The sequence below is a fragment of the Paracoccus liaowanqingii genome (assembly GCF_004683865.2).
Taxonomy (GTDB): Bacteria; Pseudomonadota; Alphaproteobacteria; order Rhodobacterales; family Rhodobacteraceae; genus Paracoccus; species Paracoccus liaowanqingii.
Genome location: NZ_CP038439.1, coordinates 335,010 through 717,500, shown reverse-complemented (window position 1 = coordinate 717,500; position 382,491 = coordinate 335,010). Strand labels below are relative to the sequence as shown.

The following is a 382,491-nucleotide window of genomic DNA, read 5'->3' as shown; positions in this document are numbered from 1 at the left end:
GTTTGCAACTTAGGTATCCAGATACCGCATCGGAAGGCGTGCCGACGTCACGATTTTTGCGGAATCACATAGGTCATCGAGGCGCGCGCGACCGGATCGGGCAGGCCGTCGGACCGGACCAGCGCCTCGGCGACGGCCAGCACGCGGCCCAGTTTCAGCAGGCGGCAGGTAGCGACCAGATCCCGCCCCGCCTCGGGCTTGCGCATGAAGTCGATCGAGGCACTGGTCGTCACCGCCAGCGCCACCGGCCCGAGGCGCGACAGGATCGCGCAATAGATCGCCAGATCGGCCAGGGCGAAGATCGAGGGCCCGCTGACCGTGCCGCCGGGGCGCAGATGCTGCGGCCCGACCGCCAGGCGCGCGACCAGATCGGCTCCATCGACGTGATCGACGGTGAAGCTGTCCGCCACCTGCGGGAATTCCCGCGCGAGGAAGGCGTTCAGCGCATCCTTGTCCATGACGATGGTCATGCGTCCCCCCTGCCCCGCAGCGTTCCCTACGATCCGGCCAGCATCTCGACCAGCCGGACGAAGTCCTCGCCGCGCTTCTCGAAGTTCGGATACTGATCGAAGCTGGCGGCGGCGGGGGCCAGAAGGACCGTGTCGCCGGGTTCGGCCTCGGCTGCGGCGCGGGCCACGGCCCGATCCATCGTCTCGGCGACCTCATAGGGGGTCTGGCCTAGCTCCAGCGCGAAATCGCGGGCGGAATGGCCGATCAGGTAGGCCTTGACCACCCCGCCCAGATGCGGAGCCAGGGCGGCGATGCCCCCCTCCTTGCCCAGGCCCCCGGCGATCCAGCGGATGCGCGGGAAGGCCTGCAGCGCCTTGGCGGCGGCATCGACATTCGTGGCCTTAGAGTCGTTGACATAGCGCACGCCGCCGATCTCGGCCACGGTCTGGCTGCGATGGGGCAGGCCCGCGAAGCTGTGGAAGGCCGCCTCGATCTCTCGGGGGGCGAGGCCCACGGCGCGGCAGGCGGCATAGGCGGCGCAGGCGTTCTGGTGGTTGTGGGCGCCGGGCAGCCCGCGCATCTCGCGCAGGTCGATCGAGGCAGCCTGCCGCCCCTTGCGGTATTCCGACAGGAACCCCTTGCGCGCGAAGACCGACCAGGCGGCACCGTCCAGCTTCTGCCCCGCCGAGATGCGGATCACCCGGTCGTCGGACGGGCCCATCGCCAGCTGCCCGGCCAGATACTGTCCCTCGGGCTCGTCGACGCCGATCACCGCCCGGTCCGGGCCGCCTTCCGCGAACAGCCGCCGCTTGGCCGCGAAATAGCCGCCCAAGCCGCCGTGCCGGTCCAGATGGTCGGGCGAGAGGTTGGTGAAGACCGCCACGTCGGGCGTCAGGGCGCGGGCCAGATCGGTCTGGTAGCTGGACAGTTCCAGCACCGCGACCTCTCCGTCGATGGCGGGCTGCAGGGACAGGACGCCCGTGCCGATATTGCCGCCCATCTGGCTGGGACGCCCGCATTCCTCGATGACGTGGTGAATCAGCGCGGTCGTGGTCGACTTGCCGTTCGAGCCGGTGACGGCGATCACCCGGGGCGCGCGGTCGAAGCCGTCCCAGTCCTCGGTCGCATAGCTGCGAAAGAACAGGCCGATGTCGTTGTCGACCGGAATGCCCAGCTGATAGGCCTTGGCGATGACCGGATGCGCACGGGGATAGAGATGCGGGATGCCGGGGCTGACGATCAGCGCCGAGACGCCCTGCCAGTTGGCGTCGCGCGTCAGGTCAAGGATGCGCAGGCCCTGCGCCTCGGCCGCCGCACGCGTGTCGTTGCCGTCGTCCCATGCGACGACCTGGGCGCCGCCCGCGACCAGGGCGGCGGCGGTGGCGGTACCCGACCGCCCGAGGCCGAGGACGGCGATGGTCTGGGCGTCGACGCCTTGGACGGGGATCATGGGGTGGCCTCCTGTAAGCGAAGGCCGGGGGCTGTCTGCCCCCGGACCCCCGAGGATATTTCTGCCAAGATGAATGTCAGCGCAGTTTCAGCGTGGCAAGGCCGATCAGCGCCAGGATCAGGGCGATGATCCAGAAGCGGATCACGATCTGCGCCTCGCCCCAGCCCTGCTTCTCGAAATGGTGGTGGATGGGGGCCATCAGGAAGACGCGCTTGCCGGTCCGCTTGAAATAGAGGACCTGAATGATGACCGACAGCGCCTCGACCACGAAGAGGCCGCCGACGATGGCCAGCACGATCTCGTGCTTGGTCACCACCGCGATGGCGCCGAGCGCGCCGCCCAGGGCGAGGCTGCCGGTGTCGCCCATGAAGACCGCCGCCGGGGGGGCGTTGTACCACAGGAACCCCAGCCCCCCGCCGATGAGGGCCGAGACGAAGATCAGGATCTCGCCGGTGCCCGGCACATGGTGGACGCCCAGATATTCGGTGAAGTCGACGCGGCCCACGGTATAGGCGATGATGCCGAGCGTGCCCGCCGCGATCATCACCGGCATGATCGCCAGCCCGTCCAGCCCGTCGGTCAGGTTGACCGCATTGGCCGAGCCCACGATGACGATCATCGCGAAGGGAATGAACATGAAGCCCAGATTGACCAGCACGTCCTTGAAGACCGGCAGGGCCAGCTGGTTCGTCAGCGCCTCGGGATGCAGAAGCGAGGCGGCCAGCGCCGCCAGCGCGGCGATCAGCAGGCCCAGCCCCATGCGGATGCGCGAGCTGACGCCCTTGGTGTTCTGCTTGGTCACCTTGGCATAGTCGTCGGCAAAGCCGATCCCGGCGAAGCCCGCCGTCACCAGCAGCACGATCCAGACATAGCCGTTGTCCAGCCTGGCCCAGAGCAGCGTCGAGAAGAGCAGCGCCGACAGGATCAGCAGGCCCCCCATCGTGGGCGTGCCGGCCTTGGACAGGTGGCTTTGCGGGCCGTCGTCGCGGATCGGCTGGCCCTTCTTCTGGACGCGGCGCAGATAGTTGATCAGCGGGCGCCCGAAGATGAAGCCGAAGAACAGCGCCGTGAAGAACGCCGCCCCCGCCCGGAAGGTGATGTAGCGGAAGAGGTTGAAGAGATCCCCCCCTCGGACAGGTTGCTGAGCCAGTAGAGCATGGCATTATCCTTTGTCTTGGGCGGCCCGGGCACGCAGCGCCTCGACCACCATGGAAATCCGCGAGGATTTCGAGCCTTTCACCAGCACGATGTCGCCGGCAGAGATCAGATCGGGAGCGCAGGCGGCCAGATCGCCCGCCGTCGCCGCCCAGAGGCCGCGCCGGTCCTCGGGCAAGGCCTCGTGCAGGTGCCGCATCAGCGGGCCCGCGCAATGGACCAGATCGACCTGCGCCATGGCCGGATCATCGACGATGGCGCGATGCAGGGCGATCTCGTCCGCGCCCAGTTCCAGCATGTCGCCCAGGATCGCCACGCGGCGGCCCTGCGGCAGGCCCGCCAGCATCGCCAGCCCCGCCGCAAGCGAGGCCGGGTTGGCGTTGAAGGCGTCGTCGATCAGCCGGATGTCGCCCAGATCCTCGACGGCGCCGCGCCCGCGCGGGGGCTGCCAGTCCGACAGATGCGCCGCCGCCTGCGCCAGATCGGCGCCTGCCGCCGCCAGCGCCGCCAGCACGCCGACCGCGTTCATCGCGAAATGGCGGCCGGTGGTGGCCAGCGTGAAGGTCACAGTCTCGCCGGTGATGCGGGCGGTGCAGGACAGCGCGCCCCCGTCCAGCGTGACGCGCAGGGGGCGCGCCGCGCCGTGATCGCCAAAGCCCAGGACCACGGCGCCCGCCGCATCGGCGCAGTCGCGCAGGATCTGGGTGACGGGCAGATCCTCGGGCAGGATCGCGTGGCCCACGGGCTGCAGCCCTTGGAAGATGGCGCCCTTTTCGCGGGCGATGCCATCGATGGCGCCGAACGCCTCGAGATGGGCGGCGGCGACGGTGGTGATCATCGCCACATGCGGGCGGGCCATGCGGGCCAGGGGCGCGATCTCTCCAGGATGGTTCATGCCGATCTCGATGATCGCGAAACCGGTGTCCGCAGGCATCCGCGCCAGCGTCAGGGGCACGCCCCAATGGTTGTTGTAGCTGGCCTCGGCCGCGTGGATGCGCCCCTGCCCGGCCAGCGCCGCCCGTGCCATGTCCTTGGTCGAGGTCTTGCCGACCGAGCCGGTGATCGCGATCACCTTGCCGGTCATGCGGGCCCGGCCGGCGCGGCCGAGATCCTCCAGGCCCGCCAGCACGTCGGGAACGATCAGCAGCGGCGCGTCGGGGGCGACGCCCTCGGGGATGCGGCTGACCAGTGCCGCCCCCGCGCCCCGGGACAGGGCCTGGGCCACGAAGTCATGCCCGTCGCGCGCATCCGTCAGCGCCACGAACAGATCGCCCGGCGCGATCGTGCGCGTGTCGATGGAGACGCCCGAGACGGCCCAATCGCCCTGCGCGCGTCCGCCCGTGGCGGCTGCGGCATCCGTCGAGGTCCACAGAATGGGGCCCGGCGTCATATCCGGCCGTCCAGCGCCGCCACGGCGACCGAGGCCTGTTCGGCATCGTCGAAGGGATAGACGTCCTGGCCCACGATCTGGCCCGTCTCGTGGCCCTTGCCGCAGATCAGCAGCGCGTCGCCGGGCTGCAGCGCGTCGACGCCGCGCAGGATCGCCTCGGCGCGGTCGGCCACCTCGGTCGCCTCGGGTCCGGCGCCCTCCATGACGGCAGCGCGGATCAGGGCGGGATCCTCGGTCCGGGGGTTGTCGTCGGTGACGATCACCACGTCGGCCTGCGCGCGGGCCGCCTGCCCCATCAGCGGGCGCTTGCCCCGGTCGCGGTCGCCGCCCGCGCCGATGATGCAGACGATGCGGCCCATCACATGCGGGCGCAGCGACTCCAGCGCCGCGGTCACCGCGCCGGGCTTGTGGGCATAGTCGACGAAGACCGCCGCCCCGTTCTCGCGCTGCGCCGCCAGCTGCATGCGGCCCCGCACGGTGGTCAGATGCGGCAGCACGCGCAGGATGTCCTCGGCCGCGTCGCCGGTGGCCAACGCCAGGCCCATCGCGGCCAGGACGTTCTCGGCCTGGAACCCGCCGATCAGCGCCAGGCGCACCAGATAGGGTTGGCCCATCACCGAGAAGCGCAGGTCCTGCCCGGTCGCGTCATAGCGCTGGCCCAGGATGCGCAGCATCGCCTGCTCGCCGCGCCCGACCGAGGTCAGCGCCAGCCCGCGATCCTTGGCGATGTCGGCCATCTGCCGGCCGCGCGTGCTGTCGATGTTGATGACGGCGCCGGCCCCGTCCTCCAGCACGCGGTTGAACAGCAGCGCCTTGGCGGCGAAATACTCGTCGAAGCCCGCGTGGTAATCCAGGTGATCCTGGCTGAAATTGGTGAAGGCGCCGGCCTCGAGGCGCACCCCGTCCAGGCGGCGCTGGTCCAGCCCGTGGCTGGAGGCCTCCATCGCGGCATGGGTCACGCCCGCGCCCACGGCATCCGCCAGCACGCCGTGCAGGGTCAGGGGATCGGGCGTCGTATGGGCCAGGGGCGCGTGATGGTCGCCCTCGACCCCCATCGTGCCCAGGCTGATCGCCTTGTGGCCAAGCGCCTGCCAGATCTGGCGGGCAAAGCTGGCGACGCTGGTCTTGCCGCTGGTGCCGGTCACCGCCACGACATGGGTCGGCTGGTCGCGGAACCACAGGGCAGCCGCCCCCGCCAGGGCCGCGCGCGGATCCTCGGCCACGACCAGGGCGCCGGGCCAGTCGGCCAGCAAATCGGCGGCGATCTCGGCGCCCTGCCGGTCGGTCAGGATGGCGGCGGCCTGCATGCGCAGCGCGTACTGGATGAATTCGCCGCCATGGACCGCCGATCCGGGCAGCGCCGCGAACAGATGGCCCGGCTTGACCATGCGGCTGTCGAGGGACAGCCCCGTGATCGCGGGATCGCGCCCGCCCGGCGCGCGCAGCCCCAGCCGCGCCAGCGTCACCAGATCCTTGTCCACAGTCCCACCCGTCATTGATTTGCGACGAGCTTTATCTCAGGCGCTTGGACAGGTTCAACACGCGGTTCGAAGCGGGCGGCGATCGTCGGCAGGTTTTCGTCGGTGACGGGCTCCAGCCCCAGCAGGGGGCCGATGCGGCGGATCAGCTCGGCCGTGACCGGGACCACCGTATGGCCCGCGGTGCGCACCTCGGTGCCGTTGATGACGGTCGAGGGCTCGTCCAGCGCCACGATCAGCACGTATTTGGGATCGCTGGCCGGAAAGACCGAGGCGAAGGTCGCGATCACCTTGTTCTTGTAATAGCCGCCCGACGAGCGGGGCTTGTCGGCGGTGCCGGTCTTGCCCGCGACCTCGTATCCCGCCACCTCGGCCTGGCGCGCGGTGCCGCGCGTCACCACCTGGCGCAGCATGTCCACCGACATCGCGGCGGCGCGGGGCGACAGGACCTGCTCGCCCTCGGGACGCTGGCGGCCGTGGATCAGGGTGGGCGTCACCCGCTTGCCGCCATTGGCGATGGTCGCATAGGCCACCGCCAGATGCAGCGGGCTGGCCGCCAGCCCGTGACCGAAGCTGACCGTGGCCGAGGTGACGGCGGGCCAGCGCGAGGGCACCAGCGGCTGGCCGGTCGGCGCCTCGACCATCTCGATGGGGGTCGGGGCGAACAGGCCCAGCTTCTCCAGGAAATCCTTCTGTCGGTCGGGGCCGATCATCTGCGCGATCCGGACCGTCGCCACGTTCGAGGATTTCACGATCACGTCCGTGACGCTCAGCTCCTTGCCGTAGTTGTGGAAGTCGTTGATCAGGAAGCGCCCGATCCGCATGGGGGCCGCCGCGTTGATCCCCGAGGCCGGGTTGACCAGCCCCAGGTCCAGCGCCTGCGCGACCGGGAAGATCTTGAACGTCGATCCCAGCTCGTACTGGCCCTGCACCGCGCGGTTGAACAGCGGGCTGTCCGAGGGCTCGCCGGTCAGCAGGGGGCGCGGGCGGTCGTTGGGGTCGAAATCGGGCAGGCTGGCCATGGCCACGATCTCGCCGGTCTGGACCTCCATCAGGATGCCGGTGGCGCCCTTGGCGTTCATGACGTTCATGCCCGAGGACAGCACCTCCTCCATCGCCTGCTGCAGGGTCAGGTCGATGGACAGGGCCAAGGGCGCGCCCTCGTTGGTGGGATCGCGCAGCCAGGCATCGAAGGCCTTCTCCACGCCCGCGATGCCGATCACCTCGGCGCTGCTCACACCCTCGTTCCCGAAGCCCGATCCGCCCAGGATGTGGCTGGCGATGTCGCCATTGGGATAGATGCGCATCTCGCGCGGGCCGAACAGCAGGCCGGGCTCGCCCAGATCGTGGACGGCCTGCATCTGCTCGGGGCTGATCTTGCGCTTGATCCACATGAACTTGCGGTCGCCGGTGAAATCGCTCGTCAGCCGCTCGACTTCCAGATCGGGGAAGATCTGCGCCAGCCCCTGCGCGGTGCCCACCGGGTCGACCATCTGGTGGGGATGGGCATAGACCGAATGGGTCAGCAGGTTCGTGGCCAGCACATGGCCGCGCCGGTCGGTGATGTCGGCGCGCTGCGAGATGATCTGCGCGGACAGGACCTGCGCCTGCGGCTCGGCCGCCGCGCTGGAGGCCAGCGTGCCCATGCGCGCCGCCACCGTCCCGAAGGCCAGAAGGAAGCAGCCCGCCATCACCACCAGCCGCCCCTCGGCCCGGCGCCGGGCGCGGTCCTGGATCTGCTCGTGGCGCAGGCGGCGGTTCTCGGCCTCGATGTCGTCGGGGTTCTCGCCGCGGTCACGGGCGCGAAGAATGCGGGCCAGGGGGCGCAGGGGGGTGCGGATCATGGCTGTGGTTCCTCGGAGAGTTGGGGTTGGGTGGCGGGATCTGCCAGCGGATCGGTCGGCAGGTCGGGCGGCGGGGGCGGCTTGGGATAGTCGACATGGCCCAGATCCAGGACCTGGCCGGTCTCGACCGGGACAAGCTGCAGGCGCTCGAAGTTCAGGTCGACCAGCTGGCTCAGCCGGTCGGGGCGGTTCAGGAAGGCCCATTCGGCCCGCAGCACGCCCAGCTCCTCGCGCAGGCCCGCGATCTCGCGCTGGACCTGGGACATCTGGCCCATCGAGGCCTGGGTGGCGTAATTCTCGCGATAGGCCCAGAAGGCCAGGCCCATGACCACCAGCACGCAGCCCAGATAGGTCAGCGACCGCATCAGCCGCGCTCCTTGCCGGGCAGGTGCGGCATGGCCAGCGCCTTGGCCTCGACCGTGCCCGCCGGGGCCTCGGTCCGGATGCCCACGCGCAGCAGCGCCGACCGGGCGCGCGGGTTGCCCGACAGCTCGTCGGGATCCGGCCCGATGGCGCGGCGGAACGGCAGGGTGAAGCCGGGCTGCAGCACGTCCTGCACCGGGGCATAGCGGTTGCCGCCCCCGCCCTGGTCCGAGCGCGCCTGCATGAAGCGCTTGACGATCCGGTCCTCCAGCGAATGGAAGCTGACCACGGCCAGCTGCCCGCCGGGCTTCAGCGCCCGTTCCGCCGCCGACAGCCCCGCCACCAGCTGGCCGAACTCGTCATTCACCCAGATGCGGATCGCCTGGAAGCTGCGGGTGGCCGGATGGCTCTGCCCGGGCTTGGGGCGCGGCAGGCAGCCCGACACGATCTCGGCCAGCTGCGCGGTGCGGGTCAGGGGACGGGCCGCGACGATGGCCTTGGCGATGCGGCGCGAGGCGCGCTCCTCGCCGTAATGATACAGCGCGTCCGCGATTACCCCCTCGTCGGCGGTGTTCAGCAGATCGGCGGCCGAGGGCACGTCGCCGCCCATCCGCATGTCCAGGGGCCCGTCGCGCATGAACGAGAACCCGCGATCGGCCTGATCCAGCTGCATCGAGCTGACGCCCAGATCCAGCACCACCCCGTCCAGCATCTGCCCCGCCAGGCGGTCCATCTCGGAAAACGTGCCCTCGACCAGCCGCAGCCGGTCGCCATAGGGCGCGCGCCAGGCGTCCGCCATGGCGACGACGGCGGGGTCGCGGTCCACGCCGATCACCAGATCGGCCCCGGCCTCCAGCAGCCCGCGCGCATAGCCGCCCGCGCCGAAGGTGCCGTCCAGCCAGGTGCCGGTCACGGGCGCGACGGCACGCAGCAGCGGCGCCAGCAGGACGGGGATGTGGGGTGCGGTCATCGGCTCAGGCCCCGTCGGTCTGGTGCAGGAAGGCGCGGGGGTCGAATTCGGGGCCCTTGCTGGCGGCGAAATCCTCCAGCGCCTCGACATCCTTGGGACGCGATGCGGGGTGATAGACCTGCACGTAATCGCCGCGCGATTCGAAGACCGTCTCGGTGCCCTCGGCGAAGCCCAGCTTCTCGCGCAGCTTGGCGGGCAGGACCAGCCGGCCCTCGCGGTCGATTTCAAGATCGGTGGATTGTCCGTTCATCAGCAGCTCCAGCCAGCGGCGTTCCTGGCTGCCGCGGGTCAGGCGGTCGATCTGCTCGTCGATCTGTTCGATGGCCTCGATGGAATACAGCTCGATCCAGTTCCACCAGTCGGGGCCATAGACGGCGACGACTTGGGTGCGTCCGGTATTGGCACCTGCGAAGGACGGGTCACCGGCATCGAAGACGCGGCGCAGGCGGGCCGGGATCGACATGCGCCCCTTGCCATCGACCTTGACGCTTTCGGTGCCTCTGAACTTCCGCGCCACCTGGCACCCGCCCTCACTGTCCTGCCCTTCCGGGATGTCCGAAAGAGAAAGGGCGGATCGGGCCGCTGCCACTGCCCGATCCGCCGCCCTCGTTCCCGTTACCCGGGCCCCTTTGCGGGGTGGTTGCCGACCCTTCACGCGCCACCTGGGGGAGGTGCTGCTCGCACGCGCGGGTCGGCTATGTTGGAAAACGGTTGCCTGTATGAAGTTCTGCTTCGCCTTAGCGGGGTCTTGATCGCCCCATTTGCTGCCCGTTTTCGTGATCTCGTTGTGCCATGGGAATTCATGGGAAGCAACGGTCTTTATGGGGCGTGGGCTGCATTCCGCGCGAGATCCCGCAGGCGGGCGAATCGAGAACGTGGCGATTAAGCCCAATTTGCCTGCCAGAACTGGTGGCGTTGCAGGGAAACAACACCAGATATGGAAGCGCGAAACGAGGGGCGGAATTTTGAATTCTGCGGCGAAATCAGCACAGTTCGGGTCAGGGCAAGTTCAAACTGGCGGCAGATCCCCAAAACTTTGGTGACAAGATCACGTCACATCACGGAAATGAGAGGTCCCCTGACCGCTCGTGCCCATGCAATCCCAGATGTCCCGGAAATTCCCGGATCAGGCGATTCCGCCGTCAATCAGGCGTTTCGCCAGCCGTTCATAGGCCTGCGCGACCGTTCCCTCGCCCAGGGCGGCGGGTCTGCCCGAATCGCCCGCAAGGCGAACCTCCAGCTGCAGCGGCAACTCTCCGAGGAACGGAAGGCCCAGGGTCTCGGCCTCGGCGGCGACGCCGCCATGGCCGAACAGATGCGCCTCGTGCCCGCATTGCGGGCAGATATAGGTGGACATGTTCTCGATCAGCCCCAGAACAGGGGTCTTGAGCTTGTTGAACATGTCGATGGCCCGGCGCGCGTCCAGCAGCGCCACGTCCTGCGGAGTCGACACGATGATGGCGCCGGTGACCGGGGCCTTCTGGCACAGGCTCAGCTGCACGTCGCCGGTGCCGGGCGGCAGGTCGATCAGCAGCACGTCCAGCTCGCCCCAGTTCACCTGCTGCAGCAGCTGCTGAAGCGCGCCCATCAGCATCGGGCCGCGCCAGACCAGCGCCTCGCCCTCCTTCAGCATCAGGCCGATGGACATGACGGTGACGCCATGGGCGTGCATGGGATCGATGCGCTGCCCGTCGGGGCTGGCGGGCCGCCCCGACACCCCCATCATGCGCGGCTGCGAGGGGCCGTAGATGTCGGCGTCCAGCAGCCCCACCTTGCGCCCGGCCCGCGCCAGGGCGACCGCCAGGTTCGAGGTGACGGTGGACTTGCCCACCCCGCCCTTGCCCGACCCGATCGCCACGATATGGCGCACGCCGGGGATCGCCTGCGGTCCGGCCTGCGGCTTGGCATGGCCGCCGATCTTCAGGGACGGCGCCGCCCCCTGCCCCGACACCGCCTTGGGCGGCGCGGCATTGGCCGAGGCGGTCATGACGATCTGCACCTTCGTCACGCCGGGCAGGCGCTCCAGCCGGGCCCGCGCCTCGGCCTCGACCGGCGCAAGGGCCTGCGCGGTGGCCGCATTCTCGACCTCGAGGACGAATCGCACGGTGCCCTCGTCGATGGACAGCGCCCGGATCAGGTCCGCCTGACCCAGCGTCCCCCCCTGGGGAAGACCGATATCCGAGATTGCCGTAAGGACCGTTTCGCGGGAGAGGGACATGTGACCGACCTGTGTCTTGTGTGCCCGGCAGCATGAAGCATAGATCCGCGGGTCTCAACACCCCCTGCGACAATCAGGACCGGAACCCCTCAAAACGCCTTCAAAACAGGGCATTTTCGCGCCTGCGGCGTGATCGCTAACGGTTGTATCGTTTCAATTTTATGACAAGTTATCAGGACCCAAGCCGGCGATAGGTCAGCCTCAGGCATGCAATTGCTGCATGGCAGCATTCCGGAATGATCCGTTGTGCAAAGGCCTTGGCGGGTCCATCTTCAATTCAACGAAACGCCGGGCCAATCCGGGAACGGCGCAGACGAGATGAACCGAAAGGATACCACCATGGCTGTTATCGCCCAAGCACACAGCACCACCGCCGAAGCCGGCCTGCGTGGACGCCTGCTGACCGCGATCCAGCGGATGCAGGAAAACCGCGCCCGCCGCGCCGTGTACCGCCAGACCGTGCGTGAACTCAACGCGCTGACCACCCGCGATCTCGACGATCTGGGCATCAGCCGTTCGATGATCACCCGCCTGGCCCACGAAGCGGCCTGGGGCTCGGCCTCTTAAGAATTCGCATTCCCGGCCCTTACCTCCTCCCGAGGGCCCGGATCTGGCGGCAACCCTTTCTCCTCCTCCCTGAGGGATGCCGCCCCAAACCGCGCCGGAACCGACCTCCTCCCCGGGTCCGTGCGTCAAGGCGGCGACCTCCCTCCTCCTCCCTGGAGGTCGCCGCGCTCTCATAGCCGCCTCGTTCGCGGCACACGGTTGCGCCCGGTTCCCTCCTCCCTGGAACCCGGCGTCGGCGGTCCGGCCTCTCCTCCTCCCTGGCCAGGACCGCACCCCAAACGCGGCCCTCCCTCCTCCCTGGGCCAGCGTTCAGCGGCGACCTCCCTCCTCCTCCCTGGAGGTCGCCGCGCTCTCATAGCCGCCTCGTTCGCGGCACACGGTTGCGCCCGGTTCCCTCCTCCTCCCTGGAACCCGGCGTCGGCGGTCCGGCCCTCCTCCTCCCTGGCCAGGACCGCACCCCAAACGCGGCCCTCCCTCCTCCCTGGGCCAGCGTTCAGCGGCGACCTCCCTCCTCCTCCCTGGAGGTCGCCGCGCTCTCATAGCCGCCTCGTTCGCGGCACACGGTTGCGCCCGGTTCCCTCCTCCTCCCTGGAACCCGGCGTCGGCGGTCCGGCCCTCCTCCTCCCTGGCCAGGACCGCACCCCAAACGCGGCCCTCCCTCCTCCCTGGGCCAGCGTTCAGCGGCGACCTCCCTCCTCCTCCCTGGAGGTCGCCGCACCCTCCCCCTCTTCGGAACCAGCCCGCCCCGCCGCGCATTCGCCCCGACACGAGCCGTCGGAGGGCACATGACATTGCGCAAGGGAACCCAAGTCGAATGGGATTGGTCGGGCAGCACGGCCACGGGCAAGATCACCGAGGTCTTTACCGAGGATGTCGAAAAGACGATCAAGGGCAGCAAGATCACCCGCAAGGCCAGCAAGGACGATCCCGCCTACCTGATCGAACAGGAGGACGGCGATCAGGTGCTGAAGGGCAAGTCCGAACTTCGCCGCGCCGACTGATCAGGTCCCTTCCCCCGCCCGCCACCGCGCGCTAAAGGTGCGGCATGCTCAGCTATCAACATGCCTATCATGCCGGAAACCTGGCCGACCTGCACAAGCACGCGCTGCTGGCGGCGGCGATGGAGTACCTGACGCGCAAGGACAAGCCGCTGTCCTATCTGGAAACCCATGCCGGGCGCGGCCTCTACGACCTGACCGCCCCCGAGGCGCAGAAGACGGGCGAGGCCGAACAGGGGATCGACCGCGCGCTGGCCCAGGGCTGGCTGCCCGAGGATCATCCGCTGATCCGGGCGCTGGCCGCCATCCGCGCCAGCCGGGGGCCGCAGATCTATCCCGGATCGCCGCTGATCGCGGACCATTTCCTGCGCTATGACGACCGCGCCCATCTGGCCGAACTGCATCCCGCCGAATTCGCGGCGCTGCGCCGCGTGGCGGGATTCGCGGCCCTGCACCAGCAGGACGGCTTCCAGATGGCGCAGGCCATCTGCCCGCCCGATCCGCGCCGGGGAATGCTGCTGATCGATCCAAGCTACGAGGTCAAGACCGACTATGCGGCGATCCCGCGCCAGATCGGTCTGATCGCGCGCAAGTGGAACGTGGGCGTCATCGCGCTGTGGTATCCGATCCTGTCCGACCACCGGCATTTCGCCATGACGGCGCAGCTTGTGACCGATTTTCCCGAGGCGCTGATTTCGGAGGTGGCCTTTCCGCCCGCGCGGCCCGGCCATGCGATGATCGGATCGGGGATGTGGATCCTCAACCCGCCCTGGGGTCTGGCCGATCAGGCCCGCGCGCTGGAGCGGATGTTTCGCGACCGCGCCTGACCCCCGACAGGGGGGATTTTCCCGCCCCCCGCGCTGTGGCATGATCTTCGCCGTGACAAGGAACCGCCCATGCCCCAACGCCTGTCCATCGGCGCCACCGTCTTTCTGGTCCTGACCGTCCTTCTGGGACTGTATTTCTCGTATGCGGCGGTCCAGGGCCCCTCGGGCATCCTGCGCCGCATCCAGATCGAGGCCGAGACGGCCGAGCTGGCGGCACAGCGCGACGCCCTGCGCGACCAGGTGGCGCAGATGCAGAACCTGACCCGCCGCCTGTCCGACGACTATCTGGATCTGGACCTTCTGGATGAACGCGCCCGCGAGGTCCTGGGCCTTCTGCGCGCCGACGAGGTGCTGCTGCGCTAGGCCGCGGCAGCCCCGATTCCGGCGGGATTGCACGCCCGGCGGCGATGCGCTACGGATAGTTTAACGCTGAACTATCCGACCACGCTTCCAGGAGGATGTGCCGCATGGCCAAGAAACCAAGCCCCATCTCGGAGGCGCCGTCGAACGTCTCCAAGGACGAGCTGCTTCAATACTACCGCGACATGCTGCTGATCCGCCGATTCGAGGAGAAGGCCGGACAGCTGTACGGCATGGGCCTGATCGGCGGCTTCTGCCACCTCTACATCGGCCAGGAGGCCGTCGTCGTGGGCCTCGAGGCCTGCGCGAAGGAGGGCGACAAGCGCATCACCAGCTATCGCGACCACGGCCACATGCTGGCCTGCGGGATGGAGGCGCGCGGCGTCATGGCCGAGCTGACCGGACGCCAGGACGGCTATTCCAAGGGCAAGGGCGGCAGCATGCACATGTTCAGCCGCGAGAAGCACTTCTACGGCGGCCACGGGATCGTCGCGGCGCAGGTGCCGCTTGGCGCAGGGCTGGCCTTCGCCGACAAGTATCTGGGCAACGACAACGTCACCTTCACCTATTTCGGGGACGGCGCCGCGAACCAGGGCCAGGTCTACGAGACCTACAACATGGCCGAACTGTGGGACCTGCCCGTCATCTTCGTGATCGAGAACAACCAGTATGCCATGGGCATGTCGGTCAGCCGCTCGACCAAGTCCAAGACCTTCTTCGACCGCGGCGAGGCCTTCGGCATCCCCGGCGAGCAGGTCGACGGCATGGACGTTCTGGCCGTCAAGGCCGCGGGCGAGAAGGCCGTGGCCCACTGCCGCGCCGGCAAGGGCCCCTACATCCTGGAAGTCATGACCTATCGCTATCGCGGCCACTCGATGTCGGACCCGGCCAAGTACCGGACCCGCGAGGAGGTGCAGAAGATGCGCGACGAGCGTGACCCGATCGAGAACATCCGCGACCTGCTGCTGACCGGAAGCCACGCGACCGACGAGGAACTCAAGGCTCTGGACAAGGAGATCAAGGAGATCGTCAACGACTCGGCCGAATTCGCCAAGGACAGCCCCGAGCCCGCGCTCGAGGAGCTGTGGACCGACATCTATGCCGAAGAGCTGCCGCAGGGCAGCGCCGAAGAGCACGCCTGAGGGGGCCCCGACACATGGCAATTGAAATCCTGATGCCCGCCCTGTCCCCCACGATGGAGGAGGGCACCTTGGCCAAATGGCTGAAGAAGGAAGGCGACACGGTCAAGTCCGGCGACATCCTGGCCGAGATCGAGACCGACAAGGCCACGATGGAGTTCGAGGCCGTCGATGAGGGAATCATGGGCAAGATCCTGGTGGCCGAGGGCACCCAAGGCATCGCCGTGAACTCTCCGATCTGCGTGCTGGTCGAGGAGGGCGAAAGCGCCGACGCGGCCCCCGCCCCCAAGGCCGAGGCGAAGCCCGCCGACGCCAAGGCGCCCGAGACCGAGGCGCCGAAGAAGGACGAGGGCGCCCAGCCCGGCAAATCGGCCATCGAGGAGGTGAAGACCCCTCAGCCCGCGCCGCGCAGCCCGGACTGGCCCGAGGGCACCAAGATGAAGACCATGACCGTGCGGGAAGCCCTGCGCGAGGCCATGTCCGAAGAGATGGAGCGCGACGAGACCGTGTTCCTGATGGGCGAGGAGGTCGGCGAGTACGAGGGCGCCTACAAGATCAGCCAAGGCCTGCTGGCCAAGTTCGGCCCCCGCCGCGTGGTCGACACGCCGATCAGCGAGATGGGCTTTGCCGGCATCGGCACCGGCGCCGCGCTGGCCGGCCTGCGCCCGATCGTCGAGTTCATGACCTTCAACTTCGCCATGCAGGGCATCGACCACATCATCAACTCGGCGGCCAAGACGCTCTACATGTCGGGGGGCCAGATGGGCTGCCCGATCGTCTTCCGCGGCCCGAACGGCGCCGCCGCCCGCGTGGGCGCGCAGCACAGCCAGGACTATGCCGCATGGTACTCGGCCATTCCCGGCCTCAAGGTCGTGATGCCCTATTCGGCGGCCGACGCGAAGGGCCTGATGAAGCAGGCGATCCGCGACAACAACCCGGTGATCTTCCTGGAAAACGAGATCCTCTACGGGCGCAGCTTCGAGGTTCCGGACCTGCCGGACTTCACCATCCCCTTCGGCAAGGCCAATACCGTGCGGTCGGGCGATGACGTGACGCTGGTCAGCTTCGGCATCGGCGTGGCCCATTCGCTGGAGGCCGCCAAGCTGCTGGCCGAGGACGGGATCGAGGCCGAGGTGATCGACCTGCGCACCCTGCGGCCGCTGGACTATGACGCCATCCTGACCTCGGTCAAGCGGACCAACCGCTGCGTGACCGTCGAGGAGGGCTTCCCCGTGGGCGCCATCGGCAACCACATCTCGGCCTATCTGATGGAGAACGCGTTCGACTATCTGGACGCGCCGGTCATCTGCTGCACCGGCAAGGATGTGCCGATGCCCTATGCCGCCAACCTGGAAAAGCACGCGCTGATCACGCCCGCCGAGATCGCCGAAGCCGTGAAAAAAGTCACCTACAAGTAAGGGAGCTGTGCGATGCCTACGGAAATCCTGATGCCCGCCCTCTCCCCCACGATGGAGGAAGGCACGCTGGCCAAGTGGCTGGTCAAGGAAGGCGATGCGGTCAAGTCGGGCGACATCCTGGCCGAGATCGAGACCGACAAGGCCACGATGGAGTTCGAGGCCGTGGACGAGGGCGTGATGGGCAAGATCCTGATCGCCGAGGGCCAGTCCGGGGTCAAGGTCAACACCCCCATCGCCGTCCTGCTGGAGGATGGCGAGGATGCGTCGGCGGCCGAAGCGCCGGCGGCCAAGCCTGACGCCAAGCCCACCGATACGGGCGCGGAACCCGGCCCGGCCGAAAAGGGCTATGGCGGCCCGATCGGCGCACCCGTGGCGGGCGAAGGCTCGGTCAAGGACGCGGGCGGCAAGGATGTGGGCGGCAAGGCCGCGGCCCCTGCCCCGTCGAAGGACGGCCAGCGCATCTTCGCCTCGCCCCTGGCGCGGCGCATCGCGGCGGACAAGGGGCTGGACCTGTCGGCCATCACCGGCAGCGGCCCGCATGGCCGCATCGTCAAGGCGGATGTCGAGGCCGCCAAGCCCGGCGCCAAGCCTGCCGAGGCCAAGGCCGACGCTCCCGCAGCGGCAGCGGCCCCCGCCGCCCCTGCCCCGGCCGCCGCAGCGGCCCCCAAGGGCCTGTCGACCGAGACCGTGCTTAAGATGTATGCCGACCGCGAGACCGAGGAGGTCCAGCTGGACGGCATGCGCCGCACCATCGCGGCCCGCCTGTCCGAGGCCAAGCAGACCATCCCGCATTTCTACCTGCGCCGCTCGGCCAAGCTGGACGCGCTGATGGCGTTCCGCGGGACGCTGAACAAGCAGCTGGAGGCGCGCGGCGTCAAGCTGTCGGTCAACGACTTCATCATCAAGGCTTGCGCGCTGGCGCTTCAGCAGGTGCCCGATGCCAATGCGGTCTGGGCCGGGGATCGCATCCTCAAGCTGAAGCCCTCGGACGTGGCGGTGGCCGTGGCCATCGAGGGCGGGCTGTTCACGCCCGTCCTGAAGGACGCCCACCAGAAGTCCCTGTCCGCGCTGTCGGCGCAGATGAAGGATCTGGCGGGCCGCGCCAAGACCAAGAAGCTGGCGCCGCATGAATACCAGGGCGGCAGCTTCGCGATCAGCAACCTGGGCATGTTCGGGATCGAGAACTTCGATGCCGTCATCAACCCGCCGCATGGCGCCATCCTGGCCGTGGGCGCGGGGATCCCCACGCCGGTGGTCGAGGGCGGCGAGGTCGTGGTCCGCAACGTCATGTCCATGACCCTGTCGGTCGACCACCGCGTCATCGACGGCGCCCTGGGCGCGCAGCTGCTGGAGGCCATCGTCAGCCATCTGGAAAATCCGATCGGCATGCTGGCCTAAACTGTTCAGAAACAAGCACTTATGGCCATCGGCGGCAAAGCTTTCTAGCTTTGCCGCCGATGGCCGTTTTGCAGTCCGCACTCTGCCGCTGCCGGGCGGGCCATCGTCTCCCCGATCACTCGGAAGCGAAGGTTGCTCCATGTTTTACAAGGTTGCCGTTTTAACTGTCGCGCTTGGGTCCCTGACCGCCTGTACCCAGAGATACGAAACCCCACCCGTCGAGGTCGAGACGCCGGACGGTCCCGTGACCTGCCAGCTCTACGCGCCATGGCTTGTCCTGTGGGACGAGCCCGTGACCTATCCCGAGGCCATGGACAAGGCCGAGGCGGTCTCGGTCTGCCGCCAGGAGGGGATGTTCCGCAAGTTCGGCGAATGACGCCCCCGGCCGGTCCCGTGCCGCAGGCCCGGGACCGGCCAACCCCCCTTCAGAAGCTGACGGCGACCCCGGGCAGGTGCAGCTCGGTGATCAGGTCGCGCAGCTCCTGCCGGGCGGCGATATGGGACATGCTCATCGCCTCGGTCCCGACATCCTTCAGGTCCAGCAGCGTCAGCCCGCGCGGGAACAGCTCGCGGAAGATCACCCGTTCCGAAAAGCCCGGGGCCACGCGGAACCCAATGCGGCGCGACAGCTCGGTCAGTGCCCCGCCGACCTTGCGCTTGTTGTGCATCTGCTGCGTGCCAAGCCGGTTGCGCAGCACCAGCCAGTCGATGGCCCCGCCGCCCGCCTGCGCGCGCATCTGCCGGGCGCCCCAGACCATCTCGGCATAGATCGAGGGGCCCAGCACCTCGCCCTCGGGGGACATGCGGGCCAGCAGGTCGAAATCGACGAAGCTGTCGTTCAGGGGCGTGATCAGCGTGTCGGCGACGGCATGGGCCATCTGGCTCAGCCGCGTATGCGACCCGGGACAGTCCAGCAGGATGAAGTCGCAGTCCCGTTCCAGCTGCTGCAGCGCCGGGGTCAGCGGATCGGGGCCCTCCGCGGGCATCGTCATCAGGGGCATCGGCAAATCGATCCCGGCCTGCGCCCGGAAGGCGGCCCGGTTCTCGACATAGCGCCCGAAGCTGCGCTGGCGCACGTCCAGATCCAAGCCCCCCACCCGGTGGCCCATCCGGGCCAGGGCGGTGGCCACATGCATCGAGGTGGTGGACTTGCCCGAGCCGCCCTTCTCGTTTCCGACCACGATGATATGCGCCACGGGCCCGCCTCTTGTCCTGCCGTCTGCCGAAAACCTAGCGACAGCGCCCCCGGAAGGAAAGCCGCCGCGATCAGGCCCCCGGCTGGCCGCCGCGCAGGGCCGCCAGCACCGCCTGCACCTTGGGGGTGCGGTGCAGGTCGACATGCGTGACCAGCCACAGCTGCGCGTCCCAATCGGGCAGGCTCAGCGCCGGAACCAGCCCCTGCGCCCGGCCTTCGGGCAGCGCGCCGATGGCCAGGCCCGCGCGGATCACCGCCTCGCGGGCGTCGGTCTCGTTGGCGACCAGCAGGATGTTGTCGGGACCGATGCGGTCCTGCAGCCAGCGCATCAGCGGCGCCCCCCGCGCATCCGACCCGGGCAGCGCGAAGCGGTGGTCGCGCGGATCGGTCACCGGCCCGTAACGCTCCAGATAGGCCGCCGAGGCATACAGCTTCTGCGCGCTGCGGGTCATGGCGCTGACGACGTAATCGGCCTCGGTCGGCTTGGGACCGCCCCGGATCGCGACATGCGCCTCGCCCGCATCCAGCCGGAAGAGCCGCGCATCGGTGGCATAGGTCAGCCGCAAAGCGGGGTGTCGGGTCATCAGCGCGATCAGGCGCGGCATCACCAGATCGGTCAGCTCGGGCAGCGAGGTCACGACCAGATCGCCCTCGATCCGCTCGCCCGCCCCGGCGATCTGCGCGGCCATCTGGGAAAACCGCTCGTCCGCCGCCCCGGCCGCCGCCAGAAGGGTCTGCCCCGCCTCGGTCAGCGCATAGCCGCGCGTGTGGCGCTGAAACAGCCGGGCGCGCAGCGCGGTCTCCAGCGCGTCGATGCGCCGGATGACGGTGGCATGATGGACGCCCAGCTCGGTCGCGGCCCCGCTGACCGTTCCGGTCCGGGCCACGGCCAGTGCCACGCGGATATCATCCCAGGAGTCGATATGCATGTGCATCCCCGCACAAAGTCTGCGCGGTTATCACCCTTTCGTTCGCAGGTGCATAGACATAAATACAGGTCAGCCCAGAATTCATGCGATCGGAACACGCCATGCATATCCTCCACCTCGACAGCGCCATCACCGCCGACGCCTCGGTCTCGCGCCAGCTGACCGCCGACATCATGGCCAAGCTGACGGCCCAAGGCACGCCCACCGTCACCTATCGCGACCTGAACGAGGGCGTGCCCGCCATCGACACCACCTGGTTCCAGGCCGTGCGCGTCGGCACAGACAGCCCGACGCCCGAGCAGCAGGACCGCATCGCCACCTCGGACGCGCTGCTGGCCGAGGTGCAGGCCGCCGACGTGATCGTCATCGGCCTCCCGGTCTACAACTTCGCCATCCCCGCGCAGCTGAAGAACTGGCTGGACCAGATCGCCCGCGCCGGCGTCACCTTCCGCTACACCGCGGACGGCCCCGAGGGCCTGCTGACCGGCAAGCGCGCCATCATCGCCTATACCGCCGCCGGCACGCCCATGGGGTCGGATCTGGACTATGCCTCGGGCTATCTGCGCCACATGCTGGGCTTCATGGGGATCACCGACGTGACCTTCGTGCCCGCCGACGGCCTGGCCTTCGACCGCGAGGCCGGCATGGCCCGCGCCCAGGCCGTGCTGGACCAGATCGCGGCCTGATCCCTGCGCCCAAACCGGACGGCCCCATGGGTCGTCCGGTCGGGGCGCAACCCGCGTTGACTCGGCCCCTCGATCCGCGTATATCCCTGCCCAATTCCCGGAAGCATCGCCTTCCGGTCCCCGTCCGACACGGGGATCGCCCCCCGTCAGCGCGTTGCGCCCACGGGGGCATCACCGTTTTGGCGCCAGCAGGAGGCCCGGCCATGTTCGAGAACCTTTCCGACCGTTTGGGCGGCGTCTTCGACCGGCTGACCAAGCAGGGCGCCCTGTCCGAGGATGACGTCACCGCCGCCATGCGCGAGGTCCGCGTGGCCCTGCTGGAGGCCGACGTCTCGCTGCCGGTGGCGCGCAACTTCGTCAAGGCGGTCACCGCCAAGGCCACCGGCGCTTCGGTCACCAAATCCGTCAGCCCCGGCCAGCAGGTCGTCAAGATCGTCCATGACGAACTGATCCGCGTTCTGCAGGGCGACGACGCCCCCGAGGCGCTGCGCATCGACAACCCGCCCTCGGCCATCCTGATGGTCGGCCTGCAGGGCTCGGGCAAGACCACCACCACCGCGAAACTGGCCCTGCGCCTGAAGGACCGCGAGAAGAAACGCGTGCTGATGGCGTCTCTGGACACCAACCGCCCGGCGGCGATGGAGCAGCTGGCCATCCTCGGCCAGCAGATCGGCGTCGACACGCTGCCCATCGTCATGGGCCAGACCGCCCCCCAGATCGCGCAGCGCGCCAAGACCCAGGCCTCCCTTGGCGGCTATGATGTCGTGCTGCTGGACACGGCAGGCCGGCTGCATATCGACGAGGCGCTGATGGCGCAGGTCCAGCAGGTCCGCGACATCGCCGCCCCGCGCGAGACGCTGCTGGTCGTCGACGGCCTGACCGGCCAGGACGCCGTCAACGTCGCCACCGAATTCGACGGCAAGGTCGGCATTTCGGGCGTCGTGCTGACGCGGATGGACGGCGACGGGCGCGGCGGCGCGGCGCTCTCGATGCGCGCGATCACCGGCAAGCCCATCCGCTTCGTGGGCCTGGGCGAAAAGATGGACGCGCTGGAAACCTTCGATGCCGAACGCGTCGCGGGCCGCATCCTCGGCATGGGCGACATCGTGGCCTTGGTCGAGAAGGCGCAGCAGGTGCTGGAGGTCGAACAGGCCGAACGCATGATGAAGCGCTTCCAGAAGGGCCTGTTCAACATGAACGACCTGCGGGGCCAGCTGGAGCAGATGCAGAAGATGGGCGGAATGCAGTCCGTGATGGGCATGATGCCCGGCATGGCCAAGATGGCCAAGCAGGCCGAATCCGCGGGCTATGACGACAAGGTCGTCCGCCACCAGATCGCGCTGATCAACTCGATGACCAAGCGCGAGCGCGCCAATCCCGATCTGCTGCAGGCCAGCCGCAAGAAGCGCATCGCCGCGGGCGCCGGTATGGAGGTCTCGGATCTCAACAAGCTGCTGAAGATGCAGAAGCAGATGGCCGACACGATGAAGAAGCTGGGCAAGATGGGCAAGGGCGGCATGATGAAGCAGGCCATGCGCGCGATGACCGGCAAGGGCGGCGGATTGCCCGACATGGACAATCTCGACCCCGCCAAGATGGCCGAGGCGCAGAAGATGCTCTCGGACCCCAAGGGTCTGGGCGGCCAGCTCGGTCGCGCGGGCCTGCCCGGCGGGCTCGGCGGCCTCTTCGGCAAGAAATGACCCGCCCGACCTCCTCCCTCCTGCCCGCACGGCAGTCCTGTCCTTTCATCTTGGGGAAAATATCCTCGGGGGTGCGGGGGCAGACAGCCCCCGCTCCGGCACAAGCCACAAAGGGATCCCGATGATCCGCCTCGATCCCACCCCGATCCTGACCACCGACCGCCTGACCCTGCGCGCGCCGCAGGGCAGCGACTGGCCGCATTGGCGCAGCTTTCACCATTCCGACCGCGCCCGCTTCATCGGCGGCGGCCCGGCGCAGGTGCAGGGCACCAGCTGGCGCGCCTTCGGGCATATCATCGGCCATTGGGCCATGCGCGGCTTCGGCATGTTCGTCTTCACCCACAAGGGCGACGACACGCCCCTGGGCCTGACCGGCCCGTGGTTCCCCGAGGGCTGGCCCGAGCGCGAACTGGGCTGGACCGTCTGGTCCTCGGCCGCCGAGGGCCGGGGCCTGGTGGCCGAGGCCGCCCGCGCCGCGCGCCGGCACGCCTTCACCACGCTCGGCTGGACCACCGCCGTCAGCTATATCGACCCGGACAATGCCCGCTCGATCGCGCTGGCGGAACGGATCGGCGCCACCCGCGACCGGTTGGCCCCGCAGCCGCAATGGGACAAGCCCTGCCTGGTCTACCGCCACCCCGCTCCGGATGCGGGGGCGGGCGCATGACCGACGCCGCGACCCGCGCCGCCCAGCTTCTGGCCGAACACCGCGCCAGCATCGACCGCCTGGATGCCATCCTGGTCTACACACTGGCCGAACGCTTCCGCCACACCCAGTCCGTCGGCCGCCTCAAGGCCCGGCACGACCTTCCGCCGTCCGATCCCTCGCGCGAAGCGCAGCAGATCGAGCGGCTGGAACGCCTCGCGCGCGAGGCCGATCTCGATCCGGCCTTCGCGCGCAAGTTCCTGACCTTCGTGATCGCCGAAGTCATCCGGCATCACGAGCAATACCAGTCCTGACCGGACCCCAGAAAACCAAGGAGACGACCCCATGTCCATGAAGATCCGCCTTGCCCGTGGTGGCAGCAAGAAACGCCCGCACTATGCCATCGTGGCCTCCGATTCGCGCATGCCGCGCGACGGCCGCTTCATCGAGAAGCTGGGCACCTACAACCCGCTGCTGGCGAAGGACAGCGAAGAGCGCGTCAAGATGGACCTCGAGCGCGTCCAGTACTGGCTGGGCCAGGGCGCACAGCCGACCGACCGCGTCGCCCGCTTCCTGGAAGCCGCCGGCGTCAAGGAAAAGGCCGAGCGCAAGAATATGAAGAAGGCCGAGCCCGGCAAGAAAGCCAAGGCCCGCGCCGACGAGCGCGCCGCCAAGGCCGCAGCGCCCGCCGAAGCCGAGTGATCCCCGCTGGCGGGGGGTCGCCCCCCGCCGGACCCTTTCGCAAAGGTGTGACATGACGGACGACCGCATCTGCGTCGGCGCAATCGCCGGAGCCTTCGGGGTTCATGGCGAGGTGCGGCTGAAAAGCTTCTGCTCGGACCCGGCCGATATTGCGACCTACACGCCGCTGACCTCGGAAGACGGCAGCCGCCAGTTCGAGATCTCGCTGACCCGCGAGGTCTCGGGCGCCTTGGGCGCCCGGATCAAGGGCGTCGCCACCAAGGAGGATGCCGACGCGCTGCGCGGCGTGACCCTCTGGGCACCGCGCGCGGCCCTGCCCTCGCTGCCCGACGATGAATTCTACCACGCCGACCTGATCGGGCTGGATGTCGTCGATACCGGCGGCAAGCCCCTAGGCCGGGTGCGGGCGCTCTATGATCACGGCGCCGGCGACATCATCGAGATCGTGGGCGGCGCCCAGATCCTGATGCTGCCCTTCACCCGCGCCGTCGTGCCGACCGTCGATCTGGCCGCGCGCCGCATCGTGGCGGATCCGCCCGGTTCGGGCGAGGCCGACCCGCTCGAGCCGCGCGAAGAATGACCGATCCGGCCCCCCCGGACGGGCCCCAATCCCCCGCGGCAGGGCCGAAGTCCCATGGCCGCCTGTCCATCCGCCCCTGCCTGAAGCCGCGCGAGCTGATGGCCGAGCCGCAGGTCCTGGGCACTTGGACCGCGCGGATCATCACGCTGTTCCCCGAGGCCTTCCCCGGCATCCTGGGCCTGTCGCTGACCGGCAAGGCGCTGGCGCAGGGCCTGTGGAACCTGCAGACCATCGCCCTGCGCGATTTCGGCATGGGCCGGCACCGCAATGTCGACGACACGCCCGCGGGCGGCGGCGCGGGCATGGTGATCCGGGCCGACGTGATGGACGCGGCCCTGCGCGAGGCCGGGCGCGGCCAGCCCCTGCCCGTCATCTACATGTCGCCGCGCGGCAGGCCCCTGACGCAGGCACGCGCCCGCGAGCTGGCGGCAGGCCCCGGCGTCACGCTGATCTGCGGCCGCTTCGAGGGGATCGACCAGCGCGTGCTGGACGCCCATCAGGTCGAGGAGGTCAGCATCGGCGATTATGTCCTGACCGGAGGAGAGATCGCCGCTCAGGTCTTGATCGACGCGACGGTCCGGCTTATACCGCGCGTGCTGGGCAATCATGATTCCCTGGCCGAGGAATCCTTTTCCATCGGCAACCGGGGTCTTCTGGAAGCGCCGCAGTTCACCAAGCCCGCCCTCTGGGATGGCCGCGAGATCCCGCCCGTGCTGTTGTCGGGCAATCACGCAGCCATCGCGAAATGGCGGTCCGGTGAGGCCGAAGGGCTGACAAAGCAACGCCGCCCCGATCTGTGGCGGGCATATGCGGACACGCATGTGGACCCGGCTAAGGACCGACAGCGCTCGGGCGCATCAGACCAATCGCGGATACACCGCGAGCATGAGAAGGAACCCAAGCGATGAACCTGATCGCACAACTCGAAGCCGAGCAGATCGCAGAGCTCGGCAAGACCATCCCCGATTTCCGGGCCGGCGACACGATCCGCGTCGGCTACAAGGTGACCGAGGGCACCCGCACCCGCGTCCAGAACTACGAGGGCGTCTGCATCTCGCGCAAGGGCGGCAGCGGCATCGCGGCCAGCTTCACGGTGCGCAAGATCAGCTTCGGCGAGGGCGTGGAACGCGTGTTCCCGCTATACGCGACCAACATCGCCGCGATCGAGGTCGTGCGCCGTGGCAAGGTCCGTCGCGCCAAGCTGTACTACCTGCGCGACCGTCGCGGCAAATCCGCCCGCATCGTCGAGAAGACCAACTATCGTCCGCTGTCGGACGCGAAAGCCTGAGCAGAGGTCACGCCATGAAAAAAGAAATTCACCCCGATTATCACATGATCTCGATCAAGATGACGGACGGAACGACCTATTCCACGCGGTCCACCTGGGGCGCCGAGGGCGATTCCATGTCGCTGGACATCGATCCGACCTCGCACCCGGCCTGGACCGGCGGCTCGGGCCGCCTGATGGATGCCGGCGGCCGCGTGTCCAAGTTCAAGTCGAAATACGCCGGCCTGGGCTTCTGATCCCACGCCTGCCGCCCGACCCTGCGAACGCCGCCCCTTCGGGGGCGGCGTTTAGCATTCGGGGGTCAGGTGAAGAAGGCCAGGACCGGCCGGCGCGTGCCGATGCCCAGCCAGGCGGCCAGCCCCAGGCACAGGGCCATCACCGCAAGCGCCTTCACGTCGCCCTCCAGCCCGAAGCGGCTGGCGACGATCATCATCATCACGTGGCTGAAATAGACGAAGGCCGCCATGCTGGCGATCCGCTTGCCGTCCCCCGGCCCCGGAAGCGCCTTGGCCGCCAGGAACAGCGCGGGCGCCGCCAGCAGCAGCGAGGCCATCATGTCCACGCCCCAGCCCCCTCCGGCGATCCGGTACCAGATCAGGCTTTCCCCCAGCACGGCCAGCAGCGAAAGCCCCGCCAGCGGCAGGGCCCGGCGCTCCAGCCAGCGCCCCCGTCCCTGCGCCAGCAGCACGCCCGCCGCGAAGAAGGGAAAGATGGTGAACAGCCCGTTGCGATAGCTGTCCAGAGAGATCTGCGCCTGCCCCGACAGGACCAGGACCTGCATCCCAAGCCCCGTCGCCGCCAACAGCGCCGCCGCCCCGCCGATCCGCCCGGAGCGCCGCAGCAGCCAGACCAGCAGGGCCGAGACCAGCAGTCCCGGCAGGAACCACAGGTGGAAATAGCCGAAGACCAGCGTCCGCGCCGCATGGCCCGCCCCGGTCAGGTCCGGCCCATAGATCGGCAGATAGATCGCCATCCACAGCAGGTACAGCGCTGCGATTCGCCGCAGATAGGCCCCGGCCCGCCCCCCTGCAGCGCGGGCCAGAAATAATAGCCCGAGATGACCGCGAAGACCGGCACCGCCAGCCGATAGAGCCCGTTGAACAGCCCCTGCTTGACCAGCGCGGGCACGGCCTCGGGAAAGCCGCTGTGCAGGGCCACGACGCTGAGCGCCAGGAACAGGCGCAGCGGGTCGATCGCACTGGCGCGGCGGGAGGGATGGGTCATAGGGGCTGCCTTGGTTTGCGCGTCGCCCAAACGGCTTAAGGGCAGCCGGGTTCACCCCGCAACCCCCGCCCCGGTACATCAGGCATGGATCCGCCCGTTCTCAGGCGGCCTCTGCCCCCGGTTCGACCAGCTGCACGATGTCCAGCATGATGGTGTTCAGCTGGAAATCCTTGGGCGTGTAGACACGCGCGACGCCCATCTCGGTCAGGCGACGGGCATCGTCGTCGGGGATGATGCCGCCGACGATCACCGGCACATGGGCCAGCCCCTCGGCCCGCATGCGCGCCATCAGATCCGCAATCAGCGGCATGTGGCTGCCCGACAGGATCGACAGGCCCAGGACATGGGCCTCTTCCTCGCGGGCGCGGCGCACGATGTCCTCGGGGGTCAGGCGGATGCCCTCGTAGGTGATGTCCATGCCGCAGTCGCGGGCGCGGAAGGCGATCTGCTCGGCCCCGTTGGAATGGCCGTCCAGTCCCGGCTTGCCCACCAAGAACTTCAGCCGCCGCCCTAGGCGGACGCTGACCGCATCGACGGCCTCGCGGATCTGTTCCAGCCCCTCGGTCCGGTTCGACGGGCTGGAGGACACGCCCGTCGGGCCGCGATATTCGCCGTGGACCTCGCGCATGACGCCCGCCCATTCGCCGGTCGTGACCCCGGCCCGCGCCGCCGCGATCGAGGCGGGCATGACATTGCCCCCGGTCCGCGCCGCCTCGCGCAGGTCCTCCAGCGCGCGGCGCACGGCCTCGGCGTCCCGGTCCGCGCGCCAGGCCTGCAGGCGGCCGATCTGGTCCTGCTCGACCGCCGGATCGACGGTCATGATCCCGCCGTCGCCTGCGGTCAGGGGCGAGGGTTCGGCCTGCTGCCAGCGGTTCACGCCGACGACGACCGTCTCGTTCGTCTCGATCCGGCCAAGCCGCGCGGCATTCGATTCGACGAGCCGCGCCTTCATGTGGTCGATCGCGGCGATCGCCCCGCCCATCTGGTCCAGCAGCGCCAGCTCGTTCCGGGCGCCCTGCTTCAGATCCTCGACCTTGGCCGCGATCACCGGGTTGCCGTCGAACAGGTCGCCATATTCCAGCAGGTCGGTCTCGTAGGCCAGGATCTGCTGCATGCGCAGCGACCATTGCTGGTCCCAGGGGCGCGGCAGGCCAAGCGCCTCGTTCCAGGCGGGCAATTGCACGGCGCGGGCGCGGGCGCTTTTGGACAGCGTCACCGCCAGCATCTCCAGCAGGATGCGATAGACGTTGTTCTCGGGCTGCTGCTCGGTCAGGCCCAGGCTGTTGACCTGCACGCCATAGCGGAACCGGCGGTACTTCTCGTCGGTGATGCCATAGCGGTCGCGGGTGATCTCGTCCCACAGCTCGGTGAAGGCGCGCATCTTGCACAGCTCGGTCACGAAGCGGATGCCGGCATTCACGAAGAAGCTGATACGCCCGACCATCTCGGGGAAGCTGTCGGCGGGCACCTTGCCCTTCAGGTCGTCCAGCACGGCGATGGCGGTGGCCAGCGCATAGGACAGTTCCTGCTCGGGCGTGGCCCCGGCCTCCTGCAGGTGATAGCTGCAGACATTCATCGGGTTCCAGCGCGGCAGATGCTCGCGCGTGTAGGCGGCGACGTCGGTGATCATCGCCAACGATGGCTTGGGTGGGCAGATATAGGTGCCGCGCGACAGGTATTCCTTGATCAGGTCGTTCTGCACCGTGCCCTGCAGCTGGCCGACATCGGCCCCCTGTTCCTCGGCCACGGCGATATACAGCGACAACAGCCACGGCGCGGTCGCGTTGATCGTCATCGAGGTGTTCATCTGGTCCAGCGGGATATCGCGGAACAGCGTGCGCATGTCGCCCAGATGGCTGATCGGGACGCCGACCTTGCCCACCTCGCCCCGCGCCAGGATGTGGTCGCTGTCATAGCCGGTCTGGGTCGGCAGGTCGAAGGCCACCGACAGGCCGGTCTGCCCCTTGGACAGGTTGGTGCGATACAGCGCATTCGATTTCGCCGCCGTGGAATGGCCCGCATAGGTGCGGAACAGCCAGGGCTTGTCCTTGTCGGCCATCACGGTCCCTCGCAAGAATATGTCCTGAGACACAGGGATACAGACACATAGATGCGTCGTCAATTCGCCGCAGCGCGGCAATGCGGCGTCCCTCGTTGAAATATTGTTTCTTTGTTTCGCCCTGAAGTATTGCATTCTTGCGCGACGATCCGTAGAACCGGGCAAATTGGCGCGGTGATTCCGCACCGCAGCACTGGACAGGAGACGCAGATGGCCCTCGACGCCCCGACCCCGATCGCACCCTATGACGCCCCCGTCAAAGACCTCTACGACATCGGCGAGATGCCCCCCCTGGGCCATGTTCCCGCGCAGATGCACGCCTGGACGATCCGCCGCGAGCGTCAGGGCGAGCCCGATCAGGCCATGCAGCTGGAGGTCGTCGACACCCCCGCCATCGACAGCAACGAGGTGCTGGTCTTGGTGATGGCGGCGGGCGTGAACTACAACGGGATCTGGGCGGGCCTGGGCCAGCCGATCAGCATGTTCGACGTGCACAAGCAGCCCTATCACATCGCGGGCTCGGACGCCTCGGGTATCGTGTGGGCGGTGGGCGACAAGGTCAAGCGCTGGAAGGTCGGCGACGAGGTCGTGATCCACTGCAACCAGGATGACGGCGACGACGAGCATTGCAACGGCGGCGACCCGATGTTCTCGCCCACGCAGCGGATCTGGGGCTACGAGACGCCGGATGGCAGTTTCGCCCAGTTCACCCGCGTGCAGGCCCAGCAGTTGATGCCCCGCCCCACCCACCTGACCTGGGAGGAATCGGCCTGCTACACCCTGACCCTGGCCACCGCCTATCGCATGCTGTTCGGGCACGAGCCGCACGAGCTGAAGCCCGGCATGAACGTGCTGGTCTGGGGCGCCTCGGGGGGCCTGGGGTCCTATGCCATCCAGCTGATCAACGCCGCAGGCGGCAATGCCATCGGCGTCATCAGCGAGGAGGACAAGCGCGACTTCGTCATGGGCCTGGGCGCGAAAGGCGTCATCAACCGCAAGGAATTCCGCTGCTGGGGCCAGCTGCCCACCGTGAACACCCCCGAATACAAGGAGTGGTTCACCGAGGCGCGCAAGTTCGGCGCCGCCATCTGGGCGATCACCGGCAAGGGCAACAATGTCGACATCGTCTTCGAGCATCCCGGCGAGGCGACCTTCCCCGTCTCGACCCTGGTCTGCAAGAAAGGCGGCATGATCGTCATCTGCGCCGGCACCACCGGGTTCAACTGCACCTTCGACGTGCGATACCTGTGGATGCACCAGAAGCGCGTGCAGGGCAGCCACTTCGCCCATCTCAAGCAGGCCAGCGCCGCCAACCAGCTGATGCTGGAGCGTCGCCTGGATCCCTGCATGTCCGAGGTCTTCCCCTGGGCCGACATTCCGGCGGCGCATATGAAGATGTACAAGAACCAGCACAAGCCGGGCAACATGTCCGTTCTGGTCCAGTCGCCCGTCGCGGGCCTGCGCACCTTCGAGGATGCGCTGGACGCCGGGCGCCGCTGAAACCCAACTTGCGACCCGCGCCCGGCCCCTCGGGGACCGGGCGCGCCGGTCAGGCCGACCGTTCGGACGCCCCTGCGGCCTTGCAGCGCCAGCTGACGATGCGTTCCTGGGGGCGGGTCTCGACCCATTTGGCCAACTGGCTCTGGGCGCCCATCATGCAGCCCATCAGGCCGATGTCTTCGGTAAAGATCATGCTGCGGTCGCGGCAGCTGGCGGGTTCGCTGGACAGGCAGACGACGAAGAGCAGTTCGATCATGGGCAACACCATCCGTTTGCCCTCCCCGTCCGTCACCCTCTCATATCCCGCGAGGCTGACCGAATCCTTTTGCGGCCCGCAGGGGCCGCCGCGGGCCGGATGCCCACGGGCCGGGCAGATTGCGTTGTCCTGGCAGGGCGTTGCGGCAGGTCAGGCCTTGCGCTCGTCCTGATCAGCATAGCGGCATTTCCACTCGCGGACCTGCACGGTCGGGTGGGTCTGGCTCCACCGGGCCAGTTCGTTCTGGCCCTGCAGCATGCAGGTGAACAGGCCGTTCTGCTCTTCGAAGAGCAGGCTGTGGTCGGTGCAGGCCTGGGGGTCGGTCAGCAGGCAGGCAACGAAGAACAGTTCGATCATCGCGACATTCCTTCGAGAGCGGCCCGCCGCGCGCGGACATCGGGACACACGCAGGGCGGGCGGGAAAAGTTGCACGGCGCTTTGCCTTGGCGCGCAAGGCAGGCTAAGGGACGATCATGACAAGCCTCGCCCCCGCCCCGACCCTTTCGCCCGATCAGGCCGATGCATGGGACGCGCTGACCGAGACCTTCGGCGCGGCCGGCATCGACATCATCGCAGAAGAACTGCATCCGCCCCAGTCGGGCAAAGGTCGGGTGATGGCGGTGATCGGCAAGGCCGGTTCCGGCAAGACGCTGATGCTGTCGCAGATCACCAAGGCGCTGCTGGCCGCCGGGGTCGAGCTGATCAGCCCCGATTACGAGGGGCGCCGCCGCAAGGACCGGCGCAGCGTCGCGATCCTGGCGCCGACGAACAAGGCGGCCTTCGTGCTGCGCATGCGCGGCGTGCCCGCGACGACGATCCACCGGATCCTGTACACGCCGCTCTATGATCCGGAATACGAGAAGATCGCCGAATGGCTGACCGGCACGGGCGAGCGCCCGGTGACCGACGCGCTGCCCGATGCCGCGCTGGACAAGGCCAAGGCCTTCTACGACATCCATGCCTCGATCCCCGGCGCGCTGGCCACGGCGGGGCTGCGCGGGTCGGATTTCATCAAGGGCTGGGCGCGGCGCGAGGAAGGGCTGGACGTGGGGCTGGTCGACGAGGCCTCGATGCTGGACGAAAAGCAGTTCGAGGATCTGCGCGAGATCTTTCCCGTGCTGGTGCTGTTCGGGGATCCCGCGCAGCTGGCCCCGGTGGGCCTGTCCGGAGAGATGGTCTTCGACAAGCTGGCCGCCCCGCAGCGCCTGATGCTGAGCCGCATCCACCGGCAGGCCGACGACAGCCCGATCCTGGACCTGGCCCATGCGCTGGCCGACGACCAGCTGGGCTTCGACGCGTTCGAGGGGATGATCCGCGAGGCCGCCCGCAAGGATGATCGCGTGGTCTGGGCCGAGCGGGTGGAAAGCGACCTGATGGCCCGCAGCCCGGTCCTGGTCTGGCGCAACGCGACGCGCATCCGGTTGATCCACGCCTTCCGCACCGCCTTCGGCGCGCCGGGCGATGCGCTGCTGCCCGGTGAGCCCTTGGTCTGCGACGGGCTGGAGCTGCCGCTGAAGCACCGCAAGAAGCGCATCGACCTGGAGGCGCGCGGCCTGATCAAGGGCGCGCAGGTCGTCTATCTGGGCCCGGGCCGCAAGCCGGGCTTCTCGCGCCTGCACGTGATCGGCGCCGAGGATCCGCGCCTGTCGGCGGCTTCCATCGTCAAGATCGAGATGCCGGGCGAGGAAGAGCCCTTCATCCCCTTCGCCGCCCGCATGGGCGCGGCCTTCCTGCACGGGGCGGCGGTGACCATCCACAAGGCGCAGGGCAGCCAGTGGCCCGAGGTGCAGGTCTTCGGCCCCGACATCGCCGCCGCCGCCTGGTCCAACCGGTCCGAGGCCGGGGTGCAGCTGTGGAAGCGCCTGACCTATGTGGCCATCACCCGCGCGCAGGAGCGGCTCTACTGGGTGACCAAGGCGCGGCTGGCGCGCCCGGCAGGGCCGCTGACGACCGACGACCTGATCGCGCCTGTGGCCCCCCTGGCGCTGGATGCCGAGGAGGCGTGAGCCTGGCCAAGGCCGGGGCTGTCTGCCCCCGGACCCCCGAGGATATTTCCGCCAAGATGAAGGGGCGCGCCGGGCTCAGGTCCGGGAGGGCGGGGTCTGGCGCTGGATCGACAGGCGCAGGGCCTCGGTCAGGGCCTCGCGCGGCAGGCCAGTTTCCTGCGACAGGCGCATGATGCCGAAATGGACGCGGGCCAGTTCCTGATAGTAGCGGGCGAAGGTGTAGTTGATCGAGGCGCCGACGACCGCGCCCAGCACCGGGGCGGCCTGGGCGGCCATCTTCTGGCCAAGAGAAATTGACAGCCGGGGCGCGACCTTGCTGATCAGCCCCTGCACCGTCTGGCCGGTGACCGACATGCGGGCCGCCAGAAGGCCAAGATCGGTCGCGTCATCTTCGGCCATCGGCCCTGCGGCGGCGAAGATGCGCAGGCATTCCTGCCGGACCTCGTCGCTGTCGGGATCCAAGCCGTGCTCGACCGCGATGTCCAGCATGGCGCGCAGCAGCAGCGTCACGGTGAAGGGCAGCTCGACCAGGGCGCCTGCGAAGCCGCCCACGCCCCCGGCCGCGCCGCTGACGGTCGAGGCCAGCCGGTTGAACAGATCGCCCCGGTCGCGGACCACCCGGCGCGAGCGGCTGGCCGCCCCGAAGGCCCGGGTCAGGGCGGCGCGCGTCACGCCGTCCAGCCGGTTGCGGACGAAGGCGGGCAGGCGCTCGATCAGACCCTCGGCGCTGTTGCCGATGCGGGTCATCAGCTGCATGCCGGTGCCCGCGGCCTCCAGATGGCGGCGGGCCAGACGGTCGATCTGGGCGTGCAGCGCCGGATCGGTGATCGGCGGCAAGATCAGATGGCGGTGATCGGTCATGGGGACGGCTCTTTCGGATGGGCGACCTGGATGCAGGCCGTTCTGTCCGGCGCGGTCGGAACGGGGCGGGGCGGTTCCGGTTCGCGCTGGACCGGTCCAGTCACGTCAACCCAAGCGCCGGGGCGAAGTTCCAGCCCCAGCACGCGATCGGGATTGGTGGGAGGCGGCATCTCGACCCCGTCCAGCCGCTGGAAGCCGAAGCGCGAGTAATAGGGCGCATCGCCCACCAGCAGCACCCGCGCGAACCCCATCGACCGCGCCCGGTTCAGGCTGTCGCGCATCAGCAACCCGCCCAGGCCCTCGCCCTGCGCGGTGGGGTGGACGGCGACAGGGCCCAGCAGCAGGATCCGCCGCCCCGCCACCCGCGCGGGCCAGAAGCGGATCGCCGCCATCAGCACGCCGGACGGGTCGCGCAGCACCAGGCACAGCTCTGCCACGCGCGGCACGCCGTCGCGCAGCCGATAGGAGGACAGCGCCGTCCGACCCGGCGCGAAGCACAGATCATAGAGCGCCTCGACCTCGGGCGTGTCCTGGGGCAGTTCGGGGCAGATCTCGTACATCGCGCCTCCTTGTCGGCGGCGACTTAGCACGGGTTTGCGACAGGCGGAACATTGCGCCGCGCGAAAAGCGGTGGCAGGTTGGCGCCGCAACGCCAAAGGAGGCCGCCCATGTTCTATCGCCCCGAAGCCGGACACGGCCTGCCCCACAATCCCTTCAACGCCATCGTCGCCCCCCGCCCGATCGGCTGGATCTCGACCCGGGGGGCGCAGGGGGACAACCTGGCGCCCTATTCCTTCTTCAACGCGGTCGCCTATGTGCCGCCGCAGGTGATGTTCGCCTCGACCGGGGCCAAGGGCGACCGGCACGGCACCAAGGACAGCGTCGCCCAGATCATCGAGACGGGGGTGTTCTGCGTCAACATCGCCACGGGCGATCTGCGCGACGCGGTCAACACGACCTCGGCGCCCCTGCCTGCGGGGACCAGCGAGTTCGGCGCGGCGGGGATCGAGGCGGCCGACTGCGCCACCATCGATTGCCCGCGCGTGGCCCATGCGGCGGCGGCGCTGGAATGCCGGATAACGCAGATCGTGCCCTTGGCGGGCGAGGCGAACTTTGCGGTCTTCGGCGTGGTGACGGGCATCCACATGCGCGACGACTGCGTGGTCGACGGGCGCTTCGATCCGCGCGCGGCGGGCGGCTGGATCGCGCGCTTGGGCTACAAGGATTATGCCACCGTGACCGAGCTGTTCCAGATGGACCGCCCGGAATGAGCCGCAGCGTCAGGGACTATGTCCGCTCCATCCACGATTTCCCGCATGAGGGGATCATCTTTCGCGACGTGACGACGCTGTTCGCCGATGCGCGCGGCTTCCGCATGGCGGTCGACCAGATCCTGCACGCCTATGCGGGCATGCGGATCGACAAGGTCGTGGGGCTGGAGGCGCGGGGCTTCATCCTGGGGGGCGCCGTGGCCCATCAGCTGTCCACCGGCTTCGTGCCGATCCGCAAGAAGGGCAAGCTGCCCTGCACCGTCATCAGCGAGGCCTATACGCTGGAATATGGCGAGGCGATCATGGAGATCCATGACGACGCCCTGCGCCCGGGCGAAAAGGTGCTGATCGTGGACGATCTGCTGGCCACCGGCGGCACCGCGGCGGCCTCGATCAAGCTGTGCCAAAGGCTGGGGGCCGAGGTGCTGGGCTGCGCCTTCGTTATCGACCTGCCCGATCTGGGCGGGCGCGCGCTGCTGGAGGGCATGGACATGCCCGTCCATGCGCTCTGCGCCTTCGAAGGCGACTAGGCCAGCACCGCGCCGGGGTTCATGATGCCAAGAGGGTCCAGCGCCCCCTTGATGGCGCGCATGGCCGCCAAGCGGGCCGGATCGCCCCACCGGGCCAGATCCGCGACCTTCAGCCGACCCACCCCATGCTCGGCCGAGAACGAGCCGCCCCGGGCCACCACCATCTCGTGGATGCGCAGCGACAGGTCGCGGCGCATGTCGTCGTAATCCTCGCGCACCCGGCCCGGTGCCGGGAACAGATTGTAATGCAGGTTGCCGTCTCCCAGATGGCCGAAGCAGTTCACGCGCATGTCGCCAAGCCCGGCCAGCATCGCGCCCGCATCGTCGATGAAGCCCGCCACCTGCGACAGCGGCAGGCTGATGTCATGGCTGGCGATGGCGCCGACATGGCGGTTGGCCAGCGGGATATGCTCGCGCAAGGCCCACAGATCGGCGGACTGCTGGCCCGATTGCGCGATGACGCCGTCATGGACCAGCCCGGCCTCCAGCCCTTGGGTGAACAGCCCTTCCAGCGCGGCGTCGGCAGGCAGGCCCGCGGGCAGGCCGACCTCGACCAGCACCAGCCAGTCGGGGCGCGCGGCAAAGGGCTGACGCATCTCGGGGAAGGCCGCGTCCAGGAACCGCAGGCTGATGCCCGAGATCAGCTCGAAGGCCGTCACGCCCCCCGACAGGCGCGCCTGCGCCAGGGACAGAAGCCGCAGCGCGGCGGCGGGGCTGTCGACCACCAGCAGCGCCACGCCCTGTTCCGCAGGCACCGGGGCCAGCACCAGCGAGGCGGCGGTGATGATGCCCAACGTCCCCTCGGCCCCGATCAAGAGGTCGCGCAGGTCGTAGCCGGTATTGTCCTTCCGCAGGCGCTTGAGGTCGTGCATCACCTCGCCCGAGGGCAGCACGGCCTCGATCCCCAGGCACAGCGCGCGGGCATTGCCAAAGCGCAGGACGTTGACGCCGCCCGCATTGGTCGACAGCACGCCGCCGATCTGCGCGCTGCCCTGCGAGGCCAGCGATAGCGGGAACTGCCGGTCCACCCCGGCGGCGGCCATGCGCGCGGCCTGCAGCGTCACGCCCGATTCGGCGATCATCACGCCCTCGTCGGGAAAGATGTCGCGGATCGCGGTCATGCGCTCCAGCGACAGGATCAGCGGCGCGGGGCCCTCCGACATGATCTGCCCGCCGACCAGCCCGGTGCCGCCGCCCCGCGGGACCACGGCCACGCGCGCCGCCGCGCAGGCGCGGATGATGGCCGCGCATTCCTGCACGTCGCGGGGGGCGGCCACCAGCCCGGCCTGGCCCTTCAGGCGGCCGCGCGGCTCCTCGGTATAGGCGGGGCCGGGATCGCGCAGCACGCCCTGCGGCAGGCGGGCGGCGAGGGAGGCGTCGGCGGGGGTCAGCATGGCTCAGCGCACCTCGGTCTTGCCGCGCCGGTCATGGCGCAGGTTGGCGTAGAGGACATGGTTGCGCCAGCGCCCGCCGATCTGCAGATAGCTTTGCGCCACGCCCTCGTACTTGAAGCCCGACTTCTCCAGCACCCCGCGCGAGGCGGCGTTCTCGGGCAGGCAGGCGGCCTCGACCCGGCTGAGGTCCAGGCCTGTGAAGGCGTGATGGACCAGCACGCCGATGGCCTCGCGCATGTAGCCCTGTCGCGCGAAGGACTGCCCGATCCAATAGCCGATGGTCCCCGACTGCGCCGGGCCGCGCCGGATGTTGTCCAGCGTGATCGCGCCCAGCAGCGCCCCCTCGCGGTCCAGCACGAACAGCGGGAAGGCCGTCCCCGCCCGGGCCGAGCGCGCCGCCCAGTAGACGCGGTTGGTGAAGCTTTTCCGCGACAGGTGGTCGGGAGACCAGACCGGCTCCCACGGGGTCAGGAAGGCGCGGCTGTCATGGCGCAATCCCGTCCAGGCGTTGAAGTCGGAATGCTGGGGCAGGCGCAGCACGATCCGTTCCGCATCCAGCCGGAAGGGACGGCGCCGCGCCAGGATCACGCGGCCAGCCTTTCGGCCAGGGCCTCGCGCGAGGGCGCGCCGTCGACCGGACCGTACAGCGCCAGTGCGGGCCGGGCCGTGGCCAGCAGCCGCTCGGCATGGGCGCGCACATCGGCGGCGGTCACCGCGGCGATGCGCTCGGCCACCTCGGCGGGATCGGGCACCCTGCCCCAGATCGCCAGGCTGCGCGCCATGCGCTCGGCCTGGCCGGAGGGGCTTTCCAGGCCCATCAGCAGGCCGGCGCGCAGCTGGGCTTTCGCGCGGGCGATCTCGGCCTCGGACATGTCCTCGGTCGCGCGCTTGATCTCGTCGATGGTCAGGGTGGCCAGATCGGCCAGATCCTCGGCCCCGGTGCCCGCATAGATGGTCAGCATGCCGGTGTCGTCATGAAAGCCCGACTGCGCAAAGATCGTGTAGCACAGCCCGCGTTCCTCGCGGATCTTCTGGAACAGCCGCGACGACATGCCGCCCCCAAGCGCCGAGGAGAAGATCTGGGCCGCGTAGAAGTCGGGCGCCAGATAGCCCGGCCCCTCCAGCGCCAGCGCGAAATGCGCCTGCTCGAGCGGCTTGACGGTGCGCGTCTCGAGGCCCTGCCAGCGGGCCTCCTCGCGGGCGCCCTGGGGGCGGGGCGCGATATGGCCCAGCACCTTTTCGGCCAGCCGCACGATGCGGTCGTGATCGACCGCGCCCGCCGCCGCCACGACCATCTGGCCGGGGCCATAGTTTTCCGTCACGAAGCCCGCCAGATCGGCCCGCCCGAAGGCGCTGATGCGTTCGGCGGGGCCCAGGATGGTGCGGCCCATCGGCTGGTCGGGATAGGCGGCCTCCTGCAGCCAGTCGAAGATGATATCGTCGGGCGTGTCCAGCGACTGCCCGATCTCCTGCAGGATCACGCCGCGCTCGACCTCGATCTCGCGCTCCTCGAAGACGGGGTTCAGCACGATGTCGCTGATCACGTCGAAGGCCAGGTCGACGTCATCCTCCAGCACGCGGACGTAGTAGGCGGTGGCTTCGCGCGAGGTGTAGGCGTTGATGTAGCCGCCCACATCCTCGATCGCCTCGGCGATCTGAAGGGCGCTGCGGGTCGCGGTGCCCTTGAAGGCCATGTGTTCCAGGAAATGCGCGATGCCGTTCTGATCGGCGCGTTCGTTGCGGCCACCCGCATTGACCCAGATGCCCAAGGCCGCCGAATGCAGCCCCGGCATCTGGCGGGTCACGATGCGCAGCCCGTTGGGCAGCGTGGTCAGGCGGGGTGTGGGATCTTGGCTCAAATCGTCCTCCGGTCAAGGATCAAGGACTTAAGCGCCTCGGCGTCGTTTTCAATGCGGGTCATGCGCTCGGGCAGGTCGAACAGCTCAGCCATGTGCGGCGGCAGCGGCGGGCGCAGGCCGATGGCGCGCTCGACCGCGTCGGGGAACTTGGCGGGATGCGCGGTGGCCAGGGTCACCATCGGCACGCCCGGCTCCAGATGCCGTTCGGCCACGGCGACGCCCACGGCGCTGTGCGGGCACAGGATCTCTCCGGTGCGCGTGCGAACCGAGCGGATCGTCTCCAGCGTCTCGTCCTCGCTGACGCGGCCCGAGGCATATTCCTCGCGCAGCGTTTCCAGCGCGCCCTGACTGATCGCGAATCCGCCCGCCTTCAGCTCGTCCATCAGCTGCCGGATCGCGCCCGCATCGCCGCCATAGGCCAGATAGAGGGCCCGTTCGAAGTTCGAGCTGACCTGGATGTCCATCGAGGGGCTGATCGAGGGCTCGACCTCTCCGGTGCGGTACTCGCCCTGCGTGAGCGCGCGATGCAGGATGTCGTTCTGGTTGGTGGCCACGATCAGGCGGCGGATCGGCAGGCCCATGCGGCGCGCGATGGAGCCCGCCAGGATGTCGCCGAAATTGCCGGTGGGCACGCAGAAATCCGTGGGCCGCATCCCAAGCGAAGCGCAGGCGGTGAAGTAATAGACGATCTGCGCCACGACGCGGGCCCAGTTGATGCTGTTCACGCCAGCCAGCCCGACCGTGTCGCGGAAGGCATGGTCGTTGAACAGATCCTTGAGCCGCGCCTGGCAGTCGTCGAAATGCCCGGTCACGGCCAGCGCATGGACATTGGCTGCCGGTGGCGTGGTCATCTGGCGGCGCTGCACCTCGCTGACGCGGCCATGCGGATACATGATGAAGACGTCGACATTGTCGATGCCCCGGAACGCCTCGATCGCTGCCGATCCGGTATCGCCCGAGGTGGCACCCACGATGGTCACGCGGTCGCCGGACCGCGTCAGCGCGATCTGGAACAGCTGCGCGATCAGCTGCATCGCGAAATCCTTGAAGGCCAGCGTGGGGCCGTGGAACAGCTCCAGCAGGTGATGGCCGGGGGCCAGCTGGACCAGCGGCGCGCGGGCGTCATGCGCGATGCGCGCATAGGCGCGCTCGATAGCGCCGCGCAGTTCCGCATCGGTAAAGCTGTCGCCGGTGAAGGGGCGGATGACGCGGAAGGCGACCTCCTCGTAGGGAAGGCCGTCAAGGCCGTCCAGGCCTTCGATCACCGGGATCGTCTCGGGCAGATACAGGCCCCCGTCGCGTGCCAGCCCCGACAGCATGGCCTGTTCGAAATCCAGTACCGGGGCCTGGCCCCGTGTCGAGACGTAACGCATCGGAAATCCTTCAGTAGCTGCGCTGCCTGATACGCCAGATCAGCGCCAGTGTCATCACCGCCCAGGTCGCCGCGATCAGGAACCACTGGAAGGCGTAGGACAGGTGATTGTTGGGGATGCCCTCGACGGCGACGGGGATCGGCTCGGCCCCCTGCGCGTCGCCGGTGACGAAGCTGGCGACTACCAGCACGGGAAGCGTGTCCAGCGCCTGCGCCATGGCATCGACGTCGCGGGCGAACCAGATGTTCTCGTCCAGGTTCGGCGCGGGGGTCGAGGAGCTGGCATCCTCCGGCCAGTGCAGGTTGCCCGTCACCTGCAGCCGCACCGGCGGACGTTCCGTCCGGCGCGCGTCCTGAGGCACGAAGCCCCGGTCCAGCAGGATCGCGCGCCCGTCATCGGTGATGAAACGCGAGACGACCTGATAGCCCGCGCCCTGCTCGCGGGTATGGGACAGCACGTCGATCTCGGCCCCCGTCGTGGTGCCGGTGACGGTCACCGGCAGGTATTTCATCGACGGGTCGATCTGGTCCGGCAGCGGCACCGGCTCGGCCTGGATGCCGGCGGTGATCTGGTCCAGCATCCCTTCCTTCCAGTCGCGCCGCTCCAGCTGCCACAGGCCCAGCTGGATCAGTGCGGCGCAGCCGACGATGCCGAGGATCAGGGGAAACAGATAGCGGCGCATGGACAGGCTCCGGACGGCAGGGACAACGAAAAACGCGCGGAGGAGGTCCCCCGCGCGTCCCGATCAGCGAAAGGCGGGATCAACTGCCCCAGACATAGATGACGGCGAACAGCACCAGCCAGATCACGTCGACGAAGTGCCAGTACCAGGCGGCGGCCTCGAACCCCAGATGCTGGTCGCGGGTCATCTGACCCTTCTGGAACCGTAGTAGGCAGACGGCCAGGAAGATCGTGCCGATGATCACGTGCAGGCCGTGGAAGCCCGTCGCGATGTAGAAGGCCGAGGCATAGGCCGTGTCGGCCAGGCCGAAGGCGGCGTGGCTGTATTCATAGGCCTGCATGCCGGTGAAGATGATCCCCAGGATCACCGCGACGGCCAGGCCATTGATGGCGACCTTGCGGTCCCCCTCGTGGACCCAGGCATGGTGCGCCCAGGTGACGGCAACGCCCGACAGCAGCAGGATCAGCGTGTTGATGAAGGGCAGGTGCCAGGGGTCGAACGTCTCGATCCCCTCGGGCGGCCAGACGCCGTCGGTGATGGGGCTGTTCTCGCTCATCGGATACATCGCGTGCTTGATGAAGTTCCAGAACAGCGTAACGAACAGCATCGCCTCGGACATCACGAAGAGGATGAAGCCGTATTGCAGGCCAAGCCGCACGACCGGGGTGTGGTCGCCCGATTCGGCCTCGCGCACCATGTCCGCCCACCAGGCGAAGGCGATGTAGGTGGTCGCCACCAGGCCGATGGCGAACATCCACGGCCCGGTGATCGGGGCGCCCATCACGGTGACCTCTCCGGTCATCCAGGCGGTGGCGCCGAACAGCATGACGAAGACCGCCACGGCGGTGAGGAACGGCCAGACCGAGGCCGGAAGAATATGGTAGTCGTGGTTCTTTGCATGCGCCATGGCGGATCCCCGTCGGCTCCCTCGTATTCGTCTTAGTTGATGGTGTCGGCCGCGCCGGTGTCAAGCGCCGCTCGGCGCGGCTCGGTCAGATGAAAGGTATAGGACAGCGTGATGTCGCGGACATGCCCGGCATCGCGGTCGGTCACCAGCTCGGGATCGACATAGAAGCTGACCGGCATCTCGATGCTTTCGCCGGGCTGCAGCGTCTGCTCGGTGAAGCAGAAGCACTCGACCTTGATGAAGTAGTAGCCCGTCACCTCGGGGGCGACGTTGTAGCTGGCCGTCCCGGTCAGGGGCCGGTCCGAGGTGTTGGTCGCCTCGTAGAAGGCCAGCCCGCTCTCGCCGATCTTCATGTCCATGCGGGTCTGCATGGGCCGGAAGGTCCAGTCCAGGTTCGAATCGGTGTTGGCGTCGAAACGGACGGTCACGACCTCGTCTAGGACCTGGTCGGACAGGCTTTGCGACACCTGCGTGGTGCCGCCGAAGCCGGTGACTTTGCAGAACCAGTTGTAGAAGGGCACCGCGGCCCAAGCCAGCGCGCCCATGGTCACGACGACGCCCACCAGCATGGCAACGGTGCGGCCCTCGGGGCTGAGACGTTTCATTGCGGATCCTCCAGCGGGATGGTGCGGGGCGCAAGCGGCTCGACCGGGGTCAGCGAGACGCGGGGCTGGTGGTCATAGGCCTCCATCAGGCCGCCCTGCTGCACCTTGACGACCGTCAGCGCGAAGACCAGCGCGACAAAGCCGATCAGCACCACGCCCAGTCCCACATTGCGGGACCGGCGACGGCCGTGGATCTCGTGTTCGGTTTTCAGGACCATCACCAGCCTCCCATCCAGCTTTGCAGCAGCAGAGCCAGAAAATGCAGGAACAGGTAGTACAGCGACAGCTTGAACACCTGCTTCTCGACGGCATAGCCGTCCGCCACGGCCTGATCCTCGGACCGGCGGAGGATCCGCCAGCCGCCATGGATGAAGGCCGCGTTCAGCACCACCGCCACCGCCATGTACAGGGGTCCGCCGATCGAGGTCAGCCCCAGCCACAGCGCGAAGGGCGCCAGCACCAGCGTATAGGCGAAGATGTGGCGGCGCGCGACCGGGCGACCATGGGTCACGGTCAGCATCGGCACGCCGGCCTTGTGGTAATCCTCCTTCATGAACAGCGCCAGCGCCCAGAAATGGGGCGGCGTCCAGAAGAAGACCAGCGCGAACATCAGCAGCGATTCAAGGCTGATGCCCCCGGTGGCGCAGGCCCATCCGATCATCGGAGGGAAGGCGCCCGCCGCCCCGCCGATCACGATGTTCTGCGGCGTCCAGCGCTTGAGCCAGACGGTATAGACCACGGCATAGAAGAAGATGGTGAAGGCCAGGAAGGCGGCCGCGAACCAGTTCGCCACCAGCCCCAGCATCATCACCGAGATGACCGACAGGACCAGACCCAGGCCAAGCGCCTCGCCGCCCTCGACCCGACCTGAGGGGATCGGGCGCGATTGCGTGCGGTTCATCACCGCATCGATGTCGCGGTCGTACCACATGTTCAGCGCGCCCGAGGCCCCGCCGCCAAGCGCGATGAACAGGACCGAGCAGAAGGCGATGAAGGGATGCACGTCGATCGGGGCCACGAACAGGCCCACGAAGGCCGTGAACACGACCAGCGACATGACGCGCGGCTTGAGCAGCGCGACATAGTCGCCGAACTGGGCCTCGGGGGCGGTCTCGTATGCGTTGATATCGGTCATCGCGCCTGCAATCGTGGTTCCTTGGTCCGGCCGGCAGGATGCCGGCAGGACCTGGGTCGGGTCCGGATCAGTCGACGCGGGCCAAGTCGACCTGCGCTTCGGCGTCGAGGCTGGCGGTCGGTGCGGGTTCTTCACCCAGGGTGCCGCCCTGCTCGGCGACCCAGGCCGCGTAGACCTCGGGGCTGACGGCCTTCACGACGATGGGCATGTAGGCGTGGTTGATGCCGCACAGCTCGCTGCACTGGCCGAAATACACGCCTTCCTGCTCCACGTTGAACCAGGCCTGGGCGATGCGGCCCGGGACGGCATCCTGCTTCACGGCGAAGGCCGGGATGGTCCAGGAGTGGATCACATCGCTGGCGGTCACCTGCAGCAGCACGGTCTGGCCCACGGGCACGACCACGGCGGTGTCGGTGGCCAGCAGGTACTCGTCGGGGGCATAGCCGAACTCGGCCAGCTCCTCCTCGGGCAGCATCAGCGAATCGAAGGCGATGCCGTTCTCGGGGTATTCATAGGACCAGTACCACTGGTGCCCGGTCGCCTTGACGACCAGATCCGGGCTGTCGGGCATTTCCTGGCTGCGGAACAGGATCGGCAGCGAGAAGGCCCCGATGGCCACCAGGATCAGCACCGGAACCAGCGTCCAGCCGATCTCCAGCGTGGTGTTGTGGGTGAACTTCGCCGGCACCGGGTTCGACCGGCTGTTGAACCGGAAGATGACGTACAGCAGCAGAAGGCAGACCACCGCGGTCACCGCCGCGATGATGATCAGCACGAAATGATCCAGCCATTGCTGGTCTCGCGCCAGCTCGGTCGAGGCGGGCTGGAACCCCATGCCGGCCGCCACCGGCTTGCCGATCGTGGGCAGATCGCCCAGGATATCCTGCGCCATCGCCGTCCCGGCCAGCAGGCTCGCGCTTGCGAACCCCGTTGCTGCCGCGAATGCACGGCCCATCATCGCTCTTGCCATCATTCCATCCCGTTGCAGTGGCCCGGCCTCATGGGCCGCAGGGGCCGCCGGGAGGCTGCCCCTTTTCCTTTCACAGTGTCCGTTCTATGACCATATCTGGCCCGCACGGGCAAGGCTTACCTACACCATTCGCGACCGGGAAGGGAACGCGACCCCCTGCCGCGCCCGCCCGAAGCCCCCGCGCCCGCCACCCATCACCGTCAGGAGACCCGCATGAGCCGTCCGCCCTTCGATCCCTTCTCGGCCGATCTGGACCGCGACCATGCCCTGCAGATCCTGAAGGGCGCCGTCGACGGCGCCGACGACGGAGAGCTGTTCCTGGAACGCAGCCAGCACGAGCAGCTGGTCTTCGACGACGGGCGGCTGCGCAACTCCAGCTTCATGGCCGGGCGCGGCTTCGGCCTGCGCGCGGTGCTGGGCGAGGTGACGGGCTATGCCCATTCGACCGAGATCTCGGAGCCTGCCTTGCGCCGCGCGGCCGAGACCGCGCGCCTGGCCGTGGGTCAGGGCGGCGGCACGGCGGCGCTGGCGCCCTCGATGCAGCCGGTCGCGCTCTATCCCGCGATCGACCCGGCCTCGGACATCCCCACCGCGCGGCGCATCGCGCTGTTGCGCGAGATCGACGCCTATGCCCGCGCGCTGGACCCGCGCGTGGTGCAGGTCACCGTCTCGATGGGCAGCAGCGTCCAGGAGATCGCCATCCTGCGCCCGGAAGGCGGGCTGGCGACCGACATCCGCCCCATGGCGCGGCTGAATGTCGCGGTCATCATGGAGAACAACGACCGCCGCGAAAGCGGCAGCTCCGGCGGCGGCGGGCGTCATGCGCTGGAGCCGCTGATGGCGCCCGGCCATTGGCAGGCCTTGGTCCACGAGGCGGTGCGCATCGCCGAGGTGAACCTGCGCTCGGTCCCCGCGCCCGCCGGGGTGATGGACGTGGTCCTGGGCCCGGGCTGGCCCGGCATCCTGCTGCACGAGGCCGTGGGCCACGGGCTGGAGGGCGATTTCAACCGCAAGAAGGCCTCGGCCTTCGCGGGTCTCTTGGGCCATCGCGTCGCGGCGCCCGGGGTGACGGTCATCGACGACGGCACCATCGCGGGGCGGCGCGGCAGCATCAACATCGACGACGAGGGCACGCCCCCCGCCCGCAACGTGCTGATCGACGACGGCATCCTGACAGGCTACATGCAGGACCGCCAGAACGCCCGGCTGATGGGCGTGGCCCCCACGGGCAACGGGCGGCGCGAGAGCTTCGCCCATGTGCCGATGCCGCGCATGACCAACACCTACATGCCAGGCGGCGATGCCGATCCGGCGGCGATCCTGGCCGACCTGCGCGACGGCATCTATGCGGTGGGCTTCGGCGGCGGGCAGGTGGACATCACCAACGGCAAGTTCGTCTTCTCCTGCACCGAGGCCTACCGGGTCCGGGACGGCGTGGTCGGCGAGCCGATTCGCGGCGCCACCCTGATCGGCGACGGCGCCACCGCCCTGCAGCAGGTCCGCGCCATCGGCAACGACATGGCCTTGGACCCCGGCATCGGCAATTGCGGAAAACAGGGGCAGTGGGTTCCGGTGGGCGTGGGCCAGCCCACGCTGATGATCGGCGGGCTGACGGTCGGCGGTTCGGCCGCCTGACGCCCCTGCCGCCCGCGCCGCTAACGGGTTGTTAACCCACTCCGGGCTATCCGTGACGGCGGATTGCGGACGGAGGCATCATGGACAGCGGACTGACCCCAGCCACCCCCCACGGCCTGCAGGTCGATGCCCGCAGGTCGGGCCCCGGTCCCGGCCCACATTCCGGCGATGACGACCTGACCGTCCTGCGCCTGATCCGCTCGCGCCGGGTGGGGCCCGCGACCTTCCACCGGCTGGTCGCGGAACACGGCTCGGCCCGGGCGGCGCTGGCCGCGCTCCCGGGCATCGCGGCGCAGGCGGGCATCGCCGATTACGGCTGCTGCCCCGAGGGCGTGGCTGCTGCCGAACTCGCCGCCGGGCGCCGGGCGGGGGCGCGGCTGCTGCGCTGCGACGATCCGGCCTATCCCCCGGCCCTGCGCCAGATCGACGGCGCCCCGCCGGTCCTCTGGGTGCGCGGCGATCCCTCCTGGCTGTCGCGCGACGTCATCGCGGTCATCGGCGCGCGCAACGCCTCGTCCCTGGGGCTGCGCATGGCGCGCGGCATGGCGGCGGGCCTGGGCGAGGCGGGGCTGGTCGTCTCGGCCGGGCTGGCGCGGGGGATCGACGCGGCCGCCCATGACGCCGCCCTGCCCACCGGCACCATCGCGGTGATGGCGGGTGGCGTCGACGTGATCTATCCGACCGAGAACGCCGTCCTGGCCGCCCGCATCGCGGAAGGCGGCGTCCTTCTGTCCGAGCAGCCGCCGGGCACCGAACCCGCCGCCCGGCATTTCCCGACCCGCAACCGCATCGTCTCGGGCCTGTCGCAGGCGGTGGTGGTGATCGAGGCGGCGCAGCGCTCGGGCACGCTGATCACGGCGCGCAATGCGCTGGATCAGGGGCGCGAGGTGATGGCCGTGCCCGGCCACCCGATGGATGCCCGGGCCGCAGGCTGCAACGCGCTGATCCGCGAGGGCGCCACCCTGGTGCGCAGCGCCGCCGATGTGGCGGACGCGCTGCAGGGCCTGCGTCCCGCTGCCGCAGCGGGGGCCCCCCTGCCCCGTCCCGCCAGACCCGCCGCCATGCCTCTGCCCCCGCGCAGCGCGCCCCCCCTGTCGCGACGCCCCTCGGCGCCGCTCTCCCGTGACGGCGGCGGCCCGATCCATCTCGAAACACGCATCCTGTCGCGCCTGACCCCCTCGCCCACCGAGGAAAACGATCTCATCCGCGACCTGGGCGTGCCCGCCGCCACCGCCAACGCGGTGATCCTGTCGCTGGAACTGCAGGGCCGCGTCACCCGCCTGGCCGGAGGACGCCTCGCCCTCTCGTGATCCTGCGACGGTCCGCAAATATCCCGGGGGAGTCGCGCCCTGCGCGACGGGGGCAGCGCCCCCTGCCTCGGCCCCGGCCATCACCCCCCGTTGACACGGCGCGCCTCGGCACCCATCTTGCCGCCCCATTGCAGTTGCCCGAGGTTCCCATGCCCGTCGTCGTCGTCGAATCCCCGGCCAAGGCCAAAACGATCGAGAAATATCTCGGCGGCGACTACCGGGTGCTGGCCAGTTTCGGGCATGTCCGCGATCTGCCGCCCAAGGATGGCAGTGTCGACACCGAGAACGATTTCGACATGAAATGGGAGGTTGCGGCAGACAGCCGCAAGCATCTCAAGGCGATCAAGGATGCGCTCAAGGACGACCAGACCCTGATCCTGGCCACCGACCCCGACCGCGAGGGCGAGGCGATCAGCTGGCACCTGCTCGAGGCGCTGCAGACCTCGCTGAAGAAGGGCGCGGCCGTCAGCCGCGTCACCTTCAACGCGATCACCAAGACCGCCGTGACCGAGGCGATGGCCAAGCCCCGCCAGATCGACCAGCCGCTGGTCGATGCCTACTTGGCGCGCCGCGCGCTGGACTATCTGGTGGGCTTCAACCTGTCGCCGGTGCTCTGGCGCAAGCTGCCCGGTGCCAAGTCGGCAGGCCGCGTGCAGTCCGTCTGCCTGCGCCTGATCGTCGACCGAGAGATGGAGATCGAGGCCTTCAAGGCCCGCGAATACTGGTCCGTCCATGCCCGCCTCGCCACCCCCGGGGGCGAGGAATATGACGCCACGCTCGTCTCGCTGGCCGGCAAGCGGCTGGACCGTTTCGATCTGGCCACTGCCGAACAGGCGGCGATGGCGCTCAGCGCGGTTGCCAGCCGCGACCTCAAGGTCGCCTCGGTCGCGGCCAAGCCCGCCAGCCGCAACCCCTGGCCGCCCTTCATGACTTCGACCCTGCAGCAGGAGGCCAGCCGCAAGCTGGGCATGGGTGCCAAGGCCTGCATGTCGGCGGCGCAACGCCTGTATGAGGCCGGGCTGATCACATATATGCGGACCGACGGCATCGACATGGCGCCCGAGGCGGTGATGGCCGCCCGCGACGCGATCAAGGCCAAGTTCGGAGAGAAATACCTACCGAAATCGCCGCGCATGTACAAGAACAAGGCCAAGAACGCGCAGGAAGCGCATGAATGCATCCGGCCCACCGACATGATGGCCTCGCCCGACCGGCTGAAGCTGACTGCCGACGACCAGCGCAAGCTGTACGATCTGATCTGGAAGCGCACCATCGCCAGCCAGATGGAAGCCGCGCGGATGGAACGCACCACGGTCGAGATCGCCAGCGCCGACGATCAGGTCGGCCTGCGCGCCACCGGTCAGGTGATGCTGTTCGACGGCTTCCTGCGCGTCTACGACCAGGGCCGCGACGATGACGAGGGCGAGGACGGCGCCCGCCTGCCCGCCATCACGCAAGGCGAGGCTGCGCGCCTGGTCAGCCACGCCTTCGACGACGAGATGACCAAGGCCCGCGACAAGGGCGGCGATGCGGTCAGCGCGCCTGCCGGTCAGCGCGGCGCGCCGGGACTTCTGATCAATGACGCCGCCTCGTCCGCCGCGCGGCAGCATTTCACCCAGCCCCCGCCCCGCTATACCGAGGCGACCATGGTCAAGCGCATGGAAGAGCTGGGGATCGGTCGCCCCTCGACCTATGCCAGCATCGTGACCACGATCCAGGACCGCGATTATGTCCGCAAGGACAAGAACCGCCTGATCCCCGAGGACAAGGGCCGGCTGGTCACGATCTTTTTGCTGAAATACTTCCCGCGCTATGTCAGCTACGACTTCACCGCCGATCTGGAAACCGAGCTGGACGAGATCAGCGCCGGAGACCGCATGTGGCGCGAGGTCCTGGGCCGGTTCTGGAAGGATTTCTCGAAGGCGCTGGAAGGCACCTCCGAGCTGCGCATCACCGAGGTGCTGGAGGCGATCGACGACGCGCTGGCCCCGCATCTCTATCCGCCGCGTGCGGATGGCGGCGATCCGCGGATCTGCCCGCTCTGCAATGCGGGCCGGCTGAACCTCAAGACCGCGCGCTCGGGCGGGGCTTTCATCGGCTGCACGAATTATCCCGAATGCCGCTATACCCGCCCCCTCTCGGCCCCCGATGGCGAGGAGCCGGTGGGCGACCGCGTGCTGGGCGAGGATGCGGGCGACCAGATCAGCCTCAAGACAGGGCGCTTCGGCCCCTATGTCCAGCGCGGCGAGGCCAGCGAGGAGGTGCCGAAACCCCCTCGCTCGTCGATCCCCAAGGGCTGGGGCGCGGCCAAGCTGGATCTGGACCAGGCCGTGCAGCTGCTGGCCCTGCCCCGCCCCGTCGGCCCGCATCCGGAGGACGGCGTGCTGATCGAGGCCGGGATCGGACGCTTTGGCCCCTATGTGAAGCACGGCTCAAAATACGCCAATATTGCCGATGTCGACGAGGTCTTCACCATCGGCATGAACCGCGCCGTCGAGGTGCTGGCCGCCAAGCAGGTCCGGGGCGGCCGGGGTGCGGCGGCGGCCCCGCTGCGCGAGATGGGAGAGCATCCCGACGGCGGGCCCATCCAGGTGATGGGCGGCAAGTACGGGCCTTACGTCAAATGGGCCAAGGTGAACGCCACCCTGCCCCGCGACGTGACGCCCGAGGACCTGACGGTCGATCAGGCGCTGGAACTGATCGCCGCGAAGGCCGCGAAATCGCCCTCGAAGACCACCAGGAAGCCGGCGGCGAAGAAACCCGCGACAGCGGCGGCGAAGAAGCCCGGGGCCAAGAAGGCGGCACCTAAGAAGGCCGCCGCCAAGAAGCCCGCCGCGAAAAAACCGGCAGCCAAGGCGTCCGACGCCGAGGACACGGGCGGCGACGTGATCGACGAGGGGTGATCGCGCCCCGCTGCGATTGACAGGGCGGGGGACGCAGGCGACAACTTGGGCCGACACAGTGATCCGAGGGACGGGAGGACCGATGAAGAAGGTCTATGGGACGGCGAACGAGGCTCTGGACGGGCTTCTGAAGGACGGGATGTTCATCGCGGCGGGGGGCTTCGGCCTCTGCGGCATTCCCGAGCTGCTGATCGACGCGGTGGTCGAGAGCGGGGTGAAGGATCTGACCATCGCCAGCAACAATTGCGGCGTGGACGGGTTCGGGCTGGGCAAGCTGCTGGATACGCGCCAGATCAGGAAGATGCTGAGCAGCTATGTGGGCGAGAATGCCGAATTCATGCGCCAGTACCTGTCGGGCGAGCTGGAGCTGGAGTTCAACCCCCAGGGCACCCTGGCCGAGCGCATGCGCGCCGGCGGCAGCGGCATCCCCGGCTTCTACACCAAGACCGGCGTCGGCACCGTCATCGCCGAGGGCAAGGAGGTCAAGACTTTCGACGGGCAGGATTACATCCTGGAGCGCGGGATCGTGGCCGACCTGTCCATCGTCAAGGCCTGGAAGGCCGACGACACCGGCAATCTGGTGTTCCGCAAGACGGCGCGCAACTTCAACCCTCCGGCGGCGATGTGCGGCCGGGTCTGCGTGGCCGAGGTCGAGGAGATCGTCCCGCGCGGCAGCCTGGACCCCGACATGATCCACCTGCCCGGCATCTACGTGCACCGGATCATCCAGGGGGCGCAGGAGAAGCGCATCGAGAAAGTCACCACCCGCCCGCGTGAGGAGGCCTGAACCATGCCCTGGGACCGCAACCAGATGGCCGCCCGCGCGGCCGAGGAACTTGAAGACGGCTGGTACGTGAACCTTGGCATCGGCATCCCGACGCTGGTCGCCAACTATGTGGGCGACAAGGACATCACGCTGCAGTCGGAAAACGGCATGCTGGGAATGGGCCCCTTCCCCTTTGAGGGCGACGAGGATCCCGACCTGATCAATGCCGGCAAGCAGACGATCACGGAACTGGACCGCACGTCCTATTTCGACAGCGCGACAAGCTTCGGGATGATCCGGGGCGGCAAGATCGCCGCCGCGATTCTGGGCGCCATGGAGGTGGCCGAGAACGGCGATCTGGCGAACTGGATGATCCCCGGCAAGCTGGTAAAGGGCATGGGCGGCGCAATGGATCTGGTCGCCGGCGTCGGCCGGGTGATCGTGGTCATGGACCACACCAACAAGGCGGGCGAGTCGAAGATCCTGCGCGAATGCACCCTGCCCCTGACGGGCAAGTCGGTCGTCGACCGGATCATCACCAATCTGGGCGTGCTGGACGTGGTTCCGGGGGGCCTGAAGATCGTGGAACTGGCCGAGGGCGTCACCGAGGACGAGCTGCGTGCGGCCACCGAGGCCACGCTGGTCTGAGGATCGCGACAGGCGGCCGGGGTTGACGGGGGGCCTTGCCCCCCGTCGTCGTTCCGACGACTCCCCCCAGGATATTTGGACCAAGATGAGGGGTATGGCGCATGGATGCGGCAGCGATCGAGGCGATGTTCACGAAATCTGACGGCGGCTTTCTTTGCGCCCGGTGGGGGCGGCCGGTGGCGCCGGTGGTCTTCGGGCTGGCGGATGAGAGCCTGGGCATCTTTCGCGGCGCGCTGCGGGCGGGCTATGCCCATGCGCGCCATCCGATGGCCGAGACCGATCCCGAGATGGGGGCCAACCTGATGCTGTTCTTCGTGCGGGACTGGGCCGAGCTGGCGGGCGTGCCGGACCTGGACCGGCTGACCGGTGTGCCGGGCCTGCCCGAGCGGCTGGCGCGCGAGGGGGCGGATCACTATCGGCTGTTCCGCTTCGATCCCGAGGGCGGGATCCGGGCCTGCCTGATGTTTCTGAACATGGGCGGGGCCCTGGGAGGCGCCCATCCCGGCGGGCTGGCCGAGCGGGTGGCGATGCAGTCCATGCTGACCTTCGCGGGCGAGATCGCGCCCTCGGCGGCGCTGGCAGGGGTGATCCGGGCCGCCTATGATCCGGTGCTGCCGGTGGCCACGACCCAGCCCGCGCATGCGCTGCGCCTGGCAGCCCGGCTGGCGGCCTAGGGGGTCAGGCCCTCGGGGTCGGGCAGGCCGTTCACACGGGCGGTGGCGGTCAGGGTGTTGGCCAGAAGGCAGGCGATGGTCATCGGCCCGACGCCGCCCGGCACCGGGGTCAGGGCGCCCGCGACCGGAAGCGCCGAGGCGCGGTCCACGTCGCCGACCAGCCCGTCCGGGGTCCGGTTGATGCCCACGTCGATCACCGTCGCGCCGGGGCGGATCCAGTCGCCGGTCACGAAGTTCGGTCGTCCCACGGCGGCGACCAGGATGTCGGCGCGGTGGCAGAGATCCGGCAGGTCGGCCGTGCGCGAATGGGCGATCGTCACCGTGGCGCTGTCGCGCAGCAGCAGTTGGGCCATCGGCTTGCCGACGATGTTGCTGCGGCCGATCACCACTGCGTTCAGGCCCGCCAGGCTGCCCAGATGGTCGCGCAGCAGCATCAGGCAGCCGAGCGGCGTGCAGGGCACCATCGCCTTCTGCCCCGTCGCCAGGCGGCCCGCATTGAGGATGTGGAAGCCGTCCACGTCCTTCTCGGGCGTGATCGCGTTGATCACCGCCGCTTCGTCCAGGCCCGCCGGCAGGGGCAGCTGCACCAGGATGCCGTTCACCGCCGGGTCGGCGTTCAGCCCCGCGATCAGCGCCAGCAACGCGTCCTGCGGGGTGTCGGCGGGCAGGCGATGCTCGAACGAGGCCATGCCGACCTCGAGGGTCATGCGGCCCTTGGAGCGGACATAGACCTGGCTGGCGGGATGCTCGCCCAGAAGGACCACGGCCAGGCCCGGGGTGATGCCCCGGGCGGCCAGGTCGGTCACATGGGTGGCGATGCGGGCGCGCAGCCGGGCGGCAAAGGCCTTGCCGTCGATGATCTGGGCGGTCATGGGCGATCCTTGTTCAGCTGACGCTCTTCCTGGGCGATGGCGGCCTCGATCAGCAGGCGCCAGATCCGGTCGTAGAGGTCGGGGTCGAGGGCATGATCCATCGCATGGGCGCGGACATTGGCCACCACCTCCTCGACGCGGGCGTCGATCCGGGCGGGCATGCCGTTGCCGGACTTGATCTGGGCCGCGCGGTCGATCAGCGCGTGGCGCCGCGCCATCAGCGCCATCAGCCGGGCGTCCAGCGCGTCGATCTCGACGCGCAGCGCCGCCATGTCGGGTATGTCTTGGATCCGGGTCATCGTTCCCGTCCCATGCACCGGACGACAGAAAATCGCAAGCCCGGGCCTCGTCCCCCGCGCCTAGTCCAGCGAGGTGCTGGTCAGCCGGCGGCGCAATTGCCGCAGCGAATCGTGCAGCTTCTCGGTGTCGCGCGGATTGAGGCCGGTGGCTTGGGTGATGCAGCCCAGAACATGCTCGGACTGGGCTTCTAGCTGCGCGCCCTTTTCGGTCAGCGACACGATCACCCGCCGCTCGTCGCGCACGTCGCGCTTGCGGCTGACGAATTCGGCCGCCTCGAGGCGCTTGATGAGCGGGGTCAGGGTGCTGCTGTCCAGGCCCAGATGCTCGCCGATGGCGCCCACGCTGAGGCCGTCCCAGGTCCACAGGGTCATCATCACCAGGAACTGGGGATAGGTCAGGCCAAGCGGGTCCAGCAGCGGCTTGTAGATGCGGCCGAATGCCAGATTAACCGCATAGACCTCGAAACACAGGATCGCGTCGAGTTTCGAGGTGTCGTCTGAGGCGGGCTGTTGCGTCATGTCGTCGTTCTAAGGTTGGCCGACCTCATAGGATCGTGTCGGCGTTGCAGTGTGTGCAAGCTGCTATCGCACAGGATGAAAGACTGGGGAAGCAAAACCGTATGGTTTAGCTTTCGCAATCACAAATGTCCTATTGCCGCGGCATGAGCGGGCCTGAACACCTGTCTAAAAAAGTGGCATTCGTTGAAATGAAAATTGTCTCTCAGGTACTAGACCAGTGTCCCACGATCCGGAATGGCGCGTCGGAGGTGTTCGATGCGCCCGCACAGGCAGGCGATCTGACGGTAACAATTCGTTCAGATATGGAAGAACCCCGGCCGAGGGCCGGGGTTCCATTCACAAGCCCCTGATTTCGTTCAGGCCGGCGCGGGATCGCCGCCCGGGTTCGGTGCGGCCCCGGTCTTCGGGATCGCCGTGACCGCGGGGATCAGGCTGGGCGGGGTGTCGTCGTCGCCGCCGTCCAGAGCGTCGCCGCGCAGGATCCGGGCGATTTCCTCGCCGGTCAGGGTCTCGTATTCCAAGAGGCCGCGGGCCATCCGCTCGAACTCGACCTCCTTCTCGATCAGGATGCGATAGGCCTCTTGGTAGCCCTCCTCGATCAGGTCGCGGACCTCCTGCTCGATCAGTTCCTTGGTCGCGGCCGAGACCGAGAACCCGCCGGTGCTGCCGTTGTAGCCCTCGTGCGCCTCGGCATAGTCCACGGCGCCGACCTTGTCGGACATGCCCCACCGCATAACCATCGCCCGGGCCAGCGCGCTGGCCTGCTGGATGTCGCCCGCGGGGCCGTTCGACACGCCTTCTTCACCATACTTGATGATCTCGGCGGCCTTGCCGGCCATGGTCATCGTGATCTTCTGCTTGGCCTCGTCCTTGTGGAAGTTCAGGCGGTCCATCTCGGGCAGGCTGACGACCATGCCTAAGGCACCGCCGCGCGGGATGATGGTCGCCTTGTAGACCGGGTCGCATTTGGGCAGCGACAGGCCGACGACGGCGTGACCTGCCTCGTGATAGGCGGTCTTTTCCTTCTGCTCGGGCGTCAGGACCAGCGAACGGCGTTCCACGCCCAGCATCACCTTGTCCTTGGCGCTTTCGAAATCGGCCATGCTGACGAAGCGGCGGCCGATCCGCGCGGCGGTCAGCGCCGCCTCGTTCACCAGGTTCATCAGGTCGGCGCCCGAGAAGCCAGGCGTGCCGCGCGCGATCAGGCGCAGGTCGACATCGGGGCCGACCGGGACCTTGCGGGCATGGACGGACAGGATCTTCTCGCGGCCCTTGATGTCGGGATTGGGCACGTGGATCTGGCGGTCGAAGCGGCCCGGACGCAGCAGCGCGGGGTCCAGCACGTCCTTGCGGTTGGTCGCGGCGACGATGATGATGCCTTCGTTCGCCTCGAAGCCGTCCATCTCGACCAGCAGCTGGTTCAGGGTCTGCTCGCGCTCGTCATTGCCGCCGCCGATGCCCACGCCCCGGGCGCGGCCCACGGCGTCGATCTCGTCGATGAAGAGGATGCAGGGGGCGGATTTCTTGGCCTGCTCGAACATGTCGCGGACGCGGCTGGCGCCGACGCCGACGAACATCTCGACGAAGTCCGAGCCCGAGATGGTGAAGAAGGGCACGCCCGCCTCGCCCGCGATGGCGCGGGCCAGCAGCGTCTTGCCGGTGCCCGGAGGGCCGACCAGCAGCGCGCCCTTCGGGATCTTGCCGCCGAGGCGGCTGAACTTCTGGGGGTTGCGCAGGAACTCGACGATCTCTTCCAGCTCTTCCTTGGCCTCGTCGATGCCCGCCACGTCGTCGAAGGTGACGCGGCCATGCTTTTCGGTCAGCAGCTTGGCGCGCGACTTGCCAAAGCCCATCGCGCCGCCCTTCCCGCCGCCCTGCATGCGGTTCATGAAGAAGATCCACACCCCGATCAGCAGGATGAAGGGCAGCCAGACGCCCAGCATCGACATGAAGCCGCTGCTCTGCTGCTTGACGACCCGCACGTCGACGCCCTGCTGGATCAGCCGGTCGCTGATATCCTCGCCCATCGGGCGGACACTGGCGTACTGCTGGCCGTCGGTGCCGGTGATCGCGACATCCTCGCCATCGATCGTCACGGCGCTGACCTGATCGTTCTGCACGCGCTGGATGAAGTCGGAATAGCTGATCTGGCGGCTGTTCATGGTGTTCGACCCGTCGCTGAACAGGTTGAACAGGGCCAGGATCATCAGGAACAGTACCACCCAGAAGGCGAAGTTGCGTGCATTGCCCAAGAAGGGTCCTCCGGCGGAATATGGTTTGAACAGAAAATAGGGATTATTCCCGCAGGTTCAATGCGCCTTCACCAGCCTGCGGAAATCTGCCGCGCCCCGCAGGGGGCGCAGCGTCCAGGACGCATGATCGCGCAGCAGCGGCGCGGCCACAAGCGCCTCGCCCTGCCAGATCGCGGGGCTGGCCGCGGCCTCGTCGCGCAGCAGCCCCGAATCACGCCAAGGCAGCCGCGCCAGAGCATCGAAGCCGAGCGCCGCGACATGCTGGCCGGGCGCCAGGCCCCCGATCTTCCAGCGGCGGTCCCAGACCGCGCCCGTCGTGGCACCGGCCCGCTGCGCGGCGGCGGCCTCGCGGGTGACCCGCAGCCCGGTCGCGGTCGGAGAGATCATCGCCCCGTCCAGCGTGACGCGGCCCTGCGCCATCACCGCCTCCAGCGCGTGCAGCAGCGTGGCGCGGCGGGGGGGATAGTCGCCCCCGGTCACCCACCGGCAGGCCGCGACCAGGATGCGGCGGCGGATCTCGGGCGGGGCCTCGCGCAGGGCGGCGCGCGACAGGGTCAGGCTGCCCCGCTCGGCCTCGGCCTCCTTCGAGACCAGCGCGGCATAGTCGGACAGCGCGTCGCGGGCATCGCCGATATGGCCGGCGGAGCGCGCCAGCCCCGACACGTCCAGCCCAAGCGAGGCGATGGCCTGCCGGGCGCGGACGCGGTCGTAATCGGCATTGTCATTGGTCGGATCGTCGATCCAGCCGATCCCGCGCGCGCTCAGCCAATCGCGCAGGTCGGCCCGGCCCGCCCCCAGCATCGGCCGCAGCCAGCGCATCCCGAAGGCGTCGCGCCATTCGGCCATCGCCGCCAGCCCGTCGATGCCCGAGCCGCGCGCCAGCCGCATGACCAGCGTCTCGGCCAGATCGTTGGCGGTATGGCCAAGGGCCACGGCGGGCAGGCCGTTGTGCTGCGCCCAGCCCGACAGCAGCCGCAGCCGCGCGTCGCGGGCCTGGGCCATCAGGTTGCCCACCTGCGTGTCGCGGCGCCAGAGCAGGATCGCATGCGGCAGGCCCAGGGCACGGGCGGCGCGGGCGACCTCCTCGGCCTCCTGCGCGCTGTCCTCGCGCAGGCCGTGGTCCACGGTCGCGACCATCAGCCGCCGGCCCCGCGCCCATTCCGCGGCGACATGCATCATCGCGATCGAATCGCCCCCGCCCGAGACCGCCAGCCCAAGCGCCGGCAAATCGCCGGCCAGCCGGTCCAGCGCGGCCAGGATGCGGCCGGCGGGGTCCACCGTCACTGGTGTTCGGCCATGTCGGCCGCCGCCTCGGGGTCCAGCGCGGGATCCAGCAGCGGGTCCAGCGCGCCCAGATCGCTGATGCCGCAGCCGAGGCGCGTCACCTGCTGCTCGGCCTCGAGGGCCTGGGGGCTGCCGGGAAAGCGGGCCGGGATCTCGGCCAGATAGAGGCAGGCGGCGGTCGCCTCGCCCTGCCCCTCGATCACCCGGGCGATGCCCAGCAGGCTGTCGCCCGCCAGCACGCCGTCCGGGTCGGCGGCAAAGCCCTCCAGCCAGGCGGCGGCGGCGTCGCGGGGCTGTCCGGCCATGTCCAGCGCCTGCCCCCGCAGGAACAGCGCCTCGGCGGTCAGGGGGCCGCCGGCATGAGTCTCGGCCACGTCGGCGAACATCTGCGCCGCGCGGGCATGATCGCCGCTGGCCATCACGGCGCTGGCGGCGTCGAAATCGGACCGTTCCGCCGCGGTCGCGGCGGGTGCCCCGCCCCCATCCGCGGCGGGGCGCGAGGGCGCCAGCTCTGGCGTCAGCCCGCCCGGCGCCTGCGGCACGGTCAGCGCGCTCAGATCGCAGGCGGGATCGACCTCGCACAGGCGGAACTCCAGATCGGCCAGCCGCCGCTCGCCATCCCCGGCGATGCGGTTGACGCGGTTCTGCAGCTGTTCGGTCTGGTTTGTCAGGCGCATCAGCTGCGCCTCCATCGCGTTCATGCGGTCGATGGCCCCGGCCCCGCCCGCCGCCTGGAACCCGGCGGCGCCCGAGGCGACCAGTTCGGCTCGCAGACCCTGCAGCTGGCCGCGCAGTTCGGTGACCTGCAGGCGCATGTCGGCCAGCGTCGCGGCATCCGGCGCCGCCTGCGCCAGCGCGCCCGTGGGCAGCGCCAGCGCCAGGATCAGGGCCGCGCGCAGCCGCATCACATGCCGATCCCGGTCGCGCCGCCCGGCAGGACGCCCGGCGCGGTCGCCACGGGGGCTGACACGGCGGGGGGCGTTGCCATGACCATGGCGGCGGGCGGGGCGGCCTCGGTCACGACCGTCACCACGCGGCGGTTCTGGGCATAGCAGCCCTCGTCCGAGCAGGTGGCGGCGGGGCGTTCCTTGCCGAAGGACAGGGTCCGGATGCGGTCGGGGGCCACGCCCTGCGCCACCAGGTATTCCTGCACCGCGCTGGCCCGACGGGCGCCCAGGGCCAGGTTGTATTCGCGGGTGCCGGTTTCCTCGGCATGGCCCTGCACGACGGCGGTGAAGCCCGCATGCTGGGTCAGCCAGCCGGCCTGCCGGGCCAGGATCTCGCGCGCCTCCGCCGTCAGGGTCGTCTGGTCGGCGGGAAAGCGCACGGTGTCGCCGATCGCGCTCTGGAAATACTGCGTGGTCGCCTGCGCGCCCAGGACGCCGCCCGCCAGATCGCCCTGGAACACCGCCCCGCCGCCGGTGCTGGCATAGGGGTCGGTGACCGGGGCCATGACCGGAGGCGCGGGCTGGGCACAGGCCGCCAGGGACAGAAGGGCGGCCAGCAGGGCGGGTGTCTTGGCGGCGGTCATCATGTCATCCTCATGGCATCAGGGGTCCCCAGGACGGGTCCGAGGCGGCAAAGTCCAGGTTCATGGGTCGCATGTTGCGCCCGGTGATGTCCACCGAATGCAGCCGGGGCTGGCCGTTTCCGCCCGGGGTGACGCGCGTGAACATCACCACGCGGCCGTTGGGCGCCCAGGTCGGCCCCTCGTCCAGGAAGGACTCGGTCAGCATGCGCTCGGACGATCCGTCGGTGCGCATCACCCCGATATGGAACCGGTCGCCGATCTGCTTGGTGAAGGCCACCATGTCGCCCTTGGGCGACCAGGCGGGGGTGCCGTACCGCCCCTCGCCAAAGCTGATGCGCACCGGCTCGGCCCCGTCCAGCCCCATGATGTAGAGCTGCGGCGTCCCCGAGCGATCGCTTTCGAAGACCACGCGCTGCCCGTCCGGGCTGAAGCCGGGCGAGGTGTCGATGGCGGGCGAATTGGTCAGCGGCCGCTGTGCGCCGGTCGCCACGTCCATCAGCCAGATGTCGGTATTGCCGCCCTGCTCGCGAGAATAGGCCACCCACCGCCCGTCCGGGCTGAAGGTCGGCGCGAAAGCCATGGTCGAGGCGTCCTGCGTCAGGGGCCGGGCGCTGACGCTGGCCACGTCCATCAGCTGGATCTGCGGAAAGCCGCTGTCATAGCTGGTGTACAGCAGCCGCCGCCCGTCCGGCGAGAACTTGGGCGCCAGCACCAGCGACGAGCTGTCGGTCATCCACAGGATGTTGGCGCCGTCGTAATCCATCACCCCGATGCGCTTGATGCGGGCATTCTTGGGGCCGGTCTCCTGCACGAAGGCCACGCGGCTGTCGAAATAGGGCTTCTCGCCGGTCAGCCGGGCATAGATCTGGTCGGCGATCTTGTGCGCGGCGCGGCGCCAGTCGCTGGCGCGGGCGTCGAACTGCATCCCGTCGCCCTGCGGCTGCCCCGAGACCACGTCGAACAGCCGGAACCGCACGCTGATGTTCTCGCCCATCTGCCGCACCTCGGCCGAGACCAGCGCCTGCGCGTCGATTGCCCGCCAGTCCTCGTAGCTGACGGCCTCGGCAAAGCTGCCGGGCCGCGCGACCTGCGCCTCGGCCGGGATCTCGCGGAAGAGGCCGGTGCCGGTCAGGTCCTGGGCCACCACCTGACGCACGCGGGCGGCGATCTCGGCATCGCCGTGGAAGGCGGGAATGGCGATGGTCATCGGCTCGATCACGCCATCGGTGATCTCGATGCGCAGCGGCGCGTCCTGCGCCAGCAGGGGTCCGGCCGGCAGCAGGGCTGCGGCCAGGGCGAGGGCGGAAGCAAGGATCGAGGGTCGGAACATGGCGGGGTCATTACCTTCTATCGGCGTCGGGCGAAAGGCCGCCCGCCGCGGGCTTATTGGGGGAACTCGATGCCGCCGGGCCGGAAATCGACCACGACATCGCGCCAGCGCCCGTATTTGGATGCGGGCAGATCGAAGCCCGTCTGCCCGCAGATCAGGATGGCGCGGCGGGCGACGTCGAAGGCCTGCTGCGCGGCGGCCTCGCTGCCGCCCCGGTATCCGGCGATGCGCAGGCTGCCCGGGTCGGGGATCCCGGCGGGCGACAGGGTGAAGCCGACCGAGACGCTCATCTGCGAGGCCTCGACCGACAGCGCGCCCATGTTCCAGCAGTTCTGGATGGCAAAGCGCAGCCCGTCGCGTTCCGACAGGGTCAGCGGATCGCCCATCGGCAGCCCCGCCGCCGGATCGGACAGCGGCGTGGCCTCGATCGCGTCGATCGGACCCGGGGCCAGGCGCATCATGTCGGCGGGCGGGCCCGAGGGGTCATTGGCCGGATCGGCCGGAGCGCCCGTTCCCGCCATCGCCGCCGCCATCGCGGCCGCCAGCGGGTCCAGCCCCGCCGAGGCGCCGCTGCCCCCCTCGATCATCTGCGTCTCGCCGCCCGGTGTCTGGCCGGTCGCGGCCGTGTCCTGCCCGCCGCCCGACTGCGCCTCGCGCAGCGCATCCTCCAGCGCCTGCCGGTCGGCCTCGGCCCGCGCGGCCGCCTCGGCGGCAGCCTGGCGTTCGGCATCGGCGGCGGCCTGGCGGTCTGCCTCTGCCTGACGCGCGGCTTCGGCGGCCCCGGCGGCTTGACGCTCTGCTTCAGCCTGACGCTCTGCCTCGGCAGCCGCAGCTTGGCGTTCGGCCTCTGCCTGACGCTCCGCTTCGGCGGCTGCCGCTTGCCGCTCGGCCTCTGCCTGACGCTCCGCTTCGGCGGCTGCCGCTTGCCGCTCGGCTTCAGCCTCGGCTTCCGCGGCAGCCTGGCGTTCGGCTTCGGCGGCGGCCTCGGCTGCCGCCTGACGTTCGGCCTCCGCTTCGGCGACAGCCGCAGCCTGACGCGCAGCCTCGGCTTCGGCAGCCTCAGCCGCTGCCTGGCGCTCTGCCTCGGCTGCTGCCTGGCGCTCTGCCTCTGCCGCCGCCTGACGTTCCTCCTCGGCCGCAGCCTCCGCTGCCGCCTGGCGCGCTACGTCCGCGGCTGCCTGGGCTTCCGCCTCGGCGGCAGCCTGCTGTTCGGCCTCGGCAGCCGCTGCGGCTGCGGCAGCCGCTGCGGACTGGCGCTCGGCTTCGGCCGCAGCGTCCGCTGCCGCCTGGCGGGCCGCGTCGGCCTCTGCCTCAGCGGCGGCGTCTGCGGCGGCCTGGCGCTCGGCTTCGGCCACTGCCTGACGTTCGGCAGCCAGTTCCTGCTCTGCCGCGGCGGCTTCGGCGGCGTCGGCAGCGGCCTGACGTTCGGCCTCGGCGGCGGCATTGGCGGCCTGCTGCCGCGCGGCCTCGGCCTGGGCCACGCGGCGGTTGAAGGCCTCGACCAGACCGGCGGGGCGGTCCTGCGGGCGGGGCGAGGCGTCCAGCGCCAGGACGGAACGCGGCGCCACCGGCACCGCCGGAGCGTCGAGCGTGGGCGCCGAGGGCTGGGCGGGCGGCGCCTCGGCCAGGGGCGCGGCCGGGCTGTCGGGCATCGCGGGCGGCGCCTCGGCCCCGGCGGTCTGGTTGGCGCTTGGCGCGGGCAGGTCGGTCGCCACGTCGACGGGCGTCGCGGGCGCGAAGTCGCCAAGATCGGGCTGCGCCTCGGCGGCGTCGGGGGCCTGCAAGGCGTCCAGCTGGCCGATCTGCGGGGGGGCCGCGTCGACGGGACGGGCCGTGCCGTCCTCGTCGGGGTCCACCGGACCCGCCAGGCTGGCCACCGCCGTCGCCTCGGCGCCGACCGGCCCTGCCCCGCGCGCGGCGGCGGCCAGCGCCTCGAACTCGGCGCCGGTCACGGTCGAGACCTGGGTCGTGCGCACCGGATGGTCGGGCTGCGGCCGGAACAGCGCCCCGCCCAGGATCGCCCACAGGATCAGCGACCCGTGCGCCACCCCCGAGACCCAGTAGCCGATGCGCCCTTCCCGGTCCTCCATGGCCTAGTTGCCCGTCCCGGCCGCGTCCATGCGCGGTCCGCCGGTCTCGGTGACCAGCACGATGTCGGTGATGCCCGCCGCGTTCAGCGCGCCCATGATCTGGACCACGCGGGCATAGGGGATGGTGCCGTCGGCGCGCAGGAACACGCGGGAGGTGCTGCGGTCGGCCAGGGCGGCGCGCAGGGCGGTGACCATCTGGTCGTCGGCCACGGGCTGGTCCATGACCTGCATCGCCCCCTCGGCGGGCACCGCGATGACCAGCGGTTCCTCCTGTTCGGTGGGCACGGCGCTGGCGGCGGTCTCGGGCAGGTTCAGCGGCACGCCCGCCGTCATCAGCGGCGCCGCGACCATGAAGATGATCAGCAGGACCAGCATCACGTCCACGAAGGGCGTGACGTTGATCTCAGACATCGGCATGTTGCGCCGGCGTCCCTTGCGGCTGGTCCGCTTGACGACCGAGGATGCCATGGCTCAGCCCTCGTCCATCTGGCGCGACAGAAGCGTCGAGAATTCGTCCGAGAACGCCTCCCACCCGCCGGTGATGCGCTCGGCGTCGCCCGAGAGCTTGTTGTAGAAGACGACCGCCGGGATGGCCGCGACCAGGCCCAAGGCGGTCGCCAGCAGCGCCTCGGCGATGCCCGGCGCCACGACGGCCAGGCTGGTGTCCTGGGTGAGCGCGATCCCCTCGAAGGCGGTCTTGATCCCCCAGACCGTGCCGAAGAGGCCGATGAACGGCGCGGTGGACCCCACGGTCGCCAGGAAGGACAGGCCCCGGAACAGGCGCTGCTCCTCGCGCTGGATCGCCACGTTCATGGCGCGGTCGATGCGGCTGATGCCGCCGGGGATCAGCCGCCCGTCATCGCGGTGGCTGCGGCGCCATTCGGTCATCCCGGCGCCGAAGATCCGTTCCGAAGCGCCTTTGGGCCGGTCCCCCAGGCGGTCGTACAGATCGTCCAGCGGCTCTCCGGACCAGAAGGCGCGGTCGAACTTGGACGCCTCCTGGCGGGCCTGCGCGAAGGTCAGGAACTTCTGCACGATGATCGCCCAGGACCAGAACGAGGCGACGATCAGCATGACCATCACCACCTGCACCGTCAGCGACGAGCGCCAGAACAGCGCCACGGCAGAAAAGTCGATGGCCTCGGCGGCCTGTATGGGTTCCATCTTCACTGCCTCATCATCAGGGGCCGGGACCGCGATCCCGCAGCCCGGCATTGCCGCCTTTTATCGCGTTCGCGATAGGGGTTTCATCCCCTAAGGCAACACAATGGCGTCACTTTTACGCAATGCGCAGGCGGTGGGACGCAATCGCCTCGTAGGACGGACGCAGCCGCGCCGCAAGCGCGGCCAGCGGTCCCTCCAGCGACGGGGGCGGTCCCTCGGGGCCCGCGAAGCCGGTCGAGCGGTTGACCGCATCGTACCAGACCGCGCCCCAGACCCCGTCGCAGGCCTGCGCGCCGGCGGGCCAGGCCAGCATCGCGGGGGTCCAGGGGATGTCGATGGCCGCGCACAGGGCCTGTAGCGCACGGGCCGGATCCCGGCGGATGTCGGCGCTGTCGATGACCACCGGCGCGGGGCCGTGCGCCGCCATCTCCTGCCACATCCGCCACTGGCGGTCGAAGCCCAGCTCCGCCGGATCGGGCAGGCCGCGCTTGGCCGAGAACGAGGCCGCCACCCGTTCGGGATCGCGGATCAGGAAGACGTTGGTCAGCCCCGCCGTCCAGCCCAGATCCATCCTGGGCAGCATGTGCTGGACCATGTGCTTCTGGTACTGGATGGGCCGGTCCGGCGGCGTCACGGTCAGCGCGGGCAGCACGTCCTGCCAGCGGGCGGGCTGGCTGGCGATGACCGCGTCGCGTATCGGATGGGGCAGCCCGGTCCGCAGCAGGTAATGGGCGTAGAAGGGCTCGTCCACGCAGGCGCAGTCGCCCCGGGCGGCAAAGCTGCGCATCATCGCGGTGGACAGGTTGCGCGGTCCCGACCACATGGCGATGCGCCGCTCAGCCATCGATCGCCGTCCGCAGGATCGAGGGCAGCCGGACGGGCCGCCCCTGCCGGTCGACGCAGGCGATGGTGACGCGCGCCGCGAACAGCAGCTGGTCGTCGCGCCGCACCTGCTGATCGACGATCAGCCGGGCCGGGCTGGCCTGCGCCAGATCGGTGACGACCCGCAGGACGTCGTCGAAGCGGGCGGGCCGCAGATAGTCGGCCTCGACCCGGCGCACGGCGAAGACATGGCCGCTGTCGCGCTGCATGGCCTGCTGGTCGATGCCAAGCGCGCGCACCCATTCCGACCGCGCGCGCTCGATGAATTTCAGGTAGTTGGCATAATAGACGATGCCGGCAAGATCGGTGTCTTCGTAATAGACGCGCAGGGTCAGTTCATGGCTCATGGTGGCACGCTAGGGCGGTTTTGCGCGACGTGCAATCAGCCGTCAAACAGGCTGGCCTGTCCCTGCGGCACCGGCATGTCCAGCCCCAGATGCCGCCAGGCACGCGAGGCCAGCTGCCGCCCGCGCGGGGTGCGCGCGATCAGGCCCTGCTGCAGCAGATAGGGCTCGATCACCTCCTCGATCGCGTCGCGGCTTTCGGACAGGGCGGCGGACAGCGTCTCGACCCCCACCGGCCCGCCTGCGTAATGCTGCGCCATCAGCGTCAGATAGCGGCGGTCGGCCCCGTCCAGCCCCAGATCGTCGACACCGAGCCGGTTCAGCGCGATGTCGGCGATCTCCCGGGTCAGCCGCCCGTTCCCCTCGACCAGCGCAAAGTCGATGACCCGGCGCAGCAGGCGGCCCGCGATGCGGGGGGTGCCCCGGGCGCGGCGGGCGATCTCCATCGTGCCTTCGGGATCGGCGCTGATGCCCATCAGCCGGGCACCGCGCTGCACGATCAGGTCCAGCTCGGGGATCTCGTAGAACTGCAGCCGCGTGGGAATGCCGAAGCGGTCGCGCAGCGGCGTGGTCAGCAGGCCAAGCCGCGTGGTGGCGCCGACCAGGGTGAAGGGCTGCAGCTCGATCCGCACGGTGCGGGCGGCGGGGCCGTCGCCGATCACCAGATCCAGTTCGAAATCCTCCATCGCCGGGTACAGCACCTCCTCGACCGCCGGGTTCATGCGGTGGATCTCGTCGATGAACAGCACATCGCGCGATTCGAGGTTCGTGAGGATCGCCGCCAGATCGCCCGCCCGCGCGATCACCGGGCCCGAGGTCATGCGGAAGTTCACCCCCAGCTCGCGCGCCATGATCTGCGCCAGCGTGGTCTTGCCCAGACCGGGCGGCCCGAAGAACAGCGTGTGGTCCATCGCCTTGCCGCGCATCTTGGCGCTTTCTATGAAGACCTTCAGGTTGGCGCGCGCCTCGGCCTGGCCCACGAATTCGGACAGGTTCTGCGGGCGCAGGGCCCGGTCCTCGGCGTCGCCCTCCAAGGGCGCGGGACGCAGGACGGGGTCCGAGGCGCTCATCCGCGGCCCCAGGGGGCCCGGGGGGCGCGCCCCGCGGCCCGGGCGCCGCTGCGGGGGATGCGGCTGGCGGCGGGTGCGCCGGCCATGGGGGCCGGGCCCGCGCCCCCCTCCATCGCCATCAGGCGGGCGATCCGCTCCTCGGTCGGGGGATGGGTCGAGAACAGCTTGTCGGCGCGCAGCGCGTGCAGCGGGTTGATGATGAACATCGAGGCCGCCGCCGGGTTCTTCTCGGCGGGCACGTTGACCGTGCGCCCGGCCGCCGCGGCGATCCGTTGCAGCGCCTGCGCCAAGGCGCGCGGCTGGCCGCAGATCGCGGCGCCGGTCGCATCGGCCTCGTATTCGCGGGCCCTCGAGATCGCCATCTGCACCATCATCGCGGCCATCGGCGCCACGATCATCGCGATGATGCTGCCGATCATGCCGCCCCGCCCGTCGCGGCCCCCCGCGAACAGCATCATGTTGCCCATCATCGCGATGGCGCCCGCCATGGTGGCGGTGATGGTCATGGTCAGCGTGTCGCGATGCTTGATATGGGCCAGCTCATGCGCGATCACGCCCGCGATCTCGTCCCGGCTCAGCGCGCCGACCAGCCCCTGCGTGACCGCCACGGCGGCGTTTTCGGGATTGCGGCCGGTGGCGAAGGCATTGGGCTGCTCGGTCGGCAGCAGGTACAGCCTGGGCATCGGCAGGTCGGCGCGGCGGGCCAGTTCGGCGGTCATCTCGTACAGCTCGCCCGCCTGCCCCGGCGCCAGTTCCACCGCGCCCTGCTGGCGCAGGACCATCTTGTCGCTGTTCCAGTAGCTGAAGAAGTTCATGCCGCCCGCGATCACCAGCGCGATCATCGCGCCGCCCGCGCCACCCAGCATCCAGCCCAGTGCCATCACCAGCGCCGTCAGCGCCGCCATCAGCATGAAGACCTTGACGTTTCCTGCCATGTTCCGACCTCCGATTCAGTCCTTGGGCGCCAGAAGACGCAGCGCCGCGCGGATCAACGCGGGCATGGGCGCCGCCGGTTCCCGCGCCTGCGCCTCGGCCACTGCCGTCGCCGCCTCGGAGGGACCATAGCCCAGATTGGTCAGCGCCGACAGCGCGTCTGCCATCGCCTGGCCAGGATGCGGGGCGGCGGAGGCCGGCGCGGCCCCGGCACCCGGCACCGGGGCCGCGGAGGGCCCGGGGTCGGTGCCGGGCTCGTCGGCGCCCTGCCCCGCCAGCGCGCCCGCGTCCACGGTCAGCGCGCCGCCGAGCGCCATGACCGAGGGCGCCTTGTCCTTGAGTTCCAGCACGATCCGCTGCGCCAGCTTCGGCCCCACCCCGTTGGCCTTGCGGACCGAGGCCCAGTCCCCGAGCGCGATCGCGCGGCCCAGCCCCTCGGGGCCGAGCGTGCTGAGGATCGCCAGCGACACCTTGGCCCCCACCCCCTGCACCGAGGTCAGCAGCCGGTGCCATTCCTTCTCCAGCATGGTCGGAAAGCCGAACAGCTGCAGCAGGTCCTCGCGCACCAGCAGCTCGGTATAGAGCGCCGCCCCCTGCCCCACCGGAGGCAGGCCCGCCGCCGTGCGCTCGCTGACATGGATGATGTAGCCCACGCCCCGCACGTCGATCAGCACCTGATCGCGCGCCCGGTGCAGGATGACGCCCGCGATGCGCCCGATCATGCCGCGCCCCGCTTGGGGGTGGCGACGCGCAGCGTCCGGCCCTGCAGGTGGCGCGAATGGCAGATGGCGATGGCCAGCGCGTCCGCGGCGTCCGGGCTGTCGAAGATCACGCCCGGCAGCTGGATGCGGACCATGTGCTGCACCTGTTCCTTGGCGGCATGGCCCACGCCCACCACGGTCTTCTTGACCGCGTTCGGGGCGTATTCGCCGACCGAGATCCCGGCCTCGGCCGGGGCCAGCAGGGCCACGCCGCGCGCCTGGCCCAGCTTCAGCGTGCCGGTGGCGTCCTTGTTCACGAAGGTCTGCTCGACCGCCGCCTCGTCGGGGGCATGGGTGGCGATGACCGCGCAGAGGCCGCGGAACAGCACCGACAGCCGGGCGCCCAGATCCTGCGCGCCGTCCGAATGGATGGTACCGTTGGCCACGTGGCGGATGCGGGGACCATCGACCTCGATCACCCCCCAGCCCATGTTCCGCAAACCGGGATCGATGCCCAAGACCTTCATGCTGCCCTCATGTTTTTCCAAGGGTTAGCACGAAGGGCGAACATCTGCCTAGGGGGGATGCCGCGACCGGGGGTTTCACACCCCCGGACCCCCGTGGGATATTTGCGCCAAGATGAAAGGGTTATTCCTCGAGGACCTCGAGGACGCCCGGGACGGCGCGCAGGGCCTGACGGGCGGGGGTGGTCAGGGGGGCGTCACCCGCGACCTCGATCTCGATCAGGTCGTCGCCCTCGCGCAGGCGCAGGCGGATCGGGCCGCGCGAGCGGGGCGGCACGACGATGTCGGTGCGGATGCGGGTCAGCACCTCGACCAGGCGGGGGATGGTGTCGGCACCCTGCATCTCGACGGCCAGACAGCCTGCCCCGGCATCGGCCACCGCATCCTCGAGCGCCGAGACCGAATTGGCCAGCATCTTGATCTGGTCGCCCGAGGGTTCGACCTTGACCTGCAGCACGACGTTCTGCCCCGGCTCCAGCTTGTCGCGGGACGCGGTCAGCAGGTCGGAGAAGACCGTGACCTCGTAGAGACCGGTCGGGTCGGACAGGCTGACGAAGGCATAGGCCGTGCCCTTGGCCGACTTGCGTTCCATCCGCGCGGCCACGGTACCGGCGATCTGGGCCACCAGCGGGCCCTGCAGCGCGTCCTGGCTGATCTCGGCCAGGGTCTGGACCTTCTTGCGGCGCAGCGCCGGCAGGTAGTCGTCCAGCGGATGGCCGGAGAGGTAGAAGCCGATGGCCTTGTGCTCCTCGGCCAGCTTCTCAGTCGGCAGCCAGATGCCCGCCAGCGCCGGGCGGGGCGGTGGCAGATCCTCGCCCCCGCCGAACAGCGAGGTCTGGGTCGAGGCCGCCTGATCCTGCACCGCCGCCGACCACGCGACCAGCGCGTCCAGCGACTTCATCACCCGGGCGCGGTTGTCGTCGAGGATGTCGAAGGCCCCGGCGCGGGCCAGCATCTCGAGCGGGCGCTTGCCCACGCGCTTCATGTCGACGCGGCGGGCGAAGTCGTGGATGTCGCGGAAGGGCTGGTCCCCCTCCCCGCCCGCACGCCGCGCATCATGGATCAGACGCATCGCCTCGAGGCCCACGCCCTTGAGCGCGCCCAGGGCATAGTGGATGCGGCCCGGCCCGGTGGTGAAACCGGGGGCCGAGCGGTTGACGCAGGGCGGCACCATCTCGATCCCCATGCGGTCGCATTCGCGTTTGTAGATGGCCAGCTTGTCGGTCAGGTGGATGTCGCAGTTCATCACGGCGGCCATGAACTCGACCGGGTGGTTGGCCTTGAGCCAGGCGGTCTGGTAGCTGACGACCGCATAGGCGGCGGCGTGGGACTTGTTGAAGCCGTAATTGGCGAACTTTTCCAAAAGATCGAAGACCTCGCCCGCCTTCTTGTCGGGCACCCCGGCGGCCACCGCGCCCTTGACGAACTTGGGGCGTTCCTTGGCCATCTCGGCGGCGATCTTCTTGCCCATGGCGCGGCGCAGCAGGTCGGCGCCGCCGAGCGAATAGCCCGCCATGACCTGCGCGATCTGCATCACCTGTTCCTGATAGACGATGATGCCCTGCGTTTCGGCCAGGATGTGGTCGATGCTGGGATGGATGGATTCCAGGTCGCGCAGGCCGTTCTTGACCTCGCAATAGGTGGGGATGTTCTCCATCGGACCGGGGCGATAGAGGGCGACCAGCGCCACGATATCCTCGATGCAGGTGGGCTTCATGCGCCGCAGCGCATCCATCATGCCCGAGGATTCCACCTGGAAGACCGCCACCGTGCGGGCCGAGGCGAAGAGCTCGTAGCTGGGTGCGTCGTCCAGCGGGATCAGGTTGATCTGGTTTTCGGTGCCCGGGGTGGGGTCGTACAACTGCCGCCCGTCGGCGGCGACATGCAGCGGCCGCCCGGCGCCGTTGATCAGGTCGACGGCGTTCTGGATCACCGTCAGGGTCTTCAGCCCCAGGAAGTCGAACTTGACCAGACCGGCCTGTTCCACCCATTTCATGTTGAACTGCGTGGCCGGCATGTCGGAGGCCGGATCGCGATAGAGCGGCACCAGCTGGTCCAGCGGCCGGTCCCCGATCACCACGCCCGCCGCATGGGTCGAGGCGTTGCGATAGAGCCCCTCCAGCTGCTCGGCATAGTCCAGCAGTCGGGCCACGACCTCCTCGCGGGCGGCCTCGCGCAGGCGCGGCTCGTCGGCGCGGGCCTTGGCGATGCTGACGGGCTTGACGCCCTCCAGCGGGATCATCTTGGACAGGCGGTCCACCTGGCCGAAGGGCAGCTGCAGCACCCGGCCCACGTCGCGGACGGCGGCCTTGGACAGCAGCGCGCCGAAGGTGATGATCTGCCCCACCTTGTCGGCCCCGTACTTGCCCTGCACGTAGCGGATCACCTCCTCGCGGCGGTCCATGCAGAAGTCGATGTCGAAGTCGGGCATGCTGACCCGTTCCGGGTTCAGGAAGCGTTCGAAGAGCAGGCTGTAGCGCAGCGGATCGAGGTCCGTGATGGTCAGCGCATAGGCCACCAGGCTGCCCGCCCCCGACCCGCGCCCCGGTCCGACCGGGATGCCCTGGTCCTTGGCCCATCGGATGAAGTCGGCGACGATCAGGAAATAGCCGGGGAACCCCATCTGCTCGATGATGCCCAGCTCGAATTCCAGCCGCGCGGCATAGTCCTCGGGGGTGACGGCATGGGGGATGACCTTCAACCGTTCGGCCAGCCCCGCCTGCGCCTGGCGGCGCAGCTCGGCCACCTCGTCATCGGCGAACTTGGGCAGGATCGGGGCGTGGCGGGCCACGGCGAAGGCGCAGCGGCGGGCGATCTCGACGGTGTTCTCGATCGCCTCGGGCAGGTCGGCGAACAGCACCGCCATTTCCTCGGGCGACTTGAAGTAATGCTGCGGCGTCAGGCGGCGGCGGGGCTGGGACTGGTCGACATAGGCTTTTTCCGCGATGCAGATCAGCGCGTCATGCGCCTCGTACATGGTGGTCTTGGGGAAGTAGACGTCGTTCGTGGCGACCAGCGGCAGGTCGCGCGCATAGGCCAGCGCGATCAGCCCGGCCTCGGACGCGGCCTCGGCGGCCATCAGCTGGCCGGTTTCGCCGGGATGGCGCTGCAGTTCCACATAGAGGCGGGTGGGGAAGGCGGCGGTCAGGCGGTCGACCAGGGCCTCGGCCTTGGGCCCCTGCCCCTGCGCGACCAGCTGGCCCAGGGGCCCCGTCGCCCCGCCGGTCAGGCAGATCAGCCCCTCGGACCGGGCGCACAGCTCGTCCAGCGTGACATGCGGCAGCGCCCCGCCCTCGCGCAGGTACAGACACGAGGACAGCGCCATCAGGTTCAGCCAGCCGGCGCGATCCTGCGCCAGCAGCACCACTGGGCCGGTCGCCTCGGCGGCCAGCGTCACCTGGCAGCCGACGATCGGCTGGATGCCCTTGTCGCGGGCCTTCACGCTGAATTCCAGCGCGGCGAACATGTTGTTGCTGTCGGTCAGCGCCACGGCGGGCATGCCTGCATCTGCGGCAAGTCCCGGCAATTTGCCTACAGGAATGGCACCTTCCAGCAAAGAATGCTCAGAATGTGTGCGAAGGTGGATGAATCGGGGGGATTTTGGGGCCATGAGGGGGACAGTATCGCAGCCTGACCGAACAGCGCAATTGCCAGGGTCGCGATTTGCGGTCTAAGCAGGCAAGGCTTTGACCGAGGGGACAGACTTGACCGACATCGCCGTCTTTCGTGCCGAAGGGATCGGCAAGTCCTATCCCGGCGTGCGCGCCAATGACGACGTGTCGTTTACCGTCCGTGCCGGAGAGATCCACGCCCTTTTGGGCGAGAACGGCGCGGGCAAGTCGACGCTGGTCAAGATGATCTACGGCCTCGTGCGTCCCGATGACGGGCGGATGTGGCTGGGGGCCAGCCCCCATGCGCCCGCCGATCCCCGCGCCGCCCGTGCGGCGGGCGTGGCGATGGTGTTCCAGCATTTCAGCCTGTTCGACGCGCTGACCGTGGCCGAGAACATTGCCCTTGGCATGGAGGCCCCGCCGCCCCGGCGCGAACTGGCCGCGCGCATCACCAAGGTCAGCCATGACTTCGGCCTGCCCCTGAACCCCGCGCGGCGCATCGTCACCCTGTCGGCGGGCGAACGCCAGCGGGTCGAGATCATCCGCTGCCTGCTGCAGGATCCGCGCCTGCTGATCATGGACGAACCGACCTCGGTGCTGACCCCGCAGGAGGCCGAGCTGCTGTTCGCCACGCTGCGCAAGCTGGCGGCGGGCGGCACCGCGATCCTCTATATCAGCCACAAGCTGGACGAGATCCGCGCCCATTGCGACCGTGCCACGATCCTGCGCCACGGAAAGGTCGTGGACAGCTGCGATCCCCGCGCCCATTCCGCCCGCGATCTGGCGGCGATGATGGTCGGCGGGCAGATGCGCGTCATCGACCGCTCGGGCCGTCAGGCGGGCGCGGTGCTGCTGCAGGTCACCGCCCTCAGCCAGCCCGCCCCGGATGCCGAGGGCACGGCGCTGAAGGACATCGCCCTGACGCTGCGCGCGGGCGAGATCCTGGGGATCGGCGGCGTGGCGGGCAACGGGCAGGAGGAGCTGCTGGCCGCCCTGTCGGGCGAGGTCCGCAGCGCACCGGGCAGCGTCGTGCTGGAGGGCGCCGATCTCTCGGCCCAAGGCCCCGAGCCGCGCCGCGTGGCGGGCCTGCTGACCGCGCCCGAGGACCGGCTTGGCCATGCCGCCGTGCCCGATTTCAGCCTGACCGAAAACACCCTGCTGACCGCCGGCGCCCGCAAGGGGCTGGTGCGGCGCGGGATGATCGACCACGGTGCCGCGCGCGACTATGCGCTGGCGGTCATCCAGGGCTTCGACGTGCGCACTCCCGGCCCCCATGTGCCCGCCCGCGCCCTGTCGGGGGGCAATCTGCAGAAATTCGTGATCGGGCGCGAGGTCATGCAGGATCCCCGCGTGCTGGTCGTCAACCAGCCCACCTGGGGCGTGGATGCCGGCGCCGCGGCTGCCGTCCGCCAGTCGCTGCTGGATCTGGCGCGCCAGGGCGCGGGCGTCATCGTCATCAGCCAGGATCTGGACGAGCTGCTGGAGCTGTCCGACCGCTTCTGCGCCCTGAACGAGGGGCGGCTGTCGCCCCCCGTCCCCACCGAAGGCCTGACGCTGGACCGCATCGGCCTGATGCTGGGCGGCGCGCATGGCATGGAAGAGGCCCGCCCATGATCCTGCTGGTGCCCCGGCAAACCGCCTCGAACGGCTGGCAGATCGCCACGCCGGTGATGGCCGTGCTGGCCACGATGGTCACGGGCGGTTTGCTGTTCGCGATCATGGGCTATGACCCGGTTGCGGCGATCCGCACGATCTTCTGGGACCCGCTGTTCGGGCCGGCCGCCTCCTATTCCCGCCCGCAGCTGCTGATCAAGGCCGCGCCGCTGATCCTGATCGCCTCGGGCCTGGCCATCGGCTTTCGGGCCGGCATCTGGAACATCGGGGCCGAGGGGCAGTACATCATCGGCGCCATCACCGGCGCCGCCGTCGCGCTGGCGCTGTACCCGCTGGAGGCGTGGTGGCTGTTCCCGCTGATGGTGCTGGCGGGGCTGGCCGGGGGCTGGGCCTGGGGCATGATCCCCGCGCTGCTCCGGAACTGGTTCGGAGCGTCGGAAATTCTGGTGTCTCTGATGCTGGTCTATGTGGCGCAGCGTGTGGCGGCCTGGATGGCCTTCGGCCCGATGCGGAACCCCGAGGGCATGGGCTTTCCCGGCTCGCGCAACCTGCAGCAATACCCGTCGGCCGCCAACCCCGAGCTGATCGCGGGCACCGGCGCGCATTGGGGCGTGGTCGCCGCCGCCGTGGCCGTGCTGGCGACCTGGGTGCTGATGAGCCGCCATATCCGCGGCTTCCACATCCGCGCCGCCGGCACCGCGCCGCGCGCCGCCCGTTTCGCGGGCGTCAGCCCCACGACGCTGGTGGCCTTCTGTCTGGGCCTGTCGGGCGCGCTGGCGGGTGCCGCGGGCCTTTTCGAGGTCGCGGGCCCGGCGGGCCAGATCACCGACAACCTGGGCACGGGCTATGGCTTCACCGCCATCATCGTGGCCTTTCTGGGACGGCTGCATCCGGTGGGCATCCTGCTGGCCGGCCTGCTGCTGGCCCTGACCTATATCGGCGGAGAGCTGGCGCAGCTGACCATGTCCCTGCCCGCCGCCACCGTGCAGGTGTTCCAGGGGATGCTGCTGTTCTTCCTGCTGGGCTTCGATCTGCTGACCCGCTTCCGGATCCGCCGGAGGGTTCGCGCATGATGATCGACCCGCTCTCCGTCTTCCTGCTGCTTCTGTCGGCCGCGACCCCGATCCTCTTCGCCGCCTTGGGCGAGCTGGTGGCCGAACGCGCGGGCGTGCTGAACTTGGGCGTCGAGGGGATGATGATCACCGGCGCGCTGGCGGGCTTTGCCGCCGCCTATGCCACCGGAAATCCGTTCCTGGGCTTCCTGGTCGCGGCCATCGCGGGAGCTGTCATCTCGATGCTGTTCGCGCTGCTGACGCAGCTGTTTTTGGCCAACCAGGTCGCCTCGGGCCTGGCGCTGACCCTGTTCGGGCTGGGCCTGGCCGCGATGTTCGGCAAGCCCTTCGAGGGCGTGAAGGCGCCGCCCATGCCCGCGGGCCCCCTGCGCATCAACTGGATCGTCTGGCTGGGGCTGATCATGGTGCCGCTGATCTGGGCGTTCCTGAACCGGTCCCGCGCGGGCCTGATCCTGCGCGGCGTGGGCGAGAACCACGAAGCCGCCCATGCGCTCGGCTACAGCGTGCGGCTGACCCGCACCGCCGCCATCGCCTTCGGCGGCGCCATGGCGGGGGTCGGCGGCGCGTTCATCTCGATCGCGACAGTGCTGCAATGGACGGAAGGGATGACGGCGGGCGCGGGCTGGATCGCGCTGGCCATCGTGGTCTTCTCCAAATGGACCGCGCCGGGCGTGCTGGCGGGCGCATGGCTCTTCGGCGGCGTGACCGTGCTGCAGCTGCGCCTGCAGGCGGCGGGGGTCGCGGTGCCGGTGCAGCTGTTGTCCATGGCGCCCTATCTGGCCACGATCCTGGTGCTGGTCATCATCTCGGCCCGCCAGAAATACAGCCGGCGCGCGGGCGGCGGGGCGCCCGGATCGCTCGGGCGGAATTTCCACGCGCTGCGCTGACACGCAGCCGACCACGACAGAAAGAGGGACATCATGCATCGCAGAACACTTCTGGCCACCGCCTCGGCGCTGGCCGCCACGCTGGCCGCCCCCGCCTTCGCGCAGGACGAGCCGCTCAAGATCGGCTTCATCTATGTGGGCCCGGTGGGCGACGGCGGCTGGACCTATCAGCACGATCTGGGCCGTCAGGCGATCGAGGCCGAATACGGCGACCGGGTCGAGACCACCTTCATCGAAAGCGTGCCCGAGGGCGCCGATGCCGAACGCGCCCTGACCCAGCTGGCGCTGGCCGGCAACGACCTGATCTTCGCCACCAGCTTCGGCTTCATGGACCCGGTGATGAACGTCGCGGCCAGGTTTCCCGACGTGAAGTTCGAACATGCCACCGGCTACAAGCGCTCCGAAAACGTCGCCACCTATGACGCGCGCTTCTACGAGGGCCGCGCCGTGATCGGCACCATCGCGGGCCGGATGACCGAATCCGACATCATCGGCTATATCGGGTCCTTCCCGATCCCCGAGGTGATCCAGGGCATCAACTCCAGCTTCATCCATGCCCGCAAGGTGAACCCGGACGTGGAGATGCGCGTGGTCTGGGCCTACAGCTGGTTCGATCCCGCGAAGGAGGCCGATGCCGCCGCCGCGCTGCTGGCCGAAGGCGTGGACGTGATCCTGCAGCACACCGACTCGACCGCACCCCTGGCGCAGGCGCAGGCGGCGGGCGCCATCGGCTTCGGCCAGGCCAGCGACATGGCGGCCTTCAAGCCCTCGCCCCGCGTCGCCTCGATCATCGACGAATGGTCGCCCTACTACATCAAGCGCGTCGGCGCGATGCTGGACGGCACCTGGGAAAGCGGTGCCAGCTGGGCCGGGATCGGTGACGGCGAGGTCGTGATCGGCGAGATCACCGACGCGGTGCCCGCCGAGGTCAAGGCCGAGGCCGAGGCCCTGCGCGACGCCATCGGCGCGGGCGAGTACCACCCCTTCACCGGCCCGCTGAACAAGGCAGACGGCTCGGTCTGGCTGGCCGAAGGAGAGACCGCCTCGGACGAGGACCTGCAGTCGATGAACTTCTACGTCGAAGGCATCACCGCCCAGATCCCGCAGTAACGAAAAGGAAGGCAGGGGGCGCTGCCCCCCGCCGCCTGCGGCGCCTCCCCCCGGGATATTTGGACCAAGATGAATAGCATGACGCCCCGCCTTCGATCCGGACGCGGGGCGCTTTGCCGTGATTGGTCATCGGCCCCCCGCCTGTTCCGCAGAGCCGGCGATCCAGCATCGGGTCAAGGCGAACTCAAGCCATTTCGCCTTGGCACAAATATCCTGCGGGGGGAGTCGCGCTTGCGCGACGGGGGGCCCAAAGCCCCCCTTTTGCGGCAGCTCAGCCCATCCGCTCGCTGGCATAGCTGCCGGGCGAGGGTGGAAAGACCACCGTCTTGGCGGCGTTCAGGAAGACCCGCCCGTGGATATGCGCGTGGACCGCCCGGGCCAGCACCTGCGCCTCGACATCGCGGCCAAGCGAGACGTAATCGCCCGGCGATTGGGCATGGGTGACGCGCACGGTGTCCTGTTCGATGATCGGGCCCTCGTCCAGATCGGCGGTGACGTAATGGCTGGTCGCGCCGATCAGCTTCACGCCGCGCTCGTAGGCCTGCTTGTAGGGGTTGGCGCCCTTGAAGCTGGGCAGGAACGAGTGGTGGATGTTGATGATCCGCCCCGACATCTGCTGGCACATCCGGTCCGACAGCACCTGCATGTAGCGCGCCAGCACGACCAGCTCGGCGCCCGATCGGTCGATGACCTCCATCTGCTGCGCCTCGGCCTGCGCCTTGGAGGCGGCATCGACGCGGATCATGTGGAAGGGGATGTCATGGTTCACCACGACCTTCTGGTAGTCGTGGTGGTTCGAGATGACGCCCACGATCTCGATCGGCAGCGCGCCGATGCGCCAGCGGTACAGCAGGTCGTTCAGGCAATGGCCGAAGCGGCTGACCATGATCAGCACCTTCTTCTTCATCGCGTCGTCGGTGACCTCGGCCTCCATCCCGAAGCGGGCGGCGATGGGCGCGAAGCCCGCGCGCAGGTCGTCCAAGCCCGCCGGCCCCTCGGACCGGAAGCTGACGCGCATGAAGAACCGGCCCGTCTCCACGTCGTCGAACTGCGCGCTGTCGGTGATGTTGCACTGGGCCTCGGCCAGAAATCCCGAAATTGCCGCGACGATCCCGCGGGTCGAGGCGCAGGTCACGCGCAGGGTATAGGTCTTCATGCGTCGGTCGTCCCTTCATTGCCGGGGGGCGCCAGACCCGTGCCTGACGCCCCCCGGACACTTCGACCGATCGCCGCGAAAGGGCAATCGCATTCGCGACCGCCAAGGCGCGGCCTGCGACATCAGGCAGCGGGCAGGCGCGCCTCGACCATGCCGGCATACCAGCTGGAGCCCGCCGGGATCGCCTCGTCGTTGAAGTTGTAGGCGGGGTGGTGGACCATCGCCGTGTCGCCGTTGCCGACCCAGATGTAGGCGCCGGGGCGTTCGTTCAGCATGTAGCTGAAATCCTCGCCGCCCATCATCGGCTGCATGTCCATGTCCACCCCGCCCGAGATCTGGCGCGCGACATCCGCCGCCCAATCGGTGGCCTGCGGGTCGTTCATGGTGACCGGATAGCCGCGCTGGTAGTCGACATGGGCGGTGGCGCCCATCGCGGCGGCCATGTTGGTGGCGACGCGGGTGATGCCCTCCTCCAGCTGGTCGCGGACATGGGGCGCCAGGCTGCGGGCGGTGCCGCGCAGCTTGACCACCTGCGGGATGACGTTGTGCGCCGTCGAATCCGTCGAGACCACGCAGACCGAGATCACCGCATTGTCCAGCGGGTCGATGTTGCGCGCGACGACCGATTGCAGCGCCACGATGATCTGCGCCGCCGTCAGCGTGGTGTCGATGCAGGAATGCGGCTTGGCGGCATGCCCGCCCTTGCCGGTCACGGTGATGTCGAACTGGTCGGCGGCCGCCATCATCGCGCCGGGCCGGATCGAGAACTGGCCCACCGGCATGCCGGGCATGTTGTGCATGCCGTAGAACTCGTCGATCTTCCAGCGGTCGACCAGACCGTCCAGCACCATCGCCTCGCCGCCCGCGCCGCCCTCTTCGGCGGGCTGGAAGATGACGACCGCGGTGCCGTCGAAGTTGCGCGTCTCGGCCAGGTACTTGGCGGCGCCCAGCAGCATGGCGGTGTGCCCGTCATGGCCGCAGGCATGCATCGCGCCCGGCGTCTTCGAGGCATAGTCGACGCCCGTCTGCTCGTGGATCGGCAGCGCGTCCATGTCGGCGCGCAGGCCCACGACGCGGCCCGTGCTGTCCGTGCGGCCCTTGATGACGCCCACGACGCCCGTGCGGCCCACGCCCTCCGTCACCTCGTCGCAGCCGAACTCGCGCAGCAGCTGGGCCACGCGGCCCGCCGTCCGGTGGACCTCGTACAGAAGTTCGGGATTCTCGTGGAAGTCGCGGCGCCAGGCGGTGATCTCGGGCAGCAGTTCGGCAAAGCGGTTCTTGACGGGCATGATGGTCTCCTTCGGGCGCAGGGTGGCGATTTCCTGCACGGTCTGCAAGAGGGCGGGCCGGGCTTTACAGGTCCGGCCCCAGGCGGACGGGCGATCCGTCCGAAAAACGGGCAAAGCGGAAACGGCGCAGATCATGGGCCGGGGGTCGGCCCTGCATCATGTCGGCCATCACCCGCCCCACCCCGGGGCCGATGCCGAAGCCGTGGCCCGACAGGCCCGTGGCGATGAAGAACCCTGACAGGGGCGTCTGGTCCAGCACCGGGACCTGGTCGGGCAGCGTGTCGATCATCCCGGCCCAGGCCGCGCGGATCCGGGGCCGACCGACCTGCGGGAAGGCCGCACCGAAATCGTCCTGCAACCGCACGACCCGCGCGGTGTTGGGCGGGGGCGAGAGGACCCGCATCGCCTCGAAGGGCGAGGGCGCGTCGGGCCGCCAGCGCCGCCGGGTGGTCCAGGCATCGGGATAGCCGCGGGGCGCGGCACCCTGCAGCCGCGTCAGGCGCAGGTCGCGCCGGATCATCGGCAGATAGGCCCGCATGTGGCGCAGCGCCGCCGGGCCGATCCAGAAATCATGCGCCATCCCGGGCGCCAGCGTGTAGCCGCCATCCGCGCGACGGCGGAAGGCGAACCTGGAATCGGTGGCAGCCCCCGACCAGAACTCGGGCAGCGCCTCGGTCGCGGCGACGGTGGCGCGCACCGACAGCTGCGGCAGGGCCAGCCCGGCATTGCCGGCGAACAGCCCCGACCACGCGCCCCCCGCCAGCAGCACCCGGTCGGTGCGGATCGTGCCGGCCTCGGTCACCACGCCGGCGACGCGGCCATCCTGCAGGTCCAGCGCGCGCACGGCGCAGTGTTCACGGATCACCACGCCCTCGGACGCGGCCAGCCGGGCGATGGCGGGCACCGCCTGCCCCGGCTCGGCCCGCATGTCCGAGGGGGTCTGCAGCGCCCCGGCCCAGCCCGCCCGATGAGGCAGCAAGGCCGCCAGTGCCTGCCGGCCGATCACCCGGCTGTCCAGCCCATGCGCGCGGGCGATGTCCAGCCAGCCCTCGTAGCGCGCCATCGCGGCCTCGTCGGGGGCGAGGAAGCTGACTCCGCAGGTCGCCAGCCCCAGCTGGTCGCCCAGCTCCTGCGCCAGCGAGGACCACAGCCGACGCGCGTCCAGCATCACCGGGATCTCGGCCTCGTCGCGGCCCTGCGCGCGGATCCATCCCCAGTTGCGGCTGGACTGCTCGCCCGCGATCACGCCCTTCTCGCACAGCACGACCCGCAGCCCGTCTCGCGCCAGGTAGAGCGCGGTCGTCACCCCCGCGATGCCGCCGCCGATCACGACCACATCCGCCGCCTCGGGCAGATCGGCCCGGTGCACGGGCGGGCTGTCGGGACCGATCGGCGGCGCGGGCCTCATGAATGGGTGACCGGATCGACCAGCACCCGGTGTCCCGGCGCGACCTCGCGATAGACGGACGGCCGGGCCACGTAGTCCACCGGATGCATGGGCGAGGGGATGGGCCGGAAGGTCAGATCCTCGCTGATCTTCTTCTGGCGCGGATCGGCCACCGGCACGGCCAGCATCAGCTGGCGGGTATAGCTGTGCTGCGGGTTCTCGAAGACCTGCGCGCGGGTGCCCATCTCCACGATGCGGCCCAGATACATGACGCCCACATGATGGCTGACGCGTTCGACCACCGCCATGTCATGGCTGATGAACAGCATCGAGATGCCCAGGTCCTGCTGCAGCTCCATCAGCAGGTTCAGCACCTGCGCCTGAACCGACACGTCCAGCGCCGACACCGCTTCGTCCGCCACGATCAGCTTGGGGTTCAGCGCCAGCGCGCGGGCGATGGCGATGCGCTGGCGCTGCCCGCCCGACATCTCGTGCGGATAGCGGCGCATGTAGCTGCGCGGCAGCTCGACCCGGTCGAAGAGCGCGGCGATGCGGTCCTGGCGTTCGGATTTCGAGCCGATGCCGTAATTCTCCATCGGCTCGGCCACCTGATCGTACAGCTTCATGTGCGGATCGAGGCTGGCGAAGGGGTCCTGAAAGATCATCTGCATGTCGCGCCGCGCCCGGCGCAGATCGCGCTGCGACAGCCCGATGATGTCGGTGCCGCCCAGATCGACGGTGCCAGATTCGGGCTCGACCAGCCGCAGCAGCGACCGCCCGCAGGTCGATTTCCCGCAGCCCGATTCGCCGACCAGAGACAGCGTCTCGCCGGAATTGATGGTGAAGCTGACATCCTCGACCGCGTGGACGCGCGCCACGGTTCGGCGCAGGATGCCGCCTTTGACGGCAAAGCGCGTGGTCAGGTTCCGGACCGTCAGCAGCGGCTTGGGGTCCTTGACGATGATCGGCTCGGGCGCGCCATGGGTGCCGTCGGTCATCAGGCGCAGACGCTCGGGCGCGGGTTTTCCGGTCATTTCCCCAAGGCGCGGCACGGCGGCCAGCAGCATCTTGGTGTAATCCTGCTGCGGGTTCTCGAAGATCTCGACGGCGGTGCCCTCTTCGACCTTGTCGCCGCGATACATGACCACGACACGATCTGCCATCTGCGCGACCACGGCCATGTCATGGGTGATGAAAAGAACGGCAATCTGCTTTTCCCGCTTCAGCCGGTCGATCAGGGCCAGGATTTCGGCCTGAATCGTCACGTCCAGCGCGGTGGTGGGCTCGTCGCAGATCAGCAAGCGGGGTTCGCAGGCCATGGCGATGGCGATCACGACGCGCTGGCGCATGCCGCCCGACAATTCGTGCGGATATTGGTCCAGGCGGCGTTCCGGTTCGGGGATGCGGACCTGGCGCAGGATCTCCAGCGCGCGGGCGCGGGCCTCGTGCTTCTTCAGGCCCCGATGGGCGATCAGCCCCTCGACCAGCTGATCCCCCACGGTGAAGACCGGGTTCAGCGCGGTCATCGGTTCCTGGAAGATCATGCCGATCTGGTTGCCGCGGATGTCGCGCATCGCGGCGCCGGATTGGGTCGCCAGATCGACCACCTGCCCGTCATTGCGTTCGAACATCAGCTTGCCGCCCGCGATGGTGCCGCCGCCGAACTCCACCAGCCGCATCAGCGACAGCGAGCTGACCGACTTGCCCGACCCGGACTCGCCCACCACGCAGACGCATTCGCCGGGATTGATGGTGAAGCTGACATCCCGCACGCCGACCACGACCCCATCGTTCGTCTCGAATTCGACCCGAAGTTCCTCAATGGAAACAAGTGGTTTGTCGTCCAGCATGGCAGGCCCCCGGAAATGTCCAAGACGGCAGGCTAGCCGCTGCCTTGGGAAAGTCAAAGCCGAAACCGAACAGACCGACCGGTGCGATGGGTCTTGCTTTCCGCGCGGGCTTCGTTCGATGATGCGCGCATTCCGCAGGGATGATGACACCGCGAACACAGCCCCGGGCAGCCGGGACAGACGACAAGAAAACCGGCCCCAGAATGGCCGGAGGTGGCGTGGAACCCCCCGCGGGCCGCACGACCAACAGGAGAGATTGATGAAACTGAGAACCGTTCTGATGGGCGCCGCCGCAAGCATGGCGATGGCCCCCGCAGCCTATGCCGAACGCGGCAGCGACGGGCAGCTGGGCATCGTCATGTGGCAGGCGCCCTCGACGATGAACCCCTATCTGTCCGGCGGCACCAAGGAGATCATCGCCGGCAGCCTGGCGCTGGAGCCGCTGGCCGGCTTCGATGCCGAAGGCGCCATCTATCCGCGCCTCGTGACCGAGATCCCGTCGCTGGAGAACGGCGGCATCTCCGAGGACATGACCTCGGTCACCTGGACGTTGCGCGACGACATCACCTGGTCGGACGGCACGCCGCTGACCGCCGACGACGTAGTCTTCACCGCCGATTATTGCATGGATCCCAACGGCGGCTGCTCGCAGCTGGCCAAGTTCGAGGGCGTCACCGCCGTCGAGGCGGTCGATCCGCAGACCGTGCGCATCACCTTCGCGTCGCCGCGCCCCGATCCGTTCTCGGCCTTCGTGGGCTCGCAGTCGCCGATCCTGCAGAAGGCGCAGTTCGAGAACTGCGTGGGTGCCAATGCCCCGACCTGCACCGACCAGAACTTCGGCCCGATCGGCACCGGCCCGTTTCGCGTCACGCAGTTCCTGACCAACGACACCATCAGCCTGGAAGCCAACCCCGAATACCGCGACCCGGCCAAGCCCGCCTTCGCGACGGTGCTGGTCAAGGGCGGCGGCGATGCGGCCGGCGCGGCGCGCTCGGTCCTGGAGACGGGCGAGTTCGACTATGCCTGGAACACCCAGCTGGCCCCCGACGTCATCGCCGGCATGGAGGCCGCGGGCCTGGGCCAGGTGACCGCCGCCTTCGGCAGCCTGGTCGAACGCATCCACGTCAACCTGACCGATCCCTCCTCGTCCCTGCCCGAGGGAGAGCGGTCCACCGCCGCTCATCCCCATCCCTTCCTGTCCGACCCCGCCGTGCGCCAGGCCCTGTCCATGGCCATCGACCGCGAGCTGCTGGTCGAGATCGGCTACGGCACCTCGGGCCAGGCGACCTGCAACTATGTCCCCGCGCCCGAAAGCTGGGCCTCGGACAACACCGACTGCCTCACCCAAGACATTGAGGGCGCCAATGCCCTGCTGGAAGAGGCCGGCTGGACGATGGGCGGCAACGGCATCCGCGAGAAGGACGGCGTGCAGCTGAACATGGTCTTCCAGACCTCGGTCAATGCGGTGCGCCAGGACTTCCAGGCGCTGATCAAGCAGTGGTGGTCCGAGATCGGCGTCGAGACCGAGCTGAAGACCGTCGATGCCTCGGTCTTCTTCGGCTCGGATGCGGGCTCGCCCGACACGCTGCAGAAGTTCTATGCCGACGTGCAGATGTATGCCGACAACTTCGACGGCAACAACCCGGCCCCCTACCTGGCCAAGCACACCTGCGACAAGGCCCCCTCGCCCGCCAACCAGTGGCAGGGTGAAGGCATCAGCCGCTTCTGCGATCCCGAATACGACCGCATGGTGTCCGAGCTGGACGGCATCATCGATGCCGAAGAGCGCGCGCAGATGGGCCGCACGATGAACGACATGCTGACCAAGGACAGCAACGCGATCATCCCGCTGGTCTATCGCGGCACCGCCTCGGCGCATGCCAACGCGCTTGGCGGCGTGCAGCTGAACGCATGGGACAGCGAGATCTGGAACATCGCGGACTGGACCCGCGTCGCGCCGTAAGACGTCCCGCCGCCCCGGCCCCTCGCGGCCGGGGCGGCTCCCTTGTCGTCGCAGCCGCGTGACGGAAGGACGGACCCGCCCGCATTTCCACGGATCGAGGCACCATGCTGAGTTTCACCCTGCGCCGGCTGCTGCTGGCCATTCCCACCCTGCTGTTCATCTCGCTGGTGATCTTCCTGCTGCTCGAGGCGTCGCCCGGCGACCCCCTGGGCGACGTGCCCCTGACCGTGCCGCCCGAGGTCCGCGAACGCATGCGCGCCGCCCTGGGCCTGGGCGAGCCCTGGCCCGTCCGCTACCTGCTGTGGCTGAAGCAGTTCTTCTGGGTCGAGCCGCTCTACTGGACCGACCGCTGGTTCGGCACCGATTTCAGCCAGGGCGCGCAGCGCATCATCAGCTTCCAGTCGCGCAGCCCGGTCTTCGACGTGATCGCGCAGCGCATTCCGCAGACGCTGACCGTGGTGGGCATGTCCTATGTGGTGGGCATCCTGATCGCCATCCCGATCGGCATCCTGTCGGCCTACAAGCAGTACAGCTGGTTCGACCAGATCGGCACCTTCATCTCGATGATCGGCTTCTCGATGCCGACCTTCTTCACGGGGGTCGTCCTGATCATCATCTTCGCGGTGAACCTGCAGTGGTTCCCCTCCGTCTACAACACCACGCTGGAGGTGAATGACTGGGACAGCTTCCTGCAGCAGGTCCGCCAGATGGTCATGCCGGTGACGGTGCTGGCGCTCTACAACGCGGCGCAGATCAGCCGCTTCATGCGCTCGTCCATGCTGGACAACCTGGGCCAGGACTATGTGCGCACCGCCCGCGCCAAGGGCCTGTCCGAACGCAAGGTCGTGCTGAAGCACGTGCTGAGGAACAGCCTGATCCCGGTCGTGACGGTCATCGCGCTCGGCCTGCCGGCGGTCTTCGGCGGCGCCATCATCACCGAGCAGGTGTTCCGGGTGAACGGGCTGGGCCAGCTCCTGATCTCGGCCATCCATGCCAACGACATTCCCATGGTGCTGACGCTGACCTTCATCTTCGCCATCCTGATCGTCGTCTTCACCCTGATCGCAGACATCCTCTACGGGGTGCTGGACCCGAGGATCCGCTATGACTGACACCAACACACCCGAAGAGCGCGTCCGCGCCCTGCATGCCGCCGCCGGCAACGCGGCCACCCCCGAAGCGGCAAGCCCCCCGGTCGTGCCCCCGCCGGTCGCCGCGACCCGCAGCCAATGGTCCGACGTCTGGCGCCAGTTCCGCAGCCATCGCGGCGCGATGCTGGGGCTGGTGATCTTCGTGTCGATCATCCTCTTCGTGTCGGTGGGCCCGCTGGTCTGGACGACCGACCCGACATTCGTGGACATCCGCGCCCGCAATTCCGGCTTCTCGCTGACCCATCCCCTGGGCACCGACCAGCTGGGCCGGGATCTTCTCGCGCGGCTGATGGCGGGGGGGCAGGTGTCGATCGCGGTGGGTCTGACGGCGATGATCATCGCCATCACCATCGGCAGCCTGATCGGCGTCGTGTCGGGCTATTTCCGAAGGCTGGACGGCCCTCTGATGCGCCTGACCGAGCTGTTCCTGGCGCTGCCGCTGCTGCCCCTGCTGCTGCTGATGGTCACCCTGTTCCGCGAGCCGCTGTCCCAGACCTTCGGCCCCGCCCTGGGCATCTTCTTCCTGATCGTGACGGCCATCGGCGCGACCAGCTGGATGCAGGCGGCCCGCATCGTGCGCGGCGAGGTGCTGGGCCTGAAGGAGCGCGAGTTCATCCTGGCCGCCCGCTCGATCGGGACGCCCGCGCACCGGATGATCACGCGCCACATCCTGCCCAACGTGCTGTCGCCGATCATGGTCGCCGCCACCTTGGGCATCGCGACCGCCATCATCACCGAATCCGCACTCAGCTTCCTGGGCCTGGGCTTCCCGCCGGACTTCCCGACCTGGGGCCGGCTGCTTTTCGATGCCGTCGATCAGATGGTTCTGTACCCTTGGCGGGTGATCTTTCCGGGCCTGCTGATCTCGCTGACGGTGCTCTGCGTCAACTATATCGGCGACGGTCTGCGGGACGCCATGGATCCGCGCATCCGGGGCCGCTGAGGGGGGCCAGCCCCCCATCGCCTGACGGCGATCCCCCCCCGGGATATTTGGGCCAAGATGAAATGCCCCGTCTTCATCTTGGCCGCAAGTATCCTCGGGGGTGAATTGGCCGAAGGCCAAGAGGGGGCAGACTGCCCCCTTCCTTTTGCCTAGTAGGCCGCGCCGCCGCTGCCTGCGGGCAGGGCGCCATAGGGCAGCCAGATCGTCTTCTGCCGCGTCGCATGGTGCAGGAAGCTCTCGCCCTGCGCCTGAGGGCCCGTCCAGTCGCGGGGCGGGATGGACCAGACGGGGGTCACCGTGCCGCCGGCGGCATGGTCGATCGCGGCCAGATCCGCGGCTGCGCCAGCGTGCCAGAAGGCCGCGACCTCCTCGTGGGCGGCCAGATGCGGGGACAGCTCGGCACCCGCGCCGGTGACGACATTGACCACCCCGCCCGGCAGGTCGGAGGTGTCGAAGACCTGGCACAGGTCCATGACCGGCAGCGGATCGTTCTCGGCGGGGATCGCCACCACCACATTGCCCATCGCGATGGCGGGCAGGACCAGGGACACGAAGCCTGTCAGCGGCTGGCCATTCGGACAGGTGATGCCGATGATGCCGTGGGGCTCGGGGATCACGGTCACCAGATGGCCGGGCTTGGCCTGGACCGTGCGGCCGTCGAACTTGTCGGCCCAGGCGGCATAGTGGAAGGCGCTGGCCAAGGCGGCCTCGACCTCGGCGGGGCTGGTGCGGGCGGCGAACTCGTCCCGGCGGGCGGCCAGGTTCTCGGCGATGAAATAGAGGACCTGCGCGCGAGCGTGACCGCCCATCGCCGCCCATTTGCCCGCCTTGGCCGCGGCCTCGACTGCATTGCGGATGTCCTTGCGGCTGCCTTGGGGCGCCAGTCCCCCCGGCACGGCATACATCGCGCCGCCATCGGGGCGCTTCTGGGTGCCGCCGATATAGAGCTTGGCGGTGCGGTCGATCCCTTGGGCCGCGGCGACGGTCGGCTTCGGGAGGACCCCCGCCGGGGGAGCGATCGCCGGGCCCGTCAGGTAGTCCAGCATCCCCGCATGTCCGCCCTCGCGGCCATGACCGCTGTCGCGCATGCCGCCGAAGGGGGCGGCGGCGTCAAACATGTTGGCGCCGTTGATCCAGATGACCCCGGCCTTGATGCGCGCTGCCAGATCGGTGGCGACCGTCGCGCTTTCCGACCAGACCGAGCCCGCCAGCCCGTAGCGGGTGGCATTGGCCAGCTCGATCGCCTCGTCGGCGGTGCGGAAGGTCGACAGCGTGGCGATGGGGCCGAAGATCTCCTGCACCATGCCGGGATTGGCGGGGGCGATGTTGCGCAGATAGCCGGGCGCGATAAAACAGCCCTCCTGCGGCTGGCCGCCGACCAGTTCGGCGCCCTGATCGACCGCCGCCTGGCAGATCGACAAAATGCGGTCCTTCTGCACCGGATCGACGATGGCGCCCAGGTCGGTGGACTTGTCCAAGGGGGCGCCGACGCGCAGCCGGGCCATGCGGGCGCGCAGCAGATCCTCGAAACGCGGCGCCACGGCCTCGGCCACCAGGATGCGCGAGCCCGCGCAGCAGACCTGGCCCTGGTTGAACCAGATGCTGTCCACCACGCCCTCGACCGCGGCGTCCAGATCGGCGTCCTCCATGACGACGAAGGGCGACTTGCCGCCCAGTTCCAGCGTCAGGCGGCGGCCGGTCCCGGCCAAGGCCCGCGCGATGCCGCGCCCGACCTCGGTCGAGCCGGTGAAGGCGATCTTGTCCACATCCGAGGCGACCAGCGCCGCCCCGGTGGTCCCGTCGCCGGTCACGATGTTGACGACGCCCGCGGGCAGGCCCACGTCCTGGCAGATCTCAGCGAAGGCCAGGGCGGTCAGAGACGTGTATTCGGCAGGCTTCAGCACCACCGTGTTGCCGGCGGCCAAGGCGGGGGCAATCTTCCAGGCCAGCATCAGCAGCGGGAAGTTCCACGGGATGATCTGGCCGCAGACGCCCAAGGGCGCATGGCCGGGGAACTGGCTGTCGCGCAGCTCGGCCCAGCCCGCGTGGTGATAGAAATGCCGCGCGACCAGCGGCACGTCGATGTCGCGCGCCTCTCGGATCGGCTTGCCGTTGTCCAGCACCTCCAGCACCGACAGGAAGCGTTCGCGCTTCTGCACGTGGCGGGCCAGCGCATAGAGATGGCGCGCGCGCTCGGTTCCCGACAGGGCCGCCCATCCGGGCTGGGCCGCGCGGGCAGCCGCGACGGCGGCGGTCACATCGGCCTCGCTGCCTTGGGCGATACGGGCGAGCACATCGCCGGTCGATGGGTCGCGCGTCTCGAAGGTCTCGCCCACATCGGTAAAGGCACCGCCGATGAAATGGCCGAAGCTCTCCCTCTGCGCCAGCCAGTCGCGCACGGCCGTGCTGTCCTCGACCGACGGGCCGTATTCCATGGTTTCCATGATCTCGCTCACTCGGCTCATCGGGACCTCAGGCTGGGGCTAGACGGTGGGCGGCCGCATAGCGGCCAGTGACGTGGTGGCTGATCTGACGCTCGATATCGCCCAGCAGGCTGCTAGCGCCGATGCGGAAGAGGTCCGGGGCCAGCCAGTCGCGGCCCAGTTCCTCGGCCATCAGCACCTGCCAGCTGATCGCATCCTTGGCGGTGCGCAGGCCGCCGGCGGGCTTGAAGCCCACCTTGACGCCGGTGCGGGCGTGGTGGTCGCGGATCGTGCGGCACATGACCAGACTGACGGCCAGGGTGGCGTTCACGCCCTCCTTCCCGGTCGAGGTCTTGATCCAGTCCGCCCCCGCCTGCATCGCGACATGAGAGGCGCGCGCGACATTCTCCAGCGACTTCAGATCGCCGGTGGCGAGGATGGCCTTCAGCCGGGCCGGCCCACAAGCCTCGCGCATGGCGCGCAGCTCGTCGTAAAGCGCGGTCCAGTCGGCCTGCAGCACATGGGCGCGGGTGATGACGATGTCGATCTCGTCGGCACCCTGGTCAACGGCATAGCGGATCTCGGCCAGCCGCAGGTCCAGGGGCATCAGCCCCGCCGGAAAGCCGGTGGCGACGCTGGCCACGGGAATGCCGCTGTTTCCCAAGGCGCGCTTGGCGGGGGCGACCATCGTGGGATAGACGCAGACCGCGCCGGTGGTCAGGTCGGTGACGCCCACGGCCTCCAGCAGCTCGGGGGCAATGGGTTGGCGCGCCTTGGCGCACAGACGGGCCACGCGGTCGGGCGTGTCGTCGCCCGCCAGCGTGGTCAGGTCGATGCAGCGCACTGCGTTCAGCAGCCAGGCGGCCTGGTGGTCCTTCTTGAGGCTGCGCCGCGCGGGCAGGCTCGCCGCGCGGCGTTCCACGGCGGGGGTGTTGATGCGGATCCCCTCGAACCAGTCGGGGCGCAGGTCGGTGCCGGGATTGGTCATGCGCGGCCCCCCCGGCGCGGCATCCCGCGCTGGCGGAACTGCCCCCACATGCGCCAGACCAAGGTCAGCAGTGCCAGCAGGACGGCGCAGATGACCATGGCCGCCCAGTTCAGCGGCCGGTCGTCCGGCCCCGCGACGGTATTGATGGACACGGCGTTGGGATAGGTCGACATCCACGGCAGGCGCCAGCCATAGGCAGTCACGCTGACCCAGATCGGGCTGGCGGTGCCCGATTGCAGGTTGGTCGCCTCGGCCTGCAGGTTGGCGCTGTCATACTTGAAATAGGGCGGCCAGACCCAGCCCGTATCCTCGTTGCGATAGACGAAGACGCTGCCGCCCGGACGCACCGCATCGATGAACCGCACGTCGCGCTGCCCCTGGGCGTTCTCGACCGTGCCGGTGCTGTCCGAGGCCCAGAAGATCGTGGCCGAGGGCGGGATCGCCGTCAGCCGGTTGTAGGTGTTGGAGATCCTGACCGTGTTCTTCGAGGGCAGCGTGTAGTCCAGCAGGGCAAAGATCAGGACGCCGAACAGGACCCCGATGACGACGCGCAGATAATACATGAACAGGCAGCTCCTATTGCCAGTTGACCGTGACGACGATGCCCAGGATGGCCAGCGTCGGCAGCACGAAGACCAGAAGCGCCAGCCGCGCCCGCAGGCTGCGGTTGAACCCGGTCATCGCCTTGGCCACGAACGCGCGCCGCGCGGCGGTGTTCCCGGCCTGCTCGGGATGGCGGGCGTCCCACCGGTTCTCCAGCCGCTCGACATGCCGCGACCGGATATAAAGGCGCAGCAGCACATAGAACAGCACCTGCGCCGCCAAAAGGATCAGCCACAGCCGGATCAGTGCCACCCTCTTGCCCCCGCCTTCCCGGCCGCCGCCGCTTGCATCCCCGCCCGAAGGGTCTAGCACGGCGGTCGGGACGGGGGCCAGATGCCCCGTGGCAGGGGCGCGGACCGTTGCGCGCGCCCTCAGGAAACCCGCCCGGCCCCTCGGGTGTTGCGCCGCAAGGAGACCCGCCATGACCGAACAGAGCGTTCTGAGACTGTCCATCGCCATGACCTTCGCCGTGGCCTTGGCGGGCATCGGCATGGGCATCCTGTCCGGATCGGCCTCGATCACCTTCGACGGGATCTATTCGCTGACCGACGCGATGATGACGACGGTGGCGCTGCTGGTCTCGACCCTGATCACCTCGCGCCTGTCGGAGCGACGCCAGGCGCTGCTGGTGCAGCGCTTCACCATGGGCTTCTGGCATCTGGAGCCGATGGTGCTGGGCCTCAGCGGCGTGCTGCTGTCGGGGGCGGCGATCTATGCGCTGGTGACGGCGGTGGGCAGCCTGCTGGCCGGGGGGCGGGATCTGGATTTCGGCCGGGCGATCCTCTACGCCGCGCTGGTGCTGGCCGTGGCCGTCGGCATGGCGATCCACAACCACCGGGCCAACCGCAGGATCAAGTCGGGCTTCGTCGCGCTGGACGTGAAGGGCTGGACGATCTCGGCGGCACTGACGGGGGCGCTGCTGGTGGCCTTCCTCTTCGGTTGGGCGATCCGGGGCACCCCGCTGGAGCCGCTGTCCCCCTATGTCGACCCGGCGGTGCTGGCGCTGGTCTGTCTGGTGGTCATCCCCCTGCCCGTCCCCACGATCCGGCAGGCGCTGGCCGACATCCTCCTGATCACGCCCCCCGCCATGAAGGCCGAGGTCGACCGCATCGCCGAAGCCACCTGCGCCCGCTACGGCTTTCTGGGCCATCGCGCCTATGTCGCCCGTGTCGGCCGGGGCCGCCAGATCGAGCTGTACTTCATCGTCCCCACCGGCTGGCCGCCTATGCACCTAGAGGAATGGGATGCCATCCGCGACGAGATCGGCACCGCCATCGGCGGCGACATCGACCATCGCTGGCTGACCATCGCCTTCACCACCGATCCCGAATGGGCCGATTGACGTTGCGTCCCGCCCTCCCCAGATCTGTCTGCACATCGGAAAGGACCCGCCCATGACATTGCCGCTGGACCCCAAAGCCGCCCTGACCGTCGAGCTTGACCGCCTTGCCGCCCGCCAGCTGGCCAGCCGCGGCGCGCTGATGCGCGGGGTCGAGGCCGTGGGCCGCCTGACCGAGGGCGCCGCCACCACCCTTCTGGGCATGTCCCCCATCCAGCTGGAGAAGGTCCTGGAAAGCGCCTTCAGGCAGCTCTACGACCTGTCGGGGCGCAGCGACGGCATCGGCATCGTGCGGCAGGCGCCGCTGATCGCCAACCGCGCGGCGGCGGTGGCCAGCGGGGCGGCGGGGGGCTGGTTCGGGCTGGCGGGGATCGTGCCCGACCTGGTCGCCTCGACGACCGTGATCTTCAACTCGATCCAGAAGGTCGCCCGCCAGCACGGCTTCGACACGACCGACCCGATGGTGCGGCTGGAATGTCTGGCGGTGTTCCAGTTCGGCGAACCCGGCGAGGCGGGCAATGCGGCCGCCAAATCCTTCCTCGCCAACCGCCTGCTGACCAATGGCCAGACGGTCTCGGCGCTGATCTCGCGCTTCGCCACCCAGTTCGCGACCCGGCTGACGACCAAGCTGGGCGCGCAGGCCGTGCCGGTCATCGGGGCGGTGACCGGGGCCGCGATCAACTATGCCTTCGTCGACTACTACGAGGGCGTGGCGCAGATCCATTTCCGCCTGCTGCGGCTGGCGCAGGACCATCCCGACCTGGACATCGACGCGGAATATGCGGCGGCCCTGACCCGCGCCCGCAGCGCGCCCCGGGGCCTTGGCGCCCGGATGCGCCGCGTCGCTCAGAAGGGGACGTCGTCGCCCCCGCCCGCCGGCTGAACATAGGCCGCCTTGATGTTCTTGAACTCGGCCCCGAACTGGACGGTCAGGGTCTCCTCCGAGATGCCGATGATCTTGCCCTCGCCGAACTTGGCATGGGTGACCAGATCGCCCACCGCAAAGCGCGAGGCGGGGGCCGCGTCGATGGTGATGGGCGTGCGATGCACCGGCCCACGCCGGTCCGCCGCCCGCGCCTGCATCCGCTTCCAGCCGGGCGAGTTGTAGACATCGGCCTTGGCGACCCGCTCGCTCATCTGCGTGCTGCCCGCCCCGGCCATCGCCGCCCCGTAGCCGCCGCCATAAAGCCCCGGAGGCGTCAGCACCTCGACATGCTCCTCGGGCAGCTCGTCGATGAAGCGCGAGGGCAGCGCGCTCTGCCACTGGCCATAGAGCCGCCGGTTGCCCGCGAAGGTGATCGTCGCCAGACGCTCGGCGCGCGTGATGCCGACATAGGCCAGCCGCCGCTCCTCCTCCAGGCCCTTGGTGCCCTGCTCGTCCATGGCGCGCTGGTTGGGGAACAGCCCGTCCTCCCATCCCGGCAGGAAGACCACCGGAAATTCCAGCCCCTTGGCACCGTGCAGGGTCATGATGCTGACCTGTTCGGCCTGATCGCCATCGTCGCGGTCCATGACCAGCGACACATGCTCCAGGAAGCCCTGCAGGTTCTCGAACTCCTCCAGCGCCTTGACCAGCTCCTTGAGGTTGTCCAGCCGCCCCGGCGCGTCGGGTGACTTGTCGTTCTGCCACATGGTCGTGTAGCCCGATTCATCCAGCACCCGCTCGGCCAGCTCGACATGGCCCACGCCGTCGCGCACCGCCATGTGCGACCGCCCGATCAGCCCCACGAAATCGCGCAGGTTGGCCAGCCCCTTGCCGCCCAGCTGCTTCTCCTCGACCACGATCCGCGCGCCTTCCAGCAGGTTGACGCCGTTCTGGCGCGCCACGGCTTGGACCGTCTGCAGCGCCTTGTCGCCCAGGCCCCGCTTGGGGGTGTTCACGATCCGCTCGAAGGCCAGGTCGTCGTCGGGCGACACGACCAGCCGGAAATAGGCCATCGCATCGCGGATCTCCTGCCGCTCGTAGAAGCGGGGGCCCCCGATCACGCGATAGGGCAGCCCGATGGTCATGAACCGGTCCTCGAAGGCCCGCATCTGGTGGCTGGCCCGCACCAGGATCGCGATGTCGTTCAGCCCCACGCGGCCCAAGGCGGCGCGATGCCCGCCCTGGAACGCCTCGATCTCCTCGCCGATCCAGCGCGCCTCGGCCTCGCTGTCCCAATGCCCGATCAGGCGCACCGGCTCTCCGGGCTCGGCATCCGTCCACAGCGTCTTGCCCAGGCGCCCCTGATTGGCCGCGATCAAGCCCGAGGCCGCCCCCAGGATCTGCGGGGTCGAGCGATAGTTCTGCTCCAGCCGGATCACCTCCGCGCCCGGGAAATCCTTCTCGAAGCGCAGGATGTTGCCCACCTCGGCGCCCCGCCAGCCATAGATCGACTGGTCGTCATCGCCCACGCAGCAGATGTTGCGATGCGCCTGCGCCAGAAGCCGCAGCCACATGTATTGCGCCACGTTCGTGTCCTGATACTCGTCGACCAGGATATAGCGGAACCGCTCCTGCCATTGACGCAGCACGTCGGGATGCGCCTGGAACAACGTGACGCAGTGCATTAGCAGGTCGCCGAAATCGACCGCGTTCAGCGTCAGCAGCCGGTCCTGATAGGCCGCGTACAGCTTGCCCCCATGCCCGTCGAAAGCCTCGCCCTCGCCGCGCGGCAGGGACCCGGGGACGATGCAGCGGTTCTTCCAGCCGTCGATCAGATGCGCCAGCTGCCGCGCAGGCCAGCGCTTCTCGTCGATGTTCTCGGCCGAGATCAGCTGCTTCAGCAGCCGGATCTGGTCGTCCGTGTCCAGGATGGTGAAGCTGGGCTTCAGATGCAGCCCGTCCCGCCCGATCATCTCGGCATGGCGGCGCAGGATCTTGACGCTGATCGAATGGAAGGTGCCCAGCCACGGCATCCCCTCGACCGTGTCCCCCAGCAGACGCGCGATCCGCGTCTTCATCTCGCGCGCGGCCTTGTTGGTGAAGGTCACCGCCAGCAGCTGCCCCGGCCGCGCCCGGCCCAGCATCAGCAGATGTGCGATCCGCGTGGTCAGCGCCCGCGTCTTGCCGGTTCCGGCGCCCGCCAGCATCAGCACCGGCCCGTCCAGCACCTCGACGGCGGCACGCTGCGCGGAGTTCAGCCCCTCCAGATAGGGGGCGGGCCGCGCGGCGACGGCGCGCTGCGACAGGGGAACGGCGGTCGGGCGATCAGGGTCGTCGGTCAGGTCCATGCGCCCACCATAGCCTCACCCGGCCCTCAGGGAAAGCCCGCCGTTCACGCTCCGTTCCATACCCCCGCGACGGTGCGCAAATATCCCGCCGGGCGGGTCCGGGAGGGGCGCGCAGCCCCTCCCGGCGGGGGTGCGGGGGGCGGGCCCCCCGCCGTCGCGGGACGCAAGGGGCGTTAGACCGTCAGCCCGGCGAAGGTGCCCGGATCCAGCGAGGCCTGCGCGAAGGTGGCCCCCCCCGTCAGGAGGCTGACCGCGTCATGCGAGTGCAGCGATTCCCGGTGCGAGGCCACGACCCGGAAATCGCCCACGCGCGGATCGGCGATCAGCTCGGCGGCAAAGGCCCGCACGGCGTCTTCCACGAAGATCGGATGGGCGGCGTTCAGCTCGGCAAAGGCCTGCTCGTCCTCGCGCTTGACCATGACCTGCGTCTCGGTCGGCACCGCGCGGCGGCACAGTTCGATCGCGTCCTCGAACCACAGCCGGTCCGGCCCCTCCATCACCAGAGAGATCCGCGCGACGGACCGCTGCGAATGCGGCGTGGCCAGCCGGCCCCGGGTCTCGCGCGCATGTTCGGACAGCTCCAGCGAACAGGGGCAGGTCGAGGAATAGACGTAATCCAGATGCATGACCCGCAGCCGCGTGCCCGCCGTCTCGATCACCTCCAGCGCGATGTCGTAATACTGCCAGCCCGACAGGCCGGACCGCAGGCTCTCCACCCGCATCGGATAGGAAAAGCGCATCTGGATGCGCGCATCCAGCGCGTCCAGGTCGGTCTTGTAGTCGTCCAGCGCCGCCTCCAGCACCGACAGGCTGAACTGCGTGTCGGAATGGACATAAAAGGACCGCATGATCCGGGACATGTTGATGCCCTTGCGGTCGGCCTCCAGGCTGACGGTGCCGGTCACGCTGGTCTCCAGCGTGATGTCGCCCCCCTCGCGGGTCAGATAGCGGATCGGCAGCCGGAAATTCGAGATGCCGACATGCTGGATCGCCGCGCGCGCACCCACGATCAGGCTGGCCGGACCGTTCTGCAGGTCCGGCAGGCTGTCCTTGTAGGCGGCATCGACGCGAAAGCCCGCGTCGTAATCGCGGGCGAGCGCCGGATAGGCGGGGGTCAGGGGGCGGATCTCGGTCATGGGGCCTCCGGCACGAACAGGGCCCATATAGGGCCTGCCGCGGGCTTTGTCAGCCCGTCGCGGAAGGGCACGGCCCCGGCCCGGATCAGCCCTCCAGCGCGGCCATCAGGTCGGCAGTCAGATCGCGCACATCCTCCAGCCCCACCGACAGGCGCAGCAGGCCCCGGGTGATGCCCAGGGTGGCCCGGTCCTCGTCCGACAGGCGCGAATGGGTGGTGGTCGCGGGATGGACCGCGATGGATTTCGCGTCGCCCAGATTGTTCGAGATGGCGATGATCCGCAGCCGGTCCAGCACGGCGAAGGCCGCCTCCTTGCCGCCCGCGACCTCCATCGCGATCATCGTCCCGCCCGAGCCCATCTGCGCCATCGCCAGATCGTACTGGGCATGGTCGGCCAGGCCCGGATAGATCACCCGCTCCAGGCGCGGATGCCCCTGCAGGCTGGCGGCCAGCGTGGCCGCCGCCTCGGCCTGCGCCCGCACGCGCAGGTCCATTGTGGTCAGACCGTTCAGCATGATCCAGGCATGGAACGGGCTGATCGCCCCGCCGGTATGCTTCAGATAGGGCTCGGCCACCTCGCGCACGAAATGCTTCGTGCCGCAGATGACGCCCGCCAGGGCGCGCCCGCCGCCGTCGATATGCTTGGTCGCGGAATAGACGACCACATCGGCGCCCTGCTCGACCGCCTTCGAGAAGACCGGCGTGGCGAAGACGTTGTCCACCACCACGGTCGCGCCCGCCGCATGGGCCAGATCCGCCACCGCGCGGATGTCGATCACCTCCAGCGTGGGGTTCGAGATGCTCTCGAAGAACACCGCCCGCGTGCCCGGCGTGATGGCAGCCGCCCACTGGTCCAGATCGGTGCCGTCGACATAGCTGACCTTGACGCCGAAGCGCACCAGCAGGTCCAGTACATAGAGACAGGATCCGAACAGCGCCCGGGCCGCCACGACGTGATCGCCGGGCTTGCACATCGCGAACATCGCGCCGTTGACGGCGGCCATGCCGCTGGCGGTGGCGAAGGCGTCCTCGGTCCCCTCCAGCGCGGCGATGCGGTCCTCGAACATGCGGCTGGTCGGGTTGCCGTAGCGGGCATAGATGAATTCGTCGGGGCCGGTGCCCTGGAACCGCGCCTCGGCCTGGGCCGCGCTGTCATAGACGAAACCCTGCGTCAGGAAGATCGCCTCGGCCATCTCGCCATACTGGCTGCGGCGGGTGCCGTGATGCACGGCCTGGGTGCGGGGATGAAGGGTCTTGTCGGACGAAACGCTCATGCGGGCTGCCTTTCCGTGGTCCCGAAAAGGCCTACTGCCGACGGCACCGCTTCGCAAGTCCCGCCCCGTCGCGCCAGCAACCGCGCCATATCAACGACCCAATTGTCGGCGAGGCGACATATAGCGAAAAATGAAGGAAATCTCTCTGATATCAAGGTGCTGCAAACGTGACCTATCGAAAAGAACAGTTGGATTTGTCACAGGCACAAGGTAAATAGTTAATCAGGTTGTGAGGCTTTGCTTCCGACCCGATCTGCGCCGATCAGTACCTTGTTCCTCAGTACCCGCGTTTTGCGGACCGCACTTCAAGACAATGCCCGACTGGATCCTGCGGCTTGTCTTGCCTTTGTCCCGATTGGTCTCTTTTGTTTTGGGCAGGACCCGAAATCAGGCCTGGGGCGGCGCGCCTGCCGCCCCTGGTCGGCTTTTCTCGTTGTGCGCCTTGCGCAGGGCGCGCGGTCCGGATCCTGCCCGGGCCGAGGCCGCACCGGCCCCGGCCCACATGCGCCTCACAGATAGTCGCCGCGCTGCAGCCCGTATTTCGCCATCTTCTCGTTCAGCGTCCGGCGCGGCAGGCACAGCTCTTCCATGACGCTGGCGATGCTGCCCCGATGGCGGCGCATGGTGTTGTCGATCAGCATCTTCTCGAAGCTCTCCACATATTCCTTGAGCGGCTTGCCCTCGGTCGTGGTGGCCTGCTGGTTGTCGTCGCCATCCGCCATCAGCAGGGACGCGATCGACCCCGACCCGCGCCGGTTCTGCAGCACGGCACGCTCGGCCACGTTGATCAGCTGGCGGATATTGCCGGGCCAGGGAGCCTGCAGCAGCTGCGCGGCCTCCTGCGCGCTGACCTGCGGCGGCTCGCAGCCGTATTCCTCGGAAAACTGCTCGGTCATGCGGGTGAACAGCGCCAGGATGTCCTCGCCGCGCGCGCGCAGCGGCGGCAGGGTGATCTTGAGCGCGGAGAGGCGATAGAACAGGTCGGGACGCAGCGAATCCTCGGCCCGGCGCCCCTCGCCCCGCGCGTTGCTGATAGCGATGATCCGCGTCTCGGCCGGGGCCCCCTGCTCGCTGATGAAGGCCAGCAGCCGGGCCTGCAGCGCCTCGGACAGCGCCTCGATATCCTCGAGGCACAGCGTGCCCGCCCGCGCCTCCTCGACCGCCGGCAGCCCCTCCTCCAGAGGGCCGAAGAGGCGCGTGGCCAAGGCCTCGTCGTTGTAGGCGGCGCAGGACACGGGCACGAACTTCTTCGAGGCGCGCGGCCCCACGGCATGCAGCGCATGGGCCACCAGCGTCTTGCCGGTGCCGGTCTCGCCGTCGATCAGCACATGGCCGTCGGCCTGGCCCAGATCCAGGATGTCCTCGCGCAGCCGGTCCATCACGGGGCTGGCGCCGATCAGCTTGGACATGACCTGCTGACCCTCGGACAGGTCGCGGCGCAGCGCGCGGTTGTCCAGCGTCATGCGCCGGGCCTGCGTGGCCTTCTTGGCCAGCTGGGTCATGCGGTCGGGGTTGAAGGGCTTCTCCATGAAGTCCATGGCGCCCACGCGCATCGCCTCGACCGCCATGGGCACGTCGCCATGGCCGGTGATCATGATGACGGGCAGGCTGCTGTCCAGCCCCATCAGCCGCTTGAGGAAGGCCATTCCGTCCATGCCCGGCATGCGGATGTCGCTGACCACAACGCCGGGCCAGTCCGCGCCGATGACCTTCAGCGCGTCCTCGGCGCTGGCGAAGGTTTCCGTCTCGAAGCCCGACAGGACCAGCCACTGGCTGATCGATTCGCGCATGTCCGGTTCGTCATCCACGATGGCGATCTTCAGCTTGCGGGACATTCCCTGTTCCTCTCGTTTCGCATCATTCGGCGGCCAGCGCCTGGCGGGGTTGCCCGGGGACGTGCAACGGCAGTTCCACCCGGAAGACGGCGCCGCCCGTGGTTTCGTTGTGGGCGGTCAGGCGGCCTCCGAAATCCGCCATGATCGTGGACGAGATCGCCAGCCCCAGCCCCGTGCCCTCGCCGGGCTTCTTGGTCGTCCAGAAGGGTTCAAACAGCTTTTCCAGGTCCGAGACACCCGGTCCGTTATCGCGAACGGACACATAGGCGTGAGCCCCGGCCTCGACGCTGATCTCGATCGTGCCCTCGCGCCGGTCCTTGACCGCGTCGACGGCGTTGCGCAGCAGGTTGATCAGCACCTGCTCCAGCCGGATGCGGTCGGCCATGACCATCACCCGCTCGCGCGGGACACTGCGCACCACGCGGATCGGGCGGGTGCGCAGCTGCGGCTCCATCATGGTCAGGGCGCTGCTGACGGCGGCGCGCAGATCGACGGGCTCGACCGCCTCGCCGCCCTTGCGGGCATAGGATTTCAGCTGCCGCGTGATCGCGCCCATCCGGTCGATCAGGTCGTCGATGCGCTGGAAGCTGGACAGCGCCTCCTCGGGGCGGCCGCGCTGCAGCAGCAGGCGTGCGCCCGCCAGATAGGTCTTCATCGCGGCCAAAGGCTGGTTCAGCTCGTGGCTGACCCCCGCCGACATCTCGCCCAGGGCGGCCAGCTTGGAGGATTGCTGCATGGTCTGTTCGGCCACCCGCAGTTCCTTCTGCACGCGCTCGCGTTCCGCGATCTCGCGCGTCAGCCGGGCGTTCAGCGCCCGCAGGTCCGCCGATTCGCGCATATAGGCCTGAGACTGGATCCGCGCGCGGCGCGACAGCACCCAGAAGGCGCCCGCCAGCAGGATCGCGAACCCCATGATCTGCAGCGCCAGGATCGCGTTCACGCGCTCGCGCACCGAGGAATAGGCGGTGAAGCTGATCATCCGCCAGCCGCGGAAGGGCACCCGCGCCTCGGACTGCATCACGGCGCGGCCCTGCACATAGGCGTCGGCGGGGCTGGAGGTCCAGTCGGCCGTCACCTGGAAGGCCCGCCGGATGGCCGAGGGCGCGTCGCGTACCGCCAGCGCCTCGGGCATGGTCAGGCCCCGCCAGCGCGGCTCGGTCGACAGGATGATGACCCCCTCGCTGTCGGTGACCGCCACCGCGTCCGAGATGCCCGACCAGGACCGTTCCAACCGCGTCAGGTCGGCGCCCACGACGATCACGCCAAGCGTCCGCCCCTCGGACACGACGGCGCGGGAATAGGCGAATTCATGGACGCCCGAGGCCAGTTCCGACACGGTGAAGACCGTGTCGCGCGACCGCAGCGCCTCGACATATTGCGGGGCGGCGACGCTGTTGGTGCCGATCTGATAGCGGTCGGTCGCCCCCACGACCCGCCCCGAGGCATCCAGGAGCCGGATCGAGGCCGCGCCGATCTCCTTCTGCGCGGCCATCAGCCGGGCCGAGGTGGTCGAGAAGTCGTTGCCGTTCAGCGCTCCGATCAGCGCAGGATCGCGCGCCAGCAGCAGGGGCACGACCGAGTTGCGCTGCAGCTCGGACATCAGGTTGCCGCTGTAGAGCGCCAGCCGCAACTCGGACCGGACGCGGGTGTTCTCGGAGAAGCGGTCGGTCAGCCAGGCGTTGGTGGTCCAGATGGTGCCCAGCGCCGCCAGGAAGATCAGCCCGATGATCGCGCGTAGCCACCAGGGATTGACCAGACGCGGCCCCCTGCGGCGCCGGCGTTCGGCACTGTCCTCGATGTCATCCTCAGTGGCCACGCACCGGTCCGCCCTGCAAGATCCGATCAGGCAATCTAGGGCGAAGTCCGGTCCGGCTCAAGTCAGGCATGCGCGAGGGTCGAGACGACGCCTTCGAACATCGCCAGCCCGTCCGTCCCGCCGGTCGCCGGGTCGGCGGCCCGCTCGGGATGGGGCATCATGCCCAGCACTCGGCGGTTCTGGGACAGGATGCCCGCGATGTCGCCGACCGAGCCGTTGATCCCGGGCCCGTAGGTGAAGGCGATGCGGTCCTGATCGCGCAGCGCCGCCAGCCCCTCGGGGGCGATCTGGTAGTTGCCGTCATGATGGGCCACGGGCACCGCGATCTGCTGGCCCGCCGCATAGCCACAGGTGAAGGCGCTGTCCGCTGTCACGACCCGCAGCGTGGCGGGCTTGCAGAGGAAGGTCAGGCCCGAGTTGCGCATCAGCGCGCCGGGCAGCAGGCCCAGTTCCGTCAGCACCTGGAACCCGTTGCAGATGCCCAGCAAATAGCCGCCCCGCGCGGCGTGATCGCGAAGCGCGCTGGCAATCGGCGACTGCGCCGCGATGGCGCCGCAGCGCAGATAGTCGCCGAAGGAGAACCCCCCCGGCACGCCCACGAGGTCGGTCCCCTCGGGCAGCGCGCTGTCCTTGTGCCAGACGCGCGTGACCTGCGCGCCCGCCCGCTCCAGCGCGACGGCAAGGTCGCGGTCGCAATTCGATCCGGGAAACGTGACGACGGCGGCTTTCATCGCGGGACTCCTGCAGAGGGGATGGCCTGCCCTTAGCGCAGCTTGGCCGGCAAGGAAAGGGGGCCAGCCCCCCATCGCCTTTCGGCGATTCCCCCCGGGATATTTCAGCCAAGATGAAGACGGGCGGATTTCATCTTGGCTGAAATATCCCCGCCGAAGGCAAAAAGGCCGGGCGCATGCCCGGCCTTCGTCATCGTGATGCGCCTCAGTTCAGCGCCTGGTTCAGATACTGGTCGACCTTTTCCAGATAGCCCATCGTGGTCAGCCATTTCTGGTCCGGCCCGACCAGCAGCGCCAAGTCCTTGGTCATGTGGCCATCCTCGACCGCCTGCACGGTGACCCTTTCCAGGGTTTCCGCAAATTTCAGCAGTTCGGCATTGTCGTCCAGCTTGGCGCGGTGCTTCAGACCCCCGGTCCAGGCAAAGATCGACGCGATCGAATTCGTCGAGGTCGCGTTGCCCTTCTGATGCTCGCGATAGTGGCGGGTCACGGTGCCATGGGCAGCCTCGGATTCCACGATCTTCCCGTCCGGCGTCATCAGCACCGAGGTCATCAGGCCCAGGGAGCCGAAGCCCTGCGCCACGGTGTCGGACTGCACGTCGCCGTCATAATTCTTGCAGGCCCAGACGTAGCCGCCTGACCATTTCATCGCGCTTGCGACCATGTCGTCGATCAGGCGATGCTCGTAGGTGATGCCGGCCGTCTTGAACTGGTCGGCAAACTCGGCCTCATAGACCTCCTGGAAGAGGTCCTTGAAGCGGCCGTCATAGGCCTTGAGGATCGTGTTCTTGGTCGACAGATAGACCGGATAGCCGCGCGACAGCCCGTAGTTCAGCGAGGCGCGGGCGAAATCGCGGATCGAATCGTCCAGGTTGTACATGGCCATCGCCACACCCGAGGAGGGCGCGTCGAAGACCTCGTGCTCGATCGTCTCGCCGTCGTCGCCCACGAAGCGGATCGTCAGCTTGCCCTTGCCGGGGAAGCGGAAATCGGTGGCCTTGTACTGGTCGCCGAAGGCGTGGCGGCCGACGATGATCGGCTGCGTCCAGCCCGGCACCAGGCGGGGCACGTTCCTGCAGATGATCGGCTCGCGGAAGATCACGCCACCCAGGATGTTGCGGATGGTGCCGTTGGGGCTGCGCCACATCTTCTTGAGGCCGAACTCCTCGACGCGCTGCTCGTCGGGGGTGATGGTCGCGCATTTCACGCCCACGCCATGACGCTTGATCGCCTCCGCGGCATCCACGGTGATCTGGTCGTCGGTGCGGTCCCGCTCCTCGATGCCCAGATCGTAATACTTCAGATCGATGTCCAGATAGGGCAGGATCAGCTTCTGCTTGATGAAGTCCCAGATGATCCGCGTCATCTCGTCGCCGTCGAGTTCGACGACGGGGTTTGCGACCTTGATCTTCGACATGAGGGCCCCTTTGGGATTAAGTTCGGTTGTCCCGGTCATAGCCGGAACGGCCCCCGAAGAAAAGACGGTATGCGATTGTATGCCAAACCGGTCCGTACGGTCAGGCCGTGGCGAAATGCGCCTTCAGCCCGCCATGAAGCCAGTCCCACAGCGCCGGACAGCCGGCGGCGACCCAAGGGCCCACCCGCGCCTCGATCTGCGGCAGGGTCACGTCATAGGCGACCCAGCCCGCCCCGCCGCCGCGCAGGTTCTGCACGGCGGGCTGGCAGCGGTCCAGCGCCTTGGCGAAGATCGCATCCGGCGTCTCGACCGCCTCGAACTCCTGCCACAGCGCCAGAAGCGTGGCCCCCTGCGCCCCGGGCAGCAGGCCGAACAGCCGACGTGCCGCAGCGGCCTCCGCCGCCCTCACCGCGTCCGAGCCATGCGCCTGACCGCCCGAGGAATGCAGCGGCACGTCGCCCACGTCGATCTCGACCAGATCGTGGATCAGCAGCATGCGGATCACCCGGCCGACATCCACGCCCGGCGCCGCCAGCCCGCCCAGCACCAGCGCATAGAGCGCCAGATGCCAGCTGTGCTCGGCGCTGTTCTCGCGCCGGCTGCCGTCCAGCAGGGTCGAGGCGCGCAGCACCGACTTCAGCCGGTCCGCCTCGGCCAGAAAGGCCAGACGCCCGGCCAGATCACCCCCGCCCAGGGTCCGACCCTCCAGCAGGGCCGCGGCGGCAGAATCGATCTCGGGCCATTCCTGCGCCATCCGCGCCGCCCGGCCCCGCTGCAGGTTGTCGCGCACGATGGTCACGTGATCGGGCAGCGGCGCCGCGGCCTGCAGCACCTGGAAGATCGGCTGGACGTGATCCATGCGCTTGGCCATCAGCGCGCAGGCATCGGCCCTGGCCTCGAAATCCTGCCAGAGATGCTCTAGCCGCGCCCCCTCGGGACCCAGCCCGAAGATCCGCCGCGCCGCCTGCGCCTCGGCTAGGGCCAAGGCGCCCGCGTCATGGTTCAGGTGGATGGGCTGGTCGCCGGTGTCGATCTCGACCAGGTCATGGACCAGCAGCATCGCGATCGCCCGGTCGCTGGCCCCGAAGACCAGCGCATACAGCGCCACGTGCCAACTGTGCTCGGCGCTGTTCTCGGGCCGCGACAGGTCCATCAGCACATTCGCGCGCCCGACCGACTTCAGCCGGTCGGCCTCGCACAGAAACGCCATCGCCGCATCCAGCATCCCGGCCCCTTCATCTTGGCGGAAATATCCCGGGGTCCGGGGCAGAGCCCCGGCACGCTCCCCGTCAGCGCGAAGTTTCGGTCAGGCGCTTCCTGACATAGCCCTGCACTAGGTCGATCATCGGCTTCATGTGCGTCTCGTCGTCGCGGAAGAAATGGTCCGCGCCCTCGATTTCCTCGTGGGTCACGGTGATGCCCTTCTGCTCGCGCAGCTTGCCCACCAGCGTGTGCGTGTCCTTGGGCGGCGCCACGCGGTCGGCGGTGCCATTCACGATCAGCCCCGAGGAGGGGCACGGCGCCAGGAAGCTGAAATCGTACATGTTGGCCGGGGGCGCCACGCTGATGAAGCCGGTGATCTCGGGGCGGCGCATCAGCAGCTGCATCCCGATCCACGCGCCGAAGCTGAAGCCCGCGACCCAGCAGTGCTTGGAATTGGGGTTCATCGCCTGCAGGTAGTCCAGCGCCGAGGCGGCATCCGACAGCTCGCCGATGCCCTGGTCGAACTCGCCCTGGCTGCGGCCCACGCCGCGGAAGTTGAAGCGCATGACCGTAAAGCCCATGCGGTGGAACGCATAGTGCAGGTTGTACACCACGCGGTTGTTCATCGTCCCGCCGAATTGCGGATGGGGATGCAGCACGATGGCGATGGGGGCGTCGGGCTTGCCGGGCTGGGGATGGTAGCGGCCTTCAAGACGGCCCTCGGGGCCGGGAAAAATCAGCTCGGGCATAATCGTCCTTCACGGGGCTTGCGCGCGGAATGTGCGGGTTTCTTGACGCCTGTCCGCGCGGCTTCTAGAGGGTATATGGGCAGCGGGCGCGGGTCTGGCAAGAAACATGTCGGGCCGGGCATAGCGCGCGACGACGCCGCCCGTCAATGCAGGCCGCAAGATAGCGGTCGAAACGGGGGGAAACGCGACATGAAACTGTCCACCAAGGGACGCTACGCCATCATCGCGCTGGTCGACCTGGCCATCGCCAAGGGGGACGACCTGACCTCGCTGGCACAGATCTCGGTCCGCCAGGACATCTCGCTGCCCTATCTGGAGCAACTGTTCGTGCGCCTGCGCCGGGCCGGGCTGGTCGCCTCGGTGCGCGGCCCGGGCGGCGGCTACCGCCTGGCCCGCACGCCCGAGACGATCCGCGTGGCCGAGATCCTGGAGGCGGTGGACGAGACCGTCAGCGCCATGCATATCGGCGCGGGCGCCTCGGGCGGGATCTCGGGGTCGCGGGCGCAGACCCTGTCGAACCGGCTGTGGGAAAGCCTGTCGGCGCATGTCTACGTCTTCCTGCACAACCACACGCTGGCCGACGTGGCCAAGAACCAGCTGCTGCCCTGCCCGGCTTTGCCCAAGATCCTGAACGTGGTGGACGACTAGGGCTCGACGATCCGGCGCACGGCCTGGTCGGCGGCATCCTCGAAGGGGCGCAGGATCACGTCGGCCCCCCGCGCCCGCAGCAGATCGCCGTCGCGGCCGCCATGCACCGACAGGCAGGCGCGCCCCTGGAACCTTGCCGTCGCCAAGCCCTCCAGCAGCGTCAGCTGCGGGTCGGATTCGGTCAGCGCACCCTTGTCGCGGGGCACGGCCGACACGACGGCGCGCACTCCCTCCAGCGGCAGATGCGCCACGAATTCGGGATCGGTCGCGTCACCGAACAGGGCGGGCATGCCAAGCGCGCGCCAGGCCTCCAGCGCCTCGGGGTCGAAATCGACGCCCAGCACCCGCAGCCCCCGGTCGCGCAGGCGCTGGCCGATCTGCCGGCCATAGCGGCCCAGCCCGAACAGGATCACGTCATGGCGCCCCGCATCCGCCGCGACCCCCGCCTCTTCGGCGGCGCCCGCGCCGGAACGCTCGAAGATGCCCAGCAGCGGCTCGCACAGCGCATAGAGCTTGTGCGACCAGGTGATCATGTAGACCGAGACGGCGATGGTCACCAATCCGACCAGCGTCACCAGCCCCATCGCCTCGGGCGCGGCATGGCCGATCGAGATGCCCATCGCCATGAAGATCAGCGAGAATTCCGAGATCTGGGCCACGGTCAGCCCGGCCAGGAAGCCGGTGCGCTTGCGATAGCCCATGGCCCCCATGATCGCCAGGACGATCAGCGGGTTGCCCACCAGCACGAACAGCGACAGGACCAGCGCGGGCCAGATCTGGTCGCCAAGCGACCCCAGTTCCAGCGTCGCGCCCAGATTGATGAAGAAGAACAGCAGCAGGAAGTCGCGCAGCGAGGCCAGCCGCGACCCGATCGCCTCGCGATAGGGCGTCGAGGCCAGCGACACCCCCGCCAGCAGGCCGCCCAGCTCCTTGCCGAAACCCAGCACGTCGCCCAGGGCCGCCAGACCCGCGGCCCAGCCCACGGCAAAGATCACCAGCAGCTCGGGCGAGCGCGACATGGGCCGCAGCAGGCGGTCGGCGGCATGGCGGATGAACAGCACCACCAGCCCGACCATGACTACGCCGCCCAGCAGCACCAGCCCGACATCGGCCAGACCGCCGCCCCCGTTCCCGGCCGCCCCGTCGTCGCCGACCCCCACGCCGATGGCCGACAGCGTGACCATGGCCAGCACCACGAAGATGTCCTGCACGATCAGGAAGCCAAGCGCGATCTTGCCATGCAGGGCGCCGATCTCCTGCTTGTCGGACAGCAGCTTGACGATGATGATGGTCGACGAGAACGTCAGCGCGATGGCGACATAGACCGACGTCAGCGGGTCGATGCCCAAGGCCAAGCAGATGCCGAAGCCGATCAGCGCGGTGAAGGTCACCTGCCCCAGCCCGGTCGCCACCGCCACCCGGCCCAGGCTGCGCACCAGCCCCACATCCAGCTTCAGCCCGACCAGGAACAGCAGGACCGCGATCGAGATCTGGCTCAGCGTCTCGATGAACTCGGTCGAGCGCACCAGCCCCAGGACATCCGGCCCGGCCAGCACGCCCACCGCGATGAAGGCCACGACCAGGGGCTGGCGCAGCAACAGGCCCAGATACCCGACCCCCGCCGCTAGCAGGATCAGGATGGCCATCTCGTAGAAGGCGGTCACCTGGCTTGTATCCATGAGGTTTTATGCCACCCTTCCCGCCGCGCGCCAAGCCGTGACCGACACCCGCCCGGCCCGTCCGCGCGGGGCGCCGGGGGTCAACGCGCCGCCTCGGGGATGGGCAGGGCGCTGGTGGCCTTGATCTCCTCCATCGACAGCAGGGCGGTGACGTTGTGGATCTTCACCTCGGCGATCAGCGACTGGTAGAAGCGGTCATAGGCCCGCGCGTTCCGCACCTGCACCTTCAGGATATAGTCGATGTCGCCCGCCAGCCGGTGCGCCTCGACCACCTCGGGCCGGTCGCGCAGGGCGCGCAGGAACCGCGCCGCCCAGTCCTTGTCATGCTCGCTGGTACGGATCAGCACGAAGAAGCAGGCCTCCAGCCCCAGGGCCTCGGGGTCCAGGATCGCCACCTGGCGGCGGATCACGCCCGCCTCGCGCAGCTTGCGGATGCGGTTCCAGACCGGGGTCTTGGAGGCCCCCACCCGGTCCGCGATCTGGTCCAGCGACAGGCTGGCATCCTGCTGCAGCAGGGACAGGATCTTGCGGTCCACCTCGTCCAGACGGACAGGCGTTTGCCCCGGCCCCGCATCGGGGGAAATCGGTTCCTGCATCATGCGCTCCTTGGCTCGTCCTTCCTTATTTCGCCCGGGCACTGTCGCGAATCCAGACGGAAATTCTATATAGAGGTCAGAAATCACGAGGTTCCCGTCATGAGCAAAGCCTTCACCCCCACGGCAGCCCGCCCCGGCGTCATCACCGGCAACGACCTGCGCGAAGGCTTCAACGTCTGGATGTGCGACGGTGGCTGGACCCCGGACCCCCTCAAGGCCACGCTGTTCGAGGACGAGGCCATCGCCGATCTGGCGATGCTGGAGGCGATCGGCCAGGCCGACCGCGTCGTCGGCCCCTATCTGGTCGAGGCGAAGCGCGGCCCCGACGGCCCCCTGCCCGTCCATTTCCGCGAGGAATTCCGGCAGCGTGGCCCGTCCAACTATTTCCATGGAATCCAGGCCGACCGGCACTCCGGGGCCCAGAAAACGGAAACCGCCCATGTTTGATGTCCGCCCCGTCGAGACCGATTACGTCCGCCACCGCGCCGCCGAATTCCGCGCCCAGGTCGCCCGCCGCCTGGACGGCAGCCTGACCGAGGACGAGTTCAAGCCGCTGCGCCTGATGAACGGCGTCTATCTGCAGCTGCATGCCTACATGCTGCGGGTGGCCGTGCCCTATGGCACGATCAGCCCCGACCAGATGCGCACGCTGGCCGTGCTGGCCGAGAAATGGGACAAGGGCTATGGCCACTGGACCACGCGCCAGAACATCCAGTTCAACTGGCCCAAGCTGGTGGACATCCCCGACATGCTGGACGCGCTGGCCGAGGTCGGCATGCATGCCATCCAGACCAGCGGCAACACGATCCGCAACGTCACCACCGACGCCTTCGCGGGGGCTGCCTTCGACGAGGCGGCGGACCCCCGCCCCTATGCCGAGCTGCTGCGCAGCTGGTCGACGGACCATGCCGAGTTCCAGTTCCTGCCGCGCAAGTTCAAGATCGCCATCTCGGGCGGCAAGAAGGACCGCGCCGTCATCGCCGCCCATGACATCGGCCTGCGCCTGACCGAACGGAACGGCAAGACCGGCTTCGAGGTCTGGATCGGCGGCGGCCTGGGCCGCACCCCCCTTCTGGGCAAGGTCGTCCGCGACTTCCTGCCCGAGGAGGATCTGCTGCCTTACGTCGAGGCGATCATCGCGACCTACAACCTGTCGGGGCGCCGCGACAACAAGTACAAGGCCCGCATCAAGATCACCGTCCACGAGCGCGGCATCGACACGATGCGCGCCGAGATCGAGGAGGAATTCCTAGCCCGCCGCCGCGCCTTCAACGGCGCCGACCGCGCGGCGCTGGCGATCTTCCAGGACCGCTTCCGCGCGCCCTCGTTCCGCAACGCCCCGGTGGACGGCTTCGAGGCCGAGCGCGCCGCGAATGCCGCCTTCCGCAGCTGGTCGGACACGAACCTGCACGCGCACAAGGTGGACGGCTATGCCAGCGTCGTGGTGACCTTCAAGGCGCCGGGCCAGACCCCGGGCGATGCGAGCGCCGATCAGATGCGCCTGCTGGCCGACCTGGCCGAGCGTTACGGCCATCACGACCTGCGCATCATGCATGACCAGAACGTCGCGCTGCCGCATGTCCACAAGTCCGACCTGCCGGAGCTGTATGCCGCGCTGCGCGAGGCCGGGCTGGCCACCGCCAATGCGGGCCTGACCAGCGACATCATCGCCTGCCCCGGCATGGATTACTGCGCGCTGGCCACCGCCCGGTCGATCCCCATCGCCGAGGAGATCGCCGACCACTTCCGCGCCCTCGGGCTGGAGCAGGAGATCGGCAACCTGAACATCCGCATCTCGGGCTGCATCAACGCCTGCGGGCATCACCATCTGGGCCATATCGGCATCCTGGGTCTGGATCGCGCAGGGGTCGAGAACTATCAGATCACCCTTGGCGGCGACGCCTACGACATCCCGGCCATCGGCGAACGCGCCGGCGCGGGCTTCCCCGCCGAAGAGGTCGTGCCCGCCATAGACCGCCTGCTGCGCGCCTACCTTGAGGTCCGCGAGGATGCGTCCGAGCGCTTCATCGACGCCTATCGCCGCTTGGGCCAGGCGCCGTTCAAGGCCGCGCTCTATCCGGCGCCGGCCCATGCTTGACGGCAATCTCGACACGCGGGCGGGGCGGCTGAACGACCGCTATCGCCACCACGCGGCGATCGAGGTCCTGCGCCGCGCCGTCACCGACCCCGATCTGGGGCGGGTGGCGCTGGTGTCGTCCTTCGGCGCCGAATCGGTGGTGCTGCTGCACATGGTCAGCGTTGTCGCCCCGGGCCTGCCGGTGCTGTTCATCGACACGCACATGCTGTTCCCCGAGACGCTGGCCTATCAGCGCGACGTGGCGCGGCGGCTGGCCCTGACCAACGTCCAGACCATCACCGCCACCCCGGCCGAGATCGTCGCCCGCGATCCCGACGGCACGCTGAACCAGACCGATCCCGATGCCTGCTGCGACCTGCGCAAGACCGTGCCGCTGGAGCGGGTGCTGTCGGGCCATGACGCCTGGATCACCGGGCGCAAGCGCTTCCAGAACGGCCAGCGCGCCGCGCTGGAGTTCTTCGAGCCCGAACCGCCCGCCCGGCTGCGCGTGAACCCCCTGGCCCATTGGCGCCCCGAGGACGTGCAGGACTACATGATCGAAAACCGCCTGCCCCGGCATCCGCTGGTGGCGCAGGGCTATCCCTCGATCGGCTGCGCGCCCTGCACTTCGCCCGTGGCACCCGGCGAGGATCCCCGCTCGGGCCGCTGGCGCGGGCAGGCCAAATCCGAATGCGGCATCCATTTCATCGGCGGACGCATGGTCCGCAAGCAGGTATCGGCATGAACGAACAGTTGAACAGCGACCCCGTCCTGGCCCGCGACGACGGCTTCCACCCCGTGACCGAGGTCGCGCAGATCACGCTGGCCCCCGACACCGCCCCCGCCAGCCTGTCCGACCATCTGGACCTGCCCCTGATCGCCATCGACTTTCCGTCCTTCAGCGACGGGCGCGGCTTCACGCTGGCCCGCCTGCTGCGCGAAGCCGGATACACGGGCCGCCTGCGCGCCACCGGGCGCCTGATCGCGGATCAGTACGCCATGGCCCGCCGCGTGGGCTTCGACGAGGTCCAGGTCGCCGCCGACATCGCCGCCCGCCAGCCCGAGGACCAGTGGCGCGCCCGCGCCGACTGGAAGGCCTGGGACCATCGGGCGCATCTGGCCGGCTGAGGCGACCCTTTCGCCCGCCCGCCCCATCGACTAGAAGACTGAAGGAATTCACAATGACGCTGGACCTGCCCGTGACCCAGACCACGACCGAGGCCGCCAAAGTTACCGTCCCCGACGCCCAGACAGTGACATCGGTCACCAAATGGACCGACAGCCTGTTCTCGTTCCGCGTAACCCGGCCTGCCAGCCTGCGCTTCCGCTCGGGCGAGTTCGTGATGATCGGCCTGCCCGGCGACAACGGCAAGCCGCTGCTGCGCGCCTATTCCATCGCCTCGCCCAACTGGGATGACGAGCTGGAATTCTATTCGATCATCGTGCCCGACGGACCGCTGACCTCGCGCCTGCAGCACATCAAGCCGGGCGACCAGATCATCCTGCGCCCCAAGCCCGTGGGCACGCTGGTGCTGGACGCGCTGCTGCCCGGCAAGCGGCTGTGGTTCCTGGCCACCGGCACCGGCATCGCGCCCTTCGCCTCTCTGATGCGCGATCCCGACACCTACGAGCGCTACGAGCAGGTCATCATGATGCACACCTGCCGCACCGGCGAGGAGCTGGTCTATGGCGCCGAACTGGTCAACAACCTGCGCCACGACCCGCTGCTGGGCGAGCTGTTCGGCGAGGATTTCGCCAGCCGCCTGAAATACTATCCCACGACGACGCGCGAGCCCTCGCCCTTCATGGGGCGGATCACCGACAACCTCAGCTCGGGCAAGGTGCTGTCCGATCTGGGCCTGCCGCCGATCTCGCCCGAGACGGACCGCGCGATGATCTGCGGCAGCCTGGCCTTCAACATCGACGTCAAGGCGGTGCTGGAGGGATTCGGCCTGCACGAGGGCGCCAATTCCGAGCCGCGCGAATTCGTGGTCGAGAAGGCCTTCGTCGGCGAGGGCGTCTGAGACCCCTGCCCCCGACCGTGCCGCACAGGCCGCGTCCCCCCGGGGGCGCGGCCTTTTGTCTGCATAAGACCGCCCATCACGCGATGGTCACGGCAAGTTTGGGAACCCTTGGCGCAAGTCCCTGTTAAACCTCCAAAGACGGATTCCCGAGGAGGACCTTCATGCGCCGGATCATCCACAATACGACCGCCCTTGCGGCCTGCCTGTCGCTCATGGCACCGCATATGTCCATGGCGCAACCGCGCCTGCCCGAGGCAGGCCCCCAAGGCTCTGCCGGACTGGTTCTGGCGCAGGCCGAGACCGCCCCCGAGGGTCAGGTTCCGCCCCCCGCCGAAGCTGCCGAAGAGGCGCCCGAGGCGGACGCCGAGGCCGACATGCCCGCAGAGGACGCGCCGGCCGCCGAGGAGGCAGCCCCCGAGGCCGAGGCCGAACCTGCCGCCGAGGCTGAGCCCGCCCCCGAGCCCGAAGCCGCTCCGGAACCTGCCGAAACCGAGGCGCCCGCCGAGGCCCCGGCAGAGGAGCCCGCAGCCGAAGCCCCCGCCGCGCCCGAGGCCGCTGCCCCTGCCGAGGCGGAAGCCGCCCCCGAGCCCGCACCTGAACCGGAGGCCGAAGCCGCACCTGAGCCCGAGCCCGCACCGGAAGCCGCGCCCGAGGCACAGGCCGAGACGCCGCCCGCGCCGCGCCCCGAGGCCGTGACCACGCCGACCCCCGAGCCCCGGCCAGAGACGCCGGAAGGCACCGCGCCCGAGCCTCGCCCCGAGGCGCAGACCGACGCCGCCCCCGCGCCCAATCCCGGCCGCGCGGAAGAGACCCGGCCGACCCCGGCCCCCGCGGGCCGCAGCGCCGTGCAGGATGCGCCTGCCGAGGCCGCCCCGACCCCCGAGGCCCCGGCAGAGGCCGCGCCGACCCCGGACGCCCCTGCCAGCCAAGCCCCTGCTCGCAATCCGCAGCGCCAGCAGCAGGATGATGCGGCAGTCGCCCCCGCCGAGGATGCCGAGGCCGCGACGGGCCTTGAGGCTCTGACCGAAGCCCTGCGCGCCGAGACGGAAGCGGACACCGCCCCCGAGGCTGCCGTTAAGGCCGAAGCGACGACCGCCGAGGCCACCCCGGCCGCCGGCGGTGCCCTGAGCCTTGCCACCGGCCCGGTCCAGGCGGAGCGCGCCGGAAACATGCAGGGTCTGGCCGGAGTGCTGGACGCCGAGATGGCGGGCGGCCTTGACGCCTCGCAGCTGACCTGCCTGTCGGGCGGCACCTTCCCCTGCGCCGATGGCGGCCGCGCGATGACCCCGCAGGGCGTCGTGGTCGAACCCAACGACGATGGCGCGCTGCGTCTGGCCCCGGCCGTCGCGCAGATGTACCGCGTCCGCGACGGCCAGATGGTCCAGCGCGCCGCCGAGGAGGATGCGCCCGAGACCGAAGCCTCGCGCGAGGCGGCCGAGGCCAGCACGCCCTCGACCGCGGCGGCGCTGAATGCCGAGGAGGGTTCGGGCGAGGTGACCGAACAGCAGGTGACCGAGGACAGCGCCCGCTCGTCGACCGAGGATTTCGCCACCAACCTGCGCGATGCCTTGGCCGGGGCCACCGGCCAGCAGCCCGAGGCGCGCGAGGAGGACGACGACAACACCCTGCGCAACGCTCTGCTGCTGGGCCTGGGCGCCGTCGCCGTCGGCACCTACCTGAACAACAACCGCCAGGTGGCCCTGTCGGCCCCCGACCGGGTGGTCGTCACCCGCGCCGATGGCAGCCAAGAGGTTATCAAGGACGAGGTGGCCCTGCTGCGCCAGCCCGGCTCGACCGTGGCGACCGAGAACTTTGACGACGGTTCGTCACGCACGATCGTGACGCGCGAGGATGGCAGCCGGGTGGTCACCATCCGCGACGCCAACCTGCAGGTGCTGCGCCGCACGCTGGTCTCCGCCGACGGCACGACCACGCAGCTGATCGACGACACGGCCGACGTCCAGCCCGTCGATGTGGGCCAGCTGCCCGCCGCCGCCCCCGTCCAGACCGGCACCGCGCCGCTGAACGAGGACGAGCTGCGCGCCGCCCTGCAGCGCGAATCCGAGGTCGGTCGCCGCTTCACCCTGTCCCAGATCCGCAACATCGCCGAGGTGCGGGCCCTGGTGGCGCCGGTGAACATCAACGGCATCACCTTCGACACCGGATCCGCCGCGATCCGGCCCGAGCAGGCGCAGGAGCTGCAGGGTCTGGGCCGCGTGATCCAGGAACAGATCGCCGCCAACCCGCGCGAGATCTTCATGATCGAGGGCCATACCGACACGGTCGGATCGGACGCCGCCAATCTGGCCCTGTCCGACCGCCGCGCCGAGACGGTCGCCTTGGCGCTGACCGAGTATTTCGACGTGCCGCCGGAGAACCTGGTGACCCAAGGCTATGGCGAGCAGTTTCTGCGCGTCCGGGCCGAGGGCGACATCCGCGACAATCGCCGCGCCTCGGTGCGCCGCATCACCGAGCTTCTGGCCCAGTAGGGCCCGGCAGCTCGACCCTTGAAAGGGCCCCGGCATCGCGCCGGGGCCCTTTTGCCATCTCAGGCAGGGGCGTCGGGATCGTCGGCGATTAGGAAGCCGCCCGACTGGCGCTGCCAGAGGCGGGCATAGAGGCCCCCGGCCGCCAGAAGTTCGGCATGGCTGCCCTCTTCGATGATGCGGCCGCGATCCATCACCACCAGCCGGTCCATCGCGGCGATGGTCGACAGGCGATGCGCGATGGCGATGACCGTCTTGCCCTGCATCAGCGCCTCCAGCCGGGACTGGATCGCGGCCTCGACCTCGCTGTCCAGGGCGCTGGTCGCCTCGTCCAGGATCAGGATCGGCGCATCCTTCAGCGCCACCCGGGCGATGGCGATGCGCTGGCGCTGGCCGCCCGAAAGCTTGACCCCGCGTTCGCCCACATGCGCCTCCAGCCCCCGCCGACCGGCGCTGTCGGTCAGGTCGGGGACAAAGCCCTCCGCCTCGGCCATGCGCAGGGCGTCCTGGATCTGCGCCTCGGTCGCATCGGGGCGGCCATAGGCGATGTTGTCCCGGACCGAACGGTGCAGCAGAGAGCTGTCCTGCGTCACCACGCCGATGGCCGCGCGCAGGCTGTCCTGCGTCACCGCGCGGATGTCCTGCCCGTCGATGGTGATGCGCCCCTGATCGATGTCGTGAAAGCGCAGCAGCAGGTTGATCAGCGTGGATTTCCCCGCCCCCGACCGGCCCACCAGCCCCACCCGCTCGCCCGGGCGCAGATGCAGGGTCAGGTCGTCCAGCACCGCCATGGGCTGCGCGCCCGCCGCGCCCTGATAGCGGAAGGTGACGCGGTCGAACAGGATATCGGCCGGGCCGGGGCGCAGCGGGACGGCGTCCGGGGCGTCGCGGACCTCGCGCGGCAGGGCCAGCGAGGTGATGCCGTCGCGCACCGTGCCGATATTCTCGAACAGCGCCGCGAACTCCCACATGATCCAATGCGCCATGTTGTTCAGCCGCAGCGCCAGCGGCACGGCGATGGCCACGGCCCCCACCGCCACCTGCCCCTCGGACCACAGCCACAGGCCCAGGCCCGCCACGCTGGCGACCAGCCAGACGTTGAGCAGGTTCAGCACGATGTCCTGCAGGCTGGACAGGCGCATCTGCGCATGGACGGTGCCCAGGAAGCGATGCATGCCGTCGTGCATCCAGCGCTCCTCGCGGTCGGAATGCGAGAACAGCTTGACCGTCGCGATGTTGGTATAGCTGTCGACGATGCGCCCGGTCATGGCGCTGCGGGCATCGGCCTGCGCCTCGGCCACCCGGCCAAGGCGCGGCACGATCTTCCACAGAAGCGCCCCGTAGGCCAGCGCCCAGATCAGGAAGGGCAGCGCCAGCCGCCAGTCCTGGCTGGCCGCCAGCACCATCGCCCCCAGGAAATAGATCAGCACGTAGCTGCCCACATCCATGATCTTCATGGCGACCTCGCGCACGGCCAGCGCGGTTTGCATCAGGCGCTGCGCGATGCGGCCCGCGAACTCGTCCTGGAAATAGCCCACCGACTGGCGCAGCAGCCAGCGATGCGCCTGCCAGCGGATCCGCTGCGGAAAGTTGCCCATCAGCGACTGATAGAGGATCAGAGAGCTGAACAGGTTCAGCAGCGGCACCACGATCAGCAGCACCAGCCCCATCAGGGCGATGCGGCCCCTCTGTTCGGCCCAGAACTGCTCGGGCGGGGTGTCGGCCAGCAGGTCGATCAGCTGGCCCAGCCAGCCGAACAGCATCACCTCGACCAGGGCGATCAGCCCTGAGCCGATGGCCAGCAGCACAAGCCACGGCATCGAGCCGCGGCTGAAATGCAGCACGAAGCGCCACAGCCCCGCCGGCGGCATGGTCGGGGGCTGGTCGGGATAGGGGTCGATGCGTCGTTCGAACCAGGCAAACATGGTCCAGCCTTTCAGCGATGGGGGGCGGTCGGGGGCCAGTGCTGTGGGCGCGGGCCGGCCTTGTCAAGCCGCGCCGGTCACGGTCGCTTGATCAGGGCCGGCTTTTCGGAACGCGGGCACGGCCGGACCGTTGGGGGGCAAGATCACGAACTTGGAAGGGACCGACATGACCATCGACAATCTCAAGGACCTCTATATCGACCAGCTGAAAGACCTCTATTCGGCCTGCAAGCAGTCGATGCCGATCGTCACCGAGATGGGCCGCGCCGCCCATTCGCGCGAACTGGCCGAGGCGCTGATCGCCGGCAACGAGGGCATCGGCCGCGGCATGGAATCGCTGGCCAAGCTGTGCAACGACCATGGCGAGGACCCCACGGGCGAGCACTGCAAGGGCATGGAGGGTCTGGTGATCGAGGCCAAGAAGCACGCGATCGACGCCAAGTTTGGCGACAACGACGTGCGCGACGCGGCGATCATCACCCAGTACCAGCGCCTGACGCATTACGCGATCGCGGGCTATGGCTGCGTGCGCACCTTCGCCAACCGCCTCGGGCTGGATGGTGACGGGGCCGTGCTGCAGGAATGCCTGGACAGCACGCGCCACGGCGACGTCCACATGACGAAGATCGCCGAAGGCGGCGTCAACAAGGCGGCAGCCGAAGCCTGATCCGAGGCGGTCCGGCGATCGCCGGACCGAACGGTCACATTGAAACGCCCGGCAGGTTGATCCTGCCGGGCGTTTTCATGCGTGGACGAGATATGTCCCCTCACAGTGCACCCGTGACGACTGCCGCGTCCTCCGCCATATCAGTTTAGCCCGCCGCACGCCGAAGGGGCCGCCCTTTCGGACGGCCCCTCCTGTCTTGGGTTCATGTGGCCCTGCCCTTTCGGGCGGGGATCACTTGATGATCTTGGAGACCACGCCGGCGCCGACGGTGCGGCCGCCCTCGCGGATGGCGAAGCGCAGCTTCTCTTCCATGGCGATCGGGGCGATCAGCTCGACCTCGAACTTCAGGTTGTCGCCGGGCATGACCATCTCGGTGCCCTCGGGCAGCTTGACGGTGCCGGTCACGTCCGTCGTGCGGAAGTAGAACTGCGGGCGGTAGTTGGCGAAGAACGGCGTGTGACGGCCACCCTCTTCCTTGGTCAGGATGTAGGCCTCGGCCTCGAAGACGGTGTGGGGGTTCACCGACTTGGGCTTGCACAGCACCTGGCCGCGCTCGACGCCCTCGCGGTCGATGCCGCGCAGCAGCACGCCCACGTTGTCGCCGGCCTCACCGCGGTCCAGCAGCTTGCGGAACATCTCGACGCCCGTGCAGGTGGTCTTGCGGGTGTCGCGGATGCCCACGATCTCCAGTTCGTCGCCGACGTTCACGGCGCCGCGCTCGATCCGGCCGGTGACGACCGTGCCGCGGCCCGAGATCGAGAACACGTCCTCGATCGGCAGCAGGAACGGCTGGTCGATCGCACGCTCGGGGGTCGGGATATACTCGTCCACGGCCGCGATCAGGGCGCGGATCGAGTTCTCGCCGATCTCGGGGTCGCGGCCTTCCATGGCGGCCAGGGCCGAGCCCTTGATGATCGGGATGTCGTCGCCCGGATAGTCGTAGGAGGTCAGCAGCTCGCGGACTTCCATCTCGACCAGCTCCAGCAGCTCCTCGTCATCCACCTGGTCGACCTTGTTGAGGTAGACGACCATGAAGGGGATGCCGACCTGGCGGCCCAAGAGGATGTGCTCGCGCGTCTGCGGCATCGGGCCGTCGGCGGCGTTCACGACCAGGATCGCGCCGTCCATCTGGGCGGCACCGGTGATCATGTTCTTGACGTAGTCGGCGTGGCCCGGGCAATCCACATGCGCATAGTGGCGCGCCTCGGATTCGTATTCCACGTGGGCGGTCGAGATCGTGATCCCGCGGGCCTTCTCTTCGGGCGCGCCGTCGATCTGGTCATAGGCGCGGAATTCGCCGAAATACTTGGTGATCGCCGCCGTCAGCGTCGTCTTGCCGTGGTCGACATGGCCGATCGTGCCGATGTTGACGTGCGGTTTGTTCCGTTCAAACTTTGCCTTGCCCATGGGATGGCTCCTTGTTCTTCGATGCGTGGTGTGTGGCGGGGCTGGTGCCCCGCCGCAGGATCAGGCGTATTTCTTCTGGATCTCGTCCGAGATGTTCTGCGGCACGGCCTCGTAGTGGTCGAACTGCATCGAGAACACCGCACGACCCGACGACATGGAGCGCAGGTTGTTGATGTAGCCGAACATGTTGGCCAGCGGCACGAAGCAGTCGATGACGTTCGCGTTGCCGCGGCTGTCCTGCCCCCGGACCATGCCACGACGGCTGGTCAGGTCGCCGATGATCGAACCGGTATATTCCTCCGGCGTGACGACTTCGACCTTCATGATCGGTTCCAGCAGTTTAGCACCGGCCTTGCGCAAACCCTCGCGCATCGCGGCGCGGGCCGCGATCTCGAAGGCCAGGACCGACGAGTCGACGTCGTGGAAGGCGCCGTCCGTCAGCGCGACCTTGAAGTCGATCACCGGGAAGCCGGCCAGCGGGCCCGAATCCATCACCGACTTGATGCCCTTTTCGACACCCGGGATGTATTCCTTGGGCACCGCGCCGCCCACGATCTTGGATTCGAACGAGTAGCCCTCGCCCGGCTCGGTCGGCGTGATCGTCAGCTTGATGCGGGCGAACTGGCCCGTACCACCGGTCTGCTTCTTGTGCGTGTAGTCGATGTCGGCCTGCTGGCTGATCGTCTCGCGATAGGCCACCTGGGGCGCACCGATATTCGCCTCGACCTTGAACTCGCGCTTCATGCGGTCGACCAGGATGTCGAGGTGAAGTTCGCCCATGCCCTTCATGATCGTCTGGCCCGATTCAAGATCGGTTTCCACACGGAAGGACGGGTCTTCGGCCGACAGGCGCTGAAGGGCCAGGCCCATCTTCTCCTGATCGGCCTTGGACTTCGGCTCGACGGCGATCTCGATCACCGGCTCGGGGAAGGTCATGGTCTCCAGAACCACCGGCTTGGCCGGGTCGCACAGGGTGTCGCCCGTGGTCGTGTCCTTCAGACCGGCCAGCGCGATGATGTCGCCGGCAAAGGCTTCCTCGATTTCCTCGCGGTTGATCGAGTGCATCATCATCATCCGGCCGACGCGCTCGCGCTTGCCCTTGGTCGCGTTCAGCAGCTGGTCGCCCTTCTTCATCGTGCCCGAATAGATGCGCGTGAAGGTCAGCGAGCCGACGAAGGGGTCGTTCATGATCTTGAACGCCAGGCCCGAGAAGGGCATGGAATCGTCCGCACGGCGTTCGATGTCGCGCGTCTCGGTCTCGTCGCCCGGCGTGAAGCCCATGTAGGCGGGCACGTCCAGCGGGTTCGGCAGGAAGTCGATGACCGCGTTCAGCAGGGGCTGCACGCCCTTGTTCTTGAACGCCGACCCGGCGGTGACCGGGAAGAACGACAGCGACAGCGTGCCCTTGCGGATCAGCATGCGCAGCGTCGCGTCGTCGGGCTCGGTGCCGTCCAGATAGGCCTCCATCGCCGCATCGTCCTGCTCGACGACCAGTTCCAGCAGGTTCTTGCGCCACTCGTCGGCCAGATCCTTCAGCTCGTCGCGGATCGGACGGCGGAACCAGGATGCGCCAAGGTCTTCACCTTCCCACACCCATTCCTCCATCTTGATCAGGTCGATGATGCCTTCCAGCTTGTCCTCGGCACCGATCGGCAGGGCAATCGGGCACGGGGTTCCGCCGGTGCGGTCCTTGATCATCTTCACGCAGTTGAAGAAGTCCGCGCCGATCTTGTCCATCTTGTTGACGAACACGATCCGCGGAACCTTGTAGCGGTCGGCCTGACGCCAGACGGTCTCGGTCTGCGGCTCGACGCCGGCATTGGCGTCCAGCAGGCAGATCGCGCCGTCCAGCACCGCCAGCGAACGCTCGACTTCGATGGTGAAGTCCACGTGGCCGGGGGTGTCGATGATGTTGAAGCGGTATTTCGTGTCCGAAGTCCCCTCGGTGGTGGGGTCTTCCTGACGCTGCCAGAACGTGGTGGTCGCGGCAGACGTGATCGTGATGCCGCGCTCCTGCTCTTGCTCCATCCAGTCCATGGTCGCGGCGCCGTCATGCACTTCGCCGATTTTGTGCGACTTGCCGGTGTAGTACAGGATGCGTTCGGTCGTCGTCGTCTTGCCGGCATCGATGTGGGCCATGATGCCGAAGTTGCGATAACGCGGAAGCTGATATTCGCGTGCCATGAATTGGATCCTTTCGCCTTACCAGCGGTAGTGGCTGAACGCCTTGTTGGCGTCAGCCATCTTGTGCGTGTCTTCGCGCTTCTTGACGGCGGTTCCGCGGCCGTTGACGGCATCGGACAGCTCGCCCGCAAGGCGCTCTTCCATCGTGTTCTCGTTGCGCTTGGCGGCGGCCGTGATCAGCCAGCGGATGGCCAGCGCCTCGCGACGGATCGGGCGGACTTCGACGGGGACCTGGTAGGTGGCACCACCGACGCGGCGCGAACGCACCTCGACGGACGGCTTCACGTTTTCCAGCGCCTCGTGGAAGACTTCGATCGGCTCGCGCTTGAGACGGGTCTCGACGCGCTCCAGCGCGTTGTAGACGATCCGCTCGGCGATCGACTTCTTGCCGTCAACCATCAGGTTGTTCATGAATTTGGTCAGCACGCGATCGCCATATTTGGCGTCGGGCAGGACTTCGCGCTTTTCAGCGGCGTGACGACGGGACATGGATGCCTCTCCTTATTTCGGACGCTTGGCGCCGTATTTCGAACGACGCTGGCGACGATCCTTGACGCCCTGGGTATCCAGCACACCACGCAGGATGTGGTAACGGACACCCGGAAGGTCTTTCACGCGGCCGCCGCGGATCAGCACGACGCTGTGTTCCTGCAGGTTGTGCTTTTCGCCCGGAATATAGGAGATGACCTCGAAGCCATTCGTCAGGCGCACCTTGGCGACCTTCCGCATGGCGGAGTTCGGTTTCTTCGGCGTCGTGGTGTAGACGCGCGTGCAGACACCGCGTTTCTGCGGGCAGCCCTGAAGGTGCATGGATTTAGACCGCTGCACTCTCGGCTGCCGCGGCTTGCGGATCAGCTGTTGGATCGTCGGCATTCGGTTCCCCGTCTTGCTCTGTCAATACTCGCAACCGATCGGTTGCGCCGCTTCTCGACGGTGCCTTGCGCGAATCGCAAAACACCAAGCCCGACCGGCCCCTACAGGGCTGGCGGGCATCATTCCAGAGGATCGGGGCGTTTCGGCCCGGATCGTGACCTCACAGGTTCTGGTACCCGTTGCGGTTTCCCGCCGGGTCGCGTGGCTATAGGGGGATTTCGGGGTGCTGTCAACCGGCGCCCCCTGCCCCGCCCCCCGCGGATCCCTCGTGCAGCTGCCGTGCCAGATCGGCCAGCACGCCGCGGCGCAGGCCGAAGCGCTGCCGCAGCAGGCGGTTCATCGCGCCCTCCTGCGGCTCCCACGGCAGGCCCGGTCCCATGTCGCCCGAGTCGCTGTCGCCGTGGATCGAGCGGATGAACATCAGCGGGCGCGAGATCTGCACGCCGGGCATCCAGCGCGCCAGCTGCGTGTGGTTGTAGTGCAAGGCGGTGTCGGGGATATCGGGCGTCAGGAAGACGGTCAGCGCCACGCCCATGTTGTGGCAGATGCGCGGGGTGATCTTCAGCTGGCCGTCGCGCGCCTCGATCATCAGCCCGCGCCCGTAATCCAGCGACAGCCGTCCCTCGGCCCGGAACAGCGGCTGCACGCTGGCGAAATCGCGCCGCGTCGCCTCCACGTAATCCAGCGCCACGGCATCGTCGTCGTCATGCCGGAAATGGCCGATCGCCTCGGCCTGCGGATCGAGATGGGGCGCCACGGCGGCACGGCAGGCCTGCAGGTGGAAATCCATCGGCTCGACCAGCGACAGCTGCAGCTGCGGCACCCGGCCGCACAGCTCGTGCAGGCGGCCCAGCCACGGTTCCGGCAGATCCGGCCCGGTCATGATCACCAGCGTGAAGTCGGGATCGGTCTGCGCCAGCCAGCCCGGCAGGGCGACGGTCGTGAACCACAGCCAGCGCCGCTCCAGCCGGTCGGGATCGTACAGATAGGCCCGCCGCGCCGCGATGCTGTCATGTTCGACCTGATAGCCCCGCAGGCCCAGATAGGAAAACCGGCACAGGCCCAGCATCTGCACCCGCATCACCGGCGCCGCCCCAGCTGCGCCTCGCGCCAGATCGTGTAGATCCCCGCGCCCACGACCAGCCCGGACCCCACCCAGGTCCACAGGTCCGGCCAGTCGCCGAAGATCAGCATCCCCAGCACGATCGCCCAGAGAAGCGAGGTATAGCGGAAGGGCGCCACAGCCGAGATCTCTCCGATCCGCATGGCGGACACGGCCGAGATATAGCCCACGGTCAAAAACAGGCTGCTCAGCACCAAAAGCAGGATCTGCGACACCGTGGGCAGGATCCAGCCCTGCCCCAGGCTCAGGACGAGGCCTGTCAGCATGACCATCACGGCGGCATAGAAGGCGATGGTCGCCGAGGTGATGTCGCGCGAAAAGCGGCGCGTGGACAGATCGCGCAGCGCCACCATCGCCATCGCCCCTAGGGCCGCCAGCGACCAGATGCCGAAGGTGCCGCTGCCAGGGCGCAGGATCACCAGCACGCCCACCATCCCCACCATCACCGCGACGATCCGCCGCCAGCCCAGGCTTTCGCCGAAGAACAGCGCCGCGCCCAGCATCACCACCAGCGGCAGCGACTGCATCACCGCCGTCAGATCGCCGATGGCCATCCGCTGCAGGGCGTTGAGGAACAGCAGGGTCGATCCGACCTCGCCGATCAGGCGCAAAACCATGGGCCAGCGCGCATCGGGCGCGATGCGCAGGCGCAGCCCGCCGCTGCGTTGCGCCAGCAGCACCAGCGCCAGCATCACGAAGCTGCCGCGCAGGGTGATCGCCTGATAAAGCGGCATCTCCTGCGTCACGAACTTGACGATGGCATCGTTGCAGCCGAAGCCCATCATCGACAGGGTCATCAGCCCCGCCCCGCGCAGGTTGTCACCCGGCTGCAGCGGTTCGGGCCGGAGCGAGGCGGGCCGGGTCCGGCGCAGGGGAGAGATCAGGGGCGCTACCATGGGAAAAGGGTCCGGGGGGCTTGAGGGGGTCGGGCGAGGGTATCAGGCGGGCGGGATGGCGGGGCCGTCGCCCGGCAGAGGCTGGTGCAGCGGCAGGGTCAGGGCGGCGCGCAGATCTTCCAGATCCAGGTTGAAGCGGCGTTCCAGCAGGCGGGGCAGTTCGTCGGGGTCGGCGGCGACGCGGTTCTTGCCGATCAGGTGGCCGCGGCTGTCGTTCACGTCGTGATGGCCGCGGATCCACATGACCGGGCCGGGCAGCGTGAGCGTCGGCACCTTGGCCCAGACCTTGTCGTGGCGATAGTTCATCAGCGACCGCACCTCGCCGCCCGGGAAATAGAAGGTCTGCGCCAGGCCCCAGTTCTGCGCCATCTCGGCATGCAGCGTAAGGTCGCCATCCTCCAGCCGCGCCACGATCCCGCTGGTATAGTTCACCACGACGGGATGGTGCTTATGGGTCATCCGGGCGGCCAGCCGGTGATCGGCCCGGATATGGGCAACATAGTCGATGGCCACCGCATCGTCGTCATCCATGCGGAACTGCGCCACCACGTCGGCTGTCGAATCGACATGTCGGGCCAAGGCCTCGCGGCACAGGGGCGCGTGGCGGCCGGGGGGCAGGCATTCGATGCGGATCTGCGGGACGACCTCGGCCACGGCCTGCAAGCGCCCGGCCCAGGGCTCGGGCAGGTCCTCGCCGGTGGCGACGATCAGGGTGAAGTCGGGGTCCGTCTGCGCCATCAGCGGCGGCACGCAGAGCGTCTCGAACCAGCGCATCCGGCGTTCCAGCCGGGCGGGGTCGTAGAGGATGGCGCGGTTGTCGTCCAGATCCTCGCCGGTGGTCTGGAAATCGCCCTGCACCAGCAGCGAAAATCGACACAGGCCCAGGACTTGGATGCGCATCATGGTTCCTTGAACGACTGGCGCAGTATGTGCGCCGGGCAAGGGCGGTCAACCCGAAAGACGAAGGCCCGGCACTGGGTGCCGGGCCTTCGCGGTGGTCAGGGGGCAAGGATCACTCCTCGCCGTTGGTCTCGGGCAGATCGGCGGTGGCGCTCTCGGTCATCGTCTCGGGCGCCGTCGTGCCCATGGTGGGCTCGGGGGCTGCCAGGGCGGCAGCCGCCTCGGCCTCGGCGCGGCGCGCCTCGATCACCTCGGCGTCGCGCTCGGTGGCGATGCGACGGACCCTGGAGGTCGCGCCACCGGTGCCCGCCGGGATCAGGCGGCCCACGATGACGTTCTCCTTGAGGCCCACAAGCTTGTCGCGCTTGCCCTGCACGGCCGCCTCGGTCAGCACCCGGGTCGTCTCCTGGAAGGACGCCGCCGAGATGAAGCTGCGGGTCTGCAGCGACGCCTTGGTGATGCCCAGCAGGACCGGCTCGCCCGTGGCGGGACGTCCGCCGCGTGCCTCGATCTTGGCGTTCTCCTCGTCGAACTCGTCGCGCTCGACGTGCTCGCCCTTCAGCAGCGTGGTCTCGCCGCTGTCGAGGATCTCGATCTTCTGCAGCATCTGGCGGACGATCACCTCGATGTGCTTGTCGTTGATCTTCACGCCCTGCAGTCGATAGACGTCCTGCACCTCGTCGATGAGATAGTCGGCCAAGGCCTCGATCCCCATGATGCGCAGGATGTCATGCGGCGCCGGGTTGCCGTCCATGATGTAGTCGCCCTTCTGCACGAAGTCGCCTTCCTGCACCGGGATGTGCTTGCCTTTCGGCACCATGTACTCGACCGGCGGAGCGCCCTCTTCGGCGGCCTCGATGCTGATGCGGCGCTTGTTCTTGTAGTCCTTGCCGAACCGCACATAGCCGTCGATTTCCGCGATGATCGCGTGATCCTTGGGGCGACGGGCCTCGAACAGTTCCGCCACGCGGGGAAGACCCCCGGTGATGTCCTTGGTCCGGGCGCCCTCGCGCGGGATACGTGCCACCACGTCGCCCGGCTGGATCTCCTGGCCTTCCTCGATCGACAGGATGGCATCCACCGACATCGGATAGCTGACCGGGTTGCCCTGGTCGTTGCGCACCGGCTCGCCGCTGGCGTCCATGATGATGATCTCGGGCTTCAGTTCGTTGCCTTTCGGCGCCGAACGCCAGTCGGTCACGATCTTCTGCGTCATGCCGGTCGCGTCGTCCGTCTCGTCGCGGACCGAGATCCCCGACAGAAGGTCGACGAACTTGGCCGTGCCGCCCTTTTCCGCGATGATCGGCAGGGTATAGGGATCCCATTCGAACAGCTTGGCGCCACGGATGACCTTGTCGCCGTTCTTCACGAACAGCTTGGAGCCGTAGAACAGCTTGTGGCTGGCGCGTTCCTGCCCGTGCTCGTCGACGACCAGCAGCTGCATGTTGCGCGACATGACCACGTTGTCGCCCGCGGTGTTGCCCAGCAGGTTCTCGTTGCGGAACTGCACGATCCCCTCGTGCGATGCCGCCTGGAACGACTGCTGGCCGCCCTGCGCGATCCCGCCGATGTGGAAGGTCCGCATCGTCAGCTGCGTGCCGGGTTCGCCGATCGACTGCGCGGCGATGATGCCCACCGCCTCGCCGATGTTAACCAGCGTGCCGCGCGCCAGATCGCGGCCATAGCACAGCGCGCAGATCCCGTCCTCGGATTCGCAGGTCAGGGCCGAGCGGATCCGCACCTGCTGCACGCCGGCCGCCTCGATGGCGTCGGCCTTGCGTTCGTCGATCACCTCGTTGGCACGGATGATGATCTCGTCCTCGCCCGGCACCAGCACGTCCTCGGCCACGGTCCGGCCCAGAACCCGCTCGGACAGCGGCGAGATGACTTCGCCGTCGTTCACGGCGGCAGAGGCCGTGATCGCGCGTTCGGTGCCGCAATCATGCTCGCGGATGATGCAGTCCTGCGCCACGTCCACCAGACGCCGCGTCAGATAGCCCGAGTTCGCCGTCTTCAACGCGGTGTCCGACAGACCCTTCCGGGCGCCGTGGGTCGAGTTGAAGTACTCAAGGACGGTCAGACCTTCCTTGAAGTTCGAGATGATCGGCGTCTCGATGATCTCGCCCGAGGGCTTGGCCATCAGGCCGCGCATGCCGCCGAGCTGCTTCATCTGGTTGACCGAGCCCCGGGCACCCGAGTGGGCCATCATGTAGACCGAGTTCGGCTCCTTCTCGGCGCCGTTCTCGTCGAACTTCTTGGACGAGATCGTGGCCATCATGGCCTCGGTCACGCGGTCGTTGCACTTCGACCACGCGTCTACGACCTTGTTGTACTTCTCGCCCTGGGTGATGAGGCCGTCCAGATACTGCTGTTCGAACTCCTTCACCTGATCCTGGACCTCGCCCACGATCGGCCACTTGCTTTCGGGAACGACCATGTCGTCCTTGCCGAAGCTGATGCCGGCCTTGAACGCCTCGCGGAAGCCCAAGGTCATGATCTGGTCGCAGAAGATCACCGATTCCTTCTGGCCGCAGTAGCGGTAGACGGTGTCGATGACGACCTGAACGTCCTTCTTCCGAAGCAGCTGGTTGACCAGCTCGAAGGGCGCCTTGGCGTTCAGCGGCAGGATCGCACCCACGCGGATGCGGCCCGGCGTGGTCTCGTAGCGCTTGAGGACCTCGTTGCCGTTCTCGTCGATCTGCTTGATGCGGGCCTGGATCTTTGCGTGCAGATGCACCTCTCCGGCGGCAAGGGCGTGTTCGACCTCGTCCACGTTGGAGAAGATCATCCCCTCGCCCTTCATGCCTTCGCGCATCATCGTGACATAGTAGATGCCCAGGACCATGTCCTGGGACGGCACGATGATCGGCGCGCCGTTGGCGGGCGACAGCACGTTGTTCGTCGACATCATCAGGACGCGCGCTTCCAGCTGGGCCTCGAGGCTCAGCGGGACGTGCACGGCCATCTGGTCGCCGTCGAAGTCGGCGTTGAAGGCCGAGCAGACCAGCGGGTGCAGCTGGATCGCCTTGCCCTCGATCAGGATCGGCTCGAACGCCTGGATGCCGAGACGGTGCAGCGTGGGCGCACGGTTCAGCAGAACCGGGTGCTCACGGATGACCTCGTCCAGGATGTCCCAGACCTCGGGGCGTTCCTTTTCGACCAGCTTCTTGGCCTGCTTGACTGTCGAGGACAGACCCTTGGCTTCAAGACGCGAATAGATGAACGGCTTGAACAGCTCGAGCGCCATCTTCTTGGGCAGACCGCACTGGTGCAGCTTCAGCTCCGGGCCGGTCACGATGACCGAACGACCCGAGAAGTCGACGCGCTTGCCCAGAAGGTTCTGGCGGAAGCGGCCCTGCTTGCCCTTCAGCATGTCCGACAGCGACTTCAACGGGCGACGGTTGTTGCCCGTGATGACGCGGCCGCGACGGCCGTTGTCGAACAGCGCATCGACCGATTCCTGCAGCATCCGCTTTTCGTTGCGCACAATGATGTCGGGCGCGCGCAGCTCGATCAGCCGCTTGAGGCGGTTGTTGCGGTTGATGACGCGACGATAGAGGTCGTTCAGGTCGGACGTGGCGAAGCGGCCGCCGTCCAAGGGGACCAGCGGGCGCAGTTCCGGCGGAATGACCGGGATCACGGTCAGGACCATCCATTCGGGGCGGTTGCCCGATTCCAGGAAGCTCTCGACGATCTTCAGGCGCTTGATGATCTTCTTGGGCTTCAGCTCGCCGGTGGCGGCCTTCAGATCCTCGCGCAGCTGGTCGGCGGTGCCGGCCAGGTCGATATTGGCCAGCATGGCGCGGATCGCCTCGGCGCCGATATCTGCCTGGAAGGCGTCGGCGCCATAGTTGTCCTGCGCGTCGAGGAATTCCTCTTCGCTCAGCAGCTGGCCATAGGTCAGGTCGGTCAGGCCCGGCTCGATGACGACATAGTTCTCGAAGTACAGGATCCGTTCCAGATCGCGCAGCGTCATGTCCAGCATCAGGCCGATGCGCGAGGGCAGCGACTTGAGGAACCAGATATGGGCGACCGGGGCGGCCAGCTCGATATGGCCCATCCGCTCGCGGCGGACCTTCTGCAGGGTCACTTCCACACCGCATTTCTCGCAGACGAGGCCGCGATACTTCATGCGCTTGTACTTGCCGCACAGGCATTCGTAGTCCTTGATCGGACCGAAGATGCGCGCGCAGAACAGGCCATCACGTTCCGGCTTGAACGTGCGGTAGTTGATCGTCTCGGGCTTCTTCACCTCGCCGAAGGACCAGGCGAGGATCTCCTCGGGCGAAGCCAGCGAGATCTTGATCTCGCTGAACTGCCGCGGCGTGGCCAGCGGGTTCAGGTGATTGGTGGCGAGTTCCTGGTTCATTTTCAATTCCTAATGAAGGGCACGGGATGGGGCGAAGTGAAGGCTTGCGCCCTCACTCCTCCTCTTCCGCATCCAGGAGTTCCATGTTGAGGCCCAGACCCCGGACCTCCTTGACCAGCACGTTGAACGATTCCGGCACACCGGCCTCGAAGTTGTCCTCGCCCTTGACGATGGACTCGTAGACCTTGGTGCGTCCGGCGACGTCGTCCGACTTGACGGTCAGCATTTCCTGCAGCGTGTAGGCGGCGCCATAGGCCTCCAGGGCCCAGACCTCCATCTCGCCGAGGCGCTGGCCACCGAACTGCGCCTTGCCGCCCAAGGGCTGCTGCGTGACCAGGCTGTACGGACCGGTGGACCGGGCGTGCATCTTGTCATCGACCAGGTGGTGCAGCTTGAGGACGTACTTCATCCCCACGGTGACCTGACGTGCGAACTGCTCGCCCGTGCGGCCATCGAACACCACCGACTGCCCGGAGGTGTCGAACCCGGCACGCGTCAGCGCGTCGTTCACGTCGGCCTCCTTGGCACCGTCGAAGACCGGCGTGGCGATCGGCACACCCGTGCGCACCGTGTCGGCGTGCTCGCGCAGCGTCTCGTCGTCCATGCCGTCGAAGGTGTCGGCATACAGGTCGTCGCCATAGCCGATGCGCATCGCCTCGCGGACCGGGGTCATGTCGCCATTGCGGCGATAATCCTCCAGCGCCTCGTCGATCTTGAGGCCCAGTGCCCGGCTGGCCCAACCCATGTGGGTCTCCAGGATCTGGCCCACGTTCATGCGCGACGGCACGCCGAGGGGGTTCAAAACCAGGTCGACGGGGGTGCCGTCCGCCAGGAACGGCATGTCCTCCATCGGGACGACCTTGGACACGACGCCCTTGTTGCCGTGACGGCCGGCCATCTTGTCGCCCGCCTGCAGCTTGCGCTTCACGGCGACGAAGACCTTGACCATCTTCATCACGCCCGGCGGCAGGTCGTCGCCCTGACGGACCTTCTCGACCTTGTCCTCGAAGCGCGCGTCCAGCAGCTTCTTCTGGGTGTCGTACTGACCGTTCAGCGCCTCGACGTCCTTGGCGACGTCCTCTTCGCTGACCGCCAGCTGCCACCACTGGCCGCGGGACATGGTGCCCAGCAGGTCCTCGGTGATCTCGGTGCCCGAGCGGATGCCCTTGGGCCCCTTGAGCGCCGTCTTGCCCAGAACCAGCGTCTTCAGACGCGCATAGATGTTGCGGTCCAGGATCGCCTGCTCGTCGTCGCGGTCGCGCGACAGGCGCTCGACTTCCTCGCGCTCGATCTGCAGCGCGCGCTCGTCCTTGTCGACGCCGTGGCGGTTGAACACCCGCACCTCGACGATCGTGCCATAGGCGCCCGGCGGCAGACGCAGGGACGTGTCGCGCACGTCGCTGGCCTTTTCGCCGAAGATGGCGCGCAGCAGCTTCTCTTCCGGCGTCATCGGGCTTTCGCCCTTGGGGGTGATCTTGCCCACCAGGATGTCGCCCGGCGCGCATTCCGCACCGATATAGACGATGCCGGCCTCATCCAGATTGCGGAGCGCCTCTTCGCCCACGTTCGGGATGTCGCGCGTGATCTCCTCCGGGCCCAGCTTGGTGTCGCGGGCCGCGACCTCGTATTCGTCGATATGGATCGAGGTGAACACGTCGTCGCGGTGGATCCGCTCGCTGATCAGGATCGAGTCCTCGTAGTTGTAGCCGTTCCACGGCATGAACGCGACGACCACGTTGCGGCCGATGGCCAGCTCGCCCCGGTCGGTCGAGGGACCGTCCGCGATGACCTGGTTGGCCACAACCTTCTCGCCCACCTTCACCAGCGGACGCTGGTTGATGGTCGAGGACTGGTTCGAGCGCTTGAACTTGCGCAGACGATAGATGTCCACGCCCGCGTCGCCCGCGCCCATGTCCTCGGTCGCGCGCACCACGATCCGCTGCGCATCGACTTGGTCGATGATGCCGCCGCGGCGCGCCATGATGGCCGCACCCGAGTCCCGGGCCACGGTCGCTTCCATGCCGGTGCCGACGAAGGGCGCCTCGGCCCGCAGCAGCGGAACCGCCTGACGCTGCATGTTCGAGCCCATGAGGGCGCGGTTGGCGTCGTCGTTTTCCAGGAACGGGATCAGCGCGGCGGCGACCGAGACCAGCTGCTTGGGCGACACGTCGATCAGGTCGATCGCATCCACCGGGTTGAGCATGAAGTCTCCCGACTGGCGGGTGCTGATCAGCTCGTCGACGAACTTGCCGTTCGCGTCCAGCGTCGCGTTGGCCTGCGCCACGGTGTGGCGCATCTCCTCGGTCGCGGACATGTAGACCACGTCGTCGGTCACGTGACCCTCGACCACCTTGCGATAGGGGGTCTCGATGAAGCCGTACTTGTTCACCCGCGCGAAGGTTGCGAGGCTGTTGATCAGGCCGATGTTCTGGCCTTCGGGGGTCTCGATCGGGCACATCCGGCCGTAATGGGTCGGGTGGACGTCGCGCACCTCGAAGCCCGCACGCTCGCGCGTCAGACCGCCCGGCCCCAGGGCCGACAGGCGGCGCTTGTGCGTCACTTCGGACAGAGGGTTGGTCTGGTCCATGAACTGCGACAGCTGCGAGCTGCCGAAGAATTCACGCACCGCCGCCGCCGCCGGCTTGGCGTTGATCAGGTCCTGCGGCATGACGGTGTCGATCTCGACGCCGGACATGCGCTCGCGGATGGCACGCTCCATGCGCAGCAGGCCGACGCGGTACTGGTTCTCCATCAGCTCGCCGACGGAGCGCACGCGACGGTTGCCCAGGTGGTCGATGTCGTCGATCTCGCCCTTGCCATCGCGCAGCTCCACCAGCCCGCGGATGCAGGACACGATGTCTTCGTGGCGCAACGTGCGTTGGGTGTCGGGCGCGTCCAGGTTCAGGCGCATGTTCATCTTGACCCGGCCCACGGCGGACAGGTCATAGCGCTCGCTGTCGAAGAACAGCGAGTTGAACAGGTTCGACGCGGCCTCGACGGTGGGCGGCTCGCCCGGGCGCATGACGCGGTAGATGTCCATCAGCGCGCCTTCGCGGCCGAGGTTCTTGTCCGCCGCCATGGTGTTGCGGATGTAGGGCCCCACGTTGACGTGGTCGATGTCCAGCACCGGCACGTCGGTGATGTCGTTGTCCAGCAGCACCTTCAGAAGGCCGCCAGACAGGTCGCCCTCCTTGTTGTAATCGGCGGTGATCTCGTCGCCCGCCTCGGCATAGATGAAGCCGGTCTCGTCGTTGACGATGTCCTTGGCCACGAAGCGGCCCACGATCCGCTCGAACGGAACGTACAGGTTCAGCTGCTCTTCGGATTCCTGCAGCTTCTTGACCAGACGCGGTGTGACCTTCTCGCCGGCCTTGGTGATGACTTCGCCGGTCTCGGCGTTCACCAGGTCGAAGGCCGGACGGGTGCCGCGAACGCGCTCGGGGAAGAAGCGCGTGACCCAGCCCTGCTCGCGCCCCGCGCGGCGCAGGGTGTAGGTGACGGTCTCGTAGAAGGCGTCCATGATCGCCTCCTGATCCATGCCAAGCGCATAGAGCAGGGTCGTCACGGGCAGCTTGCGGCGGCGGTCGATGCGCGCGAACACGAGGTCCTTGGCGTCGAATTCGAAGTCCAGCCACGAGCCGCGATAGGGAATGATGCGGCAGGCGAACAGCAGCTTGCCCGAGGAATGGGTCTTGCCGCGGTCATGGTCGAAGAACACGCCAGGGCTGCGGTGCATCTGCGACACGACCACGCGCTCGGTGCCGTTCACGATGAACGTGCCGTTCGTCGTCATCAGGGGCATGTCGCCCATGAAGACGTCCTGTTCCTTGATGTCCTTGACGGATTTCGCCCCGGTATTCTCGTCCAGATCGAAGACGATCAGGCGCAGGGTGACCTTCAGCGGCGCGGCATAGGTCATGTCGCGCTGCTGGCACTCGTCCACGTCGTATTTCGGGCGTTCCAGCTCGTACTTCACGAATTCCAGCGTCGCGGTCTCGTTGAAGTCCTTGATCGGGAACACCGACTGGAACACGCCCTGGATGCCGTCGCCATCGTTATGACCGCTTCCCTCGCCCGAGTTCAGGAACAGGTCATAGGAGGATTTCTGAACCTCGATCAGGTTCGGCATCTCCAGAACTTCACGGATGTTGCCATAATAGCGGCGGATCCGCTTCTGGCCGACATAAGCTTGCGCCATGGGGTCTTGTCACCTTTCGTCTTCGCGCGCGTCCGGGTCGGGGGCCCCCGGGACGCGCCTACGAATGCAGGGGTGAGGTTCCATTCGTGCCGCGCGTCCCACCGCGCGGCTCCCGAACCTCGAACATGCCCTGAGGGGAGGTCTGCCAGGCAGACCGACCGTCAAGACAGGTTCGGCAGGGACCGGGAAACCCCGGACCCTGCCTGATCGTCGTGGCCTGTCGGCCGATTACTTCAGCTCGACCTTGGCGCCAGCCGCTTCGAGCTTCTTCTTCACTTCCTCGGCATCAGCCTTGGACGCGCCTTCCTTGACCTTGCCGCCGGCTTCGACCAGGTCCTTGGCTTCTTTCAGGCCCAGACCGGTGATGCCGCGCACTTCCTTGATCACGTTGATCTTGTTGGCGCCGGCTTCCAGCAGGACGACGTCGAATTCGGTCTTCTCTTCCGCGACTTCGGCGGCAGCAGCAGGACCGGCCATCATGACGGCGCCGCCGGCAGCGGGCTCGATGCCGTATTCGTCCTTCAGGATGGTCTTGAGCTCCTGGGCTTCCAGCAGCGTCAGGCCCACAATTTGTTCTGCGAGTTGTTTCAGGTCAGCCATTTTTCCGTTCTTTCCAGTTAATGTTCCAACGTCGGGTCTTCAACCACCAGACGGGATCAGGTTGCTTACGCAGCCTCACGTTCCTCGAGGGTCGTGAGGATGCTCGCGATGTTCGAAGCAGGCGCGCCAATGGCACCGGCGATATTGGAAGCAGGCGCTCCGAGGCAGGACACGATCTGAGCGATGAGCTCTTCACGCGACGGCATCGAGGCGACGGCTTTCACACCGGCAGGGTCCAGAGCCGCATCACCCATTGCGCCGCCCAGGATCACGAAGCGTTCGTTATCCTTGGCGTACTTGTCGGCGATCCGGGCCGCAGCGGTCGGATCTTCCGAATAGGTGAGCACGGTCATGCCCGTCAGATAGTCGGCGATGCTTGCGCAAGGCTTTCCCTCCAGGGCGATCTTGGCGAGCTTGTTCTTGGCAACGCGAACCGAACCGCCGGCTTCGCGCATGCGCGAGCGGAGGTCCTGCATATGTGCAACCGTCATCCCCTCGTAGTGGGCAACCACCACGACGCCAGAGCTTTCAAAGATCTGGCCGAGTTCGTCGACCAGCTGTTCTTTTTGTGCTCTATCCACGGTTTCACTCCAAGTTGGGGGTTTCCCCCCGGCTCTCACTTTTCCCGGTCTCGAATGGGACCGGGTCGGGTCCGTTCAGGGCAAGATCACCCGAAGGTCGGGACCTTCGGAAAAACGCTTCCCCATCTCAGGAAGGCAATTAAGCGGGGTTTCCCCCACACCCTCCGTCTCGGACAGGACAGGGCCTTGCGGCCCCGCCATCCCCGGCCCGAAGACCGGGGAATTTCGCAGGGTGGGGGTTACCCCACCTCCTGGCCTCAGCTGGCGGTTGCCGACACGACATCCACCGACACGCCCGGACCCATCGTCGAGCTGATCGAGACCTTCTTCATGTAGGTGCCCTTGGCACCGGTCGGCTTGGCGCGGCTGACCGCGTCCACGAAGGCGCGCAGGTTCTGGGCCAGCTTGTCCTCGTCGAACGAGACCTTGCCGATGCCCGCATGGACCACGCCGGCCTTCTCGGCCTTGAACTGGACCTCGCCGCCCTTGGCCGCATTGACCGCAGCGGTCACGTCCATGGTCACGGTGCCGACCTTGGGGTTCGGCATCAGGTTGCGCGGGCCCAGGATCTTGCCCAGACGACCGACCAGCGGCATCATGTCCGGTGTCGCGATGCAGCGGTCGAACTCGATCTTGCCGGACTGGATGGTCTCCATCAGGTCCTCGGCGCCGACGATGTCGGCTCCGGAGGCTTTTGCCTCGTCAGCCTTGGGGCCGCGGGCGAAGACGGCGACGCGGACGTCCTTGCCGGTGCCAGCGGGCAGCGTGACCACGCCGCGGACCATCTGGTCGGCGTGACGCGGGTCGACGCCCAGATTCAGCGCGATCTCGATGGTCTCGTCGAACTTGGCCGAAGCCTGCGACTTGACCAGCTTGACGGCGTCCTCGACGGTCAGGTTGGTCTTGCCCTCGAACGCGGCGCGGGCGGCGACTTTTTTCTTTGACGTGTTTGCCATGATCAGCCCCTCACCTCGATACCGATCGACCGGGCCGAGCCCACGATGATCTTCATCGCGGCTTCGACGTCGTTCGCGGACAGATCCGCCATCTTGGATTCGGCGATCTCGCGCACCTGCTTGACGGTCACCGAACCCGCGTTGTTGCGGCCCGGCTTGTCCGAACCCTTGGCGCGGTTGCGCTTGCCGACAGGCTTCAGGCCGGCGGCCTTCTTCAGCAGGAAGGACGCCGGGGGCGTCTTCGTCTCGAAGCTGAACGACTTGTCGGCGTAATAGGTGATCACGACGGGCACGGGCGAACCCTGCTCCATCTCCTGCGTGCGAGCGTTGAACTCCTTGCAGAAGGCCATGATATTGATGCCGCGCTGACCCAGAGCGGGGCCAACCGGGGGCGACGGGTTCGCTTGGCCCGCCTTGATCTGCAGCTTCAGGCTGCCAACAACTTTCTTGGCCATGTGGCCTTCTCCTTGTCATCAGGCCCGCAAATGAGGCCGATTTAGCGGTACGGCCCTACGGCCTCCCGCAACGTCTCACGAGGTCTTGGAAACCTGCGTGAATTCCAGTTCGACCGGCGTCGGCCGGCCAAAGATCGACACGGTGACCTTCACGCGCGACGAGATCTCGTCCACTTCCTCGACCATGCCCGAGAATCCCTCGAACGGGCCGTCGGTGACGCTGACGCGCTCGCCCACGTCGAAGCGGATCAGGTTGCGCGGTGCGGCCGGTGCCCCGTCGCCCGAGCGGTTCAGCATCGTGTTCACCTCGTCGTCGCGCATGGGCATCGGCTTGCCCTGCGCGCCGAGGAACCCGGTGACGCGGTTGATCGAGTTGACCAGGTGATAGGTCCGGTCCGACATGTCCATGTGGACCAGAACATAGCCGGGCATGAAGCGCCGCTCGGACGTGACCTTCTTGCCGCGACGGATCTCGATTACTTCCTCGGTCGGGACCAGCACCTCGTCGATCTGCTCCTCCAGCCCCTTCTCGGCGACGGACTGGCGAATCGCCTCGGCGACCTTCTTTTCGAAGTTCGACAGGACGCTGACCGAATACCACCGTTTTGCCATGTCTCGATCGACCCCTGCTCTTCCTGTCGGGAATCACGCGGATGCCGCGCCAACCCCTTGAATTCCATCATGTCCGAAAAAATCGAAATCGGCGCGCACGCCAAACCGTTGCACGCCGTCTTCCGGACAGTCGGGGGCAGATACCGCCCCTGACCGCCAATTGCAAGCCCCGATCAGCCGCTGATCAGGCGCAGGCCCTGGGTCAGACCCGTCCGGATGGCCAGATCGACCAGGAAGAAGAACAGGCTGGTGATCGAGGCGAAGATCAAGACCATGATGGTCGTCGTGATCACCTCGCGGCGCGTTGGCCAAGTGATCTTGGCCGCCTCGGCGCGGACCTGGTTGATGAATTGGACGGGATTGGCCACGGGCAGGCTCCTTGGGCGAGTGCAGGCGCGGGTCTAGCCGGGCGGGCCGGGCATTTCAACCCGGAACGCGGCGCCCCTGTCGGGGCCGGGCGGACGGATCGCAGGTCTGGCGGAAGGACCTGGCAGGGGCAGGGGGACTCGAACCCACGACCCTCGGTTTTGGAGACCGATGCTCTACCAACTGAGCTATACCCCTGAGGTCGGGCCTGATTAGAACCGCCCCGCCCGCCCGTCAAGCAGATAACCGGCGCCGTTCCTACAGGAAGCGCGGGAATTCGATCTTGGGGCAGCGGTCCTGGGTCACCGCCACGCCAGCGGCCCGGGCCCGTGCCGCGGCCGCGTCGTCGCGCACGCCGAGTTGCGTCCAGATCACCTGCAGATCGCGCAGATGGACCAGGGCCTGATCCACGATCCCGCCCACCGCCTCCGAGCGGCGGAAGATGTCGACCATCTGGACCCCCGCCTCGGGCGGGATGGAGGCCAGGTCGGCATGGACCTTCTCGCCCAGGATGGTGCCGCCCGCATGGCCCGGATTGACCGGGATCACCCGGATGCGGCAGGACTGCAGATAGCGCGCCACGCCCCAGCTGGGCCGTGCCTCGTTGGGCGACAGCCCGACCATCGCCACGACCTTGACGGTCTGCGCGATCCTGGCGATCTCCTCGTCCATGCTCGTCTGGATGGTCATCTGCGTCCCCCCTCTGGCACCGCCGGTCAAGGCGCCACGTTTCCTCAAAAAAAGCGCCCGGTCCACAGGGTGGCCGGGCGCAAGTCACGGAACGAGGGACAGTGATCTAAGCATGACCGTTCCGGGGTCATGCTCTCTATGCTAAATGGGCATCAGTCGCAAAAGTTCCACCTTGATCGCGTATTCGTGATTCGCAGGCGTCAGCGGTACATCTGCCTTGCCTGCTCGGTGATCCCGCGCGGATCCTGCTGCAGCTGCCGTTCCGCCGCATTGGACCGCAGCAGGTACAGCCTGCCGGCCACCACCGCGAAATGGCGCGGATCGCCCGGCTGCGGACGCCCCTCGATCACCGAGATCGGGCACATCCCGTCCAGCGCGGGGGCATAGGCGCGGGGATCGGCCTCGAAGCGGGCGCGGTTCTCCTCGGATGCGAAATGCCACACCTGCCCCTTCCACATCGTCGCGATGTCGCTGCGCCCCGGCAGGGCCCGGCCCGAGGCCGCATAGCCCACCGGGTCGAAGCCGCCCACCGCCCAGTCCTGCGCCGCCGCCGGAAGGGCGGGCGTCAGGGTCAGCAGCAGGGCGAGGCACAGCGGGCGCATGGGGGTCCGGGGTCTGGGTCCGTCTACTTGACAGCAGGCGGGACAAATCTCAACGCGGCAGAGGGAAACGTCGCAGGGATGTGATCTTCACGCCCGCCCCGCCGCGTAGAGCGCCACCGCCGCCGCATTGGACACGTTGAGCGATCCGAAATCGGCGGCGAAGGGCACGCGGGCGACATGGTCGCAGGTCTTCATGGTCAGCTCGCGCATCCCCGGCCCCTCGGCGCCCAGCACCAAGCAGATGGCGCGGCCAGACAGGCGGCCCATCAGGTCGGGCAGCGGCTCGTCGCCGGTGCCGTCCAGGCCGACCAGGATGAAGCCCATGTTCTTCAACTGCGTCAGCGCCTCGGCCAGGTTCGGCACGCGCAGATAGGGCTGGCGTTCCAGCGCGCCCGAGGCGGTCTTGGCCAGGGCGCCCGTCTCGGGGGCGGAATGGCGGGCGGGGGCGATGACCGCGCGTGCGCCGAAGACCTCGGCGGATCGCAGGATCGCGCCGACATTGTGGGGATCGGTCACCCGGTCCAGCGCGACCAGCAGCGGGCGCGTCTCTCCCGGTGCCTCGCGCAGGGCCACCTCGGACAGGCTGCCCCATTTGAGCGGCTTGACCTCCAGCGCGGCCCCCTGGTGGACGCTTTCGGCGGCCAGGCCCACGGTCTTGTCGAAGATGCGCGGATCGATGATCTCGGGCTCCATCCCGTGCAGGTCGCCAAGCCGGGTGACGGCGTTCTGCGTCACGACAAGGCGCATCTTCTCGCGCGCCGGGTTGGCCAGCGCGTCGCGCACGGCATGCAGACCGAACAGCCACACCGTCTCGGCCGCCGAGGCGCGGCGGGCGCGCTCCTTGTCGATGACCCATGTGGGCTTCTTGGCGGTGGGGGTCCTCTCGGCCATGCGCGGTCTCCTGTCCTGTCGGGTTCTTCTGTGCGCGGGATGGACCGTTCGCGCAAGCCCCGGAAATCCGCTTGACGCCCCCCGGCAGGGCCGCTAATCACCCCCCACGCCGAAAGCGATCGGCGGGCGACGTGCTGCAAGGTGCGGCAGCGGACTGTAACTCCGCCGGGGAGACCCACGCCTGGTTCGATTCCAGGGTCGCCCACCACTTCCCCCCTCTCCCTGAACCGTTCATTTTGAAAACCGGCCCTCCGGCCGCATTCCTGCCTCGGCAGTGACCGGAAATGCAGAAAATTCGGCGGACCTCTGTGCGAAGGGGTTTTGCTGAAGCAGCCGCACGGCTAGGTTGATGCTTAAGTTGAGAAAAAACGAGGGTCCGGTGGCTGCGCTCATGAACAAGCATCCCAATCTGCTGATCGTTGCCCAGTCCGGCCGGTTGGAATACGAGGCGGTCATCTTCATGGCCAGCCTGCGCGCCCAGTCCCCCGACTGGTCCGGCAAGGTCATCATCGCCGAACCCCAGCCCGAGGGCGCGTGGAGCGGGCACGAGACCCGCATCTCGGACCCCTGCCGCGAGCTGCTGACCGAGATGGGGGCCCAGATCACCCCCTTCGTCGCCCATCATTTCGGCGCGGCCTATCCGCAGGGCAACAAGATCGAGGCGCTGGCCCTGCTGCCCGCGAACGAACCCTTCGTCTTCTTCGACACCGACACCGTGATCACCGGCCCGCTGGACGGCGTGGCCTTCGATTTCGACCGCCCCTCGGCCTCGATGCGGCGCGAGGGCACCTGGCCGCTGCCGCCGCTCTACGGGCCGGGCTATGCCGGGATCTGGAAATCGATCTATGACCGCTTCGGGGTGCCCTTCGACGACACGCTGGATGCGGCACAGCCCGACGAGCATTGGGAACGCTATCTGTATTTCAACGCGGGCTGGTTCTTCGGGGCCGATCCCGCCGAATTCGGACGCCGCTTCCTGGACTGGGCGCGGGCCCTGCGCGACGATCCGCATGACGAACTGGCCTGCCAGGTGATGGAACCGTGGCTGGACCAGGCGGTCCTGCCCGTCGTCATCCGGTCCTTCGGCGGCGGTCGCCCCGGGCCCGAGCTGGCGGGGCTGGACGGCGACGTGACCTGCCATTACCGCAAGCTGCCGCTGCTCTATGCGCTGCAGTCGGATCATGCGATCACCGCGCTGGAGGCCGCCGTGGCCCCCAACAAGATCAAGCGCGTGCTGCGGGACTGGGAGCCGGCGCGCAAGCTGGTCTATCAGGAAAAGGGCCGCGACAAGGTCCGTCCGGTCTTTGCCGACCGGACCGGCAGAACGCCCGAGCGCATGATCCGCAACCAGCTGAAGGCCAAGGGCTGGTGGCTGGTCTGACCCCCCTGCCCCGGCGTCCCTAGCCCTCGTTGCCGGGCGGAAGGCCAGGTTCCGGCGCCGCCAGCCGGATCGATCCGCGCGGCGCAGGCCCGGCGGGCCGGCCCTTCTGGGTGACGCGGATTCGGCCCTCGGCGGCAAGGTCCAGCGCCGCCTGACGCAGCGGTGTCATCAGCGAGCGCCAGTCTGTGACCAGATCGCGGGCGATCTGGCTGGGGCAGCAGGTTGTGCCGGGCCGCAGCCGATCCACCTGCGCCAGGATCGCCCGGCGCAGATGGTCGTCGCTCATCCCGTCACCAGGTCGCCCGGCACCCTGTCACCCAGCACCGAGTCGCAGCGGGCGCAGACGCCCGGATGGCTGTGCGTGCCGACATCGGGCAGGATCTTCCAGCAGCGCTGGCACTTGTCGCCCTCGGCTGTCTCGAAGACCACGCCGATGCCCGGCGCCTCGGACAGCCGGAACGCCTCGTTCGGCGCCGGGTCCCGGGTCAACGACAGGTCCGAGGTGATGCAGACATCCGCGAAGGCCACCGATTTCAGCGCCGCCAGCATGTCGGCATCCTCGACATGAACGACCGGCGCGGCCTCCAGGCTGGCGCCGATGGTCTTGTCGGTCCGCTTGACCTCCAGCGCGGCGGTGACGACGCGGCGGGCGCGGCGCACATGGTCCCACTTCGCCGCCAGGGGCTCGTTCAGCCAGTCGGCGGGCGTCGCGGGGAAGTCGTGCAGATGCACGCTGTCATCGTCCGACGGGAAGCGCGACAGCCAGACATCCTCCATCGTGAAGGGCAGGATCGGCGCCAGCCAGGTGACCAGCCGGTGATAGAGGATGTCCAGCACCGTTCGCGCGGCCCGGCGGCGCGCGCTGTCCGGCGCGTCGCAATACAGCGCATCCTTGCGCACGTCGAAATAGAAGGCCGACAGGTCCAGCGTGCAGAACTGGAACAGCGTCTGGAACACCCCCTGGAAGTCGAACTGGTCATAGCCCTTGCGGACCTGGTGATCCAGCTGCGCCAGCCGGTGCAGCATCCACTGCTCCAACTCGGGCATGTCGGCGGGGGCCACGCGCTCGGCCTCATCGAAGCCCTGCAGCGCGCCCAGCAGGAAGCGCAGCGTGTTGCGCAGCCGGCGATAGCTGTCGGCGGTGCCCTTCAGGATCTCGGGGCCGATCCGCTGGTCGGCGGTGTAATCCGCCTGCGCGACCCACAGGCGCAGGACGTCGGCGCCGTACTGCTCGATCACCTTGGCGGGCACGATGGTGTTGCCGAGCGACTTGGACATCTTCATGCCCTTCTCGTCCAGCGTGAAGCCGTGGGTCACCACGTTGCGATAGGGCGCGCGGCCCCGGGTGGCGCTGGCCTGCAGCAAGGATGACTGGAACCAGCCGCGATGCTGGTCGGTGCCCTCCATGTAGACATCGGCGATGCCGTCGGGGGCGCCATCCTCGCGGTCGCGCAGCACGAAGGCATGGGTCGAGCCCGAATCGAACCACACGTCCAGCACGTCGGTGATCTGGTCGTAGGCGTCGGGATCGACGATCCCCTCCAGCATCCGCGCCTTGAAGCCGTCGCGGTACCAGACATCGGCGCCCTCGGCCTCGAAGGCGGCGATGATGCGGTCGTTGACGCGGGCGTCGCGCAGCAGGAAGTCCGGGTCGGTCGGCCGGGCGCCGGCCTTGACGAAGCAGGTCAGCGGCACGCCCCAGGCCCGCTGGCGCGAGAGGACCCAATCGGGGCGGTTCTCGACCATGGACTGGATGCGGTTGCGCCCCGAGCGCGGCCACCAGGTGACCAGCTTGTCGATGGAGGTCAGCGCGCGCGAGCGGATCGTGTCGCCATGCGCGCCCATCCCGTCGTCCAGCGGCTTGTCGATGGCGGCGAACCATTGCGGCGTGTTGCGATAGATCAGCGGCGCCTTGGACCGCCAGCTGTGCGGGTAGGAGTGTTTGATCTTGCCCTTGGCCAGCAACGCGCCCGCATAAGCCAGTTGCTTGATGACGCCGACATTGGCGGGGCCGTCCTTGCCGTCCGGCGCGATGATTGCCTGACCGCCGAAGATCGGCAGGTCGGCGCGATAGCTGCCGTCGGGTTCGACATTGTAGGTCATTCTCAGTCCGGGCAGCTTATCCTTGAATTTAAGGTAAAGCTGATAATCGTCGTCGCCATGGCTGGGCGCGGTATGCACGAAGCCCGTCCCGGCCTCGTCGGTGACATGATCACCCGGCAGCATCGGCACATCGTAATCCCATTCGCCCGCGCCGCCCTCGACGCCGCGCAGGGGATGGGCCAGCACCAGCCCCTCCAGATCGGCGGCGGTCACGTCTGCGACGCGGGTAAAGTCGGTGATCTTGGCCTGTGCCATCACGCCCTCCGCCAGCGCATCGGCCAGCACCAGACGCTCGCCCGGCTGCGCGGTCGAGCCCTCGGCCACCGCGCCGACCTCGTACATCCCGTAGGCGATCGCCGGGTTGAAGGCGACGGCCCGGTTCTGAGGAATGGTCCAGGGGGTCGTGGTCCAGATGACGATCGTTGCATTACCGAAGCGTTCCCGCTTGGCCAGATTGGCCTCAGCCCGGGCAAGCTGGACGTCCTGCGACTCGGGCTGACCGCCGACCAGCGGAGTCCGTTCCCGCGGCGCCTTCGCGACCCCGAACCGCACCCAGATCGTGTGGCTGGTATGGTCGTGATACTCGACCTCGGCCTCGGCCAGGGCGGTCTTCTCGACCGGGGACCACATCACGGGCTTCGATCCCTGATAAAGCGCGCCGTTCATCAGAAGCTTCATGAACTCGGCCGCGATCACCGCCTCGGCATGGTAATCCATGGTCAGATAGGGGCGGTCCCAGGCCCCGGTGATGCCCATGCGCTCGAATTCCTCGCGCTGGATCTGAACCCAGCCTTCGGCAAAGCGGCGGCATTCCTGGCGGAACTCGACCACGTCGACGGCATCCTTGTCGCGGCCCTCGGTGCGGTACTTCTCCTCGATCTTCCACTCGATCGGCAGGCCGTGGCAGTCCCAGCCCGGCACGTAGCGCGCATCGCGGCCCATCATCTGGTGGCTGCGCACGATGATGTCCTTGATGGTCTTGTTCAGCGCGTGGCCGATATGCAGATGCCCGTTGGCATAGGGGGGGCCGTCATGCAGCACGAAGGGCGCGCGGGTCCCGTCCGCCGCGGCGGCCTTCTCGCGCAGACGGTCGTAGATGCCGATCCGCGCCCACCGGGCCAGCCAGTCCGGCTCACGCGCGGGCAGTCCGGCGCGCATGGGAAACTCGGTCTGGGGCAGGAAGACGGTGTCGCGATAATCGGGGGCGTCGGTCGGCATGTCGGCAGCCATCGGGGCGTTCCTTTGAAAGATGTTCGGACAAGGCTGACCCGGCGGCGCGAAACCTCACGCCGCCGGGCTGCTAATTCGAGATCCGAACGCCGGAAATTTCATGCGCCCTCTATAGAAAGCGCCGCTTGGGGCTGCAAGCGCCGAACCTTTGTGTCGAGGCGCGTCCCGGGTTAGGCTGTCCCCGACTCCCTGCCGCAGGATCGCCATGCCCCCCGCCCCCCTCCGCACGCGCCAGTCCCGCCGCGATGCCGCGCTTGGCCGCTTTGCCGCGCGCCGCTACGGGCTGCGCGGCACTTGGTCGCTCCACCGCCACGCGCTTGGCGCCGACCTGCTGCGCGCGCCGCTGAACGTCATGCTGGCCCCGGTCGCGCTGCTGATGCAGCTCATGGCCTGGGTGCTGGGGCGGCTCGGCGCGGCCCGCGCGGGGGCCTGGCTGCGGTCGCGGCGGGTGTTCCTGCGCTCGGACGTGTCGCGGCAGATCGAGGACGACCTTGGCGCGCTGATCACCCAGCTGCAGGCCGAGGGGCTGGGCCCGGACGCCGCCCCCGCGCAGATCGAGACCGCCCTGCGCCGCCATGCCGAGACGCGCAATGCCGTGGCCGAGATCACCACCTCGCTGATCGTCCTCGGGATGGGGCTGGCGCTGTTCCACCGCGCAACGCCGGGGATGATCTCGCTGGCCGGGCCCATGGCCCAGATGCGCGCGCATGGGGCGGCGGTGCGCGACTTCGCCCTAGGGGACACGCTTGGCCGCGCCTGGTACTGGGCCTTTCCGGTCGAGATCTCTCCGCTGGCCATCGTCGCCACCGGGCTGGCGCTGGCCGTGGTGGGATCGCTGATCACCACCTTCGCGGGGCTGATCGCGGATCCGGTGCAGCTGTGGACCGGCATCCATCGCCGCCGCCTGTCCCGCCTGATGGCGGGACTGGACCGCGGCACCGACAGCACCGCCCCCGAGCCCGAGCATCTGATGGCGCGCGCCGGCGATCTGGCCGACACGCTGTCGATCATCTGGCGGTCCTGGCGCGGCTAGCCGCGGCCGCGATAGCCCGGCACCCCCTGGTCGGGCAGCCACAGCCCGGCGGGCGGCGCCCCCGTCTGCCAGAAGACGTCGATCGGCATGCCGCCGCGGGGATACCAGTAGCCGCCGATGCGCAGCCAGGCGGGATCCAGCAGCTCCGCGATGCGGCGCCCGATGCCCACGGTGCAATCCTCGTGGAAGGCGCCGTGATTGCGGAAGCTGCCCAGATACAGCTTCAGCGACTTCGATTCGACCAGCCAGTCGCCGGGCGCATAGTCGATCACCAGATGCGCGAAATCTGGCTGGCCGGTCAGCGGGCAGAGGCTGGTGAACTCGGGCTGGGTGAAGCGCACGGCATAGGTCTGGCCGGGCTGGGGGTTGGGCACGCGCTCCAGCACGGCCTCCTCGGGCGATTGCGGCAGACGCGTCTCGGCGCCAAGCTGGGTCAGCGCGTCGGTGTAGTGGCTCATCGGGGGCTCCTGTTTTGACCGGGTGGGCTGCGACCGGTGCGCGTGCCATAGCACCGCCGCAAAACCCCTTGCAACCATGCAGCCCCTGCCCCAGATGCGGGTCATGGACCCCCGCTTCGACATCACCGAACCCGAGATCGCCCGCGCGATCGCCACCTTCTACGCCGCCGTGCGCCGCCACGAGGTCCTGGCGCCGATCTTTGCCGAACATGTCGGCGACTGGCCCGCGCACGAGGCCCGCATCACCGCCTTCTGGGCGAACGCGATCCTGCACAAGGGGGGCTATGCCGGCAGCCCGATGCGCGCGCATCTGCAGGCGGGCAATGTCCGCCCCGAGCATTTCGCGATCTGGCTGGCCCTGTTCGACGAGTCCCTGCGCCGCACCCTGCCGCCGTGGAGCGCGCGGGCCTGGTCCGCGATGGCCCATCGCATCGGCCAGGGCCTGAAGGCGGGCGTGCAGAACATCTCCGCCAGCGACGGCCCCCCGATCCTGCGATAGGGAGGGCCTGCGCTAGCCGCGCATCCGGGGCGGGCGGGGGCGATAGACGGGCAGCCGCCAGCCGAACCACAGGCTGCCCGCCCGCAGCCCCCAGACCACCAGCGCCCCGGCGATCAGCGCCTGCGGCCGCGCCAGCCCCAGCCAGTCCAGCGTCACCGCGACCAGCGCGCCGCCGAAGGCCGCCGTCAGGTACAGCTGCCCCTGTTTCAGGACCAGCGGCACTTCGTTGCCCACCACGTCGCGCATCAGCCCGCCGAAGGTGCCGGTCACGACTCCCATGATGATGACGATGACGGCGCCGAACCCGCCCTCCATCGCCACGCCCGCACCTGCGGCGACCGCCACGGCCAGCGCGACGCTGTCCAGCCAGACCAGCCAGTCATAGCGGCTTTCGAACAGATGCGCGGTCCAGAAGACGACCAGCGCCGCCCCCGCCGCCAGCACCACATAGGCGGGCTGCGCCACCCAGAAGACCATCTCGCGCCCCAGGATCAGGTCGCGCAGCGTGCCGCCGCCCACCGCCGTCAGCGCCGCCATGAAAATGAAGCCCACCGGGTCCAGCTGCGCCCGGCTGGCCACCAGCGCGCCGGTCAGCGCGAAGATCAGCACCGACCCGTAATCCAGCGCCGCGACCAGCGCATCCAGGCTCATTTGAAGGGCGCCATGCCGGCGCGGGCCAGCTCGTCGGCGCGTTCGTTCTCGGCATGGCCGGCATGGCCCTTGATCCAGCGCCACTCGACGGTATGCGTGGCCTGCGCCGCATCCAGCCGCTGCCACAGCTCGACATTCTTGACGGGCTTGCGGTCGGCGGTCTTCCAGCCGTTGCGCTTCCAACCGTGGATCCACTGGGTGACGCCGTTCTTCACATAGGCGCTGTCGGTGACGATCACGATCGAGGTCGGGCGCGTCAGCACCTCCAGCGCGCTGATCGCGGCCATCAGCTCCATCCGGTTGTTGGTGGTGGCCGCCTCACCGCCGGCCAGCTCGCGCTCCTTGACGACGGTGGCGCCGTCCAGCGCACGCATGAGCACGCCCCAGCCTCCGGGGCCGGGATTGCCGCTGCAGGCGCCGTCGGTCCAGGCGAACAGGTCAGTCATCGATCCTCACATGCCCCAGCAGCCCCGCGACCCGGTCCAGCCAGGCCTGGACGGCCGGAAAACGCTCCATCTCGAACCCGCCCCGGGGCCCGGCGCTGTGCGTATAGGCATAGAGACACAGGTCCGCCAAGCTGGCCGCATCTTCCACCAGCCAGTCGCGCCCCACCAATGCATCCTCCATCACGCCCAGCAGCGCATGCCCCCGCTCCAGCAACTCCGCCAGCCGCGCGGGCGTCGCATCCGCGGCCCGATGAGGATAGCTGACCAGAGCCTGCCGCACAGCGATGACCGGCTCGTGATTGTACTGCTCCCAGAACATCCAGCCCAACATCTGCGCGCGGGTCACCGGATCCGCAGGCCAGAACCCCGTCCCCTCCCCCAGATAGCACAGGATGGCATTCGACTCGGCCAGCGCGACCCCGCCCCCGACCTGCAAGGCCGGCACCTTGCCAAAGGGCAACGCCCCCGCCGCCTTGGCCGCCTCGAGCCCCGCCGAGCCATATTCGCAATCCACCACCTCCAGCGGGATCCCCGCCAAGGCCGCCAGCAAACGGATCTTGTAGCTGTTGCCCGACGAGGGCATCGAATAAAGCCGCATCTTGCTCTTCTTCTTCATGAAAATATCCCGGGGGTCCGGGGGCTGGCCCCCGGTCTGTCTGAACAATCGGGACCTCGCGCCCGTCGCCAAAGGACCTCGCCTTCAGACGGCTTCGCGCAGGACGCGGGGCACCTTGAACTCGACCCGCTCCACCGCCGTCTCGACGATCTCGACCGTCACGTCATAGCGGGCGCGGAAGGCGTCGACGACCTCGTTGACCAGCACCTCGGGGGCGCTGGCGCCGGCGGTGACGCCGACCGAGCGGATGCCCTCCAGCGCCCGCCAGTCGATCTCGGAGGCGCGCATGACCAGCTGCGCATAGGCGCATCCGGCGGCCCGGCCGACCTCGACCAGACGCTTGGAATTGCTGGAGTTTTCCGCCCCGATCACCAGCAGCGCATCGATATGCGGCGCGACCGCCTTGACCGAGGCCTGGCGGTTGGTGGTGGCATAGCAGATGTCTTCCTTGGCGGGGCCGGTGATCGCGGGGAAGCGGGCCTGCAGGGCGGCGACGATTCCGGCGGTGTCGTCGACCGACAGGGTGGTCTGGGTGATGTAGGCCAGACGGGCCGGATTGCGGACCTGGACGGTCGCCACATCCGCCGCCGTCTCGACCAGGACCACCTCGCCCTCGGGCAATTGTCCCATAGTTCCAAGGACTTCCGGGTGGCCCTCGTGACCGATCATGACCATCTGCAGGCCGGCGGCGTGGTGGCGCTCGGCTTCCAGGTGGACCTTGCTGACCAGCGGGCAGGTGGCGTCGACATAGACCATCTCGCGGCGGGCGGCCTCGGCGGGGACGGCCTTGGGAACGCCATGGGCCGAGAAGATCACGGGCCGGTCGCCCGGCACCTCGTCCAGCTCCTCGACGAAGACGGCGCCCTTTTCACGAAGCGTATCAACGACATACTTGTTGTGCACGATCTCGTGGCGGACATAGACGGGGGCGCCCCACTTGGCCAGCGCCAGCTCGACGATCTTGATGGCGCGGTCCACGCCCGCGCAGAAGCCGCGCGGGGCGGCCAGATACAGGGTCAGGGGGGCTTTGATCTGTTCCATGACCCTCAGGTAGCGCGAAGACCCGGTTTCGTCCAGCACCCGAAGGTCACATCCGCAGCACCGCGCGTGCACCGGGCGTACACCGACAACGCCCGCTGCATTAACGATCAGCGCGCAACGGCCAGAAGACCCGCGACATCCAGATGCGCCTCCAGATGGTCGGCCAGATCGTCCAGCGCGGCATCGACCCCCGCCTCGAAGCCCGGACGCGAGGTGGCGCCCAGACGCGCCAAAAAGGCCGCGCGGAACGCGTCGTCGGAGAACAGCCCGTGCAGATAGCTGCCCGTCACCCGCCCGTCCGGACTGGTGGCGCCGTCCGCCTCGGGGACATGGGCGAAGGGGCGGGCGCAATCGGGGCCGCTGGTGCGGCCCATGTGGATCTCGTAGCCCGAGACGGGCTGGCCCAGCGCGGTGCCCTGCACCCGCTCCAGCCGCTTGGTCCCCGACATGACCGTGGCCACGTCCAGCAGGCCCAGCCCCGCAACTTGCCCCGCCACCCCATCGGCGCCCGAGGGGTCGTCGATCACCCGTCCCAGCATCTGATAGCCGCCGCAGATGCCCAGCACATGCCCGCCGCGCCGGTGATGGGCCGCAAGGTCGATGTCCCAGCCCTGGGCGCGCAGGAAGGCCAGATCGCCCAGCGTGGACTTGGACCCCGGCACGATGACCAGACCGGCATCGCCGGGGATCGCCTGCCCCGGCGCCAGCATGGTCAGGCGGATGCCCGGTTCCGCCGCCAGCGGGTCCAGATCGTCGAAATTGGCGATGCGCGACAGGGTCAGGCAGACGACATGCAGCCCCTCTCCCTGACCGTGGCGCAGGTCGACCGCATCCTCGGCGGGCAGGCGGTGGGCGCCCGCGAACCACGGCACCACGCCGAAGCCGGGCCAGCCGGTCCGCTCCTCGATCATCCGGTAGCCATCGTCGAAGAGGCGCGGGTCGCCGCGGAACTTGTTGATCAGGAACCCCCGGATCATCGCCGCGTCATCCGCGTCGATCACCGCCTGGGTGCCGACGATCTGGGCGATCACCCCGCCCCGGTCGATGTCGCCCGCCAGCACCACCGGCACCCCCGCCGCCCGGGCGAATCCCATATTGGCGATGTCGCGGGGGCGCAGGTTGACCTCGGCAGGGCTGCCCGCGCCCTCGACGATGATCAGGTCATGGGCGGCGGCCAGGCGCGCGAAGCTGTCCAGCACCCCCGCCAGCAGGCGAGGCTTGAGCGACTGATAGTCGCGGGCCTGCGCGCGGCCGATGACGCGGCCCTGCAGGATGACCTGCGATCCGGTCTCGGTCTCGGGCTTCAGCAGGACGGGGTTCATGTCGGTCACCGGCTCCAGCCCGCAGGCGCGGGCCTGCAGGGCCTGGGCGCGGCCGATCTCTCCGCCATCCGCGGTGACGGCGGCGTTGTTGGACATGTTCTGCGGCTTGAAGGGCGCGACGGACAACCCGCGCCGGACGGCGGCACGGCACAATCCCGCGACCAGCATCGACTTTCCGACATTCGAGCCGGTGCCCTGGATCATCACCGCCGTCATGGGACACTCTCGCTTGCCATCACCCGCCGTGGTGACTAGATAGGCGCGTCCGCAAATGAAAGGCCGAAAGCCGTGGAAAACGTCATTCTGACCGTCCATCTGATCCTGGCAGCGACGCTGGTCGGGATCGTCCTGCTGCAGCGTTCCGAAGGGGGCGGGCTGGGCATGGGCGGCGGCGGTGGCGGCGCGGGAGGCGGCGTCATGTCGGGCCGGGCAGCCGCCAATGCGCTGAGCCGCCTGACCTGGATCCTGGGCGTGGCCATCTTTGCGACCTCGATCACGCTGACGATCCTGGCGGCGCGCCAGGCGTCCAACAGCTCGATCATGGACCAGTTCGGCGGCACGGCCGGCCAGCAGCAGCCCGCAGGCAGCCTGCCGGGCCTGCCCGCCTACACGCCCCCGCCGACGACGGCAGGCAATCCGCTGGTCCCGCCCTCGCCCGACGCGGCGGATGACGGTGCCGCCGAGACGGCCCCCGCGACGCCTCAGGCAGTCGATCCGGTGACCCCGCCCGCAGCCGAGGCACCGGTGACCGAGGCGCCCGCGACGACCGCCCCCGAGGCGGTTGCCCCTGCGGCCCCAGAGCCCGTGGCGCCCGCAGCGCCCGAAGCGGCGGCACCCGATGCGGTGGCGCCCCCGGCCCCGGCCAGCCCGGTTCAAGGCGGCCCGGTCGAGGACAGCCCGGCTTCGGCCGCGCCCGCAGCGCCTGCCGCGACGAACTGACGGCGGCCACCAGAATTTGGGGCGATCGCGCGATCGCCCCACATCAACTTGCGGTCGGTTGTGACCACGGGGCGAATCGGTTATTCTGCTACTCCCGTGATGCTGGTCGTTCCAAGGCGACCCGCACGCCGACTGGTTTTGCATTTCAGGACGTGGCATCCACGGCCTGCACATCACGGGGGCCTCATGGCGCGATACATCTTCATCACCGGCGGCGTGGTCTCGTCGCTTGGCAAGGGGCTGGCCTCGGCGGCACTGGGCGCGCTGCTGCAGGCGCGGGGCTTCACCGTCAGGCTGCGCAAGCTGGACCCCTATCTGAACGTCGATCCCGGCACGATGAGCCCCTTCGAGCATGGCGAGGTCTTCGTCACCGATGACGGCGCCGAGACGGATCTGGACCTGGGCCATTACGAGCGCTTCACCGGGGTGGCTGCGCGGCGCACCGACAGCATCAGCAGCGGGCGCGTTTATTCCAACGTGCTGGAAAAGGAACGGCGCGGCGAATATCTGGGCAAGACCATCCAGGTGATCCCGCATGTCACCAACGAGATCAAGGACTTCCTGGCGATCGGGGATGACGAGGTCGATTTCATGCTCTGCGAGATCGGTGGCACGGTGGGCGATATCGAGGGGCTGCCCTTCTTCGAGGCGATCCGCCAGTTCACCCACGAGCGCCCGCGCGGCGAGTGCATCCTGATGCACCTGACGCTGCTGCCCTATCTGGCGGCCAGCGGTGAGCTGAAGACCAAGCCCACGCAGCACAGCGTCAAGGAGTTGCAGTCCATCGGCCTGGCCCCCGACGTGCTGGTCTGCCGGTCGGAACATCCGATCCCCGAGAAGGAGCGCGCCAAGATCGCGCTGTTCTGCAACGTGCGGCCCGACAGCGTGATCCCGGCCTATGACCTGAAGACCATCTACGAGGCACCGATGGCCTATCACCGTGCCGGACTGGACCGCGCCGTGCTGGACGCCTTCGCGATCAGCCCCGCGCCGCGCCCGGACCTGTCGCGGTGGGAGGACGTGATGGACCGTCTGTACAACGCCGAGGGGCAGGTCAACATCGCCATCGTCGGCAAGTACGTGCAGCTGGAGGACGCCTACAAGTCGATCTCGGAGGCGCTGACCCATGGGGGCATGGCCAACAAGGTCCGCGTGAAGGCCGATTGGGTCGACAGCGAGCAGCTGGAGGGCGAGGGCGCGCATCTGCTGGACGGCTATCATGGCATCATCGTGCCCGGCGGCTTCGGCGAGCGCGGGACCGAGGGGATGGTGACCGCCGCCCGCTATGCGCGCGAGAAGAAGGTGCCCTATCTGGGCATCTGCCTTGGGATGCAGATGGCGGTGATCGAGGCGGCGCGCAACCTGGCCTCCATGCCCGACGCCGGGTCCGAGGAGTTCGACCACGAGGCGGGCAAGACGCGCTTCACGCCGGTCGTTTATCACCTGAAGGAATGGGTGCAGGGCAACTATACCGTCCAGCGCAAGGTCGGCGACGACAAGGGCGGCACGATGCGGCTTGGTGCCTACACGGCCGTGCTGGCGGAAGGCTCGCGCATCTCGGACGTCTATGGCGGAGCCTTGGAGATCGAGGACCGCCACCGCCACCGCTATGAGGTGGACGGCACCTATCGCGCTCAGTTGGAGGATGCCGGGCTTCGCTTTTCGGGCATGTCGCCGGATGGCAAGCTGCCCGAGGTGGTCGAATATTCCGACCACCCGTGGTTCATCGGCGTGCAGTCCCATCCCGAGCTGAAATCCAAGCCCTTCGCGCCGGCGCCGCTGTTCGCGGGCTTCGTGCGCGCCGCGATGGAGGAAGGGCGGCTGGTCTGACCGACGCCCCCATCCTGTCGCCGCTGGCCGCCGCGCTGTCCCTGACGGCGCGGCGCTATGCGTTCGAGCGGCAGCGTCCCGTGACGGGCAGCGCCTTCGCGTCGTTCTTTCGCCGCGATGTGGCGGCCTTGGCGCGGGCGCTGACGGACCGGCGGCCCGAGCGGCTGCTGGTGCGCGCCAGCACCGGGGCGCCGGGCTGGGCCAGCATTCCCTGGCTGGCCTGCTTTGCCCCCCATGTGACACGCAGCATGCGCCACGGCCTCTATGTCGTGATCTTCATCGACCCGGTGGGCGAGCGGATCGTGCTGTCTTTGCAGCATGGCGCCGCCGATGCCCTGACACGTCATGGCGCGACCGAAGGGCGGCGGATCCTGCGCCAGACCGCCGCCGCCACCCGCGCGGCGCTGGCCGGTTGCGGGCACGGGTTCTCCGACGCGCCGATTGTCCTCAATTCCACCGCCGCCCTGCCCTTGGGCTACGAGGCCGGGTGCGCCCTGTCGCGCGTCTGGCAGGCCGATGCGCCCGATCTGGCCGGGCTGGAGGACGCGCTGTCGCGGATGCTGGACCTGTATCGCGATCTGGTCGGGGGCGGTTGAGGGGGCTTGCCCCGTCCATGTCGTTTCGATAATTCCAGAAGGATGGAAGACAAGGTCGCCCTCGAGACCCTCTCCGCCCTCGCGCAGGAGACCCGCCTGTCGGTGTTTCGCCTGCTGGTCGTGGCGGGCCCCGAGGGGATGCGCGCCGGAGAGATCGCGCAGGCTCTGGGTGCCCATGCCAACACCATGTCCACCAACCTGTCGATCCTCGCCGCCGCCGGGCTGGTCCGGTCGCAGCGCGAGGGCCGCGCCATCCGCTATGTCGCGCGGATGGAGGGGATGGCCGCGCTGGTGGATTTCCTGCTGAAGGATTGCTGCGGCGGTCATCCCGACCTCTGCGACCCGCTGGCCGACCGTCTGACCCGCACCGCCTGCCCCCCGTCACCGACATCGAAGGCCGATCCCGATGACCGACGCCCCTGATCCCAACCCCGCCGCCCTCGGGCCGTTCGAACGCTGGCTGACCCTGTGGGTGGCGCTGGCCATGCTGGCGGGGCTGGTCGTCGGCAACCTGGCCCCGGGGCTGGTGGGCGCGGTGGCGGGGGCCGAGGTCGCCTCGATCAACCTGGTCGTGGCGGTGCTGATCTGGGCGATGGTCTATCCGATGATGATCGCCGTCGATCTGGGCGCGGTGGCGGGCGTCTGGAAGCAGCCGCGGGGCCTGCTGATCACGCTGGCGGTCAACTGGCTGGTCAAGCCCTTCACCATGGCCCTGCTGGCGGTCCTGTTCTTCGAGCATGTCTTCGCGGGCTGGATCGACCCCGAGGACGCGCAGCAATACATCGCCGGGCTGATCCTGCTGGGGGCGGCGCCCTGCACGGCGATGGTCTTCGTCTGGTCGCAGCTGACGCGGGGCGATGCGACCTACACGCTGGTGCAGGTGTCGGTGAACGACCTGATCATGGTCGTGGCCTTCACGCCCATCGTGGCGCTGCTTCTGGGGGTCACTGACATCGTGGTGCCGTGGCAGACGCTGATCCTGGCCACGGTGCTTTACGTCGTGCTGCCGCTGGCGGCGGGGCTGCTGACGCGGCGGATGCTGGGAGCGCAGGCGGCCATCGACGCCTTCGGGCGGCGGGTCAAGCCCTGGTCGGTGACGGGGCTGATCGCCACCGTCGCGATCCTGTTCGGGCTGCAGGGTGAGGTGATCCTGGACCGGCCCCTGATCATCGCGCTGATCGCCGTGCCGATCATCCTGCAAAGCTATGGGATCTTCGCGCTGGCCTATGGCGCGGCCTGGCTGATGAAGGTGCCGCACCGGATCGCCGCGCCCTGCGCGATGATCGGCACCTCGAACTTCTTCGAACTGGCGGTCGCGGTGGCGATCAGCCTGTTCGGCCTCAATTCCGGCGCGGCACTGGCCACGGTGGTAGGCGTGCTGGTCGAGGTGCCGGTGATGCTGACCTTGGTGGCCTTCGCCAACCGCACCCGCGCCCGCTTTCCCGAAAGGCCCCTGCCATGACCGACCTGCCCAACATCGCCCCCAGCCTCCTGCGTCCCATCGAGGCCGCCTCGCTGCGCCCCGCCGGGCCCGCCACCCACAGGCCGCGCATCCTGATCCTTTACGGATCGCTGCGCGAACGCAGCTTCTCGCGCCTGACTGCCGAGGAGGCGGCGCGGATCCTGCAGGCGCTTGGCGCCGAGACGCGGATCTATGACCCGCGCGCGTTGCCCCTGCCCGATGCGGTCGAGGCCGATCACCCCAAGGTGGCCGAGCTGCGCGACCTGGTCGGCTGGTGCGAGGGGATGGTCTGGTCCAGCCCCGAACGCCATGGCGCGATGACCGGGGTGATGAAGGCGCAGATCGACTGGATCCCGCTGTCTTTGGGCGGCGTGCGCCCCACGCAGGGCAAGACGCTGGCGGTCATGCAGGTCTGTGGCGGCAGCCAGAGCTTCAACACCGTGAACCAGCTGCGCATCCTGGGGCGCTGGATGCGGCTGCTGACCATTCCCAACCAGTCCTCGGTCGCGAAGGCCTGGGACGAGTTCGATGCGGACGACCGCATGAAGCCCTCGCCCTATTACGACCGGATCGTGGACGTGATGGAGGAGCTGGTGCGCTTCACCGTCCTGACCCGCGACATCCGCGACCAGCTGGTCGACCGCTATTCGGAACGGGTCGAGGATCACGCCGCCCTGTCGGCCCGGGTGAACCAGACGAAGGCGGTCTGAGGGCAAATGCAAAAGGCCGCCCCGGGGGGCGGCCTTTTTGGTCGATCCCGGGGGATCAGTGGTGCCGGTGAAGGGACTCGAACCCCCGACCCCATCATTACGAATGATGTGCTCTACCAGCTGAGCTACACCGGCATCAGATGGTGACGGGGCGATAGCATCTTCCCTTGGCCGGGGGAAGAGGGCGCGGGCGATTTTTTCGCCGCGCGCCGGGGGGTGGTGCCCCGGTCCCCGAGGGGTCAGGGGCGGGTGCGATCCTTGTCCGAGTCGCTGCCGTCCGAGGGTTCCACATCGGGCCGGATCATCACCGGCTCTGCCTCGGAGATCGGGCGGGCGGGCTGGTCGGCAGCCGCCGCGTCGGGCTTGCGGGCGGGGGCCGGGGTGATGATCAGCGGCTCGGCCGCCTCAGGCTTGACGGGCGCCTTGGCCGGTTTGACCGGTTCCGGCGTGGTCACCGTGGCCGAGGGGTCGTCCACGCGGCGGTAGTCGCTTTCGCGCGGCACGATGCCGGGCGGGACGGCGGGCATGTCCAGTTCGCGCACGGGGCGCGGGCCCTCGGGCTCGGCCGGACCCGGCGGATGCGGGACGACCGGATCGGTCAGGTCGGGGACCGCGTCGGTCGGGGCCGGATGGGGCGCGACGGGTTCCGGGGCGGGCGCGGGCTTGGGCGCACCGACCAGCAGCGGCAGCATCTCGGCCCCGGTGGCCGAAGGGGTGGTGCGGACATTGTCGGGCTCGCGCCAAGTCAGGGTGTCGAAGCCCCCGCAGCTGTCGCAGACCGGCGCCCATTCGTGCATCACGTTGTGGCACTTGTCGCAGACCCATTGCGGCCCGCGCGAGGCGGTCAGCGCGCGCGTCAGCCAGCCGCGCACGACGCTGTCGTCGGCGCCCTCGCCGCGTTCGATGGCGGCCATGATTGACAGCGTGCGCACGTTGGGATGCGTCTCGGCCAGATCCCCCAGGGCGCGGCGGGCGCCGGGGAAATCCTCGCAGGAGATCAGCAGTTCGGCCTTCAGCAGGCGCGTCTCGCCGTGGTCGGGGTTCTTGCGCATCAGGTTGTCGAAGCGCTTGAGCCGGGTGTCGGGCTTTTCGTCCGGCACGATCTCGGCATAGGCGGCGGCGATGTCGGGATGCGGGCGCACCGACCAGGTCTTTTCGAGGATCCGCGAGGCGTTGCGGTAATCCTTCTGCGCGGCATAGCTGCGCGCGGCCAGGACGGCGGCCGGGATCAGGTCGGGCGAGGCCTTGGCGGCCGAGATCGCCGCCTCGCGGGCGCTGATCGAGTTGCCATGCGCCAGCACGTCGCTGGCCTCCTGCAGGGCCAGGACGGCATCGCGGCGGAGCGCCACGTCCTTGGGCAGATCGCCTTGGGCGCGCTTGTCCTTGAGGGTCTGGCGGGCGCCCTTCCAGTCATGTTCCTTGGTCTGCAGCTCCAGAAGCGTGTCTTGGACCTCCTTGTGGCGCGGCTTCAGGGCATAGGCCTTCTGCGCCAGCAGCAGGGCCTTGTGCGTCTCGCCCTCGGCCAGCTTCTGGCGCATGAGCCCGCGGATGCCCACGAAGCGGGTGCGGTCATCGGACAGCAGGTCGCGATAGATCTCGATCGCGCGGGTCCGGTCGCCCGCCGTCTCGGCGGCCTGCGCGGCCAGCAGGTTGGTCAGGTGCGGCTGGTTGAGGTATTTCGCGGCCTTGGCGGCCTTGTCTTGGGCCAGCTTGCCCTCGCCCGAGGCGACGGCCAGCATGCCCTCGCCGAAGGCCGCATAGCCGCGCTTCTCGCGCGAGCGGGCGAAATGGCGGTTGATCGCGGTCTCGTCGCCGACGAGGAAGCGCAGGACCGCCAGCAGCAGGCCCAGGAGCTTGAAGATCAGCCAGGCCGTGACCATCAGGACCAGCAGGGCGACCAGCGCCTTGACCGGGGTCAGCGCGATCTCGGTCCCGCCATATTCCAGGCGCAGCATCTGGCCGGTTTCCGACAGATGCACGGCGCCCAGCGCCAGCAGCAGCACGACGGCGAAGAACAGCAGGATTTTCAGCAGTGACAGCAACATCTGGCGGCCCTCAATTCGTGCCCGAGGACAGGTCGGTCAAAGCCGCCCGTGCCTGGGAATAAGCGGTTGCGCGGGACAGCCAGTCGGCCATGACGGGGGCGGCGAGGGCGGGTTCGGACAGCGACTGCACCTCGGCCAGGGCGGCGTCGATCCGGCCCGCCTGCACCTCGGCATCGGCGCGCGACAGGACGGCATCGGGATCGTCGCCCTCGCGCGGTTCGACCGAGCGGGCGCCGGTCTGGGCGCGCAGAAAATTGGTCAGCAGGTTCCCCTCGCCGCTGGCGCTGGTCTCGCGCAGGCTGGCGCGCAGCGCGGCACGGGCGGCCTCGGGGAAGTCGGATTGCAGCTCGGTCAGGCTGGGCACCTGAGCCTGCAGGGCCTCGGGCGTGTCGATCCCGGCGCCTTCCAAGGCGGCACGGGCCTCCTCGGGGGTCACGCCCTCGTCAAGCGCGGTCTGCAGCGCGGCGATGGCGGCCACGGCCTCGGCGCGGCGGGTGCCTTCGGCGGCGGCGTCCTGCAACTGCTGCGCCTCGGTCCGGGCGGCATCCAGGCTGGCCTGCGCCTCGGCGGCGGCGGTCTCGATCCGCTCCTGCGTCTGCTGGACCTGCTCGGGATCGAAGGACGGGCGGGCGGCCAGTTCGTCCAACCGGGCCTGCTGGTCCTCCAGCCGGGCGCGCTGTTCCTCCAGACCGGCCTGCTGCTCTTCCAGGCGCTGCTGAAGATCGGCCAGCAGGGCGGGGTCGATGGCGGGGGCGGCGTCGTCCTGGGGCTGGGCCTCCTCGGCGGCGGTGTCCGGTGCCGGGGCGTCCTGGCTGTCCGCCTGGGGTTGGGCGTCATCCACAGGGGTGGCGTCCTCGGCAGGCGCGGCATCAGCAGTCTGAGCACCCTCGGCAGGAACGTCGGCGGCCGTTGCGGTGTCTTCGGCGGGCTCGGCTTGGGCCGGATCGGCCTGAGCGGGAGCCTCCTCGACGGCAACATCCTGCGCAGGGGCCTCGGCCAGTGCGGCAGTCTGCTGTTCCAGCGCCTCGATGCGCGGGGTCAGGTCCTCGGGCAGTGCGTCCAGCGCGGCCAGACGACCGGCCTCTTCGGCGGCGGCGATCAGGTCCTCGCGGTCGGGCATCTCTTGCGTGACGGCGGCGGGGGCGTCCTGCGCAACCCAGCCCTCGGGCAGGTGCGGCAGGGCATAGATGGTGGCGGCGGCGCCCAGACCCGCGGCGACGGCGCCTCCCAGGGCGACGGGCCAGAAGCCGGACTTGCGGGCGGGCGCCGGGGTCGGACGCGATCCGCCGGAGCCGTTGCCAGCACCGCCACCGGTGCTGCCCGACCCGCCGCCGGTCGTCTTGGACGGCGGCACGGAGGCGGTCGTTGCCGCAGCGGATGCGGCGGCAGCGGATGCGGGCGACGAGGCCGGGATTCGGGTGGCTGCGGTCTCGGGTGTTCCGGTCGCAGGCTTGTTCGGGGCAGCCTTCTCAGCGGCAGCCTTGTCGGACGCAGCCTTGTCGGACGCAGACCTTCCGGCCGCAGCCGATCCCTTCGGGGGCGTCTTCGGGCTGGCTGCGGGGGCGCCGCCGCCCTGACCCACCAGGGTCGATTCGGCGGGGGTCACGCTGCCGGGCTGGCCGGCCTGGGCCGGGCGGCCGGACTCGACCGGGGTCGAATCGACCACGCCGGAATGCGCCGGGATCTTGCGGATCTCGGGCGCGGCAGCCTCGGGGGCGCCGGACAGCGTGCCGGTCCCCTTGGCGGGGCCGGTGGTCGGGCCAGCGGCGGCCGTGTCGGTCTTGCGGCCATCCGGGCCGCCGGTCTTGCTTTTTGGTGTCTTCACGTCCCTGTCCCCGTCTCGGTGCCTGCTCCGGTGTCCCTGCCCCGGACGGTCGCGCGCGCGTCGTCCCGGTGGCCGCCCGCAGGCGCATCTTCCCCAGCCTAATCAGGCCGGGCTCGACGCTCAACCCGTCGTCGTCAGCTTTGTTCCGCAAGGATGATCTGCGTGATCGCCGCCTGCATCGCCGCGGCCGAGGGTTGCGCGGCCTCTGTACAGCGGGCGGGCGCGGGGCCCGTCCAGGCGGCAGCGGCGGCCGCGCTGATCGCCACCCGCCACAGGGGCGCGCAGGGCTGCGGCAGCATGTCGCCCAGCAGCCGGGCCGAGCGGGGCGAGAAGACCGGCACGATGACCGGCGCCGGACCCGCCAGCAGCAGGTGCGCCTGCGGGGTCAGGGGCAGCGGCTGCTGGTCGTAGACGACGACGCCGGGCACGGGCAGCGGATGGGCCAGGTGGCGGCCATGGGGGTGGATCAGCGGCACCGGGCTGGCGGCGATCAGGGGGACGAGGCCCGCGGCCGTGCCCGGACCCTCGGTCACGGCAAAGCCCGCCGCCCGGGCCAGCCGCGCCGTCCGCCCGCCCACGCAGAGCGCCGGGCGCCCCCGCCCCGGCCCCGCCGCCCCCACCGCATGGGCCGAGGTGAAGACCAGCCCCGCGGCCGCGTGCAGCGCCGCCGCGTCGTGATCCACCGCCACGATGCGCAGGATCGGAGAGGTGACCGCCGGCCATCCGTCCATCCGCGCCGCGAACCGCTGCGAATCGCTCAGGGGCCGGGTCAGCAGCAAGGGCGGGCGGCAATCGGGCGGCATTGGCATCCTGTCCGGCGGGTGCTACGCCCTCAAGGGGTAAGCGTCCCCCTGCATCCGGGCAAGAGCGATGACCGACATGATTTTCCTGGGGATCGAGAGCAGCTGCGACGACACGGCCGCGGCCCTCGTCACGGGCGACCGGCGCATCCTGTCCAGCGTGGTCAGCAGCCAGACCGCGCTGCATGCCGATTTCGGCGGCATCGTCCCCGAGATCGCCGCCCGCGCCCATGCAGAGCGGCTGGATCTTGCGGTCGAGCAGGCGCTGGCCGAGGCCGGGCTGGGCCTGGACGCGGTGACCGGCATCGCGGTGACGGCGGGGCCGGGGCTGATCGGCGGGGTCATGGCGGGCGTGATGTGCGCCAAGGGGATCGCGGCGGGCACCGGCCTGCCGCTGGTCGGCGTGAACCACCTGGCGGGCCACGCGCTGACCCCGCGCCTGACCGACGGGGTCGACTTTCCCTATCTGATGCTGCTGGTCTCGGGCGGGCATTGCCAGTTCCTGCGGGTGGACGGGCCCGACGCCTTCACCCGGCTTGGCGGCACCATCGACGATGCGCCGGGCGAGGCCTTCGACAAGCTGGCCAAGCTGCTGGCCCTGCCCCAGCCCGGCGGCCCCCAGGTCGAGGCCGAGGCGGCGCAAGGCGATCCCCGCCGCTTTCCGCTGCCCCGCCCGCTGCTGGACCGCCCCGGCTGCGATCTGTCCTTTTCCGGCCTCAAGACCGCCGCCCTGCGGCAACGCGACGCGCTGATCGCCGCCCAAGGCGGGCTGCGCGCGACCGACCGCCGCGACCTGTGCGCCGCCTTCCAGACTGCCGTGGCCGAGGTCCTGGCCGAGAAATCGCGCCGGGCGCTGGCCCTGTCGCCGGTCCCGCTGCTGGCCGTGGCGGGCGGCGTGGCCGCCAATGCGCAGATTCGCGCCGCGCTGGAGCAGGTGGCGGCCGAGGCCGGCGCCCGCTTCCTGGCGCCGCCGTTGCGGCTGTGCACAGACAATGGCGCGATGATCGCCTGGGCCGGGATCGAGCGGTTCCGCCTGGGCCATCGCAACGGGATGGACCTGGCCGCCCGGCCCCGCTGGCCGCTGGACGGCCAAGCGGCGCCGATGCTGGGACATGGCAAGCGGGGGGCCAAGGCATGATCGGGATTCTGGGCGCGGGCGCCTTCGGCACGGCCCTGGCGGTGGCGCTGACCGCCAACGTGCCGGTGACGCTGTGGGGCCGCCGCATCGACTGGACGGGCGAGAACCCCCGCCTGCCCGGCGTGCCCCTGCCGCCGGGGCTGTCCGTCACGCAGGACCTGGACCGCGCGCTGCAGGCCGACACGATCCTGCTGGCCCTGCCAGCGCAGGTGCTGGGCGCCTTCCTGGACGATCATGCCGCCCGGCTGGACGGCAAGCGCCTGGTCAGCACCGCCAAGGGGATCGACCTGCGCCGCCTGACCGGCCCCTCGGCCCTGATCGCCCAAGGCTGCCCCAACGCCACCGTCGCGGTGCTGACCGGCCCCTCCTTCGCCGCCGACATCGCGCGGGGCCTGCCCACCGCGCTGACGCTGGCCTGCGCCGATCCGGAGGCCGCGCAGGCGCTGCAGCAGCGCCTGTCGACGCCGGTGCTGCGCCTCTACCGCACCACGGATGTCATCGGCGCCGAACTGGGCGGCGCGCTGAAGAACGTCATCGCCATCGCGGCGGGCACGGTGATCGGCGCGGGCCTGGGCGACAGCGCCCGCGCCGCCATCATCACCCGCGGCTTTGCCGAGATGACGCGGCTGGCCGGCCATCTGGGCGCCCGCCCCGAGACGCTGACCGGCCTGTCGGGCCTGGGCGATCTGACGCTGACCTGCACCTCGGGCCAGTCGCGCAACTTCCGCTATGGCTGCGCGCTCGGATCAGGCAAGGATTTCGACAGCACCACCACGGTCGAGGGCGCGGCCACCGCCCGGGCGCTGGACCGCATGGCTTCGCGCGACGGGCTGGACCTGCCCATCGCCGCCATGGTCGCGCGCCTTGCCGAGGGCGGGATTTCGGTGGAAAAGGCCATGGACCGATTGCTCAGCCGACCCCTGAAGGAGGAATGATGCCGCTTTTCGCCGTGATCTGCCGGGACAAGCCCGGCGCGCTGCAAACCCGCCTGGACACCCGCGACGCCCATCTGGCCCATATCCGCGACAGCGGCATCGTGGCCATGGCCGGCCCGCTGATCGAGGATGGCGAGATGGCCGGCTCGCTGGTGATCCTGGACGCCGCCGATCTGGCCGCAGCCCAGGCCTGGGCCGCGGCCGACCCCTACAAGGCGGCGGGCCTCTTCGCGACCACCCAGATCACCGAATGGAAGAAGGTGATCGGCTGATGGCCTACTGGCTCTTTAAGTCCGAACCCGACGTCTTCGGATGGGACGACCTGATCGCCAAGGGCGCGGCCGGAGAGGAATGGGACGGGGTGCGCAACTATCAGGCCCGCAACAACATGCGCGCCATGCAGATCGGCGATCTGGGCCTCTTCTACCATTCCAACATCGGGAAGGAGGCCGTGGGCATCGTCGAGGTGATCGCGCTGGCCCATCCCGACAGCACCGCCCCCGACACCAAGTGGGACTGCGTCGACATCCGCGCGCTGCGCAAGCTGCCCCGTCCGATCAGCCTGGACGAGGCCAAGGCCGAGCCGCGCCTGCGCGAGATGGTGCTGGTCACCAACAGCCGCCTCTCGGTGCAGCCGGTCAGCGACGCCGAATGGGCCACCATCCTGGAATTGTCGGGCGACCGGGGCTGAGGCGCGGCGCCGCCCCTTCATCTTGGCGGAAATATCCACGGGGGTCCGGGGGCAGTCGGCCCCCGGCCCGACCACCCGCCGCCCATATCCGCGGCAGGGGCGCGCGCCATGCCCCGAATCCGCTTCACCCCCGCCCCCCGGCGCGCTAGGTTTCCGCCCGTCCCGCACCCCCCAAGGAGGTCCCATGAGCCAGCGCCTGCATCTCGTCTTCGGCGGCGAACTCGTCGATCCGCAAGGCACCAAGTTCCGCGACACCAACAACATCCACATGGTCGGCATCTTCCCCGATTACGACAGCGCCTTCGCCGCCTGGAAGACCGAGGCGCAGCGCACCGTCGACAGCGCCCAGACCCGCTATTTCATCGCGCATCTGCACCGCCTGCGCGACGAGGAGCGCGAGGTCAGCACGACCGAGGAACTGGGCGGCTGATGAGCGGGTCGGGTCTGGGGCAGCTGGGGCTGTGGCTGCATCTGCGCGGCCGCCGCGGCCAGGCCCCGGGCCTTCCGCCGATCCCGCAGGGCTCCGGCCCGGTGCTGGTCCTGCATGTGTCCCCCGACGCCTCGGGGGCCGAGCCGCAGATCCTGCGCCGCCTGACCCGCGCCCGCCCGCAGTTGCGCCTGGTGCGCCTTTGCGCCGAGGAGGCCGAGGCCGACGATCCCGCCGACGATCCGGTCCTGGTGGCGCAACTTCTGGACCGGGCCCGGCCCGGGGCGGTGCTGCTTCTGGGCACGGCCCTGCCCGCCGCCCTGATCGCCGCCGCCGCGACCCGGCAGATCCCGGTCCTTCTGGCCGAGTTCCGCGTCGGTCCCCGCGATCTGGCCTGGGGCCTGCAGGGCGGCATGCGCCGGCAGCTGCTAGCGCAGGTCGCGGCCGTCATGCTGACCGACGCGGCCAGCCTGGGGCTGTCGCGCCGCCTCTCCCTGCCCGCCGCGAAGCTTGCCATGACCGGCCCCGTCTCCGAGATCCGCGAGCCGCTGCACTGCTCGGAAACCGAGCGCGTCTCGATGGCCCAGCAGATGAACGGCCGCCATGCCTGGTTCGCCGCCAGCCTGCCCGCCCCCGAGGAGGCCGTGGTGCTGGAGGCGCATCAGGCCGCGCTGCGCCGGTCGCATCGCGCGCTGCTGATCCTGGCGCCCCGCGATCCGGCCCGCATCGACGCGCTGGCCCGCGACATCGAGGCGGGCGGGCTGACCGTCGCGCGGCGCAGCGAGGACGAGGATTTCGGCGACGAGATCCAGGTCCTGCTGACCGACGGCCCGACCGAGATGGGGCTGTGGTACCGGCTGGCCCCGGTCAGCTTCATGGGCGGCACGCTCTGCGGCGACGAGGCCGCGATGCGCCATCCGTTTGAACCGGCGGCCCTGGGATCGGCCATCGTCCACGGGACCGAGGCCGGGCCCTTCCGCACCGAATGGCAGCAGCTGGACGGCGCGCAGGCCGCCCGCCAGGTGCGCGGCCCCGAGGATCTGTGCCAAGCGATCGCCGACCTGACCCAGCCCGAACCCATCGCCACGCTGGCCAGCAACGCCTGGACGGTCAGCACCGGCGGCGCCGATGTCGCGATCCGCATCGCCGACCGGGTGCTGGCGGCGCTGGACGCCCCGCGCCCCGCCGCCGCGCCCCGCGAAAGCCTGCCCGCATGAGCCGCGCCCCGGGCTTCTGGTTCCTGCGCCCGCCCAGCCTGCGCGCCCGCCTGCTGGCCCCCTTGGGCGCCGCCTATGCCCGCGCCACCGCGCGGCGGCTGGCGCAGGGCGCGCGCGCGCCAATGGGCGTGCCGGTGATCTGCGTGGGCAACATCAATGCGGGCGGCACCGGCAAGACCCCCACCGTCATCCATCTGCAGATGGCCTTGGCGGCGCGCGGGATCGCGGCGCATGTCGTCTCGCGCGGCTATGGCGGATCGGCCACCGGCCCGCTGCGGGTCGACGAGCGGACCCATGACGCCGCCCTGACCGGGGACGAGCCGCTGCTGATGGCGGCCTTCGGCCCGGTCTGGGTCGCCGACGACCGGCTGGCGGGCGCCCGGGCGGCGACGAATGGCGGCGCGCAGGCGATCATCCTGGATGACGGCTTCCAGGATCCGGCGCTGAAGCATGACCTGTCCATCGTGGTCGTGGATGCCGCCAAGGGCTTCGGCAACGGGCTGTGCCTGCCTGCGGGCCCCCTGCGCGAACCGGTGGCCAAGGGATTGGCGCGCGCCGATCTGCTGCTGTCGGTGGGCCCGCCCGCCGCGCAGGCGGGCTTTGCCCCGCCGCCCGGGGCCCCGCCGCATCTGCGCGGCCATCTGGCGCCGTTGCAGATGGGCTTCGACTGGCGCGGCCACCGGGTGCTGGCCTTCGCCGGCATCGGCCATCCCGAGAAATTCTTCGCCACGCTCCAGTCCCTGGGCGCCGAGATCGTGCGCGCCGAGGGGCTGGAGGATCACCAGCCCTTCACCCCCGCCCTGCTGACCCGGCTGGAGACCGAGGCCCGCCGCGCGCGCGCCCAGCTGGTCACCACCGAAAAGGACGCCGCCCGCCTGCCCCGCGCCTTCCGGTCCAAGGTCATGGCCCTGCCCGTGCGGCTGGCCCTGCAGGACGACACGGCGCTGGCGGCGGCGCTGGACCGGCTGTTTCCGCGGCCTGTTTGAAATCGCCGCGGGGATGCCGATATAAGGGCCTTCGAATGCCGCGAAAGGATGCCCATGTCACGCAATGCCGGAAGTCGGCTGAGCTTCTACCTGCTGCTGATGCTGACGCTGTACGCCTCGCTGGCGGGCGCGGGCTGAGGGCATCATGGGAAAGCGCATCACGGGGCGGTTCTCGCCCGACAGCCTGCTGAAGAACAACCTGCCCGATGGTCCGCCGCGCGCGGCCCTGCCGCCGACGCCGCGCCACCCGCATGAGGGGCGGCCGAAATGGATCACGCTGGCGGCCTCGCCCTTCCTGCTGGGGGCGTTCTTCCAGGGCGCGACCGGCATGGTCACCGATCTGGCGGCCTTCGGGCTGGTGGCCAGCGGCATGTACATGACCCGCGAGGGCCTGGTGGCGCAGGCCGCCTATCAGGCCCGCCGCGTGGCCAAGCGCCCGGCCATCCCAAGGAAGCTGTTCGGCGGGGTCATGGCGGCCCTGGGCATCGGGCTGGGCGCCGCCGAGCCGGGGGTCTGGGCCGAGGCCGGCATGATCGGCGCGGCGGGGCTGGCGCTGCACCAACTGTCGTTCGGGCTGGATCCCTGGCGCGACAAGGGCCGCGGGGATGTGGACAGCTTCCAGCAGGGCCGCGCCGAGACGATGATCGACGAGGCCGAGGGGCATCTGGCGCAGATGCGCGAGGCCATCGCGCGCAGCGGCGACCGGCGGCTGGAGGCGCGGGTGGCCGTGTTCGACGCCAGCGTCCGGCACCTCTTCGACCGGGTGCGCGACAATCCCGGCGGGCTGAGTTCGGCGCGCCGCTATCTGGGGGTCTATCTGATGGGCGCCCGGGACGCGACGATCCGCTTTGCCGATCTTTACGCCCAGACCCGCGACCAGCGCGCCCGCGCCGATTACGAGACCTTCCTGGACGATCTGGAGCGCGACTTCATCGCCCGGGCCGACCGGCTGCTGGACGGCGACCGCGATGCGCTGGACATCGAGATGTCGGTGCTGCGCGACCGGCTGGCCCGCGAGGGGCTGACCGGCGCCGCGACCCGCGTCTCGCCCGAGGATCGCCCCGCCCTGCAGAGCCAGGAGGCGCAGACGCTGGACGAGCTGCTGCGCATGCCCGTCCCCGCGCCCAAGGTGCCGCGCGACTGATGCCGCGCTTTGCCCTGCAGGTCGAATATGACGGCGCCCCCTTCGCCGGATGGCAGGCGCAGGCCGATCAGCCCTCGGTGCAGGGCGCGCTGGAAACGGCCCTGGCGCGGCTGGATCCGGGCTTTGCCGGGCGCCGCATCGCCGCCGCCGGGCGCACCGATGCGGGCGTGCATGCGACGGGACAGGTGGCCCATGCCGATCTGGACCGGGACTGGGATCCGTTCCGCCTGTCCGAGGCGCTGAACTGGCACCTGAAGCCCGCCCCCGTGGCGATCCTGCAGGCGGCGCGGGTCGAAGACGACTTCCACGCCCGCTTCTCGGCGCAGGAGCGGCGCTATCTGTTCCGGCTGGTGGCGCGGCGGGCGCCGGTGACGCATCTGAAGGGCCGGGTCTGGCAGGTGCTGAACCCGCTGGACGTGGACGCGATGCGCGCCGGCGCGGCCCATCTGATCGGGCGGCACGATTTCACCACCTTCCGGTCCTCGCTGTGCCAAGCCAGCAGCCCGGTCAAGTCGCTGGACGAGATCGGGATCGAGACGGCCGAGGTCCCGCAGGGGACGGAATACCGGTTCTCGCTGCGCGCGCGGTCCTTTCTGCACAATCAGGTCCGATCGATCGTGGGCACGCTGGAACGGGTGGGCGCGGGATCATGGCCGCCCGCGCGGGTGGCCGAGGCGCTGGCGGCACGGAACCGCGCGGCCTGCGGCCCGGTCTGCCCCCCGCAGGGGCTGTACCTGACCGGGGTCGGCTATCCGCGCGACCCGTTTGCCTAGCGTGTAGTGGGCGTCTTGCGGGCGCGCGGCGAGGGGCCGACGGGCAGGTAGGTCTGCGCGCCCCGGCGGCGGCGCGGACGTTCGTCGCGGCGCGAGATCACGATCTTGAGCGTGCTCCACAGGATCCACAGGTCCAGCCGCATGCTGCGATGGCGCTGATAGATCAGGTCGATCTTGAGCTTGGCGGGCAGGCAGCGGCGGTAATAGGCGGCCTCGGTCGCGGCGGCGGACTTGCAGCGCGCGAGGATCCGATCCTCGTGGCGGTGATAGATCAGCGTGGCGAGGCCGGTGACGCCGGGGCGCGAATGCAGCACCTGCCCGTAGACGGCGGGAAAGCGTTCGACATATTCGCGCAGCGGCGGGCGGGGGCCCACAAAGCTCATGTCGCCGAAGAGGATGTTGAACAGCTGCGGCAGCTCGTCGATGCGCGAGCGGCGCAGGAAGCGACCCATCGGCGTGATGCGCCAGTGCTTGTGCGCGCCGGTCGCGCCGAAGTCGTCCTGCTCGAACAGCATGGTGCGGAACTTCCACTGCGTGAAGGGCTGGTTCGGCCCGCGCATCCGGTGCGCCGCATAGAAGATCGGGCGTCCCTGCAGGATCAGCAGCGCGCCCGCCACGGCCAGCATCACCAGCGACAGGGGCATCAGCAGCAGCAAAGCCAGGACGATGTCGAAGGCGCGCTTGGACCGGGGCATGGGATTGACGCCGGGGGCCGTGGCCTCGCCGATGAACCACGCCATCTTGGGCGAGGTCAGCGCCCGCAGCTGCGTCGCATCCGTATTGTCCCAATCATGGTGGATCGTCACGACTCCTGCCCGCCTTGCGTCTTTCCTTGGCCCTCTGGGCCTTTCTGGCGCTAGCACAGCTTGGGCGGATTGGAAACCGCCCCGGCGGAAAGGCGCGCACTCCCTTGCGCGGGCATGGCACATCGGCCACTGTCCGGGGACAGGACGATGGGGGCGGCGCCGACAGCATGCGGAAATTTCTGGTCCTTCTGGACGACAGCCGGGAATGCCTGAACGCAATGCGCTTCGCCGCGATGCGGGCGGCGAAGTCGCAGGGCGCGGTGGTGATCCTGTCGGTCATCCCGACCGAGGAAATCCAGCATGGCTTCGGCGTGGCGGACGTGATGCGAGCCGAGGCGCGCGAGCGGATCGAGGCGCATTTCGAGGTCTTCGCCAAGTGGATGCGCTCGCGCCCCAAGATCGAGCCCGAGCTGGTCATCCGCGAGGGCGACACCGCCGAGGCGCTTCTGGCGCAGATCACCGAGGACGGCGAGATCGGCGTCGTGGTGCTGGGCCTGTCTGCCGACAAAAGCAGCACCAACCCGGTTCTGACCCGGCTGATGCGCGATCCGGCCAGCCTGCCCTGCGCGATCACGCTGGTCCCGGGGGACCTGTCCAAGGACCGGCTGGAAGCGATCACCTGAGGCCCCCCGCGGGTTGACCCGAGAGGCCCCGATAGCCATATCAGGGATCAAAGGAGCGCCCCCATGTTCATCCAGACCGAGACGACGCCGAACCCCGCGACGCTGAAATTCCTGCCCGGTGAATCGGTGCTGGGCAGCGGCACCGCCGATTTCCCCTCGCCCGACACCGGGGCCTCGTCGCCCCTGGCGCGGCGCATCTTCGCCGTCGAGGGCGTGACCGGGGTCTTCCTGGGCCGCGACTTCGTGACCGTGACCAAGGCCGATGCGGCAGCCTGGGACCATCTCAAGCCGTCGGTGCTGGGCGCGATCATGGAGCATTTCCAGTCGGGCGCCCCGGCCATCGAGGGCGCGGCCCCCGAAAGCGCCGGACATGCCGCCCATGAGGCGGGCCCGGATGCCGAGATCGTGGGCCAGATCAAGGAGCTGCTGGACACCCGCGTGCGGCCCGCCGTGGCGCAGGATGGCGGCGACATCACCTTCCACGGCTTCGACCGGGGCATCGTCTACCTGCACATGCAGGGCGCCTGCGCGGGCTGCCCCTCGTCGACCCTGACGCTGAAGATGGGGATCGAGAACCTGCTGCGCCATTACATCCCCGAGGTGGTCGAGGTCCGGCCCGTTGCCTGATCTGATCGTTCTGGGCTTCGATACATCGGCCGCGCATTGCGCGGCCGCTTTGTTGCAGGGCGGGGCGCTGGTCGCCGCGCGCCACGAGGACATGGCCAAGGGCCAGGCCGAACGGCTGATGCCGATGCTGGAGGAACTGCTGGTCGAGGCCGGTCTGGGCTGGCGCGATCTGGACGTGATCGGGGTGGGCACCGGCCCCGGAAACTTCACCGGCATCCGGGTCGGGGTGGCGGCGGCCCGCGGCCTGGCGGTGGCGCTGCGCATCCCGGCCATCGGCGTGGGCGCCCCCGAGGCGCTGGCCTTCGGGCAGGTCCGGCCCTGCCGCGTGGTGATCCCCGGCCGCCGCGGCGAGGTGATCTGGCAGGATTTCACGGCCGACGACCCCAAGGCCCCGGCCGAAAGCCGCCCGCAGCAGGCTGCCGCCGATGCGCTGCCGCCCGGCCCCGCACCGGCGGCGCCGGTGGTGGGGATCGCCGAGGGCGTGGCGCGCCTGGCCGCCCTGCGCTCGGACAGCCCGCAGCCGCGCCCGGCACCGCAATACCTGCGCGCGGCGGATGCCGCCCCCGCCCGCGAGGCGCCTCCGGTCATCCTGCCGTGACGGGCGGCCTGGCAGGCACCCCCGCCGGCCCGGGGATCGGGGACGACCCGCGGGCGTCCTTCGACCCGCAGGCGCTGGCGCTGCTGCATGCGCGCTGCTTCACCCTGCCCCGGCCCTGGTCGGCGGCGGAATTCGAAAGTCTCATCGCCCTGCCCGGCAGTTTCCTGCTGACCGAACCGCAGGGCTTCCTGCTGGGCCGCGCGGTCGCGGACGAGGCTGAACTGCTGACCATCGCGGTCGCGCCCGAGGCGCGGCGGGGGGCACGGGGCGGCGGCTGATTGCCTTCTTCGCAGGCAGGGCACAGGCCATGGGCGCGGCGACTGCCTTTCTGGAGGTCGCGGCGGACAACCTTGCGGCGCGCCGGCTCTATTCCGTCACGGGCTGGGTGGAAGCCGGGACGCGGCGGCGATATTACGGGCCTGCGACGGATGCGATCGTGATGCGCCTGACGCTGCGTGCCACCCAAGAAGGCGGTTGACCGACCCCGACCGATGCGCCCTAATCGGGCCATCGACGGGCCCGTTGAATCGCCCGTGAAAAACAGGATGAGGTTCCTTGATGTCCCTGATGAAATCGCTTCTGGCGGGTGCGGCCCTGACCGGTCTGACGGCGGGCGCGGCCCTGGCCGATCCGGCCCTGATCTATGATCTGGGCGGCAAGTTCGACAAGTCCTTCAACGAGGCCGCCTACATGGGCGCCGCCCGGTGGGTCGAGGAGACCGGCGGCACCTATCGCGAGCTGGAGATGCAGTCCGAGGCGCAGCGCGAGCAGGCCCTGCGCCGTCTGGCGGAATCGGGATCGAACCCGATCGTCATGACCGGCTTCGCCTTCGGCGACGTGCTGACGCAGGTGGCGGGCGACTATCCGGACACGAAGTTCGCGATCATCGACATGGTGGTCGAGGCGCCGAACGTGCAGTCGGTCGTCTTCACCGAGGAGCAGGGCAGCTATCTGGCCGGGATCATGGCCGGCATGGCCTCGGAATCCGGCACCGTCGGCTTCATCGGCGGCATGGACATCCCGCTGATCCACAAGTTCGAATGCGGCTTCGCCCAAGGCTTCAAGTCGGTCCAGCCCGAGGGCAGCGTACTGATCAACTATACCGGCACGACCCCCGCCGCCTGGAACGACCCGGTGCGCGGCGGAGAGCTGACGCGCGCCCAGATCTCGCAGGGCGCCGACGTGATCTATGCCGCGGCGGGCGGCACCGGCATCGGCATCCTGCAGACCGCGGCGGACGAGGGCATCCTGTCCATCGGCGTGGACAGCAACCAGAACGCGCTGCATCCGGGGCAGGTGCTGACCTCGATGGTCAAGCGCGTGGACAATGCCGTCTATGAGGCCTTCGTGGCGGGCGCTGATCTGGAGCCGGGCATCCGGGTCATGGACCTGGCCGCCGCCGGCGTGGATGTGGCGGTGGACGAGTCCAACGCCGACCTGGTGACGGCCGAGATGCAGGCCGCCGTGGACGAGGCCAAGGCGGGCATCTCGTCGGGCGAGATCGCGGTCCATGACTACATGACCGACAACGCCTGCCCGGCGTCCTGATGACGGCTGCAGGCGATGCGATGGGGGGGCGGTCCGCTGCGGCCGCCCCCGCTGCCATCGAGCTGCGCGGCATCTCGAAGGCCTTCGGCGCGGTTCAGGCGAACCGCGACATCAACCTGACCGTGCCGCGCGGCACCATCCACGGCGTCATCGGCGAGAACGGCGCGGGCAAGTCGACGCTGATGTCGATCCTGTACGGATTCTACAAGCCCGATGCGGGCGAGATCCTGGTGGGCGGCACGCCCGTCACCATCGCCGACAGCCAGACCGCGATCCGCGCGGGCATCGGCATGGTCTTCCAGCATTTCAAGCTGGTGCAGAACTTCACCGTCCTGGAAAACGTCATCCTGGGGGTCGAGGACGGCGCCCTGCTGCGCCCGTCGCTGTCCAAGGCGCGCGGCGTGCTGAAGCAGCTGGCCGCCGACTATCAGCTGAGCGTCGATCCCGACGAGACGGTCGAGAACCTGTCCGTGGGCCACCAGCAGCGGGTCGAGATCCTCAAGGCGCTGTACCGCCAGGCCGACATCCTGATCCTGGACGAGCCCACGGGCGTGCTGACCCCCGCCGAGGCCGACCACCTGTTCCGCATCCTGGAAGGGCTGAAGGCCGAGGGCAAGACGATCATCCTGATCACCCACAAGCTGCGCGAGATCATGGAGATCACCGACAACGTCTCGGTCATGCGCCGCGGCGAGATGGTGGCCTCGGTCAAGACGTCCGAGACCAGCCCCGAGCAGCTGGCCGAACTGATGGTGGGCCGCAAGGTCCTGCTGAACGTGGACAAGACCCCGGCGCGGCCCCAGGCCCCGGTGCTGGAGGTCCGCGACCTGACCATGCGCGATGCCGAGGGCGTCGAGCGCCTGCGCGGCATCAGCCTGGACATCCGCGCCGGAGAGATCCTGGGCATCGCGGGCGTCAGCGGCAACGGCCAGACGCAGCTGCTGGAGATCCTGGGCGGATACCCTGAGAAGGGCGCCCGGATCGGCGGCAGTGCCCGGATGAACGGCACCCCCCTGCCCCTGTCGGGCGCGGGCTGCGACGCCGGACAGCGCCGCCGCGACGGCATCGGCCACATCCCTGAGGACCGTCAGGTCGAGGGGCTGATCATGGATTTCACCGCATGGGAGAACGTGGCCTTCGGCTGGCATGACGCGCCCGAGTTCAACAAGGGCTGGCTGATGGACAACGACGCCATCCGCCGCGACGCGCAGGCCAAGATGGAGCGGTTCGACGTGCGCCCCCGCGACTGCCACCTGGCGGCGCGCAACTTCTCGGGCGGGAACCAGCAGAAGATCGTGGTGGCGCGCGAGATCGAGCGCAATCCCGACCTGCTGCTGATCGGCCAGCCCACGCGCGGCGTGGATATCGGCGCGATCGAGTTCATTCACAAGCAGATCGTCGCGCTCCGCGACGCGGGCAAGGCGATCCTTCTGGTCTCGGTCGAGCTGGACGAGATCCTGGCCCTGTCCGACCGCGTGGCGGTGATGTTCGACGGCCGCATCATGGGCGAGCGCCTGCCCGGCCAGACCACAACGGGCGAACTGGGCCTGCTGATGGCGGGCGTCACCGACACCGACCATATCCCTGCGGAGGCCGGCATTCCGCCCGAGGTCGCCCATGTCGACGAACTGCCACGAGGACGCGCCTGATGGACAAGATGCCGAAATGGGCCGACGTGATCCTGACGCCGCTGATCTCTCTGATCCTCGCCATGGGGATCTCGGCGCTGGTGATCCTGGCCATCGGGGAAAGCCCGTGGATGGCGCTGACCACGATGGTCGAAGGCGCCTTGGGGTCCAGCTATGGCTGGGGGTTCACGCTGTATTACGCGACGAATTTCGTCTTCACCGGGCTGGCCGTGATGGTCGCCTATCACGCGAGCCTCTTCAACATCGGCGGCGAGGGGCAGGCAGCGATGGGGGGCCTGGGCGTCGCGCTGGTCCTTCTGTACCTGCCGCTGCCGCATTGGGCGATCGCCCTGCCGGTGGCGATGGTGGGGGCCGCGGCCTTCGGGGCGGCCTGGGCCTTCCTGCCCGCCTTCCTGCAGGCCAAGCGCGGCAGCCATATCGTGATCACGACGATCATGTTCAACTTCATCGCCGCCGCCCTGCTGAATTATGTGCTGGTCAACCAGCTGCGCCCGGTGGGCAGCATGGACCCGGCCTCGGCCCGCTTCCCCGAGGCGACCAACCTGCCCGCCCTGACCGACATCGCCGCCGCGATGGGCTTTGACTGGGGCCGCAACTCGCCCGTCAACGTGACCTTCCTGGTGGCGCTGGCGGCCTGCTTCCTGATCTGGGTGCTGATCTGGCGCACGCGGCTTGGCTATCAGATCCGCGTGCTGGGCCGGTCCGAACCCGGCGCCGTCTATGCCGGCATCAACCCGGTCTGGATCACCGTCATCGCCATGCTTATCTCGGGCGGGCTGGCGGGCATGATGGCCATCAACAACGTCATGGGCGAGGCGGAACGTCTGGTCCTGAACGCGGTCGAGGGCGCGGGCTTCATCGGCATCGCGGTGGCCCTGATGGGCCGCAACCACCCGCTTGGCATCCTGCTGGCGGCGTTGCTCTTCGGGTTCCTCTATCAGGGCGGCGGAGAGCTGGCCCTGTGGACCTCAATCCCGCGCGAGCTGATCATCGTCATCCAGGCGCTTGTGATCCTCTTCACCGGGGCGCTGGACAACATGGTCCGCATGCCGCTGGAGCGGCTGTTCCTGACCATGCGCCGCACCAGCCGGGGGGCGGTGAAATGAACATCCGCGAATCGCTGATCGCGATCCTGGTGCTGGGGATCTGCGTGGTCTGGGCGCTGGCCGACGGCGCCGCCGCCCAGCAGGGCATCGGCAGCGCGCTGCGCCTGATGACGCCGCTGCTGCTGGCCTGTCTGGCGGGGCTTTATTCCGAACGCGCCGGCGTTTTCGACATCGGGCTGGAGGGCAAGATGCTGATGGCGGCCTTCACCGCCGCCTCGGTCGCCTACATCACCGGCAGCGCCTGGCTGGGGCTGGCGGCGGGCATCGGCGGGTCGCTGGCGCTGTCGCTGATCCACGGGCTGGCCTCGATCACCTTCATGGGCAACCAGCTGATCTCGGGCGTGGCGATCAACTTCCTGGCCTCGGGGCTGACGGTGCTGATCGGGCAGAACGCCTTCGGCTTGGGCGGCCGCACGCCCGCCCTGACCGGCGCGGGCCGGTTCGGCCCCATCACCCTGCCCGGCGCCGAAGCCCTACGCGACGTGCCCCTGCTGGGGCCGATCTATTCGGGCCTGATCTCGGGCCAGACGATCCTGGTCTATGTGGCCTTCGCGATGGTGCCGATCACCTGGTTGGTGCTCTATCGCACGCGCTTCGGGCTGCGGCTGCGGGCGGTGGGCGAAAACCCGGCCTCGGTCGACACGGCGGGGATCTCGGTCACGCGGCTGCGCTACACGGCGGTGGCCATCGCGGGCATCCTCTGCGGCATCGCGGGCGCCTATCTGGCCACCGGCCTCTCGGCGGGTTTCGTCAAGGAGATGACGGCGGGCCGCGGCTTCATCGCGCTGGCCGCGCTGATCTTCGCCAAGTGGCGGCCTTGGCAGGCCCTGTTCGCGACCTTCCTCTTCGGCCTTCTCGAGGCGATAGCCAACCTCTATCCCAATCTGGATCTGGGAGTCGTCGTGGTGCCGTCGATGTTCATGAACGCGCTGCCCTACATCCTGACGGTGATCATCCTGGCGGGCTTCGTGGGCCGCGCCATCCCCCCCCGCGCCGGAGGAGAGCCCTATGTCAAGGAGCGCTGATCTGGCCGCGCTGATCCGCGAGCGCGCAGGAGACCAGGCCCCGGACTATGGCCTGATCCTCGGCTCGGGCTTGGGCCATCTGGCGGCGCAGGTTCAGGGCGTGGCGATCCCCTACGATGACCTGCCGGGCTTTCCCCATGCGGGCGTCTCGGGCCATGTCCCGCAGCTGGTCATCGGCCAGCTGGAGGGCAGGCGCGTCGCGGTCTTCGGGGGCCGGTCGCATTACTACGAACGGGGCCGGGCGGATGCGATGCGCCTGCCGCTGGAGACCCTGGCCGCGCTTGGCTGCGAAAAACTGATCCTGACCAATGCGGCGGGCTCGCTGCGCGCCGACATTCCCACCGGCGGGCTGATGCTGCTCAACGACCACATCGCCTTCGCGGGCACCAACCCCCTGATCGGAGAGGCCACCGACGCGCGCTTCGTGCCGATGACCGACGCCCATGACGCCCGGATGCGCGCGGCCCTGTCGGCTGCGGCGCAGGCCGAGGGGGTGGATCTGCCCGAGGGCGTCTATTGCTGGTTCTCGGGCCCCAGCTTCGAGACCCCGGCCGAGATCCGCGCCGCCCGCATCCTGGGCGCCAACGCGGTCGGCATGTCGACGGTCCCCGAGATCATCCTGTCGCGCTTCCTGGGCCTGCGGACGGCAGCCATCTCGGTCGTCACGAACATGGGCGCGGGCCTCTCGGACGAGGCGATCAGCCACGACCACACCAAGGCCATGGCCCCCCTGGGCGCGGCCAAGCTGGAACGCGTGCTGCGCCGCTTCCTGCGCGACGCCGCCTGAAGACCCGCCCCTGCGGCGGTCCGAAAAGATCCCCGCCGGAGGCATCGGCGCGCGCCACAGGCACAGCCCTCAGCCGCCCAAGCGCCGCAGCCCGTCCTCGACGGCGCCTGTCGCCGCGTCCAGATCGGCCAGCGTCGCGATCGCGACGGTCCCGCCGCGCCCGTCCTCGTGGCGCATCCGGTGACGCTGATAGCGCGGGTCGTAATGATGGCGCAGCAGCCCCTCGGACAGGGCCTGCCAATCCTGCCGGGCCAGCATCGCGCGCCAGTCCTCCAGCCGCTCGGCGGGATGCAGGGGCGCCAGCAGGTCCAGGATGCCGGCCACGCGGGCGGGATCCTCGACCATGTCGCCATAGCTGGCGGCGGTGAAGGCGGCGCGGGCCTCGACCGGCACCTGCATCTGCAGGCGCGGCGCGGCGCAGATCGCCTGCCACATCGCCTTGGGCACGTTGACCACGCCGATGCGGCTGCTCTCGGCCTCGACCAGCACCGGGCGGGCGGGGTCCAGCCTCTCCATCGCCAGGGCCAGGCGCCCCTCGAACATCTTCTGGCTGGGCTGGCCGCCGGGCATGGCACCGAACAGGCTGCCGCGATGGTTGGCCAGCCCCTCCAGGTCGATCACCTGATGCCCCCGCGCGGCCAGCCGCTGCAGGATCGCGGTCTTGGCGCTGCCGGTATTGCCGTCCAGCACCACCACCGGCGACGGCACCGGGCCGTTCTGCACCCGTTCGACCACCAGCGCGCGCCAGGCCTTGTAGCCGCCCTCGATCCGGCCCACGCGCCAGCCGATCTGGCCAAGGATCGTGGCGAAGCTGCCCGATCTCTGCCCGCCCCGCCAGCAATAGACCAAGGGACGCCACGCGCCCCCCCGGTCCATCAGCGTGCCGGTGATGTGGCGGGCCGAATTGACCGCGACCAGCGCCGCGCCGATCTTGCGCGCGTCGAACGGAGAGACCTGCTTGTAGATCGTGCCCACGCGGGCGCGTTCCTCGTCATCCAGCACGGGCAGGTTGATCGCGCCCGGCAGGTGATCCTCGGCAAATTCGGCGGGGGCACGCACGTCGATGATCTGGTCGAACCCCGCCAGCGCGGGGTCCGACAGGCCGGCCAGTCGCAGCGTCAAGGTCAGAAGACGTAGACGGGCGTGCCGAGTGGCACCTGGTCGAAGAGGCTGATCACCGCCTCGTTGCGCATCCTGAGGCAGCCGTTCGACACGGCCTGGCCGATCGAGCCGGGCTGCGTCGTGCCGTGGATGCGGATCGCGGTGTCGTTGCCGCGATCGTCATACAGGTACAGCGCGCGGGCCCCCAGGGGGTTCTGCGGCCCGCCCGGCATGCCGTCGGCATATTGCTGATAGGCGTCGGGGTTGCGCTCGATCATGTCGTTGGTGGGGCGCCAGCTGGGCCATTCGACCTTGCGCCCGATGGTGGCCTTGCCCTTCCAGACCAGCTCGGCCGTGCCCACGGCCACGCCATAGCGCACCGCCCGACCCGGCGCCGTCACGTGATACAGGAAAAAGTCGCGGCTGACGACGACGATGCTGCCGACCTCGAAATCGTTGCGGATGGCGACCTCGACCGGCGCATAGGGATCGACCGCGGGAACCGCGGCGGCGGCCGGGGCTGCGGGAGCGGCCTGCGCCATCGCCAGCGCCGGGGCGGCGGCCAGCAGGGCGGCCAGGGAGATGATCTGACGACGGTTCATGGCGGGGTCCTCGTCCGGTTGTCGTTGGCTCCCCGGATACAGCCAAACCGCCCCCGCCCGCAACTCACGACGCTGTTGCGGGGCCATTCGGGACCCGGCGGGCTTGACCAGCGGGCATCGCGGCCACATCTTCCCCTCCATGAGCTGCCCCCATGCCCGTCCCGCCCCCGAGGCCTGCCAACCCGCCCGGCGCGCGGCGGCCCGCCTGGCGCATCGCTGCCGGGGCCGGGGCGACCGGGCCTGCCGCTGTCACATGACCGCCCGTCCCCGGCTGGCGCGGCCCGTGCCCCGGCCCCGGCCCGACCGGGACGGACATCTTGCGGCCCCAAGCCGCCGCGACCTGCCCGATATGGCCCCCCTGCGCCCGCAAGCGCCCCCGCGTCCCTGAAGGATCTGCGCCCGACCCGCATCCTCAGTGGAAATCGACATGACCCCTGCGACCCGTCTTGACCTGCCCATCCCCGACATCAGCTGCGGCGCCTGTGCCGCCCGCGTCACCCGTGCGCTGACCGCCCTGCCGGGCCTTGGCGAGATCTCGGTCAATCCCGTCACGAAACAGGCCCGCGTGACCCTGGACGGCGCCACCCTGCCCCAGGTGCAGGCGGCGCTGGCCGATGCGGGCTATCCCGCCACCCTGCCCGTCACCCGGCTGAGCATCGAGGGGATGAGCTGCGCCTCGTGTTCCGGCCGGGTGGGGCGGGCGCTGTCGGCGCGCCCCGACGTGGCGGAGGCGCAGGTGAACCTGGCCACCCACCGGGCCCGGGTGACCCATGCCCCCGGCCTGACCCCGCAGGCGCTGGCGCGGATCGTCACCGATCTGGGCTATCCGGCGGTCGTGATGCAGGACGGCCCCGCCGCCCCGCCGCCGGACGAGGTTCCCGCGCTGCGCCGGGCGGTGCTGACCGCCGCCCTGCTGACCCTGCCCGTCTTCGCGGTCGAGATGGGCGGCCATCTGGTCCCCGCCGTCCACCACTGGCTGCACGGGCTGGTGCCGATGCAGGCGCTGTGGCTGGCGCAGATGGTCTTGGTTCTGGCGGTGCTGGCCGGGCCGGGGCGGCGGTTCTTCACCACCGGCATCCCGGCGCTGCTGCGCGGCGCGCCCGAGATGAACAGCCTGGTCGCACTTGGCGCCGGAACCGCCTTCGCCTTCTCGAGTGTGGTGACGCTGGCGCCGCAGCTGGTGCCCGAAGCCTCGCGGCAGGTCTGGTTCGAGGCGGCGGCGGTCATCGTCACGCTGATCCTGACCGGACGCTGGCTGGAGGCCCGCGCCAAGGGTCAGGCGGGCGCCGCGATCCGCGCGCTGGTGGCCCTGACCCCGGACGAGGCGACCGCGCTGCGTGACGGCCGGCCCGTCAAGGTCGCCGTGGCCGACTTGCGCCCCGGCGATCTGGTCCGGCTGGCCCCCGGGGAGCGCGTGGCGCTGGACGGCATCCTGACCGAAGGCTCGGGGCCGATCGACGAATCCATGCTGACCGGCGAACCGGTACCCGCCGCCAAGGTGCCGGGCGATGCGGTGACCGGGGGCACGGTCAACGGCCTGTCCGCGCTGACCTATCGCGTCACCGCGACCGGGTCGGACACGGTCCTGTCGCGCATCGTGGCGCTGGTCGAGGAGGCGCAGGCCGCGCGGCTGCCGGTGCAGGCGCTGGTCGACCGGGTGACGCGGGTCTTCGTGCCCGTGGTCATGGCGCTGGCCCTGCTGACCTTCGCGCTGTGGCTGGGCTTCGGCCCCGATCTGGGCCATGCGGTCGTGGCGGCGGTCTCGGTCCTGATCATCGCCTGCCCCTGCGCCATGGGGCTGGCGGTGCCGGTCTCGATCATGGTCGGCAGCGGGCGGGGCGCGCAGCTGGGCGTGCTGTTCCGGCGCGGCGACGCGCTGCAGAAGCTGGCCTCGGCCCGCATCGTGGGCTTCGACAAGACCGGCACGCTGACGCAGGGGCGGCCCCGCGTCACCGCGATCTGGACCGCAGGGATCGCCGGCGACCAAGCCCTGCGCCTGACCGCCGCCGCCGAGGCGCGGTCCGAGCATCCCCTGGCCGCCGCCATCCTGGCCGAGGCGCAGGGCCTGGACCTGCCCCCGGCGGACGAGGTGACCGCCGCGCCGGGCCTTGGCCTGTCGGCCCGGGTCGAGGGGCAGGCCCTGCGCATCGGCAACCGTGCCGCGCTGGAGGCCGCGGGCATCGCCCCGGTCCCGGCTCTGATGGCCCGGGCGGACCAGGCGGCCTCCGAAGGCGCGACGCCGGTGCATCTGGCCGTGGATGGCACCCATGTCGCCAGCTTCGCGCTGGCCGATCCCGAGCGCCCCGAATCGGTGAAGGCCATCGCCGCCCTGCAGGCGATGGGATTGCAGACCGTGATGCTGTCGGGCGACCTGCCCGCCACGGCGCGGGCCGTGGGTGCGCGGCTTGGGATCGGCCGGGTCGAGGCGGGCCTGTCGCCCGAGGACAAGCTGGTCGCGATCCGCGCGATGGGGCCGGGCAGCGTCTTCGTGGGCGACGGCATCAACGATGCCCCCGCCCTGGCCGCCGCCGAGACCGGCATCGCCATCGGGACCGGCACCGACATCGCCATCGAATCGGCGGATGCGGTGCTGATGTCGGGCGATCCCACCGGCGTCGTGCGCGCCATCCGGCTGTCGCGGGCGGTGATGCGCAACATCCGCCAGAACCTGTTCTGGGCCTTCGCCTACAATGTCGCGCTGATCCCGGTGGCCATGGGGGTGCTGGTGCCCTTCGGCGGGCCGCAGCTGTCGCCGATGCTGGGGGCGGGGGCGATGGCGCTGTCCTCGGTCTTCGTGGTGGGCAATGCCCTGCGCCTGAGGAGAGCCGCATGACCCTGACCCGACGCCGTCTTCTGGCCCTGACCGCCGCCCTGCCCCTGGCCCGGCCGGGCTGGGCGCAGCCGGCCGCGCTGCCCCGCATCCTGTGCTTTGGGGACAGCCTGACGGCGGGCTACGGGCTGGGCCGGGCCGAGGGGCTGGTGCCGCAGCTCTCAGACTGGCTGGCCGCCGCCGGGCGACCCGCGCAGCTGATCGACGGGGGGCTGTCGGGCGACACGACCACGGGCGGGCGGGTGCGCATCGAGTTCTCGATGCGCCGCCACCGGCCCGATGCGGTCATCGTCGAGCTGGGCGGCAACGACATGCTGCGCGGCTGGCAGCCCGCGGCTGGCGAGGCGAACCTGGACGCGATCCTGACCACGGCGGGCGCGGGCGGGCGGCCGGTGCTGCTGGTGGGGATCCATGCGCCGGGGGGCGATCCCGCCTGGCGACGGGGCTGGGCCGAGATCTGGCCGCGTCTGGCGGCGCGCCACGATACGCTGCTGCTGGCCGATCTTTATGCGCCGCTGGCCGCCGTGGCCCCGGACGACCGGGGGCCGTTGCTGCTGCGCGACGGGGTTCACCCCTCGGCGGCGGGCGTCGAACTGATCGTAAATCATCTGGGCCCGGTCGCGGCCGAACTGGTCGCGCGGGTCGGGTAGTGCGGTAGGGCGGCCCCGCGCGGGACCGCCCCCGGACTGTCAGTGACCGGCGTGCGGGTCGGCCTCCGAGGCCGCTGCCGCATCCTCGGGGGAGCGCTGGTTGTCGACGACGGCCTCAGCCTCTTCGGTGCCGCAATCGCCGAAATCCAGGGTCAGGGTCAGGCTGTCGCCATCGGTCAGGGGATCGGTCAGGCCCAGCAGCATGATGTGATCGCCCCCGCGCGCCAGATCATGGGTCTGCCCGGGCTCGACGGGAATGCCACCGTCGATCCGGCCCATCTTCATCACGCCATCCTCTTCCAGATGGGTGTGCAGCTCGGCCCGCTCGGCGGCCTCGGTGGTCACCGAGTGCAGGGTGCAGGGCACCTGCCGGTGATTTTCCAGCTGCAGGAAGACCGCGCCCACCTGGGGGTTGGTGCTGCGGACATAGGCGTCGTTGATGTGCATGCCGTCATGGGCCAGCGCGGCCACGGGCAAAAGGGCCGCGATCGCGGCTAGGGTCAGGGTTTTCATGTCGGGTCCTTGGGTGGTCGTTCGGGGAAGGGTCAGGCGAAGCCCGCCCCCGGCGGATCCCGGACCCGCACCGGCCCCAGCCTTTCGGACCCCTGCCCCGCGCCCCGGTCGGGCCGCACGTCCCGGGCATGGCCCACCCGCAGGGGCAGCGCCACGTCGGCGGGACCGATGGCCGCCAGCAGCGACAGGGCCATGTCAGGGCACAGATGGGTGCGGCGGCCCTGGTCGCCGGGGAGGTCGATGGTGACGATGCCATGCCCGGTGCACAGCACGATCTGCTCGCCCGACCGCACCGTGCCCCGCGCAGCCCCCAGCCCGATGCTGGTCAGCATCACGACAAGGATCAGGATCAGGGGCAAGGGTCGGATCATGAGCGGCAATCTAGCCCGGGGGCGCGGCAGGGTCAGCAGCCAATCGGTCGCAGCGCGGGCAGGCCCCGCACGGACCACATGCAAAAGCCCCGCCGGATCGGCAGGGCCCTGCAGGATTGGACGGGCGCCGGATCAGGCCTCGGCGGTCGCCGCGGCAGCCTTAACCAGGTCGCGCTTGATCTTCATCGCGCGGTCCGACAGCTCGGCATCCTTGGCTTTCGCCAGGAACGCATCCAGGCCGCCCCGGTGATCGACCGAGCGCAGCGCGGCAGCCGAGATCTTGAGCGAGTAGCCACGGCCCAGTTTCTCGGACAGCAGCGTGACCTCGTTCAGGTTGGGCAGGAACCGGCGACGGGTCCTGTTGTTGGCATGGCTGACATTGTTACCGCTCATCGGGCCTTTGCCGGTCAGTTCGCAGACGCGCGACATGGTGTGTTCCTTCGTCTCGGCTATGCGGGTTTTCCCGATCCGGGTCGACCCAATGTGAAAGGGCGCCGCGAGGCAGCGCCCGGAATTCCGTTCGCGGGTGGTTACAGCGCCGGGACGGCCGCGTCAAGCCTCATGGGGCAATTCCGGGGCCGCGCCATAGGCCCGTTCCAGCGCGATCAGCCGTTCCTTGCGCCACAGCCCGCCCGCATATCCGGTCATCGTGCCGTCGGTGCCGATCACCCGGTGGCAGGGCACGACCAGCGCCAGCCGGTTCGCGCCATTGGCCGCCGCCACCGCGCGGACCGCCGTGGGGCGGCCAATGGCCGAGGCCAGTTGGCCATAGCTGCGGGTCTGTCCGGCGGAAATCGCCTGCAATTCCTGCCAGACGCGCATCTGGAAGGGCGTGCCGTGCAGATGCAGCGGCAGGTCCAGCCGCCCCTCGCGCCCCGCGAAGAAGGCCTGCAGCGCGGCCTCGGTCCGGTCGGTGACGGCGGTCCGGCCCAGCCCGATGCGCCCGCCCGCCCGCGCCGACAGCCGCCGCAGCCCCTGCGGCAGCGCCTTGCGGTCGGTGAATTCCAGCAGGTGCAGCGCCGCGTCGTCCGCGATCGCGATCATCCCGCCAAGCGGCGTCTCGATCCAGTCGGCGCGCAGATCGGACGCCCCCCGCATCAGATGCGGCGGATGCCCGAAGAGCCGTGCGAAGGCCCCCCGGAACCCCGAGGCCGAATCGAATCCCGCCTCCAGCTGCGCCTCGATCATCGCATCCCCCCGTGTCAGGGCGGCCATCCCCTGCCGCAGCCGCGCCGCCCGCGCCATCTGCAGGAAGCTTTGCCCCAGATGCTGGCGAAACACCCGCCGCACGGTCGAGGGGTCGTGCCCCAAGGCCGCCAGATCGCCCTCGGACCAGCGATGGCCCGGACGTGCGGCTAGGGCGGCGGTCAGCTGCGCGACCAGGGGCGGCACCCCGTCCCCGGGGTGGCAGCGCAGGCAGGGGCGGAACCCGGCGGCGGCCGCCTGCGCGGCCGTCCCGAACCAGCGGCAGTTCTCGGGGCGCGGCTTTCTGGCCGGGCATGTCAGCCGGCAGAAGATCCCGGTCGAGGTGACGCCCACCAGCGCCACCCCGTCATAAGCCGGGTCGCGCGCCAGCAGGGCCGCATAAAGTTGGTCATGGTCGGTCAGATCACGCATCGCCGGAGCCTCCTGTCCCGTCCACCCTGACCGATTCGCGTGGCCCCTGGGGTGCCAAATCGGGCGGGACATCCGAAGAGTCCCTGGGATGGGCCAGCCAGTCCAGCATCTGCCGCGCCGCCACGCTTGGCGGCACCGCGCCCTCGGCCACGCGCCCGCCCAGATCCGCGATGCGGCGGCGGGCGGCGGGGGTCTGCAGCTGCGCCAGCAGGCCCTGGCGCAGCTCCGACAGGAACCAGTCCTGCGCCTGCCCCGCGCGGATGCGGTCCAGATGGCCCTGATCGCGCCTCCATGCGGCCAACGCCTGCATCTGCGCCCACGCCTCGTCCAGCCCCGCCCCGGTCGTGGCCGAGACGGGCAGCGCCTTGGGAAAGCCCTCGGGGTCCTGCACGCGCTTGCGCAGCAGCCGCAGGGCACCCGCGTAATCGGCCACCGTGCGCCGCGCGGTGGACAGAAGGTCGCCATCAGCCTTGTTCACCAGGATCAGGTCGGCCATCTCCATGATGCCGCGTTTCACGCCCTGCAGCTCGTCGCCGCCCGCGGGCGCCAGCAGCAGCACGAACAGGTCCGACATCTGCGCCACCAGCGTCTCGGACTGGCCCACCCCCACCGTCTCGATCAGCACGATGTCATGGCCCGCGGCCTCGCACAGCCGGATCGCCTCGCGCGTGCGCCGCGCGACGCCGCCCAGATGCGCGCTGGAGGGGCTGGGCCGGATGAAGGCGCGGGGATTGCGCGACAACAAGTCCATCCGCGTCTTGTCGCCCAGGATCGAGCCGCCCGAACGGGCCGAGGACGGGTCCACCGCCAGCACCGCGACGCGCAGGCCCTGGTCGGTCAGGCGCATCCCGAAGGACTCGATGAAGGTCGACTTGCCCACCCCCGGCGTGCCCGACAGGCCGATCCGCAGCGCCTGCCGGTCGGGCAGCGCCGCGATCAGCGCCTCGGCCCGGGCGCGGTGGTCGGGGCGGGTCGATTCGACCAGCGTGATCGCCCGCGACAGGGCGCGGCGGTCGCCCCCGGTCAGGCCTGCCAGCAGATCGTCCATCAGTCGCAACCCGTCATCATCGCCCCGGCATGTCCATCCTTTCGCCAGAGTGGACCAGCGCCGCGCGGGCGGCAATCCCCGCAAGGCCCCGGGCCTTGTGCCCCGCCAGGCCGCCGCCTAGATTTGGCCCATCCCCCCGCGACAAGGATCCCCGCCCATGCCCGCCCTGTCCCGCCGCATGGTCCTCTTGTCAGCGCTGGCCCTGCCCGGCCTGGCCCGGGCGGCGGGGGCATCCCCGGACTGGCGGGCGCATCCGTGGCAGATGATGATGGTCGGGTCGGACAGCTGCCATTACTGCCGCCGCTGGCAGGCCGAGATCGGCCCGGGATATGCGGCCTCCGTCGCGGGCCGCGCCGCGCCGTTGTTTCAGGTCGAGGTGGACGGCCCCTATCCCGACGGTCTGGCGCTGGATCGCCGCCCGCGCATCACCCCCAGCTTCATCCTGCTGTCCATGGGCACCGAAATGGGCCGGGTCGAGGGCTATGTCGGGCAGGCGCATTTTTATCCGGTTCTGACGGCGATGATGGCGCGTGCCGGGCTTTTGTCGGCGGACGCGGTGCGCTAGGCAGGCGGCACCGCAATTTGCCGTGAAGGTGCCGCCATGCATGACATCCGTGCGATCCGTGACAATCCCGACGCCTTCGAGGCCGCGCTGGCCCGCCGCGGCCTGACCGGGCTGGCCGCGCAGATCCTATCGCTGGACGAGGCCCGCCGCGCCCGCATCCAGGCGGCCGAGACCGCGCAGGCCGAACAGAACCGCGCCAGCAAGGACGTGGGTGCCGCCAAGGCGCGCGGCGACGAGGCCGAGTTCGACCGCCTGCGCATGCTGCTGGCCCAGTCCCGCGCGGACATCGCCCGGATGCAGGCCGAGGCCGCCGATCTGGACGGCCAGCTGCGCGACCTGCTGCTGGGTGTCCCGAACCTGCCGCTGGACCACGTCCCCGAGGGCCGCGACGAAAACGACAATGTCGAGCTGCGCCGGTGGGGCACGCCGGCCACGACCGATTTCACCCCGGTCGAGCATTTCCAGATCGCGGGCGTCGTTCCCGGCATGGATTTCGAACTGGGCACGAAACTGTCGGGCAGCCGCTTCGTGGTCCTCAAGGGCGCCGTCGCCCGCATCCACCGCGCGCTGGCGCAGTTCATGCTGGACCTGCATGTGGACCAGCACGGCCTGCAGGAGACCTGGACCCCCGTCCTCGTCCTGGAGGAGATGATGCTGGGCACCGGCCAGCTGCCCAAGTTCGGCGAGGACAGCTATCAGACCCGCGAGGGCTGGTGGCTGGTCCCCACCTCCGAGGTGACGCTGACCAACACCGTGCATGGCGATCTGGTCGATCACGCGACCCTGCCCCGCCGCATGGTCGCCCACAGCCAGTGCTTCCGCTCCGAGGCGGGCAGCGCGGGCCGCGACACCACCGGCATGCTGCGCCAGCACCAGTTCGAGAAGGTCGAGATGGTGTCGATCACCGATGCCGAGACAGGACTTGCCGAACACGATCGCATGACCCGCTGCGCCGAGGCGGTGCTCGAGGCGCTGGAGCTGCCCTATCGCACGCTGGTCTTGTGCACCGGCGACATGGGCTTCGGCGCCCGGATCACCCATGACATGGAGGTCTGGCTGCCCGGCCAGAACCGCTATCGCGAGATCAGCAGCGTCAGCTATTGCGGCGATTTCCAGGCCCGGCGCATGAATGCCCGCTATCGCCCCGAGGGCGGCGGCAAGCCCGATTTCGTCCATACGCTGAACGGATCGGGCCTGGCCGTGGGCCGCGCCCTGATCGCGGTGCTGGAGAACGGCCAGCAGGCCGACGGCTCGGTCCAGCTGCCGCAGGTGCTCCATCCCTACCTGCGGGGCGCGTCGCGGCTGACGGCGCAGGGTGACCTGGCCTGATACAGGATTGCGCGAGCCGGGAAACTGCCTCTGCCGGCGCGCGTTGGCCTGCATGACACGGCTCGGCACCCTCCTGCAGATTTCGGCCTCGGTGATCTTCGTGATCGCCGGGATCGCTTATGCCTATGGCGGCGCCGACCCGCTGGTGGCCCCAAGCGACCCGCTGATCGGCCCCGCCCTGCCAAGCGTCGTGCTGTCCATCCCGCAGATCTACCTCAACCCCGGCAACCCGCTGATGTGGGCGCTGCTGGTCACGGTCTGGATGATGGTGCTGCTGGATGCGGTGGGCCAGTGGCTGGACCCCTCCGACGAGCCGCTGTCGCGGGCTGGACGTCCCCGCGTCTGGCCGCTGACGACGACCGCGATGCTCTGCGCCGCCGCCTGGCCCCTGATGCTGGACCGGCCGCTGCTGCTGACCGCCGCCACCGCCATCAGCGCGATCTGCGCCACGGTCGGCGCCCGGCGCGCGGCGGGCCGGCATCGCCCGGCGGTGGGCTTCCTGGCGGGCTGGGCCACGGCGATGACCTCGGCGGCGCTGGCGGGGCTCATCTCGGACCGCTTCGGGCTGCCCCTGCAGGCCATCTCGGCGCTGGCGATCCTGCCCGGCGCGGCCGTGGGCATGGCGGCGCAGATCTGGATCGGCCCCAGCATCGGCTATTCCGCAGCCCTCATCTGGGCCTTCTGCGCGCTGACCGTCACCACGATGGGCAGCGACCCGATGATCGCGCTGGCGGCCATCCTGGGCATCTCGGCCATGGCCGCCGTGCTGGTCCGCGCCGCCAGCTGATTTCATCTTGGCCGAAGTATCCTCGGGGGGAGTCCGGCGCTTGCCGGACGGGGGGCGGACAGCCCCCCTTTCCTGCCGACCGATCAGCTGCCCTTGGGCTTCTGGCGGTTCTTGTGCTTGGACAGCGCGCCCGACTGCACGATCTTGGTGGCCTTGGCCTTGAACGGGTTCTCGCCGCCCTGGTCGCGGAAGAACAGCCGGATCGGCGTGCCCGGCATGTCGAAATCGGCCCGCAGCCCGTTGATCAGATAGCGCTGATAGCTGGTCGGGATCTGGTCCGTATGCGTCGACTTGACGATGAAGGCGGGGGGCCGCGTCTTCACCTGCGTCATGTAGCGCAGGCGGATCCGCCGACCACCGGGGGCCGGGGGCGGATGGCTTTCGGTCATCGCGCCCAGCCACTGGTTCAGCCGCGCGGTCGGCACGCGGCGATTCCAGACCTCATGCGCCTTGATGACGGCGTTGTGCAGGCGGTCCAGACCCTTGCCGGTCTTGGCCGAGACGGTCACCAGCGGCGCACCGCGAAGCTGCGGCAAAAGCTTCTCGAAGCTGGCGCGCATCTCGTTCAGCTTGTGGGACTTGTCGTCCTCGGTGTCCCACTTGTTCACCGCGATGACGACGGCGCGGCCTTCGGTCTCGGCGAAATCGGCGATGCGCAGGTCCTGCGTCTCGAAGGGGATCTCGACATCCAGCAGGACCACGACCACCTCGGCGAAGCGCACGGCGCGCAGGCCGTCGGCCACCGACAGCTTCTCCAGCTTCTCGGTCACGCGGGCGCGCTTGCGCATGCCGGCCGTGTCGAAGATCCGCATATGCGTGCCCATGAACTCGGTCGTCACGCTGATCGAATCGCGGGTGATCCCGGCTTCGGGGCCGGTCAGCAACCGGTCCTGCCCCAGGATCTTGTTGATCAGCGTCGACTTGCCCGCATTCGGGCGCCCGATCACGGCCAGCTGCAGGGGCCGCGCCTCGGTCGGGCGCCAGTCCTCGGCCCCCTCTCCCGATTCGGCCTCGGCCTCCGAGATGTCCAGGTCGGTCACCGCCTCGATGGGGGCGGGCCGGTCGGCCTCGATCTGGTCGGCCAAGGGCATCAGCACGCGGTAGAGATCATCCATCCCCTCGCCATGCTCGGCCGAGATGCGCAGGGGCTCGCCCAGACCCAGGGCATAGGCCTCCATCGCGCCCGCCTCGCCGGCGCGGCCCTCGGACTTGTTGGCGGCGACGATGACATGCTTGGCGCGGCGGCGCAGGATCTCGGCGAAATATTCGTCGGCGGCGGTGATGCCGAGGCGGGCATCCACCACGAACAGGCAGATGTCGGCCTCGTCGACCGCACGCTCGGTCAGGCGGCGCATGCGGCCCTGCAGGCTGTCATCCTCGGCCATCTCCAGGCCGGCGCTGTCGATCACGATGAATCGCAGGTCGCCAAGGCGCCCCGCGCCTTCGCGCAGGTCGCGGGTCACCCCGGGCTGGTCATCGACCAGCGCAAGCTTCTTGCCGACGAGACGGTTGAACAGGGTGGACTTGCCGACATTGGGCCGTCCGACGATGGCGAGTGTGAAGGTCATCTATACGCATGCAACTGGCCGTTGCGGGCAACGACGTAAAGGGTTTGACCGGCAACCGCGGGGGCCGAGGCAGCCCCACCGGGAATCTGCGCCTGACCGACCAGCGCGCCGGAGGCGGGATCGAAGCTGCGCAACATGCCATCGCTGGAGGCGATGTGCAACCTCCCCCCCGCCAGCACGGGTCCGTAATGCGCATGGACCGCATCCTGACGCCGCACGCGGTCGGTGGTGTAATAGGGCAAGGGCTGGCGCCAGACGACCCCGCCGGTGGCGGCATCCATCCGCACCAGCTGCGCCTGGTCGTTCACCGCGAAGACCGATCCGCCCGCCACGACGACGGGGCTGGCGGCCCCTTCCTGTGCGGTCCAGTCCTGCAGGCCGGTGGCCAGGTCGACCGCGTCGATGCGTCCCGACGACGTGCCCGCATAGACGCGCCCGCCCGAGATCACCGGATCGCCGGTCACGTCGCGGATCACCGCGATGGACCGACCCGGCCGGGTGCCCGCGATCTGCGCGCTCCAGTCGGACAGGCCGGTGTCGCGGTCGACGGCCAGCACCTGCCCCGACGAGAAGGGGAAGACCACCGTCCCCCCCTGCACGGCGGGCACCGACACGCCCATCACGCCCGAGCCCGAGGGCGTCCCCGAGGTCTGCCACAGCACCCGACCGTCGGCGGCGCGCACGGCCCAGCCCACGGCATTGCGGGCCGCGACATAGACGACGCCGTCCTGAACCGCGGGCCCGCCGCTGATCGAGGCCTCGACGCGCTGGCGCCACAGCACCGCGCCCGAGGCCGCGTCCATCGCGACCAGCTCTCCGAAGCCGGTGGTGGCGTAGAGGCGCCCGCCCTCATAGGCCAGCCCGCCGCCCGAGGCGCTGTCGGGATCCTCCAGCGGCGGGGTGATGTCGGTGGACCAGGCGCGGCCGCCGTTCAGCGCGGTGGCGGTCACGCGGGCGCGGCTGTCCAGCGTGAAGACCCGCCCGGCCGCCACGACCGGATCGGCGGTGATGCGGTGGCGGCGGCTGTCGCCCTGCCCGATGGGCGCCGACCACAGGCGCGCGCCGACCGAGCCCAGGGCCAGATGGCCGGGGTCGTGGGCGGCATTGCCGCCGCGATGGGTCCATTCGGCATTGGCGACGGGGGCCGCCAGCGACAGGGCCGTGCCGGTGATGCCCGGCGGGCCGTCGACGGCGGGCCCGTCGGGCGAGGTCACGGCCAGCGGGTCCAACCGCTCTCCGGGCAGGATGACGTCACGGTCGCCGCAGGCGGCAAGCCCCAATGCGGCGGACATCGCCAAGGTCAGTCGCAGCATGGCGGTCATCCCGGCCTCTCTCCTCGTGCAGTCTTTTCCGTCCGCGTCAGTTCGCGGCGGGTGTCGTCCCGGCAGCTGTCGTGTCGGCCGGCATGGTGTCGGCGGGCATCAGGTCGGCGGGCTCGGGGTCGACGCCCAGGGCGATCATCATCTCGGACAGGCGCAGGCGCAAGGCCTGGGTCACCCCGTCCTTGTCCTGGATCTGGCGGATCAGCGTCACCGCGTCGTCGGGCCGCCCGGCCCCGATCAGGGCGACGGCCTTCTGTTCCAGCGCCAGCAGCTCGAACGGCGCCCCGGCGCGCGAGAGGCGCGTCAGCATCTCGTCGCGGACCGAGGCGTCCATGTTCTGCCCGTCCAGCATCACCAGCTTCAGCTGCGCCAGCTCCGCCAGCGCGCCCTGGGGCGCGTCGCCCCCGACCGCGCGCAGCGCCTCTGCCGCGGCGGCGGGGTCGTCGGCCTGCACGCCCGCGGCCAGAAGCCCTGCCAGCGCCTCGCGCCCGGCCGAGCCCTGCGGGTCGATCGCCAGAAGGGCCGCCGGATCGGCGCCCTCCTCGGCGGCCAGGACCGCGTCGCCCCAGGCCTCCGCCTCGGCTCGCTCCTGCGCGCGGCTGTATTCGCGCCAGGCGGTCGCGCCCACGATGGCCAGGATGGCCAGGATCACGATCCAGCCATAGCGGCGCATGACGCCGTAGAGGCGGTCGCGCCGCAATTCGTCGGTGACCTCGTCGATGAAACTGTCGTTCTGGTTGGCCATGGCCGCCTGTCGTCCGATCTGTCCTGCGTTCCCGTGGTCTTATACCGGGGCGCGCGGAAAAGCCAATCCCGGCGCGGGTCCATGCGAAAGGCCCGCCGCAGGTGCGACGGGCCGATCCGGCGTCAAGGTTTGGCGGGGATCAGAGGCGGGCGGCCACGTTGTCCCAGTTCACCAGCTTGTCCAGAAAGTTCTCCAGATACTTCGGACGCGCGTTGCGGAAGTCGATGTAGTAGCTGTGCTCCCACACGTCGCAGCCCAAGAGCGCGGTCTGGCCGAAGCAGAGCGGGTTCACGCCGTTCTCGGTCTTGGTGATCTCCAGCCCGCCCTCGGGCGTCTTGACCAGCCAAACCCAGCCCGACCCGAACTGGCCGACGCCGGTCTCGGTGAACTTCTTCTTGAAGTCCTCGACCGAACCGAAGCTGTCCTTGATCGCGGATTCCAGTTCCGGAGGCATGGCGCCGGGGTTCGGGCCCATCATCTCCCAGAACTGGGCGTGGTTCCAGTGCTGGCTGGCATTGTTGAAGATGCCGTTCTGGGCAACGGCGCCCTTCTGATAGGTGCCCTTGACGATGTCCTCGAGCGGCTTGCCGTCCCATTCGCTGCCCGCGACCAGTTCGTTCAGCTTGGTGACATAGGCGTTGTGGTGCTTGTCGTGGTGGAATTCCAGCGTCTCGCGGGACATGCCGCCAGCTTCCAGCGCGTCGTGGGAATAGGGAAGATCGGGAAGGGTGAAGGCCATTTAGCGGTCCTTTCGAAAGGGTTGGAAGATCGTTCGGCGCGCACGGTCGCGCATTCGCAGGGTCAACGCAAGGGGGCGGGCGGGGTTCCGACCGGGGCCGTGCGGGCGGGTGCGGCAAGGGGGCGCTCGCGCCCCCTCTTGGCCGTGCCGGCCAATTCACCCCCGAGGATACTTGCGGACCAATGCAGGAGGCAGGGCCGTTCTCAGCGGGGTGCGAGCCCGCTGCCCGGCAGGGCCGCATTGGTCAGGATCAGCTGCAGATAGTCGGCGGTGGATCGGAAGCCCGCCACGCGGAAGCCGCCCGGGATCCGCCAGATCGCGGCGGCGGTCTGCGCCAGGCGCGTGCGGCGCAGATGGCCCTCGGGCAAACGGGCGGCGTCCACCGGGGCCAGCTTGGCGATCACATCCGCCGCATGGGGACCGATGACGTCGAAGACCGCACGGGCGTCCGAGACATCGACGACCAGCCCGTGTTCGCCCATCAATGCCTGGGTCAGGGCGTGCTGCGCCTCGTCCCGATCAAGGGCGGGCAGGATCAGCAGCAGCTCGTCCGGCGACATCCAGCCCAGGATGCGGCTGCCGTCGCTGGTCAGGCCGGTCGGGTCCGGCAGGGCCAGCCCCGCCGCCTCGGCCAGGGCCTCGCCGGCGCGGGCCAGATCGGCGCGGATCGTGATCATGGCAAGGCCCGTCACCGGGGTGACGAGGGCCAGGGGCCTGAGGTCCTGCATGTCAGCCATTCGCCCGGCTCCCTTCGCTGTCGTAGAAGACCGGATCGACGATCCGGGCCTGCATCACCTCGCCCGAGGGCATGGGGAAGTCCAGGACCTCGCCCCTGCGGTCGGGGCCGCGCCGCACCAGCCCCATGGCGATGGGCCGGTCCAAGGTCGGCGAGTGGTAGCTGGAGGTGACGCGGCCCTGGGTGTGGCGCTGACCGTTGGGATTGCGGCCCGGCGCCACCGCATAGGCACCATCGGGCAGGACCTTGCCCGACAGGCTTTCCAGCCCCACCAGCTTCCAGCGGTCGGGATCGGTCATGTGGCTGCGGGCCTGCGCGCGCTTGCCGATATAGTCGGCCTTCTTCTTCGAGATCGCCCACGCGAGGCCCAGGTCCTGCGGAATGACGGTGCCGTCGGTCTCGTCCCCGATCATGATGAAGCCCTTTTCCGCGCGCATGACATGCATCGCCTCGGTCCCGTAGGGGGTGATGCCCAGGTCCCGGCCCGCGGCATGCAGGCGGTCCCACAGCTCCAGCCCGCGGCTGGCGGGAACGGCGACCTCGAAGCTGAGCTCGCCCGAGAAGCTGATGCGGAAGACGCGGGCGGGGATGCCGGCGATCTCGCCCTCGGCCCAGGCCATGAAGGGCAGCGCCGCGGCCGACAGGTCGATCGTGCCGGGCAGGCGCTCCAGCGCGGCGCGGGCCTTGGGGCCGGCCACGGCGATCTGGGCATACTGTTCGGTCAGGTTGGCGGTCCAGACCTTCCAATCGCCCCATTCGCATTGCAGCCAGTCTTCCATGTGCCCGTGAATGCGGTCGGCGCCCCCGGTGGTGGTGTGGCAGAGCCAGCTGTTGTCAGACAGCCGCGCCACCACCCCGTCATCCATCAGGAAGCCGTTCTCGCTGCACATCAGGCCATAGCGGCATTTGCCCACCGGCAGCGTGGACATCATGTTGGTATAGAGCATGTCGAGGAACCGCCCCGCATCCGGCCCCTTGACCAGGATCTTGCCCAAGGTCGAGGCGTCCAGCGTGCCGACGCCGCCGCGCACGGCCAGGATCTCTCGGGTGACGGCGGCGTGGCGGTCCTCGCCCGCGCGCGGATAGGCATAGGGGCGGCGCCAGAGGCCGACCGGCTCGAAGCTGGCGCCCTGGGCCAGGTGCCAGCCATGCATCGGGGTCTTGCGCAGGGGCTGGAAGGCGTCGCCCTTGGCCTCGGCCGCGATGGTGGCCAGGGTCAGCGGCGTGTAGGGCGGGCGGAAGGTGGTGGTGCCGGTGGCCTGGATCGGCTGGTTCAGCGCCTTGGACAGCACCGCCAGCCCGTTGATGTTGCTGAGCTTGCCCTGATCCGTCGCCATGCCCAATGTCGTGTAGCGCTTGGTGTGTTCGACCGAGGCATAGCCCTCGCGCGCGGCCAGTTCGACATCGGTGACCTTCACGTCGTTCTGGAAATCCAGCCACATCTTGGCGCGCAGCTTGTAGGGGGCGCGGGCGGGCATGACCCAGACGGGCAGCGTCGCGCCCTCGGGCCGTTCCAGATCGCCGGCGCAGCGCAGATCGCCGTTGGCGGCGCCCGTGGCGGTCACGTTGCCCTTGCCGTCCGCGCCCAAGGGCGGGCGGTCGGGATCGGGGCGGAACATGGCCTGCGCCTCGTCCCAGAGCAGCTTGCCGCCGCAATGGCTGTAGAGATGCACGACCGGCGACCAGCCCCCTGACATGGCGACCACGTCGCAGGCGATGGTCTGGATCGGACGCCCCTCGCCCGACTGGTCGCAGAGGATGACGGCCTCGACATGCTTGCCGCCCGTGACCTTGGCGATGCCGGTGCCGGTCAGGACGGTGATGCCCGCCGCGCGCGCGGCCTGCGGCAGGGCGCCGTCGGCCACCGGGCGGGCGTCGACGATGGCGGGCACGTCCAGCCCTGCGGCCCGCGCCGCCAGCGCGGTGCGGTAGGCGTCGTCATTGGTGGTGACCACCACGATGCGCCGGCCCGGCGCCACGCCATAATCCGAGATGAAGTCGCGCACGGCGCTGGCCAGCATGACGCCCGGCACGTCGTTGCAGGCGAAGGACAGGGGCCGTTCCAGCGCGCCGGTGGCCGCGATCACCCGGCCCGCGCGGATGCGCCACAAGCGCTGGCGCGGCAGGCCCTGATTGGGGTCGTGGTCGGCCAGCGCCTCGCGGGCGATCAGATAGCCGTGGTCGTAAAGTCCCGTTGCCATGGTGGCGCGGCGCAGGGTGACGGTGTCGCGGGCCCGCAGGTCGGCCAGCAGGGCGTCGATGGCGGCCTGTCCCCCGGGATGGTCGGTGGGGGTGCGTCCGCCCCAGTGGCTGTCCTGTTCCAGGACCAGCACGGTCCCGCCCGCCTCGGCCGCCTCGCGCGCCGCCGTCAGGCCGGCAATGCCGCCGCCGACCACGACCGTGTCGGCAAAGCCGTAGGCCTGTTCATAGCGGTCCGGATCGGGATCGGTGGGCGCCGCGCCCAGGCCCGCGCTGCGACGGATGATCGGCTCGAACAGGTGCTTCCAGAAGGGGCGCGGGTGGATGAAGGTCTTGTAGTAGAAGCCCGCCGGCAGCACCGGCGACAGGGCGCCGTTGATCGCGCCGATATCGCTGTCCAGGGACGGCCAGCAGTTCTGGCTGCGCAGGATCATGCCGGGCACCAGCGCGGTGGTGGTGGCGCGCTGGTTCGGCTCGAACCGGCCGCCCTGGCCCAGCCCGAAGAGGGCGTTGGGCTCTTCCGCGCCCGAGGCGAGGGGGCCGCGCGGGCGGTGATACTTGAAGGACCGGCCCATCAGCATCTGGCCATTGGCCAGAAGCGCCGAGGCGAGGCTGTCGCCCTGCACCCCGCGCAGATGCCGCCCGTCGAAGCGGAAGGCCCGGGGATAGGCGCGGTCGATGCGGCGGCCCTGCGTGGACAGGCGGAAGGGGGGCGTGTGGGTCATCTTACGGAGTCGTCCAGTCGGGGGTCCAGTCGGGGCGGGCGGCACGGATGGCATCGATGATGTCCGCGGGCGGCTGCGTCGTCTGCGCGCTGTAGGTGCCGAAGACCTGCAGCGTCGCGGTGCAGCGCGCGGCCAGAAACCACTTTCCGCAGCCATAGGCATGGCGCCAGCGTTCGAAATGCACGCCCTTCACGTTCTTGCGCGCGAAGAGGTAGGATTCGAAGGCCGCGTCGTCGCCCTCGGGGCCGATGCGGGCCAGATGCGCCTCGCCGCCGGGATGCAGCTCGGTTTCCTCGGCGGCGATGCCGCAGCAGGGACAGGTCAGGATCAGCATGGGGCGTCCTTGCAAGGGGTGGGGCGGGCCGCGGACCGCGGGGGCGGACATGGGAACGCGCCGCAACGGCGGGGGCCGGCGGCGCGTGGGATCGGGTCTGGAGAAAGGCCGGGGGCCGATTGCCCCCGGACCCCCGTGGATATGTCCGGACCGAAAACGGCGGGCGCCGCGCGGTCGCGGAGGCGGGCCTCAGTTGGCCGGGGCTGCGGGCTCGGCGGGCGATTCGACGGCCGGGGGGCTGTCGGTCTCGACCGTGACGGGCGACGTGCCGGTGGCGGGGTCGGCTGCGGGCGTCTCGACGGTGACGTTGGTGTCGCCGCCCGCGACCGGGTCGGTCGTGGCCACGCCGGTTTCGCTGCCGGACATGAAGAAGAACAGCAGCGCCACGACGACGACGATGCCGCCGACGATGAAATAGAGGCCGTTGTTGTTGCGGTCAGCCATGATGGTCCCTTTCGGACTGAACAGTCATGACCATACAATCCCCGGGCGAAGTTCGCGGTTCCCATACTCGGCGCCATCGGCATCCCCCCGCCTAATGCGCTACGCCGGCGGCAACCGATTCGTCGATGAACCGCCCCTCGCGGAAGCGGTTCAGGCCGAACCCCTCGGCCAGCGGACCGGGTGTCCCCTTGGCGACCAGCTCGGCCATGGCCCATCCCGAGCCGGGAATGGCCTTGAAGCCGCCCGTGCCCCATCCGCAATTGACGAAGATGCCGCCCACCGGGGTCGTCGACAGGATCGGAGACCGGTCGCCGGTCATGTCCACGATGCCGCCCCATTGGCGCAGCATCTTCAGCCGCGACAGCATCGGGAAGGTCTCGATCAGGGCGCGGACGGTCTCCTCGACATGCTGCCAGGACCCGCGTTGGGTGAAGTTGTTGAACCCGTCGGTGCCGCCGCCGATCACCATCTCGCCCTTGTCGGATTGCGACAGATAGCCATGGACGGTGTTGGCCATCACGACGACATCCATGCAGGGCTTGATCGGCTCGCTGACCAGCGCCTGCAGGGCGACGCTTTCGATGGGCAGGCGGAAGCCCGCCATCTCGGCCAGCTGGCTGGAATGGCCCGCAACCACGATGGCCAGCTTGTCGCAGCCGATCTCGCCCTTGCTGGTCGTGACGCCGCGCACCTGCCCGCCCTCGGTGCGGACCCCCGTCACCTCGCAGTTCTGGATGATGTGCATGCCCATGTCGCTGCAGGCCCGCGCATAGCCCCAGGCCACCGCATCATGGCGCGCGGTGCCGCCCCGCGCCTGATAAAGGCCGCCCAGCACCGGATAGCGCGGCCCGTCCAGATTGATGATCGGCACCTTGGCCTTCAGCTGCTGCGGGTCCAGCCATTCGGTCTGGACGCCCTGCAGGGTGTTGGCATGGACGGTGCGGCGGTAGCCCCGGATCTCGTGCTCGGTCTGGGCCAGCATGATCAGCCCGCGCGGGCTGAACATGATGTTGTAGTTCAGGTCCTGCGACAACGTTTCATAGAGGCTGCGCGACTTCTCGTAGATCGCGGCCGAGGGGTCCTGCAGATAGTTCGACCGGATGATGGTCGTGTTGCGCCCCGTGTTGCCGCCGCCCAGCCAGCCCTTCTCGATCACCGCGACATCAGTGATGCCGAAGTTCCTGCCCAGGTAATAGGCCGTGGCCAGGCCGTGCCCGCCCGCGCCCACCACGATCACCTTGTAGCGGTCGCGGGGCGCCGGATCGGCCCAGGCCCGGGTCCAGCCGGTGTGCTGGCGCAGCGCCTCGCGGGCGATGGCAAAGACGGAATAGCGGCCGGAACGAGGGGCGGCGGGCATGGGGTCTCCGGGGTTGAGGTTTGGGGCACCATGGCCGTGCCGGGCCATCGTCTCAAGGCGGCTTGCGGCAGATCACGGCCAAATGCGACATGCGACATTCGGACTGCGGGTTCAATTTCGCGCGCGGCGCGCTTTCGGTCGCGGGCCAATCGCGCTAGGACCGGCTGCAACGGAGGAAGCCCATGTTCTGGATTGTTGCCGCGGCGATCACCGCACTTGTCACCTCGGCCATCCTGGCGCCGATCCGGCGGGCCAAGGGCGGCCTGGGATCGGGATCCGAACCCGCCGCCGCCTACGACCTGCGGGTCTATCGCGACCAGCTGACCGAGGTCGAGCGCGACCTGGAGCGCGGCGTGATCCAGCCCGAGGACGCCGTGCGCCTGCGCACCGAGATCGGCCGCAAGGTGCTGGAGGCCGACCGCCGCCTGTCGCAGGCGGCCCCCGCCACCGGGCGCGGCGGCACGGTCTGGGCGGCCGCGGTGCTGGGCATCATGCTGGCCGGGGGGATCGCCCTCTATCTGCGCGAGGGGGTGCCCGGCGCCCCCGACATGCCGCTGGCCGAACGCTTCGCCGCCGCCGATGCCGCCTATCGCGCCCGCCCCGCCCAGGCCGAGGCCGAGGCGGCGGCGACGCCCCGCACCGCGCCCGACCTGTCCGAGGCCGATCCCGACTATCTGGCGATGGTCGACCAGCTGCGCGCCGCCGTCGCCCGCAATCCCGACGACCTGCAGGGCCAACAGCTTCTGGCCACCCACGAGCTGCGCCTCGGCAACCTGGCCGCCGCGCGCGACGCGCAGGCCCGGCTGGTCGCGCTGCAGGGCGATCAGGCGGATGCGGGGCAGCTGATGCAGCTGGCCTCGCTGATGGTCGAGGCGGCGGGCGGGCTGGTCACCCCCGAGGCCGAGGCCCTGCTGGCCCGCGCCCTCGCGCTGGATCCTAGCCAGCCGCAGGCGCGCTATCTGCAGGGCGTGATGCTGATCCAGAACGGCCGCCCCGACCGGGCCTTCCCGGTCTGGCGCCGCCTGCTGGAGGAGGGGCCGGAAAACGCGCCCTGGATCCCCTCGATCCGCGCGGCGATCATCGAACTGGCCTGGCTGGCCGGTGACGACGAATACGAACCGCCCGCGCCCGTCGCGGCCCTGCCCGGCCCCGATGCCGAGGCGCTGGCCCTGGCCGAGGACATGACCCCCGAGGAACGCCAAGAGATGGTCGAGGGCATGGTCGGTCGCCTGCAGGACCGCCTGGCGACCGAGGGCGGCGCCCCCGAGGAATGGGCGCAGTTGATCGGATCGCTGCGCCTTCTGGGCCGCGACGAGCAGGCCGATGCGATCCTGGACGAGGCACGGCAGCGCTTTGCCGAAGCGCCCGAGGCGCTGGCGGTGATCGAGGCGCCAGGCCCGGGGGCTGGCGAGGGGGTCGACGCGGGATCCGGCGAGGGGACCGCCCCGTGATCCACGAGGACATGATCGACTTTGCGACCGCCCTGCCCCGCCACGGCGCGCTGGCGGGCCTGGATCTGGGCACCAAGACCATCGGCGTGGCCGTCAGCGACGGGATGCGACAGGTGGCCTCGCCCATCACGGTGATCCGCCGCGCCAAGTTCACGCTGGATGCGCAGGCCCTTCTGGCCGTCGCCACCGACCGTGCGCTGGTCGGGCTGGTCCTGGGCCTGCCGCGCAACATGGACGGCTCGGAAGGCCCGCGCGCCCAGGCCACCCGCGCCTTCGCCCGCAACCTGACGCGGCTGACCGACTTGCCCATCGCCTATTGGGACGAGCGCCTGTCCACCGTCGCCGCCGAGCGCGCGCTGCTGGAGGGCGACACCTCGCGCAAGCGCCGCGCCGAGGTCATCGACCAAGTGGCGGCGGGCTACATCCTGCAGGGTGCGCTGGACCGGCTGCGCTACATCGCGGACCGGGCCTGATGGGCGCGCAGATGGACATGGGGGCCGCGTGCTTGCGCGCGGCGTGGCGCCAAGCGGCAGCGTCCGGGGCGGGCCCTGCCCGTCCCGCGCCCTTGTCGGCCACCGGGGGCATGCGATGATCGACAGTCCCTGCATCAAGCTGTGCCGGATCGATCCCGACCGGGCCCTGTGTCTGGGCTGCTGGCGGACCCTGGACGAGATCGCCGCATGGGGCGCGATGCCCCCCGAGGCCCGTCGCGCCATCATGCGCGACCTGCTGCCCGCCCGTCAGGCGCTGTCGGACATGCCCTTGCGCGGATCATAGGCGTTCTGGCGCCGCCAGGTCTCGAAGAAGGCGGTCAGCTCGGCATCGACCTGCGCCGGCATGGCGATGCGCAGCTCGACATGCTGATCGCCGCCGTTCACGCCCCGCCCCCGCAGCCGCAGCCGCTGCCCCGAGGTTGCGCCCACCGGGATCGTCAGGTTCACCGGCCCGTCGATGGTGGGCGCGGTCACCTTGCCGCCCAGCACCGCCTCGTCCAGCGAGATCGGCAGCACTAGCAGGATGTCGTCGCCCTCGCGCGCGAATTGCGGATGCTCGGCGACGCGCACCTCCAGATGCGCATCGCCCGGCGCGCCCCGGCCGATGCCTGGCGCCCCCTTGCCGCGCAGGCGGATCACCTGCCCGTCGCGCATGCCCTTGGGGATGGCCACGTCCAGCGTGCCTCCCTGGGGCAGGGTGATGCGGCTGCGCCCGCCGCGCACGGCGGTCAGGAAGTCGATCTCGACCAGCAGCCGCACGTCGTCGCCACGCTGGTCGGTCCGCGAGCCGCCAAAACCCCCGAAGCCCCCGAAGCCCGTCGTCCGCGCGCCCGCGCTGCGACCGCCCGGGCGATGGCCGAAGAGGTCGGCAAAGACATCCGACAGGTCGGGATCGCCGCCATGGCCGGGCGCGTCGCCGAAAGGGTTGCCCCCGGCATGCTGGCGCTGGCGCCAGCGCGTGCCCTGTTCCTGGCCCTGGTCATCGATCTCTCCGGCATCGAAGCGGCGACGCTGGTCGGGATCCTTCAGCAGATCGTAGGCCGCCGTCGCCGCCTTGAAGCGCGCGGTGGCGGCCGGGTCCTGCGTCAGGTCCGGGTGATCGGTCTTGACGATGCGCCGATAGGCTTTCTTGATGTCCTCGGCACTGGCGGAACGTTGCACGCCCAGTGCGGAATACGGGTCGCCTGCCATGCCTGGCCCCTCTGCTGTCTCTGTCTGTCTGATCGGAAAGATAAAGGCGGAACGCCCCCGATCAATAGGCCGGCCCCTAGACGGGCCTGTTCAATACGGCAGGGGATGGGCCCGGTGCAGCCGCTCGATGCCGCGGCGCAGCTCGTCGGGCAGGTCGCGCCCCAGCCCGGCGATCAGGTGCCGCAGCTGGTCCATCGTGGTCGCGCCGATGATCGGCACCACCTTGAAGGGCCGCGTCAGCTGCCAGGCGATGACCATGTGGACCACGTCCCAGCCATGTTCGGCGGCCAGCGCGCCATAGGCCTCGGCCGCCGCGATGCCGCGATCGGTCTTGCGCCCGCCCAGGTTGCCCTGCCCGCCCGTGGCCACGTCGACCGCCGCCCGGCTGCCCTCGGGCAGCGCGCCGCCTGCGTACTTGCCGGTCAGCAGTCCGGCGGCTAGCGGCGAATAGGACAGCAGCGTCACGTCCTCGTTTACCGCCGTCTCGGCCAGGTCGGTGTCGTAGAGGCGGTAGAGCGGCGAGTATTCGTTCTGGATCGCCGCCATGCGCGGCCCGCCCGTGCGGTCGGCCACGTCGCACCAGCGCGCCAGGCCCCAGGCCGATTCGTTGGACAGGCCCACGGCGCGCAACTTGCCCGCCACGACCGCGTCGGTCATCGCGCCCAGGACGTCCTGCATGTGGTCCAGCGTCGCCGCCTTGTCCTGTCCCGAGGGGTCATAGGACCAGTTCTGCCGGAAGCCGTAGGATCCGCGCACCGGCCAGTGCAGCTGGTACAGGTCGATCCGGTCCGTCTGCAGCCGCCGCAAGGAGGCGTCGATGCCCGCGCGCACCGCCGCGCCGTCGAAGGGGGCGCCGTCGCGGACCATCTGGCTGGGCCCGGTGATCTTGGTGGCGATCTCGACCCGGTCGCGATGGCCGGTCCGGGCCAGCCAGCGGCCGATGATCTCCTCCGACACCCCGATGGTCTCGCGCCGGACGGGGTTCACGGGATACATCTCGGCGCAGTCCATGAAAGTCATCCCGACCTCCAGCGCGGCGTCCATCTGCGCATGGGCCACGGTCTCGTCGGTCTGGTTGCCGAAGGTCATGGTGCCCAGGCAGATGCGGCTGACCTCGACCTTGCTGCCGCCCAGTGTCACACGATCCATCCGATAGCCCCCTTGCCCTGAATTGCGCGCAAGCTAGCGGACGGGCCGGCAGGCGCAAGCCCCACCGGACGGTACAGAAAAAGAGGGCGCCCCGAAGGACGCCCCCTTTTCACCATGAAAATGCGGGTCATGCTGCCCGAAACCAATCAAAAAGGCCCTTCTCGGGCCAGCCCCCTATCTAGTCGGACCCCGACCTTTCTCCTATAGCCCCGTAAGGCTATGTTGCGCGGGGGCCACGCCCCCCTGTTCCGGCGCAACACCTTGTTGTCGCAGGGCCCGGCGTCGCATTATGCACCCTTCCGGACCCCGACAGGCAGACAGACATGACCTCGCTTCCCCAGAGCCAGGCCGCGACCGCGGATCTGGAAGAGATCGAAGAGGCCTTGGCGCGGCTGGCCCCGCGCGGCTTCACCCTGGGGCTGCACATCCGCTATTCCCGGCCGGTGCGCCGGGTGTCGACCTATCCCTCGCAATGGATCCAGACCTACACGCAGCGCAATCTGGGGGTCGGCGATCCGATGATGATCTGGTGCGTGATGAACCAGGGCAGCATCGCGTGGCACGAGCTGATCCGCCAGATGCCCGACCCGCTGGACGTGATGGGCCAGGCGCGGGCGCATGGGCTGGTCTATGGCGCCGCGCTGGCCTGGGGACCGGCGGAATCGCGGTCCTATATCGGCGCCGCGCATCCCGACCGCGACTTCACTGCGACCGAGATCGCCCGCATGGCCGCCCTTCTGCGCAAGGCCCACGACCTCTTGGACCGCGACACCGCCCTGCGCCCGATCCTGGTCGCGGCGCTGGAGGCGATCGCCTGCGGCATGACCTATGACCAGGCCTGCGAGGCGCTTGGCATCTCGCGCACCGCGCTGCGCTATCGCCTGCGCATGGCGCGCGAGGTGCTGGGGGCCGAGGACAACCCGCAGGCCGTGCGCAAGGCCATCGATGCGGGGCTGCTGAACGGGGTCAGCCTGTCGGGGCTCAGCAAGGGGCTGCCCACCGGACCGGCGGACAGCCGCGACTGAGGTTGCGCGTTCAGGTCTTGGCGCGCTTGCGCCGCCACGGGCGATGACGGGGCCAGTGCCAGTTGCGGAACAGGCCGCGCTTGCCCAGGGGCTCGAAGATCTTGTCGGGGCCCTCGGGGTCCAGGATCTCGTTGTCGGCCAGCCAAGTCTCGAAGCCGGACAGTTCCGGGATCTCGTAGGGGATCAGCGTGCGCCCCTGCCCCCGCGTGCCGCGTGCGGCCTCGATCGTGGCGATCAGGCTGTGGTCCTGCGCCGCGATGGCACGGGCCACCGCGGTGTGGTCCTGGGCCAGATGCTCGGCCAGCAGGTCGTCGCGCAGCTGCAGGATGCGGCGGCGCGTCGCCTCGGCCCCGGGGCGTTCGGCGGCCAGCAGCACGTCGCATTCCGTATCCAGTCGCAGCGAGCGGTTGTTGAAGTTCGACGATCCGACCCGAAGATAGGTGTCGTCGACGATCATCACCTTGGCATGGACATAGATCTCGGCGCCCTTGTCGGTCACCGGGTGATAGATGCGGAAACGCCCCCGATGATCCAGCCGCTGCAGCGCCTCGACCAGGCGGGCGCGGGCGGTGTCCATCGCCATCGGCTCCAGCCAGCCCTCGGCGCTGATGGGGTTGATGATGACGATTTCGGGCGGGTCCTCCTCGATCAGCCGCCGGGCGATGGCCTGGGCGATCTTGCGCGAGGCGAAGTACTGGCTTTCGGCATAGATGACCTTCTGCGCCCGGGCGATCAGGTCCAGATACATCTGCTCGATCTCGAAGCTGGGCGTCACGTCCGCGATCTCGGGCCGGGTGCGCGAGATGGCCAGGGGCACGTCGCGGAACATCGGCGTCAGGATGTCGGGCCAGCAGCCCTGCACGTCGGGGACCGAGGGCAGCTCCTCGCCCGAGGCGATGCGCCAGCGGTCGCGCGCCAGATCGCCAAGCGCGCGGGCGGCGGGCCCGTCGAAGGCGCTGGTCGCGTCGTGCCAGGCCTTCATCGGCTTGCCGCGCGGGCTGACGCGGCGCGGATCGTCGTCCAGATGGTCGCGCGTGTCCCACCGCCCCTCGGTCATGTCGATGCCGCCGCAGAAGGCCAGGCAGTCGTCGATCACCACGATCTTCTGGTGGTGCGAGCTGGCGAAGGGGTGCTTGCCGTCCAGCCGCAGCGTGATGCGCGGATGCATCTTCCAGCGCAGGATGGTCATCAGGGTCGAGCCGCGGAAGATCGACTTGAGCGCGCCGGTGTCCCACCGCAGCAGCCGCACGTGCAGCGAGGGCCGCCGCCGCGCCAGCCACATGACGAAGTCGCCCAAGGCCGCCGGGCCGCCATCGTCCGAGGCGTCGCCCAGATGGATGCGGGCATCGAAGTCCCATCCGATCATCAGGATGGAATGGCGCGCCTGCGCCATGGCCTGCCGCACGGCACGGAAATATTCGTCGGCATCCGCGATCACGGTGAAGCGGGACGTCTGCTCGACCCGCCAGCAGTTCCATCCCGGTCGGGTCATCCGGTCACTCGAAGCATCCATCCGTCGCGTCTATCCTGTTGCCATCGCTTGAAATACGGGGCCTGCGGCATCAGAGGGGACGCAGGCCGAAAACGCAACACCGCCGCCGGGATTTCGTTCCGCGGGCGGTCCTCGGGCGTGGGGATTGCGGCGGGCGGGGCCTGATCCCCGCCCGCCCGCGTCTTCAGCCGAACAGCGCGTTGCAGATCAGCAGCATCGCCAGCGAGGATCCCCAGGCCAGCGTGGTCGGCACCGACCACAGCAGCATCTGGTGCTTGGCCTGCTTCACGCCCAGCATCCGGTTGATGACCCAGAAATAGCTGTCGTTGAAATAGCCGAAGACCATCGACCCGATGGCCGCCGCCTGCGCCGCGAACACCATGTTCACGTCCGGCATCCCCACCAGGATCGGGGCCGAGATCGACGCCCCGGTGATCATCGCCACCGTGCCCGAGCCCTGGATCAGCCGCACCAGCGACGAGATGACGAAGGGGATCAGCACCGCCGGAATGGCCAGACCGGCCACCGCCTGCCCGATCACGTCGCCCGCGCCACTGTCGCGCAGGACCGAGCCCAGGGCCCCGCCCGCGCCGGTCACCAGCAGGATGATGCCCGCGCTTTCCACGCCCTGCTCCATGTAGCCCAGCACCTCGTCGCGGGGACGGCCCGGCAGCAGGGTATAGATCGACACCAGAAGGCCGATGGCCACCGCGATCACCGGGTTGCCGAAGAAGGACATCGCCTGCACCAGGAAGCTGGTCTCAAGCTCGGGGTTGTCCGATCCGCGCACCAGCGTCGTGGCGATGGTGTTGAGAAAGATCAGCACGATCGGCAGGACCAGCGGCAGCACCGACAGGCCCAGGGACGGCAGGACCTTCTGGCGGTCGTCCACGGCCTCCTCGAACTGGCGGTAGGCGGCGGACAGGTCCTCTCCGGTGTCGGTCTGGATCATCCGCTCGATCCGGGGACCCATGGCGCGGGCATAGAGGACGATGACCGCCATGCCGGGGATCGTGAAGACCACGCCCCACAGGATCATCAGGCCCAGGTCGACGTCGAAGATGCCCGCCACGCCCAGGGGGCCGGGGGTCGGCGGCACGGCATGGTGGGTCAGCATCAGCCCGCCCGCCAGCGCGATGCCCAGGGTCAGCACAGACTTGCCCGAGGACCGCGCCAGCGCCTTGACCAGCGGCGACAGGATCACGAAGGCGCTGTCGCAGAAGATCGGGATCGACACGATGTAGCCCGTCAGGACCATCGCCCAGTCCTCGCGCTTCTTGCCGACCCACCGGATCAGCGAATAGGCCATCTGCTCGGCAGCGCCCGACACCTCGAGGATGCGGCCCATCATCACCCCGAAGCCGATGACCAGGCCGATGGTCGACAGCGTGCGGCCGAAGCCGGTGGTGATCGAGGTGATGACCTCGGCGGGCAGCATGCCGCCGATCAGCCCCGAGACCGATGCGGCGATGATCAGCGCGATGATCGCGTGGACCTTGGTCTTCACGACCAGAAAGATCAGCAGGAAGATGGCAAAGCCCAACCCCGCGATCAGCTGGAACTCCATTCCCGGTTCAGCCATGGCAGTCTCCTCCTCGGCGCGCCCGGTCTGCGGGTCGCGTCCCTCGTGACAGAAAAACGGTGATGCCCCCCCGATGGCGGGTCAGGCGGCGGCGACCTCATCCAGATACTGGTGCAGGACGGCATCGAAATCGGCATCGGCGGCAAAGCCCAGGGCGCCCGCGCGCGCCACGTCGAAGGCGCCGGGCCAGCTACACACGATGGCCTCGACGCGCGCATCGCGGGTCAGCGTGACGCGGGCGCGGGCCGGGGCGCCTGCCAGCCGCTCCAGCGCGTCCAGCATCTGCGCGGGCGTGACGGTGATGCCGGGCAGGTCCAGCACGCGGTGCAGGCCGATGGCGGCGCTGTCCAGCCGGGCGGCGCGCACCAGGTTGGCGATGGCCGTGCCGGGCGACGAGATCCACAGCCGCGTGTCCACCGGCACCGGGCAGTCCGAGGGCAGGCCCGCCACCGGTTCGCGGATGATGCCCGACACGAAGGACGAGGCGGCGGAATTGGGCGCGCCGGGGCGCACGCAGATCGTGGGCAGGCGCACGGTCAGCCCGTCGACAAAGCCCTTGCGGCTGTATTCGCTGACCAGCAGCTCGCCGATGGCCTTGCCGCAGCCATAGGAGGATTGCGGCAGGGTCGCCATCGTCTCGGGCACGACCTCGGGCATCTGCCCGCCGAAGACCGCCAGCGAGCTGGTGAAGACGAAGCGCGGCGGGCGCGGCAGGCGGCGGCACTGTTCCAGGATCAGCCGCGTCGCATCGACGTTGATGTGCAGGCCGGTGTCGAAATCCTCCTCGGACTGGCCCGACAGGACGGCGGCCAGGTGATAGACCACGTCGGCCCCCTCGCCCAGGGCCTGCGCCACCGTGTCGGCGGCGTCGATGGAGCCGATGATGCTGCTGACGCGGGGGTCGTCCAGCGGACAGGCCACCCGGTCCAGCGACACGATCCGCGCGGCCCCGTCGGCCAGCAGCGCCGCGATCAGGCGGCTGCCCAGAAATCCGGCCCCGCCGGTGACAACGATCTTCATAGCAGTCCTTTCTTGATGTTCAGGCCCCGGGCGCCGATTCCTCGGGCACCCCGGGCCAGGATCACCTGCGCCCCCGCCTCGCGCAGGGCGCGGGCGACGTCGGCGTCGATCCGGTCGTCGGTCACGATGCTGTCCAGCGCCGACAGCGCCAGGATGTTCACCGCCGCCACCGCCCCGTATTTCGTCGAATCCGAGACCAGGACCGACCGCCGCGCCTGCCGCACCGCGACCCGCTTGACGGCCGCCTTGGCCTCGGACGGCGAACTGAGCCCCGAGATGGTCCAGGACGAGGTCGAGATGAAGGCGATGTCATAGTTGAACCGCGCCAGCGCCTCGGAGGCGGCATCGCCCACGCAGGACTGGTTGGCACGCTCGACCAGCCCGCCGCTGTGATAGAGCGTGCAGTCCGAATGCTCCGACAGCCAGGCGCAGACGACCAGATCGTTGGTCACCACCGTCAGGCCGCGCCGGTCCGCGATCAGCCGCGCCAGCTCCAGCATCGTGGTGCCCGCGTCCAGATAGATCACCATGCCGTCCTCGACCAGATCGGCGGCGGCGCGGCTGACGGCGCGCTTCTCGTCGGTGTTGATCGCCCGCTTCTGCAGATGCGGCAGCTCCTGCGCCAGCCTGCGCGACAGGCGCACGCCCCCGGTGACCGAGCTGACGCGCCCGGCCCCCTCCAGCGCCTGGATGTCGCGGCGGACGGTCATGTGCGACACGCTCAGGCGGTCCACCAGTTCGGCGATGCTGACCACGTCGCGCTCGGCCAGGCAGGACAGGATGAAATGCTGGCGCTCGGCCGGGATCATGGGCGCGCGTCAAGCCAGGGGCGGCCCAGCCCAGACCCTCTTCTGTGCCGGCGCGCGGGTTGTATTCGCAACCCAGCCAGCCATCGAAGCCCACCCGGTCGAAGGCCGCGAAGATCTGAGGGTAGGCCAGCTCGCCGCTGTCGGGCTCGTGGCGGTCGGGGACGCCGGCGATCTGGACATGGCCATAGGCGCCACGCAGACGCTCGATCCGGCGGATGATGTCGCCGTCCATGATCTGCGTGTGATAGACGTCGAACTGCAGCAGGACGTTGCGGCGATCCAAGGCGGCGATCAGCGCCAGCGTGGGGTCCTGATGCGCCAGGAAATAGCCCGGCACGTCGCGGGTGTTCAGAGGCTCGACCGAGACGGCCAGCCCCGCCCGCCCGGCCATGTCGGCGGCCAGGCGCATGTTGTCGGACCAGACGGCTTCGCAGGCGTCCAGATCGGGCTCGTCCGCCACGATCCCAGACATGACATGGATGCGCGGGCAACCCAGGCCCGCGGCATAGTCGACGGCCTTCGCCACGCTCGCCTCGAACTCGGCGCGCTTGGCGGGGCGGGCGGCGAAGCCGCGCTCTCCGGCGGCCCAATCCCCGGCGGGGGCGTTGATCAGGGTCAGGGACAGGCCGTTGCGGTCCAGCGCCGCCTTGACCGTCTCGATCGGGTAATCATAGGGAAACAGGAACTCGACGGCCTGGAACCCCGCCGCCCCTGCCCGGTCGAACCGGTCCAGAAAGGGCGCGTCGGTGAACAGCATCGACAGGTTGGCGGCGATCCGGGTCATGTCAGTATCCCCCTTGCAGGTCGGCGATTTCGGCTTCGGTCAGGTAGTGCAACGCGCGGCCCTGCAGGATGAACTGCAGCTTGGCGGTCTCTTCCAGTTCTTCGGCATTGTTCACGGCATCATCGATGTCGCGGCCCAGCACCACGACCCCGTGCGAGGCCAGCAGGAAGGCCTGCGCGCGGCTGCCCTGCGCGGCCTGCGCCAGGTCCTGGCCGATCCGCGGCGATCCGGGGCGGGCATAGGGAATGACCGGCATGTGGCCGATGCGCATGACGTAATAGGGGGTGAAGGGCCGGATGGCATTGTCGCGCGGCAGCCCCTCGAGGCAGGACAGCGCGGTCAGGTAGGTCGAGTGCAGGTGCACGATGGCCCCCGCCTCGGGGCGCACATCGTACAAGGCGCGGTGAAAGGCGAATTCCTTGGACGGCTTCGGACCCGGCAGCGGCGCCCCGTCCGCCCCGATCACCGACAGCGCATCCGCCGACAGCCGCCCCAGGCAGCTGCCGGTCGGCGTGACGATGAACCCGCCCGCCGCATCGCGGACCGAGACATTGCCCGCCCCGCCCACCGAATAGCCCCGGTCGAACAGCGACTTGCACAGCAGCACCATGCGGTCGGCGGCGCTCATACGCGCACCCCCTTCGGCTGGCAGTCCAGAAAGAACCCCTCAGCCCCGAAATTGCCCGATTTCAGCGCCAGCGACAAAGGCCGGTTCAGCGCCCGCACCCACGGGACGCCCGGCGCGATCTGCGGGCCGATGGCAAAGCCCGTCACCTCCAGCGCCTGCGTGACCGATCCCGAGGTCTCGCCCCCCGCCACGACGAAGCGCGTGATGCCCCCCTGCGCCAGCGCGCGGGCGGCGGCGGCGAAGGTCCGCTCGACCGCCTCCGAGGCGGCCGCGCCGTGACGGGCCTGGATCTGGCGCAGTTGATCGGGCGTGGCGGTGGCGGTGATCATCGGCGCCGGGCCGTCCTGCGGCTGGTCCAGCACCCATCGCGCCAGTTCCGCCCCATGGGCATCGGCATCGTCCAGGCAGTGCGCCACATCGACCTCCCGCGTGGGTGCCACGGCGCGATAGGCCGCGACCTGCCGGTTGGTCATCTGCGAGCAGGATCCCGAGATGACCACCCCCGGCCCCGGCAGCGGCGCCCCGGCATCCTGTGCCTGCGCCGCGGCCCCGTCGGCCACCGCCCGCGCGATCCCCAGGCCCAGACCGGACCCGCCGGTGACCAGCGCCATGTCGCGCACCGCCTGCCCCAGCACGTCCAGATGCGCGTCCGAGATCGCGTCCAGCACCACATAGCGGACCCCCTCGGTCCGCAGCGCCGCGATCCGCGCCCGCACGGCCTCGACGCCCTGATCGACGGACGAGGCCGCGACCAGCCCGCAGCGGCCCTGCGCCTGCGCCTCCATCAGCCGGATCAGGCTGCTGTCGCGCATCGGCGTGATCGGATGGTCACGCATGCCCGAATCCTGCAGCAGCGCCTCGCCCACGAACAGATGCCCCAGATAGACCGAGCGTCCGTTGACCGGCAGGGCCGGGCAGACCACCGTGATGTCCGTCCCAAGCGCGGCCATCAACGCGTCCGCCACCGGGCCGATATTGCCCTCAGCCGTCGAATCGAAGGTCGAGCAGTATTTCTGATAGATCTGCACGCAGCCCCGCGCCCGCAGCCAGTCCAGCGCCGCCAGGCTGTCGGCCACCGCCTGCCCGGCCGGGTTGGAGCGCGATTTCAGCGAGATGACCACCGCCTCGGCCTCGACGACCGCATCCGCCCCGGGCACGCCGATCATCTGCGTGGTGGCCAGCCCGCCCGCGACCAGGAAACCCGCGATGTCGGTGGCGCCGGTGAAATCGTCCGCGATGACGCCGATCTTCATGACGTCTTCCCCTGCGGCAGGTCGATCCCCGAGAAGGTCTTGATCACCGCGCTGTCATCCTCGCGCCCATGGCCCATGTTCGAGGCCTGCTGGAACATCGCGAAGGCCGTCGAGGCCAGGGGCAGCGGAAAGCCGAGCGACCGGCCCGTCTCCGTCACCAGCCCCAGATCCTTGACGAAGATGTCCACCGCCGAGTTGGGCGTGTAGTCGCCGTCGACCACGTGCTTCATGCGGTTCTCGAACATCCAGGAATTGCCGGCGGCATTGGTGACGACATCGTACATCATGTCCAGCGGGATGCCCGCGCGGGCAGCCAGCGCCATCGCCTCGGCGCCCACGGCGATATGCACGCCCGCCAGCAGCTGGTGGATGACCTTGACCGTGGCCCCCTGCCCGATCTCGGACCCGATGCGATAGGTCTTGCCCGCCACCGCCTCAAGCACCGGGGCCAGCGCGTCGAAGGCCGCGTCGGGCCCCGAGGCCATGACCGTCATCGCCCCCTCTGCCGCCTTGGCCGCCCCGCCCGAGACCGGCGCGTCCAGCATCAGGATGCCCTGGGCCTGCAGGTCGGCGCCAAGCGTGCGCGCATCCTCCGCCGATTGGGTGCAGCTGACCATGATCGCCCCGCCCGCCCTGACCCGCGCGGCGATGCCGTCCGGCCCCAGGATCACCTGGCGCGCCTGCGCGGCATTGACGACCAGCACGATCACCGCGTCGAAATCGCCCGGCAGGTCGGACACCGCGCCCGCGACCGCCTCGGCGCCCTGGGCGGCAAAGGCCTCGCGGCGGCCCGGATCAAGGTCGATGCCGCTGGTCGCCAGCCCCGCCTTCACGCAGGACAGGGCCGCACCCATCCCCATCGACCCCAATCCCACGACGCAGACACGATAGCTGGATGTGACGCTCACCGGTACCTCCCTCACCAATTTTTAACAGATGATCACATAAAATATCATAAAGCAACATGACAGACCCCGCCCCGGCCGAAACGCGCCGGGCCTCGGTGCGCTGTCCCCGGGCCCGCGCCCCCGATTGATGTGCGTCAAGGATTTGTTAACCCGCAGGGCGCAGTCTCGTGCTGCCGGGCCGGCGGCCTGCGGTATCGCGCCTCTGCCGCGCGCGGTCGGGACGGCGACAACCCAACAAGACGAGGGACAGACCCCGATGACAACCAACAGACCCATCCGCCTCGGCGCGGCGCTTCTGGCCGTGGCCCTGGGCGGCGCGGCCGTGGCGGAGGACATGGAGGAGTACCGCTCCATGTTCGAGCCGCTGCCGTTCCTGCCGCCGATCCCCCCCGGCAACTCGATGACCCGCGAAAAGATCGAGCTGGGCGCGATGCTGTTCTTCGAGCCGCGCATCTCGGCCTCGGGCGTGATCAGCTGCGCCACCTGCCACAACCCCGCCCTCGGGTGGTCCGACCGGATCGGCCGCGCCGTCGGGCACGAGGGGCAGGTGGGCGTGCGCAACACGCCCACGGTCCTGAACTCTGGCTTTCTGACCTCGCAGTTCTGGGACGGCCGCGAGGCCGATCTGGAGGGACAGGCGCTCGGCCCGATCCAGGCGGATGTCGAGATGAACATGACGCTGGACCAGGCGATCGCCCGCATCAACGAGCTGACCGTCTATCGGACCCATTTCGACGCCGCCTTCCCGGGCGAGGAGGATCCGATCAACGCCCAGAACGTGGCGCTGGCCATCGCCACCTTCGAACGGACGCTGAACACGCCCGACTCGCCCTTCGACCGCTTCCTGCGCGGCGACGCGCAGGCCATCTCGGACGAGGCCAAGGAGGGGATAAAGCTGTTCGTCGACAATGGCTGCGTGGCCTGCCACAGCGGGCCGGTGATGTCGGACGGGCTGTTCCACCGCTTCGAGGTTCCCGGCTCGACCGACGAGGGGCGCTTCGTCGTGACGGGGGACGAGGCGGACATGTTCACCTTCCGCACCCCGACCCTGCGCAACGTCGCCGTGACCTATCCCTATTTCAACAACGGAAGCGTCACCGACCTGCGCGATGCCGTGAACCTGATGGGCGAGCAGATGCTGGGCCACGCGTTCACCGATCCCGAACTCGACCACCTGGTCGCGTTCCTGCACACGCTGACCGGCAAGATGCCGGTCGTCCCGGTGCCCGCCCTGCCATAGGCGCCTCGGACCGGACGGGGCCGGCCAGGATGCGCCGGCCCCGTCCGGTCAGGGCGGGATGATCTGCAAGGCAGCGGCCCGGCCGGGTCGTCGAACCACCGCGCGGCACGGCTGTGCAAGGTTTCGGGTTCGCCCCGGCAAGCGCCCGAACCGCACTCCGCCGGGCTGCATCCCGTCACGCCCGCCTGGCCCCGCCGATCGCAACGCTGCAGATGCCCCAGGAACCGCGGATCCCGCCACGAAACAGCCCCCAACCCGCACAGCCCTGCGCCTGCGTCGGAAGGACCCAAGAATGATATCAATAACCTGGAAATCTCGTCATCCCGTCAACCTCGCGCCGGACAGGCGCCGAGGTCACTGGTAGCGGAGGAGGGACTCGAACCCCCGACACGCGGATTATGATTCCGCTGCTCTAACCAACTGAGCTACTCCGCCACGAGTACGCGGCGATGTAGGCGACCGGCGCGGGGGCGTCAAGCGGTTTTGTCCTTAAATTCCCGCCCGCGCGCCTGAAACCCTGCCGCGTTCATCTTGGCGCAAATATCCCGGGGAGTCGCGCGGCACGCGCGACGGGGCAGCGCCCCCACAACCCCCAGGCCGAAAGATCAGCCCCGCGCCTTCACCACCTGCAGCAGCGGCATCACGTCCGACATCTCGGGCCCGTGCGCCTGCCCCGTCACCGCCTTGCGCAGCGGCATGAACAGGCCCTTGCCCTTGCGGCCCGTGACCTCCTTGACGGCGGTGGTCCACGCGCCCCAGGACGCCTCGCTGTAGGGCGGCGGCGGCAGCAGGGTCATGGCTTGGGCCACGAACTCGGCATCCTCGGGGTCGATCTGCGGCTCGGCACCGGTGCTGAAGATCTGCCACCAGGCCTCCAGATCCTCGAGCCGGGTGATGTTCTGCGAGGCGACGCGCCAGAACCGCTCGGCCTGCGCCTCGGGCACGCCAAGCGCCGCGATGCGGTCGGCCACGGCGGCGAAGGGCAGCGCCTGGTTGCGCTCGCGCGTCAGGGGCCACAGGTCGTCGGCGTCGAACTTGGTGGGCGAGGCGCCGAACTGCGACAGATCGAAACCGGCGGCCAGCTCGTCCAGCGAGGCCAGCCCCACGGGCACGCCCGATCCCAACCGCGCCATCAGGCCCAGCAGCGCCTCGGGGGCCACGCCCGCCTCGCGCAGGTCCTTCAGCGACAGCGCGCCGATGCGCTTGGACAGCTCCTCGCCCTTGGCGCCGGTCAGCAGGCTGTGATGCGCGAAGGACGGGGGCGTCCCGCCGATGGCCTGGATGATCTGGATCTGCGTCGCGGTGTTCGTCACATGGTCCGAGCCGCGCACGATATCCGTCACGTCCATGTCGGTGTCGTCCACGCTGCTGGCGAAGGTGTACAGCACCTGCCCGTCCGCGCGGATCAGCACCGGATCGCTGACCGAGGCCGCGTCGATCGAGATGTCGCCCAGGATGCCGTCTGTCCATTCGATCCGGCTCTGATCCAGCTGGAACCGCCAATAGCCCTCGCGCCCCTCGGCCCGCAGCCTGTCCTTGTCGGCCGCAGACAGGCCCAGCCCGGTGCGGTCATAGACCGGCGGACGGCCCATGTTCAGCTGCTTCTTGCGCTTCAGGTCCAGCTCGGTCGGGGTCTCGAAGACCTCATAGAGCCGCCCCGAGGCGCGCAGGGCCTCGGCCTCGGCGCGGTAGCGGTCCAGCCGCAGCGACTGACGCTCCACCCGGTCCCAGTGCAGGCCCAGCCAGTCGAGGTCGCGCTTGATGCCGTCGACATATTCCTCCTTGCTGCGCTCCTGGTCGGTGTCGTCCAGGCGCAGGATGAAGGTGCCGCCCGACTTGCGGGCGATCAGGTGGTTGAACAGCGCGGTGCGCAGATTGCCGACATGGATGTGGCCGGTGGGCGAAGGCGCGAAACGGGTGATGGTCATGGGGGTCTCCTGTTGGGGTTTCTCTTTCACAGGTGGCGATTCTTGTCCATATCAGGGGGGCAATGCAGAAGGTGCCACGCAATGAGTGACTGGGACGGGCGCACGGCCCCCGACGCGGCCGAGATGGAGGCCATGGCGCGCAGCGCGCTGGACGGCCTGCCGCCCGAATTCCGAGAGGCCGCCGCGCAGGTCGCCCTGCAGGTGGCCGAATTCGCCCCCGACGACGTGCTGGACGAGCTGCAGATCGACGACCCGTTCGAGCTGACGGGCCTCTACGACGGGATCCCGCTGACCGAGAAGTCGATCAGCGACCAGCCCGGCGGCTCCGACATCATCTGGCTGTTCCGCCGCCCGATCCTGGACGAATGGGCCTCGCGCGAGGACGTGACGCTTGGGGATCTGGTGGTCCATATCGTCACCCACGAGATGGCGCATCATTTCGGCTGGTCCGACGAGGACATCTCGACCATCGACCGCTGGTGGGAATGACGTGAGCGGGCAGGCCCCGATCCTGACCGTCACGCTGAACCCGGCGCTGGACCTGTCCACCGCCGCCGACGCGGTCGTGCCCGACCTCAAGCTGCGCTGCGACAAGCCGCGCATCGATCCGGGCGGCGGCGGCATCAATGTCAGCCGCGCCATCCAGATCGTGGGCGGGCAGTCGACGGCCATGGTCGCGCTTGGCGGCGCCACCGGCGCGCGCATGGCCGACATGCTGAAGGCGGCGGGGCTCAAGGTGCTGCGCCTGACCGCCCCGGGCGAGACGCGCCAGTCGCTGGCCGTCACCGACCGGGCCACCGGCGGGCAGTACCGCTTCGTACTGCCCGGCCCGGAATGGCACATGACCCAGGTCGCCACCGCCATCGCCGCCATCGCCGAGGCCGCGCTGGCCGGGGGCTGGGTGGTCGTGTCGGGATCGAACCCGCCGGGCGTGGTCCCCGGATTCGAGCAGATGCTGACCGTGCGACTGAAGGACGGGCGGGCGAAGCTTCTGGTCGACACCTCGGGCGAGGCGCTGCGGGCGATGGCGGGATCCTCGATCCCGGTCGACGTGCTGCGCATGGACAGCCACGAGGCCGAGGGATTGGCTGGCCGCCCCCTGCCCCTGCGCAGCGACAGCGCGGGCTTTGCCGCCAGCCTGGTGCGCGACGGGGCGGCGCGGGCGGTGATCGTGGCACGGGGCGCGGACGGATCGGTGATTGCGGGGCCGGACGGGGCATGGCACGCAGCCACCGCCCCTGTCAGCGTCGTCAGCGCCGTCGGCGCGGGTGACAGCTTCGTTGCGGGCTTCGTGCTGGCCATGGCCCGCGACTGGCCCGTGCAGGAGGCGCTGGCCTTGGGCACCGCGGCCGCTTCGGCCGCGGTGATGACCCCGGCGACCGAACTCTGCCATGCCAGCGATGTCCGCCACTTCTATTCGCAGCGCGTCATCACCAGGTTGTGACCAACGAAAGAGGCCGCCCCGAGGGACGGCCTTGACAGGTCGATGCGCAGAGGGGTCAGGCGGCTTCGGCTTCCTCGGCGGCCATGCGGCGTTCGCTTTCCTCGCGCGACAGCGCGACAGAGGTCCGCACGCCCTTGGACACGAATTCCATCAGTCCCTTCACGACGCGCTCGTTGGGGTCGATCCCGGCACAGGACAACACTTCGCGCCCGTCGCGCGACCGCGCCCACCGGGCGATCTGCTCGGGGCCGTTGCCGTATTTCTTGTCGTCCGCAATGGCATCATCCAAAGCCGCCAGCACCACGGCCGCAAACAGCTTGCGGGCGCGCTGGCCTTGTTCGAAATTGAAGGCCGAGCCGTCAACAAAATCGCGCATCTTGTTTCGTCCATTCTCTTGCGGTCCCGTCAGACGACAGGACCTTGCGGGAAAGCTTGACGCTTTCCCTGTTTCTTGAAATCCGTTTCTGCGACGGTGTCGCCTGCCTTAGCCTTTCGGGGCGGCGATTCGGTATCCCTTGCGCCGCATGTCTGCCATGTTCCTAGCGCATGTCGACTGAAATGCGGGAAAAATTGCCCGTCTTCCGTCACGTCAGCGCCCCTTTGTCCTGCGTGGCGTCTTGACAACGCGGCAGAACCGATCTGGTTGCCTGATGCTTCACGGCTCGATATAGGGGCGGTGACTGGCCGTTCAAACCCCGGGCGGCCCGAAATTCCCGCAAACGCACGAGACCCACACCCATGCCCAAGATCAACGGCAACGAAATCCGCCCCGGCAACATTCTGGAACATGACGGCGGCCTCTGGGGCGCGGTCAAGGTCAGCCATGTCAAACCCGGCAAGGGCGGCGCCTTCGCCCAGGTCGAACTGAAGAACCTGCGCGACGGCCGCAAGCTGAACGAGCGCTTCCGCTCCGAGGACAAGGTCGAACGCGTCCGTCTGGACCAGAAGGACCAGCAGTTCCTGTACGAGACCGACGGCAAGCTGGTCTTCATGGACAGCGAGACCTTCGAGCAGACCGAGCTGGACGCCGACCTGCTGGGCGACCGCCGCCCCTTCCTGCAGGACGGCATGACCGCCACCATCGAATATTACGGCGAGGAGGCGCTGTCGGTGTCGATCCCGCAGAAGGTCACCTGCACGGTCGCCGAGACCGAGCCAGTCGTGAAGGGCCAGACGGCGGCCAACAGCTACAAGCCCGCGATCCTCGACAACGGCGTGCGCATCATGATCCCGCCCTTCGTGGGCGAGGGCGAGGCGATCGTCGTCAACACCGAGGCCTTCGAGTACAGCGAACGCGCCTAATTCAGGCACGATCGCGAACGGACGCCCGGACCCGATGGTCCGGGCGTTTTGCGTTGAGCGTCAGGCCAGCGCCTCGACGGCGAAGTCGTGACTGGGATGGACGAACTCGTCCTGCGCGGCGATCAGCCGGATCTCGCGGGTGCCCGCGTCCAGCGTGGCCTGCAGGACGCCGTGGACCGAAGCCGCCGCCCGCCCCAGGGCACGGGCCACGTCGCCGTCGCGCAGCACATGGACGAAGAACAGCGCCGCTACCATGTCGCCGGTGCCGTTGGCGTTCAGCTCCAGCCGGGGGATGCGGACGCGCCATGCGCCCTCGGGCGTGCTGGCGATCATGTCCAGCGCATCGGCGGGCGTGTCCTCGGCCAGGACCGAGGTCGCCAGCACGATGCGCGGCCCCATGGCATGCAGCGCGGCAAGCGCGCGGCGCAGGTCGGCGGCGCTGCGGGCCGGGGCGCCGGTCAGGAATTCCAGCTCGAAATGGTTGGGCGTGACGATGTCGGCCTGCGGCACGGCCACGTCGCGCAGGAATTCCGGGATGCCCGGGCGCACGAAGATGCCCCGCCCCACATCGCCGATCACCGGATCGCAGCACCACAGCGCCTTCGGGTTGGCGATGCGCACCCGATGCGCCGCCCCCAGCACCGCATTGCCGATGTCCGAGGATCCCATATAGCCCGACAGCACCCCCGCGCAGGTGCCCAGCACGCCCCGGTCGGCGATGCCCTCGACGATCTCCTCGATGGCGGGGCCGTCGAAGACCCGGCCCTTCCACGCGCCATAACCGGTGTGATTGGAGAACTGCACGGTGTGGACGGGCCAGACCTCGACCCCCAGCCTCTGCATCGGAAAGACGGCGGCGGCGTTCCCGGCATGGCCAAAGGCCACATGCGACTGGATCGACAGGATATTCATGATCGGACCTGCTGGCTGTTCTGCCCGGCCTTTGATAGGCGCGGGCGGCGGAATTGCAACATGGGGGCGCGATGACCGATCTGATGAACCTGACGGGGCGGGTGCTGATCGCGCTGCTGTTTCTGGGCGGAGCTGTGCAGAAGGCGGGCGATCCGGGACAGGTCACGCGGATGATCGAAAGCCTTGGCCTGCCCGGGCAGATGGTCTGGGCGGTCGCCGCCTTCAACCTGGTCGCGGGGCTCTGCCTGATCGTCGGGCCGCGCGTGCGGACCTGGGCGCTGGTGCTGGCGGTCTATTGCATCGCGACCAGCTGGTTTCACTGGCAGCTGCGCGCCGATCCCTGGCAGGTCACCATCGTCGTCAAGAACTGGGCCATCGCGGGCGGGCTGCTGATCCTGGCCGCCCAGGGGCCGGGCCGCCTGCGGATCTGGCGCTAGTCGAAGAGGCTCAGCTGCGCGGGGTCGGGGTCGTCGTGATCAAAACCCGACAGCGTGATGCCCAGTAGCCGGGCGCCGCGCGGATCGGGCAGCACGCCGGTGGCCAGGTCGCGGGCGATGGCCAGCAGCTCGGGTTCCGACGCCACCGCATGGCCCAGGCTGCGCGCCCGAGTGATCTGCCGGAAGTCCGAGAACTTGACCTTCAGCGTCACCGTCCGCCCGCGCAACTCGTGCCGCGCCACCGCGCCCCAGACCTTGGCGGCCAGGGGGGCCAGCGCCTCGAAGGCCTCGTCCAGCGTCATCAGGTCGGCGGAATAGGTGTTCTCGGCCCCCACCGACTTGCGGATGCGGTCGGGGCTGACGCGGCGATAGTCGATCCCGCGCGAGATGTTCCAGTAATACCGCCCCGACTTGCCGAAGCGGCGCATGAGGAAATCCAGATCCTGCGCATGCAGATCGGCTCCGGTGGCGATGCCCATCGCCTGCATCTTGGCCGCCGTCGCCGGTCCGATGCCGTGGAACTTGCCCACCGGCAGGGACAGCACGAAATCCGGCCCCCGGTCGGGCGTGATCACGCAGAGCCCGTCGGGCTTGTTCTGATCGGATGCCAGCTTCGCCAGGAACTTGTTGTAGCTGACGCCCGCGCTGGCGGTCAGCCCGGTGACCTCGCGGATGCGGGCGCGGATGTCGCGGGCGATCTGCGTGGCGGTGCGCCCCTCCAGATGGTCGGTCACGTCCAGATAGGCCTCGTCCAGCGACAGCGGCTCGACCAGCGGGGTGTAGTCGTGAAAGATCGCCCGGATCTGCTGGCTGACCTCCTTGTAGACGTCGAAGCGGTGCCGCACGAAGATCAGCCCCGGGCAGAGCCGCGCCGCCGTGACCGAGGGCATGGCCGAGCGCACGCCGAAGACCCGCGCCTCGTAGCTGGCCGCCGCCACCACGCCGCGCGCCGCCGATCCGCCCACCGCCACCGGCTTGCCGCGCAGTTCGGGAAAGTCGCGCTGCTCGACCGAGGCGAAGAAGGCATCCATGTCGATATGGATGATCTTGCGCAGGGGCGGCGGCGCGGGGTCGCTCATGCAGGCGTCAGCCGCGCCTCGCCCGCCTGCATCCGCGGGGCCAGGCGGTCGTGGCGGACATGGGCGATGGCCCGCCCGCCGGACTGGGTGCCAAGCGTGCCGACCTCCTTTCCATCCGCCGTGATGGGGGTGCCTGTCGGGGCCGCGCCCTCGATGCCCAGGACGGTGATGCCCTTGCGCAATTCGGTCTTGTGCTTCATCCGCGCGGTGACCTCCTGCCCCACATAGCAGCCCTTGCGGAAATCGACGCCGTGCAGGCGCTCGAAGCCTGCCTCCAGGATGAAGGTCTCGTTGGGGATCAGCTCGATCCCGGTCTCGGGGATGCAATGCGCCACGCGGATCGCGTCCCAATCGCTGCCGTCGTCCCCTTGGGCGCCATAAAGCCGCCAGCCGAGCGCGGGGTGGCGCGGATCGGCGATGGCGCCCTCGGGCGCCGGGCCGGTGCCGCGGGCGACCGGCATGTCCACCGGCTCCAGCGTCACCTTGGACCGCAGCCGGTACATGGTCAGCCGCCGCAGCAGGTCGGGGGCCAGCGCGGCCGCCACGTCGATCAGCAGCGCATCCCCGTCGGGAATGATCAGGAAATCGGCCAGGTACTTGCCCTGCGGGGTCAGGATCGCCGCCCAGCAGGGCGCGCGGGTGACGTCGTTGGTGACCAGCCCCTGCAGGAACTCGACACGGTCCTCGCCGGTCAGGCGGATGATCTGGCGGGTCATTCATGGCCTCCGAATTGCAGCGCGACAAGGCGGGCATAGGTGCCGCCTTGGGTCATCAACTGGTCATGGCTGCCCTCTTCGACAACCCTGCCCGCCTCCAGCACGACGATCTTGTCGGCACTGCGGATGGTGGACAGGCGATGCGCGATGACCAGCGTGGTGCGGCCCGCCGACAGATGGTCCAGCGCGTCCTGCACCAGCCGCTCGCTGGCCGTGTCCAGCGCGCTGGTCGCCTCGTCCAAGAGCAGGATCGGCGCGTCGCGCAGCAGGGCGCGGGCGATGGCCACGCGCTGGCGCTGGCCGCCCGACAGCGACGATCCGCGCGGCCCCACGGGGCTGTCCAGCGTGCGCTGGTCGTCGAGGAAGGTGGCGACATTGGCCGCCGTCAACGCCGCCTGCAGGTCCGCGTCCGAGGCATCGGGGCGGCCCATCATGACATTGTCGCGCAGGCTTTCGTCGAACAGCGCCGATTCCTGCGCCACGGTGGAGAACTGGTCGCGCAGCACGCCCAGATCGAAGGCGGCGACCGGCGCGCCGCCCAGGGTGACCTGTCCCCGGTCCGGGTCGACCATCCGCGTCAGCAGGTTGAAGACCGTGGACTTGCCCGCCCCCGAGGGGCCGACCAGCGCCGTCGTCTGCCCGGCATGGGCGGTGAAGCTCAGCCCGTTCAGCACCGGCTGGCCGTCATAGGACAGCCAGACGTCGTCCAGCCGGATCTCGGTCGTCTCGGGGGGCGTGCTGCGCGGGCCCGACAGGACCGTGGGCCGGGTGTCGAAGACCTGATAGATCCGCTCCAGGCTGGCCGCCGCCGTCTGCCAGGTGCCGGCCAGCCCCCCAAGCCGGCGCATCGGCTGGAAGGCCAGCGCCAGGGCGGTGAAGAAGGCCATGAAATCGCCGACGCTGCGGTTGCCCTCCATCACCTGGTTGCCGCCCAAGGCCAGCACCGCCACGAAGCCCACCCCGGTGACGATGTCGGTCAGTGCCGGGATCACGCTGGAGGTGGCGGCGACCTTGGTCTCGGCCTCGCGGATGCGGCTTACGATGCGGGCATAGCGGGCCACCTGATCCGCCTCGGCCCGGTTGAGCCGGATCGAGGCGATGCCGTGCAGCACCTCGTCCAGCCGGGTGGCGCGCAGGCTTGCATTGACGCGGTTCTGGCGCACCTTGCGGCGGATATAGCGCTGCACCAGCGCCGCCGGCATGATCAGGATCGGCGCGCCGATCAGCGCGCCAAGCGTCCAGACCGGATCGATGGTCAGCGCCACCCCGAACAGCATCACCAGCGCGATGACGTCGCGCGTGGCCCCGGTGATCAGCGCCGCCCAGACACCCTGCACGGCGATGGTGTCGCCCTGCACCCGCTCGATCATCGCGCCCGGCGAGTTCTCGCGGAAGAAGCGGCTGTCCAGCGTCAGGATGTGGCACAGAAGCTGCGTCTGCATCAGCGTGGACACCGACAGCGAGATCCGCGTCAGAAGCGCCCGGCTGGCGATCAGCGTCACCGCCCGCATCACGAAGATGCCCATGATCGCGGCACCCACCCACCAGATCGCGCCGGGCTGCGCGCCGGAAAAGACCAGATCGAACAGCGGCTTCAGCATCCAGCTGATCAGCGCCAAGGTCGATCCCTCGATCGTCATCAGCGCGAAGGCCAGCGCCATCTTGGCCTTGTGGGGGCGCAGATAGTCCTGCCACAGCCGCGCCAGCAGGCCCCGCACCTGATCGAGATCGGGCGGGGCGCCGAGGCCGGGGCGCGTGGCCTGGGCGATCAGGCGGTCGGGGCTGTCTTGGCGCGGGTCCACGGGTCGTGCGGCCTCCTGGTCGGTGGGTCGGGCACCGGCACCTGCCCCGGCATCGGGCAGGGCGCGCGGGCCTTGGGGCTGGGGTCCAGCCATACCCCCTTCCGCTTGGGGCCCACAAGACCGCCCCCCGTTGACGGGGCGCCGATGTGGCCCTACCGATCTTGCACGATGTGAAGGAATGACCGCGATGAGTTCTGCCCCCGTGTCCTCCCCTGCCCCGACCGCGCCTGCCTCCTCCGGGACCAGCCCCTATCAGGGCGGGCCCGACATCATCGCCATTCCCGGCCCCTCGCCGGTCCCGGCCCGGGTGCTGAATGCCGCGCATCGCGCCTCGCCGGACATCTACGGCGCGCCTCTGGCGCAGGTGAACCTGCAGGTCATGGCGCAGCTGAAGCGGCTGGCCGGCACGCGCGCCCATCTGGCCCCCTATATCGGCAACGGCCATGCCGGGTGGGAGGCGGCCAGCGCCAACATGTTCGACCGGGGCGACCAGGCGCTGGTCCTGACCTCGGGCCATTTCGGGCGCAGCTGGGCCGAGATGACCGAGGCCCTGGGCGTCGCGGTCGAGCGGCTGGATTTCGGCAACCTGCCCCCCGACCCCGCCCGCCTGGCCGAGCGGCTGGCCCGCGATCCCGAGGGGCGGATCCGCGCGGTGATGGTCTGCCAGACCGACACGGCCAGCGCGACCCTGGCCGACATTCCCGCGACCCGGGCGGCGATGGGCGATCACCCCGCGCTGCTGGTCGTGGATGCCATCGCCTCGCTAGGCTGCGCGCCGATGCGCATGGATGACTGGGGCGTCGATGTCCTGATCGCCGCCAGCCAGAAGGGGCTGATGTGCCCGCCGGGCACGGTCTTCGTCTGGTTCTCGGACAAGGCGGCGGCCCGGGGGGCGACGGGCCTGACCTCGCCCTGGTGGGACTGGCACGGGCGGGCAAACTCGGATGCGCTGTGGCGCTTCTGGGGCGGCACGCCGCCGGTCCAGCAGGTCTTCGCGCTGTCCGAGGCGCTGAGCATGATCCTGGACGAGGAAGGCCTCGAGGCCGTCTGGTACCGCCATGCCCGGCTGGCCCGCGCTACCTGGGCGGCCGTCGATGCCTGGTCGGCGGGCGGGGGCGGCGTGCGGCTGTCGGTGGCGGATCCCGCCGCGCGGGCGGCCTCGGTGACCGCCGTGACCATGCCCGGCGCGGATGCGCTGCGGGACTGGGCCACGCGAGAATGCGGGGTGACGCTTGGCGTGGGTCTGGGCGCCCCCGATCCGGCCTCGGCCCTGCGCATCGCCCATATGGGCCATTGCAACCCCGGCGTCCTGCTGGGCGTGCTGGGCGCCATCGAGGCCGGGATGATCGTCCTGGACATCCCCCACGGATCCGGCGCGCTGGAGGCCGCCGCCGCCAGCATCGCCCGTCCGGCCTGAGGTCGGCGCGGAGGGCCCGGCGATCGCGCCGGACCGCCCGGTGTCGCTCACTCGGCGGCGGGGGCGTTCTCGTCCAGCCATTCGGTCATGGTGGCGATCTCGGCCTCCTGGGCGGCGATGATCTCCTCGGCCAGGGCGCGGATGCCGGGATCGTCGCCATGCTCCAGCACGACGCGCGCCATCTCGATCGCACCCTGGTGATGCGGGATCATGCCGCGCACGAAATCCACATCCGCATCGCCCGAGGGCGCGATCATCATGTCCTCGTGCATCCGGGCCATGGCGGCGTTGTAGGCCGCGTTGGCGGCATCGGCGTCCGGCATGTCATGCCCCGCATGGGCGTCGGGCGCATCGGCCATGCCATGCCCCTGATGGGCGGCGTCCTGCGCCACCGCGGGCGCGGCTAGGGCAAGCGACATGGCCAGGGCGGCGGAAAGTCTGAATGGGGTCATCGTGTCCTCCTTGCGACGGGGTCATTCTGGCAGCCGGGCCGTGGCCCGCAAGCGGCGCGTGAACACGTCCGCGTCAGCCGAGGTCCGAGGGCACCAGCCGCGCCAGCGTCACCACCGTCTCGCCATAGCTGCGGCGGTCCAGCAACGTCAGCGCCGCGGGCAGCAGCGGCGCGCGGGACTCCTCCCAGATCACCGTCGCGCCGGGGGCCAGCCAGCCGCCCTGCAGGGCCGAGGCCAGCGCCGCCTCGCCCCGGCCCTGCCCGTAGGGCGGATCGAGGAAGACCACGCCGAAGCCCGGGCCCCGCACAGGGCCCAGCTTCGTCGCGTCGCGGCGGATCAGCCGGGTCAGGTCGCCGGCGCGGGCCTTGTCGACATTCTGGCGGATCAGCGCATGGGCCTTGGCCCCGTCATCGACGAAGGTGACTTCGGCCGCGCCACGCGACAGGGCCTCCAGCCCCAGGGCGCCGGTGCCGGCAAAGAGGTCCAGCACCCGCGCGCCCGGCAGGGGATTGCCGTGGCTGCCGTTGACCAGGAGGTTGAAGATCGATTCGCGCACGCGGTCGGTGGTGGGGCGCAGATGGGCGGCCAGATCGCCCTCGCCCAGATCCGCCAGCCGGAGGCCGCGCAGCCTGCCGCCCACGATCCTCATGGCAGCGTCCCGCGACGCCGGGGGGACCTTGCGTCCCCCCGCCCCCCCTGCAGGATATTTGCGGACCGATGCAGGAGGCGTGCGCAGTCATTACAGCAGCGCCTTGAGGTCGGGGATGGTGGGGATCAGGGCGGGGTCGGGGCTGCGCCCGGCCTCGATCAAGCGCTTGCCGATCATGTAGGCGCGGGCGTCGTTGAGTGCATCGACCGCGATCAGGCGGCCCTGCCGGAAGCACCAGACCGAACCCGCGTGATCGCCATGCCCCTCGGGGCCGGGCCGCGTCACGACCTGGTCATGGCCGGTGCTGAGACCCGCGATCTGCAGCTTCGCGTCGAACTGATCGGACCAGAACCACGCCTTCGGCACATGGTCGCGCCCGGCCCCCAGCATGTTGTCGGCCACGCATTCGGCCATGTCGATGGCGCCGCCGACGCTTTCCAGCCGCAGCCGGCCGCCCCGATGGGGGATGCTGGCGCAGTCGCCCGCCGCCCAGATGGCCGGGTCCGACGTGCGCCCCTGCCCGTCGGTCGCGATGCCGTTGTCCAGCGCGAGGCCTGCCGTGGCCGCCAGCGCCGTCTCGGGCAGGACGCCGATGCCCATGATGACCAGATCGGCGGGCAGATGGGTGCCGTCGCTCAGCGCGACGCGGTCGGCGCGCTCGGTGCCGGTGATGTGGCTGATGCCGCGCCCCTCCAGCAGGGTCACGCCATGGGCCAGGTGCAGGGCGCGGATCAGCTCGGCGGTCTGCGGGGGCGCGACGCGGCCGAGGATGCGGGGTGCGGCCTCGATCAGCGTGACCTGCAGGCCCAGCTTGCGCGCGACCGCCGCCGCCTCCAGCCCGATATAGCCGCCGCCGATGACGATCAGCCGCCGCCCCGCCCGCATCGCGGGGGCCAGCGCGTCTACGTCGGCCAGGGTGCGGATGACATGGGTGCCGGGCAGATCGCCCCCCATCGCGGCGGGCAGGCGGCGGGGGGCGGCCCCCGTGGTCAGGGCCAGCGCATCATAGGGATGGGTGCCCCGGTCGGTGGTCAGGATGCGCGCGACCGGATCGATGGACAGCGCCGTTTCCGACAGGTGCAGCGCGATGGCCTGGTCGCGCCACCAGTCGGGCGCGCGCAGCGTCAGCCGGTCCAGCCCCATCCGACCCATCAGGTAGTCCTTGGACAAGGGCGGGCGCTGATAGGGGGCGGCGGGCTCGCGCCCGATCACCGTCAGCGCGCCCTCGTGCCCCGCCGCGCGCAGCCGCGCCGCCATCGAGGCCGCCGCCTGGCCCGCCCCCACTATCACGATCCGCATGCCCGAGCCCCTTTGCCTGTCCGTCGGGCGCAGCCTATAGTCGCGGCGAATCCGTTGCAATTCAGGAGCATTCGATGACCATCACCGCCGGAGACAAGCTGCCCCAGGGCCAATTGCTGCGCGTGGGCGAGGCCGGGCCCGAGGCCGTCGACCTGGCCGATCTGGCCACGGGCAAGATCGCCCTGTTCGGCCTGCCGGGCGCCTTCACCGGGACCTGCACCAATGCCCACATGCCCAGCTTCGTGCGCAGCGCCGACGCGTTCCGTGAGAAGGGCGTGGCGCGCATCGTCTGCGTCACGGTCAACGACCCCTTCGTGGCCAAGGCCTGGGCCGAGCAGACCGGCGCGACCGAGGCCGGCATCGAGGTGCTGGCCGATGCCGATGGCAGCGTGACCAAGGCGATGGGCCTCGGCTTCGACGCGCCGCCGGTGGGCTTCTTCGGGCGCTGCAAGCGCTTTGCCGCGCTGGTCGAGGACGGCGTGCTGACCACCATCGATGTCGAGGAGAGCCCCGGCACCTGCACCGTCAGCGCGGGCGAGGCCCTGCTGGAACGCGTCTGATCTGACCCGCAAGGCGGCAAGGGGGGTCCGGGGGGCCGGCCCCTCGGCCCTCGCGGGACGCAACCCGGACCTCAGGGTTGCAGCTCGCCCTTGCGGAACGGGGTGAAGTCGGCAAGCGCCTCGATCTCGGCCCCCATCGCCTCGCGCTCCTGGTCCAGGTAAGTCTGCAGCGCGCCCAGGAAGCCCGGATCGCGCACCCAGTGCAGCGAATGGATCGGCACCGGCTCGTAGCCCCGCGCCAGCTTGTGGTCGCCCTGCGCGCCGGCCTCGACCCGGGACAGCCCGTGGGCGATCGCATGGTCGATGGCCTGGTGATAGCACAGCTCGAAATGCAGGAAGGCGTGATCGGCCGCGCAGCCCCAGTAGCGCCCGTAGATCGCATCGGGACCCAGGAAGTTCAGCGCCCCCGCGATCGGCCGGCCGTCCATCTCGGCCAGAACCAGCAGGATATCGTCGCGCATCGTCTCGTGGATGCGGTCGAAGAAGGCGCGGGTCAGGTAGGGCTGGCCCCATTTGCGCGCACCGGTGTCCTGATAAAACTCCCAGAAGGCATCCCAGTGATGCGGCTTCAGGTCGTCGCCCGTCAGGTGGCGGATGGTGCCGCCGAACGCCTGCGCGCGGGCGCGTTCCTTGCGCAGGTCCTTGCGCTTGCGCGAGGACAGCCCGGCCAGGAAATCGTCATAGCTGCCATAGCCGCGGTTGAGCCAATGGTACTGCTGGGTGATGCGCGGCAGGAAGCCCGCCGCCGCGCCCAGATCCGCCTCGTGTTCCGTGCAGAAGGTCACGTGGCTGCCCGAGGCGTCCAGCCGCTCGGCCAGCTGCATCATCCCCGCCAGCAGCCCCGCCCGCGCAGTGTCGTCGCCCGCCAGCAGGCGCGGGCCGGTGGCGGGGGTGAAGGGGACCGCGCATTGCAGCTTGGGGTAATAGCGCCCGCCCGCCCGCACATAGGCCTGCGCCCAGCCATGGTCGAAGATGTATTCGCCCTGGCTGTGCGACTTGGCATAGAGCGGCGCGACGCCGGTGATCGTATTCCCCATCGCCACGGTCAGGTGCAGGGGCTGCCAGCCGGTCCCGGTGCCGACCGAGCGGGACTGCTCCAGCGCCAGCAGGAAGCGGTGCGAGGTGAAGGGATTGCCGTCGCCGAACCCGTCCCAGACCTGCGGGTCGATGGCGGCGATCGAGGGATGGGTGGTCAGGGTCAGCATGTCGTTCATGCCTGCAAGATAGGGAGGTCCGCCGGGGATGTCAGGGGCCTTCGGTGTCGCGGAGCGCCGATGGCGGCGCTCCGCCCGGGGATGCGGGCACCGGGGCGCCCCTGGATCAGGGCGCGGGCCGGTAGCCCTCGAAGGTGATGTTCTGGGCGATGCGGCGGGCCGCGCCCTCCTCGGCCGCGCTGCGGATGGTCCAGCAGAGGACCGGAACGCCCCCCGCCCGCAACGCATCGACCCGCGGATTGGCCAGGTCGGCCTTGTCATGCGAGATGAAGGCGGCCCCCACGCTGTCGAAATCCGCGATGCCCGCCAGCGCCGCGCGCCGCTCGGGCGGGACGCGGGCCCAGTCTTCTTGCGGAAAGGCGCAGGTGGTCAGGCCCACCGGGATGGCCGGGGCGGCCTCGCGGAAGGCGGCGATCATGTGCGGGTTGAAGGACATGACCGCGACGGGGCCTGCATATCCCTCCAGCGCCTCGGCCACGCGGGCGGGCAGCGCGCCCACGTTCGGGCCGCAGGCGCCGTCCTGATCCTTGATCTCGATCAGCAGAGGCACGCGGCCCGCCACCAGGTCCAGAAACTGCGCCAGCGTCGGCACGGGCTCGTCGGTGCCCATGAGGCGCAGGGTGGACAGCGTGGCGGCGTCCGTGGCCGCGACGAAGCCCGGCTGCCCGGTCAGGCGGGTCAGCTGATAGTCGTGAAAGACCAGCGGCACTCCGTCCGGCCCGGGCTGGATGTCGCATTCGATGCCATAGCCCGCGTCGATGGCCGCCTGCGCGGCGGCCAGGCTGTTTTCCGGCACCACGCGCCCGTCCTCCGCCACGCCGTGCAGCCCGCGATGGGTGATCGGCGTGGTCAGGAAGCTGGCGTCCAGAGGCGAGGCGGACAGCATCACGCGACCTCGAAGACGGCCTCGACCTCGACCGCGACACCGAAGGGCAGCGAGGGGGCCGAGACGGCCGCGCGGGAATGGCGGCCCGCCTCGCCGAAGACCTCGACCATCAGGTCCGAGCAGCCGTTGATGACCTTGGGCTGGTCGGTGAAGTCGGGGGTCGAGTTCACGAAGCCGGTCAGCTTCACGACCCGCGTCACCCGGTCCAGATCGCCGATGGCGGATTTCAGCTGCGCGATCAACGCCAGGCCGCAGCGGCGGGCAGCGGCGGCGCCCTCCTCGACCGAGGTGCCCTCGCCCAGCTTGCCGGTGATCAGCCCCTCGTCATTCGCGCTGATCTGGCCCGAGACGAAGATCAGGTTGCCGGTCTGCACGAAGGGCACGTAATTCGCGGCGGGCATGGGGGCTGCGGGCAGGGTGATGCCCTTGTCGGCCAAAGTCTGTTCGATGGTCATGGGATCCTCGGACGTTGGGGGTTCGGGGGGACCCTAGCGCGGCAGGGCTCAGGCGACCAGAGCCTCGGCGCGTTTCAGATCCACGCTGACCAATTGGCTGATGCCCTGTTCCACCATGGTCACGCCGAACAGCCGGTCCATCCGGCCCATCGTCACCGCATGATGGGTGATGATCAGGAAGCGCGTGTCGGTGCGCCGCGTCATCTCGTCCAGAAGGTCGCAGAAGCGGCTGACATTGGCGTCGTCCAGTGGCGCATCGACCTCGTCCAGCACGCAGATGGGCGCGGGATTGGCCAGAAAGACCGCGAAGATCAGCGCCATCGCGGTCAGGGTCTGCTCGCCCCCGGACAGCAGGGACAGGGTGGACAGGCGCTTGCCCGGCGGCTGGCACATGATCTCGAGGCCCGCCTCCAGCGGGTCGTCGGATTCGACCAGGACCAGACGCGCCTCGCCGCCGCCGAAGAGGGTCGTGAACAGGACCGAGAAATTCGCGTTCACCGTCTCGAAGGCGGCCAGCAGGCGCTCGCGCCCCTCGCGGTTGAGGCTGCTGACCCCGGCGCGCAGCTTGGCGATCGCCTCCTCCAGGTCGGTCTTCTCGGTCGCCAGCTGGTCGCGCTCGGCCTCCAGCGCGCGCTTGTCCTCGTCGGCGCGCAGGTTGACGGCGCCAAGCGCGTCGCGGGCTTGGCGCAGGGCGGCGATCCGGGCCTCCAGCGCGGTGGCTGGCTGGTCGGGATCGACCTCGCCCAAGGCGGCCAGCAATTGGTCGGGCGCCTGCCCGCCCTCCTCGGCGATCCGGGCGCGGGCGGCGGCTTCCAGATCGCGGGCGGCCTCGGCGCGGGCGGCGCAGGCGGCGCGGGCCTCGCGCGCCTCGCCGGCCAGCCGCTCGGCCTCGCGCTCGGCCAGGGCGGCGGCCTGGGCCGCGTGCAGCGCGGCCTCCAGCGCGGCGCGGGCGCGGGACTGGCGGGCGGTCGCCTCGGCCTCGCGCAGGGCAAGGGCGGCGCGGCGGTCCTGCAGCAGGGCGGGCCGGGACTGCGCCTCGGCCAGATCGGCGCCGGCGGCCTCGCGCCGGGCGGCCAGTTCGCCCGCGCGGTCGCCGGCCTGATCCAGCCGCTTGCGCCAGCCCGCGCCCTCGCGGGCGATGTCCTGCAGGCGCCGGTCCCGCGCAAGGCCGTCGCGGCGCAATTCGTCCAGCGCGGCGCGGCGGGACATGGTGGCGATGCGCGCCGCCTCGACCCCGGTGCGGGCATGATCCAGCGCCGCTGCCGCATCGCCGAGGTCGGGCAACTGCGCCAGCTGCGCCTCGGCCCCGGTCAGGCGGCCGCGCGCGTCCGAGGCATCGGCCCGGTGGCGGGCCAGTTCGGCGCCCGCGCCGTCGACGCGGCTGGCGGCCATGGCCAGATCCGATTCGGCACGGGTCGCCGCGCGGGCGGCATCCGACAGCGCGCGTTCGGCGGCGCGCCGGGCCTCGCGGGCCGAGGTCTCGGTCCGCGCGGCCTCGGCCAGCGCGGCGCGGGCATCCTCGTGGGTGGCCACGGCGGTCGCGGCGCGGGCCTGCGCGGCCTCGGCCTGCCCGGTGACCGCCGCCAGGTCGTTGACCTTCTGCAGATGCAGCGCGGCCGAGGACCCGGCCTCGGCGGCCATGACCCGCAGCCCGTCCCACCGGAACAGATCGCCCTGCGGCGTCACCAGCCGCTGCCCGGGCCGCAGAGCGCCCTGCAACGCGGCCCCCTGCCCCGCGTCGCGCACGAAGCCCGTCTGCGACAGGCGCCGCGCCAGCAGGTCGGGGCCCATCACATGCGGCGCCAGCGGCCCCGCCCCGTCCGGAAGCTCCTGCGCCGCGTCCCAGCCCGGCAGCGCGTGCCAGCCCGAGCCGTCGGTCGCCACCCCCGCCCGCAGATCGTCGCCAAGCGCCGCCCCGAAGGCGGCCTCGTATCCCCGCGCCACCTGCACGCGGTCCAGCAGGCTGTCGCCGCCCTGACGGCCCCGGTCGACCAGCCGCTGCAGGGCGGCACGCTCGGCCTCCAGCGCCCCGGCCTCGCCCTCGGCGGCGCTGCGGGCGGCGCGGGCGGCGGTCTCGGCGGTCTCGATCTCGGCACGGGCCTCCTCGGCCTGGGCCAGGGCCTCCTCGGCGGCCTCGACGCGGTCGCGGGCCTGATCCTGCGCCGCATCGGCCAAGGTCAGCGCAGCGCGGGCTGCCTCGCCCGCCGCACCGGCCTGGTCCAGCGCCGCGGTGGCCTGGGCGGCGGCCCGGTCGGCGCGGTCGGCCATGGCGCGCAGATCGGCCACCAGCCGGTCGGCGGACTGATGGCGCGCGGCCAGGCGGGCCGATTCGTCGGTCAGCTCGGCCAGCCGCGCCTCGACCTCGTGCAGCGCCTGCGCGGCCTCGTCGGCCCGGGCGGCGGCCAGTTCCAGCCGGTCGTCATGGCCCGCCCCTGCCTCGGTCAGCTGCTCGCGTTCCGCGTCCAGCCGGGCCACCACCTCGGCGGCGTCGCGGTTCAGCGCCTCCTCGCGGGCGATGTCGCGGTCCAGCTGGGCGATGCGCGCGACAAGGCCCGAGATGGCCTGTTCGGCGGCGGCCTCGGCGGCCTCCAGCGCCTCGGCGTCCAGCGCGACGCGCGCCAGGAGGGCGGCGGCGATCTGGTCCTCGTCCCGCAGCGCGGGCAGGGCGGCCTCGGCCTCCTCGCGCCGGGCCGATGCCTGGGCTGCGGCCTGCCCCGCCTCGGCGGCGGCGCGGGTGCCCTGCGCCAGCGCCTGCGCGGCGGCCAGACGCGCCGCCTCGGCCTCGGCCCACCGGCGATAGAGCAATGTCCCCTCGGCCAGGCGCAGCGCGGCGCCGATCTCGCGGTACTTCGCCGCCGCGCGGGCCTGCCGCGCCAAGGTCGCGGCCTGCGCCGACAGCTGGTCCAGCGTGTCGTCGACGCGCAGCAGGTTCGCCTCGGCCCCGTTCAGCTTCAGCTCGGCCTCGTGGCGCCGCGCATAGAGGCCCGAGATGCCTGCCGCCTCCTCCAGGATGCGGCGGCGGCTTTTCGGCTTGGCGTTGATCAGCTCGCTGATCTGGCCCTGCCGCACCAGCGCCGGGGAATGCGCCCCGGTCGAGGCATCCGCGAACAGCATCTGCACGTCGCGCGCCCGCACGTCCTTGCCGGCGATCTTGTAGGCGCTGCCCGCGTCGCGGGTGATGCGGCGGGTGATGTCGAACTGGTCGTCCTCGTTGAAGCCCGCCGGCGCCCGCCGGTCGCGGTTGTCGACGCTGAGCGAGACCTCGGCATGGGCGCGGGCATGGCGCCGCGTGGTGCCCGCGAAGATCACGTCCTCCATCCCGTCGCCGCGCATGGCGGTGGGGCGGTTCTCGCCCATGACCCATCGCAGGGCCTCGAGCAGGTTGGACTTGCCGCAGCCATTGGGACCGACCACGCCCGTCAGCCCCTCGCGGATGACCAGATCGGTCGGGTCCACGAAGCTCTTGAAGCCGTTGAGGCGCAGGCGGTCGAAGCGCAAGGGGCGGGTCCGTGGCAGGAGAGGTCGACGCCGATTGTCCCTGCGCGGGCGGGACAAGTCAACCAAGGCGCAGGCGCGGAGGGATCTGGCGCGCGCGGCGGCGGCGCGCTAGCCTTGGCGCATGATCCGCATGCTTGCCATCATCCTGGGGTTCCAGCTGGTCGGAGAGGTCGCCTCGCGCGCCCTCGGCCTGCCGCTGCCCGGCCCGGTCCTGGGGCTAGTGCTGCTGGCCTTGGCCTGCATCCTGCGTCCCGCGCTGGCCGAGGCGATCCGGCCCACCGCCAGCGGGCTGCTGTCGCATCTGTCGCTGTTCTTCGTGCCGGCGGGCGTGGGGATCGTGGCGCATTGGGACCTGCTGCGGGTGCAGGGCCTGGGCTTGGCCGTGGCGATCATGGGATCGACGGCATTGGCGCTGGCGGCGGGGGCCTGGGCCTTCAGCATCGTGGCGCGGCTGACCGGGACCGAGGATCGCCAAGCGCTGAAGGACCAGGGCCATGAGTGATCCGGTGCTGATCTGGTCCTATCTGGCGCAGGGCCCGCTGTTGTGGCTGACGGCGACGCTGCTGGCCTATCTGGCGGGGGACGCGCTGTCGAAGGCGACGGGGCGGCAGAGCTGGGCCAATCCGGTGCTGATCGCGGTGATCCTGCTGGCGCTGCTGCTGATGGCCACGGGCACCGACTACGCCACCTATTTCGAGGGTGCGCAATTCGTCCATTTCATGCTGGGGCCGGCGACCGTCGCGCTGGCGCTGCCCTTGTACGACAATCTGCCGCGGCTGCGTCCCGCCGCCCTGCCGATGCTGGCGGGCCTTCTGGCCGGGTCGGGGGTCGCGGTCTTCTCGGCCCTGCTGATCGCGCGGGCCTTCGGGATCGACGGCACGGTGCTGGCCTCGCTGGCGCCCAAGTCGACGACCGCCCCGGTGGCCATCGGCATCGCCGAGAAGCTGGGCGGCCAGCCCACGCTGACGGCGGCGCTGGTGCTGCTGACCGGCATCTTCGGCGCCATCATCGTGACGCCGCTGCTGAACGCGATGAGGATCCGCGACTGGCGGGCGCGGGGGCTGGCCGTGGGCGTCGCGGCGCATGGGATCGGCACGGCGCGGGCCTTTCAGGTCAATGCGACGGCGGGGGCGTTCTCGGGCATCGGCATGGGGCTGAACGCCGTGTTGACCGCCGTGATCGCCCCCCTGGCGCTGCGCCTGTTCGGCGGTTGACCTGGATATTTGAGTGAAGAGGAAAGGGCCGCGTCAGGCGCCTTTCGGGCGGAACGCAGTGATCCGGGCGGGGTCGGTCTCGATCCGGGCGGCGCCCATCAGGTCGAGGCAGTACGGCACGGCGGCGAAGACCGCATCGAGGCAGGTGGCGATGGCCGAGGGCTTGCCGGGGATCGTGATGATCAGCGTCCTGCCCCGGGTGGCGGCGGTCTGGCGCGACAGGATGGCGGTGGGCACCTCGCGCAGCGAGGCGCGGCGCATCTCCTCGCCGAAACCCGGCAGCTCGCGGTCCATCACGTCGGCGACCGCCTCGGGGGTCAGGTCGCGCGGCGCGGGGCCGGTGCCGCCGGTCACCAGGATCAGGTCGGCGCCACCATCGGCCAGCCGGCGCAGCATGTCGGCCACGACCTCGCGGCCATCGGGCACGATGTGACGGTCGATCCGCATCGGCGAGGTGATCACCCCGCGCAGCCAGTCCTCGGCCCCGGGGCCGCCCTTGTCCTCGTATTCGCCGCGCGACGCGCGGTCGCTGACGGTGACGATGGCGATGCGGGCGGCCCCGTCGGTCATTCCGCGACGCGGGCGTTGCGGTTGGCGATCAGCTTGAGGCGCAGCGCGTTCAGGCGGATGAAGCCCGCCGCGTCCTTCTGGTCATAGGCGCCGGCGTCATCCTCGAAGGTGACATGCGCCTCGCTGTAGAGCGAATGGTCCGACCAGCGGCCCACGCAGGTGGCCATGCCCTTGTAGAGCTTCAGCCGCACCGTGCCGGTGACATGCTCCTGGCTCTTGTCGATCAGGGCCTGCAGCATCTCGCGCTCGGGGCTGAACCAGAAGCCGTTGTAGATTAGCTCGGCATAGCGCGGCATGATCGAATCCTTCAGGTGGCCCGCGCCGCTGTCCAGCGTGATCTGCTCGATCCCGCGATGCGCCTCCAAGAGCACGGTGCCGCCCGGGGTCTCGTAGATGCCGCGCGACTTCATGCCGACGAAGCGGTTCTCCACGAAATCCAGGCGCCCGATGCCATGGGCGCCGCCCAGCTCGTTCAGCCGCGTCAGGATCGTGGCGGGCGACATCGCCTCGCCGTCGATCGCCACGGCGTCGCCCTTCTCGAAGCTGACCTCGATGAATTCCGGCGTGTCGGGCGCATCCTCGGGGTTCACTGTGCGCTGATAGACATAATCGGGGGCGGCGACGGCGGGATCCTCCAGCGCCTTGCCCTCGGAGGAAGTGTGCAACAGGTTCGCGTCGACGCTGAAGGGCGCCTCGCCGCGCTTGTCCTTGGCGATGGGGATCTGGTTCTGCTCGGCGAACTCGATCAGCTTGGTGCGCGAGGTCAGGTCCCATTCCCGCCACGGCGCGATCACCCGGATCGACGGGTCCAGCGCATAGGCCGACAGTTCGAACCGGACCTGGTCGTTGCCCTTGCCGGTCGCGCCATGCGCCACCGCGTCGGCGCCGTGTTCCTGCGCCAGCCGCACCAGATGCTGCGAGATCAGCGGCCGCGCGATCGAGGTGCCCAGCAGATAGAGCCCCTCGTAGAGCGCGTTGGCCCGGAACATCGGGAAGACGAAATCGCGCACGAATTCCTCGCGCACATCGACGATGTGGATGTTCTCGGCCGCGATGCCCAGCATCAGCGCCTTCTCGCGCGCCGGTTCCAGCTCCTCGCCCTGACCCAGATCGGCGGTAAAGGTGATGACCTCGCAGCCATATTCGGTCTGCAGCCATTTCAGGATGATCGAGGTGTCGAGGCCCCCGGAATAGGCGAGGACGACTTTTTTCGGCGCGTCGGACATTCGGTTAACCCTTCGTCGAAGTTTCGGAGGGAATACGGCGATTTGCGCGTTGTCACAAGAGCGTGGGGACGATTAGCGTGGGGCCGATTTCAAAGGGGTGATTTGATGCTGGCCTTTCGACTTGTGGTTCACGCCTTGCGGCAGTTGTGGGACAATCGAGGCGCCACGTTGCGGCTGTCGCTTTTCCCCGGCCTGCTTTGGCTGGCCTTTACGGCCGGGCCGATGTTGCTGGCTGGGACGCCCCAGCTGCGCATCGAGGGCGGGATGGCTGTGCCTCTTGTCGCGGCCGGACTGCTGGGCATCATCCTCTATGTCGTGATGGCCGTTGCATGGCACCGCCACGTTCTGCTGGACGAGCCCGCGCGTCTGAGCGGCGACGGACGCTGGCGGCAGGTGCTGGCCTATCTTGGTCGGATGGGCATGATCATGCTGGCCGTGGTACCGGCACTGATCGCGGCTGTCGTGCTGTTGAGCATGTTGCTGACCGTCGCGATGCAATCAGGCGGCCAGCCCGCCTGGATTGCGGCGATTGCCTTTGTCATCAGCGTGCTGCTGACCGCGCTGTTGCTGCGTCTTCTGACGGTGCTGCCAGGCGCGGCGCTCCGTCATTCCCGGCCCTGGGGGGCGGCATGGGCGGCGACGAAAGGCCGGGCACGGACCTTCCTGCTTCTCGGCCTCGTGATGACAGGCGCGCAGACCCTGCTGCCGAACGTCACCGGACTGGTGGCGACGGCCTCCCTCACGTTGGCGGTCCTCGTCCATGCGGTGCTGTCATGGGTCGGCGCGCTGATCGCGCTGTCGCTGATGACGACCCTCTGGGGTCATTTCGTCGAAGGGCGCGCGCTGCGCTGATCCCTTGCCAAACGCGCGCTTTCGCGGCATGCCGCGGGGATGGAAAACTTTGTCGCCTCCGTCGCCCGCGCCGAGGCCGCGCTTCGCGACCTGTTCGAGCCCACGCCCCTGCAGCGCAACGACCATCTGTCGGCGAAATTCGGCGCCGAGATCTGGCTCAAGCGCGAGGATCTGACGCCGGTGCGCAGCTACAAGCTGCGCGGCGCGTTCAACGCGATGCGCAAGCGGGTGATGCCGGGGGCGCCGGGCCATTTCGTCTGCGCCAGCGCCGGCAACCATGCGCAGGGCGTGGCCTATGCCTGCCGCCACTTCGGCGCGCGCGGCACGATCTTCATGCCCGTGACCACGCCGGGGCAGAAGATCGACAAGACCCGGATGTTCGGCGGCGACGCGGTCCAGATCGTGCTGACCGGCGACTATTTCGACCAGACGCTGGCCGCCGCCCAGGAGTTCTGCAGCCAGCAGGGCGCGCAGTTCCTGTCGCCCTTCGACGCGCCCGACGTGATCGAGGGGCAGGCGACCGTGGCGCTCGAGATGCTGGCGCAGCTGGGCCGCGCGCCCGATCTGGTCGTGCTGCCGGTGGGCGGGGGCGGGCTGTCGGCCGGCGTCACCCGCTATCTGCAGACCGAGGCGACCGCCACGCGCTTTGCCTTCGCCGAACCCCTGGGCGGGGCCAGCCTGAAGGCCGCGCTGCAAGCGGGCGGGCCGGTGGCCCTGCCCCGCGTGGACAGCTTCGTCGACGGCGCGGCGGTGGCGCGCATCGGCGCGCTGCCCTTCGAGGCGCTGGCGCGCTTCGCCCCCTCGGACGTGCACCTGTCGCCCGAGGACCGGATCTGCTGCACCATGCTGGAGATGCTCAACACCGAAGGCATCGTGCTGGAGCCCGCGGGCGCGCTGGCGCTGGATGTGCTGGGCGATCTGGGCGATCTGTCGGGCAAGACGGTGGTCGCGGTCTGCTCGGGCGGCAATTTCGACTTCGAGCGCCTGCCCGAGGTCAAGGAACGCGCGCAGCGCTTCCAGGGGCTGAAGAAATACTTCGTGCTGCGCATGCCGCAGCGCCCCGGCGCCCTGCGCGACTTCCTGGACCTGCTGGGCCCGCAGGACGACATCGCGCGGTTCGAATATCTCAAGAAATCGGCCCGCAACTTCGGCTCGGTGCTGATCGGGATCGAGACCTCGGCCCCGGCCAACCTGACGGCGCTGATGGCGCGGCTGGACGGGTCGGGCTTTGCCTATCGCGACATCACGAATGACGGGATCCTGTCCGAACTGCTGGTCTGACCCCCCTCGCGGGGGCCGGGCTCACGGGGGCCGGGGCGGCCCGCTGCCCGAGGGCATCTTGGCCATCACCTGCGGCAGGTCGCGCAGGAAGATCTGGCGGGTATGGCCGAAGCTGGCCTTCAGCGCCGCCGTGCCCAGATCCAGGTGACCCTGCCGGGCCAGCTGCTCCTCGGCCTTGCGGCACAGCGCCGTGCAGTTCGAAAACCCCATCTCGGCTGCGGCGCGGCGCAGGATCGGCAGCTCCCGCGCCAGGTCCTGCGGGCGGGCATCCAGCCCCCGCAGCCGCATCTCGATGTCCAGAAGCGCCATGTCCAGGATGACGACCAGCCGATCCGGGCCCACCTTGTCGCGCAGATCGGTGACCTGCTTCCAGTCGATCATGTGCCGTCGCCTTTCGAATCATCCCTGTTCCCGTTCTAGCCCCGCGGACTTGCCAAATGTTTAATCCGGGCGCGGCGGGCGTCTTAACCGCGATTTTACCGGTGCCCCGCTAGATAGCTGTCCATGACAGTCGCGAATCTCCCCCAGCTCGCCCCGGGCCCGCCCCGGCCCCGGCCCCGCCGCCTCGTGCTGCTGGTCGATGACAGCGCGGCCTGGCGGCGGGTGCTGGGCGGCCTGTTGAAGATGGGCGGCTACGAGGTGATCGAGGCCGCCTCGGGCGCCGAGGCGCTGGATCTGTGCAGGCGCCTGTCGCCCGACCTGGTGCTGACGGACTGGGCGATGACCGACATGTCGGGGCTGGAGTTCTGCACGGCCTTCCGGCTGCTGCCGCGCAGCAATTACGGCTATGTGCTGCTGCAGACCACCGACACTGCCGCGCAGGCCATCAGCGCCGGGCTGGAGGCCGGGGTCGACGATTTCCTGACCAAGCCCGTGATCGCGCAGGACCTGCTGGCGCGCCTATCGGCCTGCGAGCGCATCCTGCGCATCCAGGAGGAGTTGCAGGACACCAATGCCCATCTGCGCAAGGCGCTGTTGCAGCTGTCGGATGCGCAGGCCGTGATGGACCGCGACCTGTGCGAGGCGCGCAAGCTGCAGCAGGGGCTGGTGCGCGACCGCTCGGGTCAGTTCGGCCCGTTCCAGATCAGCCTGCTGCTGCGCCCGGCGGGCCATATCGGGGGCGATCTGGTGGGCTTCTTTCCCATCGGGGCCGACCGGCTCGGCCTCTTCGCGCTGGACGTGTCGGGGCACGGGGTGACGGCGGCGCTGCTGACCGCGCAGCTGTCGGTGCATCTGTCGGCCTCCGCCGACACCAACATCGCGCAGCGCGGCGCGCAGGGTCCGTCCGGGGGCGCGGGGCCTGCGGGGCTGGCGCATTTCTTCAATGCCATGATGCTGGAGGAGATGAGCACCGACACCTATTTCACGATGATCTATGGCGAGCTGGACCGGCTGACGGGGCAGGTCCGGATGGTCCAGGCGGGCCATCCCCATCCCTCGGTGCAGCGGGCCGACGGCACGATCACGCATCTGGGCCGGGGCGGCATGCCCATCGGCCTGTTCGAGCATCCGCTGTTCGACGAGATCGAGGTGACGCTGCATCCCGGCGACCGGCTGCTGATCACCTCGGATGGGATCACCGAGGCCGCGACCCCGGACGGCCAGCAGCTGGGCGCCGAGGGGCTGGATGCGGTGATGCGAACCAATGCCATGCTGCACGGGCACGCCTTCCTGGAATCGATGACCTGGTCGGTGTCGGAATTCTGCCGGGGCGAACGCCAGGACGACATGTCGGCGCTGATGGTGGAGTTTCACGCCACGGGCCGGGTGATCCGGCTGGACGGCGTCCCCTAGCGCCGCGCCAAAAAGGCCCGCAGCACCGCGCGCGACCCCGGATCGGCCAGCGCCGCCATCGCCCGGTCGGGCGTCATCCAATGCGCGCTGTGGCCGGCTTCCGTCGGGGCGGACAGGCGCCGGATCGGGCGGGCCAGCCAGATCTGGCAGCGCTTCTCGGCATGCATGTCATAGTCGGGCATGAAGCAGAACCGGCGATAGCTGGACAGGTGCCGCGCGCCGCCGATGATCCAGCCGGTCTCTTCGGCGACCTCGCGGTGCAGGGCGGCCAGCGCATGCTCTCCGGGATCGATCCCGCCGCCGGGCAGCTGGAATTCGGGCGTGGGCGCCTGCTGATGCGTCAGCAGCAGCCGCCCCTCGCGCCACAGGATCGCATAGGCGCCGGGCCGGCGGCGATAGGGCTGCCCGGCCTGGGGCGGTTGTCCGTAGCGCGGGGTCATGGGTCCACCTGTCTGTCTGCCGCCCCCTGATACCCCGGCCGGGCGGCGCGGGAAAGCCGCGCGCGACCGGGCCCCCTTGGGATCGCCGACAAATGCCCTATATTGGGCGCAACCGGGCCCGCCACGGCGGTGCCGCTGCCATTTCAAGGATCGATGATGAGCAAGATCAACCAGATAGCCTGGGACGACACGGTCCTTCCCTTCCAGCTTGACCGCTCGGCCATCCGCGGCCGGGTGGTGCGTCTGGACGGGGTGCTGGACCATGTGCTGTCGCGCCACGACTATCCCCCCGCCGTCAGCGCGCTGGTGGCCGAGATCGCGCTGCTGACCGCGCTGATCGGCCCGACCGTCAAGCTGCGCTGGAAGCTCAGCCTGCAGGTGCGCGGGAACGGCGCGATCCGCACCATCGCCGCCGATTATTTCGCGCCCGAGGGCGAGGACAAGCCCGCCCGCATCCGGGCCTGGGCCAGCTTCGACGCGGACCGGCTGGACGCGCGCCCGCCCTTCGAGCAGATCGGCGACGGCTATTTCGCCATCCTGATCGACCAGGGTCCGGGCAGCACCCCCTATCAGGGCATCACGCCGCTGACCGGGGGCACGCTGTCGGCCTGTGCGCAGACCTATTTCGCGCAATCCGAACAGCTGCCGACCCGGTTCCAGCTGGCCTCGGGCCTGTCGCGCGTCGCGGGCCAGCCGGCCCTGTGGCGGGCGGGCGGCATCATGCTGCAGACCCTGCCCGCGCAGCCCGTCTCGCCCACCGAGGGCGGCACCGGCGAGGATGGCCTGATCGCCGCCGCCGACATCCTGCAGGGCGTCGAATCCGAGGACTGGAACCGCGCCAACATCCTCTTGGACACGGTCGAGACGCTGGAGCTGATCGGCCCCACCGTCGGCCCGACCGACCTGCTGCTGCGCCTCTTCCACGAGGAGACCCCGCGCGTCTTCGACGCGCACCGGGTCGAGTTCGGCTGTTCCTGCACCGCCGACCGGGTGCGCGACACGCTGGCCATCTATTCGGCCAAGGATATCGGCCACATGACCACGCCCGAGGGGATCGTGACCGCCGACTGCCAGTTCTGCGGGGCGCATTACGAGTTCGATCCGCAAAGCCTGGGCTTCGAGGCGGTGATCGACGCCGAGGGCAACCCGATTTCGGGCAGCGACAAGGCGGCCGAGTGACGATCTGGTCCGAACGCCGCCTGACGGATGCATTGCGGGCGCCGACAGGGCCCAGTTCGGATTACGACCTGAACCCGGACGTCGCACCGCCCGAAGCACCCCTGCGCGCGGCGGGCGTCCTGGCGGCCTTTCACGAGGGTGACGGGCGGCTGGTACTGACCAAGCGCGCCTCGGGGCTGCGCCACCATCCGGGCCAGATCGCCCTGCCCGGCGGCAAGGTCGATCCGGGCGACGCCGACGCCATCGCCGCCGCCCTGCGCGAGGCGCGCGAGGAGGTGGGGCTGGACCCCGCGCAGGTGCGCATCCTTGGCACCCTGCCGCCCCATCGCACCGTCACCGGCTTTGCCGTCACCCCGGTGCTGGCGGTGATCCGCGGCCCCTTCACCCCCGTCCCCGAGGCGGGCGAGGTGCAGGAGGTCTTCACCCTGCCCTTCGACCACATCGCCGACCCCGCGCGCTACCGGATCGAGCGGCGGCGCTGGCGGGGCGGCTGGCGCAGCTATCACGCGGCGCCCTTTGGCCCCTATTACCTCTGGGGGGCGACCGCGCGCATCCTTCTAGGGCTGGCCCGCAGGCTGGCGCCATGACCCAGCTGCCCCCTCAGATCCTGCAGGACCCAGCCCTGCAGCGCGTGCTGGACGCCCTGCAGGCGCAGGGCGACGGTGCCTGGCTGGTCGGCGGCGTGGTCCGCAACGCCCTGCTGGGCGAGCCGGTGGACGATATCGACATCGCCACCGACGCGACGCCCGACCGCGTGCAGGCCCTGGCCCATGCGGCGGGGCTGCGGGCCGTGCCCACGGGGATCGACCATGGCACCGTGACGCTGGTCGCGGATGGCCGTGGCTTCGAGGTCACGACCTTCCGCCGCGATGTCGAGACCGATGGCCGCCACGCCACCGTCGCCTTCTCGACCGACCTGGCCGAGGATGCGGCGCGGCGCGATTTCACCATGAACGCACTCTATGCCGACGCTTCGGGGCAGGTGATCGACCCGGTGGGCGGGCTGCCCGATCTGGCGGCGCGGCATCTGCGCTTCGTGGGCGATCCCAATGCCCGCATTGCCGAGGATTACCTGCGCCTCCTGCGCTTCTTCCGCTTCTTCGCGCGCTATGGCCGGCAGGCCGATCCCGCCGCCGTCGCCGCCTGCGCCGCCCATCGCGACGGACTGGCCCGCATCGCCCGCGAGCGCATCGGGGCCGAGACGAAGAAGCTGCTGGCCGCCCCCGATCCCGGCCCGGCGGTGGCGCTGATGGCGCAGACCGGGGTGCTGGATCTGGTGCTGCCCGGCGCCGATCCCGCGGCGCTGGACGCCCTGCTGGCCGCCGAGCCCGCGCCGGGCGGCTGGCTGCGCCGTCTGGCGGCCCTGTGCCCCACAGGTCCCGCCCCCGACCTGCGCCTGTCGCGGGCCGAGGCGCGCGCCCTGTCCGCGCTGCATCAGGCCAGCGCCAAGGGCTGGTCGCTGGACGAGGCCGCCTTCCGCCTGTCCCCCGAGGCCGCCGCCGACCATGCCGTGCTGAGGGCGGCGCAAGGCCACTCCCTGCCCCCCGACCTGTCCGCGCGCATCGCCGCCGCCACCGAGATCCCGATGCCCATTGCCGCCGCCGACCTGGCCCCGCTGGAGGGTCCGGCCTTGGGCCGCGCGCTGAAGGCCGCCGAGGCCGCCTGGATCGCCTCGGGCTTCACCCTGCCCGCCCCCGCCCTGATCGACGCGGCGGGTCTGGCCGAAGAGGACCCGACATGAGCCTTCACGCCCGCTTCGGCCGCATGGTCGACGCCTTCCGCCCCGCCAACGGGGCGCCGCCCGCCACCCTGCTGGCCTTCTTCCGCTGGTGCCTGTCGGGGGCATGGCCGGGTCTGGGCTTCGCGGCCTTCGCCTCGGCGCTTGGCGGCATGGCGGATGTCGTCTCGGCGCTGCTGCTGGGGCTGGTCGTCGATGCGGTGGCGGGCAGTCCGCCCGGCACCTTCTGGGCCGAGAACTGGGGGCTGGTGGCGCTGTTCGCGGGCTTCTTCCTGGTGATCCGTCCGGCGGTCTTTGGCCTGTCCACCGCCAGCTCCAACGTCATCATCGGGCCGAACATCCTGCCCCTGGTGCTGTCGCGGCTGCATCGCTGGACGATGGGCCATGCGGTGACCTTCTTCGATAATGATTTCGCCGGGCGGTTGGCGCAAAAGCAGATGCAGACCGCCCGCGCGGTCACCGATGTGGCGTCGGAAATGGTGAACGTGGTGGCCTTCGCGCTGGCTTCTGTCATCGGCTCGGCGGTGTTTTTGCTGGGTGTGGATGCCTGGGGGGCGCTGGCGCTGGTCGCGTGGCTGGCGAGCTATGGCTTCCTGATCCGCTTCTTCCTGCCGCGCATCCGGGCCAAATCGGGCGCGCGCGCCTCGGCCCGGGCCAATGTCACCGGGCAGGTCGTCGACACGATCACCAACATCAAGACGGTCAAGCTGTTCGCCCATGCCGATCACGAGGATCAGGCCGCCCTTGGCGCGATGGCGGGGTTCCGCGAACGGGCGCTGGATTTCGGCGTCGTCTCCACCTGGTTCCGCCTGTCGCTGATGTTCGTGGCGGGCATCCTGCCGGTGATCCTGGTCGGCGGCTCGATCATGCTGTGGCGCGACGGCGCGGCGTCGGTGGGCGATGTCGCGGCCTCGGGCGCCATCGCCATGCGGCTGTCCCAGATGACCGGATGGGTCAGCATGGCCCTGATGGGCATGTGGGGCAGCATCGGCGAGGTCGAGGACGGCATGAAGACCCTGTCCCCGCCCCATGACCTGACCGACGCGCCGGATGCCGAGGCCCTGACCCGCGTGCAGGGCCGCATCGAGTTCGACCATGTGGCCTTCGCCTATGGCCGGGACGAGGGGGGTATCCGCGACATGACCGTCACCATCGCGGCGGGCGAGAAGATCGGCATCGTCGGCGCCTCGGGGGCCGGGAAGTCGACCCTGGTGGGACTGCTTCTGCGGCTCTACGACGTCGAGGACGGCGCGATCCGCATCGACGGGCGAGACCTGCGCGCGGTGACGCAGGAAAGCCTGCGCCGCCAGATCGCCATGGTCACGCAGGAGACCGCGATGTTCAACCGCTCGGCCCGGGACAACATCCTCTATGGCCGCCCCGACGCGACCGAGGCCGAGATCGTTGCCGCCGCGACCGCCGCCGAGGCGCATGACTTCATCCTGGGGCTGGAGGATTACGCGGGCCGCACCGGCTATGACGCGCATCTGGGCGAACGCGGGGTCAAGCTGTCGGGCGGGCAGCGCCAGCGCATCGCGCTGGCCCGCGCCTTCCTCAAGGACGCGCCGATCCTAGTGCTGGACGAGGCGACCAGCGCCCTGGACAGCGAGGTCGAGGCGCAGGTGCAGGACGCCCTCACCCGCGCCATGCGCGGCAAGACCGTGCTGGCCATCGCCCACCGCCTGTCCACCATCGCCGAGTTGGACCGCATCCTGGTCATCGAGGATGGCGAGATCGTCGAGCAGGGCAGCCACGACGCCCTGCTGGCGCGCGGCGGGCGCTATGCGCGCTACTGGACGCGGCAGTCGGGCGGGTTCCTGGGCACCGAAGAGGCCGCCGAATGAGCCTGTGGACGGTCGAGCGCCTCGGGCGCAAGGGCGATGGCGTGGCGGTGGGCGCGGACGGCAGCCGCGCGCTGGCCGCCCTGACCCTACCCGGCGAGGGGATCGAGGGCGAGGCGGCGGACGGCCGCATCGCCGCGCCCCGGATCGTCACCCCCTCGGCCGACCGGGTGCGCCCGATCTGCGGCCATTACCGCGCCTGCGGGGGCTGTTCGCTGATGCATGCCTCTGACGCCTTCACGACCGACTGGAAGCGGCAGGTGGTCCAGACCGCGCTGGCCGCGCAGGGGATCGCCGCGCCCCCGGCGCAGATCCACGTCTCGCCGCTGATGTCGCGGCGGCGGGCGGTCCTGTCGGGGCGGCGCACGAAGAAGGGCGCGACGGTGGGCTTTCATGCCCGCGCCTCGGACGTGATCGTCGATCTGGTCGAATGCCATGTGATGCGCCCGCAGATCACTGCCGCCCTGCCGCTGCTGCGCCGGATCGTGACGGCGGGCGCCTCGCGCACGGCCGAGGTGACGATGACGGTCATCCACGGCCCCGCCGGGCTGGACGTGGCCCTGCGCGGCGGCAAGCCGATGGATCCGGCGCTGTTCCAGACGCTGGCGGCGCTGGCCGACGAGGGCGACCTGGCGCGGCTGGATTGGGACGGCCAGGCGATCACCCGTCGCGCCCCCGCTCTGCCCATGGGCTCCGCGCAGGTCGTCCCGCCCCCCGGCGCCTTCCTGCAGGCCACCGCCGAGGGCGAGGCCGCGCTGCTGGCCGCCATCCGCGACAGCCTCGCGGGCGCCACGCGCATCGCGGATCTGTTCGCGGGCTGCGGCACCTTCACGCTGCCCCTGGCCCGTCAGGCGCAGGTCCACGCGGTCGAGGGACTGGCCGCGCCGCTGGCCGCGCTCGATTCGGGCTGGCGGGCGGCGTCGGGCCTGAACCGCGTCACGACCGAGGTCCGCGACCTGGCCCGGCGCCCCCTGATGGAGGATGAGCTGGCGCATTTTGACGCGATCGTGATTGATCCGCCACGCGCCGGAGCGGCCGCCCAGATGGCCCGGATCGCCGCCGCGCGCGTGCCCCTGGTCGCCTCGGTCGCCTGCGATCCGGTCAATTTCGCCAAGGATGCGCGGATTTTGGCCGATGCGGGATACCGCATCCACAGGTTGTGGGTGGTCGATCAGTTCCGCTTTTCGCCGCATGTCGAAATCGTCGCAGCCTTAACGGTCCGCTAGGCAGTCCCGTGCTAGTCGTGGTATCCAAGGGTCACAAAAAACTCAAAAACACGTCAGAGGCAGTGATGAGCAGACTGAGCCGCAGGACTTTCGCCATTTCGACGCTGGCCTTGCTGGCCGCCTGTGGCAGCCCCCCCAAACAGACGCCCCAGTTCCGCCGCTATGCGGGCCCGCAGGTCACGCAGGTCTCGATCAACAAGGGACAGCGCCGCATGCACCTGCTGAACGGCAGCACGGTGCTGAAATCCTACGATGTCAGCCTGGGCAACCAGCCCGCCGGGCACAAGCAGTTCTCGGGCGACGGCAAGACGCCCGAAGGGGTCTACATCATCGACCGGTTCAACCCGCGCAGCGCGTTCCACCTGTCGGTTGGCATCTCCTATCCCAACCCCAACGACCGCGCCTTCGCCGAGGCCTATGGCCGCGATCCGGGCGGCGACATCTTCATCCACGGGCGCGGGCCGCAGGGCAACACGCTGTTCCCGCAGCAGCGCGACTGGACGGCCGGCTGCATCGCCGTCACCGACGAGGAGATCGAGGAGATCTACGCCATGCTGCTGCCCGGCACCCCCATCGTCATCTATCCCTGACCGCGGATCCTGCCCGATCGACCGACCGGCCCCGGATCATCCGGGGCCTTCTTCGTTCGTCCGATCGCCGATCCGGCCCCGGCCCTGATGCGTCGCCCTGCCGGTCAGCCCGCCGTCAGCAGCGTCCACCAGACCTTGCCCGAAGGCTCGCGGAACCACGCAAAGCCCAGCTGCGTCGCGGTCGGGTCCATGATGACGTCGCGGGTGTCGCGGGTGCTCATCCAGGCGGCCAGCGTCTCGATCTCGTTCTCGTAGGTCTCGGAAATGTTCTCGCCGATCAGCCGCCCCGTATGGCCCTGCCGCTGCACGCGGTCCAAGGGCGAGGATCCGTCCGAGCCCCAGTGCCAGGCCCGGTTCTGCGCCGACATGTCGCGCGAATGGACCAAGGCCGCCGCATCCAGCTGCGGGCTGGGCTGCAGGGGCGCCAGCGCGATATTAGCGCGCAGGGTGTTGATCTGCTGCAACACGCGCCCGGCAATCGCCGCATCGTCGTTGACCGCAGGCGCGGCGGCAATGGCGGGATCGACCGGCGCGACCATGGGCGCCTGCGTCAGGTTGCGCGGCGCGCAGGCCGCCAAAGCCAGCATGGACAGAATGACAAGCGCATTGATTTTCTTCATGTTCCGGCGGATCCCCTCGCGCGACTGCCCCTGTCCTACCCAAGGACCCGGACAGGTTCAAACGCAACTTGGCGTGATCGGTGCAGGTGGCCGGCCGCCTTGGACAAAACGCCGGATTGATTTGCTGCGGATCGGGCCAGACGCTATATTCGGGGGCATCGCGGGACCGGAATCGTCCCGACCGCCACAACCCCCCAGCCCGCCCTCAAGAGCGGTGATCCGAACGAAGGACATGAGTGGATGAGCACGTCGTTTTCCGTCAACCGAAGGGCGTTCCTCGGCTCTGCCGCAGCCCTCGGCGCGGCCAGTCTGGCCCTGCCCGCCTGGTCACAGCAGATCGATCCCGCCACGGGCGCGCCGGTCGCGACCGGACCCGCGCCCCAGCACAACATCTCCAGCTTCCGGGGCCAGGACTGGCGCCCGCATTTCCAGAACCTGACCAACGGCGCGATCCTGTGCGACCTGACCTCGCGCGCGGTCCATTTCTGGGCCGAGGACGGGACGACCTATCGCGTCTATCCCAGCTCGATCCCGGTCAGCAACGACTTGGTCCGTACCGGCCGGACCGAGATCATCAAGAAGGTCGACGGCCCCTCCTGGGCGCCCACCCCGGCGATGCGCGAACGCAACCCCGAATGGCCGGAATTCGTGCCGCCGGGGCCGGACAACCCGATGGGCACCCATGCGCTGTGGCTGACCTGGCAGTATTACCGCATCCACGGCACGCATGACACGCGCAAGATCGGCCGCAAGTCCTCGAACGGCTGCATCGGCCTCTACAACGAACATGTCGCGGAACTCTATGCGATGACCAAGATCGGCACGCAGGTCCTGGTGATGTAGCAAGGGGCCCCGCAGGGCCCCTTTCGCTTAAGCGCGCGGCTCGACCCATCCGCCGATATTGTCGCGGATCACCTCCAGCATGACCCGGATATGCGCCGGATCGTCGTTCAGGCAGGGGATGTACTGGAACTCGTGCCCGCCGGCCTCCTCGAAGGCCTCCGCGATCTCGCCGTTGATCTCTTCCAGCGTCTCGATGCAGTCCGACGAGAAGGCGGGGGAAATAACGGCGATGTCCGTGTGCCCCTGCTTGGCCAGCTCGGCCACATGCTCGACGGTGTAGGGCTTCAGCCATTCCTCGCGCCCGAAGACCGACTGGAAGGTCGTGTCGATGATCCCCTCGGGCCAGCCCAGCTCCTCGCGCAGCAGGCGCGAGGTCTTCTGGCACTGGCAGTGATAGGGGTCGCCCTGCATCAGGTAGCGCTTGGGCATCCCGTGATAGCTGGCGACCAGCTTCTTGGGCACCTTGCCGTCCAGCGCGCGGCGCACGCTGTCGGCCAACGCCTTGATGTAATCGGGGCGGTTCACATAGGGCTCGACCGTGCGGATGGCGGGCTGCCAGGTCTCGTCCATCATCACGCGGAACAGCTGGTCGTTGGCCGTGGCCGAGGTCGGTCCCGCATATTGCGGATAGAGCGGCAGGAACACGATCCGCCGGCAGCCCGCATCGACCATCCGCCGCACCACGTCCTTGGTGGACGGGTTGCCATAGCGCATGCAGAAATCGACCATCACCTGGTCGCCCCACTCCTCCTCGGCCAGCGCGGCCAGGGCGCGGGTCTGGGACTTGGTGATCGTCAGCAGCGGGCTTTCGTTCGCCTCGTGGTTCCAGATCAGCTTGTAGTTCTTGCCCGAGCTGAACGGCCGCCGCGTCAGGATCACCCCCTGCAGCAGCGGCTGCCAGACCCATTTCGACAGGTCGACCACGCGCTTGTCGGACAGGAACTCGTTGAGGTACCGGCGCATCGACCAGTAGTCATAGCCGTCGGGCGTGCCCAGATTGGCGATCAGGATGCCGGTCTTGGCGGGCTTGACCTTGGGGTGGTCGGCGGGCGCATGGGTGGGTCGCATCATGGTTTCCTGAGTTTGGCCAGGGCATCGGCCAGAGAGGTCTGGGCCGAGCCCGGGCGCAGGGGCTTGGGCTGGCTGTCCGAGGGCGCCCAGCCCGTCAGAAAGACCAGATCGAATGTGGCTGTGACACGGGACGGATCGTCGCGGTCGGGGCTGTGGCAAGCCATCTTGGCTGCGGCCAGGTCCAGCACCGCGCGGCGCGTGGGCGTGCGGCGCCGGGCGGCCATCGCATTGCCCTCGCCCATGGCGCGCAGGTCGCGGGCCAGGTGGAACAGGTCGCGATAGCTGGCGCGCTGAGGCAGGACATCGGCCACCGGCAGGGCCAGCCCGGACCGGTGCAGCAGCCCGCCCAGATCGCGGATCTCACCCATGGGCAGGACGCGGGGCGACAGGCCGCCGGTCAGCTGGGCCTCGGCCTGGGCCAGGGCGGCGCGCAGCTCGGTCAGGGTCTGGTTGCCGAAGGCCACACCGATGAACAGCCCGTCCTCGCGCAGCGCCCGGCGGCATTGCACGATCTGGCCCACCGGGTCGTCGGCCCAGTGCAGCGACAGGGCATGGATCACCAGATCATGCGCGCCGGGTGCCAGATCCAGCACCGGATCGTCGGCCACCACCTGGGCGCCCGGGAAGCGGTCGCCCCAGAATTCGGGAAATCCCGTCACGAGGGCCGGGTCCGTAAACGTCCTGTTAACCTCGACCAGCCTATCCTGGATCTCGTCGGCGGCGATGCGGTGGAACAGGTCGACCGGCCCGAGGCGCCGGGCACGGTCGCGCTGGCGCAGCAGGGCCGCGCGGTCGGTCAGGGCGGGTCGGGATGGGGCGGGGTCGGTCATGGGCATGCAACATAGGATGCTTTCGGGGGCGATGAAAGCGGCGCTGACGCTGCTTTACCCCGCGCAGTGCCTGGCCTGCGGGGCGGGGGTCGCGGACGGGGGCGCGGGGGCGGTGCATCTGTGCGCCGCCTGCTGGCCCGATGCCGCCTTCATCACCGGCGCCTGCTGCGATTGCTGCGGGGTGCCCCTACCCGATGACGGGACCGGCGGGGCCCAGGTGCTGGTCTGCGACGACTGCCTGTCGGCCGTGCGGCCCTGGACGCGCGGGCGGGCGGCGCTGGTCTATGCGGGCACGGCGCGGCGGCTGATCCTGGCGCTGAAGCATGGCGACCGGCTGGATCTGGCGCCGCCGCTGGCGGGCTGGCTGGCCCGGGCGGCGCGGCCCCTGGCGCAGCCCGGCATGATCGTGGCCCCGGTGCCCCTGCATCTGCGGCGCCTGGCGCGGCGCAAGTACAACCAGTCGGCGCAGCTCTCGGGCCGGGTCGCGCGGCTGCTGGGGCTGGACCATCGCGCCGACCTGCTGAACCGCCTGCGCCACACCCCCGCGCAGGATCACCACACGGTCGCCGACCGCTTCGCCAATCTCGACGGCGCGCTGGCCGTGAACCTGCGCCGGGCCGGGGACGTGGCGGGGCGGCCGGTCCTGCTGGTCGACGACGTGATGGCCTCGGGGGCGACGATCCATGCGGCGGCGCTGGCGCTGCTGGCGGCGGGGGCGGGGCCCGTTTCGGTCGCGGTGCTGGCACGGGCGGTCAAGGATCCCTAGATAGGGGCCAGCCCCTAGAAAGGACCGCCATGACCATCGAGATCTACACGACCCGCACCTGCCCCTTCTGCATCCGCGCCAAGCAGCTTCTGGACAAGAAGGGCGCCGCCTATACCGAGATCGACGTGGGCACCGATCCCGCGCTGCGCGACAAGATGACCAAGCGCGCGGGCAAGCGCTCGGTCCCGCAGATCTTCGTGGGCCAGACCCATGTCGGCGGCTGCGACGAGCTTTACGCGATGGACCGCGCGGGCCGTCTGGACTCGCTGCTGAAGGGCGCCGCCTGACCGAGGGCGATGCCCGTCCAAGGCGAACCGCATGGTTTCGCTTGACCTGCCGGTGGTGGACGGGCACGCTCGTCCATCCCCTGCCCCGATCAACACCGGCCCCTCGCGGCCCCGGAAGGCCATGACGACACGCGCGACCGACCCAGACAAGGCGACCGAGGCCCGGACGATCGATCCCCGGTCCAACGACCGGCTGGCCGCCAGCCTGTTCGCCGAGGTGCTGATCGCCGACCAGCTGTCGCGCAACCTGATCAGCAAGGCGCTGCCCAAGGGGATGCAGATCTCGCATTTCTCGGTGCTGAACCTGCTGGCCCATGTGAACGAGGAACGCACCCCGGCCCAGCTGGCCGAGGCGTTCCACATCACCCGGGGCGCGATGACCAACACCCTGTCGCGGCTGGAATGGGCGGGCCATGTGCATATCCGCCCCGATTGGGACGATGCGCGGCGCAAGTTCGTGTCGATCAGCACGGCGGGGCGGGCGGCGCGCGATGCGGCCATCGCGGCCTTCATGCCGCTGATCGCGGGCGTCGTGCGCGACATCGGCGCCGAGCGCGTGCGCGGCGCCCTGCCCGTCCTGCGCGAGTTGCGCCTGCGGCTGGAGGCCGATCCCCCCAGGCCCGCCGACTGAGGCCGCCTCAGATGCGGCGCGCGGTCAGGATGTAGTTCACCGACAGGTCGCTGTCCGACAGTTTCCAAGAAAACCCGATCGGGTTGAAGACCATGCCCCGCCGGTCCGCGACCGACAGCCCGGCGGCCTCGGCCTTGGCCGTCAGTTCGTCCGGGGTCAGGAAGCGCGCCCAGTCATGCGTGCCCCGCGGCAGCCAGCGCAGGATCCATTCCGCCCCGACGATCGCCGCGCCGAAGCTGCGTGCGGTGCGGTTCAGCGTCGACACGATCAGCAATCCGCCGGGGCGCAGCAGCTCGCGGCAGGTCGCGATGAAGGCCGCCGGATCGGCCACATGCTCGACGATCTCCAGCGCCAGCACCACGTCGAAACGCTCGCCCGCCGCGGCCAGCGCCTCGGCGGTGGTGGCGCGATAGTCGATGGTCAGGCCCTGGCTGTCGGCATGGGCCTGGGCCACCGAGATGTTCACCTGCGTCGCGTCCGCCCCCATGACATCGGCGCCAAGCCGGGCCATCGGCTCGGTGGCCAGCCCGCCGCCGCAGCCGATGTCCAGCACCCGCAGCCCGCCAAAGGGGCGCAGGCCGGTGCGGTCGCGCCCGAACTCGACGGCGATCTGGTCGGCTGCATAGTCCAGCCGCAGCGGGTTCATCAGGTGCAGGGGCCGGAACTTGCCGCGCGGGTCCCACCATTCGGCAGCCATCGCCTCGAACTTGGCGATCTCGGCAGGGTCGATGCTGGTGGTCATGGCTGAGGTCCTTCTGGCGGGCGGCGACGAGAGGTCTTATAGTGTCAGGATGGACCGATTGGCAGGACAAATCTCCGCGTCACATGGCCGCCTTCACCCGGCGGTCGAGCCCTTTGCCCGACACATGATCGAGGTGGGCGACGGGCACACCATCTATGTCGAGGAATGCGGCAACCCCGAGGGACGCCCCGTCCTGGTGCTGCATGGCGGCCCGGGCGGCGGCTGCAGCCCCTTCATGCGGCGCTTCTTCGACCCCGGCCATTTCCGCGTGGTGCTGTTCGACCAGCGCGGCTGCGGACGCTCGCGTCCCACCGCCTGCGTGCAGGCCAACACGACCCCCCACCTGATCGCCGACATCGCGCTGATCCGCGCCCGCCTTGGCATCGACCGCTGGCTACTGTTCGGCGGCAGCTGGGGGGCGACGCTGGCCCTGGCCTATGCCGAGACCCATCCCGACCATGTCAGCGGGCTGATCCTGCGCGGCGTCTTCCTGGGCACGCAATCCGAGCTGGACTGGTTCTATGGCGGCGGTGCGGCGCGGTTCTTCCCCGACCTCTGGGCGCGGTTCCAGGAACCGATCCCGCAGGCCGAGCGGCACGACATGATCGGCGCCTATCACCTGCGGCTGTTCGACAGCGATCCGGGGCGGCAGGCGCGCTTCGCCCAGCCTTGGCTCATGTGGGAAAACGCGCTGGCCGGGCTGCAGTCGCAGGCCACCAGCCACGCCCCCGCCGATTACGCCCGCGCCTTCGCCCGGCTCGAGAATCACTATTTCGGCAACCGCTGCTTCCTAGACGAGGGGCAGCTTCTGCGCGACCGCGCCCGGATCGAGCATCTGCCCGCCATCATCGTGCAGGGCCGCTATGACATGGTCTGCCCGCCCATCGGCGCGCATGCGCTGGCCGAGGGCTGGCCGGGCTGCGACCTGCGGTTGATCCCGGCCTCGGGGCATGCGCTGTCCGAACCCCGCATCACCGCCGAACTGGCGGCCGTCATGGACGGGGTCCGCGACCAGGACCGCAGCCGAAAGACCCCGCGATGAGCCTGAACCTGTTCCTGATCTTCCTGCTGGCCAGCGTAGCGGCGGCGTCGACCGGCGTGATCTTCAAGCCGGGCGCTTGGTATGACGGGCTGAAGAAACCCGGCTTCACCCCGCCGAAATGGGCCTTCCCGGTTGCATGGAGCGCCATCTACCTGCTCTCGGCCTTCGCCGCCGCGCGCGTGGCGCTGCTGCCCGGCGCCGGGCCGGCGCTGGCGCTGTGGGCGGCGCAGATCGCGCTGAACACGCTGTGGACGCCGGTCTTCTTCGGCGCGCGGATGATGGCCTTGGGCATGGTGATCATGTCCACGCTGCTGGTGACGGTGGCCAGCCTGACGGTCGCCGTCTGGCAGCTGGACTGGCGGTCGGGGCTGCTGCTTCTGCCCTATCTGGCCTGGCTGGTGGTGGCGACCGGGCTGAACTGGCGCGTCTGGCGCGACAACCCCGGCGCCAGCGCCTGAGAAGCGCGCTTGCATTCCGGCAGGCACGGGGCTATATGACGCTCAACAGCGGTGCAGGGGTCCAAACCCTGCCCACCGGAACTTCCGCTCGGGGCCCGCTGACGGCCCCTTTTTCATGTCCGAAAGGATCTTCATGTCCGACGATCTGTCCCAGCCCGACGGCTCGCCCGCGCCCGGCCTGTCCGCGACGAACGACCTGATCGCCAAGACCGCCATCGACCGGCGCCTGGCCGAGATCATCATTCCGGTGATCGAGGATCTGGGCTACGAGCTGGTGCGCGTGCGCCTGCAGGGCGGCAAGACCGCGACGCTGCAGATCATGGCCGACCGCCCCGAGGGCGGCATCAACGTGGACGATTGCGCGCAGATCTCGACCGCCGTCAGCGCCACGCTGGATGTCGAGGATCCGATCGCCGACAACTATTACCTCGAGGTCTCCAGCCCCGGCATCGACCGCCCCCTGACCCGCCTGAAGGATTTCGAAGCCTTCGAGGGCTACGAGGCGCGGCTGGACATCAACCAGCCCATCGACGGCCGCAAGCGATTCAAGGGCCTCCTGGCCGGCGTCGAGGGCGACGAGGTGCTGATCAACATCGAGGATCAGGGCCAGACCCACACGATCGGTCTGCATTTCGACCTGCTGTCGGATGCGAAACTTGTCCTGACGGACGAGCTGATCAAGGAAATGCTGCGTCAGAAGAAGGAAGCCGGGGTCGAGATCGACAACCTGGACGAAACCGCCTTCGACGAGATCGAAACCGACGACACCGATGGCCCCGACGCCGTCCAACCGAAGGAGTGAGTGATGGCGATCACCTCTGCCAACCAGCTTGAACTGCTGCAGACGGCCGAAGCCGTCGCCCGCGAGAAGATGATCGAGCCCGAGCTGGTCATCGAGGCGATGGAGGACAGCCTCGCCCGTGCCGCCAAGTCGCGCTACGGGGCCGAGATGGACATCCGCGTCAAGATCGACCGCAAGACCGGCAATGCCAGCTTCACCCGCGTCCGCACCGTGATGGCCGATGACGAGGTCGAGAACTATCAGGCGCAGGTGACGGTCGAGCAGGCCCGTCCCTATCTGGACGATCCCAAGATCGGCGACGAGATCATCGACATCGTGCCCCCGGTCGAACTGGGCCGCATCGCCGCGCAATCCGCCAAGCAGGTGATCCTGCAGCGCGTGCGCGAGGCCGAGCGCGATCGCCAGTACGAGGAATTCAAGGACCGTGCCGGCACCATCATCAACGGCGTCGTCAAGCGCGAGGAATACGGCAACATCATCGTCGATGTGGGCCGCGGAGAGGCGATCCTGCGCCGCAACGAGAAGATCGGCCGCGAAAGCTATCGCCCGAACGACCGCATCCGCGCCTATATCAAGGACGTGCGCCGCGAGACGCGCGGCCCGCAGATCTTCCTGTCGCGCACCGATCCGCAGTTCATGGCCGAGCTGTTCAAGATGGAAGTCCCCGAGATCTATGACGGCGTGATCGAGATCAAGGCCGTCGCCCGCGATCCCGGTTCACGCGCCAAGATCGCGGTCATCAGCTATGACAGCTCGATCGACCCGGTCGGCGCCTGCGTCGGCATGCGCGGCAGCCGCGTGCAGGCCGTCGTCGGCGAATTGCAGGGCGAGAAGATCGACATCATCCCGTGGAACGAGGATCAGGCGACGTTCCTCGTGAACGCCCTGCAGCCCGCCGAGGTCAGCAAGGTCGTCTTCGACGAGGAGGCCAACAAGATCGAGGTCGTGGTTCCCGACGAACAGCTGTCCCTGGCCATCGGCCGTCGCGGCCAGAACGTGCGACTGGCCAGCCAGCTGACCGGCCTGGACATCGACATCCTGACGGATGAGGAGGAATCCAAGCGCCGTCAGGCCGAGTTCAACTCGCGCACCGCGCTCTTCATGGAGGCGCTGGACCTGGACGAGTTCTTCGCCCAGCTGCTGGTCGCCGAGGGCTTCACCAATCTCGAAGAGGTCGCCTATGTCGACCAGGACGAGCTGCTGACCATCGACGGCGTCGACGGCGACACCGCCGCCGAGCTGCAGGCCCGTGCCCGCGACGTGCTGGAGGCCAAGAACAAGGCCGCCCTGGACGCCGCCCGCGCGCTTGGCGTCGAGGACAGCCTGGTTGAATTCGAGGGCCTCACCCCCCAGATGCTGGAGGCGCTGGCCAAGGACGGCATCAAGACGCTGGAAGATTTCGCGACCTGCGCGGACTGGGAACTGGCCGGCGGCTGGACCACGGTGAACGGCGCCCGCGTCAAGGACGAGGGTCTGCTGGAAAGCTTCGAGGTCAGCCTCGAGGAAGCGCAGACCATGGTCATGACCGCGCGCGTGCTTCTGGGCTGGGTCGATCCGACCGAGCTTGAGGGCGAGCTCGAGGCCGACGAGACCGAAGACGATGACGACACCCCCAACCAGGAGGCCGGGGCCTGATCGGGCTCCGGAGCGGAACACAGCTTGAGCCGAGGCGGACGTGACAAGGACCGGGACGACGACCCGGAGCGCCGGTGCATCGCCACCGGCGAGGTGCAACCCAAGCGCGGGCTGATCCGCTTCGTGATCGGTCCCGACGGGCAGGTCGTGCCCGATCTGGCCGAAAAGCTGCCCGGCCGCGGCATCTGGGTCGCCGCCGACAAGGCGGCGCTGCAGAAGGCGGTGGGCAAGAACCTGTTCTCGCGCGCCGCCAAGGCGCCCGTGCAGGCGGATCCGAACCTGCCCGATCTGGTCGAGGCGGGGGTCGCCCGCCGGCTGATCGACCTCGTGTCGCTGACCCGCAAGGCGGGCCGCGCGGTGGCCGGGTTCGAGAAGGTGAAGGGCTGGCTGGCCGAGGGGCGCGCCAAGGTGCTGCTTCAGGCCAGCGACGGGTCGGAACGGGGCAAGGGCAAGCTGTGGACGCCCACCGGCGGACGCTGGTTCGGCTGCCTGACCGCCTCAGAATTGGGTTTGTCCTTTGGGCGTGATCATGTCATACACGGCGCGCTTGCGAAGGGTGGCCTGACGGACAAGGTAATCTTGGAAGCCGGCAGACTGACGGGTCTGCGCGGGCATGACGATGGCAATACGGCCGTCGGGAAGGAATGAAGACGCAGATGAGCGACAAAGACGGAAAAACCCCCCTGGGTCTCGGCGGCGCTGGCCGTTCGGGCCAGGTCAAGCAAAGCTTCAGCCACGGTCGCACCAAAAGCGTCGTCGTGGAAACCAAGCGCAAGCGCGTCGTGGTGCCCAAGGCAGCCACGCCGATGACCACGGCTGAAAAAGAGAAGAACCCGCTGACCGCCCGCATGGCCGGCGACAGCTCCAAGCGCCCCGCCGGCATCTCGGATGCCGAGATGGAGCGCCGCCTCAAGGCGCTTGCCGCCGCCAAGGCGCGCGAGGCGGATGATGCCGCGCAGCGTCTGGCCGACGAGAAGGCCCGCGAGGAAGAGCGCGAGCGCCGCCGCGCCGATATCGAGGCGAAGGCCAAGGAAGAGCGCGAGCGCGAGGAGGCCCAGAAGGCCAAGGCGCTGGCCGAGGCCCTGGCCGTCCAGGATGCCGCAGACGAGGCTCGCCGCAAGGCCGAGCCGCGCCAGGAGCGTCCCAAGCCCTCCGCTGGTGCCGCCAAGCCCGACGCCCCCGATCAGGCCAGCATCGAGGCTGCCGCCTCGCGCGCCGAGACCAAGGGCGTCACCACCGGCGTGGCCCGCAAGACCGACCGCGCGGGCGATCGTCCCGACCGCGACAAGGCTGCCAAGGTCAAGACCGATGACAGCCGCCGCGGCGGAAAGCTGTCGCTGAACCAGGCGCTGAACGGCGAGGCCGGGCGTCCGCGCTCGATGGCCGCGATGAAGCGCAAGCAGGAACGCACCCGCCAGAAGGCGATGGGGCAGTCCCCGCGTCCCGAGAAGCAGTTCCGCGAGGTCCGCCTGCCGGAAACCATCGTGGTGCAGGAACTGGCCAACCGGATGGCGGAACGCGCCGCCGACGTGGTCAAGTCGCTGATGAAGATGGGCATGATGGTCACCATCAACCAGCCCATCGACGCCGACACGGCCGAGCTGGTGATCGAGGAATTCGGCCACAAGTTCATCCGCGTCAGCGACCGCGACGTGGAGCAGGTCATCGATTCGGTCGATGACAAGGACGAGGATCTGGTTACCCGCCCGCCGATCATCACGATCATGGGCCATGTCGACCACGGCAAGACCTCGCTTCTGGACGCGATCCGCAAGGCCAATGTCGTCTCGGGCGAGGCCGGCGGGATCACCCAGCATATCGGCGCCTATCAGGTGACGACCGATTCGGGCGCGGTGCTGTCCTTCCTGGACACGCCGGGCCACGCGGCCTTCACCTCGATGCGCGCCCGCGGCGCGAACGTGACCGACATCGTCGTGCTGGTCGTGGCCGCCGATGACGCGGTCATGCCGCAGACGGTCGAGGCGATCAACCACGCCAAGGCCGCCAATGTCCCGATGATCGTGGCGATCAACAAGATCGACCGCCCCGCCGCCGATCCGCAGAAGGTCCGGACGTCACTGCTGCAGCACGAGGTGGTCGTCGAGGCCATGTCGGGCGACGTGCAGGATGTCGAGGTCTCGGCCAAGACCGGCCAGGGTCTGGACGAGCTGCTGGAGGCCATCGCACTTCAGGCGGAATATCTGGAACTCAAGGCCAACCCGAACCGCGCCGCTCAGGGCGCGGTGATCGAGGCGCAGCTGGACGTGGGCCGCGGCCCCGTCGCGACCGTCCTCGTGCAGCACGGCACCCTGCGCCGCGGCGACATCTTCGTCGTGGGCGAGCAGTGGGGCAAGGTCCGCGCCCTGATCAACGACCAGGGCGAGCGCGTCGACGAGGCCGGTCCCTCCGTCCCCGTCGAGGTTCTGGGCCTGAACGGCACTCCCGAGGCCGGCGACGTGCTGAACGTGGTCGAGACCGAGGCGCAGGCCCGCGAGATCGTCGAGTTCCGTGCCCAGCAGACCAAGGACAAGCGCGCCGCCGCCGGTGCCGCGACGACCCTGGAGCAGATGATGGCCAAGGCGAAGGCCGATGTCAGCGTCTCGGAACTGTCCGTCGTCCTCAAGGCCGACGTGCAGGGTTCGGCCGAGGCCATCGTGCAGGCGCTGGAGAAGGTCGGCAACGACGAGGTGCGCGTCCGCGTCCTGCATTACGGCGTCGGTGCGATCACCGAATCCGATGTGGGTCTGGCCGAGGCATCCGGCGCGCCGGTCATCGGCTTCAACGTCCGTGCCAATGCCCCCGCCCGCAATGCCGCCAACCAGAAGGGGGTCGAGATCCGCTACTACTCGATCATCTACAACCTGCTGGACGACATCAAGGCGGCCGCCTCGGGCATGCTGTCCAACGAGATCCGCGAGAACTTCATCGGTTACGCGACGATCAAGGAAGTCTTCCGCGTCACGGGCGTCGGCAATGTCGCCGGCTGTCTGGTGACCGAAGGCGTCGCCCGCCGCTCGGCCGGCGTGCGCCTGCTGCGCGACAACGTGGTGATCCACGAGGGCACGCTGAAGACGCTCAAGCGCTTCAAGGACGAGGTCAAGGACGTGCAGTCCGGCCAGGAATGCGGCATGGCCTTCGAGAACTACGACGACATCCGCCCCGGCGACGTCATCGAGATCTTCGAGCGCGAAGAGGTCGAACGCTCGCTGTAAGGCGACGGTCCGGAATGACGAAAGGGCGGCCCTCGGGCCGCCCTTTCGCGTTCCTGCCCCGCGCCGTGCCCCCGCCGTGTCGGAGGCCTGCGCGCATGAGAAAGGGGCGGTCCCTGCGGACCGCCCCCTTGTCTCTGTCATGAATGCCGACGCGGCACTCCCCTCCGCGCCGGACCCTGTCAGGCGCTGACCGGCTTGCCCTCGAAGGTGCGGTCGCCGACTCGGACGAAGATGTTGCCGTTGGTCGAGGATCCTTCGAAAAGACCCTGGATCGAGATGTAGCTTCCGATCGAAATGGTGCGAATCATGTCAAGCCCTCCTCAGTGCTCTAAGACAAGTTAGTCATGAAAGAGTTAACAAAGAATGCACTCTTTCCTCATCTAAGACTTTTCTAGGCAGGTTGACAACCGGAACGGTAAGTTTTGTGCTTTTAAAGCCACATTTGCAGCGCAGGTATCAGCGGTATGTCAGCCGGTGGCATAGGGTAATTGCGCAAATCATTGGCCCGAACCCAGGCCAGTTGCTGCCCCTCGCGCGGCTGCACGATCCCGCGCCACTTGCGGCAGGCAAAGACCGGCATCAGCAGGTGAAACGATTCGTATGCGTGGCTGGCGAAGGTCAGGGGCGCCAGGCAGCTGTCCCAGGTCTGGATGCCCAGCTCCTCGTCCAGCTCGCGGATCAGGGCCGCCTCGGGCGTCTCTCCCGGCTCGACCTTGCCGCCGGGAAACTCCCACAGCCCCGCCATCGACTTGCCCGGCGGGCGCTGTGCCAGAAGCACGCGCCCGTCCGGGTCGATCAGCGCGACCGCCGCGACAAGGACGGTCGTCAAGACCGGTAATCCGCGTTGATGTCGATATAGCCATGCGTCAGGTCGCAGGTCCACACCGTCCGCGCCCCCGAACCCAGCCCCAGATCGACGCCGATCCGCAGGTCCTGGTTCGTCATGTAGGCGCTGGCGGCGGCCTCGTCATAGCCGGGCGCGCGCCAGCCGTTCTCGGCCAGCACCATGTCGCCGAAGCTGATGCGCAGCCGGTCGCGGTCGGCCTCGGCGCCGGACTTGCCGACGGCGGCGACGATCCGGCCCCAGTTGGCGTCCTGTCCGGCGATGGCGGTCTTGACCAAGGGCGAATTGGCGATGGCCATGGCGACCATGTGGGCATCCGCGTCAGAGGCGGCGCCGGTCACCGCGACCTCGACGAATTTCGTGGCCCCCTCGCCGTCGCGCACGACCTGATGGGCCAGATCGCGCATGACGCCGTGCAGCGCCGACACGAAGGCCCGGCCCGTATCGGTCCCCAGGTCGGTGATCGGTGCGGCCTCCGCCTGCCCCGTCGCCGCCAGGATCAGCGCGTCCGAGGTCGAGGTGTCGCTGTCCACCGTGATCGCGTTGAAGGTCGCGTCCAGCCCGGACGACAGCGCCTGTTGCAGCAGATCGGCCGGCACCCGCGCATCGGTGAACAGATAGACCAGCATGGTCGCCATGTCGGGCGCGATCATCCCCGATCCCTTGGCGATGCCCGCGATCCGCACCTGCCCGCCCTCGGCCTCGACGACCGCCGAGGCGCCTTTGGGGAAGGTGTCCGTCGTCATGATCGCCTGCGCGGCACCCGCCACGCCGCCTGCATCCAGACCCGCCACCAGATCGCCGATCACCGCCACGATGCGGTCATGGGGCAGCGGCTCTCCGATCACGCCGGTCGAGGACGAGAAGACCCGCCCCCGCGGCAGGTCCAGCGCCGAGGCCACGGCCCCGGTCACGGCATCGACCGATTCCTGGCCGCGCGCGCCGGTGAAGGCATTGGCATTGCCGGAATTGATGACGATCGCCGCGCCCTGCGGCGCGTCCCCGCCGGCAGCCAGCTTGGCCTGGTTGTCCAGCACGCAGGCCGCCCGGGTCGAGGACCGGGTGAAGGCCCCCGCCACCGTACTGCCCGGCGCGATGCGGATCAGCGTCACGTCGGTCCGGCCCTGGTATTTTACCCCGGCCGCGGCGCTGGCAAAGTCGATCCCCGCGATCACCGGCAGGTCGGGAAACCGCGCCGGCGCCAGGGGCGAGACGGGAAGTCCCGCCTTTCCCATCAGTTGGCCTCCAGCAGGTCGATGTCGCTCAGGGCGGCGGGATCGACGCCCTCGGTCTTCTGGATCTCGGCGGCCTCGACCAGGCGGGCGATCTCGGCCTCGACCTTCTCGCGCAGCACCATCTGCGAGATCTCGTCGCGCACCTCGGCCAGCGGCGGGGCCTCGCGCAGGCGGGTCTCGTTCAGCTGGATGATGTGCCAGCCGAAATCGGTCTGCACCGGGTCGGACACCCCGCCCGGCTCCATCGCGGCCACGGCCTCGGCGAAGGGCGGCACCATCTGGTCGGCGGTGAACCAGCCCAGATCGCCCCGGTTCGGGCCCGAGGGTCCGGTCGAGTTCGCCTCGGCCACGTCGCCGAAATCGGCGCCGCCATCCAGTTCGGCCTTCAGTTCGGTGGCCTTCTCCTCGGTCTCGACCAGGATGTGGGCGGCATTGTATTCGGTGGCGTTGCCGGCCTCGGCGAACAGCTGGTCATAGCGCGCCTGCAGCTCCTCCTCGGCGGGCTCGGCCCCGGCGATCTGGGACACGGCGGCGGCGGCCATGATGTTGCGGCGCTGCAGCTCCATCTGGGCGCGCACGCCCGCCGTCTCCTCGGCCGAGGCGGCCACGGCGGTCTGGCGGATCAGCTGGTCCAGCATCATGTCCCACAGTGCCTGGTCGGGCAGCTCGGCCATGGCCGGGTCCTGGATCGATTGCTTCATGACGATCATCTGGCCCAGGGTGATGTCCTGACCGTCGACCGTGGCCACGACCTGATCGGCGCCCTCCGCGGTCTGGGCCGTGGCGGCCTGGGCCCCATCCTGGGCCGCGTCCTGAGCCGCGTCCTGGGCGAGGGCGGGCAGGCTCAGCATCGGCACCGCGATCAGGGCGGCGGCCAGCAGGGTCGCTGGAAGGGTTGGGCGTGTCATGGGGAAATCCTTTGCAGATCGTGACCCGCGCCCCCGTCCGGGGACCCGTGCCAACATTGACAGTCAGGCGGGCGGCGCCTACATCCAGACCAACTCCGTGGAAGGCGCCGCCGCCGCGTTCGTTCTGGCCCCTGATACGGCAAGGCAGCCGGTGCGGGCAAGTGGGCGCCCGGTCACGCGCCTCTCCCAACAACGTGATGGCGAAGGTAATATGATCGGTAATCTGGCGAAGATGGTCTTTGGCACGCCCAACGACCGCAAGGTCAAGGGCACGCGGCCGCTGGTCGCGCGCATCAATGCGCTGGAGGAACAATTCGCCGCGCTCACCGATCAGGGCCTGATCGACAAGACGGACGAGTTCAAGGCCCGCGTGGCCAAGGGCGAGGCGCTGGACGCGATCCTGCCCGAGGCCTTCGCCAACTGCCGCGAGGGCGCGCGCCGCGCGCTTGGCCTGCGGGCCTTCGACGTGCAGCTGATGGGCGGGATCTTCCTGCATGACGGCAACATCGCCGAGATGAAGACCGGCGAGGGCAAGACCTTGGTCGCCACCTTCCCGGCCTATCTGAACGCGCTGTCGGGCAAGGGCGTGCATGTCGTCACCGTCAACGACTATCTGGCCAAGCGCGACGCCGAATGGATGTCCAAGGTCTTCGCCCAGCTGGGCATGACCTGCGGCGTCGTCGTTCCCTTCCAGCCCGAGGCGGAAAAGCGCCAAGCCTATGCCTGCGACGTGACCTATGCCACGAACAACGAGCTGGGCTTCGACTACCTGCGCGACAACATGAAGGGCTCGGTGGCCGAGATGGTCCAGCGCGGTCACAATTTCGCCATCGTCGACGAGGTCGACAGCATCCTGATCGACGAGGCGCGCACGCCGCTGATTATTTCCGGCCCGTCGCAGGACCGCAGCGAGCTGTACAAGGTGCTGGACGCCTATGTGCCCCTGCTGACGCCCGAGCATTACAAGCTGGACGAGAAGTCCCGCAATGCCACCTTCACCGAAGAGGGTAACGAGTTCCTGGAGCAGCGCCTGAGCGCCGACGGCGTCCTGCCCGAGGGCCAGACGCTCTACGATCCGGAATCCACGACCATCGTGCACCACGCCAACCAGGCGCTGCGCGCGCACAAGCTGTTCCTGCGGGACCAGCACTACATGATCCGCGAGGGCGAGGTCGCGCTGATCGACGAGTTCACGGGGCGCATGATGAAGGGCCGCCGCCTGTCGGACGGCCTGCATCAGGCGATCGAGGCCAAGGAAGGCGTCGAGATCCAGCCCGAGAACGTGACCCTGGCAAGCGTGACCTTCCAGAACTACTTCCGCCTCTATGACCGCCTGTCCGGCATGACCGGCACGGCCTCGACCGAGGCCGAGGAATTCGCCGAGATCTACAAGCTGGGCGTGGTCGAGGTGCCGACCAATCGCGGCATCGCGCGGATCGACGACCATGACCGCGTCTATCGCACCGCGGGCGAGAAGTTCGCCGCCGTGATCGAGGCCATCAAGGAAGCCCATGCCAAGGGCCAGCCGACGCTGGTCGGCACCACCAGCATCGAGAAATCCGAGATGCTGTCCGAGATGCTGAAGAAGGACGGCGTGCCCCACAACGTCCTCAACGCCCGCCAGCACGAGGCCGAGGCGCAGATCGTCGCCGATGCCGGCAAGCCCGGCACGGTGACCATTGCCACCAACATGGCCGGTCGCGGTACCGACATCCAGCTGGGCGGCAATGTCGAGATGAAGGTGATGGACGCGCTGAAGGCCGATCCCGACGCCGATCCCGACGCGCTGCGCGCCCAGATCGAGGCCACGCATGCCGCCGACAAGCAGGCCGTGCTGGCCGCGGGCGGGTTGTTCGTGCTGGGCACAGAGCGCCACGAATCGCGCCGCATCGACAACCAGCTGCGCGGCCGCTCGGGCCGTCAGGGCGATCCGGGCCGGTCGCTGTTCTTCCTGTCGCTGGACGACGACCTGATGCGGATCTTCGGGTCCGAACGTCTGGACAAGGTGCTGTCCACGCTCGGCATGAAGGAGGGCGAGGCGATCATCCACCCTTGGGTGAACAAGTCGCTGGAACGCGCGCAGGCCAAGGTCGAGGGGCGCAACTTCGACATCCGCAAGCAGCTGCTGAAGTTCGACGACGTGATGAACGACCAGCGCAAGGCCATCTTCGGCCAGCGCCGCGAAATCATGGACAGCGACGAGGTCGGAGAGATCACCGCCGACATGCGCCATCAGGTCATCGACGACCTGATCGACGACCACATGCCGCCGCGCAGCTATGCCGACCAGTGGGATGCCGACGGGCTCAAGACCGCGATCCGCGAACGCGTGAACCTGAACCTGCCCATCCCGGACTGGGCCGCCGAAGAGGGCGTCGATCAGGACATCATGCGCGAGCGCGTGACCGAGGCCAGCGACCGCTACATGGCCGACAAGGCCGCGGCCTTCGGCCCCGAGACGATGGTCCAGATCGAAAAGCAGGTGCTGCTGCAGCAGATCGACCAGAAATGGCGCGATCACCTGATGACGCTGGATCACCTGCGCTCGGTGGTGGGCTTTCGCGGCTATGCGCAGCGCGATCCCCTGTCGGAATACAAGACCGAGGCGTTCCAGCTGTTCGAGGCGCTTCTGGACGGGCTGCGCTTCGACGTCACGCAGCGCCTGTGCCAGATCCGCCCGCTGACCGAGGCCGAGCGCGAGGACATGCTGCGCCAGATGGCCCAGCAGCAGAAGGCGGCGCAGGCCGACCTGACGATGGAGCATGACGGCGAGACGCAAGGCGACCAGCCCGCCCCTGCCCCGTCCGCGCCTTCAGCCCCCACCGAGCGCGCAGCGTCCCGCAACCCGGCCTTCGACGAAGCCGATCCCGCGACCTGGGGCACGCCGTCGCGCAACGACCCCTGCCCCTGCGGGTCGGGCAAGAAGTTCAAGCATTGCCACGGCGCGATCTGACACGACCCGCGCCAAGGCCTCTGCCTGCGTCGACAACCCGCGGGGCCATAAGGCCCGGCGGGTTGTTTGCCTTTCGCCGGACCCCGGCGGCGCATCGCGCGTTGACGGAGCGGCACCCTGCCCCCATGACCGCCGCCCCTGCCGGGCGCACGACGGATCCCTCCCATGCTTCTCTTTGACGGCCTCGTCTATCTGGACGTGCAGAAGACCGGCTCGACCTTCGTGACCGCCTTCCTGCAGGCCTGCTGCCGCAGGCCGCAGATCCATTACCACCAGCACGACCGCCTGCGCCGCAAGCTGGCCCCCGGCGCGGTCGGCGTCATCTCGGTGCGCGAGCCCGCGTCGCAATACCTGTCGCTGTTCCGCTACGGGCTGGACGGCAAAGGCGGGCTCTATCACCGCCTTAAGGATCACGGCGTGGCCGAGGTCTATCAGCCCACGCAGGAGGCCTTCGAGACCTTCGTCGAGATCCTGCTGCAGCCCGAGACCGCGCCGCTGCTGCATGACAGCTTCGAGCCGGTGGCCCACAAGTTCGACATGGGCATGATGACCTTCCGCCATCTGCTGCTGGCGGTGAAATGGCCGCTGGCGACGCTGAAGCGCCTGCCGCGCGACGGCCTGCCCACCGCCTATCCCCGCCTGCGCCTCTGGTCCGTGGCGCTGCGGCAGGAACATCTGGTGGCCGATCTGCAGACCCTCGTCGCCCGCCATCCCGACCTGTTCGATCTGGAGGCGGCGCAGGCCTTCCTGGCGCCGCGCCCCCGCATCAACCGCTCGGACCGGGGCGCCGGACTGTCGACCGACCTGCCCGCCCCCCTGATGGCCCGCCTTCTGCAGAGGGAGGATCTGATCTACCGGACCTTCTATCCCCATCTGCTGCCGGAGGGTCAGGCCGACCTGACCGCCTGACCCGCGCAGGGATGTTGTCTGGACCGGTCGCTCGCCCGGCCAAGGCCCTGCACCGGGCCGTCACCTGCGCGCCTAACGCCCGCCGCCCGGACCGTCAGGTCCACGTCCAGAGAGGGCTGGTACACCCGGCTTCCACCTACTTGCTCGATTTTTGACCTCCGGACGGGCGCATGACAGGCCCTGTCCCCCCAACAAACCGCGCGCCACGCCGCCCTGCGATCCGACCCCCCACAAGCCCGCCGCCCGAACCCCCCTCACACCACCCGCGCCGGCAGATCCCAGCCCCGCAGCAGCTCCTCGACCGGCAGCGCACGCTTGCCCGCCCGCTGCGCCAGCGTCACTTGGACGGCCCCCGACCCGCAGGCGATGGCCAGCCCCGGCAGCACCGTGCCGGGCGCCCCCGATCCGTCCGTCACGCGGCTGCCCAGCAGCTTGACCCGCTCGCCGCCGATCTCGCACCAGGCGCCCGGAAAGGGCGACAGCCCCCGGATCTGCCGGTCGACCTCGAGGGCGGGGGCGGTCCAGTCGATCCGCGCCTCGGCCTTGTCGATCTTGGCGGCATAGGTCACGCCCGCCTCGGGCTGGGCCGTCGCGGGCAACGGCAGCCGGTCCAGCACCTCGACGATCAGCCCCGCGCCCATCTCCGACAGACGGTCGTGCACCCCGCCGGTCGTCTCCTCCGGCCCGATGGCGGTACGCGCCAGATCCAGCACCGGCCCCGTGTCCAGCCCCGCCTCCATCTGCATGATCGCCACGCCCGTCTCGGCATCCCCCGCCAGGATCGCGCGGTGGATCGGCGCCGCCCCCCGCCAGCGCGGCAGGATCGAGGCGTGGATGTTCAGGCAACCCAAGCGCGGCGCGTCCAGCACGGGCTGCGGCAGGATCAGCCCATAGGCCACGACCACCGCCACATCGGCCTCCAGCGCCGCGAACTCGGCCTGCGCCTCCGGGTCGCGCAGGCGCGCAGGCTTGCGCACGGCGATCCCCATCTCCTCGGCAGCGCGATGGACGGGCGAGGGGCGCGGCTTCTGGCCCCGCCCGGCGGCGCGCGGAGGCTGGGAATAGACCGCCACGACCTGATGGCGCGCGGCGATCGCCCGCAGCGCCGGCACCGAGAAGTCCGGAGTTCCCATGAAGATCACGCGCATCGCCCTGCCCCGTCTGCCGTTCAAGAAGGCCCCCTTAATGAAAGAGCCGCCGCGCTCCGGCAAGGGGGGCCGGCAAGGAAGGCCCGGCAAGGGGGCCTCCGATCAGCGCCGCGCCAGCTTGGCCGATTTCGCGACCAGCATCTTGCGGCGCAAAGGCGTCAGCCGGTCGACATAAAGCCGCCCCGCCAGATGGTCGATCTGATGCTGCACAGAGGTCGCCCAGAGGCCCACGAAGTCCCGCTCCTCGGTCTCGCCCAGCTCGTTCAGGAACCGCACCGTCACCGCGCGCGGCCGCTCGACCGGGGCCGAGACGCCGGGCAGGTTCGGGCTGGCCTCGTCATGGCTGCGCAGCTTGACGCTTTCGTGCAGCACGACCGGATTGGCCATCCGCACCGCCTGCCCGCGCTTGTCCGAGGCGTCGACCACCGCCAGCTGCAGCATGATCCCGATCTGCGGCGCGGCCAGGCCCACGCCGGGCATCGCCTCCATCGTGTCGACCATGTCGTCCCAGATCATCCGCACGGTTTCCGTCACCGCCTCGACGGGCTCGGCCGCGCGATGCAGGCGCGGATCGGCATAGGGCAGGAAGGCGCGCGCGGTCATCTCAGTCGCTCACGATCAGGCGGCCGTCCAGATGGTCGGCCTCGTGCTGCGCGATGCGCGCCGCCGGGCCGTCCAGCTGTTCCAGCCGGTAGAGCCCGTCCAGATCGTACCAGGCCAGCCCGATCGAGACGGGCCGCACGACCTCGACCGGCCGGTCGGGGATGGAAAGGCAGCTTTCCGTCCCGGCCTCGGTCAGCGGGCTGCGGACCAGGATCTCGGGATCGGCCATGACCAGCGGGTCGGGCGTGCCCGACTTCCAACCCGCATCCATGACGAAGATCCGCCGCCCCACGCCGATCTGCGGCGCGGCCAGCCCCCGGCCCCCTGAGGCATACATGGTCGCCAGCAGGTCGGCGGCCAGCTGGCGCAGTTCGGGGCTGCTCAGATAGCCCGCCGGCTCGCAGCGCATCTGCAGGCGCGGGTCGGGAAACAGGACCAGATCATGCACCGTGCCACCGGCCAGATCGCCCGTCAGCGCGGGGCGGACCCAGCCCGGGGCATCGGCGCGATCACGCACGGGCGCTTTCCCGCTTCAGCTTGACCATGCGGCGGGTGATCATCTGCCGCTTGATGGCCGACAGGTGGTCGATGAACAGGATGCCGTCCAGATGATCCAGCTCGTGCTGGGCGCAGGTGGCCCACAACTCGTCGAACTCGCGGTCATGCGTCCGGCCGTCCAGCCCCAGCCAGCGCATCCGCACCTGCGCGGGGCGGGTCACCTCGCCGAACTGCTCGGGGATCGACAGGCAGCCCTCTTCGTAGGTGCTGGCCGCCTCCGAGGTCCAGGTCACCTCGGGATTGATCAGGACCAGCGGCGCGGGCGGGGCCTCGGGGTCGCGGGTGGCGTCCATCACGAAGACCCGCAGGCCCACGCCGATCTGCGGCGCGGCCAGACCGATGCCGGGCGCCTCGTACATGGTGGCCAGCATGTCGGCGGCCAGCGTCTCGATCTCGGGCGTGATGCGGGCCACGGGCTGGGCCGCCTTCTTCAGGCGCGGATCGGGATGGATCAGGATCGGTCGAAGGCTCATGCCCCCGGATTTAGGCCAAGCCTTCACCAGACGCAACAACCCAGCTAGACAAGGCTTAATCAACCTGCAGGAGCCTTCCATGACCGCCCCCGATTTCGACAGGATCATCGACCGGCGCGGCACGCGCTGCAGCAAGTGGGACGACATGCAGGCGGCCTATGGCGTCTCGGTCGAGGACGGGCTGGCCATGTGGGTGGCCGACATGGACTTCGCGCCCCCCGCGGCGGTGCAAGAGGCGGTGCAGGCGGCGGTCAGCCATGGCGTCTACGGCTATCCCGGCACCAACGCGCCCTATCTGCAGGCGATCCGCTGGTGGATGGCCGCCCGCCACGACTGGCAGATCGACACCGACTGGATCACCACCTGCGCCGGGCTGGTGAACGGCGTGGCGATGGCGCTGGACGCCTATACCCGGCCCGGCGACGGGGTCATCGTGATGAGCCCGGTCTATCACGCCTTCGCCCGGGTGATCCGCGCGGCGGACCGCGACCTGGTCGAACTGCCCCTGGCGCTGCAGGACGGCCAGTACCACATGGACTGGCCCGCATGGGAGGGGATGCTCAAGGGCCACGAGCGGCTGCTGATCCTCTGCTCGCCTCACAATCCCGGCGGCCGCGTCTGGTCGCCCGAGGACCTGACCGAGGTGGCCGCGTTCTGCCGCCGCCACGACCTGATCCTCGTCTCGGACGACATCCATTGCGATCTGGTGATGCCCGGCGCCCCCCGCCACCGGATGGTGGCGACCGTGGTCCCCGACATCGCCGACCGGCTGGTGACGCTGACCTCGGCCACCAAGACCTTCAACATCGCGGGCGCCCATCTGGGCAACGCGATCATCGCCGCTCCCGACCTGCGGGCGCGGTTCCGCCATGCGCTGGCGGCGCGCGGCGTCTCGGTGGGGATGCTGGGCATGGACATGGTCGCCGCCGCCTATTCGCCCGAGGGCGCCGCATGGGTCGATGCGCTGATGACCTATCTGGACGGCAACCGCCGCATCTTCGACGCGGGCGTGAACGCGATCCCGGGGCTGCGCTCGATGCCGCTGCAGGCCACCTATCTCTCCTGGGTCGACTTCTCGGGCACCGGCATGACGCCCGCCGAAGTCACCGCCCGGGTCGAGGGACCGGCCCGCATCGCCGCCAATCACGGCCTGACCTTCGGCACCGGCGGCGCGGACTTCCTGCGCTTCAACATCGCCACCCCCCGCGCCCGCATCACCGAGGCCGTCGCCCGCCTGCAATCGGCCTTCGCCGACCTGCAGTGACACCTCCGCGCGACGCCGGCGCACGGCCTGTGCACGCTCGGTGCCGCCCCGGTGCACAGCCGGTGCCCCCCCTTCGGCCCGTTCATCTTGGCCCAAATATCCTCGGGGGGTGAATTGGCCGGCACGGCCAAGAGGGGGGCGCGAGCGCCCCCCTTCCCGCCCCACCGCACCCCCACCGCCCGCGTTGCAACCCCGTCCCGCCCGGCCTATACAGCCCGCAACCCGAACCCCAAAGGCATCCCGCATGGTCTATCTGGATTTCGAAAAGCCGCTCGCCGACATCGAGGGCAAGGCCGAGGAACTGCGCACCATGGCCCGCAAGGGCGAGGGGGCCGTCGATGTCGAGAAGGAGGCCGCGGCGCTGGACCGCAAGTCCGCCGACCTTCTGCGCGATCTCTACAAGGCGCTGGATCCGTGGCGCAAGACGCAGGTCGCGCGCCATCCCAACCGGCCCCATTGCAGCGACTACATCCAGGCCCTCTTCACCGACTACACGCCGCTGGCGGGCGACCGCGCCTTCGGCGACGACCATGCGGTGATGGGCGGAATCGCGCGCTTCAACGACGCGCCCTGCATGGTCATCGGCCACGAGAAGGGCAACGACACCAAGTCCCGCATCCACCACAATTTCGGCATGGCCCGACCCGAGGGCTATCGCAAGGCCATCCGCCTGATGGACATGGCCCATCGCTTCGGCCTGCCGGTGATCACGCTGGTCGACACGCCCGGCGCCTATCCCGGCAAGGGCGCCGAGGAACGCGGCCAGTCCGAGGCGATCGCCCGCTGCACGATGAAGTGCCTCGAGATCGGCGTGCCGCTGGTCAGCGTCATCATCGGCGAGGGGGGATCGGGCGGCGCCGTGGCCTTCGCCACCGCCAACCGCATCGCCATGCTGGAGCATTCGATCTATTCGGTCATCTCGCCCGAGGGCTGCGCCTCGATCCTGTGGAAGGATGCCGAGAAGATGCGCGACGCCGCCGAGGCGCTGCGCCTGACCGCGCAGGACCTGAAGAAGCTGGCCGTGATCGACGCGATCATCCCCGAGCCCCTGGGCGGCGCGCAGCGGGCCCCTGCCGACGCGATCGCCGCCGTGGGGGTCGAGATCGCCGCCATGCTGGCCGATCTCAAGGGCCTCAAGCCCGCCGACCTGGTCAAGGACCGCCGCGCCAAGTTCCTGGCGATGGGCTCCCGGGGCCTCGCCGCCTGAGCCTCACATCTCTGTGACCCGAATGCCACAGCCGCGTCAAAATGGCGTGGCTGTCCTTCTTTGCGGTATTGTGCGATTCAGGGCGCTGCGCCAGCGTGCAACTCTGCCCGCACCCATGCGCAAGAAGGAGGGGCGAATGACCAACACGCAATTCACCCCCGCCCGGATGCACATCGGTACATCGCGACAGCGCAAGCTGTCCTGATCGCCGCCCTCACGGGCAGACCCACCGACGCCATGACCTGACCTGACCTGACCGCTTTCCTGCGGGCCTGTCCGCATGGCGTCATCCCCCCACCCCCGACCAAACCGACCGATCAAGGCCCCGATGGCCTTGCCGGTCCCTGTTCCGGAGAGACCCGATGATTGCTGACCTGCATCCGCAGAGCGCGCGCCTGGCGCCCGCCATCCACCGCCTGATCGCCCGCCACGGCGCAACGGCGGTCCTCTGGGCCGCGATCCGCGCGGCGCTGCTGCTGCGGCGCAGGCGGGCGCGGCCGCCCGATCCCTACCTGCTCAGCCCGCACATGCGGCGCGACATCGGCCTGCCACCCGACGGCCCGCATGTCCCCCGCTATTACGAGCTGAGGTGACCCTGGTCCCGGGCGGCGCCATCCGCGTCGTCCGGGACTGGCAGGACGAGGCCCGCCTCGGCCATCAGCCGGTCGGAATGGGTCTCGATCTCGGCCTCCAGCCGGGGCAGCAGACCCTCGGCGGGGACGTCGGGACCGATGACCGGCAGGAACTCGACCACCGCCCGGCCCGACCGGATGCCCCATCCAGCCCGCGGCCAGAACAGGCCGGTGTTCACCGCGACCGGCACCACCGGCAGGCCGGTGCCCGACCGGATCGTCGCCACCCCCTGCTTGTAGGGGCGGCGCTGTCCCGGCAGGGTCCGCGTCCCCTCGGGATAGATGATCAGCTGCCCCAGCCCCTCGGCGGCCATGCGCGCGTTGATGGTGGTCGAGATGGCGGCCATCGCGTTGCGGCCCTTGCTGCGGTCGATGGGAATGCAGCCGGTCTTCCACGCATACCAGCCCATGATCGGCACGCGCATGACCTCGCGCTTCATGATGAAGGCGCGGCGGGGCACGGCATGGGCGATGATCAGGATGTCCCAGAAGCACTGGTGCTTGGCGGCGACGATGCAGTCGTCCGCGGGGGGCGTGCCGCGGATCTCGCAGGTCAGGCCCATGTAGACGCGCGCCGCCCAGACCAGATGCGCGATCCAGCGCGTGGCGATGCGGTTGGCGCCCTCGCGCCCCTGCCGCAGGGCGGGCAGGCCCAGAAGCCCGATCACCAGCGTCGCCAGAGCGATATGGACATAGAACAGAAGATTGCGCAGATGCTGCAGCGGCGTCATCGGACCGGGCCGGGCTGTGGAACCCGTGGCCGCGGGTCTGGCGCTCATCGCACCGCCTCCAGCATCTTCAGGGCCGCCCACCGCGTCGCCAGGAAGCCCACGCCGGCGGCGACCAGCGGGATGGTCAGAGGCATCAGCCAGTCCCAGCCGTGAAAGCCCAGGCCCGTCAGGAACCCGCCCGCCGCACTGGCATCGGGCAGCAGCGCGATGCCCCCCATCCCGGCCAGGGTGCCGATCACCGATCCCACCGCGGCGCGGCGGGTGAAGCGGCGCACGAAGGCCGTGGCGATGGTCAGGTCGCGCGCCCCGATCAGGCGCAGCACACGGATCACCTGCACGTTTGCCGCCAGCGCCGCCTTGGCCGCCAGCGTGATCATCGCGGCCGAGGCCGCCCCGATCAGCACCAGCGACACGATCCCCAGCACCCGCAGCCGGTGCGCCGCCGAGACCAGCGGCCGACGCCATTCGGTATGGTCGTCCAGCACCGCGCCGGGCGCCTCGGCCTCCAGCCGCAGGCGCAGGCCCTCGGCGTCGAAATCGTCGCCCGTCACGGGCAGGTCGATCAGCGCGGGCACCGGCAGCGCATCGACCGGCATGTCGGGGCCGAACCACGGCTCCAGCAGCTGCGCCAGCTCGTCCTGCGGCAGCAGGCGGGGCTGGCCCGCGCCCGGCGTCGTCTGCAAAATCGACAGGGCGGATTGCACCTCGGCCTCCTGCTGGGCCACGGGGGCGCTGACGCGGATGGTCACGCTGCCCGCCAGTTCCTGCGACCAGCGATCCGCCAGCCGCCCCGTCGCCAGCGCCAAAGCCAGCGCGAAGACCGCCAGGAACGCCATCGCCCCGGCCGAGAACAGCGTCAGCTGGGCCGTGAAGCCGGTCGGCGGCACGATGCGGTCACCCTTGCCGCCCTCGGCCCCGGCCAGGCCGCGCCACAGCGCCATCAGGTTCAGTCCGCGCATGCCGTTCCCGCTCCTCACAGATCCGCCCCCGCCAGTTGCAGGTTGCCGCCCGAGATCCGCAGCACCCGCGCCGTCACCTGCGCCTTGGTGGCGCGGATCAGGTTCAGGTCATGGGTTGCGACCAGCACGGTCTTGCCCGACTTGTTCAGCTCGATCAGCAGCTGCATCAGCCGCATCGACATGTCCCAGTCCAGATTGCCCGTGGGCTCGTCCGCCAGCACCAGATCGGGCGACAGGATCACCGCCCGGGCCAGCGCGGCCCGCTGACGCTCGCCCCCCGACAGCGACGGCGGCAGGGCGCGGGCGTGCTGGGACAGGCCCACCCAGCCCAGAAGATCGCGCAGCGCCTCCATGTCGACCTCTTCCCCGGCGACGGTCAGCGGCAGGGCCACGTTCTCGGCCAAGGGCAGGTGGTCCAGGAACTGCGGCTCCTGATGAACGACGCCCACGCGGCGGCGCAGGTCCGAGATCTGGTCGCGCGACAGGGCGCGCAGGTCCTGGCCGAAGGCGGTCATCTGCCCGGCGGTCGGCAGCAGGTCGGCATAGCACAGCCGCAGCAGCGTGGTCTTGCCCGAGCCCGAGGGCCCGGTGAGGAAATGGAACATGCCCGGCTGCAGGGTCAGCGTCATGCCCGACAGCAGCTCGGTCCGGCCCTCGGCGTCCTGCCCCTGTCCGCCCGGCTTGTGCCCGTCCGGCTTGTGATAGCCGAAGCCGACCTCCCGCATCTCGATCACGCGCAACCTCGTTTCCGTTCCGGCCCGTCTGACGCGGGACCTCTCGTCCGGCGGCTTGGAAGCCGGACCCGCGCTTGATAGAACAGCCCTGCGACGATTGCGAGGGTGGCATGGCTGACATCGAGTTGATCTGTCCAGGCTGCGGGGCCGATTACGCCCTGCCCGCCGGGGCCATTCCGCCTGCCGGGCGCGAGGTCGAGTGCAGCCGCTGCGGCCATGTCTGGCAGGCCACGCCCCCCGCGCCCGAGGGGCCGCTGGACCTGGGCAGCTACACCCGCCCCAAGGGGGCCGCGCGCGTGGCCCCCGCCACCCGCCGCCCGGGCGGTGGCCCGACGCCCCTGCCCGCCGGGAACGAGGACGCGGACGACCGCCCCGCCGACATCCCCCTGCCCCCGGCCAGCAAGCGGCTGTCGCCCGACCTGCTGGACCTGCTGAGGGACGAGGTCGACCGCGAGAAGCGGCTGCGGGATGCCGAGGCGAAGGGGGTGGAAGTACGGGACAGGACGGCAGGGGACACTGAAACCCGCGCCGACACCGGACCGGCCGTCCCTCCGAACGCCCCGGATCAGGACGAGAACGGCATCTCGCATGCTGCCGGACCCGGGGACGAGATCGACTGGCCCGCCACCACCGTCACCCTGCCCGCCGGCAGTTCGCGGTCGATGACGCCCATGGCGCAGCCCCCGGTTCTGCTGACCCCCGCGCCCGACCCGATGCCCGCCCCCGCACCGGCCCCGGTCCTGCTGACGCCGAAGCCCCGACCCGAGCCTTCGCCCGCGCGCGAACCCATGCCGGTCCCCCGCGCCGAGCCGTCGCCCAGACCGGCCCCCGCCGTTCCCCGTCCCGGCCTGTCGCCCGCCGCCCTGGCCGCGAACCTGCGCGCGGATGGCTCGGCCCCCGACCGGGCGCCGCAAGCCCCCCGCGGCCCCGCGGAGGCGGCACCCGAGCGCCGCCCCGCCGCCTATCGCATTGGCCTGGGCCTCGCGGCGCTGCTGGTCGCGGCGATCATCGCGGTCTATCTGCTGGCGCCCGTCGTGCAGCCGCAGGACGGAGCCGTCGCGCAGACCCTGTCCGCATGGCGGTCCGATCTGGACCTGGCCCGGCTGTGGCTGGACGGGCTGCTGCGGCGGCTGATCCCCTGAGCGGCGCCTAGAACCGGTCCAGCAACCGGCCCAGGTAATCGCGCTCGTCCTGCGGGCGGTCGGGCTGGCCGCTGCGGCGGCGAATCTCGTCCAGCAGGTCGCGCGCGCGCCGCGCCGGGTCCACGCCTTCGGCCAGAGGATCGCCATTGGTGATCGCATTGCCGCCGCCCGCACTTTCGCGCCCCAGGGGGTCCAGCATCGGGCGCCCGTCGCGCGGCATCTGCCCCTGACCGCCCTGCGCCGACTGGCCGGGCTGGGCGCCGGGCTGCTGGCCGTCCTGGCCCTCCTGCCCGTCCTGGCCCTGCTGACCCTCCTGCCCCTGCTGCGCCAGCATGTCACCCAAGGCGCGCATGCCCTCGCGCATGGACTGGATGGCATCGGCCTGCCGCTGCAGTGCCGTGCCGGGATCGCCGTCGCGCAGGGCCTGCTCGGCCTCGTCCATCGCCCGGCCCGCCTCGTCCAGCTGCCGCCGCGCCGCATCCCCTTCCGGCGATCCCTGCCCGGGCATCAGCCCCTGCTGCTGGCCCAGATCCTCGCGCAGGCCGCGCTGGCGGTCGGCCAGGCTTTCGCCGCCTTCGCCCTCGCCCTCCCCCTCGCCCTCGGCGCCGGGCTGGCCCTGGCCCTGGCCGAACTGCCGCTGCATGTCGCGGAAGGCCTCGTCGGACAGGCGCTGCTGCTCGCGCAGCGTGTCGGCCAGGCGGTTCATGGGCTGGTTGCCCTGCCCGTTCTCCTGGCCTTCGCCCTGCTGGCCCTGGCGGACCTGCAGGTTCTCCATCATGCGGTTGAACTGCTCCAGCAGGGCCTCGGCCTCGGCCATGCGGCCCTCGTTCATCAGGCGCTGGATCTCGTCCATCATCTCCTGAATCTGATCGCCGGTGATCTGCTGGCCGGGCTCGTCGCCCCGGTCGGGACTGTCCGCCTGATCCCCGGGCTGGCTCTGCTGGGCCAGCATGTCGGTATAGGCATCGGTCGCATCGCGCAGCTCGTCCATCAGGCGCTGGATCTCGTCGGGGCTGGCGCCGTTGCGGATCGCCTCGGACAGCTTCTGCTGCGCCTCGCGCATCTGCTGCAGCGCATCGGCCAGACCGCCATCCTCCAGCTGAACGGCGGCCTCCCACAGGGCCTCGGCCAGCCGGTCGCGGGCCTCGGGGGTGAAGCCGTCGCCCTCCAGCAGCCCCACGGCCCCGCGCAGCTCGGCATAAAGGTCGGCGGCCACAAAGCCCTCGGGCTGCCAGGTGACGGCGCGCAGGATCTCGGCGCTGCGGCGGGCATTGTCGCGCGACCACAGCAGATCGCGCCGCATCTCGATCAGCGCCGCCGCGAAGGGATTGAAGAAGCGCCGCCCCGGCAGGGCGACGGGCATCGGGTCGGACTGGCCGACCTGCGCGATGCCGTCCTCTGCGCGCAGGGTCACCGTCACCGACAGGTTGGCCCAGGGGTGGCGCGACAGATCCTCGGCCAGCTGGCCCCGGACCTCGCGCCGGTCGCCGCGCGGCAAGGGCAGGTCCAGCGCCACCGGCTCGCGCGGCTCGGGCTGGATCGCCAGGCCGAAGCGGCGGTCGACGGCGCCCAGGTCCAGCGCGATCACTGCCTGCCCCTGCACGACGCCATGATCGTCGCCCGCCTCGAAATCCTGCAGCATCCGACCGTCAGCCCGCCGCACCGGCGCGGCCCCCGCCCGGATGACCGGAGGCGCATCCGGCAGCACCGTCACGTCGAACTGCCGGTCCGCGATGCGGATGGTGCCCGACTGCTCGGCACGGAAGGCCGAGGCCCCGGCCGCGTCCTCGCCCGCCGGACCGATGTCCTGCTCGGGCGCCGCACCTCCGTCATAGAGGCGAAAGCTGACCGTGCTGCCCTTGGGCAGTTCCAGCGCCACGGGCAGGGTCCCCGCCTCGCCCGCCAGCGCATTCAGATAGATCGTCGGGCGCCGCGTATAGGCGGGCGGCTCGGCCCATCCCTCCCAGGCCGGGCCGGTGGGCACGGCCTCGCCGGGCGCGGGCGCGGTCATCGTCGCGGCGATGGCCCGCAGGCCCTGGCCGGTCTGCGCCGCGCCCCCGAAGACCAGCGCCATCACCAGCGCGACCATGCCCGCCAGCCGCAGCGCATAGGGATCGCGCCGCGCCAGATCCGCATCGGGCCGCACCGCCCGCGCCGCCAGGGCCGCCGCCTGCATCTGCGCCAGATGCGCCTGCCACAGCGCACCCTCGCCGCCGATCGCGGCCCGGTCGGCCAGCGCGCTCAGGGGCCGCCCCGGCAGGGTCCGGTCCAGCCGCGCCAAAGCCTCGGCCTGCCGCACCCGGCGATAGCGCCAGCCGCCCAGACCCGCGAAAGCGACCACCGCCAGCAACCACGCCCCGGCCACCCAAAGCAGCACCGCATCCGGCAACCCGGCCACCGCCCCAAGCGCCAACGCCGCGAAGCCCACCGCCAGAAGCGTGACCAGCGGCCAGAAGGCCCGCGCCCCGCGCTCCCACGCCATGCCCCACCGGGTCAGGCGCAGCGCCCGGGCCACCGGCCCCGTCTTCTTCATGAAAATATCCTCGGGGGTCCGGGGGCGGACAGCCCCCGGCCCTTGGTCCCGCGCCTGACGTCGGTTCAAAGCCATGCGGGGATGCTATCGCGCCCCAGCATGTCCTCATATGTCGGCCGTGCCCGGATGACGGCGAAGTGATCGCCCTGCACCAGAACCTCGGGCACCAGGGGCCGCGAGTTGTATTCCGACGCCATCACCGCCCCATAGGCCCCGGCCGAGCGAAAGGCCACCAGCTGCCCTGCCGCCATTCCGGGCAGCTCGGCGCCCTTGCGGAAGGTGTCGCCCGATTCGCAGACCGGGCCCACCACGTCATAGGGCTGCACCCCGGCGCCCACCGCAGGCTCGATCAGCGGGACGATGTCGTGATGCGCCCCGTACATGGCCGGGCGCAGCAGGTCGTTCATCGCCGCGTTCAGGATCAGGAAATCGCGATCCTCTCCGCGCTTGACATAGATGACCTGCGACAGCAGCACGCCCGCATTGCCGACGATGTTGCGGCCCGGCTCGATCTCGATCTCGCAGCCCAGATCGCCCACCGTCTCGCGGATGACCTGCCCGTAATCCAGCGGCAGCGGCGGCGCCGAGTTGTCGCGGCGATAGGGGATGCCCAAGCCCCCGCCCAGGTCCAGCCGGGTGATCGCATGTCCCTCGGCCCGCAACGCGCGGGTCAGGTCCGCCACCTTGGCATATGCTGCGCGGAACGGGTCCAGGTCGGTCAGCTGGCTGCCGATATGCACGTCCACGCCCACGACCCGCAGCCCCGGCAGCGCCGCCGCCTCGGCATAGACCTCGATCGCGCGCGAGATCGGGATGCCGAACTTGTTGTCGGACCGGCCGGTGGCGATCTTCTCGTGCGTCTTGGCATCCACGTCGGGGTTCACGCGGACGGCCACCGGAACCTCGACCCCCATGCCGGCGCAGAGCGCCGACAGGGCCCGCATTTCGGGCTCGGATTCCAGGTTGAACTGGCGGATGCCGCCCTCGATCGCCATGCGCATCTCGGGGATGGTCTTGCCGACGCCGGAAAAGACGATCCGGTCGCCCGGCACGCCCGCCGCCTTCGCGCGCAGGTATTCCCCGCCCGAGACGACATCCATCCCCGCGCCCAGATCGCCCAGCAGCTTCAGCACGGCCAGGTTGCTGTTCGACTTGACCGCAAAGCAGACCAGATGGTCGGTCCAGGCCAGGGCCTGCCGGAACAGGCCGAAATGCCGCGTCAGGGTCGCCGCTGAATAGACATAGACCGGCGTTCCGACATGCTGGGCGATGCAGGACAGGGCCACGTCCTCGGCATGCAGCTCGCCGTGCTTGTACTGGAAATGATCCATCTACAGCCGGGCCGACACGCCGATCCGCGCGTCTCCGCTGAGGGTGACGCCCATCTGCTGCTGCAGGGGCTTTTCCACCGGGCGTTGGGGCGCGCCGTCGACGCCGCAGGCCGACAGCATCACGACCGGCGCCAGAAGGGCCACGAGGGACAGACGGATCATGCCAGTTTCTCCTTCCAGCGGCCGATCTGCGCGCGGACCTGATCCGGCGCGGTGCCGCCATAGCTTTGGCGCGAGGCGACGGACTTGTGCACGCCCAGCACGTTGAACACATCCTGCCGGATCTGGCCATGCACCGATTGCATGTCCTCCAGCGTCAGGTCGGGCAGATCGACGCCCCGCCCCTCGGCCATGGCGACCAGCGATCCGGTGACGTGATGGGCGTCGCGGAAGGGCAGGCCCAGTTCGCGCACCAGCCAGTCGGCCAGATCGGTCGCGGTGGAAAAACCGATCCCCGCCGCCGCCTCCAGCCGGTCGCGGTTGGCGGTCAGGTCGGACAGCATCCCCGTCATCGCCGCCAAGGCCAGCATCAGCGTGTCGGCGGCGTCGAAGGTCTGTTCCTTGTCCTCCTGCATGTCCTTGGAATAGGCCAGGGGCAGGCCCTTCATCACCGTGAACAGCGCCACCGTCGCGCCCAGGATCCGCCCGATCTTGGCGCGGATCAGCTCGGCCGCATCGGGGTTGCGCTTCTGCGGCATGATCGAGGAGCCGGTCGACCACTTGTCCGACATCGACACGAAGCGGAACTGGGCCGAGGACCAGATCACCAGCTCTTCCGCCAGCCGCGACAGGTGCACCGCGCAGATGGCCGAAGCCGACAGGAACTCCAGCGCGAAATCGCGGTCGCTGACGGCGTCCAGGCTGTTGGCCATGGGCCGGTCGAAGCCAAGCGCCTGCGCCGTCATGTCCCGGTCGATGGGATAGCCGGTCCCCGCCAGCGCCGCCGCGCCAAGGGGCGATTCGTTCATCCGGGCGCGGGCGTCCTGGAACCGCGACAGATCGCGGCCGAACATCTCGACATAGGCCATCATGTGATGGCCCCAGGTCACCGGCTGCGCGGTCTGCAGATGGGTGAAGCCCGGCATGACCCAATCGGCCCCCGCCTCGGCCTGCGTCACGGTGGCGCGGATCAGGGCGCGCAGCCCCTCGATGGCGGCGTCGCACTGGTCGCGCACCCACAGCCGAAAATCGGTCGCCACCTGGTCATTCCGGGACCGGCCCGTGTGCAGGCGGCCCGCGGGCTCGCCGATGACCTCCTTCAGGCGGGCCTCCACGTTCATGTGGATGTCCTCCAGCGCGGTCTGGAAGGGGAAATCGCCGGCCTCGATTTCTGACAAGACGGTGAGCAGGCCTTTCCCGATCGCCTCGGCATCGCTATCGCTGATGATGCCTGTGGCGGCCAGCATGGCCGCATGGGCTCGGCTGCCCCGGATATCCTGGGCGTAGAGCCGCCGGTCGAACCCGATCGAGGCGTTGATCGCCTCCATGATCGCATCCGGCCCGGCGGCAAAGCGCCCGCCCCACATGCTGTTGGCAGAGGTCTTGGGCCGGTCGGTCATATATCAGTCCTTCGGAGGTCACATGCTGCGTTCCGCCCTGCTTTATACGGCCCTTGTTTTCGGTGCAAACGCCGCCTTCGCGGCAGAGCCCGACTGGCAGGCCGCCCGCGACGGGGGGCTGGACAAGCTGGTCGTGGCCGACGCGCCCGTCCCCGTCCCGGACACCGAGTTCACCGACCCCAAAGGCGGCACCCATACCTTGGCCGACTGGCAGGGCCAGGTGGTGATGCTGAACTTCTGGGCGACCTGGTGCGCGCCCTGCCGCGAGGAGATGCCCGCGCTGGACCAGTTGCAGGCCGAGATGGGCGGCGATGATTTCCAGGTGGTGACCATCGCCACGGGCCGCAACGCCCCCGACCGGATCGACGACTTCTTCGACGAGGTGGGCGTCGAAAACCTGCCCGTGCTTCTGGACCCGCGCCAGCAGGTCGCCCGCGCGATGGGCGTGGTGGGCCTGCCTGTCACCGTGCTGATCGACCGCGAGGGGCGCGAGGTCGCCCGCTATCTGGGCGACGCGGAATGGGATTCCGAGGCCGCCAAGGCGCTGGTCACGCAGCTGACAGCGCCCTGACCTCGGCATGCCGGGGGCAGGTCGCCAGATGGTCGTTGACCATGCCGGTGGCCTGCATGAAGGCATAGATGATGACGGGGCCGCAAAAGCCGAAGCCCCGCGCCTTGAGGGCCTTGGACATGGCGCGCGACTCGGCGGTCTCGGTCGGCACCGCCGCCATGTCGGGCCAGGCGTTTTGGATCGGCGCCCCGCCGACAAAGGACCACAGCCAAGGGGCAAAGCCGTTCTCCGCCTCGATCCGGCCGAACAGCCGGGCGCCGCGCACCGTCGCCTCGATCTTGCCGCGATGGCGCACGATGCCGGGGTTCTGCAGCGCGCGGGCCACGCGGGCCTCGTCCCACAGCGCCACGCGGGCGGGGTCGAAGCCGTCGAACTCGGTGCGGAAGGCGTCGCGCTTTCTCAGGATGGTGATCCAGGACAGGCCCGCCTGGAACCCGTCCAGCACCAGCTTTTCCCACAAAGCGCGCGGGTCGTGTTCGGGCACGCCCCATTCGCGGTCGTGATAGGCGACATAGACCGGATCGGTCCCGCACCACGGGCATCTGTCAGTCATCGATTAACCCTGAGCCCAGAAAGCCGTCATGATTCACCTCAGGTTAGGGCATCATGGCCAGACTGCAAGACGACCCGATCCCCATGAGGCCCTTCGTGAGCGACATGACCACAGACAACAGCTCGCCCCTGGACGATGCGATCCGCCGGCAGAACCGCCTGACCCTGTCGGCAGTCGCGGCGGCGGTGGAAAAGCGCAGCGCCACACTGGCCTTCCAGCCCATCGTGCAGGCCGACCAGCCGGGCCGCGCCGCCTTCTACGAGGGGCTGATCCGCATCATCGACGCCACCGGCCGGCTGGTGCCCCTGCGCGATTTCATGCCCCAGGCCGAGGTCACGGAACTGGGCCGCAAGATCGACTGCCTGTCGCTGTCGCTCGGCCTGCAGACGCTGGCCGAGGATCCCAGCCTGCGCCTGTCGATCAACATGTCGGCGCGCTCGATCCTCTATCCCGACTGGATCGGCGCCCTGCGGCGCGGCATCACCGAGGATCCGACGGTGGGCGAGCGGCTGATCCTCGAGATCACAGAAAGCTCGGCCATGGGCATGCCCAACGAGGTGCAGGGCTTCATGGCGGAGGTGCAGGGCCACGGCATCAGCCTGGCGCTGGACGATTTCGGGGCGGGCTATACCTCGTTTCGCTACCTGCGGGACTTCTGCTTCGACATGATCAAGATCGACGGGCAGTTCATCCGGGAGATCGCCACCAAGCCCGACAACCAGGTCCTGACCCGGGCGCTGCAATCCATCGCGCATCATTTCGACATGTTCACCGTGGCCGAGGCGGTCGAGACGGCGGACGAGGCCGCCTTCCTGATCGACATCGGCATCGACTGCCTGCAGGGCTATTACTTCGGCGCCCCGACCATCGCCCCGCCCTGGCGCCGCCCCCCCTCCCTGGCCACCCGCTGAGGGCGATCCCCAGTCCGAACCGATCGGTTCAATCGCGCGGGATCATCCTAAAGTCACAGGGTTCGGCTTGACCTTGCGTCGCGAAACAGCATCCTGACCCCAGATGCCGGCCAGCCCGGCAGCAGAGGGAAGGAGCCCGTCATGACCAAAGCCGTTATCGTTTCCGCCGCCCGAACCCCGGTCGGAAGTTTCCTGGGGGCGTTCGCGAATGTGCCCGCCCATGATCTGGGGGCTGCGGTCCTTGCCGAGGTCGTCGCACGGTCGGGCATCGACCCGGCCGAGATCGACGAGACGATCCTGGGTCAGGTCCTGACCGCCGCCCAGGGGCAGAACCCCGCGCGCCAGGCGCATATCAAGGCGGGCCTGCCGCAGGAATCCTCGGCCTGGGGGATCAACCAGGTCTGCGGATCGGGCCTGCGCGCGGTCGCGCTGGCGGCGCAGCAGGTGATCCTGGGCGATGCCCGCGTCGTGCTGGCGGGCGGGCAGGAAAGCATGTCGCTGTCGGCCCATGCGGCCTATCTGCGCAGCGGCCAGAAGATGGGCGACATGCAGTTCATCGACACGATGATCCGCGACGGGCTGTGGGACGCGTTCAACAACTACCACATGGGCCAGACGGCCGAGAACGTCGCCAACAAGTGGTCCATCGACCGCGACCAGCAGGACGAATTCGCGCTGGCCTCGCAGAACAAGGCCGAGGCGGCGCAGGTCGCCGGACGCTTCGACGACGAGATCGTGGGCTACACCGTCAAGACCCGCAAGGGCGACACAGTCGTGGACAAGGACGAATACATCCGCCACGGCGCCACGATCGAGGCCATGCAGAAGCTGCGCCCGGCCTTCGCCAAGGAGGGGTCCGTGACGGCGGCGAATGCCTCGGGCCTGAACGACGGCGCGGCGGCGGTGATGGTGATGACCGAGGACGAGGCCGCGCGCCGCGGGCTGACGCCCCTGGCCCGCATCGCCAGCTATTCGACCGCCGGCCTGGATCCGGCGATCATGGGCACCGGCCCCATCCCCGCCAGCCGCAAGGCGCTGGAGAAGGCCGGCTGGTCGGTGGGCGATCTGGAGCTGATCGAGGCGAACGAGGCCTTCGCCGCCCAGGCCTGCGCCGTCAACAAGGAGATGGGCTGGGATTCGTCCATCGTGAACGTGAACGGCGGCGCCATCGCCATCGGCCATCCGATCGGCGCCTCGGGCGCGCGGGTGCTGAACACGCTGCTATTCGAGATGAAGCGCCGCGACGCCAAGAAGGGCCTGGCGACGCTGTGCATCGGCGGCGGCATGGGCGTCGCCATGTGCCTCGAGCGCTGAGGAAAATTCCGGCGCGCAACGATCTTGCGCGCCGGGTGTCTGTTGTTTACCAAGATTTCAAGGTACCAGGGAGGGGAACATGTCCAGAATTGCACTTGTCACCGGAGGCTCGCGCGGGATCGGCGCCGCCATTTCGAAGGCGCTTCAGGCCGCAGGCTATACGGTCGCGGCCAACTATGCCGGCAATGACGACGCGGCCCGCGCCTTCACCGAGGAAACCGGCATCAAGACCTTCAAGTGGTCGGTGGCGGATTACGACTCCTGCGCGCAGGGCGTGGCGCAGGTCGAGGCCGAGCTGGGGCCCATTGACGTGCTGGTCAACAATGCGGGCATCACCCGCGACGCGCCCTTCCACAAGATGACGCCGCAGCAGTGGAAAGAGGTCATCGACACCAACCTGAGCGGCGTCTTCAACATGACCCACCCGGTCTGGCCGGGCATGCGCGAGCGCAAGTACGGGCGGATCATCAACATCAGCTCGATCAACGGGCAGAAGGGCCAGTTCGGCCAGGTGAACTATTCCGCCGCCAAGGCGGGCGATCTGGGCTTCACCAAGGCCCTGGCGCAGGAGGGCGCGCGCGCCAACATCACCGTGAACGCGATCTGCCCCGGCTATATCGCGACCGAGATGGTGATGGCGGTCCCCGAGAAGGTGCGCGAGTCGATCATCGCGCAGATCCCCGTCGGCCGCTTGGGAGAGCCCGACGAGATCGCCCGCGCGGTCGTCTTCCTGGCGTCGGACGAGGCGGGCTTCATCACCGGCTCGACCATCAGCGCCAATGGCGGTCAGTTCTTCGCCTGACCCCCAGGGCACAATGACAAAAGGCCCGCGCGGATTGCGCGGGCCTTCTTCATGAATTCTTCACGGTTCAACGATATCAGTGGGCGTATCGGGTGATCTGTTCCTTCAGACGAAGTTTTTCGCGCTTCATCGCGGCGATCTCGAGATCGCTGGTGCCCGGACTTCTCTGGGCCCTTTCCACGGCAGCAGACAGGTTCTGGTGTTTCTTGCGAAGTTCCTCGACATGCGAAGCAACAGTCATCACATCCTCCTGTATGGTTGTGTCGGACAGGTCGAGTGCACCACAGGAATTCGATTCTGTCACGAGACTTTCGCAATCCCCAGGTCGATGGGCGCCCCGTCGCGCAGGATTGCCCCCGCGCGGGCAGTCAGATCCTCGCCATCGCGGTGATGGGCGTCCTCGGCATGGGTGATCAGCGGCGCCAGCAGGCGCAGGGGGCTGCGCGCGCCCTTGCGGGCGGCGACCAGCACCCGCCCGGCGGGGCGACCGGTCCGCGCGGCGATGGGCAGGATGGTGATGGCGCCCGCACGGCCCTGCAGCGCGGCCATGACCCCGTCCAGCCGATCGGCGCGCTGGATCGCCACCAGCCAGCCGCCGGGCCGCAGCCGCCGCAGCCCGGCATCGATCCACAGCGACAGGGGCGTGTCCTCAAGCCGCGCCCCGGCCCGGCCGGGATCGGGGGCGGGCGTACCCCCCAGGAAGAAGGGCGGGTTCATCAGCACATGATCGAAGGGGGCAGCGCGCAGCGCGGGCGGCGGATCGGCCAGATCGCCGGTCAGCACCGTCAGCGCGATCCCGTTCGAGGCCGCATTGGCGCGGGCCAGATCGGCGTAATCGGCCTGACGCTCCAGCCCGGTCAGGGTCAGGCCGGGGACGCGCCAGCCCAAGCACAGGATGGCCGTGCCCGCCCCGCAGCCCAGTTCCAGCACCGCCTGCCCCGCTTGTGCCGGGCAGGCCGCCGCCAGCATCACCGCATCGGCGCCCGCACGATAGCCCCGCGCGGGCTGGGCGATGCGCAGCCGTCCGTTCAGGAAGCCGTCGAGGCGGGTGTCACTCATCCAGCCCGTTGTCGCGCAGGATGGCGCGGGCGATGAATTCGTCGCGATCCGCGACCATCAGGCGCGCGGGCAGGATCCCGATCGAGCCCTCCAGCACGCTCATGTGCTGGTCCATGGGAAAGGTCATGATTCCCTCGCCTTCGAGCAGGCTGGTGGCGGCGGACATGCGGACCGGGTCGTTGCTGCGAAAAAGCTCTTTCATGGGCGCGACGTTAAGCGGCAGTTGCGCATTTGTCGATGCCGTGGCAATGCGTGAGGCGCAGATACGGGGTACGCCATGACCATGCAGGACAACGTCCGCAAACCGCTGGATCGGCTGAGCGAGGCCCTGACCGACGAGATGGCGGCGGTGAACGCGCTGATCCGCGACCGCATGGCCAGCCGGCACGCCCCCCGCATCCCCGAGGTGACCGCCCATCTGATCGAGGCCGGCGGCAAGCGCCTGCGCCCGATGCTGACGCTGGCCGCGGCCAAGCTGCTGGGCTATCCCGGGCCGTGGCACATCCATCTGGCCGCGACCGTCGAATTCATCCACACCGCCACGCTGCTGCATGACGATGTGGTGGACGAAAGCCGCCAGCGGCGCGGGCGCCCGACCGCCAACCTGCTGTGGGACAACAAGTCCAGCGTGCTGGTCGGCGACTATCTGTTCGCCCGCAGCTTCCAGCTGATGGTGGAGCCCGGCAACCTGCGCACGCTGGAGATTCTGGCCAATGCCAGCGCCACCATCGCCGAGGGCGAGGTGCTGCAGCTGACCGCGGCCCAGGATCTGGCGACGGATGAAAGCGTGTATCTTCAGGTGGTTCGCGGCAAGACGGCGGCGCTGTTCTCGGCCGCGACCGAAGTGGGGGGCGTCATCGCGGGCGCGCCCGACGATCAGGTGCGGGCGCTGTTCGACTATGGCGACGCGCTTGGCATCAGCTTCCAGATCGTCGACGACCTGCTGGATTACGGCGGCGCGACCGAGACGATCGGCAAGGACGTGGGCGACGACTTCCGCGAGCGCAAGCTGACCCTGCCGGTCATCAAGGCCATCGCCCAAGCCACCCCCGAGGAGCGCGCCTTCTGGGCCCGCACCATCGAGAAGGGCGACCAGCACGAGGGCGATCTGGACCAGGCGCTGGCGCTCTTGGCGCGGCACGGCGCGATGGCGGCGGCGCGGCGCGATGCGCTGGACCATGCGGCCCGCGCCAAGGCGGCGCTGACGCTGCTGCCCGCCCATCCGATCCGCGACATGCTGTCCGACCTGGCCGATTTCGTCGTCAGCCGCGTCGCCTGAAGCCCCCCTCACCGCCCGTCCACGGCCCATGCACCGCGCGTGCACAGGTTGTACACAGGTCTGATCCGTCAGGATAATCCGGCCCCCCGCAATGCGGAAGGGGCGGGCCGCCTGCGCGACCCGCCCCCTCTCCGGGAAGAGACCCTTTGGGTTACTTGGCTTGCACGAAGTCGGGATAGGCCTCCATGCCCATCTCCGAGATGTCGAGGCCGCTGATCTCGGCTTCCTTGCTGACGCGGATGCCCATCGTCGCCTTGAGGATCGACCAGACGATCAGGCTGAGGATGAAGACGAAGCCGCCCACGCACAGCACGCCGATGGCCTGGGTGACGAAGCTGGTGCCGTCATTGGTCAGCGGCACGACCATGGTGCCCCAGATGCCCGCGACCAGGTGGACGGGGATGGCGCCGACCACGTCGTCGATCTGGAACTTGTCCAGCAGCGGGACCACGAAGACCGCGATCGCCCCACCGACGCCGCCGATCAGGATGGCTGCGAAGACGGACGGCATCAGCGGCTCGGCGGTGATGGACACGAGACCCGCCAGCGCGCCGTTCAGGACCATGGTCAGGTCGATCTTGCCGTAGAGCAGCTGCGTGACGATGATCGCCGCGACCGCGCCGCCCGAGGCCGCCATGTTGGTGTTCACGAAGATCCGGCTGACATCCGCCGCGTCATTGACCGAACCGATCGCCAGCTGCGAGGCGCCGTTGAACCCGAACCAGCCCAGCCACAGGATGAAGGTGCCAAGCGTGGCCAGCGCCAGGTTCGAGCCCGGCATCGGCTGCTGGCGGCCGTCGGGGCGGTACTTGCCCGTCCGCGCGCCCAGCACGATCGCACCGGCCAGCGCCGCAAAGCCGCCCGCCGCATGGACCAGGGTCGAGCCCGCGAAGTCCGAGAAGCCCATCTCCGACAGGAAGCCGCCGCCCCACTGCCAGCTGGCCTCGATGGGATAGATCAGGCCGGTCAGCACGACCGTGAAGATCAGGAAGGGCCACAGCTTGACGCGCTCGGCCAGGGTGCCCGACACGATCGAGGCCGTGGTGGCGCAGAACATCAGCTGGAAGAAGAAGTCCGAGCCCGCCGAATAGCCGTCATCGGCCGTGCCCGCGCCCACCGGGTCGATACCCTTGGGGCTGAAGATCTGCCCGACGATGCCCTGCACCGTCCAGCCGTCGCCCGGATACATCAGGTTGTAGCCGATCAGCCAGTACATGATGCCCGCGATCGCGAACAGCGCGATGTTCTTGAACAGCTGGGTGGTGACGTTCTTGGACCGCACCAGCCCCGCTTCCAGCATGGCAAAGCCCGCGGCCATCCACATGACCAGGAAACCGCCGATCAGGAACAGCAGCGTATTGAAGATGTAAGCGACATCCGCGCTGACGGCGACCGCCGCCTCCACGGGCGCCGCGGCGTCCTGCGCGGCGGCGGGGAAGGCCGCCAGCGTCGCAAGTGTCGCGATGAGCGGGAGGGTCTTGTTCATGTGATGTAACCTCGCTTCGTGCCGCAGCCGCCGGTCCGGCTGCCATCGCCCCTTTCATCTGCAATTCCGCCCCTTGGGCAAAGACGCGCCGACCGCCCGGCGGGGCGGAATCCGGATCTGCTTCTTTGTTGGGCGAAATTGGGGTGCCTCGCCCGGGATTCGGGCAGGATCTGTCTGATGGATGCGCGAATTTGCCCGCCTTCCGGGCAGGCTGCCGCCGCAGGCGCCACTGCGGCCCGCTACTGGCCGGTCCCTTGGGCCCTGTCGCACCGGCAACGGGCGGCCATCACGGATTGGTCACCCCAATTCCCCTGGGCCCCGTCTTGCTGTAGTCTGCCGCCAATCCCATGGCCGGACCAACCGGCATCGCAGTCACGCAGGCATCCGACTCATGAAACGACCCACCGGCACCCCGACCCGCACGGGCAGAAGTCCTGTTGCTGACAAGCGCAGCCAACCCGCGCCTGCCAAGGCCACGCCCCGCAGGGTCACGCGCCACCGCAAGCCCAAGCGCGGCGGCATCCTGGGCTGGATCGCCGGCTTCGTCACACTGATCTGGCGGATCGTCTGGGGCTCGGTCTGGCGGCTGGCGATGACCGTCGCGCTGATCATCGGGGCGGCCAGCGCCTATTTCTACGTCAGCCTGCCCGAGGCGTCCGAGCTGTTCGACGGCCGCGCCCGGGGCAGCGTCACCATGCTGGACCGCGACGGCCGGGTCTTTGCCTGGCGCGGCGAGACCTTCGGCGCGGTGGCCAGCGACCAGATCGCCCCGATCCTGCGCGAGGCGGTGCTGTCGACCGAGGACCGGCGCTTCTACCGCCACCTGGGCGTCAGCCCGCGCGGCATCGCCAGCGCGGTGCGCATCAACATGGCCGAGGGCCGCGGCCCGCTGGAGGGGCATGGCGGGTCGACCATCACCCAGCAGGTGGCCAAGCTTCTGTGCCTGGGCGAGACCTTCGATCCCACCCGCTTCGCCAACGAGGCCGAGTTCGAGGCCGAATGCCGGTCGGGCGGGATCTGGCGCAAGATCAAGGAAATCCCCTATGCCTTCGCGATGGAGGCCAAGTACTCCAAGGACGAGATCCTCAGCATCTACATGAACCGGTCCTATCTGGGCGGCGGCGCGCGCGGCTTCGAGGCCGCCAGCCAGCGCTATTTCAACACCCCCGCCAGCCAGGTGAACGCCTCGCAGGCGGCGATGCTGGCCGGTCTGCTGCCCGCGCCGAGCCGCCTTGCCCCCACCGCCAACCTGCAACGCAGCCAGGAACGCGCCAGCGTGGTTCTGGGCCTGATGGCGCAAGAGGGATATCTGACCGACGAGGAACTGGCACAGGCGCGGGCCAATCCCGCCACGCTGTCCCAGGCCGCGACCGCACGGGCGGGCGGTTATTTCGCGGACTGGCTGATGGAATCGGGGCCGGGCTTCCTGACCTCCGAGACGACCGAGGACGTGACGATCACCACCACCTTCGACCAGCGCATCCAGCGCGCGGCCGAGCGGGCGCTGCAGCAGGTCTTCGACGAGAAGGTCAAGGACGGCTCCACCGCCGAGGCGGCCGTGGTCGTGATGTCGGCGGACGGCGCGGTGCGCGCGATCATCGGCGGGCGCGACACGCGGGTGAACGGCGTCTTCAACCGCGCGACGCAGGCCAAGCGGCAGACCGGGTCCAGCTTCAAGCCCTTCGTCTATGCGGCGGCGCTGGAGGCGGGCTATTCCCCCGCCGACAGGATCGAGGACGGGCCGCTGACCATCCGCATCCCCGGCGGGCGCAACTGGCAGCCGCAGAACTACAGCCGCAACTATCGCGGCATGGTCACGCTGACCACCTCTCTGGCGCAGTCGCTGAACACCTCGACCATCCGCCTGCAGGAGGCGGTGGGCCGCGATCAGGTGATCCGGGTCGCGCGCGACTTCGGGATCGTCAGCAACCTGACCACCAGCCCCTCGCTTGGACTGGGCGCCTCCGAGGCGACGCTGCTGGAGCTGACCGGCGCCTATGCGGGCATCCGGAACGGCGGCACCTCGGTCGCGCCCTATGGCGTGGTCGAGGTCACGATGCAGGGCGACGACCGCGCGCTGATGGGCCAGACCGGCGGCTTCGGAGAGCGCGTCATCAGCCAGCGCGCGGCGGGGCAGCTGATCTACATGATGCAGCAGGTGATCTCGTCGGGGACGGGCACGCGGGCGCAGCTGGGCGATCGCCCGGTGGCGGGCAAGACCGGCACCACCAGCAGCTATCGCGACGCCTGGTTCGTGGGCTTCACCGAGCAGTACGTGACCGGCGTCTGGATGGGCAATGACGACAACGCGCCGCTGACCGGCGTCACCGGGGGCGGGCTGCCCGCCGAGATCTGGCAGGCGGTGATGTCCGAGATCCATGACGGGCTGCCGGAACTGGCGCTGTCCACCGTCTCGCCCGATGGCAGCGGGATCATCATGTCCTCGGGCGGCTCGACCCCGCAGGTGGTGACCAGCGGCTCGGCCGACGATCCGCTGGCGGCGGCGCTGGCCGGGGTGATGAACTCGGTCGAGCAGCAGAACAGCGGCGGCGGGCGGGTGATCGGCGCGCCCTCGACCGAGGTGACGGGCGGCGCCCCGGTGACCCCGGGCGACAGCGTGGGGGCCAGTTCCGACGATGCGCTGTCGCGTGCGTTGCAGGGGATCCTGGGGGGGAACTGATCCCCCCGCCCTTCGGGCCATGAAAAAGACCGCCCGGTTCGCGCCGGGCGGTCTTTTGCGTCTTTGCGGGTGGGCTCAGCCCGCCTGGCGCAGGTCGGCGGCCAGCGCGGTCACGTCGCCCTGGCGGCGGGCCAGCATCGCCCCGATCTCGGCGCGTTCGCTGGCCAGCATGTTCACGCCCTCGATGATGATGTTGAAGTAGAGATCCTGCCCCGAGCGGTCGGAGACGTGCCATTCGACCTCCATCGGCGCGCGCCCGTTCAGATGCGCCACCGAGGTCACCGCATAGAAGCTTTTCAACGGCCGCGCGCCCGTCACCTCGATCCGCGAGCCGATGAACTCGCGGAAGCGGGCGCCGTATTTTCGGCCGATATAGCCCTGGAACGCCTGCCGGTAGTCGGCAAGGACCGCCGCATCGGTCTGGCGCGCGGTGGGGCCAAGCGCCGAACGCGCGATCACGTCGACATCGGCGTAGCGGGCGAAGATCGCCTCGAACTCCTGATACATTTGCGCGGCGGGCTGGCCGGAATTGATGACCTGATAGACCTCGCCCAGGGACCGGTCGATCAGCGCCCGCGCGCCGTCGGAATCCAGCGCATGTGCCGGGCGCCACGGCAGCATCACGGCCACGCCCGCGCAGGCCAGCATGCCCAGGAAGGCGCGCCGGTCAGTCCTGATCGGGGTCCATGACCTCGACGTCGTCATAGGGGTCATAATCGTCACGGGTCTCTCCCAGATCAAAGCGGCGGTTCATCAGCCAGATGAGCCGTGTCTGCGCATAGCTATCCGCACTTCCCTGCAGGATGCCATCCACCGTGTCGCCGAACCGCGCCCGATCACCGGCTTTTGAGGCGACGCGCAGGCCGAAGACCGCCCCCGCCTCGGGGCCGTCCAGCAGGTGATAGAGCGGGTCGATCAGCAGGTCGGCCACCTGCCCCACCGCATCGCGCTGCGTCGAGGGGCCCAGCAGCGGCAGTTCCAGGTAGGCGCCCTCGGGGACGCCCCAGACCGCCAGGGTCTGGCCGAAATCGGTGTTGCGCTCGGTCAGGCCGAAGCTGTCGGTGGCCGGATCGAAGATCCCGCCCAGGCCCACGGTCGAGTTCACCGCGAAGCGCGCGAAGTTGGCGCCCGCGTCGCGGGGCCTGCCCTGCAGCAGCCCGTTCACCGACTTGACCGGCAGCGACAGGTTGCGCCCGGCATTGATGACCATCTGCAGTGGCCCGATGGGCGCGTCCGGATCGCGCGGGGCGGTGTCATCGTCGTCGCTGCCCTTCAGGCGATTGGCGACGGGGCCGATCACGCGGGCGTCCAGTCCCTTGTTGAAGGCGTGGACGCGGCGGTTCTGCGCCTCATAGGGGTCGTTGATGGTGATGCCGTCCCGCTGGACGGGGGCCGAGGCGCAGCCCGCCGCGACGAGGGCCGTCAAGGCCAGGGCGAAAACCGGGAAAAGCGGGCGGCGGATCGGGCGCAAGGGTTTTCCTAACCATTCCATGCAAGGGTGGTGGTGGGCTGGCATCGGCCCTTGGCGGTGATATGGTCGTGGCTCAAACGAGGCAAGCCCCGGTTGCGGGGCAGATGGGCGTGGTGGATGAGCAAGGGCGGCAACTTTCCCGAGGGCGAGCGCGAACTGCGCGCCGCACGGGCCACCGGCTGGCGGCTGTTCCTGGCCGTGGCGGTATTTTCTGCGGTGGTGAACCTGCTCATGCTGACCGGGCCGCTGTTCATGCTGCAGGTCTATGACCGCGTGCTGGCCTCGCGCAGCGTCGAGACGCTGACCGCGCTGTTCGTGCTGGTGGTGTTCCTGTTCGCGCTGATGGGGGCGATCGACCTGATTCGCAACCGCGTGATGGGCCGGATCGCCGCGCGCTTCCAGGACCGGATGGAGGGGCGGGTCTTCAACGCCGCCCTGCGCGAGGGCGCGCTGCGCGGCGACGAATCGGCGGCCACCGCCGGGGGCATGCGCGACCTGGATTCGGTGCAGCGGCTGCTGGCCTCGCCGGTCATGCTGGCCTTCTTCGACCTGCCGTGGGCGCCGCTGTTCCTGGGCGCGATCTTCATCTTCCATCCGATCCTGGGGATCGTGGCCACGGTGGGCGGGCTGATCCTGGTGGCCACCACCATCCTGAACCGCGTGCTGACGCGGGCACCGCTGCAGGGCTCGGTCCAGGCCGGGGGGCAGGCGCAGCGCATGGCCGATCTGTACCGCGACGAGGGCGAGGTGATCGGCGCGCTTGGCATGCGGGGGGCGACCTTCGACCGCTGGCGGGTGGCACGGGCGCAGGCGCAGGACAGCTCGGTCCAGGCGGGCGATCTGTCGGCGGGGTTCAGCGTCTTCTCGCGCACCTTCCGGCTGTTCCTGCAAAGCGCCATGCTGGCCGCCGGGGCCTGGCTGGTGCTGCGCCAGGAACTGACGCCGGGCGCGATGATCGCCAGCTCGATCGTGATGGGCCGGGCGCTGGCGCCGGTCGACCAGCTGGTCGGCGGCTGGCCCAATGTGCAGGCCGCGCAGGACGGATGGGCTCGGCTGGCCGGGCTTCTGTCCCGCCAGCCGGCCGAGGTGCCGCGCACGCCCCTGCCCCGCCCCGAGGCGCGGCTGGAGGTGCGCAACCTGACCGTCGCCCCCCCGGGCGAGGGGCAGGCCACGCTGCGCGCCGTCAGCTTCGGCGTGGCGCCCGGCACCGCGCTTGGGGTGATCGGGCCGTCGGGCGCGGGGAAATCCACGCTGGCCCGGGCGCTGATCGGCGCCTGGCCCGCGGGCGGCGGCAGCATCCGGCTTGGCGGGGCGACGCTGGACCAGTACCACCCCGACGTGCTGGGCAGCCTGATCGGCTATCTGCCCCAGCAGGTCACCCTGTTCGACGGCACCATCGCGGAAAACATCGCCCGCCTGTCGGACAACCCGGATTCGGACCGCGTGGTCCGCGCGGCCCGCGCCGCCGCCGCCCACCAGATGATCCTGGACCTGCCGCAGGGCTATGACACGCGCATCAGCCAGACCGCCGGGCGCCTGTCGGGCGGGCAGATCCAGCGGATCGGCCTGGCCCGCGCGCTCTATCCCGATCCGGTGATGCTGGTCCTGGACGAGCCGAACTCGAACCTGGACAACCTGGGCTCGGATGCGCTGAACGCGGCGATCCGGCGGCTGAAGGCGCAGGGCGGCGCGGTCATCATCATGGCCCACCGCCCCGCCGCGATCAACGAATGCGAAAACCTGCTGGTGCTGGAGGGCGGCCTGCGTCGCGCCTTCGGACCGCGCGACAAGGTGCTGGAACAGATGGTACAGAACTCGGCCCAGATCCGGCAGGCGCAAAGCGCGGGCCAGGGCGGGGGCATCGCATGAGCGGCCCCGCGAAGACCGCCTCGGGCGATCAGCGCTGGCCGGTGCGCGGGCCGATCCTGGCGGGGATCATCGCCGTCGTGGTGCTGGTGGGCGGCTTCACCATCTGGGCGGTGGCGACGCGCATCTCGGGCGCCGTGGTGGCCACGGGCCAGGTCGAGGTCGAGCAGCAGCGCCAGGTCGTCCAGCATCCCGATGGCGGGGTCGTGTCGAGCATCGCGGTGTCCGAGGGCGCGGCGGTCGCGGCGGGCGATCTGCTGCTGGCGCTGGACGGCACGCTGCTGCGCACCGAACACACCATCGTCGAGGGCCAGTACTTCGAGATCCTCGCCCGCCGCGGCCGGCTGGAGGCCGAGCGCGGCGACGCGCAGGAGATCACCTTCCCCGAGGAGCTGGTGACCACCGCGGCCGAGATGCCCGCGCTGACCGACCTGATCGCGGGCCAGACCAGCCTGTTCCGCACCCGCCTGGACACGCTGCGCCAGTCGCGCGACCAGCTGTCCAAGCAGTCCGAGCAGATCGATTCCGAGATCGACGGCATCGACGCGCAGATCACCGCGCTGGCCCGGCAGCGCGAGCTGATCGGCCGCGAGCTGACCGACCAGCAGAGCCTGCTGGACCGGGGCCTGGCGCAGGCCAGCCGCGTGCTGGCGCTGCAGCGCGAGGCGGCGCGGATGGATGGCGAGCTGGGATCGCTGCAGGCCGCCCGCGCCTCGGCCGCCAGCCGCCAGACCGAGCTGGAGATCCAGCGCCTGCGCCTGGCCGGGGAACGCCGCGAGCAGGCCGAGACCGAGCTGCGCGACCAGGGCTATCGCGAGCTGGAGCTGGCCGAACGCCGCCGCAGCCTGTCCGAACAGCTGGACCGGCTGGAGATCCGGGCCCCGGTCTCGGGGATCGTCTACAACATGCAGGTGACGACGCCGCGATCCGTGATCCGGCCCGCCGATCCGCTGCTGTACCTGATCCCGCAGGACCGGCCCCTGGTCATCGGCGCGCGCATCGCCACGATCAACATCGACGAGGTGCAGCTGGGCCAGCCCGTCGTGCTGCGCTTTTCGGCCTTCTCGTCGCGCACCACGCCCGAGATCGACGGCCGGCTGGACCGCATCTCGGCCGATGCGCTGATCGACGAGGCGACGCGGACGCCCTATTACCGGGCCGAGGTGTCGATCCCGCCGGACGAGCTGGAAAAGCTGGGCACGCTGGCCTTGGTCCCCGGCATGCCGGTCGAGGTCTATATCCAGACCGGCGACCGCAGCCCGATGGCCTATCTGGTCAAGCCGCTGACCGATTACTTCAACCGCGCCTTCCGCGAAAGCTGATCCCGGCCCGGGGGCTGCGCCGAAAAGAGCGTCGCCCCGAGGCTGCGTGCATTGCCATCGCGCCCGACCTGTCGCAGCCTGAGGGCTGCACAGGAGGAGGAACGAGATGCTGAGAATACTGGCCCGGCCCGCGACGCGGTTGATGGAGCGATGGCTGCCCGACGCCTTCATCTTCGTGATCGTGCTGACGCTGATCGCGGCGCTGGCCGCGATGCTGACGCAGGGCACCGACCCGGCCTCGCTGGTCGAGATGTGGGGCAACGGTTTCTGGGAGCTGCTGTCATTCGCCATGCAGATGCTGCTGGTGCTGGTCACGGGCTACATCCTGGCCTCGTCGCCGCCGGTGCGGCGGGTGCTGGCGCGGCTGGCCGGGCTGGCCCGCTCGCGCGGCGGGGCGATCCTTCTGGTCAGCGTGGTCTCGCTGGCGGCCAGTTGGATCAACTGGGGCTTCGGGCTGGTGGTGGGCGCGATCTTCGCGCGCGAGATCGCCCGGCAGGTGCAGGTCGATTACCGGCTGCTGGTGGCGGCGGCCTATTCGGGCTTCGTCGTCTGGCATGGCGGGCTGTCGGGATCCATTCCGCTGACGGTGGCCACGCCGGGGCATTTCACCGAGAGCCAGATCGGCGTCATCGCGACCTCCGACACGATCTTTTCCGGCTGGAACCTGCTGATCGTCGCCGCGCTGTTCATCGCCGTGCCGCTGGTCAACCGCCTGATGCTGCCCCTGGAGCACGAGCAGGTGCTGATCGACCCGGCGAAGCTGCGCGACGCGCCCCCCGAGCCGCGCAGCGCCCGCCCCACCCCCGCCGAGTGGCTGGAGACCAGCCCGATCCTGATGCTGCTGATCGGCATCCCGGGGCTGGCCTGGCTGCTGCTGCATTTCCTGGGCGGCGGCGCGCTGAACCTGAACGTGGTGAACTTCCTGTTCCTGTTCCTTGGCATCCTCTGCCACGGCACGCCGCGCAGCCTGCTGGCCGCGCTGGACGATGCGGTGCGCGGCGGTGCGGGGATCGTGATCCAGTTCCCCTTCTATGCGGGCATCATGGCGATCATGGTCGAGAGCGGGCTGGCCGCCAGCCTGTCGCAATGGTTCGTGTCGATCTCGACCGCCGAGACGCTGCCCTTCTGGAGCTTCATCTCGGCAGGGATCGTGAACATCTTCGTGCCCTCGGGCGGGGGACAATGGGCGGTGCAGGCGCCGGTCATGCTGCCCGCCGCCGAGGCGCTTGGCGCCGATGTCGCGAAAGTGGTGATGGGCGTGGCTTGGGGCGACGCCTGGACGAACCTGTTGCAGCCCTTCTGGGCGCTGCCGATGCTGGGCATCGCCGGGCTGAAGGCCCGCGACATCATGGGGTTCTGCGTGATCCACCTGGTGGTGGTCGGCGCGGTCGTGGGCTTGGTGCTGTATGTGATCTGAGGGGGAAGGCGGGGGGCGCTTCGCCTGGAGGCTGGGGGCGCTTCGCCCCCCAGACCCCCCGAGGATATTTTCATGAAGAAGAAAGGGGTCCGGAGGAGACGGAGGAGCCTTCGGGGCTATTTCTTGCGGCGGCGCTTGGTGGCGCGCTTGACCTCGGCCAGGCGCGACTTGACGGCCATGGCGCGGGGGCCGCGACCGCGGGTCTTGGCGCCGGGGCCGCGCGGCAGGGTGCGGCCCTCGAGTTCCAGCAGGTCCAGCACCAGCCCGCCGGTCAGAGGCAGCGCCTCGGCCAGCCGCACGGTGACGCGCTGGCCGATGCCGATTTCCAGACCCGTATCACTGCCGACCAGGGTGCGGGCGTCGGGGTCGTAGTGGAAATACTCCTGGCCGATGGCGCGGATGGGCAGGAGCCCGTCGGCGCCGGTCTCGTCCAGCTTGACGAAGGCGCCGAACTTCTGGACGCCGCTGATGCGGCCGGTCATCTCGGTGCCCACGCGCTCGGACAGGAAGGCGGCGAGGTAGCGGTCGGTCGTGTCGCGTTCGGCGGCCATGGAGCGCCGCTCGGTCTCGCTGATGTGGATCGCCGTTTCGGGCAGGCGCTCGACCTCGTCATGGCTGAGCCCGTCCTTGCCCCAGCCATGGCCGCTGATCAGGGCGCGGTGCACGATCAGGTCGGCATAGCGGCGGATGGGCGAGGTGAAATGCGCGTAACTTTTCAGCGACAGGCCGAAATGGCCGTAATTCTCGGGGTGGTAGTAGGCCTGGGTCATCGAGCGCAGGGTCGAGATGTTGATCAGCTCGTCGAAATCGGTGCCCTCGGCCTGGGCCAGCAGCCGGTTCAGCTGGCTGGTGTGCAGCACCTGCCCCTTGGCCAGCGTGAAGCCCGAGGCCTGGGCCACCTCGCGCAGCGCGTCCATCTTGTCGAGGCTGGGCTCCTCGTGGACGCGGAACAGGAGCGGTCGCTGGCGTTTCGACAGTTCCTCGGCGGCGGCGACATTGGCCAGCACCATGAACTCCTCGATCAGCTTGTGCGCCTCGAGCCGCTCGCGGAAGGCCACGGCCTTGACCCGGCCCTCGGGGGTCAGTTCGATCCGGCGTTCGGGCAGGTCCAGGTCCAGCGGCTGGCGGCGCTCACGCGCGCCCTTCAGCAGGGCATAGGCATGCCAGAGGGGGCGGATCACCGCGTCCATCAGGGGGGCGGTCTGGTCGTCGGGCGTGCCGTCGGCGGCGGCCTGCGCCTGTTCATAGGCCAGGCTGGCGCGGCTGTTCATCATCGCGCGGTGGAAGCGGTGGCCGGTCTTGTTGCCCTGCGCGTCCAGCCGCATCTCGACCGCGATCACTGGGCGGTCGACGCCCTCGTGCAGCGAACAGAGATCGGCCGACAGCGCCTCGGGCAGCATCGGCACCACGCGGTCGGGGAAATAGGTCGAGTTGCCGCGCCCCCAGGCCTCGCGGTCCAGCGCCGAGCCGGTGCGGACGTAATGGGCGACATCGGCGATGGCCACCCAGATCGAGGCGCCGCCATCCTCCTCGACCACGGCCGCCACGGCGTCGTCATGGTCGCGCGCGTCCGAGGGGTCGATGGTGACCAGCGGCAGGGCGCGCAGGTCGTCGCGGCCCTTCATGGTGGCGGGCTGGGCCGCCTCGGCCTCGGCCAGGGCCTTGTCGGGGAAATGGTCGGGGATGCCGTGCTGGTGGATGGCGATCAGGCTGACGGCGCGCGGGGCGGAAGGGTCGCCCAGACGCTCGATGATGCGGGCATAGGGCAAGCCCATGCGGGCGCGGGGACCGGCCTGTTCGGCCTGCACCAGCTCGCCGTTCTCGGCGCCAAGCGTGGCGTCGGCGCGAATGCGCCATTCGCGGTCCTGGCCCTTGTCGACGGGCAGGATGCGCCCGCCCTCGCTGTCCTTGCGGAAGATGCCGGTGATGCGGTTGGGGCTGGCGGTGATGCGGCGGATCAGCCGCGCCTCGTATTGGTGATCCTCGCCCAAGGTCGGGATCAGGCGGCCGAGGAAGCGGTCGCCGCGCCCGAGCGCGGGGTCGGACTTGCGCGGCACGAAGAGGATGCGGGGCGCCGGCCCCTCGCCGCTGGCCTCGAGCGGGCGGGCGAAGAGGTCGCCCGATCCGTCGGGCGCCAGCAGTTCCAGCACCGTGACGGGGGGCAGCTTCTCGGCGTCCAGATAGTGGCGGCGGCGGCGTTCCAGCTGGCCCTCGGCCTCCAGCTCCTTCAGCAGGCGCTTCAGCTCGATGCGGGCGGCGCCCTTGATGCCGAAGGCCTTGGCGATGTCGCGCTTGGAATTGGCGTCCGGGTGTTCGGCCACCCATTCGAGGATCTGGGCCTTGCTGGGGATCTGGGTCATGCGGGGGTCACTTCAGGTTCAGGGTCATGTCGCGATGAGGGATGCCCGCGTCGTCATAGACCGGCCCTTGGGCGACAAAGCCAAGTTTTTCATAAAATCCGATGGCATGGGTTTGCGAGCCGAGCCGCGCCTGCACCATGCCCCGGTCGCGCAGCACGTCCAGCGCCGCGCGGATCAGCGCCGCGCCAAGGCCGGTGCCCCGCTGATCGGCCAGGACGCAGACGCGGCCGATCTTGCCGGTGTCGCCCTTGATCAGCAGCCGGGCCGAACCCACGGGCCGGTCGCCGTCGCGCGCCAGCAGATGAATGGCGGCGGCATCCTGATCGTCCATCTCGTCCGCCTCGGGCACGCCCTGTTCGTCGATGAAGACGGTGCGGCGCAGCGCGTGGCAGGCGGCCAGATCGCGGGTCTCCTCGATGATCATTCGAAATATCTTTCCAGAATCCGCTGGTAAATGGTTTTCAGCTGGCGGACCTGCTGGGCGGGCACGCGTTCGTTCACCTGATGCATGTGGGCACCGACCAGCCCGAATTCCACCACCGGGCAGTGATCCTTGACGAAACGCGCGTCCGAGGTCCCGCCCGAGGTGGACAGGACCGGCTGGCGGTTGGTTTCCTGCTGGACGACGCCGCGCACCAGATCGACGAAGGCGCCGGGTTCAGTCAGGAACGCCTCGCCCGAGATTTCGGCGCTGACGGTCAGGGCGACGCCGGTCTCGGCCGCGATCCGGTCGGCATGGGCGCGCAGCGTATCGGTCAGCGAGGCGCCGGTATGCAGGTCGTTGAAGCGGATGTTGACGATGGCCCGCGCGGCTTCGGGGATGACGTTCGAAGCCGGATTGCCGCAATCGATCGAGGTGATCTGCAGCCCCGTGGGATCGAAATGGTCCGTGCCCTGATCCAGCGGTTCGGCGGTCAGCTCGGCCAGCATCCGGGTCAGCGCATGCAGCGGGTTCTTGGCACGATGCGGATAGGCGGCATGGCCCTGCACGCCTTTCGCGGCGATGCGGAAGGTCACGGATCCGCGCCGCCCGATCTTCATCATCTCGCCCATCACCTCGGGATTGGACGGCTCGCCCACGATGCAGGCATCCATGCGCTCGCCATGCGCGGCCATCCAGTCGAGGATGGCGATGGTGCCGTCGCGGGACGGGCCTTCCTCGTCCCCGGTGATGGTCAGGATCACCGCACCGTCGGGCGGCGTGTCGCGCACAAAGTCGATGGCGGCGGTGACAAAGGCCGCGACGCCCGATTTCATGTCGGTCGCACCGCGTCCCCAGATCACGTCATCGGCGTCCCAATGGCCCGAAAAGGGCGGATGGGTCCATGACCCCAGATCGCCTGGCGGCACTACATCGGTATGGCCGTTGAACCCGATGGTCCGCGCGCCCCTAGCCCCCCACCGCGCGAACAGGTTCGAGGTGCCGTTGCGATCCACCCGGTGGCAGTCGAAGCCCGCCGCCGTCAGCTCATCCTCCAGCAGGACCAGCGCGCCGCCCTCTTCGGGGGTGACCGAGGGGCAGCGGATCAGGCGGGCGGTCAGGTCGGCGGCGTCCAGCATCTTACAGGCTCCAGATTTCAAAGGCGCGACGGATCAGGTTCAGCCCCGTCAGGATCAGCAGCACCAGCGTCCAGCGCCGAAACTGCCCCACATCCAGCCGGTCCTGCAAGGCAAAGCCCGCCATCATCCCCGCGAAGGCCGGGATGCACAGCACCAGCGACAGGGGAACGGTGGCGGCGTTCAGCAGGCCCGACACCAGATGCGCCCCGGTCAGCACCACCGCGCCGATCAGAAAGACCACGCCCTGCACCCGCACCTGTTCGCGCTTTTCGGTGCCGATGGACAGCAGATAAACGATCAGCGGCGGCCCCCAGATGCCCGAAATGCCGCCGTAAAGGCCCCCGATCACGCCCGACCACCCCTCGGCACGTCGCTGGTGACGCAGGTTCAGCACCAGGGGCCGCTCTGACAATTGCAACAGCGCGAACAGCGTGATGGGCACGCCCAGGGCCGCGTACATCAGCCATTGCGGAAACATCGTGACGAATCCCGCCGAGACGCAGATGAAGATCGCGACCATGGCGATATGCAGCCGGAACTTGACCGCCGAGGCCACCGCCTCGGCCCGCCCGTCGCGCACCGCCTGCTGGATATTGGTGAACAGCGTCGGCAGGATCATCGCCGCCAGCGCCACCGGCGCAGGCATGATCGACCCGAAGGCCGAGGCCATGATCATCGGCATGGCAAAGCCCAGGGCACCCTTCACGAACCCCGCAAAGGCGGTGATCCCGAAGGCCGCCACGAATTGCCAGGGCTCCAGTCCGAACATGGGGGCACGCTAGCCGCGCCGCCGGGAAAGGAAAAGGCCGCTTCGACAGGGGCTGCCGGTCGCCTCGGGGGTCGATTGACGCTTGCGACATATTGCATCGCGGCAGGATGCCCGCGCGCATAATTATTGCGCTGCGGGTGCGAAGGCGCTACCCATGCTGCAACGCCGCAAAAGGACGAATCGATGAAAGACCTGCAGCCCCGGGCCGAGACGGTCCTGTCCGAGATCGACACGCTTCTGGCCTCTGCCACCGCCGCCCTGCGCGAGAGGGCCGCGCCCTCGGGCCGCGTCGATCCCGCCCTGCTGGAACGCCACCAGCATGCCGCCCACGCCCTGTCCTGGCTGGCCACCTATGTCGAGGCGCTGCGCCAGCTTCACGCCTGGTCGACCCGCGTCGACGGCCCGATGGAGGCGCTGATCGCGCAGATCGGCATGGGCGAATACCTGACGCAGATCGCCGGCGGCATCCCGATGAGCCAGACGGAATTCGCCCGCCTGTCCGACCTGGGGATCGACTGGCAGCCCTCGGACGACGCGCGCGCGCTGATGGCCGGCAATTCCGCCGAGGCGCGGGCCCAGCTGGCTGCCCTGATCGCCGACAACCGCGGCGCGGCGACCTTCGGCGCCTCGGGCCTGGACGAGGATCTGGAGATGATCCGCGACCAGTTCCGCCGCTGGACCGAGGACAAGGTCACCCCCCACGCCCATGGCTGGCACCTGCGCGACGAGCTGATCCCGATGGCCATCATCGAGGAACTGGCCGAGCTGGGCGTCTTCGGCCTGACCATCCCCGAGGAGTTCGGGGGCCTGGGCATGTCCAAGGCCGCGATGGTCGTCGTGTCCGAGGAACTCTCGCGCGGCTATATCGGGGTGGGCAGCCTGGGCACCCGCAGCGAGATCGCGGCCGAGCTGATCCTCTGCGGCGGCACCGAGGCGCAGAAGGCCCAGTGGCTGCCCCGGCTGGCCAGCGGAGAAACCCTGCCGACGGCGGTGTTCACCGAGCCCAATACCGGCAGCGACCTGGGCGCGCTGCGCACCCGCGCGGTGCCCGAGGGAGATGACTGGCGCATCACCGGCAACAAGACCTGGATCACCCACGCCGCGCGCACCCATGTGATGACGCTGCTGGCCCGCACCGAACCGGGCACGGACGACTATCGCGGGCTGTCGATGTTTCTGGCCGAGAAGACCCCCGGGACCGATGCCGACCCCTTCCCGACCCAAGGCATGACCGGCGGCGAGATCGAGGTGCTGGGCTATCGCGGCATGAAGGAATACGAGCTGGCCTTCGACGGCTTTGCCGTCGCGGGAGCGAACCTTTTGGGCGGCGTGACCGGCCAGGGCTTCAAGCAGCTGATGCAGACCTTCGAATCGGCGCGCATCCAGACGGCGGCCCGCGCGATCGGCGTGGCGCAGAACGCGCTGGAACTGGGGCTGGCCTATGCGCTGGACCGCAAGCAGTTCGGCAAGCCCCTGGCCGCCTTCCCCCGCGTGGCCGACAAGCTGGCGCTGATGGCCGTGGAAATCACCATCGCGCGGCAGTTGACTTATTTCAGTGCGTGGGAAAAAGATCACGGTCACCGCTGCGACGTGCAGGCCGGAATGGCCAAGCTGCTGGGCGCCCGCGTGGCCTGGTCTGCGGCGGACAATGCCCTGCAGATCCACGGGGGCAACGGTTTCGCGCTGGAATACCAGATCAGCCGCGTGCTCTGCGACGCCCGGATCCTCAACATCTTCGAGGGTGCGGCCGAGATCCAGGCCCAGGTCATCGCGCGGCGCCTTCTGGAATGATGCGCCCGCGGGCTGGATCGGGCGGACAAATGGCGCTAGACCACGTCAGTTCCGCCCGATCCACGCCCGCATGTCCGCCCAAGGAGCCTGCCCCATGTCCCTCTCGATCCGCCCCGCCTTCGCCGCCGCCCTGGCCGTCCTGAGCCTCGCCGCCTGCGAGACGACGCCCGCCGGCGACCCGATGGGCGGCATCCCGGCCAACGACTACGTGCTGGTCGGCATCGGCAACGGCACCGTGCCCCTGCGCAACATCACCCTGACCACCCGGCCCGAGGGCGTGTCGGGCCGCGGCCCCTGCAACGGCTATGCTGCGACGAACACCGTCCCCCTGCCCGCCGTGGCCTTCGAGCCGCTGCAGACCTCGGGCGTGACCGGCTGCGCAGACAGCGCGATCGAGCAGCGCTATTTCGACGCCCTGCAGCAGGCGACCGAGATGGAATATTACGGCGGCGTGCTGCGCATCAAGGGCCCGACCTGGCTGATCTTCGAAAGCGGCCGCCCGGCCGACCAGACCACAGACGCCCTCTCGGCCGCCCGCGGCAACCAGTAAGCCCCCCGCGGGCCAGAACCCCGGCGCGCCCGCTTTCATCTTGGTCCAAATATCCCGGGGGGCCGCGGCACGCGGCGGGGGCAGCGCCCCCTCCCAAGGCCGGGAAATCAGGACCGCAGAAGCCGCCGCATCAGCCGCCCCCGGGCCGCGGGCAGCATCCGGCCCACCAGCTCGGCCGCCACCCGATGCTCCAGGAAATGCCCGGTGATGGCCAGCCCCTCGGCCAGCCCGTTGCCGCGATTGTCCCCCGCCCCGCCCATCAGCCCGGGCAAAGGCAGCAGACGGTCGGCCCAGTCCCCCGCGCCGGCCCGGCTGACCGCCCGGCCCGATTTCGGGCTGACATAGGCCAGCCCCTCTGTCCCGCCGGTCACTGCGCAGGCCGACAGGTCCAGCCCGAAGCCCATCTCGTCCAGAAGCAGCATCTCCCAGTCCAGATAGGCGGGCGGCCAGTCCGCCCCCGCCTCGATCAGGTCCAGCAACGCCTCGGTCCGCGCGACCAGCCGGGGATGGGGATCGCGCTCGGGCAGCACGAAGACCAGCAGCGCGCAGACCGCGTTCAGCCCCGCCAGCGCCGCCGGGTCGGCCATCAGGCCCGCGCGCATCCGCAGCGGCTCGGCGGTGAAGCTGCCCAGCTGGTCGGCCTGCCGCGCGCGCCAGCGCAGCGACAGCCGCGCGCCCGGCTGCAGCATCGCCGCGCGCTTCTGCGAGGCCCCGCCGGGCACCACGCCCGCATGGCGCCCGTGTTCCAGCGTCAGCACGTCGATGATCACCGCCGTCTCGCCATGCGGGCGCCGCGCGATCACCGTGCCCTCGGCCTGCCACTCCACCGCCTAGCCGGGATCGGGCAGGGTCAGGGCGCCCTCGGGGGAGAGCGGCCAGAAGGGATTGCAGGCGATCTCCCAGACATGGCCGTCGGGATCGGCCAGATAGCCGGAATAGCCGCCCCAGAAGACCTTCTCGGGACGCTTGAGGCAGCTCGCCCCGGCCCCAAGCGCCAGGTCGAAGACCGCGTCCACCTCGGCCTCGCCGTCGCAATTCTGCGCCAAGGTGACGGCGCCGGTTCCAAGCGGCGCGCCGGGGCGGCCCTGGTCCTTGGCCAGTTCGGCCAGCGGGAACAGCGCCAGCGCCGCGCCCTGCATCTGGTAGAAGGTCACGCCGGGCTGCGATTCGGCATGGGGCTGCCAGCCCCAGCCCGCATAGAAGCGGCCCGCGCGGTCCAGATCGGCCACGCCGAGGGTGATCAGGGTGACGCGTTGCCGGGGATGGGTCATGGCCGTTCCTTCCTGCAGGCTGGGATGTGTCGGGCTGGCAGGCCTCAGGCTGGCACGCGGCGCGCGGTCCCGCAAGCGCGCCCTACTGCATGCGCCGCGCGGCCAGCTCGCGCCGGTCGCGGCGGCGCTGGCCCGCCTGCCGGACCAGCGTCACCGAATAGATCACCAGCGCCGCCCAGATCATCGGGAAGGCGATCAGCCGGGCGCCGTCGAAGGGCTCTCCGAAGATCAGCACGGCGCAGAGGAAGATCATCGTCGGCGCGATGTATTGCAGGATTCCGATGGTCGACAGGCGGATCAGCTTGGCGCCATTGGCGTAGAACAGCAGCGGGATGGCGGTGATCGGCCCGCAGCCGATCAGCAGCAGCGTCTGGCCCCAGCCCCCCGAGGTGAAATGCGCCTGCCCCTGCGCGGCCTGCCAGATCAGGAAACCGGCGGCGAAGGGGGCCAGCAGCAGCACCTCCAGCGTGAAGCCCTGGTTGGGGCCAAGCGGCAGGCTTTTCTTGCAATAGGCATAGAACCCCCAGGACAGGGTCAGGCCGATGGCCACCAGCGGCAGGCTGCCCGCCTGCATCGTCAGGATGATCACCGCCGCCGCCGCCAGCGCGATGGCGGCGAACTGCCCGCGCGTCAGCCGTTCCTTGAGCAGCGTCGCGCCCAGGAACACGCTGAACAGCGGGTTGATGTAATAGCCGAGCGCCGCGTCCAGCGCCTGGTCGTTGGCGATCGACCAGACATAGATCAGCCAGTTGACCGAGATCAGCATCGCCGTCAGCGCCGCCATCGCCACCAGGCGCGGCTGGCGCAGGGCCTGACCCACCTCGGCGGCGCGGCCCTGCCAGATCAGCACGGCGGCGGCGATGGGCAGCGACCACAGGATGCGGTGGGCGATGATCTCGGCCGCGGGCAGATGCGCCAGCGCCTTCATGTAGATGGGAAGGAACCCCCACATCGCATAGGCGGCGATGGCGAAGACAAGCCCCTTGGGCGAATCAGTCTGGGGGATGCTCATGGCAGATGCATATTCTGCAATGAGCATCCCGGCCAGAGGTCAGTAAAGCCCGTCCTGGTCCAGCAGCGTGGTGCCGTCGCGGCTTTCGATCTCGACCACCCACAGGTCGCGGTCGCGGTCGCGCTGGCGGGCGATGGCGGCGTCGATGTCGCGCTCAGGGCCCCGGACCGCGGCGACCCAGGGGCGGGTGTCGCTGTCCATGTCCCATTCGCGCATCCACAGCGCCGCGGTGCCGTCCAGATGCGCGCATTTGACCGCGATGGCGCCGGCGGTGTCGTCGCCGCGCGCCAGCACATAGGCGGGGATGTTGGCCTGCGCCAGCCGCGCCCGGTAGGCCGCGACCCAGAGATGCGCGGCCAGCCGGGCTTCGGTCACGAACGGCCTTCGTCGCCGTCGCGGAAGTTCAGGCCGATCTCGTCATAGCGTTCGGCCTCGTTCTCCCAGTTCTCGCGGACGCGGACCTGCAGGAACAGGTGGACGCGGCGGCCCATGAACTCCTCCAGCTCCACGCGCGAGGCCTGGCCCACGGCCTTGATCGTCTCGCCGCCCTTGCCCAGCACGATGCCCTTGTGGCCTTGGCGGGCGACATAGACGACCTGCTCGATCCGCGCGGAGCCGTCGGTCTTCTCCTCCCAGCCTTCGGTCTCCACCGTCAGCTGGTAGGGGATCTCCTCGTGCAGGCGCAGGGTCAGCTTCTCGCGGGTGATCTCGGCGGCGATCATGCGCATGGGCAGGTCGGCGATCTGGTCTTCCGGGTACAGCCACGGGCTTTCGGGCAGGGTCTTGGCCAGCCAGCCGCGCAACTGCTGGCAGCCATGACCCTTCATGGCCGAGATCATGAAGGTCTCGGCGAAGGGATAGGCCTCGTTCAGCTTCTGCGACAGGGCCAGCAGTTCCTCGGCCTTGACGCGGTCGATCTTGTTGATGATCAGCGCGACGGGGGTGCCGCGGCCCAGCTGCACCAGCTGGTCCAGGATCGCCTGCGTGCCGTCGGTCAGGCCGCGATGCGCCTCGATCAGCACCAGCACGATATCGGCGTCCGAGGCCCCGCCCCAGGCTGCCGCGACCATGCTGCGGTCCAGGCGGCGGCGCGGGCGGAAGATGCCCGGCGTGTCGACGAAGACGATCTGCGCGGGTCCGTGCATCGCGATGCCCCGGATCCGGGCGCGGGTGGTCTGCACCTTGTGGGTCACGATGCTAACCTTGGCGCCGACCATCTGGTTCAGAAGCGTCGACTTGCCCGCGTTGGGCTCGCCGATCAGGGCCACAAAGCCCGCGCGGGTGGGCTGGTCGCCCTGCGGCGCGGCGGGGGTGGCGCCGATCTCCTCGGGGGTGTCGTCCTCGGGGCCGGTGTCGTCGGAGGCGGTCTCGTCGGTCATGTGGTCTGTCCTTCCAGGCGGTCCAGCAGCGCTTGCGCGGCGGCCTGTTCGATGCTGCGCTTGGTGCCCGTGCCTTGGGCCTGCGCGTGGCGGCCGTCTTCCAGCCGCACGGTGATCAGGAAGACCGGCGCGTGGTCGGGACCGCTGCGCTCGGTCTGCTCGTAGACGGGGGGCGGCATGCCCTGGGCCTGCGCCCATTCCTGCAGGGCGGTCTTGGCGTCGCGGCTGTCATGGGCCACCTGCGCCAGGCGCGGGCCCCAGTGGCGCAGCACGACGGCGCGGGCGGCCTCGAACCCCGCATCCAGATAGACGGCGGCCAGCACGGCCTCCATCGCGTCGGCCAGCAGCGCCTCCTTGCGGCGCCCGCCCGACAGCATCTCGGACCGACCCAGCTTCAGCACCTCGCCCAAGGCAAGGTCGCGGGCCACCCCGGCGCAGGTCTCGCCGCGCACCAGCGCGTTGTAGCGCGGTGCCAGCTGCCCCTCGGAGGCGGCGGTGTCTGCCGAGAAGAGCGCCTCGGCCATCACCAGGCCCAGCACGCGGTCGCCCAGGAACTCCAGCCGCTGGTTGTCGGGCCGCGTGACGGAGGCGATCGAGCCATGGGTCAGCGCGCGGATCAGAAGCTCGGGGCGCGCGAAATCGTGCCCCAAGCGGGCCATGAAGGCGCGGATGTCGGCCGAGGGCGTCAATTCACCGCCTTGAAGAAGCGGTCCGCGCGCCACGTCCAGAAATACAGCAGCGAGCTGCCCGCCGAGGAGAACATGATCCGGTCGGCCCGGCCGATCAGGAACTCGGCCGGGACGAAGCCCAGGCCGCCCATCTCGGCGGGAAAGCGGCTGTCCTCGGAATTGTCGCGGTTGTCGCCCATGAAGAAATACTGCCCCTCGGGGACGGTGAAGGTCGGCGTGTCGTCGGCCACCCAGCCATCGACGATGTTGAGCACGTCATGGCTGTTGCCGCCGGGCAGGGTCTCGGTCATGCGCTCCTTGATGCACTCGCCGCCCTGCGCGACGGGATCGTTCACGCAGCGCGGGATCAGGCCCTGCGGGCCCTGCTGGTCCTTCGTCTCGATGAACTCGCCGGCCGGGGTCACCGGGACCGCCTCGCCGTTCATCCACAGCCGGCCGCCGCGCATCTGGATCGTGTCGCCGGGCAGGCCGATGACGCGCTTGATGAAGTCGACGTCGCGGGTCGGGTGGCGGAACACGGCCACGTCGCCGCGCTCGGGCGCGCGTTCCAGCAGCCGCCCCGAGATCGGGCAGAGCGAGAAGGGGCAGGAATGGGCCGAATAGCCGTAGGCCATCTTGTTGACGAAGAGGAAGTCGCCGATCAGCAGCGTGTCCTTCATGCTGCCCGAGGGGATCCAGAAGGGCTGGAAGAACAGCGTGCGGAAGATGCCCGCGATCACCAGCGCCCAGAAGATGGTCTTGACCGTCTCCCAGATGCCGTCCTTTTTCTCGGGCGCAGCCGTTGCCATTCCGCGTGGTCCTTTTGGTTCATGGGCCGGGGTCCGGCATCGCGCAGTCTGCCCGCGCCACCAGCGGGCGCGGTCGTTGGGGGCGTTCATGGTCCGGGCGGCGGGCAAAAGTCAAGCAGGGGCAGGCCCGGGCCGGGCCTCGATCACCACGAAAGCCTGCGCCCAGGGGTGGTCGTCGGTCAGGGTGACATGCACGATGGCGTGATGGCCCGCAGGCGTCATCGCGGCCAGCCGGTCCGCCGCCCAGCCCGTCAGCGCCATGACCGGCTGGCCGGTGGGCAGGTTCGTCACCGCCATGTCGCGCCAGCTGATCCCCATGGCCAGCCCGGTGCCGAGCGCCTTGGAACAGGCCTCCTTCGCGGCCCATCGCTTGGCAAGCGTTCCGGCCTCGTCCTTGCGGCGGGCGGCGCGGGCCAGTTCCGTGGGCGTGAAGACGCGGGTGCGGAAGCGGTCGCCGAAGCGGTCCAGCGTGCCCTGGATCCGCTCGATATTGGCAAGGTCGGTGCCGATGCCCAGGATCATGGTGTGCGTGGCCGGGGGTCGAATCTGGATATTTGAGTGAAGAAGAAGGTCATGCGCGGGCCAGATCCATGCGGCGGCGCATCTCGGCGATGGCGGCGGGCAGGCCGATGAAGACCGATTCCGCGATCAGGAAATGGCCGATGTTCAGCTCGGCCAGTTCGGGAATGGCGGCGATGGGGCCGACCGTGTCGAAGGTCAGACCATGGCCGGCATGGACCTCCAGCCCCAGGCTGGCGGCCAGCGCCGCGCCCTGGCGCAGGGCGTCGAGTTCCGCGTCGCGTTCGGCATGGCGGCCCTCGGTGTCCAGGTCGCAATAGGCGCCGGTATGCAGTTCGACCACGGCGGCGCCGATGCGGGCGCTGGCGCGGATCTGGTCGGGCTGGTGGCCGATGAACAGCGACACGCGGCAGCCCGCCTCCCTGAGCGGCGCGACATAGGCGGCCAGCGCGGCCTCCTGCCCGGCCACGTCGAGCCCGCCCTCGGTCGTGCGTTCCTGGCGCTTCTCGGGGACGATGCAGACGGCATGGGGGCGATGGCGCAGGGCGATGGCCTGCATCTCGGGGGTGGCGGCCATCTCAAAGTTCAGGGGCAGCGTCAGGCGGTCCATCAGCGCGTCGATGTCGGCGTCGGTGATGTGGCGGCGATCCTCGCGCAGATGGGCGGTGATGCCCTGCGCGCCCGCGCCCTCGGCCGCCAGTGCCGCGCGCACGGGGTCGGGCCAGGGGGTGCCCCGGGCGTTCCGGATGGTCGCGACGTGATCGATATTGACGCCAAGGCGCAGCATGGGGTCCCTCCGCTGAATCTGCGCGCAGTCTAGCGGGGGCGCGGGTCGGGCGCCAGTTCGGTCGCCACCGCCCACCAGCCGTTGCGCGCCAGTGCCGCAGCCGCCGCCGCCGCCCGGGAGGCGTCGGGAAAGAGGCCGAAGCAGGTCGCGCCCGATCCCGACATGCGCGCCAGTAGCGCGCCTGAAGCCTCCAGCGCCTGCAGGACATCGGCGATGACCGGGGCCGCGGCGACGGCCGGGGGCTGCAGGTCGTTGCGCGCCGTCCGCAGCCAGCCGATCAGCGCGGGCGCATCGGGGAAGGCCGGGACGGGCGGCAGGGGCGGATTGTTGCGCCGCTCGAGCCTCGCGAAGATCGCGGGCGTGGGCACGGCGACGCCGGGATTGACCAGCATCAGATGCAGGGGCGGCAGGGCGGGCAGCGGGGTCAGCACCTCGCCGATCCCCTGCATGCGGGCGGGGGTGCCGGCCAGGCAGACCGGCACGTCGGCGCCAAGCCGTTCGCTGCGGTCGGGCAGCGGATGGCCCATCCGCGCCAGGCCCCGCAGCACCGCCGCCGCATCGGCCGAGCCGCCGCCGATCCCCGAGGCGACGGGCAGCGCTTTGGTCAGGGTGATCGCGGCCTGCCCGCCCGCCAGCCGCGCGGCGCGCAGGCAGAGGTTGTCCGCATCCGCCGAAAGCCCTGCTGCGAAGGGGCCGTCGATGGTCAGGGACAGCGGTCCGGGGGTCAGTGCGATCCGGTCGCCGATGGCCGCGAAGCAGACCAGCGAATCGATCAGGTGATAGCCGTCGGCCCGCCGTCCGGTGACATGCAGGGCCAGGTTCAGCTTGGCCGGGGCGAACTCGACGATCATGCCGGGGCGGGGCTCATTCGGTGGCGTCGGCCTCGGTCTGCGGCGCTTGGCTGGGCTGGCTGGCGACGGGGGTGTCCTCGTCCTCCAGCACGGCGGTCAGGCCGCGGTCCAGCTTGGCGCGGATGCGGTCGGGATCGACATCGCCGCTTTCGCCGGGCTCCAGCGACAGGGCGCGCTGCCACTGGATCTGCGCCTCGCGCTGGCGGCCCACCATCCAGTAGATGTCGCCCAGATGGTCGTTGACCAGCGGGTCCGAGGCCATCGTGGCGATGGCCTGTTCCATCGGCGCCACCGCCTCGTCGTAGCGGCCCAAGCGGTAATAGGCCCAAGCTAGCGAATCGAGGATGTAGCCGTCACCCGGCGACAGTTCCACCGCGCGCTGAATCATCTCGAGCGCGCGTTCCAGGTTCTCGTTCCGGTCGATCCAGGAATAGCCCAGGTAGTTGAGCAGGCTGGCATGGTCGGGGCGGATCTGAAGCGCGGCCAGAAGGTCGGCCTCGGCGCGGTCGAACTGGCCCGCGCGTTCCAGCGCGATGCCGCGCGCATAGAGCGGGAACCAGCGCACCTCGGGCGGCGCCTCGGCCAGAAGGTCCAGCGCCTTATCATAGCTGGGCACGGCCTCGGCATATTTCTCCTGCTGGCGCATCACGTCGCCAAGCGCGATCCAGGACTGCGGCAGACCGGGATAGGCGGCGGTCAGGGCCAGGGCGGCCTTCTCGGCCTCGTCGCGCCGGTCGGCCTGCGACAGGGCGTCGATGCGCGACAGTTCGGCCTGCGGGCGCATCTGGCCCATGCGGCGCACGGCCTCGAATTCGGCCTCGGCCAGGTCGAACTGCTGGCGATCCTGCAGAAGCTGCGCCGACATCAGCCGCGCCTCGGGGTTCTGGGGCGCGATCCAGGCGGCCAGGCGGGCATGGATCAGCGACAGGGGCTCGGGGTCCGGGCTGGAGGCCAGGGCCGAGGCGAAGGACAGCAGCAGATGCGCGATGCCGTCCGCCGGGCCCGAGATCACGTCGAAGGGCACCGGCTGGTCCTGGTCCAGCCGCTGGCGCAGATCCACCAGCTGCGGCTCGGCCTCCAGCCCCTCGAGGCTGTCCAGAAGCGCCAGCGCCTCGTCGCGCCGGTCCAGCTGGGACAGGATCTGCACCCGGGCCATCAGGCCCATCAGGTGGCCCCCGGCCTCGGATTGCGCGATCAGGCGGTCGGCGGTCTCGTAATCGCCCGCCAGCGCCCGGGCCAAGGCCAGGTGATAGTTCACGATGGGGGCCAGCCCCTCGGTCGCGGCCATCGCCTCGAAGGCGGCCACGGCATCCGAGGCGCGGCCCGCGCCCAGCAGCGCCCAGGCCCGGATGGTGCCGTCCATCAGGTCCTGGTCAAGCGGCAGGTCGGGGTTGCGGGTCGTGTCGATCAGCGTGACCAAGGCGTCCCAGTCCCCGGCACGGACCAGCTGCGCGCGGCGCAGAAGGCCCGACAGCTCGGTCGGGCGGTCCTCGTCGAAGAGGCGTTCGGCCAGGGCCACGGCCTGATCGACCTCGCCGGCCGAGGACAGGGCGACCAGCGCGCTGTCCTGCAGGTAGATGTCCTCGGGATCCTGCAGGGCCGCCTGCATGAAATAGCGCGCGGCGGCGCGGAAGTCGTTCTCGACCGTGGCCATGCGGGCGGCCAGATAGACCCCGGCCAGACCCTGCATCTGCGGATTGGCGGGCAGTTCCTGAGCCGGCGGGGGGGCGGTGGTGGTCGGCGCACCGAACTGCGCCTGGACGGGGCGGGGGGCGGGGCGGTCGTCCTGCGCATGGGCCGGCAGGGCGGCGGTGCAGGTCAGCGCGACCAGCAGGGCCAGCCGCGACAGCTCCGGTCGGAACCGGGCGCGGCGCTGCGGGATCGGGCTGGGGCGGAATGGGGTCACGACGGCCCTTTCGGAAATCACGTTTGCGTTCCGGCCAGCCTAGAGGCGCGGTCCGGGGGGCGCAACGCCCCCCGCCCGGATGGTTGCATCACATGTTCGGGTAATTCGGCCCGTCGCCGCCCTGCGGCACCGTCCAGACGATGTTCTGGCTGGGATCCTTGATGTCGCAGGTCTTGCAGTGCACGCAGTTCTGGAAGTTGATCACGAAGCGCGGCCCGGTCGCATCCTGCACGACCTCGTAGACGCCCGCCGGGCAATAGCGCTGCGCGGGCTCGTCGTATTCGGGCAGGTTCATGGCGATCGGGATGGCCGGATCGCGCAGCTTCAGGTGGCAGGGCTGGCTTTCCTCGTGGTTGGTGAAGCTGAAGGCCACGTTGGTCAGCCGGTCGAAGGACAGCTTGCCGTCCGGGCGGGGATAGTCGATGCGCTTGTATTCGGCGGCCTTGCCGGTGGCCGCCGCGTCGGACTTGCCGTGCTTCCAGGTGCCGAGCAGGTTCCAGCCGGTCAGGTTGGCCGTCCACATGTCCACCGCGCCCAGCATCAGGCTGGCCGACAGGCCCAAGCGCGACCAGATCGGCTTGACGTTGCGGACCATCTTCAGATCCTTGCCGATGGCGCCCTTGCGCACCGCGTCGTCGTAATCGGTCAGGCGGTCGCCCATGCGCCCGGTCTTGATCGCCGCCGCCGCCGCATCGGCCGCCTCGATCCCCGAGATCATCGCGTTGTGGTTGCCCTTGATGCGCGGCACGTTGACCATGCCCGCGCTGCAGCCCAGCAGAACGCCGCCGTCGAAGGACAGCTGCGGCAGCGACTGCCAGCCGCCCTCGCTGATCGCCCGCGCGCCGTAGGAGATGCGCTTGCCGCCCTCCAGCAGCTCGGCCACCATCGGGTGATGCTTGAAGCGCTGGAATTCCATGTAGGGATAGAGGTGCGGGTTGGCATAGTTCAGGTGGAGGACGAAGCCCACCAGCACCTGGTTGTTCTCGAAATGATAGATGAAGCTGCCGCCGCCCGCGTTCTTGCCCAGGGGCCAGCCCATCGTGTGCACGACGCGGCCCTGCTTGAACTTCTCGGGCGAGACCTCCCAGATCTCCTTCATGCCCAGGCCGAACTTCTGCGCATCGGCGCCCTGGGACAGGTTCAGGCGCTCGTTGATCTGCTTGGCCAGGCTGCCGCGCACGCCCTCGGCGATGAAGACGTACTTGCCGTGCAGCTCCATCCCCGGCTCGTAGCCGTCGCCGGTGCTGCCGTCGGGATTGCGGCCGAACTCGCCCGCGACCACGCCCTTGACGCGGTTGCCGTCCCACACGATCTGGCTGGCCGACATGCCGGGAAAGATCTCGACGCCCAGCTCCTCGGCCTGTTCGGCCAGCCAGCGGCAGACATTGCCCATGCTGACGATGTAGTTGCCGTGGTTCGACATCAATGGCGGCATCGGCCAGTTCGGCACGCGCATCTGGCCCTCGGCGCCCAGCACGTAGAAGTTGTCGTCGGTGACCTCGGTGGTCAGGGGGGCGCCCTTCTCCTTCCAGTCGGGGAACAGGCGGGTCAGGCCCGAGGGGTCCAGCACCGCGCCCGACAGGATATGCGCGCCGACCTCGGAGCCCTTTTCCAGCACGACGACGGACAGTTCGGGGTCGATCTGCTTCAGACGGATCGCGGCGGACAGGCCCGCGGGCCCGGCGCCCACGATGACGACGTCATATTCCATCGATTCACGCTCGATCTGGATCTCGTCGGTCATGTGCTGGCGCCCTCCCTGGCAATCTGGCTGGCAAACAGATAGCCGCCCCGCGCCCGGGGGGCAATCGTGACGCGGCGAAGCGGCGCAGCGAATGACGCCCGCCCTGCCATGCAGGCTTGCATTGGCCGCCAAATTCGTCACGATGTGGTCGATCACCGTTCCGCGCCCCTGCCATCTTGTCATGGCAGGGGCGTTGGTTTGGCATCTGCAAGGCAAACGCCTTCCACCCAAGGACAGGGCAGCGATGGAAAAGATACCGATGACCCCCGCCGGCGCGCATGCGCTGGAGCGCGAGCTGGGCGAGCTGAAATCGAAGGAGCGTCCGGCCATCATCCGCGCCATCGCGGAAGCGCGCGAGCATGGCGACCTGTCCGAGAATGCCGAATACCACGCGGCCCGCGAAAAGCAGGGCTTCGTCGAGGGCCGCATCAAGGAGCTGGAAAGCCTGCTGTCCCGGGCCGAGGTGATCGACCCGTCGAAGCTGTCGGGCAGCGTGAAGTTCGGCGCCCGCGTCAAGCTGATCGACGAGGACACCGAGGAAGAGCGCAACTATCAGATCGTGGGCGAGGCCGAGGCCGATATCGAACGCGGGCTGCTGAACATTCGGTCCCCGCTGGCCCGCGCGCTGATCGGCAAGGACGAGGGCGACAGCGTCGAGGTCACCACGCCCGGCGGACAGCGCAGCTACGAGATCGTCGAGATCCGGTACGGATGACCCCATGTCCCTGATTGCCCGCATCTCCAGCCTGTCGCAGCGCGACCGCATCACCACCGTCGGCCTGACACTGACCGGGATCTGGTTGCTGCTGCTGTTCCTGTTCTGGCTGCTGGTCCCCGCCAGCGACGGCGGCCGGGGCGGCATCGCGCCCTTGATCACCACCGCCGGCATCATCCTGCCGCCCGCGCTGGTCTGGCTGGGCGTGTCGCTGGCCCGGCAGCTGGCCATCCTGCGCGCCGAGGCCGAGGATCTGCGCCGCCGCTTGGGCCAGATGCACGACGCGCCCCCGCCCGCCTCGGACCGCGCGCCCGAGCGGGTGCCCGACACCCCCGAGCCGCGCTCGGCCGCGCCCCGCGGTGCCCCGGCCACCGCAACCGTGGCACCGCCCGCCCGCCCCGCGATGGCCGCGGCCCTGTCGACGACCGCCGGCGCGGCCCAGCCCCGGGGCCGCGCGGCGCCGGATGCCCGCACGTCCGACGCGCGTCAGGCGGACCAGCGTCAGGCCGCGATGCGCTTCGACACGCAGGGCGGCACTCCGGTCGATCCGGGCACGCTGATCCGGGCGCTGAACTTTCCCGACGGCCCCGCCGATCACGAGGCGATCGAGGCACTGCGCCATGCGCTGAAGGACCCGGTCCATTCGCGCGTGCTGCGCGCGGCGCAGGACGTGGTCACGCTGCTGGCCGGGCAGGATGTCTACATGGACGACCTGCCGCCCGAGCCCGCCCGCGCCGATGTCTGGCGCCGCTTCGCCGAGGGCGATCGCGGCAGCGCCGTCGCCGCCCTGGGCGGCATCCACCAGCGCCCCGCGCTGGAGACCGCCGAAGCGATGCTGCAGGGCGACGAGATCTTCCGCGACACGGCGCATCACTTCCTGCGCCATTTCGACGGGATGGTCGCGACCCTGGTCCCGCAGCTGGACGACCTGCAGATCGCGGTGCTGGCCGACAGCCGCTCGGCCCGCGCCTTCATGCTGCTGGGCCGCGTCTCGGGCAATTTCGGCTAGGGCCTGCCGCCCACCAGCAAGCGCATCAGATAGACCTGCCCCCACCAGGGCAGGCCATAGCGCCCCTGCCCCTCAGCCCAAAAGCCCATCGCCGCATAGAAGGCCAGCGCCGCGCGGTTGCGGGCGCGCACCTCGGCGCGCAGGCCGGGATGGCCCCGGCGCGCGGCCAGATCGCCTGCGGCGGCGACCAGCGCCCGGCCCGTGCCCTGGCGCGGGTCCGCCACCGCCAGCCCGTCGATCACCAGATCCCCGGTCGCGGGGGCGGCCCGGAACAGCCAGCCCGGCAGCGGCGGCGGCCCCAAGGCAAAGCCCCCGGCCCCGTCGCGCAGGCCCATCACCCCGGCCACCCGGCCCGCCGCATCCAGCCCCACCATCCCATGCCCGGCACGGACCCGGCGCGGCCAGCCCGCCCCGCCGAAATGCGCCCGCCACAGCGCGCAGGCCGGGTCCAGCAGGGGCTGGGGGATGGGGGACAGGATCTGCATCGGCCGGTCTTGCCTCGGATTGCGCATCATGCAAGCAAGGTGGCGCGAAACGCAGAAAGACGAAAGTACCATGTCTCCGGTTCCCGAATCCCGGCCCGACCCGAAGCAGGCCGCCGCCGACGAGGCGTCGCTGCGGGCGCTGGCCCGCAGCCCGCGCGCGGCCTTCCGCCACGGGATCGTGCAGACCCTGCCCTTCCTGATCGTGATCGTGCCCTTTGCGCTGCTGTTCGGGGTGGTGGCGACCGAGGCGGGTCTGGACATCGCGCAGGTCATGGGGTTTTCGGTGCTGGTGCTGGCGGGGGCGTCGCAGTTCACTGCCGTGCAGCTTCTGACCGACAACGCCCCGGCGATCATCGTGATCCTCTCGGGGCTGGCGGTGAACCTGCGGATGGCGATGTATTCCGCATCCCTGCTGCCGTGGCTGAACGAGGCCAGCCGGGCGCAGAAGGCCTGGGTGTCCTTCGCGCTGATCGACCAGAGCTATGCGCTGTCGATCCAGCATTACGAACGCCACCCGCGCCTGTCGATGCCGCAGCGGCTGGCCTATTTCGGCGGCACGGCGGTGGTGCTGTGCCTGCCCTGGATGATCTTCAGCTGGGTCGGCGCCACCGTGGGCCAGGCCATCCCCGAGGAAATCGCGCTGGACTTCGCCATGCCGATCACCTTCCTGGCGATGATCGCGCCGATGCTGCGCACGCCTGCGCATCTGGCCGCCTGCTTCGTGGCGATCGCGGCGACGCTGCTGCTGGCGGGGCTGCCCTCGGGCCTGGGGCTGCTGATCGCGGCGCCCCTGGGCATGGCGACCGGCGCCGTGGTCGAGGCGCGCAGCGAGACGCGCGCCCTGGCGCAGGAGGGCTAAGATGCAGGCGTCGAACCTGACGATCTGGACGATCATCCTGGTGCTGGGGGTCGGCACCTACCTGATCCGCTGGTCCTTTCTCGGCGCGCTCGGAAACCGCGAACTGCCGGGCTGGGTCATCCGCATGCTGCGCTATACGCCCGTGGCGGTGCTGCCCGCGCTGGTGGCGCCCCTGGTCCTGTGGCCCGAGGCCACGGGCGGCGCACCGGATCCCGCGCGCCTTGCGGCGGCGGCGGCCACGGTGGCGGTGGGCGTGCTGACGCGCAACGTCATGCTGGCCATCCTGGCCGGGGGCCTGACGCTGTTCGGCCTGCTCTACCTTCTGGGATAGCCCACGACCTGCCCGTCCTTCTGGCGCAGCAGCACGTCGTGGTTGTTGGCCGGATCGCCGTCCTCGTGCCGCTTGGACTGCACGCCGGGCAGGGTCAGGAACCAGGCCCGCAGGCGCAGGGGCGAAAAGCCGCGCGGCGCCCCCTCGAAGCCCGGCACGCCGGACAGGACCTTGCCGGATTCGACCGCGCAGAAGCTCTTGTTGCCAGAGCCGTTCTGCTCGGCCCGGCGGATCGCCAGATCGGCCACCTCGCGCGTGACCGGCACCGTGTCCTCGGCCACCCAATAGGTCGAGCGGGCGTGGTAATCGATGTAGAAGTTCTTGAAGTTGTCGTTGATCCCATAAAGCACGTCGTTGCGTTCCGGAATCTGGGGATGCTGCCAGCTGCCCGCCGGGTCATAGATGACCCGCTGGCTGCCGTTGAACATCAGCCCCGAATGCCCGCCCTCGCCGCGCGGGATGCCGATGACGGTCAGCAACGTGATCGAGGGCGGCTCGGGCGAGACATAGCGCGCGGCCCTCAGGCGTTCGTCGCTGGCCCAGATGTTCTGGGCGCCGCAGGCTGCCAGCGTGACGGGCATCGCTGCCGCCAGAAAGACGCGTCGTTTCATGTCCGGGATCGTCCGATCAGGAATTCGTCAGGGCAAGGAAGACCAGGACGGCCACGGTCATGCCGCAGACCCAGACCGTCGCGCGCATGAAGCCCGAGAAGGTCTTCTTGTGCTCGGTCATGTCCATCGAGCCCTGCGTGGCTTCGGGTTTGTTGTCGTAATCGGCCATCACTGCCCCCTTTTGATGCGTTTGACCTGCGATAGCCGAAAGCCGCGGACCTGTCACGCCCCCCACAGCACCGCACCCCCGCTTTCGCCCACGGGCCGGATGACACCTGCGCGATGGAGGTGGTTCAGATGCGCCACGGCCTCGACCAGGGCCAGGCCGAACTCGGCCTCGCCGATGCGGCGCTTGAAGAGGATGTCGAAGCAGCCGACCGCGTGGCGCGGCGCCACGGCCAGCGCCTCGGCCAGGCGGTCCAGCGCCGTGCGGTGGTTCAGGGTCAGCTGGTCCAGCCGGAAGGGCAGCCCGGTGAAGGGCAGCTTGTGCCCGGGCAGCACCAGATGGTCGTCGCGGGCCATCTCCCTCAGCCGCGCGCAACTGTCCAGCCACTCGCCCACCGGATCGGCCAGGGGCTCGGTCGGATAGACCCCCAGATTGGGCGAGATCGAGGGCAGCAGCTGGTCGCCCCCGATCACCAGATTGTCATCCTGCGACCAGAAGGTCGCGTGGCAGGGGGCATGCCCGTGCCCCATCGCCACGCGCCAGCGACGGCGGCCGAAGGTGACCTCCTGCCCCTCGGTCAGCCGGGTGAAGCCCAAGGGCAGCGGATGCACGACATCGGCGAAGTTGAAGGGCCGTTCGGTGGCGCGCCGCGCCAGCATCTCGGGCGGCATCCCCGCCCGGCGCCAGAAGTCCAGCGCCTGCGGGCTGGCGCGGTCCTGCACGTCCAGCACCAGCATCCGCGCCATCAGCCAGGCGGTGCGGCTCATCCACAGGTCGGCCCCGTCCCGGTCCATGAACCAGCCCGCCAGCCCGATATGGTCGGGATGATGATGCGTGCCGATCACCCGGACCACCGGCTTGCCGGCCAAGGGCCCGGCGCGCAGACCCTCCCAGATGGCCCGGCCCCGCAGGCTGTCGAAGCCCGTGTCGACCACGGTCCAGCCGTCGTCCTCCTCCAATGCATAGACGTTGACGTGGTCCAGCTTCATCGGCAGCGGCAGGCGCAGCCACAGCACGCCCGGCGCGACCCGGATGGCCGCGCCCTCGACGGGCGGATCGGCATGCGGGGTGCGGATCACGCCGCGACGTCGCCCGCCAGCGCCGCATCCGACAGGCCGGTCAGATCGTCCGCCCCGGCCAGTGCCTCGGCCAGATCGCCGGCATGATGGGGCAGCACGCGCGCCATGAAGACCCGCGCCAGCGCTTGGTGCCCCGCCCCGCCCGCCATCGCGGCGCGCAGGTGGAAATGCCCGCCCAGCACCCGCGCGAAGGCGGTCAGATAGGGCACGGCCCCGGCGAAGCGCGCGGGCATGTCCCGGTCCAGCAGCGCGTGGGTGGCCTCGCGCAGCGTCTCGGCCGCCTGCCACAGCTGGTGGGCCAGGTCGGGATGGGCCCCCTGCGCGGATTTCGCACCGTCCAGCACCTCGTCCAGCAGGCGCATGGCGGCGTCGCCCCCGTCGGCCAGCTTGCGGCCCACCAGATCCATCGCCTGAATGCCGTTCGTGCCCTCGTAGATCGAGGTGATGCGCACGTCGCGCAGATATTGCGCGGCGCCCGTCTCCTCGACATAGCCCATGCCGCCGTGGATCTGGATGCCCATGTCGGCCACGCGGATGCCCATGTCGGTGCCATAGGCCTTGGCGATGGGCGTCAGGAAGGCCGCGCGGGCGGCGTGGTCGGCATCCCCGGTCGCACTGGCCAGGTCGATGGCGGTGGCGCAGGCCAGGCCGATGGCGCGGCCGGCAAAGACCTCGGCCCGGCCGGTGGCCAGCATCCGGCGAACGTCGGGATGGCCGATGATCGGGCCCATCTGGTCGCGGTCGGTCGCATAGGCCACGGCCTGCTGCAGCGCCGCCTCGGCCACGCCCACGCCCTGCATGCCGACGCCGAGGCGGGCCACGTTCATCATCGTGAACATCGCGGCCATGCCTTTGTTCTCATCGCCGACCAGCCAGCCGGTGGCGCCGTCATAGGACATCACGCAGGTCGGGCTGCCATGGATGCCCAGCTTGTGTTCCAGGCTGACCACCTTGAGGTCGTTGGCCACGCCCGGATTGCCCTGGTCGTCGGGCAGGAACTTGGGCACCATGAACAGGCTGATCCCCCGCGTCCCCTTGGGCGCCCCGGGCAGCCGCGCCAGCACCAGATGGCAGGTGTTCGCGGTCACGTCACCGTCGCCCCAGGTGATGTAGATCTTCTGCCCGCTGATCCGGTAGGTCCCGTCCCCCGCCGGTTCCGCCTTGGTCGTCAGCGCGCCCACGTCGCTGCCCGCGCCGGGCTCGGTCAGGTTCATGGTGCCCGACCAGTCGCCGCTGATCAGCCGCGGCAGGTACAGCGCCTTCAGATCGTCGCTGGCGTGATGCTCCAGGGCCTCGATCTGGCCCTGGGTCAGCAGCGGGTTCAGCTGCAGCGCCAAGTTCGCGCCCGACATCATCTCGGCCACGGCCATGTTCAGCGCCTGCGGCAGGCCCATGCCGCCATATTCGGGATCGGCCGAGACGCCGACCCAGCCCCCCTCGGCGATCGCCCGGAAGCCTTCGGCAAATCCCGGAGAGGTCCGCACGACCCCGTTCTCCAGCCGCGCGGGATGCAGATCGCCCGCCCGGTTCAGCGGCGCCAGCACGTTCGACGCCAGCTTGCCCGCCTCGGCCAGAATGGCGCGCGCGGTGTCCGCGCTGGCCTCGCGATAGAGGTCGGTCCGCGCCAGCTCGGGGAAGGGCACGACATGGGTCAGGATGAAGTCGATCTGCTCGACCGGGGCCTTGTAGCTCATGATGACTTCCTTTCGGCGCCTTGGCATCGGGGCCGGGCGCGTCTATCAACTGCGGTCAGGCGGCATCTTGGGCCGCGTTCCCCTCAGGCTCAACCGAAACCCCGCGTCACGAATGCAGACCCTGCGACTGTCCCCCGATGGCCCCGGCCTGGCCCGCGCCGCAGCCCTGCTGGCCGAGGGCGCCTGCGTGGCCATGCCGACCGAGACGGTCTACGGCCTCGCCGCCGATGCCCGCGACGGGGCGGCGGTGGCGCGCATCTATGCGGCCAAGGGGCGGCCGGGCTTCAACCCGCTGATCGTGCATGTGGCCGACCTGGGCGCCGCGCAGGCCCTTGCCGCGTTCTCCGACCAGGCCCTGCTGCTGGCGCGCCGGTTCTGGCCCGGCGCGCTGACGCTGGTCCTGCCCCTGCGCGCGGGCAGCGGCATCGCGTCGCTGGTGACGGCGGGCTTAGACACGGTGGGGCTGCGGGTGCCCGCCCATCCCGTCGCGCAGGCCCTGCTGCGCGCCTCGGCCGCCCCGCTGGCCGCGCCCTCGGCCAATGCCTCGGGCCGGATCAGCCCGACCACCGCGGATCACGTGCTGGCCCCCGAGGGCGGCCTCGACGGCCGCATCGCCGCCGTGCTGGACGGCGGCCCCTGCCCCCTGGGCCTCGAATCGACGATCATCGGCTGGCCCGACGGCCGCCCCACCCTGCTGCGCCCCGGCGGCATCCCCGCCGAAGAGATCGAGGCCCTCCTCGGCGGGCCCCTTGCCCGCCCTCAGGCCGATCCCGCCGCCCCGAACGCGCCGGGCCAGCTCGGCAGCCATTACGCCCCGCGCGCCTCCCTGCGCCTGAACGCCCACCCGGCACCGGGCGAGACGCATCTGACCTTCGGCCAGCCCGGCCCCTTCAGCCTGTCCGACGCGGGCGACCTGACCCAGGCCGCCGCCCGCCTCTTCGACCTGCTACGCCGCGCCGACGCGCAGGGGCGCCCGATCTCGGTCGCGCCGATCCCGGATCACGGCCTCGGCGCCGCCATCAACGACCGCCTCCGCCGCGCCGCCGCCCCCCGGCCCTGATCCAGACCCTGAACCCCGGCCGATTTCATCTTGGCCGAAATATCCCGGGGGGAGTCCGCAGGACGGGGGCAGCGCCCCCCTACAGCCCCAGGGAATTGTAGACGTTCGAGATGCGCCGGATCGCCACCACATAGGCCGCGGTGCGCATGTCCTCGACCTTGGGATTGCTCATCCAGACTTCCTTCATCTTCTTGAAGCTCTCGCGCATCGTGTCGTCGAGGCCCGAGCGCACCAGCTGCAGCTCGTCCGCGCCGGTCAGGAAGGCCTCCTTGAAGCCCTTGGACAGGGTCCAGTTCAGACCCGTGTCGGCCGACAGGCGCTCCAGCTCCTCGACGATCATGCGGGCGCGCGCCTCCTCGTTGCGGCGCTCCAGCCGGCCGAGGCTGATCTGGGACAGGTTCTTGACCCATTCGAAATAGGACACGGTCACGCCGCCCGCATTGGCATACATGTCGGGGATGATCACGATCCCCCGGCGGCGCAGGATCGCATCCGCATCCGCCGTCACCGGGCCGTTCGCGGCCTCGATGATCAGCTTGCAGTCGATCCGCTCGGCATTCTCCGCGTGGATGACGCTCTCCACCGCCGCCGGGATCAGGATGTCGCAGGGGGCCTCCAGCACCGCGAGCCCGTTCTCGCGATACTCGCCGCCGACAAAGCCCTTGATGCCGCCGGTCGCGCGGATATGGCCGCGCAGCGCGTCGATGTTGATGCCCTGAGGGTTCACGATCGCGCCGTCCCGCTCGATCACGCCGGTGATCAGGCAGCCGTCCTCGGCCGACAGGAACTGCGCCGCGTGATAGCCCACGTTGCCCAGGCCCTGCACGATCACGCGCTTGCCGCCAAGCGTGCCCTCCAGCCCGGCCTTCTTCATCACGTCGTCATGGCGGAAGAACTCGCGCAGCGCGTATTGCACGCCCCGGCCCGTCGCCTCGACCCGCCCGTCGATGCCGCCCGCCGTGCGCGGCTTGCCGGTCACGCAGGCCTTGGCGTTGATGTCGTCGGGATGCAGCCGCTTGTAGGCATCGGCCATCCACGCCATCTCGCGCTCGCCCGTGCCCATGTCGGGCGCCGGCACGTTCTGGGACGGAGAGATCAGGTTCCGGCGCGACAGCTCGTAGGTGAAGCGCCGGGTGATCCGCTCCAGCTCGTCCTCGTTCCAGGCGCGGGGGTCGATCTTCAGCCCGCCCTTGGACCCGCCGAAGGGCACCTCGACCAGCGCGCATTTGTAGGTCATCAGCGCGGCCAGCGCCTCGACCTCGTCCTGGTTCACGTCCAGCGAATAGCGGATGCCGCCCTTGACGGGCTCCATATGCTCGGAATGAACCGACCGATAGCCGGTGAAGGTGTGGATCTGCCCGCGCAGCCGCACCCCGAATCGCACGGTATAGGTCGAGTTGCAGACCCGGATCTTCTCTTCCAGGCCCGGGGACAGCTGCATCAGCCCCGCGGCATGGGTGAACATGCGTTCGACTGATTCCCGGAACGAGGTATTGGTCCTGGCCATTGGCGTCTCTCCTCCTGGCGACGGCTGCAGCCGCCCTTCTGGGGGCAGGCTAGGACAAACGTCGCGGTCCTGCCACCTCGGATTCGGGTCAATTACACTGCTTTTGCACATGAACTAGGCAATTTTGTACAGACAAAATAGACTTGTTAATGTTAGCGCAATTCATTTGTGCCCTATTTAAGAGCCAGTACGTTATCTCTTCCATTTTGCAGTGTTTTGTGGCACTTGGCCTGAACCACTCATACGGGATTGCATCACATGGCTCTTCAGTCGCGCATTACTCAGGGACGGAAATTCGATCAGGTTCGCACCGGCGCCGCAGAGATTTTTTTGCGTGACGGTTTCTCGGGCGCCAGCGTGGATGACATCGCACGCTCGGCCCGCGTGTCCAAGGCGACGCTCTACAGCTATTTCCCCGACAAGCGGCTGATGTTTCGCGAGGTTCTGCGCTCGACCCTGGACAATGCGTTCCAGCAGCTGCCCTTCGATCCCGACCAGGCCGGCCCCGCCCCCGAGGCGCTGGCCCAGGTCGTGGCCGACATGTCCCAGTGGCTGCTGACCGAACCGCGCCTGCACCTGCACCGCGTCATCATCGCCGAGGCCGCCCGCTTCCCCGAGGACGCGCTGACCTATGACCGCACCCTGAACGAGCGTATCGTTGCGCCGCTGGCGCAGCTGATCGACAGCTGGATCGCCGGGGGCGAGATCCGCGCCCATGACACGACCATGTCGGCCCGCCAGCTGGTCGGCCTGCTGATCGGCCAGCTGCAGCACCGCGCCCTGCTGGACACCACCGATCCGACCTTGGAAGAGATCCAGCAGACCGCCGGCGCCACCGCCTCGCTGTTCCTCGCCGCCTACCGCTGACGTCCCCGGATGCGCCGACCTGTGACATTCCTGCGCTGATCGGAACGTGATCCGGCTCCCGGCTTTGCAAGCCGGGGCCCCGGGCCTATGCTGAGGCGAACAAGGCCCGGAACGCGGCCGACAGGGGTGACAGGCAATGATCCGCAGGCAATGGGCGACACGGGCGGCAGCGCTGATCGTGATGGCGGGAACGGTGGCGGGCTGCGCCTCCTCGCCCAACCGGATGCCGCCCGCCGGCCCGGCGGGCATGGCCCCCGCGCCGGTTCAGACCTATGACAGCCCCACAGCGCCCGCCTATGGTGTAGCCCCGATCGCCCCCGTCGTCGCGGACCCCTATGCCGCCGCCGCCGCCCCCTATGCCCCCCTTACGACATCGCGGCCCCCGCCGCGCCCGATCCCGTCACCGGCATCGCCGGCCTGACGGAACGCCAGCCCGACCTGTGCAAGGCCAGCGACTATGCCCGCGCGGTCGGCCAGCCCTCCGGCGTGATCCCGACCCTCGGCCTGACCCGCAGCTTCCGCGTGGTCGAGTTCCGCGGGATCGAGCCGCAGGACTATGACCCCAACCGGATCGTCTTCCGCCTGGATGCGACCGGCACCATCACCCAGATCGATTGCGGATGACCCAGATGCGCCTGACTGCCCTGACCCTGATCCTCTCGGCCACCCTGCTGGCCGCCTGCGAACCCGTTCCCGCCCCCCGGCGGCCCCCGTGCCCGCGCCCGACACCTGCGGGGCCGAGGGCTATCAGGGCCTGGTCGGCCAGCCGCAGACGGCGCTCTCCGCGATGACCTTCCCCATCGGCACCCGCCTGATCGGTCCCGACGACATGGTGACCGCCGATTTCCGCCCCGAGCGGCTGAACATCGAATACGGGCGCGGCGGGCGCATCGACAAGGTCAGCTGCTACTGACGCCTTTGCCGTTGATCCCGGCGCGGCAGAGTGTCACGATCCGGTCATGTTGAATGCCGGCCCGCCGTTCCAGCCCGATCCCGACCGCGTGGTCTTCGACCGCAAGGAACTGGGCCTGATCCTGACGACCTATGGCCGCTTCGTCGCGGCGGGGGAATGGCGCGACTATGCCATGTCCTTCCTGCGCGACGCGGCGGTCTTCAGCGTCTTCCGCCGCGCCGCCGAACATCCGCTCTACCGGATCGAGAAACGTCCCAAGCTGCGTGCGGCCCAAGGCGCCTATGCGGTGATCGGCATGGACGGACGCGTGCTGAAACGCGGCCATGATCTGGCACAGGTGCTGCGGGTGCTGGACGCCAAGCTGATCCGCCCGGTTGACTGACCCCGCCCCTCAGGTCCCGCGCGGCTTGGCCCGCACGGTCGGATCGGCGGCGGTCGGATCCTCGGGCCAGGGATGGCGGGGATAGCGCCCGCGCATGTCCTTCCTGACATCGGCATAGGAGCTGGCCCAGAAGCCCGGCAGGTCCATCGTCACCTGCACCGGCTTGCCGCCCGGCGACAGCAGCGTGATCCGCAGGGGCCGCCCGCCCACGGCGGGATGCCGCGTCACCCCGAACAGCTCCTGCAGGCGCAGCTCGATCGAGGGTTCCTCGCCGCCATAGTCGATCGGCACCCGCCGCCCCAGGGGCGTCACGAACTGCCCCGGCGCCTCGCGGTCCAGCCGCTGCTGGCCGTCCCATCCGATGCGCGCCTTCAGCGGCTCGACCAGATCCAGGCCCCGCAGGTCGGCCAGGCTGCGCGCCCGGCCCAGCCACGGCAGCAGCCAGTCCCCCTCGGCCAGCAGGTCGGCATCGCCCACCGGGCCCAGATCCGGCAGCAGCGCGATCCGCGCCCGCAGCCGTGCGGCGGCGGGGGTCCAAGGCAGACCGTCCTGCCGCAGCCCCTCCAGTGCCGCCACGGCCAGCGCCTCGGGCGGCGCCTCGGCCCAGACCCGGTCCGACAGGACCAGCGCGCCCAACCGTTCCTGCAGCCGCGCGCGCACCCGCCCCTCGCGGCGTGACCAGTCGCAGATGCGCGCCGGAACGATCCGCCCGCCCAACAGGGCGCGCAGCTCCGCCTCCTCGATGCGTGCGGCCAGGCGGATCCGCGCCTCGCGGGGATCGCCGTCCAGATCCAGCGCCACGATCAGCCGCTGCACCGCCAGGGCGTCCGCCCCCGCCATCACCGCCCCCTTGCCCCCCGACAGCACGAAGCGCGCCTCCTCGCCGGGCCGCCGCAGCCCGATCCGGTCGGGATAGGCCAGCGCGGCCATCGCCCCCGCCGACCAGCCCCCTTCATCTTGGCGCAAATATCCCGAGGGGGGTCCGGGGGGGGCCGCGCCCCCCCCGGCGCCGCGGGACGCCCCCATCCGGCGCAGACGGGTCGCCTCGGCCCGGATGCGCAAGACGCCCTGCCGGTTCACCTCGAAGGGATGGCGCCCGCCCGGATCGCGGATCGCGCGCAGCCGCGCCTCCAGATCGACCCCCGCCCCGCGCAGGGGATCGCGGTCCGACAGCAGCGCCGCCAGATCCGCCGCCTCCGGCCCCGCGACGACCCGCATATGCGCCAGCCGGGGATGCAGCGGCAGCCGGGCCAGCGCGCGGCCGTGCGTTGTGATCCGCCCCTCACCGTCCAGCGCGCCCAGATCGGCCAGCAGCGCCCGCGCCTCGGCCAGCGCCCCCTCGGGCGGCGGGGTCAGGAAGGCCAGTTCGGTCGCGCCCGCCCCCCAGACCGCCAGTTCCAGCGCCAGACCCGTCAGGTCGGCCACGGTGATCTCGGGCGGGGCGAAGGCGGGCAGCGCGCCCTCCTCGGTCCGCGCCCACATGCGATAGCAGAGGCCCGGCGCCACCCGGCCCGCCCGGCCGCGCCGCTGCTCGGCCTCGGCGCGGCTCACGCGCTCGGTCACCAGCCGCGACATGCCGCTGCCCGGATCGAAGCGCGCGCGCCGCGCCCGGCCCGTATCGACCACCACCCGCACGCCCGGGATGGTCAGCGAGGTCTCGGCGATGGCCGTCGCCAGCACGATCCGCCGCACGGCCCCCGGCGGCGCCAGCGCCGCGCGCTGCGCCGCAGCGTCCATCGCCCCGAACAGAGGCATCACCTCGCAGCCCGTCCCATCAAGCGCCGCCATCACGCGGCGGATCTCGCCCTCGCCCGGCAGGAAGGCCAGGATCGAGCCGCCGGTCGCCCGCGTCTCGGCCTCGACGCGCGCGATCAGGCGCGCGGCCTCGTCGGCCAGCCGGCCCCCGGCGGGCAGGGGCCGGTCCAGCCAGCGCGTCTCGACGGGGAAGGCGCGCCCCTCGGAGACCACGACCGGCGCATCGTCCAGCAGCGCCGCCACAGGCCCGGCCTCCAGCGTGGCCGACATGACCAGCACCGCCAGATCCTCGCGCAGCGCACCCCGCGCCTCCCAGACCAGCGCCAGGCCCAGATCGGCGTTCAGGCTGCGCTCGTGGAACTCGTCGAAGATGACGCAGCCCACACCCTCCAGCGCGGGATCGGTCTGGATCATGCGGGTCAGGATGCCCTCGGTCACCACCTCGATGCGCGATCCGCCGACCGATTCGCCCCGGATGCGATAGCCGACGCGGCCGCCCAGATCCTCGCCCAGGGACCAGGCCAGCCGCTCGGCGGCGGCGCGGGCGGCCAGGCGGCGCGGCTCCAGCATCAGGATGCGGCCCGCCACCCGGTCTAGCAGGGCCAGCGGCACCCGCGTCGTCTTGCCCGCGCCGGGCGGGGCCACCAGCACCGCGCGGCCATGGGCGGCCAGAGCGTCGCACAGGGCGGGCAGGACATCGTCGATGGGCAGGGCATCTTGCATGGCGCCGGTGATACCGCCCCCCGCCCGCCCTTCACAATCGCCAAAGCCGCCATCTGGGCAACCCGGCGCGGCGGACCTATGTTGCGCCGACCGCGTTAGACGACGCGACACGAACCTCAGGGGCAGGCATGGGCATCGGCAGCGACGTGATGGAGGGGCTGGGCCTCTCGGACCCGGTGGTGCGGATCGGCGTGACCGGTCTGTCGCGGGCCGGAAAGACGGTCTTCATCACCTCCCTTGTCGCCAACATGCTGGAGCGGGGGCGCATGCAGTCCCTGCGCGCCGCCGCCGACGGGCGGCTTAAGGCGGTCTGGCTGCAGCCCCAGCCCGACGACACGATCCCGCGCTTCGATTTCGAACGCCACCTGGCCACCCTGACCGGCCCCGAGCCGCGTTGGCCCGACGGCACCCGCCATGTCAGCCAGCTGCGCCTGTCGCTGAGGCTGCAGGGGGGCGGGCTGTTCGCGGGGCTGCGGGGCGCGCGCACCCTGCATCTGGACATCGTCGACTATCCCGGCGAATGGCTGCTGGACCTGCGCCTGATGGAGCGCGACTTCGCCCAGTGGTCGGCCGAGGTGCTGGACCGCGTCGCCGGCCGCCCCGGCGCCGACCGCTTCCTGGCCGCCCTGTCCGAGCTGTCCTCCGACACCCCCCTGTCCGAGCCGCTGGCCCAGCAGCTGGCCGACATCTACACCGCCCATCTGAACGCCGCGCGCGAGGCGGGCTGGTCCGACTGCACCCCCGGCCGCTTCCTCATCCCCGGAGAGCTGGCCGGATCGCCCGCGCTGACCTTCGCGCCGCTGCCCCCCGCGCTGCAGCAGGGCAAGCTGGGCCGGGAATTCCGCCGCCGCTTCGACGCCTACAAGGCGCGCGTGGTGCGGCCCTTCTTCCGCGACCATTTCGCCCGGATCGACCGGCAGGTGGTGCTGGTCGACGTGCTGGGCGCCATCCATCAGGGCCCCCGCGCGGTCGAGGACATGCGCCGCGCCATGGCCGACATCCTGGCCGCCTTCCGCCCGGGCCGGGCCGGGTGGCTGGCGCAGATCCTGGGCACGCAGCGGGTGGAGCGCATCCTCTTTGCCGCGACCAAGGCCGACCACCTGCATCAGGTGCAGCACAACCGCCTGACCGCGATCCTGTCCTCGATGCTGCGCGAGGCCCGCGACCGCGCCGATTTCCAGGGCGCCCGGACCGAGGCCATGGCCATTGCCGCCCTGCGCGCCACGACCGAGGACATGATCGCGCATGGCGACGAGGAGCTGCCCGCCGTGCGCGGGCGCCTGCTGGACGGGCGGCAGGCGGCCTTCTATGCGGGCGAACTGCCCGCCGATCCCTCGCTGCTGCTGCATCCCGCCCGGCAGGGGGCCGATGGCTGGCTGGACAGCGACTACGCGATCATGAACTTCGCCCCCGCCCCCCTGACCACGCGCCCCGGCGATGGCCCGCCCCATATCCGGCTGGACCGCGCCGCCGAGTTCCTGATCGGAGACCGCCTGTGAGCCAGCCCCCAAAAGCCCCCCCGCCGGGCCCACGGCGCGGCCCCGTCCTGCTGGAGCTGCAGGACACCCCCCGCCCCGACAGCCGCGCACCCCGGTCCGAGACGGTGCTGGACGACCTGCTCAACCCCGCCGACGCGCCCGAGATCGACGCCAGCGACGCGCCCGTGCCGCAGCCGCGCACCATGCAGATGGTCACGCGGCTGGTCGGGCGGCCGCCGTCGCGGCTGACGCGGCTGTTCCTGAATGCGGGGGCGGCGCTGTTCGTCTTCCTGCTCAGCGTCATGGCGCTGGATTTCATCGACGGGCTGCTGACCCGGATGCCGCTGCTGGGCTGGATCGCTGTGGTGCTGTTCGCGCTGTTCACGCTGGCCGCCCTTGGCATGGCGCTGCGCGAGTGGTGGGCGTGGCGCCGCATCGCCCAGATCGACGGGTTGCAGCGGCAGGCGGGCGCGGCATTGGCGGCGGACAGCTTGGATCAGGCGCGCGCCGTCACCGACGGGCTGGTCGCGCTCTATGCCCGGCGCGCCGACATGGAATGGCAGCGCCAGCGCCTGGCCGAGCGGCGGGCCGAGACCTTCGACGCCCAGACCCTGCTGACCCTGGCCGAGGCCGAGCTGCTGGCCGGGCTGGACCAGCAAGCCCGGCGCGAGATCGAGGCCGCCGCCCGCACCGTCGCCGCCACCACCGCGCTGGTGCCGCTGGCCTTCGCCGACGTGGCGGCGGCGCTGGCCGCCAACCTGCGCATGATCCGCCGCATGGCCGAGATCTATGGCGGGCGCGCGGGTGCGGTCGGCGGCTGGCGGCTGGCGCGCACGGTGATGACCCATCTGATCGCCACGGGCGCGGTGGCGGCCGGCGACGACCTGATCCACACGGTCGCGGGCGGCGGCATTCTGGCCAAGCTGTCGCGCCGCTTCGGCGAGGGGCTGGTGAACGGCGCCCTGACCGCCCGCGTCGGCATCGCCGCGATGGAGGTCTGCCGCCCCCTGCCCTTCCTGGCCCAGCCCCGCCCCAAGGTCGGCAATCTGGTGACCCGGGGCTTGCGGGGATTGTTCGGCGAGGACAGCCCGCGCAGCTAGCCCGCGAGGGCCGCGGCATCCGATCGGCCGCGCGGGCCTGCGGTTAAAGCTGGACCCCGGGGCGTTGCGCCGCCTGAACCAGCCAGTCCTCGACCTGCGCCTGGTCCCATGGGCCTTCGCGGATGTCGACATAGCGGACGCCCGCGACCTTCGACTGCTTGGGGGGCGGCGGGACCAGATCGGCCCCGCGAAAGAAGCTCAGCTGCACATGGGCGGTGTAGCAGTACATGCAGAAGAACCAGCCGTCCTTTTTGCCGTAGAAGGGCGTGTTCCACCGCACCGCCATGCGCAGGTCGGGGCAGGCCCGGACCGCCATCCGGTCCAGGCAGTCGCCCACCTCGCGCTTCCATCCCGGCATGGCCTCGATATAGGCGCGCACGGGGGCCGGACCCTCGCCCTTGGGGATCTGCGGATTGCCGCTGGACAGCAGCCTCGGCCGATCCGCATCGCTCATGTGCGGCCCCCCGGCGGGGGACGGACTGCCGCGCCCGGTGCCGGCGACAAGGCCCGAGGCGGCGGCGGCATCACGGCTGCTCGAGCGGTTCGGACGCAGGCGCGGGCGCATCCATGCCCGCCGGTGCCGCAGAGCCGTCGGCAGGAAGATCCGGCCCCGCGCCCTCGGGCGCCGCATCCGCCTCGATCAGCCGGTTGTCCTGCCATTCGCCCGAGGCGACCTGGCCGGTGGCATAGCGCATCACGCCCTGCCCCTGCCGCTTGCCGGCAGCGAATGTGCCCTCGTAGCGGTCGCCATTGGCATAGGTGGCGACCCCGGTGCCGTCGATCTCTCCGTCCTTCCAGCCGCCCTCGTAGATGAAGCCGTCGGGCGTGGTCAGGCGGCCCGACCCCGCGCGCAGCCCATCCACGAAACGGCCGGTATAGACGGTGCCGTCGGGATAGGTGGCCTGCCCTTCGCCATGGCGCTGGCCGTCGCGCCATGCGCCGGAATAGACATAGCCGTCGGGATAGGACATGCGCCCCTGCCCGTTGTTGCGCGCATTGGCAAAGCTGCCCTCGTAGACCATGCCATTGGCATAGGCGGCGCGGCCCTCGCCCTCGATCACGCCCTCGGCCCATTCGCCCTCATAGGTCGAACCGTCGGCATAGGTGATCTTGCCGGTGCCGTCGGGGCGGTCGGCGCGCATCTGGCCCAGATAGACCGACCCGTCGGGATAGGTGATCTGGCCCCGCCCCTCCATCCGGCCCTCGGCCCATTCGCCGACATAGACATAGCCGTCCGCGCCGGTGAAGGTGCCCTGCCCGTGGCGGCGGTCGGCCGCGAATTCACCGTCATAGACATCGCCATTGGCATAGGTGGCCACGCCCCGGCCCTGGCGGCGCCCGCCCTCCAGCTGGCCCTCGTAGCGGTCGCCGGTGGACTGGACCAGCACGCCCGTGCCCGACATCTGGCCCGCCGCCCAGACCCCGTCATAGGTCAGCCCGTCGGCCATCACCAGAATGCCGCGCCCGGCCCGCTGGCCCGCCAGCATGCCGCCCTCGTAGGTGGCCCCGTCGGGATAGGTGATGCGGCCCTGCCCTTCCTTGACGCCCGCGTTCCAGTCGCCCTCGTAGCGATAGCCGTTGGCCTGGGTCAGCACGCCGGTGCCCTGATGCAGGCCCCGCGCGAACTGCCCCTCGTAGACGGACCCGTTGGCATAGCGGGCGATGCCGGTGCCGCTGATCTCTCCGGCGGCCCATTCGCCCTCGTAGGTGCCGCCATCGGCATAGGTGATCTTGCCGGTGCCGTCGGGCTTGCCGCGCGCGAACCGCCCCTCGTAGACCGAGCCGTTCGGGAACTCGGCCCGGCCCTGGCCCATGATCTGCCCCTCGACCCAATCGCCCTCGTAGCGATAGCCGTTGGGCAGGACATAGCTGCCCTGGCCGTGCTGCTGGCCGTTGCGGAAGGTGCCCTCGTAGACGCCGCCATCGTCATACTGGCGGGTGACGACCTGGGCCGCCAAAGGGCCCGCCAGACCGCCCGCCAGAACCAGAGCCATGGCCGTCCCGATCGCCGCTTTCATCGCCTCTGCCCCTTCGTGCTTTGCCGAAGGTCTACCCCAGCCCGGCCCCGCGCGCAAAGGCCGACTTTTCCTTGCGGCCGCGATCCCCTATCCAAGGGCCATCCAACCGAGGTGCCTGATCATGACCGACCGCTTCCGCCTGACCATCGGCCAGCTGAACGCAACCGTGGGCGACCTTCCGGGCAATGCCGCGCGCGCTCGGGCGGCCTGGGATCAGGCCCGCGCCGCCGGCGCCGACATGCTGGCTTTGCCCGAGATGTTCATCACCGGCTACCAGACCCAGGACCTGGTTCTGAAGCCCGCCTTCACCGCCCAGGCCGAGGCGGCGATCCTGGAGCTGGGCACCTCGCTGACGGACGGCCCGGCCCTGGGCATCGGCGGGCCGTGGCGCGACGGGGAGCGCCTCTACAACGCCTGGTGGGTGTTCAGGGACGGTGCGCTGGTCGCGCGGGTGCTGAAGCACCACCTGCCCTACAAGCAGCTCTTCGACGAGCTGCGCCTGTTCGACAGCGGCCCGATCAGCGGCCCCTATCCGGTGGGCCCGGCCCGCATCGGCAGCCCGATCTGCGAGGACAGCTGGTATCCCGACGTGTCCGAGACCCTGGCCGAAACCGGGGCCGAGATCCTGATCGTCCCGAATGGCAGCCCCTATCACCGCGACAAGCTGGACCTGCGCATGGGCCACATGGTCGGCCGCGTGGTCGAGACCGGCCTGCCGCTGGTCTATGTCAACATGGTCGGCGGCCAGGACGACCAGCTCTATGACGGGGCCAGCTTCGTGCTGAACCCCGGCGGCCACAAGGTCGTGCAGCTGCCCGCCTTCGAGGAGGCCGTGGTCCATGTGGACTTCACCCGCGGCCCCGAGGGCTGGCAGGCCCAGCCCGGCTTCCTGGCGCCCCAGCCCGATGCGTGGGAGCAGGATTACGCGGCGATGGTGCTGGGCCTGCGCGACTACCTGCGCAAGTCGGGCTTCCGCAAGGTGCTGCTGGGCATGTCGGGGGGCATCGATTCCGCGCTGGTCGCCACCATCGCCACCGACGCGATCGGGCCCGAGAACGTGCGCTGCGTGATGCTGCCCTCGGAATATACCTCGCAGAGCAGCCTGGACGATGCCGCCGACTGCGCCACCCGCCTCGGGGCGCGGCTGGACACCGTTCAGATCGACGGCGCCCGCGATGCGGTCGAGGGTGCGCTGGCGCATCTGATGGCGGGGACCACCCCCGACATCACCGAGGAGAACATCCAGTCCCGCCTGCGCGGCGTGATGCTGATGGCCCTGTCGAACAAGTTCGCCGAGATGCTGCTGACCACCGGCAACAAGTCCGAGGTCGCGGTGGGCTATGCCACGATCTATGGCGATATGGCGGGCGGCTACAACCCGATCAAGGATCTCTACAAGACGCGGGTGTTCGAAACCTGCCGCTGGCGCAATGCCAATCACCGCGACTGGATGCTGGGCCGCCCCGGCGAGGTGATCCCGCCCCGGATCATCAGCAAGCCTCCCTCGGCCGAGCTGCGCCCCGACCAGAAGGACGAGGATTCGCTGCCCCCCTACGAGGTGCTGGACGCGATCCTGGACGGTCTGGTCGAGAAGGACCTGTCGCTGGCCGATCTGGTGGCCCAAGGGTTCGATGCCGACACCGTGCGGCAGGTCGAGAAGCTGCTCTATGCCAGCGAGTGGAAGCGGTATCAGGCGGCACCCGGCCCGCGCCTCTCGACGCGCGCCTTCTGGCTGGACCGCCGCTATCCGCTGGTCAATCGCTGGCGGGACAGGCTCTAGGCGCCGCAGGGGGGCGCTGCCCCCCGTCGGCGGTGGGGACCGGGACCGGCCGTCGGTCAGGGGATCTCGAGCTTGCCTACCAAGGGCACGTCGTCCTGGGGGCCGACGCTGTGGCGCTCGATCATGCGGTGGACCAGCGGGTCGGCCTCGCCCTGGTGCAGGGCGCGCAGGGCCACGGCGACCTCGGCATCGGTCTTGGTGCGGCGCAGGTTGTGGCGGACATATTCCTCCCATGTGGCGATGTGATAGCTTTCGCTCCACTGGTCGGGATGTTCCAGATCGCGCAGCAGCGCCCAGTTGCGGGCGCCGTCGCGGCGGCGGATGTTGCGGCGCAGGCGCATCAGGCGCAGGAACTCGGCCACGTCGTCATGGTCGATCCGGTAGTCGACCATGATCATGATCGGGCCCGACCGGCCCCGCAGGTCCAGCCGCAGCGCCGGTTCGCGAAAGCGGTTCACCGGGTCCAGATCCACCGCGCCGAATTCGGGCGCGCGCAGCCAGACGCCGATGGCCGCGCCCGCGACCAGCATCAGCCCCGCCAGCGTCAGGGCCGTGCCCAGCCCCTGCGCGCCCGCGACCGTGCCCCAGATCCAGGCGCCGGTCGCCATGCCGCCGAAGGTCGCCGTCTGATAGAGCGCCAGCGCCCGGGCCACGACCCATCGCGGCGTCGACAGCTGCACCGTCACGTTGAACAGCGACAGCGCCAGCACCCAGGAGGCGCCCGCCGGCAGCATCGCCAGCGCATGCAGCCACACCGATTGGGTCAATCCCAGAAGCAGCGCCGCCGCCGCGAAGCCCAGGAAGGCCATGCGCACGACATGCTCGTTGTCCAGCCGCGCCCGCAGGCGGGGGTTCAGCAGCGCCCCCGCGATGGCGCCGATGCCGTAGCAGCCCAGAAGCCCGCCGAACAGCAGCGAGCCGCCCTCGGGGTGGCTCTTGGCGACCAGCGGCAGCAGGGCCAGCACCGCGATGGCGGCAAAGCCGAACAGCGCGCCGCGCAGCATCACCCGCATCAGGTTGGGCGACAGCGCCACATAGCGCAGGCCCGCGCCCATCGCGGCCATGAAGGGCTCGGGCGTGGTGACGCGGGGCGCCAGCTTGGGCCGCCAGCGCGCCATGGCGCCCAGAAGCGGCAGATAGCTGACCGCATTGACCGCGAAGGCCGCCGCAGCGCCCAGGGTCGCCACGATCAGGCCGCCCGCCGCCGGTCCCACGCTGCGCATCAGGTTGAAGCCGACCGAGTTCAGGCTAACCGCCGCCGGCAGGTCCTTGCGCGCCACCAGATCGCCCATGCTGGCCTGCCAGGGCGGGTTGTAGACCGCCTGCCCCGCCCCCAGCAGGAAGGTGAATCCCAAGAGGAGCCACGGCGTCAGCCCGCCCGTCCAGGCGACGACCGCCAGCGCCACCGACACGACGCTCATGAAGACCAGCGCCGCCATCAGCAGCGAACGGCGGTTGAAGATGTCGGCCAGCGCCCCCGAGGCGATGGCCAGCAGCATGACCGGCAGCGTGTTCGAGGCCTGCACCAGCGCGATCAGCGTCGCGCTGTCGGTCAGCTGGGTCATCAGCCAGGCGGCCCCCACCGCCTGCACCAGCCCCCCGAAGTTCGAGACCAGCGTCGCCCCCCAGAGCAGGCGGAAATCGCGATAGCCCAGGGGCGCCAGGGCCCCCGGGCGGGGGGCGGGGGCGGGCATGTCGGGTTCGGGCGTCTTGGGATCGGCGGGTCGGGTCACGGGGCGGCCTTTTGCAGCGGGACCGGGCGGATGGGCCGCCCGGAACGGGGCCAAGCCTAGGCCGGTCGGTTCCGGGCCGCAATCCGCGCCCGCACCGGCGGTTTGCACCCGCGCCCGGCGATGCCGCCCGGACCGGCACAACCTGCGCGGCAAACCCAGGCGGGCGGTGTTTTCCGCGCGGGCGATGAAACCCAACCACACGCCAAGGTGTTCGGATCACGCGAAAAGGTGACTGACCTGACACCGCCAAGCCACAGAGGCCGGGCACAAGCGCGGCATCAGACCGCGCATCGGCCAGCCGGGGTTGACGCCGACCGTCGCACGGCCCCATGGACAAGGGCAAGACATGCGCGCGCCTTGCGGGGCTGTGGCGCAGGATGATGACAGATGCTGCCACGGGTTTGTCTCTGCCGACGGGCCCGGCGATGAACAAGGAACATGCAACGATGCGCCTCGCTTCCCTTTTTGCGGCGCTGGCTCTGGGGCTGGCGGCCTGCGCGCCCTCGCAAGAGACCGCCACCTCTCCCCAGCAGCCGGTCCAGATCCCCGAGATGTACCAGGGCCGGGTCGATACCGGGCCCGAGGGCGAACCGATCCAGATACCGGCAGTCCGCGCCGCCTATCTCAACGACCGCAACATGCGCCAGCTTGTTCCCTATAATGGCACCGAGGCGCCCGGGGCGATCGTCGTCGATCCCTATGCGCGGGTCCTGTACCACGTGCAGCCCGGCGGCCAGGCGATGCGCTATGGCGTGGCCGTGGGCCGTGCGGGCCTGACCTTCGAGGGGCGCGCCACCATCGCCCGCAAGGCCAGCTGGCCCAGCTGGCGGCCCACCGACAACATGCTGCGGTCCGAACCCCAGCTCTACGGCCAGTTCGCGGGCGGCCTGCCCGGCGGCACGCAGAACCCCCTGGGGTCGCGGGCGCTGTATCTGTATCAGGGCAGCGTCGACACCTATTACCGCATCCACGGCACGCTGGACCCCTCGTCGATCGGCAAGGCAACCTCGGCAGGCTGCATCCGGATGTTCAACCAGGACGTGATGGACCTGTTCGAGCAGATCCCCACCGGCACCGAGGTCGTCGTCCGCTCGGCCGAGGAGAGCCTGCGGCTGGAAGGTCCGATGACCGAGACGCCCGAGGGCTATGTCGTCCCCGCGACCCCGACCGTCGAGGTCGCGGATCCGGCGCTGGCCATGGCCGCCCCGGCCACGGTCCAGGCCATGCCGCAGGCGGCGATCCAGACCACCACGCTGCCCGCGACCCTGCCCGCCAGCCAGCCCGTGACCCTGCCGGTCAGCCAGCCGGTCATGGATCCCTATGCGGCGATGTCGGCGGCCCCCGCGGCCAGCCCGGTCCAGCCGACGGTGGTCAGCGATCCCTTTGCCAGCCCCGAGACGCCCTTCGTCTCGCCGGTGGAAAGCGCCGTTCCGGCCCGCTGAGGCAACGGGCAGCAGCGTCACAAGAACAGGGCCCCGGCACGTTCCGGGGCCTTTCCAATTGCAAAACGGTGCGTTCCTGCGCAAAGTCGTGCCGAAAGTTCAGCCGTTTGTCGAAGGTCATGCGATGCCCAATCACTCCAAGCAGGAACAGGAAACGCTGTCCGGGGACCTTCTGGCCCTGGCCGAACAGGGACGGCAGCCCGCCTTGGGCGCGCTGGACGATTCGGCGCTGCTGGCGCTGATCACCGCGCTTGACCAGGCCCGGACCCAGGCCGAGACCGCCGAGGATCCCGACAGCGCCAAGCTGCTGCTGGCCGCCACCCGCCGCGCCCAGGGCGAACGGCGCGGGCGCGGGCTGCGCTCTCCGCTGCAGGCGGCCCCGGCGGGGTCCGCGAAATCCACGGCCGCGGCCAAGCCCGCGCGCGCGGGCCAGGGGCTCAAGCGCAAGGGCGCGACGATTCCCCGCAAGCCCGCCGGACGCAACCCGGCCGAGGCGCGCAAGACCGACCTGCGCACCGAGCCCCATCGCATGCCCAAGCGGCGGGCGGCGCCCGCCGAGGCCGCGGCCACCGACCTTCCCCCTGACAGCCCCACAAGGACATCCGGCATGACCGACGCAACGACCACCGCTGAAAAGCCCGCCGACCAGATCGCGACCCAGGCCGCGCCCCAGGCTGCGACGAAGCCCCGCAAGGGCCCCGCGACCGCCGCCGACAAGGAGGCCGCGAAGGCTGCCCGCAAGGTCGAGAAGCAGAAGGCCAGCGCCGCCCAGAAGGATGCCGAGAAGCAGGCCAAGATCGCCGAGAAGGAGGCCGCCCGCGCTGACCGCAAGGCCGCCCGCAAGGCCGAGAAGCAGCGCGAGAAGGATGCCGAGAAGGAAGTCCGCCGCGCCGAGCGCAAGGCCGCCGCATCCGCCACCAAGGGCAAGGCCGAGAAGGCCGAGGGCAAGAAGCCGGGCGCAGGCAAGGCCAAGCCCGGCAAGGACAAGGACCGCAAGGCCAAGGCGGACAAGCAGGGATCGTGACGCGACGCCTCTGCCCTCGCTCCGGTTGCCCGCGATGATCCGGATCCGCCGCATGGCCCTCGGTGCCCTGATGGCCCTGACGCTGTCGGGCCTCATGGCGCCGGGCCTGTCGGCGCGTCCCGCCGTGGACGCGATCGACGGGCGCCCCGCCCCCCGCCAGACCGAGGACCGGCGCTGCACGGATGACGGGCGCGACTGCGTGGTTCGGCAAAGCTATGCCGCCGATGTCTGCAAGCTGATCGAGCGCACGGCCTCGGAACACGCCCTCGACCCGGCCTTCCTCGCACGTCTCCTGTGGAAGGAAAGTCGGTTCGAGCCCTCCGCGGTCAGCCCCGCCGGTGCCTTGGGCATCGCGCAGTTCATGCCCGGCACGGCCGAGATGTACCGGCTGGACGACCCCTTCAATCCCGCCCAGGCCATCCGCAAGTCGGCATGGTATCTGGGCCAGCTGCGCGACCGCTTCGGCAATATCGGCCTGGCCGCCGTCGCCTATAACGGCGGCGAGAACCGCGCCGCCCGCTTCATCGCCCGCAGCACGACCCTGCCCTTCGAGACGGTCGACTATGTCGAATCGATCACCGGCTTCAGCGCCCATCGCTGGCGCGACAACGCCCCGCCCGCCGATGAACTCAAGCTGGCCCTGGCGCCCGACCAGCCGTTCCGCCCGGCCTGCGAGCGCATGGCCGGCGAACGGACCCTGCGCGAATTCACCACCCAGCCCCCGGCCATGCCCTGGGGCGTGATCGTGGCCAGCCATCCCAGCCAGTCGGGCGCCGCCCAGCAGGTCGCGCGGCTGAACCGGACGCTGCGCCCGATCCTGGATGACGGCGCGCGGGTGGGCTATGTCCGCAAGCGCATGAACGGCATGCCGCGCGCGATCTACACCGCGCAGGTCGGCTACCCGACCCGGACCGAGGCCGCGCGCTTCTGCACCCGCTTCCAGCGCCTCGGAGGCCGCTGCATCGTCCTGAAGAACTGACCCCTTTCATCTTGGCTGAAATATCCCCCGGGGGTCAGGGGGCAGGATGCCCCCTGCCTGCCTCTTACAGGAAACTCTGCGGATCGATGTCGACCGACAGCCGCAGGTTGGTGGGCAGGCGCACCCCCGCCAGCCAGTCCGAGATCGCCGCCTGCAACGGCGCCTGCCGCGGCGCGCGGATCAGCATCCGCATCCGGTGCCGCCCGCGCACCCGGGCGATGGGGGCGGGGGCGGGCCCCCACAGCTCGGCCCCCACCTCGGCCAGGGGCGCGGCCAGCCCGGCCAGATGGCGGGCGAAATCGCTGACTACGTCCAGGTCGGGATGGGACAGGATGATCCCCGCCAGCCGTCCATAGGGCGGCATGCCCGCCGCCTGCCGCCCCGCGGCCTCGGCATCCCAGAAGGCCTCGTCCTGCCCCGACAGGATCGCGCGGATCACCGCATGGTCGGGCTGGTGCGTCTGCAGCAGCGCCACGCCCGGCGCGGCGCCCGAGATGCGTCCCGCCCGCCCCGCCACCTGCCGCATCAGCTGGAAGCTGCGCTCGGCCGCGCGCAGGTCGGCGCCCTGCAGGCCCAGATCGGCATCGACCACGCCCACCAGCGTCAGGCGCGGGAAGTTGTGCCCCTTGGCCACGATCTGCGTGCCGATGATGATGTCGGTATCGCCCTCGGAAATCTCGGCGATCGTCTCCTTCAGCGCGCGGGCCGAATGGAACAGGTCCGAGGACAGCACGGTGGCCTTGGCGTCAGGAAAGCGGGCAGCAACCTCTTCGGCGATGCGCTCGACGCCGGGGCCGATGGGGGCCAGCTTGCCCTCGACCCCGCAGGAGGGGCAGGCCAGCGGAATGGGCCGCGTCTCGCCGCATTGATGGCAGACCAGACGGTTCTGGAAGCGGTGCTCGACCATGCGGGCGTCGCATTGATGACAGCCGATCTGCTCGCCGCAGGCCCGGCAGACCGTGACCGGCGCGAAGCCGCGGCGGTTGAGGAAGATCAGCGACTGCTCGCCCTTCTCCAGTCGGGCGGTCACCGCAGCCGCCAGGGTCGGAGAGATCCAGCGCCCCGGCTCCATGGCCTCGGCCCGCAGGTCGATGGCGGCCATCTGCGGCAGTTCGGCCTCGCCATAGCGCGAGCGCAGGTCCAGCCGCGCATACTTGCCCGAGGCCGCATTGGCCCAGCTTTCCAGGGAGGGCGTGGCCGAGGCCAGCACCACCTGCGCCCGCGCGATGGACGCGCGCAGCACCGCCATGTCGCGGGCTGAATAATAGACGACATCCTCCTGCTTGTAGCTGCCGTCATGTTCCTCATCGACGACGATCAGGCCCAGATCGCGGAAGGGCAGGAACAGCGCAGACCGGGCGCCGACGACCAGCCCCACCTGCCCCCGCCCGGCCATGTGCCACAGGCGCCGCCGTTCGGTGCGGGTGATGCCGCTGTGCCATTCGCCGGGCCGCGCGCCGAAGCGCGCCTCGACGCGGTCCAGAAACTCGGCCGACAGCGCGATCTCGGGCAGCAGCACCAGCGCCTGACGCCCCTGCGCCAGGCATTCGGCGACCGCCTCCAGATAGACCTCGGTCTTGCCCGATCCGGTGACGCCGCGCAGAAGGGTCGTGCCATAGGCGCCGCCCCGCACCGCGCCCCGCAGCCGGTCCGAGGCCGCCTGCTGATCCCCGTCCAGCGCCTTGCCGGGCCGGCCCGGGTCCAGCGCGGGATAGGGCAGATCGCGCGGCGCCTCGATCTCGGCCAGGGTGCCGGTGCCGACCAGCCCCTTGACGACCGAGGTGCCCACGCCCGCCAGCTGTGCCAGCTCGGAGGCCGCGAAGCTGGCCCCGCCATGCTCGGCCATCACGGCCATCACGCGGGTCCGCGCCTCGGTCACGCGGGGGATGACGCCCGATCCCGGCACGATGATGCGGCGCGCGGCGGGGGGCTGGTCGATGTCGGGCGCCCGCGTCGCCATGCGCAGCATCAGGGGCAGCGGCGTCAGCGTGTATTCCGCCGCCCGCGTCAGGAAATCCAGGAAGCCGGGCGAGAACGGCTCGGCGTCCAGCACGCGCCCCACCGCGCGCAGCTTGGCCAGGTCGAAATCGCCCGTGCCCTCGGCCCAGACCAGCCCCAGCACCCGGCGCGGACCCAGAGGCACCAGCACCAGCTGGCCCTGCCGCACGCCGTCCTCGGGCGCCAGATAGTCCAGCACCCCCACGGGCTCGCAGGTCAGCACCGCGATCCGGGCGCCGGGGGGGAAGAAGACGGGGGCATGGCTCATGGTCCGCGATAAAGACGAGGGCGCGGCCCGGTTGCAAGCCCCCGGTCCGCGCGGGCGGCGGCGTTGCGCCCTTTCGGCCCGGCCCCATCTGCGATATGAGGCAAGGGAACATCCCCCAAGGAGCAGGGTCATGAAATTCTTCGTCGATACCGCCGATATCGCGGCGATCAAGGAACTGAACGATCTGGGCATGGTCGACGGGGTCACCACCAACCCCTCGCTGATCCACAAGTCCGGCCGCGCCATCGCCGAGGTCACCGCCGAGATCTGCGCGCTGATCGCGGGTCCGGTCAGCGCCGAAGTCGTGGCCGAGAAGGCCGAGGACATGATCGCCGAGGGCCGGCACCTGGCCAAGATCGCAGACAATGTCTGCGTCAAGGTGCCCCTGACCTGGGACGGCCTGAAGGCCTGCCGCGTGCTGACCGACGAGGGCCGCCAGGTCAACGTGACGCTGTGCTTCTCGGCGGCGCAGGCGCTGCTGGCGGCCAAGGCGGGCGCGACCTTCATCAGCCCCTTCATCGGGCGCCTGGACGACATCCACTTGGACGGCATGGACCTGATCTCGGACATCCGCGAGATCTATGACAATTACGGCTTCGAGACCGAGATCCTGGCGGCCTCGATCCGCACGGTGAACCATATCGTGGACGCGGCCCGGATCGGCGCCGACGTGATCACCGCGCCGCCCTCGATCATCAAGACGATGATCACCCATCCGCTGACCGAGAAGGGTCTGGCGCAGTTCGACGCCGACTGGAAGCAGAGCGGCCAGAAGATCCTGTAACCGGCCAGCGGAGGGCCCAGGCCATGACCGACGCGCTCGATCCCTCTTTGGGTCAGCCCCCTCTGGACCCGGCGGTCCGCGACCGGCTGCTGGCCGATCCGGGCGCCATCCTGGGCGACCGCGACCTGATGCGCGCCCTGGTCGCGGCGCGCGAGGCTCAGGCGGGCGCGAATGTCATCGACATCCGCGGCCGCGCGATGGAGGCGCTGGAGACGCGCCTCGACCGGCTGGAGACGACCCATGAAAGCGTGATCGCCGCCGCCTATGACAACCTGTCGGGCATGGCGGTCGTGCACCGGGCCGTGCTGGGGCTGCTGGAATCGGCCGATCTGGCCGAGTTCACGGCTGCCCTGCACTCCGACATCGCGCCCCTGCTGCGGATCGAGACGCTGCGCCTGATCGTCGAGGCCGATCCCTCCCTGCCCCTGCCGCCCGAGGCGGTCCGGGTGCCGCAGGGCAGCATCGACCCCATCATCGCGGCGGGCCGCCGTGCGCCGCGCGGCAACGACATCGTGCTGCGCGCGGCGCTGGTCCTGACGCGGCCCCTGCATGGCCGCACCATCGCCTCCGAGGCGCTGCTGCCCCTGGATCTGGGCGCGGACCACCCGCAGGCGCTGCTGCTGATGGGCAGCGCGGACGCAACCCGCTTCCTGCCCGCGCACGGGACCGACCTGCTGCGCTTCTTCGCGCAGGTCTTCCGGCTGGTCCTGCTGCAGCATCTGCGCCGATGAGCGGCCTAATGGCCCCCGCCACCGCCCATGCGCTGGACCGCTGGCTGGAGACCGAGGCCGCGACCCGCGACCGGTCCGACCATACCATCACCGCCTATCGCGCCGACCTGCTGGCCTTCCTGCAGTTCCTGGGCGGCTATTGGGCCGAAGCCGTCTCGCCCGCGGCCCTGGCGCGACTGCGGCAGGCCGACATGCGCGCCTTTGCCGCGTCCGAGCGGGGTCGGGGTCTGGGCGCGCGCTCGCTGGCGCGGCGGATGTCGGCGGTGCGGTCCTTCCTGCGCTGGATCTCGGACCGCGAGGGGATGGATCTGTCCGCCGCCCTGTCCACCCGCAGCCCGAAATACACCCGCAGCCTGCCCCGGCCCCTGACGCCCCTGCAGGCGCAGGACACGCTGGACAGCGTGGCCGCTCACGCGACCCCCTGGGTCGGCGCCCGCGATCTGGCGGTGCTGACGCTGCTCTGGGGGTCGGGGCTGCGCATCTCGGAGGCGCTGGCGCTGAACGGGACCGACTGGCCCTTTCCGCAGGGACTGATCATCCGCGGCAAGGGCAGCCGAGAGCGGCAGGTGCCGGTGCTGCCCGTGGCCCGCGACGCCGTGGCCGAATACCTGCGCCTCTGCCCTTGGGGCCACCGCACCGACCAGCCACTGTTTCGCGGCGTGCGCGGCGGGCGGCTGACCAGCGCGGCGGTCGAGGGCGCGATGCGGCTGGCCCGCGCTGCACTGGGCCTGCCCGCCAGCGCCACGCCCCATGCCCTGCGCCACAGCTTCGCCACGCATCTGCTGGCGGCGGGCGGCGATCTGCGCACCATCCAGGAACTGCTGGGCCATGCCAGCCTGTCGACCACCCAGGTCTATACCGGGGTGGACGACGCGCGGCTGATGGCCGTCTATCACGCCGCCCATCCGCGCGGTTGAACCGCCGCCGCCCGCCCCGCGTTTGCCCCCATCACGACACATGAGGCCATCATGACCGACCATGCGATCTTTCACCGCCCCCTGGGGGCCAACCCGCCCGCAGGCTACGACCAGGCGATCTTCGGGATGGGCTGCTACTGGGGGGTCGAGCGGCTGTTCTGGCAGCAGAACGGCATCTGGTCGACCGAGGTGGGCTTTGCCGGGGGCGAGGTTCAGAACCCCACCTATGACCAGGTCAAGCAGGGCGATACCGGCCATGCCGAGGTCGTGCGGGTGATCTATGACAGCTCGCTGATCAGCTATGACCACCTGCTGCAGCTGTTCTGGGAAAACCACGATCCCACGCAGGGCGACCGGCAGGGCAACGACGAGGGCTCCCAGTACCGCAGCCTGATCGTCACCTTCACCGACATGCAGACCTCGGCCGCCGAGGCGTCCAGGATCGACTATGACAACCGCCTGGCGGTGCAGGGCTTCGGCAAGATCACCACGCAGATCATCGAGGGCGGCATCCCCTTCTGGCCCGCCCACGAGGCCCATCAGCAATATCTGGAGAAGAACCCGGACGGTTATTGCGGGCTCAAGGGCACCGGGGTAGAGGCCAGCATGCCCAATCCGGACCCGATCTGATGCCCACCTATACCGCGCTGACCCACCTGCACGGCCGCGAGGCCGCCGAGGCCCTGTCCGAGGCCTGCGAGGAGCTGACCCCCGAGCCTGTGGGCACCGGCTTCTTCGAGATCGAGGACGGCTCCGAACGGTGGGAGGTCGGCGTCTACTTCACCGAGACGCCGGACGAGATCGCCTTGGCCCTGCTGGCGGCGGCCTATGGCGCGAACCCCTTCCTCGTGTCCGAGGTGCCCGATGTCGATTGGGTCGCGCATGTGCGGCGCGAGTTGACCCCGGTGCGCGCGGGCCGCTTCTACGTGCATGGCAGCCACGATGCCGACGACATCCCGCACGGCGCCGAGGCGCTGTGCATCGATGCCGCGATGGCTTTCGGCACCGGCCATCACAACACCACCAAGGGCTGCCTCGAGGCGCTGGACCGGCTGGCGACCGAGGGCTTCACCGCCACCCGCATCGCCGACATCGGCTGCGGCACGGCGGTCCTGGGGATGGGGGCGGCGCGGATCTGGCATGTCACGGTGCTGGCCAGCGACATCGACCCGGTGGCAGTCGACACGGCGGCCGCCAACGTGATCGCCAACGGGCTGGACGGGCGCGTCGTCTGCATCGAGGCGGCGGGCTTCGATCACCCGACGCTGGAACAGGCGGCGCCCTATGATCTGGTGCTGGCCAATATCCTCAAGCAGCCGCTGATCGACCTGTCGGGCGACATGGCCCGCCACATGGCGCCGGGCGGCAGGATCATCCTGTCGGGCATCCTGACCACGCAGGCCGACGAGGTGACGGCCGCCTACGGGGACGCGGGCTTCGCACCCGATCGGCGCGACGATCTGGGCGACTGGACGACGCTGGTGATGACTCGCACCTGATCCCCGGGCCATCCCGTTTAGACATGAAAAAACCCCCGCGTGCAGTTTGCCGTGGGGGTTCGTTCGTCTTGGAAGGGGTCGGTCGTGGCGTCAGAAGCCGCGCGCAATCCGCTCGATGTCGCCGCGGCACAGACCGATATCGTCCAGCTCGCGGTCAGACAGGCGGCCCAGCTCGCGACGCGTCACGCGGGTTTCGCGCCAGGACGCGAACAGCGAGACGATCTGCGCTGCGACGTTCCCCACGCCTCCGACAGCAGTGGCGCTGCGGTTCGTTTCGATCGTCGACATCATATCACCTGTTTTCAGTTTGCCCTGTCAGCGAGCACATTTCGGATACACAGGAGATAGTTTGGGCAGCCTGCGAAGAGTAGCGGTGAAACCGGCAAACCCGCTATGCGAATCCCGCAGCCGAAAGGCCGGTTTTCGTCGCAATGCGGTCATAAACCCCCGGTTGTGCCCGGTTTGCAGGCAATAACCCTAGCGCCAGTCGCCCAGGGCGGCCTGCCACAGCGCCAGTGCCGCCACCGCCGCCGTATCCGCGCGCAGGATTCGGGGGCCCAGGCTGACCGGCGTGACGAAGCGCAGCCGCGACAGATGCGCCCGCTCGACGGCCGAGAACCCGCCCTCGGGGCCGATCAGGATGGCCCAGGGCCCGGGCGGCAGGCCGGCCAGCGCCTCGGCCGGACCCACCCGCGCCTCGTCTGCCCAGAGGATGCGCCGCGCGGGATCCCACCCGTCCAGAAGCTGCGACAGGGGCACGAGATCGGCCACCGGGGGCACGAAGGTGCCGCCGCATTGCTCGGCCGCCTCGACGGCATGGGCCTGCAGGCGATCCTGGCGGATGCGTTCGGAATTGGTGTGGTCGGTCGAGACGGGCTGGATGCGGGCGGCGCCCATCTCGGCCGCCTTTTCGACGATGAAATCCGTGCGCGCCTTCTTGATGGGCGCGAAGACCAGCCACAGGTCGGGCGGGTCCTGCTGCGGCGCGGTCTGGGCGCCCACATCCAGCGTGCCGCCGTGCTTGCCCGCCTCGGCCAGCGTCGCCGCCCACGCGCCGTCGCGCCCGTTGAAGACCGTCACCGCGTCGCCCGCGCGCAGCCGCATCACGCCCGACAGGTAATGCGCCTGCGCCCCGTCCAAGGGGACGGGTTGCCCCGCGACCAGCGGCTGATCTATGTAAAGCCTGATCCTTGCCATGATGGATGCGACGCTATGCAAAGCCGGACCGAAAGGCCAGACGCCGTCGTCGACGCGCCCGCCGACAACTGGGTGGACCGCTTCGCGCCGCCCCGGACGCGGCCCTGGCTGAGGCTGAGCCGCGCCGACCGGCCCATCGGCACCTGGCTGCTGCTGCTGCCATGCTGGTGGGGGATCGGGCTGGCGATGATGGCGGATGCGCCGCGCCTGTTCGATCTGTGGATCGCGCTGGCCTGCGCCCTCGGCGCCTTCGTGATGCGCGGCGCGGGCTGCACCTGGAACGACATCACCGACCGGGCCATCGACGCGCAGGTGGCGCGGACGCGGTCGCGGCCCCTGCCCTCGGGGCAGGTCGGGCTGCGCGGCGCCTATCTGTGGCTGGGGCTGCAGGGGCTGGTCGGGCTGGCGATCCTGGTGACGCTTGGCCAGGCGGCGGTCTGGATGGGGGTCGCCTCGCTGGCGCTGGTGGCGATCTATCCCTTCGCCAAGCGCTTCACCTGGTGGCCGCAGCTGTTTCTGGGCTTTGCCTTCAACTGGGGCGTCATGCTGGCCTATGCCGCCCATATGGGCCGGGTCGACGCGGCCCCGGTCGTCGCCTGGCTGGGCGCGATCGCCTGGACGATCTTCTACGACACCATCTATGCCCATCAGGATGTCGAGGATGACGCCCTGATCGGCGTCAGGTCCACCGCCCGCCTCTTTGCCGACCGCAGTCCGCAGATCCTGGCGGGGTTCGCCGTGGTGGCGGTGGCGGTCCTGGCGGTGGCGGTCGGGCTGACGGGTCGCAATCAGTTGATGGGCTGGGCGGGCGTACTGGCCTTCGGGCTGCACCTGATGTGGCAGCTGCAGAAGTTCCACCCGGATCAAGGGGATATCTGCCTTGAACTGTTCAGATCCAATCGCGATTCCGGGCTGATTCTTGCGCTGTTTCTTGCCATTGCCGGGCTGGCATGATTGCGCGGCGCCCGCCCCGGCGCTAGACGTGGCGCGCTTGCAACAGCCACAGGTTTTTTCGCATGCCCACCGCGCGACGCCGCCTCTCCACCTCGCTGGCCACGGTGCTGATCCTGGCGGGCGGCGCCGGGCTCAGCTGGGTCGGGGCCGAGGCGGCGGCCACCTATCTGGAAGACCGGGCCGCCCGCGACGTGTCGCAGGTGCTGGCCGCGCAGGGCCATGACTGGGCCGGGGTCGTGGCCGACGGGCTGCTGGTGCGCCTGACCGGCACCGCCCCCTCCGAGGTCGACCGCTTTCGCGTCGTGACCCAGGCCGCGACGGTGGTGGATGCGGGCCGCATCCTGGACCGCATGACCGTCGCCTCGGTCGAGGCGATGACGCCGCCGGATTTCACCATCGAGCTGCTGCGCAGCGACCAGGGCATCTCGCTGATCGGGCTGGTGCCCGCCAGCACCGACCGCGCGGCGATCCTGCGCACGCTGCGCACGGAGGGCGGCGAGGTCACCGACCTGCTGGAGGCCGCCAACCATCCCGCCCCGAGGGCTGGGACGACGCCCTGCGCCTTGGGCTGCAGGCGGTCGGGATGGCCGGGCAGTCCAAGGTCTCGATCACGCCCGGCCATGTCCGCGTCGCGGCGCTGGCCGCCGACCGCGCCGATCAGGGCCGGCTGGAGGCCGCGCTGCGGCAGGCGGCGGCCCCGACCCTGAACCTGGACCTGCAGATCTCGGCCCCGCGCCCGGTCATCGCGCCCTTCATCCTGCGCTTCGCGATGGACGGGGACGGGGCGCGCTTCGACGCCTGCGCGGTGGATGACGAGGCCGCCCGCGACCGCGTGACCGAGGCCGCCCGCACGGCGGGCCTGGCGGCGGTGCCCGATTGCGTGCTGGGCCTGGGCGCGCCGACCGAGGACTGGGCCGATGCGGCGGTGGCAGGCATCACCGCCGTCGCCAGCCTGGGCCAGGGGCAGGTGACGCTGTCGGATACCGACGTGGCGCTGGTCGTGCCCCCGGGCGTCGAGCGCGCGCGCTTCGATCTGGTCGCGGGCCAGCTGGAGGGCGCCCTGCCCCCGGCCTATCGTCTGGAGGCGCGGCTGATGGAGGCCGAGGCCGCCCCCGTCCCGGTGGAGTTCGAGGCCACCCTGGCCCCCGCCGGCAGCCTGTCGATGCGCGGGCGGATCGCCGATACGCAGATGCGCCAGGCGGTGGACAGCTTTGCCCGCTCGCGCTTTCAGGTGGCGCAAAGCGGGCTGCAGACCGACGCGCAGGTACCGGGCGGCTGGACGGTCCGCGTGATCGCCGGGCTGGAGGCGATGGACGCGCTGGAATCGGGTCAGGTGCGGGTGACGCCGGAGATGATCGCGCTGAGCGGCGTCTCGGGCGATCCCCATGCGACCGACCGCGCGGCGGCGCTGCTGTCGGACCGGCTTGGCGCGGGCGCGCGCTACGAGCTGGCGATCGGCTATGACCGGCGGCTGGACCTGGCCCTGGGCCTGCCCGATGGCGAGGAATGCGTGGCCCGGCTGAACCTGATCATGTCGGAAAGCGAGATCGGCTTCGAGCCCAGCAGATCCTCGGTCGCGGGCGATCCGGGCCCGACCCTGGCGCGCTTTGCCAGGGCGATGGAGGAATGCACCGAGTTCCAGATCGAGGCGGGCGGGCACACCGATTCGCAGGGGTCCGAGGGGTTCAATGCCGAACTGTCGCGCAGCCGGGCGCAGGCCATCGTCTCGGCCATGGAGGAGACGGGCATCGACACCGCGAACATGACCGTGCGCGGCTATGGCGAAAGCCGCCCCATCGCCACCAACGAGACCGACGAGGGCCGCGAGGCCAACCGCCGCATCGAGTTCCGCCTGCTGTCCCCGCATCCCGTCCGCCGCGCCCCCCTGCCCGCGCCGGTGGCGGTGAGCGGCGTGACCGGCGAGATCGTGGTGCCCCTGCCGGATGGTCCGCCGCCCGCGATGGCCGGCGCGATGCAGGGGCCGCGCCTGCCGCCCGCCATGGGCCCGGTGATGCCGCAGGCCATGGGTCCGATGCTGCCCGAGGCGCCTGCGCAGATGCAGGGCCCGCAGCTGCCCCACAGCCGCGATGCCTCGGGCATGGTGCCGATGACCGTGGGCGTCAGCGAGGAATTCCAGACATTGGAAGCGCGCGAGGAGAGCCTGCGGGTTCCCGTCCTCGACGCCGATCCAGCCACCCCGCGCCCCGGTGCCCGCCCTGCCAGCGTGGCCGGCCGGACGGGCGCCGCAGACGAGGCGACCGACGAATGACCCGATCGGAATTCATCACCGTGACCGCGCTGATCCTGTTCGGCGCCTTCCTTCTGGGCTGGCTGGCCAGCTGGCTGGTGCACCGGCTGGCCCGCCCGGCCCGGACGGACATGACCGAACTGGACCGCATGGCCCATCAGATGCACGAGGCCGAGGAGGCGCGCGAGGCGATGCTGGCCGTGCTGGAGGACCGTACCGCGCGGCTGACCACCGCGCAGGCCGAGCTGCAGACCGCGATGGAGGGATTGCGCGACAGCCGCAACGAGATCGAGGAGTTGCGCGACTATATCGAGCGGGCCTTGGCGCGGCGGTGAGGGCGGCAGGGGCGCGCTCGCGCCCCCCGTCGCGTCCCGCGACTCCCCCGAGGATATTTGCGGACCGTCGCAGGGGGGCGAGGCAGAGGCGGGCGCCCCCGCCCGCCCGTCGTCAGATGCCGGCGTCGATGATGGCGCGGGCCAGGATCGGGACGGTGTCGCGATTGAGGCCCGCGATGTTCAGGCGCGAATCGCTCACCATGTAGATCGCCGCGTCGGTCTTCAGCGCTGCCACCTGCTCGGGGGTGGCGCCCAACCGTGAGAACATGCCGCGGTGATGGGCGATGAAGTCGAAGCGGTCGCTGCCCGACAGGTCGCGCAGATCGGTCGCCAGCTGGTCGCGCAGGGCCAGCATGGTATTGCGGACCTCCTCCAGTTCCGCCGCCCAATCGGCGCGCAGCGCCTCGTCGGTCAGGATGGTGCTGACGATGCGGGCGCCGTGGTCGGGCGGGAAGGAGTAGTTCTGGCGGTTCAGATAGGCCATCGAGCCCTGCGCCAGATCCCGCGCAGCGGTGTTTTCGGCCAGCGCCATCAGCAGGCCGGTGCGTTCGCGGTAGATGCCAAAGTTCTTCGAGCAGGAGGCGGCGATCAGCACCTCGGGCAGGCGGGCGGCGATCAGGCGCGTGCCCTCGGTATCGGCGTCCAGCCCGTCGCCGAAGCCCTGATAGGCCAGGTCGATCAGCGGGATGGCCCCCGAGGCGTCCAGGATCCCGGCCACCTCGGACCATTGCTCCAGCGTCAGGTTGGCGCCGCTCGGGTTGTGGCAGCAGCCGTGCAGCAGCACGATGTCGCCCTTGGCGGCCTGCGCGATGTCGGCCTTCATCCCCTCGAAATCGACGCCGCGGGTGGCGGCATCGAAATAGCGGTATTGGGTGAAGGGCAGGCCCATGAACTTCATGATCGACAGGTGGTTGGGCCAGGTCGGGTCCGAGACGAAGACCCGCACGTCCGCATTGGCCAGCCGGGCCAGTTCCAGCGCCTGACGGATCGCGCCAGTGCCACCCACCGTCGCGACCGAGGCCAGGCGGTCGGCGGGCACCTCGGACAGGATCATCGAGGCCAGCGCGCTGCGGTATTCGGCCTCGCCCGCCAGGCCGGTATAGGCCTTGGTGGTCTGGGTCTCCCAGATGCGGTGCTCGGCGGCCTTGACGGCGCGCATGACCGGGGTGACGCCCTGCGGGTCCTTGTAGACGCCCACGCCCAGGTCGATCTTGCCCTGCCGGGTGTCGGCCTTGAACTCCTCGATCAGCATCAGGATCTTGTCGGGGGCTTGGGCCGTGAGGTTGGACAGCATGTCAGGCGTCTCCGGTTGCGATGTTCAGGTCGGGATAGCTGCCCCATTCGGTCCAGCTGCCATCATAGAGCGCGTGGTTGCGGTGGCCGATGCGTTCCAGCGCGAAGGACAGGATCGCGGCGGTCACGCCGCTGCCGCAGGTGGTGATGGCGGGCTTGGTCAGGTCGACCCCGACCTCCAGGAAGGCGGCGCGCAGGGCGTCGGGGTCGATCATCGTGCCGTCGGCATGGAACAGCCGGCCGAAGGGCAGGTTGCGGGCGCCGGGGATATGACCGCTGCGCAGGCCGGGGCGCGGCTCGGGCGCCTCGCCGCGGAAGCGTTCGGGGCTGCGGGCGTCGATGATGTGGTGATCGTCCAGCTTGGAGGCCGCCGCGACCTGCGTCACGTCGCGCACGAGGCCCGCCTGCCGCTGCACGGTGATGTGGCGGTCGCGCAGGACGGGGGGCATGTCCTCGGTCGGGCGGCCCTCGGCCTGCCACTTGGACAGGCCGCCGTCCAGCACGGCCACGTCGGCCTTGCCCATCAGGCGGAAGGTCCACCAGACGCGAAAGGCGCTGCGGACGTCGGAGCTATCGTAGATGACCACCTGATGGCCGTCGCCGATGCCCATCGCGCGCATGCGGCTGATGAACAACTCGACCGGGGGGGCCATGTGCGGCAGGGCAGAGCGCTGGTCGCTGATCGCGTCGATGTCGAAGAAGCGCGCGCCGGGGATGTGGGCCGCGTCGTATTCGGCGCGGGCCTCGCGCCCCGAGGCCGGCATGTGCCAGCTGGCATCGATGATGCGCAGGTCGGGATCCGACAGATGCGCGGCCAGCCAGTCGGTCGAGACCAGTGTCTTGGGATCGTCCTGCATCGCCCTGAGCCCCCTGCTGTGCCGCCCCGATCTACAGGGGCGCGCGCAGGGCTGCAATGCCGCAGGGGGCTATCCCTGCTTCAGAAGCCGCTGTTTCTGGCGGTTCCAGTCGCGATTGGCGCTGGTTTCGCGCTTGTCGTGGTTCTTCTTGCCCTTGGCGACGGCGATCTTCAGCTTCACGATGCCCCGGTGGTTGAAATACATCACCAGCGGCACCAGCGTCATGCCCTCGCGCGCGGTCGCCTGCCACAGGCGGGCCAGCTCGCGCGACTTGACCAGCAGCTTGCGGCGGCGGCGTTCCTCGTGGCCGAAGACGCCCGCCCGGGCCAGCGCGGCGATATAGCCGTTGACCAGCCACAGCTCTCCGCCCTCGACCGAGGCATAGCTTTCGGCGATGTTGGACTGGCCGGTGCGCAGGGACTTCACCTCGGACCCGGTCAGCATGATGCCCACCTCGAGATCGCTCTCGATGAAATAGTCGAACCGGGCGCGCCGGTTCTCGGCGATCACCTTGTAGTTCTTGCTGTCGTCATCCTTGGCCATGACCGTGTCAGATAGGGTCGGCGGGGGCCCGTGTAAAGGTTTCCTCGCATCGGCACGACACCGGCGGCGGCCCGCGCGGGCGGGCGGGGGACGGCGGATCGCGTCTTGCACTTTTGTCGGAGGGGCGCCTTGATGGCGCCGGGGCGCGGCGGTCAGGTCCGCCAGGCGCCGGATCGACAGGGATGAGGGGGTAGGTCATGCGGCATGGCGGTCAGGTTCTGGTCCAGGCGCTGCGGGCGAACGGGGTGACACGGGTGTTCTCGGTGCCCGGCGAAAGCTTTCTGGCGGCGCTGGACGGGCTGCATGACAGCGGCATCGCCAATGTCGTCTGCCGCCACGAGGGTGGCGCTGCGATGATGGCCGAGGCCGCGGGCAAGCTGACCGGGCGGCCCGGCGTGGCCTTCGTCACGCGCGGCCCCGGCGCCACCAATGCCAGCGCGGGCGTGCATGTGGCCCAGCAGGACAGCACGCCGATGATCCTGTTCGTAGGCCAGATCGCGCGCGGCGACCGCGACCGCGAGGCCTTCCAGGAGGTGGATTACCGCGCCATGTTCGCGCCCCTGGCCAAATGGGTGGCGCAGATCGACCAGACCGACCGGATCGCGGAATATGTCACCCGTGCCTTTCATGTGGCGCAGTCCGGCCGCCCCGGCCCCGTCGTGCTGGCCCTGCCCGAGGACATGCTGTCGGACCGGACCGACAGCCCCGACCTGCCCCCCGCCCGCCTGCCCCTGGCCCATGTGGCGCCCGAGGCGGTGCAGGCCGTCGCGGATGCCCTGTCGTCGGCCCGGCGCCCGCTGGTCGTCGCGGGCGGCAGCCTGTGGTCGCAGGCCGCCGCCGACGATCTGGCGCGGTTTGCCGCCCGGTGGGATCTGCCGGTGGCGGTGCCCTTCCGCCGGCAGGACCGCATGGACAACCGCCTGCCGCACTATGTGGGCGATCTGGGGGTGGGGATGAACCCGGCTTTGGGCGCGGCCCTGGCCGAGGCGGACGTGATCCTGTCGCTCGGCTCGCGGCTTGGGGACACGCTGACGGATGGCTACGCGCTGATGGACCCGGTGCGCCCGCATGCGCGGATCATCCATGTCCATCCCGATCCCGACCAGCTGGGCCGGTTGTGGCGGGCCGATCCGGGGCTGGTGGCCGATCCGCGCGCGGTGGTGGCGGCGCTGACCAGGTGCGAGGCCCCCGCCCCGCGCTGGTCCGACTGGCGCACCCGCCTGCGCGGCGCCTACGAGGCCTGGCAGACGCCCCGCCCCACCCCCGGCGCCCTGCGGATGGAACAGGTGGTGACCTGGCTGGCCGGCAACCTGCCCGCCGATGCCATCGTGACAAACGGCGCGGGCAACTATGCGTCCTTCCTGCACCGCTATTACCGCTGGCAGTGCTTCGGCACGCAGCTGGCGCCCACCTCGGGCTCGATGGGCTACGGGCTGCCGGCGGCCATTTCCGCCAGCCTCGCGCATCCGGGGCGGATGGTGGTCTGCCTGGCGGGCGACGGCTGCCTGCAGATGACCGTGAACGAGCTGTCCACCGCCGCGCAATACGGCGCCACGCCCATCGTGCTGGTGGCCAACAACGGCCGCTACGGCACGATCCGCATGCATCAGGAGCGCCACTATCCGGGGCGCGTGTCGGGGACGGACCTCTTCAACCCCGACTTCGCGGCGCTGGCGCGCGCCTATGGCGGGCATGGCGAGCTGGTCGAGCGCGACGAGGATCTGGCCCCCGCCTTCGAGCGCGCCCGCCTGTCGGGCCGCCTGGCGGTGATCGAACTGCGCCTGGACCCCGAGGCACTGACCCCCGGCGCCACGCTGACCCAGACCCGCCACGCGGCGCTGGAAAAGCAGGCATGATCCCGGGCCCGCGCAACCTGATCACCGATGTGGCCGGGCTGCGCGTGGGCAACGCGCAGGACGTGGTGCTGCGATCGGGCGTGACGGTGCTGACCGCCGACCGCCCCCTGGCGGCCAGCGTCCATGTGATGGGCGGCGCGCCCGGCACGCGGGAAACCGACCTGCTGGCCCCCGACAAGCTGGTGGGCGGGGTCGATGCGCTGGTGCTGTCGGGCGGCTCGGCCTTCGGCCTGGCCGCCTGCGACGGGGTGATGGAGGCGCTGCACGCCGCCGGGCGCGGCTTTGCGGTCGGTCCGGCACGGGTGCCCATCGTGCCCGGCGCCATCGTCTTCGATCTGCTGAACGGCGGCGACAAGGACTGGACCGCCAATCCCTATCCCGCGCTTGGCCGTGCCGCGTGGACGGCGGCGGACCCCGATTTCCTGACGGGCAGCATCGGGGCGGGGATGGGGGCGATGACCGGCACGCTGAAAGGCGGGCTGGGCTCGGCCTCGGCAGTGCTGGACAGCGGCGTGACGGTGGGGGCGCTGGTCGTCGTGAATGCCTTGGGCCGGGCCACGGTGGGCGACGGCCCGCAGTTCTGGGCCGCCCCGTGGGAGCTGGGGGACGAGTTCGGCGGGCTGGGCCTGCCCCGCCACTTCCCCGCCGCCGTCGAGCCCTTCCCCGACAAACGGCTTGGCGAGGCCACGACCATCGCCATCGTCGCCACCGATGCCGCCTTGGACAAGGCCGGGCTGCAGCGCATGGCGATCGCCGCCCACGACGGGCTGGCGCGGGCGCTGGTGCCCAGCCACACGCCGCTGGACGGGGATCTGGTCTTTGCCGTCTCAACCGGCGAGCGGCCGCTGCCCGATCCGCTGGTCCACCCACTGGCCGACGCCTTCGCGCTTGGCCATGCGGCGTCCTGTGTGCTGGCGCGGGCCATCGCCCGGGCGATCCATGCCGCCCGTCCGCTGACGGGGGACCTGCAGCCCTGCTGGCAATCGCGCTTCGGATGAAAAAAGGGCGGCGCGACCAGCGCACCGCCCCCGAGAGATCGCCAAGAGGGACAGCTCAGCGATTGATGAATGAACGCAGCATCTCGGGGGGAAGTTGCGCGCCCCGCCCGCGGCCGACGTTCACGTTTCCGTCACATTCGGCCCCGGCCCCGGGCGCTTTGACAAGGCGCCATGGCCGTGGTCATCTGCGCCCGACCCCAGCCTTCGAGGACGCCATGACCCAGCATTCCACCGATCTCAAGACCCTCCTGCGCGATCCCTCGCTGCTGGAGACCCGCGCCTTCGTGGCGGGCGCATGGGTCGATGCCGATGACGGCGCCACCTTCGAGGTCAGAAACCCCGCCCGGGGCGACGTGATCGCGAACGTCGCCGACCTGGGCCGGGCCGAGGTCGCCCGCGCCATCGACGCCGCCCAGGCCGCGATGGGGGACTGGGCCGCCCGCCCCGCCAAGGAGCGCGCGCAGGTGCTGCGCCGCTGGTTCGACCTGATGATGGAAAACCAGGACGACTTGGGCCGCATCCTGACGGCCGAGCAGGGCAAGCCCCTGGCCGAGGCCAAGGGCGAGATCGCCTATGGCGCCAGCTTCATCGAATGGTTCGGCGAAGAGGCCAAGCGCGTCTATGGCGAGACCATCCCCGGCCACATGCCCGACAAGCGCCTGACGGTCATCCGCCAGCCGATCGGCGTGGTGGGCTCGATCACGCCGTGGAACTTCCCCAACGCGATGATCGCCCGCAAGGCCGGGCCCGCGCTGGCGGTGGGCTGCGGCTTCGTCGCGCGCCCGGCGGCGGAAACGCCCCTGTCGGCGCTGGCCATGGCGGTGCTGGGCGAGCGCGCGGGCCTGCCCGCGGGCATCCTGTCGGTGGTCACCTCGTCGCGGTCCAGCGACATCGGCAAGGAGTTCTGCGAGAACCCGCTGGTGCGCAAGCTGACCTTCACCGGCTCGACCGAGGTGGGACGCATCCTGCTGCGCCAGGCGGCCGATCAGGTGATGAAATGCAGCATGGAGCTGGGCGGCAACGCGCCCTTCATCGTCTTCGACGACGCCGATCTGGATGCCGCGGTCGAGGGCGCGATGGCGTCGAAATTCCGCAACAACGGCCAGACCTGCGTCTGCGCCAACCGCATCTATGTCCAGGCGGGCGTCTATGACGCCTTCGCCGAGAAACTGGCGGCGGCGGTGGACAAGCTGCGCGTCGGCGACGGGCTGGAGGACGGCACCACCACCGGCCCCCTGATCAATGAGAAGGCCGTGGAGAAGGTCGAGGACCACATCCGCGACGTCACCGAGGGCGGCGGCACCGTCCTGACCGGCGGTGCCCGCATCGGGGGGCTGTTCTTCCAGCCCACCGTCGTCACCGGCGTCACCGACGCGATGAAGGTCGCCACCGAGGAAACCTTCGGCCCCCTCGCCCCCCTTTTCCGCTTCGAGACCGAGGACGAGGCGGTCGCGGCGGCCAACAACACCATCTTCGGGCTGGCCTCGTATTTCTACGCCCGCGACATCGGCCGCATCACCCGCGTGCAGGAGGCGCTGGAATACGGCATCGTCGGCGTGAACACCGGCATCATCTCGACCGAGGTGGCGCCCTTCGGCGGCGTCAAGCAGTCGGGCCTGGGCCGCGAGGGCAGCCGCCACGGTCTGGAGGACTATCTGGAGATGAAATACATCTGCCTGTCCCTGTAATACCAACAGCCCTAAGCTCTGACTCACGGGATTCCCTTCGACCTGAAAATCTGAATCATTGCCATCAAGAGATGGAGGTTCTGATGGCGATTGAGATCACTCGAACGGATATGTCGACAAGTGAGCTTCGGGCGGCGGCGGCGCGCACAAAGGATGCAAAAGCGGTGCGGCGGATTTTGGCGATCGCTCTTGTTCTGGAGGGCGCGGATCGCAAGACGGCGGCGGAGGCCTGCGGCATGGACCGGCAGACCCTGCGCGATTGGGTTCATCGCTACAACGCCGAGGGGATCACCGGTCTGTCGAACCGGTATTGGGCAGGCCCGACGCCGCTCCTGAACTCTGAGCAGAAAGCGGAACTTGCCCGGATGGTCCGTGAAGGGCCTGACCTTGAGGCCGATGGGGTGGTCCGCTGGCGCTGCGTCGATCTCAAGCGCAAGATCGAAGATCGCTTCGGCGTGGTCATGCACGAGCGGACGGTCGGCAAGCAGCTGGCAGCCCTTGGCTTCCGCCGCCTTTCAGTGCGCCCACAGCACCCCAGATCCGACCCGTTGGCACAGGAGGCATTTAAAAAAACTTTGCCGCTACGGTAAAGGCCGCCCTGCCGGAGACGGCGCACGGGAAGCCATTGGAGGTGTGGTTTCAGGATGAAGCACGCGTAGGTCAACAGGGGACGCTCACCCGGACCTGGGCCGAGTGCGGAACCCGGCCTCGTGCGCCGCGCGACACCCGCTACAAATGGGCCTATATCTTCGGCGCCGTCTGTCCATCGCGCGCCACGACCGCGGCACTTGTCATGCCACGTGCCGATACCTCGGCCATGAACGCTCATCTCGCTGAAATCGCGAAAACCGTCGCGTCGGGCGCCCATGCCGTGCTCGTGATGGACGGCGCCGGCTGGCATAACTCCAGCGCTCTGCGCATCCCCGACAACATCACCATCGTGACGCTTCCGCCCTATGCGCCAGAGCTGAATCCGGTTGAGAACATCTGGGCCTATCTGCGCGCAAACTGCCTCGCCATCACCGTCTTTGACACCTACGCAGACATTGTCGACCGATGCTGCAGCGCATGGAACGCCTTCGCAAACGACCCCGAGCGCGTCCGATCGATTGCCACGCGTGAATACGCAAAAGGGGTCAGTGCTTAGGGCCGTTGGTATAACTGCCCGTTTCTGTGACGTTTCGCCGACAGTCGCGGTTCCGCCCCCCTCGATGGGGAACGGAACCGCTCCTGTCCGCATTACTGATGCGACGGGCTGCCGCAGGGGTGGTCCAAACGCATTTCAAGGGGACATCACATGGCTGGTATGGGCTGGATTCTATCGATCATTCTGGGCGCGATCGCAGGCTGGATCGCTGAAAAGATCATGAAATCCGATCATGGTCTGCTGACGAACATCATCCTGGGCATCCTGGGCGCCGTTCTGGGCAACGCGATCCTGCGCATGATCATGGGCACTACGACCTACAGCGTGCTGGGCCAGCTGGTCGTCGCCGTCATCGGTGCCTGCATCCTGATCTGGGGCTATCGCGCGATCCGCGGCCGCACCTGATCAGATCCCGATCCCGAATGGAAAAGGCCGGCATTGCGCCGGCCTTTTTTCATGCGTCCAATTTTCATGGGTCCGAAGGGCAGCGCCGGCTCAGCGGCGCTTGCCCTCGTCCCCGTCATCCTCGTCGCCCGCGTCAGCCCCGGCATCGGTCTCGGCATCGGCATCGGGCAGGTTGAAGAAGCTGTCGGCATCGCGCGGCGGCTCGGGGCGCTTGTCCTCGCGCGACAGGCTGAAGTTCTCCAGCCCCGCGATCGAGCTGGGCAGGCGCGGCTCGTCGCCCATCGCCAGCGAGGTCTCGGTGCTGACCAGCTTGCGCCGCTCGTCATCGGTCATCACCCCGCCCTCGGCGGCCTTCTTCTTGGCGGCCTTCTGCACGGCGGCGTCCAGCTCGGTCTGGCGGCACAGGCCCAGGGCGACCGGGTCGATCGGCTGGATGTTGCCGATGTTCCAATGCGTGCGCTCGCGGATCGAGGCGATGGTCGGCTTGGTGGTGCCCACCAGCTTGGCCACCTGCGCATCGGCCAGTTCGGGATGGAACTTGACCAGCCACAGGATCGCGGCGGGGCGGTCCTGACGCTTGGACAGCGGCGTATAGCGCGGCCCGCGACGCTTTTCCTCGCCCTCGGCGGCAGGGTTGTGCTTGAGGCGCATGCGATAGATCGGGCTCGCCTCGGCGCGCTTGATCTCCTCGGGGTCCAGCTGGTTCGAGGCGACCGGGTCGAAGCCCTTGACCCCGGCAGCCACGTCGCCATCGGCGATGCCCTGGATCTCCAGCTCGTGCAGACCGCAGAAATCGCCGATCTGCTTGAAGCTGAGCGTCGTGTTGTCGACCAGCCAGACGGCAGTGGCCTTGGCCATCAGCGGCTTGCTCATGTCAGTCTCCTTCGCGTGTCTTGGTCCCGAACATGGGGGAGTGGGCCGGAAAAACGGCTTTGGCGGCTGCCATTCCTCGTTTTCGGGGGGAATTGCCGGACCGTATAGCGATTCCGGGGGCCGGGGAAAAGAGGATTCGCACGATTGCCGCGTGCCCTTGCGCCGCAGCCGGGCTAGGATGCCGCCCATGCGCGCATCCCTTCTGGCCCTGGCGGCCCTCATGATCCCCCTGCCCCTTGCGGCCCGCGATGTCGCGGGGCAGTTCGACTATTACGTCCTGGCGCTCAGCTGGCAGCCCAGCTGGTGCAGCGCGACGGGCGACGATCGCGGCGCCGCGGAATGCCGGGGCGGCACGGCGAAGGACTTCACCGTCCACGGCCTCTGGCCCCAGCACGAGCGCGGCTGGCCCCAAGATTGCCCGACGCCCGAACGCGACCCCGCCCGCCGCGACAGCGCGGCCATGGCCGACATCATGGGCTCGCCGGGGCTTGCCGCCTATCAGTGGCGCAAGCATGGCCGCTGCACCGGCCTGTCCGCCACCGGCTATTACGACGCCACCCGCGCGGCGCTGGACCAGATCCGCATCCCCGAGGTCTTCGACGATCTCGACCGCGACATCACCCTGTCGCCGGCCATCGTCGAGGAGGCGTTCCTCGAGGCCAATCCGGGCTTTGACGCCGACGGGGTCACCGTGACCTGCCGCGACGCGGCCCTGTCCGAGGTCCGCATCTGCCTGACCCGCGACCTGGCCCCCCGCCCCTGCGCCCCCGATGTCCGCCGCGATTGCGACCGCCCCCGCGTGCTGATGGAAGCGGTGCGCTGATCCCGAGCCTTGCCGTTGCGTCCCGCGACGGCCGGGGGCGCTTCGCCCCCCGGACCCCCCGAGGATATTTGGCGCCAAGGCGAAAGGGCGTGCGGTGCCCGGGGGGCCTTGAGGCCATGTTTGGCCGGATCACCTTCCGGCGCGGGAGGGACAGGCAGACCTGCCCTGCTTGGGTCTGCAAATATCCCCGCCGGAGGCATCCGGCCTCGCCTCAGGCGCCGTCGCCCGCCACGTTGAGGACGATCTTGCCGATGTGATCGCTGCTTTCCATGCGACGATGGGCCTCGGAAGCCTCGGACAGGGGGAATTCGCTGTCGATGGTCACGCCCACCGCGCCGGCGCCGATCATCGGCCAGAGCTGCTTGCGCAGGCGGTCGGCGATCTCGGCCTTGGCCACGTCGGACTGGGGGCGCAGGGTCGCGCCGGTGACCGTCAGGCGGTTCACCATGATCTGGGCAAAGTTCAGCTCGACCTTGGGACCCTCGAGGAAGGCGATCATCACCAGCCGGCCGTCCTGGGCCAGCGATCTGATGTTGCGCGGGATGTAGCTGCCGCCCACCATGTCCAGGATCAGGTCCGCCCCGCCCGCCTCGGCCAGGATCTTCACGAAATCCTGGTCGCGATAGTTGATGGCGGTGGCCCCCAGGGCCCTGATGGCGGCGCATTTGTCGTCGCTGCCGGCGGTGGCGAAGACGCGCGCGCCAAGCGCGCGGGCGATCTGGATCGCCATCATGCCGATGCCCGAGGTGCCGCCATGGACCAGGAACCGCTCGCCCCCCGTCAGCCGGCCGCGCTGGACGACGTTCGACCAGACGGTAAAGGCGGTCTCGGGCAGGCAGGCGCCCTCGCGCAGCGTCAGGCCCTTGGGGATGCGCAGGGCGTGGTCGGCGTGGCAGACCGCATATTCGGCATAGCCGCCGCCCGGCAGCAGCGCGCAGACCTGCTCGCCCTTGCGCCAGCGGGTCACGCCCGCGCCCATGCCCACGATCTCGCCCGAGGCCTCCAGCCCCGGCAGATCCGACGCGCCCGGCGGGGGCGCGTACTGGCCCGAGCGCTGCAGCACGTCGGGGCGGTTCACCCCGGCATAGGCGATCCGGATCAGGATCTGGTCGTGGCAGGGGACCGGCACGGGGCGGGTCGTGGCGCGCAGCTGGTCGGCGGCGCCGGGGGCGGCGATCTGGATCGCGGTCATGGTGTCGGGAAACATGGTCTCTCCTTAGCGGATCTTGCCGGGAAGCGCGCGGTCGCGGGGCGCCTTGATCCAGCCGAAGGCCGCATCGGCCAGCCGCGAGGCGCCGGGCAGGCGCCGCAGCCTGGCCTTGACCGTCTCGATGCTCATGATCCCGTCGATGCGGCGGTCGATGAAGCCGCGCGTGTCGGCCTGCCCCTCGGAGTCGTCGCCCAGCCAGAACAGCACCGTGGCCGAGATCACCGCCGCCAGGGTCGCGCGCTTGGAATACCAGTTCACGTCCTGCGAGCGGTCGCCGAGGCCCGTCCAGATGACATCCGCCGTCTCCCAGACCAGCTTCGAGGCGAGCGCCGCGTTCTGCGGCAGAGCCAGCGTCGCTGCCCCCGCGCGGACCAGTTCGGAATCGACCAGCTGCAACCGCTGCCAGACGGCCTGGGCCACGCGGTCGCGAAAGCGCCCCTCGGGCGGGGCGGCGGCCAGGGCCTGGCGCAGGGCCTGATCGGCGCGGCGGTGATAGGCGGCGGCCAGCCCGGCCCCGCCCTGCGGGAAATGCACCCGAGCCAGGGCCGGGCTCATGCCGATGTCGCGGGCGCCCGCGGCCAGGGCCAGGTCGTTCATCCCCTCGAAGGGCACGTGGATCAGCGCGGCCTCCAGAAGCGCGTCTCGATCGGTCTGGGTCATGCATACCTCGTCTGGACAAATGCGCCCGCTGCTGTTAGGGGGACGCTTCCTGCAATCTATCAACTCTAACCTAGGAAGGTGGTGACAACCACATGCAGGTCAATGTTCGCGACAACAACGTCGAACAGGCGCTTCGTGCCCTGAAGAAAAAGCTTCAGCGCGAAGGTGTCTTCCGCGAAATGAAGCTCAAGCAGCATTTCGAGAAGCCGTCGGTCAAGAAAGCCCGTGAAAAGGCCGAGGCCGTTCGCCGTGCCCGCAAGCTGGCCCGTAAAAAGGCACAGCGCGAAGGCGCGCTGTAAGACGACGCGATCTTGTGTCATTTGAAAACCCCCGCGACGGCGTGTCGCGGGGGTTTTCTTCATTCTGGGGGCCGGGTTGCAGCGGATCGGGGTGATCGCACCGCAGGGCCGGACGGGTCAGCCGTTGCTGTCGCCCTCGCCGCCATCCGAATCGCCGCCGCCCGAATCGCCGCCGCCCGAGTCGCCGCCCTCGGACCCGCCGCCATCGGAATCCCCGCCCGACTCACCGCCGGACTCGCCGCCGTCGGACCCGCCGCCGTCCGATTCGCCGCCATTCGAGCCGGCACCATCGGACCCGCCATCGGCCTCGCCCCCGTCAGAGCCGCCATCGGTCCCGGCACCCTCCGCGCCGCCGTCGTCAGACCCGCTGTCCTCCGACCCGTCGGGCGTGTCGCCGGACCCGTCGGCGGAACCATCTGAGGGCGTGTCACCGGGCGTGTCGGTGCCCCCCTCGGTGCCGTCCCCTGCCGCATCCTCGCCGGGGGCCGTGGCGTCCTCGCCCGGGGTCGTGCCGCTGCCGGTGGGCGCGCCTGCCAAGTCACCCGCGGACGAGCCTTCGGGCTCGGCCCGCGTCTCGACGCCGTCGACCGACACGAGGCGCGCATTGGCGGTGCTGTAGACCAGTTCGATCGGCACCCCCGCCCGCTGCGCGGTCACGGTCAGGATCGGGCCGTCGCGCTGGATGAACACGTCGGAATAGCCCTGGTTGGTCAGCGTGTCCGCGATCGCCTGGTAATTCTCGATGCTCTCGAAGCGGGGATAATCGCTTTCGCGGATGAACCCGCCCGAGGGCTGCTCTTCCAGGGCATCGTCGGGGACGATGACGCTGTTGCCCTGCGGCGTGTCGATGGTCGTGGTCTGGGCCATCGCGGTGGTCGCCAGAAGGCTGGCGGTCGCGGCAATCTGCGTGCCCCGCAACAGGGCTTTGAACGGCGTGGTCATGATCGTGGCCTCCCATGGCTGTTATGTCTGCGCTTGAAACGCCGCATGGGGCGGTAAGGGTCCGGCGAACCGGCACACAATCGCGACAATCTGACGCAACCCGGTCAGACGGGGATGGCGGTCGTGCGAAAGACGGTGCGCAGGGCGAAGCTGGAATGCATCTGCGCCACGCCGGGCAGGCGCGACAGATGCTGGCGGTGGATGCGGGCGAAGTCGTCGGTGTCCTCGACCACGATCTTGAGCAGGTAATCCGCCGTGCCGGCCATCAGGTGGCATTCCAGCACGTCGGGGATGGTGCGCACGCCGCGCTCGAAGGCATCCAGCACCTCGTCCGCCTGGCCCGACAGGGTGATCTCGACGAAGACCGTCGTCTGGCGGCGCAGCGCGCGGGCGTCCAGCAGCGCCACGTAGCCCGAGATCACGCCCGCCTCTTCCAGCCGCTGCACGCGGCGGTGGCAGGCCGAGGGCGACAGGTGGACCCGCAGGGCCAGCTCGGCATTGCTGATTCGCCCCTCTTTCTGAAGAAGGGACAGGATGCGTCGGTCTGTTGCGTCAAGATCGGCCATGGCGGCAGTTTCTTCGATCCCTCCGCCGCATTCCAGCAGGTTCTTCGACGGAGGTGGCGCAGGGGCGGCCAGCTTCGCAGCACCTTGCGGGCCAGGGGTGGCAGGATGGGACAATGGGATCAGGGAGAGAGCCATGAAGATCGGATGCCCCAAAGAGATCAAGCCGCAGGAATTCCGCGTCGGCCTGACCCCCGCCGCCGCCGCCGAGGCCGTGGGACGCGGCCATGAGGTGCTGGTCCAGACCGGCGCGGGCGAGGGCGCGGGATTTGCCGACAGCGACTTCACCGATGCGGGCGCGCGGATCGTGCCGGATGCGGCCTCGGTCTTCGGCGATGCGGAGCTGATCATCAAGGTCAAGGAGCCGCAGGCGGCCGAGCGGCGGATGCTGGCGCGGGGGCAGATCCTGTTCACCTACCTGCATCTGGCGCCCGATGCCGACCAGACCCGCGACCTGCTGGACAGCGGCGTGACCGCCATCGCCTACGAGACGGTGACGGATGCGCGGGGCGGCCTGCCTTTGCTGGCGCCGATGTCCGAAGTGGCGGGGCGGCTGGCGCCCCAGGTCGGGTCATGGGCGCTGCAGAAGGCCAATGGCGGGCGCGGCGTGCTGATGGGCGGCGTGCCGGGCGTGCGGCCCGCGAATGTCGTCGTGATCGGCGGCGGGGTCGTGGGCACGGCGGCGGCGCGCGTGGCGGTGGGCATGGGCGCCAACGTGACGGTCATGGACCGGTCCGTGCCGCGCCTTTCCTTTTTGGACGACATCTTCATGGGGCGCCTGACCACGCAGTTCGCCAGCGCCGCGGCGACGGCCGAGGCGATCCGCAGCGCCGACATGGTGATCGGCGCGGTGCTGATCCCCGGCGCCGCCGCCCCCAAGCTGATCAGCCGCGAGCAGCTGTCCACCATGCCGCAGGGCGCGGTGCTGGTCGACGTGGCCATCGACCAGGGCGGCTGCTTCCAGACCTCGCGCGCCACCACCCATCAGGACCCGATCTACGAGGTGGACGGGATCGTGCATTACTGCGTGGCCAACATGCCCGGCGCGGTGGCGCGCACGGCGACGCAGGCGCTTGGCAACGTGACGATGCCGCATCTGCTGGCACTGGCCGACAAGGGCTGGCGGCGCGCGCTGAGTGACGACGCGCATCTGCGCGCGGGCCTGTCGGTGCACGAGGGGCAGCTGACCTCGCCCCCGGTGGGCGAGGCGCTTGGGCTGGAGGCGATCACGCCCGACGCACTGCTGGGTCAGTAGCCGGGGCCGTCAGACCGGGCTGGGTCAGTAGCCGGGGGCCGTCAGACCGGGCTGGCGCGGTCGGCCAGCAAGTCGCGGATCTGCGCCAGCAGCTCCTCCTGGCTGGGGCCGGTGGGGGCCACGGCCTCCTCGGCCTTCTTCTCGCGCACGGCCAGGCTTTGCAGGCGATTGACGCCCTTGACCAGCAGGAACACGGCCCACGCGACGATCAGGAAGTTCAGCAGCGCCATCAGGAACGAGCCATAGGCGAAGATCGCCGCGCCGGAATCCCGCGCAGCCCCCAGGCTGGCGCCGTCGGCCACGCTGCCCGACAGGACCAGATACTTGTCGGTGAAGTCGATGCCGCCGGTCATCAGGCCCAGGATCGGATTGATCAGGTCGACGACCAGAGAGTTGACGATGCCCGTGAAGGCCGCGCCGATGATGATGCCCACGGCAAGGTCGATGACATTGCCGCGGGCGATGAAGGTCTTGAATTCCTGGATCATGACGGACGGTCCCTGATGACGCGCGACCCCGGGGGCCGCGCGTGAACTGTGCCGTCGGTCCGGATGAAATTCAATCATCCGGAAAGGGACCGGCCAAAGGGCGCCGGTCGGCCCTTATTCGGCGGGCTGGGCCTCGGCCAGCTTCTCGTCGATGACGGCCTTCATGCTTTCCCACGGCTGGTTCGAGACCTTCTCTCCGCCGATGATGAAGGTCGGGGTGGCCTCGATCTCGTCGGCGGTGGCATTCGCCTGGAAGGTCGCGATCAGCTGCTCGACCTTGCCGGTGTCGTTCCAGCAGGCGGTCATCTGGTCCTCGGTCATCCCGGCCTTCAGGCCGATGCGGCGCAGATTGGCGGCGATCTCGTCGCCGGTGCCGCCGGCCAGCCAGGTGGCCTGCTCGTCGAACAGCATGTCGGCCACCGGGTAGAACTTGTCGTCCCCGCCGCAGCGCGCCAGGATCCCGGCCCACAGGCCCGGCTGGTCGAAATACACGTCGCGCTGCACGAAGCGGACCATGCCGGTGTCGATGTAGTCGGCCTTCAGCTGCGGATAGACGTCGCTGTGGAAGTTCGCGCAATGCCCGCAGGTGAAGCTGGCATATTCGATCAGGGTCACGGGCGCGTCCTCGGCCCCCTGCGCGATGTCGGGCAGGGTCTCGGGGGTGGCGGCCTCCTGGGCCAGGACGGGGGCGGCCAGGGTCAGCGCGAAGACGGTCGCGGCAGAGCGGAGAAACATGGGACGTCCTTTCAGGGTTGTCATGTCGGGTCGGTCAGGTCCTGCGGCTGGCGACGTTCAGCGCCAGCTGCGCCATGGCCTGAGCCAAGGTCGGATCGGTGAACTGCTGCGCCACGCCCTCGGCCCGGGCCAGCAGCGCCGGATCGGGGGCCTTGGGCGCGCGCGGCGCATGGGCGAAGGCCGCCTGCCCCTCGGCAAAGCCCGAGGCGGCGGTCTGGGTCAGGGTGATCCGCTGCACGGCGTTGTAGCCGTAGCAGGCGTTCACCCGGTCGCGCAGCTGCGGCAGCTGCATTTCCACCATGGGCGCCATCGGCCCGGTGGTCAGCAGCGTCAGCGTGGCGCCGAACCCGCCGCGCGAATGGCTGACGCGCACGGGGCGCGTCACGGCGGCCAGCTGCGGTCCCGCGATCTCGGCCCAGTTGGTCAGCAGGCGGGCCACGGCGAATCCCCGTCCCTCGGCCGCCTTCTGCACGCGGTCGGCCAGCAGCGTGGCCGCCGCCTGGAAGCCGCGGCTGCGGCGACGGAACGGAGCTTTCGAGTTGCCGGACGGGTGGGCCATGGGCGCCTTTGCTGCTATCACGCCCTCATCCTTAGCCAGCCATCCCCCCGGATGAAAGCGCGCCCGTCCGAAAGAACCCACATAATTGCGTGACAGCAAGGTGATCTCCCCCGACCTTCTGGCCTGGTACGACCGCCACGCCCGCGCCCTGCCCTGGCGCATGCCGCCCAACGGCCCCGCCCCCGATCCCTATCGCATCTGGCTGTCCGAGGTGATGCTGCAGCAGACGACGGTCGCGGCGGTCAAGGCGTATTTCCTGCGCTTCACGACGATCTGGCCCACGGTGCAGGCGCTGGCCGCTGCGCCCGACGCGCAGGTGATGGGCGAATGGGCCGGGCTTGGCTACTATGCCCGCGCCCGCAACCTGCTGGCCTGCGCCCGCGCCGTGGCGGATCTGGGCGGCTTTCCCGACACGCGCGCAGGGCTGTCCGCCCTGCCCGGCATCGGCCCCTATACCTCGGCAGCGATCGCGGCCATCGCCTTCGACCGCCCCGAGACGGTGGTGGACGGCAATGTGGAACGCGTGGTCTCGCGCCTGTTCGCCGTGCAGACGCCGCTGCCCCGCGCCAAGCCCGAGCTGGTGACGCTGGCGGAGACCCTGACGCCCCGGCAGCGGCCCGGGGATTACGCGCAGGCGATGATGGATCTGGGCGCGACGATCTGCACGCCGCGACGGCCCGTCTGCGCGCTGTGCCCGGTGAACGCGCATTGCGATGCCCGCGCGCAGGGCATCGCCGCCGACCTGCCGCTGAAGACCCCCAAGGCGCCCAAGCCCCTGCGGCAGGGCACGGTCTGGCTAGCACGCCAAGGTGCCTCGCTGCTGCTGGAGCATCGCCCGCCCAAGGGGCTGCTGGGCGGCACGCTGGCCTTTCCCTCGGCGGGTTGGGACGGGCGCGATCTGCCGCCCCCCGGACCGGCCCGCTGGCGCGAGATCGGGCAGGTGCGCCACGTCTTCACCCATTTCACGCTGGACCTGACGGTGCAGATCGGCGATCTGACCGGCAATCCGACGCGCGGAGAGCTGGTCCGCCTGCGGCAGATCGACCGGGATGCCCTGCCCGGCCTGATGCGCAAGGTCTGGGATATGGCGCAGCCGCAGCTTCGGGGATAACGTCCCGCACATGAGCGACTCGCCCCCCCATCCCGGCCCCTCCCGCCTGCCCTCTGCCGCGCCCTTCTGGCTGTCCGTGGCGCTGATCCCGCTGATCGCGCTGGCCGCCTGGCAGGGCGCCTGGTGGTGGCTGCTGGTGCCGGTCTATGCGTGGTACCTGACCACCGCGATGGACGGCGTCCTGGGCCGGAACGAGGACAATCCCGACCCCGAGACGGCGACCGACCAGCTGTTCTGGCACCGCGCCGTGACGCTGGTCTGGTTCCCGCTGCAATTCGCGGCGATCTTCGGCAACCTGTGGCTGGTCGGCTCCACCGACCACCTGTCGGGATGGGAGGCCCTGGGTCTGTTCTTCGCCATCGGCGTCGTCTCGGGCAGCGTGGGCATCGTCTATTCCCATGAACTGCTGCACCAGAAGACCCCGTCCGAGCGCTGGCTGGGCGATCTGCTGCTGGCCTCGGTGCTGTATTCGCATTTCCGGACCGAGCATCTGCTGGTCCATCATTCCTGGGTCTCGACGCCGCGCGACGCGGTCTCGGCGCGCTACAACGAGGGGTTTCACCGCTTCTTCTGGCGCGTGCTGACCGACGGGCCGCGCAGCGCATGGGCCGCCGAGACGCGGTTCCTGGCCCGCGCGGGCAAGACGCCCCTGGACCGCCGCAACCCCTTCTGGCGCTACGCCGCGCTGCAGCTGGGGATGCTGGCGCTGGCGGTGATCCTGGCGGGCTGGGTCGGGCTGGGGCTGTTCGTGTTCCAGGCCTTCATCGCCGTCTGGCAGCTGGAACTGACCAACTATGTCGAGCATTACGGGCTGTCGCGCAAGCATCTGGGCGAGGGCCGCTACGAGCCCGTCCGGCCGCGCCACAGCTGGAACGCCAGCCACATGGCGACCAACTGGCTGCTGATCAACCTGCAGCGCCATTCCGACCACCACACCAAGCCCGACCGCCGCTTTCCCTTGCTGCAGACCTATGCGCCCGACGAGGCGCCGCAGCTGCCGATGGGCTATCCGGCGATGACCTTCCTGGCGATGGTGCCGCCCCTGTGGCGGCGGCGCATGAACCCCCGGGTCCGCGCCTGGCGCCGGCAGTTCTATCCCGAGATCGAGGACTGGTCTGCCTATAACGACGGCAGCCTGCCGATGCCGCGCAACGCTTTGTGACCAGCGTGCGGTGCAAGCCGCAACGGTGACCGCGGGACGCCGGAAATGCCTGCAATTTCTGGGTCTGGCGTCGCACGGGGCGTGCACCGGGCCGGCACAGGTGCGGCACAGGGCATACACCGCCGGCGCGCGGTCCCGGAAAGAATTGCCAGGATCAGCGAATCTGGCATGATCGGCGCCGGAACCTCCGGGCGGCGCTGACCTCCGGACGTTCCGGCGCAATCGCGCGCCCGGGTCGCGGTCTTCCGAAGCCTCGGGCATGTCCCCTTTGCCGCCCTGCGGCGGATCTTGGCAGGAGAGTGACGACGATGACGATCCGGGACAGCACGGCGCGCTATGGCGCCGTCTCACGGGCCTTTCACTGGGCCGTCGCGGCGCTGATGCTGTGGCAGTTCGGCGGCATGCTGAGCGAGAGGATCCTGGGCGAGGACAGCCCGCTGGCCGCCGCCCTGTCGGCCAACCACACGCAGGTCGGCACGATTCTGTTCGTGCTGATCGTGGCGCGGGCGGTCTGGGCGCTGGTCAATCGCGGCCGGCGCCCGGCGCATGGGCCGGGGCTGCGGGGCTATGCGGTCAGGCTGGGGCATTTCACGCTGTATGCGCTGATGCTGGCGGTGCCCTCGGCGGCGCTGCTGCGCGCTTGGGGCAACGAGCGGGCCTTCGCGCCCTTCGGCTTCCAGATCTTCGCACCGCGCAGCCCCGACGAGGTGGTGGCCACCGCCACCGCCATCGGCAGCAACTTCCATGGCGAACTGGCCTGGATCATGGGCGTGCTGATCCTGGGCCATATCGCGATGGCGGTCCTGCATCAGGTCGTGCTGCGCGACGGCACGCTGAAGCGGATGACGGGCTGAGCCGGGTCGTGGACTGAGCCGGGTCGCGGGCTGAGGCGGGGCACGGACGGGCGCCCAACTGAAAAACCCCGCCATGCGGACATGGCGGGGCAAGGTGGTTCCGGCGGCGCCCGAGGCGCGGGCCGGAACTGGCGAAGGGAATGGGGTCAGTTCGGGCGGGGGGCGTCGCCCTCCATCTCGGCGCGGATCTGCTGGCGCAGGATGTCCAGCGGGATCATCTTGCCCTCGCGCCGGAAATGCCAGTAGGTCCAGCCGTTGCAGGACGGCGCGCCTTCCAGCGCGGCGCCGACCTGGTGGATCGAGCCCTTGACGTCGTTGCCGATCAGGCTGCCGTCGGCACGCACCTTGGCCTTGTGGCGGTTGCCCAGAGAGAACAGCTCTTCGCCCGGACGCAGCATGCCGCGTTCGATCACCTGGCCGAAGGGGATGCGGATCTCGGCGCGCTTGGCGCGGGTGGTGGCGATGGCGTCGGCGTCGAAGCGACGCACGCGGGACAGGCGGCGGGCGGCGACCTCGCGATAGGCCTCCTCGCGCTCGATGCCGATATAGTCGCGGCCCAGCATCTTGGCGACGGCGCCGGTGGTGCCGGTGCCGAAGAACGGGTCCAGCACGACGTCGCCGGGGCTGGTGGTGCCGACGATCACCCGGTGCAGCAGGGATTCGGGCTTCTGCGTCGGATGGGCCTTGTCGCCCGCCGCGTCCTTCAGCCGCTCGCCGCCGTTGCAGATGGGCAGCACCCAATCGCTGCGCATCTGGATGCCCTCGTTCAGCGATTTGAGCGCCTCGTAGTTGAAGGTGTATTTCGAGGTCTCGGACTTGGCGGCCCAGATCAGCGTCTCGTGCGCGTTGGTCAGCCGCTTGCCGCGAAAGTTCGGCATCGGGTTCGACTTGCGCCAGATCACGTCGTTCATGATCCAGAAGCCCTGGTTCTGCAGCTCGGCGCCGACGCGGAAGATGTTGTGATAGCTGCCGATCACCCAGATCGCCCCGTCGGGCTTCAGAAGGCGGCGCGCGGCGGCCAGCCAGTCGCGGGTGAAGGCGTCATAGACCGCGAAGCTGGAGAACTGGTCCCAGTGATCGTCCACCGCATCGACGCGGCTGTTGTCGGGCCGGTGCAGGTCGCCCTTGAGCTGCAGGTTGTAGGGCGGATCGGCGAAGATCAGGTCCACGCTGCCCGCCGGCAGGCTGTTCATGATCTGGATGCAATCCCCGCCAAGGATCTGATTCAGCGGTAACGGGCACACGGAATCCGCGCGCTGGTCCTTGGTCTTGGTCATGCTCTGCCTCTGGGGAATGCCGGCTTTGTGCCGATCTGCTGCCCCCCAAAGATGAGTCAGAAGTGATTCGCCGTCAATTTCTTTTTCGAATCAGCCACTTATCAATTGCGCTTTACACAAGATATTGTGGACGGGGGCGAAGCTGCGCCTATGATGTGGGGTTACCCCCAGATCTAGCAGGGCGCGCTTGTGCGCCGGAGTGGGGTAACCGGCATTCGCCTCCCAGCCATATCCGGGGTGCTGTTGCGCCAAATCCACCATGATGCGGTCGCGCGTCACCTTGGCCAGGACCGAGGCGGCGGCGATGCTCACACAGCGCGCGTCGCCCTTGACCACGGCCGTGGCGGGCAGGTCCAGGTCGCGGGGCAGCATGTTGCCGTCGACCAGCACGTGGCAGGGGCGTTGGCGCAGCCCGGCCAGCGCGCGACACATGGCGAGATGGCTGGCACGCAGGATGTTGAGCGCGTCGATCTGGGCCACGTCGACATGGGCCACGGACCAGTCGCAATGCGCCATCAGCCAGAGGGCAAGCGCCTCGCGGCGCCTGGCGGTCAGCTGCTTGCTGTCGTTGAGGCCGGGCGGGATGTTGGCGGGATCCAGGATCACCGCCGCCGCCGTCACCGGGCCCGCCAGCGGGCCGCGCCCGGCCTCGTCCACGCCCGCCACCCGGCGCGCGCCCCGGGCGAGGGCCTCGGCTTCGAAGGCATAGTCGGGGGTCATGCGGTGATCCGCACCGCGGGGATGGTGACTTCGTCCAGATTGGTGCCCGTCCCCTCGCGGTCGACGACCAGGAAATCGGCGGCGCGGTCCAGGGGCGTCAGGACGCCGTGCCAGGTGCCCGCGCGCAGGTTCACGCCGGTGCCCGCGGGCACCAGGAAGGCGCGGGGCGTGCCGGGGCGGCCATCGAGATCAGGGGCCACGACCGACAGCCAGGGATCGGGGCCGAGCGGCATGAAGGCCTGCGAGCCCAGGGGGTGGCGTTCCAGCAGCGTGCAGTCATGGGGCAGGCTGACGGGCGCGCTGCGGAAGATCGACAGGATCGCCTCGCCCCCGCCGCGCTCGACGGTGGCCAGGGCGTGGTGACGCTCGCACCGGCCCGCGTTGATCAGGCGGTCGGCGGTGGCGCGGGGGGCCAGCACCTCGCCGAAGGGGGCGAAGGCGGCGGCGGTCAGGGCTTCGATGCGGATCGTGGTCATGGCGGCGGTTCTAGCGCGCCTGCGCCAGCCCGTCGAGGATCAGCTGCATCAGCCGGACGCGGGCCGTGGGGTCGCGCAGATGCGCGGCCTCGGTCCGGGCGGCCTGCGACATGGCGCGGCAGTCGTCCGGGTGGGCGCGGGCCCAGGCCAGCTTCTCCTCGAGGTCGGTCAGGTGGCGGGCCACCGGGATGAAATGCTGCCAGGGCCGGAAGCGCCCGGAATAGAAGACCTGCCAGCCGTCATCCTCGGCCAGCAGCACCGAATGGCTGTCCAGCGCCGGGATGAAGTTCGAGCCGTGGTCGTAGCCCGTCAGGCAGAGCTGATAGCGGAAGCGGCGCATCTGGGCGCGGGTCATGCGCGGGCGGCAATAGGGGGCCAGCAGCGGGTCCTGCGCGTAGGCGCGGAAGGCATGGGCCATGACGATGCCCACATCCATGTCGGGATGACCCTGGAAGCGCCGGATGAAGTCCATGCGGTTGGTGCGGCAGAGGCCGTCCCACGCGGCCTCGCGCGCCTCGGGGGTGGCGGCCTCGGACAGGCGGGCGAGCCAGGAATGGCTGGCGGAGCGGGGCCGGACCCCGGGGCTCATTTCCGAGCCCGAGATCATGCCGCGCCAGACCAGCCGGTCCTCCTTCTCGTCGAAGGGGATGTCGTCGGGGGGGCTGGCGGGGTCGAAGCCCGGCAGGCCGATGGCGTGCTGGTCGGGCAAGGGCCAGAGGACCGCGTTCACCGCCCCCGCGCGGCGGTTGTGGCAGAGGACGGGGCGGTCCAGCGGCTCGCCTTGGGGGCTGCCGAACCAACGGCTGTCCTCCATGTCGATCCAGACCGGGTCGCGGCGCTCCAGGCGCAGGATGTCGTTGAGGACGCCCTCGGCCCGGACCAGCTTGAAATGCCGCCCCTCGCGCGCCAGGGCCAAAGGCGGCTGGCCGGGGGGCGCGACTTCGGTGAACTGCCGCAGCGCGCCGCCGCGGGTGCGGACCTGCTGCCCGTCCCAGTGGCAGGCCAGGGGCGAGAGGCCCGCGATGCCGCCCGGCGCCTGCGGGTCCAGCCCGGACAGGCAGAAGCGGGCCACATCCTCGGCCCAGCCCGGCGGGGCGGAGGGTGGGTCGGGCCGGTCGAAGAGCGCCATCAGCCGCGCGCCCGAGGCCGGCGGGGCGGGGTCGGGCCAGCGGGCGGCGGGCACCTTGGGCAGAGGCAGGACCCCCTCCAGCCGCGCGGCCAGATCGGCGGGGGGGCAGGTCGCCAGATCCACGACGATCAGGCGCGGATCATCCGCGAACAGCTCTTGCATCCGGTCCAGATGGTCCTGCAGCTGTTCCTGCCACAGGGCCGGCAGGGCGACGGGGGGCAGCGGATCGGGGCGATGGGCCTGGTCGAAGGCATGGCAGGCCAGCGCATCCGAGCCTACGCGGGTCAGCGACCAGGGCTCGACCGGGGGGACGGTCAGCAGGAACAGGGCATGGGGCAGGCGGTCGCGCAGGAAGGCGGCGCAGCGCCACGCCTCGAGCGGCGGGCGCCAGAGCGGCTTGTGCCGGAACAGCCCCGCGACAAGCCGCGCCTGCGGCCAGTCGGTCAGGGGCGCGGTGCCCTGCCCCATCGCATAGAGGATGTCCGAGGCCAGCCGCCCGCCCTCGTGGCAGACCGCGACATGGCCGTTGGCGCGGAACAGCCTGGCCAGCGCCCGGTCGACGGGCCCGTCGGGGCCGATATGGATGATGACGGGGTCCGTCACGCGCGCTGCGCCGCGCCGCGCGGCAGCAGCACGGTCAGCAGGCCCAGCACCGGCAGGACCGAGCAGATCAGGAAGACCGCCTCCAGCCCCCGCGAATCGGCCAGCACGCCGAGCGCCGCCGCCGCGATCCCGCCCATGCCAAAGGAGAAGCCGAAGAACAGCCCCGCGATCATGCCGGTGCGGCCCGGCACCAGTTCCTGCGCGAAGACCACGATGGCGGGGAAGGCCGAGGCCAGGATCAGCCCGATCATCACTGCGAGGATGCCCGTGGGCACCAGCCCGACATGCGGCAGCGCCAGCGTCAGGGGCAGCACGCCCAGGATCGACACCCAGATGACGGTCAGGGGCCCCACCCGGTCGCCGATCACGCCGCCCAGCATCACGCCCCCCGCCATGCCGGCGAGGAACAGGAACAGCATGATCTGCGCCCCTTGGGTCGACAGGCCGAACTTGTCGATGGTGAAGAAGGTGAAATAGCTGGTCATCGAGGCGCTGTAGATGTTCTTGGTGAAGACCAGAAGGGCCAGCACGGCGATGGCGCGGATGACCGTCTTGCGCGGCAGGTGCAGGGTCCGGTCGGCGGTGGCGGCACTGGCGCGGCGGCGTTCCTCGGCCCAGGTTCCCACCTGCCACAGGATCGCGGCGCCAAGCGCCGCGGCGACCGCGAACCACGCCACGGCGGGGCGGCCGAGCGGCACCACGATGAAGGCCGCCAGCAGCGGTCCCATCGCCTGCCCGCCATTGCCGCCCAGCTGGAACAGCGACTGCGCCGTGCCGAAGCGCCCGCCCGAGGCCAGCCGCGCCACCCGCGAGCTTTCGGGATGGAAGACCGCCGAGCCGATGCCGATCAGCATCGCGCCCGCCAGCAGCATCTCGTAGCGCTGCGCGAAGGCCAGAAGCACCACCCCGGTCAGGGTGGACATCATCCCGAAGGGCAGCGAGCGGGGCTGCGGATGGCGGTCGGTGGCCATGCCGATCAGCGGCTGCAGCAGCGAGGCCGTGACCTGGAAGGCGAATGTCATGATCCCGATCTGGGTGTAGGACAGCGCGAATTCGACCTGCAGCAGCGGATAGATCGCCGCCAGCATCGATTGCATCACGTCATTGACCATATGGCACAGGCTAATGGCCACCAGCACCCCCCAGGAGGTCAGTGCCGCGGCCTGCGGGACCGCCGGACCCGAATGTCGTGTGGGAATGAAACGCATCGGTCCGCCGTCGTCCTTGCAGGACCTGCATCTAGCAGAGCGGTCGCAAAAGAAAAGGGTTTCCGGTTGTGTGGGCAGGGCGGCAAGGCCCCACCCTTGGCGATTTGGACAACTGGCCCTGACGGTGAAATCGTCTATTCATTATCGATAGAAGTTTTTTCACGAGTCCTAATATGTCTAGTTTGCATGCAGCTGCCCCCGGCCTGATCCGACCATCGGGACCGGAGACCGACCGCCGCCGGTTGAACACCTGGCAGGCTGTCAGGGCCGATGTGCTGGATCGCATCCGGTCCGGCGAATGGCCTCCGGGCAGCCTGATCCCCACCGAACAGATCCTGTCCAAGGAAATGGGCTGCGCCCGGGCGACCGTGAACCGCGCGCTGCGCGAACTGGCCGACAGCGGCATCGTGCAGCGCCGCCGCAAGGTGGGCACCCGCGTCACCGCGACCTCGTCGCGCCGCGCGATGATGTCCCTGCCGGTGATCCGCGACGAGATCGAGGCCCTGGGCGCGCGCTACGGCTATCAGATGACCGACTGCCTGGCGCGCCCGCCCAGCCCCGAGGCGATGCAGGCCCTGCAGGTGGATGCCGGCGACAGCATGATCCTGGTCAAGTCGCGCCACATGGCCGACGACCGCCCGCATTGCTGCGAGGCGATCTGGCTGAACCCCCGCGCCATCAACCTGCCCGACGCCCGGCTGTTCGGCACCGTGCCGCCGCAGGAATGGCTGGCGCGGTCGCTGCCCGTGGCGCAGAGCCGCTTTTCCATTCTGGCCGAAGGTGCCACCGGCGCCTGCGCCATGAACCTGCTGGTCGCCGTCGGCACCCCGGTCATGGCGATCGAGCGGGTGAACACCCTGAACGGCCTGCCGGTGTCCTTCGCCCGGCAGTTCTATCCTCCGCATCACCGGCTGGTCCTGAAGGACTGACGGCGCCGCCCCTTACGGGGGGCAAAGGACCGGTCGCCCTCGGGGGCACCGGTGGCCCGCGCGCCGGATCAGGCGCGCGGCAGGTCGGCCAGAAGGTCGGCGAAATGCTCCATCAGCCGGTGCTTGAGCACCTTGCCCGTCGCCGCCGCCGGCAGCGGGCCGGTCAGCAGGATCCGCGTGGGCCGCTTGTAGGCCGACAGCCGGGCCGCGGCATGGGCGGCCAGCGCCTCGGCGGTCACGGCGCCCGGAGCGGTCAGCTGGCAGAAGGCCAGGACCTCCTCGTCGCCGCCCGGGCGGACATGGCCGATCACCGCCGTCTGCAGCACCGCCGGATGGTCGTTCAGCGCCGCCTCGACCTCGGGCGGGTAGACGTTGAAGCCGCCGCGGATGATCAGCTCCTTGCTGCGGCCGACGATGTGCAGGCGCCCCTGCGCGTCCAGCCGCCCCAGATCGCCGGTATGCATCCAGCCTTGGGCGTCCAGCACGGCCGCCGTGGCCTGCGGATGGCGGAAGTAGCCGCGCATGACATGGGGGCCGCGCGTCAGCACCTCTCCCGTGCCGGGTTCGCGCCCGACCGAGGCGTCCAGTGCGATCTGCACGCCGGGCAGCGGCACGCCTGCCGAGGGGTCGGGATCGCCCTTCGCATTGGCGGTGATGGTGACGCCCGCCGTGGTTTCCGTCATGCCGTAGCCGTTCTGCAGCGCGAGGCCGTAGAAGGCCTCGGCCCGGCGCTTCCAGTCGGGATCGAGCGGCGCGGCGCCGCTGCTGACATAGCGCAGCGGGCCGGTCAGGCGGTCTAGGCCGCGGGTGCGGGCCTCGGCCATGATCGCGGCGTGCATCTGCGGGACGGCGGGCAGGACGGTGACGTCGCGGGCCAGCGCGTCCAGGGTGGCGGCGGCCGAAAAGCGTGGATGGAGGCGCAGATGCGCGCCCGCCGACAGGCCCGCGCACATCATCGAGGTCAGGCCGAAGACATGGGTCAGCGGCAGCACGCCGTGGATCACGTCGGCGGGGCCGATCCCGCGCAGCCGGGCCGAGGAGAGGCCGCCGAAGATCAGGTTGCCATGGGTCAGCATCACGCCCTTGGGCAGGCCCGTGGTGCCGGTCGTGTAGAGGATCACCGCCGTCATGCCGGTCCCGGGCTCGGGCGTCTCGGGGGTGGTGTCGAAGGGGCCCGCGACCTGCAGCGCGGACTGGGCCAGCGTCACCGGCCGGGCGCCGGCGGCCGCGGCATGGGCGGAGGCCGGGTCGCTGACATCGCCCAGATAGACGGTCAGGCGGGGGTCGGTATGGCCCGCGATCTTGGTAAGCTCCGGGCCGGTCATGCGGGCGTTCACCGGCACCGCCACCGCATCCATCCGGCTGGCCGCCATCAGGAGCACCGGGACCGAGGCCGCGTTCTCGGCCACGATCAGCAGGCGGTCGCCGGGGCGCATGCCCAGATCCCGCAGGTCCTGTTCGGTGCGGGCGATCGCGGCGGTCAGCTCGGCGTAGCTCAGCTCGCGCCTGTTCCAGTCGGTCAGGGCGGGCCGGTCCGGATGGGCGGCGGCGGCGCGGTCGAGCAGCTGGTGGATGCGGGTGGGATCGGTCATCTGTCCTCGCGGAGGCGGCGGAAATCGGGGGGGCGCTTGGCCAGGAAGGCGCTGATGCCCTCGGCGGCCTCGGGGGCGGCAAGGGCCGTGGCCATGGCATCGCGTTCGGCGGTCAGGCTCGCCTCGAAGGCGGCGCTGCGGGCGTCGGTCAGCAGGCGCTTGATCGCGGATTGCGCCTCGGCGGGGCCGTGGGCCAGGTGGTCGGCCAAGGCCATGGCGGCCATGATCGCCTCGCCCGGGTCGGTCAGCTCGTTGATGAGGCCCAAGGCATGCAGGCGTTCGGCGCCCACCGGCTGGCCGGTCAGGGCCATCTGTGCGGCCATCTGCGGCGGCAGGCCCGCGGCCAGCGCCGCCGTCAGCCCGCCATCGGGGACCAGCCCCGCCGTCACATAGGCCGCGGTGAAGCGCGCGTCGCGGGCCGAGATCACCATGTCGCAGGCCAGCGCCAGCGACAGGCCGGCGCCCGCGGCGCCCCCTTCCACCACGGCGATCACCGGGCGGGGGCAGTGGACCACGGCGCGGATCAGGTCGTTCAGCGCGTCGATGCGGGCGCGGCGGGCCTCCTCGTCCATGGTCTGTGCGGTGATCAGCATGTTCAGATCGCCGCCCGCGCAGAAGAAGTCGCCCTCGCCCATCACGATGACCGCGCCGATGCGGGGCTGGTCTGCGGCCAGCCGCAGCGCGTGGTGCAGGCCCGCGTGGAACTCGGGCGTCAGGGCGTTGCGCCGCGCGGCGTTGCGGTTCTCCACGACGAGGCGGTCGCCGAGATCGCTGATCTCGCAATGGGGGTTGGTCATCAGGTCGGTCATGCGGGCACCTTGGACGATTTTCGGAACACGCCGGTCGCGGTGGCGATCAGCGTGCCGTCCTGATGGCGCAATGTGCCCTCGATGAACAGGGTCGAGCGGCCGCCGCCGGTCACGCGGCCCGCGGCGGTGACCTGTCCGGGTCGGCCCGGCGCCAGATAGTTCACCGTCAGCGCCAGCGTGGTGAAGGGATGGCGCCCCGACGGATCGACCGTCAGGCTGCCTGTGGCCCCCATCGCGCTGTCCAGAAGCGTGGCGGCCAGCCCGCCATGCAGCATGCCCTGACGGTTCAGGTGTCGGTCATCCAGATCCAGGACGCAGCGCGCGCTTTTGTCCGACTGGCTCACGTCGAGGACATAGCCGATCAGGCGCTGCGTGCCGGTCTCGTCGCGGATCAGGTCGCCGGTCATGCGAAGGCCGGTTCGCCGCGCGCGAAACGCTCCAGATGCCAGTCGGCATCGCCCATCGCCGTCTCGGCGGCCAGCAGGCGGCGGATCATGCCGCCGAGCGCGTATTCCTCGGTCATGCCGATGCCGCCATGCAGCTGCACCGCGTCCTCGGCGACCAGACGGGCGACGCGGCCCACGGTGACCTTGCAGGCCTGCACATGGCGGTCGCGCAGCGCCGGTTCGGCGTCCAGATGGCCCGAGAGGTTGGTGACGGCCGAACGGGCCTGTTCGACCTCGACCGCCAGATCGGCCATGCGATGGGCCAGCGCCTGGAAGGCGATCAGCGGCTGGCCGAACTGCTTGCGCTGTTTCAGATAATCCAGCGTCAGGTCGACCGCCGCCGTGATCGCGCCCAAGGCGAGCGCCGAATGGGCCAGCACGCCGCGCGCCAGGGGGCCGCCGAAATCGGCGATGGCGCCAAGCCGGGTGGCGGGGGCATCTTCCAGGATCAGGTCGGCGCCGCGCTGGCCGTCCAGCATCGGATAGGGGCGGATCGTCACGCCCGGCGCGTCGGGCGCCAGCCGCCACAGCGCATCCGCCGTGGTGACCAGGATCGCCGCCGCACCCTCGGCGCCCGCCACCATGGTCTTGCGCCCGGTCAGGCGGTCGCCCTGGA

377 protein-coding genes, 4 tRNA genes and 2 pseudogenes (1 of these 383 cut by a window edge) are annotated in these 382,491 nt (G+C 69.7%); 165 read left to right on the top strand and 218 right to left on the bottom strand.

Features of this window, described 5'->3' with window-relative positions:
• Positions 1-47 precede the first annotated feature (47 nt).
• The 10 genes and pseudogenes from E4191_RS03445 to E4191_RS03400 form a co-directional block, all read right to left on the bottom strand.
• Positions 48-470, bottom strand: coding sequence for a PaaI family thioesterase (locus E4191_RS03445; protein ID WP_135312173.1), 423 nt, complete (start codon positions 468-470; stop codon positions 48-50).
• A 26-nt stretch (positions 471-496) separates the two neighbouring features.
• On the bottom strand, positions 497-1,900 hold the full coding sequence (murD, locus tag E4191_RS03440) for a UDP-N-acetylmuramoyl-L-alanine--D-glutamate ligase (RefSeq protein WP_135312172.1): 1,404 nt from the start codon (positions 1,898-1,900) through the stop codon (positions 497-499).
• A gap of 76 nt (positions 1,901-1,976) precedes the next feature.
• Positions 1,977-3,058, bottom strand: a pseudogene (gene mraY, locus E4191_RS03435) (phospho-N-acetylmuramoyl-pentapeptide-transferase).
• Positions 3,059-3,062: 4 nt separating this feature from the next.
• Entirely contained in the window at positions 3,063-4,445 is a 1,383-nt protein-coding gene (locus E4191_RS03430) for a UDP-N-acetylmuramoyl-tripeptide--D-alanyl-D-alanine ligase (protein ID WP_135312171.1), read from the bottom strand.
• A complete protein-coding gene (locus E4191_RS03425; protein WP_176562616.1) occupies positions 4,442-5,941 on the bottom strand; it encodes a UDP-N-acetylmuramoyl-L-alanyl-D-glutamate--2,6-diaminopimelate ligase in 1,500 nt (499 codons plus the stop codon). Before E4191_RS03425 ends, E4191_RS03430 begins: the two co-directional genes overlap by 4 nt.
• Complete coding sequence (locus tag E4191_RS03420) at positions 5,938-7,767, bottom strand: peptidoglycan D,D-transpeptidase FtsI family protein (RefSeq protein WP_135312170.1); 1,830 nt, start codon at positions 7,765-7,767, stop codon at positions 5,938-5,940. Before E4191_RS03420 ends, E4191_RS03425 begins: the two co-directional genes overlap by 4 nt.
• On the bottom strand, positions 7,764-8,132 hold the full coding sequence (gene ftsL / locus E4191_RS03415) for a cell division protein FtsL (RefSeq protein ID WP_228461507.1): 369 nt from the start codon (positions 8,130-8,132) through the stop codon (positions 7,764-7,766). Before ftsL ends, E4191_RS03420 begins: the two co-directional genes overlap by 4 nt.
• A complete protein-coding gene (rsmH, locus tag E4191_RS03410; protein WP_135312168.1) occupies positions 8,132-9,100 on the bottom strand; it encodes a 16S rRNA (cytosine(1402)-N(4))-methyltransferase RsmH in 969 nt (322 codons plus the stop codon). Before rsmH ends, ftsL begins: the two co-directional genes overlap by 1 nt.
• Positions 9,101-9,104: 4 nt before the next feature.
• Complete coding sequence (locus E4191_RS23620; protein WP_168217402.1) at positions 9,105-9,617, bottom strand: division/cell wall cluster transcriptional repressor MraZ; 513 nt, start codon at positions 9,615-9,617, stop codon at positions 9,105-9,107.
• A 609-nt stretch (positions 9,618-10,226) separates the two neighbouring features.
• Positions 10,227-11,318, bottom strand: coding sequence for an Mrp/NBP35 family ATP-binding protein (locus E4191_RS03400; RefSeq protein WP_135312166.1), 1,092 nt, complete (start codon positions 11,316-11,318; stop codon positions 10,227-10,229).
• Positions 11,319-11,657: 339 nt separating this feature from the next.
• On the opposite strand from E4191_RS03400, the gene E4191_RS03395 reads away from it, so the two are divergent.
• From E4191_RS03395 to E4191_RS03360, 8 genes are all read left to right on the top strand, one after another.
• The gene (locus E4191_RS03395; protein WP_228461505.1) at positions 11,658-11,885 is read left to right on the top strand and encodes a DUF1127 domain-containing protein; all 228 of its coding nucleotides are present in this window, start codon (positions 11,658-11,660) and stop codon (positions 11,883-11,885) included.
• Positions 11,886-12,670: 785 nt separating this feature from the next.
• Positions 12,671-12,886, top strand: a complete 216-nt coding sequence (locus tag E4191_RS03390) for a hypervirulence associated TUDOR domain-containing protein (RefSeq protein WP_135312165.1) — start codon at positions 12,671-12,673, stop codon at positions 12,884-12,886.
• A 44-nt stretch (positions 12,887-12,930) separates the two neighbouring features.
• Complete coding sequence (locus E4191_RS03385; RefSeq protein ID WP_135312164.1) at positions 12,931-13,710, top strand: 23S rRNA (adenine(2030)-N(6))-methyltransferase RlmJ; 780 nt, start codon at positions 12,931-12,933, stop codon at positions 13,708-13,710.
• 69 nt (positions 13,711-13,779) lie between these two features.
• Positions 13,780-14,073 (top strand): FtsB family cell division protein, encoded by a 294-nt coding sequence (locus E4191_RS03380; RefSeq protein ID WP_135312163.1) that lies wholly within the window; start codon positions 13,780-13,782, stop codon positions 14,071-14,073.
• Between the two features lie 104 nt (positions 14,074-14,177).
• Entirely contained in the window at positions 14,178-15,212 is a 1,035-nt protein-coding gene (gene pdhA, locus E4191_RS03375; protein WP_135312162.1) for a pyruvate dehydrogenase (acetyl-transferring) E1 component subunit alpha, read from the top strand.
• Positions 15,213-15,226: 14 nt separating this feature from the next.
• Positions 15,227-16,627 (top strand): pyruvate dehydrogenase complex E1 component subunit beta, encoded by a 1,401-nt coding sequence (locus E4191_RS03370; protein ID WP_135312161.1) that lies wholly within the window; start codon positions 15,227-15,229, stop codon positions 16,625-16,627.
• 12 nt (positions 16,628-16,639) lie between these two features.
• Complete coding sequence (locus E4191_RS03365) at positions 16,640-18,025, top strand: pyruvate dehydrogenase complex dihydrolipoamide acetyltransferase (protein ID WP_135312160.1); 1,386 nt, start codon at positions 16,640-16,642, stop codon at positions 18,023-18,025.
• A 139-nt stretch (positions 18,026-18,164) separates the two neighbouring features.
• Complete coding sequence (locus tag E4191_RS03360) at positions 18,165-18,401, top strand: hypothetical protein (protein WP_135312159.1); 237 nt, start codon at positions 18,165-18,167, stop codon at positions 18,399-18,401.
• Positions 18,402-18,450: 49 nt separating this feature from the next.
• Here the strand turns inward: E4191_RS03360 and E4191_RS03355 are convergent, their stop codons facing one another.
• Together E4191_RS03355 and E4191_RS03350 are read right to left on the bottom strand one after the other, a co-directional pair.
• Positions 18,451-19,221, bottom strand: coding sequence for a division plane positioning ATPase MipZ (locus E4191_RS03355; protein WP_135312158.1), 771 nt, complete (start codon positions 19,219-19,221; stop codon positions 18,451-18,453).
• Positions 19,222-19,291: 70 nt separating this feature from the next.
• A complete protein-coding gene (locus E4191_RS03350; RefSeq protein ID WP_135312157.1) occupies positions 19,292-20,149 on the bottom strand; it encodes a LysR family transcriptional regulator in 858 nt (285 codons plus the stop codon).
• Positions 20,150-20,250: 101 nt separating this feature from the next.
• Here E4191_RS03350 and E4191_RS03345 point away from each other — a divergent pair, with 101 nt between their 5' ends.
• The 9 genes from E4191_RS03345 (at position 20,251) to rpmE (ending at position 25,987) form a co-directional block, all read left to right on the top strand.
• A complete protein-coding gene (locus E4191_RS03345; RefSeq protein ID WP_135312156.1) occupies positions 20,251-20,835 on the top strand; it encodes an FMN-dependent NADH-azoreductase in 585 nt (194 codons plus the stop codon).
• 203 nt (positions 20,836-21,038) lie between these two features.
• Positions 21,039-22,535 (top strand): signal recognition particle protein, encoded by a 1,497-nt coding sequence (ffh, locus tag E4191_RS03340; RefSeq protein WP_135312155.1) that lies wholly within the window; start codon positions 21,039-21,041, stop codon positions 22,533-22,535.
• Positions 22,536-22,656: 121 nt separating this feature from the next.
• A complete protein-coding gene (locus E4191_RS03335; RefSeq protein ID WP_135312154.1) occupies positions 22,657-23,202 on the top strand; it encodes a GNAT family N-acetyltransferase in 546 nt (181 codons plus the stop codon).
• Entirely contained in the window at positions 23,199-23,495 is a 297-nt protein-coding gene (locus tag E4191_RS03330; protein WP_135312153.1) for a chorismate mutase, read from the top strand. The genes E4191_RS03335 and E4191_RS03330 overlap by 4 nt, the downstream gene beginning before the upstream one ends.
• Positions 23,496-23,526: 31 nt before the next feature.
• Complete coding sequence (rpsP, locus tag E4191_RS03325) at positions 23,527-23,883, top strand: 30S ribosomal protein S16 (RefSeq protein WP_135312152.1); 357 nt, start codon at positions 23,527-23,529, stop codon at positions 23,881-23,883.
• Positions 23,884-23,935: 52 nt separating this feature from the next.
• On the top strand, positions 23,936-24,463 hold the full coding sequence (gene rimM, locus E4191_RS03320; RefSeq protein ID WP_135312151.1) for a ribosome maturation factor RimM: 528 nt from the start codon (positions 23,936-23,938) through the stop codon (positions 24,461-24,463).
• Positions 24,460-25,371, top strand: a complete 912-nt coding sequence (trmD, locus tag E4191_RS03315) for a tRNA (guanosine(37)-N1)-methyltransferase TrmD (RefSeq protein WP_135312150.1) — start codon at positions 24,460-24,462, stop codon at positions 25,369-25,371. Before rimM ends, trmD begins: the two co-directional genes overlap by 4 nt.
• Positions 25,368-25,751 carry a 50S ribosomal protein L19 gene (gene rplS, locus E4191_RS03310; RefSeq protein ID WP_135312149.1) on the top strand — a complete coding sequence of 128 codons (384 nt, stop codon included), beginning with the start codon at positions 25,368-25,370 and terminating at the stop codon, positions 25,749-25,751. The genes trmD and rplS overlap by 4 nt, the downstream gene beginning before the upstream one ends.
• Positions 25,752-25,765: 14 nt before the next feature.
• Positions 25,766-25,987 (top strand): 50S ribosomal protein L31, encoded by a 222-nt coding sequence (rpmE, locus tag E4191_RS03305; RefSeq protein WP_135312148.1) that lies wholly within the window; start codon positions 25,766-25,768, stop codon positions 25,985-25,987.
• Between the two features lie 65 nt (positions 25,988-26,052).
• Here rpmE and E4191_RS24515 read toward each other — a convergent pair whose 3' ends face one another.
• From E4191_RS24515 to E4191_RS03290, 3 genes are all read right to left on the bottom strand, one after another.
• Positions 26,053-26,724, bottom strand: coding sequence for an acyltransferase family protein (locus tag E4191_RS24515; protein ID WP_135312147.1), 672 nt, complete (start codon positions 26,722-26,724; stop codon positions 26,053-26,055).
• On the bottom strand, positions 26,688-26,975 hold the full coding sequence (locus E4191_RS03295; RefSeq protein ID WP_135312146.1) for a hypothetical protein: 288 nt from the start codon (positions 26,973-26,975) through the stop codon (positions 26,688-26,690). Before E4191_RS03295 ends, E4191_RS24515 begins: the two co-directional genes overlap by 37 nt.
• Before the next feature lie 100 nt (positions 26,976-27,075).
• Positions 27,076-29,169, bottom strand: coding sequence for a protein meaA (locus tag E4191_RS03290; protein WP_135312145.1), 2,094 nt, complete (start codon positions 29,167-29,169; stop codon positions 27,076-27,078).
• Between the two features lie 75 nt (positions 29,170-29,244).
• Between E4191_RS03290 and ccrA the strand changes: the two genes are divergently transcribed.
• Entirely contained in the window at positions 29,245-30,534 is a 1,290-nt protein-coding gene (ccrA, locus tag E4191_RS03285; protein ID WP_135312144.1) for a crotonyl-CoA carboxylase/reductase, read from the top strand.
• Between the two features lie 49 nt (positions 30,535-30,583).
• Here the strand turns inward: ccrA and E4191_RS03280 are convergent, their stop codons facing one another.
• The gene (locus tag E4191_RS03280) at positions 30,584-30,790 is read right to left on the bottom strand and encodes a hypothetical protein (RefSeq protein ID WP_135312143.1); all 207 of its coding nucleotides are present in this window, start codon (positions 30,788-30,790) and stop codon (positions 30,584-30,586) included.
• A gap of 150 nt (positions 30,791-30,940) precedes the next feature.
• On the bottom strand, positions 30,941-31,147 hold the full coding sequence (locus tag E4191_RS03275) for a hypothetical protein (RefSeq protein ID WP_135312142.1): 207 nt from the start codon (positions 31,145-31,147) through the stop codon (positions 30,941-30,943).
• A 116-nt stretch (positions 31,148-31,263) separates the two neighbouring features.
• Here E4191_RS03275 and E4191_RS03270 point away from each other — a divergent pair, with 116 nt between their 5' ends.
• Positions 31,264-32,796 carry an ATP-dependent DNA helicase gene (locus E4191_RS03270; RefSeq protein WP_135312141.1) on the top strand — a complete coding sequence of 511 codons (1,533 nt, stop codon included), beginning with the start codon at positions 31,264-31,266 and terminating at the stop codon, positions 32,794-32,796.
• 75 nt (positions 32,797-32,871) lie between these two features.
• Here E4191_RS03270 and E4191_RS03265 read toward each other — a convergent pair whose 3' ends face one another.
• Positions 32,872-33,657 (bottom strand): EcsC family protein, encoded by a 786-nt coding sequence (locus E4191_RS03265; RefSeq protein WP_135312140.1) that lies wholly within the window; start codon positions 33,655-33,657, stop codon positions 32,872-32,874.
• Positions 33,654-34,217: a GNAT family N-acetyltransferase gene (locus tag E4191_RS03260; RefSeq protein WP_135312139.1), complete on the bottom strand. Its 564-nt coding sequence runs from the start codon at positions 34,215-34,217 to the stop codon at positions 33,654-33,656. The genes E4191_RS03265 and E4191_RS03260 overlap by 4 nt, the downstream gene beginning before the upstream one ends.
• A 108-nt stretch (positions 34,218-34,325) precedes the next feature.
• Here E4191_RS03260 and E4191_RS03255 point away from each other — a divergent pair, with 108 nt between their 5' ends.
• Positions 34,326-34,928: a flavin reductase family protein gene (locus tag E4191_RS03255; RefSeq protein WP_135312138.1), complete on the top strand. Its 603-nt coding sequence runs from the start codon at positions 34,326-34,328 to the stop codon at positions 34,926-34,928.
• The gene (locus E4191_RS03250; RefSeq protein ID WP_135312137.1) at positions 34,925-35,458 is read left to right on the top strand and encodes an adenine phosphoribosyltransferase; all 534 of its coding nucleotides are present in this window, start codon (positions 34,925-34,927) and stop codon (positions 35,456-35,458) included. The genes E4191_RS03255 and E4191_RS03250 overlap by 4 nt, the downstream gene beginning before the upstream one ends.
• Here the strand turns inward: E4191_RS03250 and E4191_RS03245 are convergent.
• From E4191_RS03245 to coxB, 10 genes are all read right to left on the bottom strand, one after another.
• Positions 35,455-36,852, bottom strand: coding sequence for an FAD-binding oxidoreductase (locus tag E4191_RS03245; protein ID WP_135312136.1), 1,398 nt, complete (start codon positions 36,850-36,852; stop codon positions 35,455-35,457). The genes E4191_RS03250 and E4191_RS03245 overlap by 4 nt on opposite strands.
• 3 nt (positions 36,853-36,855) lie before the next feature.
• Positions 36,856-37,437: a GNAT family N-acetyltransferase gene (locus tag E4191_RS03240; protein WP_135314301.1), complete on the bottom strand. Its 582-nt coding sequence runs from the start codon at positions 37,435-37,437 to the stop codon at positions 36,856-36,858.
• The gene (locus E4191_RS03235) at positions 37,437-38,711 is read right to left on the bottom strand and encodes a M16 family metallopeptidase (protein WP_228461503.1); all 1,275 of its coding nucleotides are present in this window, start codon (positions 38,709-38,711) and stop codon (positions 37,437-37,439) included. The genes E4191_RS03240 and E4191_RS03235 overlap by 1 nt, the downstream gene beginning before the upstream one ends.
• Positions 38,708-40,084: a threonine synthase gene (gene thrC, locus E4191_RS03230; RefSeq protein WP_135312135.1), complete on the bottom strand. Its 1,377-nt coding sequence runs from the start codon at positions 40,082-40,084 to the stop codon at positions 38,708-38,710. Before thrC ends, E4191_RS03235 begins: the two co-directional genes overlap by 4 nt.
• Positions 40,085-40,094: 10 nt before the next feature.
• Positions 40,095-40,766: an SURF1 family protein gene (locus E4191_RS03225; RefSeq protein WP_135312134.1), complete on the bottom strand. Its 672-nt coding sequence runs from the start codon at positions 40,764-40,766 to the stop codon at positions 40,095-40,097.
• A gap of 79 nt (positions 40,767-40,845) precedes the next feature.
• Positions 40,846-41,673, bottom strand: coding sequence for a cytochrome c oxidase subunit 3 (locus E4191_RS03220; protein ID WP_135312133.1), 828 nt, complete (start codon positions 41,671-41,673; stop codon positions 40,846-40,848).
• A gap of 32 nt (positions 41,674-41,705) precedes the next feature.
• Positions 41,706-42,278, bottom strand: coding sequence for a cytochrome c oxidase assembly protein (locus E4191_RS03215; RefSeq protein WP_135312132.1), 573 nt, complete (start codon positions 42,276-42,278; stop codon positions 41,706-41,708).
• Positions 42,275-42,496, bottom strand: coding sequence for a hypothetical protein (locus tag E4191_RS03210; RefSeq protein ID WP_135312131.1), 222 nt, complete (start codon positions 42,494-42,496; stop codon positions 42,275-42,277). Before E4191_RS03210 ends, E4191_RS03215 begins: the two co-directional genes overlap by 4 nt.
• Positions 42,496-43,413: a heme o synthase gene (gene cyoE, locus E4191_RS03205; RefSeq protein WP_135312130.1), complete on the bottom strand. Its 918-nt coding sequence runs from the start codon at positions 43,411-43,413 to the stop codon at positions 42,496-42,498. Before cyoE ends, E4191_RS03210 begins: the two co-directional genes overlap by 1 nt.
• A 67-nt stretch (positions 43,414-43,480) precedes the next feature.
• Positions 43,481-44,371 (bottom strand): cytochrome c oxidase subunit II, encoded by an 891-nt coding sequence (gene coxB, locus E4191_RS03200; RefSeq protein WP_407947043.1) that lies wholly within the window; start codon positions 44,369-44,371, stop codon positions 43,481-43,483.
• A 225-nt stretch (positions 44,372-44,596) separates the two neighbouring features.
• Between coxB and tldD the strand changes: the two genes are divergently transcribed.
• From tldD to E4191_RS03170, 6 genes are all read left to right on the top strand, one after another.
• The gene (gene tldD / locus E4191_RS03195) at positions 44,597-46,018 is read left to right on the top strand and encodes a metalloprotease TldD (protein ID WP_135312128.1); all 1,422 of its coding nucleotides are present in this window, start codon (positions 44,597-44,599) and stop codon (positions 46,016-46,018) included.
• Positions 46,019-46,134: 116 nt separating this feature from the next.
• Positions 46,135-47,328, top strand: a complete 1,194-nt coding sequence (gene dprA / locus E4191_RS03190) for a DNA-processing protein DprA (protein ID WP_407947059.1) — start codon at positions 46,135-46,137, stop codon at positions 47,326-47,328.
• A 149-nt stretch (positions 47,329-47,477) separates the two neighbouring features.
• Entirely contained in the window at positions 47,478-50,231 is a 2,754-nt protein-coding gene (topA, locus tag E4191_RS03185) for a type I DNA topoisomerase (RefSeq protein ID WP_135312126.1), read from the top strand.
• 82 nt (positions 50,232-50,313) lie between these two features.
• Complete coding sequence (locus E4191_RS03180; protein ID WP_135312125.1) at positions 50,314-51,018, top strand: CoA transferase subunit A; 705 nt, start codon at positions 50,314-50,316, stop codon at positions 51,016-51,018.
• Between the two features lie 3 nt (positions 51,019-51,021).
• Complete coding sequence (locus E4191_RS03175; RefSeq protein WP_135312124.1) at positions 51,022-51,645, top strand: CoA transferase subunit B; 624 nt, start codon at positions 51,022-51,024, stop codon at positions 51,643-51,645.
• Between the two features lie 101 nt (positions 51,646-51,746).
• Positions 51,747-52,319 (top strand): hypothetical protein, encoded by a 573-nt coding sequence (locus E4191_RS03170; protein ID WP_135312123.1) that lies wholly within the window; start codon positions 51,747-51,749, stop codon positions 52,317-52,319.
• Here the strand turns inward: E4191_RS03170 and E4191_RS03165 are convergent.
• From E4191_RS03165 to dnaE, 18 genes are all read right to left on the bottom strand, one after another.
• On the bottom strand, positions 52,316-53,191 hold the full coding sequence (locus tag E4191_RS03165; RefSeq protein ID WP_135312122.1) for a bifunctional methylenetetrahydrofolate dehydrogenase/methenyltetrahydrofolate cyclohydrolase: 876 nt from the start codon (positions 53,189-53,191) through the stop codon (positions 52,316-52,318). The genes E4191_RS03170 and E4191_RS03165 overlap by 4 nt on opposite strands.
• On the bottom strand, positions 53,188-53,490 hold the full coding sequence (locus E4191_RS03160; RefSeq protein WP_168217571.1) for a chorismate mutase: 303 nt from the start codon (positions 53,488-53,490) through the stop codon (positions 53,188-53,190). The genes E4191_RS03165 and E4191_RS03160 overlap by 4 nt, the downstream gene beginning before the upstream one ends.
• 60 nt (positions 53,491-53,550) lie before the next feature.
• Positions 53,551-54,009, bottom strand: a complete 459-nt coding sequence (locus E4191_RS03155; protein WP_135312121.1) for a MarR family winged helix-turn-helix transcriptional regulator — start codon at positions 54,007-54,009, stop codon at positions 53,551-53,553.
• 356 nt (positions 54,010-54,365) lie between these two features.
• A complete protein-coding gene (gene ftsH, locus E4191_RS03150; protein ID WP_135312120.1) occupies positions 54,366-56,261 on the bottom strand; it encodes an ATP-dependent zinc metalloprotease FtsH in 1,896 nt (631 codons plus the stop codon).
• Between the two features lie 57 nt (positions 56,262-56,318).
• Entirely contained in the window at positions 56,319-57,545 is a 1,227-nt protein-coding gene (tilS, locus tag E4191_RS03145) for a tRNA lysidine(34) synthetase TilS (protein WP_135312119.1), read from the bottom strand.
• Positions 57,542-58,450: a tol-pal system YbgF family protein gene (locus E4191_RS03140; RefSeq protein WP_135312118.1), complete on the bottom strand. Its 909-nt coding sequence runs from the start codon at positions 58,448-58,450 to the stop codon at positions 57,542-57,544. The genes tilS and E4191_RS03140 overlap by 4 nt, the downstream gene beginning before the upstream one ends.
• Positions 58,450-59,079 (bottom strand): peptidoglycan-associated lipoprotein Pal, encoded by a 630-nt coding sequence (pal, locus tag E4191_RS03135; protein ID WP_135312117.1) that lies wholly within the window; start codon positions 59,077-59,079, stop codon positions 58,450-58,452. Before pal ends, E4191_RS03140 begins: the two co-directional genes overlap by 1 nt.
• 7 nt (positions 59,080-59,086) lie before the next feature.
• Positions 59,087-60,406: a Tol-Pal system beta propeller repeat protein TolB gene (gene tolB / locus E4191_RS03130; protein WP_135312116.1), complete on the bottom strand. Its 1,320-nt coding sequence runs from the start codon at positions 60,404-60,406 to the stop codon at positions 59,087-59,089.
• A 53-nt stretch (positions 60,407-60,459) separates the two neighbouring features.
• Positions 60,460-62,496: a hypothetical protein gene (locus E4191_RS03125; RefSeq protein ID WP_135312115.1), complete on the bottom strand. Its 2,037-nt coding sequence runs from the start codon at positions 62,494-62,496 to the stop codon at positions 60,460-60,462.
• Between the two features lie 3 nt (positions 62,497-62,499).
• Positions 62,500-62,964, bottom strand: a complete 465-nt coding sequence (gene tolR / locus E4191_RS03120) for a protein TolR (protein ID WP_135312114.1) — start codon at positions 62,962-62,964, stop codon at positions 62,500-62,502.
• Positions 62,965-62,967: 3 nt separating this feature from the next.
• Positions 62,968-63,660 (bottom strand): protein TolQ, encoded by a 693-nt coding sequence (gene tolQ / locus E4191_RS03115; RefSeq protein WP_135312113.1) that lies wholly within the window; start codon positions 63,658-63,660, stop codon positions 62,968-62,970.
• 115 nt (positions 63,661-63,775) lie between these two features.
• Positions 63,776-64,504 carry a sulfotransferase-like domain-containing protein gene (locus tag E4191_RS03110; RefSeq protein WP_135312112.1) on the bottom strand — a complete coding sequence of 243 codons (729 nt, stop codon included), beginning with the start codon at positions 64,502-64,504 and terminating at the stop codon, positions 63,776-63,778.
• The gene (ybgC, locus tag E4191_RS03105) at positions 64,497-64,889 is read right to left on the bottom strand and encodes a tol-pal system-associated acyl-CoA thioesterase (protein WP_135312111.1); all 393 of its coding nucleotides are present in this window, start codon (positions 64,887-64,889) and stop codon (positions 64,497-64,499) included. The genes E4191_RS03110 and ybgC overlap by 8 nt, the downstream gene beginning before the upstream one ends.
• Before the next feature lie 35 nt (positions 64,890-64,924).
• Complete coding sequence (gene ruvB / locus E4191_RS03100) at positions 64,925-65,956, bottom strand: Holliday junction branch migration DNA helicase RuvB (RefSeq protein ID WP_135312110.1); 1,032 nt, start codon at positions 65,954-65,956, stop codon at positions 64,925-64,927.
• Positions 65,953-66,891 carry a zinc metalloprotease HtpX gene (gene htpX, locus E4191_RS03095; protein ID WP_135312109.1) on the bottom strand — a complete coding sequence of 313 codons (939 nt, stop codon included), beginning with the start codon at positions 66,889-66,891 and terminating at the stop codon, positions 65,953-65,955. Before htpX ends, ruvB begins: the two co-directional genes overlap by 4 nt.
• A gap of 15 nt (positions 66,892-66,906) precedes the next feature.
• Positions 66,907-67,611, bottom strand: coding sequence for a Holliday junction branch migration protein RuvA (gene ruvA / locus E4191_RS03090; RefSeq protein ID WP_135312108.1), 705 nt, complete (start codon positions 67,609-67,611; stop codon positions 66,907-66,909).
• A complete protein-coding gene (ruvC, locus tag E4191_RS03085; RefSeq protein WP_135312107.1) occupies positions 67,608-68,117 on the bottom strand; it encodes a crossover junction endodeoxyribonuclease RuvC in 510 nt (169 codons plus the stop codon). The genes ruvA and ruvC overlap by 4 nt, the downstream gene beginning before the upstream one ends.
• Before the next feature lie 121 nt (positions 68,118-68,238).
• On the bottom strand, positions 68,239-71,724 hold the full coding sequence (gene dnaE, locus E4191_RS03080) for a DNA polymerase III subunit alpha (RefSeq protein ID WP_135312106.1): 3,486 nt from the start codon (positions 71,722-71,724) through the stop codon (positions 68,239-68,241).
• Between the two features lie 94 nt (positions 71,725-71,818).
• On the opposite strand from dnaE, the gene E4191_RS03075 reads away from it, so the two are divergent.
• The 4 genes from E4191_RS03075 to E4191_RS03060 are packed head-to-tail and all read left to right on the top strand — an operon-like array spanning position 71,819 to position 76,409.
• Entirely contained in the window at positions 71,819-73,339 is a 1,521-nt protein-coding gene (locus tag E4191_RS03075; RefSeq protein ID WP_135312105.1) for an ABC transporter ATP-binding protein, read from the top strand.
• Positions 73,336-74,412: an ABC transporter permease gene (locus tag E4191_RS03070; RefSeq protein WP_135312104.1), complete on the top strand. Its 1,077-nt coding sequence runs from the start codon at positions 73,336-73,338 to the stop codon at positions 74,410-74,412. The genes E4191_RS03075 and E4191_RS03070 overlap by 4 nt, the downstream gene beginning before the upstream one ends.
• Positions 74,409-75,299 carry an ABC transporter permease gene (locus tag E4191_RS03065; protein WP_135312103.1) on the top strand — a complete coding sequence of 297 codons (891 nt, stop codon included), beginning with the start codon at positions 74,409-74,411 and terminating at the stop codon, positions 75,297-75,299. The genes E4191_RS03070 and E4191_RS03065 overlap by 4 nt, the downstream gene beginning before the upstream one ends.
• A 33-nt stretch (positions 75,300-75,332) precedes the next feature.
• Positions 75,333-76,409 (top strand): BMP family ABC transporter substrate-binding protein, encoded by a 1,077-nt coding sequence (locus E4191_RS03060; protein ID WP_135312102.1) that lies wholly within the window; start codon positions 75,333-75,335, stop codon positions 76,407-76,409.
• Positions 76,410-76,680: 271 nt separating this feature from the next.
• Here the strand turns inward: E4191_RS03060 and purU are convergent, their stop codons facing one another.
• The 4 genes from purU to E4191_RS03040 form a co-directional block, all read right to left on the bottom strand.
• Complete coding sequence (purU, locus tag E4191_RS03055) at positions 76,681-77,565, bottom strand: formyltetrahydrofolate deformylase (protein WP_135312101.1); 885 nt, start codon at positions 77,563-77,565, stop codon at positions 76,681-76,683.
• 122 nt (positions 77,566-77,687) lie between these two features.
• A complete protein-coding gene (locus E4191_RS03050) occupies positions 77,688-78,854 on the bottom strand; it encodes a M20 aminoacylase family protein (protein WP_135312100.1) in 1,167 nt (388 codons plus the stop codon).
• A 64-nt stretch (positions 78,855-78,918) separates the two neighbouring features.
• Positions 78,919-80,262, bottom strand: a complete 1,344-nt coding sequence (locus E4191_RS03045) for an NAD(P)/FAD-dependent oxidoreductase (protein ID WP_135312099.1) — start codon at positions 80,260-80,262, stop codon at positions 78,919-78,921.
• On the bottom strand, positions 80,259-82,091 hold the full coding sequence (locus E4191_RS03040; RefSeq protein ID WP_176562615.1) for an ABC transporter ATP-binding protein: 1,833 nt from the start codon (positions 82,089-82,091) through the stop codon (positions 80,259-80,261). The genes E4191_RS03045 and E4191_RS03040 overlap by 4 nt, the downstream gene beginning before the upstream one ends.
• A gap of 259 nt (positions 82,092-82,350) precedes the next feature.
• On the opposite strand from E4191_RS03040, the gene E4191_RS03035 reads away from it, so the two are divergent.
• The 3 genes from E4191_RS03035 to E4191_RS03025 all read left to right on the top strand — a co-directional run bounded on the left by E4191_RS03035 (position 82,351) and on the right by E4191_RS03025 (position 86,148).
• Positions 82,351-84,054, top strand: coding sequence for a peptide ABC transporter substrate-binding protein (locus tag E4191_RS03035; protein ID WP_135312098.1), 1,704 nt, complete (start codon positions 82,351-82,353; stop codon positions 84,052-84,054).
• 104 nt (positions 84,055-84,158) lie between these two features.
• The gene (locus E4191_RS03030; protein ID WP_135312097.1) at positions 84,159-85,166 is read left to right on the top strand and encodes an ABC transporter permease; all 1,008 of its coding nucleotides are present in this window, start codon (positions 84,159-84,161) and stop codon (positions 85,164-85,166) included.
• Entirely contained in the window at positions 85,159-86,148 is a 990-nt protein-coding gene (locus E4191_RS03025; RefSeq protein ID WP_135312096.1) for an ABC transporter permease, read from the top strand. The genes E4191_RS03030 and E4191_RS03025 overlap by 8 nt, the downstream gene beginning before the upstream one ends.
• Before the next feature lie 149 nt (positions 86,149-86,297).
• Here the strand turns inward: E4191_RS03025 and E4191_RS03020 are convergent, their stop codons facing one another.
• From E4191_RS03020 to E4191_RS03005, 4 genes are read right to left on the bottom strand one after another with little or no spacing between them, the layout of a single operon-like run.
• Positions 86,298-88,613, bottom strand: a complete 2,316-nt coding sequence (locus E4191_RS03020; RefSeq protein WP_135312095.1) for an aldehyde dehydrogenase family protein — start codon at positions 88,611-88,613, stop codon at positions 86,298-86,300.
• A 7-nt stretch (positions 88,614-88,620) separates the two neighbouring features.
• Positions 88,621-89,559, bottom strand: coding sequence for a deoxyribose-phosphate aldolase (gene deoC, locus E4191_RS03015; RefSeq protein ID WP_135312094.1), 939 nt, complete (start codon positions 89,557-89,559; stop codon positions 88,621-88,623).
• Entirely contained in the window at positions 89,556-90,122 is a 567-nt protein-coding gene (locus E4191_RS03010) for a DUF1523 family protein (RefSeq protein WP_135312093.1), read from the bottom strand. The genes deoC and E4191_RS03010 overlap by 4 nt, the downstream gene beginning before the upstream one ends.
• A 13-nt stretch (positions 90,123-90,135) precedes the next feature.
• Positions 90,136-90,414, bottom strand: a complete 279-nt coding sequence (locus E4191_RS03005) for a hypothetical protein (RefSeq protein WP_228461501.1) — start codon at positions 90,412-90,414, stop codon at positions 90,136-90,138.
• Positions 90,415-90,583: 169 nt separating this feature from the next.
• On the opposite strand from E4191_RS03005, the gene E4191_RS03000 reads away from it, so the two are divergent.
• Positions 90,584-91,504, top strand: coding sequence for a cation diffusion facilitator family transporter (locus E4191_RS03000; protein WP_135312092.1), 921 nt, complete (start codon positions 90,584-90,586; stop codon positions 91,502-91,504).
• Positions 91,505-91,556: 52 nt separating this feature from the next.
• Complete coding sequence (locus E4191_RS02995; RefSeq protein WP_135312091.1) at positions 91,557-92,384, top strand: EcsC family protein; 828 nt, start codon at positions 91,557-91,559, stop codon at positions 92,382-92,384.
• On the opposite strand, the gene E4191_RS02990 is transcribed toward E4191_RS02995, so the two are convergent.
• The 9 genes from E4191_RS02990 to E4191_RS02950 form a co-directional block, all read right to left on the bottom strand.
• Positions 92,348-94,714, bottom strand: a complete 2,367-nt coding sequence (locus tag E4191_RS02990) for an ATP-dependent helicase (RefSeq protein ID WP_135312090.1) — start codon at positions 94,712-94,714, stop codon at positions 92,348-92,350. The two genes, E4191_RS02995 and E4191_RS02990, sit on opposite strands and share 37 nt — an antisense overlap.
• Before the next feature lie 173 nt (positions 94,715-94,887).
• On the bottom strand, positions 94,888-95,877 hold the full coding sequence (gene folE2 / locus E4191_RS02985; RefSeq protein WP_407947042.1) for a GTP cyclohydrolase FolE2: 990 nt from the start codon (positions 95,875-95,877) through the stop codon (positions 94,888-94,890).
• A gap of 58 nt (positions 95,878-95,935) precedes the next feature.
• A complete protein-coding gene (gene metZ / locus E4191_RS02980; RefSeq protein ID WP_135312088.1) occupies positions 95,936-97,123 on the bottom strand; it encodes an O-succinylhomoserine sulfhydrylase in 1,188 nt (395 codons plus the stop codon).
• A gap of 509 nt (positions 97,124-97,632) precedes the next feature.
• A complete protein-coding gene (locus E4191_RS02975; RefSeq protein ID WP_135312087.1) occupies positions 97,633-98,958 on the bottom strand; it encodes a sigma-54-dependent transcriptional regulator in 1,326 nt (441 codons plus the stop codon).
• Between the two features lie 22 nt (positions 98,959-98,980).
• A complete protein-coding gene (locus E4191_RS02970) occupies positions 98,981-100,714 on the bottom strand; it encodes a sensor histidine kinase (protein ID WP_407947058.1) in 1,734 nt (577 codons plus the stop codon).
• Positions 100,715-100,836: 122 nt separating this feature from the next.
• Complete coding sequence (purQ, locus tag E4191_RS02965; RefSeq protein ID WP_135312086.1) at positions 100,837-101,505, bottom strand: phosphoribosylformylglycinamidine synthase subunit PurQ; 669 nt, start codon at positions 101,503-101,505, stop codon at positions 100,837-100,839.
• A gap of 205 nt (positions 101,506-101,710) precedes the next feature.
• Positions 101,711-102,922 (bottom strand): NADP-dependent isocitrate dehydrogenase, encoded by a 1,212-nt coding sequence (locus E4191_RS02960; RefSeq protein ID WP_135312085.1) that lies wholly within the window; start codon positions 102,920-102,922, stop codon positions 101,711-101,713.
• Positions 102,923-103,022: 100 nt separating this feature from the next.
• Complete coding sequence (locus E4191_RS02955) at positions 103,023-104,147, bottom strand: HD domain-containing protein (RefSeq protein ID WP_228461499.1); 1,125 nt, start codon at positions 104,145-104,147, stop codon at positions 103,023-103,025.
• Between the two features lie 64 nt (positions 104,148-104,211).
• Positions 104,212-104,874 carry an alpha/beta hydrolase gene (locus E4191_RS02950; RefSeq protein WP_135312084.1) on the bottom strand — a complete coding sequence of 221 codons (663 nt, stop codon included), beginning with the start codon at positions 104,872-104,874 and terminating at the stop codon, positions 104,212-104,214.
• A 189-nt stretch (positions 104,875-105,063) separates the two neighbouring features.
• Between E4191_RS02950 and iscR the strand changes: the two genes are divergently transcribed.
• Positions 105,064-105,522, top strand: a complete 459-nt coding sequence (gene iscR, locus E4191_RS02945; RefSeq protein ID WP_135312083.1) for a Fe-S cluster assembly transcriptional regulator IscR — start codon at positions 105,064-105,066, stop codon at positions 105,520-105,522.
• Here the strand turns inward: iscR and E4191_RS02940 are convergent.
• Positions 105,519-107,201, bottom strand: coding sequence for a cation:proton antiporter (locus tag E4191_RS02940; protein ID WP_135312082.1), 1,683 nt, complete (start codon positions 107,199-107,201; stop codon positions 105,519-105,521). The genes iscR and E4191_RS02940 overlap by 4 nt on opposite strands.
• A gap of 80 nt (positions 107,202-107,281) precedes the next feature.
• Positions 107,282-107,800 carry an Lrp/AsnC family transcriptional regulator gene (locus E4191_RS02935; protein WP_228461497.1) on the bottom strand — a complete coding sequence of 173 codons (519 nt, stop codon included), beginning with the start codon at positions 107,798-107,800 and terminating at the stop codon, positions 107,282-107,284.
• A 96-nt stretch (positions 107,801-107,896) separates the two neighbouring features.
• Here E4191_RS02935 and E4191_RS02930 point away from each other — a divergent pair, with 96 nt between their 5' ends.
• The 6 genes from E4191_RS02930 to E4191_RS23615 all read left to right on the top strand — a co-directional run bounded on the left by E4191_RS02930 (position 107,897) and on the right by E4191_RS23615 (position 114,387).
• Positions 107,897-108,244 carry a DUF2849 domain-containing protein gene (locus tag E4191_RS02930; RefSeq protein ID WP_135312081.1) on the top strand — a complete coding sequence of 116 codons (348 nt, stop codon included), beginning with the start codon at positions 107,897-107,899 and terminating at the stop codon, positions 108,242-108,244.
• Complete coding sequence (locus E4191_RS02925) at positions 108,237-109,895, top strand: nitrite/sulfite reductase (RefSeq protein ID WP_135312080.1); 1,659 nt, start codon at positions 108,237-108,239, stop codon at positions 109,893-109,895. Before E4191_RS02930 ends, E4191_RS02925 begins: the two co-directional genes overlap by 8 nt.
• Positions 109,888-110,619, top strand: coding sequence for a phosphoadenylyl-sulfate reductase (locus E4191_RS02920; RefSeq protein ID WP_135312079.1), 732 nt, complete (start codon positions 109,888-109,890; stop codon positions 110,617-110,619). The genes E4191_RS02925 and E4191_RS02920 overlap by 8 nt, the downstream gene beginning before the upstream one ends.
• Positions 110,616-111,002 carry a DUF934 domain-containing protein gene (locus E4191_RS02915; protein ID WP_135312078.1) on the top strand — a complete coding sequence of 129 codons (387 nt, stop codon included), beginning with the start codon at positions 110,616-110,618 and terminating at the stop codon, positions 111,000-111,002. The genes E4191_RS02920 and E4191_RS02915 overlap by 4 nt, the downstream gene beginning before the upstream one ends.
• 53 nt (positions 111,003-111,055) lie before the next feature.
• Positions 111,056-111,898, top strand: a complete 843-nt coding sequence (locus E4191_RS02910) for a ferredoxin--NADP reductase (RefSeq protein ID WP_135312077.1) — start codon at positions 111,056-111,058, stop codon at positions 111,896-111,898.
• 161 nt (positions 111,899-112,059) lie between these two features.
• Positions 112,060-114,387: an OmpA family protein gene (locus E4191_RS23615; RefSeq protein WP_176562614.1), complete on the top strand. Its 2,328-nt coding sequence runs from the start codon at positions 112,060-112,062 to the stop codon at positions 114,385-114,387.
• 59 nt (positions 114,388-114,446) lie between these two features.
• On the opposite strand, the gene E4191_RS02900 is transcribed toward E4191_RS23615, so the two are convergent.
• Positions 114,447-116,309 (bottom strand): ABC transporter ATP-binding protein, encoded by a 1,863-nt coding sequence (locus E4191_RS02900; RefSeq protein WP_135312076.1) that lies wholly within the window; start codon positions 116,307-116,309, stop codon positions 114,447-114,449.
• Between the two features lie 166 nt (positions 116,310-116,475).
• Here E4191_RS02900 and E4191_RS02895 point away from each other — a divergent pair, with 166 nt between their 5' ends.
• Complete coding sequence (locus tag E4191_RS02895) at positions 116,476-116,976, top strand: ferritin-like domain-containing protein (protein WP_135312075.1); 501 nt, start codon at positions 116,476-116,478, stop codon at positions 116,974-116,976.
• A gap of 231 nt (positions 116,977-117,207) precedes the next feature.
• Here E4191_RS02895 and tuf read toward each other — a convergent pair whose 3' ends face one another.
• The 19 genes from tuf to rlmB all read right to left on the bottom strand — a co-directional run bounded on the left by tuf (position 117,208) and on the right by rlmB (position 138,679).
• The gene (gene tuf, locus E4191_RS02890) at positions 117,208-118,383 is read right to left on the bottom strand and encodes an elongation factor Tu (RefSeq protein ID WP_135312074.1); all 1,176 of its coding nucleotides are present in this window, start codon (positions 118,381-118,383) and stop codon (positions 117,208-117,210) included.
• A gap of 60 nt (positions 118,384-118,443) precedes the next feature.
• Positions 118,444-120,567: an elongation factor G gene (fusA, locus tag E4191_RS02885; RefSeq protein WP_135312073.1), complete on the bottom strand. Its 2,124-nt coding sequence runs from the start codon at positions 120,565-120,567 to the stop codon at positions 118,444-118,446.
• An 18-nt stretch (positions 120,568-120,585) separates the two neighbouring features.
• Positions 120,586-121,056 carry a 30S ribosomal protein S7 gene (rpsG, locus tag E4191_RS02880; protein ID WP_135312072.1) on the bottom strand — a complete coding sequence of 157 codons (471 nt, stop codon included), beginning with the start codon at positions 121,054-121,056 and terminating at the stop codon, positions 120,586-120,588.
• Between the two features lie 12 nt (positions 121,057-121,068).
• On the bottom strand, positions 121,069-121,440 hold the full coding sequence (rpsL, locus tag E4191_RS02875; protein ID WP_042252808.1) for a 30S ribosomal protein S12: 372 nt from the start codon (positions 121,438-121,440) through the stop codon (positions 121,069-121,071).
• A 229-nt stretch (positions 121,441-121,669) separates the two neighbouring features.
• Complete coding sequence (locus E4191_RS02870) at positions 121,670-122,521, bottom strand: glycosyltransferase (protein WP_135312071.1); 852 nt, start codon at positions 122,519-122,521, stop codon at positions 121,670-121,672.
• On the bottom strand, positions 122,521-123,459 hold the full coding sequence (locus E4191_RS02865) for a DMT family transporter (RefSeq protein WP_135312070.1): 939 nt from the start codon (positions 123,457-123,459) through the stop codon (positions 122,521-122,523). The genes E4191_RS02870 and E4191_RS02865 overlap by 1 nt, the downstream gene beginning before the upstream one ends.
• A gap of 42 nt (positions 123,460-123,501) precedes the next feature.
• Positions 123,502-124,362, bottom strand: coding sequence for a glycosyltransferase (locus E4191_RS02860; RefSeq protein ID WP_135312069.1), 861 nt, complete (start codon positions 124,360-124,362; stop codon positions 123,502-123,504).
• A gap of 109 nt (positions 124,363-124,471) precedes the next feature.
• Positions 124,472-128,728: a DNA-directed RNA polymerase subunit beta' gene (gene rpoC, locus E4191_RS02855; protein WP_135312068.1), complete on the bottom strand. Its 4,257-nt coding sequence runs from the start codon at positions 128,726-128,728 to the stop codon at positions 124,472-124,474.
• Positions 128,729-128,780: 52 nt separating this feature from the next.
• Positions 128,781-132,926: a DNA-directed RNA polymerase subunit beta gene (rpoB, locus tag E4191_RS02850; RefSeq protein WP_135312067.1), complete on the bottom strand. Its 4,146-nt coding sequence runs from the start codon at positions 132,924-132,926 to the stop codon at positions 128,781-128,783.
• A 228-nt stretch (positions 132,927-133,154) separates the two neighbouring features.
• Positions 133,155-133,526, bottom strand: coding sequence for a 50S ribosomal protein L7/L12 (gene rplL / locus E4191_RS02845; protein WP_135312066.1), 372 nt, complete (start codon positions 133,524-133,526; stop codon positions 133,155-133,157).
• A 65-nt stretch (positions 133,527-133,591) separates the two neighbouring features.
• On the bottom strand, positions 133,592-134,107 hold the full coding sequence (rplJ, locus tag E4191_RS02840) for a 50S ribosomal protein L10 (protein ID WP_135312065.1): 516 nt from the start codon (positions 134,105-134,107) through the stop codon (positions 133,592-133,594).
• A gap of 257 nt (positions 134,108-134,364) precedes the next feature.
• Entirely contained in the window at positions 134,365-135,063 is a 699-nt protein-coding gene (rplA, locus tag E4191_RS02835) for a 50S ribosomal protein L1 (RefSeq protein ID WP_135312064.1), read from the bottom strand.
• Positions 135,064-135,065: 2 nt separating this feature from the next.
• The gene (rplK, locus tag E4191_RS02830; RefSeq protein WP_135312063.1) at positions 135,066-135,518 is read right to left on the bottom strand and encodes a 50S ribosomal protein L11; all 453 of its coding nucleotides are present in this window, start codon (positions 135,516-135,518) and stop codon (positions 135,066-135,068) included.
• A gap of 75 nt (positions 135,519-135,593) precedes the next feature.
• Positions 135,594-136,130 (bottom strand): transcription termination/antitermination protein NusG, encoded by a 537-nt coding sequence (gene nusG / locus E4191_RS02825; protein WP_135312062.1) that lies wholly within the window; start codon positions 136,128-136,130, stop codon positions 135,594-135,596.
• A 173-nt stretch (positions 136,131-136,303) separates the two neighbouring features.
• Positions 136,304-136,498: a preprotein translocase subunit SecE gene (gene secE, locus E4191_RS02820; RefSeq protein WP_131574571.1), complete on the bottom strand. Its 195-nt coding sequence runs from the start codon at positions 136,496-136,498 to the stop codon at positions 136,304-136,306.
• 120 nt (positions 136,499-136,618) lie between these two features.
• A tRNA-Trp gene (locus E4191_RS02815) sits at positions 136,619-136,694 on the bottom strand.
• Between the two features lie 60 nt (positions 136,695-136,754).
• Positions 136,755-137,186 carry a CoA-binding protein gene (locus E4191_RS02810; protein ID WP_135312061.1) on the bottom strand — a complete coding sequence of 144 codons (432 nt, stop codon included), beginning with the start codon at positions 137,184-137,186 and terminating at the stop codon, positions 136,755-136,757.
• Positions 137,187-137,386: 200 nt separating this feature from the next.
• On the bottom strand, positions 137,387-137,788 hold the full coding sequence (locus tag E4191_RS02805; RefSeq protein ID WP_135312060.1) for a YHS domain-containing (seleno)protein: 402 nt from the start codon (positions 137,786-137,788) through the stop codon (positions 137,387-137,389).
• An 87-nt stretch (positions 137,789-137,875) separates the two neighbouring features.
• A complete protein-coding gene (rlmB, locus tag E4191_RS02800; RefSeq protein WP_135312059.1) occupies positions 137,876-138,679 on the bottom strand; it encodes a 23S rRNA (guanosine(2251)-2'-O)-methyltransferase RlmB in 804 nt (267 codons plus the stop codon).
• A gap of 124 nt (positions 138,680-138,803) precedes the next feature.
• Here rlmB and E4191_RS02795 point away from each other — a divergent pair.
• Positions 138,804-138,887: transfer RNA gene (locus E4191_RS02795), tRNA-Tyr, on the top strand.
• Positions 138,888-139,070: 183 nt separating this feature from the next.
• On the top strand, positions 139,071-140,060 hold the full coding sequence (locus E4191_RS02790; protein WP_135314292.1) for a hypothetical protein: 990 nt from the start codon (positions 139,071-139,073) through the stop codon (positions 140,058-140,060).
• Positions 140,061-140,079: 19 nt separating this feature from the next.
• Here the strand turns inward: E4191_RS02790 and E4191_RS02785 are convergent, their stop codons facing one another.
• Together E4191_RS02785 and ileS are read right to left on the bottom strand one after the other, a co-directional pair.
• Entirely contained in the window at positions 140,080-140,346 is a 267-nt protein-coding gene (locus E4191_RS02785; protein ID WP_135312058.1) for a DUF3253 domain-containing protein, read from the bottom strand.
• Positions 140,343-143,393, bottom strand: a complete 3,051-nt coding sequence (ileS, locus tag E4191_RS02780; RefSeq protein ID WP_135312057.1) for an isoleucine--tRNA ligase — start codon at positions 143,391-143,393, stop codon at positions 140,343-140,345. Before ileS ends, E4191_RS02785 begins: the two co-directional genes overlap by 4 nt.
• A gap of 205 nt (positions 143,394-143,598) precedes the next feature.
• Here ileS and E4191_RS02775 point away from each other — a divergent pair, with 205 nt between their 5' ends.
• On the top strand, positions 143,599-144,426 hold the full coding sequence (locus E4191_RS02775) for a DUF6635 family protein (protein WP_135312056.1): 828 nt from the start codon (positions 143,599-143,601) through the stop codon (positions 144,424-144,426).
• Here E4191_RS02775 and queF read toward each other — a convergent pair.
• The gene (gene queF / locus E4191_RS02770; protein WP_135312055.1) at positions 144,423-144,884 is read right to left on the bottom strand and encodes a preQ(1) synthase; all 462 of its coding nucleotides are present in this window, start codon (positions 144,882-144,884) and stop codon (positions 144,423-144,425) included. The genes E4191_RS02775 and queF overlap by 4 nt on opposite strands.
• Before the next feature lie 76 nt (positions 144,885-144,960).
• Between queF and E4191_RS02765 the strand changes: the two genes are divergently transcribed.
• Complete coding sequence (locus E4191_RS02765) at positions 144,961-145,383, top strand: group III truncated hemoglobin (RefSeq protein ID WP_228461495.1); 423 nt, start codon at positions 144,961-144,963, stop codon at positions 145,381-145,383.
• A 12-nt stretch (positions 145,384-145,395) separates the two neighbouring features.
• Here the strand turns inward: E4191_RS02765 and E4191_RS02760 are convergent, their stop codons facing one another.
• The 5 genes from E4191_RS02760 to E4191_RS02740 all read right to left on the bottom strand — a co-directional run bounded on the left by E4191_RS02760 (position 145,396) and on the right by E4191_RS02740 (position 149,675).
• On the bottom strand, positions 145,396-146,034 hold the full coding sequence (locus E4191_RS02760; RefSeq protein WP_135312054.1) for a trimeric intracellular cation channel family protein: 639 nt from the start codon (positions 146,032-146,034) through the stop codon (positions 145,396-145,398).
• Entirely contained in the window at positions 146,031-146,480 is a 450-nt protein-coding gene (rnhA, locus tag E4191_RS02755) for a ribonuclease HI (RefSeq protein ID WP_135312053.1), read from the bottom strand. Before rnhA ends, E4191_RS02760 begins: the two co-directional genes overlap by 4 nt.
• On the bottom strand, positions 146,473-147,096 hold the full coding sequence (locus E4191_RS02750) for a glutathione S-transferase family protein (protein WP_228461493.1): 624 nt from the start codon (positions 147,094-147,096) through the stop codon (positions 146,473-146,475). Before E4191_RS02750 ends, rnhA begins: the two co-directional genes overlap by 8 nt.
• Before the next feature lie 84 nt (positions 147,097-147,180).
• On the bottom strand, positions 147,181-148,137 hold the full coding sequence (ispH, locus tag E4191_RS02745) for a 4-hydroxy-3-methylbut-2-enyl diphosphate reductase (RefSeq protein ID WP_135312052.1): 957 nt from the start codon (positions 148,135-148,137) through the stop codon (positions 147,181-147,183).
• A 107-nt stretch (positions 148,138-148,244) separates the two neighbouring features.
• Positions 148,245-149,675 (bottom strand): cobyric acid synthase, encoded by a 1,431-nt coding sequence (locus E4191_RS02740; protein ID WP_135312051.1) that lies wholly within the window; start codon positions 149,673-149,675, stop codon positions 148,245-148,247.
• Positions 149,676-149,747: 72 nt separating this feature from the next.
• Between E4191_RS02740 and secG the strand changes: the two genes are divergently transcribed.
• From secG to arsH, 6 genes are all read left to right on the top strand, one after another.
• The gene (gene secG, locus E4191_RS02735) at positions 149,748-150,398 is read left to right on the top strand and encodes a preprotein translocase subunit SecG (RefSeq protein WP_135312050.1); all 651 of its coding nucleotides are present in this window, start codon (positions 149,748-149,750) and stop codon (positions 150,396-150,398) included.
• Positions 150,399-150,584: 186 nt separating this feature from the next.
• Positions 150,585-152,228 carry a CTP synthase gene (locus E4191_RS02730; protein ID WP_135312049.1) on the top strand — a complete coding sequence of 548 codons (1,644 nt, stop codon included), beginning with the start codon at positions 150,585-150,587 and terminating at the stop codon, positions 152,226-152,228.
• Positions 152,117-152,824: an MrcB family domain-containing protein gene (locus tag E4191_RS02725; RefSeq protein WP_135312048.1), complete on the top strand. Its 708-nt coding sequence runs from the start codon at positions 152,117-152,119 to the stop codon at positions 152,822-152,824. Before E4191_RS02730 ends, E4191_RS02725 begins: the two co-directional genes overlap by 112 nt.
• Before the next feature lie 42 nt (positions 152,825-152,866).
• A complete protein-coding gene (locus E4191_RS02720; protein ID WP_135312047.1) occupies positions 152,867-153,247 on the top strand; it encodes an ArsR/SmtB family transcription factor in 381 nt (126 codons plus the stop codon).
• Complete coding sequence (arsB, locus tag E4191_RS02715) at positions 153,231-154,286, top strand: ACR3 family arsenite efflux transporter (protein ID WP_135312046.1); 1,056 nt, start codon at positions 153,231-153,233, stop codon at positions 154,284-154,286. The genes E4191_RS02720 and arsB overlap by 17 nt, the downstream gene beginning before the upstream one ends.
• Positions 154,283-154,996: an arsenical resistance protein ArsH gene (arsH, locus tag E4191_RS02710; protein ID WP_135312045.1), complete on the top strand. Its 714-nt coding sequence runs from the start codon at positions 154,283-154,285 to the stop codon at positions 154,994-154,996. Before arsB ends, arsH begins: the two co-directional genes overlap by 4 nt.
• 59 nt (positions 154,997-155,055) lie before the next feature.
• Here the strand turns inward: arsH and E4191_RS02705 are convergent.
• From E4191_RS02705 to E4191_RS02690, 4 genes are all read right to left on the bottom strand, one after another.
• A tRNA-Thr gene (locus E4191_RS02705) sits at positions 155,056-155,131 on the bottom strand.
• A 104-nt stretch (positions 155,132-155,235) separates the two neighbouring features.
• The gene (locus E4191_RS02700) at positions 155,236-157,041 is read right to left on the bottom strand and encodes a heme biosynthesis protein HemY (RefSeq protein ID WP_135312044.1); all 1,806 of its coding nucleotides are present in this window, start codon (positions 157,039-157,041) and stop codon (positions 155,236-155,238) included.
• 10 nt (positions 157,042-157,051) lie between these two features.
• On the bottom strand, positions 157,052-158,866 hold the full coding sequence (locus E4191_RS02695) for a hypothetical protein (protein WP_135312043.1): 1,815 nt from the start codon (positions 158,864-158,866) through the stop codon (positions 157,052-157,054).
• A gap of 134 nt (positions 158,867-159,000) precedes the next feature.
• Positions 159,001-159,669, bottom strand: a complete 669-nt coding sequence (locus E4191_RS02690; protein ID WP_135312042.1) for a uroporphyrinogen-III synthase — start codon at positions 159,667-159,669, stop codon at positions 159,001-159,003.
• Between the two features lie 67 nt (positions 159,670-159,736).
• Between E4191_RS02690 and tsaD the strand changes: the two genes are divergently transcribed.
• From tsaD to truA, 9 genes are all read left to right on the top strand, one after another.
• Complete coding sequence (gene tsaD / locus E4191_RS02685; RefSeq protein WP_135312041.1) at positions 159,737-160,804, top strand: tRNA (adenosine(37)-N6)-threonylcarbamoyltransferase complex transferase subunit TsaD; 1,068 nt, start codon at positions 159,737-159,739, stop codon at positions 160,802-160,804.
• Complete coding sequence (locus E4191_RS02680; protein WP_135312040.1) at positions 160,801-161,739, top strand: NAD(P)H-dependent glycerol-3-phosphate dehydrogenase; 939 nt, start codon at positions 160,801-160,803, stop codon at positions 161,737-161,739. Before tsaD ends, E4191_RS02680 begins: the two co-directional genes overlap by 4 nt.
• Positions 161,739-162,011, top strand: a complete 273-nt coding sequence (locus E4191_RS02675) for a YciI family protein (RefSeq protein ID WP_135314289.1) — start codon at positions 161,739-161,741, stop codon at positions 162,009-162,011. Before E4191_RS02680 ends, E4191_RS02675 begins: the two co-directional genes overlap by 1 nt.
• Positions 162,011-162,430, top strand: coding sequence for an EVE domain-containing protein (locus tag E4191_RS02670; protein WP_135312039.1), 420 nt, complete (start codon positions 162,011-162,013; stop codon positions 162,428-162,430). Before E4191_RS02675 ends, E4191_RS02670 begins: the two co-directional genes overlap by 1 nt.
• A 184-nt stretch (positions 162,431-162,614) precedes the next feature.
• A complete protein-coding gene (locus tag E4191_RS02665) occupies positions 162,615-162,860 on the top strand; it encodes a DUF4170 domain-containing protein (RefSeq protein ID WP_135312038.1) in 246 nt (81 codons plus the stop codon).
• Positions 162,860-164,074, top strand: coding sequence for a 3-deoxy-D-manno-octulosonic acid transferase (locus E4191_RS02660; protein ID WP_135312037.1), 1,215 nt, complete (start codon positions 162,860-162,862; stop codon positions 164,072-164,074). The genes E4191_RS02665 and E4191_RS02660 overlap by 1 nt, the downstream gene beginning before the upstream one ends.
• Positions 164,071-165,060 (top strand): tetraacyldisaccharide 4'-kinase, encoded by a 990-nt coding sequence (lpxK, locus tag E4191_RS02655; protein ID WP_135312036.1) that lies wholly within the window; start codon positions 164,071-164,073, stop codon positions 165,058-165,060. The genes E4191_RS02660 and lpxK overlap by 4 nt, the downstream gene beginning before the upstream one ends.
• Before the next feature lie 145 nt (positions 165,061-165,205).
• Positions 165,206-166,204, top strand: a complete 999-nt coding sequence (locus E4191_RS02650; protein ID WP_135312035.1) for a 5-bromo-4-chloroindolyl phosphate hydrolysis family protein — start codon at positions 165,206-165,208, stop codon at positions 166,202-166,204.
• On the top strand, positions 166,204-166,977 hold the full coding sequence (gene truA / locus E4191_RS02645; protein ID WP_135312034.1) for a tRNA pseudouridine(38-40) synthase TruA: 774 nt from the start codon (positions 166,204-166,206) through the stop codon (positions 166,975-166,977). Before E4191_RS02650 ends, truA begins: the two co-directional genes overlap by 1 nt.
• On the opposite strand, the gene E4191_RS02640 is transcribed toward truA, so the two are convergent.
• The gene (locus E4191_RS02640; RefSeq protein ID WP_135312033.1) at positions 166,974-167,783 is read right to left on the bottom strand and encodes a sugar transferase; all 810 of its coding nucleotides are present in this window, start codon (positions 167,781-167,783) and stop codon (positions 166,974-166,976) included. The genes truA and E4191_RS02640 overlap by 4 nt on opposite strands.
• A gap of 167 nt (positions 167,784-167,950) precedes the next feature.
• On the opposite strand from E4191_RS02640, the gene E4191_RS02635 reads away from it, so the two are divergent.
• The 10 genes from E4191_RS02635 to E4191_RS02595 all read left to right on the top strand — a co-directional run bounded on the left by E4191_RS02635 (position 167,951) and on the right by E4191_RS02595 (position 175,746).
• Complete coding sequence (locus E4191_RS02635) at positions 167,951-168,406, top strand: universal stress protein (RefSeq protein WP_135312032.1); 456 nt, start codon at positions 167,951-167,953, stop codon at positions 168,404-168,406.
• A 63-nt stretch (positions 168,407-168,469) separates the two neighbouring features.
• Positions 168,470-169,033, top strand: a complete 564-nt coding sequence (locus E4191_RS02630) for a NifU family protein (RefSeq protein ID WP_135312031.1) — start codon at positions 168,470-168,472, stop codon at positions 169,031-169,033.
• Positions 169,026-169,631, top strand: coding sequence for a tRNA (adenosine(37)-N6)-threonylcarbamoyltransferase complex dimerization subunit type 1 TsaB (gene tsaB / locus E4191_RS02625; protein ID WP_135312030.1), 606 nt, complete (start codon positions 169,026-169,028; stop codon positions 169,629-169,631). The genes E4191_RS02630 and tsaB overlap by 8 nt, the downstream gene beginning before the upstream one ends.
• Complete coding sequence (locus E4191_RS24805) at positions 169,628-169,909, top strand: hypothetical protein (protein WP_407947041.1); 282 nt, start codon at positions 169,628-169,630, stop codon at positions 169,907-169,909. The genes tsaB and E4191_RS24805 overlap by 4 nt, the downstream gene beginning before the upstream one ends.
• 29 nt (positions 169,910-169,938) lie before the next feature.
• Positions 169,939-170,109, top strand: a complete 171-nt coding sequence (locus E4191_RS24800) for a GNAT family protein (protein ID WP_407947040.1) — start codon at positions 169,939-169,941, stop codon at positions 170,107-170,109.
• Between the two features lie 80 nt (positions 170,110-170,189).
• Entirely contained in the window at positions 170,190-171,179 is a 990-nt protein-coding gene (locus tag E4191_RS02615) for a BMP family lipoprotein (RefSeq protein WP_135312029.1), read from the top strand.
• Positions 171,179-172,828, top strand: coding sequence for an ABC transporter ATP-binding protein (locus E4191_RS02610; protein ID WP_228461491.1), 1,650 nt, complete (start codon positions 171,179-171,181; stop codon positions 172,826-172,828). The genes E4191_RS02615 and E4191_RS02610 overlap by 1 nt, the downstream gene beginning before the upstream one ends.
• Positions 172,828-173,934: an ABC transporter permease gene (locus E4191_RS02605; RefSeq protein WP_135312028.1), complete on the top strand. Its 1,107-nt coding sequence runs from the start codon at positions 172,828-172,830 to the stop codon at positions 173,932-173,934. Before E4191_RS02610 ends, E4191_RS02605 begins: the two co-directional genes overlap by 1 nt.
• On the top strand, positions 173,931-174,959 hold the full coding sequence (locus tag E4191_RS02600) for an ABC transporter permease (protein ID WP_135312027.1): 1,029 nt from the start codon (positions 173,931-173,933) through the stop codon (positions 174,957-174,959). Before E4191_RS02605 ends, E4191_RS02600 begins: the two co-directional genes overlap by 4 nt.
• Positions 174,943-175,746 (top strand): purine-nucleoside phosphorylase, encoded by an 804-nt coding sequence (locus E4191_RS02595; protein ID WP_135312026.1) that lies wholly within the window; start codon positions 174,943-174,945, stop codon positions 175,744-175,746. Before E4191_RS02600 ends, E4191_RS02595 begins: the two co-directional genes overlap by 17 nt.
• 69 nt (positions 175,747-175,815) lie before the next feature.
• Here E4191_RS02595 and mnmH read toward each other — a convergent pair whose 3' ends face one another.
• Complete coding sequence (gene mnmH / locus E4191_RS02590) at positions 175,816-176,868, bottom strand: tRNA 2-selenouridine(34) synthase MnmH (protein WP_135312025.1); 1,053 nt, start codon at positions 176,866-176,868, stop codon at positions 175,816-175,818.
• Positions 176,869-176,870: 2 nt separating this feature from the next.
• Positions 176,871-177,449 carry a L,D-transpeptidase gene (locus tag E4191_RS02585; protein ID WP_135312024.1) on the bottom strand — a complete coding sequence of 193 codons (579 nt, stop codon included), beginning with the start codon at positions 177,447-177,449 and terminating at the stop codon, positions 176,871-176,873.
• A 139-nt stretch (positions 177,450-177,588) separates the two neighbouring features.
• Here E4191_RS02585 and E4191_RS02580 point away from each other — a divergent pair, with 139 nt between their 5' ends.
• From E4191_RS02580 to E4191_RS02570, 3 genes are read left to right on the top strand one after another with little or no spacing between them, the layout of a single operon-like run.
• On the top strand, positions 177,589-177,837 hold the full coding sequence (locus tag E4191_RS02580) for a hypothetical protein (RefSeq protein ID WP_139615462.1): 249 nt from the start codon (positions 177,589-177,591) through the stop codon (positions 177,835-177,837).
• 39 nt (positions 177,838-177,876) lie between these two features.
• Positions 177,877-180,282 (top strand): heavy metal translocating P-type ATPase, encoded by a 2,406-nt coding sequence (locus E4191_RS02575; RefSeq protein WP_135312023.1) that lies wholly within the window; start codon positions 177,877-177,879, stop codon positions 180,280-180,282.
• Positions 180,279-180,929: an arylesterase gene (locus E4191_RS02570; RefSeq protein WP_135312022.1), complete on the top strand. Its 651-nt coding sequence runs from the start codon at positions 180,279-180,281 to the stop codon at positions 180,927-180,929. Before E4191_RS02575 ends, E4191_RS02570 begins: the two co-directional genes overlap by 4 nt.
• A gap of 39 nt (positions 180,930-180,968) precedes the next feature.
• On the opposite strand, the gene E4191_RS02565 is transcribed toward E4191_RS02570, so the two are convergent.
• The 5 genes from E4191_RS02565 to meaB form a co-directional block, all read right to left on the bottom strand.
• Positions 180,969-181,442, bottom strand: coding sequence for a copper chaperone PCu(A)C (locus tag E4191_RS02565; RefSeq protein WP_135312021.1), 474 nt, complete (start codon positions 181,440-181,442; stop codon positions 180,969-180,971).
• A gap of 32 nt (positions 181,443-181,474) precedes the next feature.
• Positions 181,475-181,813 (bottom strand): hypothetical protein, encoded by a 339-nt coding sequence (locus tag E4191_RS02560; RefSeq protein WP_135312020.1) that lies wholly within the window; start codon positions 181,811-181,813, stop codon positions 181,475-181,477.
• A gap of 132 nt (positions 181,814-181,945) precedes the next feature.
• Complete coding sequence (gene rpmB / locus E4191_RS02555) at positions 181,946-182,242, bottom strand: 50S ribosomal protein L28 (protein WP_135312019.1); 297 nt, start codon at positions 182,240-182,242, stop codon at positions 181,946-181,948.
• Between the two features lie 123 nt (positions 182,243-182,365).
• Positions 182,366-183,430, bottom strand: a complete 1,065-nt coding sequence (locus E4191_RS02550; RefSeq protein ID WP_135312018.1) for a bifunctional transcriptional activator/DNA repair enzyme AdaA — start codon at positions 183,428-183,430, stop codon at positions 182,366-182,368.
• A complete protein-coding gene (gene meaB / locus E4191_RS02545; protein WP_135312017.1) occupies positions 183,423-184,478 on the bottom strand; it encodes a methylmalonyl Co-A mutase-associated GTPase MeaB in 1,056 nt (351 codons plus the stop codon). Before meaB ends, E4191_RS02550 begins: the two co-directional genes overlap by 8 nt.
• Positions 184,479-184,635: 157 nt before the next feature.
• Between meaB and E4191_RS02540 the strand changes: the two genes are divergently transcribed.
• Genes E4191_RS02540 through E4191_RS02530 form a run of 3 tightly spaced genes read left to right on the top strand, consistent with a single transcriptional unit; the run spans position 184,636 to position 187,159 of the window.
• Entirely contained in the window at positions 184,636-185,043 is a 408-nt protein-coding gene (locus E4191_RS02540) for a thioredoxin family protein (RefSeq protein WP_228461489.1), read from the top strand.
• Between the two features lie 36 nt (positions 185,044-185,079).
• The gene (gene serS / locus E4191_RS02535) at positions 185,080-186,372 is read left to right on the top strand and encodes a serine--tRNA ligase (RefSeq protein WP_135312016.1); all 1,293 of its coding nucleotides are present in this window, start codon (positions 185,080-185,082) and stop codon (positions 186,370-186,372) included.
• Positions 186,373-186,424: 52 nt separating this feature from the next.
• Entirely contained in the window at positions 186,425-187,159 is a 735-nt protein-coding gene (locus E4191_RS02530) for a hypothetical protein (protein WP_135312015.1), read from the top strand.
• Between the two features lie 83 nt (positions 187,160-187,242).
• On the opposite strand, the gene der is transcribed toward E4191_RS02530, so the two are convergent.
• The 9 genes from der to E4191_RS02485 all read right to left on the bottom strand — a co-directional run bounded on the left by der (position 187,243) and on the right by E4191_RS02485 (position 197,328).
• Positions 187,243-188,727, bottom strand: a complete 1,485-nt coding sequence (gene der, locus E4191_RS02525; RefSeq protein ID WP_135312014.1) for a ribosome biogenesis GTPase Der — start codon at positions 188,725-188,727, stop codon at positions 187,243-187,245.
• Complete coding sequence (locus E4191_RS02520; protein ID WP_407947039.1) at positions 188,724-190,049, bottom strand: outer membrane protein assembly factor BamB family protein; 1,326 nt, start codon at positions 190,047-190,049, stop codon at positions 188,724-188,726. Before E4191_RS02520 ends, der begins: the two co-directional genes overlap by 4 nt.
• 37 nt (positions 190,050-190,086) lie before the next feature.
• Positions 190,087-190,794 carry a tetratricopeptide repeat protein gene (locus E4191_RS02515; RefSeq protein ID WP_135312013.1) on the bottom strand — a complete coding sequence of 236 codons (708 nt, stop codon included), beginning with the start codon at positions 190,792-190,794 and terminating at the stop codon, positions 190,087-190,089.
• A gap of 139 nt (positions 190,795-190,933) precedes the next feature.
• Positions 190,934-191,533, bottom strand: a complete 600-nt coding sequence (locus E4191_RS02510) for a superoxide dismutase (RefSeq protein WP_135312012.1) — start codon at positions 191,531-191,533, stop codon at positions 190,934-190,936.
• Between the two features lie 203 nt (positions 191,534-191,736).
• Entirely contained in the window at positions 191,737-192,270 is a 534-nt protein-coding gene (locus E4191_RS02505; RefSeq protein WP_228461487.1) for a sarcosine oxidase subunit gamma, read from the bottom strand.
• Complete coding sequence (locus E4191_RS02500) at positions 192,263-195,193, bottom strand: sarcosine oxidase subunit alpha family protein (protein ID WP_135312011.1); 2,931 nt, start codon at positions 195,191-195,193, stop codon at positions 192,263-192,265. Before E4191_RS02500 ends, E4191_RS02505 begins: the two co-directional genes overlap by 8 nt.
• A 1-nt stretch (position 195,194) precedes the next feature.
• On the bottom strand, positions 195,195-195,527 hold the full coding sequence (locus E4191_RS02495; RefSeq protein ID WP_135312010.1) for a sarcosine oxidase subunit delta: 333 nt from the start codon (positions 195,525-195,527) through the stop codon (positions 195,195-195,197).
• A gap of 189 nt (positions 195,528-195,716) precedes the next feature.
• On the bottom strand, positions 195,717-195,971 hold the full coding sequence (locus tag E4191_RS02490; RefSeq protein ID WP_135312009.1) for a hypothetical protein: 255 nt from the start codon (positions 195,969-195,971) through the stop codon (positions 195,717-195,719).
• A gap of 91 nt (positions 195,972-196,062) precedes the next feature.
• The gene (locus E4191_RS02485; RefSeq protein ID WP_135312008.1) at positions 196,063-197,328 is read right to left on the bottom strand and encodes a sarcosine oxidase subunit beta family protein; all 1,266 of its coding nucleotides are present in this window, start codon (positions 197,326-197,328) and stop codon (positions 196,063-196,065) included.
• Between the two features lie 182 nt (positions 197,329-197,510).
• Here E4191_RS02485 and ccmI point away from each other — a divergent pair, with 182 nt between their 5' ends.
• The 3 genes from ccmI (at position 197,511) to E4191_RS02470 (ending at position 199,556) form a co-directional block, all read left to right on the top strand.
• Positions 197,511-198,779: a c-type cytochrome biogenesis protein CcmI gene (gene ccmI, locus E4191_RS02480; RefSeq protein WP_135312007.1), complete on the top strand. Its 1,269-nt coding sequence runs from the start codon at positions 197,511-197,513 to the stop codon at positions 198,777-198,779.
• An 11-nt stretch (positions 198,780-198,790) separates the two neighbouring features.
• On the top strand, positions 198,791-199,252 hold the full coding sequence (gene ruvX, locus E4191_RS02475; RefSeq protein WP_407947057.1) for a Holliday junction resolvase RuvX: 462 nt from the start codon (positions 198,791-198,793) through the stop codon (positions 199,250-199,252).
• 115 nt (positions 199,253-199,367) lie between these two features.
• Positions 199,368-199,556 (top strand): DUF1289 domain-containing protein, encoded by a 189-nt coding sequence (locus E4191_RS02470; protein ID WP_135312005.1) that lies wholly within the window; start codon positions 199,368-199,370, stop codon positions 199,554-199,556.
• Here E4191_RS02470 and E4191_RS02465 read toward each other — a convergent pair.
• Together E4191_RS02465 and E4191_RS02460 are read right to left on the bottom strand one after the other, a co-directional pair.
• Positions 199,520-200,464 carry a DnaJ C-terminal domain-containing protein gene (locus E4191_RS02465; protein ID WP_135312004.1) on the bottom strand — a complete coding sequence of 315 codons (945 nt, stop codon included), beginning with the start codon at positions 200,462-200,464 and terminating at the stop codon, positions 199,520-199,522. The genes E4191_RS02470 and E4191_RS02465 overlap by 37 nt on opposite strands.
• A 90-nt stretch (positions 200,465-200,554) precedes the next feature.
• Positions 200,555-201,613, bottom strand: coding sequence for an aldo/keto reductase (locus E4191_RS02460; protein ID WP_135312003.1), 1,059 nt, complete (start codon positions 201,611-201,613; stop codon positions 200,555-200,557).
• Positions 201,614-201,936: 323 nt separating this feature from the next.
• On the opposite strand from E4191_RS02460, the gene E4191_RS02455 reads away from it, so the two are divergent.
• Entirely contained in the window at positions 201,937-202,638 is a 702-nt protein-coding gene (locus tag E4191_RS02455; RefSeq protein WP_135312002.1) for a helix-turn-helix transcriptional regulator, read from the top strand.
• A 10-nt stretch (positions 202,639-202,648) separates the two neighbouring features.
• Here E4191_RS02455 and E4191_RS02450 read toward each other — a convergent pair whose 3' ends face one another.
• The 8 genes and pseudogenes from E4191_RS02450 to ltnD all read right to left on the bottom strand — a co-directional run bounded on the left by E4191_RS02450 (position 202,649) and on the right by ltnD (position 211,114).
• Positions 202,649-204,130, bottom strand: a complete 1,482-nt coding sequence (locus E4191_RS02450; protein WP_135312001.1) for a phospholipase D-like domain-containing protein — start codon at positions 204,128-204,130, stop codon at positions 202,649-202,651.
• Between the two features lie 184 nt (positions 204,131-204,314).
• On the bottom strand, positions 204,315-205,712 hold the full coding sequence (locus E4191_RS02445; RefSeq protein WP_228461485.1) for a GntP family permease: 1,398 nt from the start codon (positions 205,710-205,712) through the stop codon (positions 204,315-204,317).
• 81 nt (positions 205,713-205,793) lie between these two features.
• Entirely contained in the window at positions 205,794-206,732 is a 939-nt protein-coding gene (gene denD / locus E4191_RS02440) for a D-erythronate dehydrogenase (RefSeq protein WP_135312000.1), read from the bottom strand.
• A complete protein-coding gene (locus E4191_RS02435) occupies positions 206,729-207,541 on the bottom strand; it encodes a DeoR/GlpR family DNA-binding transcription regulator (protein ID WP_135311999.1) in 813 nt (270 codons plus the stop codon). The genes denD and E4191_RS02435 overlap by 4 nt, the downstream gene beginning before the upstream one ends.
• Positions 207,542-207,623: 82 nt before the next feature.
• Positions 207,624-208,298: pseudogene (locus tag E4191_RS02430) on the bottom strand (hydroxypyruvate isomerase family protein); the annotation flags it as partial.
• 28 nt (positions 208,299-208,326) lie between these two features.
• Positions 208,327-208,953, bottom strand: coding sequence for a 3-oxo-tetronate 4-phosphate decarboxylase (gene otnC, locus E4191_RS02425; protein ID WP_135311998.1), 627 nt, complete (start codon positions 208,951-208,953; stop codon positions 208,327-208,329).
• Positions 208,950-210,206 carry a 3-oxo-tetronate kinase gene (otnK, locus tag E4191_RS02420; RefSeq protein ID WP_135311997.1) on the bottom strand — a complete coding sequence of 419 codons (1,257 nt, stop codon included), beginning with the start codon at positions 210,204-210,206 and terminating at the stop codon, positions 208,950-208,952. The genes otnC and otnK overlap by 4 nt, the downstream gene beginning before the upstream one ends.
• Positions 210,203-211,114: an L-threonate dehydrogenase gene (gene ltnD / locus E4191_RS02415; protein ID WP_135311996.1), complete on the bottom strand. Its 912-nt coding sequence runs from the start codon at positions 211,112-211,114 to the stop codon at positions 210,203-210,205. Before ltnD ends, otnK begins: the two co-directional genes overlap by 4 nt.
• A 256-nt stretch (positions 211,115-211,370) precedes the next feature.
• Between ltnD and E4191_RS02410 the strand changes: the two genes are divergently transcribed.
• A complete protein-coding gene (locus E4191_RS02410) occupies positions 211,371-212,354 on the top strand; it encodes a cytochrome-c peroxidase (protein ID WP_135311995.1) in 984 nt (327 codons plus the stop codon).
• Positions 212,355-212,712: 358 nt separating this feature from the next.
• Here the strand turns inward: E4191_RS02410 and E4191_RS02405 are convergent.
• Both E4191_RS02405 and gltX read right to left on the bottom strand, forming a co-directional pair.
• A tRNA-Met gene (locus E4191_RS02405) sits at positions 212,713-212,789 on the bottom strand.
• 170 nt (positions 212,790-212,959) lie between these two features.
• On the bottom strand, positions 212,960-214,282 hold the full coding sequence (gene gltX / locus E4191_RS02400) for a glutamate--tRNA ligase (RefSeq protein ID WP_135311994.1): 1,323 nt from the start codon (positions 214,280-214,282) through the stop codon (positions 212,960-212,962).
• A gap of 81 nt (positions 214,283-214,363) precedes the next feature.
• On the opposite strand from gltX, the gene E4191_RS02395 reads away from it, so the two are divergent.
• Together E4191_RS02395 and E4191_RS02390 are read left to right on the top strand one after the other, a co-directional pair.
• Positions 214,364-214,771 carry a metallopeptidase family protein gene (locus E4191_RS02395; RefSeq protein ID WP_135311993.1) on the top strand — a complete coding sequence of 136 codons (408 nt, stop codon included), beginning with the start codon at positions 214,364-214,366 and terminating at the stop codon, positions 214,769-214,771.
• Between the two features lies 1 nt (position 214,772).
• Positions 214,773-215,726: a 1-phosphofructokinase family hexose kinase gene (locus E4191_RS02390; RefSeq protein ID WP_135311992.1), complete on the top strand. Its 954-nt coding sequence runs from the start codon at positions 214,773-214,775 to the stop codon at positions 215,724-215,726.
• A 55-nt stretch (positions 215,727-215,781) separates the two neighbouring features.
• Here the strand turns inward: E4191_RS02390 and E4191_RS02385 are convergent, their stop codons facing one another.
• On the bottom strand, positions 215,782-216,102 hold the full coding sequence (locus E4191_RS02385) for a DUF6280 family protein (RefSeq protein ID WP_090735129.1): 321 nt from the start codon (positions 216,100-216,102) through the stop codon (positions 215,782-215,784).
• A 362-nt stretch (positions 216,103-216,464) separates the two neighbouring features.
• On the opposite strand from E4191_RS02385, the gene efp reads away from it, so the two are divergent.
• Entirely contained in the window at positions 216,465-217,028 is a 564-nt protein-coding gene (efp, locus tag E4191_RS02380; protein ID WP_135311991.1) for an elongation factor P, read from the top strand.
• A 60-nt stretch (positions 217,029-217,088) separates the two neighbouring features.
• On the opposite strand, the gene pdxY is transcribed toward efp, so the two are convergent.
• A complete protein-coding gene (gene pdxY / locus E4191_RS02375; RefSeq protein ID WP_135311990.1) occupies positions 217,089-217,940 on the bottom strand; it encodes a pyridoxal kinase PdxY in 852 nt (283 codons plus the stop codon).
• Between the two features lie 71 nt (positions 217,941-218,011).
• Here pdxY and E4191_RS02370 point away from each other — a divergent pair, with 71 nt between their 5' ends.
• Complete coding sequence (locus E4191_RS02370; RefSeq protein WP_135311989.1) at positions 218,012-218,377, top strand: DoxX family protein; 366 nt, start codon at positions 218,012-218,014, stop codon at positions 218,375-218,377.
• On the opposite strand, the gene dinB is transcribed toward E4191_RS02370, so the two are convergent.
• The 3 genes from dinB to E4191_RS02355 are packed head-to-tail and all read right to left on the bottom strand — an operon-like array spanning position 218,374 to position 222,067.
• Positions 218,374-219,456: a DNA polymerase IV gene (dinB, locus tag E4191_RS02365; RefSeq protein ID WP_135311988.1), complete on the bottom strand. Its 1,083-nt coding sequence runs from the start codon at positions 219,454-219,456 to the stop codon at positions 218,374-218,376. The two genes, E4191_RS02370 and dinB, sit on opposite strands and share 4 nt — an antisense overlap.
• Complete coding sequence (gene ygfZ / locus E4191_RS02360) at positions 219,453-220,172, bottom strand: CAF17-like 4Fe-4S cluster assembly/insertion protein YgfZ (protein ID WP_135311987.1); 720 nt, start codon at positions 220,170-220,172, stop codon at positions 219,453-219,455. The genes dinB and ygfZ overlap by 4 nt, the downstream gene beginning before the upstream one ends.
• Complete coding sequence (locus tag E4191_RS02355) at positions 220,169-222,067, bottom strand: ABC transporter ATP-binding protein (RefSeq protein WP_407947038.1); 1,899 nt, start codon at positions 222,065-222,067, stop codon at positions 220,169-220,171. The genes ygfZ and E4191_RS02355 overlap by 4 nt, the downstream gene beginning before the upstream one ends.
• A 94-nt stretch (positions 222,068-222,161) precedes the next feature.
• On the opposite strand from E4191_RS02355, the gene E4191_RS02350 reads away from it, so the two are divergent.
• Positions 222,162-223,391, top strand: coding sequence for a pyridoxal-phosphate-dependent aminotransferase family protein (locus E4191_RS02350; RefSeq protein ID WP_135311986.1), 1,230 nt, complete (start codon positions 222,162-222,164; stop codon positions 223,389-223,391).
• Between the two features lie 47 nt (positions 223,392-223,438).
• Here the strand turns inward: E4191_RS02350 and copM are convergent, their stop codons facing one another.
• The 3 genes from copM to E4191_RS02335 all read right to left on the bottom strand — a co-directional run bounded on the left by copM (position 223,439) and on the right by E4191_RS02335 (position 225,791).
• A complete protein-coding gene (gene copM / locus E4191_RS02345; RefSeq protein ID WP_135311985.1) occupies positions 223,439-223,843 on the bottom strand; it encodes a CopM family metallochaperone in 405 nt (134 codons plus the stop codon).
• Between the two features lie 73 nt (positions 223,844-223,916).
• Positions 223,917-224,492: a 16S rRNA (guanine(966)-N(2))-methyltransferase RsmD gene (gene rsmD, locus E4191_RS02340; RefSeq protein WP_135311984.1), complete on the bottom strand. Its 576-nt coding sequence runs from the start codon at positions 224,490-224,492 to the stop codon at positions 223,917-223,919.
• A gap of 90 nt (positions 224,493-224,582) precedes the next feature.
• The gene (locus E4191_RS02335) at positions 224,583-225,791 is read right to left on the bottom strand and encodes an NAD(P)/FAD-dependent oxidoreductase (RefSeq protein ID WP_135311983.1); all 1,209 of its coding nucleotides are present in this window, start codon (positions 225,789-225,791) and stop codon (positions 224,583-224,585) included.
• Positions 225,792-225,865: 74 nt separating this feature from the next.
• Between E4191_RS02335 and E4191_RS02330 the strand changes: the two genes are divergently transcribed.
• Positions 225,866-226,351 carry a peroxiredoxin gene (locus E4191_RS02330; protein ID WP_135311982.1) on the top strand — a complete coding sequence of 162 codons (486 nt, stop codon included), beginning with the start codon at positions 225,866-225,868 and terminating at the stop codon, positions 226,349-226,351.
• A 71-nt stretch (positions 226,352-226,422) separates the two neighbouring features.
• Here E4191_RS02330 and E4191_RS02325 read toward each other — a convergent pair whose 3' ends face one another.
• The 4 genes from E4191_RS02325 to E4191_RS02310 form a co-directional block, all read right to left on the bottom strand.
• Positions 226,423-227,556: a GNAT family N-acetyltransferase gene (locus E4191_RS02325; protein WP_407947037.1), complete on the bottom strand. Its 1,134-nt coding sequence runs from the start codon at positions 227,554-227,556 to the stop codon at positions 226,423-226,425.
• A 115-nt stretch (positions 227,557-227,671) separates the two neighbouring features.
• On the bottom strand, positions 227,672-228,451 hold the full coding sequence (locus E4191_RS02320) for a glycerophosphodiester phosphodiesterase family protein (RefSeq protein ID WP_135311980.1): 780 nt from the start codon (positions 228,449-228,451) through the stop codon (positions 227,672-227,674).
• Entirely contained in the window at positions 228,451-228,906 is a 456-nt protein-coding gene (locus E4191_RS02315) for a RidA family protein (protein WP_135311979.1), read from the bottom strand. Before E4191_RS02315 ends, E4191_RS02320 begins: the two co-directional genes overlap by 1 nt.
• A 48-nt stretch (positions 228,907-228,954) precedes the next feature.
• On the bottom strand, positions 228,955-232,404 hold the full coding sequence (locus tag E4191_RS02310; protein ID WP_135311978.1) for a chromosome segregation SMC family protein: 3,450 nt from the start codon (positions 232,402-232,404) through the stop codon (positions 228,955-228,957).
• Positions 232,405-232,525: 121 nt separating this feature from the next.
• Here E4191_RS02310 and E4191_RS02305 point away from each other — a divergent pair, with 121 nt between their 5' ends.
• Together E4191_RS02305 and E4191_RS02300 are read left to right on the top strand one after the other, a co-directional pair.
• A complete protein-coding gene (locus tag E4191_RS02305; RefSeq protein WP_135311977.1) occupies positions 232,526-232,906 on the top strand; it encodes a CidA/LrgA family protein in 381 nt (126 codons plus the stop codon).
• On the top strand, positions 232,899-233,618 hold the full coding sequence (locus E4191_RS02300) for an LrgB family protein (RefSeq protein ID WP_135311976.1): 720 nt from the start codon (positions 232,899-232,901) through the stop codon (positions 233,616-233,618). The genes E4191_RS02305 and E4191_RS02300 overlap by 8 nt, the downstream gene beginning before the upstream one ends.
• Positions 233,619-233,651: 33 nt before the next feature.
• On the opposite strand, the gene mog is transcribed toward E4191_RS02300, so the two are convergent.
• Both mog and E4191_RS02290 read right to left on the bottom strand, forming a co-directional pair.
• Positions 233,652-234,188 (bottom strand): molybdopterin adenylyltransferase, encoded by a 537-nt coding sequence (gene mog / locus E4191_RS02295; protein ID WP_135311975.1) that lies wholly within the window; start codon positions 234,186-234,188, stop codon positions 233,652-233,654.
• Positions 234,185-235,414 (bottom strand): argininosuccinate synthase, encoded by a 1,230-nt coding sequence (locus E4191_RS02290; protein ID WP_135311974.1) that lies wholly within the window; start codon positions 235,412-235,414, stop codon positions 234,185-234,187. The genes mog and E4191_RS02290 overlap by 4 nt, the downstream gene beginning before the upstream one ends.
• Positions 235,415-235,519: 105 nt before the next feature.
• Here E4191_RS02290 and E4191_RS02285 point away from each other — a divergent pair, with 105 nt between their 5' ends.
• Entirely contained in the window at positions 235,520-236,266 is a 747-nt protein-coding gene (locus tag E4191_RS02285) for a hypothetical protein (RefSeq protein WP_135311973.1), read from the top strand.
• A gap of 39 nt (positions 236,267-236,305) precedes the next feature.
• Positions 236,306-237,547, top strand: coding sequence for a threonine ammonia-lyase IlvA (gene ilvA / locus E4191_RS02280; RefSeq protein ID WP_135311972.1), 1,242 nt, complete (start codon positions 236,306-236,308; stop codon positions 237,545-237,547).
• 21 nt (positions 237,548-237,568) lie between these two features.
• On the opposite strand, the gene E4191_RS02275 is transcribed toward ilvA, so the two are convergent.
• Positions 237,569-237,928 carry a hypothetical protein gene (locus E4191_RS02275; RefSeq protein ID WP_135311971.1) on the bottom strand — a complete coding sequence of 120 codons (360 nt, stop codon included), beginning with the start codon at positions 237,926-237,928 and terminating at the stop codon, positions 237,569-237,571.
• Between the two features lie 123 nt (positions 237,929-238,051).
• On the opposite strand from E4191_RS02275, the gene E4191_RS02270 reads away from it, so the two are divergent.
• Positions 238,052-239,341 carry a PP2C family protein-serine/threonine phosphatase gene (locus tag E4191_RS02270; RefSeq protein ID WP_135311970.1) on the top strand — a complete coding sequence of 430 codons (1,290 nt, stop codon included), beginning with the start codon at positions 238,052-238,054 and terminating at the stop codon, positions 239,339-239,341.
• On the opposite strand, the gene E4191_RS02265 is transcribed toward E4191_RS02270, so the two are convergent.
• The gene (locus E4191_RS02265; protein ID WP_135311969.1) at positions 239,338-239,781 is read right to left on the bottom strand and encodes an NUDIX domain-containing protein; all 444 of its coding nucleotides are present in this window, start codon (positions 239,779-239,781) and stop codon (positions 239,338-239,340) included. The genes E4191_RS02270 and E4191_RS02265 overlap by 4 nt on opposite strands.
• Before the next feature lie 156 nt (positions 239,782-239,937).
• Here E4191_RS02265 and hslO point away from each other — a divergent pair, with 156 nt between their 5' ends.
• The 6 genes from hslO to E4191_RS02235 all read left to right on the top strand — a co-directional run bounded on the left by hslO (position 239,938) and on the right by E4191_RS02235 (position 246,355).
• Positions 239,938-240,960 carry an Hsp33 family molecular chaperone HslO gene (hslO, locus tag E4191_RS02260; protein ID WP_135314282.1) on the top strand — a complete coding sequence of 341 codons (1,023 nt, stop codon included), beginning with the start codon at positions 239,938-239,940 and terminating at the stop codon, positions 240,958-240,960.
• Positions 240,957-241,547, top strand: coding sequence for an NUDIX hydrolase (locus E4191_RS02255; RefSeq protein ID WP_228461483.1), 591 nt, complete (start codon positions 240,957-240,959; stop codon positions 241,545-241,547). The genes hslO and E4191_RS02255 overlap by 4 nt, the downstream gene beginning before the upstream one ends.
• The gene (locus tag E4191_RS02250) at positions 241,544-242,701 is read left to right on the top strand and encodes a CCA tRNA nucleotidyltransferase (protein WP_135311968.1); all 1,158 of its coding nucleotides are present in this window, start codon (positions 241,544-241,546) and stop codon (positions 242,699-242,701) included. Before E4191_RS02255 ends, E4191_RS02250 begins: the two co-directional genes overlap by 4 nt.
• Positions 242,698-244,542, top strand: a complete 1,845-nt coding sequence (locus tag E4191_RS02245) for an ABC transporter ATP-binding protein (RefSeq protein ID WP_135311967.1) — start codon at positions 242,698-242,700, stop codon at positions 244,540-244,542. The genes E4191_RS02250 and E4191_RS02245 overlap by 4 nt, the downstream gene beginning before the upstream one ends.
• A complete protein-coding gene (locus E4191_RS02240; RefSeq protein WP_135311966.1) occupies positions 244,539-245,765 on the top strand; it encodes a class I SAM-dependent RNA methyltransferase in 1,227 nt (408 codons plus the stop codon). Before E4191_RS02245 ends, E4191_RS02240 begins: the two co-directional genes overlap by 4 nt.
• A gap of 65 nt (positions 245,766-245,830) precedes the next feature.
• Entirely contained in the window at positions 245,831-246,355 is a 525-nt protein-coding gene (locus E4191_RS02235; RefSeq protein WP_135311965.1) for a L,D-transpeptidase family protein, read from the top strand.
• 104 nt (positions 246,356-246,459) lie between these two features.
• On the opposite strand, the gene dalA is transcribed toward E4191_RS02235, so the two are convergent.
• Complete coding sequence (gene dalA / locus E4191_RS02230) at positions 246,460-246,975, bottom strand: divisome-associated lipoprotein DalA (RefSeq protein WP_135311964.1); 516 nt, start codon at positions 246,973-246,975, stop codon at positions 246,460-246,462.
• A gap of 240 nt (positions 246,976-247,215) precedes the next feature.
• On the opposite strand from dalA, the gene E4191_RS02225 reads away from it, so the two are divergent.
• Positions 247,216-247,818 (top strand): L,D-transpeptidase, encoded by a 603-nt coding sequence (locus E4191_RS02225; protein WP_135311963.1) that lies wholly within the window; start codon positions 247,216-247,218, stop codon positions 247,816-247,818.
• A 27-nt stretch (positions 247,819-247,845) separates the two neighbouring features.
• On the opposite strand, the gene hemH is transcribed toward E4191_RS02225, so the two are convergent.
• Entirely contained in the window at positions 247,846-248,889 is a 1,044-nt protein-coding gene (gene hemH, locus E4191_RS02220) for a ferrochelatase (RefSeq protein ID WP_135311962.1), read from the bottom strand.
• The gene (locus tag E4191_RS02215; protein WP_135314280.1) at positions 248,886-249,719 is read right to left on the bottom strand and encodes a methyltransferase domain-containing protein; all 834 of its coding nucleotides are present in this window, start codon (positions 249,717-249,719) and stop codon (positions 248,886-248,888) included. Before E4191_RS02215 ends, hemH begins: the two co-directional genes overlap by 4 nt.
• Before the next feature lie 31 nt (positions 249,720-249,750).
• On the opposite strand from E4191_RS02215, the gene E4191_RS02210 reads away from it, so the two are divergent.
• The 3 genes from E4191_RS02210 to E4191_RS02200 all read left to right on the top strand — a co-directional run bounded on the left by E4191_RS02210 (position 249,751) and on the right by E4191_RS02200 (position 251,403).
• Positions 249,751-250,485 (top strand): ComF family protein, encoded by a 735-nt coding sequence (locus E4191_RS02210; RefSeq protein ID WP_135311961.1) that lies wholly within the window; start codon positions 249,751-249,753, stop codon positions 250,483-250,485.
• A gap of 29 nt (positions 250,486-250,514) precedes the next feature.
• Complete coding sequence (gene grxC / locus E4191_RS02205; protein WP_135311960.1) at positions 250,515-250,772, top strand: glutaredoxin 3; 258 nt, start codon at positions 250,515-250,517, stop codon at positions 250,770-250,772.
• Positions 250,773-250,893: 121 nt separating this feature from the next.
• Positions 250,894-251,403, top strand: coding sequence for a MarR family winged helix-turn-helix transcriptional regulator (locus E4191_RS02200; RefSeq protein WP_135311959.1), 510 nt, complete (start codon positions 250,894-250,896; stop codon positions 251,401-251,403).
• Positions 251,404-251,410: 7 nt separating this feature from the next.
• Here the strand turns inward: E4191_RS02200 and ubiG are convergent, their stop codons facing one another.
• Positions 251,411-252,145: a bifunctional 2-polyprenyl-6-hydroxyphenol methylase/3-demethylubiquinol 3-O-methyltransferase UbiG gene (gene ubiG, locus E4191_RS02195; RefSeq protein WP_135311958.1), complete on the bottom strand. Its 735-nt coding sequence runs from the start codon at positions 252,143-252,145 to the stop codon at positions 251,411-251,413.
• Between the two features lie 49 nt (positions 252,146-252,194).
• On the opposite strand from ubiG, the gene pip reads away from it, so the two are divergent.
• The 6 genes from pip (at position 252,195) to infB (ending at position 259,294) form a co-directional block, all read left to right on the top strand.
• A complete protein-coding gene (gene pip, locus E4191_RS02190) occupies positions 252,195-253,187 on the top strand; it encodes a prolyl aminopeptidase (protein ID WP_135311957.1) in 993 nt (330 codons plus the stop codon).
• On the top strand, positions 253,184-253,645 hold the full coding sequence (tspO, locus tag E4191_RS02185) for a tryptophan-rich sensory protein TspO (RefSeq protein ID WP_135311956.1): 462 nt from the start codon (positions 253,184-253,186) through the stop codon (positions 253,643-253,645). Before pip ends, tspO begins: the two co-directional genes overlap by 4 nt.
• A 133-nt stretch (positions 253,646-253,778) precedes the next feature.
• A complete protein-coding gene (gene rimP, locus E4191_RS02180) occupies positions 253,779-254,447 on the top strand; it encodes a ribosome maturation factor RimP (protein ID WP_135311955.1) in 669 nt (222 codons plus the stop codon).
• 3 nt (positions 254,448-254,450) lie between these two features.
• Entirely contained in the window at positions 254,451-256,082 is a 1,632-nt protein-coding gene (gene nusA / locus E4191_RS02175) for a transcription termination factor NusA (RefSeq protein WP_135311954.1), read from the top strand.
• Between the two features lie 24 nt (positions 256,083-256,106).
• Complete coding sequence (locus E4191_RS02170; RefSeq protein WP_135311953.1) at positions 256,107-256,730, top strand: RNA-binding protein; 624 nt, start codon at positions 256,107-256,109, stop codon at positions 256,728-256,730.
• 8 nt (positions 256,731-256,738) lie between these two features.
• The gene (infB, locus tag E4191_RS02165) at positions 256,739-259,294 is read left to right on the top strand and encodes a translation initiation factor IF-2 (protein WP_135311952.1); all 2,556 of its coding nucleotides are present in this window, start codon (positions 256,739-256,741) and stop codon (positions 259,292-259,294) included.
• A gap of 179 nt (positions 259,295-259,473) precedes the next feature.
• Here infB and E4191_RS24510 read toward each other — a convergent pair whose 3' ends face one another.
• The 4 genes from E4191_RS24510 to E4191_RS02150 form a co-directional block, all read right to left on the bottom strand.
• Complete coding sequence (locus E4191_RS24510; protein WP_269436660.1) at positions 259,474-259,602, bottom strand: hypothetical protein; 129 nt, start codon at positions 259,600-259,602, stop codon at positions 259,474-259,476.
• Between the two features lie 122 nt (positions 259,603-259,724).
• A complete protein-coding gene (locus tag E4191_RS02160; RefSeq protein ID WP_135311951.1) occupies positions 259,725-260,123 on the bottom strand; it encodes a (deoxy)nucleoside triphosphate pyrophosphohydrolase in 399 nt (132 codons plus the stop codon).
• Positions 260,120-261,373 carry a bifunctional glutamate N-acetyltransferase/amino-acid acetyltransferase ArgJ gene (argJ, locus tag E4191_RS02155; RefSeq protein WP_135311950.1) on the bottom strand — a complete coding sequence of 418 codons (1,254 nt, stop codon included), beginning with the start codon at positions 261,371-261,373 and terminating at the stop codon, positions 260,120-260,122. Before argJ ends, E4191_RS02160 begins: the two co-directional genes overlap by 4 nt.
• Positions 261,373-262,281, bottom strand: coding sequence for a peptidylprolyl isomerase (locus tag E4191_RS02150; protein ID WP_135311949.1), 909 nt, complete (start codon positions 262,279-262,281; stop codon positions 261,373-261,375). Before E4191_RS02150 ends, argJ begins: the two co-directional genes overlap by 1 nt.
• 211 nt (positions 262,282-262,492) lie before the next feature.
• Here E4191_RS02150 and secA point away from each other — a divergent pair, with 211 nt between their 5' ends.
• Both secA and E4191_RS02140 read left to right on the top strand, forming a co-directional pair.
• Complete coding sequence (secA, locus tag E4191_RS02145) at positions 262,493-265,234, top strand: preprotein translocase subunit SecA (RefSeq protein ID WP_135311948.1); 2,742 nt, start codon at positions 262,493-262,495, stop codon at positions 265,232-265,234.
• A 165-nt stretch (positions 265,235-265,399) separates the two neighbouring features.
• Complete coding sequence (locus E4191_RS02140; protein ID WP_135311947.1) at positions 265,400-266,143, top strand: hypothetical protein; 744 nt, start codon at positions 265,400-265,402, stop codon at positions 266,141-266,143.
• A gap of 254 nt (positions 266,144-266,397) precedes the next feature.
• Here the strand turns inward: E4191_RS02140 and fmt are convergent, their stop codons facing one another.
• The 4 genes from fmt to def (E4191_RS02120) all read right to left on the bottom strand — a co-directional run bounded on the left by fmt (position 266,398) and on the right by def (E4191_RS02120) (position 268,925).
• Positions 266,398-267,291, bottom strand: coding sequence for a methionyl-tRNA formyltransferase (gene fmt, locus E4191_RS02135; protein ID WP_135311946.1), 894 nt, complete (start codon positions 267,289-267,291; stop codon positions 266,398-266,400).
• A 102-nt stretch (positions 267,292-267,393) separates the two neighbouring features.
• The gene (def, locus tag E4191_RS02130) at positions 267,394-267,894 is read right to left on the bottom strand and encodes a peptide deformylase (RefSeq protein ID WP_135311945.1); all 501 of its coding nucleotides are present in this window, start codon (positions 267,892-267,894) and stop codon (positions 267,394-267,396) included.
• Between the two features lies 1 nt (position 267,895).
• Positions 267,896-268,411, bottom strand: a complete 516-nt coding sequence (locus E4191_RS02125; protein ID WP_228461481.1) for a peptide deformylase — start codon at positions 268,409-268,411, stop codon at positions 267,896-267,898.
• Positions 268,404-268,925 carry a peptide deformylase gene (def, locus tag E4191_RS02120; RefSeq protein WP_135311944.1) on the bottom strand — a complete coding sequence of 174 codons (522 nt, stop codon included), beginning with the start codon at positions 268,923-268,925 and terminating at the stop codon, positions 268,404-268,406. Before def (E4191_RS02120) ends, E4191_RS02125 begins: the two co-directional genes overlap by 8 nt.
• Positions 268,926-269,004: 79 nt before the next feature.
• Between def (E4191_RS02120) and E4191_RS02115 the strand changes: the two genes are divergently transcribed.
• The 3 genes from E4191_RS02115 to E4191_RS02105 all read left to right on the top strand — a co-directional run bounded on the left by E4191_RS02115 (position 269,005) and on the right by E4191_RS02105 (position 271,989).
• Positions 269,005-270,189: a MalY/PatB family protein gene (locus E4191_RS02115; RefSeq protein ID WP_135311943.1), complete on the top strand. Its 1,185-nt coding sequence runs from the start codon at positions 269,005-269,007 to the stop codon at positions 270,187-270,189.
• Between the two features lie 244 nt (positions 270,190-270,433).
• Positions 270,434-271,396, top strand: a complete 963-nt coding sequence (locus E4191_RS02110) for an acetyl-CoA carboxylase carboxyltransferase subunit alpha (RefSeq protein ID WP_135311942.1) — start codon at positions 270,434-270,436, stop codon at positions 271,394-271,396.
• A gap of 362 nt (positions 271,397-271,758) precedes the next feature.
• Positions 271,759-271,989, top strand: a complete 231-nt coding sequence (locus E4191_RS02105; protein WP_135311941.1) for a hypothetical protein — start codon at positions 271,759-271,761, stop codon at positions 271,987-271,989.
• Here E4191_RS02105 and E4191_RS02100 read toward each other — a convergent pair.
• From E4191_RS02100 to E4191_RS02090, 3 genes are read right to left on the bottom strand one after another with little or no spacing between them, the layout of a single operon-like run.
• Positions 271,974-272,807 carry a lysophospholipid acyltransferase family protein gene (locus E4191_RS02100; RefSeq protein WP_228461479.1) on the bottom strand — a complete coding sequence of 278 codons (834 nt, stop codon included), beginning with the start codon at positions 272,805-272,807 and terminating at the stop codon, positions 271,974-271,976. The two genes, E4191_RS02105 and E4191_RS02100, sit on opposite strands and share 16 nt — an antisense overlap.
• Positions 272,804-273,718, bottom strand: coding sequence for a cell division protein FtsX (locus E4191_RS02095; RefSeq protein WP_407947036.1), 915 nt, complete (start codon positions 273,716-273,718; stop codon positions 272,804-272,806). The genes E4191_RS02100 and E4191_RS02095 overlap by 4 nt, the downstream gene beginning before the upstream one ends.
• A gap of 14 nt (positions 273,719-273,732) precedes the next feature.
• Positions 273,733-274,452 carry a cell division ATP-binding protein FtsE gene (locus E4191_RS02090; RefSeq protein ID WP_407947035.1) on the bottom strand — a complete coding sequence of 240 codons (720 nt, stop codon included), beginning with the start codon at positions 274,450-274,452 and terminating at the stop codon, positions 273,733-273,735.
• A gap of 110 nt (positions 274,453-274,562) precedes the next feature.
• Here E4191_RS02090 and E4191_RS24505 point away from each other — a divergent pair, with 110 nt between their 5' ends.
• On the top strand, positions 274,563-275,594 hold the full coding sequence (locus tag E4191_RS24505; protein ID WP_135311940.1) for a zinc-ribbon domain-containing protein: 1,032 nt from the start codon (positions 274,563-274,565) through the stop codon (positions 275,592-275,594).
• A 7-nt stretch (positions 275,595-275,601) separates the two neighbouring features.
• On the opposite strand, the gene E4191_RS02080 is transcribed toward E4191_RS24505, so the two are convergent.
• The 4 genes from E4191_RS02080 to argH form a co-directional block, all read right to left on the bottom strand.
• Entirely contained in the window at positions 275,602-278,127 is a 2,526-nt protein-coding gene (locus tag E4191_RS02080) for a DUF4175 domain-containing protein (protein WP_228461477.1), read from the bottom strand.
• Between the two features lie 65 nt (positions 278,128-278,192).
• Positions 278,193-279,458: a diaminopimelate decarboxylase gene (lysA, locus tag E4191_RS02075; protein ID WP_135311939.1), complete on the bottom strand. Its 1,266-nt coding sequence runs from the start codon at positions 279,456-279,458 to the stop codon at positions 278,193-278,195.
• Positions 279,459-279,620, bottom strand: a complete 162-nt coding sequence (locus tag E4191_RS02070) for an argininosuccinate lyase (RefSeq protein ID WP_135311938.1) — start codon at positions 279,618-279,620, stop codon at positions 279,459-279,461.
• Complete coding sequence (gene argH, locus E4191_RS02065; RefSeq protein ID WP_135311937.1) at positions 279,617-281,017, bottom strand: argininosuccinate lyase; 1,401 nt, start codon at positions 281,015-281,017, stop codon at positions 279,617-279,619. The genes E4191_RS02070 and argH overlap by 4 nt, the downstream gene beginning before the upstream one ends.
• 22 nt (positions 281,018-281,039) lie before the next feature.
• On the opposite strand from argH, the gene E4191_RS02060 reads away from it, so the two are divergent.
• On the top strand, positions 281,040-281,588 hold the full coding sequence (locus E4191_RS02060) for a TlpA disulfide reductase family protein (RefSeq protein WP_228461475.1): 549 nt from the start codon (positions 281,040-281,042) through the stop codon (positions 281,586-281,588).
• Here E4191_RS02060 and E4191_RS02055 read toward each other — a convergent pair.
• A complete protein-coding gene (locus E4191_RS02055) occupies positions 281,566-282,141 on the bottom strand; it encodes a DNA-3-methyladenine glycosylase I (protein WP_135311935.1) in 576 nt (191 codons plus the stop codon). The genes E4191_RS02060 and E4191_RS02055 overlap by 23 nt on opposite strands.
• 53 nt (positions 282,142-282,194) lie before the next feature.
• On the opposite strand from E4191_RS02055, the gene E4191_RS02050 reads away from it, so the two are divergent.
• The 3 genes from E4191_RS02050 to phbB all read left to right on the top strand — a co-directional run bounded on the left by E4191_RS02050 (position 282,195) and on the right by phbB (position 285,168).
• Positions 282,195-283,052: an EAL domain-containing protein gene (locus tag E4191_RS02050; RefSeq protein WP_407947034.1), complete on the top strand. Its 858-nt coding sequence runs from the start codon at positions 282,195-282,197 to the stop codon at positions 283,050-283,052.
• A 141-nt stretch (positions 283,053-283,193) separates the two neighbouring features.
• A complete protein-coding gene (locus tag E4191_RS02045; RefSeq protein WP_135311934.1) occupies positions 283,194-284,366 on the top strand; it encodes an acetyl-CoA C-acetyltransferase in 1,173 nt (390 codons plus the stop codon).
• Positions 284,367-284,445: 79 nt separating this feature from the next.
• The gene (phbB, locus tag E4191_RS02040) at positions 284,446-285,168 is read left to right on the top strand and encodes a beta-ketoacyl-ACP reductase (RefSeq protein ID WP_135311933.1); all 723 of its coding nucleotides are present in this window, start codon (positions 284,446-284,448) and stop codon (positions 285,166-285,168) included.
• Positions 285,169-285,244: 76 nt separating this feature from the next.
• On the opposite strand, the gene E4191_RS02035 is transcribed toward phbB, so the two are convergent.
• Genes E4191_RS02035 through E4191_RS02025 form a run of 3 tightly spaced genes read right to left on the bottom strand, consistent with a single transcriptional unit; the run spans position 285,245 to position 286,429 of the window.
• Positions 285,245-285,409 (bottom strand): YdcH family protein, encoded by a 165-nt coding sequence (locus tag E4191_RS02035; RefSeq protein ID WP_135311932.1) that lies wholly within the window; start codon positions 285,407-285,409, stop codon positions 285,245-285,247.
• Between the two features lie 59 nt (positions 285,410-285,468).
• Positions 285,469-286,227, bottom strand: coding sequence for a tRNA1(Val) (adenine(37)-N6)-methyltransferase (locus E4191_RS02030; protein ID WP_135311931.1), 759 nt, complete (start codon positions 286,225-286,227; stop codon positions 285,469-285,471).
• A complete protein-coding gene (locus E4191_RS02025; RefSeq protein WP_135311930.1) occupies positions 286,220-286,429 on the bottom strand; it encodes a putative signal transducing protein in 210 nt (69 codons plus the stop codon). Before E4191_RS02025 ends, E4191_RS02030 begins: the two co-directional genes overlap by 8 nt.
• Before the next feature lie 75 nt (positions 286,430-286,504).
• On the opposite strand from E4191_RS02025, the gene E4191_RS02020 reads away from it, so the two are divergent.
• The gene (locus E4191_RS02020; RefSeq protein ID WP_135311929.1) at positions 286,505-287,506 is read left to right on the top strand and encodes a polyprenyl synthetase family protein; all 1,002 of its coding nucleotides are present in this window, start codon (positions 286,505-286,507) and stop codon (positions 287,504-287,506) included.
• A 151-nt stretch (positions 287,507-287,657) separates the two neighbouring features.
• On the opposite strand, the gene E4191_RS02015 is transcribed toward E4191_RS02020, so the two are convergent.
• Positions 287,658-288,992 carry an ammonium transporter gene (locus tag E4191_RS02015; protein WP_135311928.1) on the bottom strand — a complete coding sequence of 445 codons (1,335 nt, stop codon included), beginning with the start codon at positions 288,990-288,992 and terminating at the stop codon, positions 287,658-287,660.
• Between the two features lie 391 nt (positions 288,993-289,383).
• Here E4191_RS02015 and E4191_RS02010 point away from each other — a divergent pair, with 391 nt between their 5' ends.
• Positions 289,384-291,672: a transglycosylase domain-containing protein gene (locus tag E4191_RS02010; protein WP_135311927.1), complete on the top strand. Its 2,289-nt coding sequence runs from the start codon at positions 289,384-289,386 to the stop codon at positions 291,670-291,672.
• Between the two features lie 75 nt (positions 291,673-291,747).
• Here the strand turns inward: E4191_RS02010 and E4191_RS02005 are convergent, their stop codons facing one another.
• Both E4191_RS02005 and E4191_RS02000 read right to left on the bottom strand, forming a co-directional pair.
• Entirely contained in the window at positions 291,748-292,386 is a 639-nt protein-coding gene (locus E4191_RS02005) for an MlaC/ttg2D family ABC transporter substrate-binding protein (protein ID WP_228461473.1), read from the bottom strand.
• Positions 292,340-293,143 carry an MlaA family lipoprotein gene (locus E4191_RS02000; protein WP_228461471.1) on the bottom strand — a complete coding sequence of 268 codons (804 nt, stop codon included), beginning with the start codon at positions 293,141-293,143 and terminating at the stop codon, positions 292,340-292,342. The genes E4191_RS02005 and E4191_RS02000 overlap by 47 nt, the downstream gene beginning before the upstream one ends.
• 117 nt (positions 293,144-293,260) lie before the next feature.
• Here E4191_RS02000 and E4191_RS01995 point away from each other — a divergent pair, with 117 nt between their 5' ends.
• From E4191_RS01995 to E4191_RS01985, 3 genes are all read left to right on the top strand, one after another.
• Complete coding sequence (locus E4191_RS01995) at positions 293,261-295,012, top strand: type I secretion system permease/ATPase (protein WP_135311924.1); 1,752 nt, start codon at positions 293,261-293,263, stop codon at positions 295,010-295,012.
• On the top strand, positions 295,009-296,331 hold the full coding sequence (locus tag E4191_RS01990; protein ID WP_135311923.1) for an HlyD family type I secretion periplasmic adaptor subunit: 1,323 nt from the start codon (positions 295,009-295,011) through the stop codon (positions 296,329-296,331). Before E4191_RS01995 ends, E4191_RS01990 begins: the two co-directional genes overlap by 4 nt.
• A gap of 106 nt (positions 296,332-296,437) precedes the next feature.
• On the top strand, positions 296,438-297,748 hold the full coding sequence (locus E4191_RS01985; RefSeq protein ID WP_135311922.1) for a short-chain fatty acid transporter: 1,311 nt from the start codon (positions 296,438-296,440) through the stop codon (positions 297,746-297,748).
• A 116-nt stretch (positions 297,749-297,864) separates the two neighbouring features.
• Here E4191_RS01985 and rnr read toward each other — a convergent pair whose 3' ends face one another.
• Genes rnr through E4191_RS01965 form a run of 4 tightly spaced genes read right to left on the bottom strand, consistent with a single transcriptional unit; the run spans position 297,865 to position 302,437 of the window.
• A complete protein-coding gene (rnr, locus tag E4191_RS01980) occupies positions 297,865-300,108 on the bottom strand; it encodes a ribonuclease R (protein WP_135311921.1) in 2,244 nt (747 codons plus the stop codon).
• A 7-nt stretch (positions 300,109-300,115) separates the two neighbouring features.
• Complete coding sequence (locus E4191_RS01975) at positions 300,116-300,532, bottom strand: GNAT family N-acetyltransferase (RefSeq protein ID WP_135311920.1); 417 nt, start codon at positions 300,530-300,532, stop codon at positions 300,116-300,118.
• The gene (gene dapE, locus E4191_RS01970) at positions 300,529-301,668 is read right to left on the bottom strand and encodes a succinyl-diaminopimelate desuccinylase (RefSeq protein WP_135311919.1); all 1,140 of its coding nucleotides are present in this window, start codon (positions 301,666-301,668) and stop codon (positions 300,529-300,531) included. The genes E4191_RS01975 and dapE overlap by 4 nt, the downstream gene beginning before the upstream one ends.
• A 1-nt stretch (position 301,669) precedes the next feature.
• Positions 301,670-302,437, bottom strand: a complete 768-nt coding sequence (locus E4191_RS01965; protein WP_135311918.1) for a sulfite exporter TauE/SafE family protein — start codon at positions 302,435-302,437, stop codon at positions 301,670-301,672.
• A 183-nt stretch (positions 302,438-302,620) separates the two neighbouring features.
• Between E4191_RS01965 and E4191_RS01960 the strand changes: the two genes are divergently transcribed.
• Together E4191_RS01960 and E4191_RS01955 are read left to right on the top strand one after the other, a co-directional pair.
• Positions 302,621-304,228 carry an acyl-CoA dehydrogenase family protein gene (locus E4191_RS01960; RefSeq protein WP_135311917.1) on the top strand — a complete coding sequence of 536 codons (1,608 nt, stop codon included), beginning with the start codon at positions 302,621-302,623 and terminating at the stop codon, positions 304,226-304,228.
• Between the two features lie 94 nt (positions 304,229-304,322).
• Positions 304,323-304,778: an META domain-containing protein gene (locus E4191_RS01955; protein ID WP_168217487.1), complete on the top strand. Its 456-nt coding sequence runs from the start codon at positions 304,323-304,325 to the stop codon at positions 304,776-304,778.
• 107 nt (positions 304,779-304,885) lie between these two features.
• Here E4191_RS01955 and recO read toward each other — a convergent pair whose 3' ends face one another.
• The 12 genes from recO to E4191_RS01895 form a co-directional block, all read right to left on the bottom strand.
• On the bottom strand, positions 304,886-305,605 hold the full coding sequence (gene recO, locus E4191_RS01950) for a DNA repair protein RecO (RefSeq protein ID WP_135311915.1): 720 nt from the start codon (positions 305,603-305,605) through the stop codon (positions 304,886-304,888).
• Positions 305,606-305,608: 3 nt separating this feature from the next.
• The gene (locus E4191_RS01945) at positions 305,609-306,049 is read right to left on the bottom strand and encodes a VOC family protein (protein ID WP_135311914.1); all 441 of its coding nucleotides are present in this window, start codon (positions 306,047-306,049) and stop codon (positions 305,609-305,611) included.
• 82 nt (positions 306,050-306,131) lie between these two features.
• Entirely contained in the window at positions 306,132-307,061 is a 930-nt protein-coding gene (gene rarD / locus E4191_RS01940; protein ID WP_135311913.1) for an EamA family transporter RarD, read from the bottom strand.
• A gap of 39 nt (positions 307,062-307,100) precedes the next feature.
• The gene (locus E4191_RS01935) at positions 307,101-307,436 is read right to left on the bottom strand and encodes a DUF1491 family protein (protein WP_135311912.1); all 336 of its coding nucleotides are present in this window, start codon (positions 307,434-307,436) and stop codon (positions 307,101-307,103) included.
• Positions 307,433-308,440, bottom strand: coding sequence for a GTPase Era (gene era, locus E4191_RS01930; RefSeq protein ID WP_135311911.1), 1,008 nt, complete (start codon positions 308,438-308,440; stop codon positions 307,433-307,435). Before era ends, E4191_RS01935 begins: the two co-directional genes overlap by 4 nt.
• On the bottom strand, positions 308,437-309,099 hold the full coding sequence (gene rnc, locus E4191_RS01925) for a ribonuclease III (RefSeq protein WP_407947056.1): 663 nt from the start codon (positions 309,097-309,099) through the stop codon (positions 308,437-308,439). Before rnc ends, era begins: the two co-directional genes overlap by 4 nt.
• Positions 309,100-309,125: 26 nt before the next feature.
• Positions 309,126-309,917, bottom strand: a complete 792-nt coding sequence (gene lepB, locus E4191_RS01920; protein WP_135311909.1) for a signal peptidase I — start codon at positions 309,915-309,917, stop codon at positions 309,126-309,128.
• 111 nt (positions 309,918-310,028) lie between these two features.
• Positions 310,029-310,439: a holo-ACP synthase gene (gene acpS, locus E4191_RS01915; protein WP_135311908.1), complete on the bottom strand. Its 411-nt coding sequence runs from the start codon at positions 310,437-310,439 to the stop codon at positions 310,029-310,031.
• A gap of 49 nt (positions 310,440-310,488) precedes the next feature.
• Positions 310,489-311,223: a pyridoxine 5'-phosphate synthase gene (locus E4191_RS01910; RefSeq protein ID WP_135311907.1), complete on the bottom strand. Its 735-nt coding sequence runs from the start codon at positions 311,221-311,223 to the stop codon at positions 310,489-310,491.
• Between the two features lie 29 nt (positions 311,224-311,252).
• A complete protein-coding gene (locus E4191_RS01905) occupies positions 311,253-312,074 on the bottom strand; it encodes a 4-(cytidine 5'-diphospho)-2-C-methyl-D-erythritol kinase (protein WP_135311906.1) in 822 nt (273 codons plus the stop codon).
• A 13-nt stretch (positions 312,075-312,087) separates the two neighbouring features.
• On the bottom strand, positions 312,088-313,980 hold the full coding sequence (locus E4191_RS01900) for a tetratricopeptide repeat protein (protein WP_228461469.1): 1,893 nt from the start codon (positions 313,978-313,980) through the stop codon (positions 312,088-312,090).
• Between the two features lie 88 nt (positions 313,981-314,068).
• Positions 314,069-315,724 (bottom strand): electron transfer flavoprotein-ubiquinone oxidoreductase, encoded by a 1,656-nt coding sequence (locus E4191_RS01895; RefSeq protein WP_135311905.1) that lies wholly within the window; start codon positions 315,722-315,724, stop codon positions 314,069-314,071.
• Between the two features lie 244 nt (positions 315,725-315,968).
• Between E4191_RS01895 and greA the strand changes: the two genes are divergently transcribed.
• Entirely contained in the window at positions 315,969-316,439 is a 471-nt protein-coding gene (gene greA, locus E4191_RS01890; RefSeq protein WP_135311904.1) for a transcription elongation factor GreA, read from the top strand.
• A gap of 4 nt (positions 316,440-316,443) precedes the next feature.
• Entirely contained in the window at positions 316,444-317,448 is a 1,005-nt protein-coding gene (locus tag E4191_RS01885; protein ID WP_135311903.1) for a hypothetical protein, read from the top strand.
• Here E4191_RS01885 and E4191_RS01880 read toward each other — a convergent pair.
• Complete coding sequence (locus E4191_RS01880) at positions 317,445-317,933, bottom strand: GNAT family N-acetyltransferase (protein ID WP_228461467.1); 489 nt, start codon at positions 317,931-317,933, stop codon at positions 317,445-317,447. The two genes, E4191_RS01885 and E4191_RS01880, sit on opposite strands and share 4 nt — an antisense overlap.
• 70 nt (positions 317,934-318,003) lie before the next feature.
• Between E4191_RS01880 and E4191_RS01875 the strand changes: the two genes are divergently transcribed.
• Positions 318,004-318,792 carry an AzlC family ABC transporter permease gene (locus tag E4191_RS01875; RefSeq protein WP_135311901.1) on the top strand — a complete coding sequence of 263 codons (789 nt, stop codon included), beginning with the start codon at positions 318,004-318,006 and terminating at the stop codon, positions 318,790-318,792.
• Position 318,793: 1 nt separating this feature from the next.
• Complete coding sequence (locus E4191_RS01870; protein WP_135311900.1) at positions 318,794-319,123, top strand: AzlD domain-containing protein; 330 nt, start codon at positions 318,794-318,796, stop codon at positions 319,121-319,123.
• Here the strand turns inward: E4191_RS01870 and E4191_RS01865 are convergent.
• From E4191_RS01865 to E4191_RS01850, 4 genes are read right to left on the bottom strand one after another with little or no spacing between them, the layout of a single operon-like run.
• Positions 319,108-319,734 carry a hypothetical protein gene (locus E4191_RS01865; RefSeq protein WP_135311899.1) on the bottom strand — a complete coding sequence of 209 codons (627 nt, stop codon included), beginning with the start codon at positions 319,732-319,734 and terminating at the stop codon, positions 319,108-319,110. The two genes, E4191_RS01870 and E4191_RS01865, sit on opposite strands and share 16 nt — an antisense overlap.
• 16 nt (positions 319,735-319,750) lie before the next feature.
• Positions 319,751-319,903 (bottom strand): aa3-type cytochrome c oxidase subunit IV, encoded by a 153-nt coding sequence (locus E4191_RS01860; protein WP_135311898.1) that lies wholly within the window; start codon positions 319,901-319,903, stop codon positions 319,751-319,753.
• 53 nt (positions 319,904-319,956) lie between these two features.
• Complete coding sequence (locus E4191_RS01855; protein ID WP_228461465.1) at positions 319,957-320,979, bottom strand: MBL fold metallo-hydrolase; 1,023 nt, start codon at positions 320,977-320,979, stop codon at positions 319,957-319,959.
• On the bottom strand, positions 320,976-322,673 hold the full coding sequence (locus E4191_RS01850; RefSeq protein WP_135311897.1) for an acyl-CoA dehydrogenase: 1,698 nt from the start codon (positions 322,671-322,673) through the stop codon (positions 320,976-320,978). Before E4191_RS01850 ends, E4191_RS01855 begins: the two co-directional genes overlap by 4 nt.
• A gap of 112 nt (positions 322,674-322,785) precedes the next feature.
• Here E4191_RS01850 and E4191_RS01845 point away from each other — a divergent pair, with 112 nt between their 5' ends.
• A complete protein-coding gene (locus E4191_RS01845; protein ID WP_135311896.1) occupies positions 322,786-323,733 on the top strand; it encodes an L-threonylcarbamoyladenylate synthase in 948 nt (315 codons plus the stop codon).
• Between the two features lie 79 nt (positions 323,734-323,812).
• On the opposite strand, the gene E4191_RS01840 is transcribed toward E4191_RS01845, so the two are convergent.
• Positions 323,813-325,240 carry a Glu/Leu/Phe/Val family dehydrogenase gene (locus E4191_RS01840; RefSeq protein WP_228461463.1) on the bottom strand — a complete coding sequence of 476 codons (1,428 nt, stop codon included), beginning with the start codon at positions 325,238-325,240 and terminating at the stop codon, positions 323,813-323,815.
• 258 nt (positions 325,241-325,498) lie between these two features.
• On the opposite strand from E4191_RS01840, the gene E4191_RS01835 reads away from it, so the two are divergent.
• From E4191_RS01835 to E4191_RS01820, 5 genes are all read left to right on the top strand, one after another.
• Positions 325,499-326,107, top strand: a complete 609-nt coding sequence (locus E4191_RS01835) for a TetR/AcrR family transcriptional regulator (protein WP_135311895.1) — start codon at positions 325,499-325,501, stop codon at positions 326,105-326,107.
• Between the two features lie 136 nt (positions 326,108-326,243).
• Positions 326,244-326,528 carry a hypothetical protein gene (locus tag E4191_RS01830; RefSeq protein WP_135311894.1) on the top strand — a complete coding sequence of 95 codons (285 nt, stop codon included), beginning with the start codon at positions 326,244-326,246 and terminating at the stop codon, positions 326,526-326,528.
• Positions 326,529-326,593: 65 nt separating this feature from the next.
• A complete protein-coding gene (locus E4191_RS23610) occupies positions 326,594-326,731 on the top strand; it encodes a hypothetical protein (protein WP_176562612.1) in 138 nt (45 codons plus the stop codon).
• Between the two features lie 88 nt (positions 326,732-326,819).
• Positions 326,820-327,020, top strand: a complete 201-nt coding sequence (locus tag E4191_RS01825) for an I78 family peptidase inhibitor (protein WP_228461460.1) — start codon at positions 326,820-326,822, stop codon at positions 327,018-327,020.
• 46 nt (positions 327,021-327,066) lie between these two features.
• A complete protein-coding gene (locus tag E4191_RS01820; RefSeq protein WP_135311893.1) occupies positions 327,067-327,402 on the top strand; it encodes a DUF2794 domain-containing protein in 336 nt (111 codons plus the stop codon).
• Positions 327,403-327,411: 9 nt separating this feature from the next.
• On the opposite strand, the gene hrpB is transcribed toward E4191_RS01820, so the two are convergent.
• On the bottom strand, positions 327,412-329,880 hold the full coding sequence (gene hrpB / locus E4191_RS01815; RefSeq protein WP_135311892.1) for an ATP-dependent helicase HrpB: 2,469 nt from the start codon (positions 329,878-329,880) through the stop codon (positions 327,412-327,414).
• A 128-nt stretch (positions 329,881-330,008) separates the two neighbouring features.
• Here hrpB and E4191_RS01810 point away from each other — a divergent pair, with 128 nt between their 5' ends.
• Together E4191_RS01810 and E4191_RS01805 are read left to right on the top strand one after the other, a co-directional pair.
• Positions 330,009-331,379, top strand: coding sequence for a YcjX family GTP-binding protein (locus E4191_RS01810; RefSeq protein WP_135311891.1), 1,371 nt, complete (start codon positions 330,009-330,011; stop codon positions 331,377-331,379).
• On the top strand, positions 331,376-332,458 hold the full coding sequence (locus E4191_RS01805) for a YcjF family protein (protein WP_135311890.1): 1,083 nt from the start codon (positions 331,376-331,378) through the stop codon (positions 332,456-332,458). Before E4191_RS01810 ends, E4191_RS01805 begins: the two co-directional genes overlap by 4 nt.
• 43 nt (positions 332,459-332,501) lie before the next feature.
• Here the strand turns inward: E4191_RS01805 and E4191_RS01800 are convergent, their stop codons facing one another.
• Entirely contained in the window at positions 332,502-332,912 is a 411-nt protein-coding gene (locus tag E4191_RS01800) for a DUF1801 domain-containing protein (protein WP_135311889.1), read from the bottom strand.
• Positions 332,913-332,982: 70 nt separating this feature from the next.
• The gene (locus E4191_RS01795; RefSeq protein ID WP_135311888.1) at positions 332,983-334,476 is read right to left on the bottom strand and encodes an MORN repeat-containing protein; all 1,494 of its coding nucleotides are present in this window, start codon (positions 334,474-334,476) and stop codon (positions 332,983-332,985) included.
• A gap of 121 nt (positions 334,477-334,597) precedes the next feature.
• Between E4191_RS01795 and E4191_RS01790 the strand changes: the two genes are divergently transcribed.
• Positions 334,598-336,256, top strand: coding sequence for an NAD+ synthase (locus E4191_RS01790; protein WP_135311887.1), 1,659 nt, complete (start codon positions 334,598-334,600; stop codon positions 336,254-336,256).
• A 56-nt stretch (positions 336,257-336,312) separates the two neighbouring features.
• Here the strand turns inward: E4191_RS01790 and E4191_RS01785 are convergent, their stop codons facing one another.
• Positions 336,313-337,950 carry an MFS transporter gene (locus tag E4191_RS01785; RefSeq protein ID WP_135314270.1) on the bottom strand — a complete coding sequence of 546 codons (1,638 nt, stop codon included), beginning with the start codon at positions 337,948-337,950 and terminating at the stop codon, positions 336,313-336,315.
• Between the two features lie 485 nt (positions 337,951-338,435).
• On the opposite strand from E4191_RS01785, the gene E4191_RS01780 reads away from it, so the two are divergent.
• The 3 genes from E4191_RS01780 (at position 338,436) to E4191_RS01770 (ending at position 341,434) form a co-directional block, all read left to right on the top strand.
• The gene (locus E4191_RS01780; protein ID WP_228461458.1) at positions 338,436-339,431 is read left to right on the top strand and encodes a L,D-transpeptidase; all 996 of its coding nucleotides are present in this window, start codon (positions 338,436-338,438) and stop codon (positions 339,429-339,431) included.
• Between the two features lie 124 nt (positions 339,432-339,555).
• A complete protein-coding gene (locus E4191_RS01775; RefSeq protein ID WP_135311886.1) occupies positions 339,556-340,455 on the top strand; it encodes a hypothetical protein in 900 nt (299 codons plus the stop codon).
• Between the two features lie 34 nt (positions 340,456-340,489).
• On the top strand, positions 340,490-341,434 hold the full coding sequence (locus tag E4191_RS01770; RefSeq protein WP_228461456.1) for a lytic transglycosylase domain-containing protein: 945 nt from the start codon (positions 340,490-340,492) through the stop codon (positions 341,432-341,434).
• 64 nt (positions 341,435-341,498) lie between these two features.
• On the opposite strand, the gene E4191_RS01765 is transcribed toward E4191_RS01770, so the two are convergent.
• The gene (locus E4191_RS01765; protein WP_135311885.1) at positions 341,499-343,700 is read right to left on the bottom strand and encodes a primosomal protein N'; all 2,202 of its coding nucleotides are present in this window, start codon (positions 343,698-343,700) and stop codon (positions 341,499-341,501) included.
• 130 nt (positions 343,701-343,830) lie between these two features.
• Here E4191_RS01765 and fsa point away from each other — a divergent pair, with 130 nt between their 5' ends.
• Genes fsa through E4191_RS01740 form a run of 5 tightly spaced genes read left to right on the top strand, consistent with a single transcriptional unit; the run spans position 343,831 to position 347,631 of the window.
• Positions 343,831-344,484, top strand: a complete 654-nt coding sequence (fsa, locus tag E4191_RS01760) for a fructose-6-phosphate aldolase (protein ID WP_135311884.1) — start codon at positions 343,831-343,833, stop codon at positions 344,482-344,484.
• Between the two features lie 23 nt (positions 344,485-344,507).
• Positions 344,508-345,215 carry a DUF484 family protein gene (locus E4191_RS01755; protein ID WP_135311883.1) on the top strand — a complete coding sequence of 236 codons (708 nt, stop codon included), beginning with the start codon at positions 344,508-344,510 and terminating at the stop codon, positions 345,213-345,215.
• Between the two features lie 8 nt (positions 345,216-345,223).
• Positions 345,224-346,132, top strand: a complete 909-nt coding sequence (locus E4191_RS01750) for a tyrosine recombinase XerC (protein WP_228461454.1) — start codon at positions 345,224-345,226, stop codon at positions 346,130-346,132.
• Between the two features lie 51 nt (positions 346,133-346,183).
• Entirely contained in the window at positions 346,184-346,762 is a 579-nt protein-coding gene (msrA, locus tag E4191_RS01745; protein WP_135311881.1) for a peptide-methionine (S)-S-oxide reductase MsrA, read from the top strand.
• Positions 346,762-347,631, top strand: coding sequence for a 50S ribosomal protein L11 methyltransferase (locus E4191_RS01740; protein ID WP_135311880.1), 870 nt, complete (start codon positions 346,762-346,764; stop codon positions 347,629-347,631). The genes msrA and E4191_RS01740 overlap by 1 nt, the downstream gene beginning before the upstream one ends.
• A gap of 90 nt (positions 347,632-347,721) precedes the next feature.
• On the opposite strand, the gene E4191_RS01735 is transcribed toward E4191_RS01740, so the two are convergent.
• Positions 347,722-347,922 (bottom strand): DUF1127 domain-containing protein, encoded by a 201-nt coding sequence (locus E4191_RS01735; protein WP_331459618.1) that lies wholly within the window; start codon positions 347,920-347,922, stop codon positions 347,722-347,724.
• A 186-nt stretch (positions 347,923-348,108) separates the two neighbouring features.
• Complete coding sequence (locus E4191_RS01730; protein ID WP_135311879.1) at positions 348,109-348,828, bottom strand: 16S rRNA (uracil(1498)-N(3))-methyltransferase; 720 nt, start codon at positions 348,826-348,828, stop codon at positions 348,109-348,111.
• Positions 348,829-348,843: 15 nt separating this feature from the next.
• Between E4191_RS01730 and ubiA the strand changes: the two genes are divergently transcribed.
• The 4 genes from ubiA to E4191_RS01715 all read left to right on the top strand — a co-directional run bounded on the left by ubiA (position 348,844) and on the right by E4191_RS01715 (position 352,365).
• Positions 348,844-349,782 carry a 4-hydroxybenzoate octaprenyltransferase gene (gene ubiA, locus E4191_RS01725; RefSeq protein WP_176562611.1) on the top strand — a complete coding sequence of 313 codons (939 nt, stop codon included), beginning with the start codon at positions 348,844-348,846 and terminating at the stop codon, positions 349,780-349,782.
• Positions 349,783-349,844: 62 nt separating this feature from the next.
• A complete protein-coding gene (locus E4191_RS24070) occupies positions 349,845-350,489 on the top strand; it encodes a hypothetical protein (protein WP_228461452.1) in 645 nt (214 codons plus the stop codon).
• Between the two features lie 62 nt (positions 350,490-350,551).
• Complete coding sequence (locus E4191_RS24685) at positions 350,552-352,051, top strand: OmpA family protein (protein WP_331459640.1); 1,500 nt, start codon at positions 350,552-350,554, stop codon at positions 352,049-352,051.
• Positions 352,048-352,365, top strand: coding sequence for a hypothetical protein (locus tag E4191_RS01715; RefSeq protein ID WP_135311876.1), 318 nt, complete (start codon positions 352,048-352,050; stop codon positions 352,363-352,365). The genes E4191_RS24685 and E4191_RS01715 overlap by 4 nt, the downstream gene beginning before the upstream one ends.
• Before the next feature lie 112 nt (positions 352,366-352,477).
• Here E4191_RS01715 and E4191_RS01710 read toward each other — a convergent pair whose 3' ends face one another.
• From E4191_RS01710 to smpB, 3 genes are all read right to left on the bottom strand, one after another.
• Positions 352,478-353,659, bottom strand: coding sequence for an amino acid aminotransferase (locus tag E4191_RS01710; RefSeq protein ID WP_135311875.1), 1,182 nt, complete (start codon positions 353,657-353,659; stop codon positions 352,478-352,480).
• 1 nt (position 353,660) lies between these two features.
• On the bottom strand, positions 353,661-354,515 hold the full coding sequence (sseA, locus tag E4191_RS01705) for a 3-mercaptopyruvate sulfurtransferase (RefSeq protein WP_135311874.1): 855 nt from the start codon (positions 354,513-354,515) through the stop codon (positions 353,661-353,663).
• Positions 354,516-354,584: 69 nt separating this feature from the next.
• Positions 354,585-355,058 (bottom strand): SsrA-binding protein SmpB, encoded by a 474-nt coding sequence (smpB, locus tag E4191_RS01700; protein WP_135311873.1) that lies wholly within the window; start codon positions 355,056-355,058, stop codon positions 354,585-354,587.
• A 197-nt stretch (positions 355,059-355,255) separates the two neighbouring features.
• On the opposite strand from smpB, the gene E4191_RS01695 reads away from it, so the two are divergent.
• The 5 genes from E4191_RS01695 (at position 355,256) to E4191_RS01675 (ending at position 361,152) form a co-directional block, all read left to right on the top strand.
• Positions 355,256-356,914, top strand: coding sequence for a thiamine pyrophosphate-binding protein (locus E4191_RS01695; RefSeq protein ID WP_135311872.1), 1,659 nt, complete (start codon positions 355,256-355,258; stop codon positions 356,912-356,914).
• Positions 356,911-357,912, top strand: coding sequence for a P1 family peptidase (locus tag E4191_RS01690; protein WP_135311871.1), 1,002 nt, complete (start codon positions 356,911-356,913; stop codon positions 357,910-357,912). Before E4191_RS01695 ends, E4191_RS01690 begins: the two co-directional genes overlap by 4 nt.
• Positions 357,913-358,127: 215 nt before the next feature.
• A complete protein-coding gene (locus tag E4191_RS01685; protein WP_135311870.1) occupies positions 358,128-359,600 on the top strand; it encodes an NAD-dependent succinate-semialdehyde dehydrogenase in 1,473 nt (490 codons plus the stop codon).
• A gap of 80 nt (positions 359,601-359,680) precedes the next feature.
• Positions 359,681-360,747 (top strand): IS630 family transposase gene (locus E4191_RS01680; RefSeq protein WP_135314267.1). Its coding sequence is split into 2 segments (ribosomal slippage): positions 359,681-360,167 and positions 360,167-360,747, totalling 1,068 coding nucleotides; the frame shifts between segments, so codons are not numbered across the junction.
• Between the two features lie 150 nt (positions 360,748-360,897).
• On the top strand, positions 360,898-361,152 hold the full coding sequence (locus E4191_RS01675; RefSeq protein ID WP_135311869.1) for a GlsB/YeaQ/YmgE family stress response membrane protein: 255 nt from the start codon (positions 360,898-360,900) through the stop codon (positions 361,150-361,152).
• Between the two features lie 90 nt (positions 361,153-361,242).
• Here E4191_RS01675 and E4191_RS01670 read toward each other — a convergent pair whose 3' ends face one another.
• Positions 361,243-362,025, bottom strand: a complete 783-nt coding sequence (locus tag E4191_RS01670) for a DUF1013 domain-containing protein (protein WP_135311868.1) — start codon at positions 362,023-362,025, stop codon at positions 361,243-361,245.
• Positions 362,026-362,212: 187 nt separating this feature from the next.
• Between E4191_RS01670 and E4191_RS01665 the strand changes: the two genes are divergently transcribed.
• Positions 362,213-362,848 (top strand): ribonuclease T2 family protein, encoded by a 636-nt coding sequence (locus E4191_RS01665; RefSeq protein ID WP_135311867.1) that lies wholly within the window; start codon positions 362,213-362,215, stop codon positions 362,846-362,848.
• A 211-nt stretch (positions 362,849-363,059) separates the two neighbouring features.
• On the opposite strand, the gene E4191_RS01660 is transcribed toward E4191_RS01665, so the two are convergent.
• A complete protein-coding gene (locus E4191_RS01660; RefSeq protein ID WP_135311866.1) occupies positions 363,060-364,055 on the bottom strand; it encodes an NAD(P)H-quinone oxidoreductase in 996 nt (331 codons plus the stop codon).
• 9 nt (positions 364,056-364,064) lie between these two features.
• Complete coding sequence (locus tag E4191_RS01655; RefSeq protein ID WP_135311865.1) at positions 364,065-364,718, bottom strand: COQ9 family protein; 654 nt, start codon at positions 364,716-364,718, stop codon at positions 364,065-364,067.
• 92 nt (positions 364,719-364,810) lie between these two features.
• On the opposite strand from E4191_RS01655, the gene rpsU reads away from it, so the two are divergent.
• Positions 364,811-365,017, top strand: coding sequence for a 30S ribosomal protein S21 (rpsU, locus tag E4191_RS01650; RefSeq protein ID WP_081994671.1), 207 nt, complete (start codon positions 364,811-364,813; stop codon positions 365,015-365,017).
• 117 nt (positions 365,018-365,134) lie between these two features.
• Here rpsU and E4191_RS01645 read toward each other — a convergent pair whose 3' ends face one another.
• Complete coding sequence (locus E4191_RS01645; protein WP_135311864.1) at positions 365,135-365,959, bottom strand: ICP22 family protein; 825 nt, start codon at positions 365,957-365,959, stop codon at positions 365,135-365,137.
• Positions 365,960-366,063: 104 nt separating this feature from the next.
• Positions 366,064-366,525: an Lrp/AsnC family transcriptional regulator gene (locus E4191_RS01640; RefSeq protein ID WP_135311863.1), complete on the bottom strand. Its 462-nt coding sequence runs from the start codon at positions 366,523-366,525 to the stop codon at positions 366,064-366,066.
• A gap of 133 nt (positions 366,526-366,658) precedes the next feature.
• Here E4191_RS01640 and ald point away from each other — a divergent pair, with 133 nt between their 5' ends.
• On the top strand, positions 366,659-367,777 hold the full coding sequence (ald, locus tag E4191_RS01635) for an alanine dehydrogenase (protein WP_135311862.1): 1,119 nt from the start codon (positions 366,659-366,661) through the stop codon (positions 367,775-367,777).
• 41 nt (positions 367,778-367,818) lie between these two features.
• Here ald and mscL read toward each other — a convergent pair whose 3' ends face one another.
• The 3 genes from mscL to E4191_RS01620 form a co-directional block, all read right to left on the bottom strand.
• Positions 367,819-368,265, bottom strand: coding sequence for a large conductance mechanosensitive channel protein MscL (gene mscL, locus E4191_RS01630; protein ID WP_135311861.1), 447 nt, complete (start codon positions 368,263-368,265; stop codon positions 367,819-367,821).
• A gap of 114 nt (positions 368,266-368,379) precedes the next feature.
• Complete coding sequence (locus tag E4191_RS01625; protein WP_135311860.1) at positions 368,380-369,000, bottom strand: DsbA family protein; 621 nt, start codon at positions 368,998-369,000, stop codon at positions 368,380-368,382.
• Between the two features lie 34 nt (positions 369,001-369,034).
• Positions 369,035-369,559, bottom strand: a complete 525-nt coding sequence (locus E4191_RS01620; protein WP_135311859.1) for a DUF721 domain-containing protein — start codon at positions 369,557-369,559, stop codon at positions 369,035-369,037.
• Between the two features lie 85 nt (positions 369,560-369,644).
• Here E4191_RS01620 and E4191_RS01615 point away from each other — a divergent pair, with 85 nt between their 5' ends.
• From E4191_RS01615 to E4191_RS01605, 3 genes are all read left to right on the top strand, one after another.
• Complete coding sequence (locus E4191_RS01615; protein ID WP_228461450.1) at positions 369,645-370,670, top strand: A/G-specific adenine glycosylase; 1,026 nt, start codon at positions 369,645-369,647, stop codon at positions 370,668-370,670.
• A 10-nt stretch (positions 370,671-370,680) separates the two neighbouring features.
• Positions 370,681-371,832: an alkane 1-monooxygenase gene (locus tag E4191_RS01610; RefSeq protein WP_135311858.1), complete on the top strand. Its 1,152-nt coding sequence runs from the start codon at positions 370,681-370,683 to the stop codon at positions 371,830-371,832.
• Between the two features lie 308 nt (positions 371,833-372,140).
• Positions 372,141-372,686 (top strand): cytochrome b, encoded by a 546-nt coding sequence (locus tag E4191_RS01605; RefSeq protein WP_135311857.1) that lies wholly within the window; start codon positions 372,141-372,143, stop codon positions 372,684-372,686.
• Positions 372,687-372,832: 146 nt separating this feature from the next.
• Here E4191_RS01605 and E4191_RS01600 read toward each other — a convergent pair whose 3' ends face one another.
• From E4191_RS01600 to E4191_RS01580, 5 genes are all read right to left on the bottom strand, one after another.
• Positions 372,833-373,963, bottom strand: coding sequence for a site-specific DNA-methyltransferase (locus tag E4191_RS01600; protein WP_135311856.1), 1,131 nt, complete (start codon positions 373,961-373,963; stop codon positions 372,833-372,835).
• Positions 373,964-374,053: 90 nt separating this feature from the next.
• The gene (locus E4191_RS01595; protein WP_135311855.1) at positions 374,054-374,683 is read right to left on the bottom strand and encodes a ribonuclease HII; all 630 of its coding nucleotides are present in this window, start codon (positions 374,681-374,683) and stop codon (positions 374,054-374,056) included.
• Entirely contained in the window at positions 374,680-375,159 is a 480-nt protein-coding gene (locus E4191_RS01590) for an ureidoglycolate lyase (RefSeq protein ID WP_135311854.1), read from the bottom strand. Before E4191_RS01590 ends, E4191_RS01595 begins: the two co-directional genes overlap by 4 nt.
• Before the next feature lie 10 nt (positions 375,160-375,169).
• On the bottom strand, positions 375,170-376,891 hold the full coding sequence (locus E4191_RS01585) for a glycosyl transferase family 90 (protein WP_135311853.1): 1,722 nt from the start codon (positions 376,889-376,891) through the stop codon (positions 375,170-375,172).
• Positions 376,888-378,099: an MFS transporter gene (locus E4191_RS01580; RefSeq protein WP_135311852.1), complete on the bottom strand. Its 1,212-nt coding sequence runs from the start codon at positions 378,097-378,099 to the stop codon at positions 376,888-376,890. Before E4191_RS01580 ends, E4191_RS01585 begins: the two co-directional genes overlap by 4 nt.
• Before the next feature lie 173 nt (positions 378,100-378,272).
• Here E4191_RS01580 and E4191_RS01575 point away from each other — a divergent pair, with 173 nt between their 5' ends.
• Positions 378,273-379,028: a GntR family transcriptional regulator gene (locus E4191_RS01575; RefSeq protein WP_135311851.1), complete on the top strand. Its 756-nt coding sequence runs from the start codon at positions 378,273-378,275 to the stop codon at positions 379,026-379,028.
• A 68-nt stretch (positions 379,029-379,096) separates the two neighbouring features.
• On the opposite strand, the gene E4191_RS01570 is transcribed toward E4191_RS01575, so the two are convergent.
• The 4 genes in view from E4191_RS01570 to E4191_RS01555 are tightly spaced (each overlapping or abutting the next) and all read right to left on the bottom strand, a layout consistent with a single transcriptional unit that may run on beyond the window.
• Positions 379,097-380,620 (bottom strand): class I adenylate-forming enzyme family protein, encoded by a 1,524-nt coding sequence (locus E4191_RS01570; RefSeq protein WP_135311850.1) that lies wholly within the window; start codon positions 380,618-380,620, stop codon positions 379,097-379,099.
• A complete protein-coding gene (locus E4191_RS01565; protein WP_228461448.1) occupies positions 380,617-381,429 on the bottom strand; it encodes an oxepin-CoA hydrolase, alternative type in 813 nt (270 codons plus the stop codon). The genes E4191_RS01570 and E4191_RS01565 overlap by 4 nt, the downstream gene beginning before the upstream one ends.
• The gene (locus E4191_RS01560) at positions 381,426-381,836 is read right to left on the bottom strand and encodes a PaaI family thioesterase (RefSeq protein ID WP_135311849.1); all 411 of its coding nucleotides are present in this window, start codon (positions 381,834-381,836) and stop codon (positions 381,426-381,428) included. The genes E4191_RS01565 and E4191_RS01560 overlap by 4 nt, the downstream gene beginning before the upstream one ends.
• Positions 381,833-382,491 carry the 3' portion of an acyl-CoA dehydrogenase family protein gene (locus E4191_RS01555; RefSeq protein WP_135818114.1) on the bottom strand. It continues 340 nt past the right edge of the window, so 659 of the gene's 999 nt are visible here — the last part of the coding sequence; the start codon falls outside the window, past its right edge; its stop codon occupies positions 381,833-381,835. Before E4191_RS01555 ends, E4191_RS01560 begins: the two co-directional genes overlap by 4 nt.

Excerpts from the sequence above, each read along its gene's own strand:
- E4191_RS03445 (WP_135312173.1), bottom strand. The coding sequence starts at position 470 with ATGACCATCGTCATGGACAAGGATGCGCTGAACGCCTTCCTCGCGCGG.
- murD (WP_135312172.1), bottom strand. The coding sequence starts at position 1,900 with ATGATCCCCGTCCAAGGCGTCGACGCCCAGACCATCGCCGTCCTCGGC.
- E4191_RS03430 (WP_135312171.1), bottom strand. The coding sequence starts at position 4,445 with ATGACGCCGGGCCCCATTCTGTGGACCTCGACGGATGCCGCAGCCGCC.
- E4191_RS03425 (WP_176562616.1), bottom strand. The coding sequence starts at position 5,941 with ATGACGGGTGGGACTGTGGACAAGGATCTGGTGACGCTGGCGCGGCTG.
- E4191_RS03420 (WP_135312170.1), bottom strand. The coding sequence starts at position 7,767 with ATGATCCGCACCCCCCTGCGCCCCCTGGCCCGCATTCTTCGCGCCCGT.
- ftsL (WP_228461507.1), bottom strand. The coding sequence starts at position 8,132 with ATGCGGTCGCTGACCTATCTGGGCTGCGTGCTGGTGGTCATGGGCCTG.
- rsmH (WP_135312168.1), bottom strand. The coding sequence starts at position 9,100 with ATGACCGCACCCCACATCCCCGTCCTGCTGGCGCCGCTGCTGCGTGCC.
- E4191_RS03400 (WP_135312166.1), bottom strand. The coding sequence starts at position 11,318 with ATGTCCCTCTCCCGCGAAACGGTCCTTACGGCAATCTCGGATATCGGT.
- E4191_RS03395 (WP_228461505.1), top strand. The coding sequence starts at position 11,658 with ATGGCTGTTATCGCCCAAGCACACAGCACCACCGCCGAAGCCGGCCTG.
- E4191_RS03390 (WP_135312165.1), top strand. The coding sequence starts at position 12,671 with ATGACATTGCGCAAGGGAACCCAAGTCGAATGGGATTGGTCGGGCAGC.
- E4191_RS03385 (WP_135312164.1), top strand. The coding sequence starts at position 12,931 with ATGCTCAGCTATCAACATGCCTATCATGCCGGAAACCTGGCCGACCTG.
- E4191_RS03380 (WP_135312163.1), top strand. The coding sequence starts at position 13,780 with ATGCCCCAACGCCTGTCCATCGGCGCCACCGTCTTTCTGGTCCTGACC.
- pdhA (WP_135312162.1), top strand. The coding sequence starts at position 14,178 with ATGGCCAAGAAACCAAGCCCCATCTCGGAGGCGCCGTCGAACGTCTCC.
- E4191_RS03370 (WP_135312161.1), top strand. The coding sequence starts at position 15,227 with ATGGCAATTGAAATCCTGATGCCCGCCCTGTCCCCCACGATGGAGGAG.
- E4191_RS03365 (WP_135312160.1), top strand. The coding sequence starts at position 16,640 with ATGCCTACGGAAATCCTGATGCCCGCCCTCTCCCCCACGATGGAGGAA.
- E4191_RS03360 (WP_135312159.1), top strand. The coding sequence starts at position 18,165 with ATGTTTTACAAGGTTGCCGTTTTAACTGTCGCGCTTGGGTCCCTGACC.
- E4191_RS03350 (WP_135312157.1), bottom strand. The coding sequence starts at position 20,149 with ATGCATATCGACTCCTGGGATGATATCCGCGTGGCACTGGCCGTGGCC.
- E4191_RS03345 (WP_135312156.1), top strand. The coding sequence starts at position 20,251 with ATGCATATCCTCCACCTCGACAGCGCCATCACCGCCGACGCCTCGGTC.
- ffh (WP_135312155.1), top strand. The coding sequence starts at position 21,039 with ATGTTCGAGAACCTTTCCGACCGTTTGGGCGGCGTCTTCGACCGGCTG.
- E4191_RS03335 (WP_135312154.1), top strand. The coding sequence starts at position 22,657 with ATGATCCGCCTCGATCCCACCCCGATCCTGACCACCGACCGCCTGACC.
- E4191_RS03330 (WP_135312153.1), top strand. The coding sequence starts at position 23,199 with ATGACCGACGCCGCGACCCGCGCCGCCCAGCTTCTGGCCGAACACCGC.
- rpsP (WP_135312152.1), top strand. The coding sequence starts at position 23,527 with ATGTCCATGAAGATCCGCCTTGCCCGTGGTGGCAGCAAGAAACGCCCG.
- rimM (WP_135312151.1), top strand. The coding sequence starts at position 23,936 with ATGACGGACGACCGCATCTGCGTCGGCGCAATCGCCGGAGCCTTCGGG.
- trmD (WP_135312150.1), top strand. The coding sequence starts at position 24,460 with ATGACCGATCCGGCCCCCCCGGACGGGCCCCAATCCCCCGCGGCAGGG.
- rplS (WP_135312149.1), top strand. The coding sequence starts at position 25,368 with ATGAACCTGATCGCACAACTCGAAGCCGAGCAGATCGCAGAGCTCGGC.
- rpmE (WP_135312148.1), top strand. The coding sequence starts at position 25,766 with ATGAAAAAAGAAATTCACCCCGATTATCACATGATCTCGATCAAGATG.
- E4191_RS24515 (WP_135312147.1), bottom strand. The coding sequence starts at position 26,724 with ATGGCGATCTATCTGCCGATCTATGGGCCGGACCTGACCGGGGCGGGC.
- E4191_RS03295 (WP_135312146.1), bottom strand. The coding sequence starts at position 26,975 with ATGACCCATCCCTCCCGCCGCGCCAGTGCGATCGACCCGCTGCGCCTG.
- E4191_RS03290 (WP_135312145.1), bottom strand. The coding sequence starts at position 29,169 with ATGCAATACTTCAGGGCGAAACAAAGAAACAATATTTCAACGAGGGAC.
- ccrA (WP_135312144.1), top strand. The coding sequence starts at position 29,245 with ATGGCCCTCGACGCCCCGACCCCGATCGCACCCTATGACGCCCCCGTC.
- E4191_RS03280 (WP_135312143.1), bottom strand. The coding sequence starts at position 30,790 with ATGATCGAACTGCTCTTCGTCGTCTGCCTGTCCAGCGAACCCGCCAGC.
- E4191_RS03275 (WP_135312142.1), bottom strand. The coding sequence starts at position 31,147 with ATGATCGAACTGTTCTTCGTTGCCTGCCTGCTGACCGACCCCCAGGCC.
- E4191_RS03270 (WP_135312141.1), top strand. The coding sequence starts at position 31,264 with ATGACAAGCCTCGCCCCCGCCCCGACCCTTTCGCCCGATCAGGCCGAT.
- E4191_RS03265 (WP_135312140.1), bottom strand. The coding sequence starts at position 33,657 with ATGACCGATCACCGCCATCTGATCTTGCCGCCGATCACCGATCCGGCG.
- E4191_RS03260 (WP_135312139.1), bottom strand. The coding sequence starts at position 34,217 with ATGTACGAGATCTGCCCCGAACTGCCCCAGGACACGCCCGAGGTCGAG.
- E4191_RS03255 (WP_135312138.1), top strand. The coding sequence starts at position 34,326 with ATGTTCTATCGCCCCGAAGCCGGACACGGCCTGCCCCACAATCCCTTC.
- E4191_RS03250 (WP_135312137.1), top strand. The coding sequence starts at position 34,925 with ATGAGCCGCAGCGTCAGGGACTATGTCCGCTCCATCCACGATTTCCCG.
- E4191_RS03245 (WP_135312136.1), bottom strand. The coding sequence starts at position 36,852 with ATGCTGACCCCCGCCGACGCCTCCCTCGCCGCCCGCCTGCCGCAGGGC.
- thrC (WP_135312135.1), bottom strand. The coding sequence starts at position 40,084 with ATGCGTTACGTCTCGACACGGGGCCAGGCCCCGGTACTGGATTTCGAA.
- E4191_RS03225 (WP_135312134.1), bottom strand. The coding sequence starts at position 40,766 with ATGCGCCGCTATCTGTTTCCCCTGATCCTCGGCATCGTCGGCTGCGCC.
- E4191_RS03220 (WP_135312133.1), bottom strand. The coding sequence starts at position 41,673 with ATGGCGCATGCAAAGAACCACGACTACCATATTCTTCCGGCCTCGGTC.
- E4191_RS03215 (WP_135312132.1), bottom strand. The coding sequence starts at position 42,278 with ATGAAACGTCTCAGCCCCGAGGGCCGCACCGTTGCCATGCTGGTGGGC.
- E4191_RS03210 (WP_135312131.1), bottom strand. The coding sequence starts at position 42,496 with ATGGTCCTGAAAACCGAACACGAGATCCACGGCCGTCGCCGGTCCCGC.
- cyoE (WP_135312130.1), bottom strand. The coding sequence starts at position 43,413 with ATGACCGATATCAACGCATACGAGACCGCCCCCGAGGCCCAGTTCGGC.
- coxB (WP_407947043.1), bottom strand. The coding sequence starts at position 44,371 with ATGATGGGCCGTGCATTCGCGGCAGCAACGGGGTTCGCAAGCGCGAGC.
- tldD (WP_135312128.1), top strand. The coding sequence starts at position 44,597 with ATGAGCCGTCCGCCCTTCGATCCCTTCTCGGCCGATCTGGACCGCGAC.
- topA (WP_135312126.1), top strand. The coding sequence starts at position 47,478 with ATGCCCGTCGTCGTCGTCGAATCCCCGGCCAAGGCCAAAACGATCGAG.
- E4191_RS03180 (WP_135312125.1), top strand. The coding sequence starts at position 50,314 with ATGAAGAAGGTCTATGGGACGGCGAACGAGGCTCTGGACGGGCTTCTG.
- E4191_RS03175 (WP_135312124.1), top strand. The coding sequence starts at position 51,022 with ATGCCCTGGGACCGCAACCAGATGGCCGCCCGCGCGGCCGAGGAACTT.
- E4191_RS03170 (WP_135312123.1), top strand. The coding sequence starts at position 51,747 with ATGGATGCGGCAGCGATCGAGGCGATGTTCACGAAATCTGACGGCGGC.
- E4191_RS03165 (WP_135312122.1), bottom strand. The coding sequence starts at position 53,191 with ATGACCGCCCAGATCATCGACGGCAAGGCCTTTGCCGCCCGGCTGCGC.
- E4191_RS03160 (WP_168217571.1), bottom strand. The coding sequence starts at position 53,490 with ATGACCCGGATCCAAGACATACCCGACATGGCGGCGCTGCGCGTCGAG.
- E4191_RS03155 (WP_135312121.1), bottom strand. The coding sequence starts at position 54,009 with ATGACGCAACAGCCCGCCTCAGACGACACCTCGAAACTCGACGCGATC.
- E4191_RS03140 (WP_135312118.1), bottom strand. The coding sequence starts at position 58,450 with ATGCGGCTGCGCGCGGCCCTGATCCTGGCGCTGGCGCTGCCCACGGGC.
- pal (WP_135312117.1), bottom strand. The coding sequence starts at position 59,079 with ATGATGACCGCCGCCAAGACACCCGCCCTGCTGGCCGCCCTTCTGTCC.
- tolB (WP_135312116.1), bottom strand. The coding sequence starts at position 60,406 with ATGTTCCGACCCTCGATCCTTGCTTCCGCCCTCGCCCTGGCCGCAGCC.
- E4191_RS03125 (WP_135312115.1), bottom strand. The coding sequence starts at position 62,496 with ATGGAGGACCGGGAAGGGCGCATCGGCTACTGGGTCTCGGGGGTGGCG.
- tolR (WP_135312114.1), bottom strand. The coding sequence starts at position 62,964 with ATGGCATCCTCGGTCGTCAAGCGGACCAGCCGCAAGGGACGCCGGCGC.
- tolQ (WP_135312113.1), bottom strand. The coding sequence starts at position 63,660 with ATGGAACCCATACAGGCCGCCGAGGCCATCGACTTTTCTGCCGTGGCG.
- E4191_RS03110 (WP_135312112.1), bottom strand. The coding sequence starts at position 64,504 with ATGGCTGAGCGGCGCATCGCCATGTGGTCGGGACCGCGCAACCTGTCC.
- ybgC (WP_135312111.1), bottom strand. The coding sequence starts at position 64,889 with ATGAGCCATGAACTGACCCTGCGCGTCTATTACGAAGACACCGATCTT.
- ruvB (WP_135312110.1), bottom strand. The coding sequence starts at position 65,956 with ATGAGCGCCTCGGACCCCGTCCTGCGTCCCGCGCCCTTGGAGGGCGAC.
- htpX (WP_135312109.1), bottom strand. The coding sequence starts at position 66,891 with ATGGCAGGAAACGTCAAGGTCTTCATGCTGATGGCGGCGCTGACGGCG.
- ruvA (WP_135312108.1), bottom strand. The coding sequence starts at position 67,611 with ATGATCGGGCGCATCGCGGGCGTCATCCTGCACCGGGCGCGCGATCAG.
- ruvC (WP_135312107.1), bottom strand. The coding sequence starts at position 68,117 with ATGAAGGTCTTGGGCATCGATCCCGGTTTGCGGAACATGGGCTGGGGG.
- dnaE (WP_135312106.1), bottom strand. The coding sequence starts at position 71,724 with ATGGCCCCAAAATCCCCCCGATTCATCCACCTTCGCACACATTCTGAG.
- E4191_RS03070 (WP_135312104.1), top strand. The coding sequence starts at position 73,336 with ATGATCCTGCTGGTGCCCCGGCAAACCGCCTCGAACGGCTGGCAGATC.
- E4191_RS03065 (WP_135312103.1), top strand. The coding sequence starts at position 74,409 with ATGATGATCGACCCGCTCTCCGTCTTCCTGCTGCTTCTGTCGGCCGCG.
- E4191_RS03060 (WP_135312102.1), top strand. The coding sequence starts at position 75,333 with ATGCATCGCAGAACACTTCTGGCCACCGCCTCGGCGCTGGCCGCCACG.
- purU (WP_135312101.1), bottom strand. The coding sequence starts at position 77,565 with ATGAAGACCTATACCCTGCGCGTGACCTGCGCCTCGACCCGCGGGATC.
- E4191_RS03050 (WP_135312100.1), bottom strand. The coding sequence starts at position 78,854 with ATGCCCGTCAAGAACCGCTTTGCCGAACTGCTGCCCGAGATCACCGCC.
- E4191_RS03045 (WP_135312099.1), bottom strand. The coding sequence starts at position 80,262 with ATGAGGCCCGCGCCGCCGATCGGTCCCGACAGCCCGCCCGTGCACCGG.
- E4191_RS03040 (WP_176562615.1), bottom strand. The coding sequence starts at position 82,091 with ATGCTGGACGACAAACCACTTGTTTCCATTGAGGAACTTCGGGTCGAA.
- E4191_RS03035 (WP_135312098.1), top strand. The coding sequence starts at position 82,351 with ATGAAACTGAGAACCGTTCTGATGGGCGCCGCCGCAAGCATGGCGATG.
- E4191_RS03030 (WP_135312097.1), top strand. The coding sequence starts at position 84,159 with ATGCTGAGTTTCACCCTGCGCCGGCTGCTGCTGGCCATTCCCACCCTG.
- E4191_RS03025 (WP_135312096.1), top strand. The coding sequence starts at position 85,159 with ATGACTGACACCAACACACCCGAAGAGCGCGTCCGCGCCCTGCATGCC.
- E4191_RS03020 (WP_135312095.1), bottom strand. The coding sequence starts at position 88,613 with ATGAGCCGAGTGAGCGAGATCATGGAAACCATGGAATACGGCCCGTCG.
- deoC (WP_135312094.1), bottom strand. The coding sequence starts at position 89,559 with ATGACCAATCCCGGCACCGACCTGCGCCCCGACTGGTTCGAGGGGATC.
- E4191_RS03010 (WP_135312093.1), bottom strand. The coding sequence starts at position 90,122 with ATGTATTATCTGCGCGTCGTCATCGGGGTCCTGTTCGGCGTCCTGATC.
- E4191_RS03000 (WP_135312092.1), top strand. The coding sequence starts at position 90,584 with ATGACCGAACAGAGCGTTCTGAGACTGTCCATCGCCATGACCTTCGCC.
- E4191_RS02995 (WP_135312091.1), top strand. The coding sequence starts at position 91,557 with ATGACATTGCCGCTGGACCCCAAAGCCGCCCTGACCGTCGAGCTTGAC.
- E4191_RS02990 (WP_135312090.1), bottom strand. The coding sequence starts at position 94,714 with ATGGACCTGACCGACGACCCTGATCGCCCGACCGCCGTTCCCCTGTCG.
- folE2 (WP_407947042.1), bottom strand. The coding sequence starts at position 95,877 with ATGGGCCCTGTTCGTGCCGGAGGCCCCATGACCGAGATCCGCCCCCTG.
- metZ (WP_135312088.1), bottom strand. The coding sequence starts at position 97,123 with ATGAGCGTTTCGTCCGACAAGACCCTTCATCCCCGCACCCAGGCCGTG.
- E4191_RS02975 (WP_135312087.1), bottom strand. The coding sequence starts at position 98,958 with ATGTCCCGCAAGCTGAAGATCGCCATCGTGGATGACGAACCGGACATG.
- purQ (WP_135312086.1), bottom strand. The coding sequence starts at position 101,505 with ATGAAAGCCGCCGTCGTCACGTTTCCCGGATCGAATTGCGACCGCGAC.
- E4191_RS02960 (WP_135312085.1), bottom strand. The coding sequence starts at position 102,922 with ATGTCGAAGATCAAGGTCGCAAACCCCGTCGTCGAACTCGACGGCGAC.
- E4191_RS02955 (WP_228461499.1), bottom strand. The coding sequence starts at position 104,147 with ATGCTGGATGCGGCGATGGCGTTTCTGTGCGAGGCCGACCGGCTGAAG.
- E4191_RS02950 (WP_135312084.1), bottom strand. The coding sequence starts at position 104,874 with ATGCCCGAGCTGATTTTTCCCGGCCCCGAGGGCCGTCTTGAAGGCCGC.
- iscR (WP_135312083.1), top strand. The coding sequence starts at position 105,064 with ATGAAACTGTCCACCAAGGGACGCTACGCCATCATCGCGCTGGTCGAC.
- E4191_RS02940 (WP_135312082.1), bottom strand. The coding sequence starts at position 107,201 with ATGGATACAAGCCAGGTGACCGCCTTCTACGAGATGGCCATCCTGATC.
- E4191_RS02935 (WP_228461497.1), bottom strand. The coding sequence starts at position 107,800 with ATGATGCAGGAACCGATTTCCCCCGATGCGGGGCCGGGGCAAACGCCT.
- E4191_RS02930 (WP_135312081.1), top strand. The coding sequence starts at position 107,897 with ATGAGCAAAGCCTTCACCCCCACGGCAGCCCGCCCCGGCGTCATCACC.
- E4191_RS02925 (WP_135312080.1), top strand. The coding sequence starts at position 108,237 with ATGTTTGATGTCCGCCCCGTCGAGACCGATTACGTCCGCCACCGCGCC.
- E4191_RS02920 (WP_135312079.1), top strand. The coding sequence starts at position 109,888 with ATGCTTGACGGCAATCTCGACACGCGGGCGGGGCGGCTGAACGACCGC.
- E4191_RS02915 (WP_135312078.1), top strand. The coding sequence starts at position 110,616 with ATGAACGAACAGTTGAACAGCGACCCCGTCCTGGCCCGCGACGACGGC.
- E4191_RS02910 (WP_135312077.1), top strand. The coding sequence starts at position 111,056 with ATGACGCTGGACCTGCCCGTGACCCAGACCACGACCGAGGCCGCCAAA.
- E4191_RS23615 (WP_176562614.1), top strand. The coding sequence starts at position 112,060 with ATGCGCCGGATCATCCACAATACGACCGCCCTTGCGGCCTGCCTGTCG.
- E4191_RS02900 (WP_135312076.1), bottom strand. The coding sequence starts at position 116,309 with ATGTTTGCCTGGTTCGAACGACGCATCGACCCCTATCCCGACCAGCCC.
- E4191_RS02895 (WP_135312075.1), top strand. The coding sequence starts at position 116,476 with ATGACCATCGACAATCTCAAGGACCTCTATATCGACCAGCTGAAAGAC.
- tuf (WP_135312074.1), bottom strand. The coding sequence starts at position 118,383 with ATGGGCAAGGCAAAGTTTGAACGGAACAAACCGCACGTCAACATCGGC.
- fusA (WP_135312073.1), bottom strand. The coding sequence starts at position 120,567 with ATGGCACGCGAATATCAGCTTCCGCGTTATCGCAACTTCGGCATCATG.
- rpsG (WP_135312072.1), bottom strand. The coding sequence starts at position 121,056 with ATGTCCCGTCGTCACGCCGCTGAAAAGCGCGAAGTCCTGCCCGACGCC.
- rpsL (WP_042252808.1), bottom strand. The coding sequence starts at position 121,440 with ATGCCGACGATCCAACAGCTGATCCGCAAGCCGCGGCAGCCGAGAGTG.
- E4191_RS02870 (WP_135312071.1), bottom strand. The coding sequence starts at position 122,521 with ATGCGGGTGCAGATGCTGGGCCTGTGCCGGTTTTCCTATCTGGGCCTG.
- E4191_RS02865 (WP_135312070.1), bottom strand. The coding sequence starts at position 123,459 with ATGGTAGCGCCCCTGATCTCTCCCCTGCGCCGGACCCGGCCCGCCTCG.
- E4191_RS02860 (WP_135312069.1), bottom strand. The coding sequence starts at position 124,362 with ATGATGCGCATCCAAGTCCTGGGCCTGTGTCGATTTTCGCTGCTGGTG.
- rpoC (WP_135312068.1), bottom strand. The coding sequence starts at position 128,728 with ATGAACCAGGAACTCGCCACCAATCACCTGAACCCGCTGGCCACGCCG.
- rpoB (WP_135312067.1), bottom strand. The coding sequence starts at position 132,926 with ATGGCGCAAGCTTATGTCGGCCAGAAGCGGATCCGCCGCTATTATGGC.
- rplL (WP_135312066.1), bottom strand. The coding sequence starts at position 133,526 with ATGGCTGACCTGAAACAACTCGCAGAACAAATTGTGGGCCTGACGCTG.
- rplA (WP_135312064.1), bottom strand. The coding sequence starts at position 135,063 with ATGGCAAACACGTCAAAGAAAAAAGTCGCCGCCCGCGCCGCGTTCGAG.
- rplK (WP_135312063.1), bottom strand. The coding sequence starts at position 135,518 with ATGGCCAAGAAAGTTGTTGGCAGCCTGAAGCTGCAGATCAAGGCGGGC.
- nusG (WP_135312062.1), bottom strand. The coding sequence starts at position 136,130 with ATGGCAAAACGGTGGTATTCGGTCAGCGTCCTGTCGAACTTCGAAAAG.
- E4191_RS02810 (WP_135312061.1), bottom strand. The coding sequence starts at position 137,186 with ATGACCATCCAGACGAGCATGGACGAGGAGATCGCCAGGATCGCGCAG.
- E4191_RS02805 (WP_135312060.1), bottom strand. The coding sequence starts at position 137,788 with ATGCGCCCGCTGTGCCTCGCCCTGCTGCTGACCCTGACGCCCGCCCTT.
- rlmB (WP_135312059.1), bottom strand. The coding sequence starts at position 138,679 with ATGGCCGAGAGGACCCCCACCGCCAAGAAGCCCACATGGGTCATCGAC.
- E4191_RS02790 (WP_135314292.1), top strand. The coding sequence starts at position 139,071 with ATGAACAAGCATCCCAATCTGCTGATCGTTGCCCAGTCCGGCCGGTTG.
- E4191_RS02785 (WP_135312058.1), bottom strand. The coding sequence starts at position 140,346 with ATGAGCGACGACCATCTGCGCCGGGCGATCCTGGCGCAGGTGGATCGG.
- ileS (WP_135312057.1), bottom strand. The coding sequence starts at position 143,393 with ATGGCTGCCGACATGCCGACCGACGCCCCCGATTATCGCGACACCGTC.
- E4191_RS02775 (WP_135312056.1), top strand. The coding sequence starts at position 143,599 with ATGCCCCCCGCCCCCCTCCGCACGCGCCAGTCCCGCCGCGATGCCGCG.
- queF (WP_135312055.1), bottom strand. The coding sequence starts at position 144,884 with ATGAGCCACTACACCGACGCGCTGACCCAGCTTGGCGCCGAGACGCGT.
- E4191_RS02765 (WP_228461495.1), top strand. The coding sequence starts at position 144,961 with ATGCAGCCCCTGCCCCAGATGCGGGTCATGGACCCCCGCTTCGACATC.
- E4191_RS02760 (WP_135312054.1), bottom strand. The coding sequence starts at position 146,034 with ATGAGCCTGGATGCGCTGGTCGCGGCGCTGGATTACGGGTCGGTGCTG.
- rnhA (WP_135312053.1), bottom strand. The coding sequence starts at position 146,480 with ATGACTGACCTGTTCGCCTGGACCGACGGCGCCTGCAGCGGCAATCCC.
- E4191_RS02750 (WP_228461493.1), bottom strand. The coding sequence starts at position 147,096 with ATGAAGAAGAAGAGCAAGATGCGGCTTTATTCGATGCCCTCGTCGGGC.
- ispH (WP_135312052.1), bottom strand. The coding sequence starts at position 148,137 with ATGGAACAGATCAAAGCCCCCCTGACCCTGTATCTGGCCGCCCCGCGC.
- E4191_RS02740 (WP_135312051.1), bottom strand. The coding sequence starts at position 149,675 with ATGACGGCGGTGATGATCCAGGGCACCGGCTCGAATGTCGGAAAGTCG.
- E4191_RS02730 (WP_135312049.1), top strand. The coding sequence starts at position 150,585 with ATGGCGCGATACATCTTCATCACCGGCGGCGTGGTCTCGTCGCTTGGC.
- E4191_RS02720 (WP_135312047.1), top strand. The coding sequence starts at position 152,867 with ATGGAAGACAAGGTCGCCCTCGAGACCCTCTCCGCCCTCGCGCAGGAG.
- arsB (WP_135312046.1), top strand. The coding sequence starts at position 153,231 with ATGACCGACGCCCCTGATCCCAACCCCGCCGCCCTCGGGCCGTTCGAA.
- arsH (WP_135312045.1), top strand. The coding sequence starts at position 154,283 with ATGACCGACCTGCCCAACATCGCCCCCAGCCTCCTGCGTCCCATCGAG.
- E4191_RS02700 (WP_135312044.1), bottom strand. The coding sequence starts at position 157,041 with ATGTTGCTGTCACTGCTGAAAATCCTGCTGTTCTTCGCCGTCGTGCTG.
- E4191_RS02690 (WP_135312042.1), bottom strand. The coding sequence starts at position 159,669 with ATGCCGCCCGATTGCCGCCCGCCCTTGCTGCTGACCCGGCCCCTGAGC.
- tsaD (WP_135312041.1), top strand. The coding sequence starts at position 159,737 with ATGACCGACATGATTTTCCTGGGGATCGAGAGCAGCTGCGACGACACG.
- E4191_RS02680 (WP_135312040.1), top strand. The coding sequence starts at position 160,801 with ATGATCGGGATTCTGGGCGCGGGCGCCTTCGGCACGGCCCTGGCGGTG.
- E4191_RS02675 (WP_135314289.1), top strand. The coding sequence starts at position 161,739 with ATGCCGCTTTTCGCCGTGATCTGCCGGGACAAGCCCGGCGCGCTGCAA.
- E4191_RS02670 (WP_135312039.1), top strand. The coding sequence starts at position 162,011 with ATGGCCTACTGGCTCTTTAAGTCCGAACCCGACGTCTTCGGATGGGAC.
- E4191_RS02665 (WP_135312038.1), top strand. The coding sequence starts at position 162,615 with ATGAGCCAGCGCCTGCATCTCGTCTTCGGCGGCGAACTCGTCGATCCG.
- E4191_RS02660 (WP_135312037.1), top strand. The coding sequence starts at position 162,860 with ATGAGCGGGTCGGGTCTGGGGCAGCTGGGGCTGTGGCTGCATCTGCGC.
- lpxK (WP_135312036.1), top strand. The coding sequence starts at position 164,071 with ATGAGCCGCGCCCCGGGCTTCTGGTTCCTGCGCCCGCCCAGCCTGCGC.
- E4191_RS02650 (WP_135312035.1), top strand. The coding sequence starts at position 165,206 with ATGGGAAAGCGCATCACGGGGCGGTTCTCGCCCGACAGCCTGCTGAAG.
- truA (WP_135312034.1), top strand. The coding sequence starts at position 166,204 with ATGCCGCGCTTTGCCCTGCAGGTCGAATATGACGGCGCCCCCTTCGCC.
- E4191_RS02635 (WP_135312032.1), top strand. The coding sequence starts at position 167,951 with ATGCGGAAATTTCTGGTCCTTCTGGACGACAGCCGGGAATGCCTGAAC.
- E4191_RS02630 (WP_135312031.1), top strand. The coding sequence starts at position 168,470 with ATGTTCATCCAGACCGAGACGACGCCGAACCCCGCGACGCTGAAATTC.
- E4191_RS24800 (WP_407947040.1), top strand. The coding sequence starts at position 169,939 with ATGGGCGCGGCGACTGCCTTTCTGGAGGTCGCGGCGGACAACCTTGCG.
- E4191_RS02615 (WP_135312029.1), top strand. The coding sequence starts at position 170,190 with ATGTCCCTGATGAAATCGCTTCTGGCGGGTGCGGCCCTGACCGGTCTG.
- E4191_RS02610 (WP_228461491.1), top strand. The coding sequence starts at position 171,179 with ATGACGGCTGCAGGCGATGCGATGGGGGGGCGGTCCGCTGCGGCCGCC.
- E4191_RS02605 (WP_135312028.1), top strand. The coding sequence starts at position 172,828 with ATGGACAAGATGCCGAAATGGGCCGACGTGATCCTGACGCCGCTGATC.
- E4191_RS02600 (WP_135312027.1), top strand. The coding sequence starts at position 173,931 with ATGAACATCCGCGAATCGCTGATCGCGATCCTGGTGCTGGGGATCTGC.
- E4191_RS02595 (WP_135312026.1), top strand. The coding sequence starts at position 174,943 with ATGTCAAGGAGCGCTGATCTGGCCGCGCTGATCCGCGAGCGCGCAGGA.
- E4191_RS02585 (WP_135312024.1), bottom strand. The coding sequence starts at position 177,449 with ATGAACCGTCGTCAGATCATCTCCCTGGCCGCCCTGCTGGCCGCCGCC.
- E4191_RS02580 (WP_139615462.1), top strand. The coding sequence starts at position 177,589 with ATGAGCTGCCCCCATGCCCGTCCCGCCCCCGAGGCCTGCCAACCCGCC.
- E4191_RS02575 (WP_135312023.1), top strand. The coding sequence starts at position 177,877 with ATGACCCCTGCGACCCGTCTTGACCTGCCCATCCCCGACATCAGCTGC.
- E4191_RS02570 (WP_135312022.1), top strand. The coding sequence starts at position 180,279 with ATGACCCTGACCCGACGCCGTCTTCTGGCCCTGACCGCCGCCCTGCCC.
- E4191_RS02565 (WP_135312021.1), bottom strand. The coding sequence starts at position 181,442 with ATGAAAACCCTGACCCTAGCCGCGATCGCGGCCCTTTTGCCCGTGGCC.
- E4191_RS02560 (WP_135312020.1), bottom strand. The coding sequence starts at position 181,813 with ATGATCCGACCCTTGCCCCTGATCCTGATCCTTGTCGTGATGCTGACC.
- rpmB (WP_135312019.1), bottom strand. The coding sequence starts at position 182,242 with ATGTCGCGCGTCTGCGAACTGACCGGCAAAGGCCCGATGAGCGGTAAC.
- E4191_RS02550 (WP_135312018.1), bottom strand. The coding sequence starts at position 183,430 with ATGCGTGATCTGACCGACCATGACCAACTTTATGCGGCCCTGCTGGCG.
- meaB (WP_135312017.1), bottom strand. The coding sequence starts at position 184,478 with ATGGACGATCTGCTGGCAGGCCTGACCGGGGGCGACCGCCGCGCCCTG.
- E4191_RS02540 (WP_228461489.1), top strand. The coding sequence starts at position 184,636 with ATGCCCGCCCTGTCCCGCCGCATGGTCCTCTTGTCAGCGCTGGCCCTG.
- serS (WP_135312016.1), top strand. The coding sequence starts at position 185,080 with ATGCATGACATCCGTGCGATCCGTGACAATCCCGACGCCTTCGAGGCC.
- E4191_RS02530 (WP_135312015.1), top strand. The coding sequence starts at position 186,425 with ATGACACGGCTCGGCACCCTCCTGCAGATTTCGGCCTCGGTGATCTTC.
- der (WP_135312014.1), bottom strand. The coding sequence starts at position 188,727 with ATGACCTTCACACTCGCCATCGTCGGACGGCCCAATGTCGGCAAGTCC.
- E4191_RS02520 (WP_407947039.1), bottom strand. The coding sequence starts at position 190,049 with ATGACCGCCATGCTGCGACTGACCTTGGCGATGTCCGCCGCATTGGGG.
- E4191_RS02515 (WP_135312013.1), bottom strand. The coding sequence starts at position 190,794 with ATGGCCAACCAGAACGACAGTTTCATCGACGAGGTCACCGACGAATTG.
- E4191_RS02510 (WP_135312012.1), bottom strand. The coding sequence starts at position 191,533 with ATGGCCTTCACCCTTCCCGATCTTCCCTATTCCCACGACGCGCTGGAA.
- E4191_RS02505 (WP_228461487.1), bottom strand. The coding sequence starts at position 192,270 with ATGGCTGACATGCAGGACCTCAGGCCCCTGGCCCTCGTCACCCCGGTG.
- E4191_RS02500 (WP_135312011.1), bottom strand. The coding sequence starts at position 195,193 with ATGACCCACACGCCCCCCTTCCGCCTGTCCACGCAGGGCCGCCGCATC.
- E4191_RS02495 (WP_135312010.1), bottom strand. The coding sequence starts at position 195,527 with ATGCTGATCCTGACCTGTCCCTGCTGCGGCATCGCCGCCGAGGAAACC.
- E4191_RS02490 (WP_135312009.1), bottom strand. The coding sequence starts at position 195,971 with ATGGCTGACCGCAACAACAACGGCCTCTATTTCATCGTCGGCGGCATC.
- E4191_RS02485 (WP_135312008.1), bottom strand. The coding sequence starts at position 197,328 with ATGCCCGCCGCCCCTCGTTCCGGCCGCTATTCCGTCTTTGCCATCGCC.
- ccmI (WP_135312007.1), top strand. The coding sequence starts at position 197,511 with ATGTTCTGGATTGTTGCCGCGGCGATCACCGCACTTGTCACCTCGGCC.
- ruvX (WP_407947057.1), top strand. The coding sequence starts at position 198,791 with ATGATCGACTTTGCGACCGCCCTGCCCCGCCACGGCGCGCTGGCGGGC.
- E4191_RS02470 (WP_135312005.1), top strand. The coding sequence starts at position 199,368 with ATGATCGACAGTCCCTGCATCAAGCTGTGCCGGATCGATCCCGACCGG.
- E4191_RS02465 (WP_135312004.1), bottom strand. The coding sequence starts at position 200,464 with ATGGCAGGCGACCCGTATTCCGCACTGGGCGTGCAACGTTCCGCCAGT.
- E4191_RS02460 (WP_135312003.1), bottom strand. The coding sequence starts at position 201,613 with ATGGATCGTGTGACACTGGGCGGCAGCAAGGTCGAGGTCAGCCGCATC.
- E4191_RS02455 (WP_135312002.1), top strand. The coding sequence starts at position 201,937 with ATGACCTCGCTTCCCCAGAGCCAGGCCGCGACCGCGGATCTGGAAGAG.
- E4191_RS02450 (WP_135312001.1), bottom strand. The coding sequence starts at position 204,130 with ATGACCCGACCGGGATGGAACTGCTGGCGGGTCGAGCAGACGTCCCGC.
- E4191_RS02445 (WP_228461485.1), bottom strand. The coding sequence starts at position 205,712 with ATGGCTGAACCGGGAATGGAGTTCCAGCTGATCGCGGGGTTGGGCTTT.
- denD (WP_135312000.1), bottom strand. The coding sequence starts at position 206,732 with ATGAAGATCGTTGTCACCGGCGGGGCCGGATTTCTGGGCAGCCGCCTG.
- E4191_RS02435 (WP_135311999.1), bottom strand. The coding sequence starts at position 207,541 with ATGATCCCGGCCGAGCGCCAGCATTTCATCCTGTCCTGCCTGGCCGAG.
- otnC (WP_135311998.1), bottom strand. The coding sequence starts at position 208,953 with ATGAGCGCCGCCGACCGCATGGTGCTGCTGTGCAAGTCGCTGTTCGAC.
- otnK (WP_135311997.1), bottom strand. The coding sequence starts at position 210,206 with ATGAAGATCGGCGTCATCGCGGACGATTTCACCGGCGCCACCGACATC.
- E4191_RS02410 (WP_135311995.1), top strand. The coding sequence starts at position 211,371 with ATGACAACCAACAGACCCATCCGCCTCGGCGCGGCGCTTCTGGCCGTG.
- gltX (WP_135311994.1), bottom strand. The coding sequence starts at position 214,282 with ATGACCATCACCCGTTTCGCGCCTTCGCCCACCGGCCACATCCATGTC.
- E4191_RS02395 (WP_135311993.1), top strand. The coding sequence starts at position 214,364 with ATGAGTGACTGGGACGGGCGCACGGCCCCCGACGCGGCCGAGATGGAG.
- E4191_RS02385 (WP_090735129.1), bottom strand. The coding sequence starts at position 216,102 with ATGCGCGATTTTGTTGACGGCTCGGCCTTCAATTTCGAACAAGGCCAG.
- efp (WP_135311991.1), top strand. The coding sequence starts at position 216,465 with ATGCCCAAGATCAACGGCAACGAAATCCGCCCCGGCAACATTCTGGAA.
- pdxY (WP_135311990.1), bottom strand. The coding sequence starts at position 217,940 with ATGAATATCCTGTCGATCCAGTCGCATGTGGCCTTTGGCCATGCCGGG.
- E4191_RS02370 (WP_135311989.1), top strand. The coding sequence starts at position 218,012 with ATGACCGATCTGATGAACCTGACGGGGCGGGTGCTGATCGCGCTGCTG.
- dinB (WP_135311988.1), bottom strand. The coding sequence starts at position 219,456 with ATGAGCGACCCCGCGCCGCCGCCCCTGCGCAAGATCATCCATATCGAC.
- ygfZ (WP_135311987.1), bottom strand. The coding sequence starts at position 220,172 with ATGACCCGCCAGATCATCCGCCTGACCGGCGAGGACCGTGTCGAGTTC.
- E4191_RS02355 (WP_407947038.1), bottom strand. The coding sequence starts at position 222,067 with ATGGCTGGACCCCAGCCCCAAGGCCCGCGCGCCCTGCCCGATGCCGGG.
- E4191_RS02350 (WP_135311986.1), top strand. The coding sequence starts at position 222,162 with ATGAGTTCTGCCCCCGTGTCCTCCCCTGCCCCGACCGCGCCTGCCTCC.
- copM (WP_135311985.1), bottom strand. The coding sequence starts at position 223,843 with ATGACCCCATTCAGACTTTCCGCCGCCCTGGCCATGTCGCTTGCCCTA.
- rsmD (WP_135311984.1), bottom strand. The coding sequence starts at position 224,492 with ATGAGGATCGTGGGCGGCAGGCTGCGCGGCCTCCGGCTGGCGGATCTG.
- E4191_RS02335 (WP_135311983.1), bottom strand. The coding sequence starts at position 225,791 with ATGCGGATCGTGATAGTGGGGGCGGGCCAGGCGGCGGCCTCGATGGCG.
- E4191_RS02330 (WP_135311982.1), top strand. The coding sequence starts at position 225,866 with ATGACCATCACCGCCGGAGACAAGCTGCCCCAGGGCCAATTGCTGCGC.
- E4191_RS02325 (WP_407947037.1), bottom strand. The coding sequence starts at position 227,556 with ATGCTGACCCTGACCACCCATCCCTCGATCGCCGCCATCGACCCGCAG.
- E4191_RS02320 (WP_135311980.1), bottom strand. The coding sequence starts at position 228,451 with ATGCTGTCCGCCTCGCCTCTGGACGCCAGCTTCCTGACCACGCCGATC.
- E4191_RS02315 (WP_135311979.1), bottom strand. The coding sequence starts at position 228,906 with ATGACCATCGAACAGACTTTGGCCGACAAGGGCATCACCCTGCCCGCA.
- E4191_RS02305 (WP_135311977.1), top strand. The coding sequence starts at position 232,526 with ATGATCCGCATGCTTGCCATCATCCTGGGGTTCCAGCTGGTCGGAGAG.
- E4191_RS02300 (WP_135311976.1), top strand. The coding sequence starts at position 232,899 with ATGAGTGATCCGGTGCTGATCTGGTCCTATCTGGCGCAGGGCCCGCTG.
- mog (WP_135311975.1), bottom strand. The coding sequence starts at position 234,188 with ATGACCGACGGGGCCGCCCGCATCGCCATCGTCACCGTCAGCGACCGC.
- E4191_RS02290 (WP_135311974.1), bottom strand. The coding sequence starts at position 235,414 with ATGTCCGACGCGCCGAAAAAAGTCGTCCTCGCCTATTCCGGGGGCCTC.
- E4191_RS02285 (WP_135311973.1), top strand. The coding sequence starts at position 235,520 with ATGCTGGCCTTTCGACTTGTGGTTCACGCCTTGCGGCAGTTGTGGGAC.
- ilvA (WP_135311972.1), top strand. The coding sequence starts at position 236,306 with ATGGAAAACTTTGTCGCCTCCGTCGCCCGCGCCGAGGCCGCGCTTCGC.
- E4191_RS02275 (WP_135311971.1), bottom strand. The coding sequence starts at position 237,928 with ATGATCGACTGGAAGCAGGTCACCGATCTGCGCGACAAGGTGGGCCCG.
- E4191_RS02270 (WP_135311970.1), top strand. The coding sequence starts at position 238,052 with ATGACAGTCGCGAATCTCCCCCAGCTCGCCCCGGGCCCGCCCCGGCCC.
- E4191_RS02265 (WP_135311969.1), bottom strand. The coding sequence starts at position 239,781 with ATGACCCCGCGCTACGGACAACCGCCCCAGGCCGGGCAGCCCTATCGC.
- hslO (WP_135314282.1), top strand. The coding sequence starts at position 239,938 with ATGAGCAAGATCAACCAGATAGCCTGGGACGACACGGTCCTTCCCTTC.
- E4191_RS02250 (WP_135311968.1), top strand. The coding sequence starts at position 241,544 with ATGACCCAGCTGCCCCCTCAGATCCTGCAGGACCCAGCCCTGCAGCGC.
- E4191_RS02245 (WP_135311967.1), top strand. The coding sequence starts at position 242,698 with ATGAGCCTTCACGCCCGCTTCGGCCGCATGGTCGACGCCTTCCGCCCC.
- E4191_RS02240 (WP_135311966.1), top strand. The coding sequence starts at position 244,539 with ATGAGCCTGTGGACGGTCGAGCGCCTCGGGCGCAAGGGCGATGGCGTG.
- E4191_RS02235 (WP_135311965.1), top strand. The coding sequence starts at position 245,831 with ATGAGCAGACTGAGCCGCAGGACTTTCGCCATTTCGACGCTGGCCTTG.
- dalA (WP_135311964.1), bottom strand. The coding sequence starts at position 246,975 with ATGAAGAAAATCAATGCGCTTGTCATTCTGTCCATGCTGGCTTTGGCG.
- E4191_RS02225 (WP_135311963.1), top strand. The coding sequence starts at position 247,216 with ATGAGCACGTCGTTTTCCGTCAACCGAAGGGCGTTCCTCGGCTCTGCC.
- hemH (WP_135311962.1), bottom strand. The coding sequence starts at position 248,889 with ATGATGCGACCCACCCATGCGCCCGCCGACCACCCCAAGGTCAAGCCC.
- E4191_RS02215 (WP_135314280.1), bottom strand. The coding sequence starts at position 249,719 with ATGACCGACCCCGCCCCATCCCGACCCGCCCTGACCGACCGCGCGGCC.
- E4191_RS02210 (WP_135311961.1), top strand. The coding sequence starts at position 249,751 with ATGAAAGCGGCGCTGACGCTGCTTTACCCCGCGCAGTGCCTGGCCTGC.
- grxC (WP_135311960.1), top strand. The coding sequence starts at position 250,515 with ATGACCATCGAGATCTACACGACCCGCACCTGCCCCTTCTGCATCCGC.
- E4191_RS02200 (WP_135311959.1), top strand. The coding sequence starts at position 250,894 with ATGACGACACGCGCGACCGACCCAGACAAGGCGACCGAGGCCCGGACG.
- ubiG (WP_135311958.1), bottom strand. The coding sequence starts at position 252,145 with ATGACCACCAGCATCGACCCTGCCGAGATCGCCAAGTTCGAGGCGATG.
- pip (WP_135311957.1), top strand. The coding sequence starts at position 252,195 with ATGGACCGATTGGCAGGACAAATCTCCGCGTCACATGGCCGCCTTCAC.
- tspO (WP_135311956.1), top strand. The coding sequence starts at position 253,184 with ATGAGCCTGAACCTGTTCCTGATCTTCCTGCTGGCCAGCGTAGCGGCG.
- rimP (WP_135311955.1), top strand. The coding sequence starts at position 253,779 with ATGTCCGACGATCTGTCCCAGCCCGACGGCTCGCCCGCGCCCGGCCTG.
- nusA (WP_135311954.1), top strand. The coding sequence starts at position 254,451 with ATGGCGATCACCTCTGCCAACCAGCTTGAACTGCTGCAGACGGCCGAA.
- infB (WP_135311952.1), top strand. The coding sequence starts at position 256,739 with ATGAGCGACAAAGACGGAAAAACCCCCCTGGGTCTCGGCGGCGCTGGC.
- E4191_RS24510 (WP_269436660.1), bottom strand. The coding sequence starts at position 259,602 with ATGATTCGCACCATTTCGATCGGAAGCTACATCTCGATCCAGGGTCTT.
- argJ (WP_135311950.1), bottom strand. The coding sequence starts at position 261,373 with ATGGGAAAGGCGGGACTTCCCGTCTCGCCCCTGGCGCCGGCGCGGTTT.
- E4191_RS02150 (WP_135311949.1), bottom strand. The coding sequence starts at position 262,281 with ATGACACGCCCAACCCTTCCAGCGACCCTGCTGGCCGCCGCCCTGATC.
- secA (WP_135311948.1), top strand. The coding sequence starts at position 262,493 with ATGATCGGTAATCTGGCGAAGATGGTCTTTGGCACGCCCAACGACCGC.
- E4191_RS02140 (WP_135311947.1), top strand. The coding sequence starts at position 265,400 with ATGCTTCTCTTTGACGGCCTCGTCTATCTGGACGTGCAGAAGACCGGC.
- fmt (WP_135311946.1), bottom strand. The coding sequence starts at position 267,291 with ATGCGCGTGATCTTCATGGGAACTCCGGACTTCTCGGTGCCGGCGCTG.
- def (WP_135311945.1), bottom strand. The coding sequence starts at position 267,894 with ATGACCGCGCGCGCCTTCCTGCCCTATGCCGATCCGCGCCTGCATCGC.
- def (WP_135311944.1), bottom strand. The coding sequence starts at position 268,925 with ATGAGCCTTCGACCGATCCTGATCCATCCCGATCCGCGCCTGAAGAAG.
- E4191_RS02115 (WP_135311943.1), top strand. The coding sequence starts at position 269,005 with ATGACCGCCCCCGATTTCGACAGGATCATCGACCGGCGCGGCACGCGC.
- E4191_RS02110 (WP_135311942.1), top strand. The coding sequence starts at position 270,434 with ATGGTCTATCTGGATTTCGAAAAGCCGCTCGCCGACATCGAGGGCAAG.
- E4191_RS02105 (WP_135311941.1), top strand. The coding sequence starts at position 271,759 with ATGATTGCTGACCTGCATCCGCAGAGCGCGCGCCTGGCGCCCGCCATC.
- E4191_RS02100 (WP_228461479.1), bottom strand. The coding sequence starts at position 272,807 with ATGAGCGCCAGACCCGCGGCCACGGGTTCCACAGCCCGGCCCGGTCCG.
- E4191_RS02095 (WP_407947036.1), bottom strand. The coding sequence starts at position 273,718 with ATGCGCGGACTGAACCTGATGGCGCTGTGGCGCGGCCTGGCCGGGGCC.
- E4191_RS24505 (WP_135311940.1), top strand. The coding sequence starts at position 274,563 with ATGGCTGACATCGAGTTGATCTGTCCAGGCTGCGGGGCCGATTACGCC.
- E4191_RS02080 (WP_228461477.1), bottom strand. The coding sequence starts at position 278,127 with ATGAAGAAGACGGGGCCGGTGGCCCGGGCGCTGCGCCTGACCCGGTGG.
- lysA (WP_135311939.1), bottom strand. The coding sequence starts at position 279,458 with ATGGATCATTTCCAGTACAAGCACGGCGAGCTGCATGCCGAGGACGTG.
- E4191_RS02070 (WP_135311938.1), bottom strand. The coding sequence starts at position 279,620 with ATGATCCGTCTGTCCCTCGTGGCCCTTCTGGCGCCGGTCGTGATGCTG.
- argH (WP_135311937.1), bottom strand. The coding sequence starts at position 281,017 with ATGACCGACCGGCCCAAGACCTCTGCCAACAGCATGTGGGGCGGGCGC.
- E4191_RS02060 (WP_228461475.1), top strand. The coding sequence starts at position 281,040 with ATGCTGCGTTCCGCCCTGCTTTATACGGCCCTTGTTTTCGGTGCAAAC.
- E4191_RS02055 (WP_135311935.1), bottom strand. The coding sequence starts at position 282,141 with ATGACTGACAGATGCCCGTGGTGCGGGACCGATCCGGTCTATGTCGCC.
- E4191_RS02050 (WP_407947034.1), top strand. The coding sequence starts at position 282,195 with ATGGCCAGACTGCAAGACGACCCGATCCCCATGAGGCCCTTCGTGAGC.
- E4191_RS02045 (WP_135311934.1), top strand. The coding sequence starts at position 283,194 with ATGACCAAAGCCGTTATCGTTTCCGCCGCCCGAACCCCGGTCGGAAGT.
- phbB (WP_135311933.1), top strand. The coding sequence starts at position 284,446 with ATGTCCAGAATTGCACTTGTCACCGGAGGCTCGCGCGGGATCGGCGCC.
- E4191_RS02035 (WP_135311932.1), bottom strand. The coding sequence starts at position 285,409 with ATGACTGTTGCTTCGCATGTCGAGGAACTTCGCAAGAAACACCAGAAC.
- E4191_RS02030 (WP_135311931.1), bottom strand. The coding sequence starts at position 286,227 with ATGAGTGACACCCGCCTCGACGGCTTCCTGAACGGACGGCTGCGCATC.
- E4191_RS02025 (WP_135311930.1), bottom strand. The coding sequence starts at position 286,429 with ATGAAAGAGCTTTTTCGCAGCAACGACCCGGTCCGCATGTCCGCCGCC.
- E4191_RS02020 (WP_135311929.1), top strand. The coding sequence starts at position 286,505 with ATGACCATGCAGGACAACGTCCGCAAACCGCTGGATCGGCTGAGCGAG.
- E4191_RS02015 (WP_135311928.1), bottom strand. The coding sequence starts at position 288,992 with ATGAACAAGACCCTCCCGCTCATCGCGACACTTGCGACGCTGGCGGCC.
- E4191_RS02010 (WP_135311927.1), top strand. The coding sequence starts at position 289,384 with ATGAAACGACCCACCGGCACCCCGACCCGCACGGGCAGAAGTCCTGTT.
- E4191_RS02005 (WP_228461473.1), bottom strand. The coding sequence starts at position 292,386 with ATGACCCCTATGACGACGTCGAGGTCATGGACCCCGATCAGGACTGAC.
- E4191_RS01995 (WP_135311924.1), top strand. The coding sequence starts at position 293,261 with ATGAGCAAGGGCGGCAACTTTCCCGAGGGCGAGCGCGAACTGCGCGCC.
- E4191_RS01990 (WP_135311923.1), top strand. The coding sequence starts at position 295,009 with ATGAGCGGCCCCGCGAAGACCGCCTCGGGCGATCAGCGCTGGCCGGTG.
- E4191_RS01985 (WP_135311922.1), top strand. The coding sequence starts at position 296,438 with ATGCTGAGAATACTGGCCCGGCCCGCGACGCGGTTGATGGAGCGATGG.
- rnr (WP_135311921.1), bottom strand. The coding sequence starts at position 300,108 with ATGACCCAGATCCCCAGCAAGGCCCAGATCCTCGAATGGGTGGCCGAA.
- E4191_RS01975 (WP_135311920.1), bottom strand. The coding sequence starts at position 300,532 with ATGATCATCGAGGAGACCCGCGATCTGGCCGCCTGCCACGCGCTGCGC.
- dapE (WP_135311919.1), bottom strand. The coding sequence starts at position 301,668 with ATGCTGGACGCCGCCGACCTGACCGCCCGCCTGATCCGCTGCCCCTCG.
- E4191_RS01965 (WP_135311918.1), bottom strand. The coding sequence starts at position 302,437 with ATGTTCGGACTGGAGCCCTGGCAATTCGTGGCGGCCTTCGGGATCACC.
- E4191_RS01960 (WP_135311917.1), top strand. The coding sequence starts at position 302,621 with ATGAAAGACCTGCAGCCCCGGGCCGAGACGGTCCTGTCCGAGATCGAC.
- E4191_RS01955 (WP_168217487.1), top strand. The coding sequence starts at position 304,323 with ATGTCCCTCTCGATCCGCCCCGCCTTCGCCGCCGCCCTGGCCGTCCTG.
- E4191_RS01945 (WP_135311914.1), bottom strand. The coding sequence starts at position 306,049 with ATGACCCATCCCCGGCAACGCGTCACCCTGATCACCCTCGGCGTGGCC.
- rarD (WP_135311913.1), bottom strand. The coding sequence starts at position 307,061 with ATGAGCATCCCCCAGACTGATTCGCCCAAGGGGCTTGTCTTCGCCATC.
- era (WP_135311911.1), bottom strand. The coding sequence starts at position 308,440 with ATGACCGACGAGACCGCCTCCGACGACACCGGCCCCGAGGACGACACC.
- rnc (WP_407947056.1), bottom strand. The coding sequence starts at position 309,099 with ATGGCCCGCTTGGGGCACGATTTCGCGCGCCCCGAGCTTCTGATCCGC.
- lepB (WP_135311909.1), bottom strand. The coding sequence starts at position 309,917 with ATGGCAACGGCTGCGCCCGAGAAAAAGGACGGCATCTGGGAGACGGTC.
- acpS (WP_135311908.1), bottom strand. The coding sequence starts at position 310,439 with ATGATCCTGGGCATCGGCACCGACCTTGCCAATATCGAGCGGATCCAG.
- E4191_RS01910 (WP_135311907.1), bottom strand. The coding sequence starts at position 311,223 with ATGCTGCGCCTTGGCGTCAATATCGATCACGTCGCGACCATCCGGAAC.
- E4191_RS01905 (WP_135311906.1), bottom strand. The coding sequence starts at position 312,074 with ATGATCGTCGAGTTCGCCCCGGCCAAGCTGAACCTGGCCCTGCATGTC.
- E4191_RS01895 (WP_135311905.1), bottom strand. The coding sequence starts at position 315,724 with ATGACCGACGAGATCCAGATCGAGCGTGAATCGATGGAATATGACGTC.
- greA (WP_135311904.1), top strand. The coding sequence starts at position 315,969 with ATGGAAAAGATACCGATGACCCCCGCCGGCGCGCATGCGCTGGAGCGC.
- E4191_RS01885 (WP_135311903.1), top strand. The coding sequence starts at position 316,444 with ATGTCCCTGATTGCCCGCATCTCCAGCCTGTCGCAGCGCGACCGCATC.
- E4191_RS01880 (WP_228461467.1), bottom strand. The coding sequence starts at position 317,933 with ATGCAGATCCTGTCCCCCATCCCCCAGCCCCTGCTGGACCCGGCCTGC.
- E4191_RS01875 (WP_135311901.1), top strand. The coding sequence starts at position 318,004 with ATGTCTCCGGTTCCCGAATCCCGGCCCGACCCGAAGCAGGCCGCCGCC.
- E4191_RS01870 (WP_135311900.1), top strand. The coding sequence starts at position 318,794 with ATGCAGGCGTCGAACCTGACGATCTGGACGATCATCCTGGTGCTGGGG.
- E4191_RS01865 (WP_135311899.1), bottom strand. The coding sequence starts at position 319,734 with ATGAAACGACGCGTCTTTCTGGCGGCAGCGATGCCCGTCACGCTGGCA.
- E4191_RS01860 (WP_135311898.1), bottom strand. The coding sequence starts at position 319,903 with ATGGCCGATTACGACAACAAACCCGAAGCCACGCAGGGCTCGATGGAC.
- E4191_RS01850 (WP_135311897.1), bottom strand. The coding sequence starts at position 322,673 with ATGAGCTACAAGGCCCCGGTCGAGCAGATCGACTTCATCCTGACCCAT.
- E4191_RS01845 (WP_135311896.1), top strand. The coding sequence starts at position 322,786 with ATGCAGACCCTGCGACTGTCCCCCGATGGCCCCGGCCTGGCCCGCGCC.
- E4191_RS01840 (WP_228461463.1), bottom strand. The coding sequence starts at position 325,240 with ATGGCCAGGACCAATACCTCGTTCCGGGAATCAGTCGAACGCATGTTC.
- E4191_RS01835 (WP_135311895.1), top strand. The coding sequence starts at position 325,499 with ATGGCTCTTCAGTCGCGCATTACTCAGGGACGGAAATTCGATCAGGTT.
- E4191_RS01830 (WP_135311894.1), top strand. The coding sequence starts at position 326,244 with ATGATCCGCAGGCAATGGGCGACACGGGCGGCAGCGCTGATCGTGATG.
- E4191_RS01820 (WP_135311893.1), top strand. The coding sequence starts at position 327,067 with ATGTTGAATGCCGGCCCGCCGTTCCAGCCCGATCCCGACCGCGTGGTC.
- hrpB (WP_135311892.1), bottom strand. The coding sequence starts at position 329,880 with ATGCAAGATGCCCTGCCCATCGACGATGTCCTGCCCGCCCTGTGCGAC.
- E4191_RS01810 (WP_135311891.1), top strand. The coding sequence starts at position 330,009 with ATGGGCATCGGCAGCGACGTGATGGAGGGGCTGGGCCTCTCGGACCCG.
- E4191_RS01800 (WP_135311889.1), bottom strand. The coding sequence starts at position 332,912 with ATGAGCGATGCGGATCGGCCGAGGCTGCTGTCCAGCGGCAATCCGCAG.
- E4191_RS01795 (WP_135311888.1), bottom strand. The coding sequence starts at position 334,476 with ATGAAAGCGGCGATCGGGACGGCCATGGCTCTGGTTCTGGCGGGCGGT.
- E4191_RS01790 (WP_135311887.1), top strand. The coding sequence starts at position 334,598 with ATGACCGACCGCTTCCGCCTGACCATCGGCCAGCTGAACGCAACCGTG.
- E4191_RS01785 (WP_135314270.1), bottom strand. The coding sequence starts at position 337,950 with ATGCCCGCCCCCGCCCCCCGCCCGGGGGCCCTGGCGCCCCTGGGCTAT.
- E4191_RS01780 (WP_228461458.1), top strand. The coding sequence starts at position 338,436 with ATGCGCCTCGCTTCCCTTTTTGCGGCGCTGGCTCTGGGGCTGGCGGCC.
- E4191_RS01775 (WP_135311886.1), top strand. The coding sequence starts at position 339,556 with ATGCCCAATCACTCCAAGCAGGAACAGGAAACGCTGTCCGGGGACCTT.
- E4191_RS01770 (WP_228461456.1), top strand. The coding sequence starts at position 340,490 with ATGATCCGGATCCGCCGCATGGCCCTCGGTGCCCTGATGGCCCTGACG.
- E4191_RS01765 (WP_135311885.1), bottom strand. The coding sequence starts at position 343,700 with ATGAGCCATGCCCCCGTCTTCTTCCCCCCCGGCGCCCGGATCGCGGTG.
- fsa (WP_135311884.1), top strand. The coding sequence starts at position 343,831 with ATGAAATTCTTCGTCGATACCGCCGATATCGCGGCGATCAAGGAACTG.
- E4191_RS01755 (WP_135311883.1), top strand. The coding sequence starts at position 344,508 with ATGACCGACGCGCTCGATCCCTCTTTGGGTCAGCCCCCTCTGGACCCG.
- E4191_RS01750 (WP_228461454.1), top strand. The coding sequence starts at position 345,224 with ATGGCCCCCGCCACCGCCCATGCGCTGGACCGCTGGCTGGAGACCGAG.
- msrA (WP_135311881.1), top strand. The coding sequence starts at position 346,184 with ATGACCGACCATGCGATCTTTCACCGCCCCCTGGGGGCCAACCCGCCC.
- E4191_RS01740 (WP_135311880.1), top strand. The coding sequence starts at position 346,762 with ATGCCCACCTATACCGCGCTGACCCACCTGCACGGCCGCGAGGCCGCC.
- E4191_RS01735 (WP_331459618.1), bottom strand. The coding sequence starts at position 347,922 with ATGATGTCGACGATCGAAACGAACCGCAGCGCCACTGCTGTCGGAGGC.
- E4191_RS01730 (WP_135311879.1), bottom strand. The coding sequence starts at position 348,828 with ATGGCAAGGATCAGGCTTTACATAGATCAGCCGCTGGTCGCGGGGCAA.
- ubiA (WP_176562611.1), top strand. The coding sequence starts at position 348,844 with ATGCAAAGCCGGACCGAAAGGCCAGACGCCGTCGTCGACGCGCCCGCC.
- E4191_RS24070 (WP_228461452.1), top strand. The coding sequence starts at position 349,845 with ATGCCCACCGCGCGACGCCGCCTCTCCACCTCGCTGGCCACGGTGCTG.
- E4191_RS24685 (WP_331459640.1), top strand. The coding sequence starts at position 350,552 with ATGGACGGGGACGGGGCGCGCTTCGACGCCTGCGCGGTGGATGACGAG.
- E4191_RS01715 (WP_135311876.1), top strand. The coding sequence starts at position 352,048 with ATGACCCGATCGGAATTCATCACCGTGACCGCGCTGATCCTGTTCGGC.
- E4191_RS01710 (WP_135311875.1), bottom strand. The coding sequence starts at position 353,659 with ATGCTGTCCAACCTCACGGCCCAAGCCCCCGACAAGATCCTGATGCTG.
- sseA (WP_135311874.1), bottom strand. The coding sequence starts at position 354,515 with ATGCAGGACGATCCCAAGACACTGGTCTCGACCGACTGGCTGGCCGCG.
- smpB (WP_135311873.1), bottom strand. The coding sequence starts at position 355,058 with ATGGCCAAGGATGACGACAGCAAGAACTACAAGGTGATCGCCGAGAAC.
- E4191_RS01695 (WP_135311872.1), top strand. The coding sequence starts at position 355,256 with ATGCGGCATGGCGGTCAGGTTCTGGTCCAGGCGCTGCGGGCGAACGGG.
- E4191_RS01690 (WP_135311871.1), top strand. The coding sequence starts at position 356,911 with ATGATCCCGGGCCCGCGCAACCTGATCACCGATGTGGCCGGGCTGCGC.
- E4191_RS01685 (WP_135311870.1), top strand. The coding sequence starts at position 358,128 with ATGACCCAGCATTCCACCGATCTCAAGACCCTCCTGCGCGATCCCTCG.
- E4191_RS01675 (WP_135311869.1), top strand. The coding sequence starts at position 360,898 with ATGGCTGGTATGGGCTGGATTCTATCGATCATTCTGGGCGCGATCGCA.
- E4191_RS01670 (WP_135311868.1), bottom strand. The coding sequence starts at position 362,025 with ATGAGCAAGCCGCTGATGGCCAAGGCCACTGCCGTCTGGCTGGTCGAC.
- E4191_RS01665 (WP_135311867.1), top strand. The coding sequence starts at position 362,213 with ATGCGCGCATCCCTTCTGGCCCTGGCGGCCCTCATGATCCCCCTGCCC.
- E4191_RS01660 (WP_135311866.1), bottom strand. The coding sequence starts at position 364,055 with ATGTTTCCCGACACCATGACCGCGATCCAGATCGCCGCCCCCGGCGCC.
- E4191_RS01655 (WP_135311865.1), bottom strand. The coding sequence starts at position 364,718 with ATGACCCAGACCGATCGAGACGCGCTTCTGGAGGCCGCGCTGATCCAC.
- rpsU (WP_081994671.1), top strand. The coding sequence starts at position 364,811 with ATGCAGGTCAATGTTCGCGACAACAACGTCGAACAGGCGCTTCGTGCC.
- E4191_RS01645 (WP_135311864.1), bottom strand. The coding sequence starts at position 365,959 with ATGACCACGCCGTTCAAAGCCCTGTTGCGGGGCACGCAGATTGCCGCG.
- E4191_RS01640 (WP_135311863.1), bottom strand. The coding sequence starts at position 366,525 with ATGGCCGATCTTGACGCAACAGACCGACGCATCCTGTCCCTTCTTCAG.
- ald (WP_135311862.1), top strand. The coding sequence starts at position 366,659 with ATGAAGATCGGATGCCCCAAAGAGATCAAGCCGCAGGAATTCCGCGTC.
- mscL (WP_135311861.1), bottom strand. The coding sequence starts at position 368,265 with ATGATCCAGGAATTCAAGACCTTCATCGCCCGCGGCAATGTCATCGAC.
- E4191_RS01625 (WP_135311860.1), bottom strand. The coding sequence starts at position 369,000 with ATGTTTCTCCGCTCTGCCGCGACCGTCTTCGCGCTGACCCTGGCCGCC.
- E4191_RS01620 (WP_135311859.1), bottom strand. The coding sequence starts at position 369,559 with ATGGCCCACCCGTCCGGCAACTCGAAAGCTCCGTTCCGTCGCCGCAGC.
- E4191_RS01610 (WP_135311858.1), top strand. The coding sequence starts at position 370,681 with ATGAGCGACTCGCCCCCCCATCCCGGCCCCTCCCGCCTGCCCTCTGCC.
- E4191_RS01605 (WP_135311857.1), top strand. The coding sequence starts at position 372,141 with ATGACGATCCGGGACAGCACGGCGCGCTATGGCGCCGTCTCACGGGCC.
- E4191_RS01600 (WP_135311856.1), bottom strand. The coding sequence starts at position 373,963 with ATGACCAAGACCAAGGACCAGCGCGCGGATTCCGTGTGCCCGTTACCG.
- E4191_RS01595 (WP_135311855.1), bottom strand. The coding sequence starts at position 374,683 with ATGACCCCCGACTATGCCTTCGAAGCCGAGGCCCTCGCCCGGGGCGCG.
- E4191_RS01590 (WP_135311854.1), bottom strand. The coding sequence starts at position 375,159 with ATGACCACGATCCGCATCGAAGCCCTGACCGCCGCCGCCTTCGCCCCC.
- E4191_RS01580 (WP_135311852.1), bottom strand. The coding sequence starts at position 378,099 with ATGCGTTTCATTCCCACACGACATTCGGGTCCGGCGGTCCCGCAGGCC.
- E4191_RS01575 (WP_135311851.1), top strand. The coding sequence starts at position 378,273 with ATGTCTAGTTTGCATGCAGCTGCCCCCGGCCTGATCCGACCATCGGGA.
- E4191_RS01570 (WP_135311850.1), bottom strand. The coding sequence starts at position 380,620 with ATGACCGATCCCACCCGCATCCACCAGCTGCTCGACCGCGCCGCCGCC.
- E4191_RS01565 (WP_228461448.1), bottom strand. The coding sequence starts at position 381,429 with ATGACCGACCTGATGACCAACCCCCATTGCGAGATCAGCGATCTCGGC.
- E4191_RS01560 (WP_135311849.1), bottom strand. The coding sequence starts at position 381,836 with ATGACCGGCGACCTGATCCGCGACGAGACCGGCACGCAGCGCCTGATC.